Origin of the sequence: Candidatus Nanohalococcus occultus (assembly GCF_029207735.1) — an archaeon.
Classification (GTDB): Archaea; Nanohalarchaeota; Nanosalinia; order Nanosalinales; family Nanosalinaceae; genus Nanohalococcus; species Nanohalococcus occultus.
The window spans coordinates 281859-730298 of the sequence record NZ_CP104395.1 but is presented as its reverse complement, the minus strand read 5'-3'; the positions used below and the strand labels follow the sequence as shown (position 1 = coordinate 730298).

General features: G+C 47.4%; 501 protein-coding genes, 19 tRNA genes, 1 rRNA gene, 1 pseudogene and 2 CRISPR repeat arrays (2 of these 524 running past the window's edge). Of the genes and pseudogenes, 267 read left to right on the top strand and 255 right to left on the bottom strand.

The window, feature by feature from the left end:
- The 10 genes in view from gatE to SVXnc_RS04065 are tightly spaced (at most 32 nt apart) and all read right to left on the bottom strand, a layout consistent with a single transcriptional unit that may run on beyond the window.
- Positions 1-531, bottom strand: the 5' portion of a protein-coding gene (gene gatE, locus SVXnc_RS04110) for a Glu-tRNA(Gln) amidotransferase subunit GatE (protein WP_347721659.1). It extends 1332 nt beyond the left edge of the window; only the first 531 of its 1863 coding nucleotides appear in the window; the start codon lies at positions 529-531; its stop codon lies beyond the left edge, outside the window.
- A 4-nt stretch (positions 532-535) separates the two neighbouring features.
- Entirely contained in the window at positions 536-907 is a 372-nt protein-coding gene (locus SVXnc_RS04105; RefSeq protein WP_347721658.1) for a hypothetical protein, read from the bottom strand.
- Complete coding sequence (locus SVXnc_RS04100) at positions 891-1424, bottom strand: AAA family ATPase (RefSeq protein WP_347721657.1); 534 nt, start codon at positions 1422-1424, stop codon at positions 891-893. Before SVXnc_RS04100 ends, SVXnc_RS04105 begins: the two co-directional genes overlap by 17 nt.
- Positions 1421-1657, bottom strand: coding sequence for a hypothetical protein (locus tag SVXnc_RS04095; RefSeq protein ID WP_347721656.1), 237 nt, complete (start codon positions 1655-1657; stop codon positions 1421-1423). Before SVXnc_RS04095 ends, SVXnc_RS04100 begins: the two co-directional genes overlap by 4 nt.
- Positions 1647-2948, bottom strand: coding sequence for a Glu-tRNA(Gln) amidotransferase subunit GatD (gene gatD / locus SVXnc_RS04090; RefSeq protein WP_347721655.1), 1302 nt, complete (start codon positions 2946-2948; stop codon positions 1647-1649). Before gatD ends, SVXnc_RS04095 begins: the two co-directional genes overlap by 11 nt.
- Positions 2949-2980: 32 nt before the next feature.
- Positions 2981-3727: a hypothetical protein gene (locus SVXnc_RS04085; RefSeq protein ID WP_347721654.1), complete on the bottom strand. Its 747-nt coding sequence runs from the start codon at positions 3725-3727 to the stop codon at positions 2981-2983.
- Positions 3728-3758: 31 nt separating this feature from the next.
- A complete protein-coding gene (locus SVXnc_RS04080) occupies positions 3759-4313 on the bottom strand; it encodes a hypothetical protein (protein ID WP_347721653.1) in 555 nt (184 codons plus the stop codon).
- Positions 4304-5920: a LamG-like jellyroll fold domain-containing protein gene (locus SVXnc_RS04075; RefSeq protein WP_347721652.1), complete on the bottom strand. Its 1617-nt coding sequence runs from the start codon at positions 5918-5920 to the stop codon at positions 4304-4306. Before SVXnc_RS04075 ends, SVXnc_RS04080 begins: the two co-directional genes overlap by 10 nt.
- Entirely contained in the window at positions 5911-7068 is a 1158-nt protein-coding gene (locus tag SVXnc_RS04070; RefSeq protein ID WP_347721651.1) for a hypothetical protein, read from the bottom strand. The genes SVXnc_RS04075 and SVXnc_RS04070 overlap by 10 nt, the downstream gene beginning before the upstream one ends.
- Positions 7065-8000: a hypothetical protein gene (locus SVXnc_RS04065; protein WP_347721650.1), complete on the bottom strand. Its 936-nt coding sequence runs from the start codon at positions 7998-8000 to the stop codon at positions 7065-7067. Before SVXnc_RS04065 ends, SVXnc_RS04070 begins: the two co-directional genes overlap by 4 nt.
- A gap of 75 nt (positions 8001-8075) precedes the next feature.
- On the opposite strand from SVXnc_RS04065, the gene SVXnc_RS04060 reads away from it, so the two are divergent.
- The 23 genes from SVXnc_RS04060 to SVXnc_RS03950 all read left to right on the top strand — a co-directional run bounded on the left by SVXnc_RS04060 (position 8076) and on the right by SVXnc_RS03950 (position 47790).
- Positions 8076-8681, top strand: a complete 606-nt coding sequence (locus SVXnc_RS04060; protein ID WP_347721649.1) for a DsbA family protein — start codon at positions 8076-8078, stop codon at positions 8679-8681.
- Between the two features lie 95 nt (positions 8682-8776).
- Complete coding sequence (locus SVXnc_RS04055) at positions 8777-10333, top strand: hypothetical protein (protein WP_347721648.1); 1557 nt, start codon at positions 8777-8779, stop codon at positions 10331-10333.
- 40 nt (positions 10334-10373) lie between these two features.
- Positions 10374-11039 (top strand): hypothetical protein, encoded by a 666-nt coding sequence (locus tag SVXnc_RS04050; RefSeq protein ID WP_347721647.1) that lies wholly within the window; start codon positions 10374-10376, stop codon positions 11037-11039.
- Between the two features lie 63 nt (positions 11040-11102).
- Positions 11103-15350, top strand: coding sequence for a LamG domain-containing protein (locus SVXnc_RS04045; protein ID WP_347721646.1), 4248 nt, complete (start codon positions 11103-11105; stop codon positions 15348-15350).
- Positions 15343-20025, top strand: a complete 4683-nt coding sequence (locus SVXnc_RS04040; protein WP_347721645.1) for a LamG domain-containing protein — start codon at positions 15343-15345, stop codon at positions 20023-20025. Before SVXnc_RS04045 ends, SVXnc_RS04040 begins: the two co-directional genes overlap by 8 nt.
- Before the next feature lie 58 nt (positions 20026-20083).
- Positions 20084-21706, top strand: a complete 1623-nt coding sequence (locus SVXnc_RS04035) for a hypothetical protein (RefSeq protein ID WP_347721644.1) — start codon at positions 20084-20086, stop codon at positions 21704-21706.
- Positions 21703-22911, top strand: a complete 1209-nt coding sequence (locus tag SVXnc_RS04030) for a hypothetical protein (protein ID WP_347721643.1) — start codon at positions 21703-21705, stop codon at positions 22909-22911. The genes SVXnc_RS04035 and SVXnc_RS04030 overlap by 4 nt, the downstream gene beginning before the upstream one ends.
- On the top strand, positions 22911-27980 hold the full coding sequence (locus SVXnc_RS04025) for a beta strand repeat-containing protein (RefSeq protein WP_347721642.1): 5070 nt from the start codon (positions 22911-22913) through the stop codon (positions 27978-27980). Before SVXnc_RS04030 ends, SVXnc_RS04025 begins: the two co-directional genes overlap by 1 nt.
- Positions 27981-27986: 6 nt before the next feature.
- The gene (locus tag SVXnc_RS04020; RefSeq protein ID WP_347721641.1) at positions 27987-29171 is read left to right on the top strand and encodes a hypothetical protein; all 1185 of its coding nucleotides are present in this window, start codon (positions 27987-27989) and stop codon (positions 29169-29171) included.
- On the top strand, positions 29168-33361 hold the full coding sequence (locus SVXnc_RS04015) for a LamG-like jellyroll fold domain-containing protein (RefSeq protein WP_347721640.1): 4194 nt from the start codon (positions 29168-29170) through the stop codon (positions 33359-33361). The genes SVXnc_RS04020 and SVXnc_RS04015 overlap by 4 nt, the downstream gene beginning before the upstream one ends.
- Before the next feature lie 42 nt (positions 33362-33403).
- A complete protein-coding gene (locus tag SVXnc_RS04010; RefSeq protein ID WP_347721639.1) occupies positions 33404-34276 on the top strand; it encodes a hypothetical protein in 873 nt (290 codons plus the stop codon).
- Between the two features lie 95 nt (positions 34277-34371).
- Positions 34372-36420, top strand: a complete 2049-nt coding sequence (locus tag SVXnc_RS04005) for a hypothetical protein (RefSeq protein WP_347721638.1) — start codon at positions 34372-34374, stop codon at positions 36418-36420.
- A 21-nt stretch (positions 36421-36441) separates the two neighbouring features.
- Positions 36442-40599: a beta strand repeat-containing protein gene (locus tag SVXnc_RS04000; protein ID WP_347721637.1), complete on the top strand. Its 4158-nt coding sequence runs from the start codon at positions 36442-36444 to the stop codon at positions 40597-40599.
- 7 nt (positions 40600-40606) lie between these two features.
- A complete protein-coding gene (locus SVXnc_RS03995) occupies positions 40607-41824 on the top strand; it encodes a twin-arginine translocation signal domain-containing protein (RefSeq protein WP_347721636.1) in 1218 nt (405 codons plus the stop codon).
- Between the two features lie 484 nt (positions 41825-42308).
- The gene (locus SVXnc_RS03990; RefSeq protein ID WP_347721635.1) at positions 42309-42644 is read left to right on the top strand and encodes a twin-arginine translocation signal domain-containing protein; all 336 of its coding nucleotides are present in this window, start codon (positions 42309-42311) and stop codon (positions 42642-42644) included.
- 11 nt (positions 42645-42655) lie between these two features.
- Positions 42656-43438, top strand: coding sequence for a hypothetical protein (locus SVXnc_RS03985; RefSeq protein ID WP_347721634.1), 783 nt, complete (start codon positions 42656-42658; stop codon positions 43436-43438).
- Between the two features lie 112 nt (positions 43439-43550).
- On the top strand, positions 43551-43736 hold the full coding sequence (locus SVXnc_RS03980) for a Sec-independent protein translocase subunit TatA/TatB (protein ID WP_347721633.1): 186 nt from the start codon (positions 43551-43553) through the stop codon (positions 43734-43736).
- Between the two features lie 26 nt (positions 43737-43762).
- Positions 43763-44452, top strand: a complete 690-nt coding sequence (tatC, locus tag SVXnc_RS03975) for a twin-arginine translocase subunit TatC (protein ID WP_347721632.1) — start codon at positions 43763-43765, stop codon at positions 44450-44452.
- 47 nt (positions 44453-44499) lie between these two features.
- Positions 44500-44820: a metal-sulfur cluster assembly factor gene (locus SVXnc_RS03970; protein WP_347721631.1), complete on the top strand. Its 321-nt coding sequence runs from the start codon at positions 44500-44502 to the stop codon at positions 44818-44820.
- An 81-nt stretch (positions 44821-44901) separates the two neighbouring features.
- Positions 44902-45591 (top strand): hypothetical protein, encoded by a 690-nt coding sequence (locus SVXnc_RS03965; protein ID WP_347721630.1) that lies wholly within the window; start codon positions 44902-44904, stop codon positions 45589-45591.
- 40 nt (positions 45592-45631) lie between these two features.
- Complete coding sequence (locus tag SVXnc_RS03960) at positions 45632-45955, top strand: nucleotidyltransferase domain-containing protein (protein ID WP_347721629.1); 324 nt, start codon at positions 45632-45634, stop codon at positions 45953-45955.
- Positions 45952-46317: a HEPN domain-containing protein gene (locus tag SVXnc_RS03955; protein WP_347721628.1), complete on the top strand. Its 366-nt coding sequence runs from the start codon at positions 45952-45954 to the stop codon at positions 46315-46317. The genes SVXnc_RS03960 and SVXnc_RS03955 overlap by 4 nt, the downstream gene beginning before the upstream one ends.
- Positions 46318-46476: 159 nt before the next feature.
- On the top strand, positions 46477-47790 hold the full coding sequence (locus SVXnc_RS03950) for an MBL fold metallo-hydrolase (RefSeq protein WP_347721627.1): 1314 nt from the start codon (positions 46477-46479) through the stop codon (positions 47788-47790).
- Here SVXnc_RS03950 and SVXnc_RS03945 read toward each other — a convergent pair.
- Both SVXnc_RS03945 and uvrB read right to left on the bottom strand, forming a co-directional pair.
- On the bottom strand, positions 47783-48250 hold the full coding sequence (locus tag SVXnc_RS03945) for a DUF192 domain-containing protein (RefSeq protein ID WP_347721626.1): 468 nt from the start codon (positions 48248-48250) through the stop codon (positions 47783-47785). The genes SVXnc_RS03950 and SVXnc_RS03945 overlap by 8 nt on opposite strands.
- A gap of 43 nt (positions 48251-48293) precedes the next feature.
- Positions 48294-50282, bottom strand: coding sequence for an excinuclease ABC subunit UvrB (gene uvrB / locus SVXnc_RS03940; protein ID WP_347721625.1), 1989 nt, complete (start codon positions 50280-50282; stop codon positions 48294-48296).
- 115 nt (positions 50283-50397) lie between these two features.
- Here uvrB and uvrA point away from each other — a divergent pair, with 115 nt between their 5' ends.
- The 4 genes from uvrA (at position 50398) to SVXnc_RS03920 (ending at position 57359) form a co-directional block, all read left to right on the top strand.
- A complete protein-coding gene (gene uvrA, locus SVXnc_RS03935) occupies positions 50398-53232 on the top strand; it encodes an excinuclease ABC subunit UvrA (RefSeq protein WP_347721624.1) in 2835 nt (944 codons plus the stop codon).
- A 3-nt stretch (positions 53233-53235) separates the two neighbouring features.
- Positions 53236-54927, top strand: a complete 1692-nt coding sequence (locus tag SVXnc_RS03930) for an excinuclease ABC subunit C (RefSeq protein ID WP_347721623.1) — start codon at positions 53236-53238, stop codon at positions 54925-54927.
- Positions 54928-54967: 40 nt separating this feature from the next.
- Complete coding sequence (locus SVXnc_RS03925; RefSeq protein ID WP_347721622.1) at positions 54968-56626, top strand: glutamate--tRNA ligase; 1659 nt, start codon at positions 54968-54970, stop codon at positions 56624-56626.
- 202 nt (positions 56627-56828) lie between these two features.
- Positions 56829-57359, top strand: a complete 531-nt coding sequence (locus tag SVXnc_RS03920; protein ID WP_347721621.1) for a S26 family signal peptidase — start codon at positions 56829-56831, stop codon at positions 57357-57359.
- A 299-nt stretch (positions 57360-57658) separates the two neighbouring features.
- Here the strand turns inward: SVXnc_RS03920 and SVXnc_RS03915 are convergent.
- Together SVXnc_RS03915 and SVXnc_RS03910 are read right to left on the bottom strand one after the other, a co-directional pair.
- Positions 57659-57823: transfer RNA gene (locus SVXnc_RS03915), tRNA-Met, on the bottom strand.
- A 112-nt stretch (positions 57824-57935) separates the two neighbouring features.
- Positions 57936-58009, bottom strand: a tRNA-Val gene (locus SVXnc_RS03910).
- A 69-nt stretch (positions 58010-58078) separates the two neighbouring features.
- Between SVXnc_RS03910 and SVXnc_RS03905 the strand changes: the two genes are divergently transcribed.
- Together SVXnc_RS03905 and SVXnc_RS03900 are read left to right on the top strand one after the other, a co-directional pair.
- A complete protein-coding gene (locus SVXnc_RS03905; RefSeq protein ID WP_347721620.1) occupies positions 58079-58231 on the top strand; it encodes a hypothetical protein in 153 nt (50 codons plus the stop codon).
- A gap of 76 nt (positions 58232-58307) precedes the next feature.
- On the top strand, positions 58308-58841 hold the full coding sequence (locus tag SVXnc_RS03900; protein ID WP_347721619.1) for an inorganic diphosphatase: 534 nt from the start codon (positions 58308-58310) through the stop codon (positions 58839-58841).
- 43 nt (positions 58842-58884) lie between these two features.
- On the opposite strand, the gene SVXnc_RS03895 is transcribed toward SVXnc_RS03900, so the two are convergent.
- Genes SVXnc_RS03895 through SVXnc_RS03875 form a run of 5 tightly spaced genes read right to left on the bottom strand, consistent with a single transcriptional unit; the run spans position 58885 to position 63435 of the window.
- Positions 58885-59730 (bottom strand): ABC transporter permease, encoded by an 846-nt coding sequence (locus SVXnc_RS03895; RefSeq protein ID WP_347721618.1) that lies wholly within the window; start codon positions 59728-59730, stop codon positions 58885-58887.
- The gene (locus SVXnc_RS03890) at positions 59688-60470 is read right to left on the bottom strand and encodes an ABC transporter permease (RefSeq protein WP_347721617.1); all 783 of its coding nucleotides are present in this window, start codon (positions 60468-60470) and stop codon (positions 59688-59690) included. The genes SVXnc_RS03895 and SVXnc_RS03890 overlap by 43 nt, the downstream gene beginning before the upstream one ends.
- A complete protein-coding gene (locus SVXnc_RS03885) occupies positions 60467-61447 on the bottom strand; it encodes an ABC transporter ATP-binding protein (RefSeq protein WP_347721616.1) in 981 nt (326 codons plus the stop codon). The genes SVXnc_RS03890 and SVXnc_RS03885 overlap by 4 nt, the downstream gene beginning before the upstream one ends.
- Before the next feature lie 5 nt (positions 61448-61452).
- Positions 61453-61812: a hypothetical protein gene (locus SVXnc_RS03880; RefSeq protein WP_347721615.1), complete on the bottom strand. Its 360-nt coding sequence runs from the start codon at positions 61810-61812 to the stop codon at positions 61453-61455.
- Complete coding sequence (locus tag SVXnc_RS03875) at positions 61813-63435, bottom strand: DEAD/DEAH box helicase (RefSeq protein ID WP_347721614.1); 1623 nt, start codon at positions 63433-63435, stop codon at positions 61813-61815. It abuts the gene before it with no gap.
- Between the two features lie 58 nt (positions 63436-63493).
- Between SVXnc_RS03875 and SVXnc_RS03870 the strand changes: the two genes are divergently transcribed.
- The 4 genes from SVXnc_RS03870 (at position 63494) to SVXnc_RS03855 (ending at position 65349) form a co-directional block, all read left to right on the top strand.
- Positions 63494-64078, top strand: coding sequence for an METTL5 family protein (locus SVXnc_RS03870; protein WP_347721613.1), 585 nt, complete (start codon positions 63494-63496; stop codon positions 64076-64078).
- Positions 64078-64320: an RpoL/Rpb11 RNA polymerase subunit family protein gene (locus SVXnc_RS03865; protein WP_347721612.1), complete on the top strand. Its 243-nt coding sequence runs from the start codon at positions 64078-64080 to the stop codon at positions 64318-64320. Before SVXnc_RS03870 ends, SVXnc_RS03865 begins: the two co-directional genes overlap by 1 nt.
- A gap of 121 nt (positions 64321-64441) precedes the next feature.
- Positions 64442-65170 carry a signal peptidase I gene (locus SVXnc_RS03860; protein WP_347721611.1) on the top strand — a complete coding sequence of 243 codons (729 nt, stop codon included), beginning with the start codon at positions 64442-64444 and terminating at the stop codon, positions 65168-65170.
- Entirely contained in the window at positions 65167-65349 is a 183-nt protein-coding gene (locus SVXnc_RS03855) for a hypothetical protein (RefSeq protein WP_347721610.1), read from the top strand. Before SVXnc_RS03860 ends, SVXnc_RS03855 begins: the two co-directional genes overlap by 4 nt.
- 23 nt (positions 65350-65372) lie before the next feature.
- Here SVXnc_RS03855 and SVXnc_RS03850 read toward each other — a convergent pair.
- The 3 genes from SVXnc_RS03850 to SVXnc_RS03840 form a co-directional block, all read right to left on the bottom strand.
- Positions 65373-65446 (bottom strand) — tRNA-Tyr (locus SVXnc_RS03850).
- 125 nt (positions 65447-65571) lie between these two features.
- On the bottom strand, positions 65572-66744 hold the full coding sequence (locus tag SVXnc_RS03845) for an HD domain-containing protein (RefSeq protein WP_347721609.1): 1173 nt from the start codon (positions 66742-66744) through the stop codon (positions 65572-65574).
- 39 nt (positions 66745-66783) lie between these two features.
- Positions 66784-67398 (bottom strand): hypothetical protein, encoded by a 615-nt coding sequence (locus SVXnc_RS03840; RefSeq protein WP_347721608.1) that lies wholly within the window; start codon positions 67396-67398, stop codon positions 66784-66786.
- A gap of 198 nt (positions 67399-67596) precedes the next feature.
- Here SVXnc_RS03840 and SVXnc_RS03835 point away from each other — a divergent pair, with 198 nt between their 5' ends.
- Positions 67597-67860 (top strand): hypothetical protein, encoded by a 264-nt coding sequence (locus tag SVXnc_RS03835; RefSeq protein WP_347721607.1) that lies wholly within the window; start codon positions 67597-67599, stop codon positions 67858-67860.
- Between the two features lie 27 nt (positions 67861-67887).
- On the opposite strand, the gene SVXnc_RS03830 is transcribed toward SVXnc_RS03835, so the two are convergent.
- Positions 67888-68202: a hypothetical protein gene (locus tag SVXnc_RS03830; protein WP_347721606.1), complete on the bottom strand. Its 315-nt coding sequence runs from the start codon at positions 68200-68202 to the stop codon at positions 67888-67890.
- Positions 68203-68585: 383 nt separating this feature from the next.
- A tRNA-Pro gene (locus SVXnc_RS03825) sits at positions 68586-68658 on the bottom strand.
- A gap of 157 nt (positions 68659-68815) precedes the next feature.
- On the opposite strand from SVXnc_RS03825, the gene SVXnc_RS03820 reads away from it, so the two are divergent.
- The 5 genes from SVXnc_RS03820 to SVXnc_RS03800 all read left to right on the top strand — a co-directional run bounded on the left by SVXnc_RS03820 (position 68816) and on the right by SVXnc_RS03800 (position 74029).
- Positions 68816-69868, top strand: a complete 1053-nt coding sequence (locus tag SVXnc_RS03820; protein ID WP_347721605.1) for an NAD(P)/FAD-dependent oxidoreductase — start codon at positions 68816-68818, stop codon at positions 69866-69868.
- 46 nt (positions 69869-69914) lie between these two features.
- Positions 69915-70256, top strand: coding sequence for a winged helix-turn-helix transcriptional regulator (locus tag SVXnc_RS03815; protein ID WP_347721604.1), 342 nt, complete (start codon positions 69915-69917; stop codon positions 70254-70256).
- A 58-nt stretch (positions 70257-70314) separates the two neighbouring features.
- The gene (locus tag SVXnc_RS03810) at positions 70315-72237 is read left to right on the top strand and encodes a glycoside hydrolase family 15 protein (RefSeq protein ID WP_347721603.1); all 1923 of its coding nucleotides are present in this window, start codon (positions 70315-70317) and stop codon (positions 72235-72237) included.
- Positions 72238-72392: 155 nt separating this feature from the next.
- Positions 72393-72542 (top strand): hypothetical protein, encoded by a 150-nt coding sequence (locus SVXnc_RS03805; RefSeq protein WP_347721602.1) that lies wholly within the window; start codon positions 72393-72395, stop codon positions 72540-72542.
- Positions 72543-72676: 134 nt separating this feature from the next.
- Positions 72677-74029, top strand: coding sequence for a dihydrolipoyl dehydrogenase (locus SVXnc_RS03800; protein ID WP_347721601.1), 1353 nt, complete (start codon positions 72677-72679; stop codon positions 74027-74029).
- Between the two features lie 179 nt (positions 74030-74208).
- On the opposite strand, the gene SVXnc_RS03795 is transcribed toward SVXnc_RS03800, so the two are convergent.
- Positions 74209-75555 (bottom strand): restriction endonuclease, encoded by a 1347-nt coding sequence (locus tag SVXnc_RS03795; RefSeq protein ID WP_347721600.1) that lies wholly within the window; start codon positions 75553-75555, stop codon positions 74209-74211.
- A 164-nt stretch (positions 75556-75719) separates the two neighbouring features.
- Between SVXnc_RS03795 and SVXnc_RS03790 the strand changes: the two genes are divergently transcribed.
- The 8 genes from SVXnc_RS03790 (at position 75720) to SVXnc_RS03755 (ending at position 82029) form a co-directional block, all read left to right on the top strand.
- Positions 75720-75923, top strand: a complete 204-nt coding sequence (locus SVXnc_RS03790) for a hypothetical protein (protein WP_347721599.1) — start codon at positions 75720-75722, stop codon at positions 75921-75923.
- A 121-nt stretch (positions 75924-76044) separates the two neighbouring features.
- Positions 76045-76527, top strand: coding sequence for a PH domain-containing protein (locus tag SVXnc_RS03785; protein WP_347721598.1), 483 nt, complete (start codon positions 76045-76047; stop codon positions 76525-76527).
- A complete protein-coding gene (locus tag SVXnc_RS03780) occupies positions 76524-77948 on the top strand; it encodes a PH domain-containing protein (RefSeq protein ID WP_347721597.1) in 1425 nt (474 codons plus the stop codon). Before SVXnc_RS03785 ends, SVXnc_RS03780 begins: the two co-directional genes overlap by 4 nt.
- A gap of 28 nt (positions 77949-77976) precedes the next feature.
- On the top strand, positions 77977-78492 hold the full coding sequence (locus tag SVXnc_RS03775) for a DUF3592 domain-containing protein (RefSeq protein WP_347721596.1): 516 nt from the start codon (positions 77977-77979) through the stop codon (positions 78490-78492).
- A gap of 66 nt (positions 78493-78558) precedes the next feature.
- A complete protein-coding gene (locus SVXnc_RS03770) occupies positions 78559-79590 on the top strand; it encodes a DNA-methyltransferase (RefSeq protein ID WP_347721595.1) in 1032 nt (343 codons plus the stop codon).
- Complete coding sequence (locus SVXnc_RS03765; RefSeq protein ID WP_347721594.1) at positions 79577-80734, top strand: restriction endonuclease, SacI family; 1158 nt, start codon at positions 79577-79579, stop codon at positions 80732-80734. The genes SVXnc_RS03770 and SVXnc_RS03765 overlap by 14 nt, the downstream gene beginning before the upstream one ends.
- Before the next feature lie 133 nt (positions 80735-80867).
- A complete protein-coding gene (locus tag SVXnc_RS03760; protein WP_347721593.1) occupies positions 80868-81149 on the top strand; it encodes an ArsR/SmtB family transcription factor in 282 nt (93 codons plus the stop codon).
- Complete coding sequence (locus tag SVXnc_RS03755) at positions 81127-82029, top strand: cation diffusion facilitator family transporter (protein ID WP_347721592.1); 903 nt, start codon at positions 81127-81129, stop codon at positions 82027-82029. The genes SVXnc_RS03760 and SVXnc_RS03755 overlap by 23 nt, the downstream gene beginning before the upstream one ends.
- Before the next feature lie 36 nt (positions 82030-82065).
- On the opposite strand, the gene SVXnc_RS03750 is transcribed toward SVXnc_RS03755, so the two are convergent.
- Positions 82066-82266, bottom strand: a tRNA-Thr gene (locus SVXnc_RS03750).
- 92 nt (positions 82267-82358) lie between these two features.
- On the opposite strand from SVXnc_RS03750, the gene SVXnc_RS03745 reads away from it, so the two are divergent.
- Both SVXnc_RS03745 and SVXnc_RS03740 read left to right on the top strand, forming a co-directional pair.
- Positions 82359-82616: a hypothetical protein gene (locus tag SVXnc_RS03745; RefSeq protein WP_347721591.1), complete on the top strand. Its 258-nt coding sequence runs from the start codon at positions 82359-82361 to the stop codon at positions 82614-82616.
- A gap of 23 nt (positions 82617-82639) precedes the next feature.
- The gene (locus tag SVXnc_RS03740; protein ID WP_347721590.1) at positions 82640-83608 is read left to right on the top strand and encodes a nucleotidyl transferase family protein; all 969 of its coding nucleotides are present in this window, start codon (positions 82640-82642) and stop codon (positions 83606-83608) included.
- On the opposite strand, the gene SVXnc_RS03735 is transcribed toward SVXnc_RS03740, so the two are convergent.
- Both SVXnc_RS03735 and SVXnc_RS03730 read right to left on the bottom strand, forming a co-directional pair.
- Positions 83605-83895, bottom strand: a complete 291-nt coding sequence (locus tag SVXnc_RS03735) for a hypothetical protein (protein WP_347721589.1) — start codon at positions 83893-83895, stop codon at positions 83605-83607. The genes SVXnc_RS03740 and SVXnc_RS03735 overlap by 4 nt on opposite strands.
- A gap of 44 nt (positions 83896-83939) precedes the next feature.
- Positions 83940-84422, bottom strand: a complete 483-nt coding sequence (locus SVXnc_RS03730) for a hypothetical protein (protein WP_347721588.1) — start codon at positions 84420-84422, stop codon at positions 83940-83942.
- A 54-nt stretch (positions 84423-84476) separates the two neighbouring features.
- On the opposite strand from SVXnc_RS03730, the gene SVXnc_RS03725 reads away from it, so the two are divergent.
- A complete protein-coding gene (locus SVXnc_RS03725; RefSeq protein ID WP_347721587.1) occupies positions 84477-84764 on the top strand; it encodes a hypothetical protein in 288 nt (95 codons plus the stop codon).
- The gene (locus tag SVXnc_RS03720; protein WP_347721586.1) at positions 84751-85098 is read left to right on the top strand and encodes a hypothetical protein; all 348 of its coding nucleotides are present in this window, start codon (positions 84751-84753) and stop codon (positions 85096-85098) included. The genes SVXnc_RS03725 and SVXnc_RS03720 overlap by 14 nt, the downstream gene beginning before the upstream one ends.
- 17 nt (positions 85099-85115) lie before the next feature.
- Here SVXnc_RS03720 and SVXnc_RS03715 read toward each other — a convergent pair whose 3' ends face one another.
- From SVXnc_RS03715 to SVXnc_RS03690, 6 genes are all read right to left on the bottom strand, one after another.
- Positions 85116-85391, bottom strand: coding sequence for an amphi-Trp domain-containing protein (locus SVXnc_RS03715; protein ID WP_347721585.1), 276 nt, complete (start codon positions 85389-85391; stop codon positions 85116-85118).
- A 28-nt stretch (positions 85392-85419) separates the two neighbouring features.
- Complete coding sequence (locus SVXnc_RS03710) at positions 85420-85692, bottom strand: hypothetical protein (protein ID WP_347721584.1); 273 nt, start codon at positions 85690-85692, stop codon at positions 85420-85422.
- Positions 85689-86069 (bottom strand): Zn-ribbon domain-containing protein, encoded by a 381-nt coding sequence (locus SVXnc_RS03705; protein ID WP_347721583.1) that lies wholly within the window; start codon positions 86067-86069, stop codon positions 85689-85691. Before SVXnc_RS03705 ends, SVXnc_RS03710 begins: the two co-directional genes overlap by 4 nt.
- Before the next feature lie 47 nt (positions 86070-86116).
- Positions 86117-86500 carry an OapB/ArvB family protein gene (locus tag SVXnc_RS03700; protein WP_347721582.1) on the bottom strand — a complete coding sequence of 128 codons (384 nt, stop codon included), beginning with the start codon at positions 86498-86500 and terminating at the stop codon, positions 86117-86119.
- On the bottom strand, positions 86501-87127 hold the full coding sequence (locus SVXnc_RS03695; protein ID WP_347721581.1) for an Era-like GTP-binding protein: 627 nt from the start codon (positions 87125-87127) through the stop codon (positions 86501-86503).
- A gap of 91 nt (positions 87128-87218) precedes the next feature.
- The gene (locus SVXnc_RS03690; RefSeq protein WP_347721580.1) at positions 87219-87872 is read right to left on the bottom strand and encodes a hypothetical protein; all 654 of its coding nucleotides are present in this window, start codon (positions 87870-87872) and stop codon (positions 87219-87221) included.
- Between the two features lie 101 nt (positions 87873-87973).
- Here SVXnc_RS03690 and SVXnc_RS03685 point away from each other — a divergent pair, with 101 nt between their 5' ends.
- Both SVXnc_RS03685 and SVXnc_RS03680 read left to right on the top strand, forming a co-directional pair.
- Complete coding sequence (locus tag SVXnc_RS03685) at positions 87974-88408, top strand: NUDIX domain-containing protein (protein WP_347721579.1); 435 nt, start codon at positions 87974-87976, stop codon at positions 88406-88408.
- A gap of 24 nt (positions 88409-88432) precedes the next feature.
- Entirely contained in the window at positions 88433-88681 is a 249-nt protein-coding gene (locus SVXnc_RS03680; RefSeq protein ID WP_347721578.1) for a glutathione S-transferase N-terminal domain-containing protein, read from the top strand.
- Here SVXnc_RS03680 and SVXnc_RS03675 read toward each other — a convergent pair.
- Both SVXnc_RS03675 and SVXnc_RS03670 read right to left on the bottom strand, forming a co-directional pair.
- Positions 88672-89193, bottom strand: coding sequence for a hypothetical protein (locus SVXnc_RS03675; protein ID WP_347721577.1), 522 nt, complete (start codon positions 89191-89193; stop codon positions 88672-88674). The genes SVXnc_RS03680 and SVXnc_RS03675 overlap by 10 nt on opposite strands.
- 141 nt (positions 89194-89334) lie before the next feature.
- Positions 89335-89610, bottom strand: a complete 276-nt coding sequence (locus SVXnc_RS03670; protein ID WP_347721576.1) for a hypothetical protein — start codon at positions 89608-89610, stop codon at positions 89335-89337.
- A 152-nt stretch (positions 89611-89762) separates the two neighbouring features.
- On the opposite strand from SVXnc_RS03670, the gene SVXnc_RS03665 reads away from it, so the two are divergent.
- Complete coding sequence (locus SVXnc_RS03665; protein WP_347721575.1) at positions 89763-90053, top strand: hypothetical protein; 291 nt, start codon at positions 89763-89765, stop codon at positions 90051-90053.
- A gap of 29 nt (positions 90054-90082) precedes the next feature.
- On the opposite strand, the gene SVXnc_RS03660 is transcribed toward SVXnc_RS03665, so the two are convergent.
- Positions 90083-90216: transfer RNA gene (locus tag SVXnc_RS03660), tRNA-Ile, on the bottom strand.
- Positions 90217-90311: 95 nt separating this feature from the next.
- Here SVXnc_RS03660 and SVXnc_RS03655 point away from each other — a divergent pair.
- Positions 90312-90794: a hypothetical protein gene (locus tag SVXnc_RS03655; RefSeq protein ID WP_347721574.1), complete on the top strand. Its 483-nt coding sequence runs from the start codon at positions 90312-90314 to the stop codon at positions 90792-90794.
- Here SVXnc_RS03655 and SVXnc_RS03650 read toward each other — a convergent pair.
- The 4 genes from SVXnc_RS03650 to SVXnc_RS03635 form a co-directional block, all read right to left on the bottom strand.
- Positions 90791-91399, bottom strand: a complete 609-nt coding sequence (locus tag SVXnc_RS03650; RefSeq protein ID WP_347721573.1) for an AAA family ATPase — start codon at positions 91397-91399, stop codon at positions 90791-90793. The two genes, SVXnc_RS03655 and SVXnc_RS03650, sit on opposite strands and share 4 nt — an antisense overlap.
- 148 nt (positions 91400-91547) lie before the next feature.
- Positions 91548-91681 (bottom strand) — tRNA-Lys (locus tag SVXnc_RS03645).
- 16 nt (positions 91682-91697) lie between these two features.
- Positions 91698-91859 carry a 50S ribosomal protein L37e gene (locus tag SVXnc_RS03640; RefSeq protein ID WP_347721572.1) on the bottom strand — a complete coding sequence of 54 codons (162 nt, stop codon included), beginning with the start codon at positions 91857-91859 and terminating at the stop codon, positions 91698-91700.
- 7 nt (positions 91860-91866) lie between these two features.
- Positions 91867-92097, bottom strand: a complete 231-nt coding sequence (locus SVXnc_RS03635; protein ID WP_347721571.1) for an LSM domain-containing protein — start codon at positions 92095-92097, stop codon at positions 91867-91869.
- Between the two features lie 117 nt (positions 92098-92214).
- Between SVXnc_RS03635 and SVXnc_RS03630 the strand changes: the two genes are divergently transcribed.
- Positions 92215-92589: a 30S ribosomal protein S8e gene (locus tag SVXnc_RS03630; RefSeq protein ID WP_347721570.1), complete on the top strand. Its 375-nt coding sequence runs from the start codon at positions 92215-92217 to the stop codon at positions 92587-92589.
- Between the two features lie 69 nt (positions 92590-92658).
- Positions 92659-93444: a hypothetical protein gene (locus SVXnc_RS03625; protein ID WP_347721569.1), complete on the top strand. Its 786-nt coding sequence runs from the start codon at positions 92659-92661 to the stop codon at positions 93442-93444.
- A 258-nt stretch (positions 93445-93702) separates the two neighbouring features.
- Here the strand turns inward: SVXnc_RS03625 and SVXnc_RS03620 are convergent, their stop codons facing one another.
- From SVXnc_RS03620 to SVXnc_RS03610, 3 genes are all read right to left on the bottom strand, one after another.
- Complete coding sequence (locus SVXnc_RS03620; protein WP_347721568.1) at positions 93703-94788, bottom strand: OBG GTPase family GTP-binding protein; 1086 nt, start codon at positions 94786-94788, stop codon at positions 93703-93705.
- A 46-nt stretch (positions 94789-94834) separates the two neighbouring features.
- Positions 94835-95416, bottom strand: coding sequence for a TVP38/TMEM64 family protein (locus SVXnc_RS03615; protein WP_347721567.1), 582 nt, complete (start codon positions 95414-95416; stop codon positions 94835-94837).
- A 192-nt stretch (positions 95417-95608) separates the two neighbouring features.
- Positions 95609-95902: an OB-fold nucleic acid binding domain-containing protein gene (locus tag SVXnc_RS03610; protein ID WP_347721566.1), complete on the bottom strand. Its 294-nt coding sequence runs from the start codon at positions 95900-95902 to the stop codon at positions 95609-95611.
- Between the two features lie 91 nt (positions 95903-95993).
- On the opposite strand from SVXnc_RS03610, the gene SVXnc_RS03605 reads away from it, so the two are divergent.
- The gene (locus SVXnc_RS03605) at positions 95994-96866 is read left to right on the top strand and encodes a Vms1/Ankzf1 family peptidyl-tRNA hydrolase (protein WP_347721565.1); all 873 of its coding nucleotides are present in this window, start codon (positions 95994-95996) and stop codon (positions 96864-96866) included.
- Between the two features lie 25 nt (positions 96867-96891).
- Positions 96892-97581, top strand: coding sequence for an endonuclease III domain-containing protein (locus SVXnc_RS03600; RefSeq protein ID WP_347721564.1), 690 nt, complete (start codon positions 96892-96894; stop codon positions 97579-97581).
- A gap of 73 nt (positions 97582-97654) precedes the next feature.
- Here SVXnc_RS03600 and SVXnc_RS03595 read toward each other — a convergent pair whose 3' ends face one another.
- From SVXnc_RS03595 to SVXnc_RS03580, 4 genes are all read right to left on the bottom strand, one after another.
- Entirely contained in the window at positions 97655-97849 is a 195-nt protein-coding gene (locus SVXnc_RS03595; RefSeq protein WP_347721563.1) for a hypothetical protein, read from the bottom strand.
- A 182-nt stretch (positions 97850-98031) separates the two neighbouring features.
- Positions 98032-98430: a translation initiation factor IF-2 subunit beta gene (locus SVXnc_RS03590; RefSeq protein ID WP_347721562.1), complete on the bottom strand. Its 399-nt coding sequence runs from the start codon at positions 98428-98430 to the stop codon at positions 98032-98034.
- A gap of 38 nt (positions 98431-98468) precedes the next feature.
- On the bottom strand, positions 98469-98801 hold the full coding sequence (locus tag SVXnc_RS03585; protein ID WP_347721561.1) for a hypothetical protein: 333 nt from the start codon (positions 98799-98801) through the stop codon (positions 98469-98471).
- A 4-nt stretch (positions 98802-98805) separates the two neighbouring features.
- Complete coding sequence (locus tag SVXnc_RS03580; protein ID WP_347721560.1) at positions 98806-99549, bottom strand: OB-fold nucleic acid binding domain-containing protein; 744 nt, start codon at positions 99547-99549, stop codon at positions 98806-98808.
- 116 nt (positions 99550-99665) lie between these two features.
- On the opposite strand from SVXnc_RS03580, the gene SVXnc_RS03575 reads away from it, so the two are divergent.
- Positions 99666-100067 (top strand): hypothetical protein, encoded by a 402-nt coding sequence (locus SVXnc_RS03575; protein ID WP_347721559.1) that lies wholly within the window; start codon positions 99666-99668, stop codon positions 100065-100067.
- Between the two features lies 1 nt (position 100068).
- On the opposite strand, the gene SVXnc_RS03570 is transcribed toward SVXnc_RS03575, so the two are convergent.
- Positions 100069-102063 (bottom strand): minichromosome maintenance protein MCM, encoded by a 1995-nt coding sequence (locus SVXnc_RS03570; RefSeq protein WP_347721558.1) that lies wholly within the window; start codon positions 102061-102063, stop codon positions 100069-100071.
- 54 nt (positions 102064-102117) lie between these two features.
- On the opposite strand from SVXnc_RS03570, the gene SVXnc_RS03565 reads away from it, so the two are divergent.
- On the top strand, positions 102118-102420 hold the full coding sequence (locus SVXnc_RS03565; protein ID WP_347721557.1) for a 4a-hydroxytetrahydrobiopterin dehydratase: 303 nt from the start codon (positions 102118-102120) through the stop codon (positions 102418-102420).
- 63 nt (positions 102421-102483) lie between these two features.
- Here SVXnc_RS03565 and SVXnc_RS03560 read toward each other — a convergent pair whose 3' ends face one another.
- The gene (locus SVXnc_RS03560) at positions 102484-103047 is read right to left on the bottom strand and encodes a TATA-box-binding protein (RefSeq protein ID WP_347721556.1); all 564 of its coding nucleotides are present in this window, start codon (positions 103045-103047) and stop codon (positions 102484-102486) included.
- A 173-nt stretch (positions 103048-103220) separates the two neighbouring features.
- On the opposite strand from SVXnc_RS03560, the gene SVXnc_RS03555 reads away from it, so the two are divergent.
- Entirely contained in the window at positions 103221-103481 is a 261-nt protein-coding gene (locus SVXnc_RS03555) for a hypothetical protein (RefSeq protein ID WP_347721555.1), read from the top strand.
- Between the two features lie 19 nt (positions 103482-103500).
- On the opposite strand, the gene SVXnc_RS03550 is transcribed toward SVXnc_RS03555, so the two are convergent.
- Complete coding sequence (locus tag SVXnc_RS03550; protein WP_347721554.1) at positions 103501-104076, bottom strand: 50S ribosomal protein L15e; 576 nt, start codon at positions 104074-104076, stop codon at positions 103501-103503.
- 118 nt (positions 104077-104194) lie between these two features.
- On the opposite strand from SVXnc_RS03550, the gene SVXnc_RS03545 reads away from it, so the two are divergent.
- Positions 104195-104614, top strand: coding sequence for a hypothetical protein (locus SVXnc_RS03545; protein WP_347721553.1), 420 nt, complete (start codon positions 104195-104197; stop codon positions 104612-104614).
- Positions 104615-104680: 66 nt separating this feature from the next.
- On the opposite strand, the gene SVXnc_RS03540 is transcribed toward SVXnc_RS03545, so the two are convergent.
- The gene (locus SVXnc_RS03540) at positions 104681-106354 is read right to left on the bottom strand and encodes an ATP-dependent DNA ligase (RefSeq protein ID WP_347721552.1); all 1674 of its coding nucleotides are present in this window, start codon (positions 106352-106354) and stop codon (positions 104681-104683) included.
- A gap of 51 nt (positions 106355-106405) precedes the next feature.
- Between SVXnc_RS03540 and SVXnc_RS03535 the strand changes: the two genes are divergently transcribed.
- Entirely contained in the window at positions 106406-107047 is a 642-nt protein-coding gene (locus SVXnc_RS03535) for a nitroreductase family protein (RefSeq protein ID WP_347721551.1), read from the top strand.
- Between the two features lie 121 nt (positions 107048-107168).
- Entirely contained in the window at positions 107169-108014 is an 846-nt protein-coding gene (locus SVXnc_RS03530; RefSeq protein WP_347721550.1) for a TrmB family transcriptional regulator, read from the top strand.
- A gap of 55 nt (positions 108015-108069) precedes the next feature.
- Here SVXnc_RS03530 and SVXnc_RS03525 read toward each other — a convergent pair whose 3' ends face one another.
- Both SVXnc_RS03525 and SVXnc_RS03520 read right to left on the bottom strand, forming a co-directional pair.
- Complete coding sequence (locus SVXnc_RS03525; protein WP_347721549.1) at positions 108070-108801, bottom strand: alpha/beta hydrolase; 732 nt, start codon at positions 108799-108801, stop codon at positions 108070-108072.
- A 1-nt stretch (position 108802) separates the two neighbouring features.
- Positions 108803-109669 (bottom strand): S49 family peptidase, encoded by an 867-nt coding sequence (locus SVXnc_RS03520; RefSeq protein ID WP_347721548.1) that lies wholly within the window; start codon positions 109667-109669, stop codon positions 108803-108805.
- Between the two features lie 51 nt (positions 109670-109720).
- On the opposite strand from SVXnc_RS03520, the gene SVXnc_RS03515 reads away from it, so the two are divergent.
- Positions 109721-111295: a tRNA uridine(34) 5-carboxymethylaminomethyl modification radical SAM/GNAT enzyme Elp3 gene (locus tag SVXnc_RS03515; RefSeq protein WP_347721547.1), complete on the top strand. Its 1575-nt coding sequence runs from the start codon at positions 109721-109723 to the stop codon at positions 111293-111295.
- 97 nt (positions 111296-111392) lie between these two features.
- On the opposite strand, the gene SVXnc_RS03510 is transcribed toward SVXnc_RS03515, so the two are convergent.
- Positions 111393-111674 carry a hypothetical protein gene (locus SVXnc_RS03510; RefSeq protein ID WP_347721546.1) on the bottom strand — a complete coding sequence of 94 codons (282 nt, stop codon included), beginning with the start codon at positions 111672-111674 and terminating at the stop codon, positions 111393-111395.
- Positions 111675-111864: 190 nt separating this feature from the next.
- Here SVXnc_RS03510 and SVXnc_RS03505 point away from each other — a divergent pair, with 190 nt between their 5' ends.
- Positions 111865-112626, top strand: a complete 762-nt coding sequence (locus SVXnc_RS03505; RefSeq protein ID WP_347721545.1) for a hypothetical protein — start codon at positions 111865-111867, stop codon at positions 112624-112626.
- Here SVXnc_RS03505 and SVXnc_RS03500 read toward each other — a convergent pair.
- The 4 genes from SVXnc_RS03500 to SVXnc_RS03485 all read right to left on the bottom strand — a co-directional run bounded on the left by SVXnc_RS03500 (position 112603) and on the right by SVXnc_RS03485 (position 115205).
- Entirely contained in the window at positions 112603-113172 is a 570-nt protein-coding gene (locus SVXnc_RS03500; protein ID WP_347721544.1) for an adenylate kinase, read from the bottom strand. The genes SVXnc_RS03505 and SVXnc_RS03500 overlap by 24 nt on opposite strands.
- Before the next feature lies 1 nt (position 113173).
- Positions 113174-114520 (bottom strand): CCA tRNA nucleotidyltransferase, encoded by a 1347-nt coding sequence (gene cca, locus SVXnc_RS03495; protein WP_347721543.1) that lies wholly within the window; start codon positions 114518-114520, stop codon positions 113174-113176.
- Between the two features lie 88 nt (positions 114521-114608).
- On the bottom strand, positions 114609-114992 hold the full coding sequence (eif5A, locus tag SVXnc_RS03490; RefSeq protein ID WP_347721542.1) for a translation initiation factor IF-5A: 384 nt from the start codon (positions 114990-114992) through the stop codon (positions 114609-114611).
- 9 nt (positions 114993-115001) lie between these two features.
- Entirely contained in the window at positions 115002-115205 is a 204-nt protein-coding gene (locus SVXnc_RS03485) for a histone family protein (RefSeq protein ID WP_347722421.1), read from the bottom strand.
- A gap of 80 nt (positions 115206-115285) precedes the next feature.
- Here SVXnc_RS03485 and SVXnc_RS03480 point away from each other — a divergent pair, with 80 nt between their 5' ends.
- Positions 115286-115723 carry an NOB1 family endonuclease gene (locus SVXnc_RS03480; protein WP_347721541.1) on the top strand — a complete coding sequence of 146 codons (438 nt, stop codon included), beginning with the start codon at positions 115286-115288 and terminating at the stop codon, positions 115721-115723.
- On the opposite strand, the gene SVXnc_RS03475 is transcribed toward SVXnc_RS03480, so the two are convergent.
- Positions 115704-116735, bottom strand: a complete 1032-nt coding sequence (locus SVXnc_RS03475; RefSeq protein WP_347721540.1) for an AI-2E family transporter — start codon at positions 116733-116735, stop codon at positions 115704-115706. The two genes, SVXnc_RS03480 and SVXnc_RS03475, sit on opposite strands and share 20 nt — an antisense overlap.
- Before the next feature lie 135 nt (positions 116736-116870).
- Between SVXnc_RS03475 and SVXnc_RS03470 the strand changes: the two genes are divergently transcribed.
- Positions 116871-117989: a transcription initiation factor IIB gene (locus SVXnc_RS03470; RefSeq protein ID WP_347721539.1), complete on the top strand. Its 1119-nt coding sequence runs from the start codon at positions 116871-116873 to the stop codon at positions 117987-117989.
- 9 nt (positions 117990-117998) lie between these two features.
- Positions 117999-118952, top strand: a complete 954-nt coding sequence (locus SVXnc_RS03465; RefSeq protein ID WP_347721538.1) for a hypothetical protein — start codon at positions 117999-118001, stop codon at positions 118950-118952.
- A 30-nt stretch (positions 118953-118982) separates the two neighbouring features.
- Here the strand turns inward: SVXnc_RS03465 and SVXnc_RS03460 are convergent, their stop codons facing one another.
- Positions 118983-119369 carry a CopG family ribbon-helix-helix protein gene (locus tag SVXnc_RS03460; RefSeq protein ID WP_347721537.1) on the bottom strand — a complete coding sequence of 129 codons (387 nt, stop codon included), beginning with the start codon at positions 119367-119369 and terminating at the stop codon, positions 118983-118985.
- Positions 119370-119420: 51 nt separating this feature from the next.
- Here SVXnc_RS03460 and SVXnc_RS03455 point away from each other — a divergent pair, with 51 nt between their 5' ends.
- From SVXnc_RS03455 to SVXnc_RS03445, 3 genes are all read left to right on the top strand, one after another.
- Complete coding sequence (locus tag SVXnc_RS03455; protein ID WP_347721536.1) at positions 119421-120155, top strand: ZIP family metal transporter; 735 nt, start codon at positions 119421-119423, stop codon at positions 120153-120155.
- A 37-nt stretch (positions 120156-120192) separates the two neighbouring features.
- The gene (locus SVXnc_RS03450; protein ID WP_347721535.1) at positions 120193-120750 is read left to right on the top strand and encodes a DNA-3-methyladenine glycosylase family protein; all 558 of its coding nucleotides are present in this window, start codon (positions 120193-120195) and stop codon (positions 120748-120750) included.
- Between the two features lie 132 nt (positions 120751-120882).
- Positions 120883-121092 (top strand): hypothetical protein, encoded by a 210-nt coding sequence (locus SVXnc_RS03445; protein ID WP_347721534.1) that lies wholly within the window; start codon positions 120883-120885, stop codon positions 121090-121092.
- Positions 121093-121115: 23 nt separating this feature from the next.
- Here the strand turns inward: SVXnc_RS03445 and SVXnc_RS03440 are convergent, their stop codons facing one another.
- Positions 121116-121634 (bottom strand): hypothetical protein, encoded by a 519-nt coding sequence (locus tag SVXnc_RS03440; RefSeq protein WP_347721533.1) that lies wholly within the window; start codon positions 121632-121634, stop codon positions 121116-121118.
- An 82-nt stretch (positions 121635-121716) separates the two neighbouring features.
- On the opposite strand from SVXnc_RS03440, the gene SVXnc_RS03435 reads away from it, so the two are divergent.
- Entirely contained in the window at positions 121717-122358 is a 642-nt protein-coding gene (locus SVXnc_RS03435; RefSeq protein WP_347721532.1) for a DUF502 domain-containing protein, read from the top strand.
- A gap of 5 nt (positions 122359-122363) precedes the next feature.
- Complete coding sequence (locus SVXnc_RS03430) at positions 122364-122690, top strand: rhodanese-like domain-containing protein (protein WP_347721531.1); 327 nt, start codon at positions 122364-122366, stop codon at positions 122688-122690.
- 3 nt (positions 122691-122693) lie between these two features.
- Here SVXnc_RS03430 and SVXnc_RS03425 read toward each other — a convergent pair whose 3' ends face one another.
- Positions 122694-123809: a tRNA (guanine(10)-N(2))-dimethyltransferase gene (locus SVXnc_RS03425; protein WP_347721530.1), complete on the bottom strand. Its 1116-nt coding sequence runs from the start codon at positions 123807-123809 to the stop codon at positions 122694-122696.
- A 128-nt stretch (positions 123810-123937) separates the two neighbouring features.
- Between SVXnc_RS03425 and ahaH the strand changes: the two genes are divergently transcribed.
- The 11 genes from ahaH to SVXnc_RS03370 all read left to right on the top strand — a co-directional run bounded on the left by ahaH (position 123938) and on the right by SVXnc_RS03370 (position 133382).
- A complete protein-coding gene (gene ahaH / locus SVXnc_RS03420; RefSeq protein WP_347721529.1) occupies positions 123938-124255 on the top strand; it encodes an ATP synthase archaeal subunit H in 318 nt (105 codons plus the stop codon).
- A 10-nt stretch (positions 124256-124265) separates the two neighbouring features.
- The gene (locus tag SVXnc_RS03415) at positions 124266-126077 is read left to right on the top strand and encodes a V-type ATP synthase subunit I (protein WP_347721528.1); all 1812 of its coding nucleotides are present in this window, start codon (positions 124266-124268) and stop codon (positions 126075-126077) included.
- A 76-nt stretch (positions 126078-126153) separates the two neighbouring features.
- Positions 126154-126357 carry a V-type ATP synthase subunit K gene (locus SVXnc_RS03410; protein ID WP_347722420.1) on the top strand — a complete coding sequence of 68 codons (204 nt, stop codon included), beginning with the start codon at positions 126154-126156 and terminating at the stop codon, positions 126355-126357.
- A 79-nt stretch (positions 126358-126436) separates the two neighbouring features.
- Entirely contained in the window at positions 126437-126976 is a 540-nt protein-coding gene (locus SVXnc_RS03405) for a V-type ATP synthase subunit E (protein WP_347721527.1), read from the top strand.
- Between the two features lies 1 nt (position 126977).
- Positions 126978-127991: a V-type ATPase subunit gene (locus tag SVXnc_RS03400; protein ID WP_347721526.1), complete on the top strand. Its 1014-nt coding sequence runs from the start codon at positions 126978-126980 to the stop codon at positions 127989-127991.
- Between the two features lie 99 nt (positions 127992-128090).
- Entirely contained in the window at positions 128091-128402 is a 312-nt protein-coding gene (locus SVXnc_RS03395) for a V-type ATP synthase subunit F (RefSeq protein WP_347721525.1), read from the top strand.
- A 22-nt stretch (positions 128403-128424) separates the two neighbouring features.
- Positions 128425-130188 carry a V-type ATP synthase subunit A gene (locus SVXnc_RS03390; RefSeq protein ID WP_347721524.1) on the top strand — a complete coding sequence of 588 codons (1764 nt, stop codon included), beginning with the start codon at positions 128425-128427 and terminating at the stop codon, positions 130186-130188.
- Between the two features lie 39 nt (positions 130189-130227).
- A complete protein-coding gene (locus SVXnc_RS03385; RefSeq protein ID WP_347721523.1) occupies positions 130228-131607 on the top strand; it encodes a V-type ATP synthase subunit B in 1380 nt (459 codons plus the stop codon).
- 3 nt (positions 131608-131610) lie between these two features.
- Positions 131611-131877, top strand: a complete 267-nt coding sequence (locus tag SVXnc_RS03380) for a hypothetical protein (RefSeq protein ID WP_347721522.1) — start codon at positions 131611-131613, stop codon at positions 131875-131877.
- Entirely contained in the window at positions 131877-132509 is a 633-nt protein-coding gene (locus tag SVXnc_RS03375) for a V-type ATP synthase subunit D (RefSeq protein ID WP_347721521.1), read from the top strand. Before SVXnc_RS03380 ends, SVXnc_RS03375 begins: the two co-directional genes overlap by 1 nt.
- Positions 132510-132635: 126 nt before the next feature.
- Positions 132636-133382: a matrixin family metalloprotease gene (locus SVXnc_RS03370; RefSeq protein WP_347721520.1), complete on the top strand. Its 747-nt coding sequence runs from the start codon at positions 132636-132638 to the stop codon at positions 133380-133382.
- Positions 133383-133411: 29 nt separating this feature from the next.
- Here SVXnc_RS03370 and SVXnc_RS03365 read toward each other — a convergent pair whose 3' ends face one another.
- Positions 133412-134629 carry a nucleotidyltransferase domain-containing protein gene (locus SVXnc_RS03365; RefSeq protein WP_347721519.1) on the bottom strand — a complete coding sequence of 406 codons (1218 nt, stop codon included), beginning with the start codon at positions 134627-134629 and terminating at the stop codon, positions 133412-133414.
- 59 nt (positions 134630-134688) lie between these two features.
- Between SVXnc_RS03365 and SVXnc_RS03360 the strand changes: the two genes are divergently transcribed.
- On the top strand, positions 134689-135492 hold the full coding sequence (locus tag SVXnc_RS03360) for a hypothetical protein (RefSeq protein ID WP_347721518.1): 804 nt from the start codon (positions 134689-134691) through the stop codon (positions 135490-135492).
- Here the strand turns inward: SVXnc_RS03360 and SVXnc_RS03355 are convergent.
- Together SVXnc_RS03355 and SVXnc_RS03350 are read right to left on the bottom strand one after the other, a co-directional pair.
- On the bottom strand, positions 135486-137891 hold the full coding sequence (locus SVXnc_RS03355; RefSeq protein WP_347721517.1) for a hypothetical protein: 2406 nt from the start codon (positions 137889-137891) through the stop codon (positions 135486-135488). The two genes, SVXnc_RS03360 and SVXnc_RS03355, sit on opposite strands and share 7 nt — an antisense overlap.
- 43 nt (positions 137892-137934) lie before the next feature.
- Positions 137935-139617, bottom strand: a complete 1683-nt coding sequence (locus tag SVXnc_RS03350; RefSeq protein ID WP_347721516.1) for a helix-turn-helix domain-containing protein — start codon at positions 139615-139617, stop codon at positions 137935-137937.
- Positions 139618-139699: 82 nt separating this feature from the next.
- Here SVXnc_RS03350 and SVXnc_RS03345 point away from each other — a divergent pair, with 82 nt between their 5' ends.
- Together SVXnc_RS03345 and SVXnc_RS03340 are read left to right on the top strand one after the other, a co-directional pair.
- A complete protein-coding gene (locus SVXnc_RS03345) occupies positions 139700-140329 on the top strand; it encodes a hypothetical protein (protein ID WP_347721515.1) in 630 nt (209 codons plus the stop codon).
- Positions 140326-140487: a hypothetical protein gene (locus tag SVXnc_RS03340; RefSeq protein ID WP_347721514.1), complete on the top strand. Its 162-nt coding sequence runs from the start codon at positions 140326-140328 to the stop codon at positions 140485-140487. The genes SVXnc_RS03345 and SVXnc_RS03340 overlap by 4 nt, the downstream gene beginning before the upstream one ends.
- Here SVXnc_RS03340 and SVXnc_RS03335 read toward each other — a convergent pair.
- The 5 genes from SVXnc_RS03335 to dcd all read right to left on the bottom strand — a co-directional run bounded on the left by SVXnc_RS03335 (position 140480) and on the right by dcd (position 143021).
- Complete coding sequence (locus SVXnc_RS03335) at positions 140480-140788, bottom strand: hypothetical protein (protein ID WP_347721513.1); 309 nt, start codon at positions 140786-140788, stop codon at positions 140480-140482. The two genes, SVXnc_RS03340 and SVXnc_RS03335, sit on opposite strands and share 8 nt — an antisense overlap.
- A 36-nt stretch (positions 140789-140824) precedes the next feature.
- Positions 140825-141289 carry a TIGR00288 family NYN domain-containing protein gene (locus SVXnc_RS03330; RefSeq protein WP_347721512.1) on the bottom strand — a complete coding sequence of 155 codons (465 nt, stop codon included), beginning with the start codon at positions 141287-141289 and terminating at the stop codon, positions 140825-140827.
- 90 nt (positions 141290-141379) lie between these two features.
- The gene (locus SVXnc_RS03325) at positions 141380-142123 is read right to left on the bottom strand and encodes a TatD family hydrolase (RefSeq protein WP_347721511.1); all 744 of its coding nucleotides are present in this window, start codon (positions 142121-142123) and stop codon (positions 141380-141382) included.
- On the bottom strand, positions 142120-142440 hold the full coding sequence (locus SVXnc_RS03320; RefSeq protein WP_347721510.1) for a hypothetical protein: 321 nt from the start codon (positions 142438-142440) through the stop codon (positions 142120-142122). Before SVXnc_RS03320 ends, SVXnc_RS03325 begins: the two co-directional genes overlap by 4 nt.
- A complete protein-coding gene (gene dcd, locus SVXnc_RS03315) occupies positions 142437-143021 on the bottom strand; it encodes a dCTP deaminase (RefSeq protein ID WP_347721509.1) in 585 nt (194 codons plus the stop codon). The genes SVXnc_RS03320 and dcd overlap by 4 nt, the downstream gene beginning before the upstream one ends.
- A 53-nt stretch (positions 143022-143074) precedes the next feature.
- Here dcd and SVXnc_RS03310 point away from each other — a divergent pair, with 53 nt between their 5' ends.
- Positions 143075-144511, top strand: coding sequence for a hypothetical protein (locus SVXnc_RS03310; RefSeq protein WP_347721508.1), 1437 nt, complete (start codon positions 143075-143077; stop codon positions 144509-144511).
- 9 nt (positions 144512-144520) lie between these two features.
- Positions 144521-145171: a DedA family protein gene (locus tag SVXnc_RS03305; RefSeq protein ID WP_347721507.1), complete on the top strand. Its 651-nt coding sequence runs from the start codon at positions 144521-144523 to the stop codon at positions 145169-145171.
- Between the two features lie 29 nt (positions 145172-145200).
- On the opposite strand, the gene SVXnc_RS03300 is transcribed toward SVXnc_RS03305, so the two are convergent.
- The 5 genes from SVXnc_RS03300 to SVXnc_RS03280 all read right to left on the bottom strand — a co-directional run bounded on the left by SVXnc_RS03300 (position 145201) and on the right by SVXnc_RS03280 (position 150741).
- Positions 145201-145389, bottom strand: a complete 189-nt coding sequence (locus SVXnc_RS03300; protein ID WP_347721506.1) for a hypothetical protein — start codon at positions 145387-145389, stop codon at positions 145201-145203.
- Positions 145390-145446: 57 nt separating this feature from the next.
- On the bottom strand, positions 145447-146025 hold the full coding sequence (locus SVXnc_RS03295) for an MBL fold metallo-hydrolase (RefSeq protein ID WP_347721505.1): 579 nt from the start codon (positions 146023-146025) through the stop codon (positions 145447-145449).
- Positions 146026-146066: 41 nt separating this feature from the next.
- Complete coding sequence (gene prf1, locus SVXnc_RS03290) at positions 146067-147302, bottom strand: peptide chain release factor aRF-1 (RefSeq protein WP_347721504.1); 1236 nt, start codon at positions 147300-147302, stop codon at positions 146067-146069.
- Positions 147303-147391: 89 nt separating this feature from the next.
- The gene (locus SVXnc_RS03285) at positions 147392-148147 is read right to left on the bottom strand and encodes a sugar phosphate isomerase/epimerase family protein (RefSeq protein ID WP_347721503.1); all 756 of its coding nucleotides are present in this window, start codon (positions 148145-148147) and stop codon (positions 147392-147394) included.
- Complete coding sequence (locus tag SVXnc_RS03280; RefSeq protein WP_347721502.1) at positions 148144-150741, bottom strand: valine--tRNA ligase; 2598 nt, start codon at positions 150739-150741, stop codon at positions 148144-148146. The genes SVXnc_RS03285 and SVXnc_RS03280 overlap by 4 nt, the downstream gene beginning before the upstream one ends.
- 128 nt (positions 150742-150869) lie before the next feature.
- On the opposite strand from SVXnc_RS03280, the gene SVXnc_RS03275 reads away from it, so the two are divergent.
- Positions 150870-152081 carry a metallophosphoesterase gene (locus tag SVXnc_RS03275; RefSeq protein WP_347721501.1) on the top strand — a complete coding sequence of 404 codons (1212 nt, stop codon included), beginning with the start codon at positions 150870-150872 and terminating at the stop codon, positions 152079-152081.
- Positions 152082-152234: 153 nt separating this feature from the next.
- On the opposite strand, the gene SVXnc_RS03270 is transcribed toward SVXnc_RS03275, so the two are convergent.
- Positions 152235-153011: an MBL fold metallo-hydrolase gene (locus SVXnc_RS03270; RefSeq protein ID WP_347721500.1), complete on the bottom strand. Its 777-nt coding sequence runs from the start codon at positions 153009-153011 to the stop codon at positions 152235-152237.
- 75 nt (positions 153012-153086) lie between these two features.
- Positions 153087-153338, bottom strand: a complete 252-nt coding sequence (locus tag SVXnc_RS03265; RefSeq protein WP_347721499.1) for a hypothetical protein — start codon at positions 153336-153338, stop codon at positions 153087-153089.
- A 168-nt stretch (positions 153339-153506) separates the two neighbouring features.
- Between SVXnc_RS03265 and SVXnc_RS03260 the strand changes: the two genes are divergently transcribed.
- The 6 genes from SVXnc_RS03260 (at position 153507) to SVXnc_RS03235 (ending at position 159207) form a co-directional block, all read left to right on the top strand.
- Complete coding sequence (locus SVXnc_RS03260; protein WP_347721498.1) at positions 153507-154958, top strand: PEP/pyruvate-binding domain-containing protein; 1452 nt, start codon at positions 153507-153509, stop codon at positions 154956-154958.
- Positions 154955-155671 carry a hypothetical protein gene (locus tag SVXnc_RS03255; RefSeq protein WP_347721497.1) on the top strand — a complete coding sequence of 239 codons (717 nt, stop codon included), beginning with the start codon at positions 154955-154957 and terminating at the stop codon, positions 155669-155671. The genes SVXnc_RS03260 and SVXnc_RS03255 overlap by 4 nt, the downstream gene beginning before the upstream one ends.
- Positions 155671-157722: a hypothetical protein gene (locus SVXnc_RS03250; RefSeq protein ID WP_347721496.1), complete on the top strand. Its 2052-nt coding sequence runs from the start codon at positions 155671-155673 to the stop codon at positions 157720-157722. Before SVXnc_RS03255 ends, SVXnc_RS03250 begins: the two co-directional genes overlap by 1 nt.
- A 424-nt stretch (positions 157723-158146) precedes the next feature.
- Positions 158147-158410 carry a hypothetical protein gene (locus SVXnc_RS03245; RefSeq protein WP_347721495.1) on the top strand — a complete coding sequence of 88 codons (264 nt, stop codon included), beginning with the start codon at positions 158147-158149 and terminating at the stop codon, positions 158408-158410.
- A 15-nt stretch (positions 158411-158425) separates the two neighbouring features.
- Positions 158426-158650, top strand: coding sequence for a hypothetical protein (locus SVXnc_RS03240; protein ID WP_347721494.1), 225 nt, complete (start codon positions 158426-158428; stop codon positions 158648-158650).
- Between the two features lie 89 nt (positions 158651-158739).
- Complete coding sequence (locus SVXnc_RS03235) at positions 158740-159207, top strand: hypothetical protein (protein ID WP_347721493.1); 468 nt, start codon at positions 158740-158742, stop codon at positions 159205-159207.
- Here SVXnc_RS03235 and metG read toward each other — a convergent pair.
- The 3 genes from metG to SVXnc_RS03220 are packed head-to-tail and all read right to left on the bottom strand — an operon-like array spanning position 159204 to position 162784.
- The gene (gene metG, locus SVXnc_RS03230) at positions 159204-161264 is read right to left on the bottom strand and encodes a methionine--tRNA ligase (protein WP_347722419.1); all 2061 of its coding nucleotides are present in this window, start codon (positions 161262-161264) and stop codon (positions 159204-159206) included. The genes SVXnc_RS03235 and metG overlap by 4 nt on opposite strands.
- Before the next feature lie 51 nt (positions 161265-161315).
- On the bottom strand, positions 161316-161966 hold the full coding sequence (locus tag SVXnc_RS03225; RefSeq protein ID WP_347721492.1) for a hypothetical protein: 651 nt from the start codon (positions 161964-161966) through the stop codon (positions 161316-161318).
- Between the two features lie 59 nt (positions 161967-162025).
- Positions 162026-162784: an HAD-IIA family hydrolase gene (locus SVXnc_RS03220; RefSeq protein WP_347721491.1), complete on the bottom strand. Its 759-nt coding sequence runs from the start codon at positions 162782-162784 to the stop codon at positions 162026-162028.
- A gap of 175 nt (positions 162785-162959) precedes the next feature.
- On the opposite strand from SVXnc_RS03220, the gene SVXnc_RS03215 reads away from it, so the two are divergent.
- Positions 162960-165923 (top strand): hypothetical protein, encoded by a 2964-nt coding sequence (locus SVXnc_RS03215; protein WP_347721490.1) that lies wholly within the window; start codon positions 162960-162962, stop codon positions 165921-165923.
- A 53-nt stretch (positions 165924-165976) separates the two neighbouring features.
- Here SVXnc_RS03215 and SVXnc_RS03210 read toward each other — a convergent pair whose 3' ends face one another.
- The gene (locus tag SVXnc_RS03210; RefSeq protein ID WP_347721489.1) at positions 165977-166177 is read right to left on the bottom strand and encodes a 30S ribosomal protein S17e; all 201 of its coding nucleotides are present in this window, start codon (positions 166175-166177) and stop codon (positions 165977-165979) included.
- 81 nt (positions 166178-166258) lie between these two features.
- On the opposite strand from SVXnc_RS03210, the gene SVXnc_RS03205 reads away from it, so the two are divergent.
- Positions 166259-166546: a DUF211 domain-containing protein gene (locus SVXnc_RS03205; protein WP_347721488.1), complete on the top strand. Its 288-nt coding sequence runs from the start codon at positions 166259-166261 to the stop codon at positions 166544-166546.
- 1 nt (position 166547) lies between these two features.
- Complete coding sequence (locus tag SVXnc_RS03200; protein WP_347721487.1) at positions 166548-167081, top strand: VIT1/CCC1 transporter family protein; 534 nt, start codon at positions 166548-166550, stop codon at positions 167079-167081.
- A gap of 18 nt (positions 167082-167099) precedes the next feature.
- On the opposite strand, the gene SVXnc_RS03195 is transcribed toward SVXnc_RS03200, so the two are convergent.
- From SVXnc_RS03195 to ftsZ, 5 genes and pseudogenes are all read right to left on the bottom strand, one after another.
- A complete protein-coding gene (locus SVXnc_RS03195) occupies positions 167100-167606 on the bottom strand; it encodes a cyclin family protein (protein ID WP_347721486.1) in 507 nt (168 codons plus the stop codon).
- Between the two features lie 146 nt (positions 167607-167752).
- Positions 167753-167926 (bottom strand): annotated as a pseudogene (locus SVXnc_RS03190) (NUDIX domain-containing protein); the annotation flags it as partial.
- 25 nt (positions 167927-167951) lie between these two features.
- Positions 167952-169763, bottom strand: coding sequence for a ribosome biogenesis/translation initiation ATPase RLI (locus SVXnc_RS03185; RefSeq protein ID WP_347721485.1), 1812 nt, complete (start codon positions 169761-169763; stop codon positions 167952-167954).
- Positions 169764-169841: 78 nt separating this feature from the next.
- Positions 169842-170294 carry a hypothetical protein gene (locus tag SVXnc_RS03180; RefSeq protein WP_347721484.1) on the bottom strand — a complete coding sequence of 151 codons (453 nt, stop codon included), beginning with the start codon at positions 170292-170294 and terminating at the stop codon, positions 169842-169844.
- Positions 170295-170629: 335 nt separating this feature from the next.
- Positions 170630-171712, bottom strand: a complete 1083-nt coding sequence (ftsZ, locus tag SVXnc_RS03175) for a cell division protein FtsZ (protein WP_347721483.1) — start codon at positions 171710-171712, stop codon at positions 170630-170632.
- Between the two features lie 310 nt (positions 171713-172022).
- Here ftsZ and gatC point away from each other — a divergent pair, with 310 nt between their 5' ends.
- The 8 genes from gatC to SVXnc_RS03135 all read left to right on the top strand — a co-directional run bounded on the left by gatC (position 172023) and on the right by SVXnc_RS03135 (position 177819).
- Positions 172023-172301 (top strand): Asp-tRNA(Asn)/Glu-tRNA(Gln) amidotransferase subunit GatC, encoded by a 279-nt coding sequence (gatC, locus tag SVXnc_RS03170; protein WP_347721482.1) that lies wholly within the window; start codon positions 172023-172025, stop codon positions 172299-172301.
- Positions 172301-172732, top strand: a complete 432-nt coding sequence (locus SVXnc_RS03165) for an NUDIX hydrolase (protein ID WP_347721481.1) — start codon at positions 172301-172303, stop codon at positions 172730-172732. The genes gatC and SVXnc_RS03165 overlap by 1 nt, the downstream gene beginning before the upstream one ends.
- Entirely contained in the window at positions 172729-173220 is a 492-nt protein-coding gene (locus SVXnc_RS03160; protein ID WP_347721480.1) for a metallophosphoesterase, read from the top strand. The genes SVXnc_RS03165 and SVXnc_RS03160 overlap by 4 nt, the downstream gene beginning before the upstream one ends.
- A 146-nt stretch (positions 173221-173366) precedes the next feature.
- Positions 173367-174749: an amidase family protein gene (locus SVXnc_RS03155; RefSeq protein WP_347721479.1), complete on the top strand. Its 1383-nt coding sequence runs from the start codon at positions 173367-173369 to the stop codon at positions 174747-174749.
- Positions 174750-174801: 52 nt separating this feature from the next.
- Complete coding sequence (gatB, locus tag SVXnc_RS03150) at positions 174802-176223, top strand: Asp-tRNA(Asn)/Glu-tRNA(Gln) amidotransferase subunit GatB (RefSeq protein ID WP_347721478.1); 1422 nt, start codon at positions 174802-174804, stop codon at positions 176221-176223.
- Between the two features lie 2 nt (positions 176224-176225).
- Complete coding sequence (locus SVXnc_RS03145; protein WP_347721477.1) at positions 176226-176669, top strand: hypothetical protein; 444 nt, start codon at positions 176226-176228, stop codon at positions 176667-176669.
- Positions 176666-177559 (top strand): YbaK/EbsC family protein, encoded by an 894-nt coding sequence (locus SVXnc_RS03140; protein ID WP_347721476.1) that lies wholly within the window; start codon positions 176666-176668, stop codon positions 177557-177559. Before SVXnc_RS03145 ends, SVXnc_RS03140 begins: the two co-directional genes overlap by 4 nt.
- The gene (locus SVXnc_RS03135; protein WP_347721475.1) at positions 177556-177819 is read left to right on the top strand and encodes a hypothetical protein; all 264 of its coding nucleotides are present in this window, start codon (positions 177556-177558) and stop codon (positions 177817-177819) included. The genes SVXnc_RS03140 and SVXnc_RS03135 overlap by 4 nt, the downstream gene beginning before the upstream one ends.
- Positions 177820-177824: 5 nt before the next feature.
- Here the strand turns inward: SVXnc_RS03135 and SVXnc_RS03130 are convergent, their stop codons facing one another.
- From SVXnc_RS03130 to SVXnc_RS03115, 4 genes are all read right to left on the bottom strand, one after another.
- A complete protein-coding gene (locus tag SVXnc_RS03130) occupies positions 177825-178046 on the bottom strand; it encodes an amphi-Trp domain-containing protein (protein ID WP_347721474.1) in 222 nt (73 codons plus the stop codon).
- Positions 178047-178099: 53 nt separating this feature from the next.
- Entirely contained in the window at positions 178100-179341 is a 1242-nt protein-coding gene (locus SVXnc_RS03125) for an AAA family ATPase (RefSeq protein ID WP_347721473.1), read from the bottom strand.
- Between the two features lie 81 nt (positions 179342-179422).
- Positions 179423-180787, bottom strand: coding sequence for a hypothetical protein (locus SVXnc_RS03120; RefSeq protein WP_347721472.1), 1365 nt, complete (start codon positions 180785-180787; stop codon positions 179423-179425).
- A 92-nt stretch (positions 180788-180879) separates the two neighbouring features.
- A tRNA-Arg gene (locus SVXnc_RS03115) sits at positions 180880-181046 on the bottom strand.
- Between the two features lie 134 nt (positions 181047-181180).
- Between SVXnc_RS03115 and SVXnc_RS03110 the strand changes: the two genes are divergently transcribed.
- Positions 181181-181366, top strand: a complete 186-nt coding sequence (locus SVXnc_RS03110) for a DUF7511 domain-containing protein (RefSeq protein WP_347721471.1) — start codon at positions 181181-181183, stop codon at positions 181364-181366.
- Positions 181367-181381: 15 nt separating this feature from the next.
- On the opposite strand, the gene SVXnc_RS03105 is transcribed toward SVXnc_RS03110, so the two are convergent.
- From SVXnc_RS03105 to SVXnc_RS03095, 3 genes are read right to left on the bottom strand one after another with little or no spacing between them, the layout of a single operon-like run.
- Positions 181382-181627 (bottom strand): topoisomerase DNA-binding C4 zinc finger domain-containing protein, encoded by a 246-nt coding sequence (locus SVXnc_RS03105; RefSeq protein ID WP_347721470.1) that lies wholly within the window; start codon positions 181625-181627, stop codon positions 181382-181384.
- Complete coding sequence (locus SVXnc_RS03100) at positions 181627-181905, bottom strand: hypothetical protein (RefSeq protein ID WP_347721469.1); 279 nt, start codon at positions 181903-181905, stop codon at positions 181627-181629. The genes SVXnc_RS03105 and SVXnc_RS03100 overlap by 1 nt, the downstream gene beginning before the upstream one ends.
- Positions 181902-182828, bottom strand: a complete 927-nt coding sequence (locus SVXnc_RS03095; protein WP_347721468.1) for an NAD(P)/FAD-dependent oxidoreductase — start codon at positions 182826-182828, stop codon at positions 181902-181904. Before SVXnc_RS03095 ends, SVXnc_RS03100 begins: the two co-directional genes overlap by 4 nt.
- 155 nt (positions 182829-182983) lie before the next feature.
- Between SVXnc_RS03095 and SVXnc_RS03090 the strand changes: the two genes are divergently transcribed.
- A tRNA-Gly gene (locus tag SVXnc_RS03090) sits at positions 182984-183055 on the top strand.
- A 57-nt stretch (positions 183056-183112) separates the two neighbouring features.
- On the opposite strand, the gene SVXnc_RS03085 is transcribed toward SVXnc_RS03090, so the two are convergent.
- From SVXnc_RS03085 to SVXnc_RS03075, 3 genes are all read right to left on the bottom strand, one after another.
- Complete coding sequence (locus tag SVXnc_RS03085) at positions 183113-183682, bottom strand: hypothetical protein (RefSeq protein WP_347721467.1); 570 nt, start codon at positions 183680-183682, stop codon at positions 183113-183115.
- Between the two features lie 160 nt (positions 183683-183842).
- Positions 183843-184232 carry a DUF8036 family membrane protein gene (locus tag SVXnc_RS03080; RefSeq protein ID WP_347721466.1) on the bottom strand — a complete coding sequence of 130 codons (390 nt, stop codon included), beginning with the start codon at positions 184230-184232 and terminating at the stop codon, positions 183843-183845.
- On the bottom strand, positions 184229-184504 hold the full coding sequence (locus SVXnc_RS03075; RefSeq protein WP_347722418.1) for an ArsR/SmtB family transcription factor: 276 nt from the start codon (positions 184502-184504) through the stop codon (positions 184229-184231). The genes SVXnc_RS03080 and SVXnc_RS03075 overlap by 4 nt, the downstream gene beginning before the upstream one ends.
- Before the next feature lie 218 nt (positions 184505-184722).
- Between SVXnc_RS03075 and secY the strand changes: the two genes are divergently transcribed.
- From secY to SVXnc_RS03060, 3 genes are all read left to right on the top strand, one after another.
- On the top strand, positions 184723-186102 hold the full coding sequence (secY, locus tag SVXnc_RS03070; protein ID WP_347721465.1) for a preprotein translocase subunit SecY: 1380 nt from the start codon (positions 184723-184725) through the stop codon (positions 186100-186102).
- Position 186103: 1 nt separating this feature from the next.
- Complete coding sequence (locus SVXnc_RS03065; RefSeq protein ID WP_347721464.1) at positions 186104-186799, top strand: EMC3/TMCO1 family protein; 696 nt, start codon at positions 186104-186106, stop codon at positions 186797-186799.
- A 103-nt stretch (positions 186800-186902) separates the two neighbouring features.
- Positions 186903-187379 (top strand): hypothetical protein, encoded by a 477-nt coding sequence (locus SVXnc_RS03060; RefSeq protein ID WP_347721463.1) that lies wholly within the window; start codon positions 186903-186905, stop codon positions 187377-187379.
- 3 nt (positions 187380-187382) lie between these two features.
- On the opposite strand, the gene SVXnc_RS03055 is transcribed toward SVXnc_RS03060, so the two are convergent.
- Positions 187383-188174, bottom strand: coding sequence for an NAD-dependent epimerase/dehydratase family protein (locus SVXnc_RS03055; protein WP_347721462.1), 792 nt, complete (start codon positions 188172-188174; stop codon positions 187383-187385).
- 123 nt (positions 188175-188297) lie between these two features.
- On the opposite strand from SVXnc_RS03055, the gene msrA reads away from it, so the two are divergent.
- The 8 genes from msrA to SVXnc_RS03015 all read left to right on the top strand — a co-directional run bounded on the left by msrA (position 188298) and on the right by SVXnc_RS03015 (position 193217).
- Entirely contained in the window at positions 188298-188813 is a 516-nt protein-coding gene (gene msrA, locus SVXnc_RS03050; protein ID WP_347722417.1) for a peptide-methionine (S)-S-oxide reductase MsrA, read from the top strand.
- Between the two features lie 45 nt (positions 188814-188858).
- Complete coding sequence (locus SVXnc_RS03045) at positions 188859-189263, top strand: hypothetical protein (RefSeq protein ID WP_347721461.1); 405 nt, start codon at positions 188859-188861, stop codon at positions 189261-189263.
- A gap of 44 nt (positions 189264-189307) precedes the next feature.
- Positions 189308-189937: a cyclase family protein gene (locus SVXnc_RS03040; protein WP_347721460.1), complete on the top strand. Its 630-nt coding sequence runs from the start codon at positions 189308-189310 to the stop codon at positions 189935-189937.
- 55 nt (positions 189938-189992) lie between these two features.
- A complete protein-coding gene (locus SVXnc_RS03035) occupies positions 189993-190274 on the top strand; it encodes a hypothetical protein (protein ID WP_347721459.1) in 282 nt (93 codons plus the stop codon).
- A gap of 33 nt (positions 190275-190307) precedes the next feature.
- On the top strand, positions 190308-191228 hold the full coding sequence (locus tag SVXnc_RS03030) for a metal-dependent hydrolase (protein WP_347721458.1): 921 nt from the start codon (positions 190308-190310) through the stop codon (positions 191226-191228).
- A 46-nt stretch (positions 191229-191274) separates the two neighbouring features.
- Complete coding sequence (locus SVXnc_RS03025) at positions 191275-191859, top strand: hypothetical protein (RefSeq protein ID WP_347721457.1); 585 nt, start codon at positions 191275-191277, stop codon at positions 191857-191859.
- A gap of 28 nt (positions 191860-191887) precedes the next feature.
- Positions 191888-192466 (top strand): DUF2238 domain-containing protein, encoded by a 579-nt coding sequence (locus tag SVXnc_RS03020; protein ID WP_347721456.1) that lies wholly within the window; start codon positions 191888-191890, stop codon positions 192464-192466.
- 529 nt (positions 192467-192995) lie between these two features.
- Positions 192996-193217 carry a hypothetical protein gene (locus tag SVXnc_RS03015; protein WP_347721455.1) on the top strand — a complete coding sequence of 74 codons (222 nt, stop codon included), beginning with the start codon at positions 192996-192998 and terminating at the stop codon, positions 193215-193217.
- A gap of 24 nt (positions 193218-193241) precedes the next feature.
- Here SVXnc_RS03015 and SVXnc_RS03010 read toward each other — a convergent pair whose 3' ends face one another.
- Positions 193242-193484, bottom strand: a complete 243-nt coding sequence (locus SVXnc_RS03010; protein ID WP_347721454.1) for a hypothetical protein — start codon at positions 193482-193484, stop codon at positions 193242-193244.
- A gap of 99 nt (positions 193485-193583) precedes the next feature.
- Entirely contained in the window at positions 193584-194495 is a 912-nt protein-coding gene (gene rmuC, locus SVXnc_RS03005) for a DNA recombination protein RmuC (protein WP_347721453.1), read from the bottom strand.
- A 55-nt stretch (positions 194496-194550) separates the two neighbouring features.
- On the opposite strand from rmuC, the gene SVXnc_RS03000 reads away from it, so the two are divergent.
- From SVXnc_RS03000 to SVXnc_RS02985, 4 genes are read left to right on the top strand one after another with little or no spacing between them, the layout of a single operon-like run.
- A complete protein-coding gene (locus SVXnc_RS03000) occupies positions 194551-197061 on the top strand; it encodes a PD-(D/E)XK nuclease family protein (protein WP_347721452.1) in 2511 nt (836 codons plus the stop codon).
- Positions 197058-199364 (top strand): ATP-dependent helicase, encoded by a 2307-nt coding sequence (locus SVXnc_RS02995; RefSeq protein WP_347721451.1) that lies wholly within the window; start codon positions 197058-197060, stop codon positions 199362-199364. The genes SVXnc_RS03000 and SVXnc_RS02995 overlap by 4 nt, the downstream gene beginning before the upstream one ends.
- Positions 199365-199389: 25 nt before the next feature.
- On the top strand, positions 199390-199797 hold the full coding sequence (locus tag SVXnc_RS02990; protein ID WP_347721450.1) for a hypothetical protein: 408 nt from the start codon (positions 199390-199392) through the stop codon (positions 199795-199797).
- A complete protein-coding gene (locus SVXnc_RS02985; protein WP_347721449.1) occupies positions 199794-200030 on the top strand; it encodes a hypothetical protein in 237 nt (78 codons plus the stop codon). Before SVXnc_RS02990 ends, SVXnc_RS02985 begins: the two co-directional genes overlap by 4 nt.
- A 109-nt stretch (positions 200031-200139) precedes the next feature.
- Here SVXnc_RS02985 and SVXnc_RS02980 read toward each other — a convergent pair whose 3' ends face one another.
- Positions 200140-200337, bottom strand: coding sequence for a cold shock domain-containing protein (locus SVXnc_RS02980; RefSeq protein ID WP_347722416.1), 198 nt, complete (start codon positions 200335-200337; stop codon positions 200140-200142).
- A 139-nt stretch (positions 200338-200476) separates the two neighbouring features.
- Between SVXnc_RS02980 and SVXnc_RS02975 the strand changes: the two genes are divergently transcribed.
- The gene (locus tag SVXnc_RS02975) at positions 200477-200680 is read left to right on the top strand and encodes a winged helix-turn-helix domain-containing protein (protein ID WP_347721448.1); all 204 of its coding nucleotides are present in this window, start codon (positions 200477-200479) and stop codon (positions 200678-200680) included.
- 6 nt (positions 200681-200686) lie between these two features.
- Here the strand turns inward: SVXnc_RS02975 and SVXnc_RS02970 are convergent, their stop codons facing one another.
- Positions 200687-201547, bottom strand: a complete 861-nt coding sequence (locus SVXnc_RS02970; protein ID WP_347721447.1) for a hypothetical protein — start codon at positions 201545-201547, stop codon at positions 200687-200689.
- Between the two features lie 141 nt (positions 201548-201688).
- On the opposite strand from SVXnc_RS02970, the gene SVXnc_RS02965 reads away from it, so the two are divergent.
- Complete coding sequence (locus tag SVXnc_RS02965; RefSeq protein WP_347721446.1) at positions 201689-201964, top strand: hypothetical protein; 276 nt, start codon at positions 201689-201691, stop codon at positions 201962-201964.
- Between the two features lie 25 nt (positions 201965-201989).
- On the opposite strand, the gene SVXnc_RS02960 is transcribed toward SVXnc_RS02965, so the two are convergent.
- The 3 genes from SVXnc_RS02960 to SVXnc_RS02950 all read right to left on the bottom strand — a co-directional run bounded on the left by SVXnc_RS02960 (position 201990) and on the right by SVXnc_RS02950 (position 203646).
- Positions 201990-202571, bottom strand: a complete 582-nt coding sequence (locus SVXnc_RS02960; RefSeq protein WP_347721445.1) for a hypothetical protein — start codon at positions 202569-202571, stop codon at positions 201990-201992.
- A gap of 380 nt (positions 202572-202951) precedes the next feature.
- Entirely contained in the window at positions 202952-203203 is a 252-nt protein-coding gene (locus SVXnc_RS02955) for an amphi-Trp domain-containing protein (RefSeq protein ID WP_347721444.1), read from the bottom strand.
- Positions 203204-203253: 50 nt separating this feature from the next.
- On the bottom strand, positions 203254-203646 hold the full coding sequence (locus tag SVXnc_RS02950) for a PadR family transcriptional regulator (protein WP_347721443.1): 393 nt from the start codon (positions 203644-203646) through the stop codon (positions 203254-203256).
- Positions 203647-203701: 55 nt separating this feature from the next.
- Between SVXnc_RS02950 and SVXnc_RS02945 the strand changes: the two genes are divergently transcribed.
- The 3 genes from SVXnc_RS02945 to SVXnc_RS02935 are packed head-to-tail and all read left to right on the top strand — an operon-like array spanning position 203702 to position 206647.
- On the top strand, positions 203702-204298 hold the full coding sequence (locus SVXnc_RS02945) for a DUF305 domain-containing protein (protein WP_347721442.1): 597 nt from the start codon (positions 203702-203704) through the stop codon (positions 204296-204298).
- Between the two features lie 58 nt (positions 204299-204356).
- A complete protein-coding gene (locus SVXnc_RS02940) occupies positions 204357-204626 on the top strand; it encodes an SHOCT domain-containing protein (RefSeq protein WP_347721441.1) in 270 nt (89 codons plus the stop codon).
- A complete protein-coding gene (locus SVXnc_RS02935) occupies positions 204626-206647 on the top strand; it encodes a copper-translocating P-type ATPase (RefSeq protein ID WP_430827676.1) in 2022 nt (673 codons plus the stop codon). Before SVXnc_RS02940 ends, SVXnc_RS02935 begins: the two co-directional genes overlap by 1 nt.
- A 15-nt stretch (positions 206648-206662) precedes the next feature.
- Here the strand turns inward: SVXnc_RS02935 and SVXnc_RS02930 are convergent, their stop codons facing one another.
- The 3 genes from SVXnc_RS02930 to SVXnc_RS02920 are packed head-to-tail and all read right to left on the bottom strand — an operon-like array spanning position 206663 to position 207855.
- The gene (locus SVXnc_RS02930; RefSeq protein ID WP_347721440.1) at positions 206663-207043 is read right to left on the bottom strand and encodes a helix-turn-helix domain-containing protein; all 381 of its coding nucleotides are present in this window, start codon (positions 207041-207043) and stop codon (positions 206663-206665) included.
- A 33-nt stretch (positions 207044-207076) separates the two neighbouring features.
- Positions 207077-207622 carry a DsrE/DsrF/DrsH-like family protein gene (locus SVXnc_RS02925; RefSeq protein WP_347721439.1) on the bottom strand — a complete coding sequence of 182 codons (546 nt, stop codon included), beginning with the start codon at positions 207620-207622 and terminating at the stop codon, positions 207077-207079.
- Complete coding sequence (locus tag SVXnc_RS02920; protein ID WP_347721438.1) at positions 207619-207855, bottom strand: sulfurtransferase TusA family protein; 237 nt, start codon at positions 207853-207855, stop codon at positions 207619-207621. Before SVXnc_RS02920 ends, SVXnc_RS02925 begins: the two co-directional genes overlap by 4 nt.
- 153 nt (positions 207856-208008) lie before the next feature.
- Here SVXnc_RS02920 and SVXnc_RS02915 point away from each other — a divergent pair, with 153 nt between their 5' ends.
- Positions 208009-209175, top strand: coding sequence for an MBL fold metallo-hydrolase (locus SVXnc_RS02915; protein ID WP_347721437.1), 1167 nt, complete (start codon positions 208009-208011; stop codon positions 209173-209175).
- A gap of 28 nt (positions 209176-209203) precedes the next feature.
- On the opposite strand, the gene SVXnc_RS02910 is transcribed toward SVXnc_RS02915, so the two are convergent.
- Together SVXnc_RS02910 and SVXnc_RS02905 are read right to left on the bottom strand one after the other, a co-directional pair.
- Positions 209204-209578, bottom strand: a complete 375-nt coding sequence (locus SVXnc_RS02910; protein ID WP_347721436.1) for a cupin domain-containing protein — start codon at positions 209576-209578, stop codon at positions 209204-209206.
- Positions 209579-209580: 2 nt separating this feature from the next.
- Positions 209581-210627 (bottom strand): zinc-dependent alcohol dehydrogenase family protein, encoded by a 1047-nt coding sequence (locus SVXnc_RS02905; RefSeq protein ID WP_347721435.1) that lies wholly within the window; start codon positions 210625-210627, stop codon positions 209581-209583.
- Between the two features lie 143 nt (positions 210628-210770).
- On the opposite strand from SVXnc_RS02905, the gene SVXnc_RS02900 reads away from it, so the two are divergent.
- The gene (locus SVXnc_RS02900) at positions 210771-211568 is read left to right on the top strand and encodes a hypothetical protein (protein WP_347721434.1); all 798 of its coding nucleotides are present in this window, start codon (positions 210771-210773) and stop codon (positions 211566-211568) included.
- A gap of 77 nt (positions 211569-211645) precedes the next feature.
- Here the strand turns inward: SVXnc_RS02900 and SVXnc_RS02895 are convergent.
- Both SVXnc_RS02895 and SVXnc_RS02890 read right to left on the bottom strand, forming a co-directional pair.
- Positions 211646-211717: transfer RNA gene (locus SVXnc_RS02895), tRNA-Thr, on the bottom strand.
- 67 nt (positions 211718-211784) lie between these two features.
- Positions 211785-211946 (bottom strand): 50S ribosomal protein L40e, encoded by a 162-nt coding sequence (locus SVXnc_RS02890; protein ID WP_347721433.1) that lies wholly within the window; start codon positions 211944-211946, stop codon positions 211785-211787.
- A gap of 65 nt (positions 211947-212011) precedes the next feature.
- Here SVXnc_RS02890 and SVXnc_RS02885 point away from each other — a divergent pair, with 65 nt between their 5' ends.
- Genes SVXnc_RS02885 through SVXnc_RS02875 form a run of 3 tightly spaced genes read left to right on the top strand, consistent with a single transcriptional unit; the run spans position 212012 to position 214417 of the window.
- On the top strand, positions 212012-212569 hold the full coding sequence (locus SVXnc_RS02885) for a phosphatase PAP2 family protein (protein ID WP_347721432.1): 558 nt from the start codon (positions 212012-212014) through the stop codon (positions 212567-212569).
- A gap of 10 nt (positions 212570-212579) precedes the next feature.
- On the top strand, positions 212580-213257 hold the full coding sequence (locus tag SVXnc_RS02880; RefSeq protein WP_347721431.1) for an ABC transporter ATP-binding protein: 678 nt from the start codon (positions 212580-212582) through the stop codon (positions 213255-213257).
- 8 nt (positions 213258-213265) lie between these two features.
- Positions 213266-214417 (top strand): hypothetical protein, encoded by a 1152-nt coding sequence (locus SVXnc_RS02875; RefSeq protein ID WP_347721430.1) that lies wholly within the window; start codon positions 213266-213268, stop codon positions 214415-214417.
- A 2-nt stretch (positions 214418-214419) separates the two neighbouring features.
- Here SVXnc_RS02875 and SVXnc_RS02870 read toward each other — a convergent pair.
- Positions 214420-214494, bottom strand: a tRNA-Asp gene (locus tag SVXnc_RS02870).
- A 110-nt stretch (positions 214495-214604) separates the two neighbouring features.
- Here SVXnc_RS02870 and SVXnc_RS02865 point away from each other — a divergent pair.
- The gene (locus tag SVXnc_RS02865; RefSeq protein ID WP_347721429.1) at positions 214605-215777 is read left to right on the top strand and encodes an NAD(P)/FAD-dependent oxidoreductase; all 1173 of its coding nucleotides are present in this window, start codon (positions 214605-214607) and stop codon (positions 215775-215777) included.
- Position 215778: 1 nt separating this feature from the next.
- Here SVXnc_RS02865 and SVXnc_RS02860 read toward each other — a convergent pair whose 3' ends face one another.
- Positions 215779-216714 carry a hypothetical protein gene (locus SVXnc_RS02860; protein WP_347721428.1) on the bottom strand — a complete coding sequence of 312 codons (936 nt, stop codon included), beginning with the start codon at positions 216712-216714 and terminating at the stop codon, positions 215779-215781.
- A 139-nt stretch (positions 216715-216853) separates the two neighbouring features.
- On the opposite strand from SVXnc_RS02860, the gene SVXnc_RS02855 reads away from it, so the two are divergent.
- The gene (locus tag SVXnc_RS02855) at positions 216854-217498 is read left to right on the top strand and encodes a DUF2268 domain-containing putative Zn-dependent protease (RefSeq protein ID WP_347721427.1); all 645 of its coding nucleotides are present in this window, start codon (positions 216854-216856) and stop codon (positions 217496-217498) included.
- A gap of 129 nt (positions 217499-217627) precedes the next feature.
- Here SVXnc_RS02855 and SVXnc_RS02850 read toward each other — a convergent pair whose 3' ends face one another.
- The 5 genes from SVXnc_RS02850 to SVXnc_RS02830 form a co-directional block, all read right to left on the bottom strand.
- On the bottom strand, positions 217628-218719 hold the full coding sequence (locus SVXnc_RS02850; RefSeq protein ID WP_347721426.1) for a hypothetical protein: 1092 nt from the start codon (positions 218717-218719) through the stop codon (positions 217628-217630).
- 41 nt (positions 218720-218760) lie between these two features.
- Entirely contained in the window at positions 218761-219753 is a 993-nt protein-coding gene (gene dph2 / locus SVXnc_RS02845) for a diphthamide biosynthesis enzyme Dph2 (protein ID WP_347721425.1), read from the bottom strand.
- Positions 219754-219778: 25 nt separating this feature from the next.
- A complete protein-coding gene (locus SVXnc_RS02840; RefSeq protein WP_347721424.1) occupies positions 219779-221281 on the bottom strand; it encodes a PEP/pyruvate-binding domain-containing protein in 1503 nt (500 codons plus the stop codon).
- A 105-nt stretch (positions 221282-221386) separates the two neighbouring features.
- Complete coding sequence (locus SVXnc_RS02835; protein ID WP_347721423.1) at positions 221387-221914, bottom strand: 50S ribosomal protein L16; 528 nt, start codon at positions 221912-221914, stop codon at positions 221387-221389.
- Between the two features lie 51 nt (positions 221915-221965).
- Positions 221966-222424 carry a hypothetical protein gene (locus SVXnc_RS02830; protein WP_347721422.1) on the bottom strand — a complete coding sequence of 153 codons (459 nt, stop codon included), beginning with the start codon at positions 222422-222424 and terminating at the stop codon, positions 221966-221968.
- A 104-nt stretch (positions 222425-222528) separates the two neighbouring features.
- On the opposite strand from SVXnc_RS02830, the gene SVXnc_RS02825 reads away from it, so the two are divergent.
- From SVXnc_RS02825 to SVXnc_RS02800, 6 genes are read left to right on the top strand one after another with little or no spacing between them, the layout of a single operon-like run.
- A complete protein-coding gene (locus SVXnc_RS02825; protein ID WP_347721421.1) occupies positions 222529-223791 on the top strand; it encodes a Gfo/Idh/MocA family oxidoreductase in 1263 nt (420 codons plus the stop codon).
- A 2-nt stretch (positions 223792-223793) separates the two neighbouring features.
- Positions 223794-224891: a sugar phosphate nucleotidyltransferase gene (locus SVXnc_RS02820; RefSeq protein ID WP_347721420.1), complete on the top strand. Its 1098-nt coding sequence runs from the start codon at positions 223794-223796 to the stop codon at positions 224889-224891.
- A 49-nt stretch (positions 224892-224940) separates the two neighbouring features.
- Positions 224941-226083, top strand: a complete 1143-nt coding sequence (locus SVXnc_RS02815) for a hypothetical protein (protein ID WP_347721419.1) — start codon at positions 224941-224943, stop codon at positions 226081-226083.
- Positions 226084-226118: 35 nt separating this feature from the next.
- The gene (glmU, locus tag SVXnc_RS02810) at positions 226119-227372 is read left to right on the top strand and encodes a bifunctional sugar-1-phosphate nucleotidylyltransferase/acetyltransferase (protein ID WP_347721418.1); all 1254 of its coding nucleotides are present in this window, start codon (positions 226119-226121) and stop codon (positions 227370-227372) included.
- Positions 227369-229135, top strand: coding sequence for a hypothetical protein (locus tag SVXnc_RS02805; protein WP_347721417.1), 1767 nt, complete (start codon positions 227369-227371; stop codon positions 229133-229135). Before glmU ends, SVXnc_RS02805 begins: the two co-directional genes overlap by 4 nt.
- Before the next feature lie 25 nt (positions 229136-229160).
- Entirely contained in the window at positions 229161-229379 is a 219-nt protein-coding gene (locus SVXnc_RS02800; RefSeq protein WP_347721416.1) for a hypothetical protein, read from the top strand.
- 9 nt (positions 229380-229388) lie between these two features.
- Here the strand turns inward: SVXnc_RS02800 and SVXnc_RS02795 are convergent, their stop codons facing one another.
- Positions 229389-229751 carry an HVO_A0114 family putative DNA-binding protein gene (locus tag SVXnc_RS02795; protein WP_347721415.1) on the bottom strand — a complete coding sequence of 121 codons (363 nt, stop codon included), beginning with the start codon at positions 229749-229751 and terminating at the stop codon, positions 229389-229391.
- Between the two features lie 62 nt (positions 229752-229813).
- On the opposite strand from SVXnc_RS02795, the gene SVXnc_RS02790 reads away from it, so the two are divergent.
- Complete coding sequence (locus tag SVXnc_RS02790; RefSeq protein WP_347721414.1) at positions 229814-230182, top strand: DUF7718 family protein; 369 nt, start codon at positions 229814-229816, stop codon at positions 230180-230182.
- A gap of 67 nt (positions 230183-230249) precedes the next feature.
- Here the strand turns inward: SVXnc_RS02790 and SVXnc_RS02785 are convergent, their stop codons facing one another.
- Positions 230250-230417 carry a DUF1931 domain-containing protein gene (locus SVXnc_RS02785; protein ID WP_347721413.1) on the bottom strand — a complete coding sequence of 56 codons (168 nt, stop codon included), beginning with the start codon at positions 230415-230417 and terminating at the stop codon, positions 230250-230252.
- A 147-nt stretch (positions 230418-230564) separates the two neighbouring features.
- Positions 230565-231413, bottom strand: coding sequence for a DUF4349 domain-containing protein (locus SVXnc_RS02780; RefSeq protein WP_347721412.1), 849 nt, complete (start codon positions 231411-231413; stop codon positions 230565-230567).
- A 104-nt stretch (positions 231414-231517) separates the two neighbouring features.
- Between SVXnc_RS02780 and SVXnc_RS02775 the strand changes: the two genes are divergently transcribed.
- Both SVXnc_RS02775 and SVXnc_RS02770 read left to right on the top strand, forming a co-directional pair.
- Positions 231518-232063 carry a winged helix-turn-helix domain-containing protein gene (locus SVXnc_RS02775; RefSeq protein ID WP_347721411.1) on the top strand — a complete coding sequence of 182 codons (546 nt, stop codon included), beginning with the start codon at positions 231518-231520 and terminating at the stop codon, positions 232061-232063.
- Between the two features lie 98 nt (positions 232064-232161).
- Positions 232162-232626, top strand: coding sequence for a multiprotein bridging factor aMBF1 (locus SVXnc_RS02770; RefSeq protein ID WP_347721410.1), 465 nt, complete (start codon positions 232162-232164; stop codon positions 232624-232626).
- On the opposite strand, the gene SVXnc_RS02765 is transcribed toward SVXnc_RS02770, so the two are convergent.
- Together SVXnc_RS02765 and SVXnc_RS02760 are read right to left on the bottom strand one after the other, a co-directional pair.
- The gene (locus SVXnc_RS02765) at positions 232623-233093 is read right to left on the bottom strand and encodes a metal-dependent hydrolase (protein WP_347721409.1); all 471 of its coding nucleotides are present in this window, start codon (positions 233091-233093) and stop codon (positions 232623-232625) included. The genes SVXnc_RS02770 and SVXnc_RS02765 overlap by 4 nt on opposite strands.
- A gap of 80 nt (positions 233094-233173) precedes the next feature.
- A complete protein-coding gene (locus tag SVXnc_RS02760) occupies positions 233174-234058 on the bottom strand; it encodes an ROK family protein (RefSeq protein ID WP_347721408.1) in 885 nt (294 codons plus the stop codon).
- Between the two features lie 81 nt (positions 234059-234139).
- Here SVXnc_RS02760 and hisS point away from each other — a divergent pair, with 81 nt between their 5' ends.
- Positions 234140-235429, top strand: coding sequence for a histidine--tRNA ligase (gene hisS, locus SVXnc_RS02755; protein ID WP_347721407.1), 1290 nt, complete (start codon positions 234140-234142; stop codon positions 235427-235429).
- A 33-nt stretch (positions 235430-235462) separates the two neighbouring features.
- Here the strand turns inward: hisS and SVXnc_RS02750 are convergent, their stop codons facing one another.
- From SVXnc_RS02750 to SVXnc_RS02740, 3 genes are all read right to left on the bottom strand, one after another.
- Positions 235463-236125, bottom strand: coding sequence for a hypothetical protein (locus SVXnc_RS02750; protein ID WP_347721406.1), 663 nt, complete (start codon positions 236123-236125; stop codon positions 235463-235465).
- A gap of 68 nt (positions 236126-236193) precedes the next feature.
- Positions 236194-236577, bottom strand: a complete 384-nt coding sequence (locus SVXnc_RS02745; RefSeq protein ID WP_347721405.1) for a DUF4186 family protein — start codon at positions 236575-236577, stop codon at positions 236194-236196.
- Positions 236578-236629: 52 nt separating this feature from the next.
- Entirely contained in the window at positions 236630-237073 is a 444-nt protein-coding gene (locus tag SVXnc_RS02740; protein ID WP_347721404.1) for a hypothetical protein, read from the bottom strand.
- A gap of 93 nt (positions 237074-237166) precedes the next feature.
- Here SVXnc_RS02740 and SVXnc_RS02735 point away from each other — a divergent pair, with 93 nt between their 5' ends.
- Complete coding sequence (locus SVXnc_RS02735) at positions 237167-238360, top strand: redox-regulated ATPase YchF (protein ID WP_347721403.1); 1194 nt, start codon at positions 237167-237169, stop codon at positions 238358-238360.
- A 58-nt stretch (positions 238361-238418) separates the two neighbouring features.
- The gene (locus SVXnc_RS02730; protein ID WP_347721402.1) at positions 238419-239699 is read left to right on the top strand and encodes a hypothetical protein; all 1281 of its coding nucleotides are present in this window, start codon (positions 238419-238421) and stop codon (positions 239697-239699) included.
- A 1-nt stretch (position 239700) separates the two neighbouring features.
- On the opposite strand, the gene SVXnc_RS02725 is transcribed toward SVXnc_RS02730, so the two are convergent.
- Positions 239701-240246 (bottom strand): hypothetical protein, encoded by a 546-nt coding sequence (locus tag SVXnc_RS02725; protein ID WP_347721401.1) that lies wholly within the window; start codon positions 240244-240246, stop codon positions 239701-239703.
- A 135-nt stretch (positions 240247-240381) separates the two neighbouring features.
- Here SVXnc_RS02725 and SVXnc_RS02720 point away from each other — a divergent pair, with 135 nt between their 5' ends.
- Positions 240382-240573, top strand: a complete 192-nt coding sequence (locus tag SVXnc_RS02720; RefSeq protein WP_347721400.1) for a cold shock domain-containing protein — start codon at positions 240382-240384, stop codon at positions 240571-240573.
- A gap of 49 nt (positions 240574-240622) precedes the next feature.
- Here SVXnc_RS02720 and SVXnc_RS02715 read toward each other — a convergent pair whose 3' ends face one another.
- Positions 240623-241147, bottom strand: a complete 525-nt coding sequence (locus tag SVXnc_RS02715) for a hypothetical protein (RefSeq protein WP_347721399.1) — start codon at positions 241145-241147, stop codon at positions 240623-240625.
- Positions 241148-241309: 162 nt separating this feature from the next.
- On the opposite strand from SVXnc_RS02715, the gene SVXnc_RS02710 reads away from it, so the two are divergent.
- Both SVXnc_RS02710 and SVXnc_RS02705 read left to right on the top strand, forming a co-directional pair.
- The gene (locus SVXnc_RS02710) at positions 241310-241498 is read left to right on the top strand and encodes a DUF8015 family protein (RefSeq protein ID WP_347721398.1); all 189 of its coding nucleotides are present in this window, start codon (positions 241310-241312) and stop codon (positions 241496-241498) included.
- On the top strand, positions 241498-242649 hold the full coding sequence (locus tag SVXnc_RS02705) for an inorganic phosphate transporter (RefSeq protein ID WP_347721397.1): 1152 nt from the start codon (positions 241498-241500) through the stop codon (positions 242647-242649). The genes SVXnc_RS02710 and SVXnc_RS02705 overlap by 1 nt, the downstream gene beginning before the upstream one ends.
- Positions 242650-242653: 4 nt before the next feature.
- On the opposite strand, the gene SVXnc_RS02700 is transcribed toward SVXnc_RS02705, so the two are convergent.
- Together SVXnc_RS02700 and SVXnc_RS02695 are read right to left on the bottom strand one after the other, a co-directional pair.
- The gene (locus SVXnc_RS02700) at positions 242654-243349 is read right to left on the bottom strand and encodes a hypothetical protein (RefSeq protein ID WP_347721396.1); all 696 of its coding nucleotides are present in this window, start codon (positions 243347-243349) and stop codon (positions 242654-242656) included.
- Between the two features lie 42 nt (positions 243350-243391).
- Positions 243392-243715, bottom strand: a complete 324-nt coding sequence (locus SVXnc_RS02695; RefSeq protein WP_347721395.1) for a hypothetical protein — start codon at positions 243713-243715, stop codon at positions 243392-243394.
- A 57-nt stretch (positions 243716-243772) separates the two neighbouring features.
- Between SVXnc_RS02695 and SVXnc_RS02690 the strand changes: the two genes are divergently transcribed.
- Positions 243773-244432, top strand: coding sequence for a hypothetical protein (locus SVXnc_RS02690; protein ID WP_347721394.1), 660 nt, complete (start codon positions 243773-243775; stop codon positions 244430-244432).
- A gap of 106 nt (positions 244433-244538) precedes the next feature.
- Here the strand turns inward: SVXnc_RS02690 and SVXnc_RS02685 are convergent, their stop codons facing one another.
- The 4 genes from SVXnc_RS02685 to nrdR all read right to left on the bottom strand — a co-directional run bounded on the left by SVXnc_RS02685 (position 244539) and on the right by nrdR (position 248864).
- Positions 244539-244985: a hypothetical protein gene (locus tag SVXnc_RS02685; RefSeq protein WP_347721393.1), complete on the bottom strand. Its 447-nt coding sequence runs from the start codon at positions 244983-244985 to the stop codon at positions 244539-244541.
- A 224-nt stretch (positions 244986-245209) separates the two neighbouring features.
- Complete coding sequence (locus SVXnc_RS02680; protein WP_347721392.1) at positions 245210-245470, bottom strand: hypothetical protein; 261 nt, start codon at positions 245468-245470, stop codon at positions 245210-245212.
- A complete protein-coding gene (locus tag SVXnc_RS02675; protein WP_347721391.1) occupies positions 245451-248378 on the bottom strand; it encodes an adenosylcobalamin-dependent ribonucleoside-diphosphate reductase in 2928 nt (975 codons plus the stop codon). Before SVXnc_RS02675 ends, SVXnc_RS02680 begins: the two co-directional genes overlap by 20 nt.
- Positions 248379-248417: 39 nt before the next feature.
- Entirely contained in the window at positions 248418-248864 is a 447-nt protein-coding gene (gene nrdR / locus SVXnc_RS02670; RefSeq protein ID WP_347721390.1) for a transcriptional regulator NrdR, read from the bottom strand.
- 234 nt (positions 248865-249098) lie between these two features.
- On the opposite strand from nrdR, the gene SVXnc_RS02665 reads away from it, so the two are divergent.
- From SVXnc_RS02665 to SVXnc_RS02650, 4 genes are read left to right on the top strand one after another with little or no spacing between them, the layout of a single operon-like run.
- Complete coding sequence (locus SVXnc_RS02665) at positions 249099-249950, top strand: hypothetical protein (RefSeq protein ID WP_347721389.1); 852 nt, start codon at positions 249099-249101, stop codon at positions 249948-249950.
- Between the two features lie 56 nt (positions 249951-250006).
- Positions 250007-251803, top strand: coding sequence for a PINc/VapC family ATPase (locus SVXnc_RS02660; protein ID WP_347721388.1), 1797 nt, complete (start codon positions 250007-250009; stop codon positions 251801-251803).
- A 30-nt stretch (positions 251804-251833) separates the two neighbouring features.
- On the top strand, positions 251834-252787 hold the full coding sequence (locus SVXnc_RS02655) for a TIGR00341 family protein (RefSeq protein ID WP_347721387.1): 954 nt from the start codon (positions 251834-251836) through the stop codon (positions 252785-252787).
- 35 nt (positions 252788-252822) lie between these two features.
- A complete protein-coding gene (locus tag SVXnc_RS02650; RefSeq protein WP_347721386.1) occupies positions 252823-253179 on the top strand; it encodes a hypothetical protein in 357 nt (118 codons plus the stop codon).
- Here the strand turns inward: SVXnc_RS02650 and SVXnc_RS02645 are convergent.
- The 14 genes from SVXnc_RS02645 to sod all read right to left on the bottom strand — a co-directional run bounded on the left by SVXnc_RS02645 (position 253176) and on the right by sod (position 263652).
- On the bottom strand, positions 253176-254333 hold the full coding sequence (locus SVXnc_RS02645; protein WP_347721385.1) for a CBS domain-containing protein: 1158 nt from the start codon (positions 254331-254333) through the stop codon (positions 253176-253178). The two genes, SVXnc_RS02650 and SVXnc_RS02645, sit on opposite strands and share 4 nt — an antisense overlap.
- A gap of 3 nt (positions 254334-254336) precedes the next feature.
- Positions 254337-254840, bottom strand: coding sequence for a LabA-like NYN domain-containing protein (locus tag SVXnc_RS02640; RefSeq protein ID WP_347721384.1), 504 nt, complete (start codon positions 254838-254840; stop codon positions 254337-254339).
- 117 nt (positions 254841-254957) lie between these two features.
- Positions 254958-255800: a deoxyribonuclease IV gene (locus SVXnc_RS02635; RefSeq protein ID WP_347721383.1), complete on the bottom strand. Its 843-nt coding sequence runs from the start codon at positions 255798-255800 to the stop codon at positions 254958-254960.
- Between the two features lie 39 nt (positions 255801-255839).
- Positions 255840-256052: a hypothetical protein gene (locus SVXnc_RS02630; protein ID WP_347721382.1), complete on the bottom strand. Its 213-nt coding sequence runs from the start codon at positions 256050-256052 to the stop codon at positions 255840-255842.
- 28 nt (positions 256053-256080) lie between these two features.
- Entirely contained in the window at positions 256081-256359 is a 279-nt protein-coding gene (gene mnhG / locus SVXnc_RS02625; RefSeq protein ID WP_347722411.1) for a monovalent cation/H(+) antiporter subunit G, read from the bottom strand.
- Complete coding sequence (locus SVXnc_RS02620; protein WP_347722410.1) at positions 256356-256616, bottom strand: monovalent cation/H+ antiporter complex subunit F; 261 nt, start codon at positions 256614-256616, stop codon at positions 256356-256358. Before SVXnc_RS02620 ends, mnhG begins: the two co-directional genes overlap by 4 nt.
- On the bottom strand, positions 256613-257071 hold the full coding sequence (locus SVXnc_RS02615; RefSeq protein ID WP_347722409.1) for a Na+/H+ antiporter subunit E: 459 nt from the start codon (positions 257069-257071) through the stop codon (positions 256613-256615). The genes SVXnc_RS02620 and SVXnc_RS02615 overlap by 4 nt, the downstream gene beginning before the upstream one ends.
- A gap of 26 nt (positions 257072-257097) precedes the next feature.
- The gene (locus SVXnc_RS02610; protein WP_347722408.1) at positions 257098-258417 is read right to left on the bottom strand and encodes a complex I subunit 5 family protein; all 1320 of its coding nucleotides are present in this window, start codon (positions 258415-258417) and stop codon (positions 257098-257100) included.
- 209 nt (positions 258418-258626) lie between these two features.
- Positions 258627-258974 carry a sodium:proton antiporter gene (locus SVXnc_RS02605; RefSeq protein ID WP_347722407.1) on the bottom strand — a complete coding sequence of 116 codons (348 nt, stop codon included), beginning with the start codon at positions 258972-258974 and terminating at the stop codon, positions 258627-258629.
- On the bottom strand, positions 258971-259411 hold the full coding sequence (locus SVXnc_RS02600; RefSeq protein ID WP_347722406.1) for an MnhB domain-containing protein: 441 nt from the start codon (positions 259409-259411) through the stop codon (positions 258971-258973). The genes SVXnc_RS02605 and SVXnc_RS02600 overlap by 4 nt, the downstream gene beginning before the upstream one ends.
- On the bottom strand, positions 259408-261795 hold the full coding sequence (gene mbhE, locus SVXnc_RS02595) for a hydrogen gas-evolving membrane-bound hydrogenase subunit E (RefSeq protein WP_347722405.1): 2388 nt from the start codon (positions 261793-261795) through the stop codon (positions 259408-259410). The genes SVXnc_RS02600 and mbhE overlap by 4 nt, the downstream gene beginning before the upstream one ends.
- A gap of 72 nt (positions 261796-261867) precedes the next feature.
- Positions 261868-262425, bottom strand: coding sequence for an FAD-dependent oxidoreductase (locus SVXnc_RS02590; RefSeq protein ID WP_347722404.1), 558 nt, complete (start codon positions 262423-262425; stop codon positions 261868-261870).
- A 27-nt stretch (positions 262426-262452) separates the two neighbouring features.
- Entirely contained in the window at positions 262453-262992 is a 540-nt protein-coding gene (locus SVXnc_RS02585) for a hypothetical protein (RefSeq protein ID WP_347722403.1), read from the bottom strand.
- Positions 262993-263049: 57 nt separating this feature from the next.
- Positions 263050-263652 (bottom strand): superoxide dismutase [Mn], encoded by a 603-nt coding sequence (sod, locus tag SVXnc_RS02580; RefSeq protein WP_347722402.1) that lies wholly within the window; start codon positions 263650-263652, stop codon positions 263050-263052.
- Positions 263653-263718: 66 nt separating this feature from the next.
- On the opposite strand from sod, the gene SVXnc_RS02575 reads away from it, so the two are divergent.
- On the top strand, positions 263719-264255 hold the full coding sequence (locus SVXnc_RS02575; RefSeq protein ID WP_347722401.1) for an NADPH-dependent FMN reductase: 537 nt from the start codon (positions 263719-263721) through the stop codon (positions 264253-264255).
- A 20-nt stretch (positions 264256-264275) separates the two neighbouring features.
- Here SVXnc_RS02575 and SVXnc_RS02570 read toward each other — a convergent pair whose 3' ends face one another.
- From SVXnc_RS02570 to SVXnc_RS02560, 3 genes are all read right to left on the bottom strand, one after another.
- Positions 264276-264929: a hypothetical protein gene (locus SVXnc_RS02570; RefSeq protein WP_347722400.1), complete on the bottom strand. Its 654-nt coding sequence runs from the start codon at positions 264927-264929 to the stop codon at positions 264276-264278.
- A gap of 100 nt (positions 264930-265029) precedes the next feature.
- Positions 265030-265266 (bottom strand) — tRNA-Trp (locus tag SVXnc_RS02565).
- A 37-nt stretch (positions 265267-265303) separates the two neighbouring features.
- Positions 265304-265582, bottom strand: a complete 279-nt coding sequence (locus SVXnc_RS02560; RefSeq protein ID WP_347722399.1) for a hypothetical protein — start codon at positions 265580-265582, stop codon at positions 265304-265306.
- A 72-nt stretch (positions 265583-265654) separates the two neighbouring features.
- Between SVXnc_RS02560 and SVXnc_RS02555 the strand changes: the two genes are divergently transcribed.
- On the top strand, positions 265655-266620 hold the full coding sequence (locus SVXnc_RS02555; protein ID WP_347722398.1) for an MBL fold metallo-hydrolase RNA specificity domain-containing protein: 966 nt from the start codon (positions 265655-265657) through the stop codon (positions 266618-266620).
- Here the strand turns inward: SVXnc_RS02555 and SVXnc_RS02550 are convergent.
- Complete coding sequence (locus SVXnc_RS02550; RefSeq protein WP_347722397.1) at positions 266617-267030, bottom strand: toprim domain-containing protein; 414 nt, start codon at positions 267028-267030, stop codon at positions 266617-266619. The genes SVXnc_RS02555 and SVXnc_RS02550 overlap by 4 nt on opposite strands.
- A gap of 37 nt (positions 267031-267067) precedes the next feature.
- Between SVXnc_RS02550 and SVXnc_RS02545 the strand changes: the two genes are divergently transcribed.
- Positions 267068-267658 carry a protein-L-isoaspartate O-methyltransferase family protein gene (locus SVXnc_RS02545; protein WP_347722396.1) on the top strand — a complete coding sequence of 197 codons (591 nt, stop codon included), beginning with the start codon at positions 267068-267070 and terminating at the stop codon, positions 267656-267658.
- Here the strand turns inward: SVXnc_RS02545 and SVXnc_RS02540 are convergent.
- Entirely contained in the window at positions 267645-268868 is a 1224-nt protein-coding gene (locus SVXnc_RS02540; RefSeq protein ID WP_347722395.1) for a hypothetical protein, read from the bottom strand. The genes SVXnc_RS02545 and SVXnc_RS02540 overlap by 14 nt on opposite strands.
- Before the next feature lies 1 nt (position 268869).
- A complete protein-coding gene (locus tag SVXnc_RS02535; protein ID WP_347722394.1) occupies positions 268870-269772 on the bottom strand; it encodes an ArsR/SmtB family transcription factor in 903 nt (300 codons plus the stop codon).
- A gap of 140 nt (positions 269773-269912) precedes the next feature.
- Here SVXnc_RS02535 and glmS point away from each other — a divergent pair, with 140 nt between their 5' ends.
- The 3 genes from glmS to SVXnc_RS02520 all read left to right on the top strand — a co-directional run bounded on the left by glmS (position 269913) and on the right by SVXnc_RS02520 (position 272478).
- Positions 269913-271634 carry a glutamine--fructose-6-phosphate transaminase (isomerizing) gene (glmS, locus tag SVXnc_RS02530; protein WP_347722393.1) on the top strand — a complete coding sequence of 574 codons (1722 nt, stop codon included), beginning with the start codon at positions 269913-269915 and terminating at the stop codon, positions 271632-271634.
- A gap of 32 nt (positions 271635-271666) precedes the next feature.
- Entirely contained in the window at positions 271667-272107 is a 441-nt protein-coding gene (locus SVXnc_RS02525; protein ID WP_347722392.1) for a hypothetical protein, read from the top strand.
- A gap of 83 nt (positions 272108-272190) precedes the next feature.
- Positions 272191-272478, top strand: coding sequence for a hypothetical protein (locus tag SVXnc_RS02520; RefSeq protein ID WP_347722391.1), 288 nt, complete (start codon positions 272191-272193; stop codon positions 272476-272478).
- On the opposite strand, the gene SVXnc_RS02515 is transcribed toward SVXnc_RS02520, so the two are convergent.
- Entirely contained in the window at positions 272475-273107 is a 633-nt protein-coding gene (locus SVXnc_RS02515) for an MBL fold metallo-hydrolase (RefSeq protein ID WP_347722390.1), read from the bottom strand. The two genes, SVXnc_RS02520 and SVXnc_RS02515, sit on opposite strands and share 4 nt — an antisense overlap.
- A gap of 124 nt (positions 273108-273231) precedes the next feature.
- Between SVXnc_RS02515 and SVXnc_RS02510 the strand changes: the two genes are divergently transcribed.
- From SVXnc_RS02510 to SVXnc_RS02485, 6 genes are all read left to right on the top strand, one after another.
- Positions 273232-273315: transfer RNA gene (locus tag SVXnc_RS02510), tRNA-Leu, on the top strand.
- A gap of 113 nt (positions 273316-273428) precedes the next feature.
- Positions 273429-273914 (top strand): hypothetical protein, encoded by a 486-nt coding sequence (locus tag SVXnc_RS02505; RefSeq protein WP_347722389.1) that lies wholly within the window; start codon positions 273429-273431, stop codon positions 273912-273914.
- A complete protein-coding gene (locus SVXnc_RS02500; RefSeq protein WP_347722388.1) occupies positions 273911-274192 on the top strand; it encodes a hypothetical protein in 282 nt (93 codons plus the stop codon). Before SVXnc_RS02505 ends, SVXnc_RS02500 begins: the two co-directional genes overlap by 4 nt.
- A complete protein-coding gene (locus tag SVXnc_RS02495) occupies positions 274189-274626 on the top strand; it encodes a hypothetical protein (protein WP_347722387.1) in 438 nt (145 codons plus the stop codon). The genes SVXnc_RS02500 and SVXnc_RS02495 overlap by 4 nt, the downstream gene beginning before the upstream one ends.
- A complete protein-coding gene (locus tag SVXnc_RS02490) occupies positions 274623-274790 on the top strand; it encodes a hypothetical protein (RefSeq protein ID WP_347722386.1) in 168 nt (55 codons plus the stop codon). The genes SVXnc_RS02495 and SVXnc_RS02490 overlap by 4 nt, the downstream gene beginning before the upstream one ends.
- 63 nt (positions 274791-274853) lie before the next feature.
- Positions 274854-275147 (top strand): hypothetical protein, encoded by a 294-nt coding sequence (locus tag SVXnc_RS02485; RefSeq protein ID WP_347722385.1) that lies wholly within the window; start codon positions 274854-274856, stop codon positions 275145-275147.
- A gap of 213 nt (positions 275148-275360) precedes the next feature.
- On the opposite strand, the gene SVXnc_RS02480 is transcribed toward SVXnc_RS02485, so the two are convergent.
- Positions 275361-275714, bottom strand: a complete 354-nt coding sequence (locus SVXnc_RS02480; protein ID WP_347722384.1) for a sigma-70 family RNA polymerase sigma factor — start codon at positions 275712-275714, stop codon at positions 275361-275363.
- A gap of 2 nt (positions 275715-275716) precedes the next feature.
- Positions 275717-275899 carry a hypothetical protein gene (locus SVXnc_RS02475; RefSeq protein ID WP_347722383.1) on the bottom strand — a complete coding sequence of 61 codons (183 nt, stop codon included), beginning with the start codon at positions 275897-275899 and terminating at the stop codon, positions 275717-275719.
- 750 nt (positions 275900-276649) lie between these two features.
- Here SVXnc_RS02475 and SVXnc_RS02470 point away from each other — a divergent pair.
- Positions 276650-276919 carry a hypothetical protein gene (locus SVXnc_RS02470; RefSeq protein WP_347722382.1) on the top strand — a complete coding sequence of 90 codons (270 nt, stop codon included), beginning with the start codon at positions 276650-276652 and terminating at the stop codon, positions 276917-276919.
- On the opposite strand, the gene SVXnc_RS02465 is transcribed toward SVXnc_RS02470, so the two are convergent.
- Positions 276885-277556, bottom strand: coding sequence for an alpha/beta hydrolase (locus SVXnc_RS02465; RefSeq protein ID WP_347722381.1), 672 nt, complete (start codon positions 277554-277556; stop codon positions 276885-276887). The two genes, SVXnc_RS02470 and SVXnc_RS02465, sit on opposite strands and share 35 nt — an antisense overlap.
- A 113-nt stretch (positions 277557-277669) precedes the next feature.
- On the opposite strand from SVXnc_RS02465, the gene SVXnc_RS02460 reads away from it, so the two are divergent.
- The 3 genes from SVXnc_RS02460 (at position 277670) to cyaB (ending at position 279295) form a co-directional block, all read left to right on the top strand.
- Positions 277670-277894 (top strand): hypothetical protein, encoded by a 225-nt coding sequence (locus SVXnc_RS02460; RefSeq protein ID WP_347722380.1) that lies wholly within the window; start codon positions 277670-277672, stop codon positions 277892-277894.
- A 420-nt stretch (positions 277895-278314) separates the two neighbouring features.
- Positions 278315-278647 (top strand): hypothetical protein, encoded by a 333-nt coding sequence (locus SVXnc_RS02455; protein WP_347722379.1) that lies wholly within the window; start codon positions 278315-278317, stop codon positions 278645-278647.
- A 141-nt stretch (positions 278648-278788) separates the two neighbouring features.
- Positions 278789-279295: a class IV adenylate cyclase gene (gene cyaB, locus SVXnc_RS02450; RefSeq protein ID WP_347722378.1), complete on the top strand. Its 507-nt coding sequence runs from the start codon at positions 278789-278791 to the stop codon at positions 279293-279295.
- A gap of 18 nt (positions 279296-279313) precedes the next feature.
- Here the strand turns inward: cyaB and pyk are convergent, their stop codons facing one another.
- Positions 279314-280723 (bottom strand): pyruvate kinase, encoded by a 1410-nt coding sequence (pyk, locus tag SVXnc_RS02445; protein WP_347722377.1) that lies wholly within the window; start codon positions 280721-280723, stop codon positions 279314-279316.
- Positions 280724-280864: 141 nt separating this feature from the next.
- On the opposite strand from pyk, the gene SVXnc_RS02440 reads away from it, so the two are divergent.
- On the top strand, positions 280865-282007 hold the full coding sequence (locus SVXnc_RS02440) for a DNA cytosine methyltransferase (protein WP_347722376.1): 1143 nt from the start codon (positions 280865-280867) through the stop codon (positions 282005-282007).
- 53 nt (positions 282008-282060) lie between these two features.
- On the opposite strand, the gene SVXnc_RS02435 is transcribed toward SVXnc_RS02440, so the two are convergent.
- Positions 282061-283074 carry a hypothetical protein gene (locus tag SVXnc_RS02435; RefSeq protein WP_347722375.1) on the bottom strand — a complete coding sequence of 338 codons (1014 nt, stop codon included), beginning with the start codon at positions 283072-283074 and terminating at the stop codon, positions 282061-282063.
- 116 nt (positions 283075-283190) lie between these two features.
- On the opposite strand from SVXnc_RS02435, the gene SVXnc_RS02430 reads away from it, so the two are divergent.
- Entirely contained in the window at positions 283191-284024 is an 834-nt protein-coding gene (locus tag SVXnc_RS02430; protein WP_347722374.1) for an SPFH domain-containing protein, read from the top strand.
- 20 nt (positions 284025-284044) lie between these two features.
- Here SVXnc_RS02430 and SVXnc_RS02425 read toward each other — a convergent pair whose 3' ends face one another.
- Entirely contained in the window at positions 284045-284548 is a 504-nt protein-coding gene (locus SVXnc_RS02425) for an HdeD family acid-resistance protein (RefSeq protein ID WP_347722373.1), read from the bottom strand.
- 139 nt (positions 284549-284687) lie between these two features.
- On the opposite strand from SVXnc_RS02425, the gene SVXnc_RS02420 reads away from it, so the two are divergent.
- On the top strand, positions 284688-286022 hold the full coding sequence (locus tag SVXnc_RS02420) for an APC family permease (protein ID WP_347722372.1): 1335 nt from the start codon (positions 284688-284690) through the stop codon (positions 286020-286022).
- Positions 286023-286128: 106 nt separating this feature from the next.
- Positions 286129-286941 (top strand): mechanosensitive ion channel family protein, encoded by an 813-nt coding sequence (locus SVXnc_RS02415; protein WP_430827679.1) that lies wholly within the window; start codon positions 286129-286131, stop codon positions 286939-286941.
- Here SVXnc_RS02415 and SVXnc_RS02410 read toward each other — a convergent pair.
- Positions 286938-287537: a TetR/AcrR family transcriptional regulator gene (locus SVXnc_RS02410; RefSeq protein WP_347722370.1), complete on the bottom strand. Its 600-nt coding sequence runs from the start codon at positions 287535-287537 to the stop codon at positions 286938-286940. The two genes, SVXnc_RS02415 and SVXnc_RS02410, sit on opposite strands and share 4 nt — an antisense overlap.
- Before the next feature lie 55 nt (positions 287538-287592).
- Here SVXnc_RS02410 and SVXnc_RS02405 point away from each other — a divergent pair, with 55 nt between their 5' ends.
- From SVXnc_RS02405 to SVXnc_RS02390, 4 genes are all read left to right on the top strand, one after another.
- The gene (locus SVXnc_RS02405; RefSeq protein ID WP_347722369.1) at positions 287593-288699 is read left to right on the top strand and encodes an MMPL family transporter; all 1107 of its coding nucleotides are present in this window, start codon (positions 287593-287595) and stop codon (positions 288697-288699) included.
- Positions 288696-289880, top strand: a complete 1185-nt coding sequence (locus tag SVXnc_RS02400) for an MMPL family transporter (RefSeq protein ID WP_347722368.1) — start codon at positions 288696-288698, stop codon at positions 289878-289880. Before SVXnc_RS02405 ends, SVXnc_RS02400 begins: the two co-directional genes overlap by 4 nt.
- The gene (locus SVXnc_RS02395; protein ID WP_347722367.1) at positions 289877-291091 is read left to right on the top strand and encodes a COG1361 S-layer family protein; all 1215 of its coding nucleotides are present in this window, start codon (positions 289877-289879) and stop codon (positions 291089-291091) included. The genes SVXnc_RS02400 and SVXnc_RS02395 overlap by 4 nt, the downstream gene beginning before the upstream one ends.
- Positions 291092-291363: 272 nt before the next feature.
- Entirely contained in the window at positions 291364-292476 is a 1113-nt protein-coding gene (locus tag SVXnc_RS02390) for a TraB/GumN family protein (protein WP_347722366.1), read from the top strand.
- A 4-nt stretch (positions 292477-292480) separates the two neighbouring features.
- Here the strand turns inward: SVXnc_RS02390 and SVXnc_RS02385 are convergent, their stop codons facing one another.
- Complete coding sequence (locus tag SVXnc_RS02385) at positions 292481-293140, bottom strand: rhomboid family intramembrane serine protease (protein ID WP_347722365.1); 660 nt, start codon at positions 293138-293140, stop codon at positions 292481-292483.
- Between the two features lie 37 nt (positions 293141-293177).
- On the bottom strand, positions 293178-294776 hold the full coding sequence (lysS, locus tag SVXnc_RS02380; RefSeq protein ID WP_347722364.1) for a lysine--tRNA ligase: 1599 nt from the start codon (positions 294774-294776) through the stop codon (positions 293178-293180).
- A gap of 155 nt (positions 294777-294931) precedes the next feature.
- Here lysS and SVXnc_RS02375 point away from each other — a divergent pair, with 155 nt between their 5' ends.
- The 5 genes from SVXnc_RS02375 (at position 294932) to SVXnc_RS02355 (ending at position 298438) form a co-directional block, all read left to right on the top strand.
- The gene (locus SVXnc_RS02375) at positions 294932-296125 is read left to right on the top strand and encodes a site-2 protease family protein (protein ID WP_347722363.1); all 1194 of its coding nucleotides are present in this window, start codon (positions 294932-294934) and stop codon (positions 296123-296125) included.
- Positions 296126-296431, top strand: a complete 306-nt coding sequence (locus SVXnc_RS02370; RefSeq protein ID WP_347722362.1) for a 2Fe-2S iron-sulfur cluster-binding protein — start codon at positions 296126-296128, stop codon at positions 296429-296431. It abuts the gene before it with no gap.
- 172 nt (positions 296432-296603) lie between these two features.
- Complete coding sequence (locus tag SVXnc_RS02365) at positions 296604-297737, top strand: LEA/WHy family protein (protein WP_347722361.1); 1134 nt, start codon at positions 296604-296606, stop codon at positions 297735-297737.
- 83 nt (positions 297738-297820) lie between these two features.
- Positions 297821-298021, top strand: a complete 201-nt coding sequence (locus SVXnc_RS02360) for a hypothetical protein (protein ID WP_347722360.1) — start codon at positions 297821-297823, stop codon at positions 298019-298021.
- A 108-nt stretch (positions 298022-298129) separates the two neighbouring features.
- Entirely contained in the window at positions 298130-298438 is a 309-nt protein-coding gene (locus tag SVXnc_RS02355; RefSeq protein ID WP_347722359.1) for a winged helix DNA-binding protein, read from the top strand.
- On the opposite strand, the gene SVXnc_RS02350 is transcribed toward SVXnc_RS02355, so the two are convergent.
- Positions 298439-298585: an AbrB/MazE/SpoVT family DNA-binding domain-containing protein gene (locus SVXnc_RS02350; RefSeq protein WP_347722358.1), complete on the bottom strand. Its 147-nt coding sequence runs from the start codon at positions 298583-298585 to the stop codon at positions 298439-298441. It lies immediately after the preceding gene.
- Between the two features lie 187 nt (positions 298586-298772).
- Between SVXnc_RS02350 and SVXnc_RS02345 the strand changes: the two genes are divergently transcribed.
- Complete coding sequence (locus SVXnc_RS02345; RefSeq protein ID WP_347722357.1) at positions 298773-299744, top strand: transcription initiation factor IIB; 972 nt, start codon at positions 298773-298775, stop codon at positions 299742-299744.
- Complete coding sequence (locus SVXnc_RS02340; protein ID WP_347722356.1) at positions 299745-300038, top strand: hypothetical protein; 294 nt, start codon at positions 299745-299747, stop codon at positions 300036-300038. It begins immediately after the preceding gene.
- Between the two features lie 9 nt (positions 300039-300047).
- On the opposite strand, the gene SVXnc_RS02335 is transcribed toward SVXnc_RS02340, so the two are convergent.
- The gene (locus SVXnc_RS02335; RefSeq protein ID WP_347722355.1) at positions 300048-300452 is read right to left on the bottom strand and encodes a hypothetical protein; all 405 of its coding nucleotides are present in this window, start codon (positions 300450-300452) and stop codon (positions 300048-300050) included.
- Positions 300453-300525: 73 nt separating this feature from the next.
- Positions 300526-300600, bottom strand: a tRNA-Glu gene (locus SVXnc_RS02330).
- Positions 300601-300718: 118 nt separating this feature from the next.
- Here SVXnc_RS02330 and SVXnc_RS02325 point away from each other — a divergent pair.
- Genes SVXnc_RS02325 through SVXnc_RS02315 form a run of 3 tightly spaced genes read left to right on the top strand, consistent with a single transcriptional unit; the run spans position 300719 to position 301860 of the window.
- Entirely contained in the window at positions 300719-301198 is a 480-nt protein-coding gene (locus SVXnc_RS02325) for a hypothetical protein (RefSeq protein ID WP_347722354.1), read from the top strand.
- 34 nt (positions 301199-301232) lie between these two features.
- A complete protein-coding gene (locus SVXnc_RS02320; protein ID WP_347722353.1) occupies positions 301233-301589 on the top strand; it encodes a hypothetical protein in 357 nt (118 codons plus the stop codon).
- Positions 301590-301623: 34 nt separating this feature from the next.
- Positions 301624-301860: a DUF378 domain-containing protein gene (locus SVXnc_RS02315; RefSeq protein ID WP_347722352.1), complete on the top strand. Its 237-nt coding sequence runs from the start codon at positions 301624-301626 to the stop codon at positions 301858-301860.
- Here SVXnc_RS02315 and SVXnc_RS02310 read toward each other — a convergent pair.
- The 3 genes from SVXnc_RS02310 to SVXnc_RS02300 form a co-directional block, all read right to left on the bottom strand.
- Positions 301857-302555, bottom strand: coding sequence for a hypothetical protein (locus SVXnc_RS02310; RefSeq protein WP_347722351.1), 699 nt, complete (start codon positions 302553-302555; stop codon positions 301857-301859). The genes SVXnc_RS02315 and SVXnc_RS02310 overlap by 4 nt on opposite strands.
- Before the next feature lie 20 nt (positions 302556-302575).
- Positions 302576-303301: a hypothetical protein gene (locus SVXnc_RS02305; RefSeq protein ID WP_347722350.1), complete on the bottom strand. Its 726-nt coding sequence runs from the start codon at positions 303299-303301 to the stop codon at positions 302576-302578.
- Positions 303302-303441: 140 nt separating this feature from the next.
- Positions 303442-303589, bottom strand: a tRNA-Ala gene (locus SVXnc_RS02300).
- 55 nt (positions 303590-303644) lie between these two features.
- Between SVXnc_RS02300 and SVXnc_RS02295 the strand changes: the two genes are divergently transcribed.
- Together SVXnc_RS02295 and SVXnc_RS02290 are read left to right on the top strand one after the other, a co-directional pair.
- Positions 303645-303860 carry a hypothetical protein gene (locus SVXnc_RS02295; protein WP_347722349.1) on the top strand — a complete coding sequence of 72 codons (216 nt, stop codon included), beginning with the start codon at positions 303645-303647 and terminating at the stop codon, positions 303858-303860.
- A 252-nt stretch (positions 303861-304112) separates the two neighbouring features.
- The gene (locus tag SVXnc_RS02290; RefSeq protein ID WP_347722348.1) at positions 304113-304508 is read left to right on the top strand and encodes a hypothetical protein; all 396 of its coding nucleotides are present in this window, start codon (positions 304113-304115) and stop codon (positions 304506-304508) included.
- 55 nt (positions 304509-304563) lie between these two features.
- Here the strand turns inward: SVXnc_RS02290 and SVXnc_RS02285 are convergent.
- Both SVXnc_RS02285 and SVXnc_RS02280 read right to left on the bottom strand, forming a co-directional pair.
- Positions 304564-304637: transfer RNA gene (locus SVXnc_RS02285), tRNA-Ala, on the bottom strand.
- Between the two features lie 27 nt (positions 304638-304664).
- Positions 304665-305300 carry a metallophosphoesterase family protein gene (locus SVXnc_RS02280; RefSeq protein WP_347722347.1) on the bottom strand — a complete coding sequence of 212 codons (636 nt, stop codon included), beginning with the start codon at positions 305298-305300 and terminating at the stop codon, positions 304665-304667.
- Between the two features lie 54 nt (positions 305301-305354).
- Here SVXnc_RS02280 and SVXnc_RS02275 point away from each other — a divergent pair, with 54 nt between their 5' ends.
- A complete protein-coding gene (locus SVXnc_RS02275) occupies positions 305355-305963 on the top strand; it encodes a hypothetical protein (protein WP_347722346.1) in 609 nt (202 codons plus the stop codon).
- Here the strand turns inward: SVXnc_RS02275 and SVXnc_RS02270 are convergent.
- Genes SVXnc_RS02270 through SVXnc_RS02260 form a run of 3 tightly spaced genes read right to left on the bottom strand, consistent with a single transcriptional unit; the run spans position 305957 to position 307374 of the window.
- Positions 305957-306691, bottom strand: a complete 735-nt coding sequence (locus tag SVXnc_RS02270) for a 2-phosphosulfolactate phosphatase (RefSeq protein WP_347722345.1) — start codon at positions 306689-306691, stop codon at positions 305957-305959. The two genes, SVXnc_RS02275 and SVXnc_RS02270, sit on opposite strands and share 7 nt — an antisense overlap.
- A gap of 39 nt (positions 306692-306730) precedes the next feature.
- Positions 306731-307087 carry a hypothetical protein gene (locus SVXnc_RS02265; protein ID WP_347722344.1) on the bottom strand — a complete coding sequence of 119 codons (357 nt, stop codon included), beginning with the start codon at positions 307085-307087 and terminating at the stop codon, positions 306731-306733.
- 38 nt (positions 307088-307125) lie between these two features.
- Positions 307126-307374: a hypothetical protein gene (locus tag SVXnc_RS02260; RefSeq protein WP_347722343.1), complete on the bottom strand. Its 249-nt coding sequence runs from the start codon at positions 307372-307374 to the stop codon at positions 307126-307128.
- A gap of 52 nt (positions 307375-307426) precedes the next feature.
- Here SVXnc_RS02260 and SVXnc_RS02255 point away from each other — a divergent pair, with 52 nt between their 5' ends.
- From SVXnc_RS02255 to SVXnc_RS02245, 3 genes are read left to right on the top strand one after another with little or no spacing between them, the layout of a single operon-like run.
- Positions 307427-308422, top strand: coding sequence for an aminoglycoside phosphotransferase family protein (locus tag SVXnc_RS02255; protein ID WP_347722342.1), 996 nt, complete (start codon positions 307427-307429; stop codon positions 308420-308422).
- Between the two features lie 54 nt (positions 308423-308476).
- Positions 308477-309046: a LemA family protein gene (locus SVXnc_RS02250; protein WP_347722341.1), complete on the top strand. Its 570-nt coding sequence runs from the start codon at positions 308477-308479 to the stop codon at positions 309044-309046.
- Positions 309047-309049: 3 nt separating this feature from the next.
- A complete protein-coding gene (locus SVXnc_RS02245; RefSeq protein WP_347722340.1) occupies positions 309050-309916 on the top strand; it encodes a M48 family metallopeptidase in 867 nt (288 codons plus the stop codon).
- Here the strand turns inward: SVXnc_RS02245 and SVXnc_RS02240 are convergent.
- A tRNA-Ile gene (locus tag SVXnc_RS02240) sits at positions 309917-310026 on the bottom strand.
- A 253-nt stretch (positions 310027-310279) separates the two neighbouring features.
- Between SVXnc_RS02240 and SVXnc_RS02235 the strand changes: the two genes are divergently transcribed.
- Complete coding sequence (locus SVXnc_RS02235) at positions 310280-310990, top strand: archaeal proteasome endopeptidase complex subunit alpha (RefSeq protein WP_347722339.1); 711 nt, start codon at positions 310280-310282, stop codon at positions 310988-310990.
- 92 nt (positions 310991-311082) lie between these two features.
- The gene (locus SVXnc_RS02230) at positions 311083-311769 is read left to right on the top strand and encodes a ribosome assembly factor SBDS (RefSeq protein ID WP_347722338.1); all 687 of its coding nucleotides are present in this window, start codon (positions 311083-311085) and stop codon (positions 311767-311769) included.
- On the opposite strand, the gene SVXnc_RS02225 is transcribed toward SVXnc_RS02230, so the two are convergent.
- Positions 311766-311933: a hypothetical protein gene (locus tag SVXnc_RS02225; protein ID WP_347722337.1), complete on the bottom strand. Its 168-nt coding sequence runs from the start codon at positions 311931-311933 to the stop codon at positions 311766-311768. The genes SVXnc_RS02230 and SVXnc_RS02225 overlap by 4 nt on opposite strands.
- Positions 311934-312003: 70 nt before the next feature.
- The gene (locus SVXnc_RS02220) at positions 312004-312405 is read right to left on the bottom strand and encodes an HDIG domain-containing metalloprotein (RefSeq protein WP_347722336.1); all 402 of its coding nucleotides are present in this window, start codon (positions 312403-312405) and stop codon (positions 312004-312006) included.
- Positions 312406-312506: 101 nt separating this feature from the next.
- Here SVXnc_RS02220 and SVXnc_RS02215 point away from each other — a divergent pair, with 101 nt between their 5' ends.
- The 9 genes from SVXnc_RS02215 to SVXnc_RS02175 all read left to right on the top strand — a co-directional run bounded on the left by SVXnc_RS02215 (position 312507) and on the right by SVXnc_RS02175 (position 316538).
- Positions 312507-312902: a response regulator gene (locus SVXnc_RS02215; protein ID WP_347722335.1), complete on the top strand. Its 396-nt coding sequence runs from the start codon at positions 312507-312509 to the stop codon at positions 312900-312902.
- Positions 312903-313008: 106 nt separating this feature from the next.
- A complete protein-coding gene (gene rrp4, locus SVXnc_RS02210; protein WP_347722334.1) occupies positions 313009-313692 on the top strand; it encodes an exosome complex RNA-binding protein Rrp4 in 684 nt (227 codons plus the stop codon).
- On the top strand, positions 313692-314417 hold the full coding sequence (locus SVXnc_RS02205) for an exosome complex component (protein ID WP_347722333.1): 726 nt from the start codon (positions 313692-313694) through the stop codon (positions 314415-314417). Before rrp4 ends, SVXnc_RS02205 begins: the two co-directional genes overlap by 1 nt.
- A 17-nt stretch (positions 314418-314434) precedes the next feature.
- A complete protein-coding gene (rrp42, locus tag SVXnc_RS02200) occupies positions 314435-315226 on the top strand; it encodes an exosome complex protein Rrp42 (RefSeq protein ID WP_347722332.1) in 792 nt (263 codons plus the stop codon).
- Positions 315227-315271: 45 nt separating this feature from the next.
- On the top strand, positions 315272-315535 hold the full coding sequence (locus SVXnc_RS02195) for an eL43 family ribosomal protein (RefSeq protein ID WP_347722331.1): 264 nt from the start codon (positions 315272-315274) through the stop codon (positions 315533-315535).
- A complete protein-coding gene (locus tag SVXnc_RS02190) occupies positions 315528-315722 on the top strand; it encodes a DNA-directed RNA polymerase subunit P (protein WP_347722330.1) in 195 nt (64 codons plus the stop codon). Before SVXnc_RS02195 ends, SVXnc_RS02190 begins: the two co-directional genes overlap by 8 nt.
- Complete coding sequence (locus tag SVXnc_RS02185) at positions 315722-315937, top strand: KEOPS complex subunit Pcc1 (protein WP_347722329.1); 216 nt, start codon at positions 315722-315724, stop codon at positions 315935-315937. The genes SVXnc_RS02190 and SVXnc_RS02185 overlap by 1 nt, the downstream gene beginning before the upstream one ends.
- 8 nt (positions 315938-315945) lie before the next feature.
- Positions 315946-316284, top strand: coding sequence for a prefoldin subunit beta (locus tag SVXnc_RS02180; RefSeq protein WP_347722328.1), 339 nt, complete (start codon positions 315946-315948; stop codon positions 316282-316284).
- Between the two features lie 5 nt (positions 316285-316289).
- Positions 316290-316538 carry a UPF0147 family protein gene (locus tag SVXnc_RS02175; protein ID WP_347722327.1) on the top strand — a complete coding sequence of 83 codons (249 nt, stop codon included), beginning with the start codon at positions 316290-316292 and terminating at the stop codon, positions 316536-316538.
- Positions 316539-316548: 10 nt separating this feature from the next.
- On the opposite strand, the gene SVXnc_RS02170 is transcribed toward SVXnc_RS02175, so the two are convergent.
- Positions 316549-317481, bottom strand: a complete 933-nt coding sequence (locus tag SVXnc_RS02170; RefSeq protein ID WP_347722326.1) for a phosphotransferase family protein — start codon at positions 317479-317481, stop codon at positions 316549-316551.
- Between the two features lie 106 nt (positions 317482-317587).
- On the opposite strand from SVXnc_RS02170, the gene SVXnc_RS02165 reads away from it, so the two are divergent.
- Positions 317588-317959: a cell division protein SepF gene (locus SVXnc_RS02165; protein WP_347722325.1), complete on the top strand. Its 372-nt coding sequence runs from the start codon at positions 317588-317590 to the stop codon at positions 317957-317959.
- Here SVXnc_RS02165 and SVXnc_RS02160 read toward each other — a convergent pair.
- A complete protein-coding gene (locus SVXnc_RS02160; RefSeq protein ID WP_347722324.1) occupies positions 317956-318192 on the bottom strand; it encodes a hypothetical protein in 237 nt (78 codons plus the stop codon). The two genes, SVXnc_RS02165 and SVXnc_RS02160, sit on opposite strands and share 4 nt — an antisense overlap.
- Positions 318193-318318: 126 nt before the next feature.
- Between SVXnc_RS02160 and SVXnc_RS02155 the strand changes: the two genes are divergently transcribed.
- Together SVXnc_RS02155 and SVXnc_RS02150 are read left to right on the top strand one after the other, a co-directional pair.
- Positions 318319-318501: a hypothetical protein gene (locus tag SVXnc_RS02155; protein ID WP_347722323.1), complete on the top strand. Its 183-nt coding sequence runs from the start codon at positions 318319-318321 to the stop codon at positions 318499-318501.
- 55 nt (positions 318502-318556) lie between these two features.
- On the top strand, positions 318557-318757 hold the full coding sequence (locus tag SVXnc_RS02150; protein ID WP_347722322.1) for a hypothetical protein: 201 nt from the start codon (positions 318557-318559) through the stop codon (positions 318755-318757).
- Here the strand turns inward: SVXnc_RS02150 and SVXnc_RS02145 are convergent.
- The 4 genes from SVXnc_RS02145 to SVXnc_RS02130 form a co-directional block, all read right to left on the bottom strand.
- On the bottom strand, positions 318754-318945 hold the full coding sequence (locus SVXnc_RS02145; RefSeq protein ID WP_347722321.1) for a hypothetical protein: 192 nt from the start codon (positions 318943-318945) through the stop codon (positions 318754-318756). The genes SVXnc_RS02150 and SVXnc_RS02145 overlap by 4 nt on opposite strands.
- Before the next feature lie 120 nt (positions 318946-319065).
- Positions 319066-320943, bottom strand: a complete 1878-nt coding sequence (locus SVXnc_RS02140) for a beta-CASP ribonuclease aCPSF1 (protein WP_347722320.1) — start codon at positions 320941-320943, stop codon at positions 319066-319068.
- Positions 320944-320952: 9 nt separating this feature from the next.
- On the bottom strand, positions 320953-321567 hold the full coding sequence (gene psmB, locus SVXnc_RS02135; RefSeq protein WP_347722414.1) for an archaeal proteasome endopeptidase complex subunit beta: 615 nt from the start codon (positions 321565-321567) through the stop codon (positions 320953-320955).
- A 98-nt stretch (positions 321568-321665) separates the two neighbouring features.
- Positions 321666-322880, bottom strand: coding sequence for an amidohydrolase (locus SVXnc_RS02130; protein WP_347722319.1), 1215 nt, complete (start codon positions 322878-322880; stop codon positions 321666-321668).
- 69 nt (positions 322881-322949) lie between these two features.
- On the opposite strand from SVXnc_RS02130, the gene SVXnc_RS02125 reads away from it, so the two are divergent.
- On the top strand, positions 322950-324065 hold the full coding sequence (locus SVXnc_RS02125) for a DEAD/DEAH box helicase (protein ID WP_347722318.1): 1116 nt from the start codon (positions 322950-322952) through the stop codon (positions 324063-324065).
- Between the two features lie 215 nt (positions 324066-324280).
- On the opposite strand, the gene SVXnc_RS02120 is transcribed toward SVXnc_RS02125, so the two are convergent.
- The 3 genes from SVXnc_RS02120 to SVXnc_RS02110 form a co-directional block, all read right to left on the bottom strand.
- The gene (locus tag SVXnc_RS02120) at positions 324281-324922 is read right to left on the bottom strand and encodes a hypothetical protein (protein WP_347722317.1); all 642 of its coding nucleotides are present in this window, start codon (positions 324920-324922) and stop codon (positions 324281-324283) included.
- 95 nt (positions 324923-325017) lie between these two features.
- The gene (proS, locus tag SVXnc_RS02115; RefSeq protein WP_347722316.1) at positions 325018-326496 is read right to left on the bottom strand and encodes a proline--tRNA ligase; all 1479 of its coding nucleotides are present in this window, start codon (positions 326494-326496) and stop codon (positions 325018-325020) included.
- 37 nt (positions 326497-326533) lie between these two features.
- Positions 326534-327229 carry a hypothetical protein gene (locus SVXnc_RS02110; protein ID WP_347722315.1) on the bottom strand — a complete coding sequence of 232 codons (696 nt, stop codon included), beginning with the start codon at positions 327227-327229 and terminating at the stop codon, positions 326534-326536.
- 125 nt (positions 327230-327354) lie between these two features.
- Here SVXnc_RS02110 and SVXnc_RS02105 point away from each other — a divergent pair, with 125 nt between their 5' ends.
- Positions 327355-327891, top strand: coding sequence for a hypothetical protein (locus SVXnc_RS02105; protein WP_347722314.1), 537 nt, complete (start codon positions 327355-327357; stop codon positions 327889-327891).
- On the opposite strand, the gene SVXnc_RS02100 is transcribed toward SVXnc_RS02105, so the two are convergent.
- Together SVXnc_RS02100 and SVXnc_RS02095 are read right to left on the bottom strand one after the other, a co-directional pair.
- Positions 327884-332398, bottom strand: coding sequence for a hypothetical protein (locus SVXnc_RS02100; RefSeq protein WP_347722313.1), 4515 nt, complete (start codon positions 332396-332398; stop codon positions 327884-327886). The two genes, SVXnc_RS02105 and SVXnc_RS02100, sit on opposite strands and share 8 nt — an antisense overlap.
- A gap of 33 nt (positions 332399-332431) precedes the next feature.
- On the bottom strand, positions 332432-332650 hold the full coding sequence (locus SVXnc_RS02095) for a hypothetical protein (protein ID WP_347722312.1): 219 nt from the start codon (positions 332648-332650) through the stop codon (positions 332432-332434).
- A gap of 130 nt (positions 332651-332780) precedes the next feature.
- Here SVXnc_RS02095 and SVXnc_RS02090 point away from each other — a divergent pair, with 130 nt between their 5' ends.
- Positions 332781-334031: a twin-arginine translocation signal domain-containing protein gene (locus SVXnc_RS02090; protein WP_347722311.1), complete on the top strand. Its 1251-nt coding sequence runs from the start codon at positions 332781-332783 to the stop codon at positions 334029-334031.
- A 300-nt stretch (positions 334032-334331) separates the two neighbouring features.
- Positions 334332-335366, top strand: coding sequence for a hypothetical protein (locus tag SVXnc_RS02085; RefSeq protein ID WP_347722310.1), 1035 nt, complete (start codon positions 334332-334334; stop codon positions 335364-335366).
- Here SVXnc_RS02085 and SVXnc_RS02080 read toward each other — a convergent pair.
- From SVXnc_RS02080 to SVXnc_RS02070, 3 genes are all read right to left on the bottom strand, one after another.
- A complete protein-coding gene (locus SVXnc_RS02080; protein ID WP_347722309.1) occupies positions 335363-337780 on the bottom strand; it encodes a hypothetical protein in 2418 nt (805 codons plus the stop codon). The two genes, SVXnc_RS02085 and SVXnc_RS02080, sit on opposite strands and share 4 nt — an antisense overlap.
- A 116-nt stretch (positions 337781-337896) precedes the next feature.
- A complete protein-coding gene (locus tag SVXnc_RS02075) occupies positions 337897-339165 on the bottom strand; it encodes a DUF1512 family protein (RefSeq protein WP_347722308.1) in 1269 nt (422 codons plus the stop codon).
- Between the two features lie 30 nt (positions 339166-339195).
- Positions 339196-339753, bottom strand: coding sequence for an RNA methyltransferase (locus tag SVXnc_RS02070; protein ID WP_347722307.1), 558 nt, complete (start codon positions 339751-339753; stop codon positions 339196-339198).
- Between the two features lie 39 nt (positions 339754-339792).
- Between SVXnc_RS02070 and SVXnc_RS02065 the strand changes: the two genes are divergently transcribed.
- On the top strand, positions 339793-340458 hold the full coding sequence (locus SVXnc_RS02065) for a hypothetical protein (protein ID WP_347722306.1): 666 nt from the start codon (positions 339793-339795) through the stop codon (positions 340456-340458).
- On the opposite strand, the gene SVXnc_RS02060 is transcribed toward SVXnc_RS02065, so the two are convergent.
- From SVXnc_RS02060 to SVXnc_RS02025, 8 genes are read right to left on the bottom strand one after another with little or no spacing between them, the layout of a single operon-like run.
- Positions 340442-340891, bottom strand: a complete 450-nt coding sequence (locus SVXnc_RS02060) for a hypothetical protein (protein ID WP_347722305.1) — start codon at positions 340889-340891, stop codon at positions 340442-340444. The two genes, SVXnc_RS02065 and SVXnc_RS02060, sit on opposite strands and share 17 nt — an antisense overlap.
- A 2-nt stretch (positions 340892-340893) precedes the next feature.
- A complete protein-coding gene (locus SVXnc_RS02055; RefSeq protein WP_347722304.1) occupies positions 340894-343434 on the bottom strand; it encodes an Ig-like domain-containing protein in 2541 nt (846 codons plus the stop codon).
- 31 nt (positions 343435-343465) lie between these two features.
- Positions 343466-343987: a HemK2/MTQ2 family protein methyltransferase gene (locus SVXnc_RS02050; RefSeq protein WP_347722303.1), complete on the bottom strand. Its 522-nt coding sequence runs from the start codon at positions 343985-343987 to the stop codon at positions 343466-343468.
- Positions 343984-345528 (bottom strand): CTP synthase, encoded by a 1545-nt coding sequence (gene pyrG / locus SVXnc_RS02045; protein WP_347722302.1) that lies wholly within the window; start codon positions 345526-345528, stop codon positions 343984-343986. The genes SVXnc_RS02050 and pyrG overlap by 4 nt, the downstream gene beginning before the upstream one ends.
- Positions 345529-345550: 22 nt before the next feature.
- Entirely contained in the window at positions 345551-346339 is a 789-nt protein-coding gene (gene rsmA / locus SVXnc_RS02040; protein ID WP_347722301.1) for a 16S rRNA (adenine(1518)-N(6)/adenine(1519)-N(6))-dimethyltransferase RsmA, read from the bottom strand.
- Complete coding sequence (locus SVXnc_RS02035) at positions 346336-346869, bottom strand: DUF655 domain-containing protein (RefSeq protein ID WP_347722300.1); 534 nt, start codon at positions 346867-346869, stop codon at positions 346336-346338. The genes rsmA and SVXnc_RS02035 overlap by 4 nt, the downstream gene beginning before the upstream one ends.
- A gap of 25 nt (positions 346870-346894) precedes the next feature.
- Positions 346895-347233 carry an Rpb4 family DNA-directed RNA polymerase subunit gene (locus SVXnc_RS02030; RefSeq protein WP_347722299.1) on the bottom strand — a complete coding sequence of 113 codons (339 nt, stop codon included), beginning with the start codon at positions 347231-347233 and terminating at the stop codon, positions 346895-346897.
- Between the two features lie 53 nt (positions 347234-347286).
- A complete protein-coding gene (locus SVXnc_RS02025; protein WP_347722298.1) occupies positions 347287-347574 on the bottom strand; it encodes a 50S ribosomal protein L21e in 288 nt (95 codons plus the stop codon).
- Positions 347575-347720: 146 nt separating this feature from the next.
- Here SVXnc_RS02025 and SVXnc_RS02020 point away from each other — a divergent pair, with 146 nt between their 5' ends.
- Positions 347721-347852 carry a hypothetical protein gene (locus tag SVXnc_RS02020; RefSeq protein WP_347722297.1) on the top strand — a complete coding sequence of 44 codons (132 nt, stop codon included), beginning with the start codon at positions 347721-347723 and terminating at the stop codon, positions 347850-347852.
- 80 nt (positions 347853-347932) lie between these two features.
- On the opposite strand, the gene SVXnc_RS02015 is transcribed toward SVXnc_RS02020, so the two are convergent.
- Both SVXnc_RS02015 and SVXnc_RS02010 read right to left on the bottom strand, forming a co-directional pair.
- A complete protein-coding gene (locus tag SVXnc_RS02015) occupies positions 347933-349180 on the bottom strand; it encodes a tRNA pseudouridine(54/55) synthase Pus10 (RefSeq protein ID WP_347722296.1) in 1248 nt (415 codons plus the stop codon).
- Between the two features lie 33 nt (positions 349181-349213).
- Positions 349214-349747, bottom strand: a complete 534-nt coding sequence (locus SVXnc_RS02010) for a YfcE family phosphodiesterase (RefSeq protein WP_347722295.1) — start codon at positions 349745-349747, stop codon at positions 349214-349216.
- 102 nt (positions 349748-349849) lie between these two features.
- On the opposite strand from SVXnc_RS02010, the gene SVXnc_RS02005 reads away from it, so the two are divergent.
- Both SVXnc_RS02005 and SVXnc_RS02000 read left to right on the top strand, forming a co-directional pair.
- Positions 349850-350146 carry a hypothetical protein gene (locus tag SVXnc_RS02005; protein ID WP_347722294.1) on the top strand — a complete coding sequence of 99 codons (297 nt, stop codon included), beginning with the start codon at positions 349850-349852 and terminating at the stop codon, positions 350144-350146.
- A gap of 80 nt (positions 350147-350226) precedes the next feature.
- Positions 350227-350556 carry a hypothetical protein gene (locus SVXnc_RS02000; RefSeq protein WP_347722293.1) on the top strand — a complete coding sequence of 110 codons (330 nt, stop codon included), beginning with the start codon at positions 350227-350229 and terminating at the stop codon, positions 350554-350556.
- Between the two features lie 18 nt (positions 350557-350574).
- On the opposite strand, the gene SVXnc_RS01995 is transcribed toward SVXnc_RS02000, so the two are convergent.
- Positions 350575-351861: a signal recognition particle receptor subunit alpha gene (locus tag SVXnc_RS01995; protein ID WP_347722292.1), complete on the bottom strand. Its 1287-nt coding sequence runs from the start codon at positions 351859-351861 to the stop codon at positions 350575-350577.
- 47 nt (positions 351862-351908) lie between these two features.
- A complete protein-coding gene (locus SVXnc_RS01990) occupies positions 351909-352250 on the bottom strand; it encodes a hypothetical protein (protein WP_347722291.1) in 342 nt (113 codons plus the stop codon).
- A gap of 54 nt (positions 352251-352304) precedes the next feature.
- On the opposite strand from SVXnc_RS01990, the gene SVXnc_RS01985 reads away from it, so the two are divergent.
- From SVXnc_RS01985 to SVXnc_RS01975, 3 genes are all read left to right on the top strand, one after another.
- A complete protein-coding gene (locus SVXnc_RS01985; protein WP_347722290.1) occupies positions 352305-353099 on the top strand; it encodes an alpha/beta fold hydrolase in 795 nt (264 codons plus the stop codon).
- Complete coding sequence (locus SVXnc_RS01980) at positions 353096-353614, top strand: hypothetical protein (protein WP_347722289.1); 519 nt, start codon at positions 353096-353098, stop codon at positions 353612-353614. The genes SVXnc_RS01985 and SVXnc_RS01980 overlap by 4 nt, the downstream gene beginning before the upstream one ends.
- 89 nt (positions 353615-353703) lie before the next feature.
- Positions 353704-354054, top strand: a complete 351-nt coding sequence (locus SVXnc_RS01975; protein WP_347722288.1) for a hypothetical protein — start codon at positions 353704-353706, stop codon at positions 354052-354054.
- 78 nt (positions 354055-354132) lie between these two features.
- Here SVXnc_RS01975 and SVXnc_RS01970 read toward each other — a convergent pair whose 3' ends face one another.
- From SVXnc_RS01970 to SVXnc_RS01915, 12 genes are all read right to left on the bottom strand, one after another.
- A complete protein-coding gene (locus SVXnc_RS01970) occupies positions 354133-355023 on the bottom strand; it encodes a signal recognition particle receptor subunit alpha (RefSeq protein ID WP_347722287.1) in 891 nt (296 codons plus the stop codon).
- Positions 355023-355433 (bottom strand): prefoldin subunit alpha, encoded by a 411-nt coding sequence (gene pfdA, locus SVXnc_RS01965; RefSeq protein ID WP_347722286.1) that lies wholly within the window; start codon positions 355431-355433, stop codon positions 355023-355025. Before pfdA ends, SVXnc_RS01970 begins: the two co-directional genes overlap by 1 nt.
- 5 nt (positions 355434-355438) lie before the next feature.
- Positions 355439-355615, bottom strand: a complete 177-nt coding sequence (rpl18a, locus tag SVXnc_RS01960; protein ID WP_347722285.1) for a 50S ribosomal protein L18Ae — start codon at positions 355613-355615, stop codon at positions 355439-355441.
- Positions 355616-355708: 93 nt separating this feature from the next.
- The gene (locus SVXnc_RS01955; protein ID WP_347722284.1) at positions 355709-356359 is read right to left on the bottom strand and encodes a translation initiation factor IF-6; all 651 of its coding nucleotides are present in this window, start codon (positions 356357-356359) and stop codon (positions 355709-355711) included.
- Complete coding sequence (locus tag SVXnc_RS01950) at positions 356356-356583, bottom strand: 50S ribosomal protein L31e (RefSeq protein ID WP_347722283.1); 228 nt, start codon at positions 356581-356583, stop codon at positions 356356-356358. The genes SVXnc_RS01955 and SVXnc_RS01950 overlap by 4 nt, the downstream gene beginning before the upstream one ends.
- Positions 356583-356756, bottom strand: coding sequence for a 50S ribosomal protein L39e (gene rpl39e / locus SVXnc_RS01945; RefSeq protein ID WP_347722282.1), 174 nt, complete (start codon positions 356754-356756; stop codon positions 356583-356585). The genes SVXnc_RS01950 and rpl39e overlap by 1 nt, the downstream gene beginning before the upstream one ends.
- A gap of 10 nt (positions 356757-356766) precedes the next feature.
- A complete protein-coding gene (locus SVXnc_RS01940; RefSeq protein WP_347722281.1) occupies positions 356767-357099 on the bottom strand; it encodes a DNA-binding protein in 333 nt (110 codons plus the stop codon).
- A 7-nt stretch (positions 357100-357106) separates the two neighbouring features.
- Positions 357107-357514: a 30S ribosomal protein S19e gene (locus SVXnc_RS01935; RefSeq protein ID WP_347722280.1), complete on the bottom strand. Its 408-nt coding sequence runs from the start codon at positions 357512-357514 to the stop codon at positions 357107-357109.
- Positions 357515-357564: 50 nt separating this feature from the next.
- Positions 357565-357870, bottom strand: a complete 306-nt coding sequence (locus SVXnc_RS01930; RefSeq protein WP_347722279.1) for a hypothetical protein — start codon at positions 357868-357870, stop codon at positions 357565-357567.
- A gap of 36 nt (positions 357871-357906) precedes the next feature.
- On the bottom strand, positions 357907-358644 hold the full coding sequence (locus SVXnc_RS01925) for a hypothetical protein (protein ID WP_347722278.1): 738 nt from the start codon (positions 358642-358644) through the stop codon (positions 357907-357909).
- 42 nt (positions 358645-358686) lie between these two features.
- Positions 358687-360606 carry a threonine--tRNA ligase gene (gene thrS / locus SVXnc_RS01920; protein ID WP_347722277.1) on the bottom strand — a complete coding sequence of 640 codons (1920 nt, stop codon included), beginning with the start codon at positions 360604-360606 and terminating at the stop codon, positions 358687-358689.
- 110 nt (positions 360607-360716) lie between these two features.
- Complete coding sequence (locus tag SVXnc_RS01915; protein ID WP_347722276.1) at positions 360717-361298, bottom strand: YIP1 family protein; 582 nt, start codon at positions 361296-361298, stop codon at positions 360717-360719.
- A 92-nt stretch (positions 361299-361390) separates the two neighbouring features.
- Here SVXnc_RS01915 and SVXnc_RS01910 point away from each other — a divergent pair, with 92 nt between their 5' ends.
- Positions 361391-361915, top strand: coding sequence for a tRNA (cytidine(56)-2'-O)-methyltransferase (locus tag SVXnc_RS01910; RefSeq protein WP_347722275.1), 525 nt, complete (start codon positions 361391-361393; stop codon positions 361913-361915).
- Between the two features lie 3 nt (positions 361916-361918).
- Here the strand turns inward: SVXnc_RS01910 and rnz are convergent, their stop codons facing one another.
- Complete coding sequence (gene rnz / locus SVXnc_RS01905) at positions 361919-362824, bottom strand: ribonuclease Z (RefSeq protein ID WP_347722274.1); 906 nt, start codon at positions 362822-362824, stop codon at positions 361919-361921.
- A gap of 96 nt (positions 362825-362920) precedes the next feature.
- Between rnz and SVXnc_RS01900 the strand changes: the two genes are divergently transcribed.
- On the top strand, positions 362921-363559 hold the full coding sequence (locus SVXnc_RS01900) for a hypothetical protein (RefSeq protein WP_347722273.1): 639 nt from the start codon (positions 362921-362923) through the stop codon (positions 363557-363559).
- Here the strand turns inward: SVXnc_RS01900 and SVXnc_RS01895 are convergent.
- Entirely contained in the window at positions 363551-364471 is a 921-nt protein-coding gene (locus tag SVXnc_RS01895) for a methyltransferase domain-containing protein (RefSeq protein WP_347722272.1), read from the bottom strand. The genes SVXnc_RS01900 and SVXnc_RS01895 overlap by 9 nt on opposite strands.
- On the bottom strand, positions 364468-365478 hold the full coding sequence (locus SVXnc_RS01890; RefSeq protein ID WP_347722271.1) for a lysylphosphatidylglycerol synthase transmembrane domain-containing protein: 1011 nt from the start codon (positions 365476-365478) through the stop codon (positions 364468-364470). Before SVXnc_RS01890 ends, SVXnc_RS01895 begins: the two co-directional genes overlap by 4 nt.
- Before the next feature lie 83 nt (positions 365479-365561).
- On the opposite strand from SVXnc_RS01890, the gene SVXnc_RS01885 reads away from it, so the two are divergent.
- Both SVXnc_RS01885 and SVXnc_RS01880 read left to right on the top strand, forming a co-directional pair.
- Positions 365562-365990: a DUF2391 family protein gene (locus tag SVXnc_RS01885; RefSeq protein ID WP_347722270.1), complete on the top strand. Its 429-nt coding sequence runs from the start codon at positions 365562-365564 to the stop codon at positions 365988-365990.
- Between the two features lie 36 nt (positions 365991-366026).
- Entirely contained in the window at positions 366027-366452 is a 426-nt protein-coding gene (locus SVXnc_RS01880) for a hypothetical protein (protein ID WP_347722269.1), read from the top strand.
- Here the strand turns inward: SVXnc_RS01880 and SVXnc_RS01875 are convergent.
- From SVXnc_RS01875 to SVXnc_RS01850, 6 genes are all read right to left on the bottom strand, one after another.
- Complete coding sequence (locus tag SVXnc_RS01875; protein WP_347722268.1) at positions 366449-367336, bottom strand: ABC transporter permease; 888 nt, start codon at positions 367334-367336, stop codon at positions 366449-366451. The genes SVXnc_RS01880 and SVXnc_RS01875 overlap by 4 nt on opposite strands.
- Positions 367336-368214: an ABC transporter ATP-binding protein gene (locus SVXnc_RS01870; RefSeq protein ID WP_347722267.1), complete on the bottom strand. Its 879-nt coding sequence runs from the start codon at positions 368212-368214 to the stop codon at positions 367336-367338. Before SVXnc_RS01870 ends, SVXnc_RS01875 begins: the two co-directional genes overlap by 1 nt.
- A gap of 3 nt (positions 368215-368217) precedes the next feature.
- Positions 368218-369321, bottom strand: a complete 1104-nt coding sequence (locus SVXnc_RS01865; protein ID WP_347722266.1) for a COG1470 family protein — start codon at positions 369319-369321, stop codon at positions 368218-368220.
- A gap of 62 nt (positions 369322-369383) precedes the next feature.
- A complete protein-coding gene (locus SVXnc_RS01860) occupies positions 369384-370001 on the bottom strand; it encodes an RNA ligase partner protein (RefSeq protein WP_347722265.1) in 618 nt (205 codons plus the stop codon).
- 45 nt (positions 370002-370046) lie between these two features.
- The gene (locus SVXnc_RS01855) at positions 370047-370457 is read right to left on the bottom strand and encodes a hypothetical protein (protein WP_347722264.1); all 411 of its coding nucleotides are present in this window, start codon (positions 370455-370457) and stop codon (positions 370047-370049) included.
- A 62-nt stretch (positions 370458-370519) separates the two neighbouring features.
- Positions 370520-370591 (bottom strand) — tRNA-Gly (locus SVXnc_RS01850).
- 185 nt (positions 370592-370776) lie between these two features.
- On the opposite strand from SVXnc_RS01850, the gene SVXnc_RS01845 reads away from it, so the two are divergent.
- The 5 genes from SVXnc_RS01845 to SVXnc_RS01825 are packed head-to-tail and all read left to right on the top strand — an operon-like array spanning position 370777 to position 373676.
- Positions 370777-371190 (top strand): hypothetical protein, encoded by a 414-nt coding sequence (locus SVXnc_RS01845; protein WP_347722263.1) that lies wholly within the window; start codon positions 370777-370779, stop codon positions 371188-371190.
- The gene (locus SVXnc_RS01840) at positions 371190-371936 is read left to right on the top strand and encodes an NOP5/NOP56 family protein (RefSeq protein WP_347722262.1); all 747 of its coding nucleotides are present in this window, start codon (positions 371190-371192) and stop codon (positions 371934-371936) included. Before SVXnc_RS01845 ends, SVXnc_RS01840 begins: the two co-directional genes overlap by 1 nt.
- Positions 371933-372397: an NUDIX hydrolase gene (locus SVXnc_RS01835; RefSeq protein WP_347722261.1), complete on the top strand. Its 465-nt coding sequence runs from the start codon at positions 371933-371935 to the stop codon at positions 372395-372397. The genes SVXnc_RS01840 and SVXnc_RS01835 overlap by 4 nt, the downstream gene beginning before the upstream one ends.
- A 30-nt stretch (positions 372398-372427) precedes the next feature.
- A complete protein-coding gene (locus SVXnc_RS01830; RefSeq protein ID WP_347722260.1) occupies positions 372428-373078 on the top strand; it encodes a fibrillarin-like rRNA/tRNA 2'-O-methyltransferase in 651 nt (216 codons plus the stop codon).
- A gap of 43 nt (positions 373079-373121) precedes the next feature.
- A complete protein-coding gene (locus SVXnc_RS01825; protein WP_347722259.1) occupies positions 373122-373676 on the top strand; it encodes a hypothetical protein in 555 nt (184 codons plus the stop codon).
- Here the strand turns inward: SVXnc_RS01825 and sufC are convergent.
- From sufC to SVXnc_RS01770, 11 genes are all read right to left on the bottom strand, one after another.
- Positions 373666-374409 (bottom strand): Fe-S cluster assembly ATPase SufC, encoded by a 744-nt coding sequence (sufC, locus tag SVXnc_RS01820; protein WP_347722258.1) that lies wholly within the window; start codon positions 374407-374409, stop codon positions 373666-373668. The two genes, SVXnc_RS01825 and sufC, sit on opposite strands and share 11 nt — an antisense overlap.
- Before the next feature lie 54 nt (positions 374410-374463).
- Positions 374464-374811, bottom strand: a complete 348-nt coding sequence (locus SVXnc_RS01815) for an iron-sulfur cluster assembly scaffold protein (protein ID WP_347722257.1) — start codon at positions 374809-374811, stop codon at positions 374464-374466.
- Complete coding sequence (locus SVXnc_RS01810; protein WP_347722256.1) at positions 374804-375973, bottom strand: aminotransferase class V-fold PLP-dependent enzyme; 1170 nt, start codon at positions 375971-375973, stop codon at positions 374804-374806. Before SVXnc_RS01810 ends, SVXnc_RS01815 begins: the two co-directional genes overlap by 8 nt.
- A gap of 73 nt (positions 375974-376046) precedes the next feature.
- The gene (locus SVXnc_RS01805; RefSeq protein WP_347722255.1) at positions 376047-377552 is read right to left on the bottom strand and encodes an MATE family efflux transporter; all 1506 of its coding nucleotides are present in this window, start codon (positions 377550-377552) and stop codon (positions 376047-376049) included.
- Between the two features lie 77 nt (positions 377553-377629).
- Positions 377630-377830 carry a helix-turn-helix transcriptional regulator gene (locus SVXnc_RS01800; protein ID WP_347722254.1) on the bottom strand — a complete coding sequence of 67 codons (201 nt, stop codon included), beginning with the start codon at positions 377828-377830 and terminating at the stop codon, positions 377630-377632.
- Positions 377827-378261, bottom strand: coding sequence for a DUF2178 domain-containing protein (locus SVXnc_RS01795; RefSeq protein WP_347722253.1), 435 nt, complete (start codon positions 378259-378261; stop codon positions 377827-377829). The genes SVXnc_RS01800 and SVXnc_RS01795 overlap by 4 nt, the downstream gene beginning before the upstream one ends.
- Positions 378254-378643, bottom strand: coding sequence for a hypothetical protein (locus SVXnc_RS01790; protein WP_347722252.1), 390 nt, complete (start codon positions 378641-378643; stop codon positions 378254-378256). Before SVXnc_RS01790 ends, SVXnc_RS01795 begins: the two co-directional genes overlap by 8 nt.
- Positions 378640-379032 carry a hypothetical protein gene (locus SVXnc_RS01785; protein WP_347722251.1) on the bottom strand — a complete coding sequence of 131 codons (393 nt, stop codon included), beginning with the start codon at positions 379030-379032 and terminating at the stop codon, positions 378640-378642. Before SVXnc_RS01785 ends, SVXnc_RS01790 begins: the two co-directional genes overlap by 4 nt.
- A 96-nt stretch (positions 379033-379128) precedes the next feature.
- The gene (locus tag SVXnc_RS01780; protein WP_347722250.1) at positions 379129-380214 is read right to left on the bottom strand and encodes a SufD family Fe-S cluster assembly protein; all 1086 of its coding nucleotides are present in this window, start codon (positions 380212-380214) and stop codon (positions 379129-379131) included.
- Positions 380215-380271: 57 nt separating this feature from the next.
- Positions 380272-380589 carry a hypothetical protein gene (locus tag SVXnc_RS01775; protein ID WP_347722249.1) on the bottom strand — a complete coding sequence of 106 codons (318 nt, stop codon included), beginning with the start codon at positions 380587-380589 and terminating at the stop codon, positions 380272-380274.
- Between the two features lie 71 nt (positions 380590-380660).
- The gene (locus SVXnc_RS01770; protein WP_347722413.1) at positions 380661-381662 is read right to left on the bottom strand and encodes an alcohol dehydrogenase; all 1002 of its coding nucleotides are present in this window, start codon (positions 381660-381662) and stop codon (positions 380661-380663) included.
- Between the two features lie 118 nt (positions 381663-381780).
- On the opposite strand from SVXnc_RS01770, the gene SVXnc_RS01765 reads away from it, so the two are divergent.
- Both SVXnc_RS01765 and SVXnc_RS01760 read left to right on the top strand, forming a co-directional pair.
- Positions 381781-382782, top strand: a complete 1002-nt coding sequence (locus tag SVXnc_RS01765; protein WP_347722248.1) for an MBL fold metallo-hydrolase — start codon at positions 381781-381783, stop codon at positions 382780-382782.
- 87 nt (positions 382783-382869) lie between these two features.
- On the top strand, positions 382870-383502 hold the full coding sequence (locus SVXnc_RS01760) for a hypothetical protein (protein WP_347722247.1): 633 nt from the start codon (positions 382870-382872) through the stop codon (positions 383500-383502).
- An 18-nt stretch (positions 383503-383520) separates the two neighbouring features.
- Here the strand turns inward: SVXnc_RS01760 and sufB are convergent, their stop codons facing one another.
- A complete protein-coding gene (sufB, locus tag SVXnc_RS01755) occupies positions 383521-384915 on the bottom strand; it encodes a Fe-S cluster assembly protein SufB (RefSeq protein WP_347722246.1) in 1395 nt (464 codons plus the stop codon).
- Between the two features lie 81 nt (positions 384916-384996).
- On the opposite strand from sufB, the gene SVXnc_RS01750 reads away from it, so the two are divergent.
- From SVXnc_RS01750 to cysS, 3 genes are read left to right on the top strand one after another with little or no spacing between them, the layout of a single operon-like run.
- Entirely contained in the window at positions 384997-385380 is a 384-nt protein-coding gene (locus SVXnc_RS01750) for an NUDIX hydrolase (protein WP_347722245.1), read from the top strand.
- On the top strand, positions 385377-385820 hold the full coding sequence (locus tag SVXnc_RS01745; protein ID WP_347722244.1) for an NUDIX hydrolase: 444 nt from the start codon (positions 385377-385379) through the stop codon (positions 385818-385820). The genes SVXnc_RS01750 and SVXnc_RS01745 overlap by 4 nt, the downstream gene beginning before the upstream one ends.
- 37 nt (positions 385821-385857) lie before the next feature.
- Positions 385858-387279: a cysteine--tRNA ligase gene (gene cysS, locus SVXnc_RS01740; protein WP_347722243.1), complete on the top strand. Its 1422-nt coding sequence runs from the start codon at positions 385858-385860 to the stop codon at positions 387277-387279.
- 33 nt (positions 387280-387312) lie between these two features.
- Here the strand turns inward: cysS and csa3 are convergent, their stop codons facing one another.
- Positions 387313-387951 (bottom strand): CRISPR-associated CARF protein Csa3, encoded by a 639-nt coding sequence (csa3, locus tag SVXnc_RS01735; protein ID WP_347722242.1) that lies wholly within the window; start codon positions 387949-387951, stop codon positions 387313-387315.
- Positions 387952-388048: 97 nt separating this feature from the next.
- Here csa3 and cas6 point away from each other — a divergent pair, with 97 nt between their 5' ends.
- The 10 genes from cas6 to cas2 all read left to right on the top strand — a co-directional run bounded on the left by cas6 (position 388049) and on the right by cas2 (position 401710).
- Positions 388049-388858: a CRISPR system precrRNA processing endoribonuclease RAMP protein Cas6 gene (cas6, locus tag SVXnc_RS01730; RefSeq protein WP_347722241.1), complete on the top strand. Its 810-nt coding sequence runs from the start codon at positions 388049-388051 to the stop codon at positions 388856-388858.
- A gap of 1 nt (position 388859) precedes the next feature.
- Entirely contained in the window at positions 388860-391697 is a 2838-nt protein-coding gene (gene cas10d / locus SVXnc_RS01725) for a type I-D CRISPR-associated protein Cas10d/Csc3 (RefSeq protein ID WP_347722240.1), read from the top strand.
- Between the two features lie 28 nt (positions 391698-391725).
- Positions 391726-392655 carry a type I-D CRISPR-associated protein Cas7/Csc2 gene (cas7d, locus tag SVXnc_RS01720; protein WP_347722239.1) on the top strand — a complete coding sequence of 310 codons (930 nt, stop codon included), beginning with the start codon at positions 391726-391728 and terminating at the stop codon, positions 392653-392655.
- Entirely contained in the window at positions 392652-393341 is a 690-nt protein-coding gene (cas5d, locus tag SVXnc_RS01715; RefSeq protein ID WP_347722238.1) for a type I-D CRISPR-associated protein Cas5/Csc1, read from the top strand. Before cas7d ends, cas5d begins: the two co-directional genes overlap by 4 nt.
- Positions 393342-393343: 2 nt before the next feature.
- Entirely contained in the window at positions 393344-395362 is a 2019-nt protein-coding gene (cas3, locus tag SVXnc_RS01710) for a type I-D CRISPR-associated helicase Cas3' (protein WP_347722237.1), read from the top strand.
- Positions 395363-395375: 13 nt separating this feature from the next.
- Positions 395376-395954, top strand: a complete 579-nt coding sequence (gene cas4, locus SVXnc_RS01705) for a CRISPR-associated protein Cas4 (RefSeq protein WP_347722236.1) — start codon at positions 395376-395378, stop codon at positions 395952-395954.
- A gap of 20 nt (positions 395955-395974) precedes the next feature.
- Complete coding sequence (gene cas1, locus SVXnc_RS01700) at positions 395975-396964, top strand: CRISPR-associated endonuclease Cas1 (RefSeq protein ID WP_347722412.1); 990 nt, start codon at positions 395975-395977, stop codon at positions 396962-396964.
- Positions 396965-397073: 109 nt separating this feature from the next.
- Positions 397074-400384: a CRISPR direct-repeat array (repeat unit 36 nt; unit sequence GTCTCAGAAGTCAGAAAATTGAATACAAATTGAAAC).
- Between the two features lie 92 nt (positions 400385-400476).
- Positions 400477-401004, top strand: coding sequence for a nucleotidyltransferase domain-containing protein (locus SVXnc_RS01695; RefSeq protein WP_347722235.1), 528 nt, complete (start codon positions 400477-400479; stop codon positions 401002-401004).
- Entirely contained in the window at positions 401004-401447 is a 444-nt protein-coding gene (locus SVXnc_RS01690; RefSeq protein ID WP_347722234.1) for a hypothetical protein, read from the top strand. Before SVXnc_RS01695 ends, SVXnc_RS01690 begins: the two co-directional genes overlap by 1 nt.
- Positions 401444-401710: a CRISPR-associated endonuclease Cas2 gene (gene cas2 / locus SVXnc_RS01685; protein ID WP_347722233.1), complete on the top strand. Its 267-nt coding sequence runs from the start codon at positions 401444-401446 to the stop codon at positions 401708-401710. Before SVXnc_RS01690 ends, cas2 begins: the two co-directional genes overlap by 4 nt.
- Positions 401711-401814: 104 nt before the next feature.
- A CRISPR array of direct repeats spans positions 401815-404093; the repeat unit is 36 nt; unit sequence GTCTCAGAAGTCAGAAAATTAAGAACAAATTGAAAG.
- Between the two features lie 119 nt (positions 404094-404212).
- Here the strand turns inward: cas2 and SVXnc_RS01680 are convergent.
- The 4 genes from SVXnc_RS01680 to SVXnc_RS01665 all read right to left on the bottom strand — a co-directional run bounded on the left by SVXnc_RS01680 (position 404213) and on the right by SVXnc_RS01665 (position 409457).
- On the bottom strand, positions 404213-404371 hold the full coding sequence (locus SVXnc_RS01680) for a hypothetical protein (protein ID WP_347722232.1): 159 nt from the start codon (positions 404369-404371) through the stop codon (positions 404213-404215).
- Positions 404372-404410: 39 nt separating this feature from the next.
- Positions 404411-405505 (bottom strand): DHH family phosphoesterase, encoded by a 1095-nt coding sequence (locus tag SVXnc_RS01675; RefSeq protein WP_347722231.1) that lies wholly within the window; start codon positions 405503-405505, stop codon positions 404411-404413.
- Positions 405506-405530: 25 nt separating this feature from the next.
- A complete protein-coding gene (gene ileS, locus SVXnc_RS01670; protein ID WP_347722230.1) occupies positions 405531-408617 on the bottom strand; it encodes an isoleucine--tRNA ligase in 3087 nt (1028 codons plus the stop codon).
- A gap of 75 nt (positions 408618-408692) precedes the next feature.
- Positions 408693-409457: an HIT family protein gene (locus SVXnc_RS01665; protein WP_347722229.1), complete on the bottom strand. Its 765-nt coding sequence runs from the start codon at positions 409455-409457 to the stop codon at positions 408693-408695.
- A gap of 97 nt (positions 409458-409554) precedes the next feature.
- On the opposite strand from SVXnc_RS01665, the gene SVXnc_RS01660 reads away from it, so the two are divergent.
- The 3 genes from SVXnc_RS01660 to SVXnc_RS01650 are packed head-to-tail and all read left to right on the top strand — an operon-like array spanning position 409555 to position 410908.
- Positions 409555-409929, top strand: a complete 375-nt coding sequence (locus SVXnc_RS01660; RefSeq protein WP_347722228.1) for a TRAM domain-containing RNA chaperone — start codon at positions 409555-409557, stop codon at positions 409927-409929.
- Positions 409930-409970: 41 nt separating this feature from the next.
- A complete protein-coding gene (locus tag SVXnc_RS01655; RefSeq protein WP_347722227.1) occupies positions 409971-410549 on the top strand; it encodes a hypothetical protein in 579 nt (192 codons plus the stop codon).
- A 44-nt stretch (positions 410550-410593) separates the two neighbouring features.
- Complete coding sequence (locus SVXnc_RS01650) at positions 410594-410908, top strand: hypothetical protein (RefSeq protein WP_347722226.1); 315 nt, start codon at positions 410594-410596, stop codon at positions 410906-410908.
- A 25-nt stretch (positions 410909-410933) separates the two neighbouring features.
- Here SVXnc_RS01650 and SVXnc_RS01645 read toward each other — a convergent pair whose 3' ends face one another.
- From SVXnc_RS01645 to SVXnc_RS01630, 4 genes are all read right to left on the bottom strand, one after another.
- On the bottom strand, positions 410934-411515 hold the full coding sequence (locus SVXnc_RS01645; protein ID WP_347722225.1) for a DUF1405 domain-containing protein: 582 nt from the start codon (positions 411513-411515) through the stop codon (positions 410934-410936).
- On the bottom strand, positions 411512-411850 hold the full coding sequence (locus tag SVXnc_RS01640; RefSeq protein ID WP_347722224.1) for a hypothetical protein: 339 nt from the start codon (positions 411848-411850) through the stop codon (positions 411512-411514). The genes SVXnc_RS01645 and SVXnc_RS01640 overlap by 4 nt, the downstream gene beginning before the upstream one ends.
- A gap of 1 nt (position 411851) precedes the next feature.
- Positions 411852-412193, bottom strand: coding sequence for a hypothetical protein (locus SVXnc_RS01635; RefSeq protein ID WP_347722223.1), 342 nt, complete (start codon positions 412191-412193; stop codon positions 411852-411854).
- Between the two features lie 191 nt (positions 412194-412384).
- A tRNA-Ser gene (locus tag SVXnc_RS01630) sits at positions 412385-412473 on the bottom strand.
- Between the two features lie 75 nt (positions 412474-412548).
- Between SVXnc_RS01630 and SVXnc_RS01625 the strand changes: the two genes are divergently transcribed.
- Genes SVXnc_RS01625 through SVXnc_RS01610 form a run of 4 tightly spaced genes read left to right on the top strand, consistent with a single transcriptional unit; the run spans position 412549 to position 415847 of the window.
- The gene (locus SVXnc_RS01625) at positions 412549-413223 is read left to right on the top strand and encodes an HAD family hydrolase (protein WP_347722222.1); all 675 of its coding nucleotides are present in this window, start codon (positions 412549-412551) and stop codon (positions 413221-413223) included.
- On the top strand, positions 413220-413882 hold the full coding sequence (locus SVXnc_RS01620; protein WP_347722221.1) for an HAD family hydrolase: 663 nt from the start codon (positions 413220-413222) through the stop codon (positions 413880-413882). The genes SVXnc_RS01625 and SVXnc_RS01620 overlap by 4 nt, the downstream gene beginning before the upstream one ends.
- Positions 413883-413905: 23 nt before the next feature.
- Positions 413906-414838 carry a TIGR00269 family protein gene (locus tag SVXnc_RS01615; protein ID WP_347722220.1) on the top strand — a complete coding sequence of 311 codons (933 nt, stop codon included), beginning with the start codon at positions 413906-413908 and terminating at the stop codon, positions 414836-414838.
- A gap of 46 nt (positions 414839-414884) precedes the next feature.
- Complete coding sequence (locus SVXnc_RS01610; RefSeq protein WP_347722219.1) at positions 414885-415847, top strand: nucleotidyltransferase family protein; 963 nt, start codon at positions 414885-414887, stop codon at positions 415845-415847.
- A 26-nt stretch (positions 415848-415873) separates the two neighbouring features.
- Here SVXnc_RS01610 and SVXnc_RS01605 read toward each other — a convergent pair whose 3' ends face one another.
- The 3 genes from SVXnc_RS01605 to rrf all read right to left on the bottom strand — a co-directional run bounded on the left by SVXnc_RS01605 (position 415874) and on the right by rrf (position 416962).
- Positions 415874-416302 carry a hypothetical protein gene (locus SVXnc_RS01605; RefSeq protein ID WP_347722218.1) on the bottom strand — a complete coding sequence of 143 codons (429 nt, stop codon included), beginning with the start codon at positions 416300-416302 and terminating at the stop codon, positions 415874-415876.
- Positions 416303-416500: 198 nt separating this feature from the next.
- On the bottom strand, positions 416501-416773 hold the full coding sequence (locus SVXnc_RS01600; protein WP_347722217.1) for a hypothetical protein: 273 nt from the start codon (positions 416771-416773) through the stop codon (positions 416501-416503).
- Positions 416774-416847: 74 nt separating this feature from the next.
- Positions 416848-416962 (bottom strand): 5S ribosomal RNA (rrf, locus tag SVXnc_RS01595).
- Positions 416963-417051: 89 nt separating this feature from the next.
- On the opposite strand from rrf, the gene SVXnc_RS01590 reads away from it, so the two are divergent.
- Positions 417052-417309: a hypothetical protein gene (locus SVXnc_RS01590; RefSeq protein WP_347722216.1), complete on the top strand. Its 258-nt coding sequence runs from the start codon at positions 417052-417054 to the stop codon at positions 417307-417309.
- Here SVXnc_RS01590 and SVXnc_RS01585 read toward each other — a convergent pair.
- From SVXnc_RS01585 to SVXnc_RS01575, 3 genes are read right to left on the bottom strand one after another with little or no spacing between them, the layout of a single operon-like run.
- Positions 417306-417743 carry a methyltransferase RsmF C-terminal domain-like protein gene (locus tag SVXnc_RS01585; protein ID WP_347722215.1) on the bottom strand — a complete coding sequence of 146 codons (438 nt, stop codon included), beginning with the start codon at positions 417741-417743 and terminating at the stop codon, positions 417306-417308. The two genes, SVXnc_RS01590 and SVXnc_RS01585, sit on opposite strands and share 4 nt — an antisense overlap.
- Positions 417721-418596, bottom strand: a complete 876-nt coding sequence (locus SVXnc_RS01580) for an RsmB/NOP family class I SAM-dependent RNA methyltransferase (protein ID WP_347722214.1) — start codon at positions 418594-418596, stop codon at positions 417721-417723. The genes SVXnc_RS01585 and SVXnc_RS01580 overlap by 23 nt, the downstream gene beginning before the upstream one ends.
- Before the next feature lie 43 nt (positions 418597-418639).
- Positions 418640-419206, bottom strand: a complete 567-nt coding sequence (locus SVXnc_RS01575; RefSeq protein ID WP_347722213.1) for a uracil-DNA glycosylase — start codon at positions 419204-419206, stop codon at positions 418640-418642.
- Between the two features lie 88 nt (positions 419207-419294).
- Here SVXnc_RS01575 and SVXnc_RS01570 point away from each other — a divergent pair, with 88 nt between their 5' ends.
- Positions 419295-419648, top strand: coding sequence for an RPA12/RPB9/RPC11 RNA polymerase family protein (locus tag SVXnc_RS01570; protein ID WP_347722212.1), 354 nt, complete (start codon positions 419295-419297; stop codon positions 419646-419648).
- Between the two features lie 6 nt (positions 419649-419654).
- Here the strand turns inward: SVXnc_RS01570 and SVXnc_RS01565 are convergent, their stop codons facing one another.
- Positions 419655-420245 carry a hypothetical protein gene (locus SVXnc_RS01565; RefSeq protein ID WP_347722211.1) on the bottom strand — a complete coding sequence of 197 codons (591 nt, stop codon included), beginning with the start codon at positions 420243-420245 and terminating at the stop codon, positions 419655-419657.
- 84 nt (positions 420246-420329) lie between these two features.
- Here SVXnc_RS01565 and SVXnc_RS01560 point away from each other — a divergent pair, with 84 nt between their 5' ends.
- Genes SVXnc_RS01560 through SVXnc_RS01515 form a run of 10 tightly spaced genes read left to right on the top strand, consistent with a single transcriptional unit; the run spans position 420330 to position 425876 of the window.
- Positions 420330-420659, top strand: coding sequence for an OB-fold nucleic acid binding domain-containing protein (locus SVXnc_RS01560; protein WP_347722210.1), 330 nt, complete (start codon positions 420330-420332; stop codon positions 420657-420659).
- A 14-nt stretch (positions 420660-420673) separates the two neighbouring features.
- Positions 420674-421423 carry a proliferating cell nuclear antigen (pcna) gene (gene pcn / locus SVXnc_RS01555; protein WP_347722209.1) on the top strand — a complete coding sequence of 250 codons (750 nt, stop codon included), beginning with the start codon at positions 420674-420676 and terminating at the stop codon, positions 421421-421423.
- A 21-nt stretch (positions 421424-421444) separates the two neighbouring features.
- Complete coding sequence (locus SVXnc_RS01550; RefSeq protein WP_347722208.1) at positions 421445-421690, top strand: hypothetical protein; 246 nt, start codon at positions 421445-421447, stop codon at positions 421688-421690.
- Between the two features lie 44 nt (positions 421691-421734).
- Positions 421735-423108 carry a DNA primase small subunit domain-containing protein gene (locus SVXnc_RS01545; RefSeq protein ID WP_347722207.1) on the top strand — a complete coding sequence of 458 codons (1374 nt, stop codon included), beginning with the start codon at positions 421735-421737 and terminating at the stop codon, positions 423106-423108.
- A 41-nt stretch (positions 423109-423149) separates the two neighbouring features.
- On the top strand, positions 423150-423761 hold the full coding sequence (locus SVXnc_RS01540) for a DNA replication complex subunit Gins51 (protein ID WP_347722206.1): 612 nt from the start codon (positions 423150-423152) through the stop codon (positions 423759-423761).
- A gap of 3 nt (positions 423762-423764) precedes the next feature.
- Complete coding sequence (gene pyrH, locus SVXnc_RS01535) at positions 423765-424400, top strand: UMP kinase (protein ID WP_347722205.1); 636 nt, start codon at positions 423765-423767, stop codon at positions 424398-424400.
- 51 nt (positions 424401-424451) lie between these two features.
- Positions 424452-424754, top strand: a complete 303-nt coding sequence (locus SVXnc_RS01530) for an eL42 family ribosomal protein (protein ID WP_347722204.1) — start codon at positions 424452-424454, stop codon at positions 424752-424754.
- A gap of 59 nt (positions 424755-424813) precedes the next feature.
- A complete protein-coding gene (locus SVXnc_RS01525) occupies positions 424814-424987 on the top strand; it encodes a 30S ribosomal protein S27e (RefSeq protein WP_347722203.1) in 174 nt (57 codons plus the stop codon).
- Positions 424984-425739, top strand: coding sequence for a S1 RNA-binding domain-containing protein (locus SVXnc_RS01520; protein ID WP_347722202.1), 756 nt, complete (start codon positions 424984-424986; stop codon positions 425737-425739). Before SVXnc_RS01525 ends, SVXnc_RS01520 begins: the two co-directional genes overlap by 4 nt.
- Complete coding sequence (locus SVXnc_RS01515) at positions 425736-425876, top strand: nucleolar RNA-binding Nop10p family protein (RefSeq protein WP_347722201.1); 141 nt, start codon at positions 425736-425738, stop codon at positions 425874-425876. Before SVXnc_RS01520 ends, SVXnc_RS01515 begins: the two co-directional genes overlap by 4 nt.
- An 18-nt stretch (positions 425877-425894) precedes the next feature.
- Here the strand turns inward: SVXnc_RS01515 and SVXnc_RS01510 are convergent, their stop codons facing one another.
- Entirely contained in the window at positions 425895-429662 is a 3768-nt protein-coding gene (locus SVXnc_RS01510) for a hypothetical protein (protein WP_347722200.1), read from the bottom strand.
- Between the two features lie 249 nt (positions 429663-429911).
- On the opposite strand from SVXnc_RS01510, the gene SVXnc_RS01505 reads away from it, so the two are divergent.
- Positions 429912-448440 carry the 5' portion of an Ig-like domain-containing protein gene (locus tag SVXnc_RS01505; RefSeq protein WP_347722199.1) on the top strand. The gene runs 9653 nt beyond the window's last position, so 18529 of the gene's 28182 nt are visible here — the first part of the coding sequence; it begins with the start codon at positions 429912-429914; its stop codon lies beyond the right edge, outside the window.

Below are 448440 nucleotides of genomic sequence, written 5' to 3'. Positions count from 1 at the left end.
CCGGTCAAGGTCGAAGATTGCCTTGTCTTCGTTTCTCTCATGTATTCCGGCTGATTCTTCCTCTAATTCGATGTCTTCGATTTTCACGGTGCCTGATTCTGTCTCAAGTTCTCCATCGAGGCCTATCATCGATGTTCTCTGGAATCCAGAGGTGTTTGAACCGTCTATGACCAGTTTACGCATTACCTGTATTTCTTGTGGTACTTCGGCTCCGACCATTGAGGCAAAAGTTAGTCCGGTATCAAGAGCTTCTTCGTTCATTTCGTGAGGTGGTTCCTCATCCAGCTCCACGAGGCAGTTACATTCCTTGTAGTAGTTGTAGACGAACTTCGTGGATTTTAACGACTCGACTTTCGCAGCCTCGTCTTCCTCTCCGGTCTCTCCGGCAACGGATTTCAGAAAACGCTCTACGTTAGCATCTGCTGCTTTATCTACGGTTTGTACAGGGCAGTTACAGAACAGTTTTTCCTCTGTATCAAGCTGCTGGTGGATTTCTATTCCGCATTTGAAGCCGAGTTGTTCGTAATCCATTCTTTTAGTCCTCTGTTAGTAGATCTCCGAGTTCGTTGAGCTGCTCTTCGCCTAGCTCGCTTGTTTTGAACTCGGATCTGATGTTTTCTATGGTTTCTGCGTCTGAAATGTAGTCTTCATTGTATCTCAGTCTTGTTCCGTTAGCTTCCATCGCAAACTCGTTGTAGCCTGGCGTGTTTGTAGGCCCGTGGTTTACATAGGTCGGTGTGAACGGAAGCTTGTAGAAATCTTTTCCGTCCGCGATTGCTCTAGTAGCTCTTACTGCGAACTCCTCGGCTAGACTCTGCTCATAACCCAGGTCTCTCGAGAAATCTATCTCCTTTATTTCTGAAACTTTATCCTTTCTTGGTTCAACTTTCTCAGTCCTTGATCTCATCTACTTTCTCCCTCAGTTCTTCCATGGTTAGCTCATCGTTTTTAATCAGGTGATCGCTTAAGGCCATAAGTTTTCCAACGCCGTTTTCGATCTCCCTCAAGTCTCTTTCGTGAAAGCCGTCTCCTTCAACATCTTCCTTGCGTTGGCGTTTTTCCCGTCGTTTTCTTCTCTCTTCACGGGAAGTCCATACTGCTATTATCTCTATCTGCTCTCCTAGCTCTTCTTCGAACCGTTCTTTTTCGTTCCAGCCACGCATCCCGGTTATAATTACTTTTCCGCTTTCCGCCTTTTGTTCAAGGTACGGTACGGATAGCTGGGCGATCGCATCCATTCCTTTCTCTTCTCGCTGGTTGTTTACGAACTCTCCGGTATCTGCCGCCGGTATATCCCGTTTATCTCTTTCTTTCCGGACTACATCTCCCATGTCAAGGACTTCGAAGCCTTTTTTCTTCATCATCCGTGCTACCGTGGTTTTACCTGCTAGCGGCATCCCTGTTATCCCATAGATTTCGGTCATGAAAACACCTGTCTTTCGATGACATCTCTGTAAAGGAAGTCAAGCTCTGACTCGAATGTTTCATAGTCAGTTATCGTGTATTCAGGTGTCTTCGAGCCGTAAGTCCGTGCGAAATCGTTTAACAGTAGGTTGAGGTTGCCGGGACGTTGACTTCGCGATATTTCCTTCCCGGTTTCCTTGACTTCTTCGTAGACATCCACTATCTCAAGGTGTAGCTCTCGGTCATAGTTCATTGTATTCAAGCCTCTTGTTGACCTCGCCGCCTATATTCTCCGTAAACACTTCCTCTGCCTCTTTCATCGAGCCTGTGTTCCCGAGAGACCACATCAGCTTGACGTAGGCAAGCTCCGGGGGCATATCTTCGGCTCCGATAACTCCGGCATCCTGTATCTTCAGACCGGCATCGTAAACGTTCATGTTCACACGGCCGTTCAAACACTGAGAGGCCATTACTACTACAGCTTCGTCGGCCAGTTCATCCAGTTTTTCAAGTATCTCTTCGTGGTGCTGGGTTTTCTCATCGAACGCGTTGACCGGCATATGACCGAGACCGGTTCCTTCAATTATCACGCCATCATAGTCCTGTTCTATCAGGAAATCAAGCTCCTCCGGTTTCATACCGGGCCGGGTCTTGAGAATCCCTACGTTCGGATTCAGATCAGTAGAAAGCTTGTAATCTCCTGTATTTTCCTCATAGTTTTCTGTTATCTCTCCTGTCTGGTAGTCTATCGTTCCCAGAGGCTCTGCGTTAATTCCTTGGAATGCGTTTCTCCTCGAGGTATGCATTTTACGGGCTTTCGCAGCCGGCAGAACAACTGTCTCATCGTCACTGCTTGTACGGTGCATACAGATCCCGATGCCGTTGAAATCCGTCTCTGAAAGGAACTTTCCGGCACAGTACATGTTCATTGATGCGTCTGTGCTTGGACGGTCACTTGAACGCTGGGATCCGACCAGTAAAACACCTGTATCGATGTTTTGAACCATTAAGGTCAGTGCTGCTCCTGTATAGGCCATTGTATCAGTTCCGTGGCCGATGATGATTCCGTCGTACTCGTCTTTTACTTCATCTATTTTTTCCGCGATCTCCTGCCAGTGAGCTGGCTCCATGTCCTCTGAAAGCATCTGAGCGATGACTTCGCTGTGAATATTGACTTCTTCTGCTAGTTCCGGGTACATCTCGACCAGATCCTCGGGGTCGAAGGCTGGTTTGACTCCTCCTTCCTCGTAGGATACCCGGGATGCGATGGTTCCTCCGGTATGTAGAACCATTATGTCCGGTTTGTCGTCTTCGTGTTCGATAGCTGTCTTTTCCTCTGGCTCCGATCTATTTTTCTCGACTAGTTCGATGTTTTCCGGCTCCAGGCCGATGTTGTATCCGCTTTCAAGCTTGAGTACTACAGATCCTGGGTCTCCGCTTGAAGGCTTCGGCATCAAAACGCCTTCTCGTCCATCGACCTTTATCCGGTCGCCTACCTCAATATTGGAATTATCTAGAATAGTCTCTATGTTTTCCGAGTACATAATTCAAATTTATCTTCCGAAAACTTATATCCCTAGGAGAAGTTCCTTACATCGACTTTCAGGAAGTCTGCGCCTGTCGGAAGCTGGAAGATAATGTCGTATGTGAAACCGTAGCTGCTTGAGACGTGGGCTTTGACCTGGCCGGTTCCGATGAACTGTCCGTAACGATCGACTTGTGTGTATCCGCCACCGCTCCCGGTCTCAGGCACTCCGTTCAACATTACCGAAAAGTTCCCGTCAAAGGTCTTGTCCTGATCTTTGAACTCGTAATGTGTCAGAAGCTCCGAGCTGTTGATATCGGTGGTGTTGGTCGGAGAACCGGTCTTCTTGATACATGCCCGGATATGTTCATTTTCCATCATGTAGCATGGGGGTCCTGTGTATCCGGCAGGTGCGTTTTCGCTTCCCTGGGATACGTTGTATACGTTTACGTTCGCATTCGAGCTTAAAACTACGTTACCTGTCCTCCTGGAGGACTGCGGGGAAATTACCTGTGCGTCACTTTCAAGCCGATAGATTAAGGCGTTTGCCTCCTCGTTGAAAAGCACCGTACCTCTATCGAGCTGTACGGTCAAAGTTCTACTTGATCCCTGTCCCTCAGCTGCGACCTGCTGGATATTCGAATCCAGTCTCTGCATGAAGTCCTGGCTGCGTGAAATAGCTGAAGCATCTCTCATGTTCTCAATGGCCGGCTGTCCTACCGTTACCGCGGTTGTAACCGCTGCCACCGAGATGCCTACGTAAAGTGCGGCGGTGATTATCTGAGATGCTCCTTTCACAGTTTCTAATTTCGGCCTCCGGCTTTAATGGTTAACCGGTATAACGGTTCTCGACTGACTGGGTCTGTCTCCGCATCTCCATCCAGAACACAAGTCTCGGCTTATAGGCTCTGAACTCATAGCTGTGAGACTTCTCTGTGAGTTCAAGACTGACGTTTCCATCAGTGTTCAGAGAGTACTCTTCGTACTGAAAGCTCTCTACAGTCGTATTCTCCCACGTTCCATCGAATACGGAGACATCGATGTTTTCCGGCTGGAAGTTAATGAAAACGCCTTCGTCTTTCCCAGGCAGGACGAAAAACTGGTAGCTGCGGTAACTACCTCCTTTCAAACCTGTTGACTGTTTGATAAACTGGTTGTAGACATAAAGCTTTCTTGTAAGATGGTCTGCGGAGTTGTTACGTCCGATCTCGTTGTTAAACATTTTTTTCTGTTCGTTGAACGATTTCTGGAAGAAACTCTGGATGTTGGATGTATCCCCGCTTCTTATCTGCGGCCCTGAGGGCAAAAGCGCTATCAGAAACAGGCTGGTGAATACAACAGTGCCGAGAATGAATGCTTGTCCTTTTTCCCTGTTTAACGCCATGCTGAGATCCTCACCTCTGCTGGTGAATCCTGATATTTCGGGAAGCTGTAACTGTTTATGTTCTCCCCAAGTCTTGGCTCTCCTTTTATCGACTGGTTTACGACCTCGAAAACACCCTGTGATCCGAAGTATTTCAGACGACCTTCCGTCTCCGGGGAACGTACAGTGTAATAACCAGGTCCGGCGTTTTCCGCTATAACTTTATCGTTGAAACTTGCGTTAAACGAACTGTCTTCGGAGAAAAGATGGATTCTAACGGAGTCACCTTTCTTGGATAGCTTTTTCGTCTCCGTTGCCGTATCGTTCACCCAGAACCTGAAGCTTGAGATCTCCGGGGAGACCTCCGGCGAGCTGTTTTGCGCTGAAAGCCTGAACTCTGCGTTGAAATCAGTTCCGCTGACTGAGGAAAGGCTGTAGTTCTGGCTGCCCGAGTTCAGATCAAAGCTGTTGCCAGCTAGGAAAAGCTCTGCGGATGTATCGGCGGGAACGTTCGCATCAACTTCGATCTTGTCCGGTATATCTCCGAAATCCAGATCGATCTGCTCGCTGTAACTGCCGTTGAAACTGCCGTCAGTTCCTGTAAAGTAAAGCTCTCTGACCTCTGAATCAGTCAGTGTTCTATCGTAAACCCGGAATTCATCCATTTTCTGGGAGTTAGGAAGCGAGTATATTGTAATGTTGCTGGCTAAATCGCCGAGTTCACATCCTGGAGTTCCCTGTGCGGCGATCCGTCCGTTAGAGTACTCGGTAATGGTCTCTCCGTCGTAGGTAACTGTGTACAGATTCCAGCTTCCAGGCACGAAACCCATGTTGTTGTTACGCGCCCAGAAACCGTGGCCATTGTATCCACATTCTTCTGTCTCTGAGATAAAGCGCGTGTAAATCGAATCATCGTTGCCGCTAACCATCTCAGTTCTCGCACCGTGAAGATCGCCGTCCGCATCCTCGGCCTGCCAGGCCACGATAGTGTTCCAGCTGCCGCCATCGGCTGTAGGTTTTATCCAGAAAGACATTGTGAAACCGGCCTCGCTGAACGCCTCTCTAAGCGCTTCCGTATCCTCAAAGGTCGCTGAACCTCCACTGAACTCAAAGCTATCCGTTGAGAAAACACCGGCTTCACCTCGTACCGCTCCATCGTTTAAACCGTCCTCTGAGTTGCCAGAATACTCTCTGATAGCTCCGGCACTACCATCAAAACGGTAGTATGCTGCTAAATCCTCAGAACGGTTCTCGTAGGAGATAGCTGTAGAACTCGCTCGAAAACCCGTGTTGCTAAAGTTTCCTGACCACTCTTCTCTTGAGTCTGATACTGCTCGTTCTGAAACTCCTTCGAAGCCTGTGCCTCCAAGCCTCAACGTTTCAGTATCAGTTTTCCTTATGAACGCATCTATGCTGTAGCCCGCTGGTACTAGAGGTTCGAAGTCTTCTTCTATGGCTGTAACTTCGAGTTCGGCCAGTTTCTCAGATATTATAGGGGACACTGAGGTATCTAACTGGTTGTTATCCGGTGCGTTCTCCAGTCCGGAGCTTATCAGGGTCACGGTCGAAATTAACAGTATTGCGCTGATAATAGCCTCCAGGGTATGGGTAAAACCTTTCATTGCCATAGAGTCACCGTGATTTTCTGCCAGGAAAGACTTCCGTTCCAGTCTGACTTCGGAAACGTGGCTGTTTTAACTGTCGCAGGCTGTAAAGGGACTTCTGATCCGCGTTCCAATGCTTCGCTTATATTGTAGCCGTAACTCTGTAACGTAAATCTATCCGAGAATGTAAAGCTGTTTAAGTCTTTAAGCTCGTTTAGAGATGCTTCGGTGGCGACCGCTAGCTGTTCTTTAGCTCCAAAGTATACCTGTCCATCTACATGGTTTTGAACTCGTTTTTTCCCGTATTCAAGGCCTCCGCGGTGTAACATCATCCGTACCTCGGATCCGTTGACCTCTACTGCTGTACCGGGAGTTGAATCCTGTGATATCTCGGCTTCCATATCTCCGGTGAAGGTTACGGCATAATCCTCTTCGTCCAGGCCGGAAAGTACGAATCCGTCGGTAGAGCCTTGCCTGAAGGTTTGCTGGCCTGCCAGATCGATCTCGGAGCCATCAGCTTCCCAGTAAAGCTTCGAGAAATTCTTGAACTCGAAAGTGGCATTCAGATCCTGGAAAATAACCTCGCTGGTTCCTGTGTAAACTGTTATCTTGCCGAAGGCGGAGCCGTAGATACCGGAGGTCTTAGTGTCTTCACCGGCGCCTCCGAGATCAACCGGCTGTTCCAAGTACTCCTTTTCATCGAACTCAACTGATTCAAGGCCGCCGTTTTCAGGGTTAAGAGCTACTTTACTGTTTTCCAGCCATTCCCCGCCCGAGATATTTGAGTTAAAGCCGTGAGATGCCTCTCCTTCGAAACTGCTCAATTTATAGCTGTTGTTCCCTGAGTCCAAGACGGCTATGACTCTGTTATTGTCTCGTTCCACTCTTGAAGTCGTGTTCAGGAAACCGGAGCCGGTATTATCCGAGTAATAACTCAGGTTTACCGGTATCTTGCCTGTATCGTAGGGTTGTCGTACGTAAAGCGGTGTGAAAACAGCGTCGGTGGTCAAAGAGGATCTGATGTTCGAGACTGTTTCCTCGGCTTTAGATTCCAGTCCGGAATCTGTGCGCACATCTGAAGAACTCATAACTGTCGTGGTCGCCGCAACAAGCGCTGCTAGAAAAACTGTTAGTCCTACAATCCAGTCTACGTTTATTGACTGCCCTTTCATTCTTCAGTGATTGTAATCTGGTTTTCAGCGGATTTAACAAGTCTTACGGTGTGGGTTCCCTGGTCAAGCGTTAGGTTGGACTCGAGATCGATATCGCTTCTCAAAAGCACGGCTCTGATCACAGGGCTTCTACTCGGGAAGCCACCGAAGTTAGGCCGGGACTGGGATAAAAACTGCCTGTTCAGTATAAGCTCTTCGTCATTCTCGATCTCTTCGTATCCGCCACGTGTCAGAGGTATGAATACACCAGAGCCTTCAACATTTCTCTTCATACTCAGTGTATTTGTCTCTCCAAGGGTTCTTCTCGCCGACAGGAAACGTGGTGAGACGATACCGGAGACTTCGCTGTCACCTTCCAGCACAAGGTAAGGGTATTCTGCTATACTCGAGTACTGGAAGTCCTCGACTTTCTGATCGTCGAAGTAGGCTTCATCCGAATCAGAGAGGTTAAACTCCAACTTTACGGTCATGTTGCTCGGTACGGCAAAACTTCCGCAAACCGTGTTTTCATACCCGTCGATCAAACCTGCGACGTGCCGGCCGAAACCGTTTATCTCATCGGAAACCGTGAAAAGCGCGGTCTCGTTTTCCGTACAGCTCTGAGTTACGCGGGTAACCATGTTGCCGGTACAGACATGCATGTTGTAGCCTTTGACCGCTGAAAAATGTGCATCAGTTGACTTACTTGACATGTAGAAACCGGTGTTCCCTCTACAGGTCATTCCGACCCGTGAGTTAGTCAAGCCTTCAACACAGACCTTGTAATCATACATTTCACCTGTCCCTATATTATTGTAGGATGCGTTCGGATCAGCCATAGAAACCACTGGCTCAAAACCTGCCGGACAGGTCTCAGATATAGTAGACTCAAGTTCGGCAGCTCCTGAAAAACTCATTGATACAAGCAAAACCAGTAGCAAGCTCTTCCTCATTACTGTCTAAACACGCGGAGCGGTCGAATATTAAACCAACTGTTAAAAACTCCGAGAACCTAAATTTCAGTTATTATGGATCTTAAAGATCTGCTAGACTCCAGAAACTTTACTTACGTTCTAATTGCTATAACCCTACTCAGCTTTGCTACTGCCGGCCTGGCATTGACAGGTATGGTGTCTGCTGATACCAGCCAGGTTTCAGCTCAGAGAGCAGGAGAGCTTGTATCCGATACTTTAGCCAACTCCACTGGCTCTACATATGACGTTGTAAATGTAAATGAACAGAGCGGAGTCTACGCGGTTGATCTGAACGTTCAGAATCAGTTACAGACTGTTTACGTTACGAAAGACGCAGAGCTTTTCACAACAGCTATGAACAGTCTAAGCCAGTTACGTGAGACTGTGCAGATCCAGGCAAGCACTGAAACCTGTCTGACTGAGAAGAACGCAACGATGTACGGAAACGTAACTCAGCAGGAGACACAGCTCCAGATCCAGGTAATGGGAGGAACAAACCGTGTTGACAGTTACTATCAGGATGTCAACCAGCAAGGAGTTCTTCAGCAGGCAGCAGATGACGGAGTACAGAGCGTTCCATCGTTCGTTGTCAATGGAGAAGTTCTTAGAGGGATCAACAACATCACTTCTGTCAGAGAGTTCGCAGGCTGTACGAACTAGCGGCCTCTCCCCATTTCCCTCTCCATTTTTCTCCTCTTATTTTCCTTAGAATCTTTAAATTCAGCTCTGGGTAAAACCTTCACGAGCATTAGCAAATGAGAAAAACCGTGCTTCTGATCGGACTTCTAGTCTTTACATCTATAGCGGCAGCGCCGGGAATGGAGCCAAGCCATCCTTTAAGCCATATACATCCGATCGATGAGGATTTTAACATGTCGAATATGCGTATCTTCAACGTCTCAAGGCTTTCTGTAAACGGCGGGCTGAAGATTGATGGCAATCAGATACTTGACAGCGGAGCAAACCCGATCCTGAACTACAATGACAACGATCAGCGCCTGGAGCTGGAAAACACGGACTTCGGCACAGGAACAAACAATATTACTTCGGGCAACAACGTTTCATTCAACAACTCTCTGCGGGTCCACGGCGGTAAAGTCTGGATACCGGAAGGCTCCGGGTATGGATACTTCTACAGAAAAAACCTCTCAGAAGTACTTGAAGACGGAAACAACGCAACAGTATACGATATACAGATGAACGGCAACGACCTCAAACAATTAGATGAAATCAGGACTGACGGAACCGGTAGCGACGACGTTGCGGTCAGAGATACCGCGAACGGACAGGATATCTTTCGTTTTAACGAAGGAGGTAACGTTGAAGTTCCGAACGGCGTCCTGGACATGAGCGATAACAGTATTGACTACGTTAACGAGCTTGCTTTTCGTCCAACGACTGCGGGAACGTCTTCAGATGCCAAAATAAACTATGATACTGGTGGGAACAATCTGAACATTGTTACTTCTGGAGGGGATGGTCTAAATAATGATGTGTCCATACTAGACAATCAAAACGGCAATCAGAGGATCGCAGAGTTTGAAGAAGGCGGACGTGTGATTATCCCGAATGGAAACCTGGATATGTCGGGTAACAACATCACAAACATCAACTGGCTGAAATTTGAGGAAGGAACAAGTATCGACGGCGATCTGACTGTCAATGGAACCACTAACTTCACAGGGTCGGCTAGCATGTCCGAAGACCTAGACATGAACGATAATGATATACTTGATGCGAACAATGTCCAGACAAATACTATAGAGGATCCTGAAGATGGAACTGTGTCGGTTAACGACAATGTTGATGTGAACGACAATAATATTCGGGGAGTTGATCAGATAAGAGCAGAAGCCGATAGAAATCTTCAGATATTTACAGGTAGCGGCTCTGGTAGCAGCGTGGAAATTTACGACCAGGCGAACGCCCAGCAGATACTTACGGCCAGTGAAGGCGGCAATGTTGATGTGCCAAACGGCAATCTTGTTGTAAACGGGACAATTGCGGCCGCTGATGGTAACAGAATGCTTTTAAGACCTTCAGATGGAAGTGCATGGTATGATATGGCTGATGAGTCAGGAACATTTGTAATCCAGCAGGTAGGCGATCAGGATGTGGTCAGGATCGATCAGAACTCCCATGAGTTTAATCTGCCGAATGGGGACCTCGATCTAAATAGTAACAATGTGGAAGATGTTGCCTCGATTGACGGCGGCGGTGACGCGGTAAGGGTCGATAACAACGTGGATTTGAACGGTAACAGTGTGACGACTTCAACCGGTGAGGTCTGTATCGGAAACCAGTGCGCATAAATCGGGGAAAGGTTTTCAATAACGAATCTAATTCTTTGGTATGGCTGATGAAAAAGACGTCTCGGACGATGAGGTCCCGGAGGAAAACACATCCGAGACAGAACAACATGATGAAGCTGAGCAAGTAGAGGAACCAGATCAAACAGAAGGCGAGGAGGTTGAGGAGCCAAATGACGGGAAAGACCTCAAAGTCACATCGGGGAAAAAGGATTCTGAATCCGCGGAAACTACTGTAAACGTTGAATCAGCCAAGGAACGTCTAGTAGAGGCCCGTGAGAACATAGAGCTTGATAAACGACATTATCTCTACGCTCCGGCGCTGACAGTCGGCACTGGTTTGATTGTTTTCCTGGCTTTTAGTTTTCTCTCGGCTGACCTAGATCCTGAAACTGAACAGCAGCCAGAGCTGAACTTGACGCCTTACCAGCAAGAATACGTTGACTGTCCACGTGATTTAATCGATACTTGTACGAAGATGAGTAAGATACCGACTGAAGAGGTTACCTACTGGAAGACCGAGGATGATTGGGTTTACATGAAGCTAGGGGACGGCAGAGCGATAATATCAACCACTCCGAAAAATGGCTCTACAGGAGAGTTCGTAACATACATGTCCGCAGCGGAAGTCAATCCTCCGGAAGAGGAAACAGAGACCTCTTCGAACCAGTCGACAACTGGAAACCAGACAGTCAACGCCACGGCCTAACAACCTGGTCCTTTGTGCTGAGGTGAACGGTTTCTTAACTAGGCCTGAGAAATTACCGTACAGATGCGGGAAAATATTCAGCAAGCGGTAGAACATAGAGCGTTTACGGCTGTATTCTTACTAGTTGTAGCGGTTGCCGTCGCAGGCAGTATTTCAGCTACATCATTTTTCAGCTCCTCTGAATCCGGCCAGCTAGCCGCCGAATACCGGTTCGATAAGGGTGCTGGAGATACGGTTGTAGATGCCGCTGGCGACAACGATTTAGCGGTCAACGGAGCGGACTGGACGAGTGGAGTTGAAGGAAAGGCTCTCAGTTTTGATGGTAGCAGCTCTGCTACAGGATCTCTTGACGTCGATACCTCGGAAATTACACTAAGCTTCTGGATGCGTGAGGACGGTACGACCGACAACTGGAGTGACTTCGTAAATATTGACGGCAGTAACGGCAGGATAACTCCGGAATACGCTAACGGCAATATACATATGGTCATAAGGCAGAACGGCGATAATTACGATGCGCCTCAGACCTCCGTAGAAAACGGCTGGAACCACTACACACTTGTACTATCATCTTCCCGCGGTATCAGAAGAACCTACAAGAACGGAGAACTTATAGGAGAACACACCGAATGGCCAGGATTCCAATCCAATCAGATAACGTTAGGCTCCGGGACAACCTCCTCCCTGGATGCTGTGAAAGTATACACACAGGCATTGAATCGGTCTTATGTGAAAACACTTTACAACCAGGGATCCTGGCGAGTAGGAAACGACGGTGTCTCTGAAGAGCCATCTCAGATTCTAGATATCAGCTTCCAGGAGGAAAACGCCACACACGTTTTCGATACCTCAGGACAGAACAACCATGGAATCAAAATGGGCGGCGTGACACAGGAGCCTGCTTTAAACTGTAAACTAGGTCGGTGCCACAGCTTTGACGGGAATGATGATTATCTAGAGATTCAGGTTCCGGAGTATCCTTCAGATGATTCTCGGAACGATTCTTCAAATCCGGTAACTATTATGGCATGGATTAAGACGGATGTTGGCAGTCAGGATTCGGCCATAGCCGGCAGATTTGATTCGGGAGGATCTCATTGGGAAGACTGGGGATCGGGCCTAAAATACGTAGACGGAGAAATCGCTGTAATGGGCAGAAATGGTTACATGGATACAAATAATCCTTTACTGACTCATAATGTCACAGAAGGAGAATGGCACCACATTACAGGTGTAACTAGGACAGATGAAGGAAGATTATACGTTGATGGCAAATTAGTTGAATCCGGCGACTTAAGTGCTGGTTACTCGTATGACTTCTGTATAGCTGCTCAATGTAATGATGGAGAAAGCCATCATTTTGAAGGTGAAATCGACCAAGTCAAAATCTTCAACCGCGGCCTATCCCAACGGGAAATAATCGAAGAAACACAGGGCTTGCATGACCTTAGTACTGTTCTCGACCTCCGATTTGACCAAAACGGAGGCGATAAAGTCTACGACTACTCAGAGAGAGACAACCACGGTACACTTCAGCCGAATGAATCTGCTGGTCCTAGCTGGGTCGACGGTTTGACAGGGAATGCGTTGGAATTTGATGGGTATAAGGGAAGTAATATGGTTGAGGTAGAAGAGCCTTACACTAATTTAGAAACAGGGTATTCTTTGTCTTTTTGGATCTATTTTAGAGATGGAGTAAGGTACGGAACGGATCCGGGCGATTGGGCAGGAATATACTCTGGTCTGAATGGTGTTGAAAATAACAGGTTATATCTTAAATCAGATGAGGCTCTAATTGATCTTGTTATAGAAGGAAATGAAAGCCGTCATACGCCGAATTTTCCCAGCATAAAGAACAGATGGGCGCATTTTGTAGTTAGGTATGATGGCAATCATCTGAAACTGTTTGTAGATGGTAATGAGGAGTTCTCAAAGGAATTATCAGGTAAGTTAGATGAGGGTTCATCGCGATTTTTACTGGGTTATCAAAATACTACTTATTGGCTGGATGGTTTATTGGAAGATGTTCGGATGTACCCCTATGCCATTTCTAAATCTAAGATTGATCGGCTGTACGAACAGGGCAAGTCTCGTGTTGGCTCTTCCTCTGGTTCAAGCTCTACTGGGCTTCAGAAAGGCTTGGTTCTCTCCCAGACCTTCGACCATGTGGAGACCTGTGGAGGGTCTGATACTGTTAGCTGTCCGTCGGGTATGAACGGTGAGGTCGCCGTCGATGAAAGCGGAAGAGCGAATCACGGGGAGATCGTGAGTGATCCGGTTGAAAGAGGAGCTGGAAGCTGTAAAGTCAGTAAATGTCTTGGTTTTGAGGGAGATGATAAGGTCGTTATGGATGGAAATCTTGGTTTCAACGGAACTCCTAACTACACGGTTTCTTTCTGGTCGAAACCGGAAAGCTACAGCGGAAACTATAACCGGCTTGTATCGACTGAGGACTCTGATCGCGCAGGCTGGAGTGTCCTTAGAGCCAGTAATGCGAACACATTGAGCTATGAGCGTAGAGCAGATGATGGGTCATGGGAAGGCGCCGTAGGAATAAGTTATACTCCTGATGAGTGGACGCATTTTGTATACCATTTTGTGAACGATACTGCCTATGGCTATAGAAACGGCGAACTTGTTAACGCTGCGAGTGTTGGCACGATAGGTAATACAAACTCCAGTCTCGCTATCGGAGCTCGTCCTGAGGCAGGTTCTCATTGGGACAGCCCGGTAGATGAATTCAGAATATACAACCGCTCTCTTTCAAATCAAGAGGTCTGGAGTCTTTACACTAAGGGAAGAGATCATTCGGCTGGCAGGATGGCAGGTCCGGCAGCGTATTATCCTGTACAGACTGAGTCCTCCCCTCTAAGAGATGTTTCCGGTGAAGGCAATAGCGGTGATTTGAATCTTCTCGGTGAGGCAGGAACCTTCAATACCAGTGACGGAGAATGGAAGACGGTTAGGTTTGAGAGAAGCTACGCTGATCCTGTGGTTGTAGGTACTACCAACACTCATAACGGAGAACCTGCTCTTTCCTTTGAAGCCAAAAACGTCCGGTCTAATCGGGCGGAGATGCGTGTATGTGAGTCGGAGGCCGGGCAGGCGGAAGGATGTGACACTCATGGAACGGAAAGAGTCGGTTACATGGTGATTAATGCTAATGCGACTGAAGATATACCGGGTATTGAGGCAGGGAGCTTCGAGATTGACGGGAACCTGGATTTTAATACTAACACGGTTTCTTATTCGGAAAGTTTTTCGTCTGCGCCGGTAGTTATGGCCAATGTTAACTCTGATAACGGAAACAATCCTGTTGAGGCCCGTGTAACTTCTTATTCGAACTCTAGTTTCACTGCCGGTATCTGTTATCAGAACTCTTTGAATGGATGTGAGGACCATCCTTTCGAGGAGGTTGGATGGGTTGCCGTTGAACCCGGGAACGTTCCTTTCGAACAGCATTTCGAAGTTGGCTCCACAGGCACGGTTGTTGGAAACTCTAACTGGGAGCCACAGTCGTTCTCAACTGCTTTCTCCGAGACACCTGTAGTCACGGCAACGACTTTATCTGTGAACGGCGCTCAGGGATTGCTGATAGATGAGGTTAGAAACGTTGATACATCGGGCGCAGAAGTCCGGTACTGTGAAGCCGAAAACGGAGATAGCTGTAATGGACATAACAATGAAGATGTCGGATGGTTCGCCGCGGAAAAAGGGCTGCTGACTTATTCCAATGGAAACTTCCCGCGGTATGTGGATACTGAAAGAGGCAAGGCACTTGAGTTTGACGGCGTTGATGATTACGTCCGAATACCGGATTCCTCTACGCTCAGCGGCGGCCCGGATGCTACGATAACAGCCTCGACGTGGTTCAAAACGCCTTCGTCATCTAATACTCAGAGAATCTTGGAAAAACAGTGGGGTGCAGGTAACGGTGACTGGGGGATGATGGTAAGGGACTCGGAACTCGAATATTACAGTGAGAACATCGATGGTGTACAGGACTACACGCTTGACGGAGGTGACGTAGAGCCAGGTAAATGGCATAACGGAGCTTTCGTGCTAAACCAGCCAGAAAACAGTTTGAAACTTTATCTTGACGGTCGACTCGTGGCTGAAGACAGTTCAACAGGTCTGATAAGCAGAGACACATCAGGTAATGTTTATATCGGAGCAATGGTCTACAACAACCAGAATCCGCAGGCCTACTTTAACGGAACTATTGATGATGTCAGAATCTATCCTTACGCTCTCGGCCGCGAACAGATTCAAACCGTTATGAACAACGGCGGGGTATCTGTAAATGGATAAAATAAGTTTTTCTCTCCGTAAAACAGAGCTGGCCACCGTATTGGTTGTTTTACTGGTTCTAGCTGCCGGAGTGGCTTTGGCTTCGGAGTCATTTTTGACCTCGGGTTCTGAATCCGAGCTTGTAGCCGAGTACCGTTTCGATAAGGGTGCCGGTGACTCGGTTAGAAACTATGCTGGCGGCGGAGACATTATGGTTGACGGTGCCTCGTGGACTGAAGGTTTAGAGGGTAAAGCGTTAAGCTTTGACGGCTCGGACGATAATCTCGATCTGACAGGTAATAATCTTAGACTTGAGCCAAATACGACTGTCTCGGTCTGGGTTAACTCGGAAGATCTTGGAAGCCCGGGCCATGAGATGTCGCCGGGTCTTTTCTCCGCGAACGCCGCAGGATCATGGGATGGATACGTCACATTCGCCGATCAAGGCAACGGTATGGCTCAGCTACGTTACGAGGACAACAGCGGCAGCCAGAAACGCTCGGATAACTTCCGGTTCAACAAGAACGGCTGGATACACGTAGCGATCGCAATGGACGGGAACGGTAAACCATACTTCTACATCGATGGAGAAAACGTCGGTACCGATTCAGCCTCCGGAAACATCGATCTAAACTACTTGGGCGTTGGATACAACGGCGCATCTGATAACGGCGCTCTCAAAGGAGAGATCGATAAACTGAAAATCTATTCCCGTAACCTCTCGATCTCGGAGATACGTACTTTGTACAACAGAGGCTCATGGTCTATGGGAGGATCTGATTCTATAAACTATGCTTTCAGCGAAGGCTTTGAAAACTACGGAGCAGGAAGCTCGATAGATGGAGAGAATGGCTGGTCATACAGCTCGGAATGCCAGTCACGTACCTGTGAAATCGCTGGCAGAGGCGAGTCCGGCGCAAAAGGATTTTTACAGGAAGGTTCGGGAGATCTCTATCCGGATGGGATGATTAAAACTTTCGATAAACCTTTGAGAGGTGAGATAACGGTTGAAGGAGAGTACTGGGAGAAATCCGTGCCGAACTACGATGGAAATTTCTGGGTCCAAGCATGTGATGGGACAAACCTCGCAGGGATCGGCACGGAGAATCCTGAGTTCGAAGCCGATGTTCTAGGCTCGGAGGCATACCTCAACAACCCTGGCGCAGCCTACGAACAGTGGACACACGTTAAAATGGATTTGGATACTCGTACGGGTCAGGTAAACTTTTCTTGGTCGCAGGATAACTCCGGCGCCTCCGATACATACAGTGATAACTTTGGAACGGGATACAGCATCTGTAAATTCGGTGTCGGACCTGGAAACCGATGGTACATCGATGATATATCTATCGAACAGAAGTCCTCGAAAGTCATGGATATCGGTTTCGATGAGAAAAATACTACACACGTCTATGATACAAGCGGAAAAGAGAATCACGGTCTGCCGAGCGGGGCTGTCCAAGAGTATGCGAACAGTTGTCGGAACGGACGCTGTTACAGCTTTGAGGGCAGTGATGACTACATTGACTTACCGGAGACCGCGGATCTAGCTCAAAACGATGATTCATTTACTGCTTCGGCCTGGATAAATGTTCCTGAGTCCTGTTCTACGAGCGGAGGGATTTTCGGATACGGTAACTGGGGTTCGGGCAATAACGTAAATGCGTTCAGAACCTCGAATGATTGCTCGGATATACGTCATTATTTCTGGAGTAACGATCTTTCAACTTCGGGTTTACAGGTAAACGATGGAGACTGGCATCATGTAGCGGTTTGGTACAATGGAACGCACCGCCGAATACTCGTTGATGGTGTGATAGAAGCAAAAGATATGCCCGGCTCCGTCGATATGTCCGTACAGGATGTAAATTTGGGAGTAACGAACAATAATGAGTACTTCAACGGCAGGATAGATGATTTCAAGTTCTTCGATAGAGCCTTAACGCACTCAGAAATAATAGAGACAGCAGGGATCGAATCTCAAGGAGCCGTTGTTGACATGCGGTTTGATTCGGGAGGCGGTGACCGCGTGGTTGATCTTTCCGGTAACGGGTTCCACGGAGTTATCACTGGTAGCTCGTCCGCTCCTAAATGGGCGGAAGGCATCAGCGGAAACGCGTTGAACTTTGATGGCTCGGACAGGTATATCGATCTCGGCTCTGATGTGGTGCCAAAGACAAGTTACACTAAATCCGTATGGGTGAAGACAACGGATTCCAGCGCAGGAAATGTTGTCAGCGGCGATAACGGCCAGCATGTACTGTACCTTAACGGCGGAGATATCGAAGTATCGAACACCTGGGGTTCATCTGTCTTCTCCGCTAAAGCAGACTTCCACGACGGCAGCTGGCACAACATAGTGGTTACATACGACGGATCGACAGGGAAGGTATACATGGACGGCGAGCTTCTGAACTCCGGCGCCCTACAAGACGTACCTTCAAACTCAAAGACATACATTGGACGTTACAACGCTGGCAACTACTTTACCGGTAAGATCGATGAGGTAAAGATCCTGCCGTTTGCTTTAGGTCAAAACAGGATAAAAGAAGCTTATTCAAACAGGAAATCGGTTGTAGGCGCTAACGCTCAGAAAGACCTGGAAAAAGGTCTTGTAATCGATCAAAACTTTGATAACATCGAGACCTGCGGCCAAGAAGATACAGTAACCTGTCCTTCCGGTATGACGGGAGAGATAGCGATTGATGAAAGCGGAAACACGAATCACGGCGAATTAATAGATACTACGGTCGAGCAGAAAGCCAGTAGATGCTTGAAAGGTGGCTGCGCTGGCTTTGACGGCTCCGGAGATCATATTGAAGTCTCGGACAGTTCGAGCCTGGATCTCTCCGATGAAGCAACTTTTTCCTCATGGGTCAAACTCGATTCCTACGGTACAAGTAGCGGCAACATACTGGCTAAAGGCGGTAACAACGCCTACCGGATGAGGATAGAAACTGACGGAGAGGCATGGCTCTTGGTAGCGGAAAACAACACTATAATTAGAGGCGGAGATGTACCGCTTGGAGAATGGACACACGTAGTTGGACGGGTTAACTCCGGACAGAACCTCAGTCTTTTCCTAAACGGCAAACAGGTTGCCTCCAAATCCGTGGCCGAGGGCTTGTTGGCTAACAATGAACTGCTGTACATCGGATCCCAGCCAAATTATGACGAACACTTGGATGGTAAAATCGATGAGTTCAAAATCTATAACCGCTCACTTTCAGATAAAGAAATCTGGAGTCTTTACACAGATGAAAGAGATCGTTCCGTTAGTATGCCTGGCCCTGTCGCCAGCTACAGGTTCGATGCCGCTCCTCGTGTGTGTATTTTAGATCAGGGTTCGTTTGGTGATGGCGGATGGCAGGGGCCGTCAGCCACTTCGCTCAAAAATACTTTGGACTCAGAGGGTTGGAGAACCAGGTACGTCCAAGTCGGAGATATAACACAGGATGGCTGGCGTTCATGTGAGATCATAGTGTTCCCAGATGGTGAGCGTTATCCGGCCTTTGACAAGTCTGAAGACTTTTGTAACGCTGTAAACGGTGAAGGCAGCGAACACGATGTCTACAGCGAGATGAAAGAGTTCATGAGTGATGGAGGTCTCTGGGTGGGTACATGGGGAGCAGGCCTTTGGAAGCCGAAGGCATGGGACGGTGACAGCTGGGAAAGTTATCAGAATAGCTGCTCTCAGTACAGTGGAGATGGCCTATACTCCAGAGGCGGTCAGGAGAGATGTTCTGATCTTGGTTATAGCTGCTGGAGCAGCACTTCCTATGATTACAGTGTTAACAACTCTGTTTTACCTGCTGCTCCGGGGACTATCTCGTCTACGTCTCAAAATTATAGATGGGCTAACGGCTTTGACGTGAATGTTTTACAGGCATACAATAGCACGAGCGGAGATACTTCGGACAGTAAGTTCGTAGGAATTGAATCAGTTGGAAGAGGATACTACTTCCATCCTGGAAGTAATGCTGTTTTTACGCCTTCTGATTATCCAAATGCCGATGAGGCGTGGAACAACCTGCTGACATGGTATTCAGGCGATGGCAAACAGAGATTCTGGGACTCTGTCGAACAAAACAATGGAGAGATCCCGAACATGGGCGATCCGGTATATCAGCTACAGGACAGTAGGTCTTCGCTGAAATTCGACGGGGAAAACGATGTGATAGAGGTACCGCATCAGGACAGTCTCCGAGTTTCCAATACCGGAGAGTTCACTATCACCGGCCACATCAGGCTACAGGATACTTCGGTGGAAAACTGGAAGAGAGTGCTGGAAAAAGGAGGATACAGTACTGGAGGATACTCGGTTCAGAGAGGCAATCCGGCGGATAATCCAGAGAATGATAAAATCCTCAAATTCTATTTTGCCGATCCGGACGGCTGGGAGAATCGTATAATCATAGCTAATGCTTCCGACAATGCTCTCGATGAATGGCATAGCTTTACGGTGACTATCGAGGACGGTACGGTCACAACTTACTTTGATGGTCAGAAGACGAATCAGGAAACAGGCTGGGCTTACACTCCGACAGATATTCCTTTATGGATAGGTGCTGCGAACTCTGATGGCACGAACTCACTTCAGGGAAGCCTTGACAGTTTGAAGTTCTATCCTGTCGCACTGACCCCACAACAGGTCAGGAACGATGCGCTTACAGACGGGGTGCGTGCCGGTGGCTGAGATGTCGCAAAACCGTTTAAATCAGCGTCGAAAAAACCGTTCTGAAGGGTATCCTGATTTGAGTAAGCGAGTAATCCGGAATCTTGTTTTGGCAGCGACAGCAGTGTCTTTGGTTTCTACAGCTTCAGCTATAGACATTAACTCTTCAAATGCCTTACAGTACTACGGGGACAACGATCTGGACTTTGAAGTCTCTGAAAACGGCGATACCAAGATTACAAACGGCGGACTGAATATTACAGGGATCGCAAACTTCACGGACTCGGGTATTTCGCTTTACCGACCGTTATCCGTAGAATCATCCGGTCCTTTAAGCGTACAGAACGGCATCGATCTTACAGGAACCGGTTCGAATACAATTGATTCGTACTCGACGTTCTATCTTTCCACCTCGGGTTCGCCCAGCGATATAGTGCTGGATCCAAGCGGAGTAGTAGGTACAACCTCCACGCTCGATATGGGAGGTAACAACATCACCGACATCGGCGGCCTACAGGACTGTGGAGCCAACGAATTCATAAACGGCAACGGAGAATGTGAAATCGATACAGATACCGATACCGACAACCAGGACCTGGCGGATGTACTTTCTCAGGGGAACTCTGCCGGAAGCAATAACATCGATTTGAACAGTCAGGATATAACGAATGTAAACGATATTTTCGTGGAAAATAACATCGAGATGACCTCGGAGAATACTAATGAGAACTCAATTGATTTCAGCGCCAGCCGGTTCCTTATATACGATTCTGTAAACGGTCAGGAGGAGCTAAGGGTCAATCGGGATGGAAACGTGGACGTCCCGAACGGGGATGTCCGTATTTCCGACGGGGCGTTGGTCTCGGAGTCCTCCAGTACGGACAGCAACTGGCTTCAGCTTCGTAGATCCGGTTCGACTAAATGGAACGTGTACCCGGATTCCGGCAGTACAGATGCTTTAACGTTCGAAGACGATGGCGCGTCCGGAGAAGTACTCCGCCTGAAAAGAGGGGGAAATGTCGAGATTCCGAATGGGAATCTTCAGATGAACGGTAACCGGATTGAAGGTGTCGGCGGCAGCAACCTCAACTTCGGCGGTAACGACGATGAAGATATACAGATTAACGTTGAGGCGCCCGGGGAGTACGAAGTACGACGTAACGGTTCAAGAGTATACTATGTGGACGATGATCTGGTTCTGGACAGCGGGAATATTGATGCCGGTGCCAACGACATAAACAACCCTGGTCAAGTCGATGGAGTTGATTTAGACAATCCTGGTAATGCTATTACGTTGTCTGGAAGCCAGTATGCTGTTGCGTCCGGGAGTATTGATGATAACGAGATTGCGGATAACACGGTGGATAACTCGGAGATACAGAACAGCGGTGATTTCACTTTCAACAGAGTCAGTCTGAACGGCCGATTAGACATGATCAGCGGAAAAGGATCGAACAATATCTACGATGACGGTGACCTAGTGGTTGACTCGGATGACAGCATTGAGTTCGCTGACTCCGGAACCACCTACATGGAGATAGGTACTGGAGCATCAGCAGGTAACACGCAAATAAGCGATACCGGAGAGGTCACAACTCAGGGCCGATTGGATGTTAACACAGATGGAGGGGAGATCAGTGATGATTCAGGTTCCTCGATGGACGTCCAGAGTAACGGGAATGTGGTGGTGACTCTCGGATGAAACGAATACTGGTACTTCTGACTGCGGCTTTGATCCTGAGTTCAGGAGCGGCGGCGAAAAACTTCACGGTGGAAGATTCTTCAGGCAACCCGCTTTTCCAGGTGAACGGTAATACAGGGGAAAAACAGTTGAACAATGGGGCGGTCAATATTTCCGATGGCGAGCCGATCGCGGCTTTCAGCCAGTCAGGCATCCGTTTCGATCAGCCATTGTCTTTGAACTCTCCGGGCGCATTGAGTGTTCAAAACGGGATTGATCTGACCGGTACTTCAAGTAATACTATTGATTCGTACTCGACGTTTTACCTCTCGACATCCAGTGGCTCCCCGAGCGATATCGTCTTACAGCCAACCGGTGAGGTCGGAGTTGATTCAAATCTTTCAACCACGGGCAACATTGACATACAAGGTAACACTCTGGAAGGCGTCGGCAACTTAGTTGATGAGACAGGTACAGCTTGTGGTGCCAACGAATTCATAAACGGTAACGGCCAGTGTGAAGTTGATACAGACACTGATACAACTAACACAGAAGATGAGATCGAGCAGGCGATCTTCGATACCGGTGACAACGACCAAGGAAACCTGGGGCTTAACGGCAACGAAATCGTAGACACACAGGGATCGGTTACACTCGGCGGCGGAGACGTCGACATACCTGACGGAGACTTCTACCTGAACGGTGACGGCCGACAGATCAGACTCTCATCGTCCACGGAAAACATACAGAACTCAGGAAGCATAGCCTTCGAGGAAGGATCGACATCCTCCGGTATAAAACTACAGTACGATGGGGTCGGTCCGGACAACGGAGCGCTGCGTATACAAGACATGGGAGACAGTGATGAAAACCTAGCGATAATCGATAGAGGAGGAAACCTACAGGTTCCTAACGGCGATGTAACTATTGGAAGCAGCCAAAATATTGAGGAACAGGGAACCAACGCAATGTTAGATTTTAAAGGAAATGCTAACGAGTTTTACAGCATCAATACTCCGGGAGGCGGTTCAGGCGCGTGGGGTATCTATGATACAGCCAACGGCCAGAGAATCACTGTCTTCAACGAAGGTGGAAATGTTGAAATTCCTAACGGAGATGTAGATGTAAACGGTAATGATGTCCGGCAGGTAAGTCAGGTAAGCTTTAACTCTGATGAGGAGATAACTGGTTCAGGGGACCTCTGTTTAGGTGATCGATGCGCGTGATGAAGAAAACTAAGTTACTGGTTGTCTCGGTTCTGGTATTTACGGCTTCAGCTTCAGCTATCGACTTCAACGACACCGAAAGCCTGGATTACTGGAGCGATAACACTTTAGACTTCAGAGTAAACCCGGATGGAACCGTTCAAGCGCAGAACAATATTAACTTGAATGGAAACACTTTACAGAACGCTAACCTCGAGGCTGGAAGTGTTGATGAAGGAGAAATTAACCAGAATACTTTGGATGATTCGGAGATCGAGGATAACTCGTTGACGGAAAGTTCCTTGGCTGCTGACAGCGTAGGGTCTTCAGAGCTGATGGATAACTCTGTTAGTAACTCGGAGATCCAGAATACCGCGAGTTTCACCTTTGACGGTATAACTAACAACGGAGATCTGGACATGAGTGGCAACGACATTGTTGGTGCGAGTTCGCTTCAGACCGTAGGTACGAATGCTGAGAAACGTTATGATTACTCTTATGATCAGGGATCTGATGAGTCCACTTACTATCATTACCTTGGCGAGGCCTCCGATCAGAGCGGTATGTTGTACGTAACCGGCTCCATCGGTGGTCATGAAGAAAGTCAGGGTAAAGCATACATAGAACTGATAGTTAACTCTCGCGGCCAGCAAGTTATCACGGGCCGGGTTAACGGCCAGCTAGGAACAAGCGCGGACATAGTTGCCTACAACGATGCCGACAGCAACACGGATATCTATCTTAAGACTGACAAGTGGGCGCAGATCCAGTTAACATACGGTAAAACCGGCTCCTCATCTCTCAACACTGCTCCGTCCCCAGATACGACCGCTCCGTCAGGAACACTTCAGTATAATCTCTCTCAAGACGTTGAAAACCAGGTTGATTACAGCGGAAACCTTGATTTAAACGGTAATACTTTGGAAGATGTCGGCGGCCTACAGAACTGTAACAGCAACGAGTTTTTGAACGGTAACGGAGAATGTGAGACAGATACAGATACCGATACTGACAACCAGGATCTAAGCGAGGTTCTTGCTCAAGGAAATAGTGCTGGTAGTTACAGTATCAATATGAATAGCAATGGTCTGGCTGATGTTGCCTCGATTGATGGCGGAGGGGATGCTGTACAGGTAACAGATTCTCTTAGCCTGAATAACAATAATTTGGATGATGTGAATCGTATTTTGATGGCGGATGCCGGGCCGGATGGTAAACTGGGTTTTAACGGCGCAGAGATTTATGAAGCACCCTTGGATGACTCGGACAGTCCGGGAATGCTTCAGCTTGTCAACGACGGCGGTATAGCTTTCGAGCCTAGCAGTGACGGGACAACAGCGGCAACGTTTACAACGTCAAATAATCTGAATATGCGTTCTAATAATATTGTTAACACGAACCAGATCGATGGTGTTGATATAGACAATCCTGGTAACGCTCTTACGTTGTCTGGTGACCAGTACGCCGTGGCTTCTGGCAGCATTGATGATAACGAGATTGCGGATAACACGGTCGATAACTCTGAGATCCAAAACAGCGATAACTTCGCGATGAATCAGTTAGATGTTAATGGAGTCAGTGGATCTGCCTCAACTGATGGAGGGACAGGTATTGGAGCGCCTGCGGTTTATACAAGCATAATTGAAGCCCGTAACGAGAAAGGCGGTCAGTCAACTTATCTTGAGCTTGGAGCGGACGGATACCACGGCTCGATCGGAAACGATGATATAGGATTTGTGACTCAGGGGAACGTCCAGGCGATGGTAAGTGATCAGGGCAACTTCGGTATAGGTACTACTTCTCCTTCTGATCCGCTTGATGTAAACGGCGATGCCACGATCAGAGGCGACCTTGATGTGTTCGGATCGATCACTAATACGAACGTAAGCGATCTATCGGTGAACGGAAGTATCTTGCCTCCGGAGGGCTACAGCAGCACGTTCGATGTAGGTTCTTCTTCCAGAGAATGGAGGGATGGATACTTCTCCGGGACGGTCTATGCCTCGAACTTCCAGGATGCGGGTACCGGAGACTCCATCAGTGATACCTACGTAGATGAAAGCGGAGACACCATGACCGGGGATCTGGATCTAAGCGATAACCAGCTCAGAAATCTTGACCTACAGAATGTTAACGGCATTGAGATGGATGGCGATATTTACGGAAGCGGCATAGATATAGGCTTGCGGGAAGTGGGCAGTATCGTAGGGCCGAAGAACGGCGATACAGACCTGAACCTGCGGACTCAGGGCGATGGAACACACGTTGTATCTGTCGAGGACGGCAGTACTGCGGGAAACATAGATATAATGCGGTTTAACGAGGGAACACAGGAAGTCGATGTGCCTAACGGCAATCTTGATCTGAACGGCAATTCCTTGATGGATATCGGCGGCCTACAGAACTGTGGCGCCAATGAATTCGTAAACGGAAATGGAAACTGTGTGACAGATACTGATACGGACACACAGGACTTGGCGAATGTTCTATCCCAGGGCAATAGTGCCGGCAGCAACAATATTGACCTAAATGAAAACCAGTTACGTAACGTAGACAGCATACAGGACGGTTCGGGAATAGATACCATTCGACTGGATGGTTCGAATAATATTGTAGTACCTAACGGACAGATCAACGTAAACAACCAGGGAGAGGCCGCAGTCTTCGGAACTGGCGATCACGCCAAACACTACGTGCGTTTCCGGGGTGACAGCGGGTTTGGTTCCACTGTAGGATACACGGATTCTATAGGCAACGGCGCTACCTTGATTCAGTCGGGTGACGGCAAGCAGGTCGCTATAGCAGTCGATAACGGCACGTTCGGGGGCGGAACAAATGCTTTGGTCGCTGATCCGAACGGCGACGTTAATATTCCGAGCGGCGATCTCAACATGAACAGTAACACGCTTCAGAACGTGAATCTCGAGGCCGGAAGTGTTGATGAGAGTGAGATCGCTCAGAACACGTTGGATGACTCGGAGATTGAAGATAACTCTTTGACCAGTGTTTCCTTGGCCGCAGGATCAGTAGGTGACAGCGAGATACAGGATAACACGGTTGATAACTCCGAGATAGAAAACAGTGCCAGCTTCACGTTTGGAGGTGTCACGACTCAAAATGGAGATGTCACTATTAACGGGCCTACAGAGTCGCCGATCAACGCAGGACCGTTCAGTCAGAACACCAAACAGAATACTATCAGTTTCAGCGCGGCTGGAGGTAGCAACGATCCTGGGTACATAACTCATGAGACTAACGGCGATCAGGGCAATACAGGTGTCTTACATCTGGCACCTAGTGATGATAACGCATTCCGTGACTACGTTGCGATCCACGGTACCGACGATCCAGCATCCCTCAAGCTCCATACTGACGGCAGCATCACAGGTATCTCCGGGTTAAACGGCTGTGGTGGCAACGAGTTCGTAAACGGGAACGGAAACTGTGAGACTGATACAGATACGGATACCGATAACCAGGACTTGGCAAACGTACTTTCACAGGGCAACAGCGCTGGCGGCAACAGCCTGGACATGAACTACAACAGTATTGATAACGTCGGCAATTTGAATGTCTCGACTTCCGGCAGCCAGATCGCTGAGTTCTCCGATACAGGCATAACACTCAGCCAGCCACTGAGTGTTGAAAGCTCCGGTCCGTTGAGTGTGGCAAACGGACTTGATCTAACAGGTACAAGCACCAACACGATTGACTCTTACTCTAACATGTACCTGACAACATCCAGTGGCTCCCCGAGCGACATAGTTCTCGATCCAACCGGAACGGTAGGAATAGATGCTAACGCCAGTATCGTCGGAGACCTGGATATGCAGGGCGGAACGGTTGAGAATGCTAACTTGGAGGCAGGTTCAGTTGATGAGAGCGAGATCGCTCAGAATACCTTGGATGACTCGGAGATCGAAGACAACTCATTGACGGCAGGAAGCATAAGCGCCAACACTATGGGTAACGGCGTTATCAACAACGCAGATAGCTTCACCTTCGGAGGAGTGACCACGAATGGAAATCTCGATGTTAATGAAAACTCAATTACAGGGGTGGATGATTTACAGGATGGTTCTGGTACAAGCACAGTAAGCTTTGATGGCAGCAACAACGTGGATATTCCGAACGGGAACTTACGGTTGGCTGATGGCGGTAAGATCGAAACCAGTTCTGCTGACAACAGACAGATTCTGTTCAAGCAAAACGGAGACGGCGTGTCTCTCGAGACCTCCGGTTCGGGAAGTGGCTACATAAGATGGTACGATAAAAACGCGGGTCAGGAGATAATTCGAGGCGATGAAGGAGGAGACGTTCAAATTCCCAACGGCAATCTAAATGTAAACGGCCAGCTGTCCGTTGGTTCCACGGAGTGTAACACCGGACAGTACCTTGATGGCGATGGGACATGTACCTCGGTGACAGGGGAAACCTCGGGAGAGTACGTAGATGAGGCCGGAGATACGATGAGCGGTGACTTGGATATGAACAGTAACAAGATACTGAACATTGGATCCGGCAACATTGACTTCGATCCGTCCGGAGCCGGGGACATCAACCTGAGAGGTAATGAGATCAAAAACGGCAACATTGTTCAGGCAGATAACTTGATCGCTGGTTCCTACTCTACAGGTACTTCGAAAGTTGATGGCAACGATATCTACGTCCAAGACGATGTGGAGGTCGGCGGAGACTTTGTAGGGGCCGGAGCAGACGTTGCGGAGAAAATACAGAATGAATCCCGGCTTGAGCCGGGAACGGTTGTCCAGATCTCCGGTAACATGAGCATTGATGCAACGGACGGAAAACATGATACGGATGTCGCAGGGGTCGTCTCGACCGATCCAGCGATGATAATGGCTAAGGAAAGAGGTGGCGTGCCTGTAGCTATGACGGGAACGGTTCCGGTCAAGGTAACAGTCGAGAACGGGAACATCATGCCTGGAGATATGCTGACAACATCTTCAGAGAATGGAAAAGCAATGAAATGCGGAGATATGGAAAACTGTGAGGGATCGGTCATCGGTAAGGCAATGCAGCCAGCGATGGAGGATTCAAAGATCAAGATGCTTATCTCGATGAGTTAGAGGAATATGAAATACAGAATACTTGGAACCGCAGCAGCTGTAAGCTTTTTACTGGCAGCAGGAAGCTTTACGTACAGTGTCGAACAGCCAGGCTGGAATGAACAGATGATTGCCAACAACACGTATGGAAAGTTCGTTGAAATCGATTCCTACAGTGATTCTGTAGGCATCGCGTATATACAGTCTAAGGACTCCGGTCTTGTATTCGAGGAGCGCAGTTTTTCCACGCAACTGCCTTTTGTTGGCGGAGATGCTGACTGGCGTAGACAGGTGATCGATAACCGTTCGGAGGTAGGGATGTATCTGTCAGTTGAGTCGGACGACGGCCGTCCGTTCGTTGCGTATCAGGACGGTGATCTCGGCGATGAGAAACTGCTTTTCGCACAGAGACAGGTCGGTCAGTGGAGTTCCACGGAAGTTGACAGTGTCGGTACAGGAGGGGTGTCCGTAGGCATGTATAACTCGCTTTCATTCCTCGAAGGCCGGCCGGTGATACTGTATCATTCGCCTTCACAGGGACTGAAGCTTGCGGAAAGAACAGGCGGCCAGTGGGACAGACAGAGCCTTGAGGAAGGAGAAGGCTGGTTTACTGAAACAGATACGTGCGGCGGTAACTTGCTCGCAGCTTACCGCTCAAGAGACACCGAAGACCTACGGTTCGGCCAGTACGACGGCGAATGGAACTCAGAGAACACAAGCTTCAGAACCCGGTCAGATCTAGATCTTGAGACCGGAGAAGACTGCGGCAGACATCTACTTTACCTCAATGCCTCATCAGATACCGTTGTTTACAAGTCACCGGATGAAAACAAGGAGTTCGCCAACGCATTTTTCACCAGGATGTCTCTCGAAGTCGACGAACAGCCACACATCCTCTACCATGATTCAGGGACAGGGATTGTCTACTCGACCAGAACAGATAACCGATGGCAGAATAAAACACTCCGGGAAGGAGAGGACATCGGACGTTACAACGACATAGAAGTCGATCCGTCCGGAAACATTCACACTGTCTACACAGACGGGAGTAAAGTCTTTTACTCGGTCTACAATGTTGGAACAGTGTCTCAGAAGAGGTCAGCGCTCGATGGCATACGCGCAGTTCTCTCAGCACTGACCTTAGCATTGACAGGATTTATATCCTGGAAAACAAATCTAGCGGCCAGGATAATTGAGAAGGTGAGATCGTGAAGGAAAAAGTAATTGAGAAAGCCGAGAAACGTTCAACGGAGATAATAGCTCTCACATTAATTCTAGGTATTGCAGGAGTCGCAGCACAGTCAGGAAACGGTCCGATACTTTCCGCAGGCTCATCCAGCGATCTCGTAGCCGAATACCGGTTTGATACCGGGACTGGAAATACAGTCTATGATAGTGCTGGCGGTAATGACGGGGATATTAATGGAGCCGGCTGGTCTGAAGGAGTCAGCGGCAAAGCAATGGATTTTTCACAGAACGGAGATCAGGTAACAGTCCCAGATGATCCGTCTCTTGAAGGACAGACTGAAGGCATAACGGTCTCGTTCTGGTTCTACTCGCGTCAAGACAATGTAGGAGACTGGTCAATAGCAATGAGTAAAGGAGCATTCGCAAACGATCCGTACGCTATGATTATGGACAGTGTTACCGGAGATAAGTTCAGATTCGATCCCACGTTGGGCGATCAGTCCGGAAATTACTACCGGGCAAATATAGACAATATTCCGCATAGAAGATGGACGCATCTAGTTATGCGATACGACCCGCAAACTGGAGATATGACTGTTTTCAGGGACGGAAAACTTGGAGATACCACTTCAGTAGGCGACATTGATCTTGCGAGTAACTCTAAAAACCTACAGTTCGGAGAGGGAGGTTCTGGAGGATATATTGATGGTAAAATTGATCAGGCACGGATTTACTCAAATCCGCTCTCTGATTCCGAGATAAAGACGCTTTACAACCGAGGATCTTGGCGTATTGGCTCAGAGGGAAAAGACAGCGAATCAAATATAATGGATCTTAGCTTCCAGCATCAGAACTCGACCCATGTCCTCGATACCTCGGGCCAGGAAAATCACGGTAGAAAACAAAATGGTATCTCACAGAAAACCATGGTTAACTGTCAGATTGGTCGCTGTGCCAGCTTTGACGGAGCAGGAGGTACAGGAATCGATCTTGATACGGTCTGGAGCGATCATTCGGTGTCTAGGACGTTTATGTTTTGGTTTAAGGAAGGTGAAGGTGTTTCAGCCGGAGACAGGATAATAACACAGGACTGTAACGAATGGTTCTGCCTTAGAAATGAAGGAGAAGACAGTTATAGCCTGTATTATGACGGCGGAAATAGCTACCAGTTCAACATGGATGACTCCGAGTGGCATCATACGTCTCTAGTGTTTAACTCTTCGGCCTCGGAAATAGAACTTTACACTGACGGCCAGCTGGAACAAAACTTCAGCTACAACTCCGGCTGGAGCCATAACGCCCGTCCTGTTGTCCTAGGAGGTAACACTGAAGGCACAGACGATATAACAAGTAATCACTGGGAGGGACGGATCGATGAGTTCAAAGTCTTCAACCAGCCGCTGACCCAGGAGGAGGTAATTCAACAGGCGGAAAATATTGAATCTAGGGGAGCGGTTCTGGATATGCGGTTCAACCGTAATGGAGGTGATAAGGCCTACGATCACTCTGGCGAAGGTAATACAGGGATTTTTCAGCCGGATGAAACTGTGGGTCCACAAAGAGTCGATGGTGTGATAGGGAAAGCGCTTGAGTTTGACGGTTTTGATGATAGAGTTGAACCTGGCCTTGACAGTGTCGGTGACAAACCGGCCCGTCTCACGGTTTCGGCTTGGTATAAGACAGAAGGCAACTACAATGATGACTCATTAGTCTCCGATGAGATAACCGCTCCGGATGAAGGATTTGGTCTAAGACCTGATTCTTTCAGAGTTGGTAGAGGGAACGGAAACGGATACGTTGAAGCATCCGGTAGCCTGATTAGTGGAGGATGGACTCATGTTGTAGGAACTTATGATAATTCAACGGTAAAATTCTATCAGGACGGGGAATTACTAGATCAAACCTCTTTCGCTGGACCTTATTTTAAATCGAGCAGACAGCTTGTTGTAGGTTACAATGCCTGGAGGAACTCAGGTACGTTTGATCAGGATTATGGTTGGAAAGGAGAAATTGATGAGGTGAAAATCTATCCTTACGCTGCTTCTAACGCCCAAGTCAAACAGCTCTACCGTAAAGGAGAGTCTAACATAGGCTCTTCTACAGAATCCGCTTCTACAGGCCTTCAAGAAGGACTTGTACTTGACCAATCCTTTGACCGAGTTGAAACCTGTGGAAACTCCGATACTGTTAGCTGTCCGTCGGGTACGGATGGGAAAGTCGCCGTCGATGAAAGCGGAGAAGCTAATCACGGAGAACTGGTGAACGGGCCAGAAGTGAAAGGTTCTGAGAACTGTAAGTCTGGCAAATGTCTTGGTTTTGACGGAAGTGATGATTCTCTAGACATACCGAATGATGAGGTCTTGAATTTCACTAACTCTGATAATTTCACGTATTCTACCTGGATAAAACGCGAAGATGCGACTAGCGGGGTTATGATCAAAGGACATACTACGTATTCATCAGGGTTTGACCTTTATGCGGGTGATATAAGGTTTGGTGCCAGAGATGGGAGTGGAACTGGTTTAGTGGTACAAACATCGATTGACAAGAAATGGCATCACGTTGTAGGCGTCTTCAACGCTCCGGCTAAAGAAGCCAAACTGTATGTTGATGGAAGGCTCGCAGATACGGATAGTAAGGCGGATTTGAACGATTTCTCAACTACTAGGGGGTTGAAACTAGGCGGCTCTTATAGGATTTCAGGCGCTTCTACGTTTGGAAAAGTAAGCCTTGATCAGGCTAAAATACATGACCGCGCCCTGTCTGAAACCGAGGTCTGGAATCTTTATACGAACGGTAGAGACAGAAAAGATGGATCTGCCGGCCCCACTGCCAAATGGAGCTTTGATTCTGTCTACGGCAACAAGACGTACGATTCTGCGGGCGATAATGATGGAACTGTATATGGTGCGAACCTTACTGCGGGTAAGAGAGGTTCTGCCCTTGAATTCGATGGAAACGATGATTATGTCAGCATAGACGGGATTGAGCAGTTTGATAACAATAACAAGCTCTCTATTTCCGCCTGGGTTAAAAGAAAAGGTCCTGCTGATAGAGCAGATATTCTTAACGCAGGAACTTATGATACTCTTTTGTTTGCTGATGGAGGGAATGCACAAGGTTCAATGTATATTCATGATGGCTCTGACTCCCATATAGTGAGAGGTTACACTATCCCACAGAATGAGTGGCATCATTTAACCGGTACTTATGATGGCTCTACATTGAAAATATATCAGAACGGAGTATTACAAGATTCAAAGTCTGTCAGTGTATCAGTAAGAGATTCTGGTAGCAGCACACGGATATCTGATAGCGGCTCTCTACCTTTCGAGGGAAAGATAGATGATGTGCGTATATATCCTTACGCGCTGTCTGACGGAGGTGTCAAAAATGTTATGAACTCTGGTTCGGCCGGTGTCTCAAGCAGTCGGCAGCGGTACGATGTTCCAAGGGACTGTCAGGAGATTAAAGAAAGGCAGGATTCGACGCATAGCGGCGTCTTCCGGATCGATCCCGATGGCAGTGGCGGTTACTCGCCTTTCGAAGTCTACTGTGAGATGGGAGAGAACGGAGGTGGATGGACACGGCTTTACACTACTAAGGATGGTGCTGTAAGCGGTGATAAGGGATGGGCGTTTGGAGAAAACTCATTCATGTGGGAGTCCGGAAGCGAAGTCAACTTCGGCAACGGTCAGGGATGGGTCTCAAATACAGGTAACAACGAGACATGGTCCATAGGGAAAGCATTTATGTCCAGCTATGAGGGCAAGACTGCGGTATGGGACTATTACAGTGCTAACGGCAATCCTATTCATCCGGCTCAGATCCAGGCACTTTCCGATACAACGGAAGACGGTACTTACTACGTCGGAGACTGGTACACGGATGACATCGATGAGCCGATAACAGATGTCTTCGCGGTCGCTCATCCAAGCGACTATGACTGTGTCTACGGTGGATGTATGACTATATTCCCTTCATCCGATCCAAGTCCTTCGGTCGGCGGCGACTATGTTCTAGGCTCCAACCACGGTTCAGGAGGTACCTGGACAGACTACATTGACTGGAGGAGCTTAGATGATGGAGATATCCCAACACACCTCGGCTTCAGGGACGGTAACGGACGTATAGCACACTGGGGAGAAGGAGACTTCACTCCTGATGGAGGTCACACACTAGAGTTCGAGAACCCGTACTTCTACGCGCGGTAAAAACTGGAGAACTTTTTATCCCAGACTCTCGAAACTGTAGGTATGGATAGTAAAAAACTGGAAAACTGGGTCGGACAGAAACTCGATGACGGCATACAGCCGGAAAGAATCCGTTCAAGTCTTGAGAACAAAGGCTACAGCCCGGAAATAGTGGATAAAGTCATCAAGGAACGGGAAAACAATCTAGACGATCAAAAAGAGGAAGAAGATGGTTTATCTGGCGGCAAAGTCGATCTAAGCACCCAAGAAGTTTTCGATAAGAAAATGGATCGGAAGCTGGCGGATGTAGAGGCCTCGGAAAGCAGTGAAACCGGAGACGCTGGATCTGAGTCGGATAAAGGTCAGAAAAAGGTTCAGGGACCGGGTTTCAGAGAGCGGCTGGGTACGGTGGTTTCTCGGATGGTTTCTGTTGCTGGCACTTACGGAAAACCGGCGGGGATTGCTGTCTTGGTTTTACTCTTTTTCTCGGCGGCCGTGGTTTACGGCCCGCGTTACGTGCCTGAAGACGGTCTTTCGGTACAGACGCCTTCGGTACAGGTTCCTTCCTTTAGCTTGCCGGCTTTGAATCTTCCAACTATTGGTGCTGATAGTACATCTAACGAGCAGGAGAACTCGGAGTTCGAAGAAATCTCGCTTCCGGACCGTCAGCCTCCGGAAGTTGAAGGAGAGACTGTCGAAGTATTCTTGAATGAAAGGCTTGCGAAACCATCCCGGGCATCGATAAAAAGCGGTGATGGTGTCAGGTTTGTCAACAACGCCTCCGGTCCGCTTGAGATGACCTTTGAATCCGAGTTAAAAGGTTTTACGCTTCCCGCCGGTAAATCGTGGACTGTCGTACCGGAGTCGATAACGTATTATGATGCGATCCTGGTGCGGTCCAATGGCACGGTACAGGGATCGATCTACGTTCAGTAATCCTCTGGTGAAGACCTATAAACAAGCGGAGAGAAAAACTTTTCAGGGAACACTGTAGTTCCTTAACGCACTTGAAAACCCTGGGAGATAAACACGTGTCAATTAGACTAGAGCCGAAACACCGGAAACTTTTAGCGTTAACCGCTTTGTTAATTCTCGTAGTTTCAACGGTATCTGCCTCGGAGCTTCAAAATATTGAAAGAATAACTCCGTTCTCCTCCCAGAACATCAATGTAACAGGAACTATAGATATGAGCGGTAACCCGATAATCGGTATCTCCAACCTCGGCGGCTCGAATATTGTAAACTCTGGTAACATTAACTCGGGAGCTGTCTCAGTCAACGAACTTGATACCGGAAGCGTCGACGACCGTTATGTCAACCGCGGAGGCGACGTGATGAGCGGAGACCTCGACTTTCAGAGCAATGGCGGAGTTAACAGCGCTAACTTCCTGAATGTAGGAAGTATAACATCGAACAACGGCGACAGCGATATTCTTTTCCACCAGGGCTTTACAGTAGACGGTGACAGTGGTGGAGACGGCAGCGTAACCCTTGAAACCGGGAATTTAAACATGAATAATAATGATGTGGCTGATTTCAACCAGCTTGTAACAGGTCGTGGAGGCCGCGTAATGACTTTCAACAATCCTAATGGAGGAAACTCAGAGATACGTTTCCGTTCAGGTGAAAACTCGGGAAGTGATTACGGTTACATAAATGCGATCGATGACGTTGATGGCAGCGGAGAGAACTTCGGGCTTGAACTAGGAACGATGAACGACGGAGCCGATGCGAGCAACGACCATATACGGTTGATTCCGGCAGGAGATCTTTACCTGAATCCCGGCGGCAACGACGATAGCAACGTCGGAGAGACAATCCACAACGGCACACTTAACATGGATGGCAATCCGATCACGAATGCGGACTGGAGCGATGCCGGCGATCTAGATGCGTCAGGAAGTATAAACGATTTCTCGGCGGCTAACGATCTGGATTCATCCGGGAGTTTGACGTCCGGTTCGGTCTCGGACAATGAGATTGCGGACAACACCGTGGACAACAGCGAGATTCAAAACGGCGGCAGTTTTACGTTCAACGGCGTGACTCTTAACGCACCTTTGGACACGAATGGCAATCATTTGAACCTTGACGATGGAGATCAGTATATTACAATCCACGACGGTTCCGGTAACTTCAATATAAAATCCGGTATCGATCCTAACAACAATATTGTCGCCGGTACCGGTGGAACACATGTAAGACTCGATGAATCCGGAGGATTCGATGTCAGCGTAGATGAAAGTACAGGAACCGGTAACGCTAAATCGGAGGGCGTCGGTTTTGCCGTTAACGGCGGTCAGGTAGAGATTAGAGACGGTTCTCTCGAGTTAAACAACAATAACATCAACGGAATCGGCGGTTTACAGAACTGTGGCGCCAATGAATTCGTAAACGGAAACGGAAACTGTGAAGTTGATACTGATACAGACACAACTGTTGCCGACGATCAGGATTTGAGCGTTGGAGCCGATCCTGCCGGCGGTGGAGAAACCACTATAGATATTGATAACGGGAATTCAGCAACTTTCACGGATGATAACACTCAGCTGGATGATGTGGCGGCCACCGGCAACGTTGATGCTGGCGGGAACCGTGTGGAGAACGTAGCTGATCCGAACAGTGATGATGATGCGGTTCCAAGAGGGTATGCGGATTCGAGGTATGCTGCTAGCTCCGATTACTTCTGGACTTCGATCTCGCTGGAGACAGGGGATTACAGGATGAGTAATGGAAGCTCTGGGTCCATGACTGTTCCTGGTTCAGGGACTACTAACTGTGATGGCGGAGCATGTATCAGGAACTTCGGCAGCGGTATGTGGGGTATTGAGATGAGTCCGCCAAGCATCGCGTTTGACGAGGCGGATATGCCTGGACGTGTCTGCTGGGGTTACTCAGGAGGGGACAACGAACAGGACAACCAGGGGTGGGGGGCTGGTATAAGATCCACTATAACTGATGATAACGGACACTGTATGCAGGGTAGCTCGATAGGTGGTTCCTGTGCGGCATCCTACCTGTACGATGACAGTACAACATCGCACGATACCTACGGTGTGGTCTGTAAAACACTCGACTAGTAAATGTATAAACAAACAAAGATGAAATATAAACACGGAATGAGGCATTTAGAAGGCAGCAAGGTCTTGGCACTGGTTTTACTGGTAGCTGCTGTAATGATACTTTCAGTTTCCACGGCCGCACAGATACCGCCCGACAGAACGCCCTCAACCCAGTGTTCCGGTAACGAGATTCTACAGGCAGATGGCGACTGTGCCACTGATAACACAGGTACCGACGATCAGAACCTGGGAACCAGCGGGAACGATATTACATTGGAAAACGGCGGAAGTGTCACCGCACCTTACGCGGATGACGCTGACCTACTTGACGGCGAACAGTTAAATGATATTCTAAACGATAAAAACACTCAGGTGGAGAACACCGACTGGAACACATTAACTGAGCCAGGAATGTACGGTGTATCAATTTCAAGTGGTTTGAACTCAAGTCTCAACCAGCCGTCCTCGGCCTACTCTTACGGCCATCTAATTGTCACAGAGGGTTCGGGTAATCAGGGAATCATGCAGATGTATGTCTCCCATCACACCTCTGACAACGGCGCTCTCTGGATTCGTTCCGGTTGGAGTAACGGAGGCTGGGATTCCTGGCAGGCCTTTACCACCAAGAGCTGGGTTAACAGCAACGACGATGTTGAAGACACCCAGACTCTTTCCGAGACATTAAGTGATGGTAACAGCACAGGAGGAACCGATATCCAGATGGCAGGAGGGAATATATACGGCGGTAACAGTGGAGACTTCGTGCTTTACCAAGACATGGATGGGAATGATAACAATAGATTTGTCATTCAAGACCCGGGCGGAGACGTCTTACTTAGTGCCGATGACTCCGATGCCCTTAACCTGGATGCGGCACTGAACATGAATAACTACAACATAAACGGAATCGGCGGACTTCAAAACTGTGGGGCCAACGAGTTTGTAAACGGTAACGGTAACTGTGAGGTTGATACTGATACGGATACTACGGTTGCTGACGATCAGAACCTTGAACAGGTTTTGAACCAAGGAAATCTTGCTGATGCTAACTCGATAACGGTCAACTCCTCGCTAGAGTTCCCTAACGCTAAAGGTTCTCCGGCTTCAATAACCAGCGACTATGCTAACAACGACTTGGTTATAGAGGGGCGGGATCCTGAACTGGATTTTGTTCTTACTGATGGCGGTAACTATGTCTTCCACGAATACACCAGCTCCCGGAACAATGTCTTTGAGATAAGCTCTACGGGCGGCGGGAATGGGGAAATCCGTATTGGCCAAGGCGGCAGCAGCGTACCCCTAGACCTGAACGGAAACGTTATACAAAACGCGGACTGGAGTGGTGCCAGCGACCTTAACTCTGCTGGTGACATCTCCAGTTTTGACAACGCTAACGATTTGAACGGTGCGGGAACAATCAACGATTTCAGTGCGGCCTCTGATCTTGATTCGGCGGGTGATATTTCTAGTTTTGATAACGCTAATGATTTGGATTCTTCTGGTAATATCGCTGACTTTTCGTCAGCCAATGATTTAGACAGTGGAGGAAGTATCAGTGATTTCTCGAATGCGAACAATCTGGACAGTGGAGGTACAGTGAACTCTATTGAAAACGGTGACGGCAGTTTAGCGATTGGTACAACGTCCTCCGGGCGGCTTTGGATGGCGCCGCGGGAAGCTGGCAGCGGTCAGTTCAGCCAGGAGTTCGGTTTTGAGAACAGCACCGACCGATGGTACTTCGAGACCGATCTAGATTTAAACAGTAATTCCTTGGTAAACGCTGACTGGAGTACTGCCGGCGATCTTGATTCCTCAGGAAACATTAACGACTTTAGCTCGGCCGCAGACTTGAACAGCGGTGGCTCGATAAATGATTTCAGCGGTGCTGCGGATTTAGACGGCAGTGGAGCGATCAATGATTTCAGTTCAGCTTCCGATCTTAACTCGGCAGGAGATATCTCCAGTTTCGATAACGCGAATGATTTAGACGGTTCCGGTAATATCGCTGATTTTTCCGCAGCTGGAGACCTTGATGGCTCCGGGAATCTTGTCTCCGGCTCTGTTTCCGACAATGAAATTTCCGATAACTCTGTTGATAACAGCGAGATTCAAAACGGAGCAGGGTTCACTTTCGGAAGCGCTACAGTTAACGGCGTGACCACTGTAGATCACGGAAGTAATGTAAACGGTCTTAGACTTCTTAACACGGTAAACGATCCTGATTCGCCGGCACCGCTTCTTATTGCGACCGATGATGACGGGGAAGATCTCGCGATCGAAGTCAGAAGTGACGGTGATGGAACATCAGTTAACACCTCCCAGAACTTCCAGAGTACACCGGACACCCAGTTCAGGCTCTGGAGTGACGGAGAGATGGATGTCGGTAATCCTTCGAACGCAGGACGGTTTGTAGACATCGGAGGGGACGTCAACTTCAACGGCGCAGCCGATCTAAACGGTAACACGCTGCGGGAAGTAGGAGGTATCGTCGATAGCACAGGTACAAGCTGTGGTTCGAATGAATTCCTGAACGGTAACGGTAACTGTGAGACAGATACGGACACCGACGATCAGACCTTGGAAGAGGTAAGAACTCAGGGAAGCACACTGAGCGGATCCATCAACTTTCAGAGCAGCGGCGATATAATCAGTGTTAACGATATCAACGTGGCTTCAATGACCTCGAACAACGGTGATTCTCCTATTGACGTTAATCAGGGGCTGACGATCAGTGGCGATGGCGGAGGAGCTGGAAACGTCACATTGGAAACCGGGGATCTGGAGATGGGCGGTAACAGAATCACTAATATTGGCGGCCTACAGAACTGTGGTTCTAATGAATTCGTAAACGGAAACGGTAACTGCGAAGAAGATACAGATACAGATACGGATAACCAGGATCTAAGCGAGGTTCTCGCCCAAGGAAACACTGCGGTATACGACATCAATATGAACAGCCGTGATATAAACACTGGAGGAACGCTTAACGCCCTCAGTATATACGGCGGATCAACCGAGATAGCCCGTTTTGATGGTGGAGGAGCGGTAACTATTCCAAACGGAAACCTGAATATGAACTCTAGTTCAGTCACCAGTCTAGATCAGCTACGGTTCTCATCAGGTATCTACCTAGGTAACTCGAATACCGTCGCCGGGGACACACAGGATATCGCAATAGGAAAAAATGCACAAGTTGATACCTCCGGTCAAGGAGATGATGGTATTGTGATAGGGACAGGTGCTTCGGTTGTTGAAGGAGTGGGTTCCCAGGCAATAGGCGGTTCTGCGGAAGTACACGATAATTATGGACTAGCAGCTGGATGGGGTGCGAAAGCAGGTATAGATGATGGTTCAACAGGGACCTCGACTGGGGCCTTGGCTCTGGGATCAAGCTCGAATGCGAATGGTTCAAGTGCTATCGCAGTTGGATCAAGTTCTTATGCGGGAGCAGACTCTATCGCGGTGGGTTCACAGGCCAGTTCCGACAACGGCGGCATGGCTATCGGTCAGAACGCACAAGGAAACGCGATTGGATACTACGCTGAAGGTGTCAACGGCGGTATGGCTCTAGGGCCTCTATCATACGCAGATGAATCAAATACTGTTGAGCTAGGTAGCGCCAACACAGGAGGGTCATTTAACGCACAGGTAGACCTGAAGCTCAACGGCGGTAATATGGAAATGAATGGTGGCGATATAATGGCTACTTCCGGCAATGTCACGGTGGCCGACAGTCTTTCCGTTGAGGGCAATATCTGGACGAACGGGGCAGACCTGGCTGAGATGTACTCAAGTCCACAGGAACTGGAAAAAGCAGAACTTGTAGCCATAAATACAGAGAAAGATGATTCGGTCGTCAGAACAGATGGGAGGTATCAGGAAACAGTTACCGGTATCGTATCATCCAATCCTTCCCAGGTAATGAACCAGGAAGAATCCGGTTATCCGATCGCATTAGAAGGAAAGGTGCCGCTCAAAGTAACCGAGGAAAACGGAGAGATTCAAAGAGGAGACCGACTCGTACCGTCATCGAAGCCAGGTACTGCGATGAAATGTGAAATCATAGATCCAATGGAGAACAAAGACAAAGAACTCCGAGAAATAATCTCCCACAACGAAAACTGTAGAAGCACCACTATAGGTAACGCCCTCGAAAACTCCAAAGACAAGAATAAAATACTGGTAAAACTAAAGTGATGGTATAATGAGTGAAAAAGATCTTCCGGATGATATAGAGGAGATAATTGATAGAAAAGTCGAGGAACGTATGAAACAGGAAAAACAGTCAGATAACCTGGAAGCCGATGAGTCCTCACAACAGGAAAAGAACGAGGGTATCTCCCGTCGTGGCTTTTTGAAAACCCTTGGTCTTGGAGCCGGAGCCTTGACATTTTCCTCACTCGTATCCGGCTGGAGTCTTATCCAGCCACAAAACTCCGGAACAAGTGAAATAGATGCCGATACAGTTGATGGATTACATGCTAGTGAGATAGGAGGACATGCGCCCATATATGGAGATGGATCAGACGGAGTAGTTAGTAGATCGACAGATGGTAATATCCCTGCCTCGCCAATTTTTGCTACTACATATGAAATCCAAAATAGTGTAACCCGAACAGCAACCTCGCCCGTATCGATAATCTACGCAACAGAAGAAATTATCATTTCGGGAACTCTTGATGCATCCGGAGTTGTTACAGGTAGTTCTGGTGGTGCCGGGGGGGCCGGAGGTAATGGTTCAGAGGGGAACGACGCTGGAAACCCCGGAGATCCCGGAGATGAGGGCGCAGCTGGCATCCTACATGGTGCCGGTATATACGGTGGAGACGGCGGAGACGGCGGTGGCAAAGGTTCAGAAGGTAGTGGTGGCGCTGGCGGTTTATCGCCGACGAGATCCATGACGGACGCAGAAGAAAATCGATTCAACGATTTCCTCTCTCCGCGTTCTATGGAGCCGTGGAAATCGATATTCGAATATTCCATTATCGCTTCATCGTCTGGAGCTGGTGGCGGTGGCGGCGGCGGCGGTGAAAGCGTCTCCGCCTCCGGGGGTGATGGAGGAGGCGGTGGAAAGGGCGGCGATACTGGCGGACTCGTGATGCTAATCGCCCCTAAAATAACCATTAATGGAGTGCTTGATGTTTCTGGTACAGATGGACTTGACGGATCTAATGGAACAGACGGCTCAAATTACTTCAATTCGACTGAAGGCGGTGGCGGCGGTGGCGGTGGCGGCAGTGGTGGTTCTGGTGGAGTGGTCATAGCCGCAACCCGCGGACCACTTGATACGACGAACATTGATCTATCGAAAGGAGTCGGCGGTCTCGGTGGAGAGGGCGGGCTGGGAAACGACGGCAACCACGGCTCCCCTGGTCAAACCGGTGATGACGGTGTGGAGGGAACTGTCAAGGTTTTCAACTAAGACGACAACATAAAGTTCGTCATCCCTCCAAGATTATTGAAACAGAAAGACAAATCTCTGAACAAATATTAATTACCATTGATGGATAATAGGCTCTGTTATTGGTTAAGAGGTTTTTGGCGTTTCATTTAGTTTGAAGCCGGATTTTCCTATGGTCGACTCATACGATCAATGGTTTGACAAGTGAGGTGCTTATTGAAATGCGTTGCCTAGCAGAGTCAATGAGAAAAAAGGTATCCTGGTTAGAGTTCGAAACGTCTCATTAGCAATTGAAGATGAGATTGAGATATAAGGCATTCTTCGCCTACATTCGTGGCGGCAGGGTTATTCGCGAAATTAAGGAGGTGGCGGGGAGAGGAGGCGTCATAACTATAATCGCAAAAGGAGTATTTAATATCGAACCTGATTTCGCTACGTGGTGAATCTCTGGGCAGATTTTATTAGGCTTATTTTGAAATACTACGGAATCTAAAGTAATGGTATAATGAGTGAAAAAGATCTTCCGGATGATATAGAGCAGATAATTGATAGAAAGGTCGAGGAAAAGTTGAGGGAAAGAGAGAAGGCCGAGCAGTCGAGTTCGGTTAAGGCTTCTGAAAAGGATACAGGGAGTGTGTCGCGTAGAAATTTCTTGAAGACTTTGGGTTTGGGTGCTGGTGCTTTGACTTTTTCGTCTTTGGTTTCTGGTTGGAGTACTTTTCAGCCGCGGACTCGTGGTTTAAGTGATATTGACGCGGATACGGTTGATGGTGTTAATATTTATGTTCAGAGTTCAAAACCCTCTGATCCGGATGTCAATGATATCTGGTTTAATATATAGAGGAGAATATTATGCCTACTTTTTCTGAAGGAAATACGGAAACTATGTATAAGGTTCCGCCAGGTGTGACTAGGATAAAAGTTGAAGCATATGCAGCTAATGGCGACGACGGCTACCACACTAGAGGTGTTGTGGACACTGAAGAAGGATCTGGTGGCAGTGGTGGTTACGTTTCCGCGAAGTTAGATGTTGTTCCGGGGGAGACTTTCAAGGTTTACGTCCCGGATGGACGTCTTTCACCGCTTGCTAACGGCGGCCAAGGAGGAGACTCTTATTCTAGTGGAGGCCATGGAGGAGGCGCTGCAGGCCTCAGACGTGATTCTGACGGTGCTTTGATAGTCGCAGCTGACGGCGGTGGAGGCGGCGGCGGCAATGTATACGGAAGTACCTCTACGCTAAGATATCCTGGTGGCGGAGGCGGTGGAGGCGGCAGAGGTGGATCTAAGGGGTATGGCGGCGGCCCTGACGATGATGATAGTGGTCCTGGTGATGATGGTTCGGATGGGGAAGGAACAGGTAACGGTGGCTCTGGTGGTGACGGAGGAGATGCCGGTGACTACACGGATGGTGAGGACGGCAGCCCTGGTACTGGATCAGCACATCCGGATACATATGATGTAACTATCAACTCGAATGGGGGAGAACAAAAAGTTGTAATAACTGATATAACACCGCCTGTACTTTACTGGAAAGGAGATGTGTTTGATAGCGCGTCTTCCAAGTATTGGGATGGTTCTAACTGGGTAGATATAACTCCGAAGTATTGGGATGGTTCTAACTGGGTGGCCATTTAGCAGTTTAGTGTTATCAGGAGCGGTCATCTGGTTAGGCAGTGATTTTGGAACCTCAGATTGGGTGCTAGGGTTTGTTCGCAGTATTTTTAAACAGCCGCGACTAACTACATACATGCCTCTATTAGGTCCAAGTGAACTTTTGTTGGTGGCTGGAGCGATAGTTGCTTTGGTTTTAGGTCCGAAGAAACTTCCGGAGCTTGCGGGAAGTCTCGGTGAGTCGAAAAAGGAGTTTAGGAAATCGATGAAGGAAGCGGATGAGGTAACTGAAGCGCTTAACTCTGATGAAGACGAGAGCTGAAAGCTAGCCACGGTAAAGTGTAAAGTATGGAACAAAGGTTTGAACAGCATCTTCAGGAGCTTAGAAAGCGTTTTTTGTATTCGCTAGGTTTTTTCTCACTGGCTATGGTTTTCTCGTTTTATTTTTCTTCTGATATGCTGGCGTGGGTTCAAAACGATCTTGGTTTCGCGCTTAACGCGCTTACAGCGTATGAAACGTTTTACACTCAGCTTATGATAGCGGGTATCACGGCTTTTTTCCTATCTCTGCCGTTTATCGCGTACCACGGATTGCTTTTCGTTAAACCCGGTCTTTCCGAACAGGAGTATTATACGGTTAGAAACTATCTTCCGTTTTCCGTGGTTCTTTTCGCGGTAGGTGCGGCCTTCGGCTACGAAGTCGTTGTAAAGTACAGCTTGAACTTTTTTGCGCAGGTAGCGGATACTTCGGGCGTTGAATCTATCTGGGGTTTGAAAAGCACTCTGGGTTTTGCGTTTAAGATCGCTGCGTTCTCCGGTTTGATCTTCCAGCTTCCTGTGGTGTCTTTCGTACTTGGGAAGGCAGGTCTGATTAACAGGGAGTTGATGAGAGAGTACCGTCCGTACTTTATTGTATCTGTTTTGCTGGCTTCGGCTTTTGCGACCCCGCCGGATATAATCACGCAGTTGATGGTGACGGTCCCGGTCTTAGGTCTTTACCAGGTAAGTATCTACCTGGTTGGTTTATCGGAAAAATAGTTCTCGGGTAAAAACCTGTTTAAAGACTGGACGGTTCGGTACTAATTATGGTTTCCGAACAACAGGTAAAGGAAAAACTGGAGGATGTCAAAGACCCCGAGTTCGATATCAATATCGTAGATATGGGACTGGTATACGAGGTCAACGTAGAGGACGAAGACGTACACATACTGATGACTTTGACAACCCGTGGCTGTCCGTTCCACGGAATATTCGAGGAAGTAATTAACCAAGAGTTATCCGAGTTAGAGGATATCGGAGAGATTGAAGTCGAGTTAACCTTTGATCCGCCGTGGACAATGGAGAAGATGACTGATGAAGGACGTAACAAGATGGGAGCAGTTCCCGGCCACGGAATGGGTTTTTAACCCTCCATCTAACTCAGTAGCTCGGTATGCCGTTACGGTTCAGCCACTGAGTTTAAATTCTCGCTGTCCGAACAGTTGAGTGTGAAACGCAAAACCGTCCTAGTCCTTACCTTGATCTTACTTACCGGGCTTACTGCCGCGAGATGGGTGCCGCTTGGAGCGCCGGCCGATGCCCCGGCTCTCGGAGCAGTTCTACAGGAGGGTAACAAGTCCTCAACAGGTTTCAACATGAGCTTCTACGGTATCAGTGGCTTGGCGCCTCCTGTCGATACAAGGGATGCGGCCACGAAAGGCTATGTTGACAACCAGGTGATCTCACAGTCCAGCGACGATCAGACACTTGGCGAAGTACTCACTCAAGGCAACGATATGAACGGACAGGAAATCACTGACAGCCAAGGCCCTATAACGCTGGGAGGAGGCAACGTTGAGATACCTGGTGGACGTCTCAGGGTCTATGGAGAGTATGCGACTACAGGCCAGACGTTGACGGTGGGAGATGACCAGTATGGTATTTCTGCTCAGGGAGGGGATCTTTTCCTCCGTGCTGCGAATCAAGGTTTTATCTTCAGGAATAATTCCGCGGAACTGGTCCAGATAATGGGGAATGGAAATCTTAACATGCGAGGTAACACCGTTACCAACACCCAAATGCTTGAGTTGAACTCGATCAGTCTTCCGGTCTGTGATTCCTCTACTGAGGGAAATATTGCTTACAACGGTACCGCTCATTACGGCTGTGATGGCAGTTCCTGGAATCAGATGTACTAGAGCCGAAAACGGTTTAACATCTATCGTCTACTTGTAGTTTATGTATATCGCTTCCGATGAGGAAATCCAAGAGTTCGCGGATAAGGCAACGGAGCTTTTAGATGGTAGGGTTCAGAAGATTATTCTCTACGGCAGCTACGCTAGGAACGAGCATACTCCGGGAAGTGACATAGATCTGCTTATTCTTGTAGATGAAAAGAACGGTTATGATAGGGAAAGAGTTTCGGAATTGGCAGGAAAATGGTTTGAGGAAAGAAACCTTCTTTTTTCACCTACGGTTTTGGAAGTCCAAGATTTTAATGAAAAACTAAAAGCAGGGTATTCTTTCCATGAAAATGTGGATGATGAAGGTATTGAGATATGAGACAGTCAGATGAACTTTTGAACGAAGCTGAAGAGATGTTTTCCGAAGCTAAGTACTTGTTTGAAGGAGGAAAAGTGAAAGGAACTATATCCAGGAGTTACTACGCTGCTTTCAACGCAGTAAAAGCTATGCTCTTAACTAAGGATTCCAAGCCTAAAACCCATCAAGGCGTGGCATCGGAGTTCGGAAGGCTTTTTAGAGAAGAAGTTGGTTCAAAACTAACCAGAGATTACTCTGAATTACAAAGAATGCGTGAACAAGCGGATTATGGTTCGGGCGAACAGTTTGACGAAGAAGACGCACAGTTTGCCATAGATATATCAGAAGAAATTATTGAAAACGCCAAGAATGTGGTCAAATAAGATACAATTTTTGAAGCGACTAATAGGAGTGTTTTTCCTTTAGGTTATAGCGTTGCTGGTCTTGGATAAAGATGTACAAGCTAGAATAATCAATGCGAATCTAATCGAACTCGCTTTTAAAAGGTTCGGTGTCTCTCTCGTAATTGTAAGAATTCTAAAATGAAAGTTTACACATTAGGAGGATACGAAGAAGTCGGCCGTAACATGACAGCGGTCGAGGTAGAAGGCGAAGTTGTCATATTTGACATGGGTTACGACATGGAGGAAGTGGTTAACTCTGAAGGACAGATCGATGAGATGACCACGAACCAGACTCTTGAAACCGGAGCTATTCCAGAAGACGAACAGCTCTTGGACAAGAATGTCGTAGCTATCGTTATCGGACACGGTCACCTTGACCACGTTGGAGCAATTCCAAAGCTCGCAGGAGCTTACGATAACGCACCGATCTACGCAACGCCTTACACAATGAAAATCATCGAAAGAATGATCGACGACGACCGTAAAAACATCTCGAATGAGATGGTTACGGTTCAGAAAGGCGATGAAACCGATCTTACAGATAATCTACGTCTTGAGTTCGCACACGTCAACCACTCGATCCCTGACGCAACACTTTCCCTACTGGATACACCGGAAGGGTACGTTGTCTACGGAAACGACATGAAGATCGATCAGTCTCCGATCATCGAGGAAACAACCGATGTCGAGCGACTGAAAGAAATCGGCGAAGAAGGCGTCACGCTCATGGTTCCGGGAACAACAAGGGTTGATTCCGATGGCCGAGCAAGATCGGAAAAATCCGTTGAAGTCGAGCTAAAGGACGTCCTAGATTCCTGTTACCAGGCAGGAGGCGCAGTAATCGCTTCAACGTTCTCATCACAGATATCACGGCTTAACTCACTGATCGATGCGAACAACGGACGTAGAAAGATCGCTTTCGTCGGACGCTCGCTCAAAGAGTACGTCAAGTCCGCGGAAGAGCTAGGACTGATTGACACTTCGAACATCGAAGTAGTTTCCTACTTCAACGAATGTGATGACGTCATGAGCAAGGTCGATGACAACAAGGAAGACTGGCTTGTCGTCGCAACAGGAAACCAGGGAGAACCAGGCGCACAGATGGATAAGATCTCTTCAGGGACCTACGGATTCAACTTCGAGAAAGGAGATCACGTCATCTTCTCCAGTAAGGTAATTCCTACGCCTGTCAACGAAGCTAACCGTCACACACTCGAGAAGAAGATGAAAGAACGCGGAGTCCGGATCTACAAGGGAATCCACACAACTGGACACGCCCACCGTGAAGACCACCGTGACTTCATCAAGTTCCTTGACCCTGAAAACATCGTTCCAAGCCACGGACACATCCAGAAGCTTGGAAGCTACGTAGAACTCGCACGGGAAGAAGGATACACACTGGAAGAAGATATCTTCGTCTCAGAGAACGGAAGAGAGATCCAGATCAACTAAAACGGGACGGGAGAATCACTTTCTCTCCCTCTCTAACATTATTTTTCTCTACGAACGTAGAATTGACTTCAAGTACGTACATCGCAGGCTCACTGCTTCTGTAACGCGTAAGGTTCTCATCTGAAGTGTTCGGTTCCGGTACGGCCTCGTGTAAGGTAACGATCTTGCCTTCGCCGTCGATAAAGATCATATCCAGAGGTATCAACGTATTTTTCATCCAGAAACTTCGGTAGTCTTCGTCTTCGTAGACGAAAAGCATGCCTTGATCGATCGGAAGCTGCTCTCGGTACATCAGTCCTCTGCGTTTTTCTTCCGGGCTATCAGCTATCTCCACGGTCACATCTGCTTTCGATTCCGGAAAACTGACGGTGTTCGCATCTCCCGAACTTTGAAACGTTGTGGCTAGAAGAGCTGCCGCCAGGGATACGAATACTGCGGTTAAAATCGCTTTTCTTTCCACAAGCTCTATTTGTTGTTTCCGAAGTTAAATCCTTCTAGAGTTCTTATTCGAGGCTGTTTTCTTCTTTGATCTCGCTGATCTTATCCCGGTATTCGGCGGCTAGTTCGAACTCCAGGTTCTCAGCGGCCTGTTTCATCTGCTCTTCGAGTTCCACTACCTGCCTACGTGCTTCCTCCGTATCTTCGAACTCTGTCTCCGTCAGCTCTTCGTCCGAGTCCTTGCCGGGAAGAGTCGATTCCGTGACTTCTTTTTCGATAGTCCTCGGGGTCTTTCCGTTCTCCTCGTTGAACTTTCTCTGTATCTTCCGTCTGCGATCGGTCTCGGATATCGCATTTTTCATCGCATCGGTTTTCTCATCGCCATACATTATGACGTGGCCATCTTGGTTTCTTGCCGCCCGGCCCATGGTCTGGACCAAAGCAGTCTCCGAACGAAGAAACCCGGCCTGATCTGCCTCAAGTATCGCCACCAGAGACACCTCCGGTATGTCCAGTCCCTCTCTCAGCAGGTTGATCCCTACCACCACATCGATCTCACCGACCCGGAGTTTTCTGATGATCTCATGCCGTTCCAATGTATCGGTTTCATGGTGCATGTACTTTGCGTTGATACCAGCATCCTGTAGGAACTCCGAGAGGTTCTCAGCCATATTCTTACTCAGTGTTGTCACCAGGGTCCGTTCATCTCTTTCCGCCCGTTTTTCTATCTCTGATATTACATCCTCGACCTGACGTTCGGTCTCTCTGACCTCGATGGTCGGATCCAGGAGGTAGGTCGGACGAACGATCTGTTCGACAATCTGTTCGGAAACCTCGGTCTCGTAATCTCCGGGTGTGGCCGATACGAACAGGGTCTTATCGGTTTTTTCCTTGAACTCATCGAACTTCAGAGGCCGGTTGTCGAAAGCTGTTGGCAGCCGGAAACCGTTTTCCACTAAGGATTCTTTCCGGGCCTCATCGCCGGCATACTGGCCTTTGATCTGAGGAATGGTCTGGTGGGACTCATCGATTACCGTTAGAAAATCATCCGGGAAGTAATCAAGCAAAGTGTAGGGCGGATCTCCGTGTTCCCTGTCGGAAAGATGGACTGAGTAGTTTTCAATCCCCGAACAGTAACCAGCCTCACGTATCATCTCCAAATCGAACTTGGTTCGTTCCTCGATACGCTGGGCGGCTACCGCATCGCCTCGGGACTCGAAGTACTCGATCCGTTCTTCCATCAGCTCTTCGATCTCCTCTAGAGCTTTCTCAAGTTTTTCATCCGGCGCCGAGTAGTGGGAAGCCGGTCGGACCAGTATCTTCTCTCTTTTCTCCACTGTCTCGTTTTCCAGGGGCTTGAACTCTGTAATCTTCTCTATCTCATCGCCCCAGAAGCTGATACGGAAAGCAGTCCGTGAATACATCGGGAAAACATCTAAAGTGTCTCCGCGCAGCCTGAACTTTCCTTGCTTGAAATCCTCATCGCTGCGCTCGTACTGTATATCGACCAATTCATCTATTATTTGATCACGCCCTTTCTCGGTATCTTCCGATATCTCAACGGCCAGGGATTTGTAAAAATCCGGATCTCCAAGACCGTATATTGCGGAAACCGATGCGACAACGATTACATCGTCTCTTGTCAGAAGAGAGTTGGTTGCCGAGTGCCTTAGCTTCTCAATTTCTTCGTTGATCGATGCGTCCTTCCCTATATAGGTATCCGAGCTTTTAACGTAGGCTTCGGGCTGGTAGTAATCATAGTATGATACGAAGTACTCGACCGCATTATCCGGGAAAAGCTGTTTTAACTCATCGTAGAGCTGGGCTGCCAAAGTCTTGTTGTGAGCGATCACCAAGGTCGGTTTCTGGATCTCCTCGATCGTCCACGAAACAGTATTGGTCTTACCGGAGCCGGTAACACCTAAAAGTGTTTGTTTGTCCATTCCTTGCTTGAAACCGTTTGAAAGCTTCTCTATGGCCTCGGGCTGGTCTCCTGCCGGAGTGAAAGGAGCTTCAACCCTGAATTTCTCTTTATCTGTTTTTTCGTCAGTCATGTTACTGGACGATGACCTAGTAATATATGGTTAATCTACGAGGGAACTTTCAGGACGCAAAAAGGTTTTTCTAGGAAGGAAAATTGAGTTCCGGAAAATAGGGGAGTTGTAGAAGATGGTTGAACAGAGACAGAGCATAGAGATCAAGGGCGCAAAAGAAAATAACTTGAAGAATATTGACTTGGAGATACCTAGAGGTAAACTAAACGTTGTCACAGGTCTTTCAGGAAGCGGGAAATCAACCCTGGCATTCGATACTGTTTTCGCGGAAGGTCAACGTCGATACATGGAATCGCTCTCTTCTTACGCCCGGAACTTCCTCGATCAGATGGATAAACCAGAGGTAGAGAGCATAGAAGGTCTTTCACCGGCTATAAGCATAGAGCAAAACACATCTGGTACCACGCCGCGTTCGACCGTAGGAACAGTAACAGAGATACATGATTACCTACGGTTGCTTTATGCCCGGATCGGAACCCAGTACTCGCCTGAAACCGGCAAAATAGTCGAGGAAAAATCAGCTGAACAGATAGCCGATGAAATACTCGAGCTGCCGGAGGATACAAAGATCAAGGTTCTGGCGCCCGTTGAAACAGAGGAATTTGCGGAAAAAGTAGAGAAACTAAAGGAAAGAGGTTTCACACGTATAATAACAGATCAAGAGTACGATCTGGATCTGGAAGAGCCTGAAAGCGCTGGAAGCTTCGAGATAGTAGTCGATAGGATAAAGGCATCAGGTGATTCCCGTTCAAGACTCGTCGAGGCCCTGGAAAACGGTTTAGATGAGACAGACGGTAAGGTCTGGATCGAGGTCTCGGATGAGGTAGATGATGAGAGAATAAAGGAAACTAACGGAAGGAAGCTACTGAAGTTCACGGAAGGTTTTTCCGAGCCAGGGAACAGCCGTGATTTCTCCGAGCTGGAACAGCGAAGCTTTTCGTTTAACAGCCCGCTGGGCGCGTGCGATGAGTGCGACGGACTGGGCAAATCAGAGGTAGCAGATGAAGATCTTGTTGTACCGGATAGCTCGGTGGCTATGAAAAACGCTTTAGCTCCATGGAACTACAGCAAGGACTATTACCGGCGTGGAATCAACGCTTTCGCCGACCACTTCAATGTCGATGTAAACACTCCCTTCGAAGAACTCGACAGACAGATACAGGAGAAAATGCTTCACGGAACCCGGGAGCCGATCTACTATACGGTAGAGAAGATGAGGGGCAACGGGCTCAGGGAAAAACGGTTCGAAGGAGTAATGGAGTACATCAACCGGCGTTTCCAGGAAACCTCAAGCGACAACGTCCGCAGCCGGCTAAGAGACTACATGAGAGAAGATACCTGCCCGGTGTGTGACGGAACAAGACTCTCCGAACAGTCCCGACACGTAGAAGTAGCAGGCTTGACGCTTCCGGAGATCAACCGGATGAACATCGAATCCGCTTACGAAACATTTCAGGGGCTTGAAGACCAGCTAGAGGGCAGAGACCGGGAGATCGGAGAGGAAATTGTAAAAGAGGTCCGCCAACGTCTTGGATTCCTCGACCAGGTAGGATTGAGCTACTTAACCCTTGATAGAGAGGCAGCGACGCTTTCAGGCGGAGAAACTCAGAGGATCAGGCTAGCAACACAGATAGGATCGGGCTTGACAGGAGTACTGTACGTCCTCGATGAGCCATCGATCGGTCTACACAGACATGATAACGAGAAACTGATCGACACACTGGAGAACCTTCGAGATCTCGGAAACACGTTGCTCGTTGTAGAACACGATGAGTCAACGGTAAAACGCGCGGACAACATTATCGATATCGGGCCGGGGCCAGGGAAAAAGGGAGGAGAGATAGTAGGGCATGGCAAGCAACAAGACATTGAATCGGTGGAAAACTCGGTTACCGGAAAATACCTTTCAGGTGAGAAAAAGATTCCTGTGCCGGACGAACGCAGAAGCCCGGAGGATAGTATAACTGTCAAAGGAGCGAAGGAACACAACCTCGATGACGTCGATGTTGAGATACCGCTCGGAGTCATAACAGCGATCACGGGCATGTCCGGATCCGGAAAATCCACGTTGATGCATGATATTCTTTACAACCAGCTTACAAAACAGCTCAATGACAACAAATCAGTTATAGTTGGAGAACACGAGAAAGTGGAGGGTGCGGAAAACATTGAATCCGTTCGTATGATCGATCAGTCCCCGATCGGGCGCACGCCGCGTTCGAACCCAGCAACATACACAGGGGTCTTCGATTACATCAGAGAGCTTTTTGCCGAGACCAAGCTATCGAAGCGCCGAGGATACGACAAAGGACGGTTCAGCTTCAACGTCAAAGGCGGACGCTGTGAGGAGTGTAAAGGACAGGGAACCGTTCAGATCGAGATGAACTTCCTCTCGGATGTATACGTAGAATGTGAACGGTGTGGAGGTAAAAGATACAACGATGAAACTCTTCAGGTAAAGTACCGTGGAAAGTCGATCGCAGAAATCCTTGGAATGGAGATAGAAGAGGCATACGAGTTTTTCGAACACGATCGACGTATCAAAAGACGGTTGAAACTTCTCAAAGACGTCGGACTAGGCTACATGGAGCTAGGACAGCCATCAACCACTCTGTCCGGAGGAGAAGCTCAGAGGATCAAACTGGCCGAAGAGCTTGGAAAAGTCAGGAACGAAGACGTTCTCTACATGCTTGATGAGCCTACAACAGGTCTTCACTGGGAGGATGAGAGAAAGCTGATCAAGGTGCTTCACAGACTGGTCGAGAAAGGCAACTCGGTGCTGGTGATTGAACACGAACTTGAACTGGTAAAATGTGCGGACTGTATAATCGATCTTGGACCGAAAGGAGGGGAAAACGGCGGTCAGATCGTAGCACAAGGAACTCCAGAACAGGTAGCGGAAAACCCGGATTCTTTTACCGGCCAGTACCTTGAGGAACTCCTGGATTAAAATATGAGATCCGAAGATCTTGACTCTGTTATAGAAGACAAGCCTTCCGAGCCAGGAGTCTACATTTTTCGGGAAGGCGAGGTTCCAATCTATATTGGTAAAGCTGTAGAGATCAAAGACCGGCTTAAATCATACAAAGACCCGAGGACGCCCCGCATCGGCAAAATGGTTCAAAGAGCCGATGAAATCGATTATCGTACAACAGACGATGAGAAAGAAGCTCTTTTACTCGAAGCCAACCTGATCAAAAAGTTCCAGCCCAAGTACAACATCCGGTTGAAAGACAGCAAAAGCTACCCGGTAATCCAGATAACAGACCACGAGTACCCGGCAATTGAGGCCACGAGAGATCCTGACGAGGAAGCTACGGTATTCGGTCCGTTCACAGAGATGGGTCGGGTGGAAAACGCGATCAAAGCTATCCGAGACCTTTACGGGATCCGAGGCTGTTCGGACCGGAAGTTCGCCGGCCGGGACCGGCCATGTCTCGACTACCAGATGGGTATCTGTTCTGCGCCCTGCGTAGGATACGTAGAAAGAGATGAGTACATAGAACAGGTCAGAAAAGCCAAGGAATTCTTCCGGAGTGATTCATCCAAACTTCTAGAGCGTATAACTCGGAAAATGAATCAGGCTGCGGAAGAAAAACGTTTTGAACGCGCTGGAACACTTAGAGACTACAGAGACGACCTGGAAAATCTTCGCGGTAACAAAAACTTCCGTGATACGGGGATCAAACACGTACTTGCGGTCAACCAGGGCCTGGATCGGATCGGAATGGTTTTACTGGAGAAAAACACGATAAAGGACAAACGGTTCTACCGGCTGAACGAACAGGCAGAAAGCTCTCTGGAAGCCCTAGAAGCATTTATCAAGCAGTTTTATGCTTCCGATAGCTTGCCGGAAAGAATCGTTACGGAAAAACAAATCAACGACTCTGAGATACTTGAATGGCTTGAGACGGAAGGAGTCTCAACCGGAGAGCCTGAGGATGGAAGGGAGCGGATACTTATGGAATCAGCGGCCGAGGCCTCGAAGATGTCAGAGAACCTCAAGATGTCGAAGCTCGGTGAAACCCTTGGAATCGATCTTGAACGCATGGAGTGTTTCGATGTTAGTCACACCGGCGGAACGGATGTGGTCGGTTCAAACGTCGTCTTTGTCGACGATGAGCCTGTAAAATCCGATTACCGGCGGAAAAAACTGGTTGAGGAAAACGATGACTACGAGAACATGTACCGGCTGGTAAAATGGCGGGCAAAACTCGCAAAAGAAGGCAGAGACGACCGAGAGGACCCTGATCTAGTACTTATCGATGGAGGTAAAGGACAGCTGAAAGCAGCATCCCGGGCGATGAAAGACGTCGGCTGGTCAAAACCCGTACTTGGAATAGTTAAACCTGAAGATGAGATACTCGGTTCGAGAAAAAACCCTGGGATAAACGATGAAACCCGGCAGGTACTGTCTGCTATAAGAGATGAAGCCCACCGTTTTGCGATTAACTACCATATCTCCAGGAGGGATTCGATAGATTCGGTTCTTGAGGAAATCGATGGTCTCGGACCGGAGACCCGGAAAAAGTTGATGAAGCGGTTTACACTGGAGGATCTGGAAAAAGCTTCGCGCGCCGATTTAAAAACTGTTGACGGGATCGGAGACCGGCTCGCCGATCGGATCAAACAGCTCTTCGATTAAGCCGGCTGATTTATACAAATTCTCTAGAAAACTACTTTCTATGGAGCTTGAAGAAGTCGCACGGAAGTTCGCGCTCAGAAACGCTGTAGAACATGAAGGTACCGCAAACCCGGGATCGGTCATCGGCCAGATAATAAACGAGGCAGGCGCAGAACCACAGGAAGCCCAGGAAATCGCAGGAAAAATAGTATCAGAAGTAAACCAGATGAGCCTGGAAGAACAGACCGAAAAGCTCCAAAGCTACGAGTTCGAGGAAAAAGAACACGAACACGACCCAATACCGGACTTAGATGTCGATGAAGACGAAGAAGTTGTCGTACGTTTCGCACCGAATCCGAACGGACCTCCACATCTTGGACATGCCCGAGGAATGACGATTAACGGCGAACTACGTGACAAGTACGATGGAAAGCTTATCTTACGTTACGATGATACCGATCCGGTCACGAAAAGACCTCTCAAACAAGCATACGAAATGTATGCTGAAGACTTCGAATGGCTGGGATATAAGCCAGATGAGATCCGTTACTCCTCGAAAAACTTCGATACTTACATAGAGTACGCTGAAAAGCTGATTGAGAAAGGTAAGGCCTACGTCTGTAAATGTAGCCAGGAAGAAGGCCAGAAATACCGTAACGAAGGAGAGGCCTGCCCGCATAGAGATCAGAGCGCCGAGGAAAACGCCGAGATGTGGGATCAGATGAAAAACGGCGGCCTAGACGAGGGAGACGCAACTTTGAAGATCAAGACAGATATTGAACACAAGAACCCGGCGGTCAGAGACTTTGTCGCGTTCAGAATAATCGAGGATCCGGATCACCCGATTACAGGTGACGAGTACCGTGTCTGGCCAATGCTTGATTTCGCAGGAGGTATCGAAGATCATGTTATGGGTACAACTCATATTGTCCGTGGTAAAGACCTTCGTGCTTCCACTGATAGACAGAAATATGTTTACGATTACTTTGGCTGGGAGTATCCGGATGTACGGTACTGGGGTACGGTACAGGTATCGGGCTTTGATGCTCCGATGTCGACCTCCACGATCGCACAGATGGTGGCTGACGGCGAACTTGAAGGATGGGACGATCCGCGCTGTGGCACGCTCCGTGCGTTGAGAAAACGTGGCTTCCAACCGGAGGCTATCAAAGAGTTCTTCATAGAGATGGGTGTAACCGAGAAAGACGCCGAAGCCAGCGTTGAAACACTCGAGTCCAAAAACAGGGATATCGTAGAAAGCTCCAGCCGGCACTTTTTCGTTGAAAACCCGGTTGAAATCAAAGTAAACGGATTTCCGGAGGACAAAAAGGCAGTCCTGCCTTTACATCCTGACCATCCGGACAGAGGAGATAGAAACATCGAACTGGATCGTGAAAACAACGCTTTGAAGATTCTAATCGAAAAACAGGATCTGGAAGACGGTTTCATGCGTCTGAAAGGACTGTGTAACATAGAAGTAGAGAAGGACACAGCTGAGTTTGTAGAAGGTGATCATACTAAAGCCGTTGAACGTGATGCGCCGATAGTTCACTGGCTGCCAGCTAGCTCGCCGAAAGCAACGCTCGTGTACCCGGATGGCTCGGAGGTCAGCGGAAAGATCGAGAAAGCAGATATAGAGATCGGAGAGGTAATCCAGTTTGAAAGAGTAGGCTTCGCTAGAAAGGACGCGGACAGTGAGTACTACTTTACACACCGTTGATTGCGGATATCCATAGGATTCCATTTAATACTGGAAGGACAATAGCTAGGTATGGAGGAAACCGTCGTCAAGCTCGGCCTATGTGTAGTCTGTGGAAAAAGGGTTAACACGTCCGAAGACTACGTCCAAGCCACCGAGGGATACTGCCACAACTCCTGTGTATTCGCCTAGAATTAATAACCAGCCAAGATGAATAGAAAGCGTGGGAATCAAAAGAAAGGCGAAGTTAACAGTGCTTGCCGCACTGGTGATCACAGGAGGTTCATCCCTCCTTCTTTCAATAACCGGCGACAGCTGTACAACCCGGACCGTACAGACGGTCCAGACAGACTCCTTATCTCCTATAATAGCTGAAGGAGAAAACGTCACCGTCCTAGAAAACTATTATACCTGTAACGCCCCGGAAAGAACTGAAAACATCTACTACCAGCACGCATCCAGACAGGAGCCGTTACTTTTGAATGTTACCGCGGTTCCCGGCGATCAAATGAGCTTTTCGGGCTGCGAATTAAAGATAAACAATCAAACAGTTAGAAACTCGGCTGGAGAGGCTTACTGTCTAGAAGGAAAGCGGAAAGGACTGCTTGAACTTTACACCGGCAAGCTCTCCGGCTATCTGCTGCTGTCCGAGAATAGCTCCAGAGGATACGACTCAACCCGTTTCGGCATCGTATCGGAAAAAGGATTCGAGAGCAGAGTCAAGTCCAGAAACAAGTTCCTGGGCCTGATCTAGCTGCCTTTAATTTGCTCTGTCCGATTTCCTGTACTGGGAGAAAAAATCGATGTTCTTCAAACGGTACTTTGTAAGTCCGGAGTTCTCCGAACTTTCCAACCCTGGTCGCGGTATAATCATTTCTATGAAGATGAAACAGGATAACGTTGTATAAATAAGGCGTCTGTGCGTAGAACTGTAGTTAAATTTATATTCAAGTCCTTATTGTGTCTCAAACGGACTCTAAGTAGTCTGTCTAAAGATGGAAACTGAGCCATAATGTGAATGGTTTCTTGAACAGCCTTCGCATATACGAAGGATGGGAAGACCGGGAGTCGAACCCGGGACCTCTGCGTAACTCAAACCACCAGAGTGGAACTCTGGAATTTTTCGTATTTTTTAATCATCAAGTCCTTCAAAGACTCTCATCGCTCATAACTTTAGTTGTATGAGCGCAGCGCTCTAACCACCTGAGCTATCCTCCCGCGAACTGCTGACAGTTCGAGCATCATGCTCGGCTTCGAGCTTCGCTCTCACCGGCTTCTGAAGCGCATTCAGCTTGCTGAATGCTCTCTGATGATCAAACTTTCAGAAGTTTGGGTTTGCCCAGATTCGAACTGGGGATCTCCGCCATGTCAAGGCGGTGTCATAACCAACTAGACCACAAACCCTTACAGTATTCTAAAGCCTAGTTACGCTTTTATAGCTAGAGACACACCGTTTAAGTAGAGGCCAAGCCAATGCCAGTAAGCTGTAAAGAATGCGGAAGAGACCTACATGTGAATCCTGTAGAGAAACCGAACGTTGACTGGGTAAAAGTAGTTTGCTCGGAATGCGGAACAATTGAAGAAGTTTCCATGGTGAGGCTGACCGCAACAGCGAAGAAAGAGTAAGTCTCTCAAATATCTATTATTCCTCTCCTTTTCGAAGTAAATAAAAGCCTGTATCCGGGATTTTCACTTGATAGACATGGTTAACAAGTGGCAAGACTATGAGACAGGTCCGGACGCACCAGACGTCATTAACGCAGTGATCGAAAACCCGACAGGAACCAAAAACAAATACGAATACGACAAGGAGAAAGAATCCGTCGTTCTTGACAGAGTTCTACATTCGGCGGTACATTACCCTGGCGACTACGGTTTCATCCCGCAGGCTTACTACGAGGACGAGGATCCTATGGACATCCTTGTTCTTACAACACACGGAACTTTCCCTGGCTGTGTGATCGAGGTTCGCCCGGTAGGAATTCTTTACATGGACGACGGTGGAGAACAGGACGATAATATCATCGCGGTACCTGTGGAAGATCCACGTTGGGACGACGTCGAGGACTTAGACGACGTCAACGAACATAAGAAAAAGGAGATCAGCGAGTTCTTCAAGACTTACAAGAATCTTGAACCGAAAAAAGAGGTCGAGATCGAAGGCTACGGCGGCGCAGAAGAAGCCAAAGAAGCCATCGAAAGAAGTCAAGAGCTTTACAAGGAAAACTTTGAGTAAGAGGCTTTTTCCCTCTTACAATTCCTTTCTCTTTTTTCCATCTTCAGCTTCCTGTACTCGAGTAGTTTCCTAATCCTATGGTCCAGAACTTCAGTGCTAGGCTGTAAAGTACTGGTCCGGCCGCAATCGAGATGTACTGCCATGTCTGCCAGCTGGTTTTCTCAAGGAAAAATGTTGCTGGGAAAAACGAGGCGAAAGCGATCGGTATTGCTGTAACTAAAATCACCTGGATTGGAAGCGTATAGATACCGAAGGGGTACCTTCTGTACTCGCTTAAACGGAAGATCAGCCAGATAGCGCTGCGACTTCTGCCGGTCCAGAAACCTGTGGTGGCAAAGACCATGTAAGCTGCGGCAAATACTAGGGTCCCAGAGATTAAAGCTGCCGCTCCGTAAACCAGATTCGGTAAGCTCAACAGGTTGACTCCGATCTGAGTGCCTGAATAGATCACTAGTGCGGCATTTGCTATCAGTTTCGAGAGATTGTTATCCGAGACCTTGTCCGCATAAATCTGGAAGAGCGGGCTTAAAGGCCGAAGCAGGAATCTATCCAGTTTCCCGTCCACGATGTAATCTTCCAGGCTGAACATGTTGAACAGAAACAGGTGATGGAAGTTCATTATCACTCCTCCGATACCGGCTAGGAAAAGCATCTCGTTGAAACTCCAGCCATTAATCGAGTCAACCTGGGTGAAAAGCAAGGTCAGGAAAGCAAGCGATGCTCCGAGGTTGACCAGCTGGGCTACTGCTCCGACTGTAAAATCGGTTTTGTAGATTAGACGGGTTTTCCAGTACTGTTTGAAGTAACTCCAGTAGATCGCAATGTATTTCCTTACAGTATCTAGCTTCATCCGCCCTGTACCGTCATCTTTTTTCTTGCTTTTCTCCATCCTAGCTCGCCAATCCCTAACATTACTATGGTCCAGAACAGCTGTAAACCTAAAATGCCATACATCTGCTGGCCTGTCGCCTCCATGGTAAAGATCCTGATAGGTCCATCCGCCATCGCCCAGAAAGGCAGAATATCGAAGACCTGTTTCAAGCCCTCGGGTAAAAGATAGAGAGGGAACAGTACTCCTGAGAAAACCTGCTGGATGTTCGAACGCATCGCCCGGATTCCCCAGCCGATGTTCGTCCAGAAAACAAGCATCGAGGTCAGGAACGAAAATGAAAACACAAGGTTAAAGCTGAAAATCAATGAGGCGATAAAACCAGCAGTGTTCATCAATGAAGGCGTCTGAATATTCAAAAACAGCCAGCCGATAGCTAAAACTGGTATTCCCTTCGAAACCGAGTTAAACAAGGTTTTGCCGGCCAGATAGGAGTAAACCTGTAATCTGAGCGAGACAGGTCTTTTCAACTCGTTTACGATCGTTCCTTTCCTGACGCGTTCGGACATGAAACTTTCCACATCGGTGAAAACAGAGTTAGAAACCACCTGTCCGAGCAAAACATAGGTTAAAACGCCTGTTAGTCCGGTCGCTAGCTGTCCGGAGTTCGCAATCGATGTCCAGATTGCATAGACCATTACTAGGTACAGAAGCGATCCTACGAACGACATTACTGCGTTGAACCTGTATGCGGTTGACTCCCGGAAGCCCATCTTCAGGAACGCAAGGTATTTTCTCACTCGGCTAGGCCCTCGTTGTAGATCTTCTTTACAACTGCCTCGATATCCGGTTCTTTGATCTGGAAGTCGCTGACATCGTAATGGTTCAAGACCTCTTTCATCAGATCGGCGGCCGAAATAACTTCGCGGTCAAAGACGATCTCGGTCTGACCGTTAGTTCTCTGAACTTCTTTAACTCCTTGAATATCTAGTTCTATATCGTCATCGGTCTCGAGTACGAGTCTCCGGGATGAAAACCGGTTTACAAGTGATTCGAGCTGGCCGTCGTAGATCTTTTTCCCTTCATCCAGTACGACGATCCGTTCACACAGATCCTCTATGTCGCCGATATCGTGCGTGGTTAACATTACGGTGATGTCTTCTTGTTGGTTCATCTTCCGGATGAAGTCCCGGATTCGTTCCTTTACCGCCACGTCCAGTCCGATAGTTGGCTCATCTAGGTAAACGATCTTTGGGTGGTGTAGGAAGGCGGCTGCTAGCTCGCACCTCATTTTCTGCCCTAATGAGAGCTTACGGACGGGCTGATCCCAGAAATCACTTAGCTGTAGTACTTCATCGAACTCCTCGATACGCTCATCGTAATCTTCGTCCGATACCTCATATATCTCCTTTAGAAGTTTGAACGATTCTTTTACAGGTAGATCCCACCAGAGTTGGGTTTTCTGCCCGAAAACAACTCCGATGTTCATCGCGTTTTTCTTACGTTTCTTGTGTGGGTCCAGGCCGTTTACTTCGATAACTCCATTTGAAGGCTCCAGTATCCCGGTAAGCATCTTTACGGTTGTGGATTTTCCGGCTCCGTTCGAACCGATGTATCCGATCATCTCGCCAGAATCTATCTCAAGGTTAAGGTCTTCTACCGCGTGTACTTCCTCGTAATCTCTTGAGATAAAGGATTTCAGGTATCCGCGGATTCCTTCTCCCTGGTTGTATATCTTGAAGGTCTTGGATAGATTCTCGGCTTTGATCAAACTCATGAACTCTACTGGGAGACGTATCTTTTTTTACCCGCGGCTCCGTCAAGACCTCCGGAGTTGTTCTCGCTTAACATAGTCTTTGGCACGGATTCTTCGTTGAAAAACTCTTTGAGTTCTTCATCCCAGCCGTAGATCTCGATCTCGCCGTGATCGCTCGCATAGATCTCAACTTTGTGGCCGTTGCTTTCCATAGAGTAGCTCCTGTTTTTCACAGGTTCGTGTCCCAATCGCTCTACAACAGAGCTGTAAGCCTGGTCTCCGGACTTGGCTGCGAAGTAGTCTCCGTGAGGTCTGTCCTCCGGATCAGGCTGTCTCGGGATGAACGGCTCATCTCGGTCGAATAGCTCATCTATCTTTCCATGCATTCAGTCTTTCACCGTTACGGGAACTCCTTTCTCCTTTAGATGTTCAACCTGGTTTTTCACGAAGTCTTCCTCGTTGGAACCTTTCGTCGCGATCAAATAGACCTGTGCGTCTCCGAACGGACGCATAACTCGGCCGGCTCTCTGAGTTGCCTGACGCCGGGAGCCTCCCTGACCGGACATGATAATCCCTACTTCCGCATCCGGAAGGTCCAGTCCTTCATCTCCGATACGGGAGACAATCAGTGCGGAGCGCTCATCGTTTCGGAACTCCTCGAAGTACTCTTCACGGTCCTCGAAGTCGGTCTCGCCTGAAACGAACGGGATGTCGAACTGTTTGGATAGTTCCTCTCCCTGGTCGATCCAGTCACAGAAGACAACGATCTTGTTGTCCTCGTGTTTTTCCAGCAGGTCTTTCATGTACTGTTTTTTAGCCGGGTTCTTCGATGCGACGATCGCTTTCTTGATCCCGCTTGCCTGCTCGTAACGGTGCCGGTAGGCATCTGACTCCCATTCTGCGAACTGGATCTCCACATCCGGTTTGTGAACGTGTTCTTCGGCGAAGAAACGCGCCCAGTCGCTTCCGATCTCCTTTCCAATCAGTGCGAAGATCTCTCTTTCCTTCGAGTCTTCACGGACAGGTGAGGCTGAAAGACCGATCCTCCGCGTACTCTGTAGGGATGCGGTTTTCCGGAAAAGCTGGGAAGGGATGTGGTGTACTTCATCGAAGATGATCAGACCCCAGTCATTGCGGAAAAGCGAGGTCTTTTCTCCTGCGATATGGTATGTTGCGATCGTTACATCGTTCATCTCCTTTGTATCGCCGTGGTACTCTCCGATTTGATCCTCTGTGATTGTTGTCTTATCGAGTATCTCTCTTTTCCACTGTTCAACCAGCGAACGCTGTGGTACAAGCACCAGCGTCGGTGAATCAACTTTCGCCATCAAACCAATCGAGGTAACGGTTTTCCCGGATCCTGCCGGGTTAGCAAGCACTGCTGCTCGCTCATCGTAGGCTCTCTCAACGTAATCTTCCTGGTAGTCTCTGAGATCGATTGTGAGGTCTGCTCCGATCGATTCATCGACTTCCCGGAACTTCGAGTTGTCCTGAACAGGGTATCCTTTCTTCAACAGTGCTTCCTTGATCTCTGCCCGACTCTTTGATCCCATCGCGATCCGTGACTTGGTATCACTTAGATCAACTGATAGGTTCTTCCGTACCTTGTCAATTGAACGCGCCCACTCCATTCTTTCCGGTTCTTGGCCGACAAGCGAGTGGTAACGCCCCTCGTGTTCGATGCTGAACATCTGGCTCTTGTTGTAAGTCCTTTCAACCCACTCGAGGAAACGTGGATGGCTGCCAACGACTTCCGTGTACTTTTCTTTCATCTCCTCCAGGGATAGCTCGGAGTTCCAGATATCCATCTCCCGGACCTCGAACTTGTAGTGGTCTCCGCTCGAGGACTCTAGGTGCGCGATATCCGATACTGTGCCGAGCAGTTCGTCGCTCGGACTTGATACAATTATCTCTCGCTGTGGCTCGAAGAAGATTGCCTGATCTTCAAGCTTGCTGATTCTTTCAATTAGTTGTTCTCTGGAAAAGTCCTCGTATTTATCGTCGGGCATGCCTCTTAAGGTGGTAGGAAAGACTTAAATCCCTGTTCAACCCGGTTTGGAACATAAAGTGAAACCAGAGCTTAAACGTCGAATAGCTGAATTACAGGGTTTTCAGAACCCGAAGGCTTCTCTCGAACAGTACATAACTCCGCCGGAGCTGGTCTCCGATCTAGTATATACGGCCTACATGCAAGGCGACTTGGAGGGTAAAAAGGTAGTTGACCTTGGAACCGGCACAGGAAGCTTTGCGATAGCAGCGGCATTGCTTGGAGCGGAGGTAACCGCGGTAGAAAAAGACCCTAAAGCTTTGGAAACGCTGCGAGAAAACATAAAGACTGCGGGCGTTGAAATAGAAGTCATAGAACAGGATATACGGGACTTGAATCGTGAGTTCGATACTGTTTTCATGAATCCTCCTTTCTCGGTTCACACCGAGCTTGGAGAGGAGTTCGTGCGTAAAGCACTGGAGATAGGGGATGTTATCTATGCGGTTTTGAACCCGAAGCTGAAAGAACGCTTAAAAGAATTTTCAGACCTACATGAGTTGAAAGAGGCTGAAACTTACGAGATATCGCTTCCTCCCACGTTAGCGTTCCACACGGAGGAAAGACACATCATCGAGGTAGAGGCCGTTCACGTGAGGAAACAATAATGGAGCTTGAATCATTTGAGAAGGACGGAAGGCTGGCACTGGACGTAGCACAGCATCACACAGTAGCAAACCTAGTCAGAAAAGCACTATGGGAAGTAGGTGTCGAAGCAGCATACGACAAAGGACACCCGCTTGGAGACGAATCCACACTGATCGTAGAATCAGATACGCCTGAAGAAGACCTACAGAAGGGAATCGAGAAGGCCAAAGAGTGGATGGACGAGCTGGAAGGCCAGCTATAAGTTTACACTCTGAAAACTGGCTTATAGACCTGTATTTCTTTCAAACAGAGATTTTAACCTCTTGAAAAGTTCAGAGCTTCCCAACCGAACCGGTTTAAACACAGCGAAGGCAGAAGTTTACATGAAGATGGAAAAAATAGAGGCTTTCTTCGATAACAGGGCTGTAGAAGAACTTTACTTTATCGTTATATCGCTCGTACTTGCCTTTGGAATACTTCAAACCACGGGAGCTGTACTCAACACCGATAAGCCCGTGGTATCAGTTGTTTCATGTTCAATGTATCCACAGCTTCACGTAGGAGACATACTTGTAGTTCAAGGACAGAACTTTGAAGACATAAAGGAAGGAGACGTACTTGTATACAGCACAAAGCAAGCAGAGATCTCGGTAAACGGCCAGAGCCATAGAGTAACTAACTACGGTCAACCAGAGCCGGTTGAGACCTCGGCCGGAGAGCTATCGCTGCTTAATGTTGAAAATACCGATGGCGGCGGAAGCCCGGAGACAGCTATAATTCGTTTCAACGGCGATAAATACAGGATTGAGCAGGACAGGACATACCAGATCGGTGGAGCAAGTCTAACCGTCGAAAGTGTAGACGGCGTTTCTATACCGATCGTTCACAGAGTAATAGAGAAAAATCAAGACTATCTCGAGACTAAAGGCGATAACAACAACCAGCAGCTTTCTTTCGAGACCAATGTAACTCCTGAGCAAGTTCATGGCACATCTCTGTTTGTAATACCGCGTATAGGCGGTTTGAAACTCTTAGTGATGGATCTGGTTGGTTTCAACGGCGACCAGCCTTTCGTGGTAGATTCCTATCCTAGCTGTACGGAGAGAGCATGAAACTACAGGATTTGGACAGGAAACAGGTCTTGACGTTGATCGCGATACCTTTAATGATCGCGGCGCTTTTCATAGTTCCAACCGTCCTTGAGAGCTTATACAGTATTCCGGCCGTCTACGGCGCGTTCGGAATGATAATAATCTACTTTTTACTCGATCAGTACATGAAGAGAAGCTAGTGTTCCAGTCGAAATTTGGGAAATCCCGCCTCCCCGATTTGAACGGGGGACAAGTCGATCTACAGTCGACCGCTCTGCCAGGCTGAGCTAAGGCGGGTAACGTGTTTTCCCGGTTTTGCTCATCGAGAAATCCTCGTAAGGTTTCGATAAGCTAAGGCGGGTGCGTATCCAAAGAAGAGTACGGAACCTTTTTCAAGTAAACTGCTTTCTGGTGTTTTCCGGTCAGTCCAGGTACTCGTTGATGGCGTTGGTGTGCTTTTCCAGCACTTCTTCAGCGGCTTCGCTAACGTCGTCCTCGATCCCTTCCTCACAGTAGACCTCCATCTTCACGGTTCTCCACTCTGCTTTCGATAACGCCTCAGGGACCGGTGAAAGCTCCGTTAAATCCTTTACAAAGCCGTTTTTCTTGACCTTGACGTTGATCTCCTTGATCCGTGGCGTTGAAGGAGCGTCAACTATAACTTTCGAGCTTTCGACACCCGCAGTCTCAGCTATTTCCTCCTCGATCTTCTTCTCGTCCTTGATCTGTTTTTCAAGAGTTTTCAGCTGTTCTTTGGTGAGTTTGTCACGGTCCCAGTCGAGGCATCTTTTGTACAGTTTTCGCTCCTTCACTTTAGAGTAGATCTCCTTCGACTCGCCGCTGGAGTTCATCAAGGCGTTGTGCATCTCGTAGTCGTCCATCCGCATCTGTTTTTCGACGTCTGAAACGTAGTCTTCCAGCGCTCTCTGAAGCATTTTCTCCGCGATGTTCACTGCGTGATGGGTGTAAAGTGTCTTGATCATATGGAACCGGGAGGTGAACAAACCTTCCAGTGCATCGATCGCCTTGGAGTCAAACACTAACCGTCTGGAATCGATCTCGGCAAGCCGAATGATTGTTGAGGCATCGATATGTCCGTGTTCAAGCCCGCTGGAATGAGCATCTCTCATCAGGTAATCCATGCGGTCGGCATCGATCTCTCCTGCCACCGCCTGACCTATCTCAAGTTCTCCTTTAATTATCCGTTTTACCCGGCCAGCATCTACTTCGAAACAGTCCTCAAGCTGATCTACTATTTTACAGGAAAAATCTTCATGGCTGTAGCCTTCTTTTTCCATCACAAGCTCGCTGGCATGGGAGAACGGGCCGTGACCAGAGTCATGTAAAAGTGCGGCAATCCTCAGCTCTTGACGTCTCTGATCGTCCAGGTCAAGTGATTCGGCGAAACGTCCGGCAAGATGCGTAACTCCGAGAGAATGCTGGAAACGTGTATGTGTTGCGGAAGGATAAACCAGCGAGGACAGTCCAAGCTGGCGTATACGTCTTAACCGCTGTACTTGCGGAGAATCCACGACTCTCTGCTCCTGATCGTTCAACTCGATATATCCATGTAACGCATCCTTTACGTGTTTCATTCAGCTTAGGGAAAACTGGTTTTCTCAGCTTTAAATCCCTTAGTTCTGCCCGTCTCCACGTTCTTCGAACTGTCTTCTCGCTCTCTGGTATCTTTCCTTTTCTCTGAGGTACTCGGACTGCTGGCCGAATTTATCGAACGATCTCTTAAACATGTAAAGTCCGACTGCCGGAAGCCCGATTGCGGCAGCAGCTATCTCCGGCTGACTGTAGAGATCCGGAGACGAAGTGTAAAAATCTACGAGCGACTCCCCGGGACTGCTGTAGGCCAGAGCGGATAATCCTCCTGCGCCCACGAAACCAAGGCCTTTTACCGCATCCGCAGTAGCCTCATCTTTTTTCTCAGCTCTTCGATCCTCGATGTGATCGATAAGCGTGTCCATAAGCCCGAGGTACTCTGCTCTGAAGTTAGGTACCAGATGCTCGTACTCTCCGAAAACCCGGTCAATCATCCTGTTGTGCTGATCGATCTTCCGCCGATGCTCGAAAAGCATCTCCATGTGCTGTTCCATAGCATCCATGGCATCGCTGTAATCCGGATGCTGGGTTTCTCCCGATTCCCCGTAACCGCCGCCATCCTCCAGCATACGATCGATCTCCCTGCTCTCGGAGCTACCTCTTTCTTCCAGTATTTCATCGAACTCTCTATCGCTCATTTCTGCTTCCGACCTCAATATAGTTAAGACTGGCTTCCGTCCGGTATATACACAGTTACGGCTTTAAACGCAGTTACAAATGTATACTATCTTCTTCGAGCCGCTAACAGGCCTTAAAACGTCTTATATGTTTTGTTATTGCGTCGAAAATAGCTCGAGGAGTCGGTCCATAAATAAGTTGGAGGTGGCTAGTCTAACATGTCAAGAGGACTAAACTACGTTAGAACGGATTTTGTCCGCCAAGTCGGAAGCGTAAACGGAAACACAATGTACGGAAAAGGCGATGAACAAACACACTCGATGAACTACAGAGGAGAAGAGCTGACTTTCCATGAGGATCAAAATGAGTCGTCTGATGAAATAGCCAAGCTCCTAGATGGAAACAGGGAGGCTGCCAGAGAACTCGTACGTGAAGCAGGTTACAAAACTGAGCAGAGAATGAGGCTCGTTGTTACAGAATAGCGTTGAAAAAAGAAAAAGTTGAAGGGCTTAGAAAAGCCCTCTGATTGTGTTCAGGATTCTGGGTATGAATCCTTGGTTTACCGGTCTTTTGGGCTGTACCATAACTTCCGGTTCTGGGCGTGTCTGTTCTGGCCGCTGAACGGAGGTCTCTGACTCATTTTCAGTTACCTGGGTTCCGTTCTCACTGTCAGCCGGTGTGGAGTTAGAAGGTAACGAAGTGGCTTTCAGCATTTTCGGGCCGTCCGTATCAGATGTGTGGGTGTTGTTAGGGTCGTAAATTGCTGTAGCCGAGAAACTCATCGACAAAACAAGCAAAATAGCCAAGAATGTTCTTTTCATCATAAACAAAGATGTCCTGACTCGGCTTATTAAACAGCTCTAAGCTGTTCTAAAACCATCGAACAGAACTACGGTTGGAAAAATCCAGCACAGTTCCCAATTAAAGGCACTGAGGATTCAATTGCTCAGATTTATAGCGAGCTTCAAAAAAGCTAGAACAATCATGTTAATAAGCCGGATTCGACATTCTCAATTGTCTCTGTCCTTATAAAATGATTCTTGAATTCCTCTACAGGGCGAGTCCACACTTTTCCCCTAGGGCCTTTTACAGGGTAATGTGTATCATTCTATACTCCTGATCATCCTTCGAGGCTGACATAGTCTTCTACAACTCCGATTTCGAGAAAAGCTGTTAAACAATTACATGATGTGAGAGTAAATCTATTTGGCAGGACCCGGATTTGAACCGGGGTCTGGCCGTCCCAAACGGCCAATGATAGTCCACTACACCATCCCGCCAAACTGCTGTCAGTTTGATCAACATGTTACGGTTCTAGAGAACCGTGCCTCAAACATTAGCAGGCTTGTATCTAAACAGAAGTTGGCGAAAAGTTTTAAACTAGGGCGTTACTCTGGGCTGAGTTGTTTTTAAGCCTGGCTGAGTACATTAGTTTATATGGCGAAGGTTTTGGTTTTAGGAGCGGGTTTTGCGGGAGTAAACGTTTGTATGAATCTTATAGGCTCTGAGCATGATGTAGAGCTGCTTGATATTAATGGCTCTCATGAGTTCAAGCCGGGTCTCGTGGATCTGTACCGTGAAAGACATACTGAGGATGAGTTAAGAGTTAATCTGAACAAGCTGTTCGAGGACACGGGCGTTAAGTTTTCTAGGGAGGCCGTTGAGGACATTGATCCTGCCGAACAGAAAGTCCATACCAATGCGGGAACCCATGATTATACTTACCTTGTTGTAGCGCTTGGATCTGATCCGGCGACCTATGGCATGGATGTTTCCTCCGCCGACGGTTTTTACAGCCTTACGTCTGCTAAAAAATCCGTGAAGAAAGTTGAGGATGCTGAAAAAGTCACTGTGGTAGGTGCTGGCTATGTAGGCGTCGAAGTCGCTGGCGAGATCAGTGAAATGGGTAAAGAGGTTTCGGTGGTTGATTCTGCTACGCGTCCAATGTCTACAGGTAATGAAGAATCGTCTCATAAGATAATTGATTATATGAACAGCGAAGGTATCAACTTCAAGGGCGGAAGCGCTGTAAAACGCGTTGAAGAAACCAAGGTTGTACTTGAGAACGGTAAATCGATTGAACATGATGCCTGTATCTGGTCGGCAGGTGTACAGGCTTCTAAAACCGTCCAAGACTCTCTGAATGTTGATCGGGATGGTGTACCGGTTGATAAGTATCTTAGATGGCGGAAGTATCCGCAGGTTTTCGCTCTCGGCGACTGTGCGGATCTAGAGGTTATAGATACCGCTCACAACGCTATAGATCAGGCAGAGGTTGTTGCGAAAAATATTGATGTGCCTCGTAAGGATATGGTTGAGTATGACGGCTCTGAGTTTCCTTTGCTTGTAAGTCTCGGAGATTCCGGTCTTATGATGTATAAGGAGGCTGCTCTACAAAGCAGTGTTTTCAGAAAGCTCAAAGACGCTGTCATGAAGGTATACCTGCTGAACCTGAGGAAGAAAAAACTGGCAGGCAGAATAGGTCTGTGAAGAACGTACTAAGGGAATAAATCAGTTTTCCGATCTATCGATTGTTATGAGTGATCTTCCGGACTGGTGTACAGGCGAGGATTTCTGCCCTGTTACTGCGACAGCTAACCTCTTAGGGAAAAAGTATCATCCTGTTATTCTCCACCGGCTTCTGAAAGAGGAAAAAGGTTTCAACGAGTTAAAACGCTCGATTCCCGGGGTTACGGCAAAGGTGCTGTCCCGGTCTCTGAAGGATTTACAGGAAAACCGGCTTGTAAACAGAGAAGTCCTCTCCGAGTCCCCGAAAAAGGTTGAGTACTCTCTGACTGAGGAAGGACGGAGTATGGAGAAAGTGCTGGATGCTATGCGGGAGTGGGGAGAACAGAACTTTACCGAAAAACAGGGCTGAAATTTTTACAGGGCTAAGTGGCCTCATATAGTTAAATCTCCGAGATAAAAACGTGGTTATGGTTCGGCATCTCGCATTAGGGAACGGCTCGCTGCTGGTCAATCTAGATGACTCTCTCAGAGTTAGGGATTTTTACTATCCGTACGCAGGTCAGGAAGACCACGTGCTTGGAGAAAAAAGCCGTATAGGTATACAGGCCGATGGTTTTTCATGGATTGAGGACTGGGAGACCGAACCACGTTACAAGGATCAGACAATAGTAACAGAGTCCGAGGCCAGTAACAGCACAGAAGACCTGGAAATCCTGTTTAACTCATGTGTGGACTGCGATAAAAACGTGTTCCTCCGTGAAATAGAGGTGAAAAACACTAGAGACGCTGAAAGAACTGTCGAAATATTTTTCCAGCAAAAATTCAATGTTTACGGTAACTCAATGGAGGATACCGCGCTTTTCAGACCTGAGGAAAACGGTATAGTTCATTATGAGAAAAACCGGTATTTCATGATCGATGTCAAGAAAGAAGGCGGGGAATGCGGTGACTTCGATCAGTACGGAATATACAGTGACGGGGTCAAAGAAGCCATAGAGTCCGGAGAACTCAACAGCAACCCGATCGCACAGGGAGAGGTCGATTCTGCGTTATCTGTAAAACTCCAGATACCTGCTGAAGGTTCCCGTAAGTTCTACTACTGGATAAACACAGGTAGGAATTTCGATGAGGTACGTGAGCTGAACAGAGAGGTCGATAAACGTGTACAGGACTTTTTCGAGCAGACGGAGATGTGCTGGCGGGGATATATCGAAGAACTTGATTTTGATGCCGGAGGGCTTGATAAGCATATAGAAGAGCAGCTTAAACGCTCAATACTAGTTGTCAGAAGCCAGATAAACCATAACGGTGCGATAACCGCGGCCAACGACTCTACGAACCTGGATTACAACCGGGATAAGTACGGGTATGTCTGGCCTCGGGACGGCGCACTTGTAGCGGAGACGATGGCGCAGGCTGGTTTCGACGGACTGGTCGAACCGTTCTTCGACTTTCTAGAGGCGGTAATTGAGGAAGAAGGATACTTCCTTCACAAATACAACCCGGATAAATCACTTGGAAGCTCATGGCATCCCTGGGTCGATGAGAACGGAGATCCGCGGCTGCCTATACAGGAAGACGAGACCGCTCTAGTGATCTGGTCTCTGAAAAAGTTCGCAGAGTACTCGGATAACCAGCAAATACTGGAGGAAAAATGGTCTTCGCTCGTGAAACCGGCCGCAGACTTCATTCATGACTACTTCGACCAGGAACTAGGTTTACCGAAGCCAAGCCACGATCTCTGGGAGGAAAAACACTACATATCAAGTTTCACAGTCGCATCTGTATACGCAGGGCTGGAAGCCGCAGCAGACATCGCCGACCAAGTCGATGAGAACGGAGAAAAATACAGGACCCGAGCTGAAACTATAAAACACGAAGGACTGGAAAAACTCCGTTCAGAGAAATCCATGAGGTATGGAAGAGGCTTAGAGGACGGAGAGCTGATCGATGAAGTCTCTGCTCCACTGATCTTCCTTGAAAAATTCGGCCTAGTTGAAGAAGACGATCAGTACTTTGAAAACACGGTCAACGCCATCGAACACGATCTCTCGCCGGATACAGAGATCGGAGGAATAGCACGTTACAAAGGAGACCGTTATCACAGTGTGACCAGTGATTTCGAGAAAGTTCCGGGCAATCCATGGGTGATCTGTACACTGTGGCTCGCACAGCACAGGATAATGAACGCAGAAAGCTTTGAAGAGCTTGAGAGCGCGAAAGAACACATGCACTGGGCGCACGATAATGCACTGGAGACCGGGATACTGCCGGAACAGGTAGATCCGTTCACAGGAGAAGGCAAGTCGGTAGCACCCCTGACATGGAGTCATTCAACGTTCATAGAGACCGCGATGAGCTACCTTGAGAAAAAGAAGGAACTGGGTTAAGAAAAACCGGTTTTTATGATTAAAAGCCTGGAAAAACGTTTTGATGCTTTTTCAGACTTGATAGGCTTTTCCATGTACTCTCTATAATCTATAATTGTCTAAAATAATTCGTTTTAAAATAAGAGCCTATGTTTTGACTTGAGGTGTCCTCGAAGATGCCAAAATTCACCTTCCCAAACGGCCATGTGGTGGAAGCACTGGATGAATTCGAGCTAGTCGAGAAAGTCCAGCGGTACGCTCGTGAACATTTCCACCGGGATCTCGATGAAGAAGAGATCATCGACGGCTCGAGAAACCCTCAGTGAAACCCTTCCCTCTAGAACCGGTTAAACCCTTGAGAGGTCGCAGCGGCCTCTCACATATTTTTCATCTATCCGCCCGGGCCGGAAACTGTTCGGCGACCGTGAGTTTTTATCCCGGCCCGATAAAACATAACTGTATGAAGGAGTTCGATGCCATCGTAGTCGGAGCAGGAAGCGGACTGGATATTGCCTCAGTTTTCGCATCACACGGTAAAAACGTAGCATTAGTGGAGCCAGGTCCGCTCGGGGGAACATGCCTGAACCGCGGATGTATACCTTCAAAAATGCTTATCCACCGCGCCGACATAGTAGAAACCATTAGAGATTCCGAAAAATTCCATATTAACGCACAGGTAGAAGAAATCGACTTCGAGAACATAGTACAGGAAGTAAATAACTCGGTATCAAGTGACGCTGAAGGAATCGAAAAAGCAGTAGAGAAATCGGAAAACCACACTCTGTACAAGGAAAAAGCTCGGTTCGTCGATGAAAAAGTACTGAAGGTCGGCGACGAACGTATAACGGCCGATAAAATATTTCTCGCAGCTGGCTCAAGGCCGCTGATACCGCCGATCGAAGGAATAACGAGTATAGACTATTTAACGAGTAAGGAAGCTCTTCAGCTGGATGAAAAACCGGAATCGATAGTTATGATCGGCGGCGGCTATATCTCCTGTGAGCTAGCTCACTTTTTCGAGGCCATGGGTGTCGAAGTAACAATAATTGAAAGTGGAGACTCCCTACTCAAACGAGAAGACCGAGAAATCTCAGAGAAGTTCACAGAGATCGCGGAAAGACGGTTCAACGTAAATCTCGGTATGTATGCCTCCAAGGTAGAGGAGCTGGAGGATGGAATAAAGGTTGTAGCAGAGGACGGGGGTGGCAACAAACACTCGTTCGCAGGAGAAAAAATCTTGCTCGCAGCCGGCAGGGTTCCGAACACAGATGAGTTAAACGTTAAGGCGGCTGGAATCAAGACCTCCGAGCGCGGATTCGTTGAGGTCGACGAAAGGATGGAGACTAACAAGGACGGAGTCTATGCCATCGGAGATATTGCCGACAACTGGATGTTCAAACACTCTGCGAACTACGAGGCCGAGATCGCGATCAAAAACGCCTTCGGGAAAAAAGAGATAGCAGACTACCGGTCAATGCCTCACGCCGTATTCTCCTCACCGCAGATCGCAGGTGTGGGAAAGACCGAACAGAAACTTGAGGAAGAAAATGTTGATTACATCAAAGCCAGTTACGAGTACAAGAACACGGGAATGGGCCATGCTTTGAAGGAAAAAGACGGCTTTGTTAAACTGCTTGCCAGTCAGGAGGGAGACATACTTGGCTTTCACATCATCGGACCTGATGCCTCCCAGCTAATACATGAGGTCTTGGTCGCAGAACGTAACGATCTAGGTGTCGAAGGAATCAAGGATACGATCCATATCCATCCGGCGTTGAACGAAGTGGTTCAAAGAGCTTTCAACCAGATCTAGTAAATTGGGAAAAATTAAACTCATTAGGAGCCAGGATTAGCAAAATCCCAAGGCTCTTAGAACGGTTCTCCGAAGAGATGTTCTTGAGCAGGTCTCTCCTAGACCTCTCACAAAGGCTTAGGCGACCTATAAACACAATCTACGGGCGAACTGTTAAATACCGATCAACCGGCAGCCGGTCAAACCGTTGCTATCACAGGCAAGAGCAAAACAGCCAGACCCAGAGCAGCCAGTCCCAGCTTGTTTTCCAAGACTTTACGGTAGAATGGCAGTTCTTTGTAGTTTTCCCGGAAGTTCTCTAGGTTCTCCTGACTGGCGAAATGTTTTTGCCTCAGCATGAAACGTTCAGTTTCCGAACAGTGTTTACAGATCGGACTGTGATTTAACCTCTCTTCTTTGATGTTCAAACGGTTGTTAATAGTTCCACAGTATCTACAGAGGGTTGGTGTGAATAACAATGGTTTCCTGCCGGTATGAGTGTCAACATGGATCTCATCTTTCTTCTTGATCTCCAGATTGTTGTCTGTAAAGTAGCTGTGCCGGTGAGAATGTTCTTTTATCCGGGTTGAGGTCTTTATCTTCGGAACGTAGACAGGTTTGATCTCCGTGACGGTCACGTCTTTTTCCTTCGGTTTATGGGTCTTGTTGTATGTTACATTGTTGCCGCCGGTATAGCTGACCTGCTCTGTATTCTCCTTTATTTCGTACTCTACGAGATCCTGTTTGAAACCGGTCTCGGTTTTCTCAAAATGCCTTCTCTTAATATCATCGAACTCGGCTTCCAGATCGTAGGCACCAAGCCGGCTGCCGACCCCTGAATCATGTATGAGCCTCTCCAGTTCAGAGTCTTTTCTCTCCTCTACACTGCCTTCTGTATCTGCCCTCCAGATCAAGGTGTCTTCTCTCTGAATCCTGTTTACAACGCCGACAGTGGTCTCGTAAACCGAATCTATCTGAGATCTCATTTTTACAGCAGGAACAAGCTCCAGTTCGACTTCAATGTCATCAATAACTTGTTTCTCAAAGTTTTTCAACTCGGAGAACTCGTCTTTTATCTTTTCTTCCACTATACTCCGTTTCTCCGGTACGGGCAGCGTCCGGTTACAGACGATTTCGATCTCGCCGTTGTAAAGATCAAGGCCGATATCCTCTGCGATCTCTCTGATCTTTTTCCCATCCCAGAGACGTACATCTGATTTTTCCGCATACTCCTTTGCGGCCGCAGAGAACCTGTTCGTTGTCACAATCATTCCGACCTTCTGATTTTCCGTATCGAAGGTAGCTACAGCTGAATGAAGCTTCTGGACTACAGGCCGTCCAACGTGGGAAGAAAGGTTCTTACACTCCACGATGAAGGTTTTCCTGACTCCGTCAACAGTCTTTTCCATTATAATATCTCGGCCTTCATCACCCGTCTTACCAGGATTTCTGATGTTTTCATACCCCAGATTTCGGAAAACATCCATCATAAGCTCTTCAAACTCGAAACCGCTCAAATCACTTAACATCGTCTCTTGAGAACTCATCGCCATCAACTAAACAGTTCTGCCTTACGGCTTAATAATTTGTATCTGCTCGGCCGGTAGAAAACCGCGTCAGATCCGGGCGGACTTAACTAGGCACAAAATAGTTGTAACGAACCCTATGGGTAAAGGATAATCTTATAAGGTGTTTTGGATTTGTTTTACGTATGAACAAGACGCTTTTGTTCCCTGTAGGTGCCGTACTGGAGCTACTGGGTGCTTTGACACTTATCACGAATGAAGGAACGTTTGCGCCACAAGTCGAGCTTGGTTTCAACGTGCCGGCTTTGGTACCCGCGGACATACAAGGAGTGATTTTGCTGCTTGCGGGCGCCGGAATTACGTTCTACTCGATAATGGATATGGCTTAAACGCCATTTCCTTCGCCTGCTCTGTAACTTTCTCTTTTATTTTGAACGTCAGAAAACTGTGTGGTCTAGGACATGGTTTTGGGGGATTAATTTAAAGAAAACACGGTTGAAACTTGTTTTTATGAGCGAGAAAATGAATAAACCGGAGAAAAGACTTCTAACGGTTTGGAGGCTGGAAGTAGCGCTTTTCGTCCTGTTAGTCGGAGCCACATTGATTTTGATACCGTACGCCGCCTACAATCAGATCTCTACCTGGGTCCTATGGCCGCCAGCAGTGATTATAGCCATTGGTCTCCTGGGAGGTATTTACATGAAAAAACGGTATGATGCCTGGAACTACCAGGTGCGTGAAGATCACCTTTACCTCGAACACGGAGTCTTCAAGAAAGTGAGTTCGATGGTTCCTTTCGTCCGTATACAGCACGTTGACGCTCAACGCGGAGTTATCGATCGAATCGCAGGTCTTTCCAAGGTAGTGGTCTATACTGCCGGTACGAGAGGCGCAGATGTAAGAGTGCCGGGTTTACTGCCAGAAGACGCAGAGAGATTACAGGAAAAGCTTAGAGACGTAGCGATCGAATCCGAAGACCGAGATGCTGTATGAAGCTGGATAGAAAATCCATTGTATACAATGCCCTACAGGATGTAGGCACTATAGCAGTATTCCTCGTTTTCACCGGCGGAGCCAGTATAACAAGTTTGAATTTTTCAGCCGCAGCGATCGTGGCCGCGGTGCTGGCGGTTTTGACTACGGTAACGCTTGTATGGGAGTACTTGGTGTGGAGAAACTACAGTTTCTATATTCGGGAGGAAAACATCAATATTCGGCACGGGGTTTTCCAGAAGAAGAGTAGGGAAATACCTCTCAGCAGAATTCAGAACGTTGATATCAAAAAGAATGTTGTACAGAGAGTTCTCGGTATCGCGAAGGTAAGCCTTGAGACTGCTGGAGGCGGCCATACAGAGGCATCGCTCAAATTCATCGGAGACGAACAAGCCAGACAGTTCCAGAGAAAGATAAGAAATCTGAAAAAAGGTGTGGAAGACACTGAGGAAGCTGATGAGGACAGAGAGCTGATCTACGAGATAAGTGACAGGGAACTGGGCGTACTCGGGGTTACCTCGGTCAAGCCCGGTCTAATATTCGGCCTAATGGGTCTTCTAGGGGTCGGCGGAGGTCTGGTGCTTACAGCTGTCGAGCAGTCAGGTCTCAGCGTCTTACTTGGATTATCTATTATCCTAGTTCTGGGATTAGCAGGTGTCTGGGCGGCCAGTTTTACCAGCGTGCTGTTAAAGTACTATGGTTTCAAGCTCTGGAGATCTGATGATTCACTTGAGTACGAACGCGGCTTTCTGAACCGTTCAGAGGGTTCGATACCGCTTGAAAAGATACAGAAACTGACAGTTGAAGAAAATCCGCTGAAACGGCTGTTCGGCTACTCAACGCTGAAAATTGAGACCGCAGGATACTCGGCGCAGAACTCCATGGAGGGCGGACCGGAGTCAGCAATACCTTTAACTAAACGCAACCGGGCCATAAGACTAGCCAATAAAATTGAGCCTTTCGGAGAGATAAATACTGTCAGTATACCTGGAAAAGCTCGCAGAAGATACTTCGGCAGGTACATGATCCTGAATGCGGCGGTTACCGCAGGCACGCTGACGTATGCGTATTTCACAGGTAGTTATCTGATTGCCGGAGCAGTTTTCACGGCTCTGACTGTTTTAAGCATCACAGCCGCGCATCTAAAATGGAAGAACAAGGGCTACCAGGTCGGCGAGGATAAAATCGTAACAATGAACGGTTTCTGGAAGCGAGAAACCATGATCGTGCCTTACTACAGAATCCAGAACTTGATAGAAACACAGACGGTTTTCCAGAGACGATGGAATCTTTCCAGCCTTGTACTCGATATAGCAGGCACTAATCTCTTCCAGAAAGACGCTAAAATCACTGATCTAGACACAGAACAGCTCAGACAGGTCAAAGAACAATGTTACAGGAAACTCCAGGACTCGCTGTAACGTTTCGCCGGCCTCTTCGATCGAGGTGGTGCCGCTGAGAATATCTCTTGGAAGAGAAAGCGGCTTCAACGATTTGAGCGGGAGGCAGAAGCTGGCGGTCGGTCTAGTCCTCATTATAGCGGGTCTCGCACTCTCAGGATGGGGTTATCTCAACTACCGCGCACAGGGAGAGGCCATAGAAAACGCCGTTAACACAACAGGAACTGTGGTCAGCACCGAGATAGTAGAAGACTCCGGTGGGCGTCGAAGCGGTTCTGATTACACTCCTGTGATACGGTTTGAATACCTCTACAGTGGCAGCTCATATGTCAGCGACAACATGTATCCGCCTGGAGACACACAAAAAGAGTTTAACTCCAGATCCTCCGCGGAGAGGTTACTGGAAAAGTATCCAGAAGGTTCAGAGGTAATAAGAGTATACATAGATCCTGAGCAGCCGGGAGAAGGATTCCTGAAGAAAAAACGGTCGAACGGACCGCTGTTGCTTGTAGGCATAGGAACAGTTATGGCGTTTGCCGGTCTTTACGTACTGATTCGGCCGTAGAAACCTGTGGTTTTTAAACTCACGGCTGGATACGATTTTAATAAAGATAGATCGTTAGGGATTAGTATGCCTGGAGCACCGCGAAACCAGATAATCGCCGGCGACTGCGTTGAGGAAATGAAAAAACTTCCTGATGATTCTGTCGATCTTGTGATTACTTCTCCTCCGTACTTTAATCAGCGAGACTATGATATGGAGGGACAGATAGGCAGAGAGGAGGATGTTGACGACTATATAGATAAGATTCATGAGGTTTTCAAGGAGTGTGTCCGAGTCACCAAGGAAAGCGGAAGTATGGTGTTTAACATGGGAGATAAAAGGGTTGACAATGGGCGGATGCTAATACCTTCCCGTTTTGCCACTCGAATGATTGATAATGAGCCAGTGAAGCTTGTAAACGATATTACGTGGCATAAAACCAATCCTACTCCAAGGCAGTCGGATAGAACGCTTACAAGAAGCACGGAACCGTTCTTCCACTTCGCTCTTTCAAAAGATTACAAGCACGATATCCGGGAGTATCAGAAACATCTAGATATCGCACAGACCAAGATAAAAGGTAAGAAAAGAACTGATCGGTACGGGAAAAAATACTTCGAGCTGATAGAAGAGTCCGATCTCTCACAAGAGGAAAAACAGCAGGCTGAAAAGGAGTTACAGGATGCGATAGACCGAGTCCATAATGGAGATATCACTGGTTTCAGAATGAAGATACGAGGAGTCCACGCACTGCCTTACGGCGGTCAGGAAGGCGGCAGAATGCAAAAAATCAGGGATAAAGGTTTCACCATTATAGATTTGAAAGGAAACAAGATGAAGACTGATGTAATAGAGTCTTCCGTCGAGTCGATTGACTGGAGTGACCACCCTGCTATCTATCCAGAGTACATAATCCGGCATCTTCTGAGGCTGTTGACTGATAAGGGAGATCTCGTACTTGATCCGTTCATGGGTTCGGGAACTACGGCTGTGGCGGCAAAAAAGTTGAACCGGGATTATCTGGGCTATGATCTGAACCCGGAGTACTGTGAGAAGGCAAGACAGAGAGTTAACTCAATAAATGCTGAAACAAAGATTTCTGATTATGTCGGAGACTAATCCAAGGAAGAGACTTGAGAGCTTTCACCAGCAAGCAACTCAGCAGTATAGGCAAGATGAGGGCCAAGAATTTCTTGAAAATATTTCTTCAAAGTATTTCGAGAATCTGAAGATAGTTGTTGAGAACGCAGACACGCAGAAAGCTGTAAACACGGTTTTATTGACAAGTGTCCTTAAAAAATGTCTTGACCCCGATCAGGATGTTAGAAAACACCAGAAAAAGATGGATGACGGATATTCTGGAAGGACTCTTGACTTCAACAACGTTACTCCGTTCATGAAGGATAACTTTCCCCGGTTTGCTATGGGTGAGGCAGGGTGGCTAACACGATCTTTAGAGCAGCCAGAGCCTTACAACATGGATTATCCTGGGGAGATAAGGAACAAAGAAGTGAAAAACGCTTTTCTCCAAGCCATGGCGGAACTGGAGAAAGGATCGGTCAACCCGGAAAATGCTTTAACTGCGCACCTGCTTTTACTCGAGAGAAAAAGCTCTGTAAAACAAGCTGATCTGGCTGAGATTGAGGCCGAAGAAAGGCTCACCATCAGTCTGATACACGACTCTGTCAAAAGACATATTGAAGCAGATTACAGTAAAGGAGGTCGCTCTCGTATCCCGGTAATAGCTATCTACACAGTCTATCAGGTTGTAAAAGAAGACGTCCGCAGATATGATGGAAAAGAGCTTCTCGAACTCGGCTCTCATACCACGCCCGACACACAGTCGTCTACAATAGGAGATATCGAAGTACTGGATGAACAAGACTACTTCGAAGCAGTGGAGATCAAACATGAAAAGACAACAACGTACTACAGACTCGTAAATGCTGAAAACAAGATTAGAAACAGCAACGTAGACAGATACTACTTTTTAACCACGGCAGACAAGCAACTAGGAAGCCAAAAACAGAAAATCGATGAATTCATCCATAAAATGAGCAGCGAGGAAGACTGCGAGATCATCGTAGACGGTGTGCTTCCAACTCTCAAGTACTACTTACGTCTGGCAGATCAGCCCTCGAAGTTCGTAGAGAAATACACGGAAAACCTCCAACAAGACTACGAGCGGAACACCGATCTGAAAGGACAGCACATAGAGAAATGGAACGACATAATAAGAGAGCTACCGGAAAAACTAGAGTGAAACCTCCGGCTGCGAACAGATATTAGATTCTGAGTTCCGGACTTAGAAAAGACTTTTTGTTCTGCTAAAGAAGAAAGAATAAAGAGAAGAAAGATTACCATTATTTAAATATTTGAACAACTATTCAAGCGTTGTGTATCGAGAAGATTTATCTGAAACCGCAGAGATATTTCAGGCATTATCCAGTGAGAATAGGCTGAAAATATTGTTGTCGCTTTCTGAAGGAGAAAAATGTGTCCACGAACTGACTGAAGAACTGGATATGACTAACTCCAACATATCACATCACTTGAGAAAACTAAAGGACAGAAGGATAGTTGAAAAGCGGAAAGACGGCAAGCATCGATACTACAATATGAACGACAAACACATCGAAGAAATAATTGAAGCAGGTGTCGCACATTCCCGAGAATAACCACAGCCACAACGAGAAAACAAGTACAAAGAAGCTCGGAGTGGTATCAGCAATCAACCTAATCGGATTCATAGTAGAACTTATCGGAGGAGTAGTATTCGGCTCAATCGCCCTGATCAGCGATGCCTTCCATATGCTGTTCGACTCCCTCGCATACATCACAGCGTTCGGCTCCGCCTACCTCGCAGAAAACAGGGATGGGGGAAAAGAATGGAGCTTCGGACTTCACAGACTGGAAACACTTACTGCTTTCTTCAACGGCGCGCTTCTCATACCTATGGCAGGATACATAATCTGGGAAAGCTACCAGAGATTCCTTCAACCAATCCAGATAGACCCCGTACCTACATTTGCCATAGGCTTTGGAGGACTCCTCGTGAACATCGGATCGGTCTACTACCTACAAGGCGGAGAAATGAGCCTCAACGAAAAAGGAGCATTCTACCACCTGCTCGGAGACGCAGGCGGCTCAATCGCAGTCATAATCTCAACCCTCATAATCTACTTCACAGGGTTCCAAGCAGCAGATCCGATAACCGCAGTACTTATATCAGGAGTGATAGTCTGGAGTGCTGGAAAAGTCCTGAAGGGAAGCACAGGAATACTCCTACAGAAAAACCCGCTCAACTCCAGTAAAATCAAGGAGGAAATACTTGAATTAGACGAAGTAGAGGGAGTAAGAGAGTTAAGGATCTGGAACCTATGTAGCCAGATAACAGTAGCTTCACTCCACGTCTGCCACAACCTAACAGAACTGGAAGAGGTAAACCAGACAAGAGCAGAAATCAGGAAAATACTGTCCGAAAACGGAGCCGACCACATCACAATAGAGATGGAAGATACTGGAGAAGAAATCTGTAAACACCGTATAGAACATTAGAATTTGTTCGAGGGATACGAACCGAAAGTAATAAAGAGCCCCCGAAGGGATTTGAACCCTTGATCTGTCCCTATCTTAGATCGGATCGATACGATCTCAAGTTCACGTACCGTTCCATTCTCGCTCCGCTCGAATCCAGAACGCATCTTAAAGCCGCTGGAAGCGGTTTATTGCGTCCTGCTCGAGCGTAACCACGCGTACAAGGGGACCGCTCTAGCCAGACTGAGCCACGGAGGCGTCTGTATGTGGGTTTTCACCCTGAACGGTTAAATAGCTGGAGCTGGTCTGGGACCGAAGAGCTTGTAACTTCTTTTAGTTTAAACTGGTTTATGGCGAAGGTATGCGGCAAATGCGTGGGCAGAGCAGTCTCAGGAACCAACGACGAATGGCTTTGCGCCAGGCACTTTGTCGAAGCATCTTACGAATCCGATCTGTATGAAACACTGGAAAGGTTGGAATCGGAGGATATCGAAGGTCTTGGAATCCATAGGACCGAGGCGAATACTGAGGCGATTCTCAGGGAGATCAAGGCCCAGTATCCTGGAATGGTCGAAGCCTTCGAGAAGGTTTTCAGCAACTATCTTTAGTCTTCAACCAGCAACTCGAATGTATGAAGCCTCCGGAAAGATTCGATGTAACATCTGATTTCAGTGAACTAGCTGATTTGAACCCTGAAGGAAGCAAAGTTGAGGTAGGCTTCCGGCCGAGCGGAGAGTTACACGTTGGAAATCTTCTGACAATCGGGTATGCGGCTGCTATCGCCGACAGACTCTTGCTTGACTTAACGGTGACTTGCTGTGATACTGACTGGAGCGCACATATCCATGAACATCATTTCCCGGAAAACAACCGTGTAATGAAACTTTTCTACAGGAGAGACTGTCCGTGCGGAGAACACGCGAATATAGCCGAACACAGGATGGAGGAGATCGAGCCGTACCTCGAGACACTGGAAAAGCATTTCGGTATAGAGATCAACACCAGGTACTTATCGGATCTTCATGGAGATGAAGATTATACGGATGCTTTGAGAACTGTTTTGAAAAATATCGATGAGTTCGATGGATTCTACGGAGGAGGGTTCAGACGGAGATATATCTCACCTATTAGTTCTTCGTGTAACGTATGCGGTTACGCCCACGCGAAGGGAGCAAGTTACTCGCCGGGTGCTGACGAGCTTGTGGCGCCGTGTAGAAACCGCGAGTGTATGAACGGGTTTATATCCGAGCCTTTGACTGGCCAAATTGGAGTGTACTACCTAGTTGACCCAATCCGGGATCCTGGTGAGGACACTGCGGTCCATGTTTTCGGCGGCGACTACCGGTCTGCGGAAAAAGAGCAGAAAACCTCGAAGATCACCAAGGTCGCAAAAACCACAGAACTCGCATGCGGCCAGACACCGGCTTACTTCCTAGCGCCTATGATATCGGATAGTAATGGCAAGCCATTGTCGAAGTCGAAGAATACGGGAAAAACAGTATCAGAACTTGACTTGGAGGGGTTCGGAGTAAAGGTTGCTTCAAAGGTTCAGGACTGGTTGAATGAGGAAAGGAAAAACGTGGTTGAAAATGAGATCTAGACGTCGGATGGGTCCGGCGCCCTGTCCTTGATCTCCCGTTTTTTCTTGTCCTTGATTCGGTATACGTTTGTTGAGCGTGTACATTCAGGGCATTCGATCCACCATGGACGGCTGCCTAGCTCTTCTTCTCCTTCGAAAGTGTGCTGGCAGTAAGGACACGTTAGTTTGTAGTGGAAGACTTCGTTATCATATGAGAACATCTGTAGCTTCCCGGTTTCTTCTCCTTCATCATTTTCTAACTCGCGGTTGGTTACGTATTCTGTTCGCTCAAAGTCTATGTCCTTCATTATTCCTCTACACCTTTGTTTGAAACCTTACTGTTTAAGTTGTTTCAGGTCAACAGTTCCCGGTAGATCTTAAGTACCTCTTCTTTTTCAGGCATCTCAACACTGATCTCATCCAGATCCTCGGCCTCAAACAGCGCTTTCTCGATACCGAATTCTTCCCTTGGTTCATCAAATTTCAGATGTTTAATGTCCGGGTTGAATTTTTTCAGCTTCCGCAGATCCCAGTCACGGCCGGTGTTCAGAATCCTTAGATCGTATCCTTCCACGGTCGCCAGTAGGCATTCTACGGCATCTTCCTTGGATTCGATCTTCGCATAAACCTGTGTCTCGACTGGCTTTCCGCCCAGTCCCATGTGTTCTTCGCCTTCTGCCTCGAACTTTTCGATGCCAGGAACCTTTTCGAGAAACCTGTAGCTTTCGGTCTCTACCTCTATTTTCCCGTCCTTGAGTTCAGCGGTTTCCGCTCGTTTCTCAAGGTTTTCTACAAGTTGCTCGGGGTTTTCTGTCGGAAATACTTGTACTTTCATATGCGCTAGATTGTCAAGAAACCTTTTATTCAGGCTCGAGGAATTCCATACAGGATGTTTTTCGAGAAAAGTAATGATGATAGAGAAGGAGAGGTCCGGATATCTACCTCCCAGGAGAAAGCGGAGGAAAAAGAAGCGAGCAGTAACAGATCTAAACTCGAACAGGAAGCAAAGAGCAAGCTGCTAGGTGGGTCAACCGACGAAAGCTCTGGTATTACAATCGAAGACGTTCACAGGCAGAACGAGCGAATAATAGAGCTTCTTGAAGAGATAAACGGAGACGATGATTCGAACTCGAATGCTCAGGAGCTAGGAGGTGCCGCAGCAGATGGGCTACTATGATAACGTAAAAGACAATGTGAAAAACAGCGACGGTTCAAGCAAACCAAACTTTGATACGCTTAGAGAGGCTGCGGAGGAAACATCGGAGTCCGCCGAAGAGAAGGAAGGCGACGATACCGAGATAGAGATACTTGAAGATGGACTGAGTAAGGGTTCTTCTTCGTCTTCTGGAATTGAAGAGCTTGGATCCGACAACGGCTCAAAAAGCCAGGAAGGTTCGTCAAAAGAAACTCAGACCGTCTCGACTGATACTTCGGGGCTTGAAGAGAAGCTCGATAAGATTATAGAGCAGAACGATAGGATGATAGAGATACTGGAGAGCTTCGGTAGTTAAACCGAAGTCTCTCTGTTTTAAACTATTTCTACTGAGATCTTCGGACGTCCTTCTTCCGTTGTCTCGATCTCTTCTCTTAAAGTAATCTCCAGCTCCAGTTTCTTCTGTCTATCTGATTCGGTAAACTCTAGTTCTACTCTGTTGTCCTCTGTTGGGGATATCTCGACTTCTTCCCGGCCCTGGAAACTTAATCCTACATCGCCTTCTCTTATCTTGCTGGCGAAGTTTTCCAGAAAGTTAGCTAGCTCTCCGTTTGAAAATGTGAAGTCAAGATCAACCTCTTCCTTAGTCATGTAACTACTACTCATGGGAAACAATTTATTAGTTTTCGCTGGAGTCCTCTAGCTTCCGGGATAGGAAGTGATCTTTTTCCTCCAGTTCACGGACCGATTCCATAAGGAACAGGTATCCGACTGTGATCGAGACAATTCCTACCATGGAAGGAAGGATGTGCTGTTGGATCAAAGGATACGTAACTGATACAAGGTATACGAATCCGACTGTGAACAAGGTAAAAGATACTGCTACCTCTTGGTTTGTGGTAAGGTGTTTCAGTCCGAACCTGTCTTTCATCTCCTCTTTGTTTAGTGTCATTCTTTATCTAGCTCCGATGGGCTGATGTCCGTAGTGCTTGGATCGAACGCACTCGGAAGGTGTATATGATAAGTGCCTTCGGTCTTTCTTATAACCAGAGGTATCTCCTTTAACAGCCGTGAAACGTTTATACTGTACACGCCTTCGTTTTCAACCCGGATAGAGTCCAGATCGAACTCGAACTTGACGTCTCCTGTTTCCTCGACGCCATCGGCCATCATTTCCTCTACTTTCTCCGTTACTTGTTCCTGTTCGTCCTCGCTCATCGATTCGCCTTGCTCGTAGACGAAAAGGGATGAACCGCAGTCACAGCCCTGGATAAGTTTATCAGAGCCGTCTTCATACGTTTCCCCGCAGTTCATACATCGGTGAGGCATCTAGAGGCCGCCTCCTTTATTTTCTGAGAGCAGAGAATTTCCTTTCATCATGCTTCCTCAAGTTTCGCAAGGAATGAGACTGAGTCTCTTTCCTCTTTGATTTTCTCCATCACGCGGGAGTTCCCGACAATGGTCAGTCCGCGTCGGTGGTCTTCGTTGAATATCTTGCTGAAAAACATTCTTTTCGCCCTGTTAATCTTCGAAGGCTCTGCGTTCAGGCCCATGAACTCGACTCCCGGAAAGTCCTCATCGACTTGTTTCATTGAGGATTCAATAAGGTCTCGTTTTTCCTGTGGCGTCCATGCTTCTTCAAGCACAAGTACAGCGTCATTTCTCACTTTTTCCAGAACTGTCTCAATCTTGTCGGAAAAATCGTTCTCGGAAAGCTTCTCTCTTGAAAGGAACTCTATGGTGACACCGTCATCGCTCATCTAACTTAACCTTCCAACTATTTCCTCATAAAGCTTGTCGATGTGCTGGCCTTCCTTAGCCGAGATTTCAACCACAGGGTGCTGTGGGAACGCATCTCTGACCCGTTCCGGCTCTGCTTCCTCCAGATCGATCTTGTTCGCGACAACGAGGATCGGTATGTCTTTAGCTTCGAGGTTTCCGATTATTGTGACGTTTACCTGTGTGTAAGGATCTTCTGTAGCATCGAAGATTACAAGGCACGCGTCCACATCATCAAGATACTTGATGGCTTCCACAATGCCTTTCGTGGCTTCCTTTGCGCGGCCTTTAGCTTCATCTTCCTCAATACCGTGTTCAGAGAAGTCTTTGAAATCGACGTTTGTAGATATACCAGGCATATCAAGCAGGTTGATCTCCAGTTCACGTCCATTAGCCTCGATCGAGGCCTTCTCTTTTTTCTCGACGGTTCTTGTCTCGTGAGGTACTTCGGAGACGTTACTCATCTCCTCTCCTGTCAAGTCCTTCGAGATCTGATTAGCTAAAGTTGACTTACCGGCGTTCGGCGGGCCGTAAATTCCGATGCTCTTGTCCTCATTTTCCGAACTGTTAAACAAGTCGCTGAACAGTTCCTTGAGCTTTCCAATCATTTTTGTACCAGACTAATGGTAAAAACGTGCCGCAACTATAAAAACTATTTGCCTGTAGGGTTTTGACCGGTGGAAAAAGCTTTCGGTGTTTTCACCGGAACCAGTTCTTCGAACCGGCTAGTTCCACACTTCTCTCAAGACTACTTGGCAGGACTTTCTCATTGACTTCCCGTACCTCTATGGAGTTATCCGCTGCCTCCACGAAGCTTTTAATTGCCGTAGCAGAGTCTCTGATTATCAGTGAAGGCATGTCGGGATTCATCGTCTCCTTGATGTGTTCGGCATAATTTTCGTCTATGTGTTCGATTCTACCGGCCTGTTTCAAGCCGTAAAGCCTTTCCTCTGGTAGATTTTCCATTCCCTGGGCGCCGTCGCCTTCAATTTTGAAAGGTATGTATCCTTCCTCCAGTATCTGCTCGTCGAAGATCGGACCTGTGTCTATACCGTCTATCTTATCTGTGTAGTCCAGAAGAGTTTGATTGACTGCCGCAGCATGTGGGTCTGTCCAGGAGCCTTCACTCCAGTTTATACGGTCGCCTTCGATATCTATTTTCCCGTCCAGCAGTTCGGCGTAGAACTGTTGTTGAGTATCTCTTCGGTCCTGCGAGCTGTTTTCGCCGTCTAGGTATATCTGGGATCTGGTATTTCTCTCCAGTTCTCTGCTGAGAGCTGGTCTGAAACTGCCGAGGTCTCCGAAGTATGTGTTGGTGTATACAATCCCTAGATCATAGTTTTGTTCTGCCATAGTAACGACGTTGCCGGAATGTTTTATCTGTCTTTCCAATCTGTATCCGAGTTTCTGCTCGGATCGACAGTTTAAAGGAGTTTTCCTCGTAGGTTTTGATTATGGAAAGGGAGAAGGGAGTGGTGCTTGTAGTATACAAGAAGCCCAGTAGAAATCCGCGCTACCTGGTTTTAAACAGGAAGAAAAACTGGGAGGGCTGGGAGCTGCCGAAAGGCCACCTGGAGAAAGACGACTATGAACATACCGCCCGGCTTGAACTATCGGAGGAAGCAGGAATCGAAGCCATCGAAGAGCTGGAAAGCACAGAACAAGTGCTTGAATGGAGCTTCGAGGACGATGACGGACAGACAATCAAAAGAGAGTACAAGGCATTTATTGTAAAAGTAGGTGAAGGTGCGGTAACTGATACCTCGGCGAACCCTCACGATGAACACGAACGCGGCCATTTCTTTAACTATGAAGACGCCAAGTCTCTTCTAACACATCAGAACCAGAAAGAAATCCTAGACGCACTCCATGAAACCATAACGCGTTAAAGACAAGCCTGCACTAACTTCTCTATGACAGAACCTGAACAGATGCTGGAGGTTTACCAGTTCGAAGGATGTCCTTTTTGCTCGAAGGTAAGACAGAAAATGACCGATCTAGGAATCGACTTTATCGCAAGAGCCGTCGACCCACAGGACCGTTCAAGGGTCGAAGAGGTCTCCGGACAGACAAACGTGCCTGTACTAGTTGATCCGAACAAGGATACAGTTATGCCGGAAAGCGACGACATCGTAGAGTACCTGGATGAACATTACAGCTGAACAGTCTTGGATTCAAACAGAGCGGTAAGCGAAGAATCCAGCTCGTACAGCTCTTTTTCTTTTCTATCCATAACTTCCCGTTCAAGGTAAGGTATTCTGCCCGGCTCCGATACAGTATCCTTTGCCTGATCCAACTCAAACTCTTCCGGTAAACCCTCCCATATCTCGTAGATTGCTTTCAAATGGCCTTTAGGAGTTACTATAGGCTCTGCGTCCACGCTATAGTTCGTTACATCTTCCAGATAGGATTCTATCTTATCACACTGTTTTCTAGCATCTCTCGCATGCCCTAAAACCGTTCTCTGATTAAGCGAGCCGGTCTCCTTGACTTCGTATGCCTTAAGTGATCCTGGATCCTCTTCTATAAGCAGATCAATATCGCCTAAAACTTCGTGCGGATCTTCAAGAGGCTGGAAAATACCTGGTATATCTTCCTCTACGGCAACAACGTCTTCGCCGTACCATTTCGAGAGCTTGTCTACGTACTCCGAGGAGTTCTCAGCTGAAGCCATTACCGAATCCGCGCCTTTGAATACAGTTTATTTTTCCCGGTGGTTTTTGCCAACATCCAAGGTAAGTTTGTTACTAAAAAGTTATTAAAATTTCTGGTGGTTGGAGCGGGGAAAAATTAGGTGTAGGAGTCAGATCACGGGTTACTGTCCTCTGATCTCCGGGCTGTCTTGACTCCGAGTCGCCACTCTGTCTTCTCTCATTTCCTGGACCATGACTTCCAGCTGGGCGATACGGTAGGAGAGAACATCTATCTCCATCTGCTGTTGTCTGTGCTGTCGCTGATGTTCGACCATCATATCATGGTTCATCATGCTTGTGTTCATCACGTCCTCGCCTGAAGCATTCTGCGCTCCAACTACGGGGACAAGTGCTACAGCCAGTACAAATACCAGTCCGCCTATCAAACTTTTTCTCATCGCTAACTCCACCTACAAAATACTCTAGACGCCAAACCAGTTATGACTTGTTACGCTCCTAAATCACCGGTAAAAAATCTATAGTGGTGTGCCAGAACCTTGTATGCGTTAAACAGTACAAATAAGAGGCTTGAGTTCTACCGTTTGAGAGGATGGCTCTAGGCTTTGACAGAGAATGGGAAGAACGGTTTTACACCACGGTAGTCAGCTACCTGGAACAAGAGGAAGTGCCTGAGTTAAAAGTAGTCTCAGAATGGCGGCAACACGATCTACAGTCCGTCGAAGACCCGAGAGCCGCAGAACTTTCCGGAAATGTAAGACGACTAATGGAACAAAACTACAGAGATGCCCAGAGCCAACAAGACAGACGGAAAATACTCCACGAAGTAAAAGACAACCTCGAACAGTACTACATCGAACTTGAAGAAAGAAACAAATACTGACCGCTGAAAACATTTAATTCAGTAAAGAGTGGACCGGCCCAGATTTGAACTGGGGATCTCCACGTATCTGACTTTTCTGACCGAAAAGTCGGATCAGAGCAGTTTTCCTTTCGGAAAATGCGGTTATCAGCGTGGCGCTCTAACCTGGCTAAGCTACCGGTCCAAAGGTGTGTATCTTACTGATTGGACGGAACTATTTTTAATACATCGAATCTGTGAACTTGAAACTGTTTAAACAAGGGAGTGGAATTTAGTATCATGGGTTTGACTGATGAGTACCGGGATGCTGTTGAGGAGACTCAATCAAGGATTGATGCTTCTTTCACGAAGGATCATGCTTCCCGTATGAAAAAGTCTCTGGACAATGTTTTGCCTTTGATGTTCTTGCTTTTAGGCGGCATTATAGTTTTCAGCTTTTTCGTGCCTGTGAGTCCGCAGATGGCTACGTGGGTGACTTATGCGAACTATCTTGTGATTGTTTACTTCGTTGCGCGTCTTGTAGTCGAGTACAGGCTGGCTGTTTCCAGTGAACCGTTTTTCCGTAATCACTGGCTTGATTTGTTGATGGTGGTACCTGCTTTCTCGATACTTGAGGAGGTAAAGCTGTTTGCGGTATTCGATGAACTTATAGAGTTCGAGTTAATGCCGGAGGCTGCTACGGGTGCGGCTGCTCGTGCGACAGGTGTCTCGGCGAGGATAGCTAAGATTTTCCGAATAGTTAAACGAAGTATCGGTCTCTAAAAGAAGCGGGAAACTGTTTCTGGCTTCTCAAGTCCGCTGCTCTCGGCTATTATCTGTGTTCTTTCGCCTATAGGAGCTGGTGGGACCTCGATCACGTCGTAGTCTAACTCTTCTGAGTAAAACTCTCCTAGTTCGTGGTGTATCTCTCTGGCCAGTTCTCTGTTTTTCGTTCTTGTACCGTCGTCTTCGAACCCGATCTGACCCTCTATCTGGCTGACGTGGAAAACTGTATCGTACTGGTTTCGCGCATAATCATACATTGTATCCATCAGAATGCTGTCTCCCTCGCCTTTGTCCTGGAACTTCTTCATGAAAAACAGTGCGTCGCCCGTGGAACGGTCAAGCACTAAATCTTCGTCCTCCGGAAAACTTCCTTCTGTCGCCATGTCTCCAAGAGCTATCTGACCTGTCCGACCGCCGTACTGCTGTGCCTGTTTTTTGTCGATTCCGTGGGACGTGGCATGATCGACGTAGTTCTCGGCAATCTCCGGGGCTATGCTGTACCCTCCTGTTGCGAAAGTGTTGGCAATAGAGGTTTTCCCGGACATACTTCCACCTGTAAGAACAGCCCAGCTGGAATCATAATCGTGGTTTTTCCTTACCATACTAGATTAGAGACGAGAAAAAGATTTATTACTCTTCTGTAACACTAAGCTGTTTGTTCTCTTTTATCAGAATTCTGGAATCCTCGGGGAGTGCGCTGTAACTTTGGTAGGGCAAAAAATCTGTTTGATCTGTTAAACGTGGGAAAAGTGGGCCCAACGGGATTTGAACCCGCGACGCCCGGCTGTCTTCGCCGAAGAGCTTCGTCTTCTTTGTCCTCGTTCTCGGTGGAGAACTTGAGGGGCGTAAAAGGCCGGTGCTCTGCCAGACTGAGCTATGGGCCCTGAGTTCGCAAGGACGTTATGCCTTGCGTTTTTTCTTCTTATCGAAGTCCTGTCTCTTCGCGCTCTTACCGAATCCGCACGAGGAACATTCCTTCTTCCGTAGGTGGAAAGACTTGCTTCCACATCTGCGGCATTTGCCGTGTAGTTTCTTGTTCCGTTTACCTGTGTTTAGTCCCATAGTATATCTACTCCGGGCTTACTACGATGACGTTGTCGCCTCTGACTAGAAGCTTGCCGTAGTCTGTCTGTCCTTCATCTTCTGTCACTGAAGCGTTTCCTAACCACATGTTTAGATGTCGATCGAATGCTTCTAGCTCTCCTGAAACAGTTGATCCGTTCTTCAATTTTACAATTACTCTATCTCCTTTTGCTGAATCAAGACCGTCAAGAGGCCGTTTTCCGTCGTTATCTCCCATTAAAGTTGCACCTATAAACAGCGATGTCCGGACAAGTTATTTAAACTTACCCGGATTCTTTCGAGCAGCGGCTTCACAAGCTTTCTTATTTAAATTTTCTCCGGGATTTCAAACAATATGGCAGTTTGGCACAGAAGATCGGTAAGAAAGAAGACGGGAGGACGCACCCGGCGACTAAAGAAGTCAAGAAAGTATGAACTAGGTACAGAGTTCTCAGCACCAGAGCTGGGAGAGAAAAGAATAGTAAAAAGACGAACCCGCGGCGGAAACACAAAACAGGTTACAAAACGCGCGGAACACGTCAACCTCGCAACTGAAGACGGGGTCAAGAACCTCAAGATTCAGTCCGTCGAGGAGAACCCGGCGAACCCTAACTTCGTCCGGCGTTCGCTACTGACAAAGGGAACGGTAATCCAGACAGCCGAAGGAAAGGCAGAGATTACATCCCGACCAGGACAGAACGGCGTAGTAAACGCCAAGCTCCTGGAATAAATCCATATTTCTCCTTTTCATCATTCAGTTACAAAAAAATATAACTATTTTCCTACAACTATTGTAGTTGTGCGTAGATATTTTTGGGACCTAGATCAGGAAGATAAAAACGAACTGTTTGAAAGAGCGCTTCATGGTTCGGGAGAAACCTCTCTCGGAGTAGCCATTTTTGGAAAAGGAGGTGACAGCTCCAAGCTGCTATCCAAACATATGGAAGGAGAAAGAGAAAGAATCAGCGTTGACTTGGCCTCTGATTTGATAGATGCGGCAGTCCCTGATTTTGAATTTGAAGACCCTGATTCATACGTCATTGACAGTTACTCTAGGGGAGGAAATCAGTACCTTGACATTGAGGATGATTTCCGAGACTATCTTTTCCGTCCCTACAGCAACCAGAGACTGGCTGAACTCACGGGAAAGTCTCCGAGTTCATGTAAAGAATATCGTTTCAGGAGCGAGAGATCAGTTCCCAGAGAAATATATGAGGATGTATTTCAAAATACGCGTGAGATCTTACTGGACTCTCAGGAGGCTTCAGCAAGTATAGAAAAGCCTGCTGTTGAACGGTCCGGAACAGTCATCGAAGAGGCTGGCGAAAACGAAGCATTACTTTTCAAGAGACTCGAAGAGTTGAACCAAGGCAAGTACGATACCGAACCGTTTAGATCAGTACTTGAGAACGCACAAGAAGTTCTCTCAGACTCGTTCAGAGAGACTTTCCGTCCTGAAAACCAATGGGAGGGCCGATACTGTTCATTGTTAGATCAAGCAGGCGTCTTAGAGCCTTGGGGTGCTAAAAGGTACAGAGTAGCGGACCAAAGCTACCCGGAGATCCTATTAAAAGAGCTTGAGTAGCCTCTAGACTAAAATAAAAATTAAAGAGAAAAGAGGGCGCTACTGGCGTAGCCGCCTGTAAACATGTCTTAACGCGTTCAGAGGATTGAATCCTCGTTTCTTACCGAACTGGACCGGGATCTGATTGCCGGCTTCGTCGGCGAATTCTGCGTCCATCAAGCCAAGATCGGCAGTTATACCTTATAAACACTTCGGTTTCTAACCGGTTTTAAACGTTCAAGACTGTTAACGAAGGTTTTTCCGGGCTTCGATAGAGTTCTACAAATGTTTCAAGTTCAACTCTAGAACGTCTTCATCCATTAGCTCGTGTTCCATTCCGACTCGCTGGTTAGGGAACTTGCTTGAAGGCCCGGAGACCCTTGCGTCCTTGAATCTGCGTTTCATCTCTCCCGGCAGCTCGTTCATCGCTTCTTCGACGGTCGCTCCCTTCCGCAGAATCAAGGGTTCGTCTTTGTCGGCGTCTTCGCCTTTTTCCTTCATGTAGACTCTGATTAGCTCAAGTCGATCGAACATCAAATCCTTTAGTTTATCGAGGTTCTCGCCGGTCTCTGCCGAGAAAACCAGGTCATACTTTTCTTCAAACTCCTTACGTCGCTCGGCCTCAACCGTATCGATCTTGTTGACTGCGGTTATAGCCGGGATGTACTTCCGGTTGTCCATCAGTCCGTCGATAAACCTGTCGATATCCATCTCTTCTCTGATAACCACATCGGCGTTCGCATAGCCGTGCTGTCTCATCAGGTCTCTGATAGTATCTTCTTCCAGGCCGCCGTCGACGGTCTTCGATATCTTTATTCCGCCACGGTCCTTTTTCTCGATCTTCATGTTCGGCAGGTCGGTGTTGATCCGGATCCCTGCGTTGTCAACCTCCTGTTTAATTTCATCTTCCCGCATCTCCTCCGGATCAAGTACGATTAAGACTATTTCTGCGTTACGCACTACGCTTAAGACCTGTTTTCCGCCTCCACGGCCGTCAGCCGCCCCGCCGATCAGACCTGGGACGTCCAGTACCTGTATTTTCGCACCTTTGTGATCCATCATTCCTGGATTAACGTCTAGGGTTGTGAACTCGTAGGCACCTGTATCGCTGTCCGCGTTAGTGATCTCGTTTAGCAAGGTTGATTTTCCAACACTTGGGAATCCAACCAGAGCGGCTGTTACATCGCCGTGTTTTTCAACAGCGTATCCGGAGGTGTCTCCGGTTCCTTTAGCCTTCTTCTGTTTCTGTTCTTTAAGCTCGGCGATCCGGCTCTTCAAACGAGCGCGTTCCTTTTCCGTAGCCTTGTTTATAGGAGTCTTCTCAAGCTTCTCTTCTACGCTCTGTATCTTATCTTCAATTCCCATGGTAACCAATTGGACTGTAATTTTGTTAATAGGTGGCTTCTGTCTTTCAACCCGGAAGCGTCTTGTCAAGATACTCCTGTATCTCATCGAGTTTTAGATATCCAATTACTGAGGAAAGTACCAAAACTAAGCTGAAAACTCCGAATTTCATCATTTCAGACGCAGCCAGGCTGCTACCGGCCATACTTGCCAGGAGAAATGCTGGTGTTCGGGCGATCAAAGCTAGGACAACAAGCTGTCGCAACGGTATCTTCGTAAGCCCGGAGACAAAGCAAACCGCATCATCAGGTAATCCAGGGATAAGAAATATCAGGAAAACGGATTTCCTACCGTGTTTTTCTATGAACTCATCGAATTCTTCCATTAAGTCTATGTCTATCTTGGATTCTACGTAAGGCCGTCCATACTTCCTAGAAAGCCAGAATGCGATAGCGCTGCCTATTGTCACGCCTATCATGCTGTAAACAGTTCCTTTGAAAGCTCCGAAAAGATATCCTCCTGCCACGCCCGTGACCTGTCCTGGAATGGGTGCGATCAGGATCTGTATTATCTGAACTCCGATAAAAATTAGCGGAGATAGCAGGGGAAAGCTGCTGATAAAACTTCTTAACTTATGGGGATTGCTCAAAAAGTTTATGTAAGGCTCGAAAAAGTAAAATGACGCTGCTAAAAACAGTAGTGTCGCCAAAGACTTCGTTAGAACATCTTTACGTGCTTTCTTGTTCTTGAATATAATTTTTCAAAACCTTTCTGAGTTCCTGCCAAGACCGGCGGTCTCCTGTAAAAGCTCTTTTCTCCCGAGCCTGAAGTTCCGTCCGTCTTACTGAGCTTCTATTTTCCCATCACGGGAGATGTTCAACTGTACGTCGTTACCCCATTCACGTACGTATGCGCCTGTGATCTTTACGTTTGATCCTTCATTGATTGAATCGATTTCCTCTTCCCAGAGAGTCAGTCCGATGGATCCGGTTTCATCCTCGAACGTTGCTACAGTTATTTTCTTCTGACCGTACTTGGTGGATACTGCGCGTGGCTTAGGCAGCTCGCTTATTTTTCCTGTTATTTCGACTTCGTCGTCTTCCGGGGTCAGATTCTCTACGGTGTGTTCCGTCATCAATTAACCACTACAGACAAATAACTCTGGCAAGCTTAAAAGCTTTCCCGTAACAAAGCTGTTAAACACGCCGAGAGACCAATAATCAACTATGAAGCTTCCATGGGACAACTCCGAACTTGAAAACGAACTCAAGCGGCTGGAAAACAAGATAGAGGAACTCGAAGAACAGAAACAGAGAGCCGAAAAAAGGTTCGAGGCTGAAAAAGAGAGACGCTCGGAGCTTTCAGCCGAAAAACAGGAGGCTGAAAAACAGCTCAAAAAACTCAGACAGAAACTCGATCAAGCCAATAAAACCTCCGTCGAAGAAAAAGACTTCACGGAGACAAGGGAAAAACAGCTCCTAACTGTAAAACAGGTGAATAACGGCCTGGACAAACTCGAGTCCGTTAAATCCTCTGAAAACGATCTGCTAACTGTTTACTCGCCGGGAGAGATTTCCGAGATTGATCGGTACAGAGATCTGAAAAACTCCGCATCAAAAGATGCTATAGAAGGGTTTGAAGGCCTTGAATCGTTCATTGGTTTCACCGACGAGCTTTTCTTCAGTGTTTTAATCGAGTCCCGACCGTTTTTCAGCTCCGAATGGCATAGTTCTGACGGTTTTGATACGGAAAATCTCAGAGAGTTCATCGAGGAGGAAAAGACATGGGTCATAGCAGCGGCCGGTAAAACACGTATAGTAAAAGAGGAAAACGGAGATATCAAAGAAGTCGAGGAAGTAAAGACCCGTGTCGATCGTAAACACACACAGGGCGGATTCTCCCAGGGCCGTTTCGAACGGAAAAGACAAGAGCAGATTGAAAACCATCTGAAAGCCGTCAAAGAAAAATTAAAGGCAGAAAATCCCTACGTTGTGGGGGAACGATCGCTGGCGAAAAAGCTTCCGGGTAAGTATCTGGGAGGCTTCGATGATAACCTCTCGCTTGTCGATGGGCTGTATAGCTTCCGGCTGATAGGTTGAAAAACATTCCAGAGATAACTCAGTTATGAGCGAGGAAAACTTCTACGACGAAGAATATACAGAAAGGTTAAACGAGATAATGGATCTCCTGAAGGAACACTACGGTGTGCCGGAAGGCGCCAGAAGGGATGATCCGGTCGATTCATTGATTACAACAATTCTGTCCCAGAACACGACCGATCAGAGCAGGGACAAGGCAAAAGCCCGGCTGGATGAGAAGTTCGATTCCTTCCAGGAGATACTTGATGCGGACGTTGAGGAGGTAACTGATGCAGTACGGATCGCCGGTCTCGGACCTACCAAAGCCGAGCGGATCCAGACGTTTCTATCGATGATAAAAGAAGAGCGCGGAGAGTTTTCCCTCGATCATGTAACCGATATGGGAAAAGAAGAGGCCAAACAGTACTTACAGGAGTTTCCCGGGGTCGGACCTAAGACGGCCGCGGTCACACTCTGCTTTGCTTTCGGAATGCCAGTGATGCCTGTGGACACACACGTCCATCGCTTATCGCAGAGGCTTCGTTTGATACCTGAAGGCACTCCGGTTGAGAAGGCTCATGATATACTGGAACGGGAAGTCCCGGATGATAGAATATACGAGTTCCACATCAACCTGATCAAACACGGCCGAGCAGTCTGTACAGCTAGGAATCCAACATGTCAGGAAAGCTTTCTGGCAGAATACTGTGTTAACTGCGTTTGTAGAGAAAATTGATCTGGATAAGAAATCAAAAGTTTCGGGAGTTTTTTCATCCCGCTTTTTGTTGTGAAGCCCAGTAGAAACGAGTTTACTCGTGGTCGTGGCCTTCGTGAGCTCCTGCCTGCTGCTCTTCCATTTCCTCAACGATCTCCTGTGCCTTCTCGTTGATTCTGTCTTCGTCGACGACGTCTTCGTCGTCAAGTACTGCTAGAAGTGCGTGTAGTGTAAGCTCCATGTTGCCCAGTCTCTGCTGCATCATCTGCATCATTTGCTGAGCGTTCATCTGTCCACCTTGTGGTTGTTCTTCTGTCATTGTAGTATCACAAACGTGAATTGGAGCAAAAGGCTGGTTAACCCGTCGCCCCTGCATCTAAAAACCGATGTATCAGTGACTCTTTTAAACAGGTTGACTCTACAGCTCTTCAGCACTTATTGGTATGTACTCAACAGAATTCTCTGAGCGGTCTAGAGAGGATTCCTCGCTCCGCACGCCTGACATTTCAGAAGCTGAACTCCTTTCTCCTTTACCATCTCGGTGTCAGGAGATTCACACTCTGGACAGTAAAGGTACTCATTGGTGTAGTTTTCGATCCGGCCCTGGATGTTTCCACGTCGGAACTCTCCGTTAAGAACTAATTCGCCGTTTTTGATATGTCCGGCTGTACCTAGCTCGTTCTGGATGAACTTCGATAAGTGTTTTTCATCTCGGTTGAACTTTTTCACAAAGTCCTGGAAGTTCTCTAAAATAGTTTTCGAACCGTCTTTACGGGTCTTTACCTCTGGTACCTCGAAACGTCCGGAGTTACCTACCTCGTCAGGAACCTCTTCCATACCTTTGTCCAGTAGTTCATCGTAGTCTTTCATACATTGTTAACGGGACGTGAGTTTCTTAACTTGGATGTTTACTTCCAGTCGCCGTTTTCTTCCAGGAAACTCTTGAAGTCCTGCCAGCTGCCCGGTTCGAAATCTCCTTTCATAGAGCTTACAGGCAGAATGCCTAGTGAACCCGATATCTTTACACTCCCGACGTCATAGTTAATCGTGACCTTCAGCTGGTCTGCCTGTGTGTATGCCTGTTCGACTGCTTTCTCTAAGTTGTGTTCTGAGTTCAACACGCTTTCTTCTATCGGAAGATATTTTCCGTGGACGGTGTATGAACTGTGGCCTTCAAGCTTTTCAAGAGTGTTCAGCGCTTCGTTAGGGTCCTCAAATCTTTGAGTGGCTCGATACGCCATTATATCACAGCTTTTTGATCTTCCCTGGCTGCGGTTCGTAGAAAGTTCCTTCGCTCAGCAGGGAGTTGATCGTATCTTCAAGCTGGTCTTCGTCAGCATCGACTTCTTCAGCGATTTCGCTGTAGTCTGCTCCGTCTCCTTCATCGATCTCTTCGACGGCTTCGATGACGTCCTGTTCAAGGTTGTCCTTGGCTTCCGTGTCAATGTTTCCGAAGTCCTCTCCGAACGACTGGAGTAGGGCATCTACTTCATCTTCTTTGAGCTTGCCGGCCATCTCTTTTTCGATCTCGTCTTGGTCTTTGCCGGCTTCTTTCATCTGTTTTACGGTTTCATGGATTGACTTCCATTCTTCTGCCTGTTTCCGGTGGCGTAGCTGGTGTAGAAGCTCTTTTTCCACCGAGCAGTTTTCAAGTATCTCTGCGTTCAGGTAGATCTGACCCTGGTACTCTCGGACTTTTCCGATTGCCTCGATTATGTCTCCGATTTCGAACTCCCGCATCTGATCTAGCTCGTTGAAGAACTTGAGCTGTACAGTATCTGTTCCATCGTCGATAGTAATTGATGCGTAGGTTTCATCGTCGTTTATGAAGCTGTCAACAACCGTTCCAACAAGTCTTGTGCGTGAAATCTTCCGTCCGTTCGGTGTTAAAAGGTAGTTCGGTGTGAATCCTTCCTTTTCGAAGTATCTTCCGGAGTGAAGTTCTTCCGCGGTTGTCAGCTTTGCGGTCTGTCTCTCCTGCTGTGGCATAATCTAGGATAACGGGCAAGTATTAATTAGATGTTTGTTTGCCGAGGCTCTAAGGTTGCGTTCCGGCACAACCCATAAGAAAGCTGAGTTCAAAAGCAACTCGAGAAGTGTTCGGTATGTCACAACAATACTGTCGGGAGAAGGTCTATGAAAGAATGACTGAAACCGAGCTAGCTGACACGTTCAGTCGTCTGGAAAGGAAAAAACGAGAGTACGCTATTTCCTATGTATCGGCCGACTATCTCGCAAATGAAACATCGATGTTTGAAAGACTGGGTATAACCTCGACCCGTGTCTCACAGGAACATGTAGATCACTGGGCTGAGAAACTCGACCAACTGGAAAAAGAGTATGCTGTAGCGAGAAAAGAGTCCGAAAAGGAAAGCAGAGCTGTCAGAGCTTCAAGCTACCGTTTCAACGGTGATTCAACCAGCGCCATAGAATCAATGAGAAAAGAGGTACAGGAATACAGGGAGCATGGAAGACGTTACCTAAAGAGCTTCGCGCATATAAGCTAAACTACAGTTTCTGTATCTTTCCGCGTTGAGGTTCGAATACCTCTCCCTCGTTCATCATTTTCTCGATCATCTCCTCGACTTTGTCCTCTGGGATGTCTTTTTCTACGGCTTCCTCTATAACTTCCTGTCGGTCAGCTGGCCCGCCGTCGCTCTTGGCTTTGATGATCTGCTTGAGGGTCTGTCTGCGGTTACGCTGGCTTCCGGATACACCGGATTCGATCATATCGATGTCGTAATCACCTGTCTCCGGATCGACTCCGACCTGTTTCAGTGAGTAGGTCAGTATGTCGATTGCGCGTTGAGCGTCTTCTGTTTTAACTTCATCAGATAGTTCCGCACGGGCTGATGCCTCGGCTACGCGGACCAAAGCCTCCAGCTGTCTGGCGGTAATTGGAATTGAGTCTCCGTCCTCCTGGCTGCCACTGGAACGCATGTTGACGTAGAACTCCTGTATCTTATTCGCCGCATCCTTTGTCAGGTCCGGACGGCAGTTTTTCTGAGCGTAAGCCACGTACTTACGCAGCATTTCCTGGGATATCTCTCCGGTGGTTTCCTCTGGCTCGATGTGGTTCATCAGAACCTGTTCGGATAGTTTCTGATCCTTTTCCTCGTCCGGTTCGTCTTTGACCGGGAAGATGAAATCGAAACGAGACAAGAGTGTGTCGCCGATGTTGATCTGCTGAGGGATTGGTTCGTAAGGGTCAAACCTTCCTAGCTTCGGGTTTCCTGCAGCTAGGATCGCGGTCTCAGCGTTAAGCGTTGCCTGAATGTTTGCCTTCGATACGGAAATTTCTTGCTGTTCCATCGCCTCGTGTAGGCTCGAACGGTCTTCCTCTCCCATCTTATCGATCTCATCGATCGCAGCCATACCCTTGTTAGCAAGGACAACTGCTCCTGCCTCAAGGCTGAACTCGCCTGTACTTTCTTCCTTTACAACAGAAGCTGTAAGACCTGCTCCTGTCGATGACTTACCGACGACGTAACGTCCTTTAGGGCTTAGCTCTCCTGTGAACTTCAGTAACTGGGACTTACCGGTTCCCGGCTCTCCGATCAGTAGTATGTGGATGTCTCCTCTTGATTTCACGCCGTCTTCGCGGCCCTTTTTCACTCCGCCGAACAGCTGGAGTGCGATAGCTTTCTTGATCTCTCCGTGTCCGTAGATCGATGGTGCGATCGATTCAGCGATCTTCTCAAATATTTCCGGGTCCTTTGCGAGGTCTCTAATCTCCTGTTCTTCCTCCTCGGTCATCTCCAGTTTCTCGAACTCCTGTTGGGTTGGCTCCAAGTAGTTCGCATCCATGTAGATATCGTACTTTTTCGAGTTCTTCTTCAGTGGTTTTTCCCGCAGAACTCCTGTGATGTGTGCTACGTTACCAGGAACTACTTTCTGCTGGAACTCGGGGTCAACCAGATCGCCTTCAAGTCTTACAGATAGACTGGTTGGCTGTTCGCTGCCTTCCCGGTTTTCCGGGTTCTCCTCTAAGGTGATGACCTGTGTGTCGGTCATGACCTTTTCCTCGGTCTCGAACTTTCGGGAACCACAGTCTTCACATTTGTAAGGCGATTTCAGTTTTGAAGAGTCCTGTTCTTTTTCGTAACGCGCCCCACACTGTTCGCATTCGAATATAGCGGATACAACTTCCGGTTTAACCTGGGAAGCTCTCTTAATCATTCCCTCGATCGGTATGAACTTTCCGATGTGCTTGCTTCGGAGATTCTTCAGTAGTACGAAGTCTTCTTCGGGCATGTTTGCGAACCGTACGGTCATGTCGTCGTTCGAGACGATATCGACTCCCATGAGTGCTTCTTCGGCCGCATTTATCCCGTCCTCCGGGTTTTTCTGTAGGTAATCGGATAGCTCGAAGTTGATCATATCCATCTCCATGAAATCGATTACAATCGAGTCATCGCCTTTCTGGACGGCTCTGGAGATATCTTCATACATCTCCTCTGAGAAAAACTCTTCGAACTCTGTTACCGCTTCCCCGAAATCCATCAACTGTACCTTAACTGGCAACTCTAAAAAACAGTGATGTATTCTTGTATCATTATGTCAGAAGAACCACTAGCGGAAGATGAGGTAGACCGGAAACTTCAGGAACTTGAAATCTGGGGTCAGGTAGGAGACAAGCTAGCCACTGAAATCGAGTTCAACAGCTACAAGGAAGCGGTTTTCTTCGCGAACACAGTTTTCTCAGTCGCGGAAAAACAGTTCCACCATCCAAAGGTAACCGTAGAGTACGGATCCGTTATAATCGATGTAACAACCCATGAAGCCGAAGGATTAACCGAAAAGGACTTTGCGTTCGCAAAAGAAGTCGAGGAAAACTTAGGAGAGATGGACTGGAGCTAATTTCTCCGTCTTTTATTTTTCAGCTAACTGTTTTGAGTTAAAATTAAGAGAAAAGGAAATGATTTACTCGAGAGCTCCGATCTCTCGGAGGTTCTCTTTCAACTTGTTGATGCCTTCCAGTACGTCGTCGTAGGTCTTTCCTCCCGTACATACGATACGGCCTGAGGAGAAAAGCAAGAATACAACGCTTGGTTCATCCAGTCTGTATACCAGTCCTGGGAACTGTTCTGGTTCGTACTCTGTACCGACGAGTTCGAAAGCGATTCTGTTCAGGTTGAGTGTCGCTCCTACTTCGCTTGATGCGACCATGTTCTGAACTGTGATCTCAGGTTTGGATCCGATCTCGATGTCTGCTTCTCTAAGCTCGTCGATGATCTTATCAACTGCTTCCTTTGCCTGATCAGGGCTTGTGGTTCCTGTACAGACAACTTTTCCGCTGCCGAAGATTAATGCGGCTGCTTTTGGCTCTTCCAGTCTGTATACTAGTCCTGGGAACTGCTCTGGTTCGTACTCTGTGTTTTCGAGGTAGATCGCGATCCTGTCTAGAGGCATGCGTCTGTCAAGGGTTGTGGAGGCAACTACGTTCTCGATCTTGATGTTTTCGTCTTCAAGTTTGGACTTGCTCATTTTGATTTCACCTATGGGGTTATGGCCTTCCGTCAACGTTGGAAAAACTCGCGTGTATATAAAGGCCCTTTATAATAGTCCATAATCGGCGAAACCTTTTAAAAGTGGGCTTTATATATGACCTGATTATGCCGTAGGAAAATTATTAACTCTGCTGTAGCTACATTACTGGTATGGCACAAGATAGTATGCAGAATGACGGTTACGAAGAGGTCGTATTGGATTTCGACGATGGGCCTTCAGATGAATTTAGAGCAGGTACCTACGATAAGAGGACGAGTGAGTTTGTAGGTTATCTGCGTCAGGGAGAGAGGTCTTACTCGGGCGGCATAACTGAAGACGGTGCGGCTGTCATATCAAATGAGGACAATCCTGCGAGAGAATGGGTGAGATTTAGTCCCGGAGATGTCTTGGATCCGAGAGAAATTAGATAAGTAAAAATAGAAGGGCGTTTTACTTGCCCTTGTGGCTGTTTGCGTTCTGAGAAGGTCTTACCTTCTCTGCGCCTTTGCCTTTGTTCCGGAGTCCACGGTTCTTCCGACCTGCCGGTGTCTTTCCACGTCCGACACGGTCTTTCTCGTCACAGATCCAGTTAATATCATCATCTGCTTCGATTGTCGGCTCGTCAGGATCTACCATGATGACTTCAAACCATTTGTAGTTTCCGTCTTCAGCTACCCAGTAAGAGTCCAGAACTTCTAGGTTCTCGTATTTTTTCGATGCTCGCTGCTCTGCGATCAGTCTCTTTGACTTCTTCGGATGGAAACGGCTCTGTCCGTACCGCTTCGGTCTTCGACCTCCTGCCGGGCGTTCTCTCTTAGAGTTACCTTTCGATACACGTGAGCGGATAACGTTGAATCCTCTCTTAGCTTTGTATCCGAGGCTTCGAGCCTTTGGAACTCTGGTTGGGTTCTCTGCTTTCTCTAGTGCGTTTTGCTGTCTCCATTCTACGAGCCTCTTCTGCCATAGCTCGTCCAGCTGCTCTTTCGGCTGGTTGTAGCTTTCGCGGGCGTACTTGTAGTATGACATTTTTGAATTACCTAACAACAAAACCCCACGAAAAGGTTATAAACTCTGCTTGTCCGGTTCCGGCAGATTCTCCCGATACATATAAAACAGGCATGTGTTAGTATCGAGGTGTGGTACAATGAACGCAGCACTTAAGATTCTATTTGGAGCGCTGATGGTGGTTGTAGGAGTCTTCTCCACAGTCACTTTCTTCAACGAGCTACTTACGCTCGCGAAGGCAGCGATCGGTCCTGTACTCGTGCTACTGGGTGCTTTCATCATCTGGCTGGAGTCAGATGAATGGAAGATGCAGCGAACTGAAAAAAGCAAGGAACAGAAGTCACAGGGACTTCAGAGAGAGTTCGAACCCCAGAACGCGGTTGAGCAGGATACGACACAAAAAATGAACTACGACGACGTACTGTCCGGAACTGTACAGGAAGTCAAAGACGCCGTCAGAGAGATGGCAGACCCTGACTACAGAGCAATCCTCGAAGCAGAAAAAAGAGGAAAGGACAGAAAGACCGTCCGAGAGTTCCTGGAAAGAAGAGTCGATTAAAGGCTCTCTTTCCATTCAAGAATTTCTTTAAACCAATACTTTTACTTTTAAGCCGTCTCTAGTATTTTACTGTCCATCGTACAGGTTCTGTACTTTTTCAAGTGAGTCCGCATCTTCCTTATCGTCTCTGAACGATTTCAGCCGTGGGAAACGCAGCGCGTAACCTGAGCTGTAGTTAGGTGATTTCTGGATCTCCTCGTACTCTGCTTCCACGATAACATCGGGTTTAACGGTTACATCCCGGCCGTCTTCCTCGATGACCAATGGTTTCAGCCGCTCGGTGATTTCCCCCAGCTCTTCGTCGGTTAAACCGGTAGCCATACGTCCGATCATCACGTACTCCTGTTTTTCCTCACTCCAGCATCCAAGTTTAAGACGGGAAAGCCAGCCGCTTCGTCGTCCTTCTCCCCATTTGGCGCCGATCACCGCCAGATCAAGGGTCTCCATCACAGGTTTCAGCTTCACCATGTAGCCAACCCGGTTACCTGGCTTGTAGACTGCATCAACGGATTTCATCATTATACCTTCCTGACCTTCGCTCAAGGCTGCCTGATCCAGCTCGTGAACTCTTTCCGGATCGTCCGTTACATCGTGATCTACCATCCGCAGCTCCTGTTTTCTCTCTGAAACTATGTTTTCCAGCGATTCATACCGCTGAGAGTAAGGTGTATCGATCATCGAACCTTCCAGGTAGATAAGATCGAACGGCCGGACTTCAACAGGTATCTCCCGTTTCAGCTTCTGTATATCGTACTTTCGTTTGACCCGTCTGGAAAGCTGCTGGAAAGGAATGCTCGATCCGTCTTCCGGATCGTAGGCAACTATTTCCGAGTCAATTATAGCGTTCTCTGCGTTTACATGGTTCTTTATTGCTTCCACGGCGTCCGGGAACTGTTCGGTGATATCTTCCAGTCTACGGGTGAATATCTTTACCTCGCCGTCTTTGATATGTATCTGTGCGCGCACCCCATCGTACTTGTAATCGATAGCGGCGGGTTTTCCAACCTCCTCGAAGCCTTCTTCGATTGATTCAACTTTTTTCGCAAGCATTGACTTTATCGGTCGGAAGACCTCGATCTCAAGAGACTCGACCTTTTCTATGCCTTCCCGGCAGGCCCTTGCCACCTCCTGGAAATCGTTTGTAAGATCGTAGGCTCGCTGGATACTTTCCTTGTATTCGCCTTCGAAAAATGCTTCGCTTAAAGCATCTCTTATGGTTCCTTCCCCAACTCCGAGCCGGAGATTTTCTATAAACGTTCTTGCGATCCACTTGGCTTCAACCGGATCGGCATCGCTGATCAAGGCCGAGACCTCGCTCTTTTTCTTATCCATCGAGACCTTGCCGGTTTCTCCACCTCCTGAACCCATTTTAGCGACCTTTTCAAGAGTATCGACCACTCGTTCAACCGTTAGATCTTTTGAGCCGAGCTTTCTCTGTGTTTTGGTTCGGACCATCTCCTCTGCGGCGTATCCGAGGTCGCCTTCGTCTCTCCAGACTTCTTCTATCTCGGATTTGCTTCTGCCGGTTGCTTCCTCTATTATTTCCAGCATTGTCTTCGAGGAGATGCCTATATCCATGTTTTTCCAGTAAGGGAACGGCCGTCCCATCGCAAGCAGTACGATGTCTTCAAGCAGCTCGTCGTTTTCCCTGAAAAATTCCGCTAAGATAGATGTCATCTCGAGAGTTGACTGGGTTGAATCCAGCTGTTCGTATAGTTCGACGAGTTTAGAGTACTCCATATCCTTTGTTTCGGGTTGAAAGGTTTAAACGCTGAACTCCAAGTAACAGCTGTGAACGTATTTGACGCAGTTAGAAATCTAGGCTCGTTCCGTTCAGCCGATGACAAACCGGTCGAAAGAAAGAAGGTAGGAAAAATACTAGAGGCCGGCAGACACGCTCCTTCGCCTGGAAACGTCCAGTCACTGGAGTTTATTGTAATAGAGGAAGAGGAATCACGGGCCAAGTTAGCGGAAGCATCAGGCGACCCACGGTTAGAAGAGGCGCCTGTGGCGGTGATCGTACTGGCAGATACTGCGCGGATGCGCAGGAGAATCGGCGATGAGTTCCACGATGCCTGTAACGCTGAGGCAGCTTCAGCAGTCCAGGGAATGAGAATGGTCGCAAAGGAAGAAGGCTTAAGCAGCTGCTGGGTAACGGGCTTCGATCAGATGGCTGTGAAAACCGGTTTCGGCATCCCGGAAAACGTAGAGCCGATGGGTATAATCGGGCTTTGTTATCCGCGTTCGGAGGTTGAACCGGACCATCGTTTCGGAATGAATGAAGTTGTTTTTTACGAAAAGTACGACAACCAGGTAGGAAGCGTCTTTGACGGACTCGAATGGGAAGGTCTCCATGAAAACACAGAGATAGCCTCTAAGAAGACTAAAAGATTCTACTGGAAGCTGAAGGAAAGGTTGTCCGACCTTATATAAATCTTCTTAGCAAATGTATGTTTACTTCATGATGGTAACTCGGCTGTTAAATCGGGCGTGAAACCGGATAAAGGTTTATAACTGCCATTAATGAAGGGTTTAACAGAAGGTGAGTAAAAAAATGGTTGCAAGTCAAGAGACTTTGGACAAGCTGGAAGATATCGGCTTGAACATGTATGAGCGAAAGATTTACGCGGCTCTACTCGGTCGTGGAGTTTCCACAGCCGGCGAACTGTCAGAGATGACAAATGTTCCGCGTTCCCGCGCATACGACGTCTTAGAGTCTCTAGCTGAGAAAGGATTTGTTGTAATAAAGTCATCTAAACCTATGGAATACGTCTCAATACCGCCTAACGAAGCGATTGAGAACATAAAGAAACAGCACAAGCAGGAGCTTCAGGACAAGCTCAACAAGCTTGAAGGATTCAAGTCATCCGAAGCAGTTCAGGAGCTTGAAGAGCTGTACGATCAAGGCGTAGAACTTGTAGAGCCTTCGGAAATGTCCGGTTCTCTCAAGGGAAGCCACCAGATCAACCAGCACATGGGAACAATGTTCCAAAAAGCTGAATCCGCCATCAAGATCGCAACTACAGAAGAAGGACTCAACGACTTAGTTGAGAACCACGCAGATCTTCTAAAAGAAGCGAAAGCCGATGGAGTTAACGTACAGATCCTAGCGCCGGTAACTGATTCAAACAGGTCTTCTTTCAGCAACGCAAAGGAGTTCGCGGAAGTAAGACATCTACAGGAGACTGGCGAGTTCAAGATTCCGAACGGACGTTTCGCAATCGTCGACGACGATATGACAATGTCGATGACACACGATGAAGTACACTCCACACAGGACACTGCGTTCTGGACACGTAGCGACCACATGAGCAAGGAGACCATGGAGCCTGTATTCGACATGCTCTGGCATCACTCAGAAGATCCAGAAAACAACAAGCCGGAAAGGCCGGAAAAGTAAGTTAGTTATTTTACCAGGCGGCCCCCGATAGCGGGCCGCAACATATCACGTGTCTTTACAGTTTTTCCTCGAAGAAACTTACCGCGGAACTACCAATTACATCGATGTGTTCGCCGTAATCATGGTTTAGTCCTTCAACAACTTCCAGATCTGCGGATTCCAGGATATTTACAGCGTCCTTGGACTTTTCCATTGATATAACAGGGTCTTCATCGCCCTGGATGATTAGAACAGAGCATTTGATTTCTGAAAGCAGTTTTTTCTGGTTCACAGCTCTCATTTCCTTCACTATGTCTGCGCCGATCCACATCAGCTTTTTGCTTCTCTTCAGGTAGCTCCAGCTAGGTAGCTTTCCAAACAAGTTGATTGAAAGCTCCCAGATCCTGTTAGGTGGGAGATCGATGCCGTAAGTTACCGGAGCTGTTAGAACCAAGGCATCAACTTCGTTGTGGTTTCTAAGTGCGATGTAGCCGCCGAGACTGTGGCCGAACAAACCTATGTTCTCCGCTCCTCTGCTTTTCATATATTCTATAGCTGCTTCGAGATCCTGAACCTGTTTTTCGGCAGTTATCGCTGTCCTCTCGCTTTCTCCGCAGCCTGAAAAATCGAAGGTTAAGACGTTGAAACCGGCCTCGTTGAACTTTTCAGCCAGGGTTTCAAACCGGCCTCTGTACTTTCTATCTTGTGAGAAACCGTGGGCCATAACTATGCCTTTACGGGACTTGGCCTTCCAGTAGTCTCCGGCTAGCGTCAGCCCGTATCCGTTTTCGAACCTAACGGTCTCCATGCTAGTACTCTGCTCTCAGCGGCGCCTGGTTTTCCATTCCAAGTGATCCGAAAAACAGTGATCCAAGCGAGAAGCTTGGGCCTGTCTCAAGTACTTCTGTGGAAAGCTGCTTTTCCGTCAGATTCTCAGCTACTTGTACTGCGGTAGCTCTTCCACCTAGTTCGTCTACAAGTCCCAGTCTCTTCGCGCGTTCGCCTAGGATCGGTTCACCTGTCCCGACTTCCTCGATTTGAGGTTCGGATAGGTTACGGTTTTCCACGACGGTGTTGAGGAACTCTTCTCTGATTGCCTCGACTTTTGAGGTTAGAACGTCTTTTTCCTCTTCCGTGATGTTCGAGTAAGGCGATCCGATCTCCTTGTACTCGCCGGAGGAGATGTTGACGTATTTTACGCCGTACCTTTCAAGCAAGCCGCTGAACTGTAGGTAGCTGCTTCTTACACCGATGCTTCCTGTTAAAGTGGCTGAGTCCGCGACAACCTCATCACATCCCAGTGCGATCAGGTATCCTCCGGAAGCCGATAGATCCCGGAAACGACAGACCGTTGTGGTGTTGACTGATTCAATTTCCCGTTTCACTTCTTTCGATGCGACTACAGCGCCACCGCCAGAGTTTATCTCATATATTATAGCATCAGGATTCTCGCTCATAGCCCTTTCATTTAGGTTTCTGACCGACTTCGGGGTGATGCCGGTAGCGGATCCGAGACCGCTGGAGGCTTCCGGGCTTATCGTCCCGGAAAGAGGCACAATCACTGCCTCGCCTTTCTGAGGGTTAAAATCGATGTTTTCCGCCGATGTGGTGCCTAAAACTACTATGGCGGTTACTGCGAGTACTGCTCCGGCTACCGCTAGAAGTTGTTTATCCATATTGATACACGTTTCGATCTTCTTTTTAACTCTTCCAGTAGTCTTGAACATGTGTCACTCGAAAAACTTTCACGTAAGATAATTGAAGAGATTGAATCCGGAGAAATCGAATCAAAGGACGGTATAGAAAAACGGAAAAAAGAGCTTTGCCGTGAGATGAGCTTCCAGGGAATGCCGAAGAACTCGGACATCAGGGAGTTTCTAGACGACGAAGAGGAACAGGCAAAGGAGCTTCTCAAGACCAAGCCAACCCGTTCGATCTCCGGAATCGCCAACATTGCGATCATGGCACGTCCAGCGCCCTGTGGCGGAGGATGTGTTTACTGCCCTAAAGGAGAGGGCGCTCCACAGAGCTACACCGGCAAGGAGCCAGCGACACGTAGAGCGATCAGAAACAAGTACGACCCCTTCGATCAGGTCAGCGACAGGCTTGGTCAGTACGAGAAAAACGGTCACAGCATCGATAAATCCAAGTTAATTGTAATGGGAGGAACCTTCCCGTTCCAGGACCCGGACTATCAGAAAGAGTTCGTCAAACGAGCATTCGACGGATTCAACACCTATGGGGACGGAACAGAAAGCGATACACTGGAGGAAGCTATCAAACAGAACGAGACTGCGAAGGTCCGGAACGTCGGTGTAACCTTCGAGACCAGACCGGACATCTGTGAGACCGAACACATCGACCGTATACTCGAGATGGGAGGAACCCGTGTAGAGATGGGAGTTCAGACCGTCTTCGAGGAGACACACGAGCGCACCAACCGCGGTCATGGAATGGATAAAGTCATAGAAGCCACTAGAAAGTTGAAAAACGCAGGTTTCAAGGTTTGTTATCACCTGATGCTTGGTTTGCCGGGAGAGGACTTCGAGGACGATATCGAGAAGTTCCGCCAGGCTTTCAACAAAGAACAGTTCCAGCCGGATGAAGTCAAGATCTATCCATGCGAGGTTATCCAGGGAACAGAGCTTTACCGCCGGTATGAAAACGGAGAGTTCGATCCGATCACAAGCGAGGAAGCCAAAGAGCGTTTGAAAAAGATACAGAAAGACGTTTTACCGCCACATGTCCGCGTCAAACGAGTTATGCGTGATATTCCTTCAACTGAAGTCGATGCGGGACCGGCGCTGACAAACATGCGTCAGATGGCTTTACAGGAGCTTGCCGAGGAAGGCATCCGGTGTAGATGTATTCGCTGTCGGGAGGTCGGACATGTAAAACACAAGCTAGGTCTCGAACCGAAAGACGTCGAGCTACTGGAAAGAGATTATGCGGCAAGCGGCGGTCACGAGTACTTTTACTCCTTTGAGGACGTCGATCAGGATATTATCCTAGGGTTTTTGAGGGCGAGAGCGCCAACCCAGTCGTTCCGTGATGAGATCGACGATGATACCTTGATTGTCCGCCAGCTGAAGGTGCTTGGAAGCTCTACCGATATCGGAACCGAAGGAAAGGACACTCAGCACAAAGGATACGGCAAGCAGTTGATGGAAAAGGCCGAGGAGAAAGCACGTGATCTGGGAAGAGATAGGGTCGCGGTTATTTCAGCGGTAGGAACCAGAGAGTACTACAGGAAGCTTGGCTACGAACTTGAAGGTGCTTACATGGTTAAAGAGCTGGAGTGAGCCTGTGGTCGGATAATGTTTTTGATGTAGAAAAAGAAAAATACAGCGGGTCTCCCCTCCCCGGGGTTTGACTCGCCGATCCGCTTGGGTGTAAAGACTAGTTGGAGTGTGTCTGCTTGAGTCTCTGCCATTCTTCAGAGAACTCGTCTTTCATCTGTTCAAGAGCGATTCTTTCTTCGTCGTCTAGCTCTTTGTTCTCTACGATATTACGGTAGATCTTGTAAGGATGTGTTGGAACTTCCTTGTTCATGTTGTTCTTGAATTCATCCTCGAACTTGTCTCTGTGCTTTTCTACCTTCTCCTCTAGAACTCCTTCGTCTTCCCAGGAATCCGCGAGCTTCTCCTTGGAACTTTTTCCGATGTCCCACATGCTCGCCATAGTAAAACAATGTGTATGCCGCCTTATTAACCTTTCGACCATTTTGCTTGTCGTACAGCAACTTAGACGCACAAATGACTCGCTATACTTGCTTTCGGATAGAATTATCTCGGGGAAATGATTGCCTCTGAACTGAACCTGCCTCGAACGCTCCTCTTTTATCCTTGGGCTTCTATACCTCAACAGTAAGGTGAATAATATTAAGGTTTCGAAAGACAGCGGTCTAAGCTCGGTTTTAGCCGGCAGTCTGAACGCATTAAAACACAATCCTGTACTGTTTTTCCCTAAACTGGTATCGACATTTCTCGGCGCACTCTGGTTTGTAGCGGTGTTTGACGCAGTCAAGACACCGGAAACTTCTCTAATGGTTTTACCAGTGATTCTGGTATCTACAGTTATCTTGCTTTTTGTCGGACTGTCCGCATCGGTCATGGTATCGTCCATGGTTGAGATGAGAGAACGCTACAGCGATCTGGCTCTACTGAAGCAAGGAGCGTACGCTACAGCCGGTAAAGTATCTGATATACTGGTTTCTGTGATCGGCCTGGTGGTTTTCATGATCACAGTCTATATGATAGCAGTACTCGGCTTTGTCGCTTATTACATGACTCAGCGAATCGTCTTTCTGGCAGCAGGCTTGTTAATATCTTTTATACTCGTAATGGCTTCTGGATTCTATCTGTATTTCCTGCCCGTGTCTCTCTTCGAGAAAGATTCGTGGAAAAAAGCTCTCAGAGACTCATCTAGCTTCTCGTCGGAGAACTCGCGGGATGTAGGCATGATGATGGTTTTCTCCCTTGTCTTGCTCGCACCTGCCTTTTACTTTACAGGACGGCTGGAGACGCTTGGTTACGTAGGATTTATAGTAAGTAGAATGGTTTCCGGGCTGGTAAACACCTATGTGTTTACACTTGGCCCGGAGTATTATCTAGGCTCGCAGGGTCTTGACTAGCTCTTCTGCGGCCTTTTCTGCCTGCCCATCGGCGTTTTCCAGGACCTTTAGATAGGCTCCTGTTAGAACGCATCCGCTGGCAGCCATCTCTCTTGCGATCCGTCTGTACTCTGTTATGTGTTCTATGGATTCATGCTCTCTACTTCTACCTTCATCGTCTTTAACACGGTTCCAGATCGCCTCGGAGTCCGCATCTATCATGATTATCTTTGAAGGTTCAAGTTTCTCGATGCTCCACTTTGGAAGCCCCGGGATGTATCCGTGAGGCGTGTAAATCGCTGCGTGAGTATCGACGATAACGTCTTTTTCCTCAGCGTCCTCGAAGATTGATTCAGCTGCCTCTTTCTGGATCTCTCTGTAGGTCTCTGTGCCGATTTTCTTCATCTCGTCACGTGATTCAACTAACTCGCGTTCTTTCGCGATCTCTAGCATCCTATCGCCGTAGTTGATCAGCTCGTAGTCTTTGTCCGCTAGAAGCATTGCCTCTTCCAGCACTGTTCCTTTTCCTACTCCTGATAGTCCGGTTACGATGTTTACTTCTCCCATTTTATTGATCTCCTGTAATGTAGAGCTTCTCCGCCAGGTATTTCAACCATTCGTCCGACCCATCGGTTGGCTCGGTGAATCTAAACTCGTTTAACTCATCTGCGATCCTTTCCGGTACGCCCAGCTTCCGGGCTTTTTCCATCTTCGCTTTCAACAGTCGCTTGGCATCGGAAAACTCTCTTTCAGTCTTCGCATAGATTCTCTCGCCTTTGATAAACGTGTTTTCATACTTCGATTGGAACTGGCTCATATGCTTGAAGTTATGGTACACCTTCGGGCCTTCAACGTATTTGATCTCCGGCAGGTCCATCTCAACCTCGAAAAATATCTTGATCCTGTCTTCTCCTACGAAAAACCCTGAATTGTAGACTCGGAAATCATGTCTTCGGAACTCCGCGTTCAAAGCTCTCATACTCTTCCGCATTTGAGGGTAGACAATGTCTTCAACCTCATCTACCGTATCGAACTCCATTACCAGGAAGTCTCCGTGTTTTTCCAGTTCCTGGCTGATCTCGAACTCGGTGACATCGGTCTCTTCAACCGTGAAAAAGTCCATTCCTGGCTCCTCGCTCATCCGCCAGCAGCTGTAGATAAACTTCGCGTAGTTTTCCGTGGAAAGAACAGAGGTAACGTTTCTCTCCGGGTCAACCGGATCAATAATCTTCAAGCTATCGCCTGAGAACTTGTTTTCCAGGGACTCCGGTAGCTTCTCGTGGTGGTTTTCCGGATCGATCACTGTATCGCCGTTCCAGTCTTTGGCCTCTTCCATCAGCTCCTGGAAGCTGCCGAACTCCGCGATAAGAATCTCACAGGAGTAACCGGAAAAACCTTCAACCTTCAATGAAGAGCCGTAAAGCCCCGCACAGGTCAAAAACGCTTTCAGTATCACAACGTCTTCCCGCTGTTTTTCATCCAGATTATTTTGAACCCAACGTGAGTGATGCGGTGTCCGGTCCACGCTCGAACGAATATCGGTTGCTTCAACATCGAAACATGGAACGATCTCGACCTCTAACCCGTTGATCTCGCCCTTGGTGTAAGGATGTTCGGCGTACTCGATATGGTGTTCGCCGTTTAACTCCTCAAAAACCTTTTTACCTATCTCTAGGCCTTTTTCCTTTAACTCCTCTTCCGAGGTCTTGGATGGGAATAGAACAAAGACATCGATGTCGTTGTCTCCTGTCATACACGTCTCTCGGGAAGCTGAGCCGGCAAAATGGGTTTCAAGCCCGTACTTCGATTCAATTATATCCGATACCTTCTCGTAATGTTTGCGCAGCTCGCTGATTTCTTCATCTGTCGGTCCATACTGTTCGAGGACCTTGGTTCTGAGACGTTTCCAGTTCATGTAGAAGAGTTCGTAGGTTAGCGATTAAAGCTTTGGAAGAATTCAAAGTTCGAAGTTAAACGAAAAAATGGGAAATGTGGAGAGGGCCTTAGTTTTTCAGGCCTTTGACTAGTACTCGGTCGTCGATTACCCAGTACTTGATCTGGTCGCCTTCACCGGCGCTCAGATCTTCTGGAAGCTCCATCTCTTCCGTTTCGTATGTATCCATGTCCATTACCTGTGCGATCGTTCCTTCACGGGATACGATCTGTCCTTCCTTCTTGTCGACGTCAGGCTGCATCATCATGGAGTCGCCAGGCTTTGTTAGGTGTCGGTCCTTCTGGTCGAAGATTCCGCGTGCCTTGATCTTTGCCTTTGCGCTTCCGTGCTTTCCTGGGCTGGACATTGAGACCGAGCGAACTTCACATGGCTCGCCGTCGATCATTACGTAGTTTCCGCTGGATAGGCCGGAGGCCTGTGTTTGATGTGCCACGTGATACACCTACTGGGTTGAGATTTCGATGTCTTCACGTGTGACAGTGTTCCTGCCTGCGTGATCTGCCATTTTGGATGCTTCTTGGGAGATCTCTTCGGCAGCTTCTTCTAGAGCCTGCTTTAGCTCTTCTACTGCGCTCTCTGATACTCTTTCTGCTCCTGCTTTTCTGATTATTCTTTCGACTGGTGCGTTTGGAAGACTCATAGTAATATCTAAAGATTGCCATGTAATCTTTAATAACCAGCCTGTCCTCCGACCGTTTTATCACGTTTACAGCCTCACATGATATTATGCCCGTAGCCGACGCAAATGTATTCATCAGAGGGAAGAGAACGCCTTTCGACAGCGCTCTAACAGTTCCAGAGGTAATGGATGAACTGGAATCAGATTCAGCTCGCAGAAAATTTGATTTTGCCGACGTATCTGTCATGAATCCCTCGGAGGAAAGTATCGAGAAGGTTCGGGAAAAATCCGAGGAGTTAAACTCTCCGACCTCCAAGATTGATGAAAAACTTCTGGCACTTGCTTTAGATGTAAAACAGGCGATTGTAACTGATGATAAAGCTTTACAGAACCTGGCGCTTCATCTAGAAGTTGAGTTCGAGGCTTACATGACTGATGGGATCGATGAGAAAAAACGCTGGGAGGAATACTGTCCTAACTGCGGTAGAAAGGTTGCTGGTCGCTGTGATCGTTGCGGGCAGAAATCTACTTCGAGACTAGTGTAGCATAATCTCTGACAAACTCCTTTGTCAGGATAAGGATCAGAGGTCCTAGCACTACTCCTTTGAGTCCGAGTGTAAGCGGTCCTGCGAGGAATCCCATGAATATGATCAGTGGGTGTTCGTTCATGTGCTTGGAGCCGATGTAAGGTCTTAGGAAGACTTCTGGCATTATCTGAAGGATTGCGAATCCGAAAAACAGGATTAGACTTCCTTTCACCGGGTCTCCTGTAAGCAGGTAGTATCCGCCGAGCGGTCCGTAGACCATGAAGTTTGCGATAAGTGGAAGCAATGCTGTGATTGCTATCAGCCCGGCCCAGATCGGGATTAGTGGGATTGGGGAGGCTGATATCATTGAAATTGCGTAGAATCCGAGTCCTGCTATAATTCCCAGTATTGTGGCTACGAGGAACTGTGTTACGAACACGCCCTTGAAAATATAGTTTATGGACTCGACAAGTGAGGTTGAGATCTTCCGCTCTTCTTCCGGGAGGTTCTCGATGATCTCCATCATCTTGTCTTCGATCTTCCCTCCGTCCTTGTACAGGTAGATGGATGTTACCGCATAGATACCTAGGTGTATTAAGAGGCCTGGTACGCCTTCGAAAATATTTCTAAGCCGTGCGTTCAGGTAAACTGAAAGAGTGTTGATCAAGCTTTCCGTGTTCTGCCGGAAACGTGCTGGAAGATCGATCAGCTCGATGAAATTGACGACCAGTTGTTCGAATGAACCTGTAAGAGAGTTTAAAGCGCTTAGAAGCATTGTGAAGTTGTTAATGAATGTGTAAAGACCGGCCGATATTATTCCCAGAACTGCTGTTATTATTATTAGGGAGGATAGGAAGTTGTTGTCGATCTTGTTGTTCATCCGGTTGTGTGCGAACCGCAGAATGTATGATGTTGCGATAGCGAGTACAACCGCATCAAGGAACGGGTAAAGTATGTAGAGGCTTCCGAGACACAGAAGCATGGCGACTCCCAGAGTCTCTCTCTTGAATCTAAGTCCTCCCCCGCTCATGTTTCTAAATTCCACCTAACGTCCTTTATAACTTCTGCCTAGGCTATGTTGTCACTTCCCTGTAAACTCACGAGGGAAAAGGTTTATAAAAGTTCTCCATTGTTTCAAAGGTGTAACTCAGAGGTAAAACTTTCTATGTCAGACAAAGATACTGTATCAGACCAGAACGTTCCAAGACGAGAATTCGACAGCTACCAAGTGCCGGACAGCTGGCAAGAGGATGAAGAAGATAATAACGAATCAGAGACTCCAGAGAGTCAGGAAGGCGAAGCTCAGGAAGCACCAGAGTCTGTTACAGACGGAGAAGGCTACGAGATCAAGCAGGAAGAAGCAGAAGAAGGAGACACAGTTTTAACCTGTCCAGAGTGTGGCGCACAGCGTTTCGAGGAAGACAGCGCCGAAGGACAGCTAATCTGTGTAGACTGTGGGCTTGTAATTGATGAAAACAGAATCGACGAATCCGCAGAATGGAGAGCCTTCAACAAAGAAGAACGTGAGAAAAAAGCACGAGCAGGACAGCCACTAACATATACTAAACACGACATGGGAGTCTCCACCGAGATCGGAAAAGGAAGTGGAGAACTCTACAAAGTCAGTGGAAACAAACGCGCACAGTACTACCGTTTGAGAAAATGGCACAAGAGACTGACAAAGTCAAAGGACCGGAACCTTGGATTCGCACTAAGCGAACTCAACTCGATGATTTCCAACCTCAACCTACCGGAATCAGTTCACGAGGAAGTCGCCCGACTATACGAGAAAGCAGTCGACCAGGGACTAGTCCGCGGACGCTCAATGGAATCAATCATCTCAGCACTACTATACATTGTAGCCCGTAAACAGGGAACACCAAGAACACTGGATGAAATTTCCGATGCATCCGGAATCGAGAAACGAGAGATCGGACGAGCATACAGATACGTGGCAAGAGAACTTGGACTAAGAATCCTACCGGCCAAACCACAGGACTACGTGCCAAGATTCGCAGGGAAACTCCAGTTAAGCGGAGAAGTCCAGGCACGCGCACGACAGATTCTCAAGGAAGCACGTGAACGAGACCTTCTATCCGGTAAAGGGCCGACAGGACTCGCCGCAGCAGCACTCTACATCGCCGCAGTAATCGAAGGCGAAAAACGAACACAGAGAGAAGTCGCCGACGTAGTCGGTGTGACAGAAGTAACGATCAGAAACCGTTACAAAGAACTCGCTGAAAAGCTTGGCCTCGAAGAAGAGCTAGAAGAGAAATCTAATTAGGTGGTTTTAGTGGAGAGGATAGAGCCAGTAAGGATTAGCGTCGAGGGAGATGCGAAGGGTCTAGATATTGGCTCCAGCGAAATTCAATCCAATTGGCCTGATACATACAATTATGTTTTAGATAAACTGGTGGGAGAGGGCTTTGAAATAATAGACCAAGAGAAAATCGCTGATGAGTGGTTAGAGGCTGTTGACGAGGTTTTTCAGGAATTGCCCGAGATTGCGTCTGGTATTGTTGAAGATGTTAAGCCAAATGCCATACCCATTAGAACCTCAACGGTACTGATTAGTAATTCAAATATGATCATTATACCGGGAAACAGTCCTGGATTTCTTTATATACTCTCAGAGTCCGAAGATGAGATTGAAGACGTGGTTTCAAGCTTTGAGGAAAAATTGGAAGAAGTAAAACAGTTCGTGAAGGACTTCGGTTTGAATATTCAGGGGCTAGAAAGGCAAGATGAGCTAGCTCAGAAAATCACTGAGAGTTTTGATGCTGAGTTGATTGAGCGCGAAGAAGCCAAGAATGATTTCGAAGAAGAAGTCTACGAAGAAATAAAAACGAATCTTACGTCTTGTCTCGACACTAATATCCACTTACGATTTGGTGAGGAAGAAAACAGACAAGAGAGCTTTGAGTACGACATCTTGGTCAATCTTAGCCCTAAGGACCAGATTTTGGTTGCTGTTAAAGATGCCAGTCATGAGGATGCTGATCTAAGTAAGGAAGACGTAATTAGAGGGCCGAATGATAAGTCTGAGATTCTTGGGGTTGATTGTATAGTGTTGGTAAAGGACTTGGAAGAGGAGAAGCTGGATGAGTACAAGCCTCTGGCGGAAAGGCGAGATATAAGCCTGATTGAATACGACAAAAACCAGGAATATCTGAAAGAGCTTGAGACTTTAATGAAGGTAGGTCTACGAAGCACTATTAAACCAAAACGGAGAGGCCTTGTGCCTTAATTGGTTGATCTAGATAGTTTATTATCTCGATCAATTCTGAGGCAGTATCTCAACGTGCTCGGTATGCTTACTGCCTTCTAACTCGTTGAATAACTCCATAATCCTATTAGCGGAGCCTTCTGTATGTAGAACTTCCAGGCATTTTCCTTCATCGAGTTTGCTGTGTAACTGAGTGTTCAGGATTTCATCGTATTCGTGGAAGGTGTGGGCTACATCGTGTTCTTTGCTGTGCGGGTGTTTTACGACGATGACTGCGTTAAGCTTTCCTTCGAGTTTTTCCCGTAGTTTCATGTCCCGGTGTAGGTTGGCTACGGCGGTCCGGATTAGCTCGCTTCGGCCGTTGAAGCTTCCCATTCTTTGTAGTTCATCTATCTTTTCTTCCGAGGTCTCGTCCAGTGAGAGACTTATTATTCCCATAAACCAGAATTAATAACATTCTATAAATAGTTAATAATCTTCTTTCCGGTCATGGTCCAGCAAACAATACTACTAAGTCTGATCGTTACCTCTCTTTTCTCCGCGCTCGGAGCCTCGTTCCTCTATACTTCAAAGGAAAACTTCGAGAAGATGATGCCTTACATGATCTCTCTTTCAGCCGGCTCGATCTTCGGCGGGGTCTTCATCCACCTGATTTTCAGGCTGTCAAATAAGTTTTCTTACGGCAGAATAACAGGTCTTTTGATCCTTGCCGGGATGGGAGGTTCCTTCGTACTTGAGAGACTGGTTCACTGGCACTGTCATCATGGAGAGTCTCACGAAGATGCTTTGCCGTATGTTCTTGCGGTCGGAGACTCATTCCACAACGTTTTAGACGGTGTTCTGATTGCAACCAGTTTTCTGGCATCTACGTCTGCGGGAATAGCGGCCACGGTAGCTATTATAGCTCACAAGGTCCCAAAGGAGCTTGGGGACTTCGGAGTCATGGTAAACGGCGGTTTCTCCCGTTTGAAGGCTCTAGGAGCGCAACTGGCAATAAGCATCTTCATGTTTGTCGGCGCCGGACTGGTCGTAGGCGTATCAAGTTTCTCCAGAGAGTCCGTTCCGCTGCTCTTGCCGCTGGTCGTAGGAAACTTCGTGTACATCGCCGGCAGCGATCTCTTACCGCAGTTCAAACACGATGAGGCCTGGATAGAACATCTGACGGTCTTCTCACTGGGCGTCTTGATAATGTATCTGATACCGTATCTTAAGGCCGCAGTGTAGGTCGGAAAAATAAGATTTCAGAACTATAACGTCTACTATGACCGACTGGATGGACTCTGAGATCAAAGAGCTTTACGAGGAACACGGCGAGAAAACGCTGGAAAAGAGTGAGTGTCCTTTCAAACGAATCCTGGTCTCGATCATCAACCAGCAGATCTCGACTGAGGCTGGAGCTGCTATACAGGAACGGTTTTTCGACCGTTTCGAGTTAACTCCGGAAAGCATTCTTGAAGCCGATGAAGATCGGATGAGCGATGTCGGCTTATCGAGCCAGAAGAGTGATTACATGAAGTCCGCAGCAGAGCATTTCATCGAGGACGATCTCACTGCCGAGAGATTCGGGGAAATGTCTGATGAGGAGGTTATCGAGGAGATGACGGAGATACGCGGTATCGGGGACTGGACGGCAAAGATGTTTCTGATGTTTGCTTTAGGCCGTGAAGATGTTTTTCCCGTCGAAGACCTTGGGATAAGAAGAGCTATGGCTGGAGTTTACGGCATCGAGTCCCGGAAAGAAATGAGGGAAAAAGCCGAGGAATGGAGACCGAAGAGATCTATTGCTTCGCTGTATCTTTGGGAATTTAGAAACGATTGAAATGTTTTAAGATCTTGAAATCCTGATCTAAGTGTTCTCAAAGGTTTCATTTGGATTTAGAACAATCTAGACAAACTAGTGGCGTTAAAGTTATTATATTAGCTGACTAAAGATTTTAGGAGGTGAACTGATTTGAACATTGCTAAGGCGTTAGGATCTCTTGCTGAGAACGTGATAGCCGGCTTCGTTATGCTGGTCTTCGCAATCCTGGCTTTCTTCGTGACGGTATTCGTAGTCAGCACAGGAGCAGGCCTAGCAGGATACACGCCGGACGGTAACTTCGTAGTCCTATCAGCGACTATACTAGTTGCCTCGACAATTCTAGCAGGATTGATGAAGTAATCGATCCTGCCCGCCTTTTTTCTTTAAAGCCAAGGAAGGTAAACGTACCTGAAAAACCCGGCCTCAGGTCTACTTTTACCTGTGAAAACAGGGTTCTCCGTACAGCTCAACGTTATCTCGGGAGCGGCCGAACTGTTCATCGAAAGATTTCCACTCGCAGCGTACTCGTTGCCTCTAACAATTCTTATGCCTGAACAGTTCAAACCGATCGAGCTGTTTGACTCGCTGGCGACAAGCGCATCCGTGTAGTTTCCACCGGCAAAACCTCTGATAGTGACGGTTTCGTTCTCATACTCCTCGAAATCTCCGTAGATAGAATCAATTGATGTCGTATTGTTTACATGCGGTACTTGAGCAAAGGCTGATTGGAACTGGTGTTGTCCGTAACTTCCTGCTCCGAAAGCCAGGGCGGCCAGAGCAAGCACGATCAGGACGCCGATCAGCATCTTGTCCATTAAACCTCCGATAACGCCTGCTATCCACTCAAGTACTCCGCCTACGAACTTCGCGATACCTTTCAACAGTGCTTTGAATATTCCCATATACTATACTTGTGCGGGGGAGGTACTTGATACTGTGGTTTCGACAAACAGGTATTTCAGGTGTCGACTCCAATAGCTTTCCGTGAGTCTCAAGGAGAAACTGAAAAACAACTTCATGGCCGGATTGGTGCTTCTGGCGCCTTTAGTCCTGACTGTCTTAGTTATCAACACTTTCCTCGGCTGGAGTTCCTTCCTCGTGAATCCTGTGCTTGATGTCACTGAACTAGGGAGTTACACTGATAACAATGTTTTTATCGCAAGACTGATCGTTATAGCAATTGGAACTATCTTCATTGCGTTAATCGGATCTGTCGCTCGCACTGACAACGGGAAACGGTTTCTTGGCGGATTCGGCCGCCTTGTAAACATTGTGCCGCTGTTCAGAACAATTTATTTCAGTATAAAGCATTTTGCGGACTCGGTTGTCGATAACGACTCGAAGTACAAGAAAGCAGTCTTAGTCGAGTACCCGGACAAGGATACCTACAGAATAGGATTTCTGACCGCATCAACTCCTGAAAGAATCTCGAAGGAGACCGGTGAGAGCCTGAAAAACATCTTCATGCCGAACAGCCCGAACCCGACCGGAGGAATGCTCGTAATGGTCCCGGAACGTAAAATCTATGATATAGATCTAACAATCAAGGAAGCGTTCAAAACAACCATGACAACCGGTATAAGCAAGGATGAGGCCGATGAGATAATGGAAAAACACATGGAGTGAGTCCAATGACTGATACCATAACAACCACGGAGCTTGAAAACAGGATAGAAGGAAAATGTGTTATAATCGATGTTTTAGCCAAAGATCACTTCCGAGAGGCACACTTGCCTGGAGCTATCAATATCCCCCTGGAAAAGATAGGAAAAACGGCTCTTGAAAGATTCGATAAAGATCAGGAGCTAGTGGTTTACTGTAAGGACAGAGAGTGTAGTGCTTCTCCTAAAGCAGCTGAAAAACTTGAAAAACTTGGTTTCAACCAGGTCAAAGACTATGAACCGGGTCTGGAAGGCTGGAAAAAAGCTGGCAACCAGGTTAGCTCCAGCGAACCATAGATTTCAGCCGGCTCTTTCCTTTCTTACCTCTGTTATCGCTTCCTTGATATCATCCAGCGGAGCATCGGTCCGGAAGCCTGTCGGTGAAAAATGCGTTCGGGAGATCGGATACCCTTTCTCGTGGATCTTCTCTATAACCGGATCTCTCTTCGGCGAGGAAACGCCCATGTTCGAACACAGCTCGTGTAAATCATAGAACGGGGTTATGATCTCTGCCTCCGAATCAACGCGTTCTACTATCTCCCGGCCGTCCTCCCATTCGGCGGGCATCTCTTCAAGCACTTTCTCGGTAAACCTTCGATCGGAGAACTTTCCGATCCACAGCGGTCCGGCATTTGCCACTCCATGCCCACATAGTTCGCATTCATCTCTTTTCTCCTTTTCAAGCACTCTCCACCGGCAGTCCGGGCAGAAAGATAGGAAACCTGTGTTTTCCAGCTGCTGGTTCGTCCGTTTCTTTGATTCGGTTACACGGCCGATCACACGGCAGTAATGTCGGTGCTGGAAGGCTAGCTTCGGCTCGAAACATTTATCGAACCGCGCGAAGTTCCGGAACGCCTCATGTATGTAGATACGCAAGGCGGTTTCATGCATGAAAGATTCTTTCAACGGAGTTGAGCCGTACCTCCGCATACAGGTCTTCTTGTAGCTGCCGGCTGGCACCGCATTATCTGTCGCGGTCAGTCCAACGAAGCTATCGTGGTTTGCTGCTCGGGCCGTCGAATCCAGGAACGTGGTGAAAGGTCCGAACGGATCGACGTCTATCAGGTGGAACCGGTTACGGTTTTCAGTTAGTATTATATTGGCGTCCTTGTTGGTGACCTCGGCTTCGATGCCGTTGGCCTCCAGGCCTTTTTCGATGCTTTCTACCGCGTTAGGATTCACATCGTTAAGCACCAGGTGATCGGAAAACTCGTTGAAACGGAAGCCACGGATTCCTGAGGCGGATAGAGCATCGCAGGTATGTATTTCATCGGACTGGATGATGTTTGAAGCTACCTTGAACGCTGCCTCTGATATGTCCCGGTTTTCAATCATATGGTCGTTGAAGAAAACGTCTGACTGTTTGTCCGGTTCGTCTTCTTCCGGAGCGAATACCTGGTAGCCTCTCTCTTCCATAATCTTTGAAAGGAAGTCAAGCTCTTATCAACCCGTCGATTACCACAATCCTTTTAAACGGGTCCGTGTCAGGCCGGCTGATAGCCTTTATAAGTTTCTGCGGTCGATGCTTCAAATGTTAACTAACCATGGCAAACGTTGTTGAACAAGTAAGGGATGCTGAAGAAGAAGCTGACTCCATCGTTGAAGACGCAGAGCAAAAAAGACAACAGACTCTAAAAGACGCTCGGAACGAAGCCGAGAAGAAAATAGAGGAAGCCAAGAGAAAAGCGGAAGAGAAAAAGAAAGAGAAGATCGACCGATTCCGCGAAAAGCTTGAATCCCAGAGAGAAGACATTCTCGAAGAAGCTGACAGAGACGCAGATGACATCTCCGAAAGCGCTTCTAACAACACGGATGAAGCCATCGACGTTCTAAGAAAACAGTTTGAGGAAAGGTTCCTTTAGAGGTAGAAAGATGAAACCTGCCAAGATGTGTAAAATCTCCATTACAGGTCACAAAGACCAGCTACAGAAAACTATCGACACGCTTTACAGGCTGAAGCTTTTCGACATACAGACCTACGATGGAGAGCTAGACACAGGAAATCCGTTTGACGAAGCAGAAGAGTTCTCACAGATGCTGGTCGATACCAGGTCGCTTCTATCCACGCTACCGGAAGCGGAGGGAACGGGATCTTTCCAGCTATCACAGCTAGCAAACGACATAGAAACTGTAAAGGAAAAAGTAGATGAGTTCGAAAGAAAACAGGCCGAGCTAGCGGATGAGAAAAGAGATGTTAAAACACAGCTAGACTTTCTAAAGAAGCTGAAAGGCGCCAAGATCTCGATCGAGGACCTAGAAGGCTCTGACACGCTCGAAACATTCGTAGGCAAGTTCGATAAAGAAGAGCTGGAAGAAGCCACGGACCATGATCTGTACGAAGTATTTGAAGGCAAAGACCTCAATCTTTTGGCTTACAGAAAGGACAGAGGTATGCAAGAAGTTCTCCGGGAGATCGGAGCAACTGAGACAAAGCCTCCGCAGATCGATTACACAGGAGACTTGGAAAAAGTATTAACAACCCTGAAGAACCGCAGGGACGGAATCAAATCCGACCTCGACAGTCTTCAGGAAGAGTACCGGGAGTACGCTCGAAAATGGAGGCCGAAGCTGGAAGATGCGGAAAGCTTTCTGACCGAACGCGTGGAAAAAGCCGAAGCACCTCTAAGCTTCGCTACCACGGATTCGACGTTTATCGCGGAAGGATGGATTCCGCATGATAAGTTCAACGAGCTAGGTGAAGAGCTTCACAGAGCAACAGGCGGAAAGATCCATATTCAGGAAGAGCAAACCGATGAGGAGCCGCCGACAAAACACGAGAACAATGTCGCGGTCAAACCGTTTGAATCGCTTACAGATCTGGTCTCGGTTCCGAGACACAATGAAATCGACCCATCTTTCCTGCTTATGCTTACATTTCCGTTAATGTTCGGATTCATGATCGGAGATGCCGGCTACGGACTTACAACCCTGGCTGTATTCTACGGCGGATACAGGCTGTTCCCGGCGGCATCCGAGATATTCAAGTCCCTGATGTATGCCTCGATCGCAACTGTGGCGTTCGGGCTGGCATTCGGTGATGCCTTCGGTTACGTCATATTCGGCCATCACAGCCAGTTAGCGTCCGCGACAGGAATCCACTTGTTCGAGCAGATCCCGATCCTGTTCCACCGAGCAGAGCATCTAGGCGATGTGTTCACGCTATCGGTAGTGATCGGACTAGCCCACGTCAACCTGGGATACCTCGTTGGATTCTACAACGAGTTCATGAAACACGGCCTCAAAGAAGCGTTCCTCGAGAAGATCTCATGGATCCTGCTTGAGATCGGCGCCTTCGCCTGGTACGTGTTCGGAGCGCAGGTAGGAGCGCCAGTACTGCTTATCTCGCTGGTGATGCTTTACGTCGGAGAAGGCGTAGAAGGCATGGTGGAGATCCCATCTCTGCTATCGAACATCCTATCGTACTTCCGAATATTCGGAGTATCGGTCGCAGCAGTATCACTCGCAGCGGTAGTGAATGCAATGGCCGATCCGCTGTTCGGAATGGGCAACGCAGTAGGGTTCGCACTAGGAACCGTTGTATTAGTAGTAGGTCACGTGTTCAACACGTTCGTGAAAATCATGGAAGGCTTCCTCCAAGGCATCCGACTACATTATGTCGAGATGTTCACGAAGTTCTACGAGGGAGGAGGCAGAAAATACGCTCCGTTCGGAGGAACGGAGTGATCCGATATTATTTTTGGTGAAAATCTTGAAAAACAAATCAACACACATGGGTGATCTCTGAGTGGCAGTAGAAGGAATGGCAGCAATCGGAGCGGCAGCAGCAGTAGGTATCACTGCAATCGCAACCGCTTACGCACAGGCCAAGATCGGAGCCGCAGGAATCGGAGCATTAGCCGAAGACGACAGTCTTTTCGGTTCAGTTCTAATCCTGACAGCTCTACCGGAAACAATTGTAATTTTCGGTCTGGTTGTAGCGCTAATCGCCACAGGATTCATCTAGAAAACCGGAAGGGGATTAGTTCCCTTCCAACCACCTGATTTTATTCAAAAAACACGTTCAACGCGAAGGAAACAGTATTATGGGACTAAAAGAAGTTAAAGACGACATCTTGCAGGAAGCACAGCAGCAAGCCGACAGTATAACCTCTGACGCACAGTCAAAAGCAGATGAGATAATCGAGGAAGCTGAAAACGAAGCAGACAGAATTCTTCAGGAAGCAGAAGAAGAGATCGAAGAGGAGAAAGAATCGCTTGAAAAACAGCAGCTGTCAAACGCACGGATGGAAGCAAAAAAGAAGAAGCTTGACGCAAAACAGAATGCTCTCGAACAAGTATTCGACCGGTTCCGTGACGAGCTAGAGGAGCTTTCCGGTGAGGAAAGACAGAAGTTCGTAGCAAACTGCTTGGAACGCGCCGAGTTCGAAGTAGGAACGGTCAAAGCATCCGAGGAGTTCAAGGACGTAGTTGAATCCGAAGGATTCGAACCCGAAGATTTCCACAAAACCGGTTTAGTGGTTGTATCGGAAGACGGCAACCGGAAACAGGAATACAGTCTTGACAGGATTGTACAGAGCCTGAAAGACGAACACCGTAAAGAAGTTTCAGAGGTGCTTTTCTAAGATGAACTTCTCCGGGCTGAAAAGAAAGATTCCGAAGGACTATCCTTACATGTACGCACGTATCAGTGCGAAGCGAGCAAAGCTCTTAGACGAGAGAGATTATGATGATCTCTTGAAGATGGAGCCGAACCAGATCGCGAAAAGACTTGAGGAAGGAGAGTACCGGAAGGAAATCGACCAGCTCGGAGCGCGTTATGACGGCGTACAGTTAGTTGAACTGGCTTTGAACAGAAATCTATCGAACACGATGCGGGAGCTATCGGAGATGGCTCCGGAACCGCTTTCCGGGATAATAGAAGTCTATCTCAGACGTTTCGATATACTGACACTGAAAAGACTGCTTAGATGGAAGAAAGGCAGCTCAAACCGGGATTCGAAGGACATGTTCATCCCGATCAGCAGATACAGCTTCGAGGAGCTATCCGAGTTAATGGAAAAGGACTACGAGCAGATCGTAGAGGACATCAGCTTCCCGGAATCCCGCGTAGACTACCAAGGCTTCATAGATTCTAAGGAGCTTTCAAAGGTTGAAAACAGCCTGGATAAGGCGTACTCGGCCGAACTCGATCAGCTTTGCCAGGAGGTTCCAAGCAAACGTTTCAGAAAGTTCATGGAACAGGAGCTTGAACACCAGAACCTGGTGACTGCTTTAAGGCTCAAAAAGTACGGTTACGAAGCTGAGGAAATCAGCAAGCATTTCGTCAACGGCCATCAGACCCGGCTTCTAACTGAGATAATGGAGGCTGAGAATCTGGAAGAGGCTATGGATCTGGTTGTAAAGTCCGGGCGGGCGAAGTCAACTGAGAGACTGGAAGAGCTTGAACACGAGCTTGAAGCGGATCGGCTTCAGAACGCTCTGACAATGGTTCACGCAGAGCCGCTAGGAGCGACTTCGATTATAGGTTACGTTGTCGCTAAACAGATCGAGATCAAGAACCTGCGGATGCTTATCAGAGCCAAGGAAACCGGGCTTCAGAACACGGAAACCATCAAGAAGAACCTGGTGATTGCCTGATGGAAATCACAGATTTCCCGATCGGCGAAAACCGGGTTTTCTCGGTAGAAGAAACTCAAGTAGTTTCGAGTAGCCGAAAACAGGAGGTTTTCAACTAAAATGACAGAAGAAAGCAAGATGAAGGATATCGCGGTAATTGGATCCGATGATTTCACTGTAGGCTTCGAGCTTGCGGGAGTCAGAGAGATCTACGACGATAAAAACTACAAACAGCAGATCCAGGAGCTGGTCGATCGGGATGATATCGGGATTGTTGTAACCGAACAGGACCTGCTTGAGCAGATGCCTGGCCGAATCCAGAACAGGGTTGAATCATCGGTAAGCCCTGTAGTGGTAGCATTATCTGAGGACGCAGAGGACTCGAATCTTCAGGAGCAAATCAGGAAGGTAATCGGAGCTGACATCTCGTAGAAACTGTCGACAAACTGATACTATGACACAACAAGAACAACTTCAGCAAGGACAAGCAGACGGACAAATCTTCAAGGTGACCGGACCGGTCGTTGTAGCGACCGAGATGAACCCTCAGATGTACGACGTTGTCTACGTAGGCGACGAAGGACTGATGGGAGAGGTCATCCAGATTGAAGGAGAGAAAACCTACATCCAGGTCTACGAGGACACGACAGGTGTCAAACCCGGCGAACCTGTACACAACACAGAGGAACCATTATCCGTGGATCTAGGGCCAGGACTACTTGGTTCGATCTACGACGGTCTTCAGAGACCGCTTCCAGCCCTACAGGAACTATCCGGTGACTTCATCGAGAGAGGAGAGGACGCACCTGGAATCGATGAACAACAGCACTATGACTTCCAGCCGGCCGTAGAAGAAGGCGATGAAGTCGGACCGGGAGACGTGCTTGGAACCGTAGAAGTAGATTACGGAGAACACAAAGTCTTGCTATCACCGGATTTCGAAGCCGGAGAGGTAGAATCGATCGAGGAAGGCGGACACACAGTAACAGAGACAGTGGCCGTAGTAGACGGACAGGAAGTCTCAATGAAACAAAAATGGCCTGTACGTAAGGCCAGAGACGTCCGGAAAGACCTCAAACCAGAGGTACCACTGATCACAGGACAGAGAGTGCTTGACGGACTCTTCCCAATCGCGAAGGGAGGAACCGCAGCAATCCCAGGTCCATTCGGATCAGGGAAAACAGTTACCCAGCAGTCACTCGCAAAGTTCTCCGATGCCGACATCATTGTCTACATTGGATGTGGAGAACGTGGAAACGAGATGACCGAGGTACTAGAAGAGTTCCCAGAGCTAGAGGACCCTCAGACAGGAGACAAGCTGATCAACCGTACTGTTCTGATCGCAAACACTTCGAACATGCCTGTAGCAGCCCGTGAAGCATCAATTTACACAGGAGTTACAATCGCAGAGTACTTCCGGGACATGGGACTGGACGTCGCACTGATGGCAGACTCAACGAGCCGTTGGGCGGAAGCAATGCGTGAGATTTCCGCAAGACTCGAAGAGATGCCTGGAGAGCGAGGTTATCCGGCGTATCTTTCCTCAAGACTCGCAGGTTTCTACGAGCGCGCAGGACGTGTCGAGCCTCTAGGAGTCGAGGATCCGGGATCTGTTTCGATCATCGGAGCGGTCAGTCCTCCTGGTGGAGACTTCTCGGAGCCGGTTACTCAGAACACTTTGCGTGTGGCAAAGAACTTCTGGGCGCTTGACTCGGATCTAGCTGAGAAACGGCACTTCCCGGCGATTAACTGGGATGATTCTTACTCAGGATACTTCAGCGATCTCCAGAACTTCTGGGAGGAAAACGGTGGAGACAACTGGGGAGAGTACGTACAGGAGATGAGAGATATTCTCAAGAAGGATGGAGATCTACAGGAAACAGTCCAGCTCGTCGGAAAGGACGCATTACAGGACGATGACCGGCTGACACTGGAGGTTGCTACAATGATCAAACAGCACTTCCTACAGCAAAACGGTTTCCACCCTGTCGATCAGTACTCAAGCCCTGAGAAAACTTACGGGCAGATGAGTCTTGTACTGGACTGGAAGCAACGCGCATTCCAGGCACTTGAAGACGGCGCAATGGTAGAAGACATCGTCGCACTCAAGTCCAGAAACAAGATTAGCGAAGTCAAGACAGCCGAACAGTGGGAGGATAAGATCAGTGAAATCGAAGAACTCATGGACGAAGAGTTCGAACAGGTGGTCGAGGAGTAAAACCCTCGGCCTGGAAGTTTTTCCAGGTGAAAACATACTATGCAACAAGAATACCAAACAATCAATCAGGTCAAAGGACCGCTCGTATTTGTCGAGAAAACCGAAGACATTGCGTACGGAGACATCGTAGAGATCGAAACTCCGGACGGAGAAATCAAGAAAGGAGAAGTCCTGGAAACATCCAAGGACGTCGTAGTAGTACAGGTCTACGAAGAGACCAGAGGGATCGGACGGGACGCATCAGTCCGTTTCATGGACGAAAACGTGAAAATGCCTCTGACAGAAGACCTTCTAGGCCGCGTGCTTGACGGAACCGGAGAGCCAATGGACGATGGACCGGAGATCATCCCGGAGAAGGAAGGAGACATCGTCGGAGAGGCAATCAACCCTTACTCCCGTGAGCTACCGGAGGACTTCATCCAGACAGGGGTTTCCACGATCGACGTCATGAACACGTTGGTTAGAGGTCAGAAGCTTCCGATCTTCTCAGGATCCGGACTACCTCACAACGATCTCGCAATGCAGATCGCACGACAGGCAGATGTTTCCGGAGAAGACGAAGAGTTCGCAGTAGTCTTCGCAGGAATGGGAATTACAGAAGAGGAAACCCAGCAGTTCATCCAGGAGTTCGAGGAAACCGGAGCGCTCGAAAGATCGGTAGTATTCCTGAACAAGGCAGATGATCCGGCACCGGAAAGAATCATTACGCCAAGAATGGCGCTGACAACAGCCGAATACCTCGCATACGAGAAAGGAATGGAGGTCCTCGTAGTCATGACTGACATGACAAACTACTGTAACGCACTGAGAGAGGTTTCAGCAGCAAGAGAGGAAGTTCCAGGACGAAGAGGATACCCGGGATACATGTATACCGACCTGGCGAACCTCTACGAAAGAGCCGGTATTATCGAAGGCCGTGAAGGATCGGTAACTCAGATCCCAATCCTTACGATGCCTAACGATGACATCACCCACCCGATCCCTGACCTTACAGGATACATTACAGAGGGACAGATCGTTGTCGACAGAGATCTCGACAACCAGGGAGCAGAGCCTCCGATCGATCCGCTTCCAAGTCTTTCCCGACTGATGGACAACGGTGTAGGAGAAGGATTCACCCGTGAAGACCACGGCGACGTATCCGACCAGCTCTATTCGCTTTATGCGGAAGGACAGGATCTCAGAGACTTAGTTGCGATTGTCGGAGAGGACGCACTCAGCGAGAAGGACGAGAAAGTCTTGAACTTCACGAAAAAGTTCGAAAAAGAGTTCATCGATCAGGGCTTTTTCACAAACCGGACAATCGAGGACTCGCTGGATAAGGCATGGGAGCTACTTGATATGCTGCCAAGCGATGAGCTAATCAGACTTGACAGCGAGATGAGAGAAAAGTACCTTCCAAGCAAACAGGAGAAATAGAAAATGAAACAGAGACTGGAAAAACCTGAGGCACGAGATCTCCTCGAAGAGATCGGCTGGACGTACCTGCTGCCGGAGAACGTCGAGCAGGTAGACGGTTCCCCAACCGATTACGACTTCGATGTCCGGGTTGAAAGAGCCGTAGGCGTCGGAAAAACCGATGTACAGCCTGCCTACAAGGTAAGTGCCTACTCGGGCCGGCACTCGGCTTTCAAGACATTTACAGCCGATACCGAGGTCGGAAGCTATCTACAGGAGGTATGTGGATAATGAGCAACGATGTGAAAAAGACACGCTCGGAAGAGCTTCGATTGAAAGAACGCATTGATCTAGCGGAAGGAGGTCACGACATACTAGAGAAAAAACGTGACGGACTGATCCACGAGTTCATGGAGATCGCAGGAGATGCCAAAGAGATCAACAAGGAGCTAGCTAATCTTTACGGGGAAGCAACGCTTAAGTTGAAGCTTGCTAAGGTCTACGATGGAGAGGATGCGATCAAGTCCTCAGCGCTGCCCATTGAGAACGCTCCGAAGGTCTCAAGCCGCACACAGAACATCATGGGCGTTAAGGTCCCGGAGATCAACGCTGAGACCGATGTAAGGAAAAACGTGCTTGAAAGAGAGTACGGAATAACCTCATCAACCTCCAGAATTGATTCAGTGGCGGATAAATACGAGGAGCTGCTGGAAAAGATTGTCGAGGCCGCAGAGACCCAGACACGGATCATCAAGCTTCTTGAAGAGATTAAGAAGACGAAGAGAAGGGTCAACGCACTGGAACACAAAGTCGTTCCTGAGCTAAAGGCCGATCTTGACACGGTGTCCCAAGCCTTGGAGGAATCCGAGAGGGAAGAGACCTTCCGTATGAAGAAGGTTAAGGACATGAACAGCGAGGAATAGTTCCCCCACGTCTTTTCCTTATATTATCTTCTTCAGTTTTCTGGTTCTTTTCCAAATGTATTTGCTTCTGTATATATGCCGGTAAATAGATATGGTATTTATCGCCTGTTTTTGTAACGGTTAACTATGTCCGAGGACGGCGAGGAAATCAGTTTAAACCGGAGAGAGTACCTTCTGGCTGCTGTTGGTGCGACAGGTTACTCCAGCACACTAGGATTTGCTCTGGAGTCCGAACTCGAACCCGAACTGGCTGTAGAGCCAGAAGAAATTGACCGACAGTTCGAAGAGTTTCTCTACAGTAACTATCCGGAGCCACAGGTCCAGAAAATAGATAAAAATCAGGAAAATCTTCTTTTTGACATTCACTACGTCGAAGGCGAAGAGATGCCAGAGGAGGACATAGAGATAATTGAAAGTCTGCTTGAAGATACTGGTCTGAACTCTGTCCTGTTGGAAAATGAGGAAAAACTAGATAGAACGGACTACCAACAGTACGGATCTGTAGCTCCTGAACTACTTGAAGATCGAGACAGCTTATGGAGCGAGCAGACAGACCCTATTATGAAAGGAAACGCAATTCAGTTGTTTTTCGTTCCTGGGAAACCGGAGATGCCGAACAAAGGCCAGTTAAAAACTTTTGTAGACGGACAAGAACTCTGGGTTGACGGTAAGACGATTCAAGGTTCCTCACCTAGGGCTGTGATGGCCTTCGATGAGCCTTACCGCGTTAAAGGCACAGTACACGAGATAGGTCACACCTTGGGACTGGAACATACGGAGCGGGAAGATGATATAATGAACTACGAGATTACGAGTGATACTTGTCTGGAGTTTTCCGATGAACAAGTAAGAACTATGAACTCAAATCTTTGAGATCAAATGTAGAAAGATTTTGAGAGGAGCTACTCCTCTCCCTTCTTCTCTCCATTCACGTCGGGCGTCATGCCTTCGGTGTCAGCGGCCTTCGCGATCTTTTCAGGATCCATCTTAGGACTCATCTTCTCAGCATCCTGTTTTGCCTTCTGGATGTCTCTTCCAACAGTTGAGACAAACTCTCTTGACTCGCTCTGTAGGTCGTATAGCTCCTTGTCGTTGACCTCGCTGAGGGATTTTTCCTTCACCTTGCTTATGAGTTCGTCCCATCTTTCGAACAGCTCGTTGTGTTCCTCTCCTAGATCCAGGTTAGAGGCTACTACCTCCGGTAAATCCTCACGATCTTCCGGTGGTTCGATGTCCTCTGCTCTAAGCGCGGCGACGTTTGCCTTAAGGAAGTTCTTGTAGTCATCGTAAAGCCCTCTGACCTTCTTCTGGGCGCCTATCTGGGAGACGAGCTGGTGCATTCTACGCACGAAGTCATCTGTCATCTGGAGGTGTTCTTCAACCATCTCTCCGGTGACTTTATCGCTTTCCTTCTCGCCTACATCTGCGAAGTCATAGATTGCCTGTGCTTTCTCGATGAACTCCTCTTCCAGCATGTCGTTTTCGACAAACATCTCTTCTAGTACTTCAGGGACCTTTTCCTTGGCCGGTGGCTGTTTTCCGGCGAGCATGATCGGTGCCTGACCTGCGTTAGCCATTGCCTGCTCTAACTTGTGCGGAATCGAGCTTCTCAAAGTATTTTCAGCTTTCTTGTATCCGCTTGCCGCAAGATTCAACCGTTTTTTAACCGATTCCTGGGTTCCCGAAATCTTTCCTCTCTGTAAAAGTCTCTTCGCAGGCATGAAGATTCCAACGTCATAAACTGCTTCTCCGTTACGCACTGCTTCGATTGCGATCGGCTCTCCGCTTCTCAGTGAGTCCCAGAACTCTGTCAGGAACGGGAAGTACTGGATAGTGATTCTTTCATCGGTTTCCTTGGCTAGATCGGTTACTTTCCGTTTGATCTTGTCCCGTGCGTCCTGTGGGACGTCGTTCTGTAGTTTTGTATCGTCTAGAATCACAAGGGTATCGATATCGCTGTCGTATCCGTGTTCGCCTTTAGGAACAGATCCCCAGACGGCCACACATTTGACTTTATCGCCTAGTTTATCGACCAGCTTGTCCGCGAACTCCTCGGCGCTTTTCATCCGGCTTTCCTTAGACTTCTCACGCATCTCCTTGATGTTGTCCTTGTGACTCATGGTATTATATTAAGACGTTGATGGGCTATCCTTAAAAATCTTGCTATGATTTGTGACTTATGAGTAATCAAGAGTCGGGTGTGATTGAAGGTCTCGTACCCGATAATGTTCGGACTCACTCTGGGTACGAAGACTCTATCCAGCTTCGGGAGGTAGAAGAGTTAATGGAGGAATCCGGTTTCCCACAGGATTACACTGCCGTAATGCTTGGAAACCCTGATATCGAAGCTTATACGGACGCACTGGGAAGCTTTGACTGCGAATTCGGCAGAGTGCTTGTAAATGATAGAGATCCTGAGCTGTATGAAAGAGACGATCTTTTCGATAACATTGAGGCCTTCAGCTACGAAGGCGAGTCCAGCAGAGCCGCAGAACTCGCAGGGCTAAAGGAAGCTGTCTCCGAAGACGAACCGCTTGTATTACTTCCTCCAAGCTATAACGTCCAGAGAACAAGTATCGAGGCAGGAAAACAGCTTGAACACTCCGGTGTCTCCGACGGCTACTTACTTGAGTTCCCGGATTTCCCTTCAATGAGTGTCAGCGGTTTCTCTTCCCGCAGAGAGTTTGTACGCGGCGGTATGATGTCCGTGCCAGGAGGTCTGCCGTTCTCCGAGCGAATTAATCGGGCTGGAAGCGGCTTGCCGCCCGGAGATGTATTCGTTCAAGACGAGCAATCCTTTGAATACGAATTTAACTCTCCGGAAAACGAGTACATCGTAGCCGGAGTGCCTGTCACAGATGACAGACAGCAGTTACGGGACTTACTAGCCGCCGAACGTTTCAAAAACTGGGCAGGACAGTCAGCAAAGGATAAGGCAAAGAAGATCGCAAAACCGCTCTCAGAGAACGGTCTGGACTACTGATTTTCCTCACTCATCCATTCGCCTGGACGTCCACCGCCCTGTATGTACCCGCTGCCAGAGTAAGTGTGATCGAAGGATTCAGCTTCCAGTAAGTTATCGAGCGGGTCGAATGCGTGATCCTCTATCTTAGTCATCTCCGAGTTAAACTGTGGTTTGTCAAGTCCGAAGAAACGAGCCATCAAGGCCTGATCGGTGCTTTCATACTCGCCTTCCAGTGGAATGTCCTCAGGGTTGAGGTCCTTTGGTTTAATTCCTCTCTGAATCATATCTAGGGCGACACGGGTTACAAACATCTCCTCGCGGTACTCTCCTCCAACCTCGAACATCACAATTGCTTTATCGTCCGGGTTACGGGCGAATCCTGCCTCAACCATTCGGTAAAGCCACTGGTAGAGGGTTTCATCTCCCCGGGAGAAAGGTCCGTGTCTGTGACCGCTTTGTTGCTCCCAGCCTGGCTTTGTGAGGTGGTAGGTCTTTACGACCTTGGCCAATGGTTTATCTTCGTCTATGTCTAGGCTAACCTTGTTTTTGGCCGCCGCCTTCGCAATCTTTTTCTCGTTGTCCCTCAACTTCTCCATCTCTGCCCATGGATCGACACCGAATGATGCGGTGTGTTCCATATCGATCGTGAACTTGACTAGGTGATCAGTCTCGCCGTTGTAGTCTTCGATCTGTTTTTGAGCGGTAATGTCTATGGAATGACACAGTACGGCGATGTCTTTCGGCCGCCAAACCCTTAACAGTCCTCCCGGGCTTCCATACATTGCCTCGATGTTGACCTTTAGATCGAACTTTCCAAGCCACTGTATCCAGGTGTAGTAATCTTTTTCCAGCTCAGGTAGCTTGAATCCTTCCGCGGTCTTCTCTCTGGTTGGTTTGAAGGTTTTTTGGTCGAACTTGTTTTTCCGTTGAGTGAAATGCCCCCAGATGTAACAACAGCCTACGGCTGCGATAACGTCCAGTTCATTCTGTCTTTCGTCGTCAATGAACTGGGTGTAGTCTTCAAAATCCGTCAGATCTATATCATCAGTTTTGTTCTCGTTCGTTCCCACGATGTAGTCCCAGATGAAACGCGGTGCCGATCCCTTTGGCTGTGCCTGCATCCAAGCCGGCATCATATGGAAAAACACTTTAGATTCTTTATCGACTTCGCGGTTAAGCGCTCTACTGTCGAAAAGATCTTGTATAAGATCGAGTTGGGGGTTTCCATCTGCTTGTTCGTATTCGTCTTCTTGGTACATCTCCTCCCGTCCGGCGAAAGTTTTCCGGGCCTTTTCCTCGATTTTCTCGGCGGCGGGCTGGGTAATGTCCAGTTCATTAATGTGGTTAGGTACGTTGACCAGAGCAGACTGTTTTTGCTCGTACTTGTCTGAGGATCTCCATAGATCTGTTATTGTGGCACGTAGCTCTTCTTTAAGTTCTTCCGAGTCGACACCGTTCGTGTTCTCGGCCTCCCTGACTATACCTGCGACCCCGGTCTGTATGCCGTTCCTTCTGTTGAAAAGCCCTCTTATCTCATCCGGTCCTGCTATGTTCTGAGGCACTATGTCTTCTTCAATTATTTTTTCTATGATGTCGCTCTGTAAGTTACCTGTGTTGGCAACTACCTTCCACTGGTCGTCACTTACTTCCTCTCCATCTTCGTCTAACTCTTCGAACTTATCGTTCACTTCCTCTAATCGTACCTGGCGCCAGTCGTCCTCGAATTTCCCTGAATGGTTTACAAAGAAGCCGCTGTAAAGCTGAGGTATAGCGGACTCATTGACGTCTCCTAGTATAAGGAACTCGAAGAGTAGCTCGAGGTAGTCTTTGTCTTCGTAGATGTTTTCCACGTTCTTTACGTCATCTATCTCATCGTTTTTCACATCGCTTATCCGGACTCCGAGCGGATCAAGTGATTTGTCGGTTGCCTGGATCTCGTCTCGGGAGGGAATTGAATCGGTCGATGCGTGCATGTTCACATAGTCTACATCAAACCGGTCCTGTTGACGTGCCTGCCAGGCGAAAGAGGCCATGTGTTCAAGGTAGCTGTTGAAATAACGGTGTACGATGTTGAAACCTGCTCCGCCGCGTGTCCGGGTCGCGTACGCGCTGGTGAATCCAAGGTTGGGATCTCCGTGTAGCGTGATTTTCTCGAAGTCCAGGCGGTCTATAACGTTCATCATCTCCGGTCTGTCCAGTTGGAAAGTTGCCGGGTTCGAAAGTGTGATCTCGAGGGTTTCTCCTCCGATCTGTGCCATCCGGCCGATACGTTGATCGATAGGTCCGGGAATCTGTCCGATGTTCAAACCAGTCGTGTTACCGACCATGTAGTGCATGTCATCGAATGTGTCTGGCTCCTCGTCTCCTTCTTCTATACCGAGTCTTTTCCTGATTGAATCTAAGAGGTGTGATGCCACGTCTATACCAGCTCCGTTTCTTTCACAGTTGTCTCAATCATTTTTACTTCATTGTATTCAGTCCTAGGCCGATTTTGTAGCCGTAGTAGTAACTGAACTGTATCTCGCTTTCCAGGTCTTTCATGGGGTTTACATCCGGTGGTGCGACGTAAGGGTTCTCCCAGTACTTGCCGGTAAGTTTATCGAAGTATTCATCAAGTGCGCTGGCGCTGGGGCCTTTTTCGTCTTCTTCATCGACCTCTATATCCAGTAGGTCTGTCCATGCCTCGTAGTACTCTTTCCCTTTCTCGAATTCGTCTCCTTTCGTTAAAATCTCTGGTTCGTCCATTCCGTCTTCTATCCGTCTGATGTACGATGAGAACTCGAGCGGTATCTGTTTTTCCTCGCCGTGTACTTCCTTCCCTATCTCCCGTCTCAGCTTCCGCACGCTCCAGTTTTTGTTCTCTCTGGCCTGCCGGAACCTGAGACCGTCTCCGGGATCGAAGTCTCCGACGTAATCATCCATCATATGCTGGAACCGGTTTTTCTCCTTTTCGATCCGTGGCTCGATAATGTTTTTGAAAACGTGTTTACAGACAACGGCAGGATAGTACATCACTGTAGCAGAGGAAGGTCCGCCGGCCGGAGAGTTAGGCTGCTCACCGGAAGCAAGGTTTACGTGTACCGAATGGATCACGACAACACGGAAATGCGTTGCCTCATCTTCGTCTTCGATTACCTCTATGTCGTACTCGGATTTTTTCAGCGGCTTGTAGCAGATGAACTCAATATCTCTACGCATCGAAGCCGTTCCCTGGATCGCCGGGTAAAAATCCATCCCGCCTTTAAGCAAATGGCTTGCGTTAGGGTTAATCATAGCTAAATCCCGGACGTAAGGCTCAAGATTGTTTTTAGTCTCATCTATCGATCTCTCGATGTTTTTCAGCTGAGCTTTCAGATCCTTCAGCTTTCTCTGGATCTCACTGCCGTAAAGATCCTTCCACTTTTCATACATCACAAACTTTTTCTTCAGGATCGCTTTCTCGTTGGCCGGAAGCTTTGCGAGCTTCCCGTCTTTCTCCGCATCCTCCAGATTTTCCTTCTTCCGTAGATCGTCCAGACCGTCCATCTCGTAGAAATCCGCTACAATTGATGGGTAAAGGTTCTGATCTCTCAAAGTTTTCAAAGGTGCTTCATCACTTCCCTGCTGGGCGCCTCCGCCGGCACCATCAACCAGTTCGACGAAATCAGCTTTCAACTGGATATCATCATGAGTGTTTAACGCCTCGACCCTTGAACGTAGCTTCCGGATATCATGTTCAAGCAAGTGTTTTTGCTGTTTAAGATCGGAGAAACCGGAAAGTGTCTGGTTGACGCGTTGTTCGGCCTGCTGTTTTCTCTGTGCGAACTCCTGGTGAAGGTTCGACTGCGGAGCCACGAAAATATCTTCATTCGTCTTGTGGACGCTGTAGTTTAAGTCTTCATCGAAGCTGTCCGCACACGTCCATGAAACCATGTAAGGAGTTCCCTGGCCGCCGGCCGATACCTTCAGCTTCTTGAAATGTTCTCCCATTATCTGGTTGAAAAGCGGCCCCATGCCTTCTTCGTTTTCAAGCTCTTCGAGGCTTGAAATCTCTCCTTTCTGTATTTTTTCCTGGACTTCTTGTTGGAACTCGCCTCCTTGCTCGTGTACCTCGAACATGTGGCCGTATTTACAGCCTGCCGAATCGTCGTGTCCGTGACTCACATTATATTAGAGGGAACTTGTTGTACTTAAAATCAGCTGAGAGGGCAAAGTTTAATCAACAGACTAGGCTAACTTTGGGTTTATGGGACTTTTTGATGATGTGAAAGACTCTATTCCAGGCAGACACAAGGACTCAGAATCGGATTCAGGATCCAACGGCTTCGAGGACTCGAAGTTCGACTCATCCTTTGAATCCGACGGTGACTTCGGTGACAACGATTTCGGCGGCAGTGACGGTATGGGTTCGGATGGGCTTGGACAGAACTCTCAGTCTCCCGGAAGACAGAATCAGGGGCAGGGACGTTCTCAGAGTCCTGCTGGGCGCTCTCAGCCGGGACGCCAACAGAACCAGAGAAGCCGGCAGAATACTGGTCGGAACTCCCGGGGGCAGCGAAATGATACTCCGAACGCTCAGGCAGGTCGCCCGGAGCCAGGAAGCTCGGAGCCTCAGCTAAGCTCGAATACTCAAAGAAAAATGGAGAACGCAGGTTTCGAGATGAACGATAGAGGAAGCCAGCCTAATCAAAGAAATCGAGGTTCCCGAGGTAACTCAACGGACTCGATCGCAGATCAGAGAGATGAAATCGAGGAGCTAAAATCCCAGAACGAACAGATAATCGAACTTCTGAAACGTATCAGTAACAGCTTGGCTGACGGCCAGAATGGCTCTGGAGGCCGTAATCGCGGCGGGAGACGGAGCGGTCGCAGATGAATATTGAAGCAGAGCTACCGGAAGACTTCGATGAACTATCCGATGAGAAAAAGGTCGAAGAGCTGGAAGAACTTGAGAAAAAGATAGATGATACTGATGACGCTGGAATGGTGAAAAAACGGATGATCCAGGAGCTAAAACGCAAATACTCTAGCTAAGTATCCAAGTAAACATTAATCCGCCTTTGGCAAACAGTATTAACGCAATTATCTCCTTAAAACCTCCCAGCAATGGGGGTTGACCTACGAAAAGAATTCCTGCGCTCATAACGTCGGCGAAGCCGAATACTATCCCGGAGCCGGGCGGGAAAACTCTGAACTTCAACATTGTACCAACTCCCTTGAATATTAACACAGAGGCGTGGGCTGTGGCAAATACTTCTGGCAGCGGCGATACTGTGAACCACATCAATACTCCTATCGCGAGATCGAAGGCTCCGATAGGATCCGGTCTAAGCATTGAGTTCTGAAAGAACTCTCACTGTTTTAAACAGTTCTATTCAAGCTCGATTACTTTATCAGCAGCGTTCTTCAGCGCTGTAGAGAATCCTGGCTCCATTCCTACGACCACGGTCTTTTTCCCATGCTCCTTTGCCTTTTGGATAACAGGTAGGAAGTCCGTATCTCTTGTAACGATTACAACGGTGTCGATGCTGTCGTTGAAGACTGCTTCCATTGCGTTGACTGCCATGTAGACATCGACATCGCTTTCCTTGTCTTTCTCTCCGCCTAGTCCGAGTGCTGCTTCGAATCCCTGTGATACGATCGCCTCGATAAGTTTCTCGGAGGCATACTGGTTCAAGAATACTTTGCCGATTTTTAGATGTCCGAGTTCTTCTACCTCTTCTCTTAGTCTGTCAAGATCCAGGTCGAACTCTTTGCGGATTACGTTCGGTCCGTCGACGTAGACTGCTACGTTCGGTTTGTTATCGACCCTGGATTTTACTCTTTCGAATACCATAATTAAACGATTGAATCGAGGAGTTAAAAACCGGTCGCCTGCCGAGTAGCCCTGCCTCCGGTCACTCCGGATCGAACCCTCTCGGAGAGTTCAATGCTCTGGTTTAAACAGTTTTTTGGCGTTCTCCGTTGTCTGGCCCATAACTTGCTGCGGCGACATGTCTTTGATATTACCTATCTTTTCTGCGCTCTCAAGTACGTGTACCGGCTCATTCCGTCCGTCTGGATAAAGGAACGGCGAATCGGTCTCCAAAAGCATAGAATCCAGTGGAATATTTTCAGCTATTTTTTGGACGCGTGAAGAGTAAAGCACTTGGGTTGTAACCCCGATGTAGTCGCCGTTTTCAACTATGCGTTCAGCTAACTCGATTGAACCATTGAAACAGTGAAACATTGCGGTGACATCATACTCTTCTAGAACCTCGATTGCCTGTTTTTCCGCCGATCGGGAATGTATGACAACCGGTTTATCCAGTTCCTCAGCTAGTTCCAACATCTCACGGAAGACTTCCTCTTGATGCTCTTGGAGATCTTCATCGGTTACGTGATGGTGATCGAGACCGATCTCTCCGATCGCCACAGGACGCCAGTCTCTTACCTGATCCTTGACCTCATCTAGTTCATCGAAACTGTCTGTAAAGGTAGGGTGAAGACCATAGTTAGGCACGAGAAGTTCTTCGGACTCACATAGCTCTTTTACCGCCTGGTTGCGCTCCGGGTCACACCCGGCGACGACAACGAACTCAAGTTCGTCTTCACAGCGTTCTATAACTTCGTCTCGATCCTCATCGAACCTATCAAAGTCGAGATGGCAGTGACTGTCAACAGGTCTCATCCAAGTAACTCGTCAATATTCTCGTCAGAAGTAATTTTCAGCTTCCATTTGCCCTGAGTTGCTTCATGGGATTCGATCTGTACTTTGTACGAGGTTTCCGTTCGCTGGTTGACGATCTCTGCGTCCACAGAGCTGTTCTGTGCTGGAAGCTCGATACCTCGCTGCGCATAATCTTCTCTTATATCCTGGTAGGTTCCCGATACAACTCCTTCGTATACCGTCGGTGCCGAAGCACAGCTGTTACGTCCGCCTTCCACTTTATTCCAGCCTTCCGGAAGGTTCCGTACGTCTATCTTCTGTGTATCGTCGGATCTCATTTTCTACTCTCCTTTTCGAGTCTGGAGCCTGTTGCTCCTTTCTGACCCATGTATTTTGAATCTGATTTCTCTCCGTAAGGATTTTCAGCCTCCGAAGTCATTTTCTCGAAAGCTACCTGACAGATCCTCTCTTCCGGATAGATTGTGATCGGTACGTTACCGAGGTTCTGGATCTCCAGGGTGATCTGGCCGTCGAAACCGGCATCGACGAAACCTGCGGCCGTATGCGGAATCAAACCGAGTCTGGCGTAACTTGACCGGCCTTCGATCCGTGCGACCATGTTGTTTGGTACTTTCAGGCTTTCAAGCGTGGAGCCTAGTACGAACTCTCCGGGATGGATGACCATTCCTTCTTCTGCTGTAACCTTCTTCGATTTTTTCAGTTCGCTGTAATCGTCCATCTCCTTGGTATCGATTGCCTTGATCTTCCGGGTCTCAAGTATTCCGAACTCGTATCCCAGCCGGAGATCGAAAGACGACGGTCCGAGCTGTAGGTCTTCATCTATTTCCGGTCCTTCATCTACGTATACTGCGTTTTCTTCAATTATTTCTTTGAGATGTTTATCGGAGAGTATAGCCATACTTGTCATATCCCGTACCAGTTATTTTATTCGTTCCGAGAAAATATGTTCGTGTGAAATATCTAAAACTTGTGAGTTTGCTGATACTTTTAACCGGCTTGTCGGCGGGCGAGGTATTCTACGAAGTGGATGCTGACTCGAAAAGCTTGGAGGTGGCTTCATCAGTCAAGCTTGAATGTGATTCTGATGGGTCGGGCTGTCCTGTAAGCCGGTGGACGGCAAGGCTCTCGGTTCCGGCTTCCGCACAGATACAGGATGTTTCAAGTGAAAACGGCGAGGTACTTGACTACGAACGTACCGGTAATACTTTGACGGTTAGAACCGAGACGCCGCCAACCAGATCCGAGCTGATAAATGTAGAGTATGTCATCGATCGGAACGCCCAGAAGGTAACTGAAAATCTTTACACGCGTTCGATCAGCCTCCCGGGTTTCTCCGGCGAGCAGACATCTGGGACGCTGACAGTCCAGGATTTTATCTCCGCAAGGTCAGGCAACGGCTTCCGTTACTCGGTGGATAAGAACACTGTTAACTTCACCGGAACAGGAGCCACTAACTTCGTCACCGCCTTCGGTCAGGGAGATAAGGCAGAGTACTTCGAGTTCTTCGGCAAACCGGTTGAAAACTCTTCGAAAGCCTATAAAATTTCTGTCGGGACTTTAGGAGTTACCAACAGGTTCGAACGTTTCCCGGCCGCAGTAATAGATACCAGTGTCTATAACAGAACGGTCAACGAATGGAGTGCCGGCCAGTACACTAACGCAACTATCTATCTCAGAGACGGTCTCGGGGAAGATGAGAAACCGGTCTTGGCTCATGAAACCGTCCACGGCTTAAACGACCAGGCGCTTGGATGGCGTTCTCGTAGCTCATGGTTCGATGAGGGAACTGCTAAATACGTAGAGTTTTTGGTCCGAAAATCCAGCGGTGATTACACCCGGGAGGTCTTCGGAGAGCCGGTAAGCTATACTAGGAACCGGGAAGGCCGACGTTACCGTTATACCTTGCCTTCGGAAGGAGATAAGGATCGGCTGTGGGCTTACTATGAGTCCAACAGCTCTTGGATGAAAAACTGGGGTCCGAAACAGGGCAACAGGGAGTTCGGCTATGCCTACAGCGAGCTAGTGGTACGTAACTACGTCCGGAACGGAGGCCGTCTAAGCCAGCTTTACCAGGATATCCGGGATGAAAGCTACAGGACGGATGAGGAAAAATGGCGCGGTCTTTCCAAGTACGTAGATACCACGCCATGTAAGTATGAATCTCGGGATAGATTTGATAGCTGTCTAGATGAGTTAAACAGTTTCGATTACCCGGTTTATACCGTTACAGATATCAAAAAGACTAACAGATCTCTTAACGTCCAGCAGCTTGAGGTAGAGGAACCGGAGCCGGTCCGGAGACCGGAAAGCATCGAGGTACAGAGAGCGAGTTCCTGGCTGGATGGTTTTTTCGAGAGCCTGATGGGCTTTTTGAACTCTTGGAAGTGATTAACTAATATGATTGAACAGCAAATAATCGAGTTAATCCAGCAACACGGGGTTCTGGCTGTAATGGCCGGTGCGATGATCGAAGAGATACTTGTACCGATTCCTTCACCGCTGATTCCGATGGCGGCCGGTTCGATAATACTTGAACCGTACAGTATGGTACAGACTGCTGCTTTACATGCGTTTTTCATCATTGCGTTACCGGCCTCGATCGCCTCGGTAATTAGCTCGTATTTCGTCTACGCAATAGCGTACTTCGGCGGCGAGCCGATTATCAGGAGGTACGGCAAGTACCTTGATCTTCGCTGGGATGAAGTCCAGCAGCTTGAAAGACATTTCGGCGGCCGACGGGAAAAATACCTCGTATTCGCTTTCCGAGCTATTCCGATAGTCCCGCTTTCACTTGTATCCGGAGCGGCAGGCTTGTTCCAGATGGAATGGAAAAGCTACAGCGTCTGGACGTTCATGGGAATGTTGCCAAGGAACTTCGCGCTGGCTATGCTGGGCTGGTACTTTGCCGACAGCCTGATCCAGATCTCAACGCAGATCAGCTCGGCGTCAAGAGCAGTAGCAGTTCTTACAGTCGCAACAGTTGGAGGATTCATTCTCTACAGGAAAACCCAGTCACTTTACAAGTACCTGCTATTCGAGAAATTCTAAAAAGAAAGAACAAAGAGTAAGGAGAAAAGTTACTCTGACTCTCCGCCCAGAATCGAGTTCGCTACCATTTCATCGGCGGAAAGCTCTTCCAGCCCTGTGTCTGTGACCTCTCCATCGTAGCCGGCTCCGGTGTTTTCAACCGTGTAATCTCCATCTCTGATCTGGTTCATCTCTTCTCTTACAAGATAGTTATCGTTGTCGTATTCGTCTACTCCCATTTTCCACATTTGAGTTCAGCAGACAAAAATTCAAAAGTATTTACGGCAGTATATATTTCAGTATTTTGACTCTCTTTTCTCAGCTTCAGAAAGCGATTTCCTTATCTGGCTGTTAGCCTCTTCGGTTACGGCTTTATCGTGGCCGCAGTACATCTGCTCTACATCCAGCTCGGTGATCTTCTGGATTGATTCAATCAGAAGTTCTCTATCACCTTCCTCCAAGTCGGTCCGGCCGAATCCGCCGTCCGGGAAAAGAAGATCTCCGGCGAAAAGAATTCCTGACTCCGAGTAAAGACAGATCGAATCATTCTTGTGACCGGGAGTATGGAAGACTTCGAAGGATTCGCCGCACAACTCGATTTCATCGCCCTCAGAGAGTTTCTCAGCCGAGGTATCCAGATTCTCCGGCTCGAAGGCATAGACCTCCGGACCGAACTTCTCTACGGTCTCTGGTAGGTTATCTACGTGATCGTAATGAGAATGAGTGATAACGACTTTATCGATTTCTTCGAGCTTCTCAATGGCTTTCCACGCATCTCCGGTTCCAACATCTATCAAAACAGTTTGTCCGTTGGATAGTTTCCAGATGTTTCCGGTGAAATCTTCGGCATCTTCCGATAGGTTCTCGATCTCCATAACTGGAGTTGTGGAGTTAAACTGTAAGTAACTTAGCCGGTTTAGCGGATCCGGTACCTTAGAATCGCTGCGATACCTCCCATGTTGTAGAGCCGGCGGCCCTGTTCGTGGTCGGTAGATATTAACTCTAGGCTGCTTCCCATCTGTTCGGCTTTTTCATCCATTATATCGACTATGTCGGTCATCTGCTCGAGGTCCATCTGTTCGCCGCATTCATCGCATTTTACGTTCTCGCTGATCTTGGCTTCTTCCTCGTAGACCTCTTTTTCGTGTTCGTTCCCACAGATGTAGGTCGCACGGTAATGGTTGAAATCTTCGCTGATCAAAACAGTATCAACCGCACCCATGTCCATGGCTTTGATGACCTGCTTGAGTCCGTACTCGGATTTCCCGTTTTCCTCTTTCAGGTTCTCGAAGAAGCTTTCAACCAGGTTCTTTTCCTTTACCGCGGAAGCATCCTGAAGTGACTCTTCGGCCTTCTCTACGAGTTCTTCCAGCGCTTCCTCTCCCGAGTAGTTCAAGGACTTTACATCGATCAGCTCGTCTTTCAGCTCTTGGTGCATGTACTCATCGACAAACTTGTCTTTGGTCCATCCCGGTCCTCCGACGAGAATGCCGAGAAGCTTGCCTTCACGGGCTTTTTCCAGGAAAGCGGTTTTCGCATTGTCGTTGATATCCTTCATGAAGGTTTTCAGCATCTGCTTTCGTATACGGGCGAATCTCTGGGCTGACTGTCCTCCTGCCCGGGTCTTCCCCGGTACTTCCGAAGACATCTTGTACTCTGTCTTGATCGAGGAACCCTGGAGGTATCCGATCGCCGCCTCGTTTTTATCCAGCACGATCAGTCCGTAGACTCTATCGTCTACGATCATCTGTTTTAACGGCTCCAGTACGAACTCCTTGTCGCATCTGTACCTTCTGGACTCGATTGTCTGCGGCGGATGAACCTCCCAGATCTGGATATCCGGACGACCCTCCGTTTCGCTGACGTTTCCGGCGAAAAGCACCACTCCGTTTTCCGGTGTCTCGTGTTCTTCTGAGACCTTACGTGCGATCTTCTCCAATGCTCCCTGTACGTTTTTCCGGGTGTGTTTGGACTTGATCGATTCGGCCTCGGAAGCCTCGGAAGTAACAAAGTCAGAAATCTTCGACATGTCGTATCCTGCCGGGATGTAAAGCGATACTAGCTCCGTGTTCCGTCCGCGGATGCCTTCCAGCTTCTTGATCAACTTTTTCAGCTGGTACTTGTTCATCGAGTTAGATTTTTCTTCGCTCATAACCTACTTTCCGGGCTGAAGTCTTTTAACCTGTCCGAATCGAACCAGCTCTTCGTAACTGACTTCAGCCGCCGGCTGTTCCGAACACTCTATGAAGGAAGATACTCCAGAAGCTTCCGATGGGAGATCTCCGAGTACTCGAAGTCGTTAGTGAAAATCTCCAGGGTCGCGGTTCCTTCAAACTCCTCGAGTCTTTCACAAGTTTGTTCCCAGTCGATATCTCCGTGTCCTACCGCTACATGTGAGTCGCTGCCGCCCATCGAATCCTGGATGTGTAGGTGTGAGATGTTCTCGGAAGCTTCCTCAAGTATCATGTTGATTCCTTCCTGTTCGTCCTCCGCGTAGGCATGTCCGGTGTCTATACAGAGTGAGATATCGAGTTCTTCGGCAAACTCAGGTAGGTCCTCTAAGTCCATAGCCTTCGATGCTCCGAACGGAATGTTCTCATAGACAAGTTCGACTCCGTGTTTTTCCTCTAAAACCTTCAGTTCTTTGATCTGGTCTTTCAACTCTTCCAAGACGTCTTCGCGGTCCTGTCCGTGACGTGTATTCAGGTGGACAACCGCTTTCTCCGCACCTAGTTCAGCGGAAAACTCCAGCAGTCGATCGTAGTAGTTGTAAAGTCCGTCGTTTAACTCGGGTACGGTCGTAGCTAGGGGCTGTCGGAAAGGAAGATGGATTATAAGATCTAGATCGTTTTCCTCCAGGTCTTCTCTAAGTGATTCTGTATCGATCTCCTCGAGGGATACCTCCATCTCTCCGATCGCGATCTCTACGAAATCAAAGACAGCTGGTATCTCTGCTACGTCTTCTATTTCCGGTCCTACGCTTCCTCCGAACCTCATTTTATCACCGCCATGATTCCTTCGTGTTCGATCATCTCGCCTTCGCCGGTAAACTGTTTTTCCTCGATTACATCGAACTCTTCAGGTTTTAGCTTCTCATCGGCTACTTCCAGGTGTCCGTCCTCTATCATCCACTCGTTGTTGCTCAAGGCTGCTTCTAGCTCTCCGACCTTGTCTCCGTACTTCGGTCCGACCTTCGAGTAATCCAGTTTGATCTCCGATATCTGGGATTCGACCTCCGGTCGTCCGTCTTTCATCGCCAGTTCTTCGATGTGCATGGTTCCTTTGATCTCTTCTTCGAAACCTTCAACGTTCGAATAAAGCTCGACTTTTCCTAGTTCGGCGGTTGGAGACATCTGGTTGCTGGTTTTGTACTTTCTCAACGCAGAAATAGCCTTGAAAGCGTTTTCTCCCCTCTGTACATCAGCTTTGATGCCTGTCTTTTCCGGCCACCGGCTTAGATGAATGGACTCTCCATCGTACATCTCCGAGTAGACTTGTTCTGTTACATGGGAGATGATCGGTGCGAACATCTTCAGATACCTTTCATGGACTCTACGTAGTGTATGTTGGGTTCCACGGTAATCGCCTGTATCAAGCTTCTGTTTTGAGACCTCGAGATAATCCCCGCAGAATGTATCCCAGAAACTACTCCGTATCTTGTCCCGTGCTTTCGCGAACTCGTAGCTCTCGAAATGTTCGGTGACTTCTTCTAGCAGTTCATCGGTTTTAGCCAGCATGAACTTATCCATCTCGGAAAGATCGGATTCTTCGACCTCAATGTCTTCATCCGATAGCTGTTCGACGAGCTTCGAGGCGTTCCAGATCTTTCTCATCAGTTTCTCTCCGGAGACAAGTTCCTTTTCCTTGAACGGGAAGTCATCTCCTACCTTTGAGCCGGCAGCCCAGTAACGGGCCGCATCAACAGGGAACTCCTCTAGAACTTCCTTCGGTGCTACAACGTTCCCACGGGACGTACTCATCTTCTCGCGGTTTTCATCCAGTACGTGTCCGTGGTTCATAACCGAGTCAAACGGCACTTCGCCGGTATGCTCATAGCATTTTACAACGGTGTGGAAAAGCCAGAAGCTGATGATGTCGTGTCCCTCCGGTCGGACATCGAAGCTGTAAAGCTCCGGACGACTCATCTCGTACTCTTCGGTTTCCTCATTCCAGTCCCATCCAGCATTAACCAGTGGTGTTAGTGAAGAGGTCGCCCAGGTATCGAATACGTCTTCTTCTGCCTCGAACTCCTCGCATCCACAGTCCGGACATTCTTCGAAAGGTGGTTCGTCCTCGAGTGGATCGACCGGCAAGTCCTTTTTCGCGGCCAGTACTTCCTGTCCGCAGTCTTTACAGTACCAGACAGGGAACGGAATCCCGGAATCGCGTTGACGGGAGATACACCAGTCCCATTTCAGGCCTTCAATCCAGTTAGTGTACCGGGTCTTCATTTTCTCCGGGAACCATTCCATCTGGTCGCCGGCATCAAGGTACTTTTCCTTGTTATCAAGTATCTCTACGTACCACTGTTCGGTTACCATGAACTCGATTCCTGTATCGCATCTTTCGTGGACCTGTACGTCGTGGGTGATCCGTTCACGGTCCAGGAGATAACCTTCTTCGTCTAGATCTTCAACTATTTTCTTTTTCATAACCGAGGAATCGATTCCCTCGTATTTTCCGGCCAAGTCTGTCATTGTACCAGATTCATCGATCGCGGTCCTCAACGGCAAGTCATGTGCCTGGTACCACTCGATGTCTTTCTGATCTCCGAAGGTACAGACCATTACAACACCGGTACCGGTCTCGATATCAACGTCTTCATCTTCTATAATAGGTACCTCGTAATCGAAGATCGGGACCTTGACCTTTTCCCCGGCAAGATGTGCGTTGGCTTCATCTTCCGGATGAACCATGATTGCCACACAGGCCGGTAAAAGCTCCGGTCGAGTGGTAGATATTACAATCGAGCCGTTTCCTGAGGCCATCGGGAACTCGATGTCGTTGAAATGCGCCTGCTGTTCCATGTCCTCGGTTTCAACCTGGGAGATGGCTGTCTCACAGTCAGGACACCAGATCGCTGGAGCCTTTTTCCTGTACTCTCGGCCTTTATCGTACAAGTCAATGAACGATAGCTGGCTGATTTTCTGTACCCGTGGCTCGATTGTCTTGTAAGTATTCGTCCAGTCATGGCTTACGCCCAGTGACTGCATGTTTTCTGTAAACTGATCTTCGTACTCTTTACAGACTTTTCGGCATTTTTCCTGGAACTCTCTGCGAGTAAAGTCCTGGTGTCGGATTCCAAGCTCTTTTTCGGTCAAACGCTCGCTTGCGATTCCGTTATCATCGTAGCCGAATGGCTGGAAGACCTTTTTCCCTCTCATACGCTGGAAACGTGCCTGGAAGTCCTGAAGTGTCTGGCCGTACAAGTGACCCATGTGAAGGCTTCCTGACACGGTTGGTGGCGGAGTGTCTATCGAGAACACTTCTCGTTCGTTTTCTGCTCCGGGGTATTTGAACGTCTCTTCTTTAACCCATTTTCTCTGCCATTTTGCCTCGACCTTTTCCGCGTCGTAATCTCCTTCCGGCATTATTTTGTTAACCTCTACAGTTAGAACCTCTGGGATTGATTCTTAAAACAGTTGGAGTATACCAGAAAAGATAGACTTGTTGTTACATATGAGTAACTATTATAAGGCTGCGGTTACAATATAGGTATATGGTCTCAACCCAATTCCACCACTGGTCTGACGCACATGGATCGGCAGATGAACAGGATATACAGTCTGTAAATGGGCATGTGGTGGAGACTGGCGATGCGATCTACATGGGCGATCATGACAATCTTTATGATCGAGCCAAAGCCCTTGACTCTGAGTTTGAGGCCAGAAGTGATTCTGACGCAGAGTGGGATTTCATGCCAGGCAACCACGATATGACTGGCAAGCACGGTCACGTACCTACATACGATGAGGTCAGAGAACAGATTGATGATGATACCTCGGTTTATACAGAGCTTACTGGCAAAGAAGGTGAAGACCCTGAGGATGCCGAAAGCATTTTTGATGTAATTATAGCCCAGCACGATGGCGTAAACGATGTTAGAAACTCGGTAGTTGAGAAAGAAGATCACGTATTTTACTTCGGAGACACACATCAGGACCCTGAACTACCTGGAGAACCCGGTGACAAAGATGGCGGATTCGGATACGACTTTGAAGAGATAGCCGGAGAGCTGGAAGAAGACGATCCAACCGAAGACTTCGGTGTCTGGGACTATGTAGATCCAAGAAACTGGGGAACAGTCTACAAGTCAGTTACCGGCGGATTCAACACGGATGTTGATCCTGAAAGCTTAGACTATAGAGACGTTCCGGATGAACTAATCACAGAAGAACACAAAGAATACAGAGAAGAGAAACAGGCGATTGAAGAAAAACTCGCAGAATATGACAAACCGGTAATCCTAGCGGATCACGCGGTAACAAGAGACGAAGAATGGAAGTACGGATCCGACATCAACAGAGATCTGGCAGAATCCGGAGCTGTAGATATGGTTCTAGGAGGCCACGACCACGGAAGCGGAGACAAAACAGTAGGAGATGCTAAGGTCATCAACTCTGCTTTAGGTGCTTCCGAAGTTGAACTTCAAGGCGGCATGTACGAAGATCATAGCTACGAACAGATCTTTGAAGATCCTAGAGAACGTGTTCAAAGGCAGGCACAAGAACAGCAAGAGCAGCAATCACAAGAAGAAGCATCTCTTGTCGAAGGACTGATGGAGGATAAAGGTTACGAACAGAATGAGGCCGAAGCATACATAGAAGGCTATAAGTTCGCTCAACAGCAGTTCCAGCAACAGGTACAAGCACAGAGAGCGCCTTCAGCACCGGGAACAGATACAAATCAGACGGCTGAAGCAGGAGCATAATAGCAGCTATCGATAGACCAGGCAGCCGCCCAGTAACCTACATTATTCTTTATTTCTTCCTGTAATCTTGTTTTGAACGAGTTATTTTTCCAAAGGAGTCTCTAAATCGATCGTTCTGATCGCTGTTCTTACAGCTGCGACCGAAGCATGTGCCTAGAAGTCACCGAGGCTTCGGTTCCCGGGGAAACTCATCCCGTCCTCGGCGAAGGTAATTTTCACGTCTGTCTGTTCTTTCAACCACTCTTTTTGCGCTTCCATGTCCGAGTCCAACATTGCTTTCCCGAAATGGGTTAGAAGGCATTTTTCCGGCTGAACTGCTTCCAGAATCTTCGGTACGTCGCTGATACCGGTATGGCTTGGAACACCACGATCCTTCGGACGAGTACAGTAAATTACAAGCCAGTCACATTCTTCGTAAAACCCGAGTAGCTCTTCGGAAAACTCTGTATCCGTCCAGAAACCAATGGTTTTCTCTCCTTTTATCTTTAGTCCTGCGGTTTTCGGATCGCCGTGGAACATGTGCTGGCTTTCGATAGTTACGTCCTTGAACTCGAAGCTTGAGCCTTCCTCCAGTGTTTTTACATTCAGGCATAGTTCTTGGTGGAAGTTCGATATACATTGTTCGATGTCGCCGTAGCTGTTCAAAGCGGTTTCGTTCGCGAAAAGGTTCCCTGGTAGCTTGGCGGCCTCTGTCATCATCTCGATTATGGCTTCTGCGTCGTTTGCGTGATCCAGATGTGCGTGTGAGACAATCACTGCCTCCGTCTCCAATGGTTCTTCGATCTCTTCATGGTTCCAGACAAGTGCGCCTGGCCCGGGATCAATATGTATCTGGGTTTCCTGTGTTTCAACTACGATTCCTCCGGTCCGACGGTCTTGTTCTCCGGTCGCGTATCTTCCGCCACCTGTTCCGAGAAAGTTAAGCTTCATAAAAAACTTTTATCGGAGAAAACTCAAAAACAGAGAGGTCCTTGAACCGGAACCTCTCGAACAAGAATAGAGAGCCTAAAGGTAATCGGACGTATAGGCTCCTTTGTCAAGCTCCCGGACGTTTTCATAATATTCCAGTTTCCTCAATGCTTCTCCGTAGAGGAAATGTGCTTTGTTGTCGTCCAGATCGTCTCGGTACTCGTGTTTTGAGGCGTCTTCAAGAAGAGATGCCGCCTGTCCGTGTAATTCCAGAGCTTCCTTGTCGGATAAGTTCTCTACGGAAGCCTGTGCCATCTTCGAGATCACATCTTGTTTCACGTCCTTCATGGGGTCCATAGCCTAAGTTGTCTCCTGGTTTACAAGTTAGTTCTGCCCAATTAAACGGCTTTGCTCAAGAATTCTTTTTGAACACGAACTTTTTGAATAGAGATCTAATTTTGCTGTGGCAGATATCTAACCAAAACATGTTTAAAGTGTTACTGCTAGGTGGTAAATATGAAAGAAGTAAAGCACATAGGCGATCCGGTACTAACTCCGTCAACTGAAGATTGGGGAGGGAAAGGAGCAAACCTACTCGAACTCGCACAGTTCAATAACGTACCTCCAGGCTTTATTGTAAACGCTGACGGCTACGACGAGTTCGTCCAGCAATCCGAAATACAAGGACTAGAATGGATCGACAACGACGGAGATGTAGACCTCGACTGGATTCAAACTAATAGACAAAGAGGAGATGTTACTCTTTCGGAAATCCAAGACACTACTCAAGAAATATTCCTAAACAACCAGATACCTTCAAACTACGAAGCAGAGATTGACGAAGCACTACAAGACTACGAACCAGAATTCTTTACAAGAAGCTCCGCAGTCAACGAAGACGGAGAAGACAACTCAGGAGCAGGAAGGCTCGAAAGCTTCGGTCCTATTTCAAATAACGGAGGGGTTATAGCCAGTGAAGAATTCTTATCGGGAGATATTAGATACTCAAACGCCAAAAATGGAGTTTTCAAAGGCATAAAAGCAGTTTATTCGACAGCGTTCAGTGAGACGGCACTTAACTACTTATTGGACAATGATATGGAAAGCTTCGGCGGAGTTGCTGTACCAGTACAGGAAGCCATAGATACTGCTTCTGGAGGAGTAATATTCAGTGCACATCCTAATGGAGACCCACAAAACGTCTATATGGAGCTCTGTGAGACACCTGGAGATGCGGTAGAGGATGGAGAAAGAGAGCGCATAGAAGTCGAAATGGATAGGCCTGAAAGTCCTAGAGCAGAAGCTGAAGCTACAGAGATGGATCATAAAAACAAATATCCTTTTGAATCAGTTTCTATAATTTCAGAGAGTCAAGTAGAGGATCTCGCTGAGAAGGCAGCAAATATTCAATCAACTTATGACTCACCTATGGATATTGAAGCGGCTTACGACAATGAAGGAAATCTCTGGGTGCTTCAAGGAAGACCAATCACAGTTGATGGATACGATCAACCAGCTTTCGATATGCCAGGCGACATCGAACCTCCGACAAATGAAACACTAGCTGAAACTGAAACAGTTGCAAATCATGGCATTTTAGAAGCGCCTGCTCTAGTTGTTAGAGACACTGATCCAGACGGACTTTACGATACGGACCCAGTAGATGAACAATATAGAGATGTTAGGAATGAGATTAGGGAATATGATTCGGAATTCTCAGACGGATATATCTTAGTCACAAATATCATGAGTAATGAAATACAGAATTTGACAGAAAACATGGAGGCGATAGTTGGCAGTGATTCAGGTAGAAGTTGTCATGCAACCACTGTTGCAGCAGAAGAGGGAACAATGTACATGGGGGCACTCGAAACAGACATAGAAGAAAGTCTTGAACACGGCGATCCTCTCTACATGGCAGTAAACGGCCACGAAGGAGAACTATATGACGGAAGTGATTCTCTGTGAGTGTAAACTCGCCTGAGTCTGATAATGAGTGGGATTTTTACAGCCTTGAAGGAATAGGGTGGGATATAGATGAGAAGGATGATTTTTCAAATGCCGAATTCAGATATGATGGGGATATTTCCAGTCTAGACGAATTCAAGGTAAGAGATAGAGAGGAAAACGGATTATTCAAAAACATTGACGGTATCGGCGATACTTGTTCGTACGGCGAGTTTATCGAATCTGCCACTAGAGAGATCATTGAAGCTCAAAAAACCCAAAGAAACGTAGGATTTTACTTTACGGTAGACCAGGAAGTCCCTAAGGAAGATATTACAGAATTTCTGACCAAATTACCTGTGGTGGCTGAAGGAAACAATCCTTCTTATAATCAAGCTTTAGGCACCTCAATTGTAAGTGGCCTGGCAGCGGTTGGAGCAGGTGCAGCCGTCTTATCGGGAACACAACTCCACGACCCTTTAATGGGCATAAATGCGCTTGAAGTTTTTGCTGGAACGACTTCAGCACAGGCAGCAAAATCTATTTACGATTTGAAAAAAGAAGAAAAGGATTTCCAAACCGAAATACAGTCAAACCTAACGATTGGGGAAATCGAAACAATTCCAGAAGGGCGCCAAACCTATTTCCTGAATTATGACACGGGATCTGGATGGGGGAAATCAGTGATTGCTCCTCTTGACTACGATGGCTCAGAAAACGGAGGGATGATCTAATGGCTGCTGCTCAGAACATAAACACTCCGGATACTGGAGAAAGAGAACAAGATGTCTATTCGCCAAGAAGCGAAGCAGATTTGGAACAAATAATAGATAGGATGGAAGATGTAGAAAACGAAGATGTGGAAGATGCAGTAAGACAAGTTAGCGAAATCGCAGACGAAAACTTGAGAGGCGTAGTAAGAAACCACTTCCAAGCACCAATCAGAAGCCTCAACAACCCAGAAGAAAATACAGTAGAACTTGAAGACGGAACAGAAGCACAGGTAGTAGGAGAAGAATACTTCGTAAATCAGAACCTCGATGGATTCCAAGACGTAGGAAACATTAAGTGGTGGACTCTAATGGATGAAGACTCCTACAGAGAAGAAACAAGAAATGTAAGAAATAGAGATGGCGTAAATAGAGGGCTTGAGCATCTACAGCTAGATAATGAAGGCGATATTCACAGCTATCGCATAGAACTAGATGGAGAGCCACTTAACCCTGAACAGACACAGAGACTCGCAAGAAACCTCAGAATTAGGCAGGACAACGCTGTTTTTGAAAGAAACCAGGTTCCTAGAATGATGCTGGAAAACAATAACGTAGGAGAAGCAGTAAGATCGGAGGATATTGAAAGAAGAGAGTTTGAAGAAGGATATGAACAAGCAAGAGAGATAGGATTAGTCAGCGAAAACGGAAACCTGACTCTGAAAGGGTGGTTGTCAGCAGTCGACCTCGAAGCTCCAGACATTCGAAGCCTTGAAGACAAAGATGATGTAATATCTTTTGCTAACCTAGAAAAAGAGCATATTCCAGGAGAAGTTGAAGAATTTACAGAGGTCGGCAATGTAAATCTAACATTTACAATCCCTGAAGGAAGATATGCGGACGAAGAGAGGGTTGGAGACTATGATACAGGAGCAACAGTGGATAGAACAGACAGGTATACCGAATTTGAGACAGAAGAACTTGTGGAAGATATAGTATTTGGTACAGGATTCGGAGGGTTTTCAATCTCAGATATTGAGGAAGGAGATTTAAGAGAACTCAACAGCAAAGATGTTGAGAAAGTAGCGGAACTAATGGAGAATGATCCTTTCACTGAAGAAGCATTCCTCAACTCCAGATATGAAGAAAGAATCCTCGACATGTTTGAACAAAATAATGCTAAGGCAGAAAACCTAGAGATTGAAAATGCCGAATACAGAATCAAGACACTAGAAGAACTGGATAACTGGTCAGAATACGCCAACAAAGGCGAAGAACTAGGAGAGATTCTGAGCGACTTCGGATATTCCACTCAAGAAGAACTAATAGAAGACGCCGGATGGGATGAAGAATTGAGGAAAATAGATGAAAACTTCGAGGAAGCAGAAGCGAAAGTTGTCGAAGACAAAGATAGTGACATACAGTACATCGAAGCCGTATTTGAGGATGAAGAAGAATCCGATTATCGTACTCCAACAGAAGCTAAACAAAGTGTTTTCAGTAGCTGTAACCACCTTTCTTTAGAGGTGGAAGACGGAGAACTGAAGGATGAAACAGATCATGAGATACCTATCAGCAATCTTATCATTTCAAGCTACCAAGAAGAACTACAGGAAAATGAAGCCAGTATTGTAATAAATAGAAACATCTCTTGGAGAGATACCAAGAACCACAGCCCTGATGAGTTCGGAAAACTAGGTTCAAGAGGTGTGGAGTACGACCTTGGTTCTCTTGAACAGTACAGCGACGAATTCCAAGAGGACATAGAGAAAATGGCTGAAGAAGAACTAGTTGATTTAGAAGAGGAAGATGGTTCTAGCTACATGAAAACGAGAGATAAAAAAGCCTTGGAAGCAAAGGCTGAGTTCGAATACTCCGTAGATAGAATAGTGCCTAACAACCTTGAGGTCGAAGCTTCATACCAACGGGATCCAAACGGAGTCGCTTCTAACGATGCTCTCAGAGAGATCGGTGCCGCACTTGACCCAATGAACTTTGATTCTAAGGCGTACGAAGACATAGAGGTTGAAACCGAGTTTGAATATACAGAAGCTCAGCAAGCTTCAGCAATATAGCAGTTAACTGTTTCAAGACTCAATATTCTGGTTGTATTCTGTTTTTGTTGGTTTGGTGTACTGTTACGGCGATGTTGTGGTTTAGTATTTTGAGCAGTGTTTCCTTTCCAGTTGGCTTCTATGCTTTCTGCTGTTCATGTCTTCTCCGAATTTTTGTTTGATCTGTGGAATACTGTTTTCTTTTTGTTAGTTTCTCTGTGAGGTCTGTTTTGGGCTTTTTGAACACAGAGTCAAGTTTTTGAACAGAACCTGCTTTTTGAACAAAGCCCAATTAAACGAAAACTTTATATAGTTACCATGAGTAAGTAACAATTAAGACAATGGAAAATGTTTACCAACAAGTGGCAACAAAAGAACTGGATGATCTCCGTGACGAGTTCGGTCCAAACACCACTGAAAGACACAGCATCGAGGTGAGAACCTGATGATCTTGGAACAAGAGGCTGAAACAGTCGTCAGAGATAGAGTTGTGGAAACCGAGGAAGGATACAGTGTTGTATCTATGGAATATAATATAGAGTTTGGTGATGAGTCAGTGAATGTTTACTCGGATAACCATGAAGAACAGATCGCTGTCGATGAGTACACAACTACTACAGAGATCATCGAGACATTCGAGAGCAGGAAAGAATCTCAGCAAAATCAGGGAAAAGATGCCGATCAATGGCATGTGGAAGCACTAGAGTAAGGAGGTGAGATAATAATGGACAAGGTAGAGAAAGATAATCTCTGGAATATAAAGAAAAGACAAGAGGCGATAAACGATCCCGACTACAATCTGGCGGGCAGTGACGATCTTGAGCTGAGAGGCGGGAGAGTGTACGGAGGCAGAAATTCCACGTACAATGAGATTAAGGAACCAGGAACGGAGGAAGAGAAAGTAGTTGAAGACAATAGCGAAGCCGAAGAACTCTTTAGGTTCGATTAGAGTTCTTCCGCCTTCTCATCAGTTCTTCATATATTGTTTAGCACATACGTGAGGTATGTTGGATATAAGCCAAAGAAGGTGAACTAAAAATGAACAGTACAAAAGATCTTGAACAAGCAGTTTACGATCAAATGGAAGACGCCGGAGTGGAAGTTGTAAACGCACGCATACTGGAAGATATCAGCGATCGGAAGATAAGCTACACTGAGAAGGATTCTAGAGACGATGGCATAGAGACTTTTATGTACATGGATCGGCACGGCAAGGCGGTATATGGCATCCAGAGAGGCCATGTGTTCAAACCCCGTGCCTTGGGCGATGCCAGAGCAGTAGAACAGTATGCTGCGCAGAATCCGCCAGGCCGGACGAGTCAGGAAAATCCGACTGTGAGCGGGGTGGCTTTCAGATCTATTGAGAACACTTTGGATTCTGAAGAGTACCGGCACCCGATGTCACAGGGCATAGAAGCTATGCTGGATGCTCCAGGAAAACCGCCTTCAGGATGGAACAGCGCCCAAGCAAATAGAATAAAGGAAAAAGTTATAGAGGAAAGTTAGCGGACCTTGCTCCCTACCTTTATTTCCTTATCCGTTGTCAGCATCGAGACGTTTCCGTCTTCGTCCTCTGCTGCCAGCATCATACATTCGCTTTTCTCTCCGCGTAGCTCGGCTGGTTCTAGGTTCGCAAGCACAACAACTCTACGGCCGACCAGGTCATCTGCCTCGTAGTGGTTCTTGAGACCGGCACATGTCTGTAGAGTGGCTTCGCCGACGTCGATCTGGACTTTGTAGAGTTTGTCTGCGTTTGGATGTTCTTCAACTTCTTTGACTTCTCCAACCCGGAGATCCATCTCTCCGAAATCTTCGAAGCTTACGGTCTCTTCGTTAAACATACTATCATTTCCTTCTTCAGGTGGCTGTACTTCGATCTTCTCGAATAGCTGTTTGCGCTCTCCGAGCTTCTCGCCCGCTCCGATTCCGCCCAGAAGCGGGTCCTGTAACTCATCGTAGCCTTCCTCGGTATGAATGTCCACATCAAGCATCTCTGCGATGTTCTTCGATGCTTCCGGTGTAAACGGATACATTAAGACGCCCAGTCCGCGGACGATCTGAACTGCTACCTGTAAAACAGGCTCGCGTCTGTCTTCGTTGTTCCAAGGTTCTTCTTTGGACAGGTAACGGTCGCCGACTCTCGCCAACTCGACGGCCTTTTCCACTGCGGTACGGATATCATGGTCTTCGAAGGCTTCGACGTACTCTTCTGTCACTCTCTCGGCTTCCGCAACCGCTTGACGGTCCTCGTACTCAAGCTCTCCGACCGGCACCTCGTTTTCAAACCATTTTTCTGTCAGTGCCAGGGTCCGGTTCACGAAGTTTCCGACGGTATCGTTTAGTACGTTGTTGATCTCGGCTTCGAAGTCATCGAAGGAGAACTTCGCATCGTGTTCCTGCGGTAGGTTTCTAGCGAGGTAGAACCGCCAGTAATCGGCTGGCTGCATCTCCAGTGCGTCTTCGGTCGACAGTCCTTTCCCACGGCTTTTCGAAAACTGTGTGTCCTCAGCCATCAAGAACTGCTGGATAAACTCGTAACTTGGCAAGTTGTAGGTCTCTTCCTCGGTTGAACTCCCCATCAGCATCGAAGGCCAGATAACGGTGTGGAAAATGGTATTGTCCTTTCCAATAGAGTAGTATGTCTCTGCCTCCCCGTTCATCCAGTAATCTTTCCATTCCTCAGAGTCGTCGAAAAGCTCACGGGTGAATCCGATGTATCCGATCGGAGCATCGAACCAGACGTAAAGCACTTTCTCGCTGTAAACGTCTCCTTCAAGCTTTGGAACGTCTCTTCCGGTTTCCTCAATCTTTTCGTTGACGCGTTCGACAGGTATGTCGAATCCCCAGTCAATATCACGTGTGATAGCACGTCTTTCAGTGTTCTCAATCGCGTTTTTGACCTCTTTCAGGGATGAATCCGGTACCGGTGATTCCTCGGCTTCGTCCAGCCATTCAAGCAGCTCCTCTTTGAACTGCGGTAGGTCCAAAAAGAGGTGTTTGGTTTCCTTGAACTCGATGTCCTCGCTGCCGGAGATAGTCGAATGCGGGTTTACGATCTCTTCCGGATCGAGTAACGTTCCGCAGTCATCGCACTGGTCGCCTCTTGCCAATCCGCCACATTCCGGGCATTCTCCTTCAATGTATCTATCCGGGAGGAAGCGATCGTCTTCCGCCGAGTAAGGAAGTCTCTGAGTGTCTTCTTTGATGTAACCGTTCAGATAAAGTTTTTCGAACATGTCGTGGGTCTGGCGTTCGTTGAACTCGCTGTGGGTATTCGAGTAGATCGAAAAATCGATTTCGAATTTGTTTATTACTTCTTTGACTTTTCGGTGGTTCTCGTCTTTGAGATCCTCTACTTCCATGTCGCGTTCCATTGCCTCTAACTCGAGAGGTGTTCCGTGGACATCGCTTCCGCCGACGAGGATGTTGTCAACGCCGCGGATATCCAGGTACCGGTGGAAAATATCGGCCGGCAGCATCGAGCCTACGATGTTCCCTAAGTGTGGTACTCCGTGGATGTAAGGCAGTGCTGATGTAACCGTAACGCGACGTTGTTCTGTAATTATTTGTTCACCTATCCAGAAAATGAAGTGGAAATGTTTTAACTTCTTTTTCTAGATCCAGCCCGTATAGCCCTGGATGGTTTCCTGGTAGCTCTGCCAGAACCGTGGGTCGAACTCTCGGTCCTCGTTTTCCATTATCAGGCCGTTGTCCATGATATGTCGGGCGTAAGCCGTATCGTCATCGATTATAACTCCGACGTAGTTTTCCTCGCCGATATCAGAGTACCAGTCATCAACTCCCAGCCATACAGGTGTCTCAACCATGTTGTCCGCTCCGTACGGCCCTGCGACCTGAGTCATGTTAAACTCCTCTTCTAACCTGTTTACAGGCAGTCCAAGGTACGCACTGAAGTTCACCGCGGGCTTTTCCTTTTGTGCCTGGATCGCATTTGCTGCGAGCTTTACACCTTCCAGACCAGGACTCTCGAGTTCCGACTCCATGCCAGCAACTAGCTCGGATTCAACTCTCTCATCCAGCTCGAAGTAGTTAGGAATGAAAGCTGATCTGCGCGGTGTCTCATCCCATTTTTCCGCATTCTCAAGCCAGCTCGAAACATGCTCCGGGACCTCATAATCTTCAACCCGGAACTCCGATCCTTTCTCGGCGCTGAAGATTACATCCAGCCGCTCCGGGAACCTGGCTTCGTCTAACTCAAGGGTTTCAAGACGGTCCATCAGAAAGTGTTTGTCTAGTCGTTCCATTCTCGTTAACTGGTGGGTAAACTATAACTACTGACCGGTCACGTTTCCATCTAAGATTTCTAGAGCCGGCCGGTAAGCTTGGTAAGATTAGAGACGCCGAAATCAGGTTTCTCACTGTCTTCCAATCTCATTAAATCGCTTCTGGTGGTCTCTCCGGACATAACAAGCGCTGTCTTGACACCCAGTTTCTTCCCGGTCTCCACATCCGACATCCGGTCTCCTATGAAAACAGTTTTATCAGGGACAAATGTTTTCTCTCTCAAGGCATCGATGAAGGGATTGCTCGGCTTTCCAAGCAGACTTGACTCTGCGAAAGTCTCGACGGCGTTGTTAATCGCCAGCTGATGTGGGAAAAACTTCTCAGCGTAAACCTGTTTCTCATCGCTACATACGTAGACATTCCCGCTTTCCGCGATCTCGGCAGCATCCTTCAACTTACTGTAGTTAAACTGCCGGTCCAATCCTATCAAAACGTTTTCACATTCTCTTGAAGTCGAGATTCCTTTATTCGACAGTTCCTGTATAAGTCCGCGTTCTCCGATAGCATAAACTTCTCTAACATTCTTTCTCTCAAGATAACGGGCGGCTGAATACGCAGAAGTGATGATCTCATCTTCCTTGGCGTCTATCCCCATGTTCTGGAGTTTATGGGCGAAACCGCTTCGGGAGAGCAAGGAGTTATCGGTATGGAAGTAGACAGTCTTCCCTTTCTCTCTCAAGGTGTGTACTAGCTCTTCTGCGCCGATAATTGTGTCGTTCCACTTGATCAGAGTTCCCTCCAGATCGATGAAAAAGTAATCTGCTTCGGATATATCCATACATTAGAAAGACTGGTTAGAAACTCGTAAAAATCCTGGCTATCAGAAGCCGCTGATCGGAGACAGTGATGGCTCTAAAACAGGTTATGTGGGTTTTTATTCTGGCACGAGAAACTAATCTTAGATGACCTCATCAGCTTATTCTATACTATTGAAGTTAACAGTGGTTTCGCTGATGGTTTTAGCTGCTGTCGGCTCGACGGCCGCGGTGGATGTAACTTCCTGTTCCGAACTCCAACAGGTTAACAACGATCTCGGCGCTGACTACGAACTCAGGAACGACATTGACTGTTCTTCATACCCCTTTGATATGATAGGAGAAAGCCAAGCGTTTACAGGCAGAATCGATGGTAACGGATATTCTATACAGGATTTAGATTTAAGCGGAGAAAATTCCCTGGCTCTTTTTTGGCGCATCGGATCCGGTGGAGAGGTCGGGAACATAACATTTGAGAATTTCGATGTCTACGTCCAGGATGGCTCCTATGGAACTTCTTCGGCTAAAAACGGTGAGAACGGGCAGAACGCCGCAGGACTGGCTTTAACTAACAACGGTCTTGTAGAAAACGTTGGTTTCGATACTATGAGTAAAATCCGGGCAGGTAATGGCGGCAACGGATTTTCTACATCGGGCGGTTCCGGAGGCACGGGCGGTCAAGGAGGTCTTGCTGCCGGTGTTGTAATCGACAATCAGAATAGCTTGGTGCGCGTACAGTTTAACGGAACGGTTAGAAGCGGAGACGGTGGCTCCGGAGGCAACGGCGTCGACGGAGGTAGCGGATCCCAGGCAGGTATGGCAGCAGGTATTGCCCGCAGTAACAATGGTTTTATGGCTAATACAACTTTCAGCGGCTCTGTAAGATCTGGAAAGTCCGGTGATGGTGGAGATGGTTACACGGAAACAGGTGCTAACGGAGGTCAAGGAGCCGATGGTCGGAGCGCAGCAGGGATTGTCTACCAGAATGCCGGCACTATTTTAAGGACCTCTGTGGTTGATGCGACAGTAAAAGCTGGTAGAGCAGGTCACGGCGGAGATGGCGCCGACGATCCGTCGGGACGGGACGATGATAAGGACGCTGGTTACGCAGGCAACGCTGGTGACGGCAGACATGCTTCAGGGATAGCATTCGTGAATAACAACGTTATTAGAAAGAGCAGAGTCAGCGAGACGACTATAAGAGGCGGTAACGGCGGTAACGGCGGGGACGGAGGAAACACGGATGATGGTGATCAGGATATTGGATCCGGGAGAGCTGAAGAAGGCGGTCAAGGAGGCGATGCCGCAGGAGTAGTGTTTACCAACCGGCTTGATATCACTGATACTTACTCCAATGCTACGGTAAGAGGCGGTAATGGAGGTGATGGTGGACATGGAGGCGATATATCTGATGATGGCGCCGATTTGAGCAATGACAATCGCGGAGGCGATGGCGGCGATGGAGGTGATGCTACCGGTTTTTCGGCTAGGAACATGAACAATGGAGAAATCGATAGATCATATACTGTTAGCGAGTTAAACTCTGGTTCTGGAGGTGCTGGAGGTTATGGCGGATCTACACTTAGTTGTACCTACTGTGGTGCGGATGACGGCGATTCTGGATCTAGCGGGCAGTTACATGGTTTTGTTTCAAACAGCGAGGCTACAGAGCAGTACAGTTACTGGTTGGAGTCAACTGCTTCTACAAGTGATGGATCGGCAGCTCCGACGACTAGTTCCGAACTTCAGGAAGAATCTACGTTCCAGCCAGAATGGGACTTTGAGAACGTATGGGGTTTCGGCAAATGTGTGGGAGCGGACATAGGTGGGACCTACCCTGTTCTCCGGGGAATTATGTCGGCTGCGGAATGTCGTCCGGATATGTATAATCCTGATCCGGCTGATGGAGGTGTAGTGGGGAAAAGCCCGGATATATCTGTTAATGTCAGGGCGCCGGCCTCGGACTCTGTTGACGTAGATTTCCTCCTGAACTGGAGTGCTTACAGTGACGAAGAATACGATCTTGTGGTCGACGGTGAAAACAGGAAAGTGCAGGGACTCGGACTCTACGATAACGTTACCGTGATCAACGGCGGAGTGTTGAGAGTAGGTAACTCTAATTATGAGAACTCGACGTTGTATACAAACCATCTAAACATAGATTCGAGTTCATACATCCAGATATGGGATCAGGGAGAAGGAAGCCAGATACAAATGTGTGGAGAAGACAGATCTGAATGTGATATTCTGATCGGAAAAGATCATAATACAGATGTGTCCTCAGGTGAGGCCACTGCGTCATTCAACTGGGGTGGTGTTGCCTGTATGAGAACTTATCCGTGGTATGCGATCGCCGATGACGGTGCCAAGGTTTCGGTAAGCGACGTTTGGAGCTTTGAAACACTTTGCTCTGATGCGTCAGATCCCAGCGCCTACAACCCTGAGCCTTCCGACGGGGCGACAAACGTAGCATTGGATCCGGAGGTTAACGCTACTTACAGAGATCCAAACGGCGATATCGGTGAAATGGAGTTTTATACGGGAAGCGCAGGTTTAATCGGATCATGTAACAACCTGGTGACTGGAGAGGAATGCGGGGTTGAGTACTCTTCGGCATCCGATAACCTGGCATCATATGACTGGTACGTCCGCGTCAGAAGCGGAGAAAGCGACTGGATAAGAGTTCCGGAGACTGGTGAATGGAGCTTCCGGACAAAACCCTACGGCGATGTATCCAATCTGGAGTTCGAGGGCTACAGGCTCGACTTTGAAAACGGACGGCAGGAGTATGTCGTACCACGGGGCCAAGAACAGACAATTGTATTCGAGACCAAAAACAGGAAGGAGCAAAGAGACATTACACTGACAATTACGGAGGGCGGATCTTTCTCAAGTTTCGTCGATGGAACTGACTCACAGACATTTACCTTGGGCAATGAGACCCGGACTTCCCTGATAAATGTAGCACCTGATTTCACCGGCTCACGGACACTTGAACTGGAGGCAAGGAACAACGAGCTTAACACTGTGAAAAAAATGTCTACTACCATAACCTCGAAAGAGACAGTTCAACGCCCAGGAAGCGCCAATGAAGTTCCTGGAATATCCATAGTTAACCTTGCTGTACTGGCAGCTGCTTCCTTAGCCTATATGATGCTCTAAGGTATAATGAACCCGGCCTGATCCGTTAAAACACAGAGAGGTCCAAAAATGTGTTACTGCGGTGTCTTCGGCTTGTTCTCTTTTACTCTGACGATGTAGCCTGCGACCCGATTACGTAGCTTCTTGGATTCGAACTCTTCGGTATCCTTTAGCTCTTCTTTGTTTTCTTCAAAATCTTGTGTGAATCTTTCTGGGTCTGCTTTGACTAGATCTTTCGCCAGTCTCTTGATGTAGGTTGGTCGTACACGTCCCATGTAGAAACTACTCAACTCTAAATCCTTTTAAACCCCTGCTTCTTGGCAACGCTCTTTAACCAAGTGGAACAAAATCCTGGTATGTCGAAGCTAAGAAGAGTTGTACTGGATGTCCTGAAACCACATGATCCGGAAATACTGGATTTCGCCCAGGAGACAAGCGAACTGGAAGGAGTCAAAGGAACGAACACCACGCTTGTTGAGAATGAAAAAGACGTTGAAAACATAAAGATAACTGTACAGGGAGACGGATTCTCCTTTGAAAAAGTAAAGGAAACTGTCGAGAACCTTGGAGGCAGCATCCACGGAATAGATCAGGCAATCTGCGGAGAAAGGCTTGTAGAGGAAGTTTCAACGCCTCAAGACTAGAATGAAACTTGATCCTATCTCCCGAAGGTACTTCATATCGAACGGTTTCGACGGCGCACTCACACTTACCGGTATCGCCGTCGGCTCATATCTGTCCGGGGTGACCTCGAATCCTACGGTTTTCAAGGTCGCGGTGGGAGCAGCCGTCGGTCTGGCAACCTCCGGGGTATGGAGCGTCTGGGAGATAGAGCGAGCGGAAAAACTTTCGGAGATCGATGAACTGGAAGCTAAGATGATGACGGACCTGGAAGGCACCGAACTCGAAGACCGGAAGATGGAAAACAGAAAGATGAACTCGTTTATGAGCGGTCTAGGCCCGGTTCTCGGAGTCGTACTGCCTGCTAGCTTCTATCTTGTTCCTGGTCTAAACACCTTACAGGCAACTATTGGAGCTGTCTTTACTGCTATCTCAATGCTATTCCTTTTCGGAGTATACATGTCAAGAATATCCGATCAACTATGGTGGAAGGCAGGTCTTCGGATGGGCTTAGCCGGTATAGCAGCAGCTGTAATCAACGTAGTTTTACCGGGCTGAAACGTTTGGGTTAAGACTTCAGACAGGTCTTGATCTTTCGATTACTTCCTTCGGCAGCATTCCGTGTGGAGTTTCCTCTCCTATATGCTCGGATAGTTTATGGAAGGTTTCTCTCAGGCTTACTCTGGAGCCTCCATATGTCTCGGATATTTCTCCCTGTGTTCGTAGGTTGTTCGTCCAGACTGTGCTAAAGTATACTGCCGCGCCCGCTACTGTGTCAGTCTCATGGTTCGCAAGATCAGTGTTAATTCCCGAATATCGGGCTGCCTCTCTGGCCAGCAATCTTGTTTCATCTGGCAGCTCAAGTTCGCCAGCAATCCTATCAACTTTTTTCTCGTAACAACATTCTAAAGCAGCATCTCCGATGTCTTTAAGAAGAGTTCCTTGCTCTACATCGCTCGGAGGAGTGTAATCTCCCTCGAAGAGTGCTTCAACATCATCTTCGGAATGGTTCCCGTAGTCCTCGCTCTCAAGTTTTCCTTTTACCTCTTCCAAACCAACATCGTCGTACGTTAACACTGACATGTGTTATTCTGATGTGGTAAAACTTATCAGTGGTTTAACGCAGGTAGTCTTCAAGATAGTACATCGCCGGCAAGGCGTATCCTACATCACGGTGCCACTCACAGCCTTTGAAATCTTCGGACCTCATCCATCTTGCCTCCTGGTGTTCATTGGAAAGCTCTATCTCCCGGAAAAAGATTCAGTTCTTCTCTTATCTTCCGTTCAGCGGTCTCAAGGATGATCTCGCCGTCCTCCTGTTTTCCGCCAGGGAACTCCCAGTCTCCGTTATCAGAGCGTTTGGCCACCAGGTACCGATCAACTCTCTCGGTTCTAGGGATTACAACCGCTGCTACTTTCCCTGTTTATTTACTGTTCATAGAACTGACCGGATTTACGCTGCTGTTTGTCCTTCTGGCTTCCCGGCTTGTTTCCACGAGGACGGTTGGTCTCAGGGTCTTTCCTGTAGGTAATACTTACTTCCTTCAAAAACTCGTTCATGGCGTTTTCGATTCGTTCCGGAGAATCTGCCGTACCTTTTATTCCCGGTTCTCCTGAGAAAACTACTCCGCGGTCCGAAATATAGTCCAGAAGCATCAGGTCGTGATCGATCACCATCAAAGGCTTCTCGGTTTTACGCGCAAACCGTTTCAAGGTTTTACCTAGCTCTACACGTGCCTCTACGTCCATGTAGGCACTTGGCTCATCCAGCAGGTAGATATCGGCGTCTTTGGCCAGACAGATCGCTACTCCAACCCTTTGTAGCTCTCCGCCGGAAAGTTCTTCCAGATCCTGATCGTAGAGGTCTTCTAATCCGAGCGGCTCGGCGATCCGTACCTCGAACCGTTTGTTCTGAGGGTTGATGTGTTTAGAGATTGCTTCCCGGACGGTCTCGTCTTTGGCCTCTAGGTACTGTGGTTTGAAGCTGATCGAGATATCGAGTGATTCGGTGTTGTCCGGCTCGATCACCCCTGCCAGCATCTTTGCGAAGACGGTTTTACCTAACCCGTTTTCACCGAAGATACCGAGGATCTCCTCGCGGTGAACTTCACCTTCTTCGATTTCAAGGCTGAACTCTCCTTCGCCGAAGTCCTTTTCCAGGCGCGGGTACTCCATGACTGCTCGTTTTTTCTCTACCTGACTTCTCTTCGAACGATCGAAGGAGATAGGCTCGTCTCTGATCCGCAGGTTGTGACTCTCCAGCATGCCTTCAAGGTACTGGTTTATACCGTCTTTGGCGCTCATGGTGTTCGATACCATTCCATAGCTTCCCGGCTCCCCGTAGAATACGTGGATTCGATCCGAGACCAAATCAAGGGTTGCCAGGTCGTGTTCAACCACTAAGACGGCGGCATCTTCCGATAGCTCTCTTATCTTGTTTGCCATCTTCAAACGCTGACGTACATCAAGGAATGAGGATGGTTCGTCGAATACATACAGGTTCGCATCCTTTAATGCGGTTGAAGCGATCGCAACTCTTTGTAGCTCTCCGCCGGAAAGCTCCTCGAGATCCCGATCCATCAGCTTGGCTACCTCGAACTCCTCGGCTAGCGCCTCAAGATCTTTTCTTTCTGATTCTTCCTGTGCGTCGCGTACTTTCTCCAGTAGATCCCGGACCTTCCCGTCGTAGGCATCAGGCATTCGTTCGACCTGCTGGGGTTTTACAGCGGCATCGACGTTTCCTTCAGCTAGCTTGTTGAAATGCTGTTGTAATCCGGTTCCTCTGAACCGTTTTTTGATCTCGCTCCATTCAACCTCTTCATCGTATCTTCCAAGGTTCGGCTTGAGATCCCCTGTTAGTATGTTTAAAGCGGTTGATTTTCCGATACCGTTTTCCCCTAGGATTCCAACAACGTTTCCTTTCTCCGGGGCCGGTGCGCCGTAAAGCCGGAAGGTGTTGTTCCCGAACTGGTGGAGTGGTTCGCCTTCCTCCTCGCTGATTAGCTGTACCATCCGGATCGCATTGTCGTAAGGATACTTTTTGATAGCCATACGGTGGGCGGCCATCACATCATCGTCGTCGATATGTAACTCCTCTTTATCATCTATGTAGAACCCGCCTTCCTTTCCCGCTCTGTTCAAAGGATCGAAGTTGATCACTGTCTCACGGGCTAGATCCGGTTCAATCTTGTCCTGATCGATTACAACGATGAAACGATCCGAGTTCTTTTTACTGCTCATAACACTCGATTGGTGTAAAAGCTACTTAATACTCAAGTTCTAGGCTGTAGAAAATTAAAGAGAGAAAATGTGGGTGAGCTATTCGAAGCTCAGCTTGTAGTTCGTTCCTGTTATCTCGTCGATGATCTCCTCGAACTCTTCGATGGAAAGATTGATCTTTCCCTCGTATTCTTCGCTTACAACAATCTTTTTGGACTGTCCTTCCGGTGCGAAGACTGTGTTGATCGATTCGACTTCCGCAGGTGAAAGCAATCCCTTGATTACTTCCATGTCGTCCTGTGCTGCCTCGACAACTCTGATCGAGTTATCGATTCTGTCAGCGATCTTCTTGACGATCTCTCCCTGACGTCCAACTACTTTGGCGCCGTCGCCTTCAGCGGTTGCGATAACAGTTACGTTTTCCATATCGAAGATTTTCTTAATTTCTGAATCCTGTAGTGAGCCATACTCTTCGCTTAGCGTGTGTAGGATTCGTGAAACTCGGATGTCGGCATCTGAAATCTCGCCTTCATCGTATTTCTCCTCGCACATGCTACAGAGTTCTCCCTCACTCTTCAAGCATACGTTGCAAATTGGAGCCTTCATATAGACAGTGAGTGGTCGAAAAATTAAATAGGTAGGTTAAGAAAGCAGGGAGAAAAGCCGGGGTTGAAACCTAAGGGGGGAGGGGAGTGAATTAAACGCAGCACCGTTTTGATGCTACTGCCCGACGGTTCTCCTTGCTTGTCTAAAATATATTTTAGGAGGGAGGCCTTCGAAGGGGGGAAGGGAGTTGTGTTGAAGGCCTCACCTGCTAACATAATTTCGCGAAAACCAGAGCATCAAGCCCTGGTTTTCTCTTCTGACGCAGAAGCTTGCGCTTCAGGTCAGCTGTTCATAACCTCGAGACCGAGGTCGTTGACGTCACCGGATACTTCCGATTCCTTCTCGTCTTCGACTTCGCCGAGGATGTAAGGGCTTCTTACACCGGTGATGATCGAGATTACCTGGAGCTTGCCTTCAAGTTCTTCCTTGACTCTGGCGCCCCAGATAACCTGTGCGTTCTTATCAAGCCGGTTCTTTACTGTCTGACCGACGTCGTTGATCTCGTTCAGTGTTAGGTCCTGTCCTCCGGCCACGTGCATCAGTGCGCCGTCTGCGCCGCTGAAGTCAACGTCAAGCAGCGGGTTGGAAAGTGCTTCGCTGATCGCTTCCTTCCCTTTCTTGTTGGTATCGGACTCTCCGTATCCAACAACTGCGACGCCGCCCTCGTTCATGATTGCTTGGACGTCCGCATAATCCAGGTTGACCAGTGAAGGCTTACTGATTGTCTCTGTGACTCCCTTGATCATGGTTGTGATCAGTTCGTCTGCTACTCCGAACGCCTGATCGAGCGGCATGTCGCCTGCGATATCCAAGAGTCGGTCGTTTTCAATTACAATTGCTGTATCAACGTGCTGTCGAAGCCGGTACAGTCCTTCCTCGGCTTTGCTCATCCGTGCGCCTTCGATCTCGAAAGGCATTGTGACTGTGCCGATTACGATACAGTCTTCTTTTGAGGCAATTTCCGCTAGCACCGGTGCTGCTCCGGTTCCTGTTCCTCCTCCGAGTCCACAGGTGATGAAAACCATGTCGGCCTCCTTGAACAGTTCACGTAGCTCGGCGCGGTTTTCCTCCGCTGAACGTGCGCCTCTTTCCGGCTTACCTCCAGCTCCAAGTCCCTTGGTCAAGTCTCGGCCTACGAGAATCTTTCTGTCAGCTGAGGAAATCTCTAGGTGCTGTTTGTCTGTGTTTATCGCTATAGTTTCTGCTCCCTCAACTTCCTTGTTCTGGATACGTGTAACCTGGTTGTTGCCGGCACCTCCGACTCCTACTACTAGTATTTTAGCATCTTTTACGTCGTCGAGATTTGCGTCTTTGTGCTGCTCTTGCGAGCCCCCTTCTGTTGAGTTGTCGATTATGGATTCCATTTTGGATTCATACCTCAGCCGCTAGCCACCACCTTTTTAAAGCGGTAAAGCTAATGCTGTCATAGAAGTAAGCCCAATACCCAAACGTAACACGTACATACTGATTCCGATTCGAAGCCCAATTCGAATCGACCTTTGAACTCGCGCCCAAACGAGTTCGATCATGTCAAGTCCGACACGCGCCCAAGCGTGATAAGACTTTGATCTTAAGATTACATTTTCTTACCTAGTTTATAAATGTTTGGCTAATTTACGCCGTAGACTGTTCACGAGACTAGAATACAAAAGAATTTCCGCCCAATGGTATACTATGGTAGAAAAGCAGGCGGTCCAGAGAGCGGCTAAAAACGCACGGATAAACCTTCAGGACGAAGAGGCTGAAAAGTTCACAGAGGAGTTCGAACAGATACTAGACACATTCAACAAACTGGAGGAGGTAGATACTTCCGATGTGGAACCGGCATTTCATCCGATCGAGGTAAAGTCAAAGACAAGAGAGGATGAACTCGAAGACTCTCTTGACAGCGGACAGGTCTTTGTGAACACCGAAAACGAGGAAGACGGGAAGTTTAAAGGTCCAAGCGCTTAATGCCTGAAGACCACGAACCGAAGACTGCCTCGTATGTAATTTTCGAAAAAGACGGCGAGATTCTCCTCCACAAACGGAAAAATACTGGTTTCAAGGACGGACACTACAGCTTGGTAGCTGGTCACGTCGATGAAGGAGAGACTTTTAGCGAAGCAATGATTAGAGAAGCCAAAGAAGAAGTAGGGGTCGAAGTAAAACCCGAAGACCTCGAACCAGTACATGTATTACATAGAACCACAGGTGATTCTGCGTACGTCGATCTGTTCTTCAAAGCCACTGAATGGGAAGGCGAGATCACGAACGAAGAACCTGAAAAATGTAGTGAGATCCGTTGGGTCGAACCAGACAACTTGCCGGAAAAAACAATCGATTACATAGTAGGGGTTATCGAAAAGAAAGAGTCCTCGGAGTTCTACGGCGAGGAAAAATGAAACTTGGAGTAGTCTCCGATACTCACGATAACTTGGAAAAGACTAAGGAAGCAGTCAGTTTCTTCGAGCAGGAACAAGTTGATACTGTGGTTCACTGCGGAGATATGGTCTCACCTTTCACCGCCGGACTGTTCGATGCTGACTTCGAGTTCCATTATGTTAGAGGGAACAATGACGGCGAGTGGAACCTGAAAGAAACAATCGAGGGGTTCGGAACTTTCTATAACAACATCGCAGAACTCGAGATAGAAGGTAACTTTATCGCAGCGTATCACGGCACGGAAGAAGCTATCATGAATAGTCTGGTTCACTCATTCAACTATGACTATGTTCTAAGAGGTCACACGCATGAAAAGAAGATCTACGATTACGGAGGCTGTATAGAAATCAATCCTGGCGGGATCAAACTTCCAGGTCAGGAAGAAGAACTTCACGTCGCAACCCTTGACCTGGAAACAGGAGAAGTAGAGTTCCACAGAGTTCAATGAGCTATCTTTGTCCGGACTGTGGCGGCGAAATGAGCTTCCAAGGATACCGGATGCTGTTCCTTACATGTACAGAATGTGATGAGACTTTCCATATTGACAACTGTTTGACTGAATGAATTTTTAAGAATCGCTCCCGACGTTAAACCGTGAGTCTAGAGAAAATAGTCGAGGGAGAATCTGAAGTCGACGAAAAAGATTTTTTACAACAACTCAAAGCCGCAGATGAAAAACTCGGTTTCATGCGAGAGATCGTAGAACCAGAGGAAAACGGCAACGGAGAGCTTAACGGCGTGCCTGTCGTATTAAAGGACGCTATCTGCGTTGAAAACGTTACAACAAGCGCAGGATCAAATATAATTGAAGACTACTCGCCGGTATTCGATGCGACAGTTGTTGAAAGACTCAAAGACGCTGGCGCAAAGATTTACGGTAAAACAAACCAAGACGAGTTCGGTTTCGGAACCTTCTCGACAAACTGTGCGTTCCAGACCCCGAAAAACCCGCACGATGAAACCCGGGTTGTTGGAGGATCTTCAGGAGGCGCAGGAGCTATAGTAGCAGCAATGGACTCTCCAATTATTTCGATAGGAGAATCAACCGGTGGATCGATCACAAACCCTGCTAGCTACAACGGAGTGGTCGGTTTAACTCCAACCTATGGAAGAGTCTCCCGTTACGGACTGATAAGTTACGCAAACAGCTTGGATAAGATCGGAGTACTATCGAAAAACGTTTACGGAGCGGCCAAAGGACTCGAAGTAATTGCCGGAGAGGACGGAAAAGATCAGACGACAGTCGATAAGAAAGTGCCTGAGTTCTCAGATCTTGAAAAAACAGAAAATCTGAAAATTGGAATCCCAAAACAGTACGAAAACCTAGAGGGAATCGAAGAAGGAGTGAGAGAGAACTTCGAAGAGTCTCTCGAAACATTGGAAGGTCTGGGAGCTGAAATTGAGAGGGTTGATATGCCGCTGCTTTCAGCGGATTACTCGGTCGCAGCATACTACGTGCTGGCAATGAGCGAGGCCTCAACCAACCTAGCGAAGTTCTCAGGTATGCGTTACGGCATGGAAAAAGACCCAGAAGAGTTCGATGGGTACAACGAGTACTTCAGTGCGGTCCGGACGGAAGGATTCGGAGAAGAAGCCAAAAGACGGGTACTCCTTGGAACCTATACCCGGATGGCGGGCTACAGAGACGAATACTACATCAAAGCCGCAGAAGTAAGGCAGAAAATAATCAACCAGTTCAAAGACGCATTTGAAGAGTACGACGTTTTAGTCGCTCCTTCAATGCCGAATATCGCGCCGAAGATAGATGAGGCTGAATCAATGAAACCATCCGAGGTCTATGCGATGGATACCTTGACAGTCGGTCCGAACCTTGCCGGAGTTCCGATGATCTCAGTGCCGAACGGGAAATCGGAGGGAATGCCGACCGGCTTACATATTATAGGAGATCACTTCGATGAGGAAACGATTCTCGACCTGGCTTACACATACGAAGAAAAGAGAGGTGAATCTCAATGAGTCGAAAATCAAAGATTTTCTCGAACATCCAGAAAACACGAGGTGTTTTCCAATGAGCGATGAAACAGAGGTAATGATTGGTTTAGAGACTCACGTCCAACTTGATACAGATACCAAGCTACTGTGCGGATGTGAAAACGAACAGGATTCGGATCCGAACACGAACGTCTGTCCGACCTGTCTAGGTCATCCAGGGGCAAAACCAAGGCTGAACGAGAAAGTGATTGAAGAAGCACTCAAACTGGCCGAAGCACTTGACTGTGATGTAAACGAAGACGTCTTCTTTTCCCGGAAGACTTACTTTTACCCGGACATGTCGAAGAACTTCCAGACAACGCAGTTCGAGCTACCGGTAGCGGAAAACGGGAACTTCGAAATCTCCCTGGAAGATCAAGACATCGATATCGGGATCAAGAGAATCCATATTGAAGAGGATCCGGCAAAACTTGACCACGTTGGAGGAGACATCTCCAACTCCGATTACACCTTGGTTGATTACAACCGTGCGGGAACCCCTCTACTGGAGATCGTCACCAAACCGGACTTTACCAGTCCGCAGGAAGCACGCGAGTACCTACAGCAGCTTGAACGCGTACTCGAGTACCTGGAAATCTACTTTTCCGACACCGAGTTTTCCATCAAATCCGATGCGAACGTCTCGATCGACGGCGGAAACCGTGTGGAAGTCAAAAACATTACCGGAACCAAGGAAGTCGAGAAAGCATTGAGCTTCGAGATCTCCCGTCAGAAACAGATGACGGCTAGAGGCGGAGAAGTCGAACAGGAAACCCGCAGCTTCAACAGCGACATGGGGTCGACCACCTCGATGCGTAAGAAGGAGACGGAGGAAGACTATGGTTACATCTTCGAGCCGGATCTTACACGTCAGGAACTAGATGAAGAGCGGAAATCAGCTGCGAGCGAGAAGGTCCCGGAGCTTCCACGTCAGAAGTTCTCACGGTTCAAAGAAGAGTACGGAATCGCTGATAAACTAATCGAGTCACTGATCTCCGTGCCAGCGATGGCAGATGACTTTGAGAATTTAGCCGAAGAACACGAACCGGAGCTTGTCGCCTCCTGGATGACAGGAGAGTTAAAGAAAACACTGAACTACAACGAAGTCAGCTACGAAGAATCCGGTGTAAAAACCGAATGGATTGAGTACGTCCTTGAGCTTCTTGAAGAAGATAAGATCTCGGATAGAAACGCCGAACAGCTCTTACGTGATCTGGTAGAAGAACCTAGAGGTCCGGAAGAGATTGTTGAACAAGAGGATCTTCTGAAAGCTGAGGACGATGAAGTCGATCAGGTAGTCGAACAGGTTATTGAGGACAATCCTGATGCGGTCGAAGACTATAACTCGGGTGAAGAAGGCGCTATCAACTTCCTGGTCGGACAGGTAATGCGACAGTCCGGTGGGAAGGCCGATCCAAACACTGCTAGGGAGAAAATTCTGGACAGACTGGAGGGTTAAGCGTGTTTGAGGAAACCCAGCGGTTCCGCCAGCCATGGCTCTGGACGATTGTGCTTGGAACAACGGTTATGACGGTTCTAGCTCTGGCCTTCGACGGACAGTATATCTCCGGTCTAATGGCATTGGCTGTAATGGCTTTAACTGCTGGCTTTCTCTACGCCGTCAGACTTGATACAAGGATTGATGAAGACGAGATAAGCATACGGCTTTTCCCTTTCCATATTTCCAGCAGAACCCTGAGCTACGATGAGATTGAGGATCTGAGTGTTGAGAGATACTCGCCGCTAAGAGAGTTCGGTGGCTGGGGTCTGCGCTGGCGACCCGGTAAACGCGCTTACAACGTAAGCGGAAACCAAGGATTACGGATAAAGAAAAAGGATGGTAAAGAAATTGTTATAGGAACTCAGAGACCTGAGGAACTCGAACAAGTGGTGGAGAAACTTTGAGAGCTGATAGGAAGCTTGAAGAGCTTGGAGCAGTCTTTGAACTGATAGAACAGGATAGGCCGACGCTTAAATGTAGTCAAGCTGCTGAAGAGCGCGGGATGGAGACATCTCAAATTGTAAAATCTTTGATTGTAAGAAAGGACGGGGATCTGTATCATCTGTGCCTTCCCGGCGACCGTGAGGTATCGGAAGGTAAGTTCGGAGATTACCGTCTGGTTGAGAAGGAAAAATCGAAGCAGCTGACCGGTCAGAAATCAGGTACGGTGCATCCTTTCGCCTCCGGTCTTGATCACGTGGTTGATGAACGGGTTTTTGAAAAAGAAAAAGTCTCTTTCACCGTAGGTACGGAGATGGAGGCGGTAGGTATAGAAACCGTTCAGCTTGAGGAAGCGTTTGAATCCGCGGAATTCAGCTTTGAGAAAAAAGATATTGTTGTCTCAGATGAAGACGATTTCGAACTCTTGGAGGAGGCAGGTGCCGGAGAGGAACAAACGCGTTTTCTGTCGGAAAACGGCCACCGCTCGGTCTTCCTCCATCTATCGGACGTCTTCGAACCTGACCGCGTAGTTGATGCCATCAGAGAGTTCGAGCGGAATGACCTAGAATGTGAACAGTCCGATCTTGAGAATATCCTGGCTGCTTCAGAAAACCAGACGCACATGCAGAAAACAGTGGAACGTTTTGCGGAAACCGGGGAAATCGATTCGGGAGATGACTTTGAACTTGATGAAGTCATCAGCCAGGTAATTGAGGATAGCCCGGATGCGGTTGAAGACTACCGTTCCGGTACGGATTCTGCGCTAAACTATCTCCTAGGCCAGGTTATGAGCAGAACGAGCGGTAAGGCAGATGGCGGACAGACACGGCGGAAACTGATTGAAAGGTTATGAAAATTGAAGACTACAGCGAACAGTTAAACTCGAATGATGTAGCAAGACAACGTTACGGAATGTTTAAGGTCTTCGAGATACTGGTAGAAACTTACTTCGAGGAAGAGGTAAAACAGCCTGTCGAACGGTTACGGGAAGAGGAAGGATATATGTACAAGCTCACACAGGATTTTCTTTCTTCATCACAGAACTATGTCAAACGCCAGAAACTTGAGAAAATCGCGGACTTCGTCGGAAAGAAGCTTCCGGAAGAAGAGTAGACGGTCTACTCTTCCGGGTTAATCAGCTTCAGATCAACTTCCAGACCTTCATCGTCCTTGACTAATCGGAAGGGAACAATGTCTTCGTAAGGCTGGTAGACCTGCCAGTCATCGCCTTTAAGGTTAACCTGTTCTTCGTCCTCAATCGAGTCGGCTAGCTCTCTCAGGAAATCTGCGGCATCCTTCTTTTTCAAACGCAGTTCTTTGTGGAACTCTTCGTTGCTCATTGTATCACTGATATAGATTGGAAGGAAAATCGGAGAATAACTCTCCGATCCGCTTACGCAAACATCTCTTCCGGAGTCATCTTATCATCTGCAAGGAAGTCCTTTTCAGCTCCTAGATTTCCTTCTCTCAGGTCCTCTACTGCTTCCTGGAAGTCCTGCATACTGATCTCGGCTTCCGAGACATCTTCGTATCTTTCAAGTGCGTTAACCGCTGCCTGTTTTACGATCTGTTTGATGTCTCTTCCGGTGTAATCATCTTCCATCTCATCTGCGATGATCTCAAGATCAACGCTGTCGTCAAGATCAAGTGACCGGGTGTGAACCTGTAGAATCTCTCTTTTAGCTTCCTTGGTAGGTACCGGTACTTCAAGAGCGTTACAGCGGTTCAAGAGCGCTGGATCCATGATATCCGGCTTGTTGGATGCGAAGATGCTGATAACGTTTCCACCCTCCTCGGTGTCCAGTCCGTCAAGCTCGGAGAGCAGCTGAGACATTGTACGTTCAACTTCCTCGCCGCCGTGTCTACGATCATCTAGCCGTTTCTTTGCGATCGCATCGATCTCGTCGATAAAGATAATTGAGGGCTTATCGGAGGCTCGTGCCTGTTCGTAAAGTCTCTTGACCTTCTTTGCGCCTTCTCCGATGAATTTCTCGACTAGCTGCGGTCCGTTGATCATAAACATTTCCGCATCGTACTCGTTTGAAACTGCCTTGACAAGGTGTGTTTTACCTGTACCCGGCCGTCCGACAAGTAAAATGGATTTATCCATCTCCAGACCCCAGTCTTCGATCTTTTGCTTCTTATCGGAGTCAAGCTGCGCTCCGACGTTCGATTTCATTGCCTTAATTATGTTATCAAGCCCTCCGATATCCTGGAAGGTTACCTTGGTATCTACAGCGTTGAAAACAGCATCCTTTGATTTATCCACTACATCCGTTACTGTGAACGTGTTAGGGTCAAGTGCTACTTCGGTGCCTGCTGTAAAGTCCTCTGGATCGTATCCGTTCGGTACTTCGACTCCGTAGCGGCCTTTCATGTTTCCGCTTGCCTCCACCCAGATCCGGTCTCCGTCGAACTCGGAGACAACAACTCCTCGTAGAACAGGTGTTTTCAGAGCTGTTCCGTTCGGATTGTCCGTTCCCTGGTTCTTGTTAAAGTACTGTGGGAACTGTACTCGCTGCTTCTTTCCGGATTTCTCCTCTTCCTGCTTGCCTTCAGTATTCTCGTCTTCAGTCATCTTCTTCACCTTTGAAACCATGCGTTTCAGAAACCGTCGGAATCTGTGCCATGGCATCTAGTTAACACGCTAAACCTTCTCAATTCAGTTTTATAAAACGAACAGAATTACTTGGAGGACAAAAATATAGATACAAACTCAGTGATACTCGCCTTTAGCCAGTCCAACCATAAACTCTGTCGGCGTTATATTCGTCCGCCCCTGCTCTCTTAACTCCTCCAAGTAGGTCTGATCGGCCACCTGACGTTCCTCACAGACATCGTCAACTGTATAGATCTCGGGATAGCCGCTTCCAACCATGTCTAGGTAATCTGGTTTGCTCTCGTTTTCGAAAAACTCTCCGAAGTAAACAGTGTTGTAGCCTCTGTTCAATCTATCAAATGTGGTCTCTCTGTTGGTCTGTGGAAGGGTTGGGACTCCGGCATAGCTCATGTACACCCACTGGTTTGATTCAGTCATACACTGGTTGTCTATCTCTTCGACAGCTCTCTCGTAACCACCAGGGTTCGCCATCCCCATCTGTAGAATCGCTGCGAAACCTACAATTAGGTTGAAAACTGCGAGAACGTAGAGAGGTCTCTCACCGTATCTCTCAGTCAAACTTTCGAGTACTGGTACTGCGAAAGCTGCGACTGGGAAGATCAGAGGGTAGAGATATCTCATCGGGTTAGGGTCTGCTTTAAAGTAGATCAGAGAGATGACTGCCGTTAGTCCAAGCAAAAAGTATGATTCTTTCGATCTCAAAGTAAACTTTTCTCTAAGCTCCGGTCTCAGGTAGCCTGCTAGCAAAAGTGAGGCTGGCAGTGTAATTAGAGCGAAGTTCTCGAAAGGAATCGGTGTGTCCAGTCCTCGGAAAACAAGGTTCAAAGCAAGGAAGTTCGCAAAGCTTGTGAACGGATCCCCGGTTTTCAGGTAGTTGAAACCTAACCAGCCAATAACCGGTACAGCGGACACTCCCAGGGTCAAAGCAATCTTTTTGAACTTTCTCTGAATCAGAACCAATGGTATCACAGCAGCCATTGTATAACGTGTTAGAAAAGCCCCTGCGATCCAAAAACCAGATTTAGTCCGATCCATGTCGGCGAAAAACAGCATTACAAACGCCAAGCTCAGCATCTCCGTTCCAACAGCCGTTGCGAAAAGAATCGCTGCCGGCGTCATCAAAACAACGTAGAACTTATCGAAATCCACTTGTAGTTTCTCAGCAGCCCTGTAAGATGCGTAGAAAAACAGGGTTGAGACCATTAGTATGAAAACATACTCTGAGACTCTGCGAGGGAAAACGAACTGTAAAAGACCCATTGTAAACGAAGCGATCGGCGCCCTCATCCACTCCGCGTAGACGCTTTGATGGAAAAAGTACTGGCCGTTCATCGAGTAGACGGAAAAATCCCAGCTCCATCCAAGACTGTGCTGGTAGAGTAAAAGAGTCGTTACTGCCAGAAAGTATGTTACAGCGAACCTGTGTTCGTCTGCGAACTCTCTTAGCTTTTCAAAATCCATAAGCTATCAAAGATCGTTTTTTCTTAAAAACCCTTTTCAGAGAAAGACTGGTTCTCAAATCAAATTCTGCGTAAATTAAAATTTAGAAAATACGAGCCCGCAGGGATTTGAACCCTGGACCTAGCGGTATCTTATGACGGATCGTTCCGACCTCAAGGTCACCTGCGATCCACTCTCGCCTAACGGCTCGAGTCCTTGAAAGTCCTGAACGAATAGCCAACCGAAGCCGCTCGCTCTGTCCGGGCTGAGCTACGGGCCCTGTAAACCAATTCTCGGTGAGGAGTCTTAAATAAGGGTTTGGAAGTTCTGCTATTGTAACATCGCTGGTCACGAGAACGAAGCATGTACAGTGTTACCAAAAAGTAATTAAAACTTGGATGTGCTTGGATGTGTATGGACTACAACAATAACGGAGATTATAACCTAGAACCTTCAGAACCTTATGAATTAGAGCGCAGGCTTGATGATCCAGACGATCCGAGCGAAGTGACTATTTATGATCCTGATGCTGATAACCTCACTACAACATGGTTAACAGCGGATCTCGAGGTTGCTGTAGATTTAGAAGAAACTCTCTGAGATCGCCATTACTTCCTAGTCCTCTTCCTCTACCAGTGCTTCGATCTGGTAGGTTTTCTGACATTGAGGGTAGCCTTCACAGCCCCAGAAGTATCCGTACCGTCCTTCTTTAATCTTCATCGGCATTCCACAGTCCGGGCAGGCAACGTCTCTCGGTTCTTTTTCTCTACATTCTTTACATACCGGTTGGCCGGCGCTGTTTTGCTTGGTCGCGTTTTCCCCGCAGAAAACGCATTTAGTCATCTTGGTTTCCCGTGCCATTAGCTCCAGTCCTCGACGAACCGCCTCGGTGTTTTCTCCTCTAAGATGTCTTCTCCGGTAACGTACTCTTCCTCGGTTAGACGGGCGGTGATCTCCCGGTAGACGTTTGCGGCTAGCTCCGGGCTTCCAGCCGGGTTGTTGAACTCGTTGTATACGTCTTCTTCAAGCTCTTCTAGACTGTAGCGGCTGTCTTCCCATGGGCTGTATTCCTTGTCCGCGATCTCCGGGTTGGTTGGAGAAGTCCAGGAATTTTTCATGTTGCTGTGTTCTTCTATCATTCCGAGTGCCTCTGTTGTTTGATGTAGTCTGCTGCGTTTAAACCTGCCATACATCCCTGTCCGGAGGAAACTGAGAGCTGCTGGATTCCTTTATCCGTTACGTCCCCGGCGGCGAAAAGACCGGCGGTAGAGGTCTCGAACTCTTCATCGACTTTGATGTACCCGGAATCGTCGGTCTCAACTAGGTCTGTTATCTGACTGTTTGGCACCGTACCGATCTCGATGAAGGCGCCGGTAACCTCCAGTTCCTTGAGTTCTCCGTCCTGCTCGTAACGAACGCCATCTAATAGGTTCTCTCCGTAAAATTCCTTGGTGTCGGCTCCGCGGATGATCTCAACGTTCTCATCGTTCAAAACTTTCTGGATTGTGATTTCCTCTCCTTTCAGCTCACCGCTTCTGGAAAGCAGATAAACCTTCGATGCGACATCGGATAGGTAATCCGCTGCTTCCGTGCCAGCGTATCCGCCGCCGATAACCGCGACCTCCTCGCCTTCATACAGAGGGCCGTCACATACCGCACAGTAGGCAACTCCGCGGTTGTTGAACTCGTCTTCGCCCGGCACATTCAGGTGTCTGCGAGAGCCTCCTGTACAGACAATAACAGAGTTTCCTTCAATCACTTTCCCTCCCTCGGTCTCAACTTCGAAAATGCCGTCTTTCTTTCTGATGTCGGTTACCTTGTCTCCGACTTCTTCGTTAATATCGTATTCACGCATGTGTTCGACGTACTTTTCCGCTAGATCTGGACCGGAGATCGATTTAAACCCTAAGTAGTTTTCAACTACATCAGTATTGTTTATCTGTCCACCGTAACCATCGGTAACGACCGTTACACTCACTCCGCTTCTTTTCGCATAGATTGCTGCTGTCAGCGCTGCCGCCGACCCACCGACAATAACCAGATCTTCAACGTCTTCTGTCACGTTAACTCTATATCAGACTAGTCTTATTAGAAACAAGTTTCTTCCGGGAAACTAGAATACCATCCCTTTTTAACCCTAGCGCCTATTTTTCCATATACAGCATATTGAGAAAGCCACTCTTTGTGGCTTCTGTTGCTGAAACTGACAGCAGTTTCGCGGTGTTGGTCCAGTGGCTAAGACTCTGGCCTTCCAAGCCAGCAACCCGGGTTCAAATCCCGGACGCCGCACTTTATCTTTGGTAATTGGTTTCGGGTGTTTGAGAAGGTTAAGCTAGTTTTGAGTGTTTAAAGGTTTTTGAAGAGGCTGTACACGTCTTCGAGGAAATTATTGAGGTGGGCGGTCCAAGGAAGTTCCATGTCTTCATCTGTTACAGAGTTTCCAGAACTGTTGTTTTCCTGGCGTCGATGATGAGAAACAGTGGTAGAATTCTCCACCATGCTCTCCATTTGGGCCACAGTAATGTTTTTGCGTTCAGGTGCTACGAGCTGGAGGGTGTTGTTATTGGAGACTTCGTACTTGGTAGCGTAACCTGTAGTCATATAGTAGCGGCCGCTCTGTTCTTCCAGCATTACTACGACTTCTTCTCCTTCAGTAAAATCCGCGGCGGTGGAAACATCCATTCTTTCTGTTCCTTTGACTTGAACTGTTACTGTGTTTGACAGATCCCTCCCGAGTAGTTCGGTTTTGTTCCCTTTGAAAGCATCTATCACGTCTATCTTGACAGGATGATGCTCTGTAACTTCTCCGGATTCAGAGATGCTGGATACCGCTCCGTAAATTACGGCATCGGATTTTTGTGCTGCGTCTTCAGGATTGTGTCCTCCGGCAGCGATTAAACCTGTAACAACTGACACAAGGAGAAGGATTAAGCCGGCCAACAAGAATTTTCTCACAGGATTAACTGCGAACCGCTTATTTTTAATGACGTTTCATAGTTTGGCTTGTCTCATGATACGTGTCGGTCGGTTTTTGTACACCCGATTTTCTAACCCTGTCCGTACCGTCGTTCCTTGTTCAACGGTAGTTTTGATAGAGAAGGGTCAGTGATGCGATTGTCACAAAGATTTCGGGGATGTAGGTTAACGGCCCGATGTTTATAGGATTTATATTAAGCATGTAGTGGATTATGGGGCTGGATGTGACCGCATAGAGTGTAAGTGCTGAGCTGAAGATTAGAAGGCTTCTTGTCATTGGCGTGGAAAGTTTTCTAGTCATTTTAAGGTAGTTCGCGGTTAGCGCAGAGAGCAGGACTATGTTGAAAGTTGAAAGAAAAACTTCGGCTAGTAAAACAGTTTCAACTGCTTCCATAGTGTTTGCCATGACTGTTCTAGCTGTTAATGTAGCTAGGCCGGCGGCTATTAATGCGCCGATCACTAGGGTGTGGAGGTAGTTTCTTGATTTCACAGTTGTACACCTGTTTTTTCTCTAACTTCTTTGATTATATCCATGTTCTTCTCTGTTTCCCGGGTAAGAAAGTAGTTTTTGCCGTAACCTTTTCCCATTATCTCAACTATGTTATTCTTCTCTAGTCGTTCAAGATGGTGGGATACGGTCTTGTAGTCTAGATTCAGATAGTCTGACAGCCTGTTGGTGTTCATCGGTCCATTTGAAAGAGCTATGATTATTCTCAGCCTGTTTTCTCCTCCTTTGGTGCCTTCAACGAGCCATCGTAGCATTTTTTCAAAATCGTCCATTTTTCCATCGAGTGTTAACCGGGGTTTTTCTCTGGGTTTCCTGATTTAGTCAGTTTCAGCCAGATACAATAAAAGTAAGTTGGAAAGTATTCATAACTTCTTATTTCCACACCCAATTTACCCCAAAATTTGTTCAGCAGGAGGATAAAAGCATTTTCGGTTGATGGTTTTTCCGGTGGTTAAAAACGTCAGATTCCACAGTGTTGAAGGTAGCCGGTTTTTTACCTAGTGTCAGAGAGCCGGAACAAGAACAGTCTTTGAAAGAAATGATGACTTGGACAGGTGTTGTAATCGCACTCTATTTCCTGATGGGAGCCATACCTCTCTACGGCGCTAATTCGGCCTCGGTACAACAGGCAATACAGCAGTTCCAGACATACCAAACACTTCTAGGCGCTCAAATAGGAACTATACTGACATTGGGTATCGGTCCGATCGTCACCTCAAGTATTATACTACAGATGCTTGTAGGATCCGAGCTACTAGGCTGGAATACAAACACAGGTGAAGGAAAAGCGATATTCCAGGCAAGTCAGAAAGTGCTTGCTTACTCGCTTGCCGTTATAGAAGCCTTAGGCTATGTTCTTGCCGGTACCTTTGGAAATATAGCAGGAGATCCTTTCCTAGTGGTTTTACTCGCGGGGCAGATAACTCTTGGAGCCTGGCTGATCATCTTGATGGATGATCTTGTCCAAAAATGGGGTTTCGGATCCGGCGTAAGCCTTCTTATTGCCGCAGGGGTCGCGAAATCGCTTTACGTCTCTCTAATATCTCCTCTGGCATCTACAGGCCGTCTTTTCTGGGTTGTTGGCGGCACACCTGTAGGACAGCTGTTCAAGTTTGCCACAACGCTTGAAATTACTACTCTGATACCTGTGGCCTCTGTTCTGATAGTTTTCTCAGCGGCAGTATATCTTCAGTCTATGAGAGTGGAAATACCGTTAACGCTTGGAAATGTAAGGGGTTTCGGGCAGAAATGGCCTCTGAAATTCCTCTACACCTCAAACATGCCTGTAATACTCTTAGCAGCTCTAATATCAAATTTCCAGATCCTGGGTTCTACGCTCGCCGGTCCTAACGGATGCTCGGTCCTTGGATGTTTCTCAAACGGCCACGCCATATCAGGTATAGACTGGTATCTGACTGCGCCGACAAACGTGGTATCAAACCTAATAGGTGTAGGGCTTGAAGCAGTAGGTTTCAAAGATATTATCCATTTCTTGGTCTATGATACGTTTTACATGGTGGGCGGAGCAGTTTTCTCGGTTTTCTGGATGAGGACTTCGGGGCAGGATGCGGAAACTGTAGCTCAGCAGATCCAAAACACGGGTATGAAGGTCCCAGGATTCCGTAGAGACACCCGTGTAATCAAGAAGGTGTTAAACCGGTACATACCTGCTCTAACTGTGATGTCGGGAGCTACGGTAGGTCTAATTGCGGCCTTCGCGAATGAAACAAATCCGTCTATAAGCGGTACGGGAATCCTGCTGACAGTCATGATAATGTATCAGATGTATGAACAGCTGGCTCAAAAGCACATGGAAGAACTACATCCATCTATGAAGGAGTTTTTCAGCTAGAATGATATCAACGATGGTCTCAAATCTTTACGCAGCCTATAGCACAGTTTTTCAGCCGCTTTTGGCTCTAGAACATCATATAGGGCTTGGAATATTTGCGGTAACTCTGGCAGGATTTTATTCTGTGATTCATTGGTATATCGGCGATCACGAGAAAATTAAAAGAATTGAAGAGCGTATGAACGAACATCAGTCCAAGGCCCAGGCTGCCGAAGACGAGCAGAAAACAGCGCGCCATCAGAAAAAGGCAATGTCTCTCCAGCAGAAAATGATGGTTGTGAACTTCAAACCGATACTCGTAATCATGTTGGTTAGCATACTCTTTTTCCCATGGCTGAGGGCTACTTACTCTCCGACTGTAAATATGAACCGGACCTCAAACCATACTTACAGAGGAAGTTTGAACTATGCCGGGAGAGAAGATCAGTTGATAGTAAGAAATGTTTCCAAACCTGTTTTGGAGCTTCGGGATCAGAAAGCAGAGGTAGGAGAATCCTTTTACGCCGTAGGCAGTAGGTGGCAGCTTCAGAAGTTTAAGACAGATGGGCGCCAAGCAAAACTCAGCTTAAACGCTGACTTCCTTGATCTACCCTTCAGTTTGCCGCTAGCAGGTAGCGCTATCAACTGGCTGGGCTATTACCTACTGCTGTCCATACCTGCTTCCAACATATCCAGAAGGTTACTGGGCATAGCCTAAACCGGCGGGAAAGAAGAGAAAGATCAAATCTAGGTTTGATTTTCTCTCAGAGATTCTTCTACCCGCCGAAAAACTTTTTTAAAACGAGTGAACAACTTCACATATGATAAAGTCCACAGATCTTGATGGCAGGACTCACCAGATAGATGTTAGAGAAGACTTACCGGGATTGGTACGGAAAACGGATGCTTACGAACAGCACCTTGATGCGATTGTCGGCAGCTATAGGCCGGGAAATGAATTTTCCGAGAATCCTTACTGCTGTTTCTCAGAGAACGCGGAAAAGCTATGTTCTGCCCTGGAGTCTATCGATGAAGATCTAAGGAATGCACGTCACCTTTTGGACAACGCAACCGCCACGGAGGCGAAAAATCATATTCAGAGCGCTCGGGAAAACTACCGGGAGGCACAGGATGCTTACGAAAAACTTTCCTCAATTGAATCCTCTGGCTCTTCTCTGGAGCAGGATGTGGCAGATTATCTCGGCGAAATAGCGGAAGGCATAGACTCGGTAACTGAGCTTAAAGAAGATAAAGCCGCTGTAGGGACCGACTCCGCGTTGGAATCGGCCACTACCTAGATCTCAGTTTTCCGGGTGGAAAACGGTCTCGATCGAGAAAATCCGTCCCGGGTTATCGGAGACTCCGTAGAACTGGAAGTAACCTTTCTCCTTTGAGTCTGCGATTCTTTCGACTGTTCGGCCTAGATCTGCGTGGCTCCAGTAGAGACTTGGGTAGTAAGGCTCTCCTTCTATCTCGTTTTTGTCTTCTGGGTTGACTCCTCCGATTCTTATGCTGACTCCGAGTTCGAAGACGCCGTCTTCAACTTTCTCTCTGAGTACGTGTTCGGTCTCAACCTTTGACTCTCCGTAGGGACTGTCGGGATCGTCTTCAAGCGCTGAAAGCAGTTTTTCAGGTTCCTCTTTTCGGAGATCAAAGTCGGTTTCCGGATCAATGCTACTACGATACGGTTCCGGGGTATCTTCCAGACTCGCCTCGACCGTATAAGCCGGTATCGAGCCTGTGCCTGCGTGTATCGAAGATCCGTTGATGAAGGTTGATACCTCTGCTTTTGCGGCCGCATTCAACACGTTTTCATACATCTCCATGTTTCCAGGCCATTTTTCACCGGTATCGAAGTTTTCAACTCCGACGTTCCAAGCCAAGTGGAAGACCACGTCAACGTCTTCAAGAACGTCCTCCAGTCTCTCAAGGTCTTTTCCGTCCAGTAAATCCAGCTGATGGCACTCGGAGTAACAGTTTTCATCGACCGATCTGCTCACTCCTATAACGTAATGTCCTTCGCTTGCTAGATGCTTTGCTGCTGCGGTACCGACAGTTCCGCTCGCGCCTGTGATCAGTATTTTCTTCGACATACCGTAGCCTGGTTGTTGAATCTTATTGAACGTAACGATTTCACACAGTTCACACATTTTTAGACTCTGAAAACCCGTTAATACTGTATGCCATCCGAGTCAGATTAGGAGGTCGGTAAGGATCTGAAGACTGCGACTTTCGCAGGAGGATGTTTCTGGTGTATCGAAGCAGTACTCAAAGAGACAGAGGGCGTATTGGAAGCGACAAGCGGCTATGCCGGCGGCGAAGAGAAAAACGCAAAATACTCTGAAGTCTCCACGGGTAAAACAGATCACAGAGAGGCCGTACAGCTCAAGTTTAACCCTGAGACTGTATCTTACTCCGAACTACTGGATATCTTCTGGAAAAACATCGATCCGACTGACCCGGACGGCCAGTTCGCCGATAAAGGCTTCCAGTACACCACAGCCATCTATTTCCACAACGAAAAACAGAGAAAACAGGCGGAAGAATCCCGACAACGGCTTGAAAACTCAGGGAGGTTCGAAAAACCGATAGCAACAGTTATCGAAGAGTTTACAACGTTTTTCCCGGCCGAGGAGAAACACCAAGACTACTCGAAGAAAAACCCAGGTCGTTACAAACGGTACAAGAAAGCCAGCGGCAGAGAAAGTTTTCTTAAAGAGTCTCAAAGCTAGGCTTATGCCAAAAAACGTTAAAAACCCGGCTGGAAAACTTCTGTTATGGTTTTAGAAAACGTTACATCGGATCAGAAGCTTGGAGTCGCAGGTTTTGCCGCAGTACTGGTTGTCGGCGTTCTTAGCTACTTTGCTCATACGCCGATCAGGTTCCTGGTTTCGGTTCTGGGGATATCTGCGGTAGTTTACTCGATGAAAAAGCTGAGCGATGAGTTCGACCTGCCTTTGGCATTTGTTAGAAGGGATGGGCTGAACTACTGGGGAGGCGCTTTCGGAGGTCTGGTAGGAGGTTTATCTGCCTTTTATGGTTCCACAAGGAATTTTGAGGCCGTAGGTTTCCTTGAGTTCGGAGTTGATCTCTCGTTGCTGGTGATTTTCCTGATGCTGGCAGTGGCTCTTCACACAGGAACGGTTCTCCAAGACATTAAGGACGGATATATCGAAGTCTAGCTCTCTTCGTCAAATGTTAAAGTCTCCTGAGACTAATTTTTCCTATGCGAATAATAGATATCTCGATGGAGGTCTCCGAGGACATGCCGGTTTACCCTGGAAATCCTTCACCGGAGATAGAAAGGTACAGGCAGATCCCGGAGGATTCTACCACCGAATCGAGGATCTGTATTGGAAGCCATACCGGCACACACGTCGATGCCCTCCAACACGTCAAGGAAGACGGTGAGACTGTAAAACAGATCGACCTGGAAAACTTCTACGGCGACTGCCAGGTACTGGATCTCACCGGGTGTGATGAAAACGTTGAGAGAGCAGACTTAGAGGAAAAAGAAATTAAAACCGGTATAGTGCTTTTGAAAACCGAAAACTCTCTGGAAGGTCTCGAAAAATTCCGTAAAGATTTTACATACCTTACTTTAGACGCAGCTGAGTATTTAGTGGATCAAAACGTCCGTACTGTTGGAATAGATCATCTGAGTCTTGTAAAGTTCGATGGAGGGCGGAAAGCGGAGGAAGCTCATCTCAGGGCTAATGAAAGAATGACTGTGATCGAAGGACTGGATCTATCGAAAGCAGAGCCAGGCAGGTATGTTTTCTCCGGTATGCCGTTGAAGATAGCTGCTGATGGCGCTCCGATGAGAGCTGTTCTGATCGATAGAGAACAGGAATAGTTTTGGTTGAACTGTCGGCAACAGGTTTTGAAGCTTCGGTGACAAAACACTGTCTATGGACTTTGAAAACATCTCGAGACCTCAACGGGAGAATCTACACAAATGGGGTAAGGCACGGAAAATAGTGGATGAGGAGCGGATAAAGCTGCTTTTCGGCTCCGATGACCGTTACCAGTTCAAGGTTGAGGGAAACACCTCGGATTACACCTTGGGGGTCGATATCGATACAGGGGAGACTTTCTGTCCGTGCGCCTTCCAGGGAGATACCTGCTCTCACCAGATCGCCGCACACCTGTTTCTCGCGGAGATAGGACTGGAAAACACGAGCTACCGGTAAAAGATATAACATTAATATATAACCTATGAACTGATGATTGTCGGTCACTTCTTTCTAGCGTTTACCTTAGCGGCTTTAGTTGCGTTAAAAGCAGGCTTGGATGTAGGGAAGGCGCTGGCAATCGCTTTCACCGCAGCAGCTTTCAGCATAGTTCCCGATATAGATATCGTCTATGCCTTAACCGCGGTTTCTATGTTCATGGAGGGTACCTCGGTGTTTGTCGAAACTTTCTGGAAGTCTTCAAGTCAAATACACAGAGGGATAACCCATAGCCTCATAACAGGTATTATAGGAGCTGCGACCTCAACACTCTGCTTCAAGACAAAGAACTTAGATCTGGAGATTTTTACCGTATTCACTAGTTTTGCTGTCGGTATAACTTTAGGAGGTTTTGTTACGGGTTTTGTACTTGTTTTATACGTTTTTTCAGCTCTTTTTCTGGCTCGTTTTACTTCTGACCGTCTGACTGTAAAATGGTTCTTTATCGCGGCTTTCATCGGCTTAATCAGCCACCCGTTCGGAGATCTATTTACGGGGACGCCTCCCCGGTTTTTCTATCCTTTGAGCCTGAATTTCTTGACGGAAAGAATTGTGCTGATCGGTCAACCTGTCTTGAATCTTCTAGCGGTGTTTTTCATCGAACTCTCGACTGTGATCGCCGCAGTCTTCTGCTTCGGATATCTCAAAGGCTTTTCGTTCCGTGATCAACTAGACGGGAAAATTCTATTTTCCTGTTTTTTCGGCCTCACCGCGTTTCTAATCCAGGCTCCTACTCATGAATCCTCTTACCAGTTTGTCTACAGCCTGGTAGGTTTCAGTCTTCTAGGGTCGGGAACTGCGACTTCTCTTTCAGGAAGAACCGGCGTGGAGAGAAACTACTTTTTCGCCGTCAACCTGGTCTCTGCGGCCGCCCTAGCATCAATCAGCTATCTGGCCGCATACCTTCTTTTGTGAACAAATTTAACTCTGGTCGTGGCACGTTTAACACGGAGCTTTGCCGGTGAAAGACTACCTACAGACCTCGAATGTGTTCGGCAAGAAGGCTAACACGGCTCTATCAGCTGTTTTCGCACTTTATCTTCTAGCTAACTCGTTTAACATTCTTTTCGATGGAGCTTTAACCTGGTCTCTGTACGGTTTTACAGTACTCGTACTCGTATTCGTGCCGCCCGTGGTTTTCCTTGAACCTAAGGCTCTTGTACCGTTTGAAATACTGGCTTTACTGGCTGTACCTTTCACAATCAAAGGTATGGAGCTAGGCTTTGTGGCATCGAATACTCTTAACTATATTACGGCAGCAGGTATCGCACTCCTTGTTGTCACAGAACTCGATACATTCACTTCGTTTAAAACCACGCCGGCGTTTGCTGTGCCGCTTGTATCAGTTACAACGGTAGCAGTCTCCGGTATATGGGCAGTGGCGCGCTGGCTTTCCGATATTTACTTACAGACGTCTCTCATTGTCTCGGAGCATGCTTTAATGTGGGAGTTTGCCTCGGCGCTTCTAGCCGGTATTATAGCAGGATTTGCTTTCAACATCTATTTCAAACGCAGAGATCGGAGGCTGAAAAATGAGGCTTTCTGAACGGAATCAGAATCGGTTAGCTCGGTTTATGCGCGTCTTCATGCTCCTAGGGCTTGGAATAGGATTCTATACGGGCGATACAGGGATAATTGTGAACTCGCTGGTTTCCTTTTCCGTCACATTCGTTCCTGCGTTGATTGAAAGAGATTACGGCATAGAGATGAATCCGTTGCTCGTCCTCTGGCTTACCTCTGCGGTATTCCTACATGCTGCCGGTACTTTAGGTCCTTACGGAACTGTTTGGTGGTGGGATCATCTAACACATACTCTTTCTTCATCAGTGGTGGCTGGAGCTGGCTACGCAACTATTAGAGCGATCGATGAACACTACGAACAGATACATCTACCTTCAAAGCTGTTTTTCATCTTCATACTTCTGTTCGTGGTTGCTTTCGGAGTTGTCTGGGAGCTTCTGGAGTTCGGGATATCCGGCGCTGCCGAGATACTTGGAGGAGAGACTGTCTTAACTCAGTACGGTCTGGAGGATACGATGAAGGATCTCATATTCGATATATCCGGAGGGCTGGTGGTCGCACTATTCGGGGAGGTCTATCTCACGGATACAGTCGAGCAGATCAAACAGAAACTAATCGAGACAGAGCTATAGCTCAAGTCAGCAGGACTGGCCTCAGAAACCGCTCTAGATACAAATTCTAGCTCAATTCTCCTTAGGCAAAAACTTTTATAAACCCTCGTCAACAGAGTTAGTATATGCTCCTGGAAGCACACCGGTTCAGGTATCGCAACAACGCCGTAAGTTCCAGCTATAGGAGCAAAAACACTATTCAATCTAATATTCCGAACATCCTGTATATGTAGTACAGGATAAGTAGGCTGAGACGATCTGACGGAGCTTTCAACTCAGGAGGCTCCGGTGGGCAGACCTCGGCCGAAAAAATTCGGAGCAAACATTTCCGACACTAAACACGGAACGCCAAGAAGGTCTAACACACAATCGCCAACAAACAAAACGAAAAAACACTAAAACAGATTGAAACGCCAAAAACCTTGATTTGTTCGACGAGGTGATGTCTCAAAAGCGGCTTAGGAAACCGCTCAAAAAACTCTACATATCTTTCCTACTTTCTTTTCTTCCATGCGGTCGGTTTTTAACTCGTTGAAGACTAATTTCGGTTATGAGCTTGATCTACTTTGGAGCAGGTTTCATCGTTGGCTCTGTCACAACAGCGCTTCTAGGAGTTTTCCTGATTAAACACAAGATGAAAACACAGCTCGGTATGATGGAAGAGCAGATGGATCTGCTGATGGATTCAGCGGAGAAAATAGGAGAAGGCGACTTCGACATGCCGGATAACATGGGAGATGTTCAGGACGTAGAGCCTAAAGACTCCCAGTAAATCTTTCTAGCGCCTGATCGCTTTTCACTCTCCTTCGAGAACGCTCATAGCTTCATCGATGCTATCATAGCCTCTATGGGTCACATAGCCGATAGCGGTTTTCACGCCCAGTATAGGGTCTCCTTTCGTAAACGCGTTGTCGAATATCTCATCTGATTCGACTTCCTCGTAGCTCACGCCGTCTAGAATCTGTTTTACATCCTCGAACTCTTTCATCGAACTTCCGTTCCTGAAAAGCACATAACGTGGTCCCGTCTGTTCTTCCATAACCATACTTGGTTTTAGAACAATCAACACAATTTCTGTAGATAATAACAACTATTGTAGAATATAATATAGTTAAAGTAGGTCTGTACCTGAAAAACGTTAGTTTTCCAGACGGTTCACTGACTCGAACTCGTCTTCCAGTCGCTCAAGGCTTGATTCAACGTCATCGGCTTTCTTCTTCGAGTTCCTGACGTGCTTGTAAAACGTCGACCACTCATCGAAGACGTCTCTGAAGCTGTTTTCAAACGACTGTAACTGACTTTTAACCTTCTCAGCTTCCTTCGAGAGCTGTGCTGTCTTCACATCGCTTTTAACCAGTTCAAGCTTGTGACCTAGTGTTAAAGGAGAGACTACCTGTACGCCTTCACGTGTGTACTCGTTTAGAAGCTCATATTCCTCTCTCACAAGATAGTAGTAGACGGTCTCGGATGGAACGAACTCGAAGGCATAGTCCGTGGTTCCTTTCTCCGGTTTAACGTACTTTTTCTTTACCTCTTGTAGCTGTTTTTTGACAGCACGCCGGAACTTGTTCGAATGCTTCTGTTTTTCCTTCTCGTCTTCAGCCTCCTGCATCCGTCGGAAGCTCTCCAGTGGGAACTTCGAGTCTATACAGATCTTACCGGCACTTGACTGAATGTAGGCATCCGGTTTTTTCCGGCCTACAACCGTCTCCTGTGTGCCATACATATCGCTCGGCAGATGGCGGGCCAGCAAGTCCTCCAGTTTTCGTTCCCCGAACTCTCCGCGTTCCTGAGGGTTCGCCAGCATTGTTTCAATATCTCGGTGTAGATCCTGGATTTTCTCGGCTTCGCTCTGTACGTTCTCCATCTGCTTTTCGACCGACCCTATCTTCTCATCGAGTTTAAGGTTCTGCCAGGATTCAGATACTGCCCCACGGACCTTATCCGGGTCGACTTCCACGTCGATATCCGGTTCTTCCTGTTGGGTTACAAGGTAGAATACCGCGCCTGAGAGAATTATGACTGCTCCGCCGAGAACTATTTCGATCATAGTAAAGGCTGTAATCGGAGCGGTTAAAATCTTATCGAAACATTAACTGAATTGAATGCCTTTCTCGGTTAGAAAAACTCATAGTATAGAACAACTGGCGGAAAAAGCCGAAGAATACGCCACGGTTATAGTACCGGATAGCTCGCTTGTAGAACCGTTAAACGAAAGAATAGAAGGAAAGGTATCGACACCTATGAAACTCGGGTTCGACGGCGAGTACCGACAGAAGCTTTTCCTCAAATTCGCTGAAGAGATGAGCTGGAAACAGGCCTCTTACTTTTTGAAAAACGCGGAAAGCTGCCTACAGTCAACCGGCAAGCTGGAAGGTCTGAAAGAGAAAGGATTGGACAACTCCGAGATAGAAAACATCAGAGAGCTTATGGAAAAGGTTGAGAACCCTTACAACTCGGAATCGGTGGATATCGAACGACCAGTGCTTGTCTTGGATGAAGACCGGTTCAACGAAATCGAAAAGAGGATACTGCCTGAAGAATATGATTCGATCAGCAGCTTCAAAGACGAGAGCAGGGAACTCGGGAAGTTTTACTCGTTTAGATCAGCGGGAGAGCTAGCACAGGCGGTCGTTGAAAGTGCGGAAAAGATAGGAGCGGATGATATAGCGGTTGTATCACCTTCTAACTCACGTCATCGTTCGCTTATCGAATCACGTCTTGAATCGGAGGGCATCGAGTTCACTAGAAGCCTGGCTTTATCGGAATCGGAGAATCTCCGGACCTACATTGGTTTGATGAGAGCGGCTGTCTCGAACAATCCTTTACGGGTAGAGGATATCCGTCCGGTGATAAGCCAGCTGAAAATCAGTGTTTCAAGGCGCCACGATCCGAAACTGCTTTCCAGACTGGAACATGCCGATGCCAGAGACCTCAAAGAACTGTTGAATGTTTTACAGCACATGAACTTCGGTGAGGCCTTAGAGAAACTCGATGAGCTGGGAGCTGAAACACATAAGATAAAGGCGGTACTTGACCGGCTTGGACTCGAAAACCGGGAGGTAAACAGAGCCAACCTATCGAAACTTGAATACTACATACAGAGGTTTGATCCATCGGAAAACGAGGAAAACGGGGTGTTGCTTGTAACTCCGGAAAACGGGACGTTTATCGACAGAGACTACGTTGTCTTCGCTGGTTTTACAACCGAGTGGAACCGTGAGCCGGATGAAAAACCTTGGACGGATGAGAGAAAACAGAGGGACGTGATCCGTGATGAGTTCGAGTTGATGTTACAGTCCGGGACTAACCAGAGGTACTTGGTCGATGAGTCCGAACAAAGACTCTGCTTTAATCTAACGCAGATACTTGGGGTATCTCCGACCGACTTCGAGGAGCTGGAAGCTGTTAGAACCGCACCTTCCCAGCGTGAAGGACAGGGAGGGTTCGCTAAAAAACAGACCAACATAGAAACAGAGAGGGTTGAGATGCTGAGCCAGTCCCGGTTGAACTCGTTCGCACTGTCTCCAAGAGTATACTACTTCGATAGGCTGATCCCGAGCGCCGATAAGAAGGTTATGAAGAAAGGAAGGTTGTTCCACGATTTCGCCGAGTTCTACGTTAACTACCCGGATTTTACCGAAGAACAGGACTACATCGAGTTCATGGTCGAGGAGATAAAGCCTTACTTGGATGAGATCGAACTGGATGAGATCCGGACCGAATTCGAGATAGGTACAAGGAACATCAAAAAATACGTACGCAGAGAGGAGATAAGCTCCAAGGAGATAGAAGAGTATGAGGCTGAATCCGGCAACAAGTTTGCCAAAAAGTACGGCAAGGAGCTGCGTTTCGAGGTAACCGAACTTGAGTTTACCGACGAGGAGATGGGAGCAACCGGGAAGATCGATTTCGTGAAAAACCGGGCGCACCTGATAGATTACAAGTCCGGGAGGAAAAAGACCGAAAACAAGATAATAGAGGCCTCAAAGGTCGATATGTACGAGGACGCCCGTTTCCCGAACTTCCAGCCGATAATGTATTTAGCGGAACACCGGAAAATAAACCCCGACGAGCGCCTGAAGTTTACGTTTTTCCATTTCCTCCACGAGATAGGCGATCACATCAAAGGCGATGGCGATCTAGACGAAACCCTTGTAACCGTCGAGTACATACCGAAGAGCTTCCAAGAACACATTGGGACGGATGAAGTCTTCGAGTACCTAACGGACGGCGTAGCCAAGTCAAATGATAGACGGAAAACACTGGAGAAAATAGGTAAAGAACGGTATAAAGACTTCATAGAAAATACCGAGGTACCTGATACCCATGAGACCAGTGAGTTCCTTGAATCACGTTTCTTCGAGGATTTCATCAAGCTAGGTAAAGAAAGGGTCGGAGACTACAAGTACGTCGAGAAAGGGGTAAAAAGCGCGGTTAAAAAACTGGTTAAGATCCGGAACGCAAACTACTTCAAAAAAGACCTTGACAGGTTCGAGGAGTTCCTAGGCGAGCAGATTGAGGAGTTAAACCGTTGTAAGGAAAACGGTTTCCCGATCGATGGCAACCCGGATGACCTGCCGGAAAGAGATCTTCTGATAGAGGCTAGAAAATGACTGATCCGAACAAACAGCAAAAACAGTTAATCGAGAACACGGAAGGAACCTACCTAGTCGATGCCGGAGCAGGCACAGGAAAGACGTTCACTATAACCCGCAGGTACGCCCGGATCGTCGGTAAGAAAGGGGTCGAGCCGGAAGATGTTTTCCTCGCGACCTTCACGCGGAACGCGGCCGAGGAGATGAGCGAGCGAATTGTCGAGCTGACGGAGTTCGAGCCTGGCCGTATCTTCGAGGCGCCGATCTCAACTTTCCACAGCCACTGTCAGAAAATACTGGAGCGCCACGGGTTTAACGCACCGGAGCTTCTTGGGATAGAGGAAAAGATAACCGAGGAAGTCGATGTGATGGAAAGCCAAGTCAGGGAACGCCAGGAGTTCAAAGAGTTTTACAGCGGGTTCAAAGCAGAAAACACCGAGTACAACGATTTCTACCGTATAACCGAGGCTTCCGGAGTTCTCGGACTGTTAAAGACCTTGGCCTCGAAGGGAATCTTCCCGACAGAAAGTTCCTGGTTCGGAGAGGCTGAAAAATACCTGGATGGGGACTACGAGCGTTTCAAGGATGTCTTCAAGGAGATGAACAAGCCACGGGAGACCTCGAACGGTCAAAGACAAAGCGAGTTAAGAGACAGGCTTTACAGCTACCGCTGGAAGGACTTCCCGGAAGACGCTCCGGATGTAGCCGAGATAAGAGGTGGTCGTGGAACCAAAAGCGTACGCCAGGATTTCATGCGACGGTCCTTCGAGGAAAACAGAGACCAGCTCAAATCCTTCGTACACGATCTGTACTACGAGTACCTTGAACACTGTCTTTCCCGGAACTACCTGAACTTCCCGTTCATCATGGCACTTTCCTACGTACTGTTACATGAGCGCCCGGAGATACGAGAGAAAGAAAGCTTCGAGTATGTCATGATCGATGAGTTCCAGGACACCAACGAGATCCAGTTGAAACTCGCACTTTTACTCTCCGAGGAACCGAATATTGCGGCAGTCGGGGACTGGAAACAAAGTATTTACAGCTTCCAGCACGCATCAGTTGAGAACATACAGCGGTTCCAGAAACGACTTGAAAAATACCTAGAAGAGCTTCAGGAGGCGGAAAAAACCCTGGACATAGGTGAGGTCGAGAGAATCGAGTTAAAGCAAAACTACAGGTCCGGACAGAAAATACTTGATTTTTCAGAACATGCACTTGAGCTGCCCGCCCATAGACGGGAAAACGTTCCTGAACCAGAACTGGTCAGCCTTGAATCAAAGACCGGTTTCGAAAGCTCGAAGATCGAGCGGTTTACAAGCGAAAACGAACCTAAAGCAGTTCTATCCCGTATCCAGGAAATAATCGATAACGAAAAATACCTCAAGGAAGAAGGTGAGATACTTGAGTACGGGGATATCGCGGTTCTCACCCGCACCCGGCGGTTCGGACTGGAGTTACAGGAGCTGGCGAGTACCTACGGCATACCTGTCGAGTACGAGGGCGGGGTTGAACTGTTCAAAACACCTCAGGCACTATTACTGCTGGCATGGCTGCGTATACTTAACTCCGATTCCCTGAGAGGCTGGGCTGTCGTGCTTGAACACGCCGGTTACAGTCTTGATGAAGCCAAAGCCATTCTGGACGAGGAGAACAAAAGCTATCCTCCGGACATGAAGGCATTCCGCGAAAAGCTTGAGTCCTTCGATACCGTCAAAGCGGTTGCGAACACTGTTTTCGAACATTACGGGTACGAAAACGAGGTTTCCGATCGGATAATCGAGGTTATACAGGATGCGTTCCGCTCGACGTTCATGAACACCGGCAGCCTGATCAGCTTTATAGAAGACAATATTGAGGAAGGAGAGATCTACCAGGTGGAAACCCGGGGATCGGAAAACAGTGTTACAGTCCAAACCGTTCACGCAGCAAAAGGATTGGAGTACCCGGCGGTTTTCATCGCCGACGTAAACAAAGGAGTGTTTCCAAGTCAGAACTCCGGTTTCTCGGTTCTAAAGTACCAGGATCCTGTGGGTCTGCGTCAGAGAAAGAAGTTTGACTCTGAATACGGTTTCAGCTTCGATAACTGGCGGTACGAGATACTCTCCAAATGTATGGCCGGGGATTATGATGAAGAGCGGCGTTTGATGTACGTTGCGATGACCCGTGCGGAAAATCACTTGTTTTTCTCGGCTGAGGAAGGCAAGGAGTCTCCGTTCTACGAGAACCTGGATCTTGATGAGAAAACTGTTGAACCAGAGCTTCAAGCGGTTGAAATCTCTGAAGAGGATAGAGTGACTTTCGATATAGAAGATTCTTAAAACATTTCTGGAGTATCCCAGATTTATGGATCGGCAGACAGTGATACTAGCGACAACTTTGACAGTACTTGTAGGACTAACCGGTTTACAGGCAGGTATAATCCAGTCTGATCAGAATCGAAGTCCTGAGCAGGCAAACGGCTTTGAGTCAGTCACTGCCGACAGTGAGAACAACGTTGCGACAGCCTCTTTTTACAACCAGTCAATCGATCTAATGTATGAGGATCGCGCGGCCGCAAAGATGTACCTTGACTACGATAGAGATGGCTCCTTCGATCACCAGATAGATGTTGAAAGCGACGGAGAACGCCACAATATCTCGAGGACGGTTACGTTAGGCGAGGAAAGCTACGGGCTTTACTTTAGCTACAGCGATGACGCCGGTAGAACGGATGACGGCCAACTCACTCTTTACAAGGTAACGCGTCCGTGACGAAGCCGAGGATTCTACAGAAACAACCTTACACGGACTGGATGCTTTACGACCGGGAAACCGATAAACTGAAGATCGGTGCGGCAAAAACCCAGAAACAAGCTATCAAGAAAGCACTGTCCCTCGGAGTTGTGCCGCGTAAAACAGAGGACATAAGGCCGATGGAAGGCGGTTACCGTCTTACACTTATGACTGAACAGGAGTTCCAGGAGTTTATGGATTCGCTGAGTTAGGAAAGAGCTGTCTCAGGTTCAAGTATTAGATCAAGATTATAAGCTCGATAAAAATAATAAGAAAAAATAATGTGTAGGTGGCTTGCTCCATTTAATCGGTTGAACCCGATTAAACTAGAGTCATGTTTGTAGCCTTTGGACCTCTGTCCGCGTCCTCTTGGTCGAATTCAACTTCGTCGCCTTCTTCGACTTCAAGTCCGTCGTCCTGCTCGTCCAAGTTGAAATAGACGTCGTCGTCCATCTCGTCAGTTGCGATGAAACCGTAATGGTTCTGATCGTGGAAAAAATCTACTGTACCTTTCAAAATCTAACACCTCCTCTATAACAAGGGTTTCAATACCAAGCCTTATAATCGGAGCATGTTTCACCGCGGTATAACACCTTGTCCTGGCGCCCGGAAATCTTTATTTACACGGTTGAGAAGTTCTTAGACAAGGTGAGAAACTTTGAATAAACGTATCGGAGAACTAGCAGGAAAAGTATGGAACCATCTCGAAGAGGAGGGCGAAACATCGCTGACACAGGTATCAAACAGCTTTGAAGCCCCTAAAGCCAAGGTGGATATGGCGATCGGTTGGCTGGCAAAGGAAGGCAAACTAGAGTTCGTAGACAAAAACCGCGGGCAAGCCATTAACCTGAGAGAAAACTAACCGGAACTACTTTTCCTCGTACCGGTTATCCGCGTCCCTGTAATCATAGATAGTGATGCCGTTGTCTTTCCTGACTGTCAGTCGGGGTTCGGGGCCTTCATCCTCGCGGGTTTGAGAGCTTCTAAGGCTTTGTCTCAACTGATCTATCTTGCTGTCTAAAGCACTCCTGGTCCTGTTTTTCGCCGAGTTCTTGGTCTGTACGGCCAGTTCCTTTGCTTTATCCTTAGCAGTCTCCCGTGCTTTTCGCTTTAACTCCTCTATTTCTCCTTCACGTTTCATACGCCTCCATTCGGCTTCAAGATCTTCTTTCGCACTTAATGCCGCTGAAACCGCCTCTTTTTTCGCTCTTTCAGCTGCCCGTGCCTTCATACGGTCCGTGAAACCCGCAGGTTTCTGTCTTTCAATCGGATCGGCGACAAGGCTCATGTAGAAACTGTAGTCTTCGTTTCTTCTTTCGCTACTGCTCTCTGAGAAGCTGATGGCTGCGGAGGTCGTGGCTGCTATATGATCAGCGGCTCTGTAAGGGTTATCTGAATCTTTCATGTACTTTTTCAGTGCGCGGTAGATGTCTACGCTCCACTCTCCGTTGCTAGTTAAAGCCCATGAATCGGTTCTCGCATTCTCCTTTTCAAGTCTATCTGAATTGCCGTAGATGCCGACGGATCTATCTCCAGACCTGCCTTCAACGTATTTCCTGTAGAAACTTTCCAGTTCCTGGTCTGTCTGGATGCTGCGGATAGCGAGTTCCAGTCGCTCGCCTTCATAACTCATAGAAGTGTCTATCCGGTAGCCATTCTCGTCCTTGAGAAGGTCGAACTCTATGTTTTCTCCGTCGGTCAGCAGCTTATCGATCTCGTATTCTTTCATAAAAAACTCTTTAGAAGGTGTTTTCGCCTTCAAAAACAGTTTTAGCCGTCTTTAGATATATCGATGTCTCTTGAAAACAGTATACAAAAAACCCTGTAGGTTCCGCAAGTATAGTAAAGTCTGTATGAAAAAACTGGTTTTATGGTACAATTCGAGACAATTGAGAAAGAACGTAGAGACTATGGAAACTTCCCAGGGGAAAAATTCGTTGAGGTAAGCAGGAACAAGGCTATCCAGGACGATGGAACGGAAAACTCGTTCATCCAGATCGCAACAGGATACTACAAGGACGAGGAAACAGCTGCCTACAAAAAACGGTTTACCGTACCAACCGACGAGAAAGCAGTCGATCACATCATAGAGAAGCTACCTGAAATGTTCGAGAAGGAAAAAGAAGCAAGAGAACAAGAGGAGTAAAAATCCTCTCGCCTATTCTCTCATTTTACAGATCTCTGTAACTTGGAGAATCGTCCGGTTCGCTCAAGCCTCCGGACCCAGACTCGAGATAACTTTCGAGACTATCTGAGTATCTTTCCATATCGATAATATTGTCTTCAATCTCAACTGCTAAGTTGTCAGGGCCTGAAGTGTATTCTTCAGCTACTTCTGAGAAAGCAGTCTCCAGCTCGGATTGGCCAACATGTCTTACAGAGCCGCTGATCTCCAGTAATCTGTTGTAGACACTTGATTCTATCTCCTCGGTCATGTCCTCTGCCATCCACTGCGGGAGCATACAGTCTCCTCCCGATCTTCTGCTAATTTGTCTCTGAGCTTTAACCTGTTTGCTTTCCCAAGCGATCTTGTAGAACTCATCTTCCATACGGTGGAGATCCTTGGCTAGCTCCTCTTTGTCAGCTCTCATCCTCATGTCGTAGGATTCATCGGTCTCTACGTTTATACCGAGATCATCCAGCACATTTCTATCTAGGAAATCTCTGTAGTCTACTTCAGAGAAATCATCTGGCTTTTGAGTACTTAAGTGGTCTAGCATGCCTTCCTTCTTCGACGTTCTTTCTCCTGTCATCAAAATTACACCTTATAATTTGTCACTGAGAAATAACATATAAATGCTTTTTGATACGTTCGCAAAGATGATCTTAGAACAGACTCTGACAGGGAAGACCTAAGTTTAATCGGTCTTAAAGCATCTTGGATCTTCTTCCAGCATTTCAGATGCTGTCCTGTCTTTTAACTCAAATATGTCTTCTAATTTCTGCTTTGATTTCTCGAAGGTTCTTCCAGCCTCTCTACAGAAACTCTTTCGATGTAAAATCCTTGTATGTCTCCGCCAACGCCTTCTATGCTCATTAATGGCTCGCTACATTCTTAGGCGCCATGGAAAAAGAGAATGGAGAAAAATGTTTTTGCTGTACGTACTCCGGCAACAGCCTTCTCCAAGAGCTTCTATCCTATCTCTATATCCTCAGAATCGTTCGGAGACCACTCTATCTCGACCTCAAGTGACATATCTCCGTCCATCTCTTCTTCAACTTGGATCTCGAATTCGACCCTGTCGGCAGGCTCTAAAGTGACTGAGTCGTTCCCTGTAGTTAACTCTAGCCGGCCGTCGGCGATCTTATCGGCAATACCATGGAGTTTTTCCGCCGCATTCTGCCGGCTCATAACTGTTTCAGTCTTCAGAAGTTTCTTTGACATACTTACTTTATGGCGGCTTAGAGCCTTATAGGTTTCTGTGTTTTAACAGGTTATTCGGCGGAGGCACAGTGCTTACAGCAGTAGATCTCTCCGTCTTTCTCGTACCCGTTGTCGTATATCCGACAGTCACAGTGAGCGCATTCCCTTACCTTATCCTGTATTGCGGCGTAAAGCATCTCTCCGAACGAGTCAAGCTGTTCAGATACCAGAGTCTTGCCTTCATCCGTCAATGAGTATGTCTTTTTTCCCCGGGTGCCTTTCTCCACGCTTACGTATCCGTTTTCCTCGAGTTCTGATAGAAAAGGGTAGATATGAGACGTACTAGGTTCGTCGCCAGTCATCTCTTCGATCTTATCAATTATCTCGTAACCATGCCGCGAACCGGTCTTCAACAGCAAGAGCGTGTACATACGGTAGATATGATTCAAGTTTGGATCGGACATATGCTACGATAGTGTGGATGAATGTTTAAACCTAACCGACGTTTCATTATATGATATGTCAGGTCGGATGAAGAAGTTTACAGATAAGTTGAGGACCGATAGAAAAACCTCGGTAGCATTACTAACGGTTTTAATGGTTGCGTTAGCTGCGGCCGGAGTGTTCCAGCTTTCCAGCGGCTCGGATCAACCCACAGAGTTCAACAGGAACGACATCATGTTCATGAACATGATGATAATACACCACGATCAGGCCGTAGAGATGGCAGAGCTATCGGAAAACAGGACGAACAACTCTAACATACTTGAAATATCTCAGAATATATCCGAAGCCCAGCAAGAGGAAAACCGTTTGATGGCTGAATGGCTGAGAGATGCTGGTTTCAACCGGCCTACGCGCGGCCACCGGATGGCAGGAATGGCAACAGCTCAGGAAATGGAGCAGCTGAGACAGAGCAGCGGCAGGGAGTACGATCTATTGTTTTCCAAGTTGATGATCGAACATCACCGCGGAGGGATACAGATGGCGAGAGCCGAGGTTCAAAACGGCAGATCGGAGAAGCTAGTGGATCTGGCCCAAGAAATGGTAGAGGCCCAGACAGAGGAAATCCGGAGAATGGAGTCCTGGAGAGACGAATGGACAGGTAGTAGCTAGTCGAGGACATTATAAGATATAAACACTGACGTATCATATGCTGATAGGTGAGCCAAAAGTGTTACGAAAAATACCGGTCTTACTAGCAACCACTCTAACAACTGTAGGCACTGTGCTAGCCCACAACGAATCAGGACACTACGGGCCAGGCATGATGGATAGCGGGGCCTGGACCCACAACATGGGTCATATGGCCGGGTACAACATGTGGGGAATGGGCTGGTACGGACTCTTGTTCGGACTTGCCTTCTGGATACTTGTAATCCTAGGAATTATCTACCTCGTTCAGAAAATAACAGAACAGAGCGCAGAGAAAGAAGATAACTAATGGAACACGAACATGACCACGACCACGGCGAAGAACACTCCGAAGACAGCGGCTCGGGACACGGACACAAACACCACGAAGAGATGTTCAAACGAAAGTTTTTCATCTCCACTTTGCTTTCCTTACCTGTTCTTTACTTCAGCCAGTTTGTCTCCGGAATGCTGGGATACACACCGCCGAGCTTTCCCGGAAGCCAGCTAATAGTACCGGTATTCTCAGTTATAATTTTCGCCTACGGTGGCTTGCCTTTCCTGAAGATGGCTAAATCAGAGTTCGAGGACAGACAGCCAGGTATGATGATGCTGATCTCCCTTGCCATAACAGTCGCTTTCGTCTACAGTATGGCTTCCTTGACTTTGAACACACAGTCCAGCTTCTTCTGGGAGCTTGTAACACTTATCGATATCATGCTTCTCGGCCACTGGATAGAGATGAGGTCTGTGCGCCAGGCATCGGGAGCGCTGGACGAACTCGCCCAGTTAATGCCTGATACCGCGGAAAAAATACTTGAAGACGGAACGATAGAAGAAATCAAGGTCTCGGAGCTAGAAGAAGGCGATAAGGTCTTGATCCGGCCTGGTGCCTCGGTGCCTGCCGATGGGAAAGTATTCGAGGGCGAATCCAGTGTCGATGAATCGATGATAACCGGAGAATCCCAGCCGGTGGACAAACAACCCGGCGATGAGGTGATCGGCGGAACCGTAAACAACGACGGCAGTCTAAGGGTTGAGATCACCGCGACAGGAGACGAGACCGCACTTTCCGGCATAATGGGTCTGGTCGAACAGGCACAGGGAAGCGAATCAAAGACACAGATGCTAGCCGATAAAGCAGCGGGCTGGCTTTTCTACATAGCGCTCGGCTCAGGAGCCGCAACCGCGATAGCTTGGACGCTAGCCGTTGGCTTTAACGTAACGGTGATCGAACGAGTAGTAACTGTTTTAGTAATCGCTTGTCCGCACGCGCTAGGTTTAGCTGTTCCGCTCGTAGTAGCTATCAACACTTCCATGGCCGCACAAAACGGCATACTGGTCAGGGACCGTATAGCTATGGAGCAAGCCAGAAAACTCGATACCATAGTGTTTGACAAGACAGGTACGTTGACTAAAGGAGAGATGGGAGTTGCGGACATCGAAGCCACCAGTATCTCGGAGGATAAAGCCCTTTCATTGATGGCTGGTGTAGAAAAGGACTCGGAACACAGCATCGCGGAGGCAATCAGAAACTCGGCCGAGGAAAAAGACTTGGATATACCTGAGGCAAAAGGTTTCGAGGCAATCAAAGGCAAGGGCGTGAGAGCAGAGATCGAAGGTGATGAAGTCTTCGTTGGAGGTCCGAACCTAGCCAAATCAGAAGGTTTTGAGATACCTCAGCAACTCGAAGAGTTCGCGGAAAAGGCCGCAGAAAACGCCGAGACAGCCATATACCTGTTCCGCGATGGAAAAGCCATCGCAGCTGTCGGTCTCGCAGACATAATCCGGGATGAAAGCCAGGAAGCAATCGAGCAACTACACGAGAAAGGCATCGAGGTCGCGATGCTGACAGGAGACTCAAAGGAGGTAGCCCGGGCCGTAGCCAGGGAGCTTGAAATCGATACTTACTTTGCCGAAGTCCTACCAGAGGACAAAGACAAGAAGATCCAGGAGCTACAGGATGAAGGCAAACTGGTTGCGATGGTTGGAGACGGAGTCAACGATGCTCCAGCGCTTACAAGAGCGGACATCGGGATCGCGATAGGATCTGGGACTGACGTGGCTGTCGAATCAGCGGACATTATACTCGTTCAGAACAATCCTTTGGATATTGTAAAGCTGTTGAAGCTGAGTGATGCCAGCTACAGGAAGATGGTACAGAACCTGTTTTGGGCAACGGGCTATAACGCATTGGCTCTGCCTTTGGCAGCCGGAGTACTCGCTCCGATCGGAGTGATGCTTTCACCGGCAGCAGGAGCGGTTATAATGTCGCTTTCAACGGTTATAGTGGCGGTGAACGCACAGTTGATGAAGAGAACCCAGCTCTAGATAAGAGGGGTTCAGTTACTCGTCTCTGGAGTATTTTTGGCGGAATTCATGGATTAGGCCGCCCATCTGTGCGTACCAGTCATTTAGCTTTCTCTGCGTCCGGTCTGCTACTTCTTCAGGGTCTTTGGCCTTGTAAACGTGGTGGTAGCCGCCGTTTTCCTGATTGACCTGTTTTTGCTCGAGGAACTTATTTTCCAGAAGTCTCTGTACCGAGCGGTAAGCAGTTGATCTTTCACGGTCCACTTGTTCGGCGATTTCATCGACCGACAGCGCTTTTTCCACATCAACCAGTCTGAAGTAGATCTTCTTGTCCAGCTCTTTTGAGCCGTGGATACAGTCCAAGAGACTCTCACAGCTCATATCTTCCTTCAGATACTGTGCTATTGATTCCGGCATCTTCTCTGAATAAGTACTTGTCACCGAAGAGTTTTAGAGCATTAGCTGGACGTCGGCCTCGCCCATAAAGTTCAGCGCGGTTGCCGCACCTACGCCGGATTTCACCCCATCAATTAGTTCGTCGTCGGTATAATCCATTAGCTCCATTGTCATCTGGCAGGCGAGCAGTTCGACATCCATGTCCAGTGCGGTATCGATAAGCTCTCTGACAGAAGGCGTGCCGTTTTCACTCATTCTGTGTTCCATCATCTTCGTTACTGCTTTATCTCCGAATGGAAGCGCTGCGATAGAGTTAGGCATTGGCATACTCGGGTTCCCGACCGCACTCATCTCTAGATTATCTGATTTTTCCTCGTGAAGAACATCCAGCCCCCAGAATGTGTAAAATACCTGTACGTCCCATCCGAACGAGGCTGCGGTGGTCGCAAGGATCAGCGGAGGGTATGCCATATCAAGAGTTCCTTTCGTGGCTATGATGGATAGCTTTTTCCTCTCTTCATCGTCCTCGGACTGTTTGGCTTCAAGCTCCTCGATTCTCTGCTCTAGTTTCTCTATTTTGTCCATCTGCGGTTCACTCATTTTTTCTCAATGTAGAACTTGTAGACTCCGTCTTCGGTTTTCATCTCAAGTAGTTTGACATCGCTTGAGCCACCGACCCATCCCTGGAAATCGTTTTCACTTCCTGAATCTGTTGAAAGGGTCTCAAGCACCTGACCGGACTCAAGATCGTTGATTGCCTGCCGGGTTTTAACTATAGGCATTGGACAGCTCTTGCCTTTGACATCCACTGTTTTTGTAATATCGTAACTCATTTTTCTGAAACCTTTATCTTGTATCTAAACTACAATACTTTAAAACCTTCACGAACTCAAAACGGATTTTGAAGAACTTTAACCGGATAGAATTGTTCAAACAATACAAGATAATCGTCTGGTATAAAAGTATTTAGGGATAAAGCCTCCGATATGAAATCCGAACTTCCGGATACAGACCAAGACGTTGAATCTGTAAAACCAACGCAGCTTAAGCGGAGAATTGACAGTGGGGACAAAACTGCGATCCTCGATGTCAGAAACCAAAACGATTTCGAACAGTGGAGGTTAGAGGGAGAAAATTTGGAAGCGGTCAACATACCGTACTTTGAGTTCCTTGACGGCGAGATCGAGGAACTGGTGGAAAAAGTACCTGAAAACCCCGTGGTTCTGTGTGCGAAAGGAGAGTCAAGTGAGTACATCGCAGCCCTACTAAAGCAAAACGGGATCGACGCAAAACACCTCGAAGACGGGATGTATGGCTGGGCAGGTATATACGAAAAACACCGGATAAACGAAGAACCTTTGATATTCCAGTATCAGCGTCCTTCAAGCGGATGCCTAGGCTACATGGTAATAAGTGAGGGTCAAGCAGCGGTTATCGATCCGCTTAGAGCATTCACGGAACGTTATAGCCAGGACGCAGAAAAACATGGCGCACAGATCAAATACGTTCTGGACACCCATGTACACGCAGATCACATCTCAGGTCTCAGAGAACTCGCTGAAAACACGGACGCAGAACCAGTAATGTCGGAAAAAGCCGTAGAACGAGGAGTAACTTACAGCAACAAACTAGAAACCGTCCAGGACGGAGACAGATTGGCCATTGGAGAAACAGAGATCGAGGTAATCGAGACACCCGGCCACACAACCGGCATGGTTTCCTACAAAGTAGATAAAGTGGTCTTTACCGGGGACGGACTGTTTACGGAATCAGTTGCCCGACCTGATCTTGAAGAAGGCGAGGCCGGAGCCGAGAAAGCAGCGAAACTTCTCTACAGCAGCCTCCACGATAAAATCCTCGGATTAGAAGATCAGACGGTTGTAGCGCCAGCGCATTTCAGTGCCGCAGCTGAGGTCGGAGAGAACAACGCGTACATCCGAGAACTCGGAGATCTCAAGCATTCAATGGAGGCCCTTGAGATGGAAAAACAAGAGTTCGTCCGGTTTGTCGTCTCGGATATGCCGCCTAGACCTGCGAACTACGAGGAGATAATCGAGACCAATCTGGGTGTAAAACAACAGAGCGATGAACAAGCATTCGAACTTGAGCTGGGGCCTAACAACTGTGCGGCAAGCAAAGACTCGATGACCTGAAAAAAGAAGTAAGAAGAAAAGGAGGGGTTTAAGGAGCTTCCTGGATCTCCAGCTCCCCATCCTTGGATTCCGCGAGGAAATGGATATGGCTGAAATTTTCCTCGGCCTCATCCGTGTTTCCGTGCCAGTGTTCCTCTCCTTCCGGGAAAATCACGAGGTCGCCCTCAGAAACCTCCTGCTCTTCATCACGTGTCGCTACAATCCCTACGCCTTCCGTGATATACAGAATTTGGACTCCGGCATGAGTGTGGAACTTTGTGCGCTCCCCTGGCCGGAAAGTTACTTCTGCGGCATCAACTCCGGTGTTCTCGAACTCATCGGAGACCGGTTCGGAGATCAGCGGTGTTCCTACCTGAACAGGATGTTCCAGTTCCTGTTTCTCGGATGTGCTTGCTACCTTCATCTTTACTCTCCTACCTTTACCATTACCTTGATTGCTTCACGGTTGTCCATTGCCTCGTAACCTTCCGGTACGCCCTCAAGATCAACGGTCTTGTTCAGGATTGGTGAAGGATCAAGTGTTCCCTGTAGAACGTCTTCCATCAGCTCTTCAAGGTACTCTCTGACCGGTGCCGGTCCGCCTTCGAAGCTGACGTTTTTGAAAAACATCTGGTTGACGAAGCTTGGGTCCTCGACGTGAGGGACTCCTACGTATCCGATGTTTCCGCCGGGCCGGACGATCTGAGCTGCTGTCTCAAGTGCGGATTCGTTTCCAACGCATTCAAGCACGTGGTTTGCTCCGCCGTTTGTAAGCTCCATAACTTCCTTGATTGCTTTTTCGCCTCGGCTGGAGACTACATCGGTCGCTCCCATTTCTTTCGCGACTTCCAGTCGGTCTTCGTGGTGTCCGACTGCGATGATCTGTTCTGCGCCAAGCCGCTTGGATGCTGCTACCGCACAGAGACCTACTGCTCCGTCACCGATAACTACCGCAGTATCACCTGCGCTTACATCAGCACATACTGCTGCGTGGTGACCGGTTCCCATTACATCGGTCAAAGGCAAGAGCTTTTTCAGAACTTCTTCGTTGTCCTTGTACCGTTCAGGGACTTTGACTAGGGTTCCGTCTGCGTGAGGAACTCTGAGTTTTTCTGCCTGCGCTCCTCCTAGCTCGCCGTTCGGACTGTAAAACTGCATTTCCTTACATGCCGTGTGAATTCCTTTCCGGCAGAACTCGCATTCTCCGCAACTGGTGGAAAACGGTGAGATAACCCGGTCTCCTTCCTCCAGAGAAACCACATCATCGCCTACTTCCTCTACGATACCCATAGGCTCGTGTCCGGTTGGTAACCCTTCCTCCGGGTTCTCGTATCCTCGGTAATGCCAGAGATCGGAACCGCAGATACAGGTATGTGTGATCCGGATGATTACGTCCTCAGGGTTTTCAATTTCAGGGTCTTCGACTTCTTCGACTCTTATATCGCCTTCGCCGTAGTGAACTGCTGATTTCATTATATGATACAACTGTCCGACAACCGTCTTAAAATCGACTACTGGGTTTTACTAAACAGATCTCGATGATCGCAGCTTTCTTTGTATACGTTTATGCGTGTTTAAGGCATGTTTAAAACTGTTGTCGGCAAGGAGATGAGTTCATGGAAGGCTTTGAAATCGAAGAATTTGAGAATTTACGTAAGGTAGTTGAGACAATTGAAGGGATGGTGGAGGAAGGTTATTTACAGGCACCTACCTTAGATGAAATCGCAGAGGAGCTAGGAGTATCAGATACAACGGTCTCTAAATGGTCGGGTGGAAGCTACAATCATGCCGTCAGGACAGCGGGTCTGATCCCCAACAAAAACCTTAACGCAGGTGATTACATGGCAGTCTACAGCGAGCTGGATGAGGCTGGCGGTAAAATCACGAAAAAGGCTTTCGAGCAGAACGCGCCGATTGGAAGCCTATCCAAGCACAGAAACAAAGACCTTACGCACAACCAGGCAAGAGAAAAACTCGGTTTAGAACCTAACCAAGGATTCGAACACTACGTCGGAGGAAAATTCTACGGAGACGACGGGGAAAACCTCGAGGACAGGATCAGAGGTCTGGAACATGATTTCCTAGAACTTGAAAGCAGGCCGCCTTCAAACGACGAGCTTTACAACAAAATAAGTTTCCGGGAAAGAAGCCGGCTTCCGGAACTAAGAGCGCGTACAGGAGTACACGCCGAACCCGTGACTATACAAGGACGTGGACGGATGGCAGGTGAAAGAGAAGACGAAGTATTCGATTTCTGGGTCAGAGAGTACCTGGAAGAAGACTGGAGCCAGTACAGTGATGCGGATGTAGATACCGTGATGAAGCTGAGAATGGCGAGAGAAGATATTTCTGAGAGCGAACTAAGCGCCGTCGCAGCACATTACGGCAAATGGCTGGATCTAGATCAGTACTAGGTAAGGCAGAAACTAGTCAAAAATAAGTTTCCAGACAGAGAGTGGTAGCTACGCCCATAAAAACGTATTGGGTGTGAAGCCCCATCCGAGATTTGAACCCGGGATCTCGTCCTTACCAAGGACGCGCTCTACCGCTGAGCCAATGGGGCTTAATAAGTGGATAAAGCTTGGACTGTGCGTGTTTCCAAGTTAGTTGTGGTGGATAGAGTGTTTCATCTATCCTGCGAACTGGTCGTTCTTCTTTCGGAGGTCGTCGTATCCACATTTTCTACATGAAGTCTTTTCCGGGTTCTTCGTCCGGTTTCTTGCGTTACATTTTCTACAGATGTAGATGTCTCCGAAAAGCCTTGCTTCGGCTTCTTCAAATCTCTGTGCCATTTTTTATCTCACCTGTAAACGGAGACGGGCTGTAGTTTTAAATGGGTTTCAACTATAGCGGTGTTATGGAGCTAGGACAGACTGGTTACAGGTTCGTCCAGTCGTTTGCGGGCAACGAGTTCTTGGACCAGATAATGGTTTTTTCCGCCGAGTATCTTCTGGTTTTAGTGCCTTTAGCCGGACTCTACCTCTGGTTTAATGAGGAAAACGGTTTCGAGAAAGCCTCGTTTATGGGCGCTACCGTCTGTTTGAGCATCGGCTTAACATACGTTTTCGGGCTGCTTTACTACCATCAGCCACCTCAGTACCAGGGCTTTGAGACGATTTTAACCAAGGACTTGGAGAATGCGTTCCCAAGTCAGCATGCTGCTGGAACTTTCGCAGCGATCTGGCCAGCCCTTTACCTGGGTAAACAGAGAGTTGCCAGCGTACTTACGGCAGGAGCTGTTCTGACCGGTATCGGAAGGGTTTATACTGGACTTCACTTCCCAATAGACATACTGGGAGGCGTACTTGTCTCGCTTACAGCGTTCGCGGCAGTGCATCTTCTGGAGGATTATCTAACTCTTTCGATTGAATGGCTTCAGACAGTGACTGAAAGATTTAACTTGGATCGCCGGTAATTAATGGCTGATGTCTAAGCTGGAAGCAAAAAACGTCTCGAAAAGCTTCGGGAAAATAGAGGCGTTAAAACAGGCGGGAATTAAAGCTGAAGAATCCGAGATAATAGGTATCTTGGGGCCGAACGGCGCCGGAAAATCAACTTTAATGAAGATACTAACAGGCCGGATTGAAAGAGATTCAGGGGAGGTTCAAGCGCTGGGAATCGATCCTGGTGAAAAACCTTTGGAGCTGAAAAAACGGATAGGTGTCTTACCGGAGCGAGAGGATCCTCCGAGCTTTCTGACGGGAACTGAGTACATGGAGATGATCTCGGAGGTAAGAGACACTGGTATCGATCAAGATGAATGGGTCGAACGCCTGAATCTTGAAGGTAAGATGGGTTCTCTGACCCGTGATCTTTCTAAAGGTGAAAGACAGAAGCTGATGGTTGTACAGGCGTTTTTCCATGAACCAGAACTGGTTTTCGTCGATGAACCGCTGATTAATCTGGATCCGCTCGTCCAGGAACGGGTAAAAGAGCTTTTCAAGGACTACAGGGAAGACGGCGGCACCATTGTTCTTTCCACTCACGTTATTTCTCTTGCCGAAGAACTCTGTGATCGCATAATATTTTTGAAGGATGGAGAGGTAATCGATGTGGTTGAGGAGATGGAAAATCTCAAAGAGAGGTTTCTTGAAGAAGAATGATACGTAGAATGGTAAAAGAAGAGTGGAGAACCCATTCCACTCTTTACAGAGGGGCTTCATTTGCTACGTTTCCTCTTGTAGTGGCGGCTTTCAGCCTGGCGTTCAGCTGGCTGACCTTAACCTACTCAAGTCTAGGACCCGATGCTCTTGGCACAGCTATCACAGCTCTCGGAGGCTTTCTGGGTTTAATGGTTGGCTCGATCGGTTTCTCCAGTAAGGACGCTATGGAAAACGTGTTAGGGCCTATGAACCTTCTGATATACTCTTCTCGTACGCTTCCGATCTCCGAGCGAAGACTGGTCTTTGACTTCTTGGTGAAGGATGTAATATACTATACAGGCTTGTTCCTTGTTCCGATAGCTGTAGGGCCGTTAGTATTTGCGGGGACAGCTTTGCTTGCCGATGTAGCTACGATGTTCGGACTGTTTTCCGCAGGTTTGCTTTTGAGTCTGGTTGTTTCCAGAACCACGGTGACGCTGCCGTCTACAAGTCTTCTCAGTTACAGAAGGCTTTCTTTTCTTAGTCCACTTTCGAAAAAATCGGTTCTGGATCTTTCCCGCAGCTCGGGAGGTCTCATCAAGATACTGTTTTCAGCGGGTCTGCTTACAGGTTTTTACTGGTTTGCCGTTTTGAACTTCCCGGCTACCAGAGGTCTGCTGTCGAACCCGTTGCTTTCCTTCAGCGTTGTAATCGGCACAATCAACCTGAGTATCTACAACTGGATCAACAGGTACGATACAATAGACGAATACAGTTACCTGCCGGTAGAGGAAAACAGTCTATTAGACGCTAAAAAAGAGGCTTACCTGTTTATAGCGGTGCCGCTGACATTATTCGTTGTGCTGGCATCTTACGTTCTGTATCCGCAGAACTTGGCGGTTTCGATCATCTCGGCGGTTACAACAACGGTCTTTACTCTGGCCGTCGCAGCTGGTTTGACAGGACTGGAGCCTAACGAGAAACTGTTTAACTCCTGGATCTTCCTGAAGTTCACCCTGGTAAACTCCTTGGTGGTAGTTCCCTTACTTATCTTTACGATTATCTACCGGCCAGAAATGTTGTGGATCTACACGGGTCTATGCGGAGCTGTTGCGTTGGCTTCGTCGGTAAGTCTCGTGTTCAGAAATCAGAAAACTGGTTGGAAAGTAGTTGAAACGTAGAGCGCGGAGCCCGGGATTTGAACCCGGGTCATCACCGTGACAGGGTGATATGATGGGCCGGACTACACCAGCTCCGCTCTGTAATACTACACATGGCCTAAATTCTTTTAAACACTTACTAGTAGAGGGGTTGTGTCTGATTCTCAGAGGGCTTTGATTAAAAACACTCTGTGCCAACAGCTTTCCTATGAGCGAATCCAAATACATTATAATCGGGGATGGAGCAGCCGGAGCGACGGCGGCGGAAAACATACGGGACAGAGACGATGAGGCGGAGATACATGTCTTCACCGATGAGACCGAGCCACTGTACAACCGTATCATGTTGAAGACTTACATGAAAGGCTCTCTGCCCAAACAGTACACCAGGCTCCACGATGAAAACTGGTATGAAAAACGCGACATCGAGTTACATCTCGATACCAGAGTCGAAAACATTGACACTGAAAACAAACAGATCGAGGCCGATGGAACCTACGGCTACGATAAATGTCTGGTAGCAACCGGCGGCTCTCCGCGGAAGCTTCCGCAGGACGAAGGCTACGATAACCTGAAGTACATGTGGACAATGGAAAACGCCGAGACAGTTAAAGAGTCGGCTGAGGATGCGGAGAAAGCAGCTGTGATCGGCGGCGGCTTGCTAGGAATCGATCTAGCGGTAGCGTATGCGGAAAACGACTGTGAAACCCATTATCTGATTAGAGGTGAAAACTGGTGGTCCCGCGGACTGGATGAGGAAGGCGCGGAGATCATCCACCGGAAACTAGAAGAACTGGGCGTAAACGTAGTCACTAACTCGGCTCTAGAAAGTTTTGAGACCGAGGGCGATGAGATAACAGCTGTCGTCGATGAGAACGGCGAAAGATACGAGGTCGATGCTGTAGCAGCCGCTATCGGTCAGAAACCGAACTCCGGGATTATCGACGTCGAGAAAAACGAATCCGGTATGATCGAGACCGATGAAGAGCTGAGAACGTCGGAAAAAGACGTTTATGCGGCCGGGAACATGGTAGAGTACGTTTCACCGGTTTTCCAGCGCAAAATTGTGAACGGAGCATGGGATCACTCGGAGGCGATGGGAGAGTTCGCAGGTAGGAAAATGACAGGGGAAAAAGGAGAATTCGAGTTTGTAAACACTTACGGCGTAGGTCATTTCAACGTTCAGTTCCTTTCCATCGGCGCAACTTTCGGACAGTCCGTCTCAAAGAAGTATTCGGAAGATGAGTACCGAAGACTTTTCTTCGAAGACGACCGACTGGTCGGCGCGGTGATGATCGGCAAGACTGACGGCCAAGAAGAGTTAAGGAAGTTGATTAAGGAAGGCTCGCCTGTTGAAAATAAAGAAGAGTTGTTTGAATAGGTCAGCATATATCGTGTCCTGACCGGTTCCATCTCTTGAACTCATAGTCCGAGTTTTCGTTTTCCTCTCCAAGTTCTCTCTGTGGGTATTCCCCGGCATCAACCATGAGGAGTTCATAGCCGTCCTCTTCAAGCTCTATGGCCTGGTTGTCGGTGTCAGTCCATCTGTACTCTTCGACACCTTCTGATTTGAAATAACCGTTTTCTATCAGGAACTCTATGCCTGTCAGCCAGTCTTCTCTACTGTCTTCTGGGAGCTTACGATCGTAATCTGCGTCTTTCACCCATTTTTCCTGTAGGTCCTCTCTTAGTCCGCTGTAAATTTCCTTCCCGCGTTTTTCGCCGTGTTTCTGAGTTAAAGCTTCTTTGGCATCGCTCGTCAAAACCATCTCCGAGTTATAGTCTACTTCAAGAACGGGGACAACTTGGCCGTCTAGTTCTAAAGCCGCTCTTTCTGCTGTTTCAGAGGCGAAATCATATCCGATTGCCTGTGCGTTCTGTATGTTAAGATGCCATCTTTCGACGTGTTCAATATCGCTTTTGCCGTTAGCTTTCTTTGGGTATAGATATGCCTTGTCTCTGTCTCTATCTAGAATTAAACCTTTGCTTTCTCCCTCGCTTGGAATATCAAGCAGTTTTGTGGTACTGTGTTCCGTCTCCGCTCCGAAAAGCGTCCATCCCCAATCCGGCTGATTCCTGTTTGTAATCTTCTTTTTTCCCACAGACCTGACTGACTCCCACATTTCTCCGAGCATCTCATCGTCCTCTGTGTTTAACGCTCTAGCAAATGCTTGTGCGTCCTCCTTGCTTTCCTCCAGCAGCAGATTGAAAATCTCTCCTTTTTCTTCATCCTCTAACTCCGAACTGTAAAAATCTGCGTTTTTCCGGTCTCCGAAAATAGTCTTCCGTTTCTTTGGAGTTACATTCCCAGCTACCATATGTTACTTTATGGTAGCTACAATATAAGTTTTTTGGATGAGGCCAGTAGTTCAGAATTTAAAACAAAAACATTTCTCCTGTCAAAGTGTTTATTATTTTAAGGTAGCAGTAGTTCAAGTATAGTTAGAGGTCGCCAGAATGTCGCACCAAATCAAACCCTCAACAGAAGAATTAGAAGAAGCGAAAGAGATAGTAGATGTAGCTCTATCTGAAGCAGAAGAAAAACTGCCGATGGAACAAGAAGTAATCGTAGAACTCGGCTGGACAGAAAGCGACTTCACAATCGAAGAAATGGATGGTTCAAGTGGGTTTGCTAAATACCCGAATGTTATTGACTTGAGCTTCAATAATTCAGCAGATAAGTGGAAGGAATCATTGAGAGCTCAAGCTTTCCACGAATACGCCCATACTTGGGACTATGAGAAACGAGGTCAGCAGTGGGATACAAGATGGGAATACATACTTGGAGAAGCACTTACACAGCACTTCGCTGAACAGAATGCCGAGTATGAATCTCCGTGGAGAACCAAAATCGGTCGTGAAGACATAGCCGAACACTGGTCAAAAATCAGAGATGAAGAACTTGACCAAGAATTCTCAACAGATCAATACGATCCTATCTTCATCAACAAAGGAGACGGCGAATACCCTAACTGGCTCGGCTACACATTATCATACCAGATAGGGGAACAGCTACTCCAAGACCACAGCCTTGAAGACTTCCCAGAACTCGAAAAAGAAGATGTAGTCGAAGCAGGGAACGAAATTTACAGTGAGACTTGAGTTTTCAGCCACTTAGTAGTTCTGAGGCTGTGACTTCTGGTAGGAATATTATTGCATCGAAGTTTTCTGATAGTTTCAGCAGAAACTTCGTTAGGATTTGAAGTTGTTTTTTCAACTAAAACCTGTTTTTCAAAGGATAAATTTTTCCGGGAGTTCGTCTCTCCAGTTTCGCGGTAGTTCTTCGGGTAGGACTTGTTTCCAGTTTTTATCGGCGTTTTCTACCTGTTTTGTCAGTTCATCTGCCTGTTTTTCTATTTCATGGTGTGATTCGCGGTCTCCAGGAGGAACTACCTGCTGGACGAAAAGCGCTCTGTCGTTTCTCAAAGCAGTTTCATCTGTTGTGTGTATACCGCCTTCTGGGTCGATGTGTACCATGTTTCTGCCGAATCTTTTGCTGTAGGCGCCGAAAAGTTCTTCTGCTTCCCGTTCATGCCGGAAGTTCAACCCTAATGCGTTGGCAGTTCCTATATGTTTTCCTGCGAGTTCTTGCTCTTCCTGTGAGTATCCTCCATCCTTGAAGTCATCGGTCAGATACTCTGTCAGGTAAGGGACTGTCTCATCGGCCACATGTTTGGAGACTGTTTTACCATCTGCCTGTAGAATCTTCATGTCTTCTCTTATGAGCGGGCTGAAATCCAGAGAGGATTCTTCTAACTGGTCGTGGATTCCGTCTTCTCTGTAGAATGCTGTCAGGAGATCGATCTCATCTATCGTATCTTCCGGCAGCCCTTCTATGCTGTCAAGGTAATCGTCTTCGAAGGACATAGCATAACGCAGCGAGAAACGAATATGTTCAGAGTTGCCGTTGGTGCTTTCATGTTTGTGAGGCTGGTGCTGTAGCTCCATGAATGCCGGAGGTTTTACACGTGTCGCAGGGTCGAAATCAGTCCTTGGTACGGCTTCAAACTGGTAGCGGTGACCGTCTTCCAGAGTTAAATTGAAGAATATTTCCATATTCCTGACGTTTTCCTTGTAAGCTACTGAGAGATCCTTTATTTCTTCCACAGTTTGCTTTTTACCGGAATCGTAGGCGCCATTTCCTGTAGTTACTGTTCTTTCCTCCATAGGAGTTTCTATGATCTTTTCTAGAGGTTCATAAATTATCTTGTAGGCCTCTATAGCATCACAGTTTTCTCTATAGGCAAATCTCTCATTCAAGTCGGCATCTATTACCTTTCCGCTTGCCTGGGCGCCGTGGAATCTTCTTACTCCGAGACTCACACAGCTTGTTTGTTACCGAAAGATAATAAATTTACTGGTGTTTACTGTGTGCTTTCTTCCTCTGCCTTATCCAGCATCTCCAGTGCCTTCGGTGAAACATAAGCCATATCCTGCCAGTCCTTTGTCATACGCGGACAGGCGCAGTTAACGAAGATATCGATTCCAAAGCCTTTATAGTCCGGCTCGAAGATTCTATCCTCTACGAACACGTAGACGTCCTTGCCGTGTTTTTCCAGCTTCTCCTTCGCGATCTCCACGGCACGCATGTAGTTCTGACCTTTCTTACTCGAGGTAACGATACCCCATTTTTGCTTGTCCTTGTGTTTCAGAACGCGTGCGTACTCGGCTCGCATCTCATCGTCAAGTGAGTTAGCTGGCTCAACCCAGATATGTTTCTCGTAAGGATCGACAACGTAGACGTCTTTTCCGGCCTCCGATACCTGTGAAGGATGGAAATGTCCGGAACCTAGGAATACGAACGCATCTACCTTGTGGGAGATGTTGTGTGCTGCTCCGGCATCACATCCAAGCACCTGGCCTGGCTCTGTTGTACGTAGACCTGTCTTTCCCTCGACGACCTCGTATCCTTTCGACTCGAGGAACTCTCTGGCAGGTTCAGCTCGATCCATGTACTGTGTGACGCCGATAAGACCGACTGTATCGGCTTCGATCTCCTCGTAATGTTCTCTCAGAACACCCATCAGGTCACGGTCTTCCCGGTAAGGAAGGTAGTATACGTTCATATCGTCCATGTCGGCTCTTTCCGGGTGAAGGAAACGGGTGTGGCCTACGTGGACAAGTGCTTCAGCGCCCATGGTCTCGGCTTTATCGTCTGCGATACCGCAGGCTCCGAAAGTGGATGCTCCGATGATAACAGGCTCGATTCCGTGTTCTCTCATCTCGTCGGCGAAATCAATTATCTGGGGCTTGATGCCGTCAGGGCCCTGGAGAGCAACCTTTTCGTATTCCTGCTGTTTTAGTTCTTCAAGGACTTCATCGAACTCCTCGTAGTTAAATTTTTCTCGTTCAGTCATGAAAGGAAATGGCTAGAGAAGTTTTTTATTCCAGCTCTTTCCTGGCATGATCCAACAGCAGCTTCTTTTCCTCCCGCAAAACCTGGCTTCTAACTGTCTCAGGGCTGTTCGAGGCTATGGCATCGAAGCCTTTACGTACCGCCTGGCCGATCAAACCAGTCTCCGAAGGGTTTACAATCAGTATCTTGAAATCGGCTTCAACAAGCCCTAGTGCTTTTTCCGCCGCCTGGGAGCTAATGTTTCTCGCATCCAACACTAGCTGATCGCCCTCGTATGTAAGCAGCTGCTCGCAGCTTGAAACATAGGATTCCGGGTCAATAGCCCGGCCCCTGACATTTCGGGATGTAACTGCGTACTTGCCATCGAAAGGCGGTGAAAGCGAGAGACCGCCTTCAGCGTTCAGCGGAACTGACTCTGTGCCAGTGACCTGTAAAACTGATTTCTCCTGTCCGGCGGTTTCTCTTCGAGAATGATCTTGGGACGTAGAGCTTTGCTTTTTCTGTCTTTCCATACTCTGGTACTCTTTGTTCTCCTCTTCGATCTCCCCTTTGAAGCTGAATACTGCGCGTTTACCTGCTCGACGGGCTTTTTCCGCATCGGTCGAGGTGTATCCTCCTTTCTCCGATATCAGCGAGCGCTCGTACTCTTCCGGCGGCACGGTATCTTCTGTTTTTCGGAAACCGCGGTTCTGAACTTTCTGTTTGGTAACAGTTATTCCGTCCAGGTCGGCTGGAGCTGAGCCATCGGATTTTTCGAACAAATCGGTGACGTAAAACGTTCCGCGTTTGTAGACGAACTTCCCGCTGTATCCTTCCGCCCGCAGCCGGTTTACAAAGCTGACAAGCTCGGATTCTGAGAAGATGAAATGGTTCCGGTCAGTCTTCCTTCTTTTGATCTCGCCAGTCATCAGGTTCAGTGAGTCTTCGAGCTGGGAGTCCGGGATTCTACGATCCTCAACTGAATCATTGACGAGGTAAAACTCGGGTACGGTAACCCCTTCTTCGATCGAGGTTCCCAGCCCCTTTACGGCCTCGACCAGGGCGTGGTCTTCAGTATAGTTTAGTATTACAGCTCCGCTTGCCTCCGGTTCGATCATTCTCTGTACAATAACCGCGGGCATCTCGCTGTTTTCCTCGAAGTAAGAGGCCAGAACCTCTTTTACCGCGTCCCCGAGATCGGATTCTCCGACGTTTAGTTTGTACTCGCTGACCGAGTCATCGGAGATTCTCACCGAGACACGGCTTCCGCTTCTCTGCCCGCCAACAAGATTTCTGGCCGGTCCGGAAGCGTTTCTCACCGCCGAACTCATATCAACCTCCTTGTATGCTTCTCTTAACTGATTCGAAAAATCACTGGAAAACTGTTTGTTAAGAACTTCACGTGAGTTAGCGCTGTCCCCTACCAGTTGCTGGATTTCCTGTTTAGTTATTACGAAAAAGTTAGGTATATTCAGGTCGTCAGCCGAATCAAGTCTTACCGCCTTCTCCCCGCATTTTTCTCTACTAGTTTCTCCTTTCCAGACTACCATACAGACTAGTTGGAGCCGGCCGGGTTAAAATCTTGCGCTGGAGCAAATTGGAGAGAAAGACTTGTTGAGTAAATGAATAAGTGAAATGAGGAGGTTCGAGAAGGTTTACTTCTCGAGTTTGACTCTTGTTGGAACCGGCATCTTGTGGGATGCTCGTTCAAGAGCTTTCTTCGCTTCCGGTAGATCGCCTTCATCGACTTCTACCTTGAAAACAATCTGTCCTTCATCGACGATTGCTGCTCGTCCGATAGGACGTCCGAAAGGCTTACGCATACCTTCATAGTAACGGTCTGCCTGTGCGATACCTGCTAGCGGGTGGTATCTTAGTACGTGGTGTGGGTATGGCTTGATCCTTAGAATGTAATCCTCTTCAGGGTCAAGTACCTTTGAGAGGTGGGAGTTCGCTGCGATTCTCCCGGATTCAAGTGCCTCGCTTCTTACCGTACAGTCTTCGTCCAGTGTTAGAATTACCGCTGAATCGAACTCGTGGTCGCCTTTCTTGGCTCCCTGTACGTACTGAGTTACTCGTGGAGCTGGCGCTCCTTTGATGTAGTTATCGTTTTTCTTCTGGCTCTGCCGTGTGTATGGCTGGCCAGGATGTTCTCTGTAGATGCTTGCAGGTCTATCTCCCATTTTAATCGCCTATATGCGTACTCTCCGAGTTAAAATTTATAAAGAGGTTGTCTATTGTTCCATCTCTTCCCTGAGAACGCCGGCATACATAGTGTTCTCAAAGTTTTCCAGTATGTGGTCTCTGGCGTTGGCAGCTATACGGGACTTTCCTTGTTTCTCCGATCTTCTATGTGCGGAAACTGCGGCATCGTAAAGATCCATCTGTTTCTCAGCCTCCGATCTCTCTTCCGCGAACTCTAGGGCATAACCGGTCTCTTTAGCCTTCTCCTGTAGTAAAGATTCTAACTTGCGGTCTCTGGTTAGATCAGGTTCGTAGTTCTCTCGACCTGCCAGCATCCGATCTATGGCATACCGGAAAATATGGCTCTTCGTATACGTGGAGTTGTCTTCAGAAGTCTCTGCGACACCTTCTATTATTTCGAGAGCCTTGATATCCTGGTCGTCCGACATACGGACTGAGACGATTTCATCTACCGCCTCATCGCCAGAAGGTCCTGCGCTGTCCGACATATATTACCTGGGCGTAGCAAAAACTTAAATCTGTTTGCCTGGGTTCCGGAGAGTTACGTAGTTGCTGCGAAAGATTATAATGTAGCTGAAACATGATTTAAACTGTGAAACAGGTAAATGTCTTCCAGATCGGTCTCGGGAACTTCGGCCGTCACGGCTTCGAGAAGTTCATAGAGATGCACAACCACCTGAACCGTGCGGACATGGAGTTCCACGGACTGGCCGAACGGGACTTTGAGAAGAGACAGGCGGCCGAGAAGTTCGCAGCCAGAAACAACGTCGAGATAGATACTTTCAAGTCTGTCGATGAACTCTACAGAGCGGCCTCGAATGTAGAGGGCGAGGTCCTAATCTACGATGCCGGGCCTACGGCCACTCACGCAAACCATATCTACCGGTCGATGAACCATGGATTCTACCATGTAGCGGAGAAACCACCGAGCATGACCCGCGACGAGCATATTAAGGAACGTAAACTGGCGGCAGGCGACGATGTGGTCTGGAAGGCAGATTTCATCGAGAGAGAAAGCCCTGTGGTAAAACAGGCTTTAAAGGAACTACAGGATGTCGATATTGAATCAATCAAGGTATTCCGTCAGAGTTCAATGGGTGTACAGAAAATCCTGGATCCGATCGAACGCTCGGGTGTACTCGGCGGCGATATACTCGATAAAATGACTCATGAGATATTTGTACTGGACTTTTTACAGGCCGCTGGGTATGAAAAGGAACTTGAGCTGGTGGATGCGGAATCGGAGTACTTTATGCCGGCCGGGAATGTTTCCGATCAGTTAATGCGGCCGGAAGGCGGTAAAACAGATAGTATCGAACAAAGTGCGCCGGGAAAGACCTGGGCGGCGTTCAAGGCAGGAAACGTCAACGTAGAGCTTAACTCAAGCTGGCTGGGCGCAGGGAAAAAAGCCCGCAAACAGGCTTCTCGACTGGATTTCGTCGATCATTCTCCGATCGTAACTGAAAGCAAGCTTGCCAACGATACCGCATTTCTCAATGAGGAAGCCCGGTTTTTCGTAACTGAGGGAGATAGAAAACTGTTCGGAGATATGCTTCACGGCCGACTCTTCGACCTGCAAACGGAAGAGGAGATCGAGGTACCGGAGCTGATGCACGACCAGCTTTACAGGGTTTTACGCAAATCAGTTCTCAGAGCTGCCGGAAGGGATGTAGGAATTGTCTCAGACAAGGATATTGATGTTTTCATGAATGCCGTATTCGACACGTTGGATCTTGTACGGGAGAATAGCTCCGGTTTCTATGAGGAACTGGAGGGTGCTAACCGGCGGGTTTCCCGGCTGGTGTATGAACCAAACGCTATTGAAGATTCGGAAGCTGAATCTGTAACAGGCTAAAGATGAAAGCGTTAATACTCTGTGCGAAGAAAAAAGAAAACCTGTTTCCCTTCACCGAAACCACTCCAACCGGACTACTCCCGATCGCAGGGAAACCGGCGGTAAGACACATCATAGAGGATCTTCGCGCAGTCGGCACAGACGAAGTATTCCTCGTAACCAACCACCTGGAAGAACGGTTCGAAGACGAGTTCAAAAACGAGGAAGACATATCAATAGTACACCAAGAAGAGGTCACAGGCACAGCAGATGCTGTAAAACACTGTGATTTTATTGAAGACGATTTTTTCGTGGTAAACGGCGATGTAATAGTCTCAAGAGATGATCTGAGAGATCTTAAAAAGAAACACCTGAACGAACGCCCGGAGGCAACAGTACTGGGCGACAACGAGGATAGACCGGAAAAATTCGGAGTTTTATCTATAGTAAACGATGAGGTAAAAACCGTAGAGGAGAAACCGGAGCAAGCGGAAAACTCACTGGTTAACACCGGCGTTTACGCATTCAGAACCTCAATCTTCCAGGCAATCGAGGATTCTTCAAGCCCAAGTCTCGCAGAGGCTGTCGGCGAGCTAGCACAGAGACGAAAGGTCAAGATGAGTGTAATCGACGATTACTGGATGGAGATTGATTCATTGAGAAAAGTCTGGAAAGCCGATAGATTCAAACGTGATAAAGCAGTCTCCGGACAGGAAATAGCTGATTCAGCACAGGTCCACGAGCTTGTGGAAATCAAAGGAAATGTTAGAATAGGGGAGAATGTGGTTATCCGGGAGAACACCACTGTTGAAGGCCCTGTCATAGTAGGTGAAAACAGTGTTCTGGGTCCGAACAGCTCTGTATTTAACTCGACCGTAGGAGCTGACTGCCAGATACGAGGAGCCTCGGTTGAAAACTCGTTTTTATTCGACAACCAGGTTATCGATCCGCATACACACGTAGAACAGTCAGTTCTAGGCAGAGGAACAGATATAAAGGCCGGTACTGTTATCTATGAGTCTTTCATAGGTGATGAGAGCTTTATCGAGATGAACAACTCGGTTAAAGGCGCGACATTCTACCCGGATGCCCGGACCGATCTAGGCGAGATCACCAAGTAAACACCCAGATTATTAACACTAACGTCTTATTGTCATCCTAGGATAACAAATGAGTTTACATGGCTCTACGAGAAAAGTTGCCAGTCAAGCAGGTATACCAGAGTATAAAGTAGAGCAGGTGGCTGATGATATAGACGCTGTTATGAACGATAAAGGACTGGGAACGGCAGTAATTGTCCCTTATGTTGACATGAACGGTCCTATGGTCGATAAGGCATCTACTAACTATGAGACACATCAGGGAGTTGCGGAGACTGTAAAATACCTACATAACGTCTCTGAAACCGGCGCTTCACTGCTTTCAGGCTGGGATATTTCCACACTGAAGTATGTCGCGTCTGAGAAGCTTGGAGTTAACATGGATCATGTCGGCGAGCTAGGGGCTGTAACTGAAATAGACGGAGAGATACACAGCACCGTTGATGTAGGCCGAGAACAGATACTTAATTTCAGAAAAAACGCATGGCTGGAAGCTGCCAGTAGAGAAATGACTCTACAGGAACAGGGCAACGTTAGCGCTGTAACTGGCTGTATGTACGGCGAAGGCGCCCGCTCAGATCTTTACAACAACCCTATAGCCGAATCATCGCGGCAGAAATTCTCTATGGACTTGCTTTCAGAGTGCCTTGAAAGACGGGAGACAGTCGATAATCGGAGCTACAGCCAACAAGGAGATTCAATGGTGGTCGATCTCTCCTCGATGAACACGGTAGCTGCTCTATCAGATGCGTTGACAGAAGAATATCCACTTGTCGGGCTTAAATGGGAGTCTGTCGGAGACCAAGCCGTGAAGATAACTGAAAACTCCTTCGAACAGTCAGAGCTATCTGATGAAGAGTTTCTCGAAGAGTTCCAGAGCTTTATGGACGGTGTTGCTGCCGGAACTAACTTTGAGACAGATCACAACCCTGATTGTTCCACGGACTTCCAGAGAACGGATGTGGCAGTCTCGAAGGAGCATGGCGCAGAGTACCGTGCCGATATGATCACCGAAGACGAAACTGATTACATACTTGTCAACATGGGCGATAAACCCGGCGACATCCTTGAAGGCGAGCAAACAGTTTTCGTAGGCCAGCGAGATATGCCTGTTGAAGAAGAACTCGAAGAACGTGATATGAGTTATGCGAAAGCTGACACCGCAGCAGATTACTCTTTAGGCCTAGCTGAAGTCATTAAACGCAGGAACTGACAGAGTAATAAAAACAGGATACGTGTAACTAAGTTATGAAGGCAGTGATCCTGGCAGCAGGCCGGTCAAGCCGGTTCAAACCGTTGAGCGACAACCAGCATAAAGGACTTACAGAAGTTCTCGGCAAACCCATAATCGAACACACCGCCGACGAGCTGAGAGACGCCGGAGTCGATGAAATAATAGTTGTACAAGGCCCGGACAGGGAAATTGAAAAACAGGCAAAGCATATCGCCGATCACTTCGTAGTCCAGGAAGAACCGGAGGGAATGGGAAACGCGTTAAGACAGGCACAGCATCTTCTCAAAGGACGCTTCATGGTTTTAACACCTTACCGGGCTAACGCCGCGAAGTTCTTCAAGCCTATGATACAGAAAGCAGAGGATGAAAACTCTGAGATCGTTTTCGTCTCAACGCCTACACAGGACCCGGAAAAGTACGGAATCCTGGAGCTTGAAGACGGTAAAGCTACAGACATGGTGGAGAAACCGGAACCGAGCCAGGCACCTAGCGATCAGAAAATAGTGGGAATGTACCTTCTCCATGAGAGCTTTTTCGACTATCTCGATGAAGTCGAAAAATGGGAGTACCAGTACGAGGACGCACTGAGTGAACAGATGCGTGAGACTCCGGCTTCCGTCCTGAAAATCCAGGAGGAAACTAACTCGATCAAATACCCGTGGGATCTGTTCTCAGTCACAGAGGAACTCCTGGAAACAAGGGAAAAACAGGTTGCCGACACAGCAGAGATCGCAGACTCGGCCGAGATTAAAGGCAAAGTTATAGTTGAGGAAAACGCCAAGATATTCGAAAACGCTGTCGTGAAAGGCCCGGCGTACATCGGGAAAAACGCTGTTGTAGGTAACAACGCACTTATCAGAGAAAACAGTTGTCTGGAGAAAAATGTCGCGGTCGGTACGAACTCTGAGGTTAAAAACACGTTACTCCAGCCAGGTTCAAGCTTCCATTCTGGTTTCCTAGGAGACTCGGTGATAGGCAGAGATTCGAAGATAGGAGCAGGAACCATCACTGCCAACAGAAAGTTCAGGGAGAACGGAGAACGACCGCAGATAGCTTCGGAGCTGATAGCCAAAGAATACAGCGAAGATACCTGTAGACGGTCTCTCGGAGCTTTCATAGGCGAGGACGTAGATATCGGAGTCAACGTCTCGCTGATGCCTGGAGTTCAGATCGGAAGCAATGCCAGGATAGGACCGGGAACAGTAGTCACTGAAAACGTCGAGAACGGGAAAACCGTCTACGTAGACCAAGAGGTTAAAACAAAATGAGAATAGGCATAGATTTCGACAGAGTCATATTCGATACGGAAAACTTCGATGAATACTTCAAAAACAATACAGGGCTTTACCACGTCGAGGAAAGTGTTTACGACAGCAATGGAAACTACTCTCCGGAAAAACACGCGGAAAAATGCGGTATCAACGTCGAAACCGTTTACAACGCGCTTTCAGATCTAAGCAACTTCCTATACGAAGATATAAGGAACCTCTCCGAGCTTGAAGGCCACCAGCTCGTCTTAGTAACCCGTGGCAGAGAACGGTTCCAGGAGAAGAAAGTAGAAGCATCGGGCGCAAAAAAACTAGTTGACTCCGTAGAATACATTGAATCCGGATCGAAAGACGAGGCCGGGATAGACGTACTCATAGATGATAGAGAAGCTGAGATTGAAAGAGCTGAAGTCCCTGGATTTGTCTTCGACCGTCAAAACCATGATGCTGAAGATATCATCGATTTCATCCGTGCTGAAGAAGTTTTCAACCGTTACGATGTAAGAGGATACTATCCGGAGCAGATAAACGAGAGCTTTGCCGCTGACTTCGGGAAGGCGATCGGCAGCTTCCTGCTGGAAAATGACTCCACGAAACTCGTGGTCTCACGGGACAACAAGGAAAGCTCGGAAGAGCTTAAACCAGCTTTCATAGAAGCCGTAAGATCGACTGGTATCGACGTTGTAGATGTCGGAGTAGGACCGGCGGACTATGCGGCCTTCTCCGGTGTGAAAGAACAGTCTCACGCCGTCGAAGTCACTTCGTCCCACCTACCGCTCGATACCAACGGCTTCAAGATGATGTACCCTGAAGGCAACGGATTCATCAACGAAGACCTCAACAGAATCAAACAGATATTCAGAAAGAAAAACTTCGAGGAAGGTAACGGCGAGCTTATCGAAACCTCATACAGAGAAGAGTACGTTACAGAGGCATTAGAGCTATTCGAACAAATTAAAGACCGATCAGAAGGCAAAATTGTCTACGAGTCAATGGGCGGCGCCGGATCAGTGTTCGTACCGGATCTTCTACGTCAAGCTGGTTTCGAGGTAAACGAACTCAGCGAAGAACACTCTCGGCCGCACATCGATCCACCTAATCCGAAACCAGAGCTACTGCGCCATGTAGAAACAGAGGTAGAGGTGACAGACGCGGATATGGGTCTCGCAAACGACATGGACGCTGACAGGGTCGCCTTGTACTATGACGGCGAATGGATTGACGGAAACACGTTGTTCGCATTATTCACACAGCTAATCCGGCCGGAAAGGATGGTGGCTTCAATCGATACATCTCAGGTAGTTGAAGACAGCTTCGACGGCCAGATACGTTACACGCGTGTCGGCGACCCGTTCGTCATCGACGAGACAATCAACTTCGAGGCCGCTCTATCAGGAGAACCGAACGGACACTACTGTTTTACACAATTCGTGCCTTACAACTCTGGGACACTGGCGGCCTTACTACTTGCCGGAACCGACCTGGAAAAACGCCTAGCGGACATACCAGAGTTCTACAACTTACGTAAAGCAATACAGGTCGAGGAGAAAAACAGCAAGATGGAGGGAATCGTACAGGAAGCCAGCGAGCTTTTCGAAGTAATCTCCGAGGCCGACGGCGTATGCTACCGCACAGAGGACGCACGCGTTCTTATCCGCCCATCCGGCTCATCTCCGAAAATCCGTGCGATCGCCGATGCGAACTCACAGCAAGCCGCACAGAAAGCACTTGATGAAGCCATAGAAATGATTGAGAACGCATAAAACTCTCCCGCCGGAACTAACCAGTATGAGCGAACAACTTCACAGCTTCGAAGTCGGACCTTACGAAGTAATGGAATACACAACAAAAATGGAAGAAGACGGGAAAGCAGTGATCGAAGTCAACGGCGGCGACCTCGGCCGAATAACAATCGAGAACCTGGAAACCATCGAACAGCTAAGAGAAGCCCTGGAAAAAGTAGAAATGGAACTAATGGAAAAAGAACGGAGAGGAGAGGAACTCTAACAAGTTCTCTTATATTATTTCTCCAGCAATATGCTGATGTCGTAACCTTGGGCTTAGGGATCGGCCATTACTCTCAAATTCAACTACGTTCTTCCGTCTTAGCAAATCTAGATCATCATGGATATTTTTGACGTCTCTCCCAAGTTCCTCTGCTAGTTCTTTTTTTGAATCAAATTCTTTTTCTCTAAGAGCCTTAATCATCTTTAACCTTTCTTTAGTTGTTATCTTGCTATAGGATTCAGAGTCTAAGACCAAGATATCCTCTGATCTATTGTCTTTAGTATCATGGATCTTTCTCAACTTGTCGATTCGAGATTCCTCTCCTGATTGCGTCTCGGTGTCGCTGAGACTATGCGGGGTGTCCAAGCTCATTGTGTAATTATACTTTGAACCCTCAAGTTTTAAACAATTGGTGTTGAAGACCAATATATTCAATGTCGTCATGGAATGAAAAACTAGAGACGTCAATAGGTAAGATCAAGGACAGTACCAAGGAAAATATAATTGATGTGACTGCCCACATAATGCATAACGGATATCCTTTCAAAGATTTCGCTGTCCAGGTCGAATTTCCACATCCGCGAAAGGAGCATGAAAGAGTACAGCTTGCCAGAATTGACAGATCTCACGGCTATCTTCACCTTGACAAGCTTTACGGCAATAATAAAGAGAAGGTTCGATTATTTGAAGCCATGAATGCTTGGGACGCCGCAAAATATCTGGAAGGTCGATGGAAAACGTACTACAACAGATGGTCTAACAGAGAAGACACTGAATCTCCCAAAATATTCGAATTAAGGTAATATTCTCGAGAAAATAAAAAGAGAAAAAGTTAGGGTTTCCCTCACGTGAGGGAAGAAAGCTCGTGATTTAAACGTCGCGAGCTTTGACTGTTCTGCGTCCGTTTGCTTCTGCTCTTTCGACAGCTCTTTCGATCATATCCTTGACCTGTTCGTCTAGAGCATCATAGAAGTCAGATCCTACGTTGACTCCGTCTGCTGCATCACGTACGCCAGACTTCTTAAGTACGTCTACCATAGTTGATTCACCAACGAAAGCTTGTCAAGCCTCTCTTTTATAGGTACGGGGAATACTACCCGAAAAGTACATCATCAACCCCTTCAGATCGAAAAAGTTGTTATAAGACCGTGGTGAAAGAGAAAAATAAGGAGCTGGAGAGAAAAACTACTCTCTCCGAACTCGTTTGAAAGCTCTGTAAACGCCGTAAAGCACTGCGAACGGTAGCAGGTAGCCGATTCCTACGATCGTCCAGCTGATTGTTGTGAAGATCGCTCGGTACGCATCTGTGAATGAGTTTCTAAGCTCGAACTCAGAGGTAATAGGTTCAGGCTCCTCGAACTGAAGCGAAATCCGTGTATAATCGACACGGCGATCAATATCTTCAAGCTGGGTCTCCAAGTACTGGATTCTGCTTCTAAGCTCACCCATACGTTCCTGGATCTTGATCAGGTCCTCAGTGCGGTTCGCATCCTCCATTAACTCCTCGAGTTTTTCAAGTTCCTGGCGTTTGTTTTCTAGTTCCAGTTCTAGTTCGGTGTAGCGTTCTGTTACATCGTTGACGTTCCTGTTTTTGGATTCAAGCTTCCAGTTTTTCGCATCAAGCTCATCCATGAACTCGGAGACGTTTTCGCTTGGAACACGGAGTGTGACGGATGCTGAGTTCGCTCCGTTTTCGTTGTTGTAGAAGTTCTCTCCGGTCGAGTATCCTCCGAACTGTTCGGCGATCCCTATAGAATCATCTACCGCCGATCTGATGTTGACTGCCTCGAAGTCAAGGCTGTAGGTCTCGATTCTTTTCCTCTCAGCGGTGCTGGCTGCGGTTACACTTTCCCGCGCGTCCATGGTTAAAGCATTCGGCGTGCCTGCTGCGAGTTGCTGGCCTTGATAGGCCATGTTTCCGTTCGTTCCCATGAAATGTGTTGATAATCCGCCTACTGCTACGATTAAAACCGCAGCGGCGGCTAAAAGTACTGTGCTGTTTTCTTTTCCGAAACTCTTTGCTTTGTCTAACATATCAGGGTTTGAGTTCTCGAGGTTAAAATGTGTATAAGACTTGTTCGGTTTATCACGAACGTTCGGATAGAGTCTAAAAAACTGTGTTCAAACAGTTTAGTTGTATGGAGATCGATAGGAAAACCGTTGAGGCTCTTGCCTCCCCGACCCGTATAGAAATCCTGAAGGCTGCGCTGGAAGGCGAATCAACCACCACGGATATCAGCGAAGAGATACAGAAAACCAAGTCAACGGTCTCCTCACATATCGAAAAACTTACCGAAGCACAGTTACTTGAGAAAGACGCCGAGGAAGGACGTCGCCGGGTAAACTACACTCCTACGCGTAAGGCTCGCTCGATCATCAAGGGACGTAGGAAGAAGATGCAGTTTTCACTTCTCACCGGATTCGCAGCTATTATCGCAGGAGGAGCTGCTTTCTGGAACTACTTCGAGCCGATGAGTACGAACTCGGCTGAAGCCACTGTACAGTCCCGGGAGATGACTGCGATGGCAATGGATACAGCTGCCAGAGGCACCGCGGAGACATCGAATACAGGAGGAGTTCCGGAGCTTGAGCTGGTTTTCCTTGCTGCTGGAGCCGTGTTTTTCTCGGTTTCGATAATCAGCTTTCTGTACGGCTATGTTATGATGCGGCTGAAAGCCGAATAAGCATGGGTGTTGAGAGGTGCTGGTAGTTCTCTCCGGTGGATATTAAACGTTTCAGCTAGCTACGTATTATACAGCTCACTCAGGAGTTTGATCAAAAAATGGCTTCATGCGAACTTTGCGGCGAAAAGGTTTCAGACCTTACAAAAGTCAAGATGGAAGGAACAATTCTCAAGGTATGTGACAGTTGTACCGATATGGGAGAGAAAGTCACCACGAGAACCAAGAAAAGCTCGAAGAGCAGGAAAAAGAAAAAATCCCGTATCAAAAGAACTGCTACGCCGGCAGACAAGACCTTGGCAACTGATTACGGCGCACGTGTCAAGAAAGCCCGTGAAGCAAAGGAAATGACCCACAAAGAACTGGCTGACAAGCTGAATGAAAAGCAGTCACGTATCAGCAAGATAGAGACACAGAACCTCAAACCAGATGAGAACCTAGGACGGAAACTCCAGAAAGTTCTCGACATAACACTATACGTCAACTCAGAGGTCTCTAACTACAACGTATCAAACGCTGATGATAGGGACGCAACTTTAGAGGACGTCGCCGACATCAAAGACTAGCTTATCTTAAAATGCCGGTCAAGCGTCAAATGGGAAAGTATGCCGACTCCAAGCGCCAGGCCAGGCAGAAAACTTGCGAAAAAGTAAGCACTCAGTCCTATACCTGCCAAGGTTGAGAGGAACATAAAGCTTAGAGAGTGTGTAAAGCCTCGGTGTTTGAACTTTATACTGGAAAACCCTATGTAAACCAGCAGAAATGCTAGAGCTGCCAGAATAAACCTGACGTGGATAGGATAGGAAAGGTAGACTATTATTGTTATGCCAGACCCGACTGCGCAGAAAGATTTTGCCGCACGATGTGCGTACGCTTTTTTATGATCTATGTCGGGCAGTACAGAACCGGTTACAACTGCGAGACCTGAACAGAAAAGCTCTAGCTGTGTGAGCGCCATTTGCTCGGCCATGAAGTAGGCGGTTACCGCGGCTGCGAGAAAACCGAATACTACGTGTTCATGGAAATCGCCCATACTTTAGATGCTTTAAGACGGTTTAAATTCCTCACCGCGGAGTTCTCCGCATTGGTTCTGACGTTCACAGACCACTTATCTCAGGAGCTGAGTTCAAACTCTCCGTTACAGACAGCTCTCAGCCCGTGAAGCACGACCTCGTCTCCCAAGGTGGATTTTTCGAACTCCGGTACTTCATTGATAGTCTCCGAGCCGATCTCGTCTACAGGCTCTTCGACAACAGTATTGAAATGGTTTAACGCGACTGCGCCGCCAACATAGACTTTGCCAGGGTTGAAAAGATCGATTATGTTCATGAAACCTCTCTTGTTGTATTCCTGGACTTTTTCTATTGTTTTACAGGCATTTTCCTCTCCTAGATCGCAGCTCTGGAAGATCTCCAGTGAGTCCTGGAACTCCGCACCGAACAGCTTTTCCGCGAGCTTCGGCATTCCGTTCCCGCTACAGTATGCTTCCCAGTGGTCTGTTCCTCCGCATCCGCATTTGATGCCTTCGCTGCCCACAACCATGTGACCCACCTCTCCTAGGTTTCCGTTCCAGCCTTCGACTATCTCGCCGTCGATTACTGCGCCCATGCCGATTCCGCTGGAGATCGTGATGTAAGCGATGTTTTCCAGCTCGTCGTCGCCGTAGTAGTATTCTCCGGCAACAGCTGATGTACAGTCATTTACGAAGACTACTTCTCCAAAGTTTTCCAGAGGTTCAACGATCTGGACCTCATCTAAATCATCTATATTAGGCGGCCTGAAAACGCCTTCCTTTCTATCCAGAGGGCCTGCGACCGCAGCTGCGACTTTCCCAACATCTTCCGGTCTGTAGCCAGCCTCCGAGAGCGCGTCCTCAATATTTTCATCGACTCTCTCCAGGAAGTTCTCGGTTTTTACGTTACGAGTGATCTGGAACTCGCCGTTTCCAACTCCTATCAGCGTGTTGGTGCCTCCGATATCGACACATAGGAATGCCATAATACCTAGTATTACTCTGCTTGTTAATGAACGTTCCCTTTATCGAACCCTGTAAAAAAATAGCTCAAACATTTTGAACTTATGACAGAGGAGATCAAAGGCCTGAAGGGTTTCTACGACCGGTACCCGGAAGACTGGGCTAGCTGGAGAAAACTAATTGATACTGTAGAAAACACGGCAAAGGAGTTCGGATTCCGAGAAATCAACGCACCGAGCGTCGAAAAAGCCGATCTTTACCGGGTAAAATCCGGAGAGGAGCTGATGGATCAGATGTACAACTTCAAGGACAAAGGCGGCCGGGAAATCTCGTTAATACCTGAACAGACACCAACCCGCGCCAGACTCGTCCAGCAACGGAAAGATCTCAAGTCTCCGATCAAATGGTTCGATACCTCGAAGAGATGGAGGTATGAAAACGTTCAGCGCGGACGTGACAGAGAGTTCTTCCAGACAGACTTCGATGTATTCGGAGTCGACTCCGTAGAAGCTGATGCGGAGGTAATTGCAGCCGGAGCAACGATCTACAAAAAGCTGGATCTGGATGATAGAGTAAACTTCTTGGTAAACGACAGAAATCTGCTTGAATCAATTCTCGAGGCACATGGAATCGAGAAAACCGAGCAGGCGATGAAAGTCATCGATGATAAGGAAAAAATGGGTTCTGAGGAGTTCATTGACGAACTGACTGATGTAGGTCTTGAAGCCGATCAGGCCGAACAGGTCGATGAGATAACCAGTATCTCGGGTCAGATCAACGAACAGATATCCGAGCTACGTGAGCAAGCACCGGAAGACGCACAGGAGGCAGTCGATAGAATGGAGGCTCTTTCTGAGACCCTTGAGGCCTATGGAGTCGCCGAGATGGTTGAACTTGACCTCTCGATCGTCCGCGGACTGGCTTATTATACCGGTTTGGTCTTCGAGGCATTTGACTCGGAAGGAGAACTACGCGCACTTTTCGGCGGAGGACGTTACGATGATCTCGTCGGCATGTTCGGAGGTCAAGACGTTCCGGCAGTAGGATTCGCCTTCGGATACTCGACTACAATCGAACTGCTGAAAAAGGAAGATCGCTGGCCGCTGAAAGAAGTTGAGACAGATGTGTACGTACTGACAGTTTCAGACTCTGTCAAGGACAAAGGAATGGAGTATGCTAAAGACTTGAGAGAGAAAAATCTGACGGTTGAGACCGATCTATCCTCAAGAGGATTCGGCTCCCAGCTGGAGTACGCTGATTCGATCAACGCGAAAAGAGTCTTGATTGTAGGGGAACGCGACCTGGAAAACGATGAGGTAACGATCAAGCACATGGATTCCGGAGAAGAGGAAAACATCGGTAAGGATGAGGCGGTTGAAAAACTCACGGAATAAAAAGAGGGCGGGAAAACCTGTCCACCATATTTTCTAGTAGTCGTCGCTGCTTAGAAACTGACTAAACTGGTTGAATTGCCCGGCTTTCTTACGGCCGAAGTTCATACCCATTTGCCTATCCTTTTCCATCATTGTATCAAGCAAAGAATCGTAGCTCTCGACTTTCTCCTCTAGTCCATAATGAGAAGCGAAGTTCTTCGCCATTGTGATGGTTTTGAACGCAGTTCTTCTGTCCTGTACCTGGCCTGGTTTCTCAGGATCGCTTTCACATAGATACTCTATAGAAGCTTTGGCAGGTTTAAGCGCAGCTGTTCCTTTCACTCTCGAAATATCTCTATCTGTGGCGCTGGAGGCATCCGCCTTCCTTCTTGCCGCATCTTCCGCTTTCTCCAAGAATTTATCAGCCATCTTTTCATTACGGTGCGCTCTATCCAAGTGGGAAGTCGCAACAGTTTCTAGAGCATTTATGTAATCCGAGGCAAACTCTCCGATACCGAAACCATTGTCTTCCGCCACTTCGGCTAGACCTTCGTAATTTCCTCTTTTAGCATATCCAACGGCTTCACTCTGTACCTCCTCGTCTTCAATAAACGAAAAAGGCAGTGTTTCTTGCTCGCCTCTGTCTTCACCGGACGACGTAGCTGTCTGATAGGCTTTTTTGGCCAGATCTCCTAGACGGTTGTCTCTAAAGTTCATGGAAAACTGTCTTCGCACAAACTTTTTTAATACTTTCGAGTAACAACTCTTTAGTCAGAAGTCTGTCGTTAGTTGAACTCGCTGAGGTTTCTCTGCCGGTCTTCCCGTTCTTTCTGGTAGAAGTTGTACTCTCTTACAATCCAGCGCATAACAAGGTTGGTGGTGGATTCGATGTAGGTTTCTTCCAGTTCTTTACCGGCCGGTATCTTGTGGGAAAGCGAGAGGCTTTTCCGGGACTGGACGTTACACGCATGCATTGCCTTGTAGACCGGGTGTCCGGCTTTCGGTGTCTGCCTGCCGTCGTTTTCCGGCTGAACCATCAGCTTCTTTTCAATTATCTTCCGGGCCTGATTCTGTATTTCAGGTATTCCAACTTTCTCGATCAGTCTGATGTCCTGTTCGGACAGCCTACGGAACGTCTGGTCTCTTCCCGGGAGTTTTAACTTTCTCATAACCTAAGGATTGAATCCCAACTGACTTATGAACTTGTGTGGTGGGTACATACTATTTTTTATCCTGGCAGAACTCCTCGATTTGGGAAAGTACCTTCTCAAAACTGTTTATGTTAACATCCTCTATGTTGTAAAGCGTGCCGTTACGCCCGGTATTCTTGTCCCGATCTCCGTATATACAGACACCAGTTCCGTCTAGAATTGTCAGGCCTTTCATCGCCCTGCCTATATTCTGCGTGTCTTCTTTCCGAAGACCGGCTTTATCAACTAGGCGTTTAGCCTTCGTATTTGATACTCCGTACATGAACTCTCCTTCATCACTCCAGTTCCCAAGTTTTTCTACGGCATCATACAGTTCATCCCTATACTGTGAGATGGAAGTTATACAGGATTTCAGATGTCTCTCTCCGGGAGTGTTGTCCTGACTCCAGTGGCTTTCAAGCGATTCTACGACCGGCTCATAGCCGCTGTTTTCTCCAGGTTCAAGTTCATCCATAGACAAGACTACATGACCACATACTCACAAACGTATATATGAGTTAGTGGTAACAGTTTGGAGGTTTTAAGTCTTGACTCGTTAAACTGTCCTATGCCTTACAAAATCGGTCTTGTCGGAAAGCCATCGGTAGGAAAATCCACGTTTTTCAACGCAGCAACGATGAACACTGTAAAGGAAGGAAACTATCCTTTCACAACAATCGATCCTTCCGTCGGCGAAGCATACGTACGTGTCAAATGCGCCGCACCCGACTTCGGAGAGACATGTGATCCGAACACAGGTTTCTGCCGGAACGAAATGCGGTTCGTACCCGTAAAACTCGTCGATGTCGCAGGGCTGATCCCCGGAGCGCATGAAGGAAAAGGACTGGGAAACAAGTTCCTGACAGACTTGAACGAAGCCGATGTCTTGATCCATGTAGTAGATTTCTCAGGGGAAACCGATATCGAAGGAGAGCCAACCGAAGGCCACGACCCACGGGAGGACATAGAGTTTCTGACAGATGAACTCGACCAGTGGTACCTTGGAATCTTGAAGAAAGGAATCGAACGTTTCGCCGGAAAACACAACAAGAAAGACGCGAAACTCGAAGAAGAGCTAGCCGAGCAGATGAGCGCCTTCAAGATAAACAAAAACCGTTTGAAACAGATAATACTTAGAGAAGACCTCGAGTTAGATCCCGATACATGGGATGAAGACGACAAACTCGAGTTAGCGCGTGCGATCCGGAAAGAAACCAAGCCGATGATTATCGCAGCCAACAAGATGGACAAAGAAGTCTCCCAGGAAAACTTCGAGGAGATCACCAACGACCCTGCCTACGAGGACCTCGAGTTCATACCTTGTTCTGCCCACGCAGAAAAAGCACTGAAAAACGCCGATGAAAACGACGCGATCGAGTACATACCCGGAGAAGACGGCTTCGAGATCAAAGCAGATATTTCTGAAGATCAGGAAAAAGGACTGGAGAAGATCAGAGATTTCATCGAGGAGTTTGACGGAACCGGTGTTCAGAAAGCACTGGAATCCGCACTCTTCGACCAGCTCGGCGTTATGGCGGTTTTCCCCGGCGGAGCCGACGGACTCGGCGACGAACACGGAAACATCTTACCGGACTGTTTTCTGGTACCGGAGAATGCGACCGCAGAAGACTTTGCATACACGATCCACTCGGATCTGGGAGAAGGATTCCTCAACGGAATTGACTGCCGGGACAACCGCCAGATCGGCGCCGACCACAAACTGAGCCACAGGGACGTCATAGAGATCGTTTCGACGAACTAATCTCTTCCAAAGTTCCCGAGGAGGAAACAAATATATATTTGTGACTCTATAGTAATACATGGCTCGGGACTGGAGCAAGTTAGATGAGATTTTAGAAAGATTAGATGACGACCCAAACAGTCTTGGAGAACCCAATGACTCAACAGGTCTGTCGAACAGAAAAGAAGGCGACCTTGAGTGGAGGGATGAATCCCGAGGAGTCGGGCAGTATGGATTAGGAGGTCTTTCGACATTTGATGGGGCGCTAACGACTCTTGAAAGCTGGAGGGACTGGGGACGCCGTCTTGAACCGGAGACAGATGAAGGAAGGCAGAACCTCGAAGTTTTTGACACAGTAGCAACCGATGTTCTTGAGAGGCCAGAGGTATATGCCTCAACGTTCTTCCATGGTACAGCAAACGTGATCGAATCCGATAACCCGTTAGAGACAATACTGGAAGATAATGCTCTTAGAGGCTCGAGGGAGACAGGTAATAGAGATACAGGCGAGTATAGCTCTCTACCGCAGGTCAGTGTTAGTGCGGCACCGGTAATAAGTCTTTTCTACGCCGAGACAAGTACGCCTACTATAGAAGATATCCACGAATCTGTAGAGAACGACATACTAGGAAAGGAACTAGCTGAACAGAAATCTAAGACTCAGTTACACGACATTATAGGGAAGCAACTGACGGACGCAGAGCCTTCAGAATGGAGATACAAAGGGGTGTCTGTAGGAAAGCTTTATGAAGAAGGAAGGTTCTCTGAGGAAGAAGCCATAAACTACGCACAACGAACAGGGCGTATGTACCGTTCTCTTCTGAAAAGGTGGGATTCTCTCCGATCCGAGGAGGAGTTAGAGCCTGTAATGTTCGGTATCGACCCGGATGCGCTAAAAGGAAACATTTCCCAGAAATATCCTGCTCACAAGAACGAGCTGATAGAAAACAATCTTTCAGAGATCAGAGCAGACACTGTTGATCTAACCAATGGCTCTCTTTACGTCAGGACTCAGAGACTTCCCGCACATCGAGATAAACACGGCGATAAAATAGATATAGGCTCAATAGAAGGCCTTGTAGCACTACATATGGCTCAAAACAAAGACACATACATGGAAAAACACATTGACCCGGAAAACGCTCGGGAGGTAAATAGGGCAGAAGATTATATAGGCAAGGAAAATCCTGACATCTCTGGCTACAATTTCCGTGTCGACAAAAAACACAAACGTTTCAGAGGAACATCAGTATGGGGCGGAGATCAGATGGGGATTACATACGGCCCGGAAGAAGACCTGTTCGATCTCAAAGATCCTACTAAGAACCCGTTCGCCCTCGAATTGGCGAACGTAAAATAAATTAGAAAAGGCTGGAAAGCCAGCTCATGAGCTTTCTGAAGCTGCCTTGTGTTTCATCCTCTTCGTTGTTTTCCGTAGAACTTTCCTCGGTCTCAAAGACAGCCATCGTCTCTCCTCTGTGTTTTACAACGACTTCTGAGAGGTCATCCATCTCGGCACGGCCTTCATACTCTTTCATAACGACTTGCTGAGTACAAACCTCACCAGAATCTTCAAGATCTATGTCGATCTCCAGTAAGCTCTGGTTCTTAGATACATCCTGTGTCAAGGTGTGACAAGGCGTCGGGGACTGGATGAAACCCTCGAAACTGACCGAGTTCTCAGTCCTGTTCGTCATCGATACGGATTCGTTCGTCAAGGTAGCTGACTGGTTGACCTGTGTTATATCGACACGGTAAGAGGTTCCATTCCCGTCTGTAGCTACGGACGTTGAAGAACTGGATGCGGCCGTTATACTCATGTCTCCGGAGTTCCCGCTGCCGACTAATCCGGCAGTAGAGCCTATCAGAATAGATATGGCTGTGAGAAGTGCTAAAGTTCTTTTCATAACTCTAAATATCCGTTTGCTTGTTTTTAAGCCAGATACCTTCTGTTCGCCGAACCTCAAACATTGAAGCGCAGACGTAATGACCATATAAAGGTACGGTAGCAATTGTTGATTAAGAGGAGGTGTTGATTTTTTATGAAAGGTAAAGTTGCTCTTTTCAAGAGCCAGAAGAACTTCGGATTCATCGAATCTGACGAAGCAGACGACGATATTTTCTTCCACGTTTCAGAGATTGAAGGAGACTCAATCGAAGAAGGAACAGAAGTCGAATTCGATCAGGAAGAAGGCGATAAAGGACCAAAAGCGACAAACGTCAAGGTTCTTTAAACCGCTTAAGCGAAGCCGGAAGGCTTCCAACTAAATTATTTTTCTATTTTCACAAACTTTCAGTGTACTTTTCAGCATCTTCCAGAAGCACTTGGGCTTTCTCAGAGTCAACGGATTTTGGAAACAACGTTTCAAACAAGTCGGAATTGTCTCTGACTGTGTGTACAGTCACCCTGTTTTTCTTGCCAGGCTTTCTCTCAAGGAATATGTTGCCGTCACCGACGTTCAGCTGTAACATGCTGTGTTCGTCCCAATCATGGCCTTCTCGCCAGACTCTGACTGGATCATAAACTGTATCATTTCCTAGAGTTTTACCGAAACCTGCTGCCCGTATATAGCCGTCTTCATCAACTTTTTCTACAGCAGGGTCAACTACGAGAGGATGTTTGGGTTCAACCGCCTCAATTATATCCTCGAAACCCATCTCCGTCCTCCAGTCATACACGTTTTTCTCATCGTAGCTTCTGATCTCGAAACCTACATCGACTTCACTGAAAACAGCTTTGGCGTTGTAGTTTTCATCTCCTGATGCTCTGTACTGAGAGAGGTGTTCTATATCCGATTCCAAATCCATCCTTGTAATTTGTTACATACTTAGTCTTATAGAAGTGTCGTCTCAGACTGGCTGGACGCATTTAACACAGTTTTCCTGAGTCAACAGCCGGAAAAACTGGGGGTCCGAAAACTTTACATATATTCCGCGAGTTAAGGTTTACTAGGAGGTTTTAATTTTGCTATGGATATAGAGATAGACTTAGGATACTACGACAAAATTCTGGCAGGGATGACTTTTAGCCTGGCTTCAGGCGCCACGGCCGGAGTTTTGACCAGCTTCCCTCTCCAGTACACGTTCGGAGCGGGAGCAGCTGTTTCAATGGGTTTAATGTACCACGGAATGTTTGAAAACGGGCCGATCGCCGAGTAATGTCCGAGATTCTGATAGGGCTTGGCATACTGGCCGCAGTATTTGTCGGCATAAACATCGGAGGCTCTTCTACCGGAGTCGCTTTCGGACCTTCCGTAGGCAGCAAACTCGTATCAAAGCATGGAGCTGCCGCTCTGATGACGGTCTTTGCCTTAATCGGCGGATGGACTCTTGGAAGAAAAGTTATTGAAACAATGGGAGGGCAGATCGTGCCGGCATCCCAGTTCAGCCTGACTGCTTCCGTATTAATACTGTTTTTCATAGGACTCAGTCTTCTGATATCGAATCTTTCCGGCGTACCGGCCTCGACATCGATGACTGCGGTTGGATCGATCGCAGGGCTTGGTATAGCTACCGGTACGCTTCGCTGGGAGGTTATGGGGAAAATTCTGTCCTGGTGGCTTGTAGCACCGGCTGTGGCATTTCTGGTTGGAGGGCTTATCGGACGTTACCTTTACGTACATCTGGACAGGAAGTTCAGTATAGATCAGTCGGACGGGAAACTCCTCGAGCTAAGCCTTTCAAAGAGACCTATACGGCTTGGAGAAGGTACAAGCATCAAGGAGCTTTTCAGCAGCACACTTGTTCTTTCAATAGCCTGTTACATGGCTTTTTCCGCCGGCGCATCAAACGTAGCGAACGCTGTAGCGCCTTTAATCGGAAGCCCGGCGGCAAACATGAACGTTGAAACAGGAGTTATCATAGCTATCGGAGCAATGAGCGTAGGAGGTTTCACAATTGCCCGGAAAACCCTTGATACGGTGGGAGAGGGAATCACTGACATGCCTTTACTCGCGGCTTTGATTGTCTCAACAGTTTCCGCCTCGATCATCACAGTGCTGTCTTTAATGGGTATACCTGCCAGTCTGGCAATATCAGCCACTATGTGTATTACCGGTCTTGGCTGGGGACGTGCCTCGAGAACGGTAAAGGTCAAAGACGCGGTTAAAGGAGAGAAACCGAAGATGAAGACCGCAGCCCTGAAAGCTGATGAGGGCAAAAAGATAGGAGAGGAATCCAAAAGCGATATACCGGATAAGAAACTTTTCGATCCGGATACTATCAGCCAGGTAGTGACCATGTGGATACTCACGCCTATAATCGCAGCGGTATGTAGCTACGGCGTCTTCACCTTTACAGCGGTTTTTTAGAGAGTTAAAGATAGTCTTCTGTTTTTACACCGATTTCCTCAGCTGCTTTCTCTCGTTTTTTAACGAGATCCAGCTGCTTTTCAAATGAATCCTGCCTATCAGCCAGAACATGGTGTGTGAGACGTACAAAAACCGATTTATCATTAGCATCTAGACCGCTACCGCTGTATTTATCGAAAGACTCTTCAGAGGAAATACGTCTGATATCTTGATCCCTAAGCTCCATTATTTTCCGATTTAAACCCTCTGCGTTCGAGTAAATGAAAGCATTGATGTCTTGTTCGGGGAAGCCATAGAACTCTCCGGCTCTCCGGTGGAACAAAGAACTCAAGATGCCTCCAGAACCCGTAAAACGCCTAAGAAACTTCACACGGACATATCTATCAAGAGCCTTCTTATCATAACTGATATAGCCTCTACAAATAAAGTCTCTGTTAAGCATATCTTCGATATGATGATCACGTTGTGTGAAAAGAGAGTAAAGCGATGCTAAGTTAGTTGAGCCGATGTTTTCCTCTATCTTATAGTTTAAGCCACTCCATTCATCTAAATACTGTTTAAAACCTTCAATTTGATCTCTATCCTTGAAGAAAAGCTCCAAGTCAGTTCCTTTCTTGACCTTAAGAACTGTAAGTATCAGGTTAAGACGGTCACTGTCAATCATAAACTCCATGTCTTCGATTTCTCCGGGATCAGGCATACACAAGCATTCTACATTCCCTGCCAATATTTGTTTCGGACCTTACTTGACATTCACTCTGTAATGCCCGGGACGGTAGCCTTTAGCCTTCCGATCCGAAACCTTATCTCTTCCTAGCGAGGTGCTTTGATACTTTTTCTCGGGTCGGACAATCCAGCTCCAGCCATTTATCTCTCCAGACTCCCTGGCATTTTCCAGCTTCGAGCGAACCGTAGGCGTAACCGTCCGTAGATCGCCGCGGATCTCAACCAGCTCCGAGTTCGGGATCTCCCGGCTGAAAAGCTCTATTTTCAAAACATCGTCGCTCTGGCGTTTGACCGCTTTAATCGAATCAATCCCAAGCAGGTTTTCAATCAGCTCGTCCATAACTCAGGTTTGACGGACAACTGGTTAAAACCTGAATAGAAAACAAAGATTTGTACCATGAAAAAACACACAATTGTTCTGACAGCGTTAATGCTGCTCGGAGTTCAAACAGTCACAGCACAGTCAAACCAACTAGATAGAGGACCCGGAATGGTAGGTCCGGGTTCGCCGGTCTACGGACTGGAGGTCGCGATGGACAACGCCGCCGTGTCTATAGGACTTGCTAAAGCAGGCGAGATCGCCAAGGAGAGAGCCGCAGAAGCACAGAAGGCAGCGGATAACAACAACACTGCGGCAGCCAAGGCAGGAAAGCAGCTCGAAAACATTGCGCAAAGAGCAGGAGAAAACGAATCAGAAAGCATCTGGACAGCGATGAACTCCTTCCAGAACACGATCACGGAAATGGAAGGGCGTATCGATAACGCACCGAATGAGAACGCCCGAGAAGGAATGGAGACTGCACTGGAAAACATGAGAGACGCACTCCAGAACATGGAACAGGCCAGACAGAGAGGCAACCAAGCTGATTCTCAGAGACCTGAGAACATTTCCGAGAACAGACCGAACCGACCTGATAGAAGACCAAGGAACATGACAGAAGAACAGGAAGCCGACGACAACCAGACCGAATCAGGCAACCAGACATCCGGAAACCGAACTGAGAACAGAGACGCAAACAGGACAACAGGAAGACAGAACGTAACAGACGGACAGTAAACCCTTCTACTCTTTTTCTTTCTTTATTCATTTCCTTCTATGGCATCTTGGAGGATATATGCTTCGGCAACATAGATCAGTACTACTCCTGATAAAATAGCCCACATCAAAAACTAACCTTCAAAAGATTCTTATCCACAGCAAGAAGCGTTACACCCATTATTAACGATATTATGCCCCATGAGACAGACTTATCCTGTATAAAATAGTAAAGGTTTTTCTGATTCGTCAGATTTCTGAACTGGAACGAGAAAAACATGAGTCCCATGGAAACAAAGAAAAGGAGTGCTGTGCCGTTGGAATAATCGCTGTTGTTTGAAAGAAGAAAGGTAGTGCCTGTGAACACTAGGCCTAGTATTGTCAATGCATGACTTGCTAGCTTGTCGCTTGCTTCTGCTGCAGTCGAGGGATGGTCAGGCGGAGATCTAAGAGATTCTTTGAACGCAAGAAAAACAATCTCTAAAGACAGTCCTGCTATCGGAAGCAGCCAAATGTTATTCTGAACTAGGTCAGAAATCAGTTGAAGGTTTGGGAGCATGACGAATTTGAGCATGAAGTGCTGTTAGGCATATTTTGAGTCCCACAACTCGGGCATTTTATCGGTCTTGAATCTAAGACTATTTTCTTCCTAGACCCACAACAAGGGCATTTCACAGCATCAACTGTGCCTTTATAGCCGCATTTTGAATTTCCGCAGTAAGTAGCCATGATAGCTCACAATAGCACCTCTAACCGTCTAGATTGAAGAAATGCTGAATTAAGGGGCTAAACAGCCCTTTAGTCGTACTGATCAAGTTTGGTTTCCTGTAGATCGTCCAAGGTGACAGTTTCTCGTTCTTCACTGTAGACTTCTGGACTGCTCTCTCCGTATGATGGGCCGAAGGTCTGTTGTAAGGACCTGGATGAGGAAGAAGAGGTTTCAAGAGAGCCTTCAGCTCTCTTTACTTCCGGCACCTTCTTCATTTCCAGAAGGTCGTGTAGCTCGTAGTCGCCGTTGTCTGTTGTCATCTCAGCGACCTTAGCACTTGCTCCATCCACAGCTTGGGCATTTCTGGCATCCTTCGCTTAGTTCGAGCATGCCTCCGCATTCAGGGCATTCCGGGTTGCCTCCTTCTGCTACGATGTCTGCTGCATCTGCGGTTTTCTCTGTCTCAGTTTTGCCTGCTGTCTTGCTTTCGGAGCTGGTGTCGTAGTTGTCGACGGTTTGCTGCGGTGCGTTCCCTCCGTTCCGGTGTCGTTTGAATGCTTCTGCGATCGCATCCGGTACGGAGTGGATCTGTTCGCCGCTGTCCCATGCGATCTGCGGGCTTCTGATGTCATCTAGCTGTTTGATGACTTGGTCGGCGCCAGCACCTGAACGTAGGGCGAGTGAGACCATTCGGGAGAGTCCTTCGGTAAAGCTTTGGGTGTAGCCTCCGGCTTTCCCGATCTGGGAGAAGACTTCGAACGGTCCGTGTTCGTCTTCGTTGATTGTGACATAGAGGTCTCCGTAAGCAGTCTCGATCTCTTGGGTGGTTCCGGTGATGGATTTAGGTCGTTTCCGAACCCCTTTATCGTCGCTCATCGATGTGTGGCCTCCGTTGCCTTCGGAGTCGGCTTCCACTCCTTCCTGTGTGACTTCTGTGGAAAGGTCTTCGTCTTCTGATACGACTTTGACCTGGCCTTCTACTCCCAGTGCTTCTTTCAGCTCCTCGCTCTGAAGTAGCTCCTGTTTGGATTCGTACTCTGAGGCGATCTCTGCGAGTGCGTCGACTTTGTCCATGTCTGTCAAGGTGTTTTCCTTGTTGGTCTGCATGACCTGGACGTCTCTTGTTCCGTCACGGTAGACTGTCATGCCTTTGATGCCTTTATCGTAGGCTCGCATGTAGGCTTCTCGGACGTCTTCCTTGGTGGCTTCGTGCGGGAAGTTACAGGTCTTACTGATTCCTGAGTGGTTGAACTTCTGGAATGCTGCCTGAATGTCGACGTGTTCCTTGGCTTTTACACGGTCGGAGGTGATGAAGACCTCCTTCATCGCTGGCGGTAGAACGCTGTCAGGCAACGAGTGTACTCCGTCCCATTCGTTGTTCTCCATCAGTTCTTCGACTTCTGCCTTGACCTTTTCTACGTCTACGTCGTTTGCTTCAAGTGCTTTCAGGAAGTAATCGTCGAACTCGACGAGCATGTCCTCTCCCTGGATGTCCTTTGCGACGTTCTTGAAGTACGCTAGCTGGTAGATTGGCTCACATCCTCCGGAGGTGTTTCCGATCATGGATGTGGTTCCGGTCGGTGCGATCGTGACGGTGTTGTGGTTCCGCAGCTTCAGTCCGTCTTCGAACTCTTCTGGGTCGTATCCGCCGGTGTAGGCCTTGAACCATTCAGCGTGTTCTGTCGGGTTCGCCCACTTGGATTTTTCCCATTCGGAGAACTCTCCACGTACTTCTGCGAGTCGATGACTTTCCTCAATTGAGAACTTGGTTAGAAGTCTCTGGATCTCGCGGGCTGCTGCCTGGGATTCTTCGCTTCCGTAACGTACTCCTAGCTGGATCAGCATCTGGTGGAAGCCCATCAGTCCTAATCCGACCTTACGTAGGGACGAGACCTTTTCTTCGATCTCTTCCAGTGGGAAATCGGACATGGTAACAACGTTGTCTAGGAAGCGGGTTCCGACCTTCGCGACGCGTTCAAGCTCGTCCATCTTCAATGCTTTCTGCATGTAGTTTCGCATTGCCTGGTCAAGCTCTTCGTCGGTTTCATACGTTACTCCGTTGTCCTGTTTCCAGTCGTGGAACTGTAGTGCCGCACCGTCGCCTTTGTCCTCTACCATTAGACTTAGGTTGACGTGGCCCAGGTTACATGCCTCGTAGTTTTCAAGCGGCTGTTCTCCACAAGGGTTTGTGGCCTCGATACGGTGTTCTGGATGTTTTTCGACGTCGAATGAGTGTTTGTCGTTGGTCTCATCGTACATGAATAGACCTGGCTCTCCGTTTCTCCATGCGCCATCGATAAGTGTTTCCCAGATGAAACGGGCTGGAAGCTCCATTTCCTCGCCAGGAGTTAGATCAATGTCGAACTCATCGATCTCCTCTCCAAATGAGGAGGCGTGGTCTCTCCAGAAGTTATCGTCTTTGCCTTGATCACTTCCTGCTGCCTGCGGGTACCATTCTTCATCCGAGTTGTAGAACTGGGCTGTCTCCTTAGGTACTTCGAAAGGTTCATCGGTTCGCGGGTTGATCAGCTTGTAAGTATCGTTGTTTTTGACTGCCTCCATGAACTCCTCGGTTAGACCTACGGAGATGTTGAAGTTCGATAGGTTTCCTTCCTTCCGCTTTGAGACAATGAACCTTAGTACGTCAGGATGGTCGACGCGCATGATTCCCATCTGTGCGCCACGGCGTTTGCCTCCCTGCTTGATCGTACCACACATTGTATCAAATACTTGCTGGAAAGATAGGGGTCCGCTTGCGATTCCTCCTGTCGAGGAGACTGTATCTCCTTTCGGACGCATTAGGTGGAAAGGATATCCCATTCCTCCTCCGGACTGGAAGATCTTTGCCGCATCATGGACTTTGTTGAAAATACTGTCCATATCGTCCTGTGGATGAACAACGAAACAAGCACTTAGCTGCTGTAGCGGTGCGCCTGCGTTCATCAGCGTAGGAGAGTTCGGCATGAACTTCTGGTGAGTCATTAGCTCGAAGAACTCCTTCCAGGCATCCTCGAAGTCGACATCGTCGTACTCTTTGTCCGGCTGTGCTACGTTTTTCGCAACACGTTCGAACATTTCCTCCGGTGTCTCGACTACGTTACCGTCCTCATCCTTGAGAAGGTAACGTGCCGGCAGTATGCGCTCGTAAGCGTTCTCTGTTAGACGCTCTTCGACTGTTTCCCCCGTTGTCCTTTTGACAGGTAGTTCAAACTGGTTTTCGGTTTCGACAGATTCCTCTGTTGTTTGTGTCTCTACCATTGATAGGTTTCCCTTGAAATACAAGTTAAGTTATGATTTCTAGCCCTGCTTTTCTTTTAATTCCTTGATCTCTTCCTCGAACGATTCGGCATCGTCAAAGGATTCGTATACTGATGCGAACCGGATGTAAGCGACCTCATCCATTTCCTGAAGCTCTTTTTTGACCGTGTTGCCGATCTCTTCGGAAGTAAGTTCCTGTTTGCCCATGACCTGTTTCTTTACGTTTTCTACGGCTTCATCGACTTCTTCGGCTGTGATCGCTGTTTTCTGTACTGCTCTCTGGATTCCTTCACGGATCTTCGATTCCTTGAATGGCTCTTTGGCTCCGTCTCTCTTCGTGACCTGGATGTCAAGTTTTTCCGCGGTTTCATAGGTTGTAAACCGTCTTTCACACTCAGCGCACTCTCTGCGGCGCCGTACCTTTCCCTCCGTTTCTCTGGAGTCTTTTACCTTCGTTGTTTCGTTTTCACAGTACGGACATTTCATTTGGATATAGCTGCCTCTAGTTGATTCTGTTTCACTGAGCTTTTACAACATGTTGTGTAGAACCTTCGCCTTCCCCCCACAACATGTTGTTCCCTTTGTCTCAAACTTTGAGGCCTACTGCTTATATACTCTTGCCTGTTGGGTTTGAGCGAATAACCCGAACAAGCGTTTCTTACTACTCAAGGACAACGATTGCGGCAAAGTAAATAAGTGTAAGTATTCGTTCCGAAATATATGACAAAGCAGGGTCCCGAGAACTCAGACGCAGCACAAACAATGAACACAAAGACAGCGGAGAGAATGGACAGGGCGATGAGAAACTCCCAGGACAGCGAAGGACCTGTCCCGACATATGAAGGTCAGGAAGTATCGAAAGGTCATATCGCAGATGCTGTCAGCAATCTGGGAAAAACGGAGAGTAGGAATATTAGCTACGATGACATAACTCCTTCAAGCACAGAGGTTCTGTTCCCGCGGAAAAGAGACCGTCTGCTGGATGAGTTTTTCGGAGCTATTATCGAGGCAGAAGGACTTGAAAACATAGAGGATGCGGAAAACAAAGAGCAGCTCGAGGAACTAGGACTTCTACAGGAAAAAGACGATGGATACGAAGCCACTCCTCTCTCGGAGAAAAGAATCCCGGGAGTACTCGAACATGAGGGCGGAAAGTACGACTGGATAACGGCCAACGACCGAAGAGTAAACGACGTAGTAGATACTGTGATTTCGGACGTAGAAGACGGCAGAAGAATTGAAGCTTTGCGGTTCATGGATCTCAAACAGTCGGATCCCGAGGCAATCGAAGACTTGACAGGAGCGGACATGAGAGAGCTGACTCATGAGCTGGACCAGTACAACTGTCTCGAGTTTACGAAGACAGGAGTGACCACAACTTCCAGAGGACAGACTCTCAAACACTTCCTCGATGAATCCTACGAAGTGATGGCGTCTGTGGCAAAGGATCGGGCCAGCAGCTACCAGAAAGTTAAGCAGGAAATCTCAAAGCACAGCGATCACCCTGTCCTTGAGCCGGACTCAGTTAACATCTCAGGTCACAGAGAGCTTATCGAAAGCTACATGGAGTAAAAACAATATGTCTGAGCGACTACAGGCTTTTGAAGATTAGCAGCGATAAACCCTGTATGACGGACAAAATTATACCCGATACCTCCGTTCTTGTCGACGGAAAACTATCGGATCTAGCTGAAAACGGCGAAGTAAAATCAGATGTAGTTATACCCGAGCTAGTGGTCGATGAGATAGAATCACAGGCCAACAAAGGCCTGGAAATCGGATACAAAGCCATCGAGGAGATCGAAAAGCTCCGTAAGCTCGGTGAAGAGAAAGGATTCAAAGTCGAGTTCACAGGACGTAAGCCTACAACCGAGGAGATCAGACTTGCTAAAAACGGACGGATCGACGCACTGATCCGGGATGTAGCAGAAGAGATCGATGGAACGCTTTACACCGGAGACCGGGTTCAGGCCAAGGTAGCGGAAGCCAAGGGAATCAAAGTACGGTTTTTCGAAAAAGAACACGTAGAGAAGTTCTCACTACAAAACTACTTCGATGATAAGACGATGAGCGTCCACCTCAAACAGGACAGCCTGCCTAAAGCCAAAAGAGGGCTTCCAGGACAGTTCCAGCTTGAGACAATTGGAGACAAGCCACTTTCACGGGACGAAATCAATAAACTAATAGAGGAAACTATCGAGAAGGCTGAGATATCGGACGAAGGACTTGTCGAAATACAGGAAGAAGGTGCGACCGTTGTACAGATCGGAAAGTACCGTATCGCGATCTCACGGCCTCCTTTCTCCGAGAAACCGGAAATAACTGCCGTGCGTCCTGTCGCAAAGGTATCACTGGAAGACTATGATTTGTCGGAAAAGCTTCTAACACGACTGGACGAGAAAGCCGAGGGAGTGCTTATCGCAGGAGCGCCGGGACATGGAAAATCCACTTTCGCACAGGCACTGGCCGAACACTACGAAGAAGCTGGGAAGATCGTGAAAACAATGGAGAAACCTCGGGACCTGGATGTCGGCCCGGATATCACTCAGTACACCGAGTTAGATGAGTCGATGGAAAACACCGGAGACTTCCTGTTGCTTGTCCGACCTGATTATACTGTCTACGACGAGGTGCGTAAGACATCGGACTTCGAGGTCTACAGCGACATGCGTATGGCTGGAGTCGGAATGCTTGGCGTGGTCCATGCCGCAGCACCGGTCGATGCCGTCCAGCGTTTGATCGGACGTGTCGAGCTAGGTATGATACCTCAGATAGTCGATACTGTTGTACACATCAAAAACGCGGGGGTCGCAGAAGTCTACAAACTCGAGTTAACCGTAAAGGTACCGGATGGAATGCAGGAAGAGGATCTTGCCCGACCGGTCGTTCTTATCTCCAGGCTTGAAGATGACAAACCAGTCTATGAGATCTACACGTACGGAGAGGAAACGGTTGTAATCCCGATCGGCGAACACGAAAAACAGTCAAGTGCCGAACGCTTGGCCAAAGAACAGCTAGAGTACAAACTAGATGACCTGCCCGGTGATCCTGAAGTCGAGTTCATCTCGGACAACCACATCAAGTTAATCGTTGAGGAAGGAGAGATCTCAAAGATTATCGGGAAGAACGGAGAGCGCATCCACAGCTTGGAAGACGAGCTAGGGCTTGATATAACCGTAGAGCCACGGACCGCTACCTTGAAAGACGAGTTAAGCTACGACGGCGTCGAGGAAAGAGGTAACTCGGTTATCATCAGCATCGGCAAAAAGCATGCCGGCGAGGAAGTAGATGTCTACGATGGCAGCGAGTTCCTGTTTACCGCAACCGTTGGGAAGAAAGGAGAGATCTCATTGACAAAACAGTCAGGGATGGCCTCCCAGCTGCTAGGTGCCTACGAGTCCGGAAAGCTGAACATCAAGGCCTGAAGATTTAAACTCCGAGCCGGAACACTCAGTGTGCGACAGCTACAGGTAACCGTACCGGAGAAAGAAACCGAAAGAGTCGCCGAAGTACTTGAAGGCTACTCAAACGATGTTTCCTCCAAACAGGTAGAGAAAAAGGACAGAGAGTTCAAAGAGTTTTCCCTGACAACTGAAGAGGACAAAGTAGATAGCATAACTGAGGATCTAAAGTCCATTTCATCGCTGAAAAGCGGAGATCTCTACATAAGAATACTTGAACAGGAATCCTTGATCGAGAAAGGTCGGGAGACCAAAGGAGGCTCAACCGATCTATCTCAGCAAGAGATATACTCACAAGCACAGGAGTTTTCAGGTTTCAGCCGGGCTGAATGGGGCCTAACAGTTATCTCTGGTCTGGTAGCAGCGCTTGGGGTCACCATGGACAACACGATAGTTGTTATAGGCGCGATGATGTTCGCACCGCTCTTATCACCTCTTGTAGCCGCATCAATATCTTTGACGGTCGGCGATGTTTCTTTGATGAAAAAATCTATTAGAACTTCTCTTTTAAGCGCGGGAGTTGTTCTACTGGCTTCGACAGTTCCCGGACTGTTTTTCGAGCCAAGCGGTTTGCTCGGGCTTTTCACCGAGTTCACCGTTTTGAACGTTTTCCTGGCGTTTCTGGTAGGAGCCGCAGCATCATTGACATCTGCGACGGGTCGGCAGGATCAGGTAGCCGGTGTAGCTGTTGCGATAGCGCTTGTGCCTCCACTAGCCGCAGCCGGTCTATCGGTCGCAAACACTGCTTTCTCAGCGGCGCTATCCGCAGCAGCCATAGCATTTGCTAACATGCTGGGAATACTTGTAGCAGGAACTTTAACCTTCAAGACACTGGGATTGAAACCGGAGACGTACTACAAGCAGGTTAAAGCCAAGAAGATGAATAGTTTGATTCCTGTGGCCGGAGCGGTGCTTGTTTTGATTGCGGTACTGGCCTGGCTTATTTAGAAGTTATTTAAAAAAGGATTGAAAATTTCATGTTTATGACAGTTGGAGAGATAGTATTCGCGATAAATACCTCAGGAACGCTTGCGATTGGAGCGATCTGCTTTTTCATCGTGTACACTACCTTCAAAGGTATTGAAGAGCAAGCGATCCAGGAGTTTTCTAAGAGGTTTATGATGGCGATCTCCCTTTTACTTCTCTACGTCTCGTACTTCATGATGTATAACTCGATTTTATCCGGAGTACAGTACGCCAGTCTTCCGCTCTACCTGCTGCTTGTCGCTGTATTCATTTACATGATTTATGCGGCTGTAGCGTTTGAGAGAGTGGCTGAGAAGTATGGGATTTCGACAAATGAGAAACTGGAAAAAATGAAAAATCAGGAAGGGCGTTAGTCCCTTCCGGTCTCCTTTTTGACAAGCGTATCTAGCTCGGAGAGAGCCTGATCCACTACATCGAGCAGATCCCAGTCTTCCTCATCAACGTTGATGACATAGTCATCGGTTACTAGCTGGACGGATACCTCGTATCGGTGTTTCTTTCCGTCTTTCTCAGCCTTTTTGAACCGTAACTTGAGTTCTTCCGGTCTATCAAGCTTCCGGCCAAGCGATCCTCTGATCTGCTTTCTAACTTTCTGATGTACCGCGGCCTTTTCCTCGGCTACATCCAGACCTACGAGTGAGACTAAAACTGTTTCGTCCTCTGCGAACTCGCTGAGATAGTCGATGAAGTCCTTGACTGTGACAATGGTCTGCGGGTAGTTTCCATCGACTACGAGCATTTCACGGGTGTCGTTTTCAGCCATTTTCTCGATAGCCTCGTCACCTGAGATATGGCCTTCGCTCGTGGTAACCATCCGGTTCATGATCTCGTTTACCGTGATGTCGTTGAGCGAGTCCTTTTCGTCTCCGCCGGCGATAAATACCTCTCCACCGGTTCGTCCGCCCTTGGTTCCTCCCGAGTCCGGAGACTCTCTTGGGATAAGAACCTTTAGCATGTCCGTACTTGTAACAATCCCTGTGAGGTTCCCGTCCTTGTCAAGTACCGGAAGCCTTGAGACATTGTTATCCAGCATCTTGTGACGTGCTTCCTCGATTGAATCTTCCTCGAAGGTTGTAACCAGCTCGATCGGTCCGAGATCCATTGTTGTTACATCATCGAACTGATCAAGGCCTTTGAACGCATTCAGGAACTCTAAATCAGATATCACTCCCTTCAGCTTGTTGCCTTCAGTGTGAACCATCAGTTTCCGTCCCGAGTTGATCCTCAGCTCGGCTAACTCGATAAGTGAGTCTTCAGCCTCGAACTCAGGTGGCTGATGCATCACCTTCTCGATTTTCGCCGAATCCGGGTTGAACTGGATCTGTCTCACCAGGTCTCTGTACCCTATGGCACCTTCCAGGTTGTTTTTCTCGTCTACAACCGGGATAGCTCGGAGATCGTTTTCCTCCATCGTGTTTTTGATGCTTGCCAGGGAACTGTCTTCCTCGGCTGCGATAAAGTCTTTTTCCATGACTTCGCTGGCCGAAAGCTCTGATGCTGATTTCATGGTTTATTTATCTACCAGAAACTTGTTAGGTTTATCGTCCATGTCGATGAAGTTGTCCGATGCCTCCCGTAGCTCCTTGGCACTGGACTTTCCGAAGCTCATGACTTCGACTCGGCATCCCATCGACTTCAAGTGGTCGACAAGCACTGCGAAGTCTCCGTCTCCAGTTACAAGAACAACGGTATCCAAGTTCTTGGCCTGCTGGATCATATCAACAGTCATGCCGAGATCCCAGTCGCCTTTCTTGGCTCCACCGTAGAACTCCTTTAGCTCCTTAACGTGGACTTCGTAACCAATACCGCGAAGTGCTTCGAAGAAATCATTTTCCCCCGGGGTATCGCCCTTGATAACGTAGGCTGAGGCCCTTACCAAATCGCGGTTCATAACCGCTGCGTTTAAGAGCTTCTCAAAGTCTACCTTTGCTTCATATAGATTTTTTGCGCTGTAGTATAAGTTTTGGACGTCTACGAAGACGCCAACTCTCTGTGAACTGTGAATTTCTGTCATTAATGTCAAACCTCCAGTTACTGGAGAAAAAGCCTGTGATAGGCCTATAATACATTAAAACCGCTGCGAGTTTTAAAAAGGAGTTGCCTTCAGATAGAAAAAATAATGAGAGAGGTTTTACCTCTTCAGCTCTTTAATTTTCTCCAGATTCTCCTTGTAGCTCTTTCCGTTGCTTGTAGGAGTTTCCAGAACCATTGGAAGCTTTTCGAACTCTTCAGCGTTGACAACATTTCGGAATCCGTCTTCGCCTATGTTTCCATCGCCGATGTGTTCGTGGTTGTCCTTTTCGCTTCCCTTCTCGTCCTTTGAATCGTTTAAATGTAGAACCTTGATTCTTTCAAGCCCTACGTCTTCTTTGATCTCCTGGAGGAAGTCTTCGAATCCTTCCTGTTCTCTAAGCTCGTATCCGGCTGCGTGTGCGTGGCAGGTATCGATACACACTCCGATCTTCTCATTCGGCGTGTCCGCGTGATCGATCATCTGACGTAGCTCTCCCATGGAGCGTCCGAGCGTGGTTCCTTTACCGGCCGTGTTTTCCAGTAGCAAGGTTACGTTTCCGGGAATATCCAGTTCGTCGATTCCCTCAGCGATTCGCTCGATGCCGTTTTCACGTCCGCTTCCGGTGTGTGCGCCAGGGTGGAAGACGACGAACTCCACTCCGAGCTTTCCGGCCGCATCCAGTTCGGCCTGAAGGCAGTTCAAGGATTTTTCGAACAAGTCGTCTTTAGGAGTAGCAAGGTTCACAAGATAGGTTGAGTGGATTACATACGGGTTCTGGTCTTTTTCATCCCGTAGATCCTGGAAGCTCTGACCTTCTTCGTCGGTATACTCTGAGACACTCCATGTCCGTGGGCTGCCTGCGAATATCTGCCCGCAGTTACCTCCGATCTCTTCCTGCCGTTCGATTGCTTTGTCCATTCCGCCCGAGATAGATACGTGCGCTCCTAGTCTTAGATTCATGTTAACAGAAGTGCGGAGGGTTTTCAAAACAGTTACCCGTCAGCCCTTCAAAACCATATAACCCAGAACTGTGAAGAAAAATACTTCGCCTAAGATCAAGGTGCTGACGATTATACCTGCATTTGACTGTAGGAAACCGATACTGAACCGGTCTCCGAGGAAAAACAGTCCTGCGAAAACCATCGCTGTCGCTGTCATGGCAAAAAGACTGAGGAAAAGCTCTTCAAGGAAGCTTTTGAACGATTTTTCCATAAGCCAGATTTGGTGTTTAGCCTAAAAATTATTCTTCCCTGAACTGCTGGATGTCGATTGCGCGTGCGATCAAGTGTGCGCCTGTCGGAGCGGTGATGAACAGGAATACGGTGACAACCAGTGTGGAAAGCCAGGTTGGATCAGGGTAGAAATCAACAGCTGTCGCGATCACAATCATGCCCGTCCCCAGTGTTGTAGCAGCGGAAGCCGCATGCATACGGCTGAAAACAGTCTCGAAGCGAACCAGTCCTATCGCTCCGACTGCGAGGAAGAGAACTCCTAGACTGATTAAAGACTCTACTATCATCGGATTATATCACCTTCTTTAAGGTACATTGAGCTGGCTACAGTAGCTATGAAACCTGTTATCGCCAGCATCAGACTGACGTTCACAAAGTATTTTTGATGGGTGACTACTGAGTAGATCAAAGCCAGGGCTACGATATTGGTGCCTATGGTGTCGAGGGCGACCGCTCTATCGGCAACACTCGGGCCTTTAATCACTCTGTAGCTACATAGAAGGGTTAAAGCCGCGGTAACTGTTAGCGCTGTCTCTATTATCATTGTCCATCACCGAAAATTTTCGAAAGCTGTCTCTCCCAGTTTTCCACCGTTTCCCGGGTTCCTTCTACGTCGCCGGAAAGTACATTGATCCTGAAATCATAGCTGTCATTGAAGAAATCAACTACCAGTGTTCCCGGAGTCAGGGTAATCGAGTTCGCAAGCACTGTTATCGCCACAGGGTTCTCCAGGGAGGTGTGGTATCTCATCATCTGCGGATCAATCGGTTTGGATGGATGTAGAACCCGGCATGTCGTATCTACGTTAGCTGCGAAAAGCTCTTTGGTGAAGCTAGCAAGATATCTTGGAACGTAAACCATGTTACCAAGATCGATTAGTTTACAGCCACCGGGATGGAACCTCCGGAAAACATAGGAAACCGGCAGCGAAACCACCAATCCCTGTATGAAAGAAGATCCATCAAATGTTGCGTTTACAAACATCCATGCTACTGCCATAGGAAAGGCGTAAAGAACCCATTTTCTCATTTTGTACCACCTAGAACGGTTTCAATGTAGGTTTCAGGCTGTAAGACATTTTCTGCTGCTAACTCGGCGAAAACATAAGTCTGTTCAAATCCTATGCCCAGAGCTAGTATTCCAGCCGCCAAAAGCGTGATCGCTGCTTTTTCAAGCAATAATATGTCTCCATCAGTCTCAATTTTCTGCCCGAAAAACACCGACATGATCGTTTTAGAGGCATATAACAGAGTTAGAACAGCTCCCAGGAAAACAAATGCGAGTGAGATCCATGAAGCGGTTGAAACCGCTGTGTTAAACACCAGGAACTTGGAGAAAAATCCTAAAAGCGGAGGAAAACCTACTAAAGAGAGCATCGAAACTGAAAACACTGCTGTCAACCAAATGGATCTTTCGCTGATACCTCCTAGCTCACTGATCTTGGTAGTTCCAGTTATTCTATCTAAAACACCGTTTATCATGAAAAGAGATGATTTGGCTAGACCGTGGTTGAGCATGTATACAATTGCGGCTATAACTGCGATTTTCGACCCATGGATTAAACCTAATGCGATAGGTACGTAGATGAATCCCACCTGGCCGATACTCGAGTAAGACAGAAGCTTTTCAAGCCGGTCACGGTTTACAGCGCCTATTCCGCCGAAAACTACGGTAATGAGTGCCAGTAAAAGAATCAGTCCTCCTGTAACTGTGGAGACTGACTGGCCTTGGAAAACCAGTGCTGATCCCGGGACAGCGGCCTGTGAGAAGACCGTAAAGTAGAGTCTGATAACTGCGTAAATCCCGACCTTTTTCGAGATACCGGCCATCATGGCTGCGGCAGGTGGAGGAGAGTTACTGTAAACAGTTGGAACCCAGAACTGGAAGGGTACGATACCGGATTTGATTCCGAAGACGCAGAACAAGACTGTTGAAAGCCCGAGAACAGGCACCATGTTGACCTCTCCTGCCGCCAAGATCCGTGCCATGTGGGCCATGTTGACTGTTCCGGTAACTGAGTAGAGACCTCCTATTGCGATAAGCATCAGCGTGGACCCGATCAGGTTCAAGACAACGTATTTCAGAGAGGTGAAAAGCGCTCTTTTCGTGCCGGTGTAGGCAACCATCGCATAGCTCGACATCAAGACAATCTCAAACATTACAAACAGGTTAAACAGATCCGCTGTGAGGAACGCGCCGGTCATACCTGCGACCATGAAATGGAAGAACACAAAGTAACCGTTTTCCTTCCCCTGTTCAGATATAGACGAGACCGAATACAGGTTCGCCGCCGTCGAGACAAGAGCGGTTAACCCCAGCATTAGAACTGCCAGTTCATCTGCCACAAACGATATTCCAAACGGCGCCGGCCAACCACCTGCTTGGAACACCATACTGCCAGAACCCAAAACCCGTTGAGCCAACGCCAAGACAGCTGTAACATACAGCAACGAACCTGTTATACTTAAACCATCTTTAAAACGGGTTTTTCTTAGCAGAACAGACCCAACTGCTGTAATTAAAGGTATTAAAAAAGCCGTGATTATTAAATTGTTCATGCGTGTTCCTCTCCAAGTGATTCAAGATCTATCTCCTGATTTTCCTCGTAAAAACGGTAGATAAGACTCAAAAGAAAGCTCGTGGTTGCGAAACCTATAACTATGGCTGTAAGAACCATTGCCTGCGGTAGCGGATCAGAGACATTTAGCACGCCATGACCATGAGAGCCGTGACTGATTATAGGTACACCTCCTTTTGTTCCGCCCATAGCCATCAAGTAAATGTTCGCAACCTGGCTTAGAATCAAGGCTCCGATAACAACTCTTAAAGCATCCTTTCTAAGTATAAGATACGTTCCTGAGGCGAAAAGCACTCCTAGAGTTACGGCAATAATCAAGCTCATTCTTCTCCAACCACCTCTATAACAACAAGTATAGACGATGTTACCGTCATATAAACTCCTAAATCGAATATTAGCGCCGTTGTCCAGTGAGCTTCTCCGATCAACGGAATATGGATTGTACCAAAACTATGATCGAGGAAAGAGGCTCCTAATCCAACTGAAAGAACTCCGGATCCAACAGCTAATGCTAAACCAGCTCCAGTGAGTGGTATATACTCTCTAATAGCTCTGTAGGTCTTGTTTTCAATCCCGAACAAATACGAGAAGTCTTCGAAGTCAAATATGATGTACACAAGTGCTATGGCCGCAGCTGTCATAACTCCTGCGATGAAACCTCCTCCAGGAAGATTATGTCCCTGGAAAAAGAAGCTGAGAGCCACAACCACTATCAGAGGCACAACCGCTTTCGTAACTGACCGTGCGACAACAGTACTCACTGTTCTACACCTCTCATCTTGAAAAGCATTAGTACAGCTAGACCGGCCATAGCTATAACAGATACTTCTCCCAGTGTATCAAGACCTCTAAAGTCCACAAGTATGACATTTACAACGTTACCTCCGCCGGAACCAGAGACTGCGTGTCCAATGAAATAATCTGCGACTTTTGAAGGTGTTTCCTCAGCTGTCGAATACATAACAGATAAGAACACCATTAAACCCGCTATAGCAGATATTATAGTATCTCTTTTCTTCCTGTCAAAACTGATCTCTTTGTCAAACGAAGGAAGTTTGTTCAAGACCAGTAAGAATACAATCAGAGACATGGTCTCTACTACAAGCTGTGTTAATACCAGATCGGGAGCGTCTAGCAACAGATAGAATATTGACACCATGAAGCCGAGAATTGAGAGAATCATAACTGAAGAAGTGTAGCTCTGAGATCTCAGCACCGCAGAGACACTTACAAGTGAGACCGCAAGCACCACGGCTGCTGGAAGAGTTGCTGTGATTTGAAAAGCCGGTAACGGACCGGCAAGTAGATAACCTGCTGTTCCTGTGACTGTCGATATAATTAAAACCCATACGGCATAGGTTCTGAGAAGTCCGGACTCTACCTTTGTTATCATTCTGTTACTTAGCTCATCAGCCTTATCAAGAGCTTTAAAGTAGTATTTATTCGGGCTTAAAGCCGTCAGAGCTGTTATTTTCTTTGCCTTTCTTTCAACAACGTTGAGATAACCTATTCCAAAGCTTCCAAGCCCTATAGTTATCAGGCTCATTACAAAGGCAGGCTTGAGATTCTTCGGCATATGGACTGAGAGTCCGTGGCTTGTATGGGCTAAAAGTTCGAGTGCAGGGTTTACAAGTACGCTAATAAACTGGTTAGGGGTTGCGGTGATTGCGATCGTTGTAACCGCAAGTATTGCTGGAGATAAAATCATTTTACGTGGAACGTCGTGTAAATCTTGACTTTTACGTCCATAGAACACTGAGATGAACTTAAGAGAGTAGATAAATGTAAAGACGCTTCCAAGAACAGAGATAGCAGGTAGGATCCATGTTATTCCACCGGTATGGCTTGCGGTGTGGTAAGCAGCTTCAAACAGAAGTTCTTTGGAGTAAAAGCCGTTGAAAGGCGGGATACCGGCCATGCTAAGACTTAGCAATGTTCCGATCGCCGCAAGCCCCGGCCAGTCGTGTCTTAGACCGGATAGCTCCGAGAATTTCTGCGTGCCGGCTTCATGTAAGACGATTCCTGCGACCATGAAAAGCCCGGCTTTGAAAACCGCGTGATTCAGAACGTGGAAAAGCGAGGTTTCAACTCCTACGGCTGTTGGAAAACCAATTCCCGCGACTATTAATCCTAGATGTGATGCTGTTGAATACGCAAGAAGCTGTTTAAGCTCTGTGGATGCGACAGCAAGCAAGGCTGCGATAAACATTGTTGAAAGACCTAGTGTCAGAAGCAGGAAGTTCCAAGCTACGGCCTCACCAAGTATAGATCTGAAACGTAAAAGTAAGAATACTCCTGCCTTGACCATTGTCGCGGAGTGGAGGAAAGATGATACAGGTGTAGGAGCTTCCATCGCATCCGGCAGCCAGATATGTAACGGTATTTGAGCGGATTTCCCAGCCGCACCGATCCCTATCAATGCTACAACGGCCGTTGTAAGACCGGTGCTTTCAAGTGCGGAGAGTGCTTGTCCGTCGGAAAGCATCTCTACAATACTGTAAGTATCGGTCGCTGAACCCAGGAGTATGAATCCGAGTAAAAGCGCGAGACCGGAGCCAACTGTCACCAGCAGAGATTTTTTCGAGGCCATTATCCCCGCTCTTTTTCTCTGGTGGTGGCTGATCAGTACGAACGAGCAGATCGAGGTAAACTCCCAGAAAAGGAAAAGTAAGATCAGATTTGAGGAAAAAACCAGTCCGATCATCGAACCCATGAACGCAGTCAACGCCGTATAGTACTTACGTTTCCACTCTCCGTGTTCCATGTACTTCCAGGAGTACAGAAAGACCAGCACTCCGATCCCGGAAGCCAGCAAACCGAAGAAAACCGATAAGCCATCAACGTAGAACTGTGCTGCTATATTCATAGATGGAATCCATAGATAAGAGACCACACCTGTCTTTCCTATAAGCGATATAGCAGCTATAAATGAAATAAGCCCTGATAAGGACCCTATTATCGCAGAGTAGTCTTCAAGTCTCGTGTAGAAAACTGCTATAACTGCTGAGGTCAGGAACGGAGCTAGAATTGCTGTCAGAACTGCGGTTTCCAGGCTACCTGTTTGGACGGAAGCGTTACTCGAAGCAGTTACCGTCTGCGTGTAGAGAGATAAAGCTAAAGTGATTAAACAGGTTTTGAAGTTCACTAAATTTTGAACGATAACCTTAAACTATAAAAACCCTTAAGAGCCGCGCTCTTCGCAGCCCGGCTAATATTTTTAAGTATCGTGATCTGTGTACGGCTCTCCATAGATATCCGAGAGCAAGTTGACTGCTGCTTTCGATCCATCGCCCAAGGCCACAGATGTCTGGTACTCCCATGTATTTGCGAGTCCTGCGGCATAGATTCTATCAGCGGCCTTGTTAGCGCTATCTGTTACAACGTGTTTTTCCATCATATACGGCCCTTCAACCCCTTCCTCGAACTCGACAAAATCACCTAAATAGTCAAGCTCGCCGGCAGAAGCCACTATAATGTAATCCGCACTGTATTCAGATTCCTCTGTCTTTACAGTGAAAGAATCTTCATCCCTATCCAGAGAAACTACTTTTTCATCAATTATTTTTCCGCCGAAGCTTTCAAGCTTATCTTTACCTTTTCTCAGTAGTTCATGTCCTCCCACAGAGTCATGTCCTACCAGATTCTTGATGTTAGAAGTGTTCTGTACTAATGATTCGCCGGTATCGAAAACAACGGTTTCTTCTCCGGCTTTTGCTGTCATCACTGCGGCCTGGATGCCTGAAAGTCCGCCTCCTATTACAGCTATCTTTGTCATAGAAAAAACGTGTGACGGCTAGATTTATCAGCGTTCAGCTATTCCATAGCTTTCCTCAAGCAACTCCTTGGTTTCCGCTGTCTCCACCAGCTCCGCTCCCGGCACTCCTGGTACCGACGACCCACCAGTCTCTCTTATATACGCGAACCCGGTTTCTCCTACATCCGAGAAATTTTCCGCCAAGTAGCTTTCATCTCCGTTAGTCAACCAGAGAACCTCTTCCGATCCCATAGACTTTTTCTCATACTCAAAAGCCTGTTCAAAAATCTCGCTGCTGTCTTCCGAACTCTCAGAAACACTGTTCTGTCCCTCTGAAAGCCATTCTTCAGACGAATCGATGTCTTCTTTGCGTTCATAACTTGTTAGAACTGCTCTCTTAACTTTAGCATTACAGTATTCTTTTCTTACAATCCCTTCGCTCTCCAGTTTTTTCACAATAACTGCTGATGAGCTATCAGGCCGATCAAGCTCCTTTTCAATTGTACGTAGAGGCGAGACACTGCCTCCGTTGTTCCAAAGAAGTCTTAGTACATCCTGATATTCGTTAAGCCAGTGCGAACGATCCATGCTACGAATATCGCGATAAAAATTAAAATAGAAGCCGCCCTCTCAGGCGTTGAATTTTCACTCGAAAAGCTCTGTGAACTTCGAGTACCGTTCCTGCGGTTCCTCCCAGTCAACGACTTCGAAGAAGCTGTTGATGAACTCTGCTCGGTCAGGACCGTAATCGTGGTAGTACGAATGCTCCCAGACATCGACGGCTAGCAGAGGTTGTGCGCCCCAGATCGCGTTCTGATCGTGCTTATCGACCGCTACGTTGTGAAGTGAGTTCGTGTACGGAACGTATACCAGTAGCGCCCAGCCGGAAGCTGACTTCGCTGCCGCGATAAACTCGTTTTTCCAGTTCTCATAGCTTCCGAACTCTTCTTCGATTCTTTCCAGAAGCTCTCCTTCCGGCATTCCGCCGCCGTTCGGAGACATGTTCTTCCAGAAAAGATTGTGTAAAACATTCCCGGAGAAGTTGTGTGTGTAGTCTCTGAGAAGAGAGCCTGTAGATGAGAAATCTCCGTCCTCTCTCTGCTTTTCCAGTTTCTCTTCAGCCGTATTCATCCCATTCACGTATCCCTGGTGGTGGGTATCGTGGTGCCACTCCAAGACCTTTTTCGAGATATGCGGGGTTAGAGCGTCGTACTCGTAAGGAAGTTCCATTAAGCCTTCTTTTTCCATTATTGATTCACCTTAAACTGTAATAGGCGGTCAACGGTGATAAAACTAGCTACACCGTTGTGCTACATGAAAACACTGATTGTCCTCGGAACCACCCGAGAAGGACGTAACACTGTAAAACCAGCAAAGGCAGTACTTGAAGAGTTCGAAGAACAAGGCCATGAAACAACGTTCTTCGATCTGAAGGAAAAGGAGATCCCGATGCTGGGCAACCGGACCTACGTAGACGACGAAGAGCCTGTACCGGAGGATATCGAGGACTTCGCTGAGGAGGTACAAGAATCAGATCTAATCGTACTGGTAGCCCCGGAGTACAACCACTCAGTTCCCGGCGCCCTCAAAAACACGTTAGACTACCTGTTCCCGGAGTACAACGGAAAGGCTTTCAGCTACGTGACGGTCTCGGCCGGAGGCTTCGGAGGAATCCGCGCTCTAGACCATCTTCAGGACATAACACTGGGACTCGGAGGACATCCAGGACCGAACCTGCCGATCTCAAATGTCTCCACTAACTTCGAAGACGAACAACCAACTGAAGAGTACCAGGAGAAGATCAAAAACTTCGTTGGAAAGACAGAGAACTTCGTCGAGAAAATAAATTAAAAAGAAAAAGAGGAAAGGAGTTAGCGAGTTGCGTTCGCCTGTGTTGCGGCTCGCTGACTCAACGCATCCTGTAGATTCACAGGAGTTCTAAGTCCAAGCAGTGGAACCTCAAGCTTCGGGAAGAGCAATTCGCCATCATTCGAGACATAAAACTCTCTGTAGCTTGTCTGTGTTCCGTTAACTGTCTGCTGGGACGTGGAAACGTTGAAATAATACATTCCATGCTCTCTCATAGCAGGCCCGACATCAACAGTACGGTTAGGTCCTGAAAGCAGACTCTGCATATCAGACTTTACAGCTGAAGGACTCTGAGTACCCGAACCTGAAGCAACTAGCTGTGCAGCTCCGGCTCCAGCCACAATTCCGATAACAAGGCCAAGTCCAACCAAGCTAGCCGGTGAAAGACGGCCTAACTTTTCCCTGAAACCTTCCTGAGGCACTGAAGGCTCTGAAACCTCTTCAGCCTCATCTGATCCCTCAGATTCGTCCGCGGGTTCGGCTTCCTCCTCTTCAGTATCCTTTAGGGATTCAATGAATTCTTTTACGGTTTTACGGTCCTTGCCTTCTCTCTCGAGTTTAAGCAATTTTTCAAAATCCGGGCTTTCGAGGTCTTCAATACGCTCCTTGACCTCTTCTACCTTACCGGATAAAATCTCTCGGTAGTCTTTAGACATATGATATAGATGAGTTAAAGCAGGTTTTTCAAAGGAACGGCCATCGGTATGGAAAATCTGTATTGCTAGAATAGTTGGCTTGGAAAATCCGAGAGAATCATGGGGTCGGAGGGATTTGAACCCGCAACCTTCCGCTATCTCCAAACGGATTAATCATCGGTCGAGTGACCTCATTCCTCCATCAAAGCACGTTCGCTTGAGAAAGCCGCTTTGTGCGGCTTATTGACGCAGACTTGTAGTCTGCTTTGAGCAGCATCTTTCTAGACATGCTGCGACTCCCAATCGAGCGTAACCAATTGCTGGAGGCGGACGCTCTGCCAAGTTGAGCTACAACCCCATATGGCCTATACCGTAATTTTATCCCAGTCTTTAAGTTAAGGCAGGTACAGCGAGGTCATCGCTGCGAAGAATGCTCCTGCCGAGACCGCTACCAGCAAGGTGATTAAAGCGATCATATCAAGCACTGACTGCCAGTCGTCTTCAACGCTGCTGGCGAGTGTTGCTGAGACAAAACAGAGTGAGGCCGTTGAGGCAAGTCCGAGCAAGGTGCCTGTGTACTGGGAGGTTATACCTGCCAGGAACAGGTAGCCGTAGAACAGCGGTTTGGAGGCATCTACAAGCTTTTCTCTATCCAGATCGACTTTTCCAATCATTAACCAGTGTTTCCTGTCCGTCGCGTTTAAAGACTCCGGAACAGACTTCAAGCTTGACTGATTTACACATCCGTGATACGGGAAAAAGACGGTATACATATCGAAAGAGACCGGCTCTACGTTGCTGACAGCCGTAACTCGAAAGGCGATGTAAATATTGTATCACACGCTCACTTCGATCACCTTCACATGGATGAAAACAAGGTTGTCTGCTCGGAACATACCGCCAGCCTGGCTGAGGCCCGGACAGGCAACAAGGTGAGTTTCACTGAGAAAACGGAAAACATCGAACTGATTCCTTCCGGACATATCATCGGATCTTCCGCAGCTTTGATAGAAGAATGTGGCGAGCGAATACTTTACACCGGAGACTTTTCGGCCGAAGACCGGGCTTACATGAACGGCTTTCAGCCACCGAAAGCAGATACTCTGATCATTGAATCAACTTATGGAATCCCTGCCTACCGTTTTCCATCCCACCGCGAGGTAAAGTCCCGTATAGCTGACTGGATAGATTCAAACAGCCAGCCGCTGTTTCTCTACGGATACTCGCTTGGTAAAGCCCAGAAGATACAGAGTATAGTCCAGGAGGTTACCGAAAGACCGATAGTCGCACACGGAGCGGTCGAAAAGATGAACGAAGCGGTTGAGAAGGTCTCCGATCAAAAGTTCAGAGCAAAGAGTTACACCGATAACAAGGATTTACTGGGGGAAAACGGGATATTTATCGGTCCGACCCGTTCAGCGCGCAAGGAATCGATGAACAGTTTCGTGGAAAAAGTCGGTGGGGTGAAAGCAGGTTTTTCGGGCTGGGCGAGTACAGATTCGTATATGTACCGCGGAGGCTACGATAAGACCTTTGTGCTGTCCGATCACGCGGACTTCGATGGACTGGTTGAGACAGTCAAAAGGGTTGATCCGGAGAAAGTCTATACCACCCACGGATTCGATGAAGCGCTGGCCAGCTACCTTTCGAGAGAGCTAGGGTTTAAAGCGAAGGCTTTGAAGAAAAATCAGACCTCGCTTACGGACTTTTAGAGCCTGTCAAGTGCGGCATCAACGAATTTATCCTCCCAGGAGCTAAACAGTGGTTCAACGTCCTCTATGGCGTGACGGTCGTTAGATGTCAGGACTTCTCCAAACTTCTTTCTGGCCGAGATTAAAACATCGGTCCGGCCCTGTAGAGCATGTGTTATTTTTTCAGCTTCCTTCCGGCCGTGTGAATCGTAATCAGTTAGAACCGCGACTTTGCGGGTTCCACGTGCGACGTCCTCAGTTAAGTCCTCGATGGATCGTTCGGCTGACTGGAATATCTTTCCCTCAAAACCGAGCTTTCTCATCGCTCTCTTGTCGCTGAAACCTTCAACTATTATGCCGTCTAGATCGCGGTTAAGTTCCTCTACTGCCTTTTCCAGGTTTTTCAGCTGCTTGAATCTTTCCTTTAGCATAACAAACAGTGTAACTACTCTGAACCATAAATAACGTATGGATTCTAACAGGGAGCTGGTCAAGTATCTTGAAAGAACCGGTTGGCTGACCACAGACAGAGTGAAGAAAGCATTCTTACGGACCGATCGGAAGGCTTTCGTACCTGCGGAAAGCAGAGATATAGCCTATGTAGATAAGCCGGTTTATCTGTCAGATGGTTCAACGATCTCCGCACCGCATATCGTGGCCAGGATTACAGAGCTGGCGGAAATAAGACCTGGTTTGAGTGTTCTCGAAATCGGTTCGGGTTCGGGCTACCAGCTGAAAATCCTCAGCTTTCTGGCTGGAGAGGTCACCGGTATCGAGCCTGTCAAGGACCTCGTAGAAACCTCCCGGAGAAACCTTCGAGACAGGGAAAATATCGAAGTAGTAGTTGGGAAAGCACCGGGAGATGTAAAAGAGGTTTACGATCGTATAATTGTTTCTTACGGGATTAGTGTCGATGACTGGGACGTTTTGAAAGAAAAACTTTCGGAAGGCGGTGTCATGGTCGGAGCAGTGGAATCGAACGGAGAACAGCGCCTTAGAAAATACAGGAACGGTAAGGAAGAGATTTTTGAACGCGTACGTTTTGTCAGGTCTCGTTAAATCCGTTGTTCAGCTTGGCCAGTGCCGGGTTAACGCCCGAACAGAAAACTGTTTGAACCGACGAGGTAAAGGATTTGAAATCCTCCGTTATCCCGGAGTGGCTGACTTCAAGATCCTCTCCGATCTCTATTTCAAGCGAGAAGTTCTGTCCGTTCAGCTCCCCTAACTGCTTTCTTGCGTTTATACGGGTCTCGCTCAGTCTTTTAGCTGCTTTCTCTGGCATCCTGACTTCTATACGGTGTTTTATATCATCTTCAGTGGTGGCTTTCAGCCGGAAACCTAGATCCACGTTTTCAACCACCACAGTCCCGTTATCTACGTGTTTTTCAACAGGTATCTTGGGTTCGAAGAGTTCGGCTACTTGACGGGCTGATACCACGTTTGAGTCCTCTTGGAACTCGGCTTCGAACTCATCGGGCTGGTAGATAAAGGAAGATTCAGAGCTTTCAAAACGGTTTACTGCCGCATAGAAAACCTCGCCTTCCACCTGCTTAAGCCGGTCTCTAACCACATTCATCTTGTCTTCAAGCTCTTGAAGAGCCGCTTCGTTGTAAGGTACATCTATAAGAAACGTTTTACGGCGTTTTTCATGCGTTATTACCGCATCGACGGCCACTCCGTATTCTTCAGCGAAGTCATTTGAGTAATCTACTTTTGCCCCGACGTAAAGCTGTTCTATCTGATTTAAAACCGTCTTTATCTGGTTAAGGCCGTTTTGATACTGTTCGACGCTGCGGTAAAGCAGCCGGGCCTGTTCCTGGCTTAACTGGCCTTTGTTCATAAGTTTGGCGACGTCTCTGACCACTTTATCGGTCTCGGTGTAGATAAGCTCTTTTTGAAGGAACTGGTGTAGTTCTGGGAGCGGAACGTTCTCATAACCGGTATCTGCTTTCTCCGGAGTCACAATTATCTTCCGTACGCTGTGTTCGGACAGCTCTGAGTAGTTCAGTCCGATATCCACCGGGTCGGACTCTATTCTGTCGCTGTATTTTTCCATGCGCTCGGCATCCTCGGAGTCTATCGAGGACTTGTTTTTCATATCGACAATCCAGATCTCCTTTTTGCCTTCCCGGGTTATACGGGCAAAACAATCGGGTCTCGAGTACTCGCTTAAAGCTCCGACTCTCTCGAAGAAATCGAAGTATCCTTCATACTGGCGGAAAACATCCAGCACGTCTCTCTGGAACACATCCCAGTTTACCTTTTTCATCCTACTCTATTACCTCATAACCGTCGATCCGGCCGTCACCGTCGTTGTCAAGCCCTCTAACTATCAGGTAATGTTTTTCTACAAGCTCCGGTGCTATCTCCTCGAGGTCGTGGAACGCACGGGTCGCTGCCTCAGTTCCCTGGTTCCGCACTCCTGCTGCCATGAAAACCGTTTTCTCAGAGTTTTCCGGGTTCTCAGTCTTCGTGATAACGCCTATGTTCGGCTCGGTGTAGGTATTTTCCGGAGTGGAAATCTCACGGTAGGGAAACTCTTTTCCCGTGAACTTCGCCGGGAACTGTTCATTGAATTTTTTCGCAACTGTGTTGGTGAGTACGCCGCCCAGTATGAATATATTCTGCTCGTAGGAACCATCTCGTGATACCTCGGTATCCAGTGCCACTGAACGTGACTGGAACCGTCCGTAGTTTCCGAGCTTAGCGGTTATCTCCGCAGTTAGATGCCCGTCACGTGCGCGGACCTGATCAGGGCCGTGCTGGTCCGCCGATCCTGCGACAACAACACCTTCTATACGTCTTCCGTCCACTAACGTACCTAGGAAGTTCTGTACGTCCTCATCAATATCAGGCATAACTGCTTTCTTTCCGTCAGCTCCGGTATCATAGTAGTATAACTGGGCCGCTGGCGAGTAAATATCTGCTTTACCACCTGATTTTTCTGTCTGCCCGGTTTTCGAGATCAAACCGGATTTTTCCAGTTTCTTAAAATGGTAATGCGCTCTCTGCTTGCTTAAACCGTACTTTCTTGCGGCTTGAGCAGGATACATAGGTTTTTCTGCTAGTCCGGTTACTATCTGCTGTCTTATTTGATTGCTCAGTGCTTCAAGCTGTTCAGAGTTCAGTTCCTCGGCCTGAAGTTCATCTCCGTTATCTCTAAACGCACGCATAACTTACCAACTATACCTGGTCAAATAAATCTTTTACTGGTTGCGGTTTTTCGACGTCTTTTCCGCACCGAAAACTTATTTAGTCAAACCAGAGCCGAACCGGATTTCTTATAATACCAGCCCCTTAACCTATTACAGCAATGTGCGGAATTGTCGCAGTGAAAAAAGGAAGCCGAGCCACTGAAAAGGCGTTTGAAGGCCTCAAGAACCTCGAGTACAGAGGATATGACTCAGCAGGTATCGCCCGGCTGGACGATCAAATCCATGTTAAGAAAGGAACAGGCGAGGTAGAGGACGCTATCAAGGAGATTGGCTCAGGAGAATCGGCTATTGGACACACCCGATGGGCAACACACGGCGGCGTAACAGATGATAACGCTCACCCACACACCGACTGCGAAGGAAAGATAGCGGTCGCACACAACGGAATAATCAACAACCACGAACAGCTCAAAGAAGAACTAAAGGGAAGAGGACACACGTTCAGATCGGAAACAGATACAGAAGTAATACCGCACCTTATCGAAGAGTTCCTGGAGGAGAACACGCTTCAGGAAGCAGCTCACAAGACCATGGAGAAACTGGAAGGTTCTTTCGCAGTAACATGCCTGCTTGAATCCGGAGACATACTAGCGTTCAGAAAGGACTCTCCTCTCGTCATAGGAATGGGAGAAGACCAGAAGTTTATCGCATCCGACTTCACCGCGTTCCTGGAACACACCAAGAAAGCAATGTTTCTCGAAGACGGAGACGTCGCTATACTTAACGGAGATCTGAAGGTGTTTAACGAACGCAAGCAGGTTGACAGAGAGATCAAGGAGATCGACTGGAACGCCGGAGAGGCCACGAAAGCCGGTCACAGCCACTACATGCAAAAAGAGATACGGGAACAGAAAAGTACTATCAAACGCGCAGCTTTCCAGGACAAAAAAGACCTGGACAAAGCCGTAGACATGATCGAGGAAGCGGAAAACATCTACCTGACAGCCTGCGGGACCGCAAGCTATGCTGCCGAACTAGGAGCCAAGTACCTGCGTGATGCCGGTTACAAACCTATCGTCGAACAGGCCCACGAACTGGAGTACCGTGCCGATGAGATAACAGAAGACGATCTCGTTATCGCGGTAAGCCAGAGTGGGGAAACCGCAGACCTGCTTTCAGCGCTGGACAAGACAGAAGCAAGTCAGCTCGCGATCGTAAACGTTGTAGGCTCGACCTTGGCGCGCGAATCCGATCACAAGATATACGTAAACGCAGGTCCGGAAATCGGAGTCGCATCAACGAAAGCCTTTACCGCCCAGCTAACCGCCTTGAAGCTCATCAGCTACGTTGCGAAAGGCGAGACGGATGCCGGACGCAGCTCGCTGATCAAGACAGCCGAAAAAGTCGATGAGGTTCTGAAAACAAATGAATCCGAGATAAACGAGCTGGCAAAGTACCTGGCGGAAAAGGATGATGCTTACTTTATCGGACGGAATCTTGGCCGGGAGCTAGCGCTTGAATCCGCATTAAAATTAAAGGAGCTTTCCTACATCCACGCCGAAGGCTTTGCCGGCGGCGAGTTCAAGCACGGAACCCTCGCACTGATCGAAGACGGCGTACCGGTCTTTGCCTTCCTTGAACACGGCGGCGAGGAGATCAAATCGAATGCTATCGAGGCACGTAGCCGTGGCGCCGATCTTATCGGTGTAGGAACCGAGCCTGTAAACGGCTTCGAGCATTTCATCAAGGTTCCTGAGGATGAAAACCGGGAGATACTGGAAGTGATTCCGTTCCAGGAGCTTGCTTACCTGACCGCGCTGGAAAAACAGAACAACCCGGATAAGCCACGGAACCTGGCTAAAAGCGTTACAGTGAAATAAATAATATATTCAGGTAGGACACCTTAGTTTACATGAAGAAGACTTTAGTTCTAGCTACATTGGTTCTAGCCGTCACGGCCTTTGGAGCGGCACAGACAGCTGACTCAGTTGAAGACGCAAGGACGGTTTACAATAATCAGACAGATCAGGTACCGGACTTTCTCGCCAGCATAGTCGGCGGCGAACGGATCAACGTTGAGATCAACGAATCCGGAGATATAACAACCATTGGCGTAGTAATGGACGGTATTAAGGCCGAAAAGGTTCAGCTCGGAGGAGTTGAAAACGAGACTATCAACGGCTACGTGGAAAGACAGACCTTAGATGATATCGCCTCGTCCAACGATCCGTTACAGAGAACGGTTACCGCCATCAAGGAAGATGAGATAACCTACAGCGCTACTTCAACCAGCGGCAAGCTAAAACTCGGGGTAATCGACCTGCTGAAAGATCTTGTAGGCGCATTATTCTAGAAAGCGCACAAACCCTTCTTATTTTTCTTTATTTTCCCTCTTCTACCCAGAGAATTTAACCTTGCCTTCCCTAAACCGTGTTTATGTCTAAAGCCTCGGAAACCGATGAAGTTCTGGAGAAAACAGTCGAGTTCATTTTTGAAACCGAAAAAGACCTCTACAAATCCAAGTTCATCGCAAGACGGCTGAACGAAAAATACGGCACGGATATCAGCCCTAAAATGGTTGGAAAACGGTTCCAGAAAATTGAAGACTACCTGGGGATCGAAGACGACGAGATAAGAGATGCTTATACAACCGGAACCTCCTGGAAGCTCAAAACTTTGAGAGATGACTACGGAGAACAACTCAAGGATCTTCTAGAAGACTAACTGTCTAACACTTGACACCGGATATTTCTGTCTTCAAGTTCAGCGCGGAGACCTCTCAGATCAACCTCTGCATCCGGGAAAAACGGTTCGCCGTAATGGTAAGGAACTACAACAGAGGGTTTGATTCTAACCGCCATCTGGATCGCATCCTCAACATCCATGGTGTAAACCCCTTCCACCGGCAGGAACGCGACATCGATTACTCCTTCAAGCTGGGAGGCTTCCTTGATCAACCCGGTGTCTCCTGCGATGTAGACAGAGGTCTTGTTCATCACGAAACGGTACCCGAACCCGTCTCCCTGCTCGTGATGCCCGTTGTACATAGGTACGGCCTCGATCTCCACACCGAAGACATCAATAACCTCGCCCTCGGTTACATACTCTACATCCCGGCACGGAAGCTCCTTGCCTTCGAAGCTTTCCGGGACAACCAGACAGGTTGAATCCCCACAGACCTTTTCCAGGGCCTCGGGATCGAAATGACCTTCATGGTCATGTGTTACAAGTACAAGCTCGGCCTCCCGGTCAACATAACCGTTGAAAGGATCGACAACCAGAGAGAATCCTTCGTCTTCGACTTTCACCGTCGAATGCCCCTTCCATGAAAACTCTAGACCGTTGTAATTCAAGTATAGTTCCTCCTACTAGACTGATTTAACAGGTTACAATTAAATCCATTGGCAGAGATCCGAGCCGGATTCAGTTGGACACGTTTTAAAGGGTTTACGTTCAACCATAGTATTAGGAAGTTTCGCGGGGGTAGCCAAGTTCGGTCAAAGGCGTAGGATTTAGGCTCCTATCCTTAGCGGTTCGCAGGTTCAAATCCTGTCCCCCGCACAACTGCTTATACTCATAATCGGGCAACTTTTTGTCCGCTAAAGGGTCCGATTCGCGGTTTTTAAGGAGGTCACGATCAAGCACTTTGTGTCAGTTGCACGTGACCCGCACAAATGAAAGACCTACACCAATACAAACAACGACTCGAAACAGCTTCTAGAAAAATACAGAACTCCTCCACTATCTGCGAGGAGAACAAAAAACTAGCAGAACAGTTCAAAGACTGGAACGCATTACGCAGCACCAGTACCTCTAGACAGTACCGTTACCTTTCCTCACTCAAACAGATCCTTGAACACAACGACTTCCGACTCGACAACCTGAAGGAAGACGAGGAAAGCAAACGGAAGATCCACAAAGTTCTCGGACAGATAGAAAACTCGGAGTACTACAGCAAGGATTGCTCGGCGAAGACCAAGATGGAGTATAAGTCTGCAATCAAACGGCTTCTGGAGTTCCACGAACTATCATCCAAACCTGAGGAATCGCCTCTTCTACCGCAGGGTTTCAAAGCATACGTACCTGAGAAGGATAAGAAGCGTACAGATCCTAACGATCTTCCGACTCCAAGAACGATGTTAAAACACCTGTTGAGATGAGTGATTTCAAGAGAGACTTTAATCCCGAAACTTATGCAGACAAGGCTACGGTAGTTGTAAGGTACTTGGAGAAGCATGAAGGAAAGGAAAACTTTGACACCTATGATCTGAGCCAGGGCTTCAAGTTGTGTAAATGGAAAAGACCTGCAAACATGCCAGATATAGTCTCAAAGGCTGCAGAAAGTAAGGAATTATTCATGAAGGATGGAGAAAAAGATGGGAAGAAAAAGTGGATGCTTACCGAAACAGGAGAAGAATATGTGGAGAGTCTAAAATGATAGAGCAGGATGACATCGAAAAGTTGGTAGAAGCACAGAAAAAGCTGAAGAGCTCAGAAGTAGAGGAAGATTATATACCAGAAATACTTGGATCTCTTGTAGATTCGAATCCGACTATTAGTAGGATTTCTACTTCGACTGATATCCAGGTAACGCAGAAGTCCGAACAGGTAGAAATTGAGCTACAAGAATCTGTCCTAGAAACGGATGAAGGAAGAGAAGCAGTATCTGAATTATGCAAAAGTTCAGATGCTACAAAGAAGGCTATTACTAGCACATTAATACTGGCTGAGGGAGAAGGAGAAGTAACCCACGAAGAGATAAGAAAGTTTTCTGATTACAATGATAAGAGCGAAATTTCACGGGCCTGTAAAGAATTGAGAGACAAAAATATCTTAGGGAAAGACGATTCAGGAGAAGTAGATGTTGTTTGAGCGAAATTTCACGGGCCTGTAAAGAATTGAGAGACAAAAATATCTTAGGGAAAGACGATTCAGGAGAAGTAGATGTTGTTTTCCTCACTGACATCTGGATTGAAAATCTGATCAAACTACCTGAGCTTAAAAAGAAGCAAAAGGAAGTGCTTGATTACCTCTAAAGGATCATAAAACGTCTTGTCAGACATATTTACTAAACTCTTGCCTCCGAATAAACTACTAGTATGGATGCAGACGAGATTGATCCTTTCCTAGATGAGATAATTGAACAGAAGCTGAAGGAGAAGTCAGACGATGAAGTAGCAGAAATGCTGGCGAACAAGAACAACTTATCGAAAGGTGCAAAGAGAGTTTTGATGTACTTGAAGAACCTCGACGGCGAGGCAGAAATGGATGACTTGAGAATTGTGTTGAAGGCCGCACCGATAATGGATGAAGACAGGCTGGACAGTATACTAGAAGAGCTTGAAGAAGCAGATAAAGTAGAGAAAACAGGTAGCAAGGTAAAGCTGAAGTAGACAGACTCCATCACCTCGATGAGTTAATTTGGAAGTTAAGCTGTTCTGTGATCAACTGTCCGTGTAAGTTATAGCAGATTGGTCGGACCCGTTCCGGTCTTGGCGCAGGCACTGAGTCGATTTTTCGACCAGTTGAATGACTGCTTCAGAACAGTCGTTTTTCCGGTTAAGAAGTTAAAGAAGATTAAGAAGTTAACCGGGATGGGCGCTCGTCTATAGCCCTAGTTTGTTTATCTTCTCCTTGAGCTGGGATAGATGCGCGTCGGTGACTCCGTACTGTTCCGCCACTTCTGTCTGGTTCTTCGGACCGTCATTCTCCCGAATCTTGATCAGCTCCCAGATCATTTTCTGCTCTTTCTCTTCCAGTTCCCTGAAGTCTTCATTTTCCATGAGCTTTCCCCATGTTGAGGCTATGGAGTCTACTTTTTCGTCTACTGTAGTTACTTTCTCTCCTACTTCTTCCGTGCTCTGATCGTTCATCTTGTACATGAACCAGGCCAAGTCACGTATTTCCGGATCGTCAAAAAGTTCCGATAAGTCCTTCTCAAAGATATCGCCAGGTTTCATTTCTATTTCACTTCCATTTTACAGCCGCAGTTATCACAGGCATACCGATCTTCCTCAACATGGAATAGCTCCTGAGAACACTCGAGGCACTTGTACTTCAGGAAAGGTTCTTCAGAAGCGAAGTTGCTTTCAGAAAGTCCGATCTCTACTAGGTGTCTGACGACACTGGCTTTCGTCCACTTCATGCCGTCACTGATTTCTTCAATCTCTTCCAGTGTTGAGCGTCGGAACCGGACATGTAGTTGTACCAGTCTGTCCTCTGAGGTCCGGTCTTTTAAGTATCCTTGTTGTTTGAGGAGTCTTCCATTGGTTACCGGTCCTCCGCCAGTTCTTCGGCGACTTCTTTGTAGTGCTGGATTTTGGCTTGGATTGCGTTTTCAAGTGAATCGAATTCAGATAATCTTGGCGGTTCGTTCATTTTTGCGTTCACAGGTGAACGAGGTAGGGCTAGGAGTATGTGGACGTCGTTAAGACAGAAAACGCAATCTGTGTCAGACTCCCTGAAGCCGTAGAGAAATGGCTTTTCAAGAACTGGAGGCTGAATTCGAATATTGTTTTTCGTAGATGTCGGATTGATCGAATTCCTCTTGGATATGCTTTGTTATCTCTTCAGTTAGAGATTGATCTGAGTTACTTCTTGAGTCTAGAACTTGTTTTCCTAGGTATCCTATCAGTTTTCTCTCAGAATCCCGTGATTTGTCCTCCGCCGTTTGCTGTATTTGATCAACGAATATTGTTTTCTAGCCAGAGGCATGAGTTTCCTGTTCAACACAAGATTATTTTGGTAGAAAGTATTCGACTCTTTCTCACCAAGTTCTACTTGAACTTTTCCGTTAGAACCGTTCCTCCACTTTACTAGACACTTCTTCTTTCATCTGGCTTATTACAGGATCCTCCTGATTCGCTGTGTATCCTATGTAGAGATCCTACACCTGTTGGAGGATCTGCTAGGAATCTACATTGATGAATCGGATACAACAGAGGGCAGAGTCATTGATTTCGTTTACTGTTCTACTGCCAAAAATAATCCTGATGTACCTTTCGAAGATACGGTAAGAGATTACGAGTGGGGCGATTACCAGGCTGTTGAGGAATTAGATTTGCGAAATCCCTATGTTGAAGATATAATTGATGAATACAGATCTGAAGGTGAATCTGAACTGGTAAATTTTATTGATTCAAAAACTCAATCGTCTTCCTTATGAGCGCATTTTCTTTACCTTCATAAGCATGACCGGTTTCCATCAGCTTTTCGATTTCTGCCTCAGAAATACCACTAACTATGCTCTCAGAGTTCGCAACCGGAACAACCTCATCCTCTACACCGTGAATAATCTTGACTGGGACTTCTTGTTTTATATATTCTGAATCAATCTTAATATCGGTAACATCGTCAATCCCTCCTAGTCTTTTTTCCCTTAATTCCTCAATATTTGACTTTTCCTGAAAGCCTATTGCCGGAGCCCACAAAGTTATCTTATCTGCCCGGTCAATTTTTCCTGCCAATATCATTCCTGCACTAAAGCTTTTCGCAACCAGATAAGTTCTCTCAGTATCAAGGCTCTCTAGATATTCTAGGGCCTCGTTAATCTCCTTAATTATTGAATCCATAGTTTTTTCTTGGAGTTCTGGTAAATTCTCCCAGCTCTCATATCTCATGACCATAAAATTCTCTTCCTTGGCCTTTTCTGCGAACTGATCGAAAATACCTCCGAAAGGCCCCGAGCTTATACCAGGTAGCAAGAGTATCGCCCCTTCCGCTTCTCCGCGTGGTAAATCAAACCGGGCTTTTACATCATTGCTGCCGAGTTCAATCTTCTCGATCTGTTCCGACTTCGACATATTACAATATTTCGGTAGCAACGGATTAAAATTTTGACCCTAGTAATGTTCAACAGGATGAACTCCTCTGGGGTCTTTATCTGGAATGATTCCTATCCAGCAGGTACAGTAATGTGGCTATTCTTGAAAATAGCTACGATGGTTCACCGGAGGTATTAGGTCAGGTAGAAGAACCCAGCCAGGTTGATTATCAAGAACCTGATGATTGGCTCGAAGATTCATTCGTTGGCGATGAATTTGTAGAAACTATGTCGATAGCGATTTCTTTTTTGTACGGAGAGGAAAAGAAAACTGAGTCTTCAGAACTTCCTGACGTAATAAAACCACAGTTCCTTTAATCAAGATTTAAAGACAGTCAGGAGATAGAAGATAACTTCGAATGGTGAAAAAATTACCGGACCCATATCTCCTGGATCTAGTTATTGATCTTAGGTATTGACAACGTACACAAAGTTTAAAATTGAGAAATTAACACTGCAGGCAGGCTCAACTTAAATTTTCTAACCTAGAGAAGTAATTAGGCATTTAAAAGTTAATTAGAAACCTTAGACAGACTTAAAGCCTTGACAAAAACTACAAAATGACGCATAAGTCTTGTGGCGTGTCCCCCGTAACTTAATTTTCTCAAAGTCGATTTCTGAGGATACTTGTTTTCGGGATTTAATTGATAAACCGATCTACTTGATAGGTCCGTGAGAAATATATCTGCCGGGGCGTCGTGTTTTAACTTTACAGCTCTGTTTGATTTTTCTAAACGTTTGATCATGCAATCAGAATCAGTTATTTTCGGTAGTTGGGACAACCACGGCAACAAGATGAATCTCAGGTTGTCAGCGCAGAACAGTCAGAAGGTCGATGAGGACGTACAGCTCGTATTCAAACACGGGAACAAGCAGATAAAAAGCGTAGAACAGCCTTCAGACCTCAAATACATTATAAAATACACTTTGCTTAGAGATATCGACGGTTTCACAGTCGAGAAAGCCACTGAAGCCATCGAGCTGTTCAATAAACATTACTCCGATGATATTGATCCAGAAGCAGCTTTGAAAGGCTGGAAAGTCAAGGGCAAAATACTCGATCAGGAATAAACCGGTTCCCGGGTCGAAAAGCTGAATAGTCTAACTTTATAGACCGTTAGCTATGTGTCTGACGTCAGGTCCGTTGACAAGTTTCAGGAGATGGGAGCGAAAAGCCAAAGAGGAAAACTCGGAAGAGGTTACCGAATAGTTATGGAGATAGAGACTGAGGTCCGTTACAGGGTAGATAAAGTTGAGGAAAAAGAGAATCTCTTGGAACAGTACGAGAAAAAAGCGTCTTTAAGACAGAAAGACAGTTACTACAGCCCGCCGGGCAAGGATTTTTCAGAGGACATGGTTCATTATCTGCGAGTTAGAGAGTCCGCGGAAAACTCTTTCGATCTACATATTGCGCGCAGCTCGGAGCAGACCGAAGAGTACGAGACAGGGATCGAAGACCCCGAGGAACTACATCTGATACTGGAGAAACTCGGTTTCGAAAAGTACGTCGAGGTCGTCAAACACCGCGAAGTGTACGATGTCGATGGTTTCAAGGTCACGCTGGACCGGATTGAAGGTCTTGGCTATTTTATAGAGATCGAGACCACGGAGGAAGATCCTGACGTGGATAAAATCGCCGGGATCGCAGAGATTCTCGGGTTAAATGAAGAATCTAAGGTTGTCGGGAAAGGTTATCCCGACATGGTTATAGAGCGATAGGGTAGCCGAGGAGAGGTTTTACTCTTCGAGAATCTGTTCTACTGTCCGGACCTGCATCATGTTGGTTGTGCCTGCGACCGATGTAGGGATTCCAGCTGTCATCACCAGCTTGTCATCGACATCTACCTTGCCGAGGGTTTCCAGTCTCTGAGCTGAATCCTCTAACATGGAATCTACGGTTTCCTTGAACTCCTGGTAGTAAGGATCAACTCCCCAGATCAGGTTTAACTGGCGTTCAACTACTTCACTGTCAGTGAATGCGATGATGTCTGTTTCCGGCCGGTGTTTTGCGATGTTGCGCGCAGTACTTCCTGAAGAAGTATGTGCCACAACGTAGCTTGCGTCTCCATCGTTTGCGGCCTGCCAAACCCCTTTACAGATTATTTCATTCGTGTTTTCCGCAGGTGTCTTGACGGTGTGATGTACTTGCTGTTCGATTTCGGATTCGACTTCCTGGACAACATCGGACATGAAACGGACGGTTTTAACCGGGTAGTCTCCGATCGCGGTCTCTCCGGAAAGCATCACAGCATCAGTGCCATCCAGCACCGCGTTTGCTACATCGGAGATTTCTGCCCTGGTAGCTGTTGAGTTCTCCGTCATAGATTCCAGCATCTGTGTGGCAGTGATAACCGGTTTTCCTGCCTGATTGGATTTCCTGATCATTTCTTTCTGTAGTGCTGGGAGCTGGGCTGCCGGCACCTCGACACCTAGGTCTCCACGGGCGACCATGATGCCATCGGAGGCTTCAAGGATTTCATCGAAGTTCTCGACTGCTTTTCCGTGTTCGATCTTCGAGATAATATCCATCTGCGAACCGTGTTCATCTAGGATTTGTCTTACATTCTCGACGTCTTCAGCGGATTTAACAAAGCTGAGTGATACGAAATCGTATCCGAGTTCCGCTGCGAACTCGATGTCTTTAACGTCTTTTTCAGTCGGAGCTGTCAGACCGATATCTTTACCTGGGACGTTGACTGCCTTCCTTGTTGAGACCTCTCCGCCGTAAAGAACCTCGCATTCAGCTACGTTTCCATCTACTTCAAGGACTTCAAGTTCGATCTTTCCGTCGTCGATTCTTACTTCATCACCTGAGTCGAGGTTCTCCATCAGGTCCTTGTAGGAAACCGATAGCCTCTCCGAGTTGCCTTCGATATCTTCCGTTGTAAGCTCTACGGTGTGTTCTTCCTCTAGGACAGTTCCTTCCTTTACCTCGCCCAGTCTGATCTCCGGTCCCTTGGTATCTATCATTACCGCAGTCTTTTCCGAGACATCCCGGATGCGCTCATAGATCTCTTTGTGCTGTTCGTGGTCGACGTGGGAGAAGTTCTGCCGGAAAACGTTGACACCTGCTTCGACTAGGTCGGCGATTTTCTGCTTTGAATCGGTTGCCGGACCGATGGTCGATACAATCTTGGTATTTTTCATGACATTGATGAGGGCAGCTACGTTTAAAACAGGAACCTCACACCCTGGCCTATTAAACGAGTTAATAAGCGTATCGATGGAGGGAACCACGACGATCCGAGAAGAGTACACTTTAAAACGTGTAATCGGCCTAGAATTGTTATGTCGGAGACAGATGATCTAGTTGCCGCAGGTTTTTTCGTGGGATGTGGCGGACTGGATCTTGGTATTGAGAAAGCAGGTTTTGAAGTAGTTATAGCAAATGATTACTGGGAGCCGGCCTCAGAGACCTACCAGCATAACTTCGAAGACTCTGAGTTCATAGAAGGCGATATCCGGGATATAGGTCGTAAAGAGCTGGAAGACGCCCTAGAGAAGGCAGGTTACAGTAAAGACGATATTGACGTGGTTGTCGGAGGACCACCTTGCCAAGGATTCAGCAGGCTGAACAACGAAAACATCGAACTGGATGAAATGGAAAAAGATGATAGAAACACGCTTTTCCAAGAATTTTTGAGAGTCGTAGATATTCTCCGGCCGGACATGGTTCTGATGGAGAACGTAAGAGACCTGATTAACCGGCAGACAAGCGAAGGCGAGTACATCAAAGATCTGATAGTTGAAGAGTTCAACAAACACGATTACAAATGCGAGTACAAAGTCTTGGAGGCACAGAACTACGGAGTGCCTCAGAAAAGAAAACGGATATTTTTCATCGGGACCGATAAAGATGTGAAAATCAAGTTCCCTAAGCCCTCTCATCCAAATGAAGCCGACTGGGAAACCGCAGGAGCGGCTTTGGAAAACATCACCGACGATCTCCCGAACATGCGATATGCCAATACCCAGGAAAAGACATTGGAGAAAATTAGACACGTTCCGCCGGGAGGATACTACGATGACCTTCCAGACAGGTTGAAGACGAAAAAATACAAATGTGACTGTGAGGATAAGGAAAACTGCCCTCACGAAAAACAGATCGTTAAGAGGTACGGTACCTACTTGAGAAGACTTCATCCCGACGAGCCATCCCTAACCGTAAGCAATAATCCATTTATCCATCCTGAGGAGGATCGTTACATCACTCCGAGGGAGAAAGCACGGCTACAGACGTTCCCAGACAGCTTCGAGTTTACCGGCAACAAGGGAGAGGTCAACCAACAGCTAGGTAACGCGGTGCCGGTAGAACTAGGCAGAAAACTAGGGGAGAAGCTCAAGAGCTACTTTCCAGGAATCAGAGATAAAGATAAGATATCTGTCGGAACCGTCGAACAGAAAAATCTGGCAGATATCCACCAAGATTAAAGATAGATGTTAAAGAACCTCTCTGAGAGTTTCAGGAGGTTCGTCTTCCGAACCTACCAGTCTTTGTTTTTGAGATAGCGTCCCTCGAAAACGTTGATGGAGGGGTTCTGTATGCCTTGGAACTTGTTCTTCCAGTTGTAAGCCATCTCCAAAACAGTGTCTGACCGTTCCGCGGAATTTGCTGTAATCTCCACCTTGGTATTTTCCTTATCGAACTCTAGACCGATATCAGCGGAAATCAAGTCCTCTAGAACTTCGGAAGGTGTTTTAACAGAAACATCTGCGCTGTTTTTATCCACGCTATAAATTTCATAGGATTTATCCTGTAAAAACTGTGTTATATCCTCCACGTCCCGGGAAAACTGCTGTTCGATCTTTCCCTGTGTGTGATAGCCACAGAGCAACAGGAATACAAACTTTTTGACGTTCTCAGAGTTCTGTTCTTTGGAAGCAAGATGCTCTAGGTATTTTAGTTTCTCTTCTCTGTCCTTCTGAACTATTTCCTGTATTATCTCTGCTGCGAGCTTCTGATTGTCCGAAGAGCTTTCATCCTCCAGTACCTCTCTTGCTTTCTTAGCTGTCGGACCTCTAGAAGCATTTATGACGTCTTTAAGGTGTTTTGCGCGCTTGTACCGGGCTGTCTTGTACTTCCATTCAGGCATATCTTCCGGGTAGTCCGGGTACTTTTTCAGCTCCTTTTCGACCTTCTCAGGGAAACCTATTTTCTCACGGAAACCGCTCCAGCTTTCCGCATTTTCAACCAGATCGAACTCCGTCAGAACATCCTGACCCGGATTAGCCAATGTACCTGTCTTTCTGACAAACTTAGCCTCTATATAGGTTTTTCCGTCATCTTTTGCTATGAAATCTCCTAGAGAGTCATACGAGTTCCCGGCATGCTCTAACTCCAAAGACTCTGAGAAATCCTGAGAGATCCTCTGAGCAAGAGACTCAGCAAGTTCTCTTCTGCCCTCTTCCTCGAGGTCTTCGGTTACATTGTTGCCGTTGACTAGTTTCGCTGTTATTCGTTCAGTTGCTTCGACCCATCCGCGCTCATGTTTTCCCATAAAATACTCTACAACCGTACATAGGTTAATAATTTTTCTCACATCTGGCTGGAAAAACCCAGGTTAGAACACAGGAAGCCGAAGAAAATAAGACCTTGGAGTGAGAAGTTCAGTTTATGAGTTCTATTTCAGGGCCTTTCCCGTTTTTCATGAACGATGAATGGGAGAGATCCATCGTGCTGAGGTTCGGAAGCTACAACCGTAGTAGAAAATCAGGTCTACATTTCAAGATACCGTTCATCGAGAAACCGGTCACTGTGCCGGTATACGAAGACTCTGTGGACGTGATGAAACAGGAGGCGATCACTAGAGACAACGTACCCGTGGAAGTTGACGGAGTGGTTTTCTTCGAGGTTAAAGACACTACTGAAGACGTCAAGGACGCTATTGTCAACGTCGGAGATTACAGCAAGCAGACTTTGAACTACGCAACAAGTATACTCAGGGACTTGGTTGGTAAAAAGCAGTTAGATGATCTGCTACAGAGACGTGATGAGATCGGAGATGAAATCCAGAAAAAATTGGACGAGAAAACCGATTCCTTCGGTGTAAACGTCTTGGATGTCGAGATCCAGAACATCAACCTTCCGGAGAAAATGGAGCGGGCTATGGCAGCGGAAGCCGAAGCTGAACGTGACCGAAGAGCTCGGCGTACAAACGCCCAGGGAGAACTGGAGGCCGCTGTAAAGCTACGTCAAGCCTCCGAGATCATCGGAGAGAAAGGCTACCGTATGAGAACCTTACAGACACTGGACAGCGTGGCCGCAGAGAACTCGACGATTGTGACCTTCCCAACCGAATTGATCGGAGGTATGGCATCTGGAGAAGATGAAGCCGGACTCCAGCAGATACTTGACAAAGTATCGGACATAGATCTCTCGAAGTTCGATATAGGGAACTTAGAGGACATGAACACCAGGGATATCGAAGACAGTCTAGACGAAATCTAGAACTGTCGAAACATGGAAGTCTAATCAGCTTTCAGAATCATTGCTGTGCCGGTTGCTATCAGGTTTAGTCCGAAGAACAGTCCCAGGACCCATGTGGCCGTAGAAGGCCATCCCGCATAGATCAGCGAGGCAAGAACCAGCGATAGGAAACCGCTCAGAATCAACTCTGTTTTCCCTTCTTCAGATCTCAGACCCCAGGCTATCTGTAAAGCGCCGGTTAAAGCAAGCTGTGCGAAAAGAACTATTGTCAGCGTTGTAAGACCGAACGTAGGATTTACAATGAAAGAAATTCCTGCTAATGCGTAGAGAAAACCTAAAGATAACTGTACTATAGATGTTTTCAGCTCTCCGTTGCCTAGAACCTGTGCTATATGCACTATTGAACCGGCAAAGAGTATAGCTCCGAAGAGAAGTGATAAGGAAATACCTGCGGCCAGAGGAGAGAACACGGCAAGTACTCCAAGCGCCAGTATAAACAGACCTGAAACTTTCATATCTATTCTGTCCGCTATTTCACCCAGCATATACTGGGCTTGGTTTCTAAACCAATTATAAACTATTATAGCGTGTCGTATAGTTAGTTGGCTATTCAAACAGACTGGAACGTAGTTTAGCCGATCAGGTAATCTGGTTTTTTATTCCTCCAGCATTCTTCTATCTTTTATGGGCGATTTAAGCCTGACTCAAGCTGTGGCAATGGGAGTCGGAGGAATCGTAGGCGGAGGCATATTCGCCGTTTTAGGAGTAGCCGCCAGACTCTCAGGTAACGCAGCTTTTCTAACCTACTTACTCGCAGGCACAGTGGCTTTACTGTCCGGACATTCCTACTATCGGATGACAGCCGCCACTCATGAAGAAGGAGGTTCGTTTACATTCCTGGAACATTATCTTTCGAATAAGAATATCGCAGGAGTTGTAGGATGGGTTCTACTAGTCGGCTACATTGGCACAATGGCTATGTATGCCTATGCTTTCGGCTCGTTTGCCGCAGGGCTTTTTGGTTTTACAGCAGAGTCTACAGTCCGAAAGCTACTTTCCTCGAGCATAATAGCGGTTTTCATCGGAGTTAACATGCTTGGCGCCGATGAAACAGGTACTTCAGAAGATTTACTTGTATATATCAAAGTTTTGATACTTTCAGTCTTCGGAGCCGCCGGCATATGGGCTATTCTGACCAGATCCGGCCTCACTTTATTCGAACAAGGTGTCTTCAACCACGGTGTTTTACCGCCCATAATGGCCATAGGAGCGATATTTGTATCTTTTGAAGGCTTCCAACTACTCACCTACGAGTACAGAGACATGGAAAACGGACTGGAAACACTGAAGAAAGCGATCTTAATCTCCATAATACTCTCAACAGCGCTATATGTTCTTATAGCAGCGTTGACCACTAGCTTAGCAACGCCAACTCAAATAATAACACATAAGGAAACTATACTCGCGTTTGTAGCGTCAAAAGTATTTGCGAGCAGTTTCGCTAGCTCCGTTATGGCCGCGTTAATATACTTGGCTGCTCTTTTCTCTACAGCTTCTGCTATAAACGCAACTTTATTCGGTACTGCGCGTTTCAGCCATAAAATGGCTTCTGACAACGAACTACCGAATGTTTTTTCCTTCAGGAACAAGAAAGGCGTTCCATCATACAGCCTGTTGATAATAGGCAGTCTCACGGTCTTATTCAGTTTTTTGGGAAGTCTTGAGGAGATAACAACGTTTGCTTCGGTGACCTTCATCGTTGTGTTCTCTGCTGTCAACTACATTGCGTTAAAGGAAGCGGAGAATCAAAGAAACAAGTTAGTAGCTAGTCTTGGAATAATCGGAACGGTTGGAAGTTTCTTACTGCTGGTTAACCATCTTTACGTGGATAAACCACAGGTTCTTGTTTTCATAGCGGTTCTGTTCTCGGCTCTGGGTATTTTAGAAACTCTTTACTTCGAAAGGGAAGGAATTGAGAAGGATTTAGAAGAGCTTGAAGATGGTATAGGGCTAGGCTAGGAGGGAAAAGTCTACCGGTTCTAACTTAATAACTCCGTTAGTCTAAAAACACGTTATGGCAACTAATAGTACAGTTCCGGCGATTCCTTCGTCACCAGAGGCTGCGATGTCGATGTATGGACCTTTCCTTGTCGACGTCATGGCGTTTCTTACAACGCTCGTAGCGGTTTACCTGGTAGGGAACTTCCTCGTTATGAACCTGGTAAGTGGCTGGGTGAAAAAACGAGGACTGGACGAGACTATTCACGATGTAGCTGACAGCGTCGCACACATACTTGTAGTATTCGCGGCCTTCGCTATTGCTTTAACCGTTGCCGGTTTCCCAAGTTTCCTTACAGCATTCGCAACGCTGGGAGGAGCATTGGCACTGGCTATCGGTTTCGCATCACAGGAGCTGATCTCTAACTTCGTATCCGGACTCTTCATCCTGAAAGACAAGCCTTTCAAGAAAGGAGACTGGATCGAGTGGTCGAACGGATCGGGAACGGTCGATGAGATCGACTTGAGAGTTACCCGGATCAAAACGTTTGACAACGAGCTTATCACAGTTTCTAACAGCGAGCTGGCGAACAACGCGGTGAAAAACCCTGTCGCACACGATACGCTTCGTCTCAAGTTCGTCTTCGGTATCGGATACGAGGACGACATCGAGGAAGCTACCTCTATCATCATGGAGGAGGCTCGCAAGCACGATCAGATCCTTGAAGAACCCGGGCCTTCCGTTCGTTTAACGGAGCTAGGTGATTCAAGCGTAGGGCTTCAGTCCCGTATCTGGATCAAAGATCCTGCTAGAAGCGATTTCGTGAAGACTCGTTCTACCTTCGTTCAGAACGTAAAAGAGCGTTTCGACGAAGAAGGAATCGATATTCCGTATCCAAACCGGACTCTTTCCGGCAAACTGGAAGTCGAGGAGTTTTAAAGCTCCTCGTTTCCAGCCAAGCTTTCTTTCCCTTTTTTACGTTCCGAAATCTCTAATTCAGCTACTTCTTTTATAGTACTTTTAAGCTGTTTTAGACCTTTTCTATCCTGAAGCGCAATTTTCCTGTTTACCGCTCCCTCTATTAAAGATACAAGTATCTGAGCTTTCTTTTCTGGGTCGTTAGCTCCAAGTCTACGCGTTATATCGGAGACCAACTCCATGGATAGTTCATCTATCTCCCGGAATTTATCTGCTAGATCAGGATTGTAAGGCAGCTGTGCGCGGATTTCAAGCAGAGCCGTCCTGAACTCCCAGTCCTCCTCATTTTCAATACCCAGTACCATGTCAAGTAACTGGTCGAGAGCTTCTTCGGCCGGCAGATCGGAAAGTTCAGAGTACCGTGCCTCAAGGTGGTTTTTCATGCTATCGAGGAACGCCAGGATCAGGTCCTGTTTGTCATCATAATGATAGTATATCAGCGACTTTCCTTTCTCGGACTCATCGGCTATCTTCTGTATCGAGAGATCAGCATAGCCGTGTTTTGAAAGCGCCTTGTACGTCGCTTCCATTATATCGTCCTTAGAGTCAAGACCCATAACTGACTGAACGTTCGTTCAGCTTATAAGTATTGGGTCACCGAACAGTAGATGTATGAAGTCACCACTGGATATTCTCGCAAGATCTCAGCTAGATTATACAGATGAACTAATCATAGGCTGTGTTTTGCTGACGGCTGTGCTTGCGACAGGAATACCCAGCATCCAGCTCCAGACAGACTTCCAGTCAAGCCTTCCTGATTCTATAGATCCTATACAGACACAGGATACTATTCAAGCAAACTTCGGGAACTCAGATTCTATAATAGTGCTTTTCCAGACGACGGATAACGCCAAGGAAGAATCCTACGTGACTGATGTACGTGATCCACGTATGATACGTACGTTGAACTTTCTGACCTCAGAGCTTCAGAGCGAACCCGAGATTTCCTCAGTTAACTCGATGGCTTCACTGTTCGAAGACAATCCGGAATCCAAAGAAGAGGTTAAAGCTACTCTCTCGAGGACAGATGCCGGTTTTGCCAACAGAGATTACACTGCGACAACTATGTTCGTACAGCTCCGTGGAGATATGAACGAGGAGAACATCAGAGAAGCTACACAGATAATTAACCAGAATATTGATGAATCACCCCGGTATCCGGGCGTAGAGATCCAGCCAACCGGCACTCCGGTAATGCGTAACTCTCTTTCCGACGTACTGATAAACGACACCGTAACCATAATCGCAATTGCCTCAGCACTTATACTCGGACTTTTGATTCTTACAAGAGGCTTTGCGTACGGTCCAGCGACTTTCGCACCGCTTTTCATGGGTCTGATCTGGACTCTTGGCGCAATGGGTCTTTTGAACATACCTTTGACCATTGCGACGATCGCACTCGGCTCAATGCTTCTTGGCCTCGGAGTTGAGTACGGCTCATTCATCGCAGAACGAATAGTCGAGGAGACAGAGAAAAACGGCATAGAAGACGGCATAATGAAGGCTGTGCCTAACACAGGGAAGGCGGTTCTAGGATCTTCAACTACCGACCTGGTTGGTTTCCTGGCCTTACTGTTGGCTTCAATCTCCTTCATGCGAGACCTAGGGATAACACTGGCACTGGGAGAAGGGCTGACGCTGATCGCCGCACTTGTTCTGACACCGGCGCTTATCGTAAAATACGAAAGATGGGAGCTAAAACGAGGAGAAAACAAATGAACGGCAAACTAGAGAACGGAATCAGGAAATACGCAGAAACACTGTCAAACAGACCAGGAACCGTGCTTTTAGTCGCCATGATAATCACAGGCATTATAGCTGCCGGAGCCTCAAGAGTGCAGACCGAACAGCAAGGTCAGGAAGATCTTCTACCGGATTCAATGCCTTCCATCGCCGCATTCGAAGTCATAAACGCAGAGTTTTCCGGAACCGCAGGAGGTACCTCTTATACCATACTTGTTGAAGCAGATCCAAGCCACCCTAACTCCACCGAGGTACGGGATTTGAGAGATCCTAAGGCATTGAGGTACATGGAGACGGTTTCAAACGACTTGCGGTCGATGGATAAGGTATCAACAGTCTCAAGTCCCTCAAGTCTTTTCGCAGACATACCATCCAGCCAGAGAGGAGTGGAAGACACACTGGAAACGCTTGGGGAAAGCCGTTGGAGCGGTCAGATATCCACAGACTATCAGTACGCTCAGATACAGGTCTCGACCGTTGGATTGAACACCGATGAACAGATGGAGATGGCACAGGTAATCAGACAGGCTGTCGAGACAAAGGAACGACCTGCCGGACTTGAAATGAGTTATACTGGCTCTCCATACATTGACGAAGCCTTCCAGGCTCAGACACAGCAGACAATGAGTTTAACCGGTATTGTAGCACTTTTAGGTGTAACTCTGACCGTAATTATTCTGTTCCGCTCGATTTTCTACGGCCTCAACTCTTTGCTGACTCTGATATTCGGAGTTGTAGCAGGTTTCGGGCTTTTCGGATGGCTAGGGCTTAACATGAGTCCGGCTACATCCGGAGCGCTGACCATGGGCATAGGAGTTGCCATAGACTTCGGAATACAGCCAATATCACGTTACATAGAGGAAAGAGAAAACCTGGATATAAAGAAATCGGTCTCAGAGACCATACAGGGCGTTATAACACCTATGACGATCGGATTGATCGCGGCAAACATAGGGTTTATGTCTCTCAGCGTTGGAAGAGTTACATTCCTCTCAGATCTCGGCGTGCTACTAACACTTACAACTACTCTTGCTTACGTCTCAGCTTTCACCGTTATACCGTCCTCCCTGGTGCTTTACGATCGGTACTTTACGGGAGATAACGGCCGCGGGCTGAAGATCCCAGAAATTAATATTAAAGGTGACAATCAACAATGAACAACAAACAACTATTCTTATTAGGAATCACAGCCATACTGCTGGCAAGTCCAGCAATGGCCCAAACACAACAAACCAGTAGCAGAGCTACTGTAAATCTGGACACGGTTCTTCTTAACACCGATCCAGTGCCTGTTCAATCAGGTGAAGACGCACAGATAACCTTCAAAGTAGTTCACCGCGGAAGCGTTGAAGCTCAAGACGTTCAGGTAACAGTTCAGGACAGTTTTCCTTTCGAGCTTGAACCTGACGAGCAACGTACCTACGATCTCGGAACGGTGACCCCGGGCGAGGAGTACTACATCACAACCAATGTACTGGTTGCTGACAACGCTCCTGACGGAGAGAGCAACCTTCAGGCCGAGATTCAGACCCAGTCAGATGTATCGATTACACGGAACGTCCCTGTAAACGTTCAGAGCAGTGACGTCGATCTAAGTCTCGCAAATCTACAGACCTCTCCGGCAACACTTATGCCTGATACCGAGGACAATCAGATGACCGTGGAGTTAGTAAATCAGGGAGAGAAGACAGCGGAAAACGTTGTACTCAACCTTGATTTCCCGGACGTATTCGAGGAACGAAGCAGTTTCTCCTCCAGACAGTCTCTTGGAAATCTTCCTGCGGGAGAGACAAAGTCTGCGACGTTCAACTTCGATATCAGTGAGAACGCAACCAGCGGCGAGATAGAGGTCCCTGGCGCAGTCAGTTACTCGACAGGTGATGATGCCGGTACGATCGAAAAAGAGGTGAGTTTCAGCACCTACCTCGAGGGCAAGCCACAGTACGAAGTGGTAAGTATGAGTTCGGATCTGACGGTAGCCGGTTCAGGTACGATAACTGCCGAGATAGAAAACACCGGTTCCGTAGAATCAAGCTCAACACGGATCAGACTTCTGGACAACAGCGATCTACCGTTCAGCTTTGATTCTTCAAGCGAGTACATCGGAACGCTTGAACCCGGACAGACCGGCACAGCCGTCTTCCAGGTTGATGCCGAAAGCGGAGCGACCGCGAAAGACTACCTGCTTGACTTCGAACTCCGTGGAACCCACGGAACAGAGGTCTTCGTCGAAGACACAACGCTCCAGGTCGATGTTTCAGCTTCAAGCTCATCGTCCTCCGGAATCCCTCTACAGTATGCGGGACTCGGAGTTCTGATCGTTCTTGGAGGCGCAGCATTCCTGTTCAGAGAAAGGCTAGGGCTGTAAAATAGACCGGTGAGAACCCGGTCCCTCTCCAAATTATTTTTCTATATCATATATGTTGATCCGGTTGTGAACTATCGGAGTCTTTCTTATATATCGCCGGCGGGAAAACACTGGTGGGGGGAAACCAGTATGATAGATTCATCGGAGCTAAAACAGCTATCGGAGTATGTCAGCCAGTCTACACTGTTTCCGTGGAGAGAAACCTACGTCAGACCGGTATACGAGTCAAACTAGACAGACCGGTTATTAAATCTCGAACATAGATACTTGACGTGCGGAAGAAAGTAGCATTAGAAAACCGTGAGATCGAGATAGTAGGCACATCCCACGTAGCGGAAGGAAGCATACAAGAAGTAGAGAAAGCAATAGCAGAAGTACAGCCAGACTTCGTCGGCGTCGAACTAGACCAAGACAGATACAACGCACTGAAAGGCGATTCAGGCTGGAAAGACCTCGATGTAGCCGACGCTGTAAAAAACGGGAAAGGATTTCTATTACTCTTCCGACTGATTCTATCGATCTTCCAGCGGAAAGCAGGGAACTCAATGCCCGGAAAAGAGATGCTGAAAGCAGCAGAGCTAGCAGAAGACAGAGACATAGACTTAGAGCTTATAGACCAAGATATAAACACTACTTTCCAGCGAGCAAGAGACAAGCTAACTGTAAAGGAAAAATTAAAGCTCGCCGCATCCCTGGTGATCGGATCGGAAAGCATTGAAGGTCAAGACCTGCTTCAAGACGATATAATCAACAAGCTGGTAGAAGAACTCGGCGAAGAGTATCCCTCCCTCGCAGAAACCTTCCTTTACGAGAGAAACAGCTACATGGCAAACAAGATACTTGAAAAAGACTTTAACAAAGCTGTTGTAGTTGTCGGAGCCGCACACGTAGAGGGCCTGATGGATGAGCTGAAAGCAGAGGTTCGAACCACTTACACCGATCCCGAAAACTTCCCGTGGTTCAAAATTGCCACCTATGCCATACCTGCCTTCATTCTCGCCGGACTAGGTTACAGCTTCTGGAAGATCGGTATGGGCGCCGGTGCGAAAGCAACCGGTGTCTGGATAGGTCTTAATGGAACGCTTGCCGCACTAGGAGCAATAATAGCAAGAAGCCATCCACTAACTTGGCTAATAGCATTTATAGCCGCGCCACTGACCTCTTTGGACCCTGCGTTAGGCGCAGGAATGGTAGCAGCCTACGCTGAAGCCAAGTTTTACCCTCCCACCGTAGGAGAACTCGAAGAGCTATCTAAGGCAACAGAATACAGCGAACTATGGGAAAACCAAGCAGGCCGAGTGCTTTTGACCTTCGTGATAGTATCTATTGGGAGCGCGACCGCAACGTTCCTCTCAGCCGGCTACATAGCCTCAGTTATCTTCTAAAAACTTATAGCATCCATTTTTCTTCCCATTTACTTATCCGCTCCTGCCAAGAGTCCTCTTCAAGCTCTTGTTGTTCCAACTCTTCCTTTCCACTGGATCTAAGCATGTATCCGATCGGTGCGCCTGCCAGCATCCCGAAAATGTGTGCTTCGAAAGCTGTCGAGCCACCTGTAGCAGTGAGACCGGCAAACTGGATCAAAGTATAAACTGCCAGCGTAGCCCACATCGGCATCGGCACTCCCAGAGCCAGACCGATTCTACGAGGCTCGTATACCGCCAGAGCAGTCAGTATGCCGAAGGCGCCTCCGGAAGCACCGATAATACTGGTTTCCGGGAAGAATATGAAAGCCGTTAGGTTCGCAAAGATCGCTGATACCAGAAAAGTTACTAGGAAGGTTTTCCCGCTGCTTAAACGCTCGTAGATAGAACCGAAGAGCGCTAGGAAAAACACGTTGTTCAAAAGATGCTCTGGGCCGCTGTGGCCGAAAAAAGAGGTGAAAAACCTCCACCAAGGAGAGCTGGAGGCGTTGAATCCGGGATCGAAACCTGAAAACACCTGGAAAGCAAAAACTAATCCTAGAAGAACACAGAACTGCGCTGCTACCCAGCGGAATCCTTTCTCCGTCTGTTTTCTAGCGGCCGAGTAATCGTTTTTCTTTTCCATTTCAAAACCTTTTACAGAGGTTAAGACCCCTGAACTCCTAGTTTGCCTGCTCTAGGATTTTTCGGGACTGATCCTGTCCGATCGATAGAATCAGTCGGGAAAGCCTTGGGCCTTGATCCCGTCCGATCAGTACCTTGTAACAGGCTGTGAAAAACTCTCCGGTATCCAATGCGGATTCATCACGGACGTTGAAGATCTCACCGTCAAGCTCATCTTGATCGAACTCGGCTTCCTCGAGTTTTTCGGCCAAGAGAGTTACAGCTTCCTTTTCATCCTCGGTTAGATCCTCGATGATCTCGGCTGGCAGCTCCTTGTTTATCTTATAGACGTACTCATCAGGCGCATAGTCTCTGGCCCATGTCTTTGCCTTCTCGAGTCGGGTGAGAACCTGCTCGATGCCCTCTTCATCGATATCTTCCGGTACGTGACCTGTTCGTTTCAAGGACTCAATTGCCTTACCTTCCCATTCATCTTCCGGAACGGTCTGTGCGATAAAGGATGCGTGCTGGAAAGGAACTCTTACAGGCTGGGTTTCAGGTACCTCCACCATCGCCATCTCGTAGACCCGTTTCCAGTGTTCTCTCTTTTTCTCGTTTTCCAGGTTATCCGGGTTGTAATAGGTTTCCTCGATTGTATCGAACTTATCGTACCGCTGGAATACCTCTTCAGATTCGAAAGGTATCTCGAAGGCCTTGTTCGGCTTGGTATTCGAGAAAAGGAATCTGATCATTCCCGGAGTGTAGATTTTCTTCAGCTCGGAGATCGTGAATACGTCCTCTCCGCTGCTGGAAGAGATCTTCGCCCCGTCCTTGGTTACGAACTCATACATCTGATGGACCGGCGGTTCGTCCCCATAAACTTCGCGAACTATCTCGTTGGCGGTATCGCGTGAGCCTCCTGCCGCAGAGTGTTCTTTGCCTGCCGGCTCGAAGTCTACGCCTTCATAATGCCAGCGCATCGGCCAGTCAATTCTCCAGGACGGTTTAACCGAATCGTTTTCCTTGAAATCAACGGTCTGATCTTCCTCACATTCCTTACAGTAGTACTCTATTCTGTACTCGCCGTCGTAATCTTCGATCTCGGTGTAGTCTTTACCGCATTCTGTACAGTAGACTCTGAGAGGCCACCATCCGTCTTCAAGCGGTTCTTTCCTGTACTTGTCAAGTATCTCCCGGATCGTTTCCCGGCTGTTCATCGCTTTCTTGATCAGCTCGGCGTACTTCGAGGCTTTGAACATCTGGTTCTGTCGGATGAACTCCGCTTCGATGTGAAGGTCTTCGAGTTCCTCTTCTAGCTGTGCTTCGAAGTGTCCGGCATAGCTATCGTGGCAACCTTCCGGGTCAGGCACATCCGATAGTGGAAGCCCGAGGTACTGTTCCCACTCGTCTGGTACGTTGGAAGGGACTTTCCGGAAACGGTCGTAATCGTCCCACGAGTATATGAAACGGACTTTCTCTCCGCGTTCCTTCAAGGACTTGGCTACGAAGTCAGTAGTAATTATTTCACGAAAGTTACCTGCGTGTACTATTCCCGACGGAGAGATACCTGAGGCAACTACGTACTCTTCTTGATCTTCGAATTTTCTTGTGACTCCGAATGCCAGCTGGTCACTCCAAAACAGCGGTTGATCGCTCATAGAAGATCACCGCGGTTTTGTGCTAAGAAAACATTTTGATGTTTTCGTGTCCAGAGAAGTGTTTGACTCATATAATCGCATAATCCCTCTACAGTCTTATAATTCTCAGATAAGATAGCATCCTGTTTTTAAGCCTCCAACCCTGATTCGGTTACATGATTCCAGGCCTGGAACTTACGCCAAGAGAAATATTCGCACTGGTTTTCCTCGGTGCGCTAACACTGTTCCTGTACCTTGACAGGAAGAAAATCGAGAGACAACACATCCTATTTTACAGACGCACAGAGCGCGGGATAGACCTGATCGATAGCATCGCTCAGAAGTCAAAACGGTTCTGGCGTGCCTACGGATGGGCAGGAGTCGGAACAGGCATCCTATCCATGATAGTTGGAACCGTACTGTTCGGCTACACTATCTTTGATATGGTAAAGACCAGTTCTGTGGAAAACGGGCCTTCGCTTTTGCTTCCAGGTCTACAGAGCGAGGCCACTATCCAGTCAGGAGTCTCTTTCATACCTATCGAGTACTGGCTGGTTAGTATCGCAGTCTTGATGGTTGTACACGAGATGAGCCATGGAATTGTCGCACGAGCGAACGACTTCGAGCTTAACTCCGTTGGCTGGGTTATCATGGGATTCATCCCCGGTGCTTTCGTAGAGCCTAAAGGAGAGAACATGCTTCCCGGCGATAAAGCCAACCAGGACGATACCAAGGGAATGTGGGAGCAAGGCAACTGGAAACAACGCCTACAAGTACTTGGCGCCGGAAGCTTCGCGAACTACCTGACAGCAGGACTGTTCATACTCGCATACATAGGTTTCATGGGTGCGACAACAGCTCCATCCGATGTAGTTTACATAGCCGAAGACGGTCACTCGGCAGCCGCGGCTGGCATGAACAACGGCACGTTCATTCAGATCCAGGGCCAGGACATCGAGAACTTGGATGATGTGGGTGCGGCAGCCCAAGGAATTGAAGTCAACGAGTCGGTGACCATCTGGTCTTCGGAGGGCAATTTCACGTTTAACGCCGGAGAATCTCCGGACTCGGAAGGAGGACATCTCGGAGTAAGATACGGTCAAAACACGGTCGTAAAAGACGAATACGAGGCCAATAAAGGATTCATCCAGTGGATGATCTCGCTGCTTTACACCGTCTCACTGTTGAACCTGCTGATCGGACTGTTCAACATGCTTCCGTTCAAACCTCTGGACGGAGGAGTCATGCTTGAGACCATCGCAGGCCACTTCAATGAGGACTGGATCGATTACGTCAACACGTTCTCACTGATAGGCTGGGCGGTAGTACTAGGAACTCTCGCCCTATCGATCGGTGCGATGGTGGTCTAAGTGGCACACAAGATAGAGATCATCGACCGCGATACCGAAGTCGAAGCCGAGGACGGACAGACTATCCTCCAGGCTATGCTTCACGGCGGCGTCGAATGGATGCATGCCTGTGGAGGCTTCTGTAACTGTACAACCTGTCGTGTAAAGGTTGAGGAAGGAATGGATAACCTCTCGGAGATGGAGGAAAGTGAGAAAAACACTTTGCGGCGGTTCAAGGGCGATGAAGTTCTAGAAGGGCCTTTCCGCTTGTCTTGTCAGGTAAAGGTCTACGGCGATATCAAGATATCTGAACCAGAGTGGTACTAAGTGGCGGTATCCGGCAGCGAAGAAACTGGAGCTAACTCGATGTTTAACTGTTGGAACTGTGGTGGATCGATGCGGAAACATGTAGCATGTGAGCTAATCTGTGATAACTGCGGGTTCATCCGTGACTGTAGCGATCCATAGTGAGTTAAACACTTGGAAGTAAAACGTGGGTATGATCAGCTTCAAGGCCAAGGCGTTTCTAGTTATTTTAACTGCTTTATCGGGTTCCGGTTTTGCGGCTTACCAGGCAGGTATAATCTCGGTTCCGGAGTTCGGAGTAGAGGACCGTGGAGACTGGACCGAGGTATCTGACGAACGCATAGGGATCGAATCGACGGCCGGGATAGAAAATGATAATCCCGTCAGCTTCAACCTCTCCCGACTTGAGGTAAAATACAAGTTAAACATGAACGGTATCAGGCTGGCAGAAGGTCTGAAGAAAGGTATTGCTATAAGGGAAGGGAATCAAAGCCTGAAGATCGAATCCTACCTTTACCAGCAGAAAATCCCGCAGTGGTGGATATCTCACATTAGAAACGATGAACAGACAAATGTCAAGATTGATTTCAGTGTACGTAGACGAATCTTTGGTCTTCCTTTGCGGTTAAACGGGATCAGCTACTCAACCAGTATCAACACTGACCTGGAATCAACCCTGGACAAAGCCATGAAAAGCATGGAAGGCAACTACTCCGGCCCGGATATCGCAGGCATCGAAGGCACAGGAACCGAAATAAAGGTCAAAGGAGGTTCAGCAGAGTTCGGAAAAGTAACGAAAGAAAGAACCACGATAAACGCAGAGGCAGAAATAGAAAACCCTAACCCGTACCCAGTACCTACTCCTCGTTTAAGCGGAGCTATAAGCCTTAACGACGTTGACCTAGCAAACATCACATCCGGACCTATCCGTTCCCTGGACAAGACCAGGATAGATCCCGGGGAGACCGAGACACTGGAGTTCAAAGCAAGCATCGACAACCAGAAAATCGATAACTGGCTGGTAGAACACATCAAAGACGGAGAACGCTCAGGAGGCCAGATAGATCTGTTTTTAGTCTTCGAGCTTAACGGAGTTTCCTTCAAAATCCCGACCGCGAGCTGCGGTTTCAACGTCCAGACAGGGATTTTTGTGGATGGGCAGAACTCAACAAGTAGTTTCGGACAGTGCGATCTTGTGAGAACCGCTGGCACAGGCGGTAGCAGGGATTCATCCGGCAACGAACGGCAGGATTCACTGGATGCCAGGGAAAACGAGTCAGCAGACCTGAATCCGATACCCGGCGATACCGTCCCAGAGCTTCTCTAAGGACTGAAAAGCAAACTATCAGAGATTCAGACGGACAGGAAAAAGCTTTAAAAGGATTGTTATCCACTTCCAACAAGTAGCACATGAAATGCAAAGTATGTGGCAGGGATAAACAGGAGCTCGAAGAAGAGTTCGGTATCGATATAGAGATGAAAGAACACCAGGGAATGAACAAGTGTTCGAAATGTATCTCAGAATACGAGCGCGAACTTGGCGGCGACGAAGAAGCCGTACAGAACGACAGCTCTGTAGAAGGAGACTGGAAACGGAAGATTACAGCTTAAAAGCCTCTTCCGCACCTCCTAACAACTTTTTATATTCTCCCGATTGTGACATATCACAATTCAAATTAAAAGCTGGCAGGACATACTCTTTGAACGGGGGGAGACCAGATGAAGTCTAAAACACAGTCAAAGGCCAGAGAGCTATTTCTTAAGGACAAACCTACGGAGATAGCGATAGCTGTAAAGAGAAAGCCGTCTTTAAACGCCAGAAAGATCTCTGAGACAACAGATACTACATACAGCCACGCGGTCAGAGTGCTGAACAAGATGGAGAAACTGGATCTGCTTAACTCGAAGAGAAAGGGCAGAAGTAAAAAATATAGTTTAACCGAGAAAGGAGACAAGCTTTCAGAAGGGCTTATAGAGACGTTTGGAATCAGTCCAAAGGAATCCGAACTTGAAAGAAACCTAGAATAGTTACTCCCTCGGCTCTACCTTCAGCTGGTTGCTTCCAAGGATCTCGAAATCTATCTCATCGCCCTTGTGCCAGCCGAAACACTCTACGAGCCGCTTGGGGACTGTTATGTGATAACGGCCGTTACCGTCCTTTTGAAGTCGTACCATGACACAGAACCATAATCGAATTTATATAAAACAGATAGGCACAGCCGGTAGTAACATTGACAAAAACCCGTATTTTTGTATATATAAACAAAAACCGGTTTTTGAAGCCTGAGAGAGGCTAAAAGCAGGAATCAGCGATATCTCGCCGAACGAAATTATATAAATTTTTCTACTCATTAAGTAAGATATGTCAACTGAAAATACGGTTAATTCTAGCGAAGATACAATTCCAGTAAAAAGATCACAGATACAGGAAGCAAAGGGAGATGACGTCCAATGCTCTACCTGCGGTTCCACAAGATTTAGAGAGGAAGGTGGGGAAGTATACTGCCGGAAATGTGGAACAGTAGTCGATGAAGACCGTGTAGACACTTCTAAAGAGTGGAGAGCATTCAACTCCGAAGAACGCGAGGAAAAAAGACGTGTCGGAAGCCCAATCACCTTTACGAAGGCGGATAAGGGAATGGGAACAAAGATAGGCCATAACGCAGAGATGAACAAGGTCTCAGGACGTAAACGAACACAGTACTACCGTATGCGTAAATGGGACAAGAGACTGAGCAACTCACGGAGCAGAGGTCTACAACAGGCGCTGAAAGAACTACAGAGAGTTTCCAGCGATCTAAACCTTCCGGAATCTGTCTACGAGGAAGCAGCCCGTCTAACCGAGAAAGCACAGGAGGAAGGAATCATTCAGGGCCGTGGAATCGATGCGACGGTCGGAGCGCTAGTATATCTTGTCGCACGTAAACAGGATGTTCCAAGGACGCTGGAGGAAGTCGCCGAACAGGTACCTATCAAGAAGAGAAAGCTTGGAAAGGCATACAGACACACCGCCAGAGAGCTTGACATGCAGATCAAGCCAGGACGACCAGAAGACTTTATCCCGCGGTACGCATCACAGCTCGGACTTTCAGGAGAGGTCCAGGCAAAAGCTCGTGGAATCATCCAAGATGCCCGTAACACGGACGCGCTGGCAGGCCGCAGCCCTACAGGAATCGTAGCAGCATCCCTCTATATTGCCACAAAGCTTGAGGGAGAGAAACTCACACAGCGAGAGATCGCAGACGAAGTCGGAGTAACATCCGTCACCGTCAGAAAGAACTACAAGGATCTCGCAGAGTCACTAGGGATCGAGGAAGAACTCGAAAACGCCTAGATGACAGAGATACTCAAAATCGAGGCCGAAAAACAGGTTTCACAGACCTACGGCCTCAGGTACCGTATCGCCACGGTATCCTCACTTTACTTCTATGAGCTAATCTACCGATTCCCCGAGAACAGCCTACCTCATTTTACCGCAACACGCTCAACCTACGGCAAAGTCCATGAAAGCTTCTCAGGCACCACAAGATTATCTCCTAGACTCACTGACGTTCTTTTCCATGCCGAAAAGACAGTTAGAAACATAGAACACCGGTCAGAAGATGCCGAGACATCTCAGACGGCTTAAAAAGAAAAGTTAGCGGGGAAGCACAGGGCTTCTGTGAGTTCCAAAGTGATCTTCCCAGTCAACCGGCTCAACTTCCTTGTAATGTACTTTTCTACTACAGCCATCGGAGTTACAGGCTTTAATTACAAGACGGTAATCCTCTAAGACTTGAGTACCTCCCAAAGTACCTGTATAGAAATTATCGCCGTCTCTATCAACCAATGGCGTATAACTTACCTCTGTCGCTCCATTATACAAGCTAGCAGTAGCATAATCTATCCTATCCCCTTGTCCGTACTGTACGCCGAACGTTATCTCTTCTCCAGGAGATATATCTTCATTGGAGAAAAAATCAGTGTTCTGGTGTTCAGGTGTTTGAGAAATAGCGAAGGGAATCAAGCTAAGCGTTAGAAAAGTCAGTAAAGCTCTTTTCATTAAGCCATGATAAGTATAGTCCGTTTAAATAGGATATATACGTTAAAACGTAGGTTTTGATCCAGAATGTTGATGCGGTTGCCGGGATTTGAACCCGGGTCGTTGGCTCGAGAAGCCAACATGATTGACCGGACTACACTACAACCGCAGGAATCCGTATAGATTATGATCGATGACAAAGTTAATGAACCCTGATGTTCAACGGACCGCTCGACGACCTGTGCGCTCTAGTAAATATTTTATAATTGAACGATAAACACAGATTCATGGATTTTGAAGAGATCCACAAACTTGTAGACACAGCCGAAAGAACACAAGAGTTTCTCATCCACGACAGTCAACGTTACGGCAACTATCTAGATAGTTTCTACCACACAAGAGATGGAGAATGTAAGCTGGATGAGGGAAAAGCAGTCTCGAAACGTATGTTGCTTGAGGAAGCTCAGAAAATGGCAAGGACAATCGATTATCACGAAGAAATGCTTGAAAGTCTGAGAGATGCGCGTGAAAACATACCGGATACCGCAGAGTACAGAGTTATAGGAGAAAAGGAGTTTACAGGAGGCTACGAGCAACGTATTGACAATTTAGTAGAGAGCTACAACGAAATGTTTGATGACGTAATGGATACCTGTTCCCGGGCGGTCCGCGATCCTAACGTACCTGATCCAATCATGATACGGTCAATGGCTCGGACACAAAGTAACGAAGTTGATATGTCGGCCTTCGACAGGCTGCTAACATGATACGTTTTAGAGTATTGCCTCCGGTAAAGTAAGTATGAATCTTGAGAAGCTTGTACCTGATAACTACGGCCAACTTGAAAACAGCGATCTAGCTCTTTCCGAAGGACGTATCAGAAGGATTTTCCGGGAGAACATGAGCGACGAGCAAACTTTGGACGGAGATGTTCCTCACGTAGTCAACTGCGTGCTTTCCCGGATGCTCGATGAGATCGTAGAGGCCACCATGAAGGATGCGGAGATGATGCATAAAGTGAAGGAGGCTCACGTACGCAAGGCATTACAGAACATGGAGGTACAGGAAGAGTACTCGGCTCAGTCTGAGGCATTCATCAACCAGCTTAGAAGCATCTCGAAGGAGATGGAGAAAACCGCCGACAGGCTCGAAGACTAGGGGCTTTTTATCCCGCCCCGGCTAACTCTTAGCTATGAACGAGGAAGAGATACTCAGCCAGGCAAGTTTCTGGCTGGTAGTATCGGGCAGCCTGCTTATCGGACTTGAAGGACTAGGCCTGCTCGCCGGAAACCAGCTGAACCCTTTAAACATGATAACCGGCAGAATCGCAGAGACTGTCAGAACAGCTATCTACATACTTGTAGGGCTTTCCGGTCTACACCAAGCATACTTTGGCTACAGCTCGTTCAAAAAAGAGCTTGAAAACTAGGAAAGAACCGAATATATCCTTGAAAAAGTATTTTTTGAAAACAGGATGGTTACAAGCGCCGCCAAACCCGCCAGTAAAACGATTATATCTCCATCAACGTATTCAGCGAAGGCACCTACACGGCGGTCAGAAGGACTTGAGCCTCCACCGCCTTTTCTGAGTTTAGAGCTGTTTGAGATTTCTATCCCGGTTGTATCATTATCTGTTTCCGTACGGTTCTCCGATCTTTCTCTGCTGTCCCAGTCGGCACCCGTGGAACCTCCGAAGGATTCAGCTAGCAGACCCGGGAGACCTCCTCCCGTCCTCCCACCCGTGGTTTCCGAGCCGCTGGATGAACCAGAACCCTCACTCTGTACGTTAGCTTCCTGTACAGAACTCTCTGAAACCCTGGAGTCCGTGAGTACTGAGATATTGAAACGATCAGGTTTCAAGCCGAAAGACGTATTTATCAAGAGATAGATTCTGTCTTTTCCCCGTAAATCTCTAATCTGTTTTTCACTCAGCCGTATATCTATGCCTTCCGTATCAGTTTCCGCCGCATCAACTTTCAGACCCAAGGTTACGTTCTCAGATCCTGTAGCAGCTGATTCAACCTTCAAAGGTATCCTGTAATCACTTCCGGATCTAAGCTCTAAGGAAATGTTAGCTGGTTCGATTGAAACCGCTGAACAGACAGGAATCAGGGCAAGAGACATGAAAACGAGAGAAAACCGTCTTAGTTGAAACGAACGCATTCTCTCACCAGTCTTGGATGAGTCCCTGTCTCAGGATCATACAACGAATAAATACTTCCTGTAACTTCTAGAGGTCCATTAGGAAAGCTCGATTTCGTGTTAATTGAGAGGGTTCCATTCCAGGATTCATCTGGCTGAAAACGTTTTCCTTGACGGTCACCTATACACAAATGTATTTCCTGACCGCCATCTCCGTCAACATCCGAGTTACGAACCCCGAAGCACTCTCCTGATTCCTGACGCACAGTTCTGTTAAACGTCATGCTCTGATTCTCAGACCTATAACTCTCCCACCGTTTTTCAACCAGTTCAGGCTCTCCGCGTGGACCAACATCCAAACGGTATCTGTAAAGAGTTCCTTCATTCGCACGTGATATTTCCACGGACTCAAGGTGTCGCCAGGAAAGATCGGAATCTGCCCCGATCGAAATCACTTCCACAGCCGGCTGAGACCTATCATTCGCAAGATTCGAAACATTCGAGACAAGCCGGAGATCAGAACCCGAAGCCAGCTCCGTAGAGAACTCCGATCCCTCCGAACCCATACCGTAGGCAAAACCCTTTTGAACGTTAATTTCCCCGGCGGCAGTGTTTGAAAAACGGTTTGTGAGTTCCGCGCCCGCAAGACCTATCAGAGAGACTCCGAAAACAGTTAAAATCACGGCTAAAAGCTTTTTTCTAGATACAAGGTTTATACTGCTCTCCATACTATTTTCAAACATTTTTTATTCGGCTTAAACAACTAGGGATATCGCAAACAATTTAAAACAACTAAAGAAGATTGTTTAGCTACTTTAAAGAAACAAAAATCACGGAAGACTGTTCTTGTAAGCATGAAGCAGCTCTATGGACTCTCTGGGATTTGAACCCAGGGCCTTCTGCTATTCCTGAACCAGTTCCGTCATCCGACAGGCATTCGCTGAATGCCTGATTGCGTGCGAACCGAGCGTAACCAGTTCTGCGAAGCAGACGTTCTGCCGCTGAACTAAGAGCCCTCTAAACAGGTTAGATAGGTTAACTGTTTTTATGTTTCCGGTAGGCTGTAGAGGTATGGAAGACAAGGCTGAGAAACTGATCCGCTACCTTGTAGCCACGAACATGGCAGGTTTGCTGACAGCCATAGCCTTCTACCTTATAGAAGGAGTTATAACCGGGATAATCGGTTTCATAATCGGCCTAATGAGTTCAGCCATACTTATACGTAGAAAGAATTCTCGTAAAGGAAGCGCAGGGATACTCGAAGAACTACATAACAACAAGGCTTAATTACGGTACATCACATCTTTGTTCCTGTAACAATAAGGATACCTATACGCCCACATAACATGTATATGAAACCAAGTTACAGAGACTTTGAGACCGAGTTAGAAGCGTTAAACGGCGAAAAACCAAGTTTCAAGGCTCCGAAAAAGATCAAGAGGAAGGTCAAAATATAGACGCCCTCAAGAACAAGTCTCCCAAAAAACCGTGTATTACGACGTAATATTTAAATAGTAATACGAAGTAATACACACTGTTATGTCTAAAGGCCAACCAAGAGATTTCCATAAAACAAGTCTGAACGCGGAAAACTACACCAGCGAAGACTTAATCCACGATATTGAAAACGCAGTAGGCTATACCTCGCCTCCAGAGATCTTAGACGGCGAACTGGATGAAGGCGATTTTACAGCAAGAGATGCGGTAAAAGGCCTGGAAGCTATGTACGAGAGTATGTTTGAAAAGATGCCAGAAGCCGTCGCCGATATAATATACGAGGAAAACCCTGGCTCAATGAAATCAAAGGAAAACAGACAGTACGACTGGGCTGCTATGGACGAGGAGCTTTCAGGCCTAGCACAGGAAGGCAGTCTCGAAGTGAAATCAGTAAGGCCGGAAAGCTGGAACCGAGTTACCGTCTACTCGCTCCAGTGACGGCCATCAAATACTATACGGCATCTAAAATCGCTTCGAACAAACAAGCGTCTTATGGACTCTTCGGGATTTGAACCCGAGGCCTCTTCCCTGCCAAGGAAGCGTTCCGCCAGGCTGAACTAAGAGCCCTAACAATTACCAAATGGAGGGAACTCTTTATACGAGTTGGACTTCCTCGTAACTTTCGACGCCGCCATCGTCGCCGATTGTCACGCTCCATGCTTTGCCGGTTTCATCCGCTGCTGCGTTCAAAACAGTTGTATCCATCAACGAATCCTTCCCGAAGTCCTCGTGTACGTGTCCGTGGACCCATAGAGATGGTTTCTCTCTCATGATGATCTCTCTGAACTCCTTGAACCCTATCCTTTTACCGGAGTGGATCTTGTCGTTGAGTCTGTGCGGCGGGTAGTGCGATCCGATTATTACCTTGCTGGAATCGCCTTCGTAATCTTCCAGGACTTCTCTTACCTCGTTTTTCACGTTCTCCGGGAAGTCTCCGCCTATCAGAATTACCTTGTACTCTCCTCCGTCGATGTCAGCATCCAGGAAGTTGTATACCGGGACCGATTCATCGTCCAGGAACTCGTTGTCGAAAAACATATCGCGGTTTCCTGTACAGCCGATCGCAGGGATATCAATTTTAGCCATCAGGTCCTCTGCGAACTCCATGTCCATGAAGTCTCCTAGATTTATGAAAAGATCGTAGTCTCCGTTGTTAGCTTCCTTTATCGCTGCTTCCTTCAGTTCCTCACTTGCGTGGAAGTCGCTGGTGAAAAGGATTTTCAGTGCCATGATTAAGCAAAGATAATCAACGCTTTTTAAACGATCGGCTGAGTTTCCTAACCTATGAACGTAGAGAAAATTGAAGACTGGTTCGGTGGAAAACTGGATGTTCTCAGCGACGGATCGGAGTACCCAATCTTTCTGGTTGCTATAGGCGAAAAGCCTGCGGCATTGACGATGAACGTCGATGATCGGCAGGAAAAAACCCTGCGAGAACTGTGTTCAGAACTGGATTTAGCGATTAAGGTTTCCGAAGGCAGGGTCTCGAAACCCGGTGTGGCGGTTGGGAACCGCCCGGAACACGACCAGCGATGTGCTTTCATCACGAACGATGAGTCCCGGATGGAGATTTTAGAAAATTCTTCTGGCCGGTTTTACGGGTTTTCGGATGAGGCTGTCGGCAGGTTCCTTGGATTCCCGGATTCTGCTATAGAGTTCTTCGAGGAAAACGAACAGCCCGGCATGGTCTCGAAAAAAGCAGTTATGGAAAAGGATCCGGACGGCAAAAAATTCCTGGCGCTTACAACCTTCATTCCAGCCCCTGAATCATTAAAAGAGGCCGTAGAGATAGGAAAAAGAAGAAAAGATGAGCTGGAAAGTTTCGACAGAGAAAACAACAGTTCTCTGGGCGAAGAATTCATCCAGCGGCGTTTTGAAGGCAGTCTTTACTGAAACCGGATTGGATCCGAACCGTTCTTTACCGGCACGACCTTGGAACCATCTAAGTTCTTGATATGGTTTTCTAGGTCTTTCCTGCGTCGGTCCGGAATGTCGTCATAGTAAGCTTCCGTGGCATCGGTTATCACCTCTAAGAGATTGTTTTCCAGCTCTTCTGTAACCTCTCCTTCCATATGCGCGGAAATCAGGTATGCTCCGAGGTAATCTTCCATAATCTCCTCTCCGCGGCGTCCGCAGGCAATAATATAGACAGGTTTATCCGATTCCTTGAGGTATTCGGCTGTTGTCTTGGCGTTAACTGTCGATCCTATAACTGTCTCGGCTCCTTCACTGGTTGCTTGCTCGATTAGATGTACTGTTTCCGCTCCGTTAGTCGAGGTCAGACCTACTGAGCGATCTTCCAGCTCGAGTTCCTCTACGAAGCTCGGCGAGTTGAACAGATCGTAGCCGTCTTTAGCGCCATAGCTTTCGTCTCTTTCCCCTCCGAGAAGCGATACCTCGGTCTCATCTTTTTCCTTAAGTTCTCTGTATACAACTAGCTGGTCTGCTCCGCCTTCAAGTATCTCAACAGAAGTTGTTGAAAAGTACATCACATCAACTACAACGTAAACTGCTTCGGGCAGTTCTTCGGGTAAGTCTTCTTTTCTGCGTACAATTTCTACGTTCTCAGGTGTTGTAAGGTCTCCAAATACTTTTTTCGCTGGCTCTCTAGGATCGCTCATCACCTGCTTATTCTAAAAGAACTGATTTATTGTTTTTCTCTAGTTTTCCTGCTTCCAGAAACTTTCTATCTCAAAGCTATCCTGAAGAACTTCCTCGATAAGTTTCAAACGCTCGATGTCAACGTCTTTAGGCATGTAACGGCTTTTCGAACTCGATGTCCGGGACTCGACGACTTCAAGCTCCTCTAAAACGTTTAGACCGGAGCCTGCCGATGAAGCCGTGATAGGGAAACGATCGGAGATCTTAGAAGACGTGAAAGAAAGCCCCTGGCGTACAGCGAAGTATCTGATGGCTGCTCTGAAAACATAGAAGTTTTTGGTCAGAACCTGGAAGCTTCGCTCGTTCATGTCCTTGGATCTGACAACATCCTGTTTAATCTCCTGATACTCCGACATACCATGAAATTGTAGGCACACCTATTTGATACCCGTGTTTACTCGGAGATATGTTCGATCTTTCTCTCAAGTTTTTCTTCGGCCTCGCCAGTAGTACCCCATTTGGCGACAAGCCATACGGAGGCAAAGAATATTCCAAGCCATGAAAGGGTCGCATACTCCTGTGGAACGTAAAGCTCGAAGAGACCGCTGATCACACCTTCAAGTGAGAAAACGATTATGACCGGTCCAACCACATCACGTGGAAGGAAATGGTTGATATATGTTCTGATCAGCTCCCTGTTCATACAGTCTTCTATAGAGCGTATCTTTTTTTACCCAACGCATAGAAGTTCCTATGTGTCTGACGATCTACGGAAGAAAATTGAGAAAACTCTTTCAGATGAAGATATCAGAGAAATTAAGACCATAGAGCCGGGTATCAACACGCTCTACGAAGTTATGACCAATAGCGGAGTCTATGTGTTTAAGTTCCTTAAAGACAGCGGAGATAAGCAACGCTTCAAGGCAGAAGCCCTTGTCTACGAAAAACTAGGGAGGCTACAGGGATTTCCCGTCCCCGAAGTGACGTACAGACATCTTTCTTCGAACCCGCCGTTTTTCGTGTTGGAAAAGATAGACTCTGAGAACGCAGGGGATATAAGGAGGCATCCGAATCAACAGCAGCGCAAACGGTTTTTCTACGAGTATGGAACATATCTCGGCTTACTACATGAGCAGATACATTTTTCGTATTACGGAGAAGTCAAGTTCGAAGATAACAGTTTACACGTAGAACACGGCACAGGAAGCTGGAAACAGAGGTTCGGAGATAGGAACGGATGGCGTATCAGCGAAGGCGAGAAATGGGCAGATAAAGAATTATGTGAAAAAGGGAAGAAGGCTCTAGACCAGTCTCTGAACTATCTTCCTGACAGCCCTCAATCTGTTCTTTTAAGACAGGACAACCGCCTCGATAACGTCCTTATCGATAAAAAGGGAAATATCGAGGCCATAATAGACTGGGGATATCTAAACTCAGGACATGACTTACTAGATCTTGTTCTGACAGAGTATCTCAGTATAGACTACGACCTGAACTATCTTTCAAAACAAAAAAGACAAGGCCTACGTTACAGCCTATATGAAGGCTACTCATCCGTCAGAGAATTCAAGAAAGGAAGTGAGTTCCGAAAGATAAGAGCAGCCTACAGATTTGACGCAACCTGTTTTTTATTTTCAGGATTTCCACACTGGAAAGAATTCTTAGAACGTAAAGAACGAAAAGCCAAAGCCAAGGAGCTCGAAAAAAGATTCGATAAAGCCGCTGAAAAGATCATCTCAAAAACATCTTGAAAACCCCGTCTTTACACTGGAGCTGTTTTAAATCTAGCAGCCGTTTGATAACTTATGGCAGTTTTAACTTACGCAATCGGAGGACTGGCAGCTTTAGCCGGACTAGGCCTTCTCACAACAGTATACTACTATAACAGAATTGTGAAGCTTGAAAACCGTGTTGATAACGCCTGGGCGCAGATAGACGTCCAGCTCAAGAAGAGAGCGGATCTGGTACCGAACCTGGTTGAGACCGTTGAAGGATACATGGATCACGAAAGAGAGGTAATGGAGAAAGTCTCGGAAAGCCGAGAGAAACTGGTCAACGCACAGAGTCCAGAAGAGGAAGCTAAAGCCGGCAACCAGATGACGGAAGCGATGAAATCCATCTTTGCGGTAGCTGAAGAGTATCCGGACCTGAAAGCTTCCGAGAACTTCAAGGAGCTACAGCAAGAACTTTCCTCGATCGAAGGCAAGGTTGCCTACGCACGCCAGCACTACAACGATGCGATCTTAGAGTTCAACAACAGTATTGAGACCTTCCCTGCGGTTGTTTTCGCAAACCTGATGGGTAAAACTGAGAAAGATCAGCTTCAGATCGATACAGCGGACAAAGAACTTCCCGACGTCAGCTTCGGCGAATAAACCATGATGCTGGAAGATCAGATCACTTGGAACCGGAGGAAATCATACCTCCTACTGTTTTTCGTTCCTTTGATACTGCTCGCATTGATATTCGTATCAGGCAGGATTTTCGTTCCACGAGCCAGCCCCTTCCTTATACTGGCAGCAGGATCAGGAATATCAGTTCTCTACGTACTTTACTCGTACTTTAGAAGCGATGAGATGATACTGAGGGTTGTCGGCGCCCAGAAAGCCGATGAAGAAAAGTACAAGCAGCTATACGATTTGATGGAGGGCTTATCGATTTCCTCGGGAACTCCGATGCCTGAACTTTACGTACAGGAGAAAAAGGAGATCAACGCGTTTGCCACCGGCCGTAAACCGGAGGACGGGAAAGTTTGTGTAACAAAAGGCGCACTGGAAAAACTGGAAAAAGACGAGCTGGAAGGCGTACTAGCCCACGAACTCGCACATATCAAGAACCACGACATACTTTTCATGACGGTAGCGGTCGCCTTGATAGGAATGATCAGCATCTTGAGCGAAATACTGTTACACAGCATGTTCTTCGGTGGAGACGATGAGGCCCCGCCATGGGCGATCGGAGTCGGTATAGCCCTCGCAATCCTGGCGCCGATATCAGCCCGGATGGTTCAACTCGCGATGTCACGTAAAAGAGAGTACCTGGCCGATGCCTCAGGAGCAAAAATGACCCGGTACCCGGACGGACTCGCAGATGCCTTGGAGAAAATATCGAACCAGCACTCGAAGATGGAAGTCAACAAAGCAGTCTCCCATCTGTACTTTTCGAATCCGTTTGGCTCCGGAAAGTCTCTGATGTCAACACATCCACCGATAGAAGAGAGGATTAAACGGCTTAGAGAGATGTAATGGTCCACCCGGGGTTCGAACCCGGGACCACCGCCTAACTAAAGGCGAAACACTCTCTGTGGTGTTACGTCCGTATAAGGACGGCGCTCTGACCCCTGAGCTAGTGGACCACAAACTTCTGGACTCGAAAATCAGAGATTTTCTGCGACTAGAAGCTCTCTGAGCTTCCAGAGTTTGATCTTCAGAGAGCGTTCAGACAAGCTGAACGCAGTTCTCTGTTTTGAGGCTCGACCGGTGTCCGGCTTTCATCGCCTTGTTGAACGGTTAGAGAGGTGAAGCTAAAAAAGGCTTTCAATTCCTTCGGTTCAGTCTTTTAAGTCTTCCATTTTCAAATAACACATGTTTCTAGGTGAAAAACTGTAGATGCAGATGACCAACCCACAACAGCAACAGTATGACCGTGGAGCTACTATCTTCTCTCCTGATGGAAGATTGTTCCAGGTCGAATACGCGAAAGAAGCAGTTAAGAAAGGAGCAACAGCGCTCGGACTTGTCTACGAGGAAGGAGTAATCCTCGCAGCAACCCGTTCGACTCAGCACCTTCGTGTAAGAAATCCAGAGAAAGTTTTCAAGGTCGACGACCACATCGGAATCGCAACTTCAGGACTTGTTGCGGACGGACGCAGCCTTGTTGATGAAACAAGACAGGAAGCTCAAAGATACTTGATGACATACGATGAGCCTATCCCGATGAACGTTCTATCGAAGTTCGTCGCGGACAGATGCCAGCACTTCACACAGTACGGCGGAGTACGTCCTTTCGGAGTCTCCACCATCGCAGGAGGAGTCAAAGACGGTGACGCAAAGGTTTACCAGACAGATCCTTCAGGAACGCTCAACCAGTGGAAAGCTGTCGCGATCGGAAAAGGCGGAAGCGAAGCCACAGAGCATCTTGAGGAAAACTGGGAGTCAGGAATGGATGAGGACGCGGCTATCAAGCTAGCTGTAAACTCTCTTCATGAAGGAGAGGAAGATCTCGATCCGAAAAACATCGAGCTAGCGATCGTCTCAATGGAAGATGACTTCGATGTCATCCCGCCTGAAGAGCTTGAAGAACGCGGACTAGGCTTCTAAAGCCAACCACATTTCCCCTTTTTCCCCTTTTGTTTTTTCGCCCCGGTTTGGCAGGGATAACGTTGTTAACTTCTTGACAGCTTAGTTTATTTATGGACACTTCCGATGCGATAAGGGTTAGGTACAAAGGCGACAAACCTTTCGAGATACTTGTGGAACCGGAGCTTGCCAAGGAGGTAAAGCTCGATGGAAAGGAACATGACATCCAGAGACTTCTATTCGTACAGGAAGTGTTTCTGGACGCGGAGAAAGGAGAGCGAGCCTCAACAGAAGATTTAGACGAGGAGTTCGGAACCAAACAGCTGATGGAAGCAGCGAAGACAATCTTCGAGAAAGGAGAGATGCAGCTGACCACCGATCAAAAAGCCGAGATGCGCGAAGACAACCGCAAACAGATAGTTAACATGATAGCTCGCCGCGCACAGAACCCGAAGACCGGTAACCCGCATCCACCGCAGCGAGTTGAAAACGCGTTGGAGGAAGCAGGTTTCCACGCCGATCCCTTCGAGGACATTGAAGAGCAGTTCGACCGCGCAATCGAGTCCGTCCGGCCGATAATACCTGTATCGCTGGATGAGAAAACCGTTGCGATCCGGATACCTGTGGACAAGGCTGGGAAGGCATACGATAAGATTCAGAGAGCAGCCGACGTTGGTGACGAACAGTGGGGCGATAAATACTTTACAGCCCGCGTGACGATCGCGGCCGGAGCCTTAACCGAGCTGATGGATGAGATCCAGGAAATTGCTAAGGGAGAAGCCGAGATGAAGGAAGTCTAGATATCTTCTCCTTCCATCTCTACTTCGATCTTTTCAACTGCTTCTTTCAGATCACCAAGTCTTTTCTCTGCGACCTCCTTGGATCTTTCAAAGTGTAGTTCATCGATCCATCCTTCCATCCTCTCGAACTCGGTTCCGTTAAGATACTCTAGTGCTTCGGGCAAGGTTTCTTCTTTTTCACTCGAGTAATGGATTTTCCGCCAGAGGCTTTGAACGCCAAATTTGAAGAGTAGATCAGAGTCTTGGACAATTCTGTCTTCGATTGATTCTGGCTCCGAGTGATGGTTTCCGATCGCTTGCTTTACTTTTTCCAGGGGTTTTTCCGCCAACTAGATCGCCAATATGTTCTTCTACAATCCGTTCTCCTGTTTCGGCGTGACCTTCATGAGCCTTTATTGGGTCTAAATAACCGTCTTTGATGTCTTCGCTGCGTCCGATGTCGTGGAAAAGCGCTGCGATCTCAACTGCTTTTTCATCGACCTCCTCGTCAACAGTTTCAATCAGCTTCACCGCGTACTTTCTGGATGATCTGAGATGGTGGTAACGGTAGTTTTTACCGCCGGCTAGCTCTCTATAGTCGGAGAAGACTTCTTTTAGTCTTGATTCAAGCTTACTTCGTCGGGATTCTTCCAGCATGAAACCTCTTTTGTTTCGAGTCTTTTATTCCGAAAAGTCCAGAGATGTTTACTATACTATAAGGGAAAGCGGTATAATCATGATGAACCAGAATAGTTTTGATGAGCAAGAATATCCTTCTGGTAGATGATAACGATGAGCTTAGGGATCTGGCGGAGATCGTCTTCGAGAAGGAGGGACTGGACTACCGGACGTGTGGGTCGGGCTGCGATGCTCTTGAGTTAATGGAGGAACGTGAGTACGATGTTTTGGTCACCGACTACAGGATGCCAGAGATGGATGGCGAGGAGCTTATCGGCGAGATAAGATCGAGGGATTCAAGAACTCATACCGTACTTTACAGTACGGATGATTCAATGGCAGAGACAGCCGAGGTCTTAGGAGTGCCTTTCAAGCACAAGACCGGCGGCTTGGAGGTTTACAGAGACATCGTTGAGATGCTGAAAGGAACGAATGAGTTAGCTTTGAAGGAAGTGCCGGCAGAACAGTACATTTAGAACCGGCTTAACTGAGACGGATTTAAAAAATTTCGTCTAACGAACTTTATTATAAAGCAGATACTTCTTTGAAGGAAGGAACGCTTAACTGAGGTTAGAATAATTTATGACTCGTGTAAAAGAAGAAAATGAACTAGTTACACCCGGAGACGTGGTTTTTGAAGGAGAAGATATCCATCCACACTCAGGTGTCTACGAAGAAGACAGTAAAATCATATCAGAATTTATGGGAACCGTTGAGTACTCCGGAAGCAGTGTACGCGTCGTACCTATGTCAGGACGGTACATTCCAAGCGAAGGAGACATTGTAATTGGAGAAGTCTCCAGTGTAAGTTTCTCGAACTGGAGAGTTGATATTGACTCCCCTTACGAAGCAATGATGAAAATCGACGTCGCAGTTGACGAATACATCGACCTGGACGAAGACGATCTATCCGACTACTTTGATGTCGGCGATGCGATCGTAACAGAGGTCACAAACGTCACAGAAGGCTTCGACGTCAATACAGGGATGGAGGATCGAAGATGCCGGAAGCTTACAGGCGGACGGATCGTAAAGATCGCTCCTTCCAAAGTCCCACGTGTAATCGGACGCAAGGGAACAATGGTCCGACAGATCAAGGAGAAAACTGATACGACAATCATCGTCGGTCAGAACGGCCTTGTATGGATCAAAGGAGAAAACGAGAACCTAGCCACAAAGGCAGTCAAGAAAGTCGAACGTGAAGCACACATCGACGGACTGACAGACAAGATGGCTGAATGGCTAGAAAACGAGGTAGAAAACTAATGAGCGAAGAAGAAGTACAGTTTTTCCAGGAAGACGGAACACGTATGGATGGAAGAGAAAAATCAGAGGTCCGAGAGACCACAATGGAAGTAGGAGTTCTTGACGAAGCAGACGGATCCGCAATGGTAGAGACAGGTAACACAAGAGTTGTAGCATCTGTCTTCGGACCACAGGAGCTTCACCCGAAGCACCTACAGGAATCCGACCGTGCTGTAATCAAGATGCGGTACAACATGGCGCCTTTCAGCGTTGACGACCGTATGCGACCAGGACCGAACCGACGAGCAAAGGAGATCGGCCTAGTAGCCAAACGCGCTCTTGAACCGGCAATCAGACTGGAGAAGTTCCCAACCGCAGGAATCGACATTTCAATGGAAGTTATCGAATCCGACGGAGGAACCAGAGTTACAGGAATTAACGCAGCAGCACTTGCCCTAGCAGACGCAGGAATCCCAATGAAGGGACTTGTATCGGCTTGTGCGTCCGGAGTTGTCGACGGCGAAGTTGTCAACGACGTCAACGGACTTGAGGACAAGAAAGGAAACGCTGACGTTCCAATCGCAGTTATCAACGGAGGAGACGAAATCACCTTGCTTCAGATGGACGGAGACCTGACAAAACAGCAGGTAGATGACTGTATCTCCATGGCAAAGAAAGGCTGTGAATCTCTTTACGAACAGCAGAGACAAACCCTGATCGAGACATACGAGTCAATCAGACAGTAAACGGAGGTGAACCAATAATGAAACTTAACCAAGACACAATTCGGAAGATGGCAAAAGACCAGGAAAGACTTGACGGCAGAGATCTCAAGGAGTTCAGAGAGATCGAAGTCGAGACCGATTACATCCACGAGACAGCTGAAGGATCAGCAAAGGTAAGTATCGGAAAGACACAGGTAGTTGTCGGAATCAAGATCGGAGTTGAATCACCTTACAGCGACCGACCTGACGAGGGAACGATTGTAACCAACGCAGAGCTAGCGCCTATGGCAGCGCGTGAGTACGAATCCGGACCTCCACAGGAAGAAGGAGTCGAGCTAGCAAGAGTTGTCGACCGAGGAATCAGAGAGTCGGAAGCCGTTGACCTGGAAGAACTATGTATCGAGCCAGGCGAGAAGGTTATGACTGTCTTCATCGACGTCCACGTACTGAACGACGACGGCAACCTGATCGACGCATCAAGCCTTGGAGCGATGGCAGCTCTCAAGACAGGTTACATCCCTGTATACGACGAGGAAGAGGACACACTCGTCAGAGGAGAGAAGGATAGAGACATCCCTATCGATACCGAGCCGGTCACAGTTACAGGCCACAAGATCGGAGAGGAGATCTTCTGGGATGTAACAGGCGAAGAGGAAGACGCACGTGACGCACGATTGACAGTCTCAATCAACGAGAAAGGAAACGTCGTGGCAATGCAGAAAGGAGAGACCGAGCCTTTCAGCCAGGACGAAATCAACCAGATCATCGAGGAAGCGGAAAGCCAGACACAGGATCTGCGCGAAATCCTCGATAACGCGGCGGAAGAATAAAAGCCTTCCGCCCTCTTTTTCCATTATAACAGAGGTTTTCAACCAATGCCTAGAAAGAACACATCATCCAAGAGATTCGGATCCCGTTACGGAAGCAAGATCCGACGAAACGTAGACGAAGCAGAGTCAAAAGAAGAAGGATACGAAAGAGTTGCCGCAGGAGTCTGGAAAGACAAGGAAACAGGCAAGAAAGTAGCAGGCGGCGCCTACAAAGTCGATACAGGAGCAGAAGAGACGATGAAGAAAGCTCTTCAGGTAGAGACAGAAGAACTCGAGGAAGCCAAGGAGGCAATCGAGGACGATGAGTGAAGAAGAAACCACAGAAGAAGTAGAGGAACTCGAAGAACAGGAACCGGCAGCAGGATACAAATGTGTAAAATGCGAGCAGGAAGTAACGATCAATCCTGTAGAGGAAAAGATCATCTGCCCGAAGTGTTCCCACAGAGTACTGTTCAAGCTACGATCACGTGACACTCAGCGCGTAAAGGCACTGTAATGAAATCAAGTCTCGAGATAGACAGCTCAAACGCCGAGCAGATAGCAAAGGCTTTGAAGCCAAGTCTCGAGACAGATGACAACGTAGAGTACACAGTTAAGACGGAAAACGGACTGGAAATTACTTCACGTACGGATACACTGGGCAGGCTTCGTGGAGTAACGGATAACGCATTAAGGATGAGCCTGCTCGCCAACAAGATACTACAAAGGTGAACCATACTATGTCAGAAGAACAAGACCCACAACAGATGCTGATGCAGCTTCAGCAGACACAACAGCAGCTACAGCAAATCTCCATGCAGAAAGAGGAAACAGAATCCGAGATCAACGAAGCCAGAAAAGCTCTCAACCAGCTAGAGGACAACGAAGACGGCAAAGTCTACTCAGCAGTAGGATCCATCATGGTCGAGAAAGACGCAGACCAGCTAGAAGAAGAGCTAGAAGACAAAGTTGAGGATCTCGAAGTCAGGAAAAAGAGCCTGGCCAAGAAGGAAAAGAAGCTTCAGGATCAGATGAACGAGAGCCGGGAAAGCCTTCAAGGAAACATGAACATGGGGTAACGGAGATGCCCTCCATAAACTCCTTGACCTCTCGTATGAGAGATATAGCGGAGAAAAACACGATCCCTTCCAACGTAACGGATATGCTGACAGAAGCAGCTGAGAAACTAGAAGACGGGGAAGAAGAGCTTTCAGTCCGTGTGAATACCGCAGGATCGATACTTGATCAGGTAAGTAACGATCCGAACATCAAACAACATACCAGAACCGAGATCTGGAACCTAGCTTCCAAAGTAGAAAGCCTGGAAGACTAGAAACCACATTTCACTTCAGTTTACTTTCTATAACAGCAAGCTGCTCGTACAGCTCCGGTCTTATCTCATCGTTTTCATCTTTCATTACATACATCATTATAGTTATGTACGGAAGCTGGTAGAGGCGCCGTCTTTTACGCCAGCCGTCGGCTAGCTCTCTTTCCTCTCGGTAAGACTGGATAAGAGTCTTTCTTATTTCATCTGCTTTATCAGATACTTCGGGTTTGTCAGGTTCGGCCTGTAAAAGATGTTTTTCAGCCGTGAAAAGATCGTACTCAGGATCGCCGGAAATCGCTCGCTCCCAGTCAACTACCGCGTTAATTCCCTTTTCATCGCCTACCAGGTTTCGCGGGGAAAACTCCTGGTGAACCAGCACGAACTCGTCTCGATCCTCAATAAGCCCTAGATTATCTTCAGCCATCTTACGTATCCTATCCCGTGTACCGTAGGCATCTATCTTTTCCAGCATAGAGGAAAGCTGCCAGATAATTTCACGGTACATCTCCGGCCATTCCATTGGCTCGACAGTTAACGGACTTGAGGTTTTGAAGCCACCGGCTGAATCGAAGCTGAACCGGTTGTGTAAATTTCCGAGGATCTTGCCTGCCTGTTTTACAGCATCCCGGTTTTCAGAGAACGAGATGTTCCCATGAGAGCCTCCAGGTATTTTCTCCATCAATATGTAATCTTCAGTGTATTCTACGAGTTTTGGTACAGGGACTTCGCTGTCTTGAAGTGCTTCTAAAATCAGCGGCTCCACGGCGAATCCTTTCTCGAAGTCAGGCATGGCTGACCAGTCGTTATCACAGAGTTTGAGTACTAAGCTATGGGTTTCCGAGACAGCTGAAAATGTTTCATGTGTCTGATGGTCTCCGAGGTACTCAAGTTCGAATGACTGGCCAGGGTAAACCGAGTCAAGTATTTTCCGGGCTTTTGATTTCAAGACATTGATTGTTTGAATTCAGAGAATCTAAAATGCTGTGGATCTCTGTTGATGATGAATTATAAAAGAATCAAGCCGTAATAACTGGTTAGAGGACCGATACAAGATGCCGCTAGACTTTCTAAAGAAATCAGAATCGACAGATGAAGAAAACGTAGTAGACGATGACTTCGTTGAACTAGATGCGAAGACAGTTGAACGCAGCGAAGACGTGGTGATTAGAGCAGAAACTCTCAAAGAATACGAGGATGTAGATAAGGTACAGGAGCATCTCAGAAATGAAAGCATCGTATGGGTCAACATCCGGCCGCTGAAAAACAAGGAAATGGCTGATCTTAAAAGAGCTGTTAACCGGTTGAAGAAAACAGTTAAAGCCGTTGACGGAGATATGGCGGGAGTTGACGAAGAATGGATTGTTGTATGCCCTAACTACGCTTCAATCGAGAGAAGCGGGAAAATGGGAGAAAAACAAGACTAAATATTCAGTCCTTTCTCCATTCCCAGGTGCTGTCTTATATCTTCTACAGCTTCTTCCAGAGCCTCGAATCTCTGCTCCAAGCTGCCGGTACCGAATTCAACGAACTTTCTGACGCAGTTACGGCAGTAGATATCTCCGTTGAACTCTATAGCCTCTTCAGGTAGTTCATCAGTAGGTTCTCCACCAAAGTCTAGCATCTCTCCGCATTCAACGCATTTGATCTCATATACCATGTAATACCTGTCTAACTGCGGGTTAATCAGTATAACGGTATCCGAACGTTATGACGATGAAGATACATTACCGCAGAATAATCGACTTATAAACTGTATAACATATTCTACCTGAGGCTCAAGACAATGAAATACGAATACATCTGTAAAAGATGTGGGGAATCGCTTAGAGGAGTTTCGAAAGCAGTTTTAGTTCTCTCCGCGCAGAATCACTATGCCGAAGGACACCGAAACACCGGAAAGCCCTCCTCACACTCCGACAGAGACGAAACCCGGATTCTAAGAGAGATCCACCAAATCCAGGGCTGAAACGGGAAAAAACCACTTCCAACCAGGATTTTTATTTTTACAGAGAGCAGAGACAATGAGTTACAAGTACACGTGTAAAATGTGTGGTACCGTACTTACAGGCCGGACTGAGAAGTCACTGGTTTTGACAGTTCAGAACCATTACGTCTCAGGTCACGGACTCCAACACGGATCGGACGTAGAACCTTCAGGTATAGAGTTCGACGAGGAAAAAATTAGAGAAAATATTAGAGGAAACAGCAAGACAGAAGTCTAGATATCCCTTCCCGGACCATACCCCTGTGATTCGTACAGTATCTTTAACGCAGACTTTTTCTGTTCTTTGAGGACTAGAAGCTCTCCATCCAGCTTGCTCTTTATACCTGAAAAACTTAGATCTCTGTGAGCCTGTTCAAGATCAAGCTGTTCTGAATCAATGCCGACATAACCACCCAGAGTTGACATAACAGAAACATAGTCTATCGAAGAATATAACGAGAGTATATGATCGAAAACAAGTATGTAAACTACCTCAATAAAAGATATAGAGAAAATAAGACGGGAGAAAACCGCTCCCTGCCCGATCTAGTTCAGACGGTTGACATCGAGGTTCTGCGGAGCAGAAGTATCGATGTGTAGAACCTTGTGAAGCGTACTAGCTAAGGAGAAACACTTTGATTCCTCCCCGTGGTTCGTAAGAACTCTGTTCGGAGAGCTTCGAAGGTTCTTAGAGAAGTTGATGATCTGCTGTCGGTCGCTGTGTGCAGAGAAACCTGATACTGTATTTACATCCAGGTTTACATCCACTCGTTTTCCGTTGATGTTGACCGTTGACCGTCCCTGCTGGATCTTGTTACCAAGGGTTCCAGATGCCTGATACCCTACAAAGATCATGGTGTTTTTCGGATCATCGGCAAGGGCCTCCAGGTAGGATAGGATCGGACCTCCTGTAAGCATACCAGAGGTTGCGAGGATGATTGAAGGACCGCCCTCTATAACGTCCTCACGTTCCGAGTTTGATCCAATTGAGTGAAGCTGGTCGTTGGTGAACGGATTGTTCTCCTCCTGGAAGATCTTTTTCTGAACCTTCTTCGATAGGAACTCGGGGTACGCTGTGTGTAAAGCGTTCGCATCCTTGATCATACCGTCGATGTACAGCGGGTAATCAAAGTAGTCTCTGTCCAGTTCATCGGCCAGCATACCCAGTATCTCCTGTGAGCGCCCGATAGCGAAAACAGGCACAATAACCTTTCCGCCCTTGGAAAGTGTCTGTTTCATCTTCGAGAGGAACTTTTTCTGAGCCTCCTCTCTCGGCTGCTGTCGGTCGTCTTTACCTCCGTAGGTCGATTCCGTGATCATCGTCTCAACGCGTTTGAAGTTAGTATCTGCCGGACGAAGCATCTCGGATTTATCGTAGTTGTAATCCCCTGTGTAAAGCACGTTGTGGATTCCCTCACCCACGTGGACGTGACACAACGAGCTTCCGATGATGTGACCCGAGTTGCGCAAGGTAAGTTTCATATCCGAGGTGATATCAGTTACCTCTCCATAATCCGGCGTGATTGTGCGTTTGATCGCTTTCTTGATAGCACTCGAATCATATGGCGCATCCTGGTTTTCCTGATGTGCGATACCAATGTAGTCAAGAGCCAGCATGATCATCAGATCCCTGGTTGGCTTCGTACAGTACAGAGGACCATCATACCCCATCTTGTACAGGTAAGGAATCATACCGCAGTGATCCATGTGTGCGTGGCTCAAAACCACAGCATCCAAGTCCTGTAGGTCAAGCTCTGGGGCGTTCAGAATCGGGAAGTTATCCTTGGTTCCTGGCTCGGCACTCGGATTGATACCCGCATCCATCAGAACTGTTGACTGTTCTGTCTGAAGCAGGACGCTAGAGCGTCCGACCTGACGGAAGCCTCCAAGTCCGCCTACGCGAACCCATTCGTCTTCGGGAGGATCTCCTCTCCGGATCTTTTTCCCTACATCGTGAAGGAAGTCCTTCCGGAACTCAGGGTCCTCTACGGTTAGTTCACGGGCGCGGTCAACGATCTTTGATTTGATCGCCGGGACACGCTCGACCTGTGGCGCCCAGAGAGTTTTCTTCTTTATCTCGTCTAAAGTCCTGCCGTTGTTTCCGATTACACGGCCAGGCTTTTCCGCTCTAATTATAACTTTTCCAAGTGAAGGCTGGAAAATGGCTTCATCGAAGCCCGCCTCGCTTGGAATAATATCTTTAAGCTTCTTTTCAGCGTTTTCCGGTTTGCTGAAGAGTTTTGAGGATGGACGAACCTCGACGCGTTTTTTCAAGTTTGAAACAATCTTCCTGACAGCCTCGGAGTGATCCAGGAAAAACTCCTTGCTGTCAGTATAGATTACAATGTCCGATGCTTCATAACGCGTATCCGAGATAGAAGCGTTTGCCGGAAGCAGGTCTTTTACGTCTTCTAGTTCGCCCATCAAAATTCACTAGTTGAGTGTAGACTCTACTTCTTTCTCTTCAACGACTTCGAAACCGTCTTCTGTGATTTCAGCGACCATTACCCCGTTTCCGGAAGCTGTGTCTCTCTCCATTGCGCTCTGAATGGACTCGATTGCGAGCTTCTTAGCTTCTTCGTGATCCATTCCTTTCTCGTACCGGTTTTCCAGTACTCCGTATGCCATCTGGCTTCCGGATCCGGTTGCCGTGTACTTGTGATGAGCCATGAGTCCTCCTGCCGGGTCAAGATCGTATAGAACGCCTCCGTCCTCGTTGATTCCGCCTAGGATGAACTGGTTCATGAAAGGCATCATCTTGTTGCCGTGTAGAATGTTCGATAGAAGTGTTCCAGCTCCTTTGATCGAAAGCTCCTTTGTCTCCAGCTTGTGAAGATTCAATTGGCTTCTCATCGTGCGCACGATCTTCTGTGCGTCTCCGACGCTGCCTGCGATCGTAAGACCTAGATTGTCATCTAGTTTATAGATTTTTCTTGCGTATTTGGAAGCGGTCAGACGCCCCATTGAGGCTCTGCGATCCGCTGCGAGAATGACGCCGTCTTCTGTTGTCATTCCAACTGTTGTAGTACCAGTTTTAAGCTCGTCCATTTTTTCTTGCTGCTGTTGGTTCTGCATAAAGTATCAACTCCGGAGGAGAAAGACCCATTAAAGGTCCAATATCTTAATACTGAATTCCGGAGCTAGTCTTAAAAGTCCTTGACTTTTTCCACCAGTTCGCCATCCCTGACAAGCACCTCTCCATCAACCACTGTCTCGGAAACACTCGGCGTCGAAAAAACAAGGTGGGAAACAATCCTGTCTTTTTCAGCCGGCTTCACTGCCTCATCAACTTCGACAGCCACCAGATCCGCCTTATTACCTCTCTCTATCGAACCTATATTATCGAGTCCGAGGGCCTCTGCTCCGTTTACAGTCGCCATGTCCAAAACTTGCTGGGCGCTCATTGTTTCCGGATCACTGTTTTTCTGGATTAAAGACGCGAACTTCATCTCCTCGAACATGTTAAACGAATTGTTCGAAGCCGGACCATCGGTTCCAAGACCCACCGAAACCTCTTTTTCCAATAGCTCTGGGACCGGAGCGATACCGCTTCCAAGTTTGAGATTCGCACACGGATTATGTGAGACCGAAACACTGTTTTCCGCAAGCAAATCAATCTCTTCTTCCGTTAAATGCGTACAGTGAGCTGCGATAACGTTTTCATCCAGCAAACCGATTCTCTCAAGGAACTCAACAGGCCGCTCGCCATTTTCCGCCTTGAAATCTTCGTTCTCGCTTCTAGTCTCCGATAAATGGATATGAAGCGATGTATCTAGCTCTTCAGCCTGTTCTTTCAACTTTTCAAGACTGTTTTCCGAAACAGTATAAACCGCATGCGGGCTTACAACCGGTTTAATCCGAGGATGCGTCCTGAAAGACTCGATGAACTCCCGACTTTCCTCTAATCTACTGTCTATATCCGATCTTTCAATTATACCGTTGGCCAGAACCGCTCTGATACCTGTTTTGTCTACGGCTTCAGCGACTTTTTCCTCCGGGGCGTACATGTCGTTGAAACAGGTCGTACCGGACTTTAGCATCTCCTTGATTCCAAGCAAGGCTCCATCGTACACATCTTGCGGGCTTAGCTCGGTTTCTCGGGGAATAATTTCTTCGTGAAGCCATTCATCCAGCTCCTTGTCGTCGGATACACCGCGTAAAAGAGACATAGAGACGTGTGTATGGCAGTTGATCAGACCCGGTAGAACAATTTTGTTCGAACAGTCTATCTTTTCATCTTCGGCTTCGATGTTTTCCGAGATCTCGGTGATTTTCCCGTCCTCTATCCTGAGATCTATGTCTTCCAGTATCTCCCGGTTTTCGTTCTGAGTTACGAGAAAACGGATGTTTTCCAGTATCATAGCCGAGTTTTGGATCGAAGCGGTTGAATAACCCGGGGTAACATGAAGGTATCTGTCTAATGTTAAGGTATGACTAAGAGTTTCGAAGACCTAGGAATATCAGAGGAAGTGGTCAAAAACCTGGAAGCCCAGGGGATCACAGAACCGACCACAGTACAGAGAATATCATACCCGCGCGTAAAGAAAGGATACGACGTACTAGTTGAATCCGAGACAGGATCAGGTAAAACACTGGCATTTTCACTGCCGATAATCGAACAAGCAAAAGGAAACAAAACCCAGGCACTTGTATTAACGCCTGTAAGAGAGCTAGCCAAGCAGGTAGAAGAAGAAATTAGCAAAGCGGCTGGTGACTCAGTCAACACCGCTGTAATCTATGGAGGCGTAAGTTACGGACCTCAAATCCAGGATGCGAAAAAAGCCAACATCGTGGTTGGAACACCCGGCCGAATCCTTGATTTGCTGAAGAAAAACAAGTTAGATGTATCAGAACTCGAGTACTTCGTGCTGGATGAGGCCGACCGGATGCTTGATATGGGATTCCAGGACGAGCTAGAACAGATCATGCGTTACGTCCCGGAAAACCGCCAGAACCTGCTGTTCGGGGCGACAATTCCCGGATCGCTGGAAAAGATGTGTAAAAAATACGATATCTCACCGAAGATCCTGAGGGTGAAAAAAGAGGAACACACCCGGAACTTGAGTGAAAAATACGTAGAAGCGAAGAACCATGAGAAAATATCCACCCTCTACACTTTACTGAAAAAACGGGATAGAGAGCTATCAATCGTTTTCTGTAAGACGAAGAACAACACTCGCTGGCTTTCCGATAAGCTGCGGAAAAACGGTATCGACGCAGAGGCACTCAACGGCGATATGAGCCAGAAACAAAGAGAGAAACTCGTTGACCGTTTCGAGAAAGGAGAGGTAAAAGTACTGGTGGCAACCGATGTAGCCGCACGCGGGCTTGACATCGACGATGTAACCCACGTCTTCAACTTCGATGTACCGGATACCGCCGATACCTACACCCACAGAATCGGACGAGCCGGCCGCCAAGGACGGGAAGGAGAAGCAATCACAATCCTGGAAAAACAGGACCACAACACCTTCAGAAGGCTTAAACGGAAGCTGGATATCCCACGCATGAAAGAAGACCTTGAGCTACTAGACGCTCAGGTCTGACAGACTTATTTATCAGCCGGAAAGAACATTTTTAACAATTTTTAGTAAAAACACAACGGCTGGAGGGAGCTGAAGCTCCTTTAAGCCCTCAAAGACGAAACGATGAATGCCTGAAGGTTATCACAGAGCAGGAAGGATTTATAAGAGTGAAAATCTCTGCTGAAGGATCTGGCGCCCACAGCTCACGCCCGATCTAAAACTTGTTTTTCTGCCCTTTATTCGAGAGCGTAAGCAATCTCAGGCAGTGTGGCTCTGACATTCTCCTTTAGCATATCTGAATCATAGGTAAGTACACAGGTAGATCCTTCCAAGTCTCTGGCAGCTTCGGCTATAGCACCCTCCTCATCTACCTCTCCATCAACCGCTTTTAGGCCCTCTTGTGAGTATTCAACTATATCCATGTAACCTGTTACGTTTACGGTTTCCGAAAAATCCTGGAAAAACGACAGAACCTGTTCATCGTCCGGCTCAGTTGATTTCTGGATACAGGTTTCCGCAGTATCCGGAATATAGATCGAGCTATCGTTCGAGAGAAACCTAACGCTCCGGTTTCTCGAGACCGGAGTCGAGATAAACTCCTCAATCGAAGTCCCATTTTTCTCCTTAGATTCAAATATTTGAGAACCTAAAAAGTTCAAAGCTCCCTGTGTCTGTTCTTTAGCCGAGAACAGCTCAGAGACATACTTTCTGCCAACTGCGGACGAATAAGGAACATTTACATCTAAAACATAGTTATCCGGCTCTAGACCCTCTAAATCCGAAATACTGTCAAAGAAACGGTGAGAAACATAAGACTCAGACACTACTTCATTCTCAAAAACACCAACATCGCTGTGATCCATTACAACCGTTGTCATCAATAGAACATAAAAAAGAGTATGAAAAAAGGATGGGCGAGGGCTATCTCTTTCCTACTCCCTGTCGAAAACAGTTTTTTCCAAGACATACCTCGCTAGTAATTCTTCGCAAAGTAAGCCCATCTTTTAGCGCTATCGCCACACACTGCGCATTCTCCTTCCAGATGATCTTCGTCACCCTGGATCTGTTCTGGTTCAGAGTCTTCTTCGAACGGTAGGACAACGATTTCCGCGGCTACCTGGTCTTTGATCTCGGTTTCACACCCTTCTTTACCACACCACTTGGTCTTAACATAGCCGCGTGATTTACCGATTGTTCCGAGGATCTCCTGTTTGCTGGTTGCTTCCCTGATGTTTTCCTGCTGGTAGTCTTCGAGTTCGGAATACATTGATTTCTGGATCTCATCGAGCCTCTGTTCTACCTCATCGATAAACTGTTCTCGATCCAAGCCCATCTGCTTGTCTCCGGAGTCTCGTCTCACAGTTGTAACCGCTTGGTCTTCCATCTCGTTCGGTCCGACCTCGATTCTCAGCGGCACTCCTTTCAGCTCCCATTCGTTGAACTTGTAGCCAGGGGTACGATGCTCCCGGTCGTCGTATTCGACACGTAGTCCTTTCTCCTCGAGATCTTCAGCGACTTTTTCGGCGTACTCTTCGACTTCTTCTTGGTTGTCTTCCTGGTAGATAGGTACGACAACTGCCTGGATTGGTGCGATGTTCGGAGGCATTACGAGTCCATCGTCGTCTCCGTGTGCCAGTACGATCGCTCCGATTACACGGGTGGAAAAGCCCCACGAAGTGGTATGAGCCGTCTGTGTATCTCCGTTCTCATCTTCAAAGGTTACATCGAAGGCCTCGGCAAAATGCTGTCCCAGGTGGTGGGAGGTTCCACTCTGGATTGACCGTCCGTCCGGCATCAAGGTCTCGATTGTTGAAGTATACTTTGCGCCCGGGAACTTATCGTGTTCCGGCTTGTAACCTGTAATTGATGGGATTGCGAACTCCTCTTCTATCATCTCTCTGTACTGGTCAAGCCGCATCATAACCTCTTTTTCAGCAGATTCATCTGTTGCGTGGGCCGTATGGCCTTCCTGCCAGAGAAACTCCCTTGTACGTAGGAACGGCCGTGTGTCACTGACTTCCCAGCGTACGACGTTTGCCCACTGGTTTAACTGCATTGGCAGCTGTCTGTGGGAGCGGATTTCATCGCTCATGTAGTCTGTTATTATTGATTCCGAGGTCGGACGGATTGCCAGCCTCTGATCCTGGTCTTTTTCCCCGTCTTCTTCGAGCCATGCGACTTCCAGATCGAAGCCTTCTACTATCTCACTTTCTTTTTCCAGGAGATCGCTAGGGATGAAAAGCGGGAAGTAAGCATTCTGTGCGCCGGTGGCTTTGAATTTTCCATCGAGTTTCTCTTTGATCAGCTCCCATAGCCGCATTCCGTAAGGCTTGATAATCATACAGCCTTTGACAGGCGAGTAATCTGCTAGCTCTGCCTTTCTTACGACTTCCGAGTACCATTCATGTACGTCTTTGTGCTTGTCTACCGTTACTCCTAGCTCCTGGGTCATACAGGAGTTTTCACGGTGAAGGTTTTAGAATCAAACCCTACTCTTCTAACTTGTCTTCGATGAACCGTTTGAAGGTTATACGGTCTTTCCCTTTCTTTTCTGCTTCTAGGACTTTTTCCCAGTCAGGCTCATCAAGTTTCCCAAGCTCGTACTTGGATTTGGTTATAGTATCGGAAACCAAGTCTTCGTAGTCAACTTCCTGTTCGGACCCGGATTCTTGAGGTTCTTCGGCGTCATCTTCTTCGTACTCCGATAAGTCTATTATAACCGGATTTTCCTCGAGTTCGCGGTGGCCGTACGCTCCGCTGAGAACATTCGAGTAAAACTCCAGTCCTCCTTTACCCGCATTTCTATCCATTGCGTGGCTTACGGTTGCTAGAACCGTTGTGCTGATCTGTTCGACGGCATCCCGTCCCGGAGTTCTTGAACCCGTATCAACGTATTTTTCCAGTACACGCTGGACGTCCAATGCCCAGTCACCGTTCTCCGGTTCTTCACGGAACTTTGAGACACCGAAACTGTCCTGGGTTAAAAGATAATCAACTACCTCTTCCGAAGTCCCGTATACACCGTTTCTGGTCTCCGGCAACCGGTCTTTCTCCGAGTTGTATGCACTTACAACCTGTTTTTCATTTAACTCCTCAAAGACAAGTTTGAAACTGTATAAACCATCGGCTCTCTTCTCTACGTCAATTTCCAGATTATCCTTCCAGCTATCTTCTTTTCCATACATTTTAGCTCCTCTATCTACATATTAGAGGTTTAAGACTTAACGTGATTTTTACAGTAGAACATATCCGTTCTACAGCATCTATAGCAGCCGAACCGGTTTTAACGCCAGAGAACAAATAACGGTTTATGAGCAAAGACCGGTTCGAATGCCCGGAGTGTGGAGAAAACTTCTCCTCCGAGACCTACCTGAAAGAGCATTTCAAGGTAGAGCATCCTGGAAAACATTACAGACAGCTGGCAGGACGGAAATTCAGCCTGCCAAGACTTGAGAAAAGCTTCAGTACCGGTATACTGACAGGTCTGATGATAGCAGCCGGTCTAGTAATTGCTTTCCAAGGCTACCAGGCATACAGCTACGATCCTGTAGAAGTAACCGTTGTAACCTGTGATAACTGTAGCTACGAGCGTTTCAAGGGTGCGACCGAGCGTTACTTTGATGTAAGCTACAGCGAGGTAAACTATGATTCAGAACGAGGTAGAGCGCTGTCGGAAAGATACGAGTTAAACTATGTTCCCGGCTTCATATTTGGGAAAGACATAGAGGATAAAAAGAACTTCACGCGTGTCCGGAATGCGTTAGTCGAGTTTGAAGACGCCTACGTGATGTCGGATACGCGGAATGAGGCCGCTCAACGTTTCTCGAAAGGCATCAGCCTTAACTGAAGAAGACTGCGGCCGTAGCTGTCAACGCCGCGGCCAGTACCTGAACAATTCCTATACCCGGTACATCGTTCGGATCTTGCTGTGTCTGACCCGAAGTCTGTTGAGGTACGACGTTTACATTTGTATAGGCTTCTCCGGTCAGATCCGAGTACGTCGATGTTGCCTGAACCCAGACCGGGACTCCGCTAATAGTGTCCTTGCCTCCGATCGAATCCACTTCGACCGTCCTGGTACTCTGGGCAGGAACATTCAAGCTCATAGTATTCTCCCCTGTCTGACTGAACTCGGAGAACTTCCGCATCGTCGTATCCTCTATCTGTAGGTCGAATGTAATCGCGTTCTCCGTAGGATTGATTACATGGAACAAGATTGCCTTCGTTGATCCCAACGTGATATCTGTCTGGTCCTGTTCGGCCACGATCGGCCAGTTATCGTACCATGTTCCCTGGAGACATCGGATCTCTTCAACCTCTCCGCCGTAATCATATCTAACGGCTTCCCCGGGCTGGTAAGTATCTCTGATATCACTTGAGACCGCTGGATACTTTGAACCATCCAGTATACATGCTCCCGGCGTCTTCACAACTCCTTGGACATCTGTATCGGTTTCACAGAGATCTGTGTTACACTGCTGTGTTACGAAGAACTCTCCGGCATCGTCTCCGCCACAGAAACCGGTTGTTCTTATCTTGTTATGCGTCCGGTTGCCGTTATCTACCGGGGACGGCTCCGTTGATTTACCTTCATCTTCCATGTAAACGTTCCAGTCATCGTCGATACCGTACTTTACAGCTTCAGGATAGTTGTTGACGTAGTCTTCATCGAACCAGCGGACACCCTGGCTGCCGTAGAAGCTGTTAGCCCGACAGTATTCTTCTGTTAGATCCTGGTCCATCCAGCGGTACTTTGGATCCGTTGGACCGCGGACAGTTGTCTGTGAACAGATCTCTTTGTCCTCCTTAGCCCGTCCGGCGCTTTCATCCGGCTCATCCGTGTTCCTGTAGTCACCGGCCTCAATTATACGCGGAGTCGAACTCATATCAACACAGGAATCAATGGCATCAGCACAGGCGTAACCGCCGTCATATCTTTCCGGATTGACGGATTCGCCCATTTCCTCGATCAAAAACTCCTTCCTGTCGTCCCCACACATCGGCGGTTCAAGCCGTGGAGTGGTCTCACCAACGATATTTGTTCCTTCATATACCTCGGACTCATCGACTCCGCCATTACCATCGTTATCAACACCGTCTTCCTCTCCTTCGAAGTAAATATCTCCAATAACAATATCAGTGTCCACGTTACCGGTTGAAAGATGCTCATAACTAGAGCTAGGACCTGTATCAAAGCCTAGACCGGCATCAGGACCTGTCAAGTCAATATTGAAACCTAGCTTGTCTCTCCAACCGCTGAAATACTCCATGCTCTGATACTCGCCGTTTTCCCATCCCTGCTTGATGTAATCGGGATCGATCCAGACGCCGTCTCCTGGCTGGATTCTTCCATCGCTGTGAGTTGAAACATCGGCAAACGAGTTACCGAACACTCTTTCCGTTTTCGAATGGGAGGTAGCATCGGTCGAAGTACGGGACGCGCCATTTCTATGGTACGTGCGGCCCGGAGCATAGGCCTCTCCACGAGTCGAGATCAGCATAGACAAGTTCTTCGTGATACCGTACTGATCAACCGAGCTATTACTTATAGAGCGTTCGTAAAACGTTGTCTTCCAGTTAGGATTCGTAAACGAAACCACAGTATCCATTGAACGCTCTAACTGGTTTGAATCATCATCTATCCTGTTGAACGTTCCGTTGAATGCCGCAGGATCCTGCTCTGTTGTCTGTGAAAGCGGATGGAAGTCCTCGTCCTTTTCACCTTCGGTAAACGTCGAGAAAAACAGAGGACTCTTACCGGCCGTGTTCGTACCGGAATCATCACAGCCATCGATGTTCGGCCCGCAGTCATCCTCTAATGCGATACCTTCCTCTCCGCCAGCAGGGTTGTAAGTCGCGTGGTACGCACTCGGATTTTCCGTGTAGTAATAATCTATATCGCTGCTGTTGTAAGTTCCATCGCCGTTACTGTCGTACTCTCTGGATAAATCAACCAGATCCGATCCGCCATTTCTGAGGTACTGGTTGGCGACCTCATTATCCATGTCGTACCATTCTCCGCCCATCTCCTCGACGGTTCCATCATCATCGTAATCATAGTTATCGCCTGGGTGTGTGTCGCCGCTGTCCGGAATCGCCAGACATACTTCACGGTCCGGAGAGTCAATACTTTTCTCGAATCCAGAGGTCTGCTGGGAGGAAACATCTACTACCGTTCCCTCACTGACCTCCTCACCCTTGACCACACAGTCAGTCCGTGAATCAACACAGACCTGCTGAGCGTTCTTATTGTTGTTCAAAACATCGTTGTTGACCTCAGGCCCCTCCATGTAAGTCCAGTACTCGTTAGGCTGATCACCACACACACCAGGCGTAGGGTTTGAGACAGTTCCATCGTAGGTGCCAGTCGCAGTATCCGGAGTTATATTCTGGAAAAGCTTGTAGACACCAAGCGACTCATCCAGCTCCTCTTTCTGAAGCTCATAGCTTACATCCGCACTATCCGGAGTAGGAGAATCCCACTGATCAATATTCTCCAAGGACATATCCATATCTATAACACATTTGACGTGATCCTCCGGGCAGCTCAAGTCATTATTGTTTTCAACACCAGAAGGATTGACAAAATCGAAGTTCCCAAAACTAGACGAAGACCCATCCGAGCTATTCCGTGTATCACTTGCCAAAGTCGCCGTAGTCGTACCAAGAATACGGCCATCCTCAACCCCAAGAAACCCATCCCCCTGACCGTTAGGACCATCAGCATCAAACGAACGGAACCAGTCACGGACCGAGATGAACTCATTACTGGAATCAACATCCAAAGTGAAACGGGAGAGCGATACACCGATATCATTGTTCGTGTCCGAAGATACCTCCCAGGAGAAATAACCTTTATCATTAAATCCTTGACTTAAAACATTCGAAGAGTATGATTCAGCTCCTCCTTTGAAGTTATCTCCGCTAAAAAGAACTTCTTTAGGCTCTAACTGACTGCCAGGGTTTGTGTCCGGATTCAAGTCCAAAATTTTCGCTGTCTTCAGCTCAATAGTTTCATACCTGTATTCAGTGGTAGCTGATTCGTAGTCTGCCGCGTAGTTCTTCTCAGTTCCGGAATAGTACTCTCCACCACCAGAAACAGAACATCCACTGCCTGTACAAGTGTCATCGGGAACCGAACCCCCACACGAAGAACCTTTCTCGTAGTCTAACTCATTATAACCTCCTTCGTCATCGTTGGTTACTTGGATGCGTATATCTTGGTCAGAAGTATCCTCAGTGTATCCGTTATCTCCTGATTTCGAGGTCTCATGCTCTGTTGAGGTAGCTCTTATCGTATCTGTAGTATCCTTATCAAGCTGCTGATCGTCAACATGAGCTGGAGAACGACTATCACACTCATGATCTCCAAGCTCCACCTCATCTTCACTGCAGTTCGCTCCCGAACAACTCCCTGCATAATCTGTTCCGTCCCCGCTGTAATCCCAGTATGTATCGTCGTGCGGCGCTCTCTTATCGGTTACAGATCCAATAACTGCGGAGTCAGTGACCTCGGGATAAACTATCCACAGTTCCTGTGTGTCTGTATCAACGTAGAAATCAGGCACATCAGTCCATGGCATATCACTGTAAGTCTTCGTATCATCTGATGTGGAAGAGGAAATATCTTCTGTCCTGAAACCAGCAGGGAATCCTTCAGTAGTGAACTCCTTCGCATTCAAATCCATAACATAAGTTACAGGATCTTCATGAGTCGTACCGTCTCCGTTAGTTATGGAGTGCGTATCTAATACCTCCGAAACTGTGTTAGCATCCGAATTACCTCTATCATCCGGCAAACCCGCATCCTCAGGGCAGTTCAAAGTATCATCGTCGCCATCAACCTTCGAGTTCCCGCACTGATCTTTACGCGGCGAATCAATTAACTCTCCGCGGCCGGTAACTGAATCAGTGGCTTCATAATCGCTGTTATCGTACAACATCCAATCCAAGGTTCCACCACCGTACTCGACATGTGACTGGCTTACATATGTCTCGTTAAGCCGGTTTCCCGCTCCCTGTATGCTGTCTTCGAACGGACTGCTTCCAATTCCTCGATCAACAACCTCAGATCCAAAGAACACTGTAGAGGAACTCTCATTCGGATCCGTCTCACCTGCGAAAATCCAGGAAGCATCCATATCATAGAGATTGAACTCAGAATCATCCTCATAAAGCGGATTAGAACAACCCGGGTCCTCACCGTCAACCAATCCATCTCCATCATTGTCGCTGCCATCATTACACGCCGTAGTCGGCTCCCCGGAACCAGATCCGCTGCCAGCATAACCAGCAACCAGTCCGACGGTTAAGAGAACAAGACAAAGTAAAACCGCGGTTTTCGTAAGTTTCACAAAAACATATTTTACCAGGACCGAATAAATATCTCAGCCAAAGAACACGCCAAGAACATCATCAACCAGCGACTCAACCCCGTCCATCCAAGAAGATTCCTTCTCCACCGGCCGATCAACCGGCCCCTGTAACTGCTCAGAACCATTAGAACCCAACTCAACACTTTGAACAGAACTAGAAGAACCAGAATACGCCGCCGAAGCAGAAACAAACAACATCAAACAAACCAAAACCCCGGCGATCTTCCTCATACAAACAAGTTTTCCAAAAACCGCCATTTATAATTAACCAGAAAAACATCCGGAAAACCAAACACATTATTCACCTAGAAGTGACAAAATCACCAACAGTTATTTAATGCTGCGGACGAAAAAAGACTACATGTCATCGGCACCAAGAGGAAAACGATACTTCAAGAACGGCGAGATCCTAGAGCCTTCAGAAGACGCTATAAAAAACATAGATCGAACAATACTTGAAGAAGACATCCACGGCAACAAGAAAGAAACAGACACATCATTTGAAAAAGCAATTGTCGGGGCATTAGGACTAGGCGGCGCAGCAGCATACGCCAAAAAACTTTCAGAAGGAGAAGACATCGACAGCACACGAAGAAACTTCATGAAAGCATCAGCCGGAGCAGCAGTAGCAGCACTCTCCGCAGGATGTACAGGAAACGCACCAAATGAACCAGAAGGCACTCCTACAGAAACAACAACTGCGAAAACAACCACAGAAGCCGTCGGAAACCAAACAACAGCAAGAACAGAAGATCCAAACGCAGATCTTCCTTTCGACGTAAAAGTCAGCCCGAAGTTCAGAGAAGACTTCGATGAAATATTCGAAAAGTTCGATCCTAGTCTAAGACCTAAAAAAATCGGGAATACTCCTGAGAAAATGGCCTATTTCATGGCAGAGGAAGCTACTAAACACGGCAACTATGGCGAGGCTCAAAACGCAGACCAAAAAATTGGAGTCTCTTCCAACGAACCATTCATCCACTTCACAGACCACGAAGCCGCGACAAGAGCGAACGCAGAGCTACTACAGAACCTTCACTTTTTGGATGAAAGCTTTCCAGAAGAGACAGTTGGAGAAAACCTCATTACTACCTCAGGTCATGCCGTAGACGGCGGAAACCTGTTCAAAATATCCGGAGTTGCCTTTGAAGATGAAAACGGAGAAATGAACTACGGAACCAACATACCAACAGCTTCCGCCGTAAGGTGGGTAGGCGATCTCAGCGAATCAGATTTCTTTACAGCTGGAGGTGGATTCGCCTATGATAGCAGAGAAGCAACGCAGGCAAACATGAGATTTTACGAAGACGTGACTAGCTCCTACAGAATTCCCGCTGAGGATTTCTCATATACAATAGTCCCAACAAGGCTGGAAGGAGAGTTTGAGGCAGCAATACTGACCGATAAGGCCTACAAGACACGAAGCCAGGCAATGATGAACGGTCCAGGGGTTGTAGACTTTGAGAACCAGACAGCGAGTCTGCTTGAAGACGAGGACGCTGACTACCTCGTAATAGACGAGAACTCCAACGGAGACCAGTACATAAGATCAAGAGGGCGCGAGGCAGTTATGGAGCAGATACCTATCACAATGGGAGTAGGAGAGCAATAGCTCTGCTCTCAGCCCCCAAATTCTATTTCGCTGTCGTAAGCCCTTCCAGGATGGTTGATGTAGAATAACCGATCGTCTCTTGGATATCGTATTCCTAACTCTGAAACCTGTACTCTCCAGAGATACCTCCAGATGTATCGAAGAAATCTAATGTGATAGAATTACTACTATCTACAGCCCAATACTATATTTTAACATAGAAACCGGAAACGTAATAGATAAGTTATTCACCTAGAAGTGACAAAATCACCAACAGTTATTTAATGCTGCGGACGAAAAACATTCACGAGGAGATCAAAAATGGGAGACAAAGACTCAAAGCAGGGCCGGGGAATGAATAGAAGAGATTTTTTGGAGGCAGCGGTTAGCGCAGGAATAGCAGCGTCCTCCACGGCAGGATGTTTAGCTGATTCGCCAGAACAGACAAGAGACACATCCACAGAAACCACGTCCAAAACAACCACAGAAGCCGTCGGAAACCAAACAACAGCAAGAAACCAAGAACCAGAACTAGACATACCAGAATGGCTAGGAGACGAAGTAGACAACCCGAAAGAAGATGTAAAACGAATACTAACCCGAACCAGCGCAAACCTCAAAGACAACGCGAACAGACACGAACAACTCGACGACCTCTTTCATTTCTCATACGCTAGAGCAGGAAGGAACAACCGAAGGGAAGCAATTGCCTTATGTTACGTAGCTACAGACAACCTACATACAGAAGGCTACGACAACTTCAACGTAGGACAAGACACACACATACTACCAGACCTCGGTATACTCAACGGAATCCTACAAAACGGCACAGCAGTCTTCATCGATGAAAACGGCAACCAAAGATGCCAATTCGGGGAACCCGACCTAGGAGGAGGACTAAAAGACGCCAAAGGATCAGAAGCATACACAATTGAAGGCGAAAACTACGAACACGTATCGTTCGCCTCAGGCCACGCAGTGGCAGGATACGTGAAACGAATGGGTTACCTAGACGACGAAGTGGAGGAGTCGGACAAATTCTGGGAAGACTTACACACCAACGCCGCACTTTCATTAAACGGCATTATCCCAAGACAGAACGGCGTAGCCACAGACTTCCAAACACAATTAGAGGTCGGGAGACGAAGAACCAACCCCGACGAAGGAAACATAGTAGAATTCACCAGAAACCACCTCGATGCCGTAAGACAAGCACAGAAAAAACAGCACTCCGAAAAAGGAGTCTACGAACAGGTAATATACGAAAACGGCGAATTCAGAAGCCGACCAAAGCACCTCCTAGACGTGATAGACCAATACGAAGAAGATCTGATAAACCACGCCAACTCTCTTTAATTTCGTACGTACGCCTCCAAAGGATGGTTCTGGACCTCTCCAAGTTGGGCTTCTGACTGAGAAACAAACTTGTCGAACAGCACTGAGCCAGTGTTGCTAGCGTGCTGGCTCAGGTCTCCTAGTTCATCTCTGTGGATGTAATCAAGTCTGACTGAGACCAGTCCTGGCCCGTTTTCTACTCCCGCAGTTATGTGATTATCATCCCCCGGGATTAAAGAGGTGGTATCGCTTTGTACGAATCCAAAGACACAGGTGTACTGTTTCCTGACGGCTTTCGAGGAACTATCTGTACTGAAATCTCGGTCAGGTACTTCCGCAACTACGTAAGTGTCTCTATCAGAATGGACGGTCTGAGTAATGTTTACATACTCATCCGGACTATCCGGTACAGCAACACCGTCTTTTCCAAGGAAACACATCGACTGAACTCTCAGAGGCTGGTAGTCATCTCCTCCTTCAAGTCCGTGCTGGTAAGAGTTTTCCCACTGTAGCGCATCTTCCTGATCTATCTTGAATCCTACAAAGCTTCCTGAAAGATCATCACTTGTCGTCTTGAAAAACTGGACTCTCATCGAAGTAGCTCCCTCAGAACCTATTGTACATGCATACCCATCGCCAGTTTCCGACCAGAAAAGCTCATCAGGACAGTTACCTGCGAAACCACCCGGGAACATCTCTCCCGTCTGATTAACGCCCTCGCCTTCATTAAGACCCGCATTTTTCGCATCCCATGATGCTTCCGCATCATCTCCTGGCGTGTATCCGTCTCCTGTGTTTTCAACTCCTTTAGACTGCCAGTTGTCGGCATCATGGCAGTTTTCACAGGATGAGGCGGATGTTCCACCATCGTATTTCATCTCTGCTTGGTGGAGTGTCTGGTATTTGGATGTGAATCCCCCTGCGTTTACGAAGTCTGATTCCCAAACATCTCCGTTTTCCGGGCTTCTTCCAAGCCGCTGTTGGGCTTCGTACAAGAGGTAGTTTTCTGTCGGGTAGAACTCTACGGCAGGTATAACGGAGCCGTGTGAACTGTGGTCTGCTCTTTGACAGAGATCGTTCCTGCTGCCCGAGAATCCTTCCGGATTGGTTTCTGAGCATTCAAACGTGTCCGGCGATTCCTGGTAGTTTTCATAATCAGATAGTTTCTTGGAGCTGTCGTGGCAGGTATTACTCGTCCAGACTGCGTGTAGCCCGGAGGAGTTTTGTTTAACTACAGGAGAACAACCCAGATCTACGCCCCCCTCATTGTTATCTTTTCCTGTATCATCACAGTCGGCTTCTTCATCTATGAGACCATCGCCGTCGTTGTCAAGCCCGTCTTCACATTCATAAGTTCTCTCCCATTCCTCAGTGGCAGTGTTACATTTGTAAAGTTCCGGACCAGTAGAGACGTTAGCAACTAGAGAGGTGGTACTGCCGTGCTTATCGTCCATCATAGCGCCTGATCTACAGACATGGAAGTACATCTCCCCCGTCTTGGAAGCCAGATTCCCCGAACTGTCATAATGCTCTGGGACGTAACCGACTAGGAGATCCCCATCCGGTCTGAAACCCTGTCCGTTATGTAACGGGGCGGCTTTGTCAATATTGTTATTGAGATTATTCGCGTCTGACGGGTTATCGAGATCCATTTCCATATCCTCAAAGTTATGTGTGAGAAGATCACAGGCATCATGAGTAGAATATGAACCACTATCAGTGAAACAGTTATCACCTATCCCTTCACTTGTCGCCTGTATTGATTGGTAAAAATAGTGAAGGCTGCTGGATGAGGGATCAAACGCCAGAGGATCCAATGCTCCTGGCTCTTCCACAGAAACCCTCGCCCAGTCGTCGTCTGAACCGTCAACCACGTCGTTGTCTCTCTCAAGTACCTTCATTTCCAAGATCTGACCTTTTCCTAAAGACCCTGTACAGTCGAAGAAGCCACATTCATCTGTAAGGAAAAAACTCGTTGTTGTGCGGGTACCTATGTTCGCTGCCGCTCTGATAGCCTTTCCACGGTGAGGATCCGCCTTCTTCGCATCAACAAACACGTTTCCTCCAGAGACAATTTGGCTCCCATCATCTAGCTCGACCATCAACTCATGGTTTCCATATCCACAGCTTATGATTTGAGGAACCGCAAAACTTACCTCATATCTTGAAACATGGTTTCCTTCACTATTGGTTCCGATATATTTTTCGTTTACGATACTCTGGCTGTTTTCACATCCCCGAAGTCTTAAATCTGCCAAGGACCCTGTATCGCTCTGGTCTCCCTGGCCGAAACATTCAGTGCCTCTAGAGCCTTCAACACATTCTATAGTAGGTGTTGGGGAACTCTCATCTATAACTAAAGAAGACCCGCCATAGGTCATTGAAGTATCAGGGAATGTCCACTCTCCTGCCGCTCCTAGAGTTGTAAGACTCACCAAGACTATAGAAATTACTAAAATTTTACTACGCATTACAGTTACTTTGCTCGTGCCAGTTTAAAACTTTAATAGAGGCAGAGAACAAGCACGAAAAGGAGAAAAGAGAAAATGTTTTAGAGGCGTGGGAGTTTCCAGAGGAACTTCTCCAGGGCGCTGTCCATCTCCGCTGCGTTGCCGCCGGGCATGACCTGCATCAGGCCCATGTAGGAGACATCTTCCTCTTCCTGCTGTTCGTATTCGTCCCAGTACTTCTGTAGCGAGGATGCGACGTTTGTGACCTCAGTTCTCTGGTTTCCGATTCCACAGGTGTTTCCTACACCAATAACGGCTACTGTGCCATCGATCTCTTCGACCAGTTCCTCGACTTTGTCTACTGCTGGCTTGTATGCCTCGTAGATCTCTTTTTTCATCGGCTTCGATGCTTCCGGAGGCGACTGTTTGATGATGATTCCTTCGAGCGGTAGGTCGTGTTCTACGGCGGCTTCCTCGATCTTGGATTTTTCGACTCCTGGTCCGCCCATCATGACTCCGACTCCTTCGCTGATGTCTCCGGTCTGTTCCCCTTCGAACTTGGCTCCAGCATCGACTGTGATGATCGCATCTACTTCGTCTGCGATCTCATCGATTGCGTCTCCGTACTTTCCGAGCCGTGCGCCCGGTCCGTTGGACTTGATGACGTGAACTTCGTTTCCTGCGACCTCTTCCTTGCTTCTGATGATGTCGTCTGCGATTTCCTCAGGTTCTGAGGAGATGAACTTTGCGGCAACCAGTGGGCCGATTGCGTCTCCGATCGGATCGCCGTTTACAAAGGCTCTTGTAGCCTCCTTCTGGCTTTCAGCTAGCTCTTCGTAGATCGGTAGAACCATCTGGATCATACCAACCAGCTGGAAGTTCTGGGTCTTAACCAAAAGCTCTCTGTAATGTCTTAGTACCTTGTAGATCTGGTGGGTTCCCATAACGCCTTTGAACGCCATGTTAAGGTTCGCGAGTTCTTCAGGATCTTCTGTATCTGCGTTTGCTTCAACAAACCGCGTAAACTTACTTTCCGATGCGTCTAGAACGTTTTCCAGCTTTCCAACTGTTCCAGCTGGATCCAGCATCGTTGGAGCCGAGAACTTGAAGTCCCGAAGTGTCTCGAACTTCTGTTCGGTCTTCCCACCGATGTTCGAAGACAGGTTATCGAGGAACATTGCTTTGGTATCGTTCCTGTAGGCCTCTAGGTAATCCATGACCGATGAGACCTTTCTGTCTATCTGCCAGATCATTATCCGTGATCCGAAAAGTAGTAGTATTGGGAAAGCTAAGAATCCGATTATGCTTATTACCATATAGATTTGGGTGAGAATTCCACCGTCCTGTGGGACAATTCCTGGAAGTACCATGTTCAATCCAGCTGAGGCGAGCTTTTTAAGCTAACCGTCTTTGAGCTCGGAGATGATCTCTCCAGCCTCTCCTTTCGAAGGGTTCGAGGCGATAACCGCGTTCGCAACGGTTTCAGGCGCTAGCTCCTTGATCTTTTCCTTCATAGCACCAGGCATTCCCTTCGTTTCCCCACGGTAAAAATGTGATGCGATTACAGCCGTCGCATGGCTCTGATTTAAGGAAGAGTGTCCGGAGGTAGGAATGTAGACTGTACAATCACATAGTTCCAGTTCCTTGTTTGATAGGCCTGAGCTTTCCCGGCCGATCATTATCGAGGTATTTTCCCGCGGCTCGAACTCGTGTAAACTGTCTCCACGTCCGGGCTTCGTTCCGACAATGTAATCAAGATCCTCTACAGCTTTTTCCGCCGAGTCAAATATTTTTGCGTCACGCAACTGTTTTTGAGCGTTTTTCGCGGTCGAGCGAGCTTCCTCGATGTTGAACTCCGGGTTGACAATCCGTAGCGGGTATCCGAAGTTGGCGGAAAGCCGTGCTATGAAACCTGTGTTTTCCGGTATCTCTGGCTCGATTAGAACTATCGCTTTCACTGTAAAGAGTTTTTAACTCCTGAATCATTAAACCTGTTTATGTTAGACACAAAAGTTCTGGCCGCCGTACTGGTATCGCTTGCGGCCGCAAGTATCGCTGTAAACGGCGGTAATTCGTTTTCAATGGATGAAGGTTTAAACTTTGATGAATTTACTTCAGCTGACCTTTCCCCTCGGAATCTAGGGGCTTTCACAGGACTTATTGATAGAAGGGATTCGGATACACCGGTTAAAGCAGATCTGAACTTCAATGGTTCGCTTCCACAGCAAGTAAGGCTTAGTTCTGCGGACTTGAGTCCGGAAAACCTCACTGAGATAACTGACGGTGACCGGACAATTAGATCGAAGACTTCATTTACGTTGGAAGGTTTCAGCGGCACTGTAACACTTGATAAGCCTTTGACGCTGGATGGAACTGCTCAGAGAGCTTCTTCCAACGGTGTCGAGATCTCGGGTAGTTTTCAGATCAGAGAGCAGGTAAGCTCCGATCGACTGGTTATAGAAAACGTTACCAGATCGGATTTCAGCCTTGATAATGTAGAGGGAGATATTGAGTCAGGTTCGACATCCGCAAGTATTTCAGGCACTCAGTTGTCAGCTGACTCGTTTTCAGGCGATCTCTCATTTGACTTCGTTGAAAGCCGCTTGGAGATGAACGGAACTGTCGGACGGCTGGATGCGGGTTCAGTCAGTCTTGGGAACTAGATTCTTCCTTTTTCTCCTTTACTTTATCTAAGACGACTTCCTTTGTTTTCTTACCCGAGTCTTCGTCTTTCAGTTTCTGATCGTGGTCTTTCAGCGTTGACTCGATCTTCGAGAGCCTTCTGCTCTTCTTAAAGCCCTTGTACTTACTTGATACCCAGGTAGCTACATCAACCGGTACGGTAAGGACATCCCAGCCAAGACCCAGTAATGGAAGCAGGATTGAGTAAGCGACGTAAAGGCCTGTTCCAAGTCCGGCGAACCCTAGTACGGTCTGTAGGTTCAAAGGGAAATCAAAACTTACCGCCATAAAAGTGTAGAATGCTCCTGAGATCGCTGCGACCGTCGCAACTTCAAACATAGTTTTCAGGACTTTGATAGCTACCAGGAATACTCCGACAAGCAAGAGGGCGGTGGCTATAAGCTGTAACTCCATTTTTACTCACCTAACACGCTGTAGAGTGGATCGCCTTTTTCAGGAATGTAACTTGTATACAGTACAAATCCTGCCAGCAACAGTATGAAGACCACTACTGCTATCAGGATTAAAATACCTGATCCGGACGATTCTTCTTGTTCATCGTTTGAAAGACTGTCTCCAGGAGAGTTATCATCTGAACCGTTCAACGAGTTATCCGAGCCGTTGAAACCGTTCGCACCATCATCTTCGTCGCCTCCCATGTATCCTGACTCTAGAGTCGTGGAAACCGGGATCGTCGAGTAAATAGTATCCTCTGAGGTAAATGAGACTAACTCTACTGTTCCCGAACCCTCTTCCACACTGGAGAAGCTTAGATCTAGTTCACGGCTCTGTCCGGCCGGAATTGTCGTGTTCTCAGTTGAGACATCGAAGGTCGAAGACTGTACCTGTGTGCTGTAAACCTCGAGATCTCCCGTGTTATCGACTGTGATCGTCCGTGTGACGCTCTCTCCTGTCGTAACTGTTCCAAGATCAATGCTGTTTGGAACGTTTACCGCGGCTTCAAGTGACTGTACGTTCGATTCTAGGAAAGTCTGTACTGTCACCGAGTAGTTTTCCGAGCTTACCGTGATCGCGCCTGTGAAGTTACCAGGTTCCTGTACGTCAAAGCTGACATTTACCTCCTGAGACTCGTTTAACTCAAAGCCTGAAGGCGAAACCGTAAACACATCTGCCGTATCGTCTTCAGCCAGCGTTACCGAAAGATTGCCTTCCCTCGGATCCTGTACCCAGAAACTTTCCTCGACAGTTCCGCGCTCGGAGGCAGTGACGTTCATCCATTCCCCCGAGTTAACACATAGACGGCCGTCGATAAGTCCGCACGCAGGCTCTCCTATCTCAACATCGATCTCCTCGGAGAACCCAGCGGTTTCATCCGTCAAAGTGATCTCGCCGTCGATATCAGTCTTGTTCACCGGATCAAAGACCACTGTAAAGTTCTCTGTCTCCGAAGCGTTCAGTGAAAGATTTTCTCCGCCGTTAACAGTTGTAACATTTTCAAGTTCCTCACTCAGTGTTACGTTTAACGTAAGATTCGCTGATTTCTGATTGGTTACGTTAAACATTCTTTCATGCTCCAGTAAGTCCATAAACTCGAATTCAATCTCATCCGTAGTGTTGAACGTGGAGCTGACCTCTCCGACGTTAAAAGGCTGTTCAAAGCTCTTCGTAGAGTTGTAACTGTCCGTAGTTGTAACATTCAGTCTGTAAGTTCCGTTTTCCGCATCTCTTGAGAAGTAAACGTTTTTCCCGTAGAAACCTGTGTTTGAAAAGAAGCTGATCTCTCCGATACTGTAGTTCCTGAAGATATCTCCGTTTGGATCGTAGATCGTTGCGTTTACCTCTTCCATCTCCGATAAATCGACTGCGTTACCTGTAAACGGCTCTTCGATCGAGAACCTCATCAAGAAATCCTCGGTCTGCTGAACCGAGTTCTCACTGGCATCGGAAAGCCGGTAGTCGATGTAAGTCACGTTGTAACGTGTGAGCAGCTGATCTTCATTGACCGAAGCGTTGTAAACCATTGAAACTTTTTCCTGGTACTTAGAGGTATTTAACTCAGGTAGCTGGAACTCTGTCTCCCATAAACTGTTTTCATCCATCGAAAAAGTATCCAGAGTTCTCATCGTGCCGTTTTTCAGCGGTGCTTTGACAGCTAGCTCAACATCCGAGGCCTCGAAGGCCGTCATATTGTATCCTGTCTCGATCTCAGCATTTCTTCCGCATTCAGTGAAAAATGAACTGTTATCACAACCTGAAGATGCGTTTAAGTACGCTATCTTTCCTGTGGAACGAGGATAGGTGTCGAAAACATCGGAAGTCGATCCGTAGGGCTTGTTATACCCTTGTCCGGAGGCCGATGCGTTAATATGTATAATATAACTTGAATTAGCGTGATCAGGCATCTCAACCTGTAGAGAGTACTCTTCGGTTGAAGGACTGTACCCTAGTTTACCGAGCTTGCCTGTCCAAGTCCCGTTTGTAACGTATGCTTCGACCGTCGCATCATCCTCGTTCGTGTCATTCCAGGTATCGGTTACATTTGCCTGAAGCCGGACGTCCTCTCCTGGCTTCACGTAACCGTTAAAATCATTCATTAACTCTACAGACAGATTTCCTACATCCAAAGTCTCCGTTAAATTCTCCTCTATTGTAGAAGACCCATCCGAACGCACAAGCTGATACTCGATCGTTGTATTTTCCTGTATAGTAGTTAAGTTAGCGTACCAGTATCCGTTTTGTAAATGCTCCATCGAGCTGATATTTCCGGAGTAATTGTACTCGAAATCTTCCTTAGACGTGAAGTTAGCCGGCGTTATAGGCTCTCCTTCGGCATCATTGACCAGTCGTACGGTTTGAATCGTAGAGGAGTTGTTACCAGTCTCCAAAAGACTTACAGGTTCATCAAGATTGTTTATATCCCAATCCAAGGTGTCCTGGGCGGCAACCGGGGCGGCTAAAACCACGATCGAGATCAGTAAAGCGGAAAAACTCTTCATGACCAAAGATTAGGCCGTCTTGTATAAAAATCTAGGTAGAACGCCGGTAAAGAACAAGTGTTTCGAACCAGAGCCTGGTCTCATCAACTCTCTCAACCTCGAATTTACTTTCCAGTGATTCAAGATCTGCCAGAGAGCTTCCTATAAAGTATATTTCGCCGTTTTTAGTTAGATACTTGCGGGCTTGTTCGATAAACTTTTCGGTTAACTCGATGCCTTTCTTTCCACCAACTAAAGGGTCTGAATCACCCTCTCTTTTCCCGGGAAGATAGGGCGGGTTAAACAGGATGAAATCGAAACATCCTTCGACCTCCCCGAGTAGATCCGAGCGGACAACCTCTAGCTCAACCTCTTCGTTTCCAGCTCTCTCCTTGACCTTCTCGACAGATTCAGGGTTTTTATCGAGCGCTGTGACCTTGGCTCCGCGTTGTGCGGCCCGGATTGCTAGCTCTCCGCTACCGGTTCCTACCTCCAGGAGTTTTTTGCCCTCCAAATCCAGTTTCTCAAGATGCTGTTTGAAAAACAGCGTGTCCTCGCTTACCGGGTACGTCACAGACAGGCCTCTATAAAGGCTTTATACAGCGGATTCGGGTTCTGAAGCGAGGATTTAAACTCCGGATGTGCCTGCGTGCCAACGAAGAATTTATGGTCTTTTATTTCGACGAACTCCGGTAGATCTCCGTGGAAACCGGAAAACCGGATTTCTCCCTCCTCCAATTTTTCGATGTACTCTGGATCGACCTCGTACCGGTGTCTATGTCTTTCCGAGACTTTCTCGGAGCCATAAATGTCCTTGACTTCTCCGGTTACTTCTGCCTCGAACTCTCCGAGCCGCATGGTTCCTCCGAGTTCTTCGATGTCTTTCTGTCCGGGTAGTTCGGCGATGACGTTGACTCCATCTTGGCCCCATTCTTCGGATGATGCGTCGATTCCGAGGCCTCTTGCCTGTTCTATTACCATTAGCTGCATGCCATAACAAAGTCCGAGGATCGGAACGTTGTTTTCCCGGCAGTACTTGATTACCTCCATTTTGGCCTCTACTCCGCGTTTTCCGAAGCCTCCTGGTATGACTATGCCATCGTACTCTTCAAGTTCTTCTGCTGTGATCTCGGCCGCATCTATGTTATCGGCCTGGATCGAGGTGTTGCTGGCAGCTCCAGCGTGCTTGAGGGCTTCTTCAACGCTGGCATAGGAATCGTCCATCTCGGTGTATTTCCCGCAGATAGCGATCTTCGCACCGGTCTCTCCCAGCAGGTTTTGTACCCTGTTTTCCCATTCGGCGATGTTGTTTTCTCTTTCAGGCAGATCGAGTTTTTCAGCAACTATCTCATCGACGTTTTGCTCGTCGAACTCCAACGGAAGCTGGTAGACAGATTCAAGGTTAGGGTCGGATACAACTGCTTTCTCCGGGACATCGCAGAACAGAGATATTTTCTCAACAGCTGATTCGTCTAGTGGTTTCTTGCTTCTGCCGACAACCATGTCCGGATCCAGGCCGGCTTCCTGTAGTTTTTTCACCGAGTGCTGGGTCGGCTTGGTTTTCTGCTCTCCGGTGGTCTCAAGGTACGGAACCAGCGTTGTATGAATCAGGAAGCTTTCCTCCTCGTTACAAATCTGGCGGGCTGCCTCGAGGTAAAACTGGTTTTCCATATCTCCTACAGTCCCGCCGATCTCTACAATTACGATATCGGCTTCCTCGGTTCCAGCTACTTTTTCCCACCGTTTTTTGATCTCATCAGTTACATGAGGTATCATCTGGACGGTCTCGCCGAGATACTCGCCTTCACGTTCCTTGTTGATCACACTCTGGAAGATCTTTCCGGAGGTGAGGTTCCAGTCTCCTCGGCCTTCAATGTCTAGGAAACGTTCGTAGTGACCGAAGTCCATGTCTACCTCGGTTCCATCCTCTAGGACGTATACTTCGCCGTGTTCATGCGGGTTCATCGTACCCGGATCGACATTCAGGTACCCGTCACATTTTACAGGCACGATGTTCAGATCTCTTTGCTGTAGAAGTTTTGAAACACTTGCGCTGATCAAACCCTTACCAAGGCCTGATAGAACTCCTCCGGTTACGAAAATCCATTTCGGCATAATATAATTAGCGGCGGGAAAGTTAAGTTTTTGCCCGAAGGCTCTCTGAAATTTCCGCGATCTCCCTGACCTCGAGTTCGGTCACCCTTTTCTCCGAGTGAGGCAGATCATCACGGATCTCTTTAGCCTCGTCTTTCTCAAAGCCAAGCATGTGTCGGGCATCCACAAATGCGTTCCGGACCTTTTTCCGCTGGTGTGTGAAAAGCGCTTTTGCCAGCTCGAAGAAAGCCTCCTCGTCTTTTACCCCGTGACGTTCCTTGTTCGGGTAAAGTTTCAGGATCGAGGCCTCGACTTCCGGCTTCGGATGGAAGCTCGAACGAGAAATGTCTCTCAGCTTTACAGGAACGAAATAGTACTGTACCGCGATGGAAAACTCGTTGTAAGCCGATTCACCGGGGTCAGCTATGGCTTTTTCCGCGACCTGTTTCTGTACGATCAGACTGGACTGGATCTGTGCGTCCCCAAGTTTACGGAGTGCCTCCGAGGATATCTGGAACGGAAGGTTTGAAACGCACCGATCGTACTCAAGGTCTTCAAGTTCCAAGAAGTCTTTGTTCAGTACCTCAATGTCCGGGAACTCGGATTCGATATGTCTTGCCAGCGTTGTATCGTTTTCAACAACAGTCAAGCTGCTGGCTCGTTCAACCAGTTTTTCAGTTATAATCCCTGTTCCCGGGCCGATCTCCAGTACGTCCTGTCCGTCTACCTCACCGGCTTCGACCAATGCCTCAACGGTCGCATCGGATTCTAGAAAATGCTGGCCTTTTACAGGCTGTACTCCGAGTTTACGAAGCTGTTCTCTCTGGTTCATGTGAAAAGCTTCTGTTTGGCTTCGCCTTTTAGCTCTTTGATTATTCTATCAACTACGAGCTTGGAAGGCTCCGGCATCGTTGATACACGTTCTTTGATGTCCTTGAAGCTTTCGAACTCTTCTTTCTCTCTTTCGTCTAGAAGGTTCTGCATTAGCTTTGTTCCTACTCCTGGAAGCAGCTCGAATGCGTGTCTTCTAGGAGTTACAGGTGTTGCCTCGTTGAAGAACTTGACGAACTTTTCTTCTTTTTCATCTACAAGTGCTTTCAGAACGTAATCCAGTTCTTTCTGTCCGGTAGATGTTAGATCGTCAAAGCTGATACGTCCTTTGATGTATTTTACTTCGTCTCTCTGGCCTTCTCCAATGTAAAGTTCTTGACCGCCTTTCGGTCGAACCTCATCTCTCATTACAACTTCCAGAAGGTTGAAGTTTTCAGCTCCGATTCCATGGGCTACAGGCTCGTCTTTCTGTCCTGCCCGGCCTCTTTCCAGGAAATCCAGAACTCTGATGTATTCGTCTTTCTGAGTCATAATCAGACTTGTGAGACCGAAGCTTTTATTCGTCGGAGGTCTCTATGCTCTGACAGATCTCGAGGATCTCTTCGATATCGCTGTCATCAAGCTTGACTCTTTCCTTTGAGAAAACCGCTCTTACCGTTGATTCGTGCTTTGGCACTACTTCGAGCAGTTTGAAAACGTGTTTTTCCTTCAAGCTCTCGATTTCTGAAAGCTCCTCGTTAAGCTTCTCAAGGGTTTCCAGATCCTTTACCTTACAGTGTCTGACAAGGTTTTCCAGAGCGATCTTCTGCTCATGGTTGAGGGACTCTTCGTCTCTGTCTTCTAGGACTTCTAGAGCCTCTACAGGGTAGACATACTCCTCTTCCTTTACTTCCATTGTCCGAAGACACCTCGTGTCTTCTGGTTCCTGGAAGATCTTCGATCCACCATCTATTTTACCTCTTGTAGGTGTACTGGCTTGATGTAAAGTGTCTTTTCTTTTCCGCCGTCTTTTACCTTTAGCTCTACTGCGTCTCCGCGTTTTCCGGTGACGTCTGCTGTGCGTCCGTGGTATCTGTGGTGGACGCGGCCATCCTGTACGCTTGGATGGAACTTGATTAGTACTTTTTCACCTTCCTCGAACTGCTTCATGTGGTCGTTTACAGTTAAGGTCTGTTCCGGATCACGTGCGAACTTGTGACGTGTTCCGTGCTGAGAGCCGTGGGACTTCTGTGCCATTGTTTGAATCTCCTCTTAAGTTTACAGCTGGATCGAAATCTTTTAAACCCGGACTACAAATGGTTGCGCTCAGCCCTACAACAGAACAATCTAAGTGCCACTGCTTAGTTACAACACTTATTTAACTGTGGAGTCACAAATACACTTTGAGGGGAAGGACAATCGCAGACTACACAGGGGGAGGAATTCCGGACGACGCAAAAAGCATCAATCAGCTGGAAGTTGATGAACTGGCCGGAGAGATTCTCGAGGAATCACCCGGCTACGAAGAAGCTTAGACCAGGATGCCGGAGGGCTTTCACCTAAATGCTCGCCATAGAACGAGTCCTCCGGTCTCAAACCTTTTCTATCGAAAACCTTACTTTTCAACCCACAAAACGTCTAATTCCACACATTCAGCTTTGGTTCCAAGTATATCTGATACCGATGGCTCGGTATTTCCTTCATCGCTTGAAATCAGCTCCTTGATGTAGGTACCGGCTTCGGCCTCTATCTCAAGTTCTATCTTTTTCTCGCCAACTCTCTCGGCTTCTATCTCGAAGACTTCTCGTTTGCGGACCTTTTCCGCCCGGCGGTGCTGTACCCGGTTCGGCGTAAACTGTTTTACCTCTCCTACGATCTCCTGAAGCTTCTCTAGGCTCTCTTCTTCGATGTCTTCTTCGAGTTCGACCAGAGCGCGGTACCGTTTGTCGGCGTGTTTCTGTTTGATCTCTGCGGCCTCATCTTTTCCTGCCGGCCGCACGTTGAATATCTCTACGTCCTCGCTTTCGTTGACCTCTTCAGCCAGTGCTTCAAGATCAAGGTCTCTGTGGATCGGTTCTCTCAGCTCGAGTACGAACTCTCTTTTACCCAGGCACTTTGCGTCAACGTCCTCTCGGCCTCCGCCGTGGAACTTCGCATCGATCGCTTTGGTTTCACGCATGAAAGGCTCCTGGATAATTTCCTGGACGCTCGTCGGATAGTTTTTACCAGTCCAGTCACATTCATCGCAGCCGTCTCCACGGCAGTTTCTACAGTGCCATTCGGTCTGCGGTAGCTCTCTTGAGTACTTGTTGTACTGGCCGTAGACCAGAAGCGAGTTGACCTGTAGCTCGATACGTTCCTTTCCCTCCCGCATGTCTACAACCGCCATGATGTCCGCTCGCTCGAAATCCACCTCGATCCCAAGCTCTTTTTCCACGCGTTTTCCTATCAAGCGAGATAACTCGGTTTTTACCGGCTCGGTGAACTCAACGCCGTAATCTTCCCATAAGTCTTCCTCTGCGGCTATAACACTTTCCGGCGGACGGATTCCGACAAGGAAAGTCGATAGCTCGTAACGATCGAAAGAACTTATCACCATATCAGCGTACTCATCCACACGAGCAAACAAACCACCACACACTTTACATTCGGAAGAATCAATGTTTGAACCTTCGAACTCCGCTTCCTCCGGGACGTTTTCCGGATCGAAGTCCGATTCCTCTAGATCAGGCTCTTTTCTTATTATTGCGCCTCTCTCGTAGTTTTCAAGGCCGTAACCTAGCTTGGCAAACTGCCTTCCGAGACAGTGATCACATAGTTTTTCTTCAAGCAAAGCATCAGCTTTCTCTTTTACTGGATTCATACCTAGGTTATAGAGCTGAAGCTTTTAACACATCTAGAGTTCGAAGGACTTCGATTCTATCTGATTTACCTCGCCATCAACAAGTTCGATCATCTCAACTCTCAGCTCGTCTTCGACGTAAACTTTCATCATCCGGGGATTTCCATCGACGGAGCTGCCGCCTCCTACACCGGTACAGCTACCAGGGTTCAACAGAATCTTTCCCTCGAACTCTGTCGCTTCCTGCTGGTGGGTATGGCCGTGTAAAAGCACTTTAGAGTTTAGTTCATCAGCGGTCTTTGCCAAGGTAGGCTTGTGACCTCTAGGCGTGATACGAGATCCATGGTACATACCGATCTTCACCCCATTAGTCTCAAATGAGTTGTAGTTATCGATTTCGAACCTATCGCAGTTGCCTTTAACCGCATGGAACTCCTCGCTGATCGAATCAAGCTCATCGTACATCTCCCGGGTTTCAAAGTCTCCGCAGTGGGCTACAGTATCAGCCTGTTTTAGAATTTCGATGAACTGCTCTGGTATTCTGTCCGCGCGGTTGGGAACATGGGAATCAGAGATTAAAGCTATCATAAACTCAAACTATCGTCGATTTTATAAACCGGTTACGGATTAGTATATACTTGAAGGGGAGTAACGAGTGAGAGGGGGGATCACCGAGAGGAAAAACACTAGATGCCTTCAAGAACACGGAAAACGCTGTATAGATACAGCTTGCTGACACTGCTCGGAGTTACCGAGGCAGTTTCACGCGCAGACTATCATGTGCCATCGAAATGGTACACGTTTATCGATACGTTTAGAGCCACCTCTAGCGTTGTACACGACCTTCTATCAACTGTTGACGAAGAAGTTGAAAAAGAGTACCGGCAGAAAGAGGAAATGCTTGAGAAAAGACTCGGTAAAAAGAAGTTCTACGATGAAAACGAACTTGAGCAGCTAAAACAGATTTATCCACAGATGGAAGTCTGAACTAGACCAAGCGCCACGGTCTCGGACGCCCCGGTATACCAAGACTTATTTATAATTAGCTATCAGAGAGTAACAATATAATGACTGATTCTGAAACTACACGAAGGACGTTTTTAGCAAGTACTACCGCAGCACTTACAGGCCTAGCTGGATGTGCCTCAAACGAAAAAAGCCGTACAGAAGTACTTTTGGAGAAGGGCGACACTCACGAAGGAATATATCTGGAGAACTCATACTCTAACGGAACTGTGGAAATTGACCGCGTAGCTGATGCGAGTGGACCAATTTCATATGAAGAGGGAGATAATATCCTATGCGACATGAGCGAGGATAGTCCGAGAGGCTTCTATGTTAAAGACGCCCGTGACGGAGAAGCAACGATAGAAGTACGGGAAGGTTACGACTGTTAAGAAAAATCCTAAAGGGTCCTAGAGACCCATCTGTTTCATCATTTTCTGCATGTTTCCACGTTTCATTGATCCTTTATCGAACTTATCCATCATGTTCTTTGTCTGGCGGAAGTGTTTCATCAGTTCACGGACATCCTCTCTCGAGGTCCCCGAACCGTCAGCGATACGTTCCACTCTTGACTTCTTGATAACCGACGGATCGACTTTCTCCTCTTCTGTCATTGAATCGATTATGGTGCTGTAGTTTCCAATCTTTTCTTCGGTCATAGAGGCCATGTTGTCCGGCATCTGTGTTCCTATAGGCAGCTGCTGCATGATCTCTTCCATCATGCCGGCGTCTGTCACACTTTCCATCTGCTCTTTGAAATCAACCAGTGTGAAATCTCCTTCCAGGAGTTTTTCCGGATCGGTATCTAGCTGTTCAACCTTCTCAAGCAATGATTCGAGATCGGGCTGACCAATCATGTCCGATACGAAGTCAACAGGGTCGAACTTCTCGAGGTCGCCGAGTTTCTCACCTGTTCCTACGTAGAAAACCGGCGCGCCTGCGTTCTTACATGCTACAAGCGCTCCACCTCCCTTCGCGCTGGAATCCATCTTGGTAACTATAACACCATCGACGCCTACGGCTTCCGTAAACTGTTCGGCCTGTTTTTTCGCGGACTGACCGATATCAGCCGGCATCACCAGGAAGGTATAATCCGGTTGGAAAACCTCGTACATATCCGAAAGCTCTTTTTTCAGGTCTTCATCCAGCGAGTTACGTCCCGCCGAGTCAACTATAGTAAGGTTCGAATCGATTTCAGCCATCCCGTTTTCCACGACTTTTACGGGGTCTTCAGCGTCTTTCTCACCATAAAAAGCAGATTCCGCATCTTCCGATAGCTGTTTTAGCTGATCGTATGCTGCCGGTCTGTCGGTATCCGCTGCGATCAGCCCTGGTTTCCGGCCTCTTTTCCGGAAGTGATCGGCTAGCTTCGCGGCAGTCGTGGTCTTTCCTGCTCCGTAGAGACCGCATAGAAGTATTCTGTCCGGCTCCTCTATTTCAGGTTCGTCTCCTAGAAGTTCTTCGAGCTTGTTGTATACAATTTCAAGTACGTGTTCTTTCCGGGAAAGTCCCTTCGGTACGTCTTCGCTTAAGGCCTCTTCTCTTATCTCATCGGATAGTTCCGATACAAGTCCGACATCCACGTCGGCTGCGATCAGATCGCGTTGAATGTCTTTTACGAGCTGTTCTACGGCTTCCTCGTCCGCAACTCCTTTGCGGGAGAACTTCTGGACAGATTCCTTTATTTTGTCAAACATACTCTACTGTTAGTCGGGAAAGCATTAAACCTTCAGGATTTACCTGCTCAGTCTCCTCCTATACTCCATAAAGTGTTCAACATGATAGATACAAGCCCGGAGAGAAGTGCTATGCCGAATGCGAAAAGCCAGGTGTTCGCCGAACTGTAGCCTTGGAAGCTGAGGTAGATGAAGCTGCCGATGAATCCCATGAAAGCTGCGATCGGCGGATTCTTGAGGAAGCTGACTGTGTTTAGTGTCTTGCCTTTCGTTGTCAGACCCCATAGGAACCATGATACGGCGAAAATTATCATTAGAGCTGAGGCTAGTCCGATCTCCGGGTACAGGTAGTATGCTGTGGTTCCTGAGAGCGCACCTATTAGAAGTATCAACTGGTCTTTACTGGCCACGTTAAAGGCCTTTTAGTCCAAGGGATAAAAGAATTTCCGGCTCTAGTCGATAATATGGAGTTTGAACCCCTTGAGGAAGATATAGAATACTACGATTCGAAGACGGACTCGAACATCCAGATAGTGTTCGTACCAGGTATCGGCGGCTGGAAAACATGGAAACACCAGTTGAAGTATTTTTCGAACCGTTACAGAACACTCTGCGTCAGAACAGATGACAGAGATTATGAAAGCTCTGTAAAAGCCCTGAAAACTGTTTTAAATCGGAAAAACCTAGATAACGTTGTTCTGATCGGATCGGACCTAAGTAATCGCGTTGTACAGAGTTTCAGCGATAGGAAGACAGTGATCTCTACAGTGATGACGAACTTCAGCTTTGAGATCCCGAAAGTTCGACGCGAGACGTTCAAACTAGTCTCAAGTACGTGTGGCAAACCCAAACTCCTGAAAAAACTGTTTTTATCGGAGAATACGAACTACCGTATCGCCAGAGAACTGTCAGAAGAGCTTGAGCTGATGGACTACAGCGATTACTGTTCGTACAGCGGCATTGAGTCCGATACAGAAATTGAGAATGGCTTGGTTATTCAGGCATCCGACGATCGTTTCTCAACGCTTGAAGATGCTATCGCGCTAAGACCGGATATAACAGTCCGGGAGGTCGCAGGAGGCAGCTTCTGCTTCTATGAGAAACCAGAGGAGTTCAACAAGGCTTTAGCCGAGTTCGCTGATAGGCTTGAAAGTTTTATTGAGAGCAAACAGATCAGAGAGAAACGTGAGAAAAACCGTTCTCTCGATGAGTTTGAAACCCAGAAAACGTTTCAAGAACAGCTAGAGATAAGAGAATGATAGCAGGAATTATACTAAAGGATAACATCGAAGAAAAATCCGTTATAGCTTTTCTAGATGAGGAAATTGAGTGCTTTGAGGTCTCGACCAACGATGAACTGGTTGAGAAACTCGATGAGAAAAAGCCAGGAGTAGTGGCTGTAGACGCCCCCATGGAAGTCGGGCCTACAGAGCTTAACGAAGGAGAAAAAGAGCTAAAAGAACAAGGACATATTTTCACGCCTTCAGGCCAGCAGAAAACTACGGCAAGACGTCTGGAGGCTCTTCAAGACCAGGCGTTCAATGTTATGGGAGGCAATACCCCCGATTTCATCCGTTTTGATCCACATATTACAGCTGAAGAACTTGCTCTTGATACGGACGAGGCCTTGAAGTCTATCGGAGTTGAGGCATCAAATATTAGAGGCGCCGAACAGTTCGATGCTGTTCTCGGAGCCATCACCGCCCGTTTCTATGAGCAGAACCAGTTCGAGGAGATGGGAGTGGTCGTACCCGAGGCACTGGACGAAGAGTAATCTCGGGAAACTCTTGATTTTTTGCGAGAATCCGCAACCACAAGCCTTAAAAGGATTTTACGAGCAAAGAGTGAATACAGGTTTTAGCAATGGGCATGGAAAAGTTCTACAAGACAGTAAGACAGCAGTTCGGAATTGACAAACAGCAGATGAAACAGGAGCTGAAGAAAGAAGCTACCGAAGAGCTACGTGAAGAGCTTCACGAAGAGATATCCTACATCGAAGCCCAGATGAAAGAGTACGAACAGCTAGTCGCAGAAGTCAACCACTTGCTTGCCACAATGAGAAAGGACCGTATCAAGTCAAAAGGTTCCTCTAAGAGCAAACAGATCAAGATGGACGATATGAAAGAGGATCTCGAGCCGCTGAAAAACAAGCTACGGAAGCTTGAAGATTCAATGGACGAACGGCTGGAGCGACAGCAGGCTCTAAGCCGCTAAATCGTCCAGAAACAAATAAAGTTCCACTTTAACTTCTATTTAATTCAGTAAGAGAGTAAAGAAGAGAAAAAGATACGTTTATTCGAGGATCTGTTCGACAAACTTTTCCTTGTCAAAATCCTCGATATCATCGTAACCCTGGCCGTTGCCGAGAAACGCGACCGGTTTACCGGATTTCTGGCTGATCGAGATAATTGCTCCACCGGCATCATCAACATCCATCTTGGTGACGATGATCGCATCGAACATTCCTTCGTAGGCATCTGCCTGCTCGACGATATCGTTGCCTGCCAAGGCATCTATCACAAGGAACGTAATATCCGGTTCGTTGACATCAACCATCTTTTTCAGCTCATCCATCAGGTTCTGATCAGAGTGTGAGCGCCCTGCCGTATCAACCAACGCGACTTTGTCGTTGTTGTTAGCGTGTTCGACGGTATCATAGCCTACCGCTGCCGGATCCGATTCGTATTCGTGGGCGATTACCTTCTTTCCCAGTGCGTCTCCGTGTTCTTTAAGCTGCTCGATCGAGGCCGCACGGAAAGTATCTCCCGCTCCAAGAACAGTATCCATTCCTCTATCGTCGAGCTGCTTGGCCAGTTTAGCAGCCGTAGTGGTCTTGCCGCTGCCGTTGAAACCTATAAGGAAAACTACGGGCGGTTTCTCGACCGTTTCAAGTTCACTGTAGAAATCGTAGCCATCGTCAAGTATTTCCAAGAGCGCGTCTTTTACAGCTTGGTTAACAGTTTCCTCGACGGCTGTGCGCTTTACCTCTTCTCCCAGAAGGCTTTCACGTATCTGAGCTTCTATCTGTTCGGCTGCCTCCATCGATACGTTGGACTGAAGTAGCTTCAGCCGCATCTGTTCGAGCAGCGGATCAAGTGTGTCTTCATCCAGCTCTTTTTTGGCTACCGCTGACTTTACGTTATCCGATAAGTCCTTTACAGTGTCCTTGAAACGTCCGAGCATTATTCTTCCTGTTGTTCGGCTTGCTGGCGTTGAATTTCCTGCTGGATCTCCTGCATCTGAGACCGTAGCTCATCAAGCGTCTCATCCAGCTCCTCTTTCGTACTCTTCAGGTTCTCCTGTCGGTCCTGAAGTACTTTCTCCGCTCCTTCGAGATCCGTCTGTTTCATTGTCTCGCTGCCGATGTTTACAACTACTTTACCAGTCTCCTTTAGCTCTGTAATCGCGGAAACACCTGATCCGATAGGAGCAAGTACCTCACTTCCTTCCTCTGCGTCTTCAAGCTGTTTGACGGCCTGAACTGTTTCCTGAGACTCTTCGATGTTTTGTTCTACCTGCTCGACGTATTCCTGTACCTGCTCGATCTGCTGTTGGAGCTGCTGGTACTGCTGCATGGCCTGCTGTCCCTGCATAAGTATTAAGCCTCGTTCTCTTCTTCGACTGTAATCTTTGATCTCTTTACAGAGTGTTCGCTACAAAGCGTTGAGTAAAGTTTGTCCTTTGCGTGTTTCATAGAGTTAGCTTCAACTGTTCTCTCGAACGGCTGAGTGCCTTTTCCCTGAGTTATCTCTCCTGAGAAAACGTATTCTTTCATAGTTAACGAGGTGGTAAAGAACTTTTTAAACACTGCGAGAAACCAGCTGGGAAAACGGAGGACACTATGTGATTCGAACGCCAGTCGGAACACTTACTGCTCTTCTACGTGAAGAGTTCTATCGATCCTTCCGATCTCCGGTCCGGTACTTTCCTCTCCGACCAAGACGTTTTCATCGTCACAGATCATTCCAGATCCAATGTAGGGCGATCCCATGTTGATGGAGCCGATATCTACTCGTTCAACATCTAGTACTTCTGAGACTAGCTCGGCGTCTTCTTCGGTTGCTTCACGGTGTAGTAATGCGCCTTTGTTGTTGGCTGCTGCGGCAACTCCGGGATTAGGTATTCCTGCGATCGTACCGATCTTGACAGGCACCTCCAGTGCGTCTTCGATCTCGTCTTTGACCTCTTCAAGTCTCGGGGAGATTAAAGCGCCTTTGTCGTTGGCCAGTATCATGTTACCTAAAGCATTTCTCCTTGAGTTGATTACCTCGAAGGCTACCTCAGATTCTTCCATCTTCTTCTGTTCGATGTTGGAAAGTCCTTCAGGAACCAGGATACAGTTCGAGTTACCTGCGGTGAAAAGACCTGGAAGCTTTGTCCGAGTGATAAAGGTCTCTACTGACTTTGCTTCGAAAAAATCCTTCCGCTTGAACTCTGGAGGATAGATCGCGTACTCAGGCGTTACTGTGGCGGCGAAGCCAACGGTTGGCTCGCCTTCGTAGTTGTAACGTTCAATCATTCTTCTGGGTAAGCGACTTTTTCGCCGTCGTCGTTTTCCTCAACGACTACGTCGATCCGTTTCGGAGGCTTCTGAACTCCGCGTTTCCAGATAACGTTGTTCAGCTCGTTGCTGACCTTGATCTCTCCTTCTTTAGTTTCTAGCTTTCTTCTCAGAACAGCTAGTGCTTTGCTTGCTCTCTTGTTACGCGGGTATGCGTAAGCCTGTGAAATGTTCATTCTCATTATTCGTCAGTGTCGTTTCTTCTCCAATGTCGGCTTTTGCGTGGCTTGATCGTCTTCTTCCGTGCCTTGTCCATACCGAATGCTTTGATGGAAACCCATCTTGGTGCGGACTTAGCTGTCTTTTTAGCTTTCGCCAATCTTATCTTCTTTGCCTTTGACTTGTTGGAACTCATACTATTTGTTTCACCTTCTAAACTTTATACTTCCTTGATTTTTCGACTGCTCGTTGCTGAGCTGTTCCAGGATGTTTTTCAGTCGTTCATCCGTGACCGAGTTTTCCTTGACGCGTCCTGCGCGTCCCATCTGGGCGAGTTGCATCTCGATGGCGGATGCCTTCTCAGGATCCGCTGCTCGAATGTTTCCCAGTCTTGACTGTGCTTCTGAGGTCAGGTACTTCGAGGCCTGGTTTTTGATCTGCTGGCGTTGTTGCTCAGCTTGATCCTCACCGTCTTGGTTCTGGAGCTGCTCGCGTTTCTGTTCACGGAGCTTTTCCAGTTCGTCCTCGGAGTCTGACATAGCTAGTCTAAACTAGGCTTGATGCTTTTTCGTCCAGAAAGCTCTTTCCTTCGTCTGTGATCTTTCGTCCTTCGCCTTCCTCTGTCTCAACGTAACCTGCTTGTTCAAGGTTCTGAAGAGCGGTTCGGATAACCTTTCCAGAAGCCTTTGAATGATGCTCTGGTGCGTGTCCGTTGTTCTTTCGTTTTCCGTAGATAGTCCTTAGCTTGGATACTCCAAGAGGTCCATCTGTGTAGATTCTTCTGAGGATTGCTGCGGAACGAATGTGATACCAGTTGTCCTGTTCCGGAGTTCTTTCTCTTCCCACACCTGTCTTTACAAATTCCGTCCAGTCAGGTGCTTCGAAATCATCCTCTAGATCGTTTGCCGCTGCGTTGATTAGAGGCTCGGCTTTGACATCGTATACGTTTACCATATACTGGTTAATCGAGGTGAAGCTTTTAAAACAAAGTCAATATCGGGCGGCTACCAGTCCTCAAATTCCAGCTTTAGACCACCGAACCTTCCGGCAAACCAGTTATAGACATGCCCTATAACCACGCCCATGACGAATCCCATTCCCGCGTAAACCGCTATCAGGAAAGCAACAAAGAAGATGCCTCCTACAATCGCAGCTAAAAGCCCTGTCAACGCGACATCCACCGTGGAAAGCCCGATGAAAAGGAACGGTACGTAGATCAAAAGAGTTGCCAGGCTGAAAACTGTGGAAACCAGCGCACTCCACTTACCTAGGGAGACAGGATCGATTCTGGAAAGCGTTTTCTTACTCATAGAATCTAATTTCGGCCGGTGCTTTTTACGGTTAACTCATTGGATGTACCGAGGGCGTCTTCCCTCACGTCTTTCCAAGGCCTCCTCGATAGATTTCTTGTTTGCCTCATACTCTTTTTCAGAGACCTCTCGGCTTTCCTGGCTGAGCGGAAACCGAGGGCCTTGCTTCCGAACACGCTTCATGGCCTCTTCGATGCTCTTGGTTCCTGTATCTTTGATGTAAGGATTCTGACGTTCCCGTGTATTTTCCATTAGTTGCTGGGCTTTCTCGGCATCTAGGAACCGTCTGAGATCCCGTCTTTCCTCTGGTCCAAGTTTCTGCTCGTATACCTCGGCTAGATCCTTCCCCAGCTTGCTCTGTAAGAAATCTGAATCAAGTCTTAACGCGGTTTTTATCGCACCCTCCGAGTCCTTGAGCATCTGATCTCTCAGGGACCGGTATTCTTCTAGACCTACCTCATCTTCCGGGATCTCGAACCCGTGCTGATCGGCAAGATACGAGGCTAGTTCGGGTAGAATGTCGGGTTCGGACTCGAAGTCTAAATCGTAACTACTGAGTCGCTGACCGTGATCCTTCAAGCCCAGAAGGTGCTGGGAGACGGATTCAAGATACTTTTCGAACTCCTCTTCTGGAATTTCGCCGTCCTTAAGCTCCTCAATCTTATTGTTATAGCTTCTGAGGACGGTTTGGACCTTTCCTATTCTCTGTTTGTAACCAGCCAGTTCCTGGCTGTAGGACTTCAAAGCCTCTGCGGGACTGTTGTACTCTTCCACTCATGGGCTTTACTCAGCCCCGCGTTTAACTTTTACGGCACTTTACTCGATGAAATCCGGTTCCAAGCGTTTGTCCGCGACCTCCTCGGCTAGGTGGGTTCCGAACTCCTCGATCGGAACATCGGACTCTTCGTTTTCAAACCTGTCCCTGACGGAAACCGTTCGGTTCTCTTCCTCGTCATCTCCAACGATCAGCATGTAAGGAACCTTATCGTCGTGAGCGTTCTGGATCTTCTTGCCGACCGTCCATGAACGGTCCTCGACTTCAACGCGGAACCCATCCAGTTTCTCCTTGACTTCTCTGGCGTATTCAAGTGAGTCATCGCTGACCGGCAGAATTCTAACCTGTTCCGGTGCCAGCCATGTTGGGAAACTTCCTTCAAACTGCTCGATTAATACCATCATGAAACGCTCGTAGCTTCCATAAAGCGCACGGTGGATCATGACCGGTCGCTGATCTTCGTTGTTCTCCCCTGTGTAAGTTAGATCGAATCTTTCTGGCATGTTAAAGTCAAGCTGTACTGTCGGACCATCCCACTCCCTTCCGAGAGCGTCTTCGAAGGCCACATCGATCTTTGGACCGTAAAAGGCCCCGTCTCCTTCCTCAACGCCGTACTCGAGATCTAGTTCTTCTAGTACCTCACGTAAGGCGTCTTCTGACTTGTTCCAGATCTCATCGCTTCCAACGGATTTTTCCGGTCTTGTCGCGAGAAAGTACTCAGCTTCCATATTAAAGGTCTTTAAGACTTTCTCGATGTTTTCCATTATCTGTAGAATCTCCTGTTTGATCTGATCAGGCCGTACGAACAGGTGAGCATCATCGATTGTAAACGACCAGACCCTTGAGAGACCGGACAGTTCGCCGCGCTGTTCCTTCCGGTAGACCTTCCCGTTCTCTGCGTACCGGACCGGCAGGTCCTTGTAGCTCCAGGACTGCTGTTTGAAAATTGTGGCATGACCCGGACAGTTCATAGGTTTCAGACCGTACTCTTCGTCACCTACTTCCAGCAGGAACATATCGTCCCGGTAGTTTTCGTAATGACCGGACTCTTTCCACAGCTCCGTTCGGAACAGATGAGGTGTTTCCACAAAGTCATAGCCCTGATCTTTATTCATGTTGTCAACGAAGCCTCTCAGCTCCGAGATAACTGTCTGGCCGTTCGGATGGTAAAGCGGAAGACCTGGACCTGTAACCTCCGGTATTGAGAAAAGATTCATCTCCTTCCCGATCTTACGGTGATCTCTCTTCTGAGCCTCCTCTCTCAGTTCAAGGAACTCATCCAGATCGCTTTCGTCTGCGAAAGCGGTTCCGTAAACCCTTGTTAGCATCTCGTTTTCTTCATCGCCGCGCCAGTAAGCACCTGCGATATTCAATAACTTGAAGCCGCCGATCTCCCCGGTTGAATCGACGTGAGGGCCTTTACACAGGTCCTTGAACTCTCCTTGTTCATAGAACGTGACTCGGTTCCCTCCAGCTGCCTCTTCTTCAAGGATTTCCCGCTTGTACTTATTATCTGAGAAGAATGCTTGTGCTTTACTCCTAAGCATCCCATCAACTCTTTTGATCTCGAGGTCTTCTTCGATAATCTTTTCCATCTCCTCTTCGATCTCTCGCAGGTCTTCCTGTTCGAGTTCTACATCGGCTACATCGTAGTAGAATCCTTCATCCGTGGAAGGCCCAATTGTAAGCTTTGCTTCCGGATGGATTCGTTTCAGTGCCTGTGCGAATACGTGTGCGGCGCTATGGCGTAGAACTTCCAGGTACTCTTCGCTGCTTGGAGTGACGATATGTATTTTATCTCCGTCGCTTACGGTCTCTTCTTTTGCGACTAGCTCTCCGTTGATCTTTCCGGCTTTGGTGTCGTTTCCTAGGCCTTCTCCGATCTTGTATGCTACATCTTCTACTGTTGAGTTTTCCTCCATTTCTAGTTTGGAGCCGTCTGGAAGCTCTACTTCAATCATATCCTAGTTTTTCAGAAGTAACTTTGAATAGCTGTTGGCGCGAACACCAGAAGTCTCTGAAATCAAGCTTCGGATTCGGTAAGAAAGAAAAAAGAAGGAAAGGTCGAGGTTTACTGGGCTGGAACTGTAGCCGGAGCCGTCGAACCAGCCAGAACCATAACCAGAAGCGCTATATAAAGCAACATTCCAGCTACAGGAAGTGAAATCGCTACTATAAACGCTCTGAAAGGCGTTGTATCGTGTAGCTTCTTGATTCCTACGTACTGGATGTAAAGCGAGTATATAGCGGCTAGGAAGTTGATCAGCGGGATCCAGCTGATGACTGTGATTGAGAGCGAATAAGTGAATGCGGAAACAGTCTTTTCTACATCTCTCATTCCAAGGGCGTATGCTACTACATGCATAAGCGCTCCTGAGATAAATGCGTTTAGGATGTAGAAAACCCCGAGAAGTACGGGCATCAGTAATCCGATGACTACGCTGGTGACTGCCGAAGTTCCTGTGGCTCCCGGACTTACGACTCCGAAGAGAATTACCACAAGACCGATTAGGCCTCCGATCAGCGCGCCCATCAAACCTGCGAACTTAGCGGACTGTCCCAGACTGTAGTCTTCGAGCTGTTCGAAGAACTCTGAAGGACCTGTTAAGACAGACTTCAGATCCTGGAACCAGTCGTCAAGCTGTTCTCTCATATTCCAGATTCGAGAACCGATAGTTAAAATAATGTCGGTGAAGACTCCTAGCCAGGTCTGGACGTTTAAGATTTGCGGAAGAATCTTGAGTTGTGATTAAGATACTTAGGATCGGTCATCGTGCCGGACGAGATGATAGGATTTCAACCCACGTGGCCTTGACAGCCAGACAGTGGGGTGCCGAAGAGATCGTATACAGCGGTGAGAAAGACTCGAAGATGATGGAAAGCGTCCGAGATATCGCAGATCGCTGGGGCGGAGAGTTCAAGGTGTCCTACCGTAAAGATTTCGGGAACGTGATCAAGGAGTTCGACGGTCTCAAAGTCCACTTGACTATGTACGGCGAACCGATCGAGGAAAAGATAGATGATATAGACGCCGAGTTCGACGAGGACATACTGGTCGTTGTCGGAGCGGAAAAAGTCCCGAGAAAGGTCTATACAAACGTTGATTACAACGTAGGCATCGGCCACCAGCCTCACAGCGAGATAGCTGCCTTAGCCGTTTTCATGGATCGTTTTACAGATATCAAACATGATTTCGAAGACGCCGATATCGAAGTCGTCCCGAGCGAGGACCGGAAGCTGACGGAAGACAACCGCTCACGTCCAGAATAGGGTTTATTCCGGTCTATGCGGGCTTATCTCGAAACGCATCCCGTCATCGGCTAGAACTGAGTTCTCGAAGACCTGCTTTGCTTCTTTCTCAAGTTCATCTTCCTGTCCAAGGTATCTTCTGGAGAGATGGGTCATAGCTAGCTGTTTTACACCGGCTTCCTTGGCTATCTCTGCGGCCTGTCTTGCCGAAGTGTGGCCATGACGATCCTCGATAATCTCGTGTAGACAGGTCGCTTCATGGATCAAGAGATCGGCGTTTGCCGCGTTTTCGATCATTTTATCGCATTTTTGAGTATCTCCGGAGTATACGACCTTGCGACCTGAGACCTCCTCGATCACTTCCTCCGGCTCGATGGTCTTTCCTTCGTACTCTATGGTCTCTCCCTGTTTCAAATCTCCTATCTTCGGAGATGATTCGAGTCCGAGCTGTTTCATCTTCTCCTTATTGGCCTTTCGGTGTTTCTGTTCTTCGAAGACGAATCCAAACGCGTTTATGCCGTGTTCAACCTCGAACGGCCGTACTTCGTATCCCTGGCCCGCAATTACATCTCCTTCGATAAGATCTTCGACGAAGATATCGTAGCTGCGGTTGAAGTATCCTGTATCAAGTATTTTTTCCGTAAACTCTTCTGTCCGTGGCGGCCCGTAGATATAAAGCGGATGTTCCCGGCCTTCCATCTCCATTGTCTGGATTAAGCCTAGGAGTCCGGAAAAGTGATCGGCATGCCAGTGGGAGATGAAGATCTTGCTGATTTTCATAAGCCCGAGCTTGTTTTCCATTATGCTTCTCTGCGCTCCTTCACCGCAGTCGAATAGTATTCTTTCCCCATCGAAGTTTACCATGTTACATGCTAGTCCGCGGTCTCTTGTCGGCACCGCACTTGAGGTTCCTACTGTCCAGACATCCATAAACAAAGCTTGTCAGCTGAAGATTTAAGCAACCCGGCGGTTAGAAAAACAGCTCAGAAAACGTATAGGGAAAAGTATATGAATTATAGTTGTTACTTGTCAATCATAGTGGTACTACATCGCAATTCTTGGGACGATTCCAGAACTCAACCCAGTGAAAGCAGCGGAGTTAACGAGGTTTGTGCGTGGGCAGGAGTTCCAAGCCCGGACAAACAGATGACTACTCAAGACGATTATAGAAGCGACAAAGCCGATTACGGGAGGAACCCGCGGGAAACTCTCGGAGGATACGGCGAGGAAAACCTAGCCGAGTCCGACGAGACGTCTGGAGAAAAATTCCAGATATGGAAACACCTGAAGGACACGCTTTCAGCTGAAGAGGTCGGTGAAAACGGACGTTTCATCGTAACACACTCGCCTTGGCTACAGACCCTGCCAAACGATAACCCGTCTCCTGAAAGTAGAGACTATCATGTCATAATAGACCAGGACGAAAACGAAGGTCTTTACTCACCTATTTTTGATAAATTCAGCCTGAATCCTGCTGCGATAACAAGAGAACTATCTGAACGAGGCTATGACGTTGAAAAAGCAGAACTCGGTGTATACGAAGGAGTCCCTGAGAACCACAGTGAAGACGGCAAGACGGATTTCCAGCAGTTCAACGAGTTATGTGAGAAAGCCAGAAATGCGGAAAACTGGATGATCGAAGGAAAGATTCAGAACTCAATCTAGCACATAGATATAACGAGTCAGGTTCTTGTGAACGTAGACCTCGAAGCTGGCCTCATATCCGGCCAGTTCGGGTTCGTTGTACATGAAGACCTTGGTATCAGCTATCTCATCCATTGATTGAAGGAAGTTCTGAATCGGGCGGTTTTCCGACTTCGAGGACTGACCGTATGGCAGATCAGTCACCAAAGCATCGAACTTTGTTCCGAACTCTTCACTGACCTCATCGATCGCACACTCTTTGATGTCGTGAACAATTATTCCATACTCTTCGAGGTTCTTTCTCGTGCCTTTGACCATCTCTTTCTGTATGTCGCTCCCATGAACTCCTATTCCGCATAGACCGGCCTCGATCAGTATGCCGCCGGTTCCACAGAACGGATCGATTACATGGCTGCCAGGAGGCGCCTCGGAGAGATTTACAAGTACTCTGGCAAGTACAGGATCTAACGAGACCGGGGAGGAAAACTCTCTGTTATCATTAGTTCTTTCCTGGAAAAGCGAACGATCTATATCCTCTATAACTTTTCCAACAACTATCTCATCTTCCAAGACGTAGATTTTGATGGTTTCAACCGGGTTCTCGAGATCCACAGAGTTTTCTTCAGTGGAAAGATACTCTCCTATCTCAGATTCTGCTCCTTCAATCTCTGCGTCTATATTCTCGGCTCTGACCGCATAAGAGTGTTGAGGTCGGTAATCAAAGTCTATACTTTCCTTTTTGCCTCTGTAGAGTATTTTTGAGACTTCATGGGTTAGACCGAGTCTTTTGAGCTGCTCTGGCTCGGTTTCTGTGGAAGCAAGTCTTGAAACCACGTCAGAGGTTTCCTCTATTTTCTGCGATCTCAGGAATCCTTGGAGGTCGGCTTTTGCCAGCTCCAGGTCCTCTCCGGCAAGTAAGTATACGTAGCTCATTTTCCGCCGTTTACCCTGTTGAGTGTGAAGTAACCGATGATCAGTCCCGGCCAGTAGGTCGTCATCCTGTAAATTATAGCTGCTGAAATCCCGGTTGCGAACGAGACAGGTAAGAATAGCGAGACCAAGCCCGCCATAGCGGCTTCAAAGGTTCCTGAACCTCCAGGAGTCGGTGAGAAGTTAGCCAGTCCGCTGAAAGCGATTATAAAGTAAAGCGGAGTGATATCTGGCTGGTGGCCGAGAGACCAGAGTACGAAGTAAAGACAGAAGACCTGGATTACAAATCCGAAATGTGCGACCAAGCCCGTCTTGAAAAGGTATGCCGGGTCCTCGCCGATTATCTGGAAGGAGGCGAGTGTGTCATCGACGTTTTCCATTAACGAATCTATCCTGACCTGGTCAAGGCCGAAAACCTTCAGCTTGTCAAGTATGACTCTCAGAACATCCTTGAGCTTGTCAGATTCGAACCATAGAAGGTACATTAGCGGCCCGCCGATAGCTACAACTATTAACGCGATGTAAAGTCCTTGTAACATCATCTGCCTCACGGAACGGAAGAAAAACGCGTAGATAGCTCCTCCGATCCCGAAGGTGAGTACAGGAACAGTGTTGATTACATCTGCGGAGAATACACTGGAGATAGCTTTCTTGTACTCGACGTCCTGTGAGTCCTTGACTATGTATGCCATTACAGGCTCTCCTCCGAACTGTCCGAGCGGAGTAACCGAGTTCATGAAGAACCCGGACATGAAGACTTCGAGCGCAGTAGTGTAACTGGTGCCGATACCCATCTTATGGAATATGCGGTACCAGACATAGCTCCAGACCGGGAACACGGCAAGCCCGAGGATGAAAGCAGGGACTAAGAGCATAAGGTCTGCGTTCTGAATCGAGTCCACGAACTGGGAGAAATCAGAGAAGTAGATTATGCCTGCTATGATCGCCGTCGAGATAAAGAACCAAATATACTTGTTGTTCAGCTTGGCAAGTTTTCGCTTGTAATTCATATTATCAGAGGAACATGCCAGATTTATCAAACCCTTCGAAGGGCCGTCAGCTTATAAACTAAAGAGATAAATCTTGAGCTACCGTGATCCGCGAACTGGTACAGGAAGCGTCCTCAAAGTATCCTTTCGGAGGAGACGATTTCTTCCAGCAGATAGTGGGAAGCGCCCTGCTTTCAGCTCCTTTCATCTTCACGGAAGAAGTATGGACTATCGCATCCAACACCTCCACACAGCAATCTTTAGCAAGCATAGCGGTCACACTGCTTTTAGGTCACGGAATACTTTACGTAGCAAAGCAGGATAGAGATTTTGAAACCGAGAGAAAAGTTTTCGGAGTAACACTGCGTTACATCTCACTTATGGCCGTAAGCTTCGGCTCAGTACTACTGGTTTTAACTCTTACAGCCACAGCCCAGACCTTTGGCGCATCAACAGCCGAGATTCTGAAAACAGTCTCAATCATATCCGTTTTCTCAGTTATCGGCGCTGCGACCGCCGACAACCTGATCTAAAAAAGAGATTTAACTCTTCCAGAAGACCCATGTACCGTGGAACTGGAAGATCTCGAGGAAGGTGAAAAAATCCTCTACAACGATAAGAAAACCCCTCTGACGGTAAAGGAAAAGACCGACAACGGCATCTGGGTTCAAGGACCGAACGGCGGCCAGTACCTGCTCTACGAGCAAGACGATGTAGTCCTGACATCGAAAAACGAGAGAAAACAGTACTCAAGTCTCGTGGAAAATCTGCGGAAAGTCGGCGAATGGATCAGAGACGGAGACCGATGGCACCATTCAAAGACAGAAGCAGTTATACGCATCATCGAAGCTGAAACAGGAAACTACAAAGTTCTTGGCGATAACATCACGTTAACTATCGACCAGCCCGGCTACGGATACCTGAAAAAAGAGCCAGCGATTGAAGACATCGAGAAATTCATCGGCAAGCACCCTGAGGGAACGGACGACTCCTAGATATCCTGCCTCATGAAAAACAGATACGAGAGCATAAACGAAACCATAGTTACTCCGAGAAGATAGATCAAGTTACCGACCGATGAGTTAAAACTCTCTCTCAAAGTCGAGTTCTCCGTCTCCATAGCCATAACTTTCTTCGAGTACTCTGTATAAGCCACAGACGGCGAATACTTCGATACCGACTCAGAGAAAACCTGCCTTCTCTCATATACGTTCTCAGCCTCCGGCCCGCTATCTACCACAAAACCCGCGACCAAATTGCTTAAGAGCGGCATAGCTACGAAAACAAGCAGTATGAAAGCAGAGGCGATCAAAGACCTCCAGCTAGTCTTCAAAGCAGTCGATGTAAGAACTCCAAGTCCTAGGAAGAAAAACATGTAAGTCGATGTACCTACCCATACAAGACCCAGACGTATGATATCAGAAACACCAGGAATCTTCGATGTTAAGTATATAGCAAGACCTGAAGAAGCCATCAGTGAGAAAAGTAGGCACAGCGCGACCATAAAGCCCGAAGCGATGAACTTACCGTTTATAACCTCATCACGGTAAACTGGATAAGATAGAAGTAACTCGAAGGTTCCTTTTTCTCTTTCACCGGATATCGCATCATAACTCAAAATAATTGCGAGCAACCCAGCAGCTAAAGGGAAATTAAAGCTGATCAGCGGAGTAAAAACTTCTATAAGTTCAGGAGGGCTTGGAGCTTCACCGTAAGTATTGCCCGAGGCAAAACGCTCTAAACTCGACTGATAGTTATCGTAACCTACGTAAACAGATCCAAGACAGAAAATTGTGAATATGCCTAGCACAAGCAGAAACTTGCGGCTTGAAAAATAGTTAGATACCTCCTGAGATGCTATGTCCCACTTAGAACCCATCAGGAGGTCAGCCTCATGTACGCGTCTTCGAGTGTTTGACCGCTGATCTCAAACCGCTCGATCTCAAGATCTTCGTCCAGGATTCTCTCTAAAAGCTGTCTGCGCGGACGATCCTTCAAGGAGACCTTCGCATAACCTTTCTCGATCTCATAGTCGAAGTCCTGTAAGACGTTTTCAAGAGCTTCAATATCCGTTGTTTTAACTTCAACCACTAATCCGTCTTCTGCGTGTTCACCAAGCTCTTTACGAGTGCCTGCGGCCTTTATAACGCCATCGTTCAGCACGCCGAACCGGTCGCATAGCGGGCCGATCTCTTTTGTAACGTGGGACGAGAGAATAATTGTCTTGTTTTTCTGCTGGTTAATTCGCTGTATAAGCTCTCTAAAACTCTTTTTTCCCTCTGGATCAAGTCCTGTTGTCGGCTCATCGTAAATAATCACGCTTGGATCCTTTATCAAGGACTGTGCGATCCCTAACCGTTTTTTCATGCCTGTAGAGTATCCTCCTACTTTTTTGTCTGCTGCATCCTTCAGTCCTACAAGTTCAATCAGTTCTTCGATATCCGGATCTTGCTTTACAAGTGTAGAGAAAAATCTGAGGTTTTCTCTAGCATCCATCGATTCATAGAAGTTAATATCAGATGGCAAATATCCTAGTTCCTGCCTGAGGTCTTTCGAGTCCTCTATGCCTTCCAACGTGACCTCTCCAGAGTCCTGATTCAAGAGTCCGATAATAGTCCGGAACAACGTGGTTTTACCGGCTCCGTTCGGACCGAGAAGACCGTAGACCTCCCCTTCCTTTACCTCGAGATTAATACCTTTCAGAACCTTGAAACTGCCATAGCTTTTTTCCAGACCTTCAATCTTCAAAGAAGCCATTTTTTACCTCCTCCCGAGTTTCCAGTACGTCCCTCCCATCCCAAGCAGGCTTACAAAGATCAGCCCCACACCGATGTAACTAAGACCGCTTTTCGTCCTGACATGTACGCGGATCTCCTTAGCTTCGATATCCAGGTTATCGGAGCTTGGATCAACCGTTATGTAGTAGTCACCTGCCTCAACGTTGCCCGGAACCTTTACAGTATAATAGTCGCTATACCGATCGTACTGTGCTAGTACATCTTTAGGTCTCTCAAGACCTCTGGATTCGACCTCCCAGTTTTCAGGTGCCTGTATATCCGTCTCCAGGTTGGTGATCGGCGCCTGACCGCGGTTCCTGAACTCAACGTTTAAACTGGCCTGTTTGCCCGGCCAGGTCGTAATATAGTTTTCACTTATCTCGAAGTCCAGCTGCCTGGTTTTCTCCGCGCCTCTAACCTCTAAATTGATCTCCTCAGTGACATTACGGGAAGATTCTCCTCTGAAGACAATACCAGTTCTCTGTGCTTTAGCCGACTCAAGTACCTCTATAGTGGCTGTAATATCGAATTTTTCACCTGCCGGAACCTCAATACTTGAAACGTTAAACCCCTGATAATTGTAAGTTACGAGAATACCCTCAAGATCATTTACGGACAAATTGTATGTTTTGTTCTGAGTTCCACTGTTTTCAAGGGTTAACGGAACCGATATCTCATCGCCTCGGGCGGCAATAACTCTTCGAGGCACATCCGCAGTCAACTTCGCATCAGAGAAAATATCTTCATCGGAGCTAACAGTTAAGTTCATGTAGCTTCCTCTATCAGACCATCCAAGCCCATTAAACCTGACCCATAAGTTTTCAGTCGGGAAATCGAACATCCGCTCTCCCTGACCGTAAAGCTCGTCGAAAGTAGCCTGTTCAAGTATGAAACGAGAATCCTGTCTTTCCTCGGAAATCTCAAGTCTTCGATCCGGCACATCAATATAACTGAAACTGTAGTTGCCTAGATCGGCTTTCTCCCCCTTATAGACCTTGAGATCGTCAGTGTTGGAATACGCCAGCGCCATAGAAGAAAGTAAAACAGCTGATAGAACGATTAAAGCAGTTTTCTCGAGAACTCTCATACAGGATTATTCACACCGCCTTGTTTTAAACACTTATGAGCTGTTCGAATGCTTTCGAACAGTTAAAGCCTTTCTTCCAGTACGTCTGCGAGCTTGTTGCCCTCCAAGTGAGTTATTCCGAACTCATCGGCCCAGTTCAAAACCCCGCGGTCTTCGGAGACCAGAGTCCCATCAAGTTCTTTGGCAAGTAAAAGTAGATCCAGATCCTCCTTTGAATCAACTATGCCCTTTCTCATGGTCTGTTTGTAATCATCACGTAGATCGGAGACTGCTACATCGACCTGATCGTAGTACTCGTGTTCAGGCTCTTCTTCCATCTCATCGAGCTTGTGAAGTGCTTTCTCCGAATCTCTCAAGCCTTTATCGACTCTTTTCCGCATTTCCTCGACGAACTTGTACATCATATCGCCAGGGACCTTTACCTCGTGGCGAGACGGGCTACGGCACCTGACCCAGGTATTTAATTTACTGAGAACTTCGTCGCTGACACTGCCTTCCATTATTTTCTCAAGCTCCTCGAAGGTCGAATCCGGCATGTAAAACTTGAATCCCTTTTCTTGCTCGGCGCGTTTCAACGTATCCAGTATTCTCTCTACAGCCTCTGCCATCGACTCGTTGTTTTCCCGAGCGTCCTCTGTCATGAAAGCTGATGTATCAACTACGAATTTTTCCTTATCCATAGAAACGAGTTTGGACGGAATCTTTTTTGAGCTAACCGGCCGGAGTTATCTCAGCTTCGAGTAAGGGTAAAGTCCTGACAGATACATTACCGTCCAGCCCGCTAGGTGTCCGTAGTAAAGCGGTTCGATTCTCGTGAAGAAAAGCGAGACACTGAATCCGACGAGTAGTAGGTAGCCAACCATTCCAGGCCACAGATGCATCTTCATGAAACTATCGGCGTTTTCCTCGCTCATAATCTTGGTTAAAGTGCCGGATAGAACTCCTGAATGTACGAAGTAAACCGTACTCCAGTCAAATGCGGCTGCTACCAGAATCGGTGCGAGAAACGCCATCGGTCCAAGCAAGTTCATGTTGAACGCGAGCCAGAAATAGATCAAGCCGGCCGTCGTGGAGAAAACCAGGTTGGCGTTTCTAGCCTGTTCCTCGGTAATTGAATCAATTTTTTCTTTTAGCAATCTTACAAAACCTCTGAAAGCCATGCTCGCCATGGCTTATGTTGATCAAACTGACAGCAGTTTGCGGCGACCGGGATTTGAACCCGGGTTATGTGCATGGCAAGCACATGTCTTAGCCACTGGACTATCGCCGCATCGTGTTACGCTACACTCGAAAACCTCCTTTTTCTGCGTTCACAGAAACTCGACTGAGTTTCGAGGATCGCGCAATAAGCCGCGGCAAGCACGGCTTCCTATAGATAGTAATCGTGGTTAGCTTCTTAAAGAAATGGGAGGCGCTCAGACAAGGTTTTGAAACTTCGCCGATCAAATAGTTATTATGGAAGATGAAGAGTTCAAGGACTATCTGGCCGATAAGGCAAAGGAGATCCTCAACGAACAGACAAGTGATGTAGGGAAAGCACCTGAAAAGAAGGAGAAACTTGAGAGCAGGGCTGAAAAAGAATCGGAATCGAAGATACCTTTCGCCTGGGATCCACGCGAGGTAGAGCATCTTGCGAAGAACAGAAAGTCGATGACAAACAAGGAACTCGAGAACTTCATGGACAAAGACTCCGAGCTTCATGAGAAAATGGAGGAGATCGATGAATGGACAGGATTCGCCCGATGGGAAGAACGGTTCCTTCTACAGAACGTTGACAAGGAGATCGAGGATCTAGCTGAGGAAATGGATCGTTCCAAGCCCGAGATAGAAGCTAAAAAGATAATGATGGGCATCCAGGGTACAGAATAATGGATAAAGAAGATTTAAGGAAAAAAGCCCTAGAGGAAACCCGTGAGAACCTAAAGCAGGCTGACCGCGATCAGTTCATCGTGAAAGCTGTCAAATACTTGGAAGAAGTTGAGAGAGGTTACAGCAACGAGGTTGAACGGTTCAGAGACTGGTATGCGATCCACTTCCCAGAACTGGAAGAGGAGATTCAGGACGACGATGAGTTCGTGAAGCTGCTGAAAAGAGGGATTCACAGAGACGAGCTGGATCCTTTCCAAGAGATGGCAGAAAAATCCACTGGCTCACCTCTGGAAGGGAAGGACAGAGAGATGCTTGAAACTGCCTTTGAACGCATAGAATCAAGTCACGAGATCAGAGAGGAGATCAGAGAGTATGTAAAAGACTCTGCCTTAGAGGTTATGCCGAACCTATCGAAGCTGCTCGATCCTATACTGGCCGCTAAAGTAATAGCTATTGAAGGATCGCTTGAAGGCTTAGCCAAAGAGCCGGCTTCAACCATTCAGATGCTTGGCGCGGAGAAAGCACTGTTCCGTTACCTTCGTGGAGAAGGAACGCCTCCGAAACACGGAGTGATATTCGAACATCCTTTCGTCTCCGATCTGCCGGAAGATAAGAGAGGCAAGATGGCCAGGTTCATCGGGAACAAAGCCGCTATCGCCGCCCGGCTCGATGTCTACGGCGATAAGGATAAAGGAAAGAGCTTGCGGGACGAGGCACAGGAAAAGTACCAGAGCTTGAAAGAATGAGAGTTCCTGAGGAGGCGGACAGGGACTTTACCGCAAGCTGTTTTATAGTAGAGGACGGGAAGGTTCTTTTTCTGAAACACTCGAAGCTTGGAAAATGGCTGCCTCCCGGCGGACATATAGAAGCGGATGAGACCCCTGATGAGGCTGCTTTACGTGAAACATTAGAGGAAACTGGATGGAAAGTAAGAATAAGTAAAGATTTTGTCCCGGAGACCAGCTACGATTCTGTATCCCAAGATCTTCCCAGACCGTTTAACGTAAACATTCATCCTATCTCCGATGATCATCTTCACTGTGATTTCCAGTTTCTCGGAGAGCCTATCGAAAAACAGGATGCGAGCCATGGACACGAACACGATGGCCTCGAATGGTTCACAATCGAGGAGATCGAAGAGATTGAGACTCCGGAAAACGCTAGAGTTGCCGCCCGGAAAGCACTTAGACTAGCAAGAGACCGGTAGTTAAATCAGTTGTAGCGCTCAAAGAGTATTATGAAAGAGATTCAACCCGGAGTTTTCAGGAAAGGCTCGAAGATTTTCACGAAAAACGCTGTTGAAGGACAGAAAGTTTATGGAGAGGAGCTGCTGGAAGTAGATGGCCTCGAGTACCGTGAGTGGAATCCGCACCGTTCGAAGGCGGGCGGTGCAATCGCGAAAGACATCGACATCGAGTTAAAACCTGATTCAACTGTTCTTTATCTGGGAGCGGCCTCAGGCACAACGGTATCGCATTTTTCAGACATACTCACCGGAGGCTTTCTGGTAGGCATAGAGTATTCTGATACCGTCGCCCGGAAACTCCTGGAGCTGGCTGAAAAACGTGAGAACATCGCTCCAATCCTCGGAGACGCTAGAAAACCGGGAGAGTACGAACAATACCTCGATAAGGCAGATATTGTCTTCCAGGATATATCCCAAAGCGATCAGCCGGAGATATTTTTGAAAAACTGCCGAAAGTTCCTGAAAGAAGATGGAGTTGGTTTGCTGGCGGTTAAAGCCAAATCAATCTCAAGCTCACGTGAACCCGAGGAAATATACGAGGAGGTAATCGAGAAGCTCGAAAAGGAAATGGAGATAGTCGATAGAACGACTTTAGAGCCTTACGAGACCGATCACATGTTTTTGAAGCTGGCGAAGAAATAGACAGGTCAGAAACAGTTTTGAATCCTTGTTCTATACCACATACATGGGATTTCGGGAAGACTTCGAGGAACCGCTCAAAATTGTTCTGGAGATAAATGAGGATACTTACCGGGGAAACCTACATGGTTCGATCGGACCGGCTTTTGTCTACGGCATTGAAGAACAGGAAAGCTACTTTCCTCCGGAGTTCCCCGAATTAAATATCGACTCCATGAGGGAAGAGACAGCTATTGGGGAAAAACCGGTGACGGTCGAAGACTGGCTGCTGACCGATGAAGAAAATAATAGCCACTATCTTGTACAGGGAAAGTCCTACGGGAACTCGGAGTCAGATCTGGAGTTCGGAAGAAATCAGCTCTATGACTTTGCCGCAGAGTTCAGAACTATGGAGACAGATGTCTACGACAACATCGAAGACATGTTTCTTGTAGTTGCGCATCCCTCCGGAGTGAAGAATCCGAGGACGGATTTCTCGAAGGTAGAAAACGGGATTGAAAAAGCAGTCTCGGACGGAGAGGAAGCAAGGATAGCTGCGGACGTCTACCGCTTCCAGCCTCCCTCAGACAAGGACTACCCTTTTGAACACGTTATTCCGTGAGCCATTCATACCCTTCATCTTCCAGCTTCTCGGCTAGCTCCGATCCACCGCTTTCCACTATCTCTCCGTCCATCATGACGTGGACGTGATCTGGCTTGACGTGATCAAGAATTCTCTGGTAATGTGTGATCATCAAAACGCCTTGATCCTGGTTGGCTAGTTTGTTGATTCCCTTGGCTACGACCTGTAACGCATCGATGTCTAGCCCGGAATCAATCTCATCCAGCACCGCATACTTTGGATCGAGTACCGCCATCTGTAGGATCTCGTTTCTCTTCTTTTCTCCGCCGGAAAATCCTTCATTCAGGTATCTGCGGGCGTACTCTTCATCCATATCCAGCAGGTCAAGTTTCTCTCTCAGCAGTTCGTTGAACTCTGTCTGAGGCATCGGCTCCTCGCCTTTTTCCTCACGGCGGGCATCGAGCGCTTCCTTCAGGAACTCTGCTACCTTGATACCGGAGATCTCACTTGGATACTGGAAGGCTAGGAAAAGGCCTTTCCGTGCGCGCTCGTCTGTTTCCTCATCGGTTACGTCCTCTCCGTCGATAAGGATCTGGCCGTCATCGACCGTATAGACCGGGTTGCCCATCAAGGACTTACAGAGAGTGGACTTACCGGAACCGTTCGGCCCCATTATTGCGTGGATCTCTCCAGGATTGACCTCTAGAGAGACTCCTCTTAGTATCTTCTCATCTTCTACGGATGCTTCCAAATTCTTGACTTCTAGACTCATAGAAAAATCATTGATCAGAAGTTTCTTAACTTATCCCAGCGAGCAGCGAAACCCTTACTCTATGGCATCCTGAACTGTATTTAGCCCTAACAAGGCGCATTTCAATCTCATTGGAGAAATCTCAACGCCTAACTGATCAAGCATCCATTCTTTGTCAAGATCTCTGAGTTCTTCAACACTCATCCCCTGAATTTTACTCGATAAAATACAGATAGAGGCCGTAGCAATAGCACAGGCATCAGACTGATGTTTTACATCCTTTATCTCGCCGTCGACCGTCTTTACATAGATCTCCGTTGAGTCCCCACAACTGGCGTTTTCTCCACTCGCCGGTTTAACATCTTCTATAACCCCGACATTAACAGGTTTTCTATAGAGATCAAGTATCTCTTCTCTATACATCGAAAACCCTCTTGGCTTCCTTTACCGCGCGGACGAGTCTGCGAACATCTTTTTCAGTATTGTAAATATAAGGAGATGCTCTGACCGTTCCGTTTATACCATGTTTTTCCATTAAAGGTTGTGCGCAGTGATTCCCAGCCCGGACAGCTACATTGTTCTGGTTCAAAACTTCTGCTATATCATGCGGATGTGCGAACTCCGCTGTAAACGATGTGATCGTTGCTTCTACAGGTGAAAGAACTTTTATGCCTTCAATAGTTCTCAACTGCTTGACTAGATGCCTGTTTAGCTCTCGTTCGTGTTCTAGAATTTCTTCGGGTTCGAACTGCCGTAAGTAATCGACGGCCGCGGATAAACCAACAGCTCCTGCGATGTTAGGAGTCCCTGCCTCAAATTTTTCAGGAGCAGGTTTGTACTCAACTTCTTGCTTGGTCACAGAGTCTACCATGCCCCCTCCGACCTGGTAAGGCGTCATTTCTTCAAGCAAATTCCTTTTACCGTACAGTACTCCGATTCCTGTCGGCCCAAGCATTTTGTGGCCGGAAAACATCGCGAAATCCACGTCCAGCTCGTGGAAATCGACCGGCATGGACGGGACGGACTGAGCGGCATCAAGAACAACCAAGGCATCGTTTTCGTGTGCGAGTTCGACTAACTGCTCGACCGGCTGAACCGTACCATATACATTTGATACATGCGGAACAGATACAACAGCCGTTTTTTGAGTTATCAGTTCTTCTGCGGCATCTATATCGATTTTACCGTCTTTTACAGGTATGAAATCTATTTCCTCAAAGTTTTCCCTCCAAGGCAGTTGCTCGGAGTGATGTGCTAATTCTGGAAGAGCCATACGTCCTTCGATATCAAGCGAGGAAGCCAGCAAGTTCACTGCCTCGGTACATCCGCGGACAAACACTGTTTCATCCGCGTCTGCTCCTATGAACTCCGCTATGTTTTTTCTGGCCTGGCTGTATGCTTTCGTCGAGTCCGCTGCTAGATCGTAGAGTCCTCTGCCGACATTCGAGTTATTCTGGCTGTAGAACTTTTCTACGGCTTCAATTACCTGCGCTGGTTTCTGAGTGGTTGCCGCATTATCCAGATAGCTGAGTTCTGTTCGCTCCTGAAATATCGGGAAGTCGTCTCTGATTTTACCGGTTTCCATAACCAGTTAATTGAGCTGAATCTTTTTTACCTAGATCCATCTCCGATAAACCAGGCAGACAACCCTTCCGTTCTTACCCACTTAAAGAGCTGAAAAGCTCTTTTCCAGGCAGCACAGACTTGAAATGATCTGTAATTGTCTGCCCGAAGTCATCAAGCTCTTCAGCAACCTCTCCTTTTTTGCTTTCTTCCGGATCAAAGTCTTTACGCCACGTACCTCGCCTGTACCATAGATATGCGATTATAGCTCCCAAAATGTTTGATACAAAGAAAGCTATCCATACACCGACTGTACCCAGTTCTATAGCTCCGAAGTACGCTATAGGTAATCGGATTACTCCCAGAGTCATTATTGAGACAGCGGCAGCCACCATGGTTTTACCTGCGCCCCGGAAACTTCCTGAGAACGATCTTAAAACACCTATAAACCCAAAGCTGAATGCGACGTATCTGAGGAACTCTGCGGCAGTCGCGGCCACATCAGGGTTTGTTGTAAAGACTGATGCGATAGGACGAGCAGTGAAGAAAACAACCACGCCGACACCTGTTAGAATAGCTAATGTATATTTGGCTCCGATTTTAGCGGCCTTTTCAGCACGGTCAGGTTTTCCGGCTCCAAGATTTTGGCCGGTCATTGTTTCCACGCCTTTACCTATAGCTATAGCAGGCAAAAAGATCAGAGAGAACACTCTAACCCCTATACCGTATCCTGCGACCACTGGATCTAGGAAGTTGTATCCTACAACCGCCACCAACAAGTTCACCGATATGGAGCGCGTTGTGGACTCGAAGCTTGCCGGTAAGCCGATCTTCAGCATTTTTCTGAAGAAATCAAGATCCGGCACCATGTTTGACAGGGATAGCTTGACCCCTCTTTTCCCGCTGAACAGTATCGCTAGTCCTATGAACATTGCCAGCGCTCTTGAGGCGACTGTGGCTACGGCTGCTCCTTGTACTCCCATTGAAGGGAAGATCCACCATCCGAAGATCAGGAATGGATCGAGAACGATGTTTAGTATCACTGTAGCTAGCATCAACAGCATTGGCGTTACTGTGTCTCCGTAGCCTCTCATCAAAGCCATGAATACGAAGAATCCGAACATGAAAAACAGTCCGAGCGAGATTATCTGCATGTAACCTGCTGCTTTAGGAACCACTTCTGGAGACGCTCCTAGTAGCGATACGACATCTCCGATGAAGAAGTAGCCTATAACGCCGAGTATGGCGGACGCTACGAGACTGAAGGTGATAGTCTGGGATGCTGCGAAATCTACTTTCTCACTTTTGTTTTTCCCTTCGAACTGTGCGACTAGAACGCTTCCTGCGACCGAAAGCCCCATTCCTAGCGAGATCAGGAAAAAGACAAGTGGAAACGCGAATGTGATTGCGGCGAGTGCTTCTTCGCTTAGCTGGCCAAGCCAGAAAGTATCCGCAAGGTTATACATTGTCTGTAAAAGGTTAATTACAATTATAGGTAGCGAGAGGTAAAATAAGTTCTTCCCTACCGGTCCGTTTGTCAGATCGAGTTCGTCTTTAGTCTTGAATACCGACTGGAATTTCTGTCTAATTTTAGAAAACACTAAGAATGTAGTCTTTCAAAAAGTTTTTAACCGCCGCGGAAACCGATGGATGAATGTATTCACCGGAGCATTGTTTTTCAGTTTTCATACCAGAATATGTTCTCTAGGTCTGTATCGAAGAACTCTGCTATTTTCAGCGCGAGTTCGAGGCTTGGGCTGTATTTTCCGGTCTCGATTGCGTTGATTGTCTGTCGGGACACATCCATCTTGACCGCCAGTTCTTTCTGTGTGATGTCTTTTTCCGCCCGGTATACTTTCAGTTTGTTTTCTACACTCATAGCTTCAGCTTCCAGAAGTCAGCCTCCAGTCCATAAACTCGGTAGTAAACTCTAAAACACAGGTATGTTATCAGGGCTGCCGGGATGGCTACATAGGCATCGTAAGTCTGGAGAGTTCCCAGGCCGGAAATGCTTTCTGCGTAAAATCCTGTGGCCAGGCTCCAGATCAGACCGATGTTGAAAAGCGTCCAGAACGCGCTGGAAGCAGCCTTCCTATTTATTTCAACGGCGCGTTCATCATCGAGGTTATCCTCTCTCCGAAGACTATCTATGTTCTGATAAGCTCCGTAAGCCATCATGAGTCCGAAAAGAACGGATGCTAAGGCGTAAAGATACATACCTTCTACTGCGAAAAATCCGGTTACTATCAGCCAGATCGGCAGTACGAAAAGCATAGTTGCCAGACGCATCACTTCAGGGAAATCACTCATCAGAACCGCCCCTCAACTGAACTAGGTTCTTCAGGGAAAAAACTATTAGCCACGCCCATAGACCTAGTTCTGCCGTAGATCTTATCAGTTGCGGATTTAACTCGATACCTGTGGTTCCTGCCGGTATCAAGGCAAGTGAAACCACTACAAAACCCCATGACATTGCTTCAGTTGCTATCTGTTGTTTGCGTTCGTCTATAATCGGCCGACCGCTATACCAGCTCCAGAGATTAACTAATACAATCCAGAAACCTGATACCGCAGCGATCTCAAACATATCAAGGTACAGGCCCCAGTTCGGCATCAGCGAAAACAGGAAAAGCGCGACATAAGTAAACCACAGCGCATTCATCCTTGCCGGAAGAAAGTCAGCTCTCCTCACTCTATCACCCGATAACGTTTCAAGACCTCTATAAGAGCCGCTAGTGATATTATAGCTCCCCAGGAAAGGTAATACGGTGCGGCCCAGTCCGGGTAGCTCCATCGACCGAGTCCGATTCCGATCGATATAACGATCATCGCAACGCCGCCGAAAGCTCCAGACCACATAACAGCGGCATGAGTTGATTCTTCGGCGAGCGCAGTATCACGTTCGTCAAATATAGGTTTAGTGCTTTTTCTACCAATCAGAAGCAGGGAAACTACCGCAACCGCAGTTACTACAGCCGCCTCTAGCTCATAGCCTGTATTGAACAAAACAACCGATCCAACTATGCCTGCTATCAAAACCGCAAAATACAGTTTTCTGCCGTACTCAAATAGACTCTTCATGTAAAGTATACTTTACCTAAAGTCTTATAAACTTTACATCGATCGGCGAGGTAAGTTCAGGAATAAACAAAAATACAGTCAGAATAGCTCAGACAGCTATTCTTTGAGCTTTTTTCTTACCTGCCGTCTTACTTTTTCCTTTAGCTCCGGTAGCTCGATCTCCTGAAGCACAGGCTCGAAAAATCCTTTCACGATAAGTTTTTCGGCCGCATTATCGTCCAGCCCACGGCTCTGAATGTAATGCTGTTTTTTATCGTCGATGCTGCCTGTTGATGCGGCATGGGATGCTTCGACGTCCGGGTTCTCGATCATGAGTTTCGGTGAAGCATCTACCTCTGCTTTATCGGATAGAACTAGGACTTCTTCGTCTTGGAAGCTGGAGGTATCCTCTGCGACCTCTTCAACTTTCTGGAGGCCTTCGTAGACAGATCTGGCTTCACCGTCGACTACCGCCCGTGAATCCATCTGGCACTTGGTATTTTCACCCATGTGTCTCACGTGAAGCGAGGTATCTATGTGTTGCTGGCCGGTCGGATACCAGGTGGCGAGTTTCTCGGTTTCGGTGCCATCCCCCTTAAGTATTGTTTCTATCTTCGTACGGGCTAGCTGGCCTCCGAAACTTGAGTTCAGCCAGTTGATCTTCGAGTAATCTTCCAGAACCGCTTTTTTCCGCGAGTAGATGAACTCCGCGTTCATCGACTGTACGCAGCCGTAGTTAACCGTCGAGTTCTCAGATAGGTAAAACTCATCAAAAGATGTAACATTTTCCGCAGAACCTTCAAAGCTTTCCGTTATCTGGAGTTCGGCGCTTTCCTCGGTCTCAACTACTAGATGGTTGAAAAGATCGGATTCGGCTCTGTATTTTATACTGACTTCTGCTCGGCCCTCTGCGCGGATATAGATAACAGAGTTCAGGTTCGCTACATGTACCGCATTTAACTTGTTCTCATCAACTTCCAGTAGCTCCATGAACTTCTCTTCTGCGGCCTCGAAGGCTTCGGCACCTGTTTTGACCTCGATTTCTCCCTTCGCCTTTATCTCAGGTTCGAAGGCATCATCTTTTTCCGCAACACTTAGTTCCGGGTAACGAGTCCAAGTCCGTCCCGGGGTTCGGATCGACGCAGGGTTATCAAGTTGTTCAACAAGCTCTTTTGCCTTCTGTTTGAAAGTTTCTAAACTCATATGCTACCAGTGGCGAGAAAATTGTAAAAAAGGAATATGAAAACATAGCTCGGCTGTCTAATCGGCCAGAGCATATCTGAAAGAGTCCCGGTAGTTTTCGTTAATGCCTAGAACATCACGAGACCAGGACTGTGCGTCCTCGGATAGCCGGTATTTCGGCATACTGTGCTTATCATCAGTCTTTATGAACTCTTGTTCATTCATCTCCAGGATGTCTTCGGCTAGCTGGTCTGTGGTGTAAGGCATCTCAGCTAAAAGCCTGTGTAGCTCAACTGAGTTATCTTCCTCGCTCTCAAGCGCGTTAAAGTATCTTACATACTCGGCTACGCCAACGTTTAAATCAAGCTCCTGGTCGAAATCCGTTCTGACAGACATGTATCTTATAGAACATCCTAGCGTTTATAACCATTTAATCAGGTAAAAAGGGAAAGAGAGGATAGAAAGACTCAGAACTCAATTACTGCTCTGAATCTTACCTCTCCATCCATCATCTTATCGTAGGCTTTCGCGTACTGGTCAAGATCGAAGGTCTCGGTCTCAGCCCGGATTTCTCTAAGCGAGCCGAACTCGAGTGTATCCTGATTGTCTCTGGCATGGCCTGTAGACCAACCGGAGATCTTTCCACGGGAGCCTATCAAATCCATGACGTTTACCGAGATCTCTTCTCCCGGAACCCCGACAACCGAGACCTCTCCGTTGGTTGCTAATCCGCCGACAACGTTTTCAATCGATTCAGCGACCGGAGCAGTACAAAGTATTACGTCAGCTCCGCCCAGCTCTTTGAGGGCCTGTGCCGGATCTTCGGCACTTGAGTCAATGAAGTGATCGGCTCCTAGCTCGTAACCGTACTCTTCTTTGTCCGCCGAGTGACTGATTGCTACGGTTTCGTATCCTGCTTCTGATGCGTACTGTACTCCGAGATGTCCGAGTCCTCCGATTCCGACGACTGCTACGAGATCGCCGGGTCTCGCATCCGTGTGACGAAGAGCGTTGAAGGTTGTAACTCCCGCACACATCATCGGTGCGGCATCAACTGATTCCAAATCATCCGGTACTGCGGCAAGGGCTTCTTTCCGGGCGGTCATGTACTCGGCGTGTCCGCCGTCTCTGGTGAGACCTGTGACTTCCTGGTTTTCACACTGTAGAAAATTACCTTGCCGGCACTGTTCGCATTCAAAGCAGTGGCCTCCGTGCCATCCTACTCCGATACGTTCGCCTTCACTCCAGTTCGATACCTCGTCTCCGAGCCGGACGATCTCTCCGATTACCTCGTGGCCAGGAGTGATCGGCAGCTCAATTCCCGGGCGTTGGGCTTCGACTGTGAAGACATCGCTGTGGCAGATGCTTGAGGCCTCCACCTTGATCAATACTTCATCCTCGGCCGGTTCCGGGACTTGTTTTTCAACTATTTCGATTTTACCAGGTTCAGATACAGCCGCCGCCTTCATCATTTCTGCCATGTTTGTAAACGGGAAATCCGGTCTTTTAAGTTCTATACCCCGGGCTTGCGGGCGTCTCCTCGACGAACAGTTACGTTTTTGAGTACAGAAAGACCTCGGGTAAAGTATGAAACTGACCGACGGAGTTTACAGCTTCCCGCAGCACATGGGCGAAAAGAAAATCCATCCTATCGGCATTGAGGCCGAAGACGGTCTGATACTTGTAGATACCGGTATGTCCGATCAGACAGATGTACTGGAAGAAGAGCTGAGTAAGGAAGGATTCGAGTTCAACGACGTAGAGAAAATAGTTCTAACCCATCAAGACCCTGATCACTGTGGAGCCTTAAGCGAGGTAGCTGAAAGATCCGGAGCAACAGTCCTCGCCCACGAAAACGATGTACCGGCAATCAGCGGCAAAGAAGACCCGATCAAAGCCGAACAACGCTACCCAGAGGTAAAAATAGACATCGAGCTAACAGGAGGAGAGAAACTTAACTCGAAGACAGGGAAGATCGAAGTACACAACACTCCCGGCCACACACCCGGACATATCTCTCTGGTAATCGGAGATCTGCTTATAGCTGGAGACGCACTTACATCCGCTGAAGGAAAGCTAGCAGGACCGTGGGAAGAGTTCACACCTGAAATAAGCCAGGCATACGAATCCGTATTCTATCTTTCAACCCTGGAGTTTACAGAAACCCACTGTTTCCACGGAGGACACGTAAAAGAAGGAACAAAAGAAGTAACGGACGTATTCGAAAGCTACCGGGATAAACTCGAAGCATTCACCGCAGAACAGGTAGAGAAAACCGCTTTCCTCCGCAGAGAGCTTGGAACCGAGAAAATAGGTCTTTCCAGCTTCGAGCTTCCGGCAGGGGAGAAACACGGCGCGCGAGATGACCCGGAAAAAGGACATTTCCACACCCGGCAAGAGGAAATATACCTGTTTATCGAGGGATCAGGCACCATGAAGGTCGACAACGAGAACATAGAGTACGAAGAAGGAACCGCAGTCCGTGTAAAGCCTTACGCACTGAGAAGAATTGATTCTGAAGAAGATACATGTTTCATTGTGGCAGGTGCGCCGATAAAAGGAGACGAGGCAGGTTACAGAGACTTATAGCTCTCTGTACACCGCCTGATTCATTTTACATTCCTTTTTCCTGTTTTTCAGCTACTTTAGTTTTTACCGCAGATTCTAACTCATACCATGGGACTTCAAATGCCTGAAGACACCGAAAACAACGCAGAAAAAACCAGTGAAGACACCGAGGAACTTGAGCCAACAGTTGCGAACGTCGAAACCTATGAGTTCTGCGGACGCCCGTTCAGCCAGCTGAACACAGACTCTGATCAGCGTTACAGCAGCCAGGTCGAACGAGACATAGAAGAAACAAAGGATATGGCCCGAGAGCCAGTCCGCTACCTCCAGAACACGCCCGGAGAAGTTTTCTCTGCTCTACAGATCGCAGAAGATGTCTGGGACAGAAGCCCGTCCGACGTACAGATGGCAGCAAAAGCACTAGAATCCGAAGACAGCAGCCTTAAACCCGAAAACCAGCCAGAGCAACCAGAGACTTCGGACTCGACAGAAGACATCTTAGAATACCTTGAGGAAAATAACACAGACAAACTACACAATTTAGCACGGAAAGGTCAGGAAACAGCTATCAGAGAGCTAGCAGAGGAAATCAGGCAAGGATTAGATGCTTACGCCAGTAAAAATCAGAAAATCGAAGTCTACGATCGCAACGAGCTATCAACCCAGATAGAAGAACTTGAGACACAAGGAATAGAAGTACGTGGAGAAAAATTCTACGGGACGAGAGATCAGGTCTTCTAAAAAGACCTTTTCTTTTTTCTACCCCAGACTTCCTTCCATTTCCAGCTGAATCAGTCTGTTAAGTTCGACTGCGTACTCAAGCGGCAGTTCCTTTGCGATCGGTTCGATAAACCCTCGGACGATCATTTCTTTGGCTTCCTCCTCTTCTATGCCACGGGACTGGAGGTAATGGATCTCTTCGTCGCCGATCTTTCCAACGGTTGCCTCGTGGGCGATCTCTACGTCATCTTCCTTCGCTTCAATGTAAGGTTCCGTATCGCTTGTTGCCTCTTTATCGAACATCAACGCATCGCATTCAATTGACGTCTTCGAGTTTTCCGCGCCTTCAGCGATCCTGACAAGACCTCTGTAATTAGTTCTGCCGTTCTCCTGGCTGATGGACTTGGATTCGATGGTAGAACTGGTATTCGGTGCGTTGTGAACGACCTTTGCGCCCGTATCGATGTCTTGGTCTTCACCGGCGTAGCTGATTGTTATGTGGTTGGCTTTTGCGCCTTCGCCGTTTAGATGGGAGCTTGGATAAAGCATCGTGATCTTTGACCCCATGGATCCGGATACCCACTCCATTGTGCCGTTGGAATCAACTTTCGCTCTCTTAGTGTTCAGGTTGTAGGTGTTTTTACTCCAGTTCTGGACCGTTGAGTACTGGACGTGCGCATCTTCCTTTACGAAGACTTCAACGCATCCAGAGTGTAGATTAGATCTGGTGTACTGTGGAGCAGAACAGCCTTCGATGTAATGGATTGTAGCTCCTTTTTCTGCGATTATCAAGGTGTGTTCGAACTGGCCCATGCCTTTCGAGTTCATACGGAAGTAAGCCTGGACAGGGATCTCGACTTCAACGTCTTCAGGTACGTAGACGAACGATCCTCCGCTCCAGAGCGCTCCGTGTAAAGCTGCGAACTTGTTGTCCTGTGGAGGCACACATTTGTTCATGAAATAATCTTTGACCAAGTCCTCGTGTTCCTGGACAGCTTTGTCCATATCACAGAAGATCACTCCTTTTTCCTCCCATTCTTCCTTCATGTTCTGGTAGACGACCTGTGATTCATACTGGGCGCCTACACCGGAGAGAGCTTCTTTTTCAGCCTCCGGGATTCCTAGTTTGTCGAAGGTATCCCGTATCTCCTCCGGGACTTCCTCCCAGTCGTCTGTCTGTCCTCCTTCTGCGACCATGAAAGGAACGATGTCTTCTACGTCCAGTTCGGATAGATCCGGTCCCCAGTCCGGCATCGGCCGTTTCTGGTAGTGTCGGAAAGCCTGTAGCCGTTTTTTCAGCATCCATTCCGGCTCGTCTTTGTGTTCGGAGATCTTTCTGATTAGCTCCTCTGAAAGCCCTTTTTCCGCCTGGTAGTCTATTTTCGCATCGGTTTTGTGATCAAAACGCTCTTGGTTTTTCTCGACTTCTGTCATAAACTTGGAGGCTCGTTGAAGCTTTTTATCCCAAGAGGTTCGCAGGTAGAGCTTTAAGATTCCGGTCCGAATTCGTCTTCGATGAAAGAGAGAGCTGCCTCCGCTGTCGTATTCAACATAGCTACGAAGAAGTTTCTGGTCGTGAAAAGAGCCGATACAAAAGACGAGCATCCCGGACAGTGGGAGTTTCCCGGCGGATACGTCGAGGAAAACGAAGAACCGATCGAGGCAGCCGCCAGAGAACTGAAAGAAGAGACCGGTATAGTCTCAGAGCCAATCCGGACCGGAGAGAAAGGAGTTTACGAAAAACTAGAGGTCAACCCGTTTCTCTTCGCGGTCGACAACGAAGAAGTGGAGCTTTCCCGAGAACACACCGAGTTCAAATGGATCGAGAAAAAGGATTTGGAAAAGCTTGATACAGTAATAGGAGTCGAACAGGAAATGGAGGCACTCGATATACAATGAGAGACAAGTTCCGCGTGGTAGTCAAAGCATGGATAACCCGGAAAAACAAGACCTTGATAGGTAAGAAAGAGGAAGATCCCGACCATCCGATCGGCGGCCAGTGGCATTTCCTGGGCGGACATGTCGAACACGGAGAAGACCTGAAAGAAGCGCTTTTACGAGAAGTCAAGGAAGAAACCGGCCTGGAGGTAAATGTACACCAGCTGATCGACGCCCAGACCTACACTCACGGCGAGAAGGAAAAGAACAGCATCCAGTTCCTCTATCACTGCGAAGCGAAAACGAGTGATGCTGAAGCACAGGACGATTTAGCAGACGTACAGTGGCTGATGCCTGACGAGCTAAAAGACGAACTGGTCGGTTTCGAAGTGGAACGACTGGAAAATAGGGAAGAACAAAGCAAGTTCCTTGAGAAGCTGAAGAAGATGCCTTCAATCTAAAGAAGAGTTTTAACGACTACGGCCGCAAAAAGGTTTCATGAGCCTGAAGCTGTTCAACAGTTTGACTAGAGAAAAGGAAGAGTTCAAACCATTAGAGGAAGGAAAGGTCAAGTTCTACAGCTGCGGGCAGACAATCTACGATGACCTACACGTCGGAAACGCCCGAGCCTACATTTTCTGGGACACACTAAGACGTTACCTAGAATTCAAAGGACACAATGTACGGCACGTTCAAAATATCACCGACGTCGGACACTTAACCGATGACGGAGACCAAGGCGAGGACAAAGTCGAGAAACGGGCGAACAAGCTTGGTATCGAGCCGATGGAACTAGTTGAAGATCAGATCGAACGTTACTTCGAGGATACGAAAGCAGTCAACGTTGAACGCCAAGACATTGTTCCGCGTGCTACCGGACACATCCATGAGATGATTGAGTACGTCAAAAAGATAATTGAAAACGGGTACGGTTACGAGATCGATGGCAACGTCTACTTCGACGTTGAAAAGTTCGCTGAAGACTATCCTTACGGAGAAATGGCAAACAAAGATCTCGAACAGCTAAAGGAAGAAGCACAGGCTCGGGTCGAACACGATGACAGGAAGAGAAACCAGTACGATTTCGCACTGTGGATTAACGCCGATGAAAGTCATTTGATGAAGTGGTCGAGTCCTTGGAGCGAAGGATACCCAGGCTGGCATCTCGAATGCTCGGTTATGAGCCAGAAATACCTCGGCGACGAGTTCGACATCCATGCCGGCGGAAAAGACCATATCTTCCCGCACCATCCGAACGAGCGCGCACAGTGTTTTGCCGCCACAGGCAAAGGACAGGCAAACTACTGGCTTCACAACGAGTTCATAACGGTCGAAGGCGAGAAGATGTCTAAATCCAAAGGGAACTTTTACACAGTCCGAAATCTGATTGAGGAAGGATACAGCGGCGATGCCATCCGGATGTATGTGATTTCCTCCCATTACAGGAGCGAAACCGATTTCTCGAAAGACGGCTTAGAGCAGGCTGAAAAAGAGCTTTCAGCGATAAGAAGCACAGTACAGAAGATCAGAAAATCCGATGGAAATGATTTGGACCTCAACGAGTCACCGGAAGACATCAGGGACGGTTTCGAATCCTACATGGACAACGATCTTCACACAGCAAGAGCCAAACAGTTTTTGATGGAGAAAGTACGCCTGCTTAGCTCTGCTTTAAGCGGCGGAGACTCGGTAAAAGACGAGTACGCAGACGTTTTGGTCGAACTGTTCGGAGTGCTTGGCGTCAACATGGAATCAGATGTCTCGAAAACCGAATCCGAGATGGCCGACACGCTCGTTGAGCTACGTGAGAGGTTCCGTGAAAACGAGGACTGGGAGACCTCCGATTACATCCGTGACAGACTAAGCGAGCTTGGTTTCGAGATAGAAGACCGTGAGGACGGAGCGGTCTGGTACCGGTAGAGGCGCGACTGTGCGCCCAAAAATCTTCTTTCTTTACAGTTTCTCAATAAGTATTTGTCCTAGAAGCGTCGGTTGGTAGCCTTCCTCAGTTTTCTCGATTAAACCATTTTCCTTGAGGCCTCTTAGTTTACGATAAACCGTAGACTTGGAAGTATTTTTGCGTTGAGACAACTGATCGGCGGTTTTCGGCTCTCCGGCAGCTAGTTCAAGAAGCTCTTTTTCAACAGAATCAGCGCCAAAAAGAGAATCGGGCAGTTCGAAAGTATTAAGACCGGAATTCAGATCACTTCTGAAGTACGTTTTCTCAATATTCTGGGAATTATATGAGGCTGCCAGTGTCAGTGGTATAAGTATATCTCTAGAACCTCCAGAGAGACTTAAACATACCTCGCCCTCCAATCCAGATAGAAAACGGTTGAGGGCTAAGAGATCCTGATCAAATACTCCTTTGAGACGCATGGTCTCCAGCTCTACATTCAAGTCCAGACTGGAAAGGTAATTCGAAATATCATGTATAGCATTTTCCTGTCTTTTATCGCTGCTTTGAGACCCTGTTTTGCCGGGCGGCACCAGCAGAATCACCGAGGAACCCGGCTCCAGACTTTCCTTGGAAAGAACTGAGTGTACGTGAGACGTATCATAACCCATGTTAAAAATAAAGCTCTTAGACATTACTTCCCAATTAAACAGCAATTTTTCTAAAAATACCACCTATGTAGTACTTTACAACCAACGGGCTACATAAAAACCGATTTTCATTACTGTAACCGTGATTAATTCAATAGAGATCAGATGTAGGCCGGAGAATAATACGTTGATACCTCACTCAACCGGCCACCTCCTCTACTCTGCCGCACTCAGTAGCATACGGAAAACGAACCCCGAACTCAGTGAAAAGATACACAGATCTGAAAACGCAGAGATGACCGTCAGCCCGCTTAACGGAGAGTTTGACAGGAAAGACAGAAACAGGAAACGCGTTTTCTCCGATACCGAATACAGTTTCTTCATCAACCTTATCGACTCCGAAGGATTCCAGGAACTGTTCAACGACCTCATTCTCAAAGGACAAAAACTAGATATCGCCGGAGAAAGCTTCGAAATAACAGGCATGAACACGGAAGAAATCACCTGGAAAGAGCTTATGGAAAAGAAAACCCCTAACGGACTTTACTTCCACTTCCTTTCACCTGCCTCAATACAGTACAAAGACTCTGAAGTAACTGAGATGTTCCCTCACCGAGAGGCCGTTTTCAAAGCACTGGAAAACTCGTGGAACAGGAACGCACCTGAAAACATGGAGTTCAAGCTAGAAACAGAAGAACTGAAAAAACACGTTATAGAAAAATCATACTCCCATGATACCGCAAACACCGTCGTGACACGCAAACAAGACGGAGAATCCAAAAAACAGATCAAAGCCTTCGGATTCACAGGCAAAACAGAATACGGCTTCAAAAACGCATCCGACCAACTCAAGAAAAAACTCGCAATACTAACACGGTACGCCAAACACGCAGGCCTCGGCAGCCACACAGCCCGAGGACTAGGTAATACTTACACAGAGGTACGATACTGAAATGAGCAACGAAGAAGAATTTGGGATGGAAGATCTTGTTGAACAAGCTATGGAAGTAACTCTTGAATATGAGGAGGAAAAATCTTCTGATATACTGAAAGAATACTATAGCATCATAGATCCTAAGTTACGGAAAATGAAATGGGGTTATAAACCATCTAAATCTGTAGATTTTGGGAAAACCGACCAGTCATTGCTTAATCACATAAGAAACGGCGTTACTTTTCTTTCACAGCTTCAGAGAACGCTTACAGAACTTGACAGAGATTTTTCTGATTCAAAACTTCGTAAAAGTATCGCACTTTTCGTTGTCCATGATATCCACAAGTTAAGGACTGTAGATGGCGCAGAGGAAGAGTTCAACGTAGATAAGAGGTTAGTAACTGAGATAGTTGAAGACTCTGGGCTGGAAGAGTTCTGTGATCTGAACACTGAAGCCTATTATTCTGCTGTAAAGGCCTCTCACAAATCGTGGAATGCGAAAATTGCTCGTTCACCCGAGTTCGGAAATCTGTCGCCTTTTGTCCGTTTAGCTGACAGCATAGCCTCAAGCCCAACTCCAGAAGACGCAGCAAGTAGCAGAAGCCAAAAGGTTCTGGAGGAAAAATTCACAGATTTGGAGTTCAGACACCACCAGTTAAGAGAAGAGAAAGGTGTCTTAACCAACATCATCAATCGGTCGATCTCCCAGTACATGAAAGAAAAAGAAAGGCCTTTACTAACAATTTACAGTGATGGATGCCTATACATAACCGAGAAAGAGAAAGAAGAAATTGAACTTGATGAAGAAGTCTTCAAAGAAATTCTCGGACATTTCATGGATGATATCAAGGAAGCACATGATAACTTCTCCAACCCGGTAAAACTCTCCGATTCTATTACAGGCGGTCGGCTCGGATCATACAACGCAAGCCCAGAATACTACTTTTACGCAGGTCTTGAAACCATAGCAAAGGGATTCGTTGTAAAAGGTATCGGAGCCGCAGAAAGTGATAACAGCGCCACAGATGCGATGATAAATGACATTCAGACTGCTTCAGAGATCTCAGGTATAGAAATAGAGGAAGGAAGAAAAGTTATCGGCTATGGGCGTATAGTGGCTACTTTTTACAAAGAAATACTTAGCGAAGAAATGGGTTTAAATGACGGTCTTGAAGTTCTAGGCGAAATCTTTAACGCAGAGGACTCGGCTTCCAGACTTCAGGACATCAGCGATGAACAAGACAGTGAGCTTACTACTGGAGGAAAGTGGAACTACTCACTTCCAATAGCCCAGGAATTCCTTAACTCAGAGATAGATGGGAAAGAAGTCGAAGATTTTGAACCAGTAAAGCTTGCCGAAAACCTTTCCGAGAGACTGCTGGATAAAATCGACGAGCAGGAGCTTGAAGAAGAACTTATGGGAGAGTTCCAGAAAGAAATCAAGGCCTACCTTTCCGATCTCATCGTACTGAACTCTACAGATCATAAAATTGAACAGCCAGATGTTTTCGATGAGTACACTGGCAAAAGCCGGAGCAAAGTCTGCAACATCTGTAATAGATCGACTTTTGGAAACAAAGGCGATATGGAGACAAACAAAAGCGATACAGGCCTTCAGTCAGGATTCAGTAACTTCAAGAATCTTGGAGCTTCAAAGCCAGAGAGCCAGATCCTCTGTAAGCCGTGTCAGGTAGAGTTCGGTCTGAGAAATATTGAAGGAAGCCCATCATCGGATTACCGGATCTTCTTCCACTTGATCCCAGACTATTTTTACACACCAGAGAGCTGGAGTCTGGCCGAAAACATTGTTCAGGAGCTTGGAAACGGGAAACTACAGCTTGAGAGAATAGCTGAGAAAGTTATCGATGACGAATTTACGGAATCAGATGACTACTTTGGAAACATGGCTGACGATGACGGATGGGATGTACTCCACTCGACTATGGGAGAATTCAAGAACAACTTCGGAGTACAAATCCTTGAATATCAGCGAAGCAACAGTGGAAGCTCATTAAACGATACCTCAGTTCATTTCCTCTCAATATTTACAGGCCTTCTTACCGCACAGATTTCGGGTTCAAGAGCTGTTATTAGTGAGAAACCTGTGAACACAGATGGTTCGAACTTCGATGAAATGGTGAAGATTGACTGTGGTAAGAGCCAGGTTCTCAGCGTCACAGGTGAGACAGTCAGCATCCAGAAACTTGATGAAGAATACGGAGGTTTAGATTACAGTTCGGAGCTGGAAGCAAAACTGAAAGCGTTTGCCAGCCTGATCAGGCTTGGATACGCTGTTGAACGCAAAGATAGTTTGTTTGCTAAGTATCTACGCGTATGTAGGAATAACGAGCTTCCGGGTTCAAAGCTGTTGAAGATGATTGTAAGAGATCAAGGTCCTGAAAACGCAGGTTACCATCTCAGAGAGGCTGAGGTTGTCGATAAAATTTTAGGTGATACTATGACGGAAAATAAATTAGACCACTTATCAGAACTAGGTTACAGAATCGCTATTCCAAAATCCTACAAGGCATACGCCGTTGAAAGACCTTTCCGGGAAGCAGTGAAAGCTGTGACTAAGACGGATAACGATCTCGGGAAAGAGGACTACAAGAATCTAGTATCCGGTCGTCTCAGGAAAGGACTTGAGAGAACAGACCAAACTTTCAGCAAGTCGAAAGACGACTTGGACACGGAGAAAGGTTTCGGCGAACGGATAGATGAATTCGCTGATTTCTTCGTGGATGAGATTTTCTACAGTCTATGCGACGGCAAGCCTGGAAAGATGAAACGCAAATCCAACAACTTTGCGGATGCCTACTATTCAGGCATTTTGAAGAGGAAAAATAGTGGAAACTGATGTTATCAGATTCAAAGGTGTAAATTAGATGAGCTTAGAACAACTTGACAACGGTACGGTAGAAGAACTTACAAACAAACCAGAAAACAACTATGTCTCAATCCTGGTGCTGCGAGAACTGGAAAGCAACGCAGTATTCACGACAAACGGCCAGGACGCAGACCTTGGAACCATAGGACTCGAGGATGACGAATACAATCCTGTTCTCATGTTCATGAGGAAGCAGAGTGGAAGCGACCGCAGGTTCGCAAAGTCCATGCAACGAGAAATGCTGGAAGATGTCGAATGCACAATGGATGTCAACGAGATGTGCCAGGAATGCCCTGAATGCGTCATGTACGGATCTGCAGCATCCAGCAGCGACAGAAACATTTCAATCACCTCACGCGTCATGTACGACACAGCCTACAGTCTCCGAGATGCGAAGAAAGTTGTCGAGGAGAAGTTCCAGAACGCTCCGGGCGATAACTACAGCCAGGAAACATCTGGAGAAGAAGCCATGACAGGCATCAGAGAACCAGACTTTGTCCAACCTGGAACAATGTTCCCTTCGGTCATAACCTTGAAGGACGCTACTCCTGAGGAAGTCGCCTTCTTCCTATCAACCACGATGAAGAACAAGCGGTACGGCGCAACAAGTTCACGACAGGGACGAACCAAAAACCACATCCTCGGAATTTACACAGGAGATGAAGAAGGTCCTTCCAACCTCGCAGTAACCAAGAAGACAATCGAACTACTTGGAGAAGAAGCTGTCGAGCAGGACACACTAGACTCTGAGACAGTACAGGAAACAGTGAAGCAGGCCTTCGATCAGCTTGTTGAAGAAGATAGGCTTGACTGTGAGGAAGTTGACAGCTTGGAGGATGTTCTGGATGAGGTCAGGGAAAACATTGAAGATTATCTGGAAAGCCAGGAGGAAAAATCTCGAGAGTTCGTGGAAAGTGTTGAAAGTTGAAGGCTTACAGACTTGAAATCAGGACTGAAGGCATAGTAAGAGGTGCAGCAAGAGAGATAGGTAGACTGGTAGAGACAGGGAGTTACATCTCCAATACCTCTCTCTACTATGCGCTCGGAATCTCAAAATCCCGTTACGCAGACACACTAGGAAAACCCACATACACAGAAGACACAGAAGACCAAAAAGACATCTATGTGGCTCCAGCAAGACCTGTAAACGAGACCAAATACACAAATCTCTTGACAACAGTTTCAGGGAACAAGTATGCTGAAAGAAATCTGTCCGCTCAGGATCCGGAAAACGAGGTAGCAGACAAAAACTTTCCAAAAGTAGGTACAGAGAAAGTTGTCACAAGCGGAAACAGATTCGAGACCTTCCTAATAGCGGAAGACGACATCGAACTTCCAAAATATTTCCGACTGGGTAAGAAACGGGGTAAATGTAGTCTGGAAATAGAGGAAATAGAGATAGAGAAGAAAAACGGAGAGTTTACAAGCAGTCATCCGATCGGCGCCTATGATACAGGCCTTGAACCTAAAGGCGATCTTTTGACCCGCAAGATACGTCCTGCGCCTTTGATCCTTCAGGCCAGATACAAAGGAAATTACTACGAACTAAACTATGGAGAAAACGAAAAGGCTGTTCTGCCAGGTGACTTGGAATTCCTGAAACAGAAAAGATAGACTTGTCAGGCCTCCATATTGAACAAAAACAGGCCAATTATCTCCCTGAAATCAATCCATACAGCCATCAACTGGAGCTACAGGAAAAAATTCGGGAAGACGGAGAGAAAATACTATTCAACACATCTCCCACAGGCTCAGGGAAGACTTTTTCCTGGATGAAACCGGTGCTGGAAGATAACCTTTCCGCAATAGCAGTATACCCAACAAACGCACTAGTAGAGGACCAGGTTGACGCCGCTAGAAAGTTTCACAATGACTATTTTTCAGATAAAGAATTCAAATATGATAAGCTAACCCGCGAATCTGTTTCAGAGAAGAAAAAAGAGATAGGAACAGACAGCAACGGAAAAGCAGCAGCGCATATAATACGAGAACTGGATTTCTTAGAAAACGAACCTTCAATTCTTTTCACTAATCCCGACACCCTTATTCTCATTCTAAAGCATCTTTATGGGCCTCAGGGCCAAAATCTTGAATCTCTGATAAATGGTAGCGATATAGTGGTGGTAGACGAGTTTCACATGGCCGAGGTCAAACAGAGAAACGATCTGCTGTACGCTGTATCCTACTTGATGAAAGAACCTGCCTCTAAAATACAGAAAGGAGTTTTTCTATCAGCAACACCAGATGAAAAAGCAACTAAACCACTAAGAAATGTTTTTGACAGCGTTGAAATCGTAGATTCCGATACGTCCAATCTAGAGTTTGAAGACTCGACCAAGATAATGCCGGAAGCTGAATTAGAACTGAGAGACGCAGAACTGTTTAAGACCAGTCAAGAAATAATAAGTGAAGAAAAGGAAGAGATACAGGAAAGAATCCTGGAGATTTGTAATTCTGGCAGAACTGTTGTGATGCTTGATGGACTGAAGGAAGTAGATGACGTTTACAGCTACCTTGAAGAAAAACTTGATTTACAGGTAGAGCGGATAGACGGATTCCACAGAGAAAATATCGGAGAAAAACTGGAAAACTTCGATGTCCTCGTAAGTAACTCAGCAGTAGAAGTAGGAGTTGACTTCGATGTGGAAAACCTGATCTTCTCAGCGTTCGATGCACCAACATTCATACAGAGAATTGGACGCCTCAGAAACCCAGAAAAACAGACAGAACACGAAATACTTTGCTTTACAGAAAAAGAACTTATTGAAACAGAGAAAAAAGACAGCTTAACTCGTGAAGAGTTGGAAACTATTGTAGAAGAGAAACTTGATGAAAATGAGAGACCTGAATCGTTTACTCGAACATACTCTGTCAAGGAATGGCTTTTCCACACCTTAAATGTAAGCGAAAAACTTCCAGACTCACAGACACCAGAATTCCAGAAAAGATCCTTCCAGCTTATCAAAAACCTTTTCTCCACAAATGAACACAAACTATCTGACAAGGAGTTAGGAAATGAAATAGAATTTATTAACGAAAATCCTCGACTCCTAGAGACCTTGAGATCACTGGAAACGTACCGAGGAGAAAACTTTCAGGCCTTACTCTACGATGAAAAGGAAAAAGAAATGAAAGCATACAACCTTCGACACCTACTAACATGGGGCAAAATAGAGTTCCTGAAGAGAGAAGAGCTTCGCGACATAATCCCAGACGACGATAAGAAGGAGTTCGACGGATTGAAAGATTATGTCGAAGGCTACTGTAGATATCATGGAAAAAGAGAAGAGCCAAGAAAGGTTAGAGTAAGACCTTTCAACGGCGGGAAGTTTATACAGCACCTACGGAAGAATAATACAAATCCTATACAAGGACCTGAAATCCTGGACAGTATTGCTTTCCAGACAGATCCTGAAATAGAGTCGATCGGAAAACTGAATAATTATACACGTGACAGGAAGATGGCTGTCAAGTCTACAGCAGGCTTCCCAAGCAAGATTCAGTCCATCTACGATACCTCAGACTACCTGATGCTTTACTATACTGAAACACCTACAGACTTATCAGAAATGAGTACGGCCTTCGGGCTGAACGCATTCTATCTGGCGCGTAGAATAAACGATAACAAGTTCTAGAGGACTACTACCTATGGAAGACAAAGACCTGATAAATGTAAACAGTTTGAACCAGTACCTCTACTGTCCGCGCAGGCTCTGGTATCAGAAATTCTACGATACCACCGGAAACAACTATTTTCTCACAGATGGAAAGCTGAAACACGAGCATAAAGGAGAACGCGGCGGCTGGACGGAAGAAATATACCTTGAAAGCGAAGACCTTGGAATTCACGGCAAGATCGACATCATGGAGTCAAAGAATAATATCCCTGTGGAAAGAAAAAGAGGAGATTACTACCGGCAAAACGATGTAATCCAATTAACCGCATACTGTCTCCTACTCGAAGAAAACACAGGCCAAAGAGTACGAACAGGCACACTCTACCTTCACGGAACCGACGAACGCCACAGAATACAGATAACAAAAAGCCATATCGAAAAACTCAAACAGATAATACAGAAAATCCAAAACCTCGACCCGGATAATCCTCCACCGCTAATTGATAACAGGAACAAATGTAAGGGCTGTAGCGCGAGGAGCTACTGTATGCCGGAGGAGACTGAAAAGCTTGGGGAAGACGGTCAGGGAAACCTGGTGGACGGAAAATGAGTGAGAAAGACGGGCAGAAAATAAAGGCCTCGGAAGGCCTGATGGACCAGTCAGTTATCTATGTTAAAAAGCAGGGAACCCAGATAGGGCTTGATGAAGGCCGTATCGAGGTCAGAGAAAAAGGAGAGGTTTTGCAGAGTTTTCCTGTCGAGCAGGTCGATACAATCAATGTGTTTGGCGGAGTTAACTTGACTACACCTTTCTTCAAGAACTGTAACAGGAAAGAGATCACCGTCAACTACTTCACAATCCACGGCAACTACGAAGGAAGCTTTCTACCAGAAAAGAATACGATCGCCCGAGTCAGACGTAAACAGTACCAGCTCTCTGAAGAAAAAGAACGAGACATAGTCCATGAGATAACACGTGCGAAAGCTCGGAACATGAAAACCATCTTGATGCGTAAAGGAGTGAAAGAAACCGAAAAAATCGGAAAAGTACTTGACACACTGAAAAACGAAAAACCAGGGAAAGACACGTTGCGGGCGCGGGAAGGCGAGTCCTCGGACTACTACTTCCAAAAAATCGATCAAACACTTCGAGACGGCTGGACTTTCGAAAAACGGACGAGAAGGCCTCCAGAGGATCACATAAACTCGCTGCTATCACTGACCTACACCTTTCTGAAAAACGAGGTCTTGAGCGGACTGAGACAGTACAACTTGGATCCGTTCCTCGGAGTTATGCATGTCGACAGACACGGTCGACCAAGCCTGGCACTGGATCTGATGGAGGAGTTCCGACCCCTATTCGCCGACACATTCACAATGCGACTAATCAACCGGCAGACACTCACCCACGAAGACTTCCGTAAAGACAACCACCTGAAAGACGAAAAATTCTCAACATACCTCGAAAAATGGGAAGACTACATGAACGAAAAGTTCCGACACCCAAAATTCGAGTACCAAGTAACACGCAGAAAAGCAATCCGATTACAGTCCATACTCTTGAGGAAAGTGATTACAGGCGAAAACCAGAAATACCACCCCCTGGTTTTCAACCGCTGAATTCAAGGACGTATATAAGTAAACCGTACAGCCCTCATCCACGAAACACCTCTCAAAAATCAAGCAACCAGAACAAATAAGAGCGCATATAGAACATGATTTACCACCAGTCTCAGAAGTCAGAAAATTGAATACAAATTGAAACATAGAATAGCGGTCGGTGAACAAAAAGTTGTACCGTGTCTCAGAAGTCAGAAAATTGAATACAAATTGAAACTGATGGCTCTAGCCGGAGGGAAGAACCGATGAACATCGGGTCTCAGAAGTCAGAAAATTGAATACAAATTGAAACTCATTGGAGGAATACCGTACTCAGACCAACGATGTGATGTCTCAGAAGTCAGAAAATTGAATACAAATTGAAACTCCAAGCAGCATGGACTACATACGATGGGGGGTAGCGTCTCAGAAGTCAGAAAATTGAATACAAATTGAAACCAATCATGAGAAAGTGTTCATGGTGCGGTCAGAACTAGTCTCAGAAGTCAGAAAATTGAATACAAATTGAAACCGAGATAATGGTCTGGGAGCTAATAGCTTCTCCTCTTGTCTCAGAAGTCAGAAAATTGAATACAAATTGAAACTGGACTATGACAAAACTCGGAGAATTTGAGACGAAAGGTCTCAGAAGTCAGAAAATTGAATACAAATTGAAACTAGCAGAGATTTTTAGAGAATTAGAAGTTCTCGGCCTAGGTCTCAGAAGTCAGAAAATTGAATACAAATTGAAACAAAGCTAGTTATCTGAGGCTGACTGTATGTTCCAACGTCTCAGAAGTCAGAAAATTGAATACAAATTGAAACTTGACTAACTCTGCGATGAAGAAAGTCGATTATTCTGTCTCAGAAGTCAGAAAATTGAATACAAATTGAAACCATCTCTCAATCAGAACATTGGATGCTCAGCCAGGCTGTCTCAGAAGTCAGAAAATTGAATACAAATTGAAACAAGACTCTGCGAGTGTTAAACGCTTGAACATCATCCGGTCTCAGAAGTCAGAAAATTGAATACAAATTGAAACGTTGGTGGATGTATTGCTCCCAGATGAAGCTGGAGAGTCTCAGAAGTCAGAAAATTGAATACAAATTGAAACATAATGAACCGATGAAAGAGGTGAGAAAATAATACTATGTCTCAGAAGTCAGAAAATTGAATACAAATTGAAACAAAAAGACCGAGCTTGTTTAGAGCAACATCATATAGTGTCTCAGAAGTCAGAAAATTGAATACAAATTGAAACGGTAAAGAGAAAAAAACGACGCAGCTAGAGCTAACTGGTCTCAGAAGTCAGAAAATTGAATACAAATTGAAACCTGTGTCCTGTCCACTTTCCAGGGCTTCCTTCAGGGGTCTCAGAAGTCAGAAAATTGAATACAAATTGAAACGAAAACGAACAAAACGTAATAGTAGAAAGCCCTGACGTCTCAGAAGTCAGAAAATTGAATACAAATTGAAACAACGACCTTGAGCAAGGCGCCTAGTGCGCTAACTCGAAAGTCTCAGAAGTCAGAAAATTGAATACAAATTGAAACGTAACCTAGCTGAGTACGGAACTCGTTCCTAGTAATGTCTCAGAAGTCAGAAAATTGAATACAAATTGAAACCAAGTTTAAGCCTTCGATAAATAGTGAGACTGAAGGGTCTCAGAAGTCAGAAAATTGAATACAAATTGAAACACTCGCCGCTCGCCTGTTTACGTGGATTCTCCTCTACGAAGTCTCAGAAGTCAGAAAATTGAATACAAATTGAAACCATAATCAGAATATCTGCTCCGTCTCCCATGACCCCAGGTCTCAGAAGTCAGAAAATTGAATACAAATTGAAACAAAAGCTCATGAGTGTTGACATTACCACACCTAGTCGTCTCAGAAGTCAGAAAATTGAATACAAATTGAAACAAAGATACTGTTGAGGAAGGGACTGAAGCAGTAGGTCTCAGAAGTCAGAAAATTGAATACAAATTGAAACGTAAAAGAAAAGTCCCTGAAAAAAGGGACTCGTTTTGTCTCAGAAGTCAGAAAATTGAATACAAATTGAAACAAGGTGCAAACACGTTCGTTCCAGTAGCACCTGAATGTCTCAGAAGTCAGAAAATTGAATACAAATTGAAACATTATAGCCACTAGACAGACTTCTTCTACAAAAGTGTCTCAGAAGTCAGAAAATTGAATACAAATTGAAACAGAAAGGCACTACTACAACATTCACGGCATCAGGAGGTCTCAGAAGTCAGAAAATTGAATACAAATTGAAACGATGCCTAATGGGTTGGCTTCTCAGAGCAGCTGAAGGTCTCAGAAGTCAGAAAATTGAATACAAATTGAAACCCGGCGAATACACTCACATGGAAATAATAGGCAACGTCTCAGAAGTCAGAAAATTGAATACAAATTGAAACTAATCAGTGGAAAACCTGCAACTAAAGATCCGCTTGGTCTCAGAAGTCAGAAAATTGAATACAAATTGAAACGCAGACACATTTTCCCCTGTTTCCGGGTTTTCCATCTCAAGTCTCAGAAGTCAGAAAATTGAATACAAATTGAAACGAGGTTAAAAAATCAGACTTAAAAAAAGGCTATGAGGTCTCAGAAGTCAGAAAATTGAATACAAATTGAAACGCAGCTAATGCCGGATGATGATATGGTCTCCGGTGTGTCTCAGAAGTCAGAAAATTGAATACAAATTGAAACTCTCCTTCAAATTCTGTTTCGCTTCCTCGTAGTTCGTCTCAGAAGTCAGAAAATTGAATACAAATTGAAACAAAAAACGTGATTGAACAGGGAGATACTCCGAGCTGCGTCTCAGAAGTCAGAAAATTGAATACAAATTGAAACCGAGCAATGAGGCTGATAAATCACAATGACTGAGGAGTCTCAGAAGTCAGAAAATTGAATACAAATTGAAACCGGAACGCAGTGCGCCTGTGAGATGGAATCCATGAAAGTCTCAGAAGTCAGAAAATTGAATACAAATTGAAACGCCCTGAAGCAAGTTACGATCCGGCCACAGGCACAGTGTCTCAGAAGTCAGAAAATTGAATACAAATTGAAACGCCCTGAAGCAAGTTACGATCCGGCCACAGGCACAGTGTCTCAGAAGTCAGAAAATTGAATACAAATTGAAACCAAAAGGAAGCGTTTCGAGATGCTCTGCCATCTCAGCGTCTCAGAAGTCAGAAAATTGAATACAAATTGAAACTGGAAGGACGAACATAGAAATCCGGTTGCTGAAAGTTGTCTCAGAAGTCAGAAAATTGAATACAAATTGAAACGGAAGAAATCGGAGGGGAAATAGCTGAACAGATAGAGTCTCAGAAGTCAGAAAATTGAATACAAATTGAAACAGCCATTTTCTCCACGCTGTAATCTTCTGAATGTAGTTTAGTCTCAGAAGTCAGAAAATTGAATACAAATTGAAACTTAAGCAATGCCAACATACAATCGAGCAAATGCGGGTCTCAGAAGTCAGAAAATGGACAATTATTTAACCATGTGATTAGAATTTTGATCATATGATCAAAGATCTAACCAAAACTGAGAGAGAGGTGTTGGATTATTTTGTGAGAATGCCTGAAGAAATCCATGTTCGTGGCTTATCGAAGAAGATTGAGGTGCCTTATTCCAGCACCAGGTCTGCTTTAAACGGATTGGAGGAGAAAGGTTTTCTGGAAAGTAACAAGGAATCGAAGATGACTTTCTATTATCCAACAGAACAGAGATTTAGGAAGGCGAAGAAAGTACTTAATCTCGAGAAGCTAGAGCAGTCAAAAGTTTCAGAGTTCCTGGAAAAAGAGCTGAAACCTGAGGCTGTGGTGTTATTCGGATCTTATTTGGACGGGAGAGACAGGGCTGAAAGCGATATAGATATAGCGGTGATCGGCGGACGCGAAAAAAGATTGGATCTAACGAGTTTTGAAAAAGAGCTTGGAAGAAAAATCCAGCTCACACGGATTGAAGATCTAGGGAACGAAAATGAAGAGTTCAAAAACACGCTGGCAAATGGAATGGTATTGGCCGGATACCTGGATGTGACCTCGTAATGAATAGACCTCACGAAATCGACAGATTCCAAGACTACATTGAACGCGGCAAGGTAAGAGATAACAGAAAAGACCCTGCTCAGGCATCCAACCTCCTAAGACGTTCTGAATCAAAATTTGAGACCATGGAAAGACTGGGTATAGAAGACGAGACCGCAACCGATTACCTGGAAAACGTATACGAATCATGTAAGATGCTTGTACAAAGCCTTATGGCCGCCGAAGGATTCAAACCCTACAGCCACGAAGCAATCATCGCCTACGCCATAGACAAACTAGAAATAGACCTTGTAAACGCAAACACTTTAAACCGATACCGTAAGCTAAGAAACGACATATCCTACAGAGGAGAAATCGCAACCACAGAAGAAGCCAAAAACATAAGACAACTCTACCAAGAGCTTCTAAACCAGCTAAAACCCCGGATACAAGACCAAAAATGAGATACATCATAATCTACGACATCAGCGACGACAAATCCCGCAAAGAAACCCGTAAAGCACTGAAAAGCTACGGTGCCTGGAAACAGTACTCCGCCTTCGAAGTCGACCTATCTAAAACACAGTACACCGAACTCAAACACAAGCTGAAAGAAATAATCTCCAGCGAAGAACATATCCGAATATATCCACTCACACCTACCAACGTCGACAACATCGAAGAAATTGGCAAGACCACAGACGACGAACAATCAACAGTAGTTTAACCGACCTATAAAAGTCAACTGTACAACCCCTCTCCACGAAAAAGAAATCCAAAATCAAGAACTCAAAAACGTTAATAACCAATATAACACTATATCAACCACCGGTCTCAGAAGTCAGAAAATTAAGAACAAATTGAAAGTCCTGGATTTGTCCAGCCTTCTTCATCTGACTGAAATGTCTCAGAAGTCAGAAAATTAAGAACAAATTGAAAGTCCAAGCAGCATGGACTACATACGATGGGGGGTAGCGTCTCAGAAGTCAGAAAATTAAGAACAAATTGAAAGCTACGATCAAAAGCATCAATGAATCCGATATAGGCAGTCTCAGAAGTCAGAAAATTAAGAACAAATTGAAAGCCCGGAGATCGTGGACGTATCGACCCAGAACCCGGGGGTCTCAGAAGTCAGAAAATTAAGAACAAATTGAAAGTCGCATCAATAGGCTTGTCTGGGGGATGCGGACTGGTCTCAGAAGTCAGAAAATTAAGAACAAATTGAAAGTCTTTGCTTATAGGTCTGGTAGTTGGTATTCTCTCAGGTCTCAGAAGTCAGAAAATTAAGAACAAATTGAAAGTGAAGGGTTCCCTTGGCTGTCGTAAGCCGTGGCCTCAAGTCTCAGAAGTCAGAAAATTAAGAACAAATTGAAAGCCTGTGGTACGAGATGTATAGTAGGCATAATTATCGGTCTCAGAAGTCAGAAAATTAAGAACAAATTGAAAGTCATCACTAGTGGACTCACCAATCAAATCAAAGGCGAGGTCTCAGAAGTCAGAAAATTAAGAACAAATTGAAAGATAGCCGCATCTTTAATCAGTTCGTTCAACACTCTGTCTCAGAAGTCAGAAAATTAAGAACAAATTGAAAGGACAGATTGAAAAGTCAAAACCGCGAGATCAAAAGCGTCTCAGAAGTCAGAAAATTAAGAACAAATTGAAAGACGGTAGATCCGGACTACACCGTCAGTTTCAACGGTGTCTCAGAAGTCAGAAAATTAAGAACAAATTGAAAGTCTGATCTTGCTAAATCTGAATGGAATGTCTCAAGAGAGTCTCAGAAGTCAGAAAATTAAGAACAAATTGAAAGAGATTTACTGACACGAATACATCGGAAGTGTATGAAGTCTCAGAAGTCAGAAAATTAAGAACAAATTGAAAGCGTTTGAATCTTTGACAGTTCCTTCAAGACGTCTTGAAGTCTCAGAAGTCAGAAAATTAAGAACAAATTGAAAGGCGGCTGAGCGTCTGTACTGCGGTGAAACCCGTTCTGTCTCAGAAGTCAGAAAATTAAGAACAAATTGAAAGTCTCCGAATACATTTTGATCCTTTATCTCAAGAGTGTCTCAGAAGTCAGAAAATTAAGAACAAATTGAAAGCGAGAGGACGGCAACGTAATTGTAACCAACCAGAGGTCTCAGAAGTCAGAAAATTAAGAACAAATTGAAAGCTAGGCTTGTATCGTTCTGATCGTAGAGGGTTACGTCAGGTCTCAGAAGTCAGAAAATTAAGAACAAATTGAAAGCAAGTTTCAATTCTCAGAACTCGAATATAAAGCATAGTCTCAGAAGTCAGAAAATTAAGAACAAATTGAAAGGTAGTAATGCTTCTTCTGGCCGATTATTATGCCGGGTCTCAGAAGTCAGAAAATTAAGAACAAATTGAAAGAATGCAGTATGGCTCGGAAGACAATATTAAGTGGAGTCTCAGAAGTCAGAAAATTAAGAACAAATTGAAAGTTAAGCCTGGCAGGTATCACAGGAAACAGGCCGATTCGTCTCAGAAGTCAGAAAATTAAGAACAAATTGAAAGAAAGTATGCCGAATGTTCCGCCTAGTAGTTCATTAGGGTCTCAGAAGTCAGAAAATTAAGAACAAATTGAAAGGCGAAGGTCATGTAGATTTCCAGTTCCCACATTCCCGTCTCAGAAGTCAGAAAATTAAGAACAAATTGAAAGTTCATTTGAAGCTAACGCTTTAACTATTACCGCTGAGTCTCAGAAGTCAGAAAATTAAGAACAAATTGAAAGGAAAGATCCTTGCCTATAGCATCATCATTCTAGCTGGTCTCAGAAGTCAGAAAATTAAGAACAAATTGAAAGAGAATTTTGATTTAAGGAACGATTCTCTAAATCACCGGGTCTCAGAAGTCAGAAAATTAAGAACAAATTGAAAGAGGTCAACGAGGGTTACGATGTTTTCTGGGATATTGTCTCAGAAGTCAGAAAATTAAGAACAAATTGAAAGGCGTCTGTAAATATTGCTGTAAGAAACGTCTTGAACCGTCTCAGAAGTCAGAAAATTAAGAACAAATTGAAAGTCACGTATCTATGTACCATCTTCTCATTCACCTCCGTCTCAGAAGTCAGAAAATTAAGAACAAATTGAAAGCTGAAGCCCTTCAAGAGATCAAGGAAGAGAAGAATAAGTCTCAGAAGTCAGATTATGGTACCTAATGCGCGAATGAAATGGTCTCAGAATTGGACGTGAAAGGTTAAAGGATAGGAGCTTTATTTCCCGTCTAGCTCCTTTCTTTTCTCTTCGATCTCTTTCTTTTTCTGCTGCTTGCGGTCTGGCTGCTCTTTGAAGATTTCCTTTGCGCGTTCGTCGTCAATTCCTAGCATTTCCTTTGCCTTCTCTTTCTGCTTGTCAGCTGCGTCTTTGTTCATATCTACAACTTACCCGCGCTGGGTTTAAACAGCTTACGTTTAGATCAGGTGCTTGAAGTTGTCCTTGAACTCCTCGTAGTACTCTGGCTGCATTGAGGCTCCTGCTGCTTTCCGATGACCGCCGGCTTCTGCTCCATCCTCCAATGATTCCTCGGGAAGAGCTTCCTGCATCAGTTCGCCGAGATCTACGCGTCCTGACTGGCATCGAGCCGATACATTGATTTCCTCGCCGCGTTGAACAACTAGATGGATCCATTCAGGTGTCTTCGCGGACATGTTGGTCGCAATGCTTGAAGTGATATGGAAGTCGCTTTCAAGCTCGAAGAAGATCACCATTTTCTGGCGATCGATCTCACGGTCCTCATCGTAGTCCTCTACAGCGATGTTGAACTCGTCTTGCATCTCCAGGTAGACCTCATAAATTTTCCTGTATGCTTCCTGTGCTTCAAGCTCCTTGAGATCGTTTGAACTCATCAATGCCTGGTAGGCAAGCTTTGCGAAGTGCGCCGAGTCCCTGTACGGCTTGATGTTCAAAACACTTGAGTAACGGCCGTACTCACAGTTTTTAGCCAACTCCTGCTGTTCAAGGGTCTCAGGAAGGTATGCCTCGTAGTCCTCTTCGAGGTCTTCGAAAAGGTCTTTACATGAGCTGACTCCGAAGTCCTGTATGACCCCAAGGCCTGCGATCCATCGCAGATCATCTTCCAGGCCGAAGTTCGAGGCGATATCCAGACAAATCTTACTACAAGGCACGTAGGCATCGGCATCGGCTTCTCTCGGGTTAACGAACGGTACGTCAGGCACTCTATCGAAGTTGTGGTGGTCTACAACCAATACGTCCCCGTAGTTTTCGTTAAGATCTTCCAGTTCGTCTGCTGCGAGGTTGAAATCTAAGATTAGTATCTTTGTCTTGTCCTCGAGCATCTGGCGGTCTTCATCGCTTAAATGGTAGGCTCTTTTCGCCGGGATTGTGACTTCATCGGCGGGACAGCCTCTCAGTTTCTCGAGAATCTTCGAGATGATAACCGAGGAAGAGGTTCCATCCATGTCCCAGTGATGGATTATCGCCACTTGATCGTCTTCATCTATGTTTTTCAAGTACTCTACTGCTGGTTCTAAGCTTTCGGATTCCATGTTCTCCTTCACGTCTCCAACGGTTTTAAGCCACTGGTTTTGAGAACGAGAACTTTAGGGTTCTCGGCTCGGAAAGTCTTTCATCCTCGAAGTTTACCTCTTGTTGGAATTCCTTGTCGGCTGATCCGTACTCTACGGACTCGATCTTGACTCTTTCCTTCAGCGAATCCTCGTGTTCCTTGACAGGCTCGTAGTCGCCTTCGAACGAGATTTCAACGGCATCCTCCATCTCGAGTCCAGCCTCCTTTCTTTTCTGCTGGATAGCACGGATTACCTCCGATACAAACGCTTCCTGTTCGATCTCCGGTGTTACCTCGAGATCCAGGAATACTTCTCCTGCCGAAAAAGACCTTTGATTGACATCGCCGACGGTATGGCTCTCGAACTCTACGTCTTCTTCGGATATCTCGTAATCGTCCAAGATAATAGTTCCTGTCGAGTTCAACTGGTTTACCTGTTCGTTTTCCATGTCCTCGATCAGCCCTGCGACCTTATCGGCATCTCCACCGAACTTCGGTCCGAGAGACGAGTAATCAGGAGAAGCCGTTATTCGTGATTCTACGTCTCCGAACTCCACGGCTTTGACATTCGCCATCTCCTTGATCAGCGGAACGAACCGCTCTAAATCCTCTCTTTTACCTGTCGAGACCGTGAGTTTCTTGGCCGGCCATCGAAGGTTGTACTCGTTTTTGTCCCTGATCTTGTTCGATTCCTCTACAACTTCACGGGCCAGATCCATTCCAACCTCAAGCGATTCATCTATCAGCTCTTGGTCGGCTTCCGGGAAGCTTTCCATGTGAACCGATAATTTCTCACCTTCTAGTTCCTGGTAGACTTTCTCGGAGATGAACGGCGTCAAAGGCGCGAACAGTTTGTTAACCTTCTCAAGTACCTGTCTCAAGGTCCATGAAGCCGCTCGGTCTCCGTTTTTGACGCGTTGACGGACCTTCTTTACGTACCAGCGGGATAGATCATCCAAGACGAACTCTTCGAGTTCTCTGGCCTGCTTGTGGAAAACACAGTTTTCCATTCGTTCCTGTGCTTCTTCTGTTATACTTTCGATTCGGGAAAGCATCCATCTATCCTCGATTTCGAGGCTTTCCGGCTCTTCGTTTACCTCGAGTCCGTGTCCTGTCAGGAAGTTTACCGTGTTCCAGTAGACGCTGAACAACCGGTAGATCTCCTGTCTTATCTCGGTTTCATCGTACTTTGTCTGCTCCCATGCCGGTGCGACCCTCATCGAGTAGAACCGTGGTAGGTCCGCTCCGTACTCTTCGATCTGTTCTACGGGATCGACGACGTTTCCTACGGATTTACTCATCTTCTTTCCTTTCTCATCCAGGACGTGTGCCTGGAAAAGAACTTTCTCGTAAGGCACCTCATCAAATCCGAGGATTCCACAGAACATCAGAGAGTAGAACCATCCACGGATCTGATCCGATGCCTCTGTGATGAAATCCATCGGGAACATCGACTCGAAAGGCTCCTCGTCGAAAGGATAATGTAGTGATGCGAAAGGCGCGGAACCTGAATCAAACCATACATCGAGAATGTCTTCGACTCTCTGTTTTTCTCCGCCGCACTCACAGCTCCAGGTTATCGGATCGACGTGGTGTTTGTGAGGATCGAAGTCCTCCGGTAGTCCTCCAGCTTTCTCCTCCAGTTGTTCGAAGGAACCGATTACCTCGTAATCTCCACATTCGCTACATTCCCAGATAGGTACCGGGACACCCCAGTAATTCTGTCTGGAGATACACCAGTCCGGTGAGTCCTCGACGAAGTTCGAGAACCGTTTTTTGATTTCATCCGGTATCCAGTCAACGTCTTTGTTTTCCTCCAGCATCCGTTCTTTAACTTCGTTGTTTTCGATAAACCACTGTTCGGCCGCACGGTAGACCAGTTTAGTTTTACAACGCCAGCAGTGAGGGTACTCGTGCTGGAAGCCCTCGCTGTTGAGCAAAAGACCTTTCTCATCCAGTCTGTCTCTTATCTTTTCATTTACATCGTGTACGTACTCTCCTTCGTACGCCTCAACTTCTTCGGTGTACTTTCCTTCCCTATCAACCGGTGAGAAGATCGGTATATCCAGGTGCCGGGTTTCCTCGAAATCTTCCTGTCCATGTCCTGTTGCGGCATGAACCAGTCCCGTACCGTCTTCCAAGGTTACAAGCGAATCCGAGGTATGGATCCGGTGTACGTTGTTCTCTTCGTCCAGTTCTTTCTGTTTCGGTGCTTCCTCGACCATCGGATGCTCGTACTTCATGGATTCGAGGTCGCTTCCGACCATCGTATCAAGTATCTCGTAGTCTTCAGCGCTGTAACCTGCCTTGCCGAGAACCTCACCGACAAGCTCTTCTGCGATTATTAGTTTCTCTCCGTTTAGCTCAACCCGCGCGTATCTAATGTTTGGATGTACGAACACAGCCATGTTCGCCGGGATCGTCCAAGGCGTTGTCGTCCAGATAACCACTTTCTCCTCTCGTCCGGCCAGCGGGAACTTGACGTAAACCGCTAAGTCCTCGACGTCCTTGTATGCGTCGGTGACCTCGTACCCTGAAAGCGATGTCTGACATCTCGGACACCAGTGAATAGGCTTCAGATCCTTGTAAAGCAAGTCTTGTTCTTCGACCTGTGAGACAAGCCACCACTCGCTTTCGATATACTCCGGATCGTAAGTCATGTACGGATCCTCGAAGTCCTGCCAGATCGCAAGATCCCCCATAACCCCTTTCCACAAGTCTTGTGCGGATGTAGCCCGTTCCTTACATTTTTCGATAAATTCGGCTGCGGAAATGCTTTTCCCTATCTCGTTTTTGTCCTCAACACCGAGTTCTTCCTCGGTAGCAAGCTCGTTGGGAAGTCCATGGGTATCGAAACCTGCCTGATCCCAGACGTCAAAGCCCTGCATCTGCTTGAAACGCAGCATAACGTCTTTCAGAACCTTTCCCTGCATGTGGCCAACGTGGGGCGCACCGTTCAGGTATGGAGGGCCATCGACAAGGTAGAAAGGATCGTTTCCTTCCGTCGAGTTTCTTACTTTCTGTTTTACGTCGTTTTCTTCCCAGAACTGTTTGACGTTTTCTTCCAGCTGTTGAGGATTGTATTCAGTCATAACATATGTGCGTGGACTGAAAGTTAAAAGAATCTAGCCAGCCCCTTTTCAGCTGACAAAAGTAGAGAAACCTGTTCAGATCCAGTCAAAGCTCTTTTTCTCGTAGTTCGAGGACTTCTTCAGACTGAAACCTGTCCCCGATATGATCTGCTCGAAAGTCTCCGAGCTGACAAAACCTTCACGTGAGCCATGCCGGTTGATTAATTCTTGGACAAGCTCGTCTTCCGAAAGCTCTCCGGCATCTTTAACCTCGATTTCTTTTTCGACAACCTTCTGCTCAGTCTCCGGCTCTTCAGCCTCCTGTTCTTCGTCCTCTGAGTCATCCGGTTCTGGCTCGGGTTCCGGATCCTTGAACCTCTGGCTTTCCGGATGGGCTTCGATCTCCTCTCCACCGCCGATATCGACCGATGCGGAGTTCATGTCGCTTGCGATCGAGTCAAGCTGCTGTTGAAGCTCATCACGCTGCGGGAAGATCGCGCCCGTCGGAGTACCTGCTGTTTCCTCTCCCTGGAAACGAGGGAATACCTGTATGTATGCGTGAGGCAGCATCTGGCCGCCTGCTTCCTCTATGTTAACTGTTATCGATGCGCCGTCAGCTCCTATGCCTTTCTTGGCTTTTTCTACGACCTCACGTGTTAAATTGAACGCTTCCGTCCACTCCTTGCTTGAAAACTCTAATACGTTTTCCTTGTGTTCTTTAGGTACGATCATCGAGTGACCTTTGGCCCGCGGATTTACTTCGAGCCATGCGTAGAAGTTTTCGGACTCTCCGACTAGCATCAGCTGATCCGGGTTCTGGATGAGCTGGCAGAACGGACACTGTCCTCCTTGCTGCGGCATAGTTTATACTTGTAAAATGGATTTATTACAGCTGGAGGCGAGGTATTTAAAGCTGGCAGACTCTATCGAATTTACAGCTTAAAGGTGTCTTATCACAATGACAGATGATTTTGAAGACGATTTTGAACAGGATTTCGAAGATGACTTCGAAGACGAAACCCAAGATGAAGTAGAGTTCGACGAAGAAGACGGATTCGAGGAAGAAGATGGCTTCGACGACGAGCCACAGCAAGAATCCGACGATTTCGAAGACAACTCCGATGATTCAGGCGACGACAACGATTACGATAAGCCTGTAGAAGAAGGAGAGACAGTCGAACTAGAGATCGAAGACCTAGGATCCAAGGGCGATGGTATTGCTCGCGTTGAAGGATTCGTAGTCTTCGTACCTGGCGGAGAAGTCGGCGAAAAGTACGACGTCGAGATTACATCCGTTGGACGGAAGTTCGCCTTCGGAGAGATCGAGGAGTAAATCCCTCTCTCCAAACCCTTTTCTATTAACTTATACTAAAGATGAAAAACCTGCTTACCGCCTCGATACTGATCGCATCGGTCCTAGGAGGAGCAGGTTTGGCGTTAAACGATGATTTGCGAGCCAGCGCATCCAACATGTTTCCCGAACAAAATAACTTAGAGGACAACCATACAGATCACAGCCACGAAAGCTCTGGAGACTTCGAGTTCGGAACAACACATGAACACGCTCTTTTCTACATGGTTGTAAACGGCTCCGAGCTAAGCTTTCTTGACAAACAGCTCGAGGAAGACTACGTCCACCTGGAGAACAATAACTCAAATATAGTACACAAACACGCAACCGGCGTTACCTGGAAAGACTTTCTGACCAGCATAGACGTCACAGTCAGCCAGGGAGAGAAACTCTGTGTGAACGCGAAAAACATCTCCCAGTGTGGGAACGGAACCGTCTGGCTGAACGGTGAGAGAAGCGCCTCGATAGAAGCTGAGATCAGCCAGGGCGATCGAATGTTCATAATACTCGGCGACAGCTTCAACCAGACTCTTTCCGATTACTACTCCGAGCAGCTGCCGCGTGCTTACAGCCCTGAGGCCTCACGTGGAAGAAGACTGTAGTACCACCGAAGAGTTTAAAAACGCTGGAGTTTCTGGTGGTGAATATGTCACTCGCTGATAAGAAAGAGGAAGCCGAGGCAGTACTGGACTCTGCTGAAATGATGCTTGAAACATACGGAAGCACCGGGAAAACAGCCCGAGAGCTTGAAACAAAGGTAAAACAGCTCCGGAACGAACTACAGGACCCTGACTCCGAGTCATCGCTGAACAAGAAGATCAACGAGATCAGAGACCTCATGGACGATATGAAGGAAACTGATTCGATGGGCGGCGGAATGATGGACGAAGGAGACATGATGGGCGGCGGACCCGGCGGAGGAATGGGCGGTCCAGACGACGACGGAATGCCTCCGATGTAAGAAAGTCTCACATATTCACAACATTTTATTTTCCGTCTTTATTCTTCCAAGCAACTAGAAGACCGATTAACGTCAAGGAAACTGCTGTTAGTCCCGCATAAACTATATTGTCCGACGGAATGAACGGATGAACGCCAAAGACATAATCAAAGAAATCGTTGACGATGAAAAACCCTCCGACGCCAGCCAAAGCCTTTAGATCGATGTCTTCGATCAAAAACGCCTGTACAGCCATCCCAAGATGGGAGAAAAAGAGAAACAGATACATTCCCGTCGAGTTAATCGAGGTAAAGCCCCGGAAGTAGATCAAAAGAACTATGGCAGTCCACAAGCCGTATTTTAGATTCGCTAGAAAGGCATAAGCATCGACGTACTTGTTTTGCCTCCCGATTTTACGCAGGGTTACTGCGGCTGCGATTCCAAGGGTTGAAAGCGGCGAGTCCGCTACAAAAATCCAGAGCAGAACGGATGTTTCTCGGAGCTGATCGCCGTAAAAATAGAAGCCGTAAGCCGTGCCAACAAGATTAACTGCTACGAGTAAAATCCAGAGTCGAGTAGTTAGAACGTATTCTCTGAGTTTGAAAAACAGTTCAGATGGAGCCTTCAAGCCTCGACTGCCTCTTTATCGAGATTCAGTGTAAGTTTCTGCTGTATCTCCTTGCCGTCTCTCTGTAAAGTGAAAATCAAAGCGATGAAGACCTCGTTTTTCCCAGACCGGACCGATATAGACGCATCGATGATCTTTTCCAAGTCTTCAGCAGCGATCTCATCGCTTGTCTGGAACGATATGTTCTCAGTAGCATTCATCACTTCCATGCCTACAACCGAGCCATTTGCTACATCCAAGACAAAATCGCCTACCTGGACGGAGTACTTACTTTTACGCCCTTCGTTGTAGAATAGGACGTCTTCCTTGGAATCATATCTGATTATCTTATCCATTTTAGGATCGCCTGTAGGAGTGTAAGTTGTCTTTATCTTGATTATTTTTATTTGCTTGATATGCTGTAACCACTACGATCTTGTCACTATACACCGATAGAACTATATGGAGGTAATATGTGGAGGACTTATCAAATACCAGCGAATATTTCTCGCCGCCGTACTCGCTGGGCTGAAACTCGAATGAATCAAGCCTGGAAAAATCCTCTAAAAACCGGCTAACCAGCTCCGATGATACATTGGAACGAGTTTTCAGCTTTATCTCAGCATGGTCGCTGAACTCTAGATCCCGCGACTCTATCACGTTCTTCAGCTGTTTTTCGTCCTCTATACTTGCCGACATCTAAGCTAAATTTAGATCGGAGTATTTTAGAATTGAACGATTATAACCACTACAGAAAATGTGGCTGAGAGCCGCTTTTATGCGGCTTAGGCTTGATGAAACTTAGCCGGAAAGTTTCGCCGGGACAGGGATTTGAACCCGAAGCAGTCGTAGAGTGCTTCTCGCATCAAATCCTGAATATTTGAGGAATACGCCGGGACAGGGATTTGAACCCTGGAGACCCATCACAGGTCAGTAGATTTCGAATCTACCGCGTTCGGCCAGACTCCGCCATCCCGGCTTTGGTATCCTGTTTTTCCGTGGCAACTGTTTAATAACTCCAACCGGTTTAAACCCGGAGACCTGTTTTCTAGGTATGAAGTACGAATCGGTTGTTTTTGACATGGACGGAGTGATCCTCAACTACGAGGGCGATAATATGAGCTGGCAGTATGATGCTGCTCGCAGAGTTTTGGAGAGAAACGGCGTGGATGCCAGCGGGCTTTCCCGTAAGAAGTTAAAGGAGTTTCTGGGAGTTGAAGGCGTGAAAAAATGTGTTGATGCCTGTAACGATTTCGGTGTGGACGCTGAAACTATCTGGACCGGTATGGCCGAGGAAACCTCAAAAGAACGTGCTAAAAGAATTAAAACCGAAGAGTTCGTGCTTTTCGATGATGTCCGAGAGGTTATAGAAAATCTCCATGAACAGGAGGTCAAGCTAGGGATTATCAGTAACGCCCCTGAGATGGCTATCAAGGAGACCATTGAGTACTTCGATCTGAAAAAATACTTTGATTTCTACCGTGGGATCGAGGACTTCGAGGATCTTTCGGACAAGAAACCTCATCCGGATCACTTGAACTTTGCGAGGGCCGAGTTAAAACGGGATCCGTTCCTGTACATTGGCGATCATGAATCCGATGTTGAGGCAGCTATTGCCGCGGAGATGGATAGTTACTGGGTGAACCGGCACGACTGGAGTATCGAGGCTGAGCCGACCTACGAGCGACAGACGTTAAAAGATGTTCCTGGAATTGTACTTTCGGAATGAAGTACGACGCAGTGATTTTCGACAAGGACGGAGTTCTCATCGACTCCATGGAAGACGGATTCGCCTGGGCTGACAGGCTAAGACAGAAACTTATGAGAGAAAGAGGGATCGAGCTGACCGCAGAGGATCTGAAAGACATCATTCTAGCGCAAAAACCCTCTGATCTAAACAGAATGCTACAGAACCACGGTCTGACCTGGGAGGATTTACAGAGCCTAGAGAGGAAAGTCGCTGAACGAAAAATCCAGCGCTTGAAGGACGGAGAGATAAGTCTATACCCTGCGGCCGAAAAAGTACTTGACCAGATCGATCAGCCGAAAGCCGTTGTCAGCAACGCACCGTTGATGACCACAGAGTTCGTCGTACAGTACTACAACCTTGATCATCATTTCGAGACGGTTCTATCTCCTACAACCGACGACATGAAAGAGTACGTTAAGAGGAAAAAGCCGAACCCGGAAATGGTACGTGAGGCTATCGAGAAGATGGAGGCGGACAATCCTTTGATGGTTGGAGACACCTCGGATGACATGGAGGTCGCTGAAAACGCAGGGATCGACTGCTGTCTAGTTAACCCGTACAAGCCATATGTTAACCACGATCCGGAGTACCGTTTTGACTCACTGGAAGGCTTACTGGAAGTACCGGGTCTTTCTTAACTTCCACCTTCTCTTGAGTTTCCATGAGTACCTGTACAAAATGCGATGAAGAAGCCGTCATAACCAGAGAGTACGAAGGACGGTCTCTATGTGAGAAACATTTCTCGATAGATATTAACAAGAAGATCAAACGGACTATCCGGAAACACAACCTGGTTGAGTCCGGGGACACGATCGCCGTGGGTTTAAGCGGCGGGAAGGACTCGGCTGTAATGCTCGAACAGCTCGTCGAGATCTTCGGCGAACGCCCTGACGTTGAGATAGTTGCGATCGCAGTCCATGAGGGAATCGATCCTTACCGCGATGAATCGATCGGCGCCGCAGAAGAGCTGTGCGAACAGCTGGATGTACGTCTGGAGGTTGGCCGGTATGAAGACTACTACGATTTGAAGATGGATGATGTGGCCGATACCGGAGAGCTTGGAAACTGTACTTACTGCGGGATTATACGCAGAGATCTCTTGAACAAGCTCTCACGTGAAGTCGATGCCAACAAGCTCGCAATTGGCCACAACTTGGACGATGAAGCCCAGGCAATCATGATGAACCATTTGAAAGGCAACATGCAGAAGCTGGCGCGCATGGGCGCGATGAGCGATTCGGACACCCACGAAATGTTTGTTCCAAGAATCAAGCCATTGCTTGATGTCCGTGAAAAGGAGATCGCACTTTATTCGCGTCTACATGATCTAGGCGTGATCGATCGGTGTCCGCACGTCCAGGAAGGATCGCTGCGGCCGATGGTCAAATCGTTCTTGAACAAGCTCGAGGCTCAGATGCCTGGAACTAAAAACAAGATTGTCTCACACGGACGAGATCTATCGGATATCGTGGATGAAAGCATTGACTGGGAGAACAACGTCGATGAGATACAGGAATGTGAAAGATGCGGAGAACCTTGTAGCAACGATGTATGCCGGAAGTGTCAACTGCTGGAAGATATTCGTTCTGATTAGATAACCATCCGGTGCGGATAAAAACCGTGAAGTATTACAGTGTATTATGAAAGCTATTGTGCTAGCTGGAGGACACGCAACACGGCTATGGCCGATTACAAAGCACCGGGCTAAACCGCTTTTGCCGCTCGGAGAGAAACCTATAATCGATTTCATGCTTGAAGAACTCGATGACGAAGTCGAGGAAACTATAATCTCAACTAACGCAAAGTTCGCAGGAGACTTCGAGGACTACATCGAAGAATACGACCGGAACGCCCGCGTCGTAGTCGAACAGCAGGACAGCGAAGAGGAAAAACCAGGGACAATCGGCGCAATCATCAAACTGATCGAAAAAGAAGGTTTGGACGACGATCTGCTGGTTGTCGGAGGCGATAACTACTTCGGATTCAGCTTCTCGGATTTACTGGATTTTTGCCGGGAGAAAGACGCCCCGGTAAACGTAGTATATGACATCAACGATTTCGAACACGCCAAACAGTTCGGTATTGTTGATACGGAAGAGGATCGGATTGTAGGCTTCGAGGAAAAACCAGAGGAACCTCCAAGCACTTTGGCATCCACTGCTTGCTATTACTTCCCTAAAAGGAACGTATCGCTTTTCAACCAGTACGAAGACCATTTCAAGCAGACGGATGTTCCAGCCGAACAGTACCTCGATGAACCAGGCCGTCTGATCGAATGGGCGCATGAACGCGAGGAAATGTATGCTTTCAGCTTCTCAGGCGAATGGCACGATGTAGGCACCCGTAAAGGCTACCTTGAGGCAACAGAAGCCGTCATAGATAGAGCAGTCATCAGCGGAGACACTGAAAACTGTGAGATCGGCGAGAACGTCGTAGTTATGGAAGGCGCTCGTCTTGAGAACGTGGAAATCGAAAACAGCATCGTATTCCCAGAGGCAGAAGTCAAGAACTCGGAGATACGAAGCTCCTTGATTGATAAGAAAACAGAGATCGAGGACTCAGAGCTTCAAGGCGCGGTCATAGGCGCGCATACAAAGTTCTAAAGGCCTCGACCCCCGGAAAGAAGGTTTTAACCGTAGAGCGTTAGATCAACGTCAGATGTCTCGACGACGAGTTCGAACTCGTCGGAAAGCTCGGCTCTGACGCGGCCATCGGAGTTGGTGCTGCCAATATTCTGGCCGTCAACTCTCATATCGACGTAGCCAAGTCCTCTGCCATCTCTGAGAACTGTGATCATAGCAGGCTGGTTTTCACCCTGGTATTTGACAACGCTTACAGTGTAGCTGTGAGTTTCACCGTTAGCTTCCACCATAGTGTTTTTAGCCCATGAAATACAGTCATCTGGGTATTTCTGGACGTATTCCGGGTTAACTACTCGTCGTACATCCTCTCTGAACTCTTCAAGCAGTGAGGTCTCAGGAATACTACCTGGCTCGCATCTGAAAGCATTTTCATGCGTCTGACCTTCTACGATTCTTGTTTCTGATTGTGCGGACACAGAGCCAGTCATGGCTATGCTCAGCAATAAAACCGAAACAAAAAGCACAACCTTGCTCTGTCGCAAGCTATGGAGTGATACCATACAGCCTTACAATAGGTTTCTTTAAATAAGGCGTTTGTTCCACCCTTCCATCGATTTATAACTAGATAAAAAGCCTTCTACACACAACAAAACAGCTTATAGAATATATATGGTTTACTCGCCGTACATGGGCATTGAAGATCCGCCCGGTGCGGAATAGCCTCCACAATCCGATATCGACGGCCCTGCCGTAGGGACCTTGTAAGGCTCAGGGCCGGAAGGATTGTCGCCGAAGCCTGAAGACTCAAGCGCATATTCAATGGACACAGATGAACTATCCGCCTCTAGATCATACCATGTCTCGACCTCTAAAGGATCGAGAGCGTACTCCGAATCGCTAGGCTCATATTCTTGGACCGAGGACCACAGATCATCTAGTTCATACATTTTTACCTAAGCCAATATAGCTCAGGAAACTTAACTAGATTATTGTAAACGAGTAGATAACTAAGGGAAAAATAGTCTGGCAGCGTCCTGGAGATCCCGCCGAAAGGCAGTACTAGCCAGATCGCTGAGGGACTTTACTTCCGTGTTCGGAATGGGTACGGGTGTTGCCCCCTCGCCTTGGCCGCCAGTATGGTTACAAACAGGGTTAAAATTTATAAAGGGTTGGAAGCCGCGAACTGAAACTTTTTTCAAGCAGAACAGCGAACTCGGGTATATAGATGAGCGGAGGAATAAGTGTCGGAAACGACGATGGAGGTTTTCTGAAGAAGTTCCTGGATAAGTCAGTTATATTCGATGTTATAGTGATCGGAGTGCTGGCACTGGATGCTTATCTTCTACAGCAGACCGCCGGAACATTTGGTCGTGCTTCGATAACGAGCTTCCCGCCGCCAAGCATAGATATTCTGGCAGCCCAGGCCACGGCAGGATTAATTTTCGTAAAGATAGTTAACGCGATGGTTGACAGCAGCGATTAAACAATATCGAGCAGTTCGTTGCTTCGGCCTTTTGGCACTCTTGATGAGACGACACCGCCCTTGAAGTAACCACAGCCCACCACAAGACCTCTGTACCTGAGAGCCACATAACCTTCCTCTTCTAAGTCCCTTGGAATCATTTCCTCGCGCGCAAGCAGCTTCCGGAACTCCTCTCGGGATAGCTCAACTAGGTTCTTCTGAACCTTATCGCCGAGAAGCTGGATGAGGTAAGTCGTTGGCTTCAAGCCGATATCCAGATCTCTCAAAGCCCGGAGACCTGAGACTTCCGTTTCATACTCTTCGACGGAATCTTTAGGCACAAGCCAGTAGTCGCCGGACCGTCTTTCAATCTCAAGATGCGGCAGGTCGGCTCTTTCCACACCGAACCGTTCTTCCAAGAAGTTCCATGCCTTACTTTCTGAACTTTGCGACATAGATAACACCCGAGTTAAAGTGGTGTGGATACATCCTGATGGTTTTTCTAAGCTCCTCTCCGAATTTGCTGTCTTCGAACTCTTCGAGGCCGCTACTGTGCGGAAGATCGATCTCTATTCCCTCCAATTCAAGCTCTGTGTTTTCCAGGGCGTGTTTTACAACCTCTTCGTTTTCCTCCGGTGCGATAGTACATGTAGAGTAAACTAAGACACCGTCATCTATGAGAAGTTCTGCGCCTCTAACAATCAACTTTTTCTGAAGCTCTGAGAGACTTTCTCTTTCCTCTTTTTCCGCTGGCTCGAAGGTTCTTCGCGCCCGATCTCCTTCTCCGCTACATGGAGCATCAACTAAGACTCGGTCAAAGTCCTCTCGGCCAGGAAAGTTCCGGCCATCGTAGTTGGTAGTTGTAACGCAAGTGCTGCCGGTCCGGTAGGCATTCGCTGTCAGGCTCTGAAGCCGTTTAGCCGTCTTATCGTTGGCAATCACGACCCCGTTGTTTTCTATCCGGGAGGCTATCTGTGTTGTTTTCCCGCCCGGCGAGGCACACATATCAAGTATCTTCTCGCCTTCCTGTGGGTTCATCGCGTGGACCGGTATGGCCGCTGATTCTTCCTGGACGTAGTAGTCTCCACGCCAGTGAAGCAAGGATTTGCCCGGCTCTTCGGTGTTCGAAAGCCTGTGAATGTTTTCATTCCAGGAAGGCTTTTCTATAACATCGAAGTCCTTGAAAAGCTTCTCTAAGAAATCATCGGAGGACTTGACCCGGTTTCTTCTGGCAATGTTGACCGCGTGGGTCTCACATGCCTGTTTGAAACCCTCCCAGTCATCGATTATAGATTTGTATCTCTCCATAGAAACCCTCTGTCTGGAAAGTTTTCTATAACCCTCTAAATTTTTACAGGTCTTTCAGGCTCTGCTGTCCGGCATCTCGTTTTCCGAAGGCTTTCCGCAGGTCTTTTTCCAGCTCCGGGCCTTTGCTCCGATCGTATAAAGTGGCTGCGGGATGGTAGACCGGCATTATTTTCCAGCCGTTTTTCCTGAAAGTTCGGCCGTGAATCTTGCTGATGCCTTTCGAGGTATCGAGCATCTCTCTGGATGCGAAGTTTCCAAGTGTTACAATGGCTTCAGGCTCGATGTTTTCCAGCTCCTTTTCCAGTAGCGGCGCCCACGCCTTTATCTCGTCTTTTTTCGGATCTCGGTTATCCGGCGGCCGGATCTTAACCAGATTTGTAATGTATAGTTCATCACGGTCGACCCCGATCTTGTGAAGAATCTCATCCATCCGGTTTCCTGCGCGTCCGACGAAAGGTTCTCCCTCCTCTACCTCGTTTGCGCCAGGAGCCTCACCTATCAGGACGAACTTGGCGTCTTCCGGTCCGACAGCCGGTACGAAACGCTCCTCGTTGAAATACTTGGGATCGAGGTTCTCGAAGAACTCGCTGTACTTTTGCTTAAAATCCATATATTATTGGACGAGTGTTAGCTTCAAAACTGGTTCGACCGGTTGATGAATTGGTTTAAAAAGCTGCGTCCGACTATTTTTTCTTCATATGAAGTTCTGCGAAGATGAAAGCTGTGGCGGAATGCTCGTCTCAGAGAAACACGAGGGAGAGTCCGTCATGAAATGTAGGAACTGCGGTAAAATCCATGATGCTGAAGGAGAGTCCTTGAAGATCACCGAGGAGAAAGAAGACGATCCGATGGACCGGTTGAACGTATCGAAAAGCGATGATAAGGAAACTGTTCGAGCCACCACAAAAAAGGTCTGTCCGGCATGTAGCAAGAACAACGACGATGAGAAAGACCATGAATGGTGGATGGAACAGACAAGAGCGTCAGATGAGCCACCGACACGTTTCTATGAATGTACAGAGTGTGGGAACGTTCACAAGGAATACGACTAGATTATTCTAGTCTATTCTTAACTCATCTTCCTCTTCGTCATCTGCGAGGAAGTTTACCGAGGCTCTAAGCTTGCTTAGCTCTTCCCGAACCTCTTTTCGTTCTTCTTTGAACTTCCGGGCGTCCAGTTTTTTCTCGAAGTCGAACTCCCGTGAGTTTACCTCCATAACAAAGTCGTTTTCCAGCTCGTTCAGCCGGTCTTCCAGATCGGTGAAGTCTGATTGAAGGTTGTAGAACCGTTTGTTCGATGTGTTGACCAGTTTACGGATCTTCTGTATCGTATCAAGCAGCTGAGAGTCTGTTATCTGTTTTATCATCTCCGTGTTTTTTCGCTGGTGTTTCTGGATCCTGCTCATCTGTTCGGACATTTCATCAATCTTGGATTCAAGCCTCTGGATCTCAGTTTTCTCCCGGTCTATCTCACTGGTCTGGGATTCTTCGACCTTCAGATCGGCGTTCAGGACCGCTCCCGAGTTCTCCATGTAATCCTGTAATGCGGAATCAACCGCGTTGAGATGTGATTCCAGCTGGTCGATCTGATCCGATACCTGTTGAACTCCCTGTTTGGCTTCCTCTGCTTGTTTTCCGAGCAGGTCCATGGGTTTGAATTGTAGAGGGTTGTTTGAATTACTGTCGGTTCCGTTACGACAATGGTTAAAACAGTTAATCGAAGTTGGGTGATTATGCCAGAGCAACAGAGAAGAGCGCCAGCGGTACCTAAAGACGTAACTGAAATCGATCCACGGGACGATATCCGCGTCCGAGTGGTTGGAACAATAATTTCAAAGGACGAAGACTCGATCACCGTAGATGACTCGACTGGAACAGTCGAGGTATTCATGCAGGAAGAACTGATGGAAGATCTTGAGGAAAACCAGCGTGTCCGTGTTCTCGGCCGAGTGCTGCCAACACCTGATTCGTTTGAAATCCAGGCGGAGACTGTCCAGGACTTCGAAGGCGTCGATGAAGAACTACGTGACAGGGTTAAAAAAGTTGTTAACTCTACGCAGTAACAAGGTGAATCAAAATGTTTAAAGCGGAGCTAGAGGACGTCTCACTACTGAAAGACTCGATGAAAACCATCAGCGATCTGATCAGCGAGGGGATTTTCCAGCTGAACGAAGATGGTGTAAAACTGGTAGCAGCCGACCCTGCGATGGTCGCACTGGTCGATTTCAAGATCGAAAAAGACGTTTTCGAAAGCTACGATCTCGACGAGGAGACAAACGTAGGTCTAAACTTGGAAAACCTTTACTCAATCTTGAGACGTGCTAACTCCGATGATAAAATTATACTGGAGACCCGTGGAGACTCGAAGTTCTACATCACAATGGAGAGTTCCTCGGTAAGAGAGTTCTCACTTCCAATCCTGAACCTCTCGGAAGACGACATGCCCTCCACCGACGACTTGGAGTATGCGGTCACAGCAGAGCTTGAAACAAAAGTTCTCGAATCCGCTGTAAAGGACGCACTTGTTGTCGGAGACTCAGTTGTAATCGAGTCCGATAACGCAGGTCTGCGCGTCAAGGCTGAGGGAGATCAGTCAAACGTCGAGTTCGAGATCGACGGCGATGCCGAAGGAGTACTGGAGTTTTCCGGCGGTAACGCACGGTCAATGTTCTCACTTGATTACCTAAACGACATGACCGGGGCAAAGAAGCTTTCGGATACTGTCAAGCTCTCGATTGGCGATGACTTCCCGATGAGACTTGAGTTCGAAGTACCGGATGAAGCACTTTTGAGCTTCGTACTGGCTCCGAGAATTGAAGAAGAGTAACTTTAGAGGTGAGAAGGAAAGATGTCTGAAGTAAAACGAAGGCTGGATGAGGCCGCAGTCGCCAGACATCTTTCCGAGTTTACATTCGGAGACGCTCAAAACCTGCTGGGAGAACGTTCGGAAACCAAAAGAACTCTGAACAGAATGAAGAGGAAAGGAGCTGTTTACGAAGTCGAAGGCAAGGAAGCTGTAATATACAAAGTAGATGAAGAATCGGCAAGAGAAGTTTACGGCAGCATTTTAGACCACGTAGATTACTCGGATTAACTCGATACTGGCAATACTTGAACCTTCAGAGAACCAAATTTATCATGAGCGACGAGGAAAATTCTCGAAAACCACAGGACTGGAAGATCCGGCAGTACTACGAACAAGACGAGGTAAAACAGCACATTTTAGAAACTGCCGAGTACCGGGAGATAGCCCCGACATACCCGAACGGGTACGGCAGACGTCCTGATGCGATCAACTTCCCCGGCGATTACCTGAACTTTGTGGACGATGGAGCGGTTTCCTTCCACTCATCGGTTGAAAGATGGAAAAATCCTTTGCTGATAGATGATGTATCCGATCTTTCGAACCTTCGTACCGGCTGGGATCTTGTAATAGATATTGACTGTGATCCATCCTTCGAGCTGGCGAAAGACACCGCCGAACTAGTCATCGAGGAGCTACGTCAGCACGGCATAGAGGAAATCAGCGTCAAGTTCTCCGGGAACCGTGGCTTTCACATAGGAGTGCGCTCTGAAGCGTTCCCGAAAAAAGTAAACGATAAGGAAGTAGCTAAGATGTATCCTGCGCTTCCAAGAGGAATAATACAGTACATAAGAGACGATTTGAAGGACAGGATGGTTGAAAAGGTGCGAGATCACGGCTTCGAGGAAGAAATGAAGACCGATGACGGCAACGACCCTTACAGCGTCAGCGATATCGAGAACAACTGGGGTCAACGCCACCTGTTCCGGATGCCGTACTCGTTACATGATTCAAGCTGGCTGGTGAGCCTTCCAATCACCCCGGATGAAATCGGAGGCTTCGAGCGCTCGGATGCCCAAATAGACAAGGTAAGTTTCGAGAAAGGTTTTCTGGATAGCTTCAAGGAAAATGAGGCGAAAACACTTGTCGTCCAGGCAATGGATTTTCTGGAAGAACAGCAAGAACAGATCGAGGAGAGAAGAAACCTGAACAAGGAGTTCGATACGCCCGATGAGGTTATAGAGGAGGAAAACTGGCCTCCAACCATAATGAACATCCTGGACGGACTGGCCGATGGCCGGAAGAGAGCGCTTTTGATCTTGATCAACTTTTTCCGGACGATCGGGATGGGCTGGGAGGAGCTTGAATCCCGGATCTGGAACTGGAACGATGAGAACAAGGAACCGCTGCGGGAATCTTACGTTAAATCACAGCTGAACTGGCATCGCCGGCAGGACGAGGTTGTCCCGCCACCGAACTACGATGCGAATGGCTACTACAAAGACATGCAGGTATACGAGGGCGATAACCTGGAAGAACAGGTCTCTAACCCGGTGACGTATGCTTTCAGAAAGTCCGGAGGGGGCAACGAGCAGGAAACGGACATGTATGCCTGTCCTTACTGCGGGAAAGAGTACAAACAGAAAAAGTCCTTTAAAAAACACGTCAGGCAGTGTGATGGCGACGGAGAAATCAAACGCTTGGACTGAAGTGGGAGATAAAAAACTCTTCGATCCGGTTTAGATTATAGATGGAAGACGCCATTACTTTCAGCGAGTTGAGAAAGGTACAGAAAGAAGAGTCGAGAAGTCAGCAATTAACCGATCTGGACGATGACTTCATGTTAAAGGTCTCTGATTATTTCAAGCAGAAAGAGGAGATCGGAGCGGAACGTGAGTACCGTAACGCGGAAAGAGTCTTCGAGAAAATTATATCCACACGAGAAGATAAGATAGTACGGACAGCGAAGATAAATGCGAAGTCAGACGGCGGATCTACACCGGCAAACATGTTGCCTTTCGAAAACGAGCTTTTCCGGGAGCTGAAAACTGTTTTCAGCGATCACCGTGAACGGGCGGAAGAACGGAGAGGTGGCGATACCGACTTCGATGATGTAGAGGACTTCGAGGAACAGACAACTTCGGAAAGACAGGAAAGTACGGAAGAAACCGAAGAAGAAAACATTCAGGAGGCTGAAGAAGTTGAAGACGGCTACACGAAGGTGAAGATAACTTCCGAGGTCCCTGAGTTCATGGGGACCGATCTGGAAAGTTATGGTCCTTACGATGAGGGCGAGGAAGTTCAGATACCGGAGGATAACGCGGAGATACTTGTAAACCGTGGAAGCGCGGAGATGAAATAAGAGATGACGAAAGTTTTTGCAATAAGCGGATCACTTGTAACGGAGAACCTTGAAAACCTAGGCGAGCTAGCACAAGCACTTGAATCCCATGAAGAACAGGTAATAGCTGTTACTGGAGCGGGCGGACTGAAAGAATACATTCATGCGGCCGGGAACTTCGGGAACCAGGGCGAACAGGACCTGGTGGGAATCACAGGCACTCGTTTGAACGCAAAGACCTTGATGACTGCGATGGATGCGTACCCAAAGGTTCCGGAGACTGCCTACGAGATCCGGGAAGCAGCCTCGACAGGCAAGAACGTGGTAATGGGAGGTTTAACACCAGGTCATTCGACCGATGCTGTAGCCGCGATCGCCGCAGAGTTGCTTGAAGCAGATCTTTACATCGCAACAAGGATTGACGGAGTCTACGACCGAGATCCCGACGAGGAAGGAGCTGAAAAGTTCGAGGAGATCGGACTGGACGAATTGCGGAAAGTGATCTCCGGGAACAATGAAGCCGGCGGCCACGAACTGATCGATGGAACCGCAGTCGATATCATCGAACGGTCCAGTATTGAGACCAAGCTCTTCCTTGGAACGAATGAAAACATTGAGAACCCCGGTGAGGCGGATGGAACCACAGTCGTTTTGGACTGAGCGGTTTCCAAGAAGTTGATTGTTTTAAAGGTTAGTGGACTGACAATACCTATGGTAAAGATTCCAAAGGAACAGAGACGGTACTGCCCGAACTGTGATGAACATACCGATCAGACGGTGAAGGAAGTTACTAACCGATCTGACTCTCCGTTCAAAAAGAAGTTTAGGAAACGGCAGAGAAAGATCGATCACGGATATGGATCATTCCCTTATGAAAACCCTGCAATCCGATCCAGAGGACGTAAGAATCCTACAAGCGAGAAGAAGGACCTACAGTTTACATGTAACGAATGTGGTAAATCATGGAAACCTTCCGAGCCGCTAAGAGCTGCGAAGCTAGAGATTGAGAGGTAAATACTAATGAAAATTACAAATTTTCAGGATAGCCAAAAACACACAGGTGTTCTCAACTAATGGCACAGAACTTTCTACGAATCGAATGCCACGAATGCGGAAACCAGCAGATAGTCTACTCCCGTGCGTCAAACAAAGTTGACTGCATGGTTTGCGGAGAAGCACTGCTTGTTCCAACCGGCGGCAAAGCCGATATAAAAGCAGACGTGGTCGAAGAACTAGCAGCAGAATGAAGTGGTACAAGGACTCTCCCGACGAAGGAGACTACGTAGTCGTCAGCATCACTGACGTCGATAAGAACTCCGCTTACGCAGACCTTGAAGAGTACGAAGGTCAACGCGGACTTATCCATATCTCAGAAGTTGCTCGTTCATGGATTCAGGACGTAACTAAAGAACTCAGCGAAGGCGAGAAAACTGTCGCACAGGTAATTGAAATCGGCGACGGATCGATCAATCTTTCTCTAAAGAGAGTTAACGAAAAACAGAAAAAAGACGCAATGGCTCGCTGGAACAAGGAAAAGAAAGCAAGTACGTTCCTAGAACAGCTAGCTGACGAACTAGACATGTCAACCGATGAGATCTACGAAGAAGTAGGTTTCAAGCTCCAAGAAGAGTTCGGAACTTCATTCACAGGTTTCGAGATCTCGGTAGGCGAAGAGGAAAGACTTCTCGAGATGTTCGACGAAAAAACTGTCGAGGCAATCCAAGAAGTTGCCCGTGAAAACATCAACTTGAAACAGGAGAAGTTCGAAGGAGAGATCAGACTCGAGTTCGAACAGGGCGATGGAGTCCGCAGAATCCGGGAAGCTTTCGAAGACCTTGGAGACGCAGTCGAGGCAAAGTATGTCTCAGCTCCAAAGTATGCGATCACAGCATGGGGACGGAACCCGGAGCTGGCTAAAAAACGCATGGACGAAGCCGTTGATTCAATCCGGGAGAAAGCCGAAGAGCTTGAAGGAACATTCGAGTTTTCCAAGGTATGATACGGAAAACAAAGGACGGACGGTACACTATGAAAGAACAACTCGACGGAGAGAAAACCGTTACGGCCCGTCCTCCGAAGTTCTCATACCCTGACAAGTACGGCGAGTACCGTCGGAAGACCAAAAGACAGAATTAAGCAAAAAAGGCTTCTTTTTTACTTGCTTTCGTTTTCAACTACCTCCTCAAGTTTCTCGACTACCAGTTTCTTTACCTCCTCACTGTCAGTTCCCTCGACGTAACGGTAAACTATCTGCTCTATATCTTCCATAGGCAAGTCCATATCTTCTTCTATCCCTGACTGAACAAGATCCATAACCAGGTATATTCGAATACCTCTCATCAACTCTATATCCGAATCCAGCAAACGCTTCGAGGTGCTTACGCCAAGTAATGAAGCAAGAGACTTGTAAATCTCTATTGCCCTCTTCACGTCTCCGTTCTCTACTGCTTTCTCAAATCTGTGTAAATACCAGCGGTAAACAGCAGTTTTAGAGAAACTAATAACCTGATCTCTCTGATATACTGCTCCAGACAATATTAACATCAGAACAGCCGCTCCAAGGATCGGCAAGATACCTCCATCATTTTCCTGAGCTTCAAACTCTCTATACGCCGTAAAACGCTCCGAAGCAGTTTCACAGTCAAAGAGAATCATATTCTGGCCTTCTTCCAGGCTGATATTGAACTTTAGGGATGTACTAGTTCCATTGTAGAGCTGGCGTCCTGAACGGGTTAAAACGCATCTGCTCTCTCGGTTAAGATCTATGTCCAGCATACCGTACTCTCCGATAACTTCCAGCTGGTGCTGTATCTGTAAATCTTCAAGCTGTCTTGAGAAAACTATTGAAGGCCTAGACCAGTTTCTGTGACCGCGGAAACCATACTCGATCGTTCTCGAGCCATTAAAGTCTTCGAACACTGCGGTTCTAATATTTCGACCTTGTGAAGACGGGAGTTGATCTGCTATAAGCAAGTCGGTTTCGCCACAGGTATTTTCCAGCTTTAAACGGGACTGATTGTATCCAAGTCGTCTTTCAACGGCAAGGCAGGTGGCATTAAAGCTAAGGTTCTTATTGGAAAGATCGAACCCTAGCTGTTCAAGACGCGTCCTGTTCCAGCTGTAGTTTCCCACATAGCTGTAGTTCAAAGTTATATTTTCAGGTAGTTCCGGTTCCTCGTCAAAAGCACCTGACGGTATCCCTCCGCCTGACGAACCCCCTGAACCACCACCTCCGGAATCAGATTCCTCTTCTTCCTGAACAGTTACCGTAGCTGAAAGCGTTTCTCTTAAACCGCTTGAAGACGTTATCACACAGCTCAGATCCTGCTGGCCGCCGGATCCAGCTGTCACAGACCAGGTATTCGAAGTCGAGTTACCGTATGGAAGCCGCGAACTAGCAGAGTAAGTGGAGTTTTGGGTTGAAAGCCCTGAATTAAGTACAAGCTCCAGCTGTACATCGGAGAGATTAGCACTCTGAAGCCTGTTGGTGACCGCACAGGTGGCTTCAAAACCGCTGTCTGCCTGTACAGTCTCCGGCACCTCAAAACTTTCAGAAGTATTATAGTTCAAAGGAACCGTATAAGCAGCCGTGTAAAGACCGGAAACCATCAGCCCCTGCTGTTCAGGCGTCTCACAGCTGTAATTTCCTTTGAAAGGACCGCAACCGGAAGAAGTGGTATTCCCAAGCAGAGACCTATACTCAGGAAGATATGTGTTGTTATCTCCGTAAACATAGGCGTTTTCAAACAGCCGGATACCCAGACCGTAGCTTTCAGGACCACAGTTCGCACCACACCCTGTCTGAGAAGAATCTGTGATATTTGAAGCTTGTTCGCTGTAAGAGCTGTTGTTTGTATAACTATAGGTCCGCCAAAGAGCAGAACCTAAACGCTCCGTCGCATTTTTACCCTGTGCCTGCCGACTAAGGTTTAAAGCGACCTCTTTGTAGGTTTCATTACCTGTAACTTTGTATGCTTCCCAGTATCCGTCAATCATCGCAGCCTGTCCTTCGGAGCTTCCACAGTTAAAGTCTTGTCTCCAGACATCACAGTCCTCTGCCGAACCCTTCACGAACTTCAGAGAGGTCTCATACAACGAGTAATTTCCGGTACTTCTGTAGGATTCAAGAGTGGTTTGTATCAGACGTCCCTGCCTCAAGCTTCCCTCAAGATCTTCGACAACGCTTGAAGTGTTACAGTTAAAATCGTCTTTTTCAGGGCTACAGGCCGGGGTCGATCCTGCCTGAGTTCGGAACGGCGATTCAATAAAGCTGACCAGCCCCTCCCTGTAACTTTCAATAGTATTATGTAAAAACGCGGTGCTGAAACCGTCGATCATCTCCGCCTGGTAAAAAGAATCCTCACAGGAAAAATCGCCGCTCCAAGGCTGACAGTACTGTTCCGGGTTCGCCGAGGAAAAGTTTTCTGCCTCGATTTCAAGCTCCTCACTTCCTAGAGAGATACTGAACCGGAAGCTTCCGTTCTCCGGGAAGCTGAGATTTCCATCTCTGAACTTGTAACTGTAGACGGTCTGATTTGAGACGTTAGACGCCGGCAGAGTACATCCGTCAAGAAGATTGATGTCACACGAACTCCAGTTTTTATTACCTCGCATACGGTAGAGGATTTCTGGATCACGCATATCACCGCGCATCTGAGGTTTCAAGCTAAGATTTATGCCGAATACAGTTTCCTGTCCAAACTGCGGGTCCGAGAAACCGCGTTCCTCATCTTTCCTGTATTTTAAACCGTCCCAGTATACTCTTGAGTGAAGACCCTGCGTATCCGGGAAACTACACCGGTAACTGGCGTTAGAAGGATTACAAGAATAATTCTCAGAGTAGGAGGTAAGATTTGACGCATGGAAATAGTACCCATAGTTTTCTGTGGCTTCGTAACCATTCCAGAAAGCTAACAAACTCCGTAAATGCGTTCTCTCAGAAACATTTGTGCTTTCGTTCCGGTAAGAACTCAATAAGGTCTTGGAAATATTTTTAGCACGGTCACTGTAGTAATTATTACCTGTGAGTTTGTAAGCATCGAACAGAGCTTCGGCGACGGAAGGAGAAGAATAGTTTGTGGCTGAGAGATTCTTAGCTATCGACTTGTAGCTCCGATTTCCTGTAACTGTATAAGCCCTCCAATAACCTTGTATCATCTCTCCCTGACCGGTAGAGGTATTACACTTGAAGTCATCGGACCAGACGTCACAGCCCTCCGCAGAACCCCTGGAATAGTTTTCCGCAAGCGCTCTAACAGCGCTGTTGTTTGTGGCACCATAAACCCTCCAGAGTGCGTTTACAAGCGATCCCTGTCTTAAACCCGCAGATACTTCCAACTCATCATCGTTACCATCATCATTACAGCTAAAATCGTTTTCCGCATGGTTACAAGTTCCCAAGAGTCCGCCAGTATCATCATAGCTTGAAAGAGCGTAATCAAGAGAACGGTTTAGAAAGGTCTGGTTGTCAGTCTGAACATATGCTTCAAGGTTCGAAAGCATCATCTCCGCCTGGAAGGTTTCATAACCGCAGCTGCTGTCAGTCGTATTGTATGGACAGTCCTGGCTTTCAGAAACATTTTCAGTCAGGTTCAACGCCCTAGATCTAAATGTTTGGTTATGTGCGGAAATAGAGAGCCGGAAGCTACCTGAGGGAAAGCTTACCGAGCCATTCGTAAACCGATACCGGTAGATTCCTTTACTAGAGAAATAGCTGCCCGGGACCGTTACACCATACCCACCGTCTTCGTAACTCATTTCAAAGGACTTCCACCCCGACTCTGGTGCGGCTAGCTGTAAAGACATATTGGTAAGCGAAGTCTTGTTCTGAACTGAAAAGTTGACAGCTTGGTTTACACGGTAGTCTCCGTCTGTAGACGGGTTTGCCAGCTCGCTGGCAGAAGCAGTCCCGACCAGCAACACCAATATTGTGATACAGTAAATACTTCGGGCTGTTTTTAAGCAGTTATAGCGAATTTTCATCAACGACCTACAGTTAAACAATTCTGAGAGAGGTTTAATAATTTACAATACTCCTTAAAACAATTCTGACCGTTCAAAAACAGTCTAGACCTCATTAGCCATGGAGGTTTTTTATACCGGGAGACCGAAGTTGAAACCATAGTGAGTCCTCACAGTTTTGAAAACCTGAAAACCTCAAATTACATACATTTGGCCGCTGGACTCACATTCGCCGTTCTGCTTATAGGATCTGTTTCCGGGCAGACAGGATTGAATGTAGCTGACTCCGTGGCCGACCTGTACGTACAAGACAGCAGCTCTGACGGCAACTGGACCGTCTACTTCAACACAACTCAGGACGGTAACATCATATTCGAGCTTGTAGAAAACAGCGATAGCCTGTCTTTCAACCGGTTAGAATACCGAGAGAGCGGTTCATGGGTAGAAAACCCGGCCGAGGTTTCAGGAGACACGGTTAGATCGGACTGGACGGGAAGTCAAAATTCCTACGGACGGATTATCTACGATGTAAACAGTTTTGGATCTTACGGCGCAAATATTTCAATCGGAAACTCTTCCCGAACCGTTTATAGCTCCGGAAAACATGAGCAAAGCTCTTTCCAGCTTAATCTAGACAATCCCATTATACAGTATGAGCTATGTGCCTTTAATTCGAATTTCTGGAGCTGTGATCCGTCAAGTGATGGTGAAACCGCTGATCCAGGTTACAATGGCGAGGTAATTGATATTGACGGATCAGAGGAGAGAAGTTTCGAGTTACCGGGGAATTCAAACGTTGATAGCTTCTCAATCCAGCTCCAGAGCTTGGAGAGCGAGTCATTAATGAATATAACCGGACAGGGAATTGAGTTCGCTGAGCTTTCCGCCGATGATCGAAGAGAGATTCTTGTATTCGAGGATTCGACGGTGAAAGCGTTTAAATCCAATGGAAGCAGTCTCTGGAACTACACTGCGTCGAACAGCGTAAATAGTATCGAGTCAGGTGACAGCGAGGTCTTATCCTCGGAGGATGAAGTGTTTGTAGCAACCGAAAACAGTCTGGAGTATCTTTATCCGAACGGTACGGAGATAAGAAGCATTGACGGTTTCGAGTACTACGATGTAGCCGCCGGCGAACTTTCCTCAGAGAGTGCCTTCTACAGCAATGACGATGGAGAACCAGAGAATTTCACTTGCCTGGGCTGCGATACGAACTCCTCGCGCTTCACACTACCTTACGAGATCAGCAGAGGTGAAGACGGACTATACATCAGAACTGCGCTTAACTACTACAATAAGAGTCAGGACTTAGAGCTAATATTGAACGGGACGACTTACGATATAAACGAAGAGCTTGTAGATAGTAGCGCGGTTTTTGAGAAAAAATCCGATGACGGTTCTTTCGAGGACATGGCGTCTCTGGGAGAGAACGATCTAACCTTAGAACTACCTCAAGAAGATTTCGAGTCAAAAAGCGTTTACCTTAAGTTGCCTCTCGCACGTAACCCTTCAGGCACAGGAAACCTCAGTCTGGAAGTCAACGGCAATACCTACAGTTTAAACAGGTCAAGTGTTAATGCTAGTTCCTCTCCGATTATTGAAGCATCCAACGCCTCGGATTTCAGATCTGTGGCCAGTATACAGGACTCTACAGTCTATACAGGAGGCTTTGATCCCGGTCAGAACAACTCAGTTTACATTGGAGCAGCTTTCAACAGGATTAACGGAGAGAACGGAGACATAACTGTTTCCGTAGGAGATTCAAACTATACTATAGCATCCGAGAAAATTAAGGCGGACAGCGAGAAAAGCTTCAAAGCTGACGACAGCGTAGCGGATGATTCAAAAGTTCTTAATGGAGAGAACTCGACGTTCAATCTCTGGTACGACATACCGGATGATTTGAACTCGGAAGATATTTACATCAAGTCGGCGCTTTCCTATTTCGGGAACAAATCTGGACAGCCCTACCTTACTGTAAACGGCTCTCGTTACGATATAGACCGATCGGAGATCTCGGCGGCAAGTAAACGTAACTTCAGCATAAACGATGGTTCATGGGAAAACGAAAGCTGTATAGGGTGTGAAGATGACACAAATCCTCCGCATACCTTATTCGATCTTTCTGCCTTTGATCTTTCAAGTTTCAGAGCTGAAAAAACATACGTTTCAGCACCTATGTGTTATACAGGTTCGCGAGTGGATGATCTGGTACTCAAGGGCAATGGTTTGAGCAACACTGAGTACGATGTAAACGTATCGGAGATTCCCGCATGTAGTTCGGGCGCAGAATGGGTTACAACACCTGTAGATACAGGTAACTTACAGGAAGAGTTCGTATTCTACAACTGTAGAGAGTGTAATTCGTCCAGTCATTACAGGTTGAAAGGAGATAACTCTACATCCGGGGCAAACTCCCAGTATTACCTCGGTTCCGGTACAAACTACGATACCGATCTCGGGTTCGATTACATGGTTAATCTTTCGACCAATTCATCTCTGGATTACAGCTGGGTTGAAACCCGTGTGGAGAAAGAAGACATAGCGCAGGGAGAAAACGTTAGCTTCGGCTGTGACAGCTGTAACGGAAGCCAGTTCTATCGTTTGATGCAGGATTCCAGCACCGGCAACCACTCGTTCTACAGGAACGGTAGCTCGGAATCCGTGGTTTCTGAGGACTACATGGTTCGGACCTGGACAAACAAGTCACTGAACCATTCATGGGCCTACACCCGCGTTAACTCATCAGCTCTCGGAGAGGACACAAACGTAAGCTTTAGCTGCCGTTCATGTAGCTCAGGCTACAATATACTCTACGATGACACTGTATCCGGAGAATCATATCACAACAGCTCCCTTCTTTCCGGCGAATACCATGTTGAAGTAGAAAAAAGACCTATTAACACATCCTGGACCAAAATAGAGATCAACAACTCCGATGTAAAAAACGCAGAGGACATAACACTCTCCTGTGACGGCTGCGGCCGCCGATCAATGTTTATCGGACTTGATTCTAGCTCAGATCAAAACACATACAGTAGAAAAGACGGAAACAGTCTCTTGAAAGACATGGGTGGCTCTGTCCGCGTATGGAGCAACACCAGTCTCGCATATGACTGGGTTAGAACGGAGGTTGACAGCAACGATATTTCAGAAAATCAGAACGTTACTATAACTTGTTCAGACTGTGAAAGCCCTGCTTTCAACTTGATGCTTGATGATGGTTCTTCCTCGGATTCTTTCGTTTATGAAAACGGTTTTGAAAATATTTCCCAGGGATACATGGTAAGGGTTGATTCCTTCGGTTCCAACCAGGGCCAAGAGGTTATAGCATCCAAGTTCCCATCGGTTATATCTGCTTTAAACAGTTCTTCAGTTGAAATCTGGAATTATTCGACTGAAAAACGGACCTATGATCTCGCTGTAGGAGATGTTTCGAACAATACCGGTAACGAAGTCATCGCAGGTACGAAGGACAGGGTTGTCGTACTTGATTCCGCAGGAGACCTAGTATCTCAGCACCCAAGTTCAGGTTCGGAGTGGTTCCGTGCAGTAGACGTTCTAGATGTAGCCGGAGATTCACGGAACGAAGTCATCGCAGGCACAGATTCGGGCAGAGTGATGGCTTTTAATTCGACAGGCACGTACTGGGAGACTGATGTTGGAAGCAAGGTGATGAGCTTGGAGACCGGGAATCTTTCCAGACAGGATGGACCTGAAATTCTCGCAGGCCTAGATGACGGACGGCTTGTAGTACTGAACTCGACGGGAGGCGTGGAAAATACTTACGAGCAGAACTCCGGGATTGAAAGCCTTGAATCAGGAGACATACGTGATTTGACGGGAGACGAGGTAGGGGTCTCGACCTCGGACAGCATGATATTCAATCTGTATTATCTGCCGGTAAATCTTTCCGCAGATATCAGAGCCGACGGGAACGCTGAATGGGTTGAGAACGGTGTTTTCACCGGGTCGGAGACAGTTTCCGGCGCCGACTTCGTGAACGCTTTCAACAACGAGCTTTCTTCCTGTAACAGTTTGTCCTGTAACGTGAGTTTAAGGTTTGAATCTGATTCGGACGGGCGTTTCCGTGTTTCAGATCCAAGCGTCGAATACAGCTACAATGTTTCCCAGACAGTTTCCAGTACGGAAGGAGTTACGCGTTGGGCAGAGAGAAGAGATATTACAGCAGGAGAGCAGATAATGTACCGGGCGTTGGAGATAGCTTATCCTACGAATCCTGCGGTACCGGTAAGAGTTGAAGACATAACTTCGACTGAGATAAGTAACGTTCTCAGCAACCAGGGTACAAGCGAGATAGTTCTGAACGACAGAAGGTTCAATATTTCAACGCCTTACATCGATCTGCCGACAGATCTAAGTTACTGGATGTTCGGTTCAGGTTCAAGAGAAAACGATTACTTATGGTATAATAACAGTCAGAGAGCTGCGCCGGTGGCCGTTTCTACAACTCCGGTCAGCGAGGGTTCAACTGTATCTAGAAACGTAACTGTTTTCCGGAATACTAGTCGGACGGATTCCGAGTTCGTGAATGTAACAGTCGATCTAACTGTCAATGATTCAGAGGTTTCAGGTAACAACTTCCTGGAAGTTGATTGGAACAACAACGGTTCTTTCACAGATATTACTCCAGACTCTATGGGTTGTTCCGAGTGGGAAAGCAGGAACGTAGATGAGACTGCTTTCTACGTCTGTATGGAAGATGAGGATGGAAACGGTCAGGTCGATAGCTTCAACTGGATTCAGCCGAGAGTAGGGGCGAGCGGGGATACACATAGCTCGACAGAGTACCGTGTCGGAGGTTCAACGAACTTCGCACCTGAGCTGACCTCTCGGAACACGAGCGCTCCGGACTACTGGGGAGAAAGTTTCAGCTTCAACGGCTCGTTCAACGATACCGAATCCGACCAGGTCAACGTGACACTTTGGACACAGGTAGGGACGGACTGGGTTCAGAGATCAACTAAGACGATCTCGGAAAACACCAGCTTTGAGATCGAATCCTACATGAACTGGACGGAAGGAGTCTCTTATCTTTACGAGTTCCAAGACGTTAACTCAAGTCTAGAGGAGTTACATAACGCTCAAAACAGCTCCGTGGAGAGCATTGACGTTGAGAGACATGAGACTGTCGCAGAGTATGTTTCCGGGGATGGGCAAACAGTTGATCGGAGAGGAGAGGATGCGGTATTCGAAGCACGTCTAATGGATAATGTTACAGGAGGTTATGTTTCTGAGGATGTTATCTGTAGGGTTAAAGTAGATGGAGGTAGTCTGGATTTCGGACAGCCGAACAGCACCGGTCACTGTAGTTTCAGCCTCCAGGATTTCTCGGAACCTGTAGGCCAGCATAACTGGAGTATCGAGTTTGATTCAAACGATTATTTTGTGGGAAGCAGTGTTTCAAGACAGTTTATACTAAATGGGAACTTCACAGTTGAGAACACTAGCTTTGAATCTGAAGTGGTTTACCGGCCGGACGGTCACAGTGACAGCAGCGTAGTCTACAACTACTCGGGAATCAAGGACTTGCTTGGCAACCCGGTTAACCCGTCTTACACACTCAGCTGGGATGGTTCTGTGATAGGTAACGGTGAGGTTTCCGGCTCGGAGGAAGCCGGTAGCTTCGATCTTGTTGATGACGAGCCACTTGGAAACAGATGGCTGAATTTCACGTTGACAGATAGTAACTTCAACTCGGAAAGCGTGAATACGCTTCTAACTGTTAAAGGAGTTTTAGAGACCGACCTTGGTTCACAGAGCATTGTCTATGCTTCCAACGACAGCATCAATCTCACAGCGAACGTGACGAACAAGTACGGCGATGAGATAACTGATGCGACAGTAGCCTTCGAGACACCTGGAGGCGAATGTGTCAACAACTACCGTAATGGAAACAGTTATACCTGCGAGTTCAATCCGAGCAACTCACTGAACGCAGGAAAATACAACTGGAGCGTTGATATATCCAAGGAGTTCTATGTCTACGAGGAAGACGAGAACGCATCGATTAAAGTCCGGACACCGATCTCAGCAGATACGACGACAACTCAAGGCGTTGTCAGGAGATACAACGGTTCTTCAGCGACTACTTCGGTAAGTTACAATGTTTCAAATATCACTGACGGCGCTCAGAGACTAGCGAACTTGAACTACACAGTTTACTGGAGCGGAAACCGGTTTAAGACCGGAGCTGCGAACAGTACCGGTTTCAGCGGAAGCTTCGATGTGCCGGATACCGAGACAGTTGGAGAGACAAACCTGACAGTTAGCATCGAAAAAGGAGATTACCGGCCTTACAACCTTACAGAAACTCTTAACGTGGAGGGCAACGTAAATACTTCCCTGAATACCGAAGGATTCGTATATGTATCAAATGATTCCGTCAATCTTACCGCAGAAGTCACAGACCGACTAGGAAACGAAATAAACAACGCAAACACTCAGTTTAACACGCCTTCAGGTACGTGCGATACAAGCTACAGAGACGGGAACCAGTACATCTGCGAATTCGATCCAAGCAACTCACTGGACGCAGGAGAATACGAATGGAACACTACGGTGACCAAAGAACTCTATGAACACGAGCAGAAAACAGAAGGCAGTCTTGTGGTCCGTACTCCGATCTCTGCGCATATTTCTGTAACCGAAAGCCCGGTTTACAGATTCAACAGTTCAAGCAGACGTACTTCGATAGCTTACAATGTTTCAAATATCACTGATGGAAGCAGAGATCTGAACAGCAGTGATTACACGGTTTACTGGTCCGGCAGTGTTTTCGATACGGGAACGGTTGATTCAGAAGGAAGTAGCGCAGAGTTTAACGTTCCGGACACGGAGGCTCTAGGCGAGTCATGGCTGAACCTCTCCCTGGCTAACGGAAACTACAGGCCTCTCAACTACTCGAAGAGAATTAACGTCAAAGGCAATCTGAACGCAACCCTGGGATCGCCAGAGATTGTATATGCCTCCAACGACAGCATCAATCTTACCGCAAACTTAACGGATAAGCTCGGGAACCCTGTAGAAAATGCGACAGTTATTTTCAACACTCCTTCCGGAACCTGTGAAACCAGCTACCACGTTGACAGCAGCTACATCTGTGAGTTCAACCCAAGCAACTCACTGAACGCAGGAAAATACAACTGGAGTGTAAACGCATCGGAAGACTCATATAGCTACGAGCAGGAAATCAACAGCAGCTTCAAAGTCCGAACACCGATCTCAGCAGATTTAACGAGTAGTTCCGGTATCGTGTACCGCTATAACGGCTCGTCCGGAAATACTTCAGTTTCATACAGCCTCTCAAATATTACTGATGGCGATGCCGATCTGGAAAGTGTCGATTACCGCGTTTATTGGAGCGAGGAATCGGTGAGAACAGGGACAACTGATTCGTCAGGTATCGCTGGAAGCTTCGATGTACCGGATGAAGAATCGGTTGGAGAAACAGCTCTCAGGGTTGAGCTAACTAAAGATGAGTACCGGCCTTACAACGTTACGAGAACTGTGGAAGTCGAAGGTACTCTTAATACCACGTTGAGTTCCGAACCTGTAGTTTATGCCTCAGGTGACCGCATCAATCTTACCGCAGAAGTCACAGACCGACTAGGAAACGAAATAAACAACGCAAACATCCAATTTAACACTCCAAACGGAAACTGCGAGGCCCGTTACCAGGAAAGCAGCCAGTACATCTGCGAGTTCAATCCAGGCAACTCACTGAACGCAGGAGAGTATAATTGGAACGTTACAGCGTCTAAGGATAGTTACAGATACGAGCAGGAAATCAACAGCAGCTTCAAAGTCCGAACACCGATCTCAGCAGATCTTAACGTATCTTCCGGGCCTTTGTACCGTTACGACGCAGCATCCGGTAGAACGGAGTTAACGTATAACCTCTCAGAGATTACAGACGGATCCGGTCCTCTGGAAAACGTCGATTACAGTGTTTACTGGGATGGGAACATAGTTGATAGCGGGACAACGGACAGCACCGGATTTGAAAACTCATTTGACATACCGGATGAACAAGAACTGGGAAGTACCGCTTTCAGAGTTGTACTTGAGAAAGGAGACTACCGGGCTTTCGATAACACGGCACAAAGAGCTGTTAGAGGAAGCTTGAATATTTCAGCTCAGGAGGCTGATCCTGTTTTCCGGAACAACTCCGAGACTTTCAGCGGAGATTATGACCTGACGACAGATCTAAGAGCTAACATCACCGACATGCTTGGCAACCCGGTTACAGGCGCCTCAGTCTCTTACAGCACGCCTTCAGGTAGCTGTAGTGAAACTGAGATCGGTGGCGGCGTATACGAATGTAGTTATGACCCGAATATTTTAGCTTCCGTTGGATCACATAACTGGAGTGTTTCGGCAACAAGATCGGATTACGAACCCGGTTCCGCCGGCAACAGCAGCTTTGTTCTGAAGAACGTGGTCAGACCGGAGTTCGTCTCCGACAGCGCCGAGATCTCCAGGAAAGGCACCGGAGATCTGGAAGCCGAGATAGTTACACCTTCCGGGACAAAGGTCGATAGTTCGGAGTTCGAGGTAGGTTACAGCATCAACAACGGTTTCGAGACAGCTGTATCTGCTAACAACGGAAGGTCGGTCTACAGTTGGAACACTGTCTGTAGCGATCTCCCTGGCGCATACAGCGTAGATGTGAACATCTCCAGTTCCAGTTCGGTCTACGAGGTATTCCAGTCCGAGGATTCTGGCACTGTCGGCGTCTACGATAACTTGACTGTCGATATCACCAGCCCACAGGATATTGATGAGGGCGGTACGAACTACAACCAAGGCGATGATGTATCACTTGAAGCCAGCCTGGCCGATAGCTGTGGCAGCCCGGATTCCTCGATTGACTACGATCTAATCTGGAATGTCAGCGACCGGGATACTGCCAACGACTTGATCGGTAACGGAGAATCACGGACATGGACCGTACCGGATTATATCTCCGGGGACGTGGATCTTACGGCATACATCGATAACTTCGAGTACTACCAAGATGGGTTCGAGACCCATGACCTACTGGTTGAGAGAGTGATCAACGTCAACATATCAGAGGGCGACAGCGATAAGATTAGAGACTACGGTGAGAACCACAGTTACAGTTTCCAGGCTGATGTGGTAACTGGAGACGGCTTGAGAGCCAACGAATCTGATATAAACGAGACCTGGAGCGATTTCAACGTTTCATGGTATGTAGATGGACAGAAGATAAGAGAGCTTTCCGCAGACAGCAGCGGAACCGTCGAGACCGTACTGGATCTTGGAGCGAGCTACAGCCCAGGTCAGCACTCGGTCAAAGCCCGGTTGGAAAATACGTCTGCTGTTAATACAACTATCTTAAGGCAGAATCAGACAGCTGAAATCGACTTGGTGGATGTAGCGAACGTCACTGTACTCGAGCCGACGGATTTAGATCTTTTTTATGCGGAAGAAGTCCCTCTAGGCTCTGTTATAAGTACTTCGACGAATGCTGCGGACGAACTGGATATAGCGTACACATGGAGTTACAAAGATGACGATAACCTGCCTATTACAATAAGTTCATCTCAGAACTCGAGTTTCAACGTTCCAAGCTATATCTACGGCTCAGGCACACTTAGCTTGACAGCGGACAACGATTACATAGTGGAGGATACAGAGGTCAGGAGTACGGAAGGTAAAAGAAAGGTAAGTATTGATAGCTACGATCCGGATCGTTACCTGCCGCCGGCCGGCACAACAAATATTTCAACGACAGTGGATGTACAGGGCTTGGAGAACGTCTCCGGTTACGAGGTAACTTTTTGGGTCAACAACTACTCGAATAACTTCACTGAGTTGACAGATAGCTCAGGGAAGGCCGTCAACCGGCTTAACACCACCAAGCTTACAAAAGGAGCGCACAAGACCGGTGTAATACTTCAGAATAGCTCTGAAAAGTACTTCGAGGTTGAACCGCCTTACAGACAGAACAAAACGGTTGTTCTACCAGAAGTTCTTAACGTCTCAGCTTACTGGCGGGACAACAACGAGGCCGTTCTAGGTACGAAGACCGCGGACGATGAGGACGGCGATAACTACAACAACCTCCCGGACAGAGTTGTTTACAGGAATCCTGGTCCGTGGAAGGAGCCGGATGAACTCAAGCTTGCGGCAAATGTTACAACGCCGTTCGTATCTGAAGGCACACAGTACGATGTCGGGAACTCCACAGCATACTTCTGGTTGAACGGCACAAGTGCGGATGGAACAGAGGTAAATGAACGGATAGCGAGCTGTACGGTTAACTTGACGGAGTACAGCAACGCCCAGGACGACAACCAGGATACCTGGTGGGATGATTACCTCTGTCACACTGAATGGAATCCAAGACCAGATTTCCCTTACGGAGAGTACGATCTCAAGATAAACGCCTCGCACCCAGAGGAAGGATGGAGCGCCACACCGGTAGAAAACGTACCGGTCGAGGTAAGAGGCATCTTAAACATCACTATCGATCAACCTACCGAAAACCGGGAAACCTTCCAGATGGAGAATCTGAGTCTTGAGGCCACGGTAACTGACTGGAACGGAGAAGAGTTCACAGTACAGGAACTGGATGAGGCATACTGGACGCTGGAAGAGGACGGATGTGCCAACACAGGAGATAATGGAGGAGGATGGGGTGGTGCGGTAATGAACTGGGGAGGCGCCATAGCAAATGGAGGAAGAGCCGACACTCTTTCAACATGGATTGTTATGGGTAACACCGGTAATTACAACATTGACGGCGGCGAAATGGCATGGCTTAACGCTGAGAAAAGGTACTTCGAGGTCACACGGACAGAGTACCGCAGAAGCTTCACAGGATGTTCGGCAGTACACCGCCAGTGGGAGGACAATCTAGGATCTACGAACAACGAGTTCGAAGGAGACAGAGAAGACCGTGTAGGACAGATCCACGACGTTAAAGCCCGTGTAGAGGCCGTCTGGAACGCACCAGCTCAGACAACTGTTGGGACAAACAGTGAGGAAATACTGAATGTTTCAGCGAGATTCTTCGAGTACAACACTACGGAGACTGTTCCCGGAGACTTTGAAGGCAACTACTATGCGACCTGTCTAAACTGTACAGATCCGCAGAATAAGAACCTGGGACCTCAACGAGAAGGCGAATACCAGTCAAGGGAGGACGCACAGTTCCAGTTTAACTTCAGTAACGAGGATTACGGCGCCAATTACAGTATCAAAGTCTGGGCTGAGCCTTTGGACGATGACTACGTAGGAGAATCGCCTTACAACGCTACTACGAAGACTTTGTCAGTTTATCAGAATGTTGGAAGTGGTTCAGGTGCCTGTAACCTCAACAACATATGTGAGCCAAGTGAAGGTGAGAACGTCGAGGTCTGTCCGTCCGAATGTGGTTACGATAACCTGCCTGAAGAGTTCTGGGTGAATGAAACAGCCGACCAGCAGGTAAACCAGACACAGTACAACCAGTTTAACAACAGCTCGGCTGCGAGCTTCGAGTCCGATGTATCCTACTACGAGGATCACTCCTCTTACCCTGTGGATGGTGCGGGAGGATGTAACTACGATGGCAGCCAGAATACGACTTACGAGGACAGCGATTACTGTCCGGACTTCTTTAACATAGAGGAGCCTCCGAGCGTATCCGGCGCCCAGACCACAAAGTCTTACGTTCAGCCCGGGGGAACGGACTTAACAATTTCCGCAGAGGTAACCGACGCAAACGACAACATTGACCGGGTGAATCTGACGAACGTCGGCGGAGACGATACTTTTGAACAGCTGATGAGTACTACTTCCGGAGACTGTTCGAATGGCTGTACTTACTCGGCCGATCTAACCCTATCAACTTCGAACACTTTCCGGATTTACGCCAACGACACTACCGGATACACGAACGCAAGTCAGGAAATCCAGATTTTACAGGATTCGAATGCCGTGACCGTAAGCTCAATTGACGTACCTGATAGACCGCTTAGAGACGGGGAGAACTTTGAGGTCATAGCCAACCTTTCAAACATCGATAACCCTGATCCAAGGCCGAATACTGTTGAACAGGTCTTGATTAATGGCAACACAGTCACCTATGATTCCAGTGTAGGCGGATGGCAGACCACGCTCTCGGCGAACGCAAGTAACACCACTGTGACAGTGGAAGCATACGAGATAGCGGGTTATTCCGATAAAAGCTCGGCGACATACACGGTCGATACTACAACACCTCAGGTTAAGGACGTACGTTCGAACATCTCAGCCGTAGGTCCTGACGAAGAGTTCCGTATCCTTGCGAATATCACCGACAACTATCTTGACAGCACAACCGCCCGCAGAGGAGGAGCTACTAAGTGCGATAACTCGACGTTTGTCCGCCAGTCCGGAGAGACTTACGCATGTAACATCCAGGCACCTAGCTCCACAGGCAGCCATCAGTACACGGTCTATGCCAATGACTCAGCAGGACATCTCAATGACACCGAGTCAGTTCAGATACAGGTCGATGGAAATCCGCCTCAGATAACAGACGAGCAGATCTCGGACAGCATAGTTCAAAGCGGCACAACGGTCGATGTCTCAGCGGACATAGCGGATGCTGAAGGAAATCTTGATTCCACATGGATTGAAGACAGCGAGTCAACGCGCTGTACGAACTCAGAGTTTGCCGACAGCAACGACGACGGCAACTTCGAATGTTCCATCACGGTGAGTTCGGATAGAACGTTTACGATCTACGGTAATGACACTCTAGGTAATACAGCATCAACAACTCTGGAAATCACCGTAGATGATAGCGCGCCAGCTATCTCCGTAAATACACCGCAGCCTTCAGAGCTGATAAACGGTGATTACACAGTGAACGCAACAGTTACCGATGAAAATCTTGATACCGGAAGCCTTGAGTTCAAGATAGGTAATTCAACGGAAAACAGTACGTATAACCCGGACAGCGGTAGCGATGACAACTGGGTCCATACCTTCGATACCTCTAACTACGCACAAGGCGTCTATACGGTTTACGTAGTCGCAGAAGATCAGGCAGAGAACGCAAACACTGTCTCCGTTGACGGAATTGAGATAGACAACACCGCACCGGAGATTAGCTTTGATTCACCGACAGACGGTCAGGCAGTATCAGATACAACCAGTTTCGATGTTTCAATAACTGATTCTTCCGGTAACGGAAATCCTTCAAGCTACGAGTACCGGCTTGTACGTAAAAACGGAGCGGAGGAAATAGATTGGAGCGGGCTGACCAGCGAGAGCGGAGACAGTTATTACGCTCAAATAGATACCTCGAGCTACTCGGATGATGCCTATGAATTCTACGTACACGCAGAGGACAACTCGGAGAACAGCATAACACAGAATATAGACGTTGAATTCGATAACTCCGCGCCTTCAGTAACTATAACAAACCCTGGTTCAGGAGAGAATGTAAGACAGAACGTTACTGTACAGGCAGAGATAAACGACACTATGGGTAACGATGATCCGTCCAGTTACGAGTGTAGCCTGGGTTCACTCGGTTGGAGAGCTATGAGCGGGTCAGACAGTTCTTACGCATGTGAGTTCAATACGACCAGTGTTGAGACAGGTGAAGGCGTATACAGTTTCAGTGTGCGGGCGAATGACACTTTCGATCAGCAGACACAAGGGTCTGTGAGTGTATACGTAGACAACAGAGAGCCGTCAGTTGAAACAGTAAGTGTAAACGACAGCATCGTCCACGACGGCCAGGCAATAGAAGTTACAGCGACACTGGGCGAAGATGACTCCCGGATAAGCCAGGTTCTCGTCGATGACACTAACACTATCAGTTATCAGAGCGGAAACACCTGGCAGGGAGCTACACAGGCCGGTGAAAACAACAACAATATTATAGAAGTACAGGCAACCGACATCGCCGGGAACAACGGATACAATAGCTCCGTGAGCTACATAATCGATAATCAGGCACCTCAGTTCACAGGCGATTCGCTGAACGAATCATACATTCAGACCGGTGAGATAATAGAGTTTGACGTTGATCTTAAAGACGAACATCTCAGAGAAAGCAGTGTGAACTTCAGCATCGTCAATAGCGCACAGAACCCTGTCGAATACATTGATCAGGACTGCCCGTCTTACAGCTCAAACACTTACAACTGTACAGGTACCTGGGATGGTTCGAATCCGCAGGGAGAAAACGAAGGCAACTACCAGTTCCAGATCTATACAGAGGACAGAGCCGACAACACTAACACGCTTTACTCAGAACAGTTTGTCGTTGATAACAGCGATCCAACACTTTCCTCACTTAACGTCAACGATAGCTACATTAACAGCCAGGCCACCGTCGAGTTCAGCGCTGATGTATCAGACACTCTTTACAACTCGAACAAGGTCAATATTACGCTTATAGACGCATCCGATCAGTCTTTCGTCAGAGATCTTCCGGAAAGCTGTGATGGTTCCGGTAACTGCCAAACAACGTGGAACCCAACAAACCAACCAGAAGGAAACTACACGTTCAAGATAGAAGCGACGGACGATGCTGGAAACACCGCATCCGCTTATAAACTAGGTCAGTGGGTTGAATACGATAACACCGATCCTGTTGTCGATTCAGTGAGTTACAGCGACGATGACGGGGTGTTACAGACCGGTCAGGTGGTTGATGTAAACGTGACCGTATCCGGAGAATCCGATGAAGACCTCAAGTACGTAGAGGTCGATGGAAGCCGTCTGACGTACGATTCAGAAAACAGTATCTGGAAAGGTACTACGACAGGCCAGGAAGATGAAACTGTAAACGTGATCGCAAGAGATCTGGCAGACAACACCGGGGAAAACAACTCCGTGACTTACACGGTCGACGACCAGGCACCGGTGTTCGTGGAACTATCACAGAACGACACTTACATACAGACAGGTCAGGAAATCAGGTTCTCAGCCGATATAGATGACCAGGAACTACGACCGGATCGGACTAACTTTACGGTGATGGACGGCAGCCAGAACCTGATAGAAGATCTGGATGACACCGGTGCGTGTAGCCTATATGAGGAAGGCTCGTACAACTGTACCGCCTCTTGGGACGGTTCAAATCCACAAGGCGGAAACGAAGGAAACTACAGCTTCCAGGTGTATGCGGAAGATGAAGCCGACAACAACAGGACTGAAGAGTACAGCACAGAGTTTGTAGTAGATAATACAGCCCCAAGTATGCCTGACAGCGGTTTTTCGGTCGGCGACCGGTATATTAACAGTGAAGCGACGGTAGGATTCAACGTCGAGATCAATGATTACACATTCGACCAGAACAGCGTCAACATCACACTGGTCAATGTTTCAGATGGCTCATTTGAAACAGATGTCTCGGAGAGCTGTGATGGTTCCGGTAACTGTCAGACCACTTGGAGTCCCTCAAGTGAACCGGAAGGAAACTACACGTTCAAGGTCAGTTCAACCGATCTTGCGGGCAACTCACGTGAGAAATATGTCGCCTCCGAATGGGTTTTGTACGATGATACTGCACCGACAGTCTCCGACATACAGCTGAATGACACGGTAGTACAGACAGGTCAGGCAATAGCATTGAATCTCTCGACACCAGGTGACTCGGACCAGACACTTGATTACATAGACGTTGACGGAGAAACAAACCTGACTTATGATTCACAGGACGAAATCTGGGAAGGTACAACGGAAGGATACGTTGACGGAGACACAAATATAGATGTAACCGCTGTAGATCTGGCAGGAAACGTAGAGAGCGATAGTTCAGTTAGCTACACTGTGGACAACGACGAACCACGGCTCCAGCAGCTTTCAACTAACGACAGTTACATACAATCATTCGAAAAAGTCAATCTCTCCGTCAGAGTGAACGAGACAAACCTTGATGTAGGATCGGGCGATGTCTCAATGTCTATAATCGATAACTCAGATAGCTCAGAGGTTGAGGACATCTCAGAAGAGTACTCTGTTCTGGACGACGGAAATACAGAATACTGGGCTGACTGGAATGGAAGAAGTCTTGGTTTGAACGTATCCGATGGGAACTACAGTTTCCAGGTAATAGCGACGGATGAGGCAGAAAACACCGCAACCACTGAGTTCGGTGAAGGTTTCTACGTTGACAACACAGATCCGGAGTTTTCAGAGCTTTCCGTCAACGACACCTACATAAATGACTCACAGACCGTAGGGTTTACGAGTTCAGTAACCGACGATACGTTCAACGCATCCGATACAAACGTTACGGTGGTCAACGCCGGGAGCGGAGATTTCGTGACCGATGTATCGGAAAGCTGTACGGAGAGCGGAGAATGTAGCGCAGAATGGAATCCGGAGAGCATAGGGGAAGGGAAATACACGTTCCGTGTTCAGTCAACGGACCGTTCAAAGAACACTGCGTCGGCTTACTCCACCTCCGAGTACGTCATCTACGATACGACCGCGCCAAATCCAAGTGAGGTAAGCATCAACAACTCCGTTGTCAAACCGTCCTCGGCGATTAGAGTGAACGTAACGATTCCAAGCGATCAGCCATCAGACCTACAGGAAGTAACTGCCGATGGCATAGATCTAACTCACGACAGCGGAGACCTTTGGACCGGAACTGTTTCAGCAAGAGAGGACGGCGACAGTTACGTTAACGTCAGCGTACAGGACAACGCAGGCAACATCAAACTTAATGAATCAGTGAGCTACACTGTAGACGGCACAGACCCTGTTTTCACAGGTTTCAGTCGGAACAGTAGCTATATGGCCAGCGGAGACGTCAACGAATTCTCCGTACTTGTAGAAGAGAGAAACCTGAATGTCTCACTGACCGATATCTGGGTTAAAGACGTCAGCTCGTCGAACCTAGAAAACAACGTGGAAGAGACCTGTTCACAGGTGAATAACACCTTCTACAACTGTAGTGCTTCATGGGACGGGACCTCAGGAGATAACTCGGAGTCAGGAAACTACACATTCGAGATATCAGCACAAGACCTAGCAGGTAACACACAGACCAGTTCTGACCCGGAAAGCTTCGTACTTGATAATATTGCGCCTTCGATCTCAGGTTTCAAGATAAATGATTCATACATCAACGAAGATCCTCCTGTGAACTTCACAGCAATGGTTTCCGACCAGCATTTCAACAGTTCGGCTACCGATATAACCGTAGTAAATGTCACGAACGGGAATTTAAGAGCAGATGTAGGAGAGACCTGTGCTACAGATTCAGAGAACAGTTACGAGTGTGGTGCCTCATGGGATCCGTTCTCGGAGTCCGAAGGAAACTACACGTTCGAGGTATCAGCACAAGACCTAGCAGGCAATGAGGTAAGTTCTTATACGACAGCAGAGTGGTTCTTCCTAGATAAAACCGCTCCGAGCGTGGAAAATATCTCTGTAAACGACAGTATCGTCCAAACCGGGGCAGAGATAGAGCTGGCGGCTTCGGTATCGGACCGGACAGGAGTGGTCTCGGTATCGGCGGACGGGAACAATCTGACTTACAACGGAAGCTACTGGACAGGTATCACGGAAGGAGCGCCGGATGAAACCATAGATCTGGTGTTTACAGATAGAGCCGGCAACCAGGGAACTAACAGCTCCACGGATTATACCATTGATAATACCGCTCCGTCAGTCTCAGGTTTCAAGACCAACTCGACGTTCAACATTACGAGGAAAAACACCACGTTGAACTTCACGGCCAGAACCTCTGATACGCATTTCAGAGAGATAATGTTAGAGAACAGATCGGATTCAAGCTGGGTGAATATGAGTTCGGTATCCGGAGATCTCTACAGCAAGGTGCTTAGACCGGAGCAGATCGGTATAAACGGCGAGGGCGACTACAATATTTCAGTTAAATCAGTTGACGAGGCTGAAAACACCGCATACGATCACTACCAGTTTGAGATAGATAACTCGGCAGCAGATATCAGTAACGTAAGCCTGAACGACACCATTATCCAGTCAGGTAGCTCGATAAGAGTTAACGCAACTGTTGACGGAAACAATCTAGAGAATGTGACCGCCAATGGCCGGACGATGTCTAAAATCGGCGAACATTGGTATGCGAATATTACAGTCGATAACACGAGCCAGAACCCGGTAAATATCACTGTAGTAGATAAGGCCGGCAACATAGGGCAGAATATAAGCGCGGACTATACTCTCGATGATACCGCTCCATCAGTAAGCAGTCTGTCAGTTAACGCCAGTTTCAACACTTCGAGAAGCAATGTGTCATTGCTTTTCCAGTCGAATATCACTGATCGGCATCTCCGAGATGTGAGTTTCAACGGTTCTTCGATGGACAACCGCTCTCTATGGGAAATAATCAAGGTGCCTGCGGACTCAGGCTGTCCGAGCATGGTGGAAGGCCGTAACTGTACGTTTGAACTGTCTGCGACGGACGAAGCCGAAAACACCGCGACCGACAACATCACCTTGACAATCGATGACAGACCTCCACGGGTTTTCACACCGGCAACGAATAACTCGAATAACTTCGTTCAGTCAGGTACGTTAGTCGAGTTCAGAGCAGATCTAAGAGACGATTACTTCCAGAATGCCACGGTCTCGAACTCAGAGCAGGAGATCTGTGAGATGTCGCTTGTAGCAGCACCTAACTTCTATAGATGTGCCGGTAAAATCAACGCCACCGGCAACTATACTTTCAACGTACAGGATAAAGCAAGCAATATCAACAACGGTAGTT

Coding starts and splice junctions, on each gene's coding strand:
- SVXnc_RS01970 (WP_347722287.1), bottom strand. CDS start 355,023: ATGCTCGGACGTTTCAAGGACACTGTAAAGGACTTATCGGATAACGTA.
- SVXnc_RS03665 (WP_347721575.1), top strand. CDS start 89,763: ATGGCTCTAGGCTTTGACAGAGAATGGGAAGAACGGTTTTACACCACG.
- SVXnc_RS03985 (WP_347721634.1), top strand. CDS start 42,656: ATGCCTACTTTTTCTGAAGGAAATACGGAAACTATGTATAAGGTTCCG.
- glmS (WP_347722393.1), top strand. CDS start 269,913: ATGTGCGGAATTGTCGCAGTGAAAAAAGGAAGCCGAGCCACTGAAAAG.
- SVXnc_RS03000 (WP_347721452.1), top strand. CDS start 194,551: ATGCCTTTCTCGGTTAGAAAAACTCATAGTATAGAACAACTGGCGGAA.
- SVXnc_RS02055 (WP_347722304.1), bottom strand. CDS start 343,434: ATGAAGAGTTTTTCCGCTTTACTGATCTCGATCGTGGTTTTAGCCGCC.
- SVXnc_RS03970 (WP_347721631.1), top strand. CDS start 44,500: ATGGTTTCCGAACAACAGGTAAAGGAAAAACTGGAGGATGTCAAAGAC.
- SVXnc_RS03880 (WP_347721615.1), bottom strand. CDS start 61,812: ATGCATGGAAAGATAGATGAGCTATTCGACCGAGATGAGCCGTTCATC.
- SVXnc_RS02290 (WP_347722348.1), top strand. CDS start 304,113: ATGTCTAAAGGCCAACCAAGAGATTTCCATAAAACAAGTCTGAACGCG.
- SVXnc_RS02675 (WP_347721391.1), bottom strand. CDS start 248,378: ATGGTAGAGACACAAACAACAGAGGAATCTGTCGAAACCGAAAACCAG.
- SVXnc_RS01810 (WP_347722256.1), bottom strand. CDS start 375,973: ATGGAAACCGGTAAAATCAGAGACGACTTCCCGATATTTCAGGAGCGA.
- SVXnc_RS03745 (WP_347721591.1), top strand. CDS start 82,359: ATGGCGAAGGTATGCGGCAAATGCGTGGGCAGAGCAGTCTCAGGAACC.
- SVXnc_RS02585 (WP_347722403.1), bottom strand. CDS start 262,992: ATGGATCGTTCGCACTGGCTTAACGAATATCAGGATGTACTAAGACTT.
- SVXnc_RS03800 (WP_347721601.1), top strand. CDS start 72,677: ATGAAGGAGTTCGATGCCATCGTAGTCGGAGCAGGAAGCGGACTGGAT.
- SVXnc_RS02155 (WP_347722323.1), top strand. CDS start 318,319: ATGAAATACGAATACATCTGTAAAAGATGTGGGGAATCGCTTAGAGGA.
- SVXnc_RS03165 (WP_347721481.1), top strand. CDS start 172,301: ATGCCTGAAGACCACGAACCGAAGACTGCCTCGTATGTAATTTTCGAA.
- SVXnc_RS02640 (WP_347721384.1), bottom strand. CDS start 254,840: ATGACAGAAATTCACAGTTCACAGAGAGTTGGCGTCTTCGTAGACGTC.
- SVXnc_RS02340 (WP_347722356.1), top strand. CDS start 299,745: ATGACAGAGATACTCAAAATCGAGGCCGAAAAACAGGTTTCACAGACC.
- cyaB (WP_347722378.1), top strand. CDS start 278,789: ATGGAGATAGAGACTGAGGTCCGTTACAGGGTAGATAAAGTTGAGGAA.
- glmU (WP_347721418.1), top strand. CDS start 226,119: ATGAAGGCAGTGATCCTGGCAGCAGGCCGGTCAAGCCGGTTCAAACCG.
- SVXnc_RS03300 (WP_347721506.1), bottom strand. CDS start 145,389: ATGGGAGTAGACGAATACGACAACGATAACTATCTTGTAAGAGAAGAG.
- SVXnc_RS03060 (WP_347721463.1), top strand. CDS start 186,903: ATGATAAAGTCCACAGATCTTGATGGCAGGACTCACCAGATAGATGTT.
- rsmA (WP_347722301.1), bottom strand. CDS start 346,339: ATGAACCAGAGAGAACAGCTTCGTAAACTCGGAGTACAGCCTGTAAAA.
- SVXnc_RS01785 (WP_347722251.1), bottom strand. CDS start 379,032: ATGAAGAGTCTATTTGAGTACGGCAGAAAACTGTATTTTGCGGTTTTG.
- SVXnc_RS03655 (WP_347721574.1), top strand. CDS start 90,312: ATGGGTTTGACTGATGAGTACCGGGATGCTGTTGAGGAGACTCAATCA.
- SVXnc_RS03930 (WP_347721623.1), top strand. CDS start 53,236: ATGAGATCCGAAGATCTTGACTCTGTTATAGAAGACAAGCCTTCCGAG.
- SVXnc_RS03685 (WP_347721579.1), top strand. CDS start 87,974: ATGGAAAGGGAGAAGGGAGTGGTGCTTGTAGTATACAAGAAGCCCAGT.
- SVXnc_RS01835 (WP_347722261.1), top strand. CDS start 371,933: ATGAGAGTTCCTGAGGAGGCGGACAGGGACTTTACCGCAAGCTGTTTT.
- SVXnc_RS03895 (WP_347721618.1), bottom strand. CDS start 59,730: ATGGAGAAAAGCAAGAAAAAAGATGACGGTACAGGGCGGATGAAGCTA.
- SVXnc_RS03250 (WP_347721496.1), top strand. CDS start 155,671: ATGGCTGCTGCTCAGAACATAAACACTCCGGATACTGGAGAAAGAGAA.
- SVXnc_RS02725 (WP_347721401.1), bottom strand. CDS start 240,246: ATGAAAAGAACTTTAGCACTTCTCACAGCCATATCTATTCTGATAGGC.
- SVXnc_RS02550 (WP_347722397.1), bottom strand. CDS start 267,030: ATGCTAAAGGAAAGATTCAAGCAGCTGAAAAACCTGGAAAAGGCAGTA.
- SVXnc_RS01760 (WP_347722247.1), top strand. CDS start 382,870: ATGGGACTTCAAATGCCTGAAGACACCGAAAACAACGCAGAAAAAACC.
- SVXnc_RS03020 (WP_347721456.1), top strand. CDS start 191,888: ATGCGCGTCTTCATGCTCCTAGGGCTTGGAATAGGATTCTATACGGGC.
- SVXnc_RS03980 (WP_347721633.1), top strand. CDS start 43,551: ATGCCTCTATTAGGTCCAAGTGAACTTTTGTTGGTGGCTGGAGCGATA.
- SVXnc_RS01690 (WP_347722234.1), top strand. CDS start 401,004: ATGAATAGACCTCACGAAATCGACAGATTCCAAGACTACATTGAACGC.
- SVXnc_RS03440 (WP_347721533.1), bottom strand. CDS start 121,634: ATGGGAATATTCAAAGCACTGTTGAAAGGTATCGCGAAGTTCGTAGGC.
- SVXnc_RS01860 (WP_347722265.1), bottom strand. CDS start 370,001: ATGGATAAGGAAAAATTCGTAGTTGATACATCAGCTTTCATGACAGAG.
- SVXnc_RS01980 (WP_347722289.1), top strand. CDS start 353,096: ATGATAGCAGGAATTATACTAAAGGATAACATCGAAGAAAAATCCGTT.
- SVXnc_RS03765 (WP_347721594.1), top strand. CDS start 79,577: ATGTCGGAGACTAATCCAAGGAAGAGACTTGAGAGCTTTCACCAGCAA.
- SVXnc_RS02305 (WP_347722350.1), bottom strand. CDS start 303,301: ATGGAGAGCAGTATAAACCTTGTATCTAGAAAAAAGCTTTTAGCCGTG.
- SVXnc_RS03995 (WP_347721636.1), top strand. CDS start 40,607: ATGAGTGAAAAAGATCTTCCGGATGATATAGAGGAGATAATTGATAGA.
- SVXnc_RS03640 (WP_347721572.1), bottom strand. CDS start 91,859: ATGGGACTAAACACAGGTAAACGGAACAAGAAACTACACGGCAAATGC.
- SVXnc_RS01525 (WP_347722203.1), top strand. CDS start 424,814: ATGGCACAGAACTTTCTACGAATCGAATGCCACGAATGCGGAAACCAG.
- SVXnc_RS02345 (WP_347722357.1), top strand. CDS start 298,773: ATGTCAACTGAAAATACGGTTAATTCTAGCGAAGATACAATTCCAGTA.
- SVXnc_RS02505 (WP_347722389.1), top strand. CDS start 273,429: ATGAAAGACCTACACCAATACAAACAACGACTCGAAACAGCTTCTAGA.
- SVXnc_RS02730 (WP_347721402.1), top strand. CDS start 238,419: ATGGCTCGGGACTGGAGCAAGTTAGATGAGATTTTAGAAAGATTAGAT.
- SVXnc_RS03385 (WP_347721523.1), top strand. CDS start 130,228: ATGCAACAAGAATACCAAACAATCAATCAGGTCAAAGGACCGCTCGTA.
- SVXnc_RS03860 (WP_347721611.1), top strand. CDS start 64,442: ATGAAGATGGAAAAAATAGAGGCTTTCTTCGATAACAGGGCTGTAGAA.
- SVXnc_RS03340 (WP_347721514.1), top strand. CDS start 140,326: ATGAATATTGAAGCAGAGCTACCGGAAGACTTCGATGAACTATCCGAT.
- SVXnc_RS02195 (WP_347722331.1), top strand. CDS start 315,272: ATGCCTAGAAAGAACACATCATCCAAGAGATTCGGATCCCGTTACGGA.
- SVXnc_RS01680 (WP_347722232.1), bottom strand. CDS start 404,371: ATGAACAAAGACGCAGCTGACAAGCAGAAAGAGAAGGCAAAGGAAATG.
- SVXnc_RS03635 (WP_347721571.1), bottom strand. CDS start 92,097: ATGGGAGATAACGACGGAAAACGGCCTCTTGACGGTCTTGATTCAGCA.
- SVXnc_RS02805 (WP_347721417.1), top strand. CDS start 227,369: ATGAGAATAGGCATAGATTTCGACAGAGTCATATTCGATACGGAAAAC.
- sufC (WP_347722258.1), bottom strand. CDS start 374,409: ATGAGTCTAGAAGTCAAGAATTTGGAAGCATCCGTAGAAGATGAGAAG.
- SVXnc_RS01875 (WP_347722268.1), bottom strand. CDS start 367,336: ATGGGTTCTAAGTGGGACATAGCATCTCAGGAGGTATCTAACTATTTT.
- SVXnc_RS03905 (WP_347721620.1), top strand. CDS start 58,079: ATGCCAGTAAGCTGTAAAGAATGCGGAAGAGACCTACATGTGAATCCT.
- SVXnc_RS02830 (WP_347721422.1), bottom strand. CDS start 222,424: ATGTCGGACAGCGCAGGACCTTCTGGCGATGAGGCGGTAGATGAAATC.
- SVXnc_RS04000 (WP_347721637.1), top strand. CDS start 36,442: ATGAAATATAAACACGGAATGAGGCATTTAGAAGGCAGCAAGGTCTTG.
- SVXnc_RS04095 (WP_347721656.1), bottom strand. CDS start 1,657: ATGAACTATGACCGAGAGCTACACCTTGAGATAGTGGATGTCTACGAA.
- SVXnc_RS02645 (WP_347721385.1), bottom strand. CDS start 254,333: ATGAAATCAGCATCAGAGCTTTCGGCCAGCGAAGTCATGGAAAAAGAC.
- SVXnc_RS03100 (WP_347721469.1), bottom strand. CDS start 181,905: ATGATAGAAGAACACAGCAACATGAAAAATTCCTGGACTTCTCCAACC.
- SVXnc_RS03620 (WP_347721568.1), bottom strand. CDS start 94,788: ATGGGAATTGAAGATAAGATACAGAGCGTAGAAGAGAAGCTTGAGAAG.
- SVXnc_RS04065 (WP_347721650.1), bottom strand. CDS start 8,000: ATGAGGAAGAGCTTGCTACTGGTTTTGCTTGTATCAATGAGTTTTTCA.
- SVXnc_RS02180 (WP_347722328.1), top strand. CDS start 315,946: ATGTCAGAAGAACAAGACCCACAACAGATGCTGATGCAGCTTCAGCAG.
- SVXnc_RS03235 (WP_347721493.1), top strand. CDS start 158,740: ATGAACAGTACAAAAGATCTTGAACAAGCAGTTTACGATCAAATGGAA.
- SVXnc_RS02780 (WP_347721412.1), bottom strand. CDS start 231,413: ATGTTAGACAAAGCAAAGAGTTTCGGAAAAGAAAACAGCACAGTACTT.
- SVXnc_RS03065 (WP_347721464.1), top strand. CDS start 186,104: ATGATATCAACGATGGTCTCAAATCTTTACGCAGCCTATAGCACAGTT.
- SVXnc_RS03055 (WP_347721462.1), bottom strand. CDS start 188,174: ATGTCGAAGAAAATACTGATCACAGGCGCGAGCGGAACTGTCGGTACC.
- SVXnc_RS04080 (WP_347721653.1), bottom strand. CDS start 4,313: ATGGCGTTAAACAGGGAAAAAGGACAAGCATTCATTCTCGGCACTGTT.
- SVXnc_RS03875 (WP_347721614.1), bottom strand. CDS start 63,435: ATGCCCGACGATAAATACGAGGACTTTTCCAGAGAACAACTAATTGAA.
- SVXnc_RS01540 (WP_347722206.1), top strand. CDS start 423,150: ATGGAAGACGCCATTACTTTCAGCGAGTTGAGAAAGGTACAGAAAGAA.
- SVXnc_RS02965 (WP_347721446.1), top strand. CDS start 201,689: ATGGTACAATTCGAGACAATTGAGAAAGAACGTAGAGACTATGGAAAC.
- mnhG (WP_347722411.1), bottom strand. CDS start 256,359: ATGATAGTAGAGTCTTTAATCAGTCTAGGAGTTCTCTTCCTCGCAGTC.
- SVXnc_RS01930 (WP_347722279.1), bottom strand. CDS start 357,870: ATGAGTAAGAAAACGCTTTCCAGAATCGATCCTGTCTCCCTAGGTAAG.
- SVXnc_RS03720 (WP_347721586.1), top strand. CDS start 84,751: ATGGGCTACTATGATAACGTAAAAGACAATGTGAAAAACAGCGACGGT.
- SVXnc_RS02760 (WP_347721408.1), bottom strand. CDS start 234,058: ATGGCATTCCTATGTGTCGATATCGGAGGCACCAACACGCTGATAGGA.
- SVXnc_RS03790 (WP_347721599.1), top strand. CDS start 75,720: ATGAACAAGACGCTTTTGTTCCCTGTAGGTGCCGTACTGGAGCTACTG.
- SVXnc_RS01655 (WP_347722227.1), top strand. CDS start 409,971: ATGAAAAACCTGCTTACCGCCTCGATACTGATCGCATCGGTCCTAGGA.
- SVXnc_RS03900 (WP_347721619.1), top strand. CDS start 58,308: ATGGTTAACAAGTGGCAAGACTATGAGACAGGTCCGGACGCACCAGAC.
- uvrB (WP_347721625.1), bottom strand. CDS start 50,282: ATGACTGACGAAAAAACAGATAAAGAGAAATTCAGGGTTGAAGCTCCT.
- SVXnc_RS03520 (WP_347721548.1), bottom strand. CDS start 109,669: ATGGATAAACAACTTCTAGCGGTAGCCGGAGCAGTACTCGCAGTAACC.
- SVXnc_RS04055 (WP_347721648.1), top strand. CDS start 8,777: ATGAGAAAAACCGTGCTTCTGATCGGACTTCTAGTCTTTACATCTATA.
- SVXnc_RS02405 (WP_347722369.1), top strand. CDS start 287,593: ATGAAGTCACCACTGGATATTCTCGCAAGATCTCAGCTAGATTATACA.
- SVXnc_RS01895 (WP_347722272.1), bottom strand. CDS start 364,471: ATGAGCTACGTATACTTACTTGCCGGAGAGGACCTGGAGCTGGCAAAA.
- SVXnc_RS01570 (WP_347722212.1), top strand. CDS start 419,295: ATGAAGTTCTGCGAAGATGAAAGCTGTGGCGGAATGCTCGTCTCAGAG.
- prf1 (WP_347721504.1), bottom strand. CDS start 147,302: ATGAGCGAAGAAAAATCTAACTCGATGAACAAGTACCAGCTGAAAAAG.
- SVXnc_RS02765 (WP_347721409.1), bottom strand. CDS start 233,093: ATGGGCGATTTCCATGAACACGTAGTATTCGGTTTTCTCGCAGCCGCG.
- SVXnc_RS02715 (WP_347721399.1), bottom strand. CDS start 241,147: ATGGATTTGGAATCGGATATAGAACACCTCTCTCAGTACAGAGCATCA.
- SVXnc_RS03865 (WP_347721612.1), top strand. CDS start 64,078: ATGGAGCTTGAATCATTTGAGAAGGACGGAAGGCTGGCACTGGACGTA.
- SVXnc_RS03835 (WP_347721607.1), top strand. CDS start 67,597: ATGTCAAGAGGACTAAACTACGTTAGAACGGATTTTGTCCGCCAAGTC.
- pcn (WP_347722209.1), top strand. CDS start 420,674: ATGTTTAAAGCGGAGCTAGAGGACGTCTCACTACTGAAAGACTCGATG.
- uvrA (WP_347721624.1), top strand. CDS start 50,398: ATGGTTGAACAGAGACAGAGCATAGAGATCAAGGGCGCAAAAGAAAAT.
- SVXnc_RS02000 (WP_347722293.1), top strand. CDS start 350,227: ATGACTGATTCTGAAACTACACGAAGGACGTTTTTAGCAAGTACTACC.
- SVXnc_RS03705 (WP_347721583.1), bottom strand. CDS start 86,069: ATGCCTCACCGATGTATGAACTGCGGGGAAACGTATGAAGACGGCTCT.
- SVXnc_RS01795 (WP_347722253.1), bottom strand. CDS start 378,261: ATGAGTGATTTCCCTGAAGTGATGCGTCTGGCAACTATGCTTTTCGTA.
- SVXnc_RS01625 (WP_347722222.1), top strand. CDS start 412,549: ATGAAGTACGAATCGGTTGTTTTTGACATGGACGGAGTGATCCTCAAC.
- ileS (WP_347722230.1), bottom strand. CDS start 408,617: ATGACTGAATACAATCCTCAACAGCTGGAAGAAAACGTCAAACAGTTC.
- SVXnc_RS02485 (WP_347722385.1), top strand. CDS start 274,854: ATGGATGCAGACGAGATTGATCCTTTCCTAGATGAGATAATTGAACAG.
- dcd (WP_347721509.1), bottom strand. CDS start 143,021: ATGGCTATACTCTCCGATAAACATCTCAAAGAAATAATTGAAGAAAAC.
- SVXnc_RS03360 (WP_347721518.1), top strand. CDS start 134,689: ATGAGTAATCAAGAGTCGGGTGTGATTGAAGGTCTCGTACCCGATAAT.
- SVXnc_RS03525 (WP_347721549.1), bottom strand. CDS start 108,801: ATGGAGACCGTTAGGTTCGAAAACGGATACGGGCTGACGCTAGCCGGA.
- SVXnc_RS02145 (WP_347722321.1), bottom strand. CDS start 318,945: ATGTCAACTCTGGGTGGTTATGTCGGCATTGATTCAGAACAGCTTGAT.
- SVXnc_RS03035 (WP_347721459.1), top strand. CDS start 189,993: ATGGACTTTGAAAACATCTCGAGACCTCAACGGGAGAATCTACACAAA.
- SVXnc_RS03785 (WP_347721598.1), top strand. CDS start 76,045: ATGAGCGAGAAAATGAATAAACCGGAGAAAAGACTTCTAACGGTTTGG.
- SVXnc_RS01765 (WP_347722248.1), top strand. CDS start 381,781: ATGAAACTGACCGACGGAGTTTACAGCTTCCCGCAGCACATGGGCGAA.
- SVXnc_RS04045 (WP_347721646.1), top strand. CDS start 11,103: ATGCGGGAAAATATTCAGCAAGCGGTAGAACATAGAGCGTTTACGGCT.
- cysS (WP_347722243.1), top strand. CDS start 385,858: ATGAGCCTGAAGCTGTTCAACAGTTTGACTAGAGAAAAGGAAGAGTTC.
- SVXnc_RS02435 (WP_347722375.1), bottom strand. CDS start 283,074: ATGGGAAAACATGAGCGCGGATGGGTCGAAGCAACTGAACGAATAACA.
- SVXnc_RS01750 (WP_347722245.1), top strand. CDS start 384,997: ATGAAAGAGAGAGCTGCCTCCGCTGTCGTATTCAACATAGCTACGAAG.
- SVXnc_RS03700 (WP_347721582.1), bottom strand. CDS start 86,500: ATGAGCGATGACGGTGTCACCATAGAGTTCCTTTCAAGAGAGAAGCTT.
- SVXnc_RS03600 (WP_347721564.1), top strand. CDS start 96,892: ATGAGCGAGGAAAACTTCTACGACGAAGAATATACAGAAAGGTTAAAC.
- SVXnc_RS04030 (WP_347721643.1), top strand. CDS start 21,703: ATGAAACGAATACTGGTACTTCTGACTGCGGCTTTGATCCTGAGTTCA.
- SVXnc_RS01675 (WP_347722231.1), bottom strand. CDS start 405,505: ATGGAATCCGAAAGCTTAGAACCAGCAGTAGAGTACTTGAAAAACATA.
- SVXnc_RS02280 (WP_347722347.1), bottom strand. CDS start 305,300: ATGGCACTGAAAATCCTTTTCACCAGCGACTTCCACGCAAGTGAGGAA.
- SVXnc_RS03160 (WP_347721480.1), top strand. CDS start 172,729: ATGAAACTTGGAGTAGTCTCCGATACTCACGATAACTTGGAAAAGACT.
- SVXnc_RS01520 (WP_347722202.1), top strand. CDS start 424,984: ATGAAGTGGTACAAGGACTCTCCCGACGAAGGAGACTACGTAGTCGTC.
- ftsZ (WP_347721483.1), bottom strand. CDS start 171,712: ATGGAATCCATAATCGACAACTCAACAGAAGGGGGCTCGCAAGAGCAG.
- SVXnc_RS02815 (WP_347721419.1), top strand. CDS start 224,941: ATGAGTTTACATGGCTCTACGAGAAAAGTTGCCAGTCAAGCAGGTATA.
- SVXnc_RS03125 (WP_347721473.1), bottom strand. CDS start 179,341: ATGCCATGGCACAGATTCCGACGGTTTCTGAAACGCATGGTTTCAAAG.
- SVXnc_RS01815 (WP_347722257.1), bottom strand. CDS start 374,811: ATGTATAGAGAAGAGATACTTGATCTCTATAGAAAACCTGTTAATGTC.
- SVXnc_RS01615 (WP_347722220.1), top strand. CDS start 413,906: ATGAGTACCTGTACAAAATGCGATGAAGAAGCCGTCATAACCAGAGAG.
- SVXnc_RS03030 (WP_347721458.1), top strand. CDS start 190,308: ATGATTGTCGGTCACTTCTTTCTAGCGTTTACCTTAGCGGCTTTAGTT.
- SVXnc_RS03460 (WP_347721537.1), bottom strand. CDS start 119,369: ATGGGAATAATAAGTCTCTCACTGGACGAGACCTCGGAAGAAAAGATA.
- SVXnc_RS02480 (WP_347722384.1), bottom strand. CDS start 275,714: ATGAAACCTGGCGATATCTTTGAGAAGGACTTATCGGAACTTTTTGAC.
- SVXnc_RS02690 (WP_347721394.1), top strand. CDS start 243,773: ATGAAAAAACACACAATTGTTCTGACAGCGTTAATGCTGCTCGGAGTT.
- SVXnc_RS02125 (WP_347722318.1), top strand. CDS start 322,950: ATGACTAAGAGTTTCGAAGACCTAGGAATATCAGAGGAAGTGGTCAAA.
- SVXnc_RS03430 (WP_347721531.1), top strand. CDS start 122,364: ATGACTGATACCATAACAACCACGGAGCTTGAAAACAGGATAGAAGGA.
- SVXnc_RS03675 (WP_347721577.1), bottom strand. CDS start 89,193: ATGGCTTCAGCTGAGAACTCCTCGGAGTACGTAGACAAGCTCTCGAAA.
- SVXnc_RS02335 (WP_347722355.1), bottom strand. CDS start 300,452: ATGAAAAGAGCTTTACTGACTTTTCTAACGCTTAGCTTGATTCCCTTC.
- SVXnc_RS02890 (WP_347721433.1), bottom strand. CDS start 211,946: ATGGCACAGAGATTTGAAGAAGCCGAAGCAAGGCTTTTCGGAGACATC.
- SVXnc_RS02970 (WP_347721447.1), bottom strand. CDS start 201,547: ATGAAAGAATACGAGATCGATAAGCTGCTGACCGACGGAGAAAACATA.
- SVXnc_RS02575 (WP_347722401.1), top strand. CDS start 263,719: ATGAAAACACTGATTGTCCTCGGAACCACCCGAGAAGGACGTAACACT.
- SVXnc_RS03415 (WP_347721528.1), top strand. CDS start 124,266: ATGAAACCTGCCAAGATGTGTAAAATCTCCATTACAGGTCACAAAGAC.
- SVXnc_RS02260 (WP_347722343.1), bottom strand. CDS start 307,374: ATGAACAGGGAGCTGATCAGAACATATATCAACCATTTCCTTCCACGT.
- SVXnc_RS04100 (WP_347721657.1), bottom strand. CDS start 1,424: ATGACCGAAATCTATGGGATAACAGGGATGCCGCTAGCAGGTAAAACC.
- SVXnc_RS03210 (WP_347721489.1), bottom strand. CDS start 166,177: ATGGGACGTGTACGACCAACCTACATCAAGAGACTGGCGAAAGATCTA.
- SVXnc_RS02190 (WP_347722330.1), top strand. CDS start 315,528: ATGAGTGAAGAAGAAACCACAGAAGAAGTAGAGGAACTCGAAGAACAG.
- SVXnc_RS01950 (WP_347722283.1), bottom strand. CDS start 356,583: ATGAGAATGAACATTTCACAGGCTTACGCATACCCGCGTAACAAGAGA.
- SVXnc_RS01890 (WP_347722271.1), bottom strand. CDS start 365,478: ATGAATTACAAGCGAAAACTTGCCAAGCTGAACAACAAGTATATTTGG.
- SVXnc_RS02005 (WP_347722294.1), top strand. CDS start 349,850: ATGCCTTCAAGAACACGGAAAACGCTGTATAGATACAGCTTGCTGACA.
- SVXnc_RS02110 (WP_347722315.1), bottom strand. CDS start 327,229: ATGTATGGAAAAGAAGATAGCTGGAAGGATAATCTGGAAATTGACGTA.
- SVXnc_RS04050 (WP_347721647.1), top strand. CDS start 10,374: ATGGCTGATGAAAAAGACGTCTCGGACGATGAGGTCCCGGAGGAAAAC.
- SVXnc_RS03510 (WP_347721546.1), bottom strand. CDS start 111,674: ATGGCGAGCATGTGGGACATCGGAAAAAGTTCCAAGGAGAAGCTCGCG.
- SVXnc_RS03245 (WP_347721495.1), top strand. CDS start 158,147: ATGATCTTGGAACAAGAGGCTGAAACAGTCGTCAGAGATAGAGTTGTG.
- SVXnc_RS02165 (WP_347722325.1), top strand. CDS start 317,588: ATGCCGCTAGACTTTCTAAAGAAATCAGAATCGACAGATGAAGAAAAC.
- SVXnc_RS02960 (WP_347721445.1), bottom strand. CDS start 202,571: ATGACAGGAGAAAGAACGTCGAAGAAGGAAGGCATGCTAGACCACTTA.
- SVXnc_RS03840 (WP_347721608.1), bottom strand. CDS start 67,398: ATGAGCGATAGAGAGTTCGATGAAATACTGGAAGAAAGAGGTAGCTCC.
- SVXnc_RS02500 (WP_347722388.1), top strand. CDS start 273,911: ATGAGTGATTTCAAGAGAGACTTTAATCCCGAAACTTATGCAGACAAG.
- SVXnc_RS02525 (WP_347722392.1), top strand. CDS start 271,667: ATGAAGAAGACTTTAGTTCTAGCTACATTGGTTCTAGCCGTCACGGCC.
- SVXnc_RS01825 (WP_347722259.1), top strand. CDS start 373,122: ATGGGATTTCGGGAAGACTTCGAGGAACCGCTCAAAATTGTTCTGGAG.
- SVXnc_RS01935 (WP_347722280.1), bottom strand. CDS start 357,514: ATGGTAAACGTATACGATGTCAAAGCCGAGCCTCTAATCAACGCAGCG.
- gatB (WP_347721478.1), top strand. CDS start 174,802: ATGAGCGATGAAACAGAGGTAATGATTGGTTTAGAGACTCACGTCCAA.
- SVXnc_RS02935 (WP_430827676.1), top strand. CDS start 204,626: ATGGAACACGAACATGACCACGACCACGGCGAAGAACACTCCGAAGAC.
- SVXnc_RS03330 (WP_347721512.1), bottom strand. CDS start 141,289: ATGGTATTCGAAAGAGTAAAATCCAGGGTCGATAACAAACCGAACGTA.
- SVXnc_RS03215 (WP_347721490.1), top strand. CDS start 162,960: ATGGTTTTAGCTGCTGTCGGCTCGACGGCCGCGGTGGATGTAACTTCC.
- SVXnc_RS03605 (WP_347721565.1), top strand. CDS start 95,994: ATGAAGCTTCCATGGGACAACTCCGAACTTGAAAACGAACTCAAGCGG.
- SVXnc_RS02995 (WP_347721451.1), top strand. CDS start 197,058: ATGACTGATCCGAACAAACAGCAAAAACAGTTAATCGAGAACACGGAA.
- SVXnc_RS03375 (WP_347721521.1), top strand. CDS start 131,877: ATGAGCAACGATGTGAAAAAGACACGCTCGGAAGAGCTTCGATTGAAA.
- SVXnc_RS03390 (WP_347721524.1), top strand. CDS start 128,425: ATGACACAACAAGAACAACTTCAGCAAGGACAAGCAGACGGACAAATC.
- SVXnc_RS02955 (WP_347721444.1), bottom strand. CDS start 203,203: ATGTCAAAGAAACTTCTGAAGACTGAAACAGTTATGAGCCGGCAGAAT.
- SVXnc_RS03585 (WP_347721561.1), bottom strand. CDS start 98,801: ATGGCGTATCGAGCCACTCAAAGATTTGAGGACCCTAACGAAGCGCTG.
- SVXnc_RS03180 (WP_347721484.1), bottom strand. CDS start 170,294: ATGTGCGAGGAGAAATACGATGAAGGCGAGATTTCAGATGCCGACATC.
- pfdA (WP_347722286.1), bottom strand. CDS start 355,433: ATGCAGGGACAGCAGGCCATGCAGCAGTACCAGCAGCTCCAACAGCAG.
- SVXnc_RS01955 (WP_347722284.1), bottom strand. CDS start 356,359: ATGATTGAACGTTACAACTACGAAGGCGAGCCAACCGTTGGCTTCGCC.
- SVXnc_RS02350 (WP_347722358.1), bottom strand. CDS start 298,585: ATGGTACGACTTCAAAAGGACGGTAACGGCCGTTATCACATAACAGTC.
- SVXnc_RS02685 (WP_347721393.1), bottom strand. CDS start 244,985: ATGCTCAAATTCGTCATGCTCCCAAACCTTCAACTGATTTCTGACCTA.
- SVXnc_RS01830 (WP_347722260.1), top strand. CDS start 372,428: ATGAAAGAGATTCAACCCGGAGTTTTCAGGAAAGGCTCGAAGATTTTC.
- SVXnc_RS02265 (WP_347722344.1), bottom strand. CDS start 307,087: ATGTCGGAGTATCAGGAGATTAAACAGGATGTTGTCAGATCCAAGGAC.
- SVXnc_RS03735 (WP_347721589.1), bottom strand. CDS start 83,895: ATGAAGGACATAGACTTTGAGCGAACAGAATACGTAACCAACCGCGAG.
- SVXnc_RS02925 (WP_347721439.1), bottom strand. CDS start 207,622: ATGAGTGAACCGCAGATGGACAAAATAGAGAAACTAGAGCAGAGAATC.
- csa3 (WP_347722242.1), bottom strand. CDS start 387,951: ATGTCTAAGAGCTTTATTTTTAACATGGGTTATGATACGTCTCACGTA.
- SVXnc_RS03710 (WP_347721584.1), bottom strand. CDS start 85,692: ATGACACTAAACAAAGAGGAGATGAAAGACAGGTTCGGACTGAAACAC.
- SVXnc_RS03680 (WP_347721578.1), top strand. CDS start 88,433: ATGACAGAACCTGAACAGATGCTGGAGGTTTACCAGTTCGAAGGATGT.
- SVXnc_RS03225 (WP_347721492.1), bottom strand. CDS start 161,966: ATGGAACGACTAGACAAACACTTTCTGATGGACCGTCTTGAAACCCTT.
- SVXnc_RS01870 (WP_347722267.1), bottom strand. CDS start 368,214: ATGGCTTCTTTGAAGATTGAAGGTCTGGAAAAAAGCTATGGCAGTTTC.
- SVXnc_RS03540 (WP_347721552.1), bottom strand. CDS start 106,354: ATGGAGTACTCTAAACTCGTCGAACTATACGAACAGCTGGATTCAACC.
- SVXnc_RS02540 (WP_347722395.1), bottom strand. CDS start 268,868: ATGAAAAAGGTAAACTGGGATGTGTTCCAGAGAGACGTGCTGGATGTT.
- SVXnc_RS02105 (WP_347722314.1), top strand. CDS start 327,355: ATGAGCAAAGACCGGTTCGAATGCCCGGAGTGTGGAGAAAACTTCTCC.
- SVXnc_RS04025 (WP_347721642.1), top strand. CDS start 22,911: ATGAAGAAAACTAAGTTACTGGTTGTCTCGGTTCTGGTATTTACGGCT.
- SVXnc_RS01940 (WP_347722281.1), bottom strand. CDS start 357,099: ATGTCAGACTCCGAGGACGAACTGGAAAAGCTCCGTGAACAGAAACGC.
- SVXnc_RS03105 (WP_347721470.1), bottom strand. CDS start 181,627: ATGGCACGGGAAACCAAGATGACTAAATGCGTTTTCTGCGGGGAAAAC.
- SVXnc_RS03530 (WP_347721550.1), top strand. CDS start 107,169: ATGGTTGCAAGTCAAGAGACTTTGGACAAGCTGGAAGATATCGGCTTG.
- SVXnc_RS02740 (WP_347721404.1), bottom strand. CDS start 237,073: ATGGATGAACTTGAACCTGGAGAAAACAGCGGCTATGAGCCGGTCGTA.
- SVXnc_RS01620 (WP_347722221.1), top strand. CDS start 413,220: ATGAAGTACGACGCAGTGATTTTCGACAAGGACGGAGTTCTCATCGAC.
- SVXnc_RS01915 (WP_347722276.1), bottom strand. CDS start 361,298: ATGAGAGAACAGCTTGACGACTGGTTCCAGGATCTGAAGTCTGTCTTA.
- SVXnc_RS04020 (WP_347721641.1), top strand. CDS start 27,987: ATGAAATACAGAATACTTGGAACCGCAGCAGCTGTAAGCTTTTTACTG.
- SVXnc_RS02015 (WP_347722296.1), bottom strand. CDS start 349,180: ATGAATCCAGTAAAAGAGAAAGCTGATGCTTTGCTTGAAGAAAAACTA.
- SVXnc_RS02325 (WP_347722354.1), top strand. CDS start 300,719: ATGGATTTTGAAGAGATCCACAAACTTGTAGACACAGCCGAAAGAACA.
- SVXnc_RS01560 (WP_347722210.1), top strand. CDS start 420,330: ATGCCAGAGCAACAGAGAAGAGCGCCAGCGGTACCTAAAGACGTAACT.
- SVXnc_RS03580 (WP_347721560.1), bottom strand. CDS start 99,549: ATGCCACAGCAGGAGAGACAGACCGCAAAGCTGACAACCGCGGAAGAA.
- SVXnc_RS01975 (WP_347722288.1), top strand. CDS start 353,704: ATGGGCATGGAAAAGTTCTACAAGACAGTAAGACAGCAGTTCGGAATT.
- SVXnc_RS02385 (WP_347722365.1), bottom strand. CDS start 293,140: ATGGAAAAGAAAAACGATTACTCGGCCGCTAGAAAACAGACGGAGAAA.
- SVXnc_RS03690 (WP_347721580.1), bottom strand. CDS start 87,872: ATGGCAGAACAAAACTATGATCTAGGGATTGTATACACCAACACATAC.
- SVXnc_RS02010 (WP_347722295.1), bottom strand. CDS start 349,747: ATGATAGCTTTAATCTCTGATTCCCATGTTCCCAACCGCGCGGACAGA.
- SVXnc_RS03270 (WP_347721500.1), bottom strand. CDS start 153,011: ATGAAGCTTAACTTTCTCGGAACAGGTGGCGGAAGATACGCGACCGGA.
- SVXnc_RS02835 (WP_347721423.1), bottom strand. CDS start 221,914: ATGGGAGATAGACCTGCAAGCATCTACAGAGAACATCCTGGCCAGCCA.
- SVXnc_RS02990 (WP_347721450.1), top strand. CDS start 199,390: ATGGATCGGCAGACAGTGATACTAGCGACAACTTTGACAGTACTTGTA.
- SVXnc_RS02095 (WP_347722312.1), bottom strand. CDS start 332,650: ATGAGGAAGATCGCCGGGGTTTTGGTTTGTTTGATGTTGTTTGTTTCT.
- cas7d (WP_347722239.1), top strand. CDS start 391,726: ATGAGCTTAGAACAACTTGACAACGGTACGGTAGAAGAACTTACAAAC.
- cas2 (WP_347722233.1), top strand. CDS start 401,444: ATGAGATACATCATAATCTACGACATCAGCGACGACAAATCCCGCAAA.
- SVXnc_RS02855 (WP_347721427.1), top strand. CDS start 216,854: ATGTCGCACCAAATCAAACCCTCAACAGAAGAATTAGAAGAAGCGAAA.
- rrp4 (WP_347722334.1), top strand. CDS start 313,009: ATGACTCGTGTAAAAGAAGAAAATGAACTAGTTACACCCGGAGACGTG.
- SVXnc_RS03075 (WP_347722418.1), bottom strand. CDS start 184,504: ATGCTACGATGGCTCGTTGAAGGCACCAAAGGAGGAGAAAACAGGCTG.
- SVXnc_RS03565 (WP_347721557.1), top strand. CDS start 102,118: ATGTCAGAAGAACCACTAGCGGAAGATGAGGTAGACCGGAAACTTCAG.
- SVXnc_RS02270 (WP_347722345.1), bottom strand. CDS start 306,691: ATGAGCGATCCTAGAGAGCCAGCGAAAAAAGTATTTGGAGACCTTACA.
- SVXnc_RS02950 (WP_347721443.1), bottom strand. CDS start 203,646: ATGTCCGATCCAAACTTGAATCATATCTACCGTATGTACACGCTCTTG.
- SVXnc_RS01600 (WP_347722217.1), bottom strand. CDS start 416,773: ATGTATGAACTAGATGATCTGTGGTCCTCGGTCCAAGAATATGAGCCT.
- SVXnc_RS01770 (WP_347722413.1), bottom strand. CDS start 381,662: ATGAAGGCGGCGGCTGTATCTGAACCTGGTAAAATCGAAATAGTTGAA.
- SVXnc_RS01660 (WP_347722228.1), top strand. CDS start 409,555: ATGACAGATGATTTTGAAGACGATTTTGAACAGGATTTCGAAGATGAC.
- SVXnc_RS04105 (WP_347721658.1), bottom strand. CDS start 907: ATGAGATCAAGGACTGAGAAAGTTGAACCAAGAAAGGATAAAGTTTCA.
- SVXnc_RS03135 (WP_347721475.1), top strand. CDS start 177,556: ATGAAAATTGAAGACTACAGCGAACAGTTAAACTCGAATGATGTAGCA.
- SVXnc_RS04070 (WP_347721651.1), bottom strand. CDS start 7,068: ATGAAAGGGCAGTCAATAAACGTAGACTGGATTGTAGGACTAACAGTT.
- SVXnc_RS02660 (WP_347721388.1), top strand. CDS start 250,007: ATGACGGACAAAATTATACCCGATACCTCCGTTCTTGTCGACGGAAAA.
- SVXnc_RS03400 (WP_347721526.1), top strand. CDS start 126,978: ATGAACTTCTCCGGGCTGAAAAGAAAGATTCCGAAGGACTATCCTTAC.
- cas4 (WP_347722236.1), top strand. CDS start 395,376: ATGGAAGACAAAGACCTGATAAATGTAAACAGTTTGAACCAGTACCTC.
- SVXnc_RS01585 (WP_347722215.1), bottom strand. CDS start 417,743: ATGTCGCAAAGTTCAGAAAGTAAGGCATGGAACTTCTTGGAAGAACGG.
- SVXnc_RS02875 (WP_347721430.1), top strand. CDS start 213,266: ATGGTAAAAGAAGAGTGGAGAACCCATTCCACTCTTTACAGAGGGGCT.
- SVXnc_RS01550 (WP_347722208.1), top strand. CDS start 421,445: ATGTCTGAAGTAAAACGAAGGCTGGATGAGGCCGCAGTCGCCAGACAT.
- SVXnc_RS03770 (WP_347721595.1), top strand. CDS start 78,559: ATGCCTGGAGCACCGCGAAACCAGATAATCGCCGGCGACTGCGTTGAG.
- SVXnc_RS02400 (WP_347722368.1), top strand. CDS start 288,696: ATGAACGGCAAACTAGAGAACGGAATCAGGAAATACGCAGAAACACTG.
- SVXnc_RS03500 (WP_347721544.1), bottom strand. CDS start 113,172: ATGGGAGAAGTAAACATCGTAACCGGACTATCAGGAGTAGGAAAAGGA.
- SVXnc_RS01745 (WP_347722244.1), top strand. CDS start 385,377: ATGAGAGACAAGTTCCGCGTGGTAGTCAAAGCATGGATAACCCGGAAA.
- SVXnc_RS03305 (WP_347721507.1), top strand. CDS start 144,521: ATGATTGAACAGCAAATAATCGAGTTAATCCAGCAACACGGGGTTCTG.
- SVXnc_RS03555 (WP_347721555.1), top strand. CDS start 103,221: ATGGCACAAGATAGTATGCAGAATGACGGTTACGAAGAGGTCGTATTG.
- gatD (WP_347721655.1), bottom strand. CDS start 2,948: ATGTACTCGGAAAACATAGAGACTATTCTAGATAATTCCAATATTGAG.
- SVXnc_RS02790 (WP_347721414.1), top strand. CDS start 229,814: ATGTCGTCATGGAATGAAAAACTAGAGACGTCAATAGGTAAGATCAAG.
- SVXnc_RS03855 (WP_347721610.1), top strand. CDS start 65,167: ATGAAACTACAGGATTTGGACAGGAAACAGGTCTTGACGTTGATCGCG.
- SVXnc_RS02650 (WP_347721386.1), top strand. CDS start 252,823: ATGACAGTTGGAGAGATAGTATTCGCGATAAATACCTCAGGAACGCTT.
- SVXnc_RS02120 (WP_347722317.1), bottom strand. CDS start 324,922: ATGACAACGGTTGTAATGGATCACAGCGATGTTGGTGTTTTTGAGAAT.
- SVXnc_RS02930 (WP_347721440.1), bottom strand. CDS start 207,043: ATGCCGGAATCAATAGCACAGTATCTGAAGGAAGATATGAGCTGTGAG.
- SVXnc_RS02885 (WP_347721432.1), top strand. CDS start 212,012: ATGGAGCTAGGACAGACTGGTTACAGGTTCGTCCAGTCGTTTGCGGGC.
- SVXnc_RS02545 (WP_347722396.1), top strand. CDS start 267,068: ATGGATTCTAACAGGGAGCTGGTCAAGTATCTTGAAAGAACCGGTTGG.
- SVXnc_RS03670 (WP_347721576.1), bottom strand. CDS start 89,610: ATGAGAAAAAGTTTGATAGGCGGACTGGTATTTGTACTGGCTGTAGCA.
- SVXnc_RS03810 (WP_347721603.1), top strand. CDS start 70,315: ATGGTTCGGCATCTCGCATTAGGGAACGGCTCGCTGCTGGTCAATCTA.
- SVXnc_RS01575 (WP_347722213.1), bottom strand. CDS start 419,206: ATGGATTTTAAGCAAAAGTACAGCGAGTTCTTCGAGAACCTCGATCCC.
- SVXnc_RS02440 (WP_347722376.1), top strand. CDS start 280,865: ATGTCGGAGACAGATGATCTAGTTGCCGCAGGTTTTTTCGTGGGATGT.
- SVXnc_RS01590 (WP_347722216.1), top strand. CDS start 417,052: ATGAGCGGAGGAATAAGTGTCGGAAACGACGATGGAGGTTTTCTGAAG.
- SVXnc_RS01580 (WP_347722214.1), bottom strand. CDS start 418,596: ATGGAGAGATACAAATCTATAATCGATGACTGGGAGGGTTTCAAACAG.
- SVXnc_RS03780 (WP_347721597.1), top strand. CDS start 76,524: ATGAAGCTGGATAGAAAATCCATTGTATACAATGCCCTACAGGATGTA.
- SVXnc_RS03450 (WP_347721535.1), top strand. CDS start 120,193: ATGACCGACTGGATGGACTCTGAGATCAAAGAGCTTTACGAGGAACAC.
- SVXnc_RS03370 (WP_347721520.1), top strand. CDS start 132,636: ATGTCCGAGGACGGCGAGGAAATCAGTTTAAACCGGAGAGAGTACCTT.
- psmB (WP_347722414.1), bottom strand. CDS start 321,567: ATGGACGAGCTTAAAACTGGTACTACAACAGTTGGAATGACAACAGAA.
- SVXnc_RS03130 (WP_347721474.1), bottom strand. CDS start 178,046: ATGAGCAACGAAGAGTTCCACAAAGAACTGCGTTTGAAAAAGAAGGAT.
- rmuC (WP_347721453.1), bottom strand. CDS start 194,495: ATGATCGAAATAGTTCTCGGCGGAGCAGTCATAATTCTCTCAGGCGCG.
- SVXnc_RS03220 (WP_347721491.1), bottom strand. CDS start 162,784: ATGGATATATCCGAAGCAGATTACTTTTTCATCGATCTGGAGGGAACT.
- SVXnc_RS02085 (WP_347722310.1), top strand. CDS start 334,332: ATGGGAGACAAAGACTCAAAGCAGGGCCGGGGAATGAATAGAAGAGAT.
- SVXnc_RS03795 (WP_347721600.1), bottom strand. CDS start 75,555: ATGAGTTCTCAAGAGACGATGTTAAGTGATTTGAGCGGTTTCGAGTTT.
- SVXnc_RS02025 (WP_347722298.1), bottom strand. CDS start 347,574: ATGGCACAGAAGTCCCACGGCTCTCAGCACGGAACACGTCACAAGTTC.
- SVXnc_RS02235 (WP_347722339.1), top strand. CDS start 310,280: ATGCAGATGACCAACCCACAACAGCAACAGTATGACCGTGGAGCTACT.
- SVXnc_RS02360 (WP_347722360.1), top strand. CDS start 297,821: ATGAAATGCAAAGTATGTGGCAGGGATAAACAGGAGCTCGAAGAAGAG.
- SVXnc_RS02465 (WP_347722381.1), bottom strand. CDS start 277,556: ATGTCGAAGTCGGAACAGATCGAGAAGATTGAACTCGGCAGCAATGAT.
- SVXnc_RS02945 (WP_347721442.1), top strand. CDS start 203,702: ATGTCAGGTCGGATGAAGAAGTTTACAGATAAGTTGAGGACCGATAGA.
- SVXnc_RS02035 (WP_347722300.1), bottom strand. CDS start 346,869: ATGACTCAGAAAGACGAATACATCAGAGTTCTGGATTTCCTGGAAAGA.
- SVXnc_RS02420 (WP_347722372.1), top strand. CDS start 284,688: ATGGGCGATTTAAGCCTGACTCAAGCTGTGGCAATGGGAGTCGGAGGA.
- SVXnc_RS01640 (WP_347722224.1), bottom strand. CDS start 411,850: ATGGATAAGATAATCAGATATGATTCCAAGGAAGACGTCCTATTCTAC.
- sod (WP_347722402.1), bottom strand. CDS start 263,652: ATGGAAAAAGAAGGCTTAATGGAACTTCCTTACGAGTACGACGCTCTA.
- SVXnc_RS01845 (WP_347722263.1), top strand. CDS start 370,777: ATGGAAGATGAAGAGTTCAAGGACTATCTGGCCGATAAGGCAAAGGAG.
- SVXnc_RS03695 (WP_347721581.1), bottom strand. CDS start 87,127: ATGATTGGAAAGCTCAAGGAACTGTTCAGCGACTTGTTTAACAGTTCG.
- SVXnc_RS02150 (WP_347722322.1), top strand. CDS start 318,557: ATGAGTTACAAGTACACGTGTAAAATGTGTGGTACCGTACTTACAGGC.
- SVXnc_RS02395 (WP_347722367.1), top strand. CDS start 289,877: ATGAACAACAAACAACTATTCTTATTAGGAATCACAGCCATACTGCTG.
- SVXnc_RS02700 (WP_347721396.1), bottom strand. CDS start 243,349: ATGCCTGATCCCGGAGAAATCGAAGACATGGAGTTTATGATTGACAGT.
- SVXnc_RS02705 (WP_347721397.1), top strand. CDS start 241,498: ATGTCCGAGATTCTGATAGGGCTTGGCATACTGGCCGCAGTATTTGTC.
- SVXnc_RS03805 (WP_347721602.1), top strand. CDS start 72,393: ATGCCAAAATTCACCTTCCCAAACGGCCATGTGGTGGAAGCACTGGAT.
- SVXnc_RS01800 (WP_347722254.1), bottom strand. CDS start 377,830: ATGAGTGTAGAAAACAAACTGAAAGTATACCGGGCGGAAAAAGACATC.
- SVXnc_RS03320 (WP_347721510.1), bottom strand. CDS start 142,440: ATGAGATCCGACGATACACAGAAGATAGACGTACGGAACCTTCCGGAA.
- SVXnc_RS02695 (WP_347721395.1), bottom strand. CDS start 243,715: ATGGACGAGCTGATTGAAAACCTGCTTGGGATTGATTCGATTAAAGCG.
- SVXnc_RS02665 (WP_347721389.1), top strand. CDS start 249,099: ATGACAAAGCAGGGTCCCGAGAACTCAGACGCAGCACAAACAATGAAC.
- SVXnc_RS02785 (WP_347721413.1), bottom strand. CDS start 230,417: ATGGTAGACGTACTTAAGAAGTCTGGCGTACGTGATGCAGCAGACGGA.
- SVXnc_RS02520 (WP_347722391.1), top strand. CDS start 272,191: ATGTCTAAAGCCTCGGAAACCGATGAAGTTCTGGAGAAAACAGTCGAG.
- SVXnc_RS02220 (WP_347722336.1), bottom strand. CDS start 312,405: ATGCTGGAAGAATCCCGACGAAGTAAGCTTGAATCAAGACTAAAAGAA.
- SVXnc_RS02315 (WP_347722352.1), top strand. CDS start 301,624: ATGAACGAGGAAGAGATACTCAGCCAGGCAAGTTTCTGGCTGGTAGTA.
- SVXnc_RS02535 (WP_347722394.1), bottom strand. CDS start 269,772: ATGCGTGCGTTTAGAGATAACGGAGATGAACTTCAGGCCGAGGAACTG.
- tatC (WP_347721632.1), top strand. CDS start 43,763: ATGGAACAAAGGTTTGAACAGCATCTTCAGGAGCTTAGAAAGCGTTTT.
- SVXnc_RS03560 (WP_347721556.1), bottom strand. CDS start 103,047: ATGAGCAAGTCCAAACTTGAAGACGAAAACATCAAGATCGAGAACGTA.
- SVXnc_RS02205 (WP_347722333.1), top strand. CDS start 313,692: ATGAGCGAAGAAGAAGTACAGTTTTTCCAGGAAGACGGAACACGTATG.
- SVXnc_RS02475 (WP_347722383.1), bottom strand. CDS start 275,899: ATGAAGTGGACGAAAGCCAGTGTCGTCAGACACCTAGTAGAGATCGGA.
- SVXnc_RS02605 (WP_347722407.1), bottom strand. CDS start 258,974: ATGAGCTTGATTATTGCCGTAACTCTAGGAGTGCTTTTCGCCTCAGGA.
- SVXnc_RS03630 (WP_347721570.1), top strand. CDS start 92,215: ATGGCAGTTTGGCACAGAAGATCGGTAAGAAAGAAGACGGGAGGACGC.
- SVXnc_RS02920 (WP_347721438.1), bottom strand. CDS start 207,855: ATGAGTTACGATATTACAAAAACAGTGGATGTCAAAGGCAAGAGCTGT.
- SVXnc_RS03475 (WP_347721540.1), bottom strand. CDS start 116,735: ATGAGCGGGGGAGGACTTAGATTCAAGAGAGAGACTCTGGGAGTCGCC.
- SVXnc_RS02560 (WP_347722399.1), bottom strand. CDS start 265,582: ATGATTGGAAAAGTCGATCTGGATAGAGAAAAGCTTGTAGATGCCTCC.
- SVXnc_RS02215 (WP_347722335.1), top strand. CDS start 312,507: ATGAGCAAGAATATCCTTCTGGTAGATGATAACGATGAGCTTAGGGAT.
- SVXnc_RS01515 (WP_347722201.1), top strand. CDS start 425,736: ATGATACGGAAAACAAAGGACGGACGGTACACTATGAAAGAACAACTC.
- SVXnc_RS02365 (WP_347722361.1), top strand. CDS start 296,604: ATGATCAGCTTCAAGGCCAAGGCGTTTCTAGTTATTTTAACTGCTTTA.
- SVXnc_RS02570 (WP_347722400.1), bottom strand. CDS start 264,929: ATGTCTAAAGACTACCGAGAGATTTTATCCGGTAAGGTAGAAGAGGTC.
- SVXnc_RS03195 (WP_347721486.1), bottom strand. CDS start 167,606: ATGTCAGTGTTAACGTACGACGATGTTGGTTTGGAAGAGGTAAAAGGA.
- SVXnc_RS02590 (WP_347722404.1), bottom strand. CDS start 262,425: ATGACAAAGATAGCTGTAATAGGAGGCGGACTTTCAGGCATCCAGGCC.
- SVXnc_RS03260 (WP_347721498.1), top strand. CDS start 153,507: ATGAAAGAAGTAAAGCACATAGGCGATCCGGTACTAACTCCGTCAACT.
- SVXnc_RS02820 (WP_347721420.1), top strand. CDS start 223,794: ATGAAAGCGTTAATACTCTGTGCGAAGAAAAAAGAAAACCTGTTTCCC.
- SVXnc_RS03590 (WP_347721562.1), bottom strand. CDS start 98,430: ATGAAAGACTACGATGAACTACTGGACAAAGGTATGGAAGAGGTTCCT.
- SVXnc_RS03815 (WP_347721604.1), top strand. CDS start 69,915: ATGAGTGATCTTCCGGACTGGTGTACAGGCGAGGATTTCTGCCCTGTT.
- SVXnc_RS02800 (WP_347721416.1), top strand. CDS start 229,161: ATGAGCGAACAACTTCACAGCTTCGAAGTCGGACCTTACGAAGTAATG.
- SVXnc_RS02495 (WP_347722387.1), top strand. CDS start 274,189: ATGATAGAGCAGGATGACATCGAAAAGTTGGTAGAAGCACAGAAAAAG.
- SVXnc_RS03830 (WP_347721606.1), bottom strand. CDS start 68,202: ATGATGAAAAGAACATTCTTGGCTATTTTGCTTGTTTTGTCGATGAGT.
- SVXnc_RS03725 (WP_347721587.1), top strand. CDS start 84,477: ATGTTTTTCGAGAAAAGTAATGATGATAGAGAAGGAGAGGTCCGGATA.
- SVXnc_RS02065 (WP_347722306.1), top strand. CDS start 339,793: ATGTTAGACACAAAAGTTCTGGCCGCCGTACTGGTATCGCTTGCGGCC.
- SVXnc_RS02745 (WP_347721405.1), bottom strand. CDS start 236,577: ATGAGAAAGTTAAAACTCCCGGGAAGAGACCAGACGTTCCGTAGGCTG.
- SVXnc_RS03240 (WP_347721494.1), top strand. CDS start 158,426: ATGGACAAGGTAGAGAAAGATAATCTCTGGAATATAAAGAAAAGACAA.
- SVXnc_RS02735 (WP_347721403.1), top strand. CDS start 237,167: ATGCCTTACAAAATCGGTCTTGTCGGAAAGCCATCGGTAGGAAAATCC.
- SVXnc_RS03410 (WP_347722420.1), top strand. CDS start 126,154: ATGGCAGCAATCGGAGCGGCAGCAGCAGTAGGTATCACTGCAATCGCA.
- ahaH (WP_347721529.1), top strand. CDS start 123,938: ATGGCAAACGTTGTTGAACAAGTAAGGGATGCTGAAGAAGAAGCTGAC.
- SVXnc_RS03295 (WP_347721505.1), bottom strand. CDS start 146,025: ATGGAGATCGAGAACCTATCGGAAGATGCCGAAGATTTCACCGGAAAC.
- SVXnc_RS03185 (WP_347721485.1), bottom strand. CDS start 169,763: ATGAGCAGTAAAAAGAACTCGGATCGTTTCATCGTTGTAATCGATCAG.
- SVXnc_RS02410 (WP_347722370.1), bottom strand. CDS start 287,537: ATGGGTCTTGACTCTAAGGACGATATAATGGAAGCGACGTACAAGGCG.
- SVXnc_RS03205 (WP_347721488.1), top strand. CDS start 166,259: ATGTCGAAGCTAAGAAGAGTTGTACTGGATGTCCTGAAACCACATGAT.
- SVXnc_RS03610 (WP_347721566.1), bottom strand. CDS start 95,902: ATGACGGAACACACCGTAGAGAATCTGACCCCGGAAGACGACGAAGTC.
- SVXnc_RS03045 (WP_347721461.1), top strand. CDS start 188,859: ATGGTTTTAGAAAACGTTACATCGGATCAGAAGCTTGGAGTCGCAGGT.
- SVXnc_RS02710 (WP_347721398.1), top strand. CDS start 241,310: ATGGATATAGAGATAGACTTAGGATACTACGACAAAATTCTGGCAGGG.
- SVXnc_RS01665 (WP_347722229.1), bottom strand. CDS start 409,457: ATGCCGCAGCAAGGAGGACAGTGTCCGTTCTGCCAGCTCATCCAGAAC.
- SVXnc_RS02615 (WP_347722409.1), bottom strand. CDS start 257,071: ATGGCAGTAGCATGGATGTTTGTAAACGCAACATTTGATGGATCTTCT.
- SVXnc_RS03575 (WP_347721559.1), top strand. CDS start 99,666: ATGTCACAACAATACTGTCGGGAGAAGGTCTATGAAAGAATGACTGAA.
- cca (WP_347721543.1), bottom strand. CDS start 114,520: ATGAACTGGAAACGTCTCAGAACCAAGGTCCTCGAACAGTATGGACCG.
- SVXnc_RS02245 (WP_347722340.1), top strand. CDS start 309,050: ATGATGCTGGAAGATCAGATCACTTGGAACCGGAGGAAATCATACCTC.
- SVXnc_RS03110 (WP_347721471.1), top strand. CDS start 181,181: ATGGACTACAACAATAACGGAGATTATAACCTAGAACCTTCAGAACCT.
- SVXnc_RS02230 (WP_347722338.1), top strand. CDS start 311,083: ATGGACACTTCCGATGCGATAAGGGTTAGGTACAAAGGCGACAAACCT.
- SVXnc_RS03595 (WP_347721563.1), bottom strand. CDS start 97,849: ATGAACGCTCAGCAAATGATGCAGATGATGCAGCAGAGACTGGGCAAC.
- SVXnc_RS04040 (WP_347721645.1), top strand. CDS start 15,343: ATGGATAAAATAAGTTTTTCTCTCCGTAAAACAGAGCTGGCCACCGTA.
- sufB (WP_347722246.1), bottom strand. CDS start 384,915: ATGACAGAAGTCGAGAAAAACCAAGAGCGTTTTGATCACAAAACCGAT.
- SVXnc_RS03955 (WP_347721628.1), top strand. CDS start 45,952: ATGAGACAGTCAGATGAACTTTTGAACGAAGCTGAAGAGATGTTTTCC.
- SVXnc_RS03650 (WP_347721573.1), bottom strand. CDS start 91,399: ATGGTAAGGAAAAACCACGATTATGATTCCAGCTGGGCTGTTCTTACA.
- SVXnc_RS03405 (WP_347721527.1), top strand. CDS start 126,437: ATGGGACTAAAAGAAGTTAAAGACGACATCTTGCAGGAAGCACAGCAG.
- SVXnc_RS04075 (WP_347721652.1), bottom strand. CDS start 5,920: ATGGCAATGAAAGGTTTTACCCATACCCTGGAGGCTATTATCAGCGCA.
- proS (WP_347722316.1), bottom strand. CDS start 326,496: ATGACCCAGGAGCTAGGAGTAACGGTAGACAAGCACAAAGACGTACAT.
- SVXnc_RS01985 (WP_347722290.1), top strand. CDS start 352,305: ATGGAGTTTGAACCCCTTGAGGAAGATATAGAATACTACGATTCGAAG.
- SVXnc_RS03545 (WP_347721553.1), top strand. CDS start 104,195: ATGAACGCAGCACTTAAGATTCTATTTGGAGCGCTGATGGTGGTTGTA.
- SVXnc_RS02635 (WP_347721383.1), bottom strand. CDS start 255,800: ATGAATCTAAGACTAGGAGCGCACGTATCTATCTCGGGCGGAATGGAC.
- SVXnc_RS03550 (WP_347721554.1), bottom strand. CDS start 104,076: ATGTCATACTACAAGTACGCCCGCGAAAGCTACAACCAGCCGAAAGAG.
- SVXnc_RS02320 (WP_347722353.1), top strand. CDS start 301,233: ATGAATCTTGAGAAGCTTGTACCTGATAACTACGGCCAACTTGAAAAC.
- SVXnc_RS02185 (WP_347722329.1), top strand. CDS start 315,722: ATGAAATCAAGTCTCGAGATAGACAGCTCAAACGCCGAGCAGATAGCA.
- SVXnc_RS04010 (WP_347721639.1), top strand. CDS start 33,404: ATGGATAGTAAAAAACTGGAAAACTGGGTCGGACAGAAACTCGATGAC.
- SVXnc_RS02915 (WP_347721437.1), top strand. CDS start 208,009: ATGAAATCCGAACTTCCGGATACAGACCAAGACGTTGAATCTGTAAAA.
- SVXnc_RS02775 (WP_347721411.1), top strand. CDS start 231,518: ATGGAGATCGATAGGAAAACCGTTGAGGCTCTTGCCTCCCCGACCCGT.
- SVXnc_RS02090 (WP_347722311.1), top strand. CDS start 332,781: ATGTCATCGGCACCAAGAGGAAAACGATACTTCAAGAACGGCGAGATC.
- SVXnc_RS01695 (WP_347722235.1), top strand. CDS start 400,477: ATGATCAAAGATCTAACCAAAACTGAGAGAGAGGTGTTGGATTATTTT.
- SVXnc_RS02630 (WP_347721382.1), bottom strand. CDS start 256,052: ATGGAAAAATCGTTCAAAAGCTTCCTTGAAGAGCTTTTCCTCAGTCTT.
- SVXnc_RS01995 (WP_347722292.1), bottom strand. CDS start 351,861: ATGTTTGACAAAATAAAGGAATCTGTCCAGAAGTTCTCCCGCAAAGGA.
- SVXnc_RS02060 (WP_347722305.1), bottom strand. CDS start 340,891: ATGGAGTTACAGCTTATAGCCACCGCCCTCTTGCTTGTCGGAGTATTC.
- SVXnc_RS02910 (WP_347721436.1), bottom strand. CDS start 209,578: ATGAAGGTAGCAAGCACATCCGAGAAACAGGAACTGGAACATCCTGTT.
- SVXnc_RS02415 (WP_430827679.1), top strand. CDS start 286,129: ATGTCGATGTATGGACCTTTCCTTGTCGACGTCATGGCGTTTCTTACA.
- SVXnc_RS04060 (WP_347721649.1), top strand. CDS start 8,076: ATGGATCTTAAAGATCTGCTAGACTCCAGAAACTTTACTTACGTTCTA.
- SVXnc_RS03845 (WP_347721609.1), bottom strand. CDS start 66,744: ATGAAACACGTAAAGGATGCGTTACATGGATATATCGAGTTGAACGAT.
- SVXnc_RS02720 (WP_347721400.1), top strand. CDS start 240,382: ATGAAAGGTAAAGTTGCTCTTTTCAAGAGCCAGAAGAACTTCGGATTC.
- SVXnc_RS03285 (WP_347721503.1), bottom strand. CDS start 148,147: ATGAGGTTCGGAGGAAGCGTAGGACCGGAAATAGAAGACGTAGCAGAG.
- SVXnc_RS03015 (WP_347721455.1), top strand. CDS start 192,996: ATGAGCTTGATCTACTTTGGAGCAGGTTTCATCGTTGGCTCTGTCACA.
- SVXnc_RS02275 (WP_347722346.1), top strand. CDS start 305,355: ATGAACGTAGAGAAAATTGAAGACTGGTTCGGTGGAAAACTGGATGTT.
- SVXnc_RS02770 (WP_347721410.1), top strand. CDS start 232,162: ATGGCTTCATGCGAACTTTGCGGCGAAAAGGTTTCAGACCTTACAAAA.
- SVXnc_RS03345 (WP_347721515.1), top strand. CDS start 139,700: ATGGGACTTTTTGATGATGTGAAAGACTCTATTCCAGGCAGACACAAG.
- rrp42 (WP_347722332.1), top strand. CDS start 314,435: ATGAAACTTAACCAAGACACAATTCGGAAGATGGCAAAAGACCAGGAA.
- SVXnc_RS03730 (WP_347721588.1), bottom strand. CDS start 84,422: ATGAAAGTACAAGTATTTCCGACAGAAAACCCCGAGCAACTTGTAGAA.
- gatC (WP_347721482.1), top strand. CDS start 172,023: ATGGTAGAAAAGCAGGCGGTCCAGAGAGCGGCTAAAAACGCACGGATA.
- SVXnc_RS03280 (WP_347721502.1), bottom strand. CDS start 150,741: ATGCCGGAAGGAGATTACGACGCGGAAAAGGTCGAGGCAAAATGGCAG.
- SVXnc_RS02750 (WP_347721406.1), bottom strand. CDS start 236,125: ATGAACTTTAGAGACAACCGTCTAGGAGATCTGGCCAAAAAAGCCTAT.
- SVXnc_RS01775 (WP_347722249.1), bottom strand. CDS start 380,589: ATGTCTGTCAGAACGGATTTCGACCAGGAGCTTGATTTAAACGTTGGC.
- SVXnc_RS03335 (WP_347721513.1), bottom strand. CDS start 140,788: ATGCTTAGACCGGATCCTATCGGAGCCTTCGATCTCGCGATAGGAGTA.
- SVXnc_RS02880 (WP_347721431.1), top strand. CDS start 212,580: ATGTCTAAGCTGGAAGCAAAAAACGTCTCGAAAAGCTTCGGGAAAATA.
- SVXnc_RS03990 (WP_347721635.1), top strand. CDS start 42,309: ATGAGTGAAAAAGATCTTCCGGATGATATAGAGCAGATAATTGATAGA.
- SVXnc_RS02375 (WP_347722363.1), top strand. CDS start 294,932: ATGATTCCAGGCCTGGAACTTACGCCAAGAGAAATATTCGCACTGGTT.
- SVXnc_RS02795 (WP_347721415.1), bottom strand. CDS start 229,751: ATGAGCTTGGACACCCCGCATAGTCTCAGCGACACCGAGACGCAATCA.
- pyrG (WP_347722302.1), bottom strand. CDS start 345,528: ATGCCGAAATGGATTTTCGTAACCGGAGGAGTTCTATCAGGCCTTGGT.
- SVXnc_RS02905 (WP_347721435.1), bottom strand. CDS start 210,627: ATGAAATCAGCAGTTCACTACGGCGAAGGCGATATAAGAGTCGAAGAA.
- SVXnc_RS01635 (WP_347722223.1), bottom strand. CDS start 412,193: ATGTCGGCAAGTATAGAGGACGAAAAACAGCTGAAGAACGTGATAGAG.
- SVXnc_RS03275 (WP_347721501.1), top strand. CDS start 150,870: ATGGTCTCAACCCAATTCCACCACTGGTCTGACGCACATGGATCGGCA.
- SVXnc_RS03455 (WP_347721536.1), top strand. CDS start 119,421: ATGGTCCAGCAAACAATACTACTAAGTCTGATCGTTACCTCTCTTTTC.
- pyk (WP_347722377.1), bottom strand. CDS start 280,723: ATGAAAAATACCAAGATTGTATCGACCATCGGTCCGGCAACCGATTCA.
- SVXnc_RS02250 (WP_347722341.1), top strand. CDS start 308,477: ATGGCAGTTTTAACTTACGCAATCGGAGGACTGGCAGCTTTAGCCGGA.
- SVXnc_RS03480 (WP_347721541.1), top strand. CDS start 115,286: ATGCCCGTAGCCGACGCAAATGTATTCATCAGAGGGAAGAGAACGCCT.
- pyrH (WP_347722205.1), top strand. CDS start 423,765: ATGACGAAAGTTTTTGCAATAAGCGGATCACTTGTAACGGAGAACCTT.
- SVXnc_RS03715 (WP_347721585.1), bottom strand. CDS start 85,391: ATGACTAAGGAAGAGGTTGATCTTGACTTCACATTTTCAAACGGAGAG.
- SVXnc_RS02175 (WP_347722327.1), top strand. CDS start 316,290: ATGCCCTCCATAAACTCCTTGACCTCTCGTATGAGAGATATAGCGGAG.
- SVXnc_RS02860 (WP_347721428.1), bottom strand. CDS start 216,714: ATGGTAGCTGGGAATGTAACTCCAAAGAAACGGAAGACTATTTTCGGA.
- rnz (WP_347722274.1), bottom strand. CDS start 362,824: ATGGATGTCTGGACAGTAGGAACCTCAAGTGCGGTGCCGACAAGAGAC.
- SVXnc_RS03470 (WP_347721539.1), top strand. CDS start 116,871: ATGTCAGACAAAGATACTGTATCAGACCAGAACGTTCCAAGACGAGAA.
- rpl18a (WP_347722285.1), bottom strand. CDS start 355,615: ATGAAAGAATACGTTTTCTCAGGAGAGATAACTCAGGGAAAAGGCACT.
- SVXnc_RS02130 (WP_347722319.1), bottom strand. CDS start 322,880: ATGATACTGGAAAACATCCGTTTTCTCGTAACTCAGAACGAAAACCGG.
- nrdR (WP_347721390.1), bottom strand. CDS start 248,864: ATGAAATGTCCGTACTGTGAAAACGAAACAACGAAGGTAAAAGACTCC.
- SVXnc_RS02295 (WP_347722349.1), top strand. CDS start 303,645: ATGGAAGACAAGGCTGAGAAACTGATCCGCTACCTTGTAGCCACGAAC.
- SVXnc_RS01530 (WP_347722204.1), top strand. CDS start 424,452: ATGGTAAAGATTCCAAAGGAACAGAGACGGTACTGCCCGAACTGTGAT.
- SVXnc_RS03950 (WP_347721627.1), top strand. CDS start 46,477: ATGAAAGTTTACACATTAGGAGGATACGAAGAAGTCGGCCGTAACATG.
- cas10d (WP_347722240.1), top strand. CDS start 388,860: ATGAGCAACGAAGAAGAATTTGGGATGGAAGATCTTGTTGAACAAGCT.
- SVXnc_RS03380 (WP_347721522.1), top strand. CDS start 131,611: ATGAAACAGAGACTGGAAAAACCTGAGGCACGAGATCTCCTCGAAGAG.
- SVXnc_RS02900 (WP_347721434.1), top strand. CDS start 210,771: ATGGAAGGCTTTGAAATCGAAGAATTTGAGAATTTACGTAAGGTAGTT.
- SVXnc_RS02310 (WP_347722351.1), bottom strand. CDS start 302,555: ATGTCTCTTGCCCTGATTCCTGTCTGTTCAGCGGTTTCAATCGAACCA.
- hisS (WP_347721407.1), top strand. CDS start 234,140: ATGACAGAGGAGATCAAAGGCCTGAAGGGTTTCTACGACCGGTACCCG.
- SVXnc_RS01545 (WP_347722207.1), top strand. CDS start 421,735: ATGAGCGACGAGGAAAATTCTCGAAAACCACAGGACTGGAAGATCCGG.
- SVXnc_RS03820 (WP_347721605.1), top strand. CDS start 68,816: ATGGCGAAGGTTTTGGTTTTAGGAGCGGGTTTTGCGGGAGTAAACGTT.
- lysS (WP_347722364.1), bottom strand. CDS start 294,776: ATGAGCGATCAACCGCTGTTTTGGAGTGACCAGCTGGCATTCGGAGTC.
- SVXnc_RS03885 (WP_347721616.1), bottom strand. CDS start 61,447: ATGAGTTTGATCAAAGCCGAGAATCTATCCAAGACCTTCAAGATATAC.
- SVXnc_RS03570 (WP_347721558.1), bottom strand. CDS start 102,063: ATGGATTTCGGGGAAGCGGTAACAGAGTTCGAAGAGTTTTTCTCAGAG.
- SVXnc_RS03365 (WP_347721519.1), bottom strand. CDS start 134,629: ATGAGTCACAAGGACAACATCAAGGAGATGCGTGAGAAGTCTAAGGAA.
- SVXnc_RS03010 (WP_347721454.1), bottom strand. CDS start 193,484: ATGGAAGAACAGACGGGACCACGTTATGTGCTTTTCAGGAACGGAAGT.
- SVXnc_RS02620 (WP_347722410.1), bottom strand. CDS start 256,616: ATGATAATAGAGACAGCGCTAACAGTTACCGCGGCTTTAACCCTTCTA.
- SVXnc_RS03265 (WP_347721499.1), bottom strand. CDS start 153,338: ATGAAGGACGTGAAACAAGATGTGATCTCGAAGATGGCACAGGCTTCC.
- SVXnc_RS02075 (WP_347722308.1), bottom strand. CDS start 339,165: ATGGTACTTCCAGGAATTGTCCCACAGGACGGTGGAATTCTCACCCAA.
- SVXnc_RS01780 (WP_347722250.1), bottom strand. CDS start 380,214: ATGAGTTTAGAAACTTTCAAACAGAAGGCAAAAGAGCTTGTTGAACAA.
- SVXnc_RS02355 (WP_347722359.1), top strand. CDS start 298,130: ATGAAGTCTAAAACACAGTCAAAGGCCAGAGAGCTATTTCTTAAGGAC.
- SVXnc_RS01840 (WP_347722262.1), top strand. CDS start 371,190: ATGGATAAAGAAGATTTAAGGAAAAAAGCCCTAGAGGAAACCCGTGAG.
- SVXnc_RS02425 (WP_347722373.1), bottom strand. CDS start 284,548: ATGCTGGGTGAAATAGCGGACAGAATAGATATGAAAGTTTCAGGTCTG.
- SVXnc_RS02030 (WP_347722299.1), bottom strand. CDS start 347,233: ATGGAAGTAAAGGAAGAGGAGTATGTCTACCCTGTAGAGGCTCTAGAA.
- SVXnc_RS03960 (WP_347721629.1), top strand. CDS start 45,632: ATGTATATCGCTTCCGATGAGGAAATCCAAGAGTTCGCGGATAAGGCA.
- SVXnc_RS01610 (WP_347722219.1), top strand. CDS start 414,885: ATGAAAGCTATTGTGCTAGCTGGAGGACACGCAACACGGCTATGGCCG.
- SVXnc_RS01865 (WP_347722266.1), bottom strand. CDS start 369,321: ATGAGAGTTCTCGAGAAAACTGCTTTAATCGTTCTATCAGCTGTTTTA.
- SVXnc_RS02840 (WP_347721424.1), bottom strand. CDS start 221,281: ATGGTAGTCTGGAAAGGAGAAACTAGTAGAGAAAAATGCGGGGAGAAG.
- SVXnc_RS02160 (WP_347722324.1), bottom strand. CDS start 318,192: ATGGTATATGAGATCAAATGCGTTGAATGCGGAGAGATGCTAGACTTT.
- SVXnc_RS02865 (WP_347721429.1), top strand. CDS start 214,605: ATGAGCGAATCCAAATACATTATAATCGGGGATGGAGCAGCCGGAGCG.
- SVXnc_RS03740 (WP_347721590.1), top strand. CDS start 82,640: ATGAAGCCTCCGGAAAGATTCGATGTAACATCTGATTTCAGTGAACTA.
- SVXnc_RS02430 (WP_347722374.1), top strand. CDS start 283,191: ATGAGTTCTATTTCAGGGCCTTTCCCGTTTTTCATGAACGATGAATGG.
- SVXnc_RS02140 (WP_347722320.1), bottom strand. CDS start 320,943: ATGGGCGAACTAGAAGACGTAAAAGACCTGCTTCCGGCAAACGCTTCT.
- SVXnc_RS01650 (WP_347722226.1), top strand. CDS start 410,594: ATGTCACTCGCTGATAAGAAAGAGGAAGCCGAGGCAGTACTGGACTCT.
- SVXnc_RS03200 (WP_347721487.1), top strand. CDS start 166,548: ATGAAACTTGATCCTATCTCCCGAAGGTACTTCATATCGAACGGTTTC.
- rpl39e (WP_347722282.1), bottom strand. CDS start 356,756: ATGAGTTCCAACAAGTCAAAGGCAAAGAAGATAAGATTGGCGAAAGCT.
- SVXnc_RS03040 (WP_347721460.1), top strand. CDS start 189,308: ATGCGAATAATAGATATCTCGATGGAGGTCTCCGAGGACATGCCGGTT.
- SVXnc_RS01565 (WP_347722211.1), bottom strand. CDS start 420,245: ATGGACCTGCTCGGAAAACAAGCAGAGGAAGCCAAACAGGGAGTTCAA.
- SVXnc_RS03395 (WP_347721525.1), top strand. CDS start 128,091: ATGACAGAAGAAAGCAAGATGAAGGATATCGCGGTAATTGGATCCGAT.
- thrS (WP_347722277.1), bottom strand. CDS start 360,606: ATGATTGAAGTAGAGCTTCCAGACGGCTCCAAACTAGAAATGGAGGAA.
- SVXnc_RS03925 (WP_347721622.1), top strand. CDS start 54,968: ATGGAGCTTGAAGAAGTCGCACGGAAGTTCGCGCTCAGAAACGCTGTA.
- dph2 (WP_347721425.1), bottom strand. CDS start 219,753: ATGACTGAACGAGAAAAATTTAACTACGAGGAGTTCGATGAAGTCCTT.
- SVXnc_RS03325 (WP_347721511.1), bottom strand. CDS start 142,123: ATGAGACCTGTTGACAGTCACTGCCATCTCGACTTTGATAGGTTCGAT.
- SVXnc_RS03120 (WP_347721472.1), bottom strand. CDS start 180,787: ATGGATTTTGAAAAGCTAAGAGAGTTCGCAGACGAACACAGGTTCGCT.
- SVXnc_RS03425 (WP_347721530.1), bottom strand. CDS start 123,809: ATGGAAGAGAGAGGCTACCAGGTATTCGCTCCGGAAGAAGACGAACCG.